This is a genomic window from Mycobacteroides chelonae, from assembly GCF_016767715.1.
GTDB lineage: Bacteria > Actinomycetota > Actinomycetes > Mycobacteriales > Mycobacteriaceae > Mycobacterium > Mycobacterium gwanakae.
Genome location: NZ_CP050145.1, coordinates 631034 through 1092406, shown reverse-complemented (window position 1 = coordinate 1092406; position 461373 = coordinate 631034). Strand labels below are relative to the sequence as shown.

The window sequence follows — 461373 nt, the reverse complement described above, 5'->3', positions numbered from 1 at the left end:
AGATCCCATGAGGAGACGTCGTTGATGGCGACACATGCCGGACGGTCGTCGGCATTCTCGGCGAGCCATTCGGTCAACGGCTGCGCGCCTTGCGGAGCGGTACGCGCAAGCCGCTCGGTGAGCTTGAAGTCGAATTCACTGCCCCGGAATCCGCGTAGTCGCAACCCTTTTCCACCTGCGGCGGTCGCCGTAGCCACCGCCGCGGCGATCCGGCCGCTGATCACACTCGGGTCTGTCACCAATCCGGGAAGGAAGACCGTTTCTTCGTACCCGGGGGCCCACTCCCCGACAAACTGACGCCAGCGAGAGTCTTCGACGAACACTATTTCGCCTCCATGGCTGCGTCCGGGCGTGCACAGCCGGGGGGACGACCATGCACGCCCGGCGTCCACTCTTAGTGGCTGGCAACCATTTCCGTTGTGGCAACGATCTCTTCGTCCTCGACAACGATCTCAACAGCGATTTCGCGCATGGCGGTTCCTTTCCTTCGAACGGTTAACTGCCGAACTCATCACAGGCACCGTGCTGGCATCCGTCGCGTGGAGCCACCGCGGTGGACGTACGCCCAGCCCACAGACGCCGTCACTAGATCAGTCGCGCGGTCGTGACCGAAAGTTCCCGCCCGGCTCGATTCACACCGGCGAGAGCTCCCATGCGCCGCTGCCGGTCAGCTGCAACCGCGACCGGTGGTGACGGTCGATCGTCGACCTGTGCCCCACGCTGACAACCACACAGTCGGGTAGCCGTTCTCGCACCAGCGCATACATCGCATCCTCCAGCCCCTCGTCCAGAGCCGAGGTCGACTCGTCGAGGAACACCACCGTGGGACGCACCAGCAGCACCCTGACGAAGGACACCCGCTGCTGCTCCCCCAGCGAGAGCACGGCGGCCCAGTCGGCTTCCTGATCCAGCCGCTCGGTCAGATGCCCGAGCGAGACATCGCGCAGCGCCTGCTTGAGCTCCTCGTCCGTAACATCTTCCACGGGAAGCGGATACACCACCGTTTCGCGCAGGTTGCCCAACGGCAGATACGGCAGCTGCGGCAGGAACAGGGTCGCCCACCCGTCGGGGCGCTCGACCAGTCCGGAGGCCTGTGGCCACAGCTGCGCCAGGCTGCGCAGCAAGGTGGTCTTCCCACAGCCCGACGGGCCCTTGACCACGACACTGTCACCTGCGGTCAGCGTGAGGTTGAGGTCCGCGATCATGTCCAGCCCCTGCAGATCGCGGACCTGGACATCGGTGAGTATCAGGGCGTCGTCGGAGCCGGCCACATTGATCCGCGGCAGTTCGCGGGCACGATGGTCGCTGTCGAGCATCTGATCGATACGCAGGAGCGCGGCCCGGTAGACGGTGAATTCGTCATAACTGTCTCGGAAGAAGGACATTGCGCCACAGACGTTTCCGAATGCGGCGACGGTCTGCAACAGGTCCCCGACTTTGATTTGGCCGGTGAAGAATCGAGGCGCCTGCACGATGTACGGGATCATGCCGGTGGTCACGTCGCCGATACCGCGGTTCCATCCGTTGAGGCGCAGCTGTGCGTACACGATGCGCCACATGTTTGCGATGATCTCACCGAAACGTGAATGCAGTAGCCGTCGTTCACGTTCGCCGCCCCGGTAGAAGGCCACCCGTTCGGAGCTATCGCGCAGCCGCACCAGTGCGTACCGGAAACTCGCGCTGAACCGTTCGTTCAAGAAGTTCAGCCGCACCAATGGACGGCCGATCCAGAATGCGATGACGGTCACCGTGATCGAGAACACGAACGCGATGAAGACCATGGCTCGGGGTATCTCAATTCCCCACAACAACAGCGGACCCGAGAGCTGCCACAGCACCCCGGTGAACATGACGATCAGCAGTGTCTTATTCACCGCACCGAGCGTCAGATCCACCGATTTGGTGGTGTGCGTCTCGATGTCGATCTGGATCCGCTGGTCGGGGTTCTCCACCGGAACATCCAGAAAACGGTTGCGGTAGAAGGCGTCCTTGCTCATCCAGTCGTCGACGAGCCGCGTGTTGAGCCACACCCGCCACCGAATGGCGAACACCCTACGCAGGAAGAAATCGACCACGGTGTAGGTGACCGTGAGCGCCACGAGAATGCCGCTGATCGCGAATGAGGTGAAGAACGCCTGGCGCGCATCGGCCAATAGCGCCGAGTTGTGGGTGACGAGCGCCTCCGAGCCGACCTGCAGCGCATTCATCAGGTCCTTGTACTGGTACGTGAAGATCACCGTCACGCGTGCCATGTACACCGTGTGCCACATGATGAATGCCAGCAATGCCCACGTGCGCCAACTGTCACGCCCCCGGAAGAAGGGCGCGTTGACTCGCCAGAATTGCTGTCCCCATTGGGTAAACCGGGCGATAGCGAAAGCCACCGCAAGGAATACCACCATGGTGACCGCCCAGGCTTGCAGCGTCCACACCAGAGAGCGCAATGGCTCGCCCGGCCAATCCAAACTGGGCTGAACCATGGGCTCTCCCTATCGTTGCGCCCTAATGGGCGAAGTGACGTGCTCCAGTGGTGTACAACGTGATTCCGGCAGCCTTAGCAGCATCGGTCACCAACTCGTCGCGCATGGAACCGCCCGGATGCACGATCGCTCGAACTCCGGCCTGCGTCAGCACCTCCAGGCCATCCGGGAACGGGAAGAAGGCGTCCGAGGCCGCTACCGCGCCGGAGACTCGATCCCCGCCACGAGACACCGCCAGCTTGGCGGCGTCTACCCGGTTGACCTGTCCCATTCCGACACCGATGGTGGCACCACCGGAGGCCACGACGATCGCGTTGGACTTGACGGCCCGCCCCACCTTCCAGGCAAACGCCAAGTCCGCCAACGTGTCCTCGTCCACAGCGGTACCAGCCACCAATGTCCAGTTGGCCGGATCGTCACCCGCGGCGTCGAGCGCGTCGCGCTCCTGCACGAGCAGGCCACCGCTGATCTGGCGCCATTCGGTGTACCCGGACTGGGGCGGCGTCGCACGCAGCAGACGCACGTTCTTCTTGCGGCTCAGCACCTCCACGGCGCCGTCCTCGTAACCCGGGGCCACAATTACCTCGGTGAAAATGTCGGCGACCCGCTCGGCCATCTCCACGCTCACCTCGCGGTTGACCGCGATGACGCCGCCGAAGGCACTCAGTGGATCGCATTCGTGTGCCTTGAGATGCGCATCGGCGATCGAGATGTCCGACACCGCGATACCGCACGGATTGGCATGCTTGATGATGGCGGCGCAGGCCTTGTCCTGGTCCCACGCGGCGCGCCAGGCGGCGTCGGCGTCCGTGTAGTTGTTGTACGACATCTCTTTTCCGTGCAGCTGCTCCGCCTGCGCCAGGCCATGCCCGGCGGCACCGGTGTAGAGGGCAGCCTGCTGGTGCGGGTTCTCCCCGTAACGCAGCACCGCCGAACGAGTCCACGTGCCGCCGATCCATGAGGGCAACTCGGCACCCTCGGGCTCCGCCACGGATGACAGCCAGCCGGCGACCGCCACGTCATACTCGGCAGTGTGGCGGAATGCCTGGGCCGCCAGAATCTTCCGCGCCTCCAGGGTGAATCCCCCGGCATCGACCGCAGCCAGCACCGCACCGTATGAAGCGGGGTCCACAACCACCGCCACGCTCGGGTGGTTTTTGGCGGCGGCACGCACCATCGAGGGGCCACCGATGTCGATTTGTTCGACGCATTCGTCCTCGGAGGCGCCCGAGGCCACCGTCGCGGCGAACGGGTAGAGGTTCACGACCACCAGCTCGAAGCCCTTGACGCCCAGCTCCTCGAGTTGGGTCAGGTGCTCCTCGCGGCGGGTGTCGGCCAAGACGCCGGCGTGCACATGCGGATGCAAGGTCTTCACCCGGCCATCCAGCACCTCCGGAAACCCGGTGACCTCTTCCACAGGTGTCACCGGAATTGACGCGGCAGCAATGGTTTTCGCGGTAGATCCGGTGGATACCAGTTCCACACCGGCGGCGTGCAGCCCGCTGGCGAGCTCTTCCAGTCCGGTCTTGTCGTAGACACTGATCAATGCCCGCCGTACGGGTCGCTGCGTACTCACTTGATGGAGGCCCTTCTTCCGTTCCAAATCAAACCTCTGGTGGCCACCGCGGCCAGCACATCTACCAGCAGCGCGCGTTCCACTACCTTGATACGTTCATGCAGGCTGGCCTCGTCGTCATCCCCGTGCACGGCGACAGCCTGCTGGGCAAGGATCGGCCCGGTGTCCATCCCGTCATCGACCAGATGCACCGTGCAACCGGTCACCTTGACCCCATGCGCCAGAGCGTCGGGGACGGCATGCGCGCCTGGGAACGACGGCAACAGCGCGGGATGGGTGTTGATGACCCGCCCCAAGAACTGTGAAAGAAACCGTGGCCCAAGTATCTTCATGAATCCGGCCGAGACCACCAGATCGGGCCGGTGAGCGGCCGTGGCGTCGGTGATGGCAGCATCCCATTCTTCACGGGAGTCGTAGTCGGAGAGCCGCACGGTGTAGCTGGGCAGCTGCGCGCCGGTGGCGATATCGACGGCCGCGCATTGCCGGTCGGTGCCTACGGCGACGATCCGGGCCGGGAAGTCATTCGTAGCCGCGTCAAGCAGGGAGCGCAGCAGGCTTCCGGTGCCGGAGGCCAGGACCACGACGCGTGCCGGGGCAGATGGGGCGATCTCAACGGGCGACGTGGGCTCCGAAGAGCCACCCGCACGAGGAGAATCCGACACCGACACGCCGCTGAGCGTAGCCGGACTGGTCACTTGGCCTGTTCCGGAGGGTCGCTGGAGTCACTCTCGGCTTGAGGTTGGGTCCGGGCCTCCGGGTCCGGTTCGCCCCCCACTTCCGGCTCAGGCACCGGTTCCGGCTCTAGCTCCGTTTCCGTTTCCGGTTCCGGTTCTGCTTCTGGCTCGGGCTCTGGCTCTGGCCGTGCCTTAGCCGGAAGACGGGTGGCTCCGCCCAGCATGAACACCGTCAACAGGCCGATGACCAGGAACCAGAAGAACACCCCAGGGCCGAACGTGCCCTGATCGATCCCCAGGCGTCCGAAGTTTCCCAGCTGCCCGCCGGCGAGCTTTCCGACGATCGCCAGGAATGTTGCCGCAAGCAGTGCCGCCGCGACCACCTTGTGGATCGCCGTCGGCCACGGAACGGGCCGACGCGCGCATTGCTGACCGACGGCCACCCCGGACACCGCACCGATGATCATCAGGGCCACCCACGCGGGACCAAGGGGTGGCGTGGGGACCGCTGCCAGGATCGGCACCGCCGGCAGCTGTCCACCGAAAACGGCGAACGCGCTAAAGGCCGCGGTACCCACGTTCGCGCTTGATCCGACCGCCAGTGCGCAGGCACCCAGAATGACGTTGGGCGCGTAGAGGATCGCCAACAGGGTCAGGCTCAGCTGACCCACAAAATCGTTGGTGACCGAGTACAGCTGGTCCATCGTCGCCCAGTGAACCACCAAAGAACCCGCGGTCACCGCCGCAGACAGTCCGAAGAGTGCGAGCACCCCGGCGACAGCGCCGCGGACCGCGTCCATGGGCCATGACGGCAGCTGTAGGAGCGCCGCGAGCCGTCTGCCGACCCGCAGCAATACGCCGGCAATCGCACCGGCGGCATGGACTCCGAGGACAGAACCGAATGCGCGCAAGGCATTCGGTGATTGCAGCTGCGTCAGCACCGTCGATGCGTCATGAATGATCGCCAGCGATATCGCCGTCATCAAGAGCGGACCGGCCAGCGCCGAGGCGATCACCCACCGGATCACATACCAGGAAGCGGTGGGTGCGATAGTCGAGGCGACCGTTCGGGCAACGCCCCAAACCATCGCCGCCGTCGGCAACAGCGGCAGCACCTCGATGACTCGCCCACCGATCGAGATGGGTACCAGGTGGGTGCCCAGCCACATGCTGGCCACCGCACCGAACGTCCCGGTCATGTCGCTGTTGGCAATTACCAACTGCACCAAGACGATTGCCGCAATGACTACCAACGCAACTGCTGACGGGCCAAAGGCAACCGTCAGCAGTGCGCGAGCCTGTGCGGGATTGGCGCGCGAGGTTTGATTCACGCGCCGATCACGGCAGTAAACACAGTCTTAGTTGGAAGGACGCGAGGTGCCGAACAGATCGTCACCGCTGGCAGAGGACGAACCACTGCTAGCGCCCGCGCCGCCCTGCTCGCCTCCGGGAGCCTGACCACTGGCACCACCGAAGGTCGGGTACTGCTGGGTCGGCTGCGAGGATCCGGCCTGCTGGGTCGGCTGCGCTGACGGCGGAGTGAAGCCGGAGCTGCTAAAGCCCTGCGGCGGGGTCGGCGGCGCAGACTGCGGCTGCTGCTGACCGTAGCCGCCGTACGACGGCGGGGCGGCAGGCGCGGGCTGCTGCTGGCCGTATCCCTGAGCACCGGCCTGGCCGTAGCTCGGGGCTGGCTGCTGGCCGTAGCTCTGCTGCTGGCCGTACCCCTGAGCACCGGCCTGACCGTAGCCCTGCCCCTGCTTGGGCAGTTGCTGCTGGGGCTGCTGCTGCGCCGGGGTGTAGTACTGGCTCTGCTGCGGCTGGTACTGGCTACCGAACGGATTGGTCGCGGGCGAGGCAGTCTTGGCCTTCACCACGCCGACCTCGCTGAGCAGGGCATAGACGGCGGCCGCGGCCTGCAGGCCGGACACCACAGCGAGCGTGATCAGGCCCCACCCGATACCGACCTCACCGAAGGCGGCCGCGAACGGGTTGCCGAACAGACCGCCAAGGACAAAGAGGAATCCCACGATCGACAGGATGGCGACGGGCGCCTGCTTGTCGTCCTTGCCGGAGAGGAGCGAGACTCCCGCGGTCAGACCGGCGAGCAACAGCGCGAACTGAGCGAAGCCGAAGACCGGAGACAGAGCCAGGAGGTCGAATCCGCCGAAGCTTCCCGACGTCCCCGAGCTGGCCTTCCCGGTGTAGAACGGCCCGAAGCCGGCAATGAAGCCGATCAGGCTCAGCACCAGGACACCACCGGGCAGGTAAACCCCTAGCGCGCCCGTGTTTGGCTCGGCCACAAAGGACGGGGTGCCGTACGGATTGGACGGCTGCGCGGGCTGGTATCCGGGCCCACCGGTCGAATACGTCATTACATCTCCTACATCACGGTTTCGGTCGTGGTCTCGGGGTGGATCGCCTCCACGCTACTGCACCCGGCGTCGGTACGGACGCAGACAAGGCCAGACACGGCCGAGGCACATCGGTTAGCTCAAAACCGGTACGCGATATTCGCTGTGGGTTTCCTGAACATCGGCTGCCTCGATCTCGCGGACCAGTGGCAGCACCTTGGCGCCGAAGTATTCGATCTCCTCCTGGAAGTGCAGGAAGCCGCCCAGGATCAGGTCCACACCCCGCCTGCGGTAGGCGACGATCCGCTCAGCGATCTGTTCCGGGGTGCCGATGAGCTGGGTCCGGAATCCGTCGTTGTACTGCACCAGATCCTCGAACGAGGAGTCCGCCCACATGCCCTTCTTGTCGCCGGTGGCCGAGCCTGCCTGCTGAACGGCCGCGCGGAAGCCCTCGACGGCGGGGCGATTGGCCTTCGCGACGATTTCCCGCAGGACCTCGCGCGCTTCGGCCTCGGTGTCTCTGGCGATGATGAAACCGTTGAGCCCGACGCTGACTTCGCGTCCGACGGTGCGGGCGTGGTCGCGGACCTCCACGATCTGATCGGTGATACCCGCGAAGTCCTTGCCGTTGGAGAAGTACCAGTCGGAGTAGAGGCCACCGTTGCGCCGCGCGGCCGTGGAGTTGCCTCCTTGGAATAGCTCGGGCGTGTGAAGCGGCTTGGGCTTCAGCGTGAAGTCGTGGATCCGATAGAAATCACCCCGGAAGTCGACGTCATCCTCAGTCCAGATCTTGCGCAGCACCTGGAGGAACTCGCCGCTTCGGCGGTACCTCTCGTCGTGCTCCAGCCACGGTTCACCCAGGTGAGTGAACTCGTCCTTGAACCATCCGGAGACCACGTTGACCGCGAAGCGACCGCCGGATAGATGGTCGGCGGTTGCGCCCAGCTTGGCGAGCACGCCCGGCTGCCAGAGCCCGGGGTGGACGGCGGCGATCACCTTGAGGCGCTCGGTGGCCAGCAGCAGAGCAAGAGAGAAGCTGGTGGACTCGTGTTGGTACTCGGCGCCATAGCTGGCCTCGTAACGCACCTGGGTGAGCGCGTACTCGAAGCCGTTGTTCTCGGCCGTGCGCGCCAGGGTGACGTTGTAGTCGTAGCCCCAGTCGGTGCGCTGCTCGATGGTGCTGGTGACCAGGCCACCGCTGACATTGGGCACCCAGTACGCGAATTTGACGTGGTCAGATATCCGTTCGGTCGTCACGGAGTTATGCAAACAGCGAACCCCGCGGACGGTCATCCGTCTTACTCACCGTGATCCGTTCCCCGCGCCATTTGGGCCCCACCCTCGACAACAAAACTGGAACACGTTCTAATTGGTGGATGGACTACGGCCTCGTTCTGTTCACCAGTGACCGCGGCATCTCGCCGGACATCGCCGCCAAGGCCGCCGAGGACGGCGGGTTCAGCACCTTCTACGTGCCCGAGCACACGCACATCCCCGTTAAGCGCGAGGCCGCCCACCCCGGCACCGGCGGCGCGGAACTGCCCGACGACCGCTACATGCGCACTCTGGACCCCTGGGTGTCCCTCGGCGCCGCGTGTGCGGTGACGACGAAGATCCGGCTCGCGACCGCGGTCGCGATCCCCGTCGAGCACGATCCCATCACCCTTGCCAAATCGATTGCCACCCTTGACCACATGAGCGGTGGGCGGGTCACCGTCGGCGTCGGATACGGCTGGAACACCGACGAGCTGGCCGACCACAACGTTCCCGCCGGCCGTCGCCGCACCATGCTGCGCGAGTACATCGAGGCTATGCGCAAGCTCTGGGAAAACGAAGAGGCCAGCTACTCAGGCGAATTCGTCAATTTCGGCCCCAGCTGGGCCTGGCCCAAGACCGTGCAGAAGCATGTGCCGGTGATCGTGGGCGCGGGCGGCACCGAGAAGAACTTCAAGTGGATCGCCAAGAATGCCGACGGCTGGATGTCCACCCCGCGCGACGAGGACATCACCGGCAAGATCGTGGCACTCAAGGCGGAGTGGGCGGCGGCAGGCCGTGAAGGCGACCCGCTGATCTACGTACTGGCAGGCAAGCCGGACCCCGAACAACTCGCCGCCTGGCGCGAGCTGGGTGTCACCGAGGCGATCTTCGGGATGCCCGACCGCTCCGAGGAAGAGGTGCGGGCGTACATCGAGCGGTTGTCCGGGAAACTGGCCGCATTCGCCTAAGGCACCGAGAACGGCGGCAGCGCGGCGAACTTCTGCTCCACGCTGATGGTTGGCGTCACCCTTGCCACCCATCGCCGCAGGCGCGACAGCGGATGGTCAGGGAACCTGATGTCCCAACGTATTTCGTCGGCGATGTTGTACGGAATGCCCGGCTCCAGATCGGGTGCGTAGGGATGCGGCGGCCACATTTTCGACGACGTACCACCGGCCGCCAACAGCTCCTCGAGCACGGCCGCCTCGCGCACCCCGGTCACCGGCCCCTCCGCGAATGCCCCGCAGACCATCGCATACGAATGCGCGCGGGGAACAACTATCGAGGCCATGAAGGTGAGTCCTTGTGGGGCATCAGTTTTCGGAACCTTCACCACGTAGAGCAGGCCCGGCAATCTATCGACGCCCACGATGTAGGCCTCGATGACTCCTGCGCGTCGCGTGAGCACAGCCTCGACGAGCGCGCGGCGCACCACGTCCAGATCCTCCAACGGCACCGACAGATAGGCGCCTCGCGATTCCGAGACCCAGAATTGATCGCCGGTTGCCGGGTCGTACCAGCCGTCAGCAGTCGGCACCAGTCCGGATGTGTCAAACAAGAGGCCCACGAACCGAGAAGGTAGCCGGTCACCAGGGGTGACAGCGCCCCGTCATCCGATTGTTCATGCGTAAGTCACACAATCTCACTGAACGAAACGCGATATCGTCTGCCAGGAGATTCAGTGTCTTCAGGGGGGCGAATTACCCTGCCGCGGACCAAATTTCACCAACGATAGGCCGAGCGCGAGCGCATACCGTACGCGGCGTCCAGGCCTGAATCAGCTGCACCAGGTATGCGCTCGGCGAAACGACAAGGGCCCCAACCGGAAATCCGGTCGGGGCCCTCGCGTAAGAAGCCGTTACAGGCTCTGCAGGATCTCGCGGGCCAGCTTGGCGGTCTCGGACGGCGTCTTCCCGACTTTCACACCGGCGGCCTCAAGGGCCTCCTTCTTGGCCTGGGCGGTACCCGAGCTGCCGGATACGATGGCGCCGGCGTGACCCATGGTCTTGCCCTCGGGGGCGGTGAAGCCCGCGACGTAGCCGACGACCGGCTTGGACACGTTGGCCTTGATGTAGTCGGCCGCGCGCTCCTCGGCGTCGCCACCGATCTCACCGATCATGACGATGATCTTGGTCTCCGGGTCCTTCTCGAACGCCTCGATGGCGTCGATGTGGGTGGTGCCGATGACCGGGTCGCCGCCGATGCCGATGGCGGTCGAGAAACCGAAATCGCGCAGCTCGTACATCATCTGGTAGGTCAGGGTGCCGGACTTGGACACCAGACCGACCGGACCGGTGCCGGTGATGTTGTTGGGGGTGATACCCACCAGGGCCTCGCCGGGGGTGATGATGCCGGGGCAGTTGGGCCCGATGATGCGGGTCTTGTTGCCCTTCTCGACGTTGTAGGCCCACGCATATGCACTGTCCTGCACCGGGATTCCCTCGGTGATGACAACCAGCAGCGGGATCTCGGCGTCGATGGCCTCAATGATCGCGTCCTTGGAGAACGCGGGCGGCACGAAGGCGATCGACACGTCGGCGCCGGTCTCCTTGATGGCTTCGGCCACACTGCCGAACACCGGCAGCTCGACATCGTTGCCGTCGGCGTCCTTGTGCGACACGGTGGTTCCGGCCTTACGGGCGTTGACGCCACCCACGACCTGGGTACCGGCCTTGAGCATCAGTGCGGTGTGTTTGGTGCCCTCGCCGCCGGTGATGCCCTGGACGATGACCTTGGATTCTTTGTTCAGGAAAATGGACATTGATTCAAGCTCCCTTACTTGCTCGCCAGCTCGGCGGCCTTGTCGGCACCGGCGTCCATGGTCTCGGCCTGGATAACCAGCGGATGGTTGAACTCGGCCAGGATCGCCCGTCCTTCTTCGACCTTGTTGCCGTCGAGACGGACCACCAGCGGCTTGCTGGCCGTGTCGCCGAGGGTCTTGAGGGCTCCGACGATGCCGTTGGCAACCGCATCGCATGCGGTGATGCCACCGAACACGTTGACGAAGACGCTCTTGACCTGCGAGTCGCCCAGGATGACGTCGAGACCGGCGGCCATCACCTCGGCCGAGGCGCCACCGCCGATGTCCAGGAAGTTGGCGGGCTTCACGCCGTTGTGGTTCTCGCCGGCGTAGGCCACCACGTCCAGGGTGGACATGACCAGACCCGCGCCGTTACCGATGATGCCGACCTGGCCGTCAAGCTTGACGTAGTTGAGGTCGTGCTCCTTGGCCTTGAGCTCCAGCGGATCGGTGGCGTCCTTGTCTTCGAACTCGGCGTGGCCGGGCTGACGGAAGTCGGCGTTGCCGTCCAGGGTCACCTTGCCGTCCAGCGCCAGGATCTGGTTGTCGGGGGTGCGCACCAGCGGGTTGACCTCCACCAGGGTGGCGTCCTCACCGACGAACACCTCCCAGAGCTTCTGGATGGTCACCGCGGCGGAGTCCAGCACCTCGGCGGGCAGCTTGCCCTTCTCGGCGATCTCGCGCGCCAGAGCCAAGTCAACGCCCTTGACCGCGTCGACCGGCACCTTGGCCAGCGCGTCGGGGTTCTCCTCGGCGGTCACTTCGATTTCCACGCCGCCCTCGACCGAGCACATAGCCAGGTAGGTGCGGTTAGCGCGATCCAGCAAGAAGGAGATGTAGTACTCCTCGGCGATATCGCTGGCCTCGGCGACGAGGATCTTCTTGACGATGTGGCCCTTGATGTCCAGGCCCAGGATGTTCTCTGCGTGAGTGAAAGCGTCATCGGGAGTGGCGGCGTACTTCACGCCACCGGCCTTGCCACGTCCACCGACCTTGACCTGTGCCTTGATCATCACTGGCTTGCCGATTTCCTCGGCGATCGCCTTGGCATCCTCGGCGGTGGTGGTAACCCGGCCCGGGGTCGTCGGCACGTTGTGCTTAGCGAACAGCTCCTTGGCCTGGTACTCGAATAAATCCATCTAGCTAGCCCATCTTCCTCGTCGAACGTCGGGTCGGCACTATTGCACTAGGGACTGTAGCCAAGGCCACAGCGAGGCCCCTCACTACTTCTGAGTAAGTGGCCGAATTCACCACCTGGTCACCCGCAGAATTCACCCGCTGGCCACCCGCTGGCAGGACTCGAACGCATCTGTAACCGGTTTCAGTTCGGTCACGAGGGCTCGCCATACGGCCGTGATCTGTGGTGAGGTAGCCCCGGCGAGATTCGGCAACGATGCCCGGGCTCGGGAGCCCTATCAGCGACTTCGTGACACAAGTCACATTTATATGCGTTTCCACGCATTGAGTTGCGACTCCCCTTGCCCAACCGTTACCTTCTCTTGGGTTAGATCACGTTTTGGTCACGCTAGGTCGTGACGCCGAACGGAAGACTGGCAGGGTTTTGACACAGCATCGAACGACACGCACGCGTGGTGGTCGGAGCACGGCACCGACCGAGAACGAGATCACCAACATCGTGCCGATCGACGAGTTCGGCCTGAGTGACGCGCTAGAGCGCCCAGAGCTCGAGGACTACGACGTCTACGAGGACGCTCCTGAAGAGGGCGCCGAGGCCGAGCAACAGACCGCTCTCGATCAGATCGAGCAGGACTGGGAAGAAGACACCGACGAGTCCGATCGGATTCGCGCCTCCATCGAGGCCACCGCGGACTGGTTCGCCGCCTCTGCCGCACGCACCAGAGACCCCCGTGACACCCCCACCGACAAGCTGCCCCGGATCAGCAGCGGAGGCGTGCACCGCCGCCGCGAGATCGGCCAGGTAGGCAAGACACGCATCGCCCTGGCGGCCATGGCCGCCGGTGCCGCTGCCGCCGCCGGATACACCGCGCTCAGCGAGCACGATGCCGCGACGGCCGCCGATCACCACAGCCTCGCGCTGGGTAGCTCCGCAGCGGTGATGGCCGCCCACGGACCGCAGTTGATCTCCGCTCCGCTGGCCACCGACGCCTCGGTCACCGATGAGCAGCTGGCGAAGGCCACCGCCTTCGCTTCCGAGCGGGCGGACCGCGAGAAGCGTCTGCTGGCTCCGCGCTTCGTGATGCCGACCAACGGAACCTTCACCTCCGGATTCGGATACCGCTGGGGTGCGCTGCACGGCGGCATCGATATCGCCAACAGCATCGGCACGCCGATCGTGGCCGCAGCCGACGGCGTCGTCATCGCGACGGGCCCGACCGCCGGTTACGGCGCCTGGGTCAAGATCCGCCACTCGGACGGCACTGTGACCCTGTACGGCCACATCAACACGTGGGAAGTATCGGTGGGTCAGCGCGTGATGGCGGGCGATCGCATCGCCACCATCGGTAACCGCGGCAACTCCACCGGCCCGCACCTGCATTTCGAAGTGCTGCTGGGTGGTTCGCAGCGCATCGACCCGCAGGGCTGGCTGGCCAACAAGGGCATCACCTTCAGCCGCTTCGGCGACTGATACACGGCTTTCAACACCGGGTGTGAGCATCGAGGCTCACGCCCGGTGTTTTTGTTCTAGAGCTTCTGGACGGGCGCGAAGTTGTGCATCAGCTTCACACGTCCGTCACTGCCGAAGTCGATAAGCGATGTGGCACTCTCGCCGACACCGGTGACCTCCATGACCTTGCCCAGCCCGTACTTGTCATGACTCACGCGATCGCCGGGCTCCAGCACCAGCAGCGGCTTGGTGCGCTTCTTGGAGGGAGCGCCCAACGAACCGCCGCCACCGCCAAATCCTCCGCGTGATCCGCTAGACCCGTAGCCACCGCCGCCGTAGCTTCCGGAGCCCGTCGCGATACGGCCAGGCAGCGGATCGGTGCGCCGCCAGTCGATCAGGTCTTGTGGAATCTCTTGCAGGAAGCGCGATTCCGGGTTCATCATGGGCTGCCCCCACGATGAACGCACCTTGGCCCGGCTCAGATACAGACGCTGGCGGGCGCGCGTGATCCCGACGTAGGCAAGCCTGCGTTCCTCGGCCAGCTCTACAGGATCTCCCAGGGCACGCATGTGCGGGAACATGCCGTCTTCCCAGCCGGTCACGAAGACCACCGGGAACTCCAGCCCCTTGGCCGTGTGCAGGGTCATCATCGTGACCACACCGGCGGTGGATTCGGGCAGCTCGTCGGCATCGGCCACCAGCGACACCCGTTCCAGGAACGCCTCCAGGCTTCCCGGGGGCGCACCGACATCCTCGTCGTCGACCGGCAGATCCTCGCCGGCCGCCTGGGCGTTGGCCGCATCAGCACTGAATTCGTGTGCAACACTGACCAATTCATTGAGGTTGTCGAGTCGCGCCAACTCTTGCGGGTCGCTGCTGTTCTCCAGCTCATATCGATATCCGGTGTGGTTGAGCACGGCGTCAACCACATCGCCGATATCGGGCAATGCCCCAGGGTCAGTGCGCAACGTGGCGCGAATCTCGTCGAGCATGTCCATGAAGGCGGCAATTGCCTTCTCGGAGCGAGAGTTCAGCATCGCGACCTTGCCTGCCGCGGCGTCTGCGAGCGCTTCTCCGAAACCGATGCCCGCGGTTTCGGCATGCACTGCCACGCACGCCTCGGCCCGATCACCGATACCCCGGCGCGGGGTGTTGAGGATTCTCCGCAGGCTCACCGCATCACCCGGATTGGTCAGCACTCGTAGGTACGCGACGATGTCGCGGATTTCCTTACGCTCGTAGAACCGCACTCCCCCAACGACTTTGTACGGAATTCCGGTTCGAATGAAAATCTCTTCAAGTGACCGGGAGTTGTTGTTGGTGCGATAGAACACCGCGACGTCGCCGTAGTTGGCGTCGCTGCGATCGAAAAGTCCGTCGATCTCCCGGGCGATGAACGACGCCTCGTCGTGTTCGTTGTCCGCGACGTAGCCCACGATCAGCTCGCCCTCACCGGAATCAGTCCACAACCGCTTCTCTCTGCGGTTGGTATTCTTGGCGATAACAGCGTTGGCAGCACTCAATATGTTCTGCGTGGATCGATAGTTCTGTTCCAGCAGAATGGTTTTCGCGTTGGGGTAGTCGCGCTCGAATTCCTCGATGTTGCGAATTGTGGCACCTCGGAACGCGTAGATGGACTGGTCGGCGTCGCCCACCACGCACAGCTCCGCTGGTTCCGGGCTGTCCGGATCAACCGTGCGGTCCACGTGAGCACCCACTAGTTCGCGGACCAACACGTACTGGGCGTGGTTGGTGTCCTGGTACTCGTCAACCAGGATGTGCCGGAACTTGCGGCGGTAGAACTGCGCGATCTGCGGGAACTGCTGCAGCACGGCCACGGTTTCACCGATGAGGTCGTCGAAGTCCAGGGCATTGGCCGCACGCAGGCGCCGCTGATATTCGCCGTACACGTCGGCGACGATTCGGCGCAGCTCACCGGCATCGTCGTCGATGCTGAGGTTGGCCACCGCCTGCTCCGGCGAGATGAGCTCGTTCTTCAGGTTGGAGATGGCGGTGGCCAGCAGGCGTGGTGAGTAGCGCTTGATGTCCAGGCTCATATCGCGCCCGATCATCTGCAGCAGTCGCCGGGAGTCATCGGAGTCGTAGATCGAGAAGTTGGAGTTCAGTCCGGGCAGCAGAGAAGCCTGGTTCCGCAGGATGCGCACGCAGCTGGAGTGGAAGGTCGAGACCCACATGGAGTTGGCACGTCGGCCCACGAGGTTCGCCACGCGCTCACGCATCTCGGCGGCGGCCTTGTTGGTGAAGGTGATGGCCAGGATCTGTCCTGGGCTCACGTCGCGCTCGGCCAGGAGGTAAGCGATGCGACGGGTCAACACCGCGGTCTTCCCGGACCCGGCGCCAGCGACGATCAGCAGCGGCGACCCCTGGTGTGCGACGGCGGCCCGCTGCTGCGGGTTCAGGCCGTCGAGTAAGGCGTCGCTGTGCGAGCTCGAGTCGCTGGGCATGTCGAAGAGCGCGGGCTCGGGAAGGGCCGATGAACCGCTGGAGCGAAGAGAATCAGGTGTAGCCATGACCGATCTAACTTACCGCTGACGAGGGACAATCTTGGCCTGATGCTCTTCGCATCGGCGTTCGTCGCATGTCAGCTACACTCTTTGATGTGCTTGACCACCACGAGCGATTTTTTTACGGGTACCGGACTCCGGTGCCCGTGGTCTAGCCGATTCACGAGCCCCGCAGTCCGCTACCGGACTACGGGGCTCCTCTCTTGTGAGGCCGGATTCCGGGGCGGCATTGCGGATCGAACCGCTCCAAGAGAAAGTGTGAGACAGAATGACTACTCAAATGACCGAGAACGCCGCCAACAACGCTGCCGAGTCCGTGCCGGACATCGATGAGCTGCGCAAGGAGATCGACCGGCTCGACGCGGAGATCCTCGCCGCGATCAAGCGCCGCACCGAGGTCTCCCGCGAAATCGGCAAGGCCCGGATGGCATCGGGTGGCCCGCGCCTTGTGCACAGCCGCGAGATGAAGGTTCTCGAGCGCTTCAGCGAACTGGGCCAGGAAGGCCATACTCTGGCCATGCTGCTGCTGCGTCTGGGTCGCGGCAGATTGGGACACTGATCCGGCGGGGATCGGCGATGAGGGAGGGATCCGTTGAGCGACCAAGACAAGGGTGCGGACAAGCCTGATGCCGCGGACGACGTCGCCGCGGACAAACCCATCCCAGAGGACGGCCCGGCCGGGGATGCTGACCGTGAGCCGGTGGACTACGAGCTGGAGGCGGCCGTGGCCGCCGAGCCAACGCCCACGCGCCGGTTCGTCGCCAGGCATGCCACCAAGATTGTCATCGGGGTACTGGCGGTCTGCCTTGCCGCGGTGACGGCGGTTGCGGCGGGTCTCTGGGTCGAGAACAACCGGACCATCGAGGACACGCCCCAGTCCCGACCGACCGTCAAGCTCGGTGTCCCGCTGGTGAACCCTGCGGCACCCAGCACCAGCACGACGAAGACCACGACGAAGTCGCGGACCCGCACGAGCAGCGTCACCACCAGTTCCCCCAGCACGACTACCAGCGGCGCAGCCTCAAGCTCTGCCACGACGACCACTGCCACCGCAACGACGAGCACGGGGACGGCCACCACCAGCATCTCGGTACCGGGCCCCACCACGTCGTCGGTGCCGCGCGAGGGCACCAAGGAGGAGGAGCGTGAGCTGACGAACGTCCTGAAGGCGTTCTACGCCGCGCTGGGCGCCAAGGATCTCGACGTGCTCAACGCCCTGTCCTGCGTGAAGATCACCGACGAGGACCTCCAAGGCCAGCCCGATGATCTGAAGATCAACGTGGACAAGGTGGAAAAGACGGTCGTGAACGGCGATACCGCCTCCTCTCGTGTGACCATTACCGCGTCGGCTGGCGGGAAGACCGAGACCAAGACCGGTATCGCCGGGTTCGCCCGGATCAGCAGTCGATGGGTGACCTGCGCCAACCAATAGGCAGCACTGCGCCGTCTCAGCCCCACTACTAGGCTCGGTCGCATGACACTCGCAGCGGCGTGGCAGGCACTGGAAACTCATCACAAGCAGATCGCCTCCACCCACCTTCGAGAGTTCTTCGCCGACGACCCGACCCGGGGAAGCGACCTGACTGTGACGGTCGGTGACCTGTACATCGATTACAGCAAGCACCGCCTGACTCGCGAAACCCTTGCACTGTTAATCGATTTGGCCAAAGCGGCCGATCTCGAGGGGCGCCGCGATGCGATGTTCGCCGGTGCGCATATCAACACTTCCGAAGACCGCGCGGTCCTGCACACGGCGCTGCGCCTGCCGCGCGACGCGCAGCTGGTGGTCGACGGGCAGGACGTTGTCGCCGATGTACATCAGGTGCTCGATGCCATGGGCGACTTCACCGACCGGGTGCGCAGCGGCGAGTGGGCCGGGGCTACCGGGCAGCGCATCACCGCCGTCGTCAACATCGGGATCGGCGGTTCGGACCTGGGGCCGGTGATGGTCTACCAGGCACTGCGACACTATGCCGACGCCGGGATCTCGGCGCACTTCGTCTCCAATGTCGACCCCGCGGACCTGGTGGCCACACTCGCCGGCCTGGACCCGGCGACAACGCTGTTCATCATTGCCTCGAAGACGTTCTCGACGCTGGAGACGCTCACCAACGCGACGGCGGCACGGCGCTGGCTCGTGGACGCACTCGGTGAGGACGCCGTCTCCAAGCACTTCGTGGCCGTCTCCACCAATGCGAAGCTGGTGTCGGAGTTCGGAATCGACACCGCGAACATGTTCGGCTTCTGGGATTGGGTCGGCGGTCGCTACTCGGTGGACTCGGCGATCGGCCTGTCCGTCATGGCGGTGATCGGGCGTGAGGCATTCGGTGAATTCCTGGCCGGGTTCCATACCGTTGACGAGCACTTCCGCACCGCACCCCTGACGGAGAATGCGCCAGCACTGCTGGGTCTCATCGGTCTTTGGTACTCGAATTTCTTTGGCGCACAGTCGCGTGGAGTGCTTCCCTACTCGAACGACCTGGCACGCTTCGCGGCATACCTGCAGCAACTGACCATGGAATCCAATGGCAAGTCGGTGAAGGCCGATGGCGCGCCCGTGACCGTCGATACCGGCGACATCTATTGGGGCGAGCCCGGAACCAACGGTCAGCATGCCTTCTACCAACTGCTGCACCAGGGCACCCGGTTGATTCCGGCCGACTTCATCGGCTTCAGCGAGCCCACCGACGATCTGCCCACCGCCGACGGCACGGGCAGCATGCACGACCTGCTGATGAGCAACTTCTTCGCGCAGACGCAGGTGCTGGCCTTCGGCAAGACCGCCGAGGAGATCGCCGCCGAAGGCACCGCGCCTCATGTCGTACCTCACAAGGTGATGCCCGGAAACCGGCCCAGCACAACCATTCTCGCCAGCAAGCTGACCCCCTCGACCGTAGGACAGCTGATCGCGCTCTACGAGCACGAGGTGTTCACCGCGGGGACGGTCTGGGGTATTGACTCCTTTGACCAGTGGGGTGTGGAGCTGGGCAAGAAGCAGGCCATCGCCCTGCTGCCGGTCATCACCGACGACGCATCCCCGGCCCAGCAGACCGACAGCTCCACCGACGCGCTGGTGCGCTACTACCGCGAGGCGCGGGGCCGCACGCGCTAGGTTGCGGCGACGATGACTACCAGCGCCTGCGTCTTGGATATGCGGCGAATCCGGTGGGTCCGGGTGGCGTCGAGGTAGGCACTGTCCCCTTCGTCGAGGACATAACTGACGTCCTCACACTGCAACTCGATCGACCCGCGGTGCACGAACACGAACTCCTGGCCCTCGTGGGAGGACCTGTGTTCGGCGAACTCCGTGGAGGGACTGGCCAGGAACGGCGTCATGATCTTGCCGAGCATCTCGGTGCTCAGCGCATGGAACTTGCTGTCATCCCATTCATCCGCGCCGCGATCCACCACCACGCGGGACTCATGGGCGTCATTGGTGAACAGCCGGCTGACGTCGACCTCAAGCGCCTGAGCGATGCGTATCGCAACGGATACCGATGGCGTGCTGTGCTCTCGCTCAACCTTCGATAGGTAGCTCTTGGTCAGACCGGTGCGGCTGCCCAGCTCTTCCAAGGTCAGGCCACGTTCCCGGCGCAGCGCACGAACCAGCGATGTCATGGGGCCAGTGTGACACGAAGGTTCCTATTCGCCACCGATGACAAACCCGATACAACACTGTTGACCATATGACACTTTGTGTCATATGGTGGTGGTCGAACAGCCCGAGACCAGAAAGGAGCACGGAAAATGGCCACCACACTTCAGGACACCAAGTCGGCTCTGATGAATCGCGCCGAGCGCAGCATGGAGACGCACTTCTCCGACTCGGAATGGACCACACGGCAGAAGGTCGCACTCACCTGCCGCGCACTGTTCGATCGCGGGCATGATTCCGGCCTCGCCGGACAGATCACCGCGCGCGCCGAAGAACCCGGCACCTTCTACACCCAGCGGCTCGGACTTGGATTCGACGAAATCACCGAGGAGAACCTGCTACTGGTCGACGAGGATCTCAACGTTCTCGAAGGATCCGGAATGGCCAACCCTGCCAACCGTTTCCATAGCTGGATCTACCGGGCCCGCCCCGACGTGCAGTGCATCGTGCACACTCACCCGTTCCATGTTGCGGCGCTGTCCATGCTGGAGACACCGCTGGTGGTGTCGCAGATGGATATAGCCCCACTGTATGACGATTGCGCCTTCCTACCCGACTGGCCGGGCGTGCCCGTCGGAAACGAAGAGGGCGAGATCATCTCGGCCGCGCTGGGAGACAAGAAGGCGATACTGCTCGCCCACCACGGCCATGTCGTCGCCGGCGCCTCCGTCGAAGAATCCTGCTCGCTGGCAGTGCTGATCGAGAGGGGCGCCAAGCTGCAGCTCGCCGCCATGGCAGCGGGAACCATTGCCCCTCTGCCCGATCGGCTGGCCCGCGAGGCCCACGACTGGACGCTCACCCCCCGGCGTAGCGTCGCCAACTTTGCCTACTACGCCCGTACCGCGCTCGCCAATCACCCTGCGACCCTGAGGAAGACCGCATGACATCCACGCCACAGTTTCACGGAATCATCGCCTACCCCGTCACCCCCTTCTTCCCCGATGACACCGTGGACACCGATCGGCTCGCCGAACTGGTGTCCCGGCTCGTCGAGGACGGGGTCCACGCCATCGCGCCATTGGGCAGCACCGGCGAATCCGCCTATCTCGAGGAGCGCGAATTCGACGCCGTGGTCGACACCACCGTAGCCGCTGTCAACAAGAGGGTGCCCGTCATCGTCGGCGCCTCGGATCTGACTACCGCCAACACCATTCGGCGAGCCCGGCATGCCCAGCAGGCCGGGGCCGATGCGGTGATGGTGCTACCGGTCTCGTACTGGAAGCTCAGCGACCGCGAGATCGCACAGCACTACGCCTCGGTGGCGGCGGCCATCGATATTCCGGTGATGGCCTACAACAACCCCGCCACCAGCGGCGTGGACATGAGGCCCGAGCTCTTGGTCTCGATGTTCCGCGACATCGACAACTTCACCATGGTCAAGGAGTCGACGGGCGACCTCAACCGAATGCTCGGCATTCAACGCCTCAGCGACGGACAGCTGCCCTTCTACAACGGCAGCAACCCACTGGTGCTCGACGCTCTCAACGCGGGCGCGTCCGGATGGTGCACCGCTGCACCGTGTTTGGCGCCGCAGCCGTGTCTGGATCTCTACGAGGCGGTACGCGCCGGGCGCCATGATGACGCCGCATCGATCTACAAGGGACTCAAGCCGCTGCTGCAGTTCATCGTCGCCGGCGGCTTGCCGACAACCGTCAAAGCCGGATTGGAACTGCAGGGGCGCGCCGTCGGCAATCCGAGACGCCCGCTACTGCCGCTGGATTCCGAGGGGCGCGAGACGTTGAAGGGCATCCTGGCGTCGACTTCTTAATGATAATGGTTATCATTATCATGTGACCACAGCCCCGCTCTTACCCGTAACCGTGCTCTCCGGATTTCTCGGAGCCGGAAAAACCACCCTGCTCAACCACATCCTTGCCAACACCGAGGGACGCCGCGTCGCGGTGATCGTCAACGATATGAGCGAGGTGAACATCGACGCCGCCCTCGTTGCGGGCACCGGACACCTGGACCGCACCGAGGAGCGGCTCGTCGAACTCACCAACGGCTGCATCTGCTGCACCCTGCGTGAGGATCTGATCGAAGCCGTCGGAAACCTGGCCCGACAGAACCGATTCGACCAACTCGTCATCGAATCGACCGGCATCTCCGAACCCATGCCGGTGGCTGCCTCGTTCACCTGGGAATTCGAGGACGGAACGAGCCTCGGGCAGGTGGCCAAGCTCGACACCATGGTGACGGTCGTCGATGCTTCCACCTTCCTGCCCGAGCTGGCCCGCGGCGAGGCCCTGGCCGACCGCGATATGGCCGCCGCCGACGGGGACGCCCGGTCCATCGCCGACCTGCTCACCGATCAGGTGGAGTTCGCCGACGTTCTGATCCTCAACAAGGTGGACCTGGTGAACGAACGGACCCTCGGAATGGTGGAGACACTGTTGCGCCGCCTCAATCCCACCGCAACGATCGTGCGCTCCACTGGCGGCTCCGTCGACCTCGATCTCGTACTACAGACGGGATTGTTCGACCCCGAGCTGGCCGCCCAGGCACCGGGCTGGGACGAGGAAATCGCCGACGGGCACACGCCCGAAACCGAGGAATACGGCATCAGCAGCATGACCTTCCGATCGGACCGGCCGTTTCATCCCCAACGCCTCAACGCGGCACTGGAAGCGCTGCAAGGATTGTTGCGCAGCAAGGGATTCTGCTGGATCGCCAGCCGCCCCGACATCGCGGCGATCTGGTCGCAGGCGGGACCGAACCTGACGATCGAACCCGCTCAGTTCTGGCGCAACACCGAGGTCGCACCGGGGCAGGAGATTGTCTTCATCGGCGTGCGGCTGGACCGGCCGCGTGTGCAGCATCTCCTGGAATCCGCGCTGCTCACCGATGATGAGCTCGCGAGCGGCCCCGAGACGTGGCACAGCTTCCCCGATCCTCTGCCGACCTGGGGTGTCATGCACGCCCACTAACCCCGGCGGCTCATGGCAGCCTTTTTGGCGCGGTTCCCGCAGGTGTTCATGTTGCACCAGCGCCGGTTGTTGGCGCGGCTGGTGTCGACGTAGAGGCCATGGCACTGCTCATCCGAGCATGACTTCACCCGATCGCGATCGGGCCCACCCAGTGTCTCAATGGCATCGGCGGCAATGATCGACAGGGCGTCCGCGACACACTCGCCCTGCCAGATTGCCTCGCCGTTCTCGAACAGCCGGTACGCCTTTCCGTTTCGGGAGAAGGCGTTCAGCGTCCGGGCCGCCGCCGGTGCGATCCTGCCGCCGCCAGCGACCTGCGCACCCGCACGGTGGATGGTCTCGCGAAGCTCCGTCGCGGCTGCCAGCTCCGCGCCGGTCAACGGCTCGTCCGAGAAACTCAATCCGTTGGCCTGCAACCACAGCCCCAGCCGCCCCGGGTTGGTGAGCCGCTCGCTTGCCGCCCCGGCGCGGTCGAAAACCGTCGCGGTGAAACGGAAGGCCAGCACCGCGTTGTCCAGCCGAAACACCACGCGAGGATCCTCTGCCATGTGAACCACACTAACCGGTTCGACAAGGCATCGATGATGCCCTACGGTAGAACCGCCTAAACCGGTTCATTGGAGGAGAGATGTCCGTCAATCACGTCGGGATTACCGTTCCCGATATCGCTGCGGGAATCGACTGGTATCGCGACGTGTTCGGATTCGAATGCGTCATGGGTCCGCACACACTCGAACCCGGACCGGCCGGCGAGCTCCCACCCGGGCTGGACAGTCGATTCAGCCAGGCGCGCATGGCCGGTCTACAGACAAGAAACGGGGTGGGGATCGAACTCTTTGAATTCATCGATCCCGTCACGGATCCACGGCCTGACGTACCCGTCGAATACACCCGGCGCGGCACCTGGCATCTATGCCTCACGGTTCTCGACGTGGAGAAACAGACACACGCCGTTGCCGCGGCCGGTGGACGGGTCATCACCCCGCCACGCGCCGTCGTGGCCGGCCGACCATGGACCATGTCCTACCTCACCGATCCATGGGGGACCGTCATCGAACTGATGAGCCACGACTACACCGAGATCTTCACCAACTGGCCTACTGAAAAAGGAGCGCACCCGTGAGCACAATTGCCGTCGTCGGACTCGGAGCCATGGGAAAGGCCATGGCACACAATCTTCTTCAGGCCGGACATGAAGTCTCCGTGTGGAACAGGTCTCCCGGCCCCGTCGACGAACTGTCGGCTGCGGGCGCTCGCCCACTCCGTTCCCCCGCACAGGCCTTCGGCTCCGCAGTGGTGTTCTCCGTGCTGGCCGACGACCACGCCGTAACCGAAACCCTTTTGACACCAGAGATTCTCGGAGCAGCATCGGGAGCTTTGCATGTCAACCTTGCGACCGTCAGCACGCAGCTGGCCGACCGGGCCACGGCACTGCATGCCGAGCACGGCGTGGGGTACGTTGCCGCGCCGGTGTTCGGCCGGGTCCCTGTGGCGCAGGCCGGGCAACTGCAGGTGTTGTCGGCGGGCGCCTCCGACCAAATCGACAGAGCACAACCATTCCTCGACGTCATCGGGGCGCGCACCTGGCGATTAGGCGATGTGCCTCGACAGGCCAATGTCGTCAAGATCATCGGAAACTTCCTGATCGCATCGGCCATTCAGTCGCTGAGCGAGGCCGTCAGCATGGCCGAACGATCCGGCGTGGACTCCGAACTGCTGATCGACTTGCTGACCAGCACCCTGTTCCAGGGTCCGGCGTACAGCAGCTACGGCAAGCTCATCGCCACCTCCACCTACCAACCCGCTGGTTTCACAACCACTCTGGGACGCAAGGATGTCGGGCTGGCTCTCGACGTCGCGGCAGATACCGGCTTGCGACTGCCCTTCGGCGAGGTACTGCGAACGATTCTCGATGAGGCGCTGGCCAACGGGCAGGCCGACCTGGACTGGTCCTCGATAGCCGATCTGCAGCGGGCGCGCGACGTGTAGCGACTATGGCATGATGTCCACAGGAAATGCCTCACGTACACAGGCGAATCGGACTGTCTTGTATGGAGGTTTCCTGTGGCTACATCATCTCTCGAACTGACGGCAAGTCGCCCCTTTCCCCCTCGACTAGGGCCCAAAGGCTCTCTTATCTACAGACTTGTTACCACCACCGATCACAAGCTGATCGGAATCATGTACCTCGTCACGTGTTTCGCCTTCTTCATGGTGGGCGGTCTGATGGCGCTGCTGATCCGCGCCGAACTCACCACGCCGGGGCTCGCATTCCTGTCCAACGAGCAATACAACCAGCTCTTCACCATGCACGGCACCGCCATGCTGCTGTTCTACGCAACGCCCATCGTGTTCGGCTTCGCCAACGTGGTGCTGCCATTACAGATCGGCGCCCCCGACGTGGCCTTTCCCCGACTGAACGCATTATCGTTCTGGCTCTTCTTGTTCGGTGCTCTCATCGCGATGGCCGGCTTCATTACCCCCGGCGGCGCCGCAGACTTCGGCTGGACCGCCTACACCCCGCTCTCGGATGCCATTCACTCGCCGGGTGCCGGTGCGGACCTGTGGATCCTGGGCGTTGCCGTCGGCGGTCTGGGCACCATCCTGGGTGCGGTCAACATGATCACCACCATCGTCTGTATGCGTTGCCCCGGCATGGTGATGTTCCGGATGCCGATCTTCACCTGGAACATCCTGGTGGTCAGCGTCTTGGTCCTGCTGGTGTTTCCGCTGCTGGCGGCGGCCGCTATCGGGCTCGCGGCCGACCGGCACCTCGGCGCGCACATCTTCGATCCCGCCAACGGCGGTGTCCTGCTGTGGCAGCACCTGTTCTGGTTCTTCGGACACCCCGAGGTATATGTGTTGGCCCTGCCGTTCTTCGGTGTGGTGTCGGAGATCTTCCCGGTGTTCAGCCGCAAACCGATCTTCGGTTACACCACGCTGGTCTTTGCAACCCTGGGCATCGGGGCCTTGTCCATCGCGGTGTGGGCGCACCACATGTATGCCACCGGCGCCGTGCTGCTGCCGTTCTTCTCCTTCATGACGTTCCTGATCGCCGTTCCCACGGGTATCAAGTTCTTCAACTGGATCGGCACCATGTGGAAGGGCCAGCTGACCTTCGAAACGCCCATGCTGTTCTCGATCGGTTTTCTGGTCACCTTCCTCTTCGGTGGCCTGACCGGCGTGCTGCTGGCCGCTCCCCCCATCGATTTCCACGTCACCGACTCGTACTTCGTGGTGGCCCACTTCCACTACACGTTGTTCGGCACCATCGTGTTCGCCAGCTTCGCGGGCGTCTACTTCTGGTTCCCGAAGATGACAGGCCGTCTGCTCGACGAGCGCCTCGGCAAGTTCCATTTCTGGCTGACGTTCATAGGCTTTCATGCCACGTTCCTGGTGCAGCACTGGCTGGGCAATGAGGGTATGCCGCGCCGGTATGCCGACTACCTGCCCACCGATGGCTTCACGGGGCTGAACGTCGTGTCGACGATCGGCGCGTTCATTCTCGGTTCGTCGATGCTTCCGTTCGTGTGGAATGTGTTCAAGAGCTACCGGTACGGCGAGGTTGTCACGGTCGACGACCCGTGGGGTTTCGGCAACTCCCTGGAGTGGGCCACCAGCTGCCCGCCGCCGCGGCACAACTTCACCGAGCTACCCCGAATCCGTTCGGAGCGACCGGCATTCGAGCTGCACTACCCGCACATGTCCGAGCGCATGCGCGCCGAGGCGCACGTCGGGCACTAGCCCGGAACGTGGCCGCCGTCCGGCTCGTGTCCGAAAACAAAGCGGCGGCCGGTGATCTGCGCCGGGATGATGCGCACGTAATGCAGCTTCACGGTGGGTATCCACGGGTAGAGGCCACCCTGGTCGGCCTCGTCGATGTCGGCCGACGAGTTCAGCACTTGTGCCGCACCACGCACCACGACACTCCAGCCACCGATGTCGTTGTGATCGTCCGCCTCGAACAGCACCTCATCGCTCACGACGGCACCGAAAAGCTTGGTGCCCTCGGCTGTCCGGAACAGCACGGTGCCACGTTGGGTCACAAAATTGATCGGGAAGATCTCGGGTCTTCCATCGATCACCACGACCAATCTTCCTAGCTTGGCGCTGGACAGCAGCGTCCAGCTTTCGTACTTTTCCAGCAGGGTCACGGGTTGCGAGTCGGGCGTCATGACTGCATGATCGCCGACCGCGGCGACCAGAACTAGATGCGAAAGTCACTATCTGAGGGCGGCAATCAGCACGTGAAAATCCTTGAGCCCGCGTGGATCTACTCCCATGTACGTAAGATAGGAAATGCCAAGTTCTTCGCGAAGCGCGATGATCCGCTCGATGAGCGCCCCTTTGGACCCGTGCAACAGCGTAGGAGAGGCGAGTAGCTGTTCATCGGAATCATGCGGCCGGTAGACACGCATCAGCCCCAGATCCGGTGCGCGGTCAATCGCGACATCGAATATCCCCAAATTCAGTTCCGGCGTGTCAGTGCGGTGACCGGCCGCGGCCAGCACGTACGCGGCACGTTCGGCGAGATCGGCGTTCGTCTTCGCATCGGAGATGGCAACGATATCGGCTTGCTGAGCCGCAAGTTTCAGGATCTTGTCCCCCTTGCCCGCGATCATGATCGGTATGGGAACCTGGACGGGCCGCGGCCAGTGCTGCGGGCTCGAAAGCAACCCCCGCAGCGCACCGAGAGCATCGGCGAGCTGCTGCACGCGTCCGGCGGGACTCAGGAACGGCACTCCTGCCGCCTCGTACTCCTGCTCGACATAACCGGCTCCCAATCCGATCTCGACGCGGCCGCCGGTGAGCCGGTCAATCGTGGCAATGTCGCGCGCAAGTAGACGCGGCGAATAGAAACCGGTAGTCAGTACGAAGCTTCCGACCCGGATGCTCGTCGAGGCACTCGCGGCGGCAAGCATCACCGGGAAGGGCGCACCCACACCAAGGTGATCGGGAACCACGACAACGTCCACCCCGCAATCCTCGGCCTGACGCACCTGCTCTCGGATCTGAACAGGATCGCCATGGGAGATCAGATTCGTACCAAACCGAAATCCATGTCTAATCACCGAGATTCCCACCTCTCAAGATCTGGACCAAGCACTTGTTTGGTGTTATGCAGGTCTGAGGCTACCGGTTGCGAGGAGGCAATAACATGGTCTATCGAGTGGTCCAGTGGGCGACGGGCGAAGTGGGCAAGGCCGCAATCCGCGCGGTGCGCGCCCATCCGGAGCTACAGCTGGTGGGGTGCTGGGTACACTCCCCGCAAAAGACCGGCGTCGATATCGGAGAGCTCATCGGGCAGGCACCCCTCGGCGTCACAACAACCAACAGTCTGGAAGACATCCTCGCCCTGGACGCCGACTGCGTGATCTACAGCCCGCTGCTTCCCAATCCGTCCGAGGTTTCGGCATTGCTCGCCTCAGGAAAGAATGTGGTTACCCCGGTCGGTTGGTTCTACCCAGACAGTTCTGGCGTCGACCTGGATGCCACCGCGCGCCAGGCCGGAGTAACGCTGCACGGCACGGGAATTGACCCCGGCGGCATCACCGATCTTTATCCGTTGATCTTCTCGTCCATGACATCGGCCGTAACTTACGTGCGTGCTGAGGAGTACTCAGACATCCGCACCTATGGCGCTCCCGACGTCATCCGGCACATCATGAAGTTCGGCGGCACCCCCGAAGAAGCTATCAGCGGCCCCATGCCCAAACTGTTGGGCGGCGGGTTCAAACAGTCCCTGCGAATGATCCTCGATGGCATGGGTTTCGCAGAGGTGGAGATCCGACCTAGCCTCAAGGTCGCCGTCGCCACCGCAGACATCGATTCTCCGATCGGCATCATCAAACCCGGATGCGTTGCCGGTCAGCAATTCTCGTGGGAGGCATTCGTAGGGGACGAGGCGGTCGCACGAATCGCCGTGAACTGGCTGATGGGCGAAGAACACTTGGAACCCGCCTGGTCATTCGGCCCGACGGGCCCGCGCTACGAGGTTGAAGTGCATGGCACTCCCTCCTCATCGTGCACGATCACCGGCTTTCATCCCCACAGCGTTGAGGCCGGGCTCGTCGCCAACGAGGGCGTGGTCGCGACAGCCGCGCACTGCGTCAACTCCGTGCCATACGTATGCAGGGCCGAGCCGGGACTCAAGTCATACCTTGACCTTCCACTCATCGCGGGCAGGGCGCATCCTCGGCTCCATCGGTGACCGATGGAGCCGAGGACAGCTCGTTAGGCAGCGTCCTTGTGGGATGAGCCGCCAGCTCCCGATCCCTCGGTCCCGCCGCTCTTCGACGGGCCGGAGGTCGCCGGTTTGGCCGCCTTCGGCTCCCCGCCTGCCGGTTCACTCTTGTTACCGGTGGTCACGGCGGGTTCGGGTTTGGACGGCGTGCCCGTGATCTTCTGAACCGCGTCAGAGGCCTTCTGAAGCGCGGCCGGAAGGTGTTCCTTGACGCTCGGCACGCCGCGCGGGGTTTTACCCGGCTCGGACTTGTTGCCGCCGCTCAAATCCGTTGCACCGTTCGCCTTGACCGGCTTGCTGGGCAGCGCAATGACCTTCGCCAGCCGTTTGTCCGCCGGAGCCTGAACGGCAGGACTCTTTACTTCCGGCACATTCGCCTCTGGCGCCTTTACTTCGGGCGACTTTACTTCCGGCGCAGCCGATTCATCGGTCTTGGTGGCCGGCTTGGCCAATCCGGCCGGCTTCTCCATTGCCACCTCGACCACCGTGGCAGTCGTCTTCGCCTCGATGACCTTCGCGTCGGAGAGCTTCGACTCGTGGGGCTCGGTGTTGGCGTTGGATTCGCGCGCAGCAGTCGACTTACTCTCCGTCACCTTACTTTCGGCCACTGTGGACTCCGGCTTGACGGATTGGTCCAGCACCTTCGGCCATGCGCCGCGCACCTCGTTGACGACGTCGCGCGCCACCGCCACCGGGAAGTGCACCGTGGACTTGATGACGTCTACCACTCCCTTGGCGACCTCGTCGGCCACCTTGGAGATGTCGCCGGTCGCGATCGCCTGCTGAATGCGATACGCCGTGGTTTGCGGCTGTACGAAGAAGTTGCGGAAATCTACAAACAGCTTGGTCGGCAATGACGGGTTCTGGTTGACGGGCTTGCCATTCCACTCCTTGAGCGTCCAGCCGCCCTCCGGTGTGCCCTCCACCTTCACCACCGAGGTGTTACTGAGCGGGTCGGAGAGCAGCAGGGTGGGATCCGGATTGTCCACGTTCATCATGACCCAGAACATGATGGTGGCCCCGTGCGAGTAGACCACGGCATTGCGGTCGCCGTTCTCATAGATCGTCTTCACCGAGTCATCGACACGAGCATCAAACGCGTTGCCGTCCTCACCTCCGGGCACGGGCACGAAACGGGCGCCCAACGTCCACAGCAGGGGCGCGGTGATGTATCCGATCCGGCCGATGCCTTCCTTCTCCGATTGCCCTTCGAAGATGCCCGCACCGATCTCGCGCAGCCCACCCAGCACGGTGGCCTTCTGCCCCAGCTTGTCCTCCATGGGCTTGGCCGTCTCCTGGGTGCGGATCATGTCCGACGCGTAAATGCCGTCGAAGCCACCGCCGAGCTTGTCGGCGACATCCTTGGCCTGCTGTTGGCCCGTCGCCGTGAGGTGGGGCCCGGGGACCGAGGTGTCGATCTTCCCCGACGCATTGCCTTCGGACTCGCCGTGTCGCACAAAGGTAATGGTCATCGGATCGGCCGCCCAGGCCACGACCGCGGTGACGATCGAGAAGACGAGGGCGGCGATCACCGTCGTCAGGACACGCGACATTGCCCGCGTTTTCGATTCACGCATTGAGAATCCCCATCCATAGGTCATGTGAGTGCGCTCACATTAGCGATGCCTGATCCAAGTTAGGCAATGTTTCATCCCACTGAGCGGACCATATGGACGTGACCAAATCTGGAACGAGGTGTTAAGCGAAAACCCTTGCAGGGCTGACCTCTTCGCACTACGAGGCACCGGACTTCGCTTACCTCCCGCGTCAACGCCGTACCGCAGCCGCACACAAAGTGCTGCGACACGCAGGTGAAACCCCGCGCTCACGGAGGGCCAACCTCCCGGAGCAACGACGCCAACTAGACGAAAACGCCAGTCCCATTGAGGCTTTCAAGTGCCCTACCGGCTCGTGATCTCGAGCGATTCATTCGCGGACAGCCCTCAAGACCAGACGACGAATTTGGTTGACATGGAAACTAGATTCCCGTAGCGTCTGAATCGAGGCAATTACTGCCACCTAGGGGAGGTCACGATGCGGTCAAGCCCGATATCCACGGGCGTGAGAGACGTGGCCTTTCCTAGGTGGCGGTTGTTTTGGAGCCGTAATTCAGGATCGCTTTTCTAGCCATGATTTTCTGAATGCAGCCCCCTCCAGAGGAAATGAGAACACCTGCAGCGGTGAAATATCGGCCGCTGCTGTGACGGTTTGCCGGAATTAGCGAAGGAAACTACCGTGCCGGAGAACAAGGGTAAACACCACACCTTCAGTCATATTGTCGTAGGGGGTGGTTCCGCCGGTGCGGTTGTCGCTTCCCGGCTTAGCGAACGCCCGGATTATCAGGTGCTTCTTATTGAGGCGGGAGCGGCGCCTAAGAATGATGGTTTTCCGGAGATTGTTACCGCATATGATAAGTACGGAGGGGACGAAACCTGCCAGTGGCCCGCGCTTCACAACCGATCTCACCAAATCACAGGTGTGCTGCGAGCGAAAATCCTTGGCGGTGGGTCGTCCATCAACGCGGCGGCATTTGTTCGTGCTACCCGTGACGATCATGGCCGATGGGCCCGGTACGGGCTGCCCGATTGGGGATTCGAGGAAACCTTAGAATTCTACAAAAAGTGCGAGACCGCCGATTTCGGTGATGACCGGTGGCATGGCAGGTCCGGTCCCATTCCCGTGCATCTCCGGGCGCTGGATGACCTCACCGAGGACGGCCAGGCGTTTGTGCGATCCTCCCAAGAATTGGGCTTTCCTTTCGCCGAAGACATGTCGCTTCAGGTTGATCCCGGGGTTGCCATTTATCCGAGCAATGTGGTTGGGCGGCTACGCGTTAACACTGCCATCGCCTATTTGAACGACAAGGTGCGCGCTCGGTCGAATTTGACAATTCGCGGCGACTCGACGGTAGGCAGGATCCGATTCGACGGAAACGTCGCCAAGGCCGTGGTGCTTACCGATGGCAGTGAGGTTGCAGCAAGCACGATAGTGCTGTCAGCCGGAACAATCGGCACCGCAGCGATCTTATTGAGATCAGGGATCGGACCCCAGGAGCATCTTGCGGAACTCGGTATCCCGCTGGTCCGCAACCTGCCCGTTGGGCAAAATCTCAGCGACCAGGCGAACGTCTATGTTCAGTCCAACACTCATCGCGGGGGGAGCCGGTCCAAGCCGCCGATCGGTGCTGGACTTTGGACCCGAAGCTCTAACAATCACGGCAAAAGCCTCGACCTCTATATCGGGTTCAATCAATTGCCGAATGTCGCGTTGTCTCCCACGGGGGTCGGCTTCGGGGCAGTGGTGTGCCAGTGCCGGCCGACGTCACGCGGCCAGATGTACTTGACCAGTACCGATCCCGAGGCTGATCCAGCGGTGGAGCTCAACCTGCTTTCTACCGACGCGGAAGCCGATGCGTTGGCTGAAGGGATCAAGCTATACACCGAACTAACCAGGTCAGAGGCGCTCCGATCTCGGGTCATCGCCAACGTGTTCCCCGACGGGACACCGGTACCCGACGAGTTCGATGCGATCCGCGCCGTCGTCCGCAACCACGCCGTGTCGACTCTTCATGTGACCGCTTCGGCTCCCATGGGGCCCAAAGGCCGGCCGGAGGCTGTGACCGACTCCACGGGCGCCGTGCACGGCGTTGTCGGTTTGCGAGTCGCCGATGCCTCGGTGCTGCCCGACGTCAGCTCCCAAGCAACCAACGCCGTTGTGGTGATGGCCGCGGAGAAGCTCGCCGCAGCATGGACAGGGCGCTAAGCCCCCGCACCACTTGGGCGCCCGCATCAATGCTCGTATCCGATCAAAGAAAGGCCAGCTCATGACAACACCTGGAGCAGTAAGAGACACGACCCGACAATTTGATGCAAAGAGACCACTGCTGATCGGCGGCTCGACCGTGCTCACCATGAGTCCGTCGACAGCCGTTATGCCGGTGGCCGATGTGCTCATCGACGGCGGCAAGATCGTCGCCGTTGGCCCGCACCTGAGCTATCCGGACAGCACCCAGGTTATCGACGGCACCGGGAAGATCCTCCTACCGGGACTCATCGACGCGCACCAGCACACGTGGCAAAACTCCTTGCGTGGAATCGGTGTCGACTGGTCGCTAGTCGATTACTTCAAATATTTGATCTCCAACTACATCGATCATTACACGCCCGAGGACGTGTATGCGGGCACGCTTCTAGGCGCAACTGATGCCCTCACACACGGTTCGACGACTCTGGGTGACTGGTCGGATGGGGCCTCGAGTCCGGCGAAGGCCGAAGCGGCACTGCAAGCGCTACACGATGCGGGTATTCGCGGCCGGTTCACATACGCCAATGCCGGCGTACCGGCCCAAAATTGGGCGACGAGCTCCCACGTGAAAGAGACGTGGACCAAATACAGCGACTTCGATCACCTCGTGAGTATGCAACTTGCGGTTGACTCGACCCTCGATCCGGAATTTCCCGAGAAGATCGCCTGGGAATTCGCGAGAGACAACGGGATTCGCGTGGCCACCCACGGTGGCGGGTTCGGTTGGGATCAGAGTATGTGGATCCCGCGGTTGGTAGACAACAACCTGATGTTACCGACGACAATGTACATGCATATGGTTTCGGTGCCCGATGAGTTCATCAAACGTATAGCCGATTCCGGCGGGACTATTGTTAATGCTCCAACAGCAAACATGGGATCTGGCCAAGGATTCCCACAAGTTGTGACCGCCCGACGACTCGGAGCCACGATTGCGCTGGCCAGCAACAGTGAAACTCGTTACACAACAAGCATATTTGATGCCATGCGCACTGAAATCAACACTAGCGATCTCTGGGGACACCTCGAGAGTGAGAGCCAGGGTTACCTGGCAACCGCAAATGTACTACGGTCGCCGGAAGTGCTCGAATACGCCACCCTTGGCGGCGCGACAGCACTCGGGTTGCAAGACCGAATCGGCTCTATTGCCGTCGGTAAGTCTGCCGACCTGCTACTGCTGAGCCCAGATCCGTGGGCAATTCCTTACCGGCTCGACCCGATGAGTCATGTCGTTAACCAAGGCAAGCCGGAACTTATCGATCTCGTTATGGTTGCCGGAAAAATTGTTCGGCAACACGGTCAGATCGTCGAGGGCACTGGGGTCGGCAGCGACAAGCTCATGAATTTAGTGCACGCCAGCCAAGAGCGGCTTATCGCGGCAATCGGAGAGAACAACATCATCGACGCCATTAGAAATCCCGCGGTTACAGTCGGGCGAAAGATGCGAACCTTCCTCGATTAGAAATTCGGGCACTCGACGGAAGGTCCCACAGTTGCACAGGCGGAGAATCACGTTTCTTGAACGTACGCATTGTCAGGTCGCATCGGACAACCCTTGCCGATATTCCATCAAGTTTGGAGCGCCGCTGGCGATCACTTTAGTCCTGACACAGGCAGTTGGTGTGCTCTGGTCCACCGTGGCGCGAGCCGATATCACCGGGATGAGCCCACAATCGAGCCACCGAACAACTGTCGATGGGTGGAACATGCTGCTCTCACTATCTGGTGAGACAATCAACTCTGTCCCAAATCTTGCCGGTGCACCAAATTCGCGTGAAGCGTTCGTGACCCTGTCTGCGCGCGCCAACATAGGCGGCTCCGGCAGCAATCCGATAAATTCGGCGCATTTTGTTGCCGGCTATCAAGTTGGTTGCCAGATAGACGTATCCCAAGGATTGCAAATTGGCGGCACCGGGCAACTCTCCGGATCAGTTGGGGCGACTATCAGCGGTTCCCCCGGACTACAGACCGGGGGAACAGGATCAATAGGAGGCTTCGCGCAAACCAACCTGCAACCGGGTGTGATCACCACGATTCCCATGGGCGATATGCCTGTGGTTTCGCATGTCGGCTATCTGGAGATGCAAGACGTACATCTCAAAGTAGACGCCTGCGGTGGGCCCGTAACGATGCGATCGTATGCCACGGTGGCGATGTCCACCGACATACAACAAACACAGCTATCGGTATACGGCGACCCGTATGTCTTGAACTGAGGTGTAGGAACGATGTCCTGGCCCGATCATCTCGCTCTCCGGGCGATACCGGCGGTTCTCGCTGCGTTCATTTCGGCATCAGTTGCGAGCCGGAATGAACCTGCCGCGGCGCTGGCAGACCCTCCCATCGCGCCCTCCCCGCCCCCGATCGTCGGGCCTTTGCAGTATGGCCCCCCGGCCTATGGCCCTATCGGTCTAGCTCTCACACCACAAGCCCGATCGGGAGTCACCGCCTCCGCAGACACGATCAACCCCTCCGCTCCACATCCCCCGCCCAGTTCCCCGACGAATGGCATCGCCGGCGTACAGGTGGCGTCCGACGCCATCAGTCCCGGGCATCCAGCGGGCCCCGACAGCGAACCGACCGCTTCTCGGGACAGGTCCATTAGCCAGGGCTCCAACGCGCCGCTCCCGTAAATACCTCACGCCAGAAGAACCTCATCGCCCGCATGTGGTTTCCTTAGAAACTATGGAACCATCGTTGCCTGGGCTCACTTCAGGCGAAGGAGCTGCATGGCGAGGGCTAGTTTCCGTGCGGTTCAAGTTGTTCGCCCATCTTGAGCGAGAGCTGCAGAAACGCAGCGGTCTGTCTGATGCCGACTTTTCCGTCCTTTTCCGCCTGTGGGAAGCACCCGACGGACAGCTCCGCCTCGGAGAGCTGGGCGAACAGCTGGACTGGACTAAGAGCCGCCTATCCAAACAGATAAGTCGCATGGCCTCGCGCGGCCTCCTCACGCGTGAAATCTGCGATACCGATGGACGCGGCGCGTTCGCTGTACTTACCCCGGCCGGCCGCGAAATGATCGAAGCTGCATCGCCCCCGCACCTGCAAGACGTCCGGCGCTGGTTCGTTGACGCCTTGACGAACGAGCAACTCGAATCCCTCGCAGCGGCCTTCGCGACGATCCTCGCCCGACTCCCAACAAGTCCATAACAGACCTTCGACAACCGGAACCGGTTCACCGATATCCGGACCGGACTTCTCATCGCCACTGACTTTGCTACCTCTGCAACAAGCTATCCAGATCAGGTTCACATCGGCGCTCACTGCGATGTCGGCACACGAGAATCTCGTCGCAGATTCCACTCGTGGCCACTGACGGGTCGATATTTTTCGCATTTCAGACCAATTTCTGGGTGTTCAACAACGCCGACTTGGCGAGAAGGCTGATACAGAGCGCGCAGTAGTCCGAGCCCGCGCGCGGATGCCCACCGCCCCGATCTTCCTTTGCTAAGGGGCATGAAGGCCGACGGTCGTGCTATATTTGTTTCCTAGGAAACTAGTTTGTCTCGAGAGAGGTGTTCCGATGGGTGCTACAGAACAAACAACGGCTCGGTCGGTAATTGAGGTAAGCAACCCCGCTCCCTCCCAAGGGATGAGTTCCACACACGTCGCACGGTCACTGATCCCGTCACGGCCAGCATCGCGTGCAACAGACCCGTTCCTCGTGCTAGCGGAGGACTGGTTTCCCCAGGGTGTCTTTGATGTACACCCGCACCGTGGCTTCGAGACAGTTACGTACGTGCTGGAGGGCAGCCTCGATCATTTTGATTCGAAAGGAAATTCCGGCCGTATTAATGCCGGAGAGATGCAATGGATGACCGCTGGACGCGGCATCGAGCATAACGAGATCCCCGCTGAAGGATCGGTTGTGCATTCTCTTCAACTGTGGATAAATTTATCGGCTAAAGACAAGTCACGCAGTCCACGCTACCAGGATCTCACCGCAAGTAATGTGCCAGTAAGGGTGTTTCCGGGAGGCAGGATTCATGTCTATTCTGGCGTATCTGGAGATATCATCGGCCCCGCCAAGAACTACACACCAGTGACTTTACTTAGAATCGACCTGGACCCCGGGTCGGTATTCACTGAAAACATCCCCGCCTCATACAATGCATTCGTTGTTATTCTGGAGGGTGATGGGTCCGCTGGTGCGAACGACATTTCCCTACCTACGGGATCGGTTGGTTTCTTAGATCGACCATCTGGCAATCAAGGAGAAACGAGCTCAATAGATTTTACCGCCGGTAAGGATGGCATGGTTGCCATGCTATTCTCGGGCGAGCCCATTGGCGAGCCGGTAGCGCAATACGGACCCTTTGTAATGAACACAGAGACAGAGATTAGAGAAGCACTCTCTGAATACGCCGCTACGCAGTTTCGCGATTGATAGGGCAACGTCCCCGTAGGGTGTTCTCATCGCAGGAGTCCAGCACGGTTCAGAGTTAGCGTGAGCCGGCCTTCTCCCCTTCTTCGAAGATGGCCGACGCGGGCCCGACGATCAGGGGGTCCGGCGCTCCCACGATCTCGGTGTCCTTGTTGTCATAGTCGAACTGCGAGAGCACGTGGCGCATCGCCTCCAGCCGGGCACGCTTCTTGTCGTTGCTCTTGACCACCGTCCAGGGCGCGCTGTCGGTGTCGGTGTAGAAGAACATCGCCTCCTTGGCCTCGGTGTAGGCGTCCCACTTGTCCAGAGACGCAAGGTCAGTTGGCGAGAGTTTCCAGTGGCGCACGGGATCGGTACGTCGCGCTTCGAAGCGGGCCAGCTGTTCTTTGCGGCTCACCGAGAACCACAACTTGACCAGGTGCGTCCCCGAATTCACCAGCATGCGTTCGTATTCTGGTGCCTCACGCAGGAATTCGGCGACCTGCGCGGGAGTGCAGTAGCCCATCACCCGCTCGACACCAGCCCGGTTGTACCAGGAACGGTCCATCAGCACGATCTCCCCACCGCTGGGCAGGTGCGCGGTGTAGCGCTGGAAATACCACTGTGTCTGTTCTACCGAGGTCGGCTTCTCGAGTGCCACGACGCGCGCGCCGCGGGGATTGAGGTGCTCGGTAAACCTCTTGATCGATCCGCCCTTACCGGCGGCGTCCCGGCCTTCGAAGATGATGCAGATCTTCTCGCCGCGTTCCTTGACCCACAGTTGCAGCTTGAGCAGCTCAATCTGCAGCTTGCGTTTGGTCTTCTCGTACTCCTTGCGACTGAGCTTCTCGTCGTAGGGGTAGCCCTGTTTCCAGGCATCCTTGCCTTCTTTGGTGCGACTGATCCCGCCGCGCAGGCTCGCGAGTTCATCGAGCTCGGCGGCGTAGTCCACCGTGACGGAGGCGTTCGGTTTCTCTTGATCGGCCATAGGTTCAGCATCCCACGTGGGCACAAAGTCCCATGTGGGAAACCCATGGCCGATTAGGCCAGGCGCCCGGCCAAACGCGGCGGAATCAGGCGCATGATCAAGGTCACCGGGGCCCACGGCCAGCGGGGCACCGCGGCGCGGCCGGGCTCCCTCTCGATGGCATCCACCATGGCAGTCACACCGGTCTTGGTGTCCACCATCATCGGCGTGGTGGGCGATTTGGCGCTCAGGTCGGTCTGGATATACCCCGGCTCGATGGTGCTGACCTTGATTGGGCCACTGGCATATTCGGCGCGCAGCGACTCGCCCAGCGAGGAGAGCCCAGCCTTGCTTGCCGCATACGCGGCCTTCGTACCCGGTAGCCCCTTGGCAGCGGTCACCGACGAGATAAGCACCAGGTGCCCGCGCCCCTGCTCTTTGAACAGTGCGAGCGACGCCTCGATCTGCACCAGCGCACCAATGAGATTGGTTTCGATGGTTTGAATGTTGGCCCACGACTTGCCGCCGCCCAAGTGCCAGCCCTTGGCGATTCCGGCGTTCACAACCACGCGATCCAGACCGCCGAGCTCGTCGCGCAGCTCGCCGAAGACCACCGGCACCGAGTCATGGTCGGTGACATCCAGGGAACGCACGGCGACCTTGATGCCCGGGCTGGCGGCCAACAGCTCCGCCTTGAGTTCTTCCAGCGCCTCGGTGCGCCGGGCGCACAGTGCCAGGTCGCGTCCCTTCGCGGCGAACTGACGGGCCATCTCGGCGCCCAGGCCGGAGCTTGCCCCGGTGATGAGGATCTTCTGTCGCGTCACGTTGCCACTTTATTTCAGGAGCCGCGAGAGCCGACGGTCGGCCAGCACCTTGCCGCCGGTCTGGCATGTCGGGCAGTACTGGAAGGATTTGTCGGCGAAGGACACCTCCCGCACCACGTCACCGCACACCGGGCAGGGCATCCCCGTGCGGGCATGAACCCGCAGTCCGGATCGCTTCTCCCCCTTGAGAGTCGCCGCCTGTTGTCCCACGCTGCGCTGCACAGCATCGGTGAGAACCGACTGCATGGCCTCGTACAGCGCCGTGCGTTGACCCTCGGTGAGCGTCTTTCCACTGGCGAAAGGGGACAGCTTGGCCACATGCAGGATCTCGTCGCTGTAGGCGTTGCCGATCCCGGCGATCACCCGCTGGTCGGTGATCACGTTCTTCAGACGTGCGGTAGTGCCGGACAGGATGTCGGCCAACCCGGTGTCGGTCAGCGAGAGGGCGTCGGGCCCCAGTGCGGCGATCTGCGGCACAGCAGCCGGGTCTGCCACGACCCAGACAGCCAATCGCTTTTGGGTGCCGGCTTCCGTGAGGTCGAATCCCGGTGCCTCGCCGGGTGTTCCAAGATGAACCCGCAGCGCGATGGGCCCCTTGCCCGGTTTGAGCGGCGCGGCGGCCAGCTTGTCCGACCAGCGCAGCCACCCCGCTCGCGACAAATGAGTGATCAGGTAGTGACTGCCAACCTGAAGGCCCAGGTACTTGCCCCAACGCGTCGCACCCGTCACCGTGTGGCCGTGCAGAGACGTGACCGGCGGGTCGAAGGTCTTGAGCACCGAGAATGCCGAGACGTCGATGCGGCCGACGGTGGCCCCGGTGGCGTGGCGACGCAGGTGGTCAGCGAGCGCCTCGACTTCGGGTAGTTCGGGCATGGGCCCAGTCTGCCTCTACTCGCCGACACTCCGCAGTAGATAGGTGTCCATGATCCAGCCGTGTTCGACCCGGGCCGAGGCGCGTATCTCGGCGATCCGCTCGCCCACCTCGCCGATGGCCCCCGATACCAGCAGCTCGTGCTCTGTGCCCAGATAGGCACCCCACCAGATCTGCGTTGACGGGTCCAGCTGCCGGAATGCGCAATCACCGTCGAGCATCACCACAACGGTTCCGGTGCGAGGCCATTCGTCCAGCAACCGGCGCCCCGTCGTGATGAGCACGGGTTCCCCGATACCGTTCAGCACGATCCGGTGCCGCGCGGTAAGCGCGGAGACTGCGGTGATACCCGGCAGCACGTCGTAGTCGAACGTATGAGGATCCTCAGCCGGGATCGCGTCGAGGATGCGCAGTGTGCTGTCGTAGAGGGACGGATCACCCCAGGCCAGAAAGGCGCCGACGCCACCCTCCGGCAACTCGGAAGCAATTGCTTTGCCCCACAACGCGGCCCGTTCTGCGTGCCACTGCTTCACCGCACCCTGATACTCGCCCCTGCCACGCACCGGGTCGGGCAGTTCGACGAAGCGATAGTCGGGTTCGGTGATGTACCGCTCGCAGATATGGCGGCGCAACTCGACCAGGTCGCCCTTGGTATCGCCCTTGTCTGCGACGAAGAAGACGTCGACCTCGTTGAGCGCTGCGATGGCCTGCACGGTCAGGTACTCGGGATGGCCGGCACCGATCCCGATGACGCGGATCCGTCGCATCGCGGCTTAGGAAGCAGCCGAATTGGGAGTTAACACCGCCGAGATCCCCTCAGTGATCGCCGATACGGTGAGCAGGTTGCCGATGAAATCACCCAGCTGCTCGTCGGTCTGAGTCTCCACGACGCCGGGAGTGACCAGTAGCGAGGCAGCGATCCGGAAGCTCCACTCGGCGGCGGCCTTGACGTCGATGGCGGCCAGCTGCTCGTCGGTAAGCAACTTGCGGAAGTACGGGGCCAGCAGCACGGTCGTCTGATCGATGAACGGACGCGCCTTGACGGTCAGATAAGGCAACACCTGCTCGGGGTTCTCCTTGAGACCCTTCTGCAGCAACGGGTGATGGCGTCCGTGCTGGACGATGCGCACGATGGCATCGATGAATCCGGTGCGGGGGGTCTTCGCCGTCGCGAAGACCGGCTCCAGTATTTCGCCGAACCGGAGAAACTCCCGATGGAACAGTGCCTCGATGATCGCGGCCTGATCACCCACGTGTTTGTAGACGGTGGGCCTCGACAGACCGGCCTTCTTGGCGATCAGCGCATGCAGGCGCGCCTCATAGCCGTGCTCCAGCAAGCATTCTTCGGCGGCATCGAGAATGCGGCGGCGAATCTCGCCGTGATCGCGGGTACGGCCGCGATGGCTTGACCGGCTCACTTTCATCGGTGCCTACTTTCGTTCGCCACAAAAATTACGTGGCACTTCGCGTCTCACTTGACGCCCCAACCTGCAACGTTTACGTTTGACATCCTAACGGAAAGGACTGTCAACGGTGACGTCTACCCTCAATAACGGCCCCGCCCGCACCCCGAATCGGGAGGAATACTCCGACCGGCTACTCAAGGGCTCGGTGCGCCGCTCCTACCAGCCAATGGTGGATCTGGACTGGGATGCGCCGTTGGATCCGGACAAGTACTTCCTGCCCCCGAAGGCAATCTCCCTGTACGGCACCGACATCTGGAACAACATGTCACGCGCTGAACAGATCGAGCTGTCCAAGCACGAGATGGCCAACGTGCTCTCGGTCGGCATCTGGTTCGAGAACATCCTCAACCAGAGCCTGCTGCGCGCTCTCATGCACGCCAGACCGAACAGCAGCGAGACCTTCTATTCGCTCACCGAGATCGGTGACGAGACCCGCCACATGACGATGTTCGGTAAGGCGATATCGCAAGCCGGTGTCGAGCCCTACCGGCTACCGCTCTACCAGCGGTGGCTGGCCAACGCCCTGCCGCTGGTCCTCAAGGGCCCAATGCTGTGGGTTGCCGCGCTGATTGGCGAGGAGATCTTCGACGCCATCCAGCGCGAGATGATGGATGATCCCGAGCTGCAGCCAATGGTCGCGCGGCTCATGCGAATTCACGTCACCGAGGAAGCCCGGCACATCCAGTTCGCCCGCGACGGGCTGCGCCAGCGTGTTGACAAACTGCCGCGGTATGCGCGTTTCATCGTCCGGCAGGTCAACGGCTTCGGTGGCCCCATCTTCATGTACCTGTTCACGAATCCGAAGATGTACCGCAATGTCGGGTTGCCCGGATATCAAACCCAGCGGATCGCGTATCGCAACGAGAACTTCCGCCAGACCCAACAGCTCGGTTTCGCACCGCTGTACAACTTCCTCACCGGCATCGGCCTGATGGGCGGAACGTCGCGCTGGATGTGGCGCAAAGCGAAGTTCGTCGCATGATGGATGACGACGATCTGTATGACGGCCCGGCGGTTATCACCGCAGGCGAGTTCACCGTCGAGTCGCGGGTGCGGCTGATCGGTTTCTTCAACCCCCTGGATGGCAAGTTCCACTGGCAGGGAACGATTTACGCCAAACCCGAGGGCGGTGAGCTCAAGGGCGGAACCCAGGTGACCATCGCCGTGGGCGAGACCAGCGCGCAAGGGCGCATCACCGAGCAGACCCCGTGGGGCCACTTCTCGGTAGCGGGCGTCGGCGCACCGCCGTACCCGCTACCCGAGATCGAGCTCGACGTCGCCAACTGACTTATCGGTGCGCAGACCACGCCAGCTGGAGTGCTTGAGAATCCCGCCGGGCGTGCGATCCCCGTAGCGAACCTCGGCGACCAGTACCGGTTCGACGAACTGCACATCTTTGGCCTCGACCGCGGAAAGCGGTGCACTGAAGGGTGATTCGTCACAGTGCAACGGCTCCAGCTGCTCCTTGAGTGACGCCAGCTCCTTCTCTGTGAATCCGGTGCCCACCCGTCCGGCATAACGGAGCCCGTCGGGCGCCGGTATCCCCATCAGCAGAGCACCGATCCCGCTGCTGCGTCCGCCCTGCCCCTTACGCCAACCACCGATCACGACCTCTTGGCTACTCCAGTTCTTCGCCTTGATCCAGGACTGGGTGCGCCCCGGCGTATACGCCGAATCCAGCCGTTTGGCGACGACGCCCTCCCAGCCCCGCTCGTGCGAATGAGCCAGCGCCGCTTCTCCGTCGCCGCCCAGTTGTTCCGGAACGGTCATCATCTCGGTGCCGGCCCCCAGCACGTCGAGCAGGCGGCGCCGGTCACGATACTTGTTGCGCAACAGGGATTTTCCATCTAGATACAGCAGATCGAATGCCCAAAATCGGACGTCGGCGCTCGGTGCCCGATTCTGTAGCAGCGAGAAGCTCGGCAGCCCCTTGGAATCCAGCACCACCACCTCACCATCGAGAACCACACGGTGCTCGGCCAATTCCCGGGCGAGTTGCTGCAAGGCCGGGAACTCCTCGGTGACATCGCGCCCGCTGCGTGCCACGGCCCGCAACCGGCCGTGGTCGCATTCGAGGAGTAGACGATAACCGTCCCATTTGCCTTCGAATGCCCACTCATCGGCGGTCAATCCCGCCACAGAACCGGTAGTCGGCAGCATCGGCGCGAGGCCCACTGGCATTGCGCCAGGTGATCGCTGATCCTTCATGCGGTGCGCCAGCCACTGCTTGCCATCGGTCTGAATCAGCGCATACCGCCCCGAGATTCGCTTGCCGTGCAGGGTGACAATGACTTCTCCCTTTGACCCGCCGTCGGCACCGGAACCGTCGCGCGGATCGATGAACTTCTCGGTGTCATAGGTTCCCGAGTCCCAGATGGTGACCTCGCCGGCGCCGTACTCCCCCCTCGGAATGGTCCCCTCAAAGGTTCCGTATTCGAGCGGGTGATCCTCGGTATGCACCGCAAGGTGATTGACGGACGGCTCCATGGGCAGATTCTTGGGGACCGCCCACGAGACCAGCACACCGTCGCGCTCCAACCGAAAGTCGTAATGCAGCGCGGTGGCGTGATGTTCCTGGATTACAAACGAACTATCGTGACCTGCTAGCGGTTCGACGGCAGGTACCGGTTCGGGGGTGCGCGCCGGATCGCGCATGCTGCGGTACGTAGACAGCCTGTCTTCGACAATCACCACATCATCGAGCCCTGTCAGCAGATCACCGTCACGCTCGGCGCGCGCCAGTACTTCATCAAACCGCAACTGGCGCAGTTCGGGGTCGTCCAATTCGTCCCACGTCCGGGGTGCGGCTACGGTCGGCGCCTCGCGGCCACGCAGCGAGTAAGGGGCAACCGTTGTCTTGGAACCGCTGTTCTGACTCCAATCCACGAAAACCTTGCCTGCACGCAGTTCCCGGGTCATCGTCGCGGTGACCAGATCCGGCATCGACTGCTCCAGCTGCATCGCGACCCTTCTCGCGACGGTCACCGCACCGGATGAGCTGACCGGCTGCGCCAGCGGCACATACAGATGCAGCCCCTTGCTCCCGCTGGTCAAGGGAAAGGTGGTCAGACCGATATCGCCGAGTACATCGCGCACCGCGCGGGCGACCTGTGCCAGCTGCGGTAGGTCCACCCCTTCGCCCGGATCCAGATCGAATACCAATCGTGTTGCCGGTCCAGGATTTTCGCCAACAAACCGCCACTGCGGCACATGTACTTCCAGTGCCGCCTGCTGGGCTATCCAGGCCAGCGCCACCGAAGTGTCGATCAACGGGTAGGTGACGTAGCGGGATTTGTGTTCGATCCGCCGCCGGGGAAGCCAATCGGGGGCCGACGGCGCGAGGTCCTTCTCGAAGAAAGACGGCTGCTCAACGCCGTTAGGCCACCGCTTACGGGTGACCGGGCGCCCCGCGAGGTGCGGCAGCATGAACGGAGCGATGGCGGTGTAGTAGCCGAAAACGTCCGCCTTGGTGGTGGCCGGAGTGGTTCCGCTTGGCGGATACAGCACCTTGTCCGCATTGGTGAGGCGCACGAACGCGGTTGATCCCGCACCGGATGTCGCGGACTGCGCGGCTCCGGTGGGCCATACTGGGGATATGCGTTCCATCTGGAAGGGCTCCCTCGCCTTCGGGCTGGTGAACGTCCCTGTCAAGGTATACAGCGCGACCGAGGACCACGACCTCAAGTTCCATCAGGTCCACAACAAGGACAATGGCCGGATCCGCTACAAACGCACCTGCGAAGAATGCGGTGAGATCGTCGAGTTCCGGGATATCAACAAGGCCTACGAGGCCGAGGACGGCCGCACCGTCGTGATCACCGATGAGGATCTGGCGACGCTGCCTGCCGAGTCCAGCCGCGAGATCGAGGTGCTGGAGTTCATTCCCGCCGCCGAACTCGACCCGCTGCTGTATGACAAGAGCTATTACCTCGAGCCCGACAGCAAGTCTTCGAAATCGTATGTGCTGCTGGCACAGACACTCGCGCAGACGGACCGGGTGGCGATCGTGCATTTCGCGCTGCGCAACAAGACACGCCTCGCGGCCTTGCGGGTCAAGGACTTCGGCACACGTCAGGTGATGATCATCCACACGCTGCTCTGGCCTGACGAGATCCGCGAACCCGACTTCCCGGTACTGGACCAGGAAGTGAAGATCAAACCGGCCGAACTGTCGATGGCGGGACAAGTGGTGGAGTCGATGGCCGACGATTTCGATCCGAGCCGATACAACGACACGTACCAGTCGCAGCTGCTGGAGATGGTGGAGGCCAAGCTCGAAGGTGGCGAGGCGTTCACCAAAGATGAGGCCCCCACCGAACTCGATGCCACCGATGTCTCTGATCTACTCGCCAAGCTCGAGGCCAGCGTCAAAAAGCGTCAGGCCGAGAAGGCCAGCACCAACTAGGCGAACGCCACCCTGAGGTGGCCTCCCCGCAGCACAAAGTTTCGGGTACTCTAACTTTTCTATTCGGGTACTTGAAATAGGAGGCGTGGGTGCTGGAGCGGCCGAAGCAGACGCGACCAATGCACGGGTTTTACCTACTCGGACCCGCTTTCGTCGCAGCCATTGCCTATGTCGACCCCGGAAACGTCGCCTCGAATGTCAGCGCGGGCGCCAAGTACGGCTTCCTGCTGGTGTGGGTGATCGTCACCGCCAATGTGATGGCCGGGCTGGTGCAGTACCTCTCAGCGAAGCTGGGTCTCGTCACCGGGCAATCGCTGCCCGAGGCCGTCGGCAATCGCATGTCACGACCCACCCGGCTGGCGTTTTGGATGCAGGCCGAATTAGTAGCCATGGCAACGGATTTGGCAGAGGTCGTGGGCGGCGCCATCGCGCTGAACCTGTTGTTCGACCTGCCACTACTGCTCGGTGGTGTTATCACCGGAATCGTCTCGATGGTGCTGCTTGCCGTGCAGGACCAACGCGGACAACGCTCGTTCGAATATGTGATCTCGGCACTGCTGGCCATCATCGCTGTCGGATTCCTCGCCAGCGTCGTCGTGGAACCGCCGCCGCTGGGCGAGGCCGCCGCGGGGCTGATCCCCCGATTCCAGGGCGCCGAGAGCCTGATGCTGGCGACAGCCATGCTGGGTGCCACGGTCATGCCACACGCCGTATATCTGCATTCCGGGCTGGCCCGCGACAGACACGGACGTCCTGAAGAGGGCGAGCCGCGACGCAGGCTACTGCGCATCACCCGTTGGGATGTGAGCCTGGCGATGCTCTTCGCCGGCGCGGTGAACATGGCAATGCTGCTGGTAGCGGCCACCAACCTGAAGGGCCGCGACGGCGTCGACACGATCGAGGGCGCACACGCCGCCGTTCGCGACAGCCTCGGGCCCACTGTTGCCCTGCTGTTCGCGATCGGCCTGCTCGCCTCCGGGCTCGCATCGTCCTCGGTCGGCGCCTACGCCGGCGCCATGATCATGCAAGGACTTCTCCGCCGGTCCGTCCCCATGGTGGCGCGACGGCTGGTCACGCTGCTCCCGGCGCTGGCGATCCTGGCCGCGGGTATCGACCCCACCAGGGCACTCGTGGTGTCACAGGTGGTGTTGTCCTTCGGCATCCCCTTCGCCCTCATACCGCTTGTCCGACTGACCAGCGATCACAGGCTGATGGGCACCGATGTGAACCATCGCGTGACGACGATGCTGGGCTGGATCATCGCCGCGCTCATCACACTGCTGAACGCCGTGCTGGTTTTCCTTACCCTTGCGAACTAGTTTCTCCTGGGAGTACGCTGTGAATCATGAAACGAATCCTGCCCTCAGCCTTGGCAATTGGAGTCGTTGCTAGTGGTTTGTTCGTTGGAGGTATGGCCTCTGCAACCTCGGCAAAGGCAGATCCAGACATTTGCGGCTCCGTGGATACCTACCCACGCGTGACCGTTTGTGCGGACGGCAACTGGGACCGCGGCTGGGATCGCGGCTGGCGCGGCGGACATGGCAACGGTTGGGGCAAGGGCCACTGGAAGCACGGCGACTGGGACTGAGCCGACTAGGCACGCCCCCATCAGTTGGCGGCCGCGGCAATCCGGTCAGCCAGCGCTCGCATGTGGTGGATCAACTCAGCGGGCTCGTGGACAGTAAATGCGAAACCCAACAGTCCCAGGTGGATGGCGAGTTCGTCGTATGAGTTCGCGCCGACGTACAACAAGCATCGTCGCTCATCGATACCTTCCAAATAACCTGCCGCCGGTGAAATACGTTCGGCTGCTTCAACAATCGAGGCTTCAAGAGTGACTTTTGCTTGACAGGCATACGGAGCCGAGCTGACTCCCTGGGTGACGAACGCCGCTACACCGCCGTCGGGCATCGGACGAGGCACGAACCGAGGGCCATTGGGAATCTTGGGTTGTAGCCGGTCGACCCGGTAGGTGCGCCAATCTCGCCGGTCGACGTCCCATCCGAGCAGGTACCAGCGCCGTCCGATATTGACGAGCTTGTGTGGCTCGGCAATGCGTCGACCGACGGCGCCGTCATGTTTTCGGTAGTCAAAACGCAACTGATCCGCGTCACGTATGGCCGCCGCGATAGCGGAGAGGGCCTCCGGGTCCGCGCCGACGATGCCGGCCGGCACGACGACTGTCGCCGCCCGCAGCGCCGCGAATCGATGCCGAAGCCTCGACGGCAGCACCTGCTCGATCTTTGATAGGGCGCGTAAGGCACCCTCCTCGATACCGGTAACCGCGCCCCCAGCAGCCATGCATAACCCCAGCGCAGCGGCAATGGCTTCATCGTCGTCAAGAAGCAGGGGCGGCATCGCGGCGCCTGCCCCGAGCCGGTAGCCCGCAACACCGGGGATAGCCAGCACCGGGTAGCCCAGCTTGCGCAGCTTCTCGATGTCACGTCGCACCGTGCGGGTATCGACGCCCAACCGCTCGGCCAGTTCCTTGCCGCTCCAGTCGCGCGGGGTCTGGAGTAAGGACAGCAGACGGAGCAGACGGGCGGAGGGATCGAGCACGATCTCATCGTCGCACACACCTAGGGCGGGTTCTGTCCTAACTCATGCCTAGCCTGCAGTTATGCATGAAGCAATCACCCCTTTCCGTATCGCCATTCCGCAAGATGACCTCAATGATCTGCAGGCACGCCTGGATCACGTCCGCTGGCCGACCCCACTTCCGGAAGACAGCTGGGACACCGGTGTGCCCACCTGGTGGCTGCGCCAGATCGTCGAGCATTGGCGCACCGAGTACGACTGGCGCACCGCCGAGGCCGAGCTGAACTCCTGGCCGCAATTCGTCACCGAGATCAGGGGCCAGCGCATCCATTTCCTGCATGTGCGCTCCGAAGAGCCTAACGCCCTGCCGCTTATCCTCACCCACGGCTGGCCAGGCTCAGTGGCCGAATTCCTAGGCATCATTGGTCCTTTGACAAACCCTGGTGCTTACGGGGGCGATCCCCGGGACTCATTCCACGTGGTGATCCCATCGCTGCCCGGTTTCGGTTTCTCCAGCCCGATCGTTGAATCAGGTTGGAGTAAAGCAGAAATCGCTACGGCATGGGCAGAGCTGATGAGTCGCCTGGGCTACGAGCGCTACGGTGCACACGGCGGCGATATCGGATCTGGGGTCAGCCCCGATATCGGCCGGGCCGCGCCAGCTCGGGTGGTCGGTGTGCACGTGAATGGCGGACCGGGGCCAATGCCAAAGTTCCCTGTGCCCGAAAAAATCCGTGCCCAACTTGGCAATTCGGACCGGACACGTCTGCAGATGATCGAAGAACTCTTCTCTCGAGGTGACGGCACCGGATACATCGCGATCCAGTCCACCCGCCCCCAAACGCTGGCGTACGGGCTCGTCGATTCACCGGTCGGACAACTCGCCTGGATCATGGAGAAGTTTCGAGAGTGGACATACCCGCAAGAAGCGTTGCCCGAGCAGATCATTGACCTCGACCACCTGCTCACCAATGTGATGATCTACTGGCTTACCGGCACCGCCGGATCGGCCGCCTACGTCGGCTATGCCCAGGGCCTCGGATGGGATGAAATGAAACCCAACTCGGGCGTTCCTACCGGCGCCATCGTCTTCGCAGCCGACTTCGGACTGCGCTACTTTGCGGAAACCTCAAACACCATCACTCACTGGACCGAGATTAACCACGGCGGGCATTTCGCAGCCCTCGAAGAGCCTGGCATCCTGGTATCAGATATCCGCACCTTCTATCGCAGCCTGCGCCCTGCGCTCTCCCCCTAACTCAAAGGTTCGTGGCACCAAGATGTTTGGCATAACGCCGCGTTAGATGGGACCGCTACTGGAGTGGCCGTCTCCCGAGCGCGGCCCGAATCGCCGCGCGTAGTCCTCGTGAATCCACGCGTCCTTTTGACGCTTGAGCACATCGACCAAGCCCGGATCCAGTTCATGCTGCACCAGCCGGTGACGGCGCCAGACCTTGTTGAGGGCATGCGCCATGATGAGCACCCACACGTAGATGGGCACCGTCATCTCCATGTGGACGTACAGCGACGCCGGCAGCAGCCAGAACGGCGCGAGGATGAAAAGCGGTGGAATCGCACACCGGAAAATGTGCCGACGCACCGCGCCCTTGCCCGCCAAATCATTGGCGACCCAGTCCTTCATCGAGTCAGGTAGGCGCCGTCCGTAGCAGTAGGCGATGTACTGAAAGAAGTTCGGGCGATCGGCGGCCATAACTAGATTGTAGACTAATAATTAGTGCACTAACTAATGGTTAGGATAGTGAGAATGACCGCAGTCTCACCCGATGTCGACCCGCTGGCCCTGGAGCGGCAGGTGTGCTTCGCACTGGCCGTCACCAATCGCGCGGTGCTGGCCATCTACCGGCCGATACTCGCCCCCCTGGGGATCACACATCCGCAGTATCTGGTAATGCTGGCGCTCTGGGATCAGGCCAAGAGCAGCGGCGACGATGCCCCGGAAGCGTTGTCCGTCAAGCAGATAGCCGCCCTACTGCAAACGGATTCGGCGACCATCTCCCCCATGCTCAAACGGCTCGAGACGCTGGGCCTGATCACCCGCCCACGCAGCACTGCTGACGAACGCACCACACACGTCACCCTGACCAAGCAGGGCGCCGCACTGCGCCGGAAGGCGCTCAAGGTGCCGGCAGCAGTCGTGGAACGCCTGGGCGTCGACCTCTCCGAACTGGAACACCTGCATGCGGTGTTGACCAGGATCAACGCGGCCGCGCTGACCGCCGGAGCCCTGGACGCCGACTAGCCGCAAAACCGTTATGTGGCGTCCGCCACACCTCCCTGTACACCGATCGGTGTAGGTGCTGCAATGAGTGGTAGACCGATCGATATACCAAGGAGGTCATCATGTGGAACGACTCAATGGTGCTCATCGCCATCACGCTCGTCACCCTGGCCATGCTCTGGACCGCAAGCGGAGAAAACTCGATGAACTACTACGAGCGCGACACCCAGAAAGGCATGTGGCAGCGCTAGTTTGCGTGCGCGGCGGGTGTCTGTTTGTCTGAGGTCATGACCAAGGACGAAGCCGCCGAACTGATCACCGCTCGCCGCCTCGAGAAGAAGCTGACGTGGCAGCACATCGCGGAAGCGATTGACTCACCACTGATTTGGACCATTGCCGCGCTGCTTGGCCAGCATCCGGTGCCCGAAGCGAAGGCTGCGAAGGTGGCGGAACTTCTCGAACTGGGGCCGCAAGTCACCGCTGCGTTGCGGGCCCAGCCGTACCGCGGCACGCTGGACGGTGGTGCACCGTCTGACCCGACGATCTACCGGCTGTATGAGGCGCTGAGCGTCTACGGCCCGGCGATCAAGGAAGCCATCCACGAGGAGTTCGGCGACGGCATCATGAGCGCCATCAACTTCAAGGTCGACATCGCGCGCCGCTCCGATCCCGACGGCGATCGTGTGGTCCTGACCCTCGACGGGAAGTTCCTCGACTACCGGTGGTGACCGGTCAGAGCAGGTCGCGGATGTTACGACCCGTAATGGCGCCCCATTTGGTGTCGAGCGCATTCATCAGCAGCTGCCAGTACGGCGCCCATAGCGTGCGTTGCGCCATCGCCGGCGGCATCGTCTTGTAGGTGGCCGTTTGTTGCGTCCACCGCCATGCCAGCCCCCTGGCGACATCGTCGATGCACCAATAAATCAGTTCATTCGGGTTGTTCGTGGTCTTCCATACGAATCCCTTTTTCGGATCACGCGTGTGGTACCAGAACTGCGCTCCATCCAGCACATACTGCGGCGCGGTGTTGGACTGGCGCTCCCCCTTGGCCAGCTCCGTCGGCACGGGTACTTCGGAGATCGCGACTTCACCAGCGAGCCGGCTCAACACGGCAATACGGACATCGAGCTGCTCGCGGATCCACTCCGAACTTCCCGGGCTCCCAGGCTCGGGCGCACTTGCGGCCGGGACAGGCACGGGCGTCTGCTCGGAGACCGTCGGTAGATCAGCGGGGGTTGCCTGCTCGGCGGGAACACCACCCTCGACGTCGACGATCGCCCCTCCCGCCCAGTCGACCTTGGCAGGGTTGAGCACGCCGTCTTCTTCTAACGACAAATCCACGACGTAAGCGACGTCGACGAGGGCATCGCGGGCGCCGGGTGCGAGTGAAACTCCGGGGCGCCGGGGGCCGAGCAGCGCAACGTGCACCATGAAGAATTCGCCGTCATCGTCCCGGTCGCAATACTCACGTTCATACCGGGCGGCGTCGGCCGTTTCAAACCTGTGCTTGACCGGCGGTTCCAGCAGCACACTGCAGAATTGCACGGGATGATCGGCATCTCCGTCCAGCGTGCCGAGTTCTGTTGCGCTAATGGGCAGTTCGGCGGCCAAGCTCGGCACGGCATCATCCGCCACAGCACGGATGGTGAATATGCGCGCGTCGGGTGGCCAGTCGTCTGGCTCCGGCGCGGCCCCCTCGTGACCGGTGGAATCAACCGTCATGTTCTTAACCGTATGGCAATCGTGTACTTCGGGCGACGATGGAGCACCCAGACCTGTTAGTTTTACGACAGACCGTCCCCGCTGGGGGGAGCATTTCGGACGTCAAGGAGACCACCATCGTGAAGATCAATGTGCCCATCACTGCCGCCTTGGGGGCCGTCGCGGCGGCCGCCGGACTTGCCCTGATGCCGACCGCCGGCGCCGACACCACGCTCGGCCAGCAAGGTCGCCTGACCAACGGCGACGTCGTGCAGGCGTGGACCGTCAGCGACCTGAAGGTCAGCACCGACCAGCTGTCGTACCAGCCCAAGGGCACCCTGTGGGAGGCGACCGCCACCGACGAGGCCATCCAGGGCAGCGTCATCCCCATAGTCGCCAACTTCAACGCGAAGGCCAGCGACGGCGAGACCTATCGCGTGCTGTACGGCGTACCCAGCGAGCAGGGCGTGAACCCGGGAACCCTGTCGCAGGGCGAGAAGACCAGCGGCAAGATCTACTTCGACGTGACTGGCGCCGCTCCCGAGACGGTGACCTACACCTCCGGTGACGAGGATCTGCTCACCTGGAAGGCCGCGCCCGCCGCTGCCGCGCCGCGTTCGGGCGGCTCTTCGAGCCAGTCGCATGGCACCGCCCCCGCGCCCGCCACCAGCGCCGCGCCCACCACGTCCGCGGCACCTGCCGCTGTTCCCGCAGGCAGCCAGGGCACCCCGCTGCCCGCCGGTAGCCAGGGCACCCCGGTGGACGGACAGCAGCCCGCGGCGACCGCGACCCCGACGGTAGCTCCCGTGACCGCGACTCCCGGCCCGACTCCTGCCACCCCGGTCCCCGCCGAAGGCACGCCGCTGAACAGCACCGCGGTGCCCGCTACCCCGGCCCCCGCCTCGCCGGTACCCGCGACTCCGGTCCCCGGCGCCGAGGGTGCTCCGCAGACCGCGACCCCACCAGTGGCCGCGCTTCCCGCCGTTCCGGCCTCGGAGAGCACCCCGCACGGCCAGCGCGCAGCGGGCAGCCAGGGCACTCCGGTGTCCACCGAGGGCTAGTAGAAACCTCAGAAACCGTTTCGGCATTGACCGCCGGCCGCCTCGTGCGGCCGGCGGTTTTGTTATGAGTGCGAGGACCACCAGGCATACAGCTGGTCGAGAGTCGGACCGGTCACGCCCGAACGCGTCTCGCTGAGCAGCAACCGCTCCTCATCTGTCCAACCGACCACCGGGTGTCCCTGGTTGGTGCCGCAGAACACCGTGCCGCTCACCTGATCCGGCGTGGCGTTACGACGCCACGGTCCCGGCGACTGAATCCGGCCGGGGCACACCACCACCGCGTTACGTTTCGTCAGACGGCTCAACCCTGCCGCGAGCGCGGACCTGTCCTTCACCAGCGAGTAGCTGGCCTCCAGCGGCCCATCCGGATCGTCACTACGCCCGCACTTTACTTGTGCCACTGCCTCATTCGCGGGCTCAACGGCCTTGCAGGCCGACGTCGCGTATCCCGTCGGAAGCATGGAGAGCAAGCGAGCCTCGGCATCGGAATCCCTGCTAGCCGCCGTTGTCGATGGGGCCGCGCTCGGTTCCGCGGGCGGGGCGTCGTCGCCACCGCCCGCGAATGCGGCGACCACACCACCGACGACGACAATCACAGCTGCCAGCACCGCGCCACCAATCACCAACGGCCGCTTGCTTCTTTGAGGCTTGTCCTCCCAGGATGAGAAATCAACCGGAGCGGTGGGCTTCGCAGGTCCCGAGGCGACGGGAGCCGCTGTGCTGAAGGTCTCGTGACTCGGCCACTGCAGGTACTGGCCGCTCGGTTCCACCGCGGGCGAGTGTGGTTGCACGAACGCCGGCTCATCGAGAAACGGCGGCCGGCCAAACTCCTGCTCCGGTGCCGCGAACGGACCGGGTTCAGACAACATCCCAGGAAACGCGTTGAGGACCGGTAGCGGCGCGGTATCCGCGGCATCAGACGAGTCGTCGGCCGACGGTGAGCCCGCTCCGATGTCCGTATCCATCCGCTACCCCCAATATCTAGTCGTTATGTCCCCGACCATGGTCAATGCACAAAGATTACTTGGCCCGGTCGCCCACCGGCCGAAAGCACGCACAGTGGACGCCTGAGGACCGTGCCGACGTCGCACCGCTTGGCTACAGCAGCGCCTTGTTAGGCGCCGGCACCAAGGCCCGCGCGATCGGCAGGATGTACTCGCGGGCGTACTGTTCGGCGTCTTCCCTGGTGGCCAGCTCGCGGCGGGCGCTGGGCGCAAGGATTAACGAATGCGTCAGGCGCACAAATACTTCCGCAACACCGTAAGCGTCGTCAACAACATCGCCGGCGCTGCGGCTCACGTGACCCGCCAGGTATGTGGTCGCCATGTCCAGGGCTGGGCCTGCCCCATTGGTCAAGACCGGCAGCACCGACTCCGGATCGGTTTCCACCGCCCGCTGCATCAATGGGTGTGTGTGCACATACCAATAGATTCCGGTAAATCCCGCCACAAGCTTGTCCTCGGGGCTCTTCAGCGCCGCGATTTCGCGGTCGATGGCGGAGAACATCGTCTGCGCCTCCCGCATGAGGACCGCGAGCACAAGCTCGGTCTTGTTGGACCAGCGGCGATAGACCGTCATATGCGATACGCCCGCACGCCGCGCGATCTCATCGACCGTCGCCCGCCGAAGACCGAAGCTGAGCATGGTCTGCAGCGCGGCCTCGAGGATGCGCTCGCCGGTCGGATCCGGATCTGCAGACACAGCTCAGTCTCTCACGCAGAGATACTTCCCAACTTTGTGTTGCAATGTTAGCTTCTAACTAAGTTACTAACACCGACGGAGGATGCAATGACGCATGTACTGCCGCGCGACACCACGCATGACGGCGAATCGAACCGAGATACCCACGAAGCGGGCCTGGCCTTCCTCCGCGCGGCCGGCACGCGCCCCCGCGTCATGGACGCATTTCGCAGGCACCTGGGCAGCCCCTTAACCGGCGTCTTCGGCGGGGTGCTCTTCGACGAGGTAGCCCTGCTGCCGGTGGCGGCGTCTGTGGACCGCTCCGGACGGTTCCGCCAGAATTTCACCGACCGCGGCATTCGGAGTGCGCTGAGCGCGATGTCCCTGCTCGCCGGCAATCAGCAGCAGCGAGCAGATACGGCGCAATGGCTCAAGGAGCGCCACCGCGATGTGCGAGGCACGGGGGTCGGCGAGTACGCGGGGATTCGTTACAGCGCATTGGATCCCGAGCTGTGGATATGGATCGCCGCCAGTGCCATGAACGCCACGTTGGAGGCCTTCCCTTACTGCACGGGTTATTCGATGAATCCCGCCGAAAAGGAGGCCGCATATCAATATCAGCGGTACCTGTTCAAGGATCTCGAACTACCCAGCGCCAAGGGAAAATTCCCGGAAACATACGCCGCCTTCGTCGAGTACTACGACGACATGGTGTCAAACAGACTGCAGTCCAACGGCTTTCTGCGCGAGCAGTTCGCCGGATTGATGCGGCTACCACTGCCCACACTGTTACTCCCCGCCGCGATGCGCCCGGCCCTATTGCCGCTCTGGCTCGCGATCCGCCCCATCGCGGGCCGGGTGATTCAGGTGTGCTCGGCTAAGGCGATGCACCCCGAGATACGCGAGATGATCGGGTTCCAGCTCAAGCCCCGCCACCACGTCGAGTTCGCCCTCTATACCCGGCTCCTGCAGCTGGTGTGGCGTGTGACACCGGAACGCCTCCTGATAGAACCCATGTTGTACAACACGATTCGCATAGACGACGCCCGCGCTCAGCTCGATGGATCGCGTACCGCGCAGCGCAAATACGAGAAGATCTCGCGGACCCTGACCCGCCGTAACGAGCGACTGGCAGACTTCTATCACGGCTATCGCCTGGATAGCTTTGCCGCCCCGGAACGCCCGACCGGTACCTGCCCGTTCGGATGAGAGCCCACGGGGACAGCCCGGTAGACTCCTGTGCTGATCCCCGCCCTCGGGGACGTGTTGAAAATGCCGTTGTTGCTGATAGCTATAGGTCAAGTTCTTGCCGCCGGAACGCGTATTGGCCGATTTCGGAACGTGGCTCTGGCACCCTGTGAGTGCTACCGCCGGTGGGGGCCATAGGCGCTCCACCCGTTTATGTGAGGTTCGAGGTCGGCGTACCTGGCGGTTGTGATGCTAAGGAGCTGCAGTGGGCCGTTGATCGGGTCCGTGCGGTCGGCGTGCTGACGAATCCACGCAGTCCACTTTCTGGCTTCGTCCGCGTCAGAGGCATTGAGCTGCTGGGCGCGTTGGCGTACGTCCGCATAGCTGCGACCGCCTGTCGACGCCGCAGCTGCTCATCGAGCATCTCAGCATTGCGTTGATACGAGAGTTTCGTGAACGCCTCCTGTTTCACCTCTTCCCACCGGGTTTCGCGAATCTCCGCACGCGCCGAACCGACGAGCTACGCAAGCCAGCACAAACCGACACCCTGGATGTGAGCCTTCTCGTGCTGCTACTTAAGCGGACCGTGCATCTTCGGCGTCGAGTCTGTAGACGGCGCAGAACTGGCGGCACGCTCCTTGAGGGGCCCGGGCGTATGCGTTCACGTCAAGCACCCTGATCACCAAGAAGATCAACTCCAGCGGTCGCGCGTAAACGAAATCAGCACAAGGAGACTGATTCATCCACGCTTAGGTGGTCAGCCTTCGGGGACCGTGATCGGGTTGGGGATGCTCAGGGTCGGGACCACACCTTGTCCGATGGGGAAGCAGTTGAGGTTCTTGCCCGTTTCGGCCATCTTGTTCAGACAGTTAGCGATGGAGATTCGAAGGTCCGGTGGTGGCATCTTGGCAAGTTCCTCGGCGGCTTCACGCTTCTTCTTGTTGGTTTCCACTTCTTGGCCAGCCTTGGTGGTATTCGCGCGTTCCTCGTTGATCTGGTTTATGCGCTCTTCGGTCTTGTCGTCGTAGTCGATCGTCGGTACCGACACATCCAAGATTTCGACTTCTTTGCCGACCTTGGTGCGTAGCAGACCTAATGCCTGGGCGGCGATACTGGGCAGCGGCGACTCTTCCAAGTTCTTTTTGTCCAGCGGGTCGAACTTGGCGAACGCCTCGTTCAAGGCGACCTTGAGGTTGCGCTCAATCAGGTTCACGCGAACACCGTCGAAAGTCTTGTACTGCACGAATAGTTCGTCTGCCGAGTCCGGCTTGATCTGCCACCGAATCGAGGCGTCCGCCAATGCGGTGGAGTTGTTGCCCAGCCGAACCGGGATCCGGCGGTCGCTGCCCGCGACGGCCTGGTAGGTGTCGATCTGTACCGCACCATCCATTTCATGTACCTGCACCCATGGGAATTTGAAGTGCAGCCCGTTGTTGAAGGTCTGCCCGGTGGGCCGGTTGAACGCCGTCGCGATACCGACCTGCCGGGTACCGACAATGGTTACCATCGACGACACCAGCACCACTACAGCAAGGAAAACCGCCGCCACGCCCGCACCAAGCAACACCGCGCGCCGGGCAGATACCCTGCGCCCCAGCATGATCAACACCACACCGATGAGGACCAGCACGACGGTAACAAAACTTGAGGTCATCGAATCTCCTTGCAATGGTGGTGCATTGCAGCCCTTGCGTGCATGCACCTGTTAGACCCGGCTGCGTCAGCCGCCCCAACCGGTAGGCCAAAGGCGGGCGAGCAGCGCAGGCTGTTAGCGGCTATTACCAGGCAGCCGGAACTGGAAGCCCTCCAGGATTGCTTGCTTACCTGCGGTGTAGGCGGGATTGCCGGGCTCGGCGGTTTGGATGGTCAGCACCGTGGCCCAGATCTTGGGCCCGGCCTCAACCCCAGCGATCAGGGCAGTCACCGGCCGGTTCTGCAGGGTGTAAGTGATCGTGCTACTCGGGTGCCCACACACCGTCCCCGCAGTGCGGGACTCAACGGCCATGCCACCTTGCTCCACACTGGCGATCTCTGCATCAATACCCTGCTGCGCTGAGGCGACCTTGCCAGTCAAATCTTCCAATGTCACCACCGCATTCGGTGTGAAATCGTTCGCCCGCAACCCCACATTGGCCACAGCCCCGCGAATCACCGGCGAATTCATCGCCGGCGAATACTGCCACCCCTGCGGTGTCGGCACTGCCAACATCGGCTCGTCCGGCGCCTTGGCATCCAACGTGACTCGAGGAATGTCACTGGTCGCGCACCCATCGGCGGTAGCCATAGACGGCGATGTCGATGACGACGTCACCGACGCGGCAGATGTGTTGGATGCGTCGCTTGGCGACTGCTGCGAAGAACACCCCGCTGCAACGGCGACGAATACACCCAATACGGCGACAGCAGTACGTTTGGGCTCCCTCACAGCTAGCATCCCTTTCTCAATCCTCATCTCTTATAGACCGTTCACGCTTCTCATATCTATTAACTCGCTTAACAGGCAACCGAAAGGGTCTAAGTATCTTCGCGAAAGTATTATCACCCAGAGGGGTGAGCCATAAGGCAAATATAAACCGGGCAATCATTACCCCCACGATACAGCCGAATGCGATAGCAAGATTGGGCGCGACAAAGATAAACAGCGAAGACGCTGCCAACTGAACATACCATCCGCTCTTGGAGGGCAGCTTTCTATTAAAATCATCACCAAACACAAGCGAGACGATGAGTACACAGTTCAGAACCAGGACCAGCGCATACAATCCGTTCATCACCCGGTGCCCATCATTCTTCGCCGCCCACCGATATAGTGACGTATCGACGGCGCCTGGCCAACTTGATGATGTTTAGAGCGATCACTAGACCGCCGCATAAAGTACCGATTCGTAGCGTCTGCGAGTCAGTTAGCCAATACAGTCCGCTAGCTGTGAGCGCCACGCAACATATTCCGCCCATCGCCAGTGTTAACAGCTGTACTGGCGACGAATATGGACGTACTTGCATCAGAGTGAGCAGGGTTACCGCTCCGATGAAACCGATGAATACTGCAGCTACCGTGAGCATGAGCTGATCCTCGTTCCCTGTCTGTCACAAACTACCGAAGAAGGATGCGACGGCACCGCCGGCCGTTGACAGTGCTGATCCGGCTGAGCGGGCAGCGCCGCCGAGTGCTTTTCCTACCTCCGAACCGATGCCGCTGCCGACGAACCCGCCGACCACGCCTCCTACGACGCCACCTACGGCCGTGCCCGGGCCCGGGAGGAATGATCCGATTGCCGCGCCGACCAAGGCGCCAGCTTCTGCCCCCGCCCATGCCCCAGCCAGAGATCCCGCAGTTGCGCCTACCGTTTCCGGTATAGGGGCACCGTTGGCTAGGTCAACCCCCATCTTGCCGACTTCCAGAACGCGGCCTACCGCTGTGAAGCGTTCGCCCGCCTTCACGAAGTTCTCGGCCTGGCTCTTGGTGATGGCGCCGATAGTCTTGCCTGTGTCACCCCAATGCGTGCCGGTGGGACTGTATGTGCCGCGGGCTTTTAGACCGTCAGCGACCTGCCCGAGGTGGAAATCAGCGGGGAACTGGTCGCCTGGTTGCGCAGCCTTCTGCGTGCCCTGTTCGGCAGCTTTCGCGGCCTGCTGGGTCGCTTGCTGAGTAGTTTGTTGTGTCGCCTGCTGCGTGCCTTGTTGGCCAGCCTGCTGGGCGGCTTGTTGGCCAGCTTGTTGTGAGCCGCGCCGGGTGGCCGCTGTTGCCAGATCGGTGGGGTCGATCGGGTTCTTTTTCGGCGTGTCAGGCTGCTTTTGAGGTGTCTGATCAGGCTGTTTCTGTGGCTGCTGTTGTGCCGGGTTCTGTTGGTTTGCCGGGTTTTGTGGCTGCTGCTGGCCCGGTTGAGTTTGTCCGGGTTGGGGCTGCTGTGCTGGTTGCTGACCAACGGGGTTTTGCGGTGCTTGAGGCGCCTGCTGCACGGGTTGTTGAGCAGGTGCTTGCTGGACCGGCTGCGGAGCCTGAGGTGCCTGCTGGACCGGGGCTTGGGCAGGGGGTTGGGCGTCGGGTTGCCAGGGGCCGTAGTTGGGCAGTGGCTCGCCATGCGCGGCGTGTTGGCCGGACATTTGCGGGCCCATGTTTTGGGAGGCTTGCTGACCGCCGCCCTGAGCAGGGCTTTCGTTGTAGATCGAGATTCCCGAATTTTGGTTCAGCGGCGCCTGGTTGATGCCGCCTTGATAGTCGGGTTGTTGGGCGGGCATGTCGGGGGGTCTGAACTGGCTGCCGCCCCCAGGGGGACCGTCAAGACCGCCTCCGCCACCGCAATCTGGTGGGCAGGCAGCCCGCGCCAAGGGTGCGGCGCCGGGGCCGGTGTAATCCTGCGGTGACGCCAGTCCAAATCCCATGGCGGAGAACCAGATCAGTGCGATCACGGCGGCACCGGCCTGCATCTGTCCCAGCGGGCTGGCCCCACCACCGCTGCTGCCGTGGGTGTGAGCCCAGGTCCACCATCCCGATAGTGCTTTCCACCACCACGTATTCGCGAAGAACGCGACGATCAGGATCGCGGCGATGGCCGCCAAGGCGGCCATCGGGTCATCGCCGGAAAGCCACCCCGACACCCTCGGGACGACGTACCCGGACAGGAACACGAGCGCGACAGCGCCGGCCAATAGAAGCAGGCCCAGTCCTGGGTGGCTGGACCAAACCAGCGCCCACCGCTGCTCGGCGGTATCTCTGCTGTCTCGATGGCGTGTGCCCGAATTGGCGAAGATCGTGGCGACGAGGTTTTTGGCGCCGCCGAACAGAAGCGCACCGAAAACGGCGATCAACGCCACCGCCACCAGTTGCGAGGTCAGAGTCCACCCAGTTGTGCTGCCGGTGCCCGTAGTGTGTGTCCACCAAGTGGCGGCGTGCCCGCGCATCACCCACCAAATACCGCTGGCGCCGATAACGATTCCGGCCGTGGCACGCACGGGGGCAGATATAGGCGCCAGCGGCGCCAAGGCTGCGTCCGTGACGGGTGCCAGGGCCCTGCGCAGCAGGGTGATGCCTTTACCCAGGGCGGTAAACGCCAAGCACAGCAGCACAACCCAGCCGACCGAACCCACCGCACCGCCACCGGGAGTCAGTACATGAAAACCCCACACCCCGACCACGACCAGTGCGGCCCCGGCGATCCCGGCGGCAAAACCCGTCAACGGCAGCGTCGGCTGCGGACTGGGCGCGGCGGGCAGGGTTTGCGTGGGCGCATCATCGTTCATCGACAGAATCCTTTTCCCCGAAATAGTGCTGTGTAGGTGGGCATGTCAGGTTCCAGTTCCTGCGGCAGCGGGGCCGGGGCTCATGTTCTCTTTGGCCCAGCGGGTATGTCCGTTGGCCGCTGCCTGGCAGCCCTCGTAGTCGTCGTCGTACCCAAACGCGGTAACACACGCATTCGTCAAATCGGCCATAAACGTGTTCTCACACGTAAGCGCGCTGGTGCGGGCTGGAGCCGCGCTCATGCAAGCAGCCAGCCGAGCACATGACGGCAGGAAATCAGCAAAACCATCGGGATTTTGACCATCTCCGGCACCCCGGAATTGCGACGGCCCGGACGCGCACCGGCCACCCTCGGCGACCGGCGGACGCTTAGGTCCCGGATCACCTGGAGCCACCGCCGGGCTAGTGGTGGTGGCGCGGTAGGCCACGGTGATCGTGACGGGAAAATTGAGTAGCCCGACATCGCCGACGTTCAGGTTCAGATCCGATTGCTGATACAGATAGCTCGCGCCGATCCACGGGGACACAGAGATGGCGTTCCCCGCTCCGTCGCGGGCCTCGGGAATGCTGAACGCCCCGATAATCGCTGCCGGTCTACCTGAGGAGGCGTCAGTCTCGACCACCACTGCTTGACCTGCTTGGCGCAGATGCGTGCTGTCGGGGTACCTGACGCCTAACGAGAAGTCACTCGGCGAGATAAAGGTCTTGCGGATCATGCGAATATCGGCACCGCCGCCGGCATCAGGAATCACCACATAATCCACCGGCCCCGAGCCGTAAGCGGCCACACCGCCTTCACCCCAGTTCGCAGCCGTCAGGGCGCGTTCATTGGGTAAGTGGATGACAATCTGTCTTCCCGGCCAGGCGGTCGCGGCGTGCACACCATCGGTGGCGACCGGAGGCACCGCGGCCACCGAGCGTTCTCGCGGCTCCGATAACGGCCGCCCGGTGCCGTCTCCCATTCCCTGCGGAACATTTGATTTCACTTGAGCGCCACCGATATTGACAGTGCGCGACAGATTATCCGGTTGCGGAACTGCCAACGGCGGCGGAGCCGGAGCAGGAGGCCCCGGCTGATTCGGGTCAGCCTCCGCCTGCCAACCGGCACCGGCGACCAGCTGGACCGTCGCCGGCACGGCCATCATGGCCATCGCAATGACGACCACGACGACACGACGGGCATTCGGACGCCGACCAGGAGCGCGGTTAGGTTGCTGGAAGGCTGCACGTGCAGGCATCCGGCGGCAAGTGATCACCCGCACCCCCGCCTGGGCCATGATTACAATCCTCCGCGAGATAGTAGTTGCCGCTCGACTGGCAAGTGCAGCATCCAGCCACTCATTGCAGACTATCCTACCTCATAGTATGGCTGTGTAGTTACCAAGCCAACCCGATAGTTGAGTGTTTCCTCTTTGGTCACCATGCGACCCGTCGGATCGGGAGTGTCACCGCCAGCACGATACGCATGCCGATCGGTTCCTCACCTGCTTCTAGAGGTCTTTGGGTTAGCCATAGGTACGGCCGTCCCGACTGTGCTCTCCATAGTTATCCGAGGCGTGTGATGGGCACGGTTGATGCTTGCGGGGCGGCGCCGTCGCTTAGGGTTATCGGCACCGACGCTGATACGTGATGAGACTTTGACGAGGACGGTAGTACGTTGACACCGCAATCGACCCCACCTGACAACACCCAGGGCACCGCGAATCCGGTGCGGCGTGCCTGGCGCAGCATCAGGCCCCAAGTCTTCGTTCCGGCATCGTTGGTCATCATCGCGATGATTGCCCTCGCCGTCGTGTTGGCGAAAGGCAAACAGGATGCGTTTGCCCAGCTGAACAAGACAATCGGCGAGGGGGTCGGCTGGTGGTACATCCTCATTGCCACTGGATTTGTGGCGTTCGCGTTGTACTGCGGCCTTTCCCGAGTCGGCACCATCCGGCTGGGCCGAGACGATGAGCAGCCCGAATTCAGCTTCCCCGCGTGGCTGGCCATGCTGTTCAGCGCAGGAATGGGGATCGGCCTGGTCTTCTACGGTGTCGCCGAACCACTAAGCCACTACATGCATCCCCCCGCGTCGCGTGGTATCCCAGCGCAGACCACCGCGGCAGCAAACCAGGCCATGTCATTGACCTTGTTCCATTGGGGACTGCATGCCTGGAGCATCTACGTGGTCGTCGGCCTCGGCATGGCCTATATGACCTATCGCAAGGGACGCCCCTTGTCGGTGCGGTGGTTGTTAGAGCCGCTACTAGGACGTCAGCGCGTGGAGGGATTCATCGGCGATGTAGTCGATGTCGTGGCGATCGTCGGCACATTGTTCGGTGTCGCGACCTCACTAGGTTTCGGCATCACACAGATCGCGGCCGGTTTGCAATACCTGGGGTGGATTCAGGTCACCAACGGGTGGAAGGTCGCCTTGATAGCCGTGATCACCTCAGCGGCCACGCTCTCGGTTGTCAGCGGGGTCAGTAAAGGTCTTAAATGGCTGTCCAACATCAACATGATGTTGGCCGCGGCCTTGACCGCCTTCGTGCTGTTGCTGGGTCCCACACTGTTTCTCCTGCAATCTTGGGTGCAGAACCTCGGAGGTTACATCCAATCGCTACCGGCATTAATGCTGCGCACAGCGCCGTTCTCTCACGATGGCTGGGTCATCGACTGGACAGTGTTCTATTGGGGTTGGTGGATGAGCTGGGCACCGTTTGTCGGAATGTTCATCGCCCGAATCTCGCGCGGACGAACCATCCGCGAGTTCGTCGGCGGAGTACTGCTGGCGCCCACGGTGATCAGTTCACTATGGTTCACCGTTTTTGGCGGCGCCGCCTTATTTCAGCGCAGAGCAGCCCCGGAGACCGGCGAGGCCGTTGACCCCAACACCTCGTTGTTTCAGATGCTCGAAGGGTTACCACTCGGCGTGATCACGAGCGTGCTCGCCATCGCCGTCATCGTACTTTTCTTCGTAACCTCTTCGGACTCCGGCTCTTTGGTGATCGACATACTGTCCTCCGGAGGCGAAATGGAGACGCCCAAGCTCAGTCGCGTCTACTGGGCGGTGTTGGAAGGGGCCGCGGCCGCGGTCCTACTGCTTGTTGGCGGGCGCGGTTCCCTGCAGGCCCTACAGACGGCATCGATCGCCACCGCGGTACCGTTCTCTGTGATCATGGTCGCGGCATGTTTTGCCATGCTCAAAGCATTTCATTTCGATGTGGCCACCACGCCCCGGTTGCTGCATATCTCAGTAGCCGATGCACTTCCGACACCGAAGGGTCGGCGTGGTGGCGTCTCTGCAACTCTGTCCGGGCTGTTCGCAGTGCGCGATGTCGACGCGCATTCGTGCGAGAGGCACCCCGATACCGGTGAGCTGACCGTCCTAGATCCACCAGATCCCCTCGGAGATAATGACTTTGAGCCCGATGAGCAAGAGTTATGGGCAGCCACAGCCAACGAGGATCCATCGACGCCACACGATTAGGCAAGCGGCTACTCGCCTGCAACGTAGCGCCAGGCTTGGCCGCTGGACGTACCCCTTAGTCGAGACGAACGTGATGCCAGGCAGCAGATGCGATGTTCGATCGAACACAACGCGGTTGGCCCTGGGATCATCTCGATGGTTGCATCCCTGTGGCACTGCAGATCCTGTCGCGGATCGGTGATCGTCTGGAGCATGCGTCCTGATCCGTCTGAGCCTCGACGACTTGCCTGAAAGTCGCTGAGAGCACCTCACTGTGTCGAATAAGGTGAAGTACGTGTCAAACAAACGGAGCGGCGCGTCGCAGGCCCCACATGTACACGACGTCGGCCTCCTGACCTACACGGGCCGGTTGGGCGGTGGTCTTCGGGCGGATGCACGGCGAAGGCTGCCTTCCTATGTCAGCGACTTCACCGACGGGCTGCATTCGAAAGTCGTAGCGTCTGTGGGTTTTCTGTTCTTCGCGTGCCTTGCCAATGCTATTGCCTTCGGTGGCCTTACCAGTGTCGTGACCGGCGGTGAGATCGGCATCGTGGAAATGATCGTGGTAACAGCGGTCGGCGGAATCCTGTTCGCGCTTTCTTCTGCCCAGCCTCTGACTCTGTTGGGCGGCACCGGTCCCATCGTCATCTTCACCGGCCTGTTGTACACGATATGCCAGCGTTTCGATGTGCCCTTTTTACCGGTCTACGCCTGGGTGGGCCTCTGGTCGGGCATTCTCATTCTCATCCTCGCGGTGACCGATGCCAGCGCGCTCATGAAGTTCTTCACCCGCTTCGTCGATGAGATCTTCGCAGTCCTGGTCGCTGTCATCTTTATCGTCGAAGCAGCGCGCTCGGTGGTATCGCCCTTCACTACGTCCCCCCGCAACGACGCGACCGCCCTGATGACCGTGGTGCTGGCACTGGGAACATTCCTGTTGGCCCGCACCTTCAAAACGTTCCTGCAGACCAGGTACCTGCAGCGCAGGTTCCGTGAATTCGTGGCCGATTTCGGGCCCACCATCGCCATCGCCCTGATGACACTATTCGCCTTGATGTTGCCAGAAGTCGCGGTGGCGGACGTGGCCATCCCCGACCATTTCGGCACCACCAGCGGCCGGTCCTGGCTCGTTGACATGTTCTCGCTGCCCGTCTGGCTGATAGTCGTCTGCCTCGGGCCAGCAGTCCTGGTCACCGTTTTGCTGTTTCTCGACCAAAATATTACGACGCGCCTAGTCAACAGCCCGTCGCATGCTCTGCGAAAAGGCGGCGGCTATCACCTGGACCTGGCGGTCGTCGGCGTCATCACCGCCGTGAGCTCGATATTTGGTTTACCCTGGATCGTGGCGGCCACCGTCCATTCCCTTAACCACGTCAAGAGTCTGGCGACCACCACACGACAGAACAACGATTCCGGCACCGAACGCATCCTAGCTGTCCGAGAAAATCGAGTCTCCCCACTGGCCATTCATATCCTGATCGCGGCCTCGGTTTTCATGTTGCCGCTGATCAAGCAAATTCCGATGGAAGTACTTTTCGGCCTGTTCCTATTCATGGGATTTGCCACCCTCAACGGGACGGAATTCTATGCGCGGTTGAAACTATGGTTGACCGACCCCAACCTGTACCCGGACACCCACTACGTTCGTCATGTTCCCTGGAAAGTCATCCGCCTTTTCACCTTGGTCCAGCTTCTGTGTCTGGTGGTGCTGTGGATCCTCAAGAGCAGCCCGGCGGGAATCTTATTCCCCTTATTCATCGCGATGCTGGTGCCCTTCCGCCTCCTGCTCAACCGCTGGTTCCAGCCAGAGCACCTGGCATGGCTAGACACCGACGAGGAAACCGACGACGACAGCATGGGCGACTTCCGCCCCTGAACTCGAGGCCGGGGTGAGCAAGGCGACGATCTGGCACCGTCTTCGCGACTAACCCGGAGTGACGGTGCTACGCACTAATCCAGGGCCCCGGAGGCTTCGGCTCGGACATTCTCACGAGCGTCTGTAAGTATTGGTATGCCAACAGCTCTGGCGTGAGCTTGCCAGACTTCATTGCGGCCAAGACATTCTTGATGGCCTTGGCGCGCCCCGGAGCATGCAGGTACTGGGCGGCACGTGCACCCTGGAACGATGTGCGTTCACCTTGTCCAACCGTCGCAACAGGTTTGAACTGGCGCAGATAAGCGCCGAAGACATCGCCGAAATCCGGGCGCACAGTGCGTGGCACCGAGGGCATCGCACACACCCTGCTTCACGAAACGGTTGTTCGGTACGTAATGAAAGAGGATAGAATCGGTTACCGATATCGGTTTGGTGACTGTTCTTGGAGGTGTTGGGGTGCGGGAGTTTCAGCGAGGTGCGGTGCGGCTGCACATCTTGCATCACGCTGCCGAGGAGGAGGTTCACGGTGCGTGGATGACCGAGGAGCTGGCCCGGCACGGCTACGACATCAGCCCGGGCACGCTGTATCCGACGTTGCACCGGTTGGAGGCCGATGGTTTGTTGACATCGCGGCAGTTGGTCGTTGAGGGGCGTGCCCGGCGGCTGTATCGGGCAACACGTGCGGGTAAGGCCGCACTCAAGGAGGACTTGCGGGCGCTAGACGAGCTGGCCCGGGAGATGCTGGATCAGCAAAAACCTTGATCTTGAGTGGCTTTCGCTATGGGTTCGTGGCCGCTGCCCGGCGGTTGATGGCTGCATCCAGCGAGTAGGCGCCTGCGCCGGCCAGGAGCAGGAAGGTGGCACCGCAGAGTTGTGCCAGGTCGGTGCGGGATTCGTGGATGAAGTCCCACCATCCGGAGGCTTTGGGGAACAGGGCTGCATCAGCCCACAGGATGGGAGCTTTGGTGATCAGCAGCGCCCCGGCCATGTTGATGATCATCGGCACCGCGGCCACGCGGGTGGCTAAGCCGGCCAGTAGCAGGATGCCGCAGACAGTTTCGAGTGTTCCGTCCAGGTTCGCCAAGAAGGCAGGGGCTGGGATTCCGGCTTTGTCGAAGCGGCCGGTGCCGAGGGTTTCGGGGCGTAGGAATTTCAGGATTCCCTCGCACAAGAAGATGAGCCCGACATAGAAGCGGATCAGGATCGTTGCTGCCGGTGCGCTGGTTTGCCCCAGGCGCAACCAAGTGGCCGATGACGGTGCGGACATGGGTGACCTCGAATCTTTCCCAGTGCTGATATCGGGTTCCGTTATCAGTGAGGCTAACCGCCGATGTAGGGCGCTGTCGACCGCGAATGTGGCTGCGGCCGGGGTCTTTGTCAGGTCAGTGCCGCGTGGGCCAGGCCGATGGCGGCTCCGGCAGCGATGTACCAGGCGGTATTGAGTTTGGTTTTCCAGACCGCGACTGCGGTGGCCACCGCCAGTGCGGCGGTGAGTGGGTCGATGATGGCTGCGCGGCCCAGTTGCCAGGTGACTCCGGCCATGAGGGCCAGTGCGGTGGTGTTGAGGCCGTCGAGCAGCGCCGAAGTCCAGGGCAGCGACCGTAGTTTGTCGGTGAGGCGGGTGAGCAGGCCGACGAACACGAAGGAGGGTAGGAAGATCGCGATGGTGGCCACCAGGGCGCCGAGCGGTCCGGCGATGAGATAGCCGATGAAGGTGGCGGTGGTGAACACCGGGCCGGGGGTTACTTGTCCGATGGAGACCGCGTCGAGGAGTTGTTGGCCTGTGATCCAGCCGAGTCGTTCGACGAAATCGCCGCGCAGGAAGGCCAGCAGCACGTAACCGCTGCCGTAGAGGACGGCCCCGATTTTGAGCATCGTGGTGAACAACTGGGTCAGCTGACCGCCGGTGGGGTCGACAAACAGTGGATGGCCCACGGCGACAAGGGGTGCGGCCACGAAGCTGTGTATCTGCCCGCGCGCCCGTTTGGCCAGATGTGCCGCAACGGCCAGGCTCGCCCCGGCGGCCAGAATGACGAGCTCGTTGACTCCCGCCAGGTAGGCGGCCAGGGCGGCGGCGGCCAGCAGCGCCAGGCCGATACCTTTGATGACGGTGCGCAGCAGCGCGAACAAGGCGTGGGCGATGATGCCGATGACCACCGGCACCACCCCGTACAGCAGCCCTTCGACAGCCGGCGTTTGGCCGTAGCGCACATACGCCCAGGCCAGCGCAGTCACCATCAGCGCCGCCGGCACGATAAAACACACCCCGGCGGTGACCAGGCCCCGCCAGCGCGCCCGCTCAAAACCCAAGTGGATGGCCAGCTCAGTCGAGTTCGGGCCGGGGATCAAGTTGGTGGCGCCCATCAGGTCCACGAACCGTTCATCGCTAACCCAACCTCGCCGGCGCACCAGCTCCTGGCGCATCAGCGCGATATGCGCCGCCGGACCACCGAACCCGATGATGCCCAGGCGCAAGAAAACCCCCGCCACCTCCCACACCGTGCCGCAAGGCATCTTGCCGTGCTCGTCCATTAACGCCTCCCTCATCGCGATTCGTTCATCACCACTGCTTCGGTGTATCGGGTAGCGATATCGTAAACCGATATCTTTGGGTAGCATCGCTGCGGTGATGGTGTTCGTCCCCGATTCCTCTGCGATTAACCGGCGCCGATTCCTGGCAGCCCTTGCCGCGGTACCCCTGGCGGCGAGTGCATGCGGCAACGGATCACCTGATTCTCCGGCACCATCAGGGGGTCCGATGGGCTTCGATCGGCCGTTGCCGATCCCGCAGCTGGCGCCCTCCCAGGTCATCGACGGAGTGCGCCGATTCACGCTACAGGCCGCACCCGGCACCACTGAGATCGTGGCCGGAACCCGCACCCCGACATGGGGATACAACGGATCGGTACTGGGGCCGACGCTGCGCGCGGCCCGCGGCGAAACCGTGGCCATCACGGTGGACAATCAACTGCCCGAAAGCACCACCACGCACTGGCACGGCATGCACCTGCCCGCCCGGTATGACGGTGGCCCGCACCAGCCGATCGCCACCGGCACCCGTTGGGAGCCCAGCTGGCGCATCAACCAACCTGCAGCCTCACTGTGGTATCACCCGCACCCGCACGGGGCCACCCTCAAACACGTCTATCGCGGCCTGGCAGGCATGTTCCTCATCGACGACGACACCTCCCCGGAGGGGTTGCCGAAAACCTATGGCGTGGATGATATCCCGCTGATTTTGCAGGACTTGAAATTCCATCCGGACGGAAGGTTGGATGAATCCGATCCCGAAGACCGGGGCCTGCTAGGTAACACCACCGCCACCAACGGCATCACCGGCGCCTACCTGCAGGTGAGCACCGGCCGGGTTCGGCTGCGAATCCTGAACGCCTCGGTCGGACGGATCTACACCCTCGGTTTCAGCGACAACCGCACCTTCACCCTGATCGCCAGCGACGGGGGTCTACTCGAAAAACCCGTGCCCCTGCAACGGATCCAGCTCAGCCCCGCTGAACGCGCCGAGATCATCGTCGAGATGTCCCCGGGCAAGCCGGTGATGTTGCGCGGCTACCCGATGACCCGGTGGCCCGATGAAACCTGGCGCGGGCGGTTCGGCCTGGCCGAGTCCTTCGACATCCTGGCGCTGCGCCCCGCACAGAACCTGCGCCACAGCCCTGCGGTGCCGGACACCCTGGCTCCTCTACCGCCTGCCGCACCGCCCGCTGGGGCGCTGGTACGGCGCTTTCATCTGCAGCGCGGCACCAATGCCGCCGGCAAAAACATCTTCAAGATCAACGACCAGCTCATGGACATGGCCCGCATTGACTTCGACATCACTGACGGCGCCCACGAAATCTGGGAAGTCGCCGGAGGAGACCGGGTCTGGCCGCACAACTTTCACATCCATGACACCCAGTTCCGCATCCTTCAGATCGCCGGGGCACCGCCGCCACCAGAGTTGGCAGGGTGGAAGGACACCGTGTTCATCTACCCGCAGACCACGGTGCGGCTAGCGGCACGATTCTCCGGCTACACCGACCCGGTCAACCCGTACATGTACCACTGCCACATGCTGTTTCACGAAGACCAAGGCATGATGGGCCAATTCCGCACTCTAGCCCCCGGACAACAACCCGGATCCAGCGCCACCGGCCCCGGCATGCACTCGTGATGGCACCACGCTCGCCGTCCCGCGATGATCGCCGCGGCATGAAGCAACGATCACGGGCCAAGCGCTGGCGTATCGCCGCGATCGTCCTGGGAGCGCCGCTGGTTGTGGCCATGCTGGCTCTGGCCGCCTCATTCCTCTACCCGTATGTGCGCGGCGTCGAGCATGTCAACGCCGGCACTACCGCCCAACGCCCTCTGGTGATCCCGCCGCTGGCCGAACCCGTGATCATCAACGGGGAGAAAGTTTTCACACTCACCGCAGCCAGCGGCCGCACCGAACTGCTGCCCGACGCCCACTCGGATACCGCCGGCTATAACGGCAGCTACCTGGGCCCGACTATCCGTGCCGGCACCGGAGACCGGGTCCGTGTACAGGTCACCAATCAGCTCGATGCGACCACAACCGTGCACTGGCACGGCATGCATGTACCCGCCGTCATGGACGGCGGCCCCCACCAGCCCATCGCACCCGGGGCTACCTGGTCACCGCACTGGACGATCCAGAACTCCGCAGCCACCCTGTGGTATCACCCCCACACCCTGGGTGCCACCGCGCAGCAGGTCTACTCAGGCTTGGCTGGCATGTTCCTCATCGATGACGACAACAGCGACGCCCTCGGGTTGCCCACCCAGTACGGGGTCGACGACGTTCCGTTGATCGTGCAGGACCGCAACTTCGACCCCGACAACCACATGACTTATCTACGTGATCGCACCCAAAACAATTTCGGGGAACTGGGCGACACCATCTTGGTCAACGGCACCTACGCCCCCTACCTTGATGTGCCCCGCAAACTTGTCCGACTACGGATCCTGAACGCCTCCAACGCCCGCCGCTACAACTTCGGATTCTCCGACGAACGCCCGTTCACCCAAATCGCCACCGACGGCGCCCTTCTGCCCGCCGCCATCGAACGGACCCGGATGCTCCTAAGCCCCGGGGAACGCACCGAAATCATCGTCGACATGACCGACACCGACAAACCGGTCACCCTCATGAGCTATGAAGTGCCCGGCGCCGCACCGATGTATCACCTCATGCGCACCCTGACCGTCGGCGACAACGACGAATACCAGCGTTTCACCATCCTGGAACTGCGCCCCACCGGCACCCCCGCACCACACCAAACCCTGCCCGGCAAGCTCAACACCATCGAAGCCCTACACCCCGAAAACGCCGCCCAGACAAGAATATTCCGTATCACCGACCGCATGAGCATCAACGGTAAACCCATGGACCACGCCCGCATCGACGAAATCGTCACCAAAGGCGACACCGAAATCTGGGAAATCGACAACCAAGAAGCCCTGTTCTACCACCCCTTCCATATCCACCACGTCCAGTTCCAGATCCTTGACCGCGACGGCCGCCCACCCCAGGGGTACGAACAAGGATGGAAAGACACCGTCCACGTCGCGCCATTCGAAAAAGTAAGAGTCATCGCCAAATTCGATACCTACGCCGATACCGGTTGGCCGTACATGTACCACTGCCACATCCTCGAACACGAAGACATGGGCATGATGGGCCAATACATGATCGTCGAACATCCCGTAGACAAACCCACACTGCAATCACCACTGAACGGCCAACACAACAGCGGCACCGACAACCACCGGCATACCGCATAGACCACCACCGGTCTCGCAAATAGCGGATGGGGCGGGCGACTCTAAGTCGCCCAGGGTTTAGCGGCAGCAGTCGGGATCCAGAACGGTGCATAGGGCCGTCAAAGCGTCTGGTATAGGACGGTGAAAGACGTTCATGCCCCGTCGATCCGACTCCACCAGCCCAGCCTTGCGCAGTTGGTTCATGTGGTGACTGACCGTTGATTCGCTGAGCCCAAGCACCTCGGCCAGATCCCCGCCGATGATCTCGCCCTCGGTGGCGCTGAACAGCTGGGACATGATCTTGACCCGCACGGGATCGGCCAGGGCCTTGAGCCGCAGCGCCACCTCCAACGCCTGCGCGTCACTCATCGGCCCGGCCGCTACGGGCGCGCAGCAGACCGGTGCGGAGATATCCACCGTGGGAAGTGCCTTGGGCATGTTTCCAGCATCCCCAATGGGTTGACATATGTCAAAGAAGTGGCAGACTGGGCGCTGTCCGACTAGTTCGATGAATATCTCATTCCTTCGGAGGTGGACCCGTGTCCCGTATACAGCTTGCGCTTAATGTCGATGAACTCGATGAATCAATCAAGTTCTATTCCAAGCTCTTTGGCGTCGAACCGGCCAAGCGTAAACCGGGCTATGCGAACTTTGCGATTGATGAGCCGCCGTTGAAGCTGGTGCTTTTGGAGAACCCCGGCCGCGGCGGCACCGTCAACCATCTGGGGGTTCAGGTCGAGTCCAGTGAGCAGGTGCATGCGGAGATCGCCCGCCTTACCGATGCGGGGATGTTCACCGAGGAAGAGATCGGGACGACGTGCTGTTTCGCCACTCAGGACAAGGTGTGGGTCACCGCACCCGATGCCGAGAAGTGGGAGATCTACACGGTGTTGGCCGATTCGGAGACCTTCGGTACCACCCCGGAACTGCTCGGCCAGGGTGAGGCGTGCGCCTGTGATCATGTCGAGGCCACTGACACTGATGATTCCACTCAAAACACCGAAGCTGACGAGGCGCCTTCCTCGTGCTGCGCGACCCGATGACCCAGGCAACGCCCCCTGCTGCGTCACCTACGGCGGCAGGCAAGCTCTCGACTCTGGACCGGTTCTTGCCGGTGTGGATCGGTGTGGCGATGGCCGCGGGGTTGCTGCTGGGCCGAGGCGTCCCCGGCCTGAACACGGCACTGGAAAAGGTTCAGGTCGACGGCATTTCGCTGCCGATCGCGATCGGGCTGCTGATCATGATGTACCCGGTACTGGCCAAAGTCCGTTACGACCGCCTCGACACCGTCACTGGCGATCGCAAGCTGCTGATCGGCTCTCTGGTGTTGAATTGGGTGCTCGGGCCTGCGCTGATGTTCGCGCTGGCGTGGCTGCTGCTGCCGGATCTGCCCGAGTACCGTACCGGCCTGATCATCGTCGGCCTGGCCCGCTGCATTGCCATGGTGATCATCTGGAACGACCTAGCGTGTGGGGACGGCGAGGCGGCCGCCGTGCTGGTGGCACTTAATTCGGTGTTTCAGGTGTTGATGTTCGCCGTGTTGGGCTGGTTCTACCTGTCGGTGCTGCCCGGTTGGCTGCACCTGCCTCAAACCGAGATCAGCACCTCGCCGTGGCAGATCGCCAAATCCGTGCTGATCTTCCTAGGCTTTCCGCTGCTCGCCGGGTACCTGTCGCGGCGCCTCGGCGAGAAGACCAAGGGCCAGGCCTGGTACGAGTCGAAGTTCCTGCCCGTGATCGGGCCGTGGGCGCTGTATGGGTTGTTGTTCACGATCGTGATTCTTTTTGCCCTGCAAGGCGATCAGATCATCGCCAAGCCCTGGGATGTGGCCCGCATCGCACTCCCACTGCTCGCGTACTTCGCCATCATGTGGGGCGGCGGATACCTCCTCGGTGCCACCATGAAACTCGGCTATGCCCGCACCACAACACTGGCGTTCACCGCGGCCGGGAACAACTTCGAACTCGCCATCGCCGTGGCGATCGCCACCTACGGCGCCACGTCCGGACAAGCCCTCGCCGGCGTCGTCGGCCCCCTCATCGAAGTGCCCGTACTCGTCGCACTCGTCTACGTATCGCTGGCACTGCGGCGCCGATTCACCCCTGCCCCTGCCCCTGCCCCGATGACGAATGTGACGGAATAACCCATGACCGACAGCACCGCGACCCACCGCACACATCCCGACCTGTCAATCGATCAGCGCCACGCCCTGCACACCGCCTCGACCCGCTTAGAGACCGAGTTTTCCGGAACCTTCGGCGCTGACACCATTGAACAGTTCCTGCACTCGTCCTACGAACAATTCGCAGGCAGGGCAACAGTTCCCAATTTTCTGCCGCTGCTGGCCGAACGGCTCGCCCGCCAACGCCTGCACGCGCTGGCCCGGGTCGAAGGCAAAGTCAACGACGGCAAACCCACCGTGCTGTTCCTATGCACCCACAACGCCGGCCGCTCCCAGATGGCGCTGGGGTTCTTCAACCACCTGGCCGGCGATCAGGCCGTGGCCTGGTCCGGCGGAAGCGAGCCGGGCTGTGAAATCAGCCCCGCCGCTATCGAAGTGATGCGTGAGGCAGGCATCGATATCACCGGCGAATACCCCAAGCCGTGGACCGACGAAATCGTGCAAGGCGCCGACGTCGTGATCACCATGGGCTGCGGAGACGCCTGCCCAGTCTTTCCCGGGAAACGCTACGAGAACTGGAACCTGCCCGACCCCGCCGGACAATCCGCCGATGCCACCCGCCCCATCCGCGACGAGATCGAACAGCATGTCCGCACCCTGCTGACCGAACTGGGCGTGACCGCAACCCAGTAACAGTCGGGCGAGACTCTATTTCTGTTACTGCACAACGTATTTCACACATCCCTCAAGGAGTGAATCCACAGTGTCAAACGAAAAACCCTCGGTGCTGTTCATATGCCGCCGTAACGGCGGCAAGTCTCAAATGGCGGCCGGGCTCATGCACAAAGAAGCCGGAGAGCGCATCAACACCTACTCGGCGGGCACTGAACCCGGCGAAGCCATCAACCAACTATCCGCCGAATCACTGCTGGAAGTGGGAGTGGACATCCGCAGCGAACACCCCAAGCCCATCGATTCTGAGCTGCTGCGTAATGTCGATCGCGTCATCATTCTGGGTCAGGAAGCCAAACTCACAGCAGCCGAAGGAGTTAACGTCGAATACTGGGACACCGACGAACCCTCCGAACGCGGCATCGACGGTATCGAACGCATGCGACTAATCCGCGACGACATCACCGATCGCATACAACAACTCGCCGCCGACCTCGCCCGGTAGAGCAGGCCCGGCCGACCAGGTTCTGGCGCAGTTCGCGCACTGCGGATCTGCAATATCCGCGGCCACCTAGGTGCGTTGAATCAGAACCGGGGGTTGAGTTTTTGTCGCATACGGCGCACGGCTTTTGTTGTACGGCCCGTAAGATGGGCGACTTGTTCGTGGTTTAGTGATTGGTTCAGGGCGACACTGATTTCTGACACTGTCCATCGCTGATGGGTGTGGGTGCCGTCGTCATCTGAAAGGCCGGTTCTGCGTTTTGCAGCGGCTGCGTCGGCTGTCTGCTCAAGGGCGCGCCAACGTAGGCGCTCAGCTTCTGCGATCCGGCGGACTCGACTGGCTTCAGCTGTCTGGCAATCCTCGCATCGACATCCGCTCTGATAGCCGATGACTCCGTGTCTTATCAATCGGTTGTCCTGTCCTGTGTCAGATGCCTTTCAGCCCAATCGAACACGGGTTTCGGTTGGGCTGATGCCAGTGAGGTAGGGACGTTCCGCGAAGAAGCGGGGTCTGCTCAGGGATGTCCCGCATCAGGTGTCGCGGTCGGAGCTGCCGAAGGAACGCCTGCAGGTTGTTCGGGCGGGGTCCAGTGCCATTGTTCTGGGGCGGGCCCGTGTGCGTCGTCGCCCAAGCCTGGGATCCGGGTTCCGGGCGGCGGTGCGGTTCCGGGTAGAGGTTGGTTTAGCTCTTCTTTGGGGCGGCGGCCCAGCAGCCCGCCTCCGAGCTGGCCGTCTTGGTGTTGATGCCAGAGCCGTCGCAGGTAGTCGCCTCCGGAAATATCGGCGGTCTCCTCGCCGGGCGCGACCCCGAAGATTTCCCCCTTGCCAGGTTCCGCTGGCGTAAGGTTCTGTGGCAGCAAATACTGGTTGTTGAGGGCGTTAGCGCCCGGGACCGTGACCGGGCCGGTGCCGCCGGGGGCAGCTGGCGCCACGTTCTGACCCAGCAGACTCGGATCCCCTGCGATGCTTAGGTTGGTTGGTACGCCCCCGGGGCCCTGTTCGGTACCGGCCATGGCCAGTGGATTTCCGATCTGGGACGGTGGCGGAGGTTCCGGCAAGCCTGGCGGTCTGGCTGGCGCCGTCGGCTGCTCCGGTGTATCCGGCCCGGGGTCAGCCTCACAGGTAGCCGCGGAGGCGACCAGAGCAGCAGCTGCGATCGCTGCGGCAACCCCGAACCTTACGGTTGAAAGAGCGGGAAGCATCATGGGTATGGGTGCACCTTCCTGCGGTCCGGGTTAGACGGTCTTGGTGACTCCGTAGTAGGCGACGATGTCTTCGGTGCCGCTGCTCTTGCTGGTCAGTACCGCATAGGAGCGCAGGAACGACTGTCCCACGCAGCTATCGATCTTGATATGTACGTCCTTGAGCGTGACACGGGTCTGCTTGCCTTTGAATTTCTTCTTGGTCACCGAGACGTTGATGACTTCGCCGGGCTTAGGCCTGACCTCGACGTTGCCGACCAGTGGCATGCTGATGTTGCCGAGCCCGGACTGTCCTATCGAGGACCCTAGGCCGATGCTGCCGGTAAGCCGCACGGAGTTCAGCTCGATACCACAGCCGATCTGGTAGCCCGCCTCTATTGTTCCGCCTTTAGGTTTGGTGCTGCCGCTGCCCTTGACCGTGGCGGTGAAGGTGCCTCCGGCCAGGTATTCGCGTGAGGACAGGGCGGTTGTCAGCGGCGGGATCGGCAGCTGGGTCTCCTCCTCGGCGGCCAGCGTCAATACCCAACCGTCAGGTGTTGTGACGACGCTCGGCGGCTCCGAGCCGACGATGCCGTTATCAGGTGGTGGACCGGGCTCACCGTCGGCAGGAGGCAGCGGAGGCACCGGACCTTCTGCCGCCGCAGGCGCGGGCGCCGGAATGGGTTCAGGATCGGCTAATGCAAGCGGCGCGGTGGCTGCGAACGTACACGCGGCAGTGAGTGCAGCAAGAGTCTTGAGCATGATGTTCTGGGCCTCTCGGGCTTATCAAGGGAATGTTGAGAAAGATTGCAGGGCTTAAGATTTCAGACGGCCTTGGTGACACCCATGTAGGTGACCACATCCTGGGTGTCCTCGGTCGAGCTGGTCAGTACCGCGTACGAACGGATGAAGGATTGGCCCACGCAGCTGTCGATCTTGATGCGGAACGCGTTGATCGTGACGCGGGCGGAGGTCTCCTCTTCGAAGGCCATCTTGGTGACCGGGATGATGGTCGCCGTCCCTGGCTTGAGGGTGGGTCGGATCTGGGCGAAGACACCGGCACCGACGCTGGGCGCGCCCGCGGGGCTGATCTGCGGTGTGATGTTGCCACCAAATCTCAAGTCGACCTCGGCTGCGCTTATGCCACAACCGATTTGGTATCCGGCCTCAAGGACGCCATCGGTCAGTTTCGTCGTGCCCGAGCCTTTGATAGCTCCGATGAACGTCCCGCCCACCAGATACTCACGCGAGGACAGCGCCGTGGTCAGCGGCGCGACAGGCAGCTGGGTTTCATCCTTGGCGGCAACCGCCAGGATCCATCCGTCCCTCGTGCGCAGCGTGCCCGGCTCGCCCGACGCAACAGCACCGCTATCAACAGGAGGAGCCGGGGCTGGAGCGGGGGCAGCCGCCGCGGCGGCTGGGACGCTATCGGGCAGCGGTTCACCCCCTGGCGGATCGGCCAAGGCCAACGGTGCGGTCGCGCCGAAAATACAGGCAGCAGTAAGGGTGACAAGGCTTTTCAGCATGTGGCGGCATTGCCTCTCAGTTGTCTTATTCGGAAGGCCTATCCCAGGAACCCGCAGTGGCACTTCACAGCGATTACCCGCTACCCCTTCGGGGTACAGGTGGAATGTCTAAGAGGCTCACATAACAGAACGGTAAACAAAGGAGAAACAGGGCCCGGACACTACCCATCCAACTGTGCGTTGACTTCCTAAGTAAGAGGACCCCTTACCCAATGCGGAATAGTTCGCCACAGCATCAGCACCACGGTGGCCTGCGGTCCGACACCAGGCTCGGCCTTCCCAGGAATAACCGCTACTAGCCCCCGTGGCCGTCCTGGGCGCGTGTGGTGAAGACGCGGTCGAGTTCTTCGGCGTAGGCCAGGTGTTTGCGTAGCCGGGTGACGCTGTCGCGCGTCTTGGCTTCTGCGAAATCATCACCGCCCGCGACGAAACGGGGCCCGTGCATGTCGAGTTCGGTTGGCCGGGCGGTGGGCGCCTGCCACTCGGCTCCCACCACCCATACCGACAGCGTGCGCGGTCCCATGCGGCCCACCGCAGGCAACCTCTCGACCTTCGGCACCCCACCAGGGCACATCGCACATACCGCGATGGGCCCGCTGGTCAAGCAGGTCGAGTTCGGCCGGGACCGATTGCCTCCAGGTTGACTTGGCGTCACCCCGCTCGATGGGCGGTCTCGCGCGAATAGCATTGTGCGTCAACCCGCCGATCTGCAACGAGCCGCCGAGTGCGTGAAGGCTTGTCGCTACGCCAATTGGGTTACTAGTTGTGTTTGGCTAGGAATCGTCGCAGGAGTAGCCACCCGATGGCGCTGTTGTAGAGGGCACCGGCCAGCAAGTAGGGCCACCAGGTGTCGTGCTCGCCGGCCGCCCAGTAGGCCTTGGCCGCCCAGTACGGAGGCAATATCCCGAAGGCGAGGTTCCAGCCGGAGCTGATGAACCAGGGCAGGCACGGTAAGCCCGCGATGAGCATGCCCAGTGCCCGTAGCATGGCCAGCCCCTGAATCTTGTTGTTGGCCACGGTGATAATAAGCAGCAAGGTGACGACGGCCGACATGCCCGCAAGCATGCCGATGGGTATGAGTGAGAACGTCAGGCCCGGGGCCGGTATGCCGCTCAGGGACATAGTGGCGACCACGTAGATCGTGGTGATTGCTGCAACTGTCGCGGCCCGGTACCCGAAGAATGTCGCCAGCGGCACCGGCGTCACCCGCAGTGCGGTCAGGGTTCCGGCGTCGATCTCGTCCAGGACTAGGAATGCCGCCAGCCCGCCGGGCACGATGATGCTGGTCAGCAGTAAGAACCCGGTGAGCACCAGCGGGTAGTAGGGAACCAGATCGAAGCCGTACTTGTCGTTGAGCATCCGGGTGAACAGCGGGGTCAGCAGCGCTACTCCGCTGGTCCATAGGACCGGAGCGATGACCAACATTACCAGCAGCGGGTCACGGTAGGTGCCGCGTAGGTCGTTGCGAGCGAAGGCGGCTAGCGCTTTTGTGTTGATTCGCGGAAATGTATATACCACAGCGATTTTCATGATGACTATTCACCGGGCCGTTCGATGATGTACCGGATAAATGAGCGCCGGGCGAGTATCCACAGGGCTGCGATGCAGACAAGTGGGTAGCTTAGCGCGTATGCCAATTGCCATGGTGTCACTTCTATTTGATGGAAGGCAGCCCCCAGCAACATCAGTGGCCCCTGGGTGGGTATCAGGTAAAGCACAGGGTTGGGCCACAGACCGCTGTAGTGCACCACGGGCGGTATCAGCATGAAAGCCAGCGGTATGACGGTGATCATGAACCAGTCGGTCACCGATGTGAACGGCAGTGAGGTGATGAACCCGGTGAGCAGCATCAGCAGCGTACCCAAGACCACACCGACGCCCATCAGAGCGAGCCGGCAATGCGCGCCGCGCACGAGGGTGGTCACCGCGATCGCCACAGCAAGTGAAATCGAGACCAGTACAACGAGTTTAGCCGCCAGGTATTCGGCGAAGCGAAGCGGTGTGCAGACCAGGGCGCTCAGGGTGCGTTCTTGCTTCTCAAAAAAGACGGTGCCTCCAATGAAGAAGAACCCAATAATCGCGATATCCCCAATCAGGACGTAGGGTTCGGCAACGGGGCGCAGTGAGGCGGGCATCGGAAGTAGCACCGCCAGCCAGATCAAACCGGAGAAGATCCCGGCGTGCAGAAATTTCTGGCGCACCTGCAAGGTGAGCTCTAGCCGCACAGCGCGGGCCAGCCGGCTCATGCGAGCTGCTTTCCGGTGACTTCGGCGAATACGTCGTCCAGGCTGGCCTCGGTGCTGTGGATGGTCTCGATATGGCGGCCGCGTGCGAGCTCGTGGAACTGCGGGTCATCTGCTAGTCCGTCAATCCCGAACTCAACGCTCTGTAGTATCCCGCCGTTGCCGCGGTAGGTGATGCGGACCATGCGACGGCTTCGTGCGACTCTCAGCTCGGTCGGTGTGTCCAGTGCTGCGATGCGGCCATCGGCAACGAATGCCACCCGGTCGCAGAGTTCATCTGCGGTGTTCATGTCGTGTGTGGTCAAGAATATGGTGCGGCCCTGTGCTTTTAAACTCAAGATGATGTCTTTGACGATGCGTGCGTTGACCGGGTCCAGACCCGAGGTCGGCTCGTCCAGGAACAGTAATTCAGGGTCGTTGATGAGAGAGCGGGCGAATGTCAGTCGCATCTGCATTCCTTTGGAGTATTTGCCCACCCGGATGTCGGCGGCATCGGACAGCCCCACCGCCTCGAGCAGCTCCGCCGCCGCGCGGGTCTTGCCTGCATACAAGGAGGCGAAAAACTGCAGGTTCTCGACGCCGGTGAGCTTGTGATAGTGATTAGGCAGCTCGAAGGACACACCGATGCGCTGGTAATACTGCGGCCCCCATTGCTGCGGGTCCTTCCCCCACACCGCCACGTGTCCGCCGTGCCCGCGCAGCAATCCGATCAACAGTTTCTGCGTCGTGGATTTCCCGGCTCCACTGGGCCCGAGGAACCCGAATATCTCCCCGGGCCCCACAGAAAAGTCCATCCCCCGGATCGCGGGCTCTGGACTCTTCGGATACGTGAAGGTGAGCCCACGCACGCAGATCACGTCTGTACCCACCGAACACGCGGCGTCATTGCCTAAAGCGAAAGTCATGAGGCGGTGCATAGCCTTTCAAGAAAGCTGCAGCACACCAGGTTCACCGGGCACTGCAGAAACGGACAACTCCATCTCCGACCAGGCTTCCCGGAACACCATTGAACAGGATACTGAATTTTCAGTAATCGCAGAAGACTTTGGGGTGCGCGATGGCGGAACCTGGCACGGGAATTCCTGCCGGCCCCTAAACGATGGCGCTTGTACTCTCTGACCATGGGCTGCAGCGCATGACCGCCCGCACGCCGCTGCCCTGCTGTTCACTGAGCAGCGCACCATCACCATGGGAGAGCTAGCCGAGCAGCTGCATGCTAGCGTCGGCGCTATCTCCACAGCGCTGCGTATGCTCACCGAAGTGGTTCTGGCAGAACGGGTGCCGTCCCTGGGTAACGCCGCGACCACTTCCGGCTGTGCGAAAACGCCTGGGCGAACCAGTACACCAACCAAAACCATGCCACCGCCGCAGTGCTGACTGTCACACGAGAAGGGCTGGCCGCGACGTCACCCGGCGGGTTGGCACACCACCGGCTGGCCCGGATGCACGCCTTCTATACGTTCCTCATGGACCAATTCCCGACCCCGCTTGAGCGCTGGCACGAACAGAACCCACCGTCGTAGCGAAACATTGTTCAGCGCAACATAATTCATGACGGATTCAGACACTTTTTCGACTCCGCCGTGGTGCTGGCCACCGGATGGTCGAGATGTCGGCTGTACTGAGCCCGGTGGTGCTCAGCTCATCGCTGCGGGCCGCGGGCCGCGATGATCGTGCCGGGGATGCTGCGGGCACGGTTGGCGCCAGTGGGGCCGTAAGCCGGACGCCATGGTTGGCCCCATCCAGCAATCGTGGATGGTATCTGGCTTGGCGGCTTAGTCGTTGGCGAGGCGTTCGAGGTGGGTTCGCAGGTCGTGTTGACTTAGCGGCTTTTTGGCGGTGGTGACCTGGCCGTGTGCGGTGATGAACACGTAGGCGGGTCGGGTCGTGATCCCGAATCTCATTGCGATGGCTGCGTCCGGATCGACGATCTGGGTGAAGGCCATTTGGTGTTGCCCGTCGAATTCGGTGACCGGTCGCGGACGAGTCCGAGCGATCCCGACAAAGGCGATGTCGCTGTTGCGGGCTGCAGCGGCTTGCAGGAGTGCAGCCTGCTGCCCGGCCTCTGGCTGCTGCGGCGCCCAAAACCATAAGACCGCGGGCTTGCCGTACAGGCTGGCGCCGGCCAATGGAGTCCCGTCGAGTGTGCGCGCGGTGAAGTCCAGTTGCCACGGAACACTCGGTTCGGCAATGACTGTCGATCGTTGCGCGTCGCGATCATTGACTTGGTGTTGGTTGCGGCTACAACTGCACGCACCGATTGCTATGGTCAGTAGCGCGGCGAGGATGGTGCATTTCATCGGCGTGCAGCCAGAGAGCGTTCGATAGGTGATATGTCCATGGCCCGCCCGCACGGTCGCACGTAGAGGTGGCTGTATTCATCGCTACCGGCTTGGCCGTATTCCTGCCATCCGTATTCGGCGAAGAATCCCACAGTCTGTTCGGGCTCAAGGCCGAACCGCCACAGTTGTTTGGCCACGACGAGTTCGTGATGGCCCGCCTCGGCTCCATACATCTCGTGTCCGTCCAGAAAGTCCTTGCGCACGTAGGTCAGTGCGAGATGACTGCCGGGCCCGGGGTCGCACAGATGACTCAGTGTTTGCCGCACCGCCCACTCGGTCAGGTACTGGGTCACTGCCTCCCAGATGATGAACGTGCGCATGCCAGGCTCGAACCCGTCGCGGCGCAAGGCATCAGCCAGATCGTCGGTTTCAAAGTCCACAGCGGTGAGCCGGATATTGTCTGGTGGGCTGCCGAAACAGCGTTGCAGCGCCTTGCTTTTGGCGGCAATGTTGTCAGGTAAGTCGACCTCCCAGACTGGGATATGTGCCAGTTGCGGCAGGCGGCAGGCGCGGCTGTCAAAGCCTGCGCCCAGGATCAGGACCGCGTCGATGCCCTCGTCGAAGGCAGCCAGCAGTCGGTCGTCAATATAGCGTTTACGGCACGCTATAGCAGCCCAGATACCGGGGATCTTCTTTTCAGCTGCGGCGATTATGGCGCCGCGCAGCGGCGCCCAGCGGGTGCTCGCGGCGGCCAACCGCACGGCGGGGGGTAAGAGCCTGGCGGCCCATGGGTCGACAAGTAGTGGCAGGGTTTCGTGCTGTTCTGCTGCCACGATGACCATCGGGCCTATCGCGGTCCCGGCTGCCGCAGAACGCACTGCAGGCACCTCATTTCTGGTAGGCAAATACGATCGCCGACCAGACTTCCCGGCACACCGGGTTTTACCTTAGCCGATCCGGCCACTGCTGGGTTGCTATCGGCAGCGTCGACCGCTTACCACCATTGCTGGAATCAGGGTTGGGGCGGCTAGTCGATGCCGTACACGCCGGAAGCGCGTGGGCGAGTTCGTGAGCGGTCCAGATTTTGGTGCCGATTATGTTGGAGTGTAAGAGAAGCAGACTTCGAAGCATTTGGTCTGAGGGGATGACTCCCGGCTGGACCAATAGGCGGTCCGCAAGGCGCCATAGCGTGCCGTGAAGATCTCTCGATCGTGAGGAATCGGCGGCATATTCGTTGTCGAGCTAGGGCAAATGCGTTTAAGTCGGCACACTAACGCTGTCGATACGTGTGTGCATGTGTCTGTCGTTAGCACGCCAGCGTCACGTAGGCGATCTTGTGGCTGACGGTGGGTAGCGAGGTGGGCTGATTGCGCATGTTCCGCCCCGGCTGCACATTCGTCACAGCCGACTGCTGAGATACCGACTGCACGGTGCACTGGGACGGATGGTCGGATCCGACCCTGGTGACAATCACCCGATATCCATTTGCCTTGAGGCTGTTGATGATCCCCTCGGGGTCTTCGATAGGCCCGGCGCGGGCAGTAGATCCTGGCGCCAACACCACCGCTAGCGTGATCGCCATTGCTAAGGTTGCCGGTAAGACTCTTTTCATGGTCGGTGCTCTTTCTGTCTGGTCAAATACCAATGAGCGTGAACACAGTCGGCGTCGATGCGGTGGATTCCGCTCAGAGCTACCCGGTATGCCACTGAAGACCGATGCGAACTCGCGCCACGATATGTTGACCGGCACGACCCAGGCTTGAAGCCGGTGTTCGCTAGGGCCACACGGGGGTACGGCAGGCACAGACATGGTTCCTGCACCCGCATCGACTGTCGCTAGCGATGCTCTCACGGTCAGTTACTCCCTCGAAATGAGGCGCTGCTCATTCCGAAAAGATGATTACAGCCTACCGACCCATGACTGCCCGCGCATCAAGCTGCTTCAGCACGTCGAGCTGGCGGCAGCATCAGTGTCCACGCCTGCGATGGCTGCAGGTTCCGGACATCGTGGTGGTGCAACTGTTCCCGCTGCTGCTCAACGCGATAGCGTTGACGGGCGGTTCGACATCGGTTGCCGGTCAAGCGATCAGTCCCCCTCTACCTGACCCCTCCTGCGCGACCGATCACGCGCGTGCTGCCGGATCAAACCGAACTGCCTCACGCGTCGGGCTCCCCGCTACGGCGGCAGGCCCGGTGGTGTGCATCAAGGTCTACGCACCGGCTATGCGCGCAGCGACCAGGATCACCTGGAAGACGGACAAGTGCCGTATGCAGTGCCTTCCAACGGATTTGCGAACTACGTGCGCGCACATTGCGGTCCTACGCACAGGCGCGAGCTACACGCTTATTTGTCGATGTGACTGTCGAACCACTCCAGCAGTAGTTCTGGATGGTCGTTGAAATAGGTGTAGCCATCGAAGCGGTTAGTGGTGCCCTCGATCCAGAACAGCTTCTTATCAGCGGCGGCAACATTGTCGTGCATCGCCTGAACGTCAGACGGGTACGTCATGGCATCGTCGTGAACCTGGACTAACAATGTCGGCAGAAAGACCGATTTCGCAGCGTCAATCGGCGACAACTGATTCAGGCTAAAGCCCGTTTTTTCCAACATTCTGCTTGCGGCAAGACTGCGCGCCGCTTCCTTGTCGATACCTAAGTTTTCAGCTGCGCGTTCCAGCATCGCCCCGAGAGAGGCAGGCTGGAGGCCAAGGAGTGCCTTGACGTGCTGAAACTCTTCAGGATGTTTGTCGATGGCATGAAATGTGGAATTGCATCCGTAGCAGATGCTGAACAGCCCGGTTTTCATATGCGCCGTATCGTCTCTTGATTTAGCGTAGCGCAATGAGCCGATGACATCCCGATACTCGAATTGACCGCCGCCGGCCCGCCCGTCATTAGCGGTACCGCTCTGACCCATGTTCCGTAGATCATAGGCCAGGATGTTGTAACCGGCGTCGTGCAGCGTCTTATGCTGCTGAACATAGTTGACTTCGAATCCAACAAGGTCATTCGGGATCTTGTGCCCCGGGTACCCATAACGATTGCCGTTTAGAAAGTGGTTCATGATGATGAGACGGTCAGAATCCGCCGGAATGAACCAGCCTTTGATTTCGGTCCCGTCCGTGGCGGGAAACGTGACATCCTCATAGGCCATCCCGTACTCGTCAGGCGTCCGGAGAATATCGGTCCGTGCAGGTCTGGCGAAAAAATCTACGAACTGACGGTATGTCTCGCCTTGTTCATCAGGCATCTGATCGGTTTATGTCATATTCGGGGTCCTCTGCTTCTGATCATTCTGATAATCCTCCGCCGGGGGTGTCAGGCTTATGCAGCGAGATGTTTCTGGAAGAACGGAACAGCCTCAGCGATAGCGATATCGACGTACTTGGGCACGTCATAGAAGTCCATGTGGGTAGCACCATCGACGATCACCAGCTTCTTGTCGCTGCGTGCCCGCGAATGCAACTCGGTGCTGTTCCACAACGAACCTGCTTTGCTCCCAGCGACTATCAGGATCGGCTGGGTAAGCAAGACCTCGACTAGATAGAAGGCATCGAACCCGACGATTTTCGACAGGCTCCTTGACAGCGGGTACCGATTCGTAACGTTCGGGTGCGTCCCGCGCGGCGTCAGGTAATAGTCATTAGCCTGCACCAGGTCAGGCAGGGTGTTCTCGTCGATCTCCTCCGGAAAGAACGGGGCGAAGGTCACTTCGGCGCCCGCTACCTCGGCGGTACGGTACTGCGCCGCTGCCTCCAGAGTGGGCAGCACATCGGAATCCACTCCAGTGCCGTACCAACCGCGGCGCCACGACGTGCCGATATTAGCCCCGCTGACCATACCCACTGCTTTGATGCGGTGATCGGTCATGGTGGCGTTGACGGCGTACCCGCCACCGGCACAGATTCCCCACGCACCAATCCGGTCGGCATCGACGTAGTCCAGGGACTGCAGGTAGTCCACCCCGGCCCGGGCGTCCTCGACGCGGGCACCCGGGTCCTCCAAGGAGCGGGGCTCGCCGCTGCTGTCACCCTGGTAGGACGCGTCCGCGGCCAGCGCGACAAAGCCGTGCTCAGCTAGTCTCTCGGCGTACAAGCTCGCAGTCTGATCTTTGACCCCACCGCCGGGATGCACAATAACCACCGCCGCATAGCTGCCTTGCGGATCGAGGTCACTTGGCACAAACAGGTTGGCCGCCATAGTGATGGGACCATTGCGGAACGTGACCGCACTCTTGACCGATGTCAATGGATTCTCCTTTATACGAGTGGTCGATTGTTCTTCTGTGTCATCGTTGGCCTGGAGAAGTTCATGATCTGGTGTCTGCGCGCCAGTGCGCGTTGCCATCAGGGTCGCCTCGGCATGCAACGTCTTGCTGGTGGGGCTGCCTACCGTTTCACGCATCCCACCCACGCGGGCACCAGCATCTGCCAGACAGCGGGGTTACAACAGGGGAGAAATTCTGCCTAGGCAAAAAGCGCCCAGGCGATGCCAGAATGCGGTATGACGGAAGACCCACGATGGGGTGAGCTCGGCAAGTTCCTACGGGCGCGCCGTGCCGGCCTGAGCCCATCGATGGTCGGGCTACCGGAGTCCACCAACGCGCGGCGCGTGCCCGGGTTACGGCGCGAAGAGGTCGCCGACTTAGCAGCGATCAGCGCTGATTACTTACCGGAGGCTGGAACAAGGCAGGCTGGCCGCATCACAGTCGGTGCTCGCCGCACTGGCCCAGGCGCTGCACCTCAACGATGACGAACGCGCATACCTCCATGACCTGGCCGGTAACCCGCCACCGCGACCGCGACGCAGGGCAACCCAGAAGGTCCGCCCACAACTGCAGTGGCTCTTGGATCAGTTGACCCAAAACCCTGCATTTGTTGTGGGACGGTTCATGGACGTTCTGGCCTGGAACGCAACAGCAGCCGCGCTGTACACCGACTTCTCGCAGATCCCCCCTGCACGCCGCAATCTCGTACTACTCGCCTTCCTCGATCCGTCAATACGGGCAATGTTCGCCGACTGGGACAGTGTCGTGAACACGTGCGTAGGGTTTCTGCGAATGGACGCGGCCCAATATCCGCACGATCCGCGCCTGGCCGAGCTAGTAGGCGAGCTTTCCGTAAATGATCTCGACTTCCGAAAATGGTGGGCTGCCCATGACGTCGCCCGCCGCACGAGTGGGCTGAAGAACCTATCCCATCCAGTCGTCGGCGACCTCACCCTCGATTGGGAAACCTTCACCTGCGCAACTGATCCCAACCAACAGCTCGTCATCATGACACCCGAACCCGGCAGCCCATCGCAAGAACGCCTACAAGCACTGATCACCCATGTGAGCCGATAGTTCAGCCGCTCACCCCTGGTCGCCCGCACCGTGGGCACACTGCAACTGATCTTCGACAACGTCCACGCCAGGAGCCACTCGTAAACGAAACCAGCACAATGTTCTTGGATTGAACACTGCATTCGACACCCGTAGACCTAACCTCCGATATCGGATACAGCGACCGTTTCGACCCGGCTATCGACGGGCTGGTGTTTCACTGCCTGCCCCATGATCTGACAGCTAGCTACATTCATTGTTTGGCGCTTGCGCAACTACTGGCCTGGCTAGTCTCTGCACATCGCAGCTAACTAGCTTAGGTCGTGCCAGGCAGTTGTTCCACAGCTAGTCAGGTCGGGGAACGAACCGCACGAACGGCATCTTTTGCCCAGCCTCCCGGAAGTCTGCCTCCGAGCCGTCAACAGATATTCCTAGGACGCGCGGCAGCATGTATTGGGCTGCGCGGCGGTGTTTGGCTGCGTAACGCACGAATACCTCACCGCTTTCGTCTTTACTGAGAGGAAGGGCCATCACGGGAAGTACCCGGGTGCCTACCTGGATGCTCACCTCGGGTGCGGCCAGGATGTTCTGATACCAAGCAGCTTTAGCGCCCCAGCCCGAAGCCACGACGTAGCTGTCGTGATCGGAGTCGCGTTCAGCGACTTCCAGCACGGTGCGCCTGGGCTTGCCACTGATACGCCCGGTGTGGTTGAGCAGCAGCAGCCGCTGCCCAAATATCCATCCGAGTTTCAACCGATAAAGGTAGATCGGCATCCGGAAGACAGCGCGAGTCAGGCCCGAAGGCAGCGAAACATTTTTGACGATCTGCATGGCGGCTCCTCGTTCGTTAGAGACGAAGCTTGTGATGTGTTGAATAGCGTTGTGTGCTGGTCTATCTCCAACCGTGTGGGTCGATGGGGGCTGAGGCTTGCGCGGTGACAGTAGATTCGGGTGCTAGACCGGGCAGGGCGATCCGTAGTACCCGGGGAGTGCCGAGCCTGCCCGCCAACCATGGAAAGGCTGCATCGAACGCCTGCGCGGCAAAAGGCCAGTCGTGTCGGCCCGGTCGGGTTGACACGGCACAGCGGATGCCGTGGCTACTGGCTTGCTGGCACAACGAATTGGCGGCAACATCCTGGCCCTCGAGGTTCGCGACGCCGTCGTGCGGGCTGTCGCTTACCGACCCGATCCCTGTGGCGGTGAGCAGTCGGCGCCCCGCCCCTCCGGGAATGTCAAACCAGCCTGCCACCGCGTGATAGCGCCCGTGGCGGCTGATGACGGTGGCCGGATCGAATCGCGACCATTCCTGGCTGTCACCGCCGAACAGCGCTGCGATGCTGTGGGCTTTGTCGCCGGTGTTCGGGCTTGCGTCCCCGGCGATATCGACAAACGCGGTGAAAGTTTCGGGGTGCATCACGGTCAGATCCAGCGCGCAAGTACCACCCATCGACCAGCCGGCAACACCCCAGTTATGTCGATCCGCGCTGGTGCGGAAGTTCGACACGATGTAGGGCACGACCTCGTTCACGAGATGATCGGCCGCGTTGCCGCGGCTGCCGTTGACGCACTCGGTGTCGTTGTTGAACGCCCCGGTGGCATCGGCGAACACCAGGACGGGGGCATTTCCACCATGCCGGGCAGCGAAATCATCTGCAGTTTGGGCAGCATGGCCCGCCCACACCCAGTCCGCGGGGCTGTTCAAGGCCGAGCCGATCATCAGGACAACAGGAAGGTGCGGTGCCGGGTCGTGGCCAAACCATGCCGGCGGCAGGTACACCAGCTCGGTGCGATGGCTAAAACCGGACGCGCCAACAGGAATCGTGACTGGTGTGATAACACCGGAAGCTGGCTGCACCCCTGCCAGTTGCATGGCCAATACCGTGCCGCGGTCGACCTGACCTGGAACCGGGGACAGCGTGAGTCGGCTCCACGCCGCATGCACCGTGGGCAGGTATCCGATCCACGCATTCACCGACAGGCCCGCAGACACAACACACAGTGGTATCGCCACGACCGCCAGTGCGCGCCGCCACCACACCCCACGCCAGCAGGCCGCGAGCACCGACACCAGGCCTGCGCCAGCGATCCATAACCACAGTTGCAGCGGTGCCGGGTCGCCGGCAACACCTATCGACCCGAGATACCAATACGCCGTCGCAGCCAGCATCACACCGACCACAGCACCCCAGAGCATGGCTGCGCCCCTGCGTTGCGTGCGGCTTGCTAGCACTGCGAAAAGCACTGCTGCCGTGAATAGTTGGGCCAGCACAGGCAGCCATCCATGAAGAAGTGAGAGCTGCCCAATGAAGTGACGCATCGAGGCACCTACAGGCCAGCAGAAGCGGAGGGCTCGCCGCCAGCAGCGGTGAACGCACTCAACGCCCGCACCAAGCCGCGACGCTCCCGCGGCGCCATCTTGCCGGCAATCTCAGCGATGACAGCCCGTCGGCGCGCCGTGACCTCCTGAACCACGCCTTCGCCGTGAGCGGTCAACTCGACCACCAATTCTCGGCGTGAGCGCGGGTGCGGCCGTCGATCGATCATTCCAACGTTGACCAAACGATCGACCATCCGGCCCGTCGTAGACGGCTGAACCCCTAACAACTGAGCCAAGGCGGCCAAGTTGATCGGGCCCTCATTGGACAAGATCACCAAAGTGCGAAATTGCGGAAACGTGATCGTCTCATCTACCTCCGCGATCGATCGCGCAGAGATCGCCAACAGCAGCCGCGAGGCGACCAGCAGCGAATCTGTAAGGGCATCAAGCGATTCCGCTAGATCTGCCTCGTCAACAGTCACACCGTCTCCCTTTCAGGGCAGCCCATCAACACCCAGCCGAGCAATACAATACCGCACGGTAACTATTGCATAGTGCTAGTGTATGCCTCTGGCCGCGCGCTGACGCGACGTATGGATGCGTGGCCGGTACAGGGCGCTGGCGGGTATTACCTGGTGCGACGGAGAGGCCCGCCAGCGCCCCCGGCCGGTTTCGCGCCTTGTGCACGGGCCGTCAAGGTGTCGGCGTCAGGCCGAGTGGCTGATGATGCCGGGAAAAGGCAGATCCCGCAGGATCGGGTCATCGGGGAAGCAGATCGATGCCACAGACACCGTCGGTTGTGGGGCTCCGGCATCAGCGGCGATATGGAGGCGATAGCCCGCCGTGTCCGCCGACCACCCCGCGGCGCTTGGGTCCTCGTTGACCTGCGCACCCCAGCTGCGCCACAGGGCCTGCGTTCTGGAGGCAATTTGGTTCGCTTGCATCTGCGGCGATGTCATGACCGCCATGGAGACCTCGAAGCGCACCGCCGGGCTAGCGGCGTTGGCGCCCACACAGGCCGTAGTGCGGCCGCCCACCGGCATGGCGCCGCCATCGAGATAGCTCCCGATCGGTAGCGCGTTGACTGTCTTCTCCAGGTAATCGACCACTGCCTTCTGAACCTGCGGCCGACTGGCTGCGAGCTGCGTCACCGAATGGTGCTCTTTGTCAACGGTATTGGTTGTCAGGCCGCTGAGGGGAGCGGATTGGGATGAACATGCGGTCGCCCCGGCAAGCACGCCGACCGCGGCGAGGCGGCACTGTCGCTGCAGGAAGGCCGAGATCTGCCGCGCAAATATGTGGGCTGCGGGAGCGGGCGAATGCGACAAGCCTGCGCCTCCGAATTCATCGATACCCACGCGGTTTCACTCAGTCCGCCCAGGCCAGCACTGATTTCACTAAAGATAACCTACAAAAAGTATTGCATACTGCTACCGTATCTGGCGGCTGCATTCACGGCGCAGCGGCCAGAACCGAGTGCTGATGGTGACGCCAGATGCGATAGGGACACATCGCCTGCGTTGCTCTGATCTGGGTGAGCGCTGCCGTGTGAGGAATGCGGTGGTGTGCCGGGAAGCCTGGTCGGCGTTATTGAGTCGACCGATCAGAGAGCTGAGGGCGCCTATGAGTTCGGCGGTGGGATACGGCGTCTACGGTTCTGCCTCGGTCCTGGCCACCGAGCAGTACGAGAGCTCACCGCTGATCATCGACCCGTACGCGATTCGTCTGCTGCCTCCCGCGTTACATCTGAAAGCTCTGGCCACACGCCGGGCACCGGTGCGGCGGGCGATGATTGCCGCAACGGAGAAGAAGATCTGCGGCGGGTGGGCTGGCGTGCTATGCCGCAAGCGGTACATCGATGAGCAGCTCATCGAGGCCCTTGCCGACGGACTTGATGCGGTGATCATCCTGGGCGGCGGGTTCGATACGCGTTTGTACCGGATACCGCAGTTGACCGGTGTCCCGGTCTGGGAGGTCGATCTGCCAGCCAACAGCATCCGTAAGCAGCAGGTGGCGGCGCGTCGTTTCGGATACATCCCCCGACATGCGACATATGTTGCTGCCGACCTAGCAACCGAGAACATGACGAAATGTCTGTCGGACAGTGGATTTGACCTGGATATGCGCGCGTTTGTGATCTGGGAAGCCGTGTCGATGTATCTGACTGAAGCTACTGTGCGACGCACGCTGCGGCACATGCTCGCGTTGGCACCGGGGAGCCGCTTAGCGTTCACCTTCCTGCGTAAAGCATTTGTGGACGGGTTCGCCATGTACGGTGCGCGCGCTGGATACGACGAATTTGTGACACAACAACAGTTGTGGCACTTCGGTCTACATCCAGAACAAGTCGCAGAGTTTCTCGCCGAGTACGACTGGGATCTGCTTCTACATGTGGGCGCAGCAGAATATTTGCAGCGCTACCTGCGACCTGCGCACCGCGACCTACCTGTTTCAGAGATCGAACGGGCGGTGATTGCCCAACGCTAGCTCATCGCACGATAAGTCTAGAACTAGCTAGGAAAGCTGAATCACCTTGAAAAACAGCGCAATAACTCTCGTCGCCATCGTAATTCTCGCAACCGGATGCTCGCCTGCCCGCACACTGTTTACGTCCCAGCAGCTGCCCGCGGCTAACCCGCACGCATCAACACTGACCGCAGAGCCGCTGGTGCCCTGGCAGCTGCAGTTCATCGCCCAATCACTGGACGGAGGCGGGTTTTCCGGAGAAGACTTGTGGGGCAAGCCGACCGTGTTGTGGTTCTGGGAACCTTCCTGCGCCGCGTGTAAGTCACAGGCCACGATCGTGCGAGCCGCGGCCGCCAAGCATCCAGGCATCACCTTCGTCGGGGTCGGAATCAAAGCCAGTGCTACAGATCTGCGGGCGTTTATACGCAATCACCCCATGGAGTTCACACAGGTCATCGACACCAGCACGAACATATCGAGCCGCTTCGGTATCACCCAGTCACCTGCATACGCCTTCATCACCGAAGGCGGCGTCATAAACACCGCCAAAAAACCATTGTCACAGCACGATTTAACAAAACAAGTCAACAAGCTCAACGACGCTTGACCCACCGCCGGAGTCCATCCGTTCACCTATACGAAAGGCCACCTCATGCCCGCTAAACAAAGCACCCCCAACCCAGAGACAGCGCCGAACTCCGCCCCGGGCCGAGCCCTTGCCGGCATACTCGAAGGTAGCGCTGTCGGCATAGAAGGGCGCCGCGCCTACCTCAGTCCCCAGCAGATGAGTCCTGAAGATATCGCCGCGATTCGGCACGGCATAGCCGCGCTAGATGCCGAGCTGTGGGCGCTCAAGCGAATGTTCCGCTAGCAGGTAAACACCCACGACAACACGCGAAATGAAATCCCGCTCCGGATCAACGCGAGCACATGTAACGAACACCCGATGATCGAGGATCGTTCTGCCGCACAGGCGCACGTGCTACTGACTTCGCTCTACGAGCATGTCAACGAGGTATCTCAATCGATCGTCGAGACTGAGCGCCGGAATGCTCCCGTCAGGCCCACCGCAGCCAGACATCGACGCCGTCATCTCATAGCGTTGCGAAAAGACCTGTACGAAGCGCACCGGCTCATCGACGAGCTACACCGCGAGTTTCCTAGCGCTCGGGACATCCCCTGGCCCACGGCCAATGCCCCAGAAGTACCCCGCCAGTAGGCGTCACGAGATCTGTTCTGCCACCTTCTATTCAAACGCGGCGCCTGCGCTGGCTAGAGGTGACGGCCAGCGGTGTCATTCAGTGTGATGCCGCGGCGCCACAGTTTGGCGGTGTAGATGGTGTGCTCACCGAGCATGCGGGCTGTGAAGGTGGCTAAGGAGACCGCGATCATCAGGGGAAGAATGATCGAGTATTGGCCGGTCAGCTCGAACAACGTCACTACCGCGGTGATCGGGGCGCCGGTCGCACCGCCCAGCAGTGCTCCCATGCCTATCAAGGCATAGGAACTGGCAACCACACTCAGCGCCGGGTCCAGCTGGTGAATCGTCTGACCGAAGGCACTGCCAGCCATCGCGCCAATGAATAGCGTAGGGGCGAAGATGCCGCCGGAGCCGCCGATGCCGATGGTCAGACTCGTCGCGAAGATCTTGCCGAGCAGGAGCACCACCAACATGGTGATCGCATAGTGTCCGCTGACGGCATTGCGCAGGACCGGATAGCCCACTCCATACATTTGTGGCAGCGCGACCAGCAAGGCGCCAAGGACGACTCCGCCGACGGCCGGTCGCGCCCATTGAGGCCCGCGCCAGATCCAGTCACAGGCGTCCTCTACCCAATACAGAACCTTCGAGAAGGCAGCGGCCACCACACCGGCGCCGACACCGAGCAGTCCGTAGAGCAGATACTCGAACGGGCGCTGCACACTGAATCCTGGTAGCGACAGGAATGGATGATCGCCCATGAGGGCGCGTCCTACCACTGCTGCTGCCACACTTGAAAGCAGGACTACCCCGGCGGACTCGGCATCCAGGCTGCACAAGATCAGCTCGAGAGCAAAGAACACCCCCGCCAGCGGAGCATTGAAAGTGGCCGAAATACCTCCTGCAGCACCGCAAGCGAGCAAAAGCTGCAATCGCCGACCATCGAGGCGCAGCACCTGCCCCACCGCTGAGCCCGCCGCGGCACCAATTTGGACGATCGGCCCTTCTCGTCCTACCGACCCACCGCCACCAATACACAACGCTGAGGCCAATGCCTTGACGATCGTGACCTGCGGCGCGATCCGACCTCCACCGCGGGCGACGGCGAACATCACCTCCGGTACCCCGTGACCACGAGCCTCCGGCGCAAAATGATGCACGATGGGTCCATAAATAGCTCCCGCGACCATCGGGGATAACAACAGAAACCACAAGCCCAGCGCCGGCCACTGCGCGCTCGGCACTCGCCCCAAAGCTGAGTAGTCCTCGACTCCGGTGAACAATCGGGTGAAAAAGATTATCAGCCAACGGAATCCGACCGCCCCCAAGCCTGTGATGGCACCAACGCCTAGCGCCGTTGTCACCATCAGCATCCCACCGTGGCGCCACCGTCCCAGCCAGATTTGCACAGACGCGGCAATGCCGAGCGCAGACGAGCAGACTCCGGTCATCATCGGAGTATGCAACAGTTGCATACTGCAGCTTTCGGCACCCCGGGCCGGCAGCCTCCACATCATCGCGCCGGACGGTCAACCCGTGTCCCAATCCAGTGCCGCGCCGCGGCCAAAATCGCATCATGGCGCGCGCACATGACGCCAATGGTCAGCGGGATGCGGCGGTCGGGATAGATGGTCGAGGTTCAAGTCCTCCAGAGCACCCACCTCCCCGCCGCCCACTCACACGCGCCCCACAGAACTCATTGGGGCGCGCAGGCGCCACCGGCGCGCCACCAACCGTCGTCCAGAGCAAGTAGCAGAAACGACCCAACCTGCGCCAACTGAACATCTCCGAACATGAAGCGTTGCGCAGCGTCTACAGATCGCATGGCTATTGGAATAGTCATAGTATTCTGATGTAGGTGATCCACTGGGATATCGCGCCATGTGTCGCCCACGCCCGATCCTCAGGCGCGTTCTCAAAGCCGCCGTATTGCGAAGGAGAGTCTCGAGCACTGCGCATCCCGAGCTTCCGATTACTACGGCGAAAAAGCGTGAAAAAGGCTGGCCGTGATGCAGGTGAGCGTCGTATCGGCCCGACAAAACCATTGAGTGAAAATCGCTTTCTTCCTCGGTCAAGGGTCGGCCCAATACACCGACCTTGCTAGCCGACAGCCGACTACCAGAGGAGATCAATGGCAAGTCCAGTACAAGGAGTCTGAACAACATGAACATATCACCCTGGTTTGCTATCAAAGATCACGGATGGCAAGCCGATGCTTTGTGTCGTAATGCCGATCCCGAACTATTCTTTCACCCCGACTGGGAACGGGGAAGTGCGCGGCGCCTGCGCCAACAACGAGCGCGGGAAGTCTGCGCGAGCTGTCCTGTCATTCTGAGATGCAGACTATTCGCCATCGACGGTAAAGAACCTTATGGCACCTGGGGCGGCCTGAGCGAAGAAGACCGCCGTCGGCGCATGCGCTGACTCGATATCACAGACCGCCTGCGGACCGTACGGCCAGTCCGACACAAGTGGCGCTTAACACCCTGGTGAGCGCCGGAAGAAAATCCATGTTCCAGGTGCTTGGCAAATTCTCTGACCCCAGGACTTCCGCCAGCTCCGCGGGAGGGTTCGCGGTTTGCCAGAAGATGGCGGCAAGTGCGCACGCCGTGGCCACCACATCAATGGCTGCCTGGTCATCGAATAGGAGACACGTTCTCCGAAGTGCCCGTGCGATCGCCTCTATCGATTTGAGAGTGGATACGCGGAATTGCAGCACTTGCTTGGCGGGCACTTCACGTTCAAGATGTAAAGGCAAGTTGGTTAACAGGTCGCAGAACAACGGATCAGCTGCCAGCTCTGCTGCCAGAATCCTGGCGATCTCGCCGGGCGGGGCGCTTTGTTTCGCGTCGAGACGCTCGCAAACACGACAAGCCCATTGCTCCCAGCGCTCCTGCCCGAGCAAAAGAAGGACTTCCTTATACGAACTGTAATAGCGGCGGACCGCGGAGTGGTGGATACCTGCCCGATCAGCGAGCGCAGTCAAAGTCACCGATGCGACGCCAACTTCATTGGCCAGCGAGCGAGCCGCGTCAAGCATCGCGGAAGCTCTTCGATGCTTGTCTTCGTCCGTCCGCGCGCGCTGAAAGTCCTGTTCACGCACGAAACGAGCATATCGCAGGTCAACTGGCCGCACGGCCCACCTCGAGCGAACTGCCACCGGGTTTTCTAGCTGCACCAAGCAGCTCCTACGTCACTGCGGCGATGCGGACCGAATACGAACGTTCTGAGGCCACCAGAACCAGCGTTTCATAAGCGCGGCGATGGCCGGCGTCATGAATGAGCGCACGACCAATGTGTCGAAGAGCAATCCGAGGCCGATGGTAGTCCCGACCTGAGCCATGACCCGCAGGTCGCCTATTGCGAACGACATCATAGTGAAGGCGAACACCAGTCCTGCGGAGGTCACGACACTGCCGGTACCGGCCATCGACCGTATGATTCCGGTTTTTGCGCCAGCGGAGCGTTCCTCTAGGAAGCGGGACACCAGAAGCAGGTTGTAGTCAGATCCCACAGCTAGCAGGATGATCACCGACATTCCGAGGATCATCCAGTGCAGTTCGAGCCCGATGATGTGTTGCCATAGCAGGACCGAGAGTCCGAATGAGGCGGCGAGCGACAGCAGTACCGTGCCTACGATCACCAAGGCGGCCATGGGTGCCCGCGTGATGATGAGCATGACGATGAAGATCAAGCATAGCGCCGAAACGGCGGCGATCACGAGATCGTAGTTCGAGCCCTCTTGCATATCTTTATAGGTTGCTGCGGTGCCCCCCAGGTAGATCTTTGAGGTTTCCAGGGGTGTTCCCTTGATGGCCTCGAAGGCCGCATTTTTTATCTGAGGGATGCGTGAGATGCCCTCCGGCGTCGCGGGGTCTCCTTGATGGGAGATGATGAATCGTACAGATTTGCCATCGGGTGAGACGAATTGTTTGAGGCCTCGTTTGAATTCGGGATTGTCGAATACCTCTGGTGGTAGGTAGAACGAATCGTCGTTCTTGGATTGGTCGAATGCTAGACCCATTGCATTCGAGTTCTCCTGTTGCGCGTTCTGTAGATCCTGTTGGCCCTTCTGGGTTGCGTAGTTGGTCAGCGCCCGCTTGAGATCGGCTTCCTGGCTAGGAATTTGCGGGGGAAGTAATGCGTCGAGTTGGCGTTGTACGGTATCAAGTTTGTTAAGGCTGGCCGTGATGTTTCCGAATTGATCGGAGAGCTCGTCGATACTGTCGATGGCATCGAATAGTCCTCGAAGCGCGGAGCAAAAGGGGATGTCGAAGCAGTGCGGTTCCCAGTAGAAGTAGTTGCGTATCGGCCGCAGGACATCGTCGATGTTGGCGATCTTGTCACGCAGATCAGCGATGATCGGAACGAGATTAGCGTAAGCCTTGCTCTGCTCGGCTTGATTGGCTGCGCTTTGCTGTTGTAGCGCCATTTGTCGTCGCAGTCGGTCGATGCTCTTGGAGATGCTGTCGGCCTGCCCCAGAAGATCTGCCGTGCGGTCCTGCGAGTAGGAGCGGGTCAGTTGGCTGCCGCCCTGGCTACTGAGCTGGTACGGGATGGAGGTGTGTTCGATCGGGGTGCCCATCGGCCGGGTGATGGTCTGTACGCGGGCGATGCCCGGCATATGGAAGACAGCCTTTGCGATCCGTTCGATGATGAGCATGTCCGTAGAATTACGCAGATCGCGATCGGCCTGGATCATCAATAATTCTGGGTTCAGGCGAGCTGAGGACATGTGGCGCTCGAGAGCAATGTAGCCCTCGTTGGCTTCCATATCCGCTGGCATGTATCTGCGGTCGTCATAACTAGTCTTGTAAGACGGCAGTGCCAGCAAACCAATCAAGGCCGCCGCGAGAGACACCGCCAGGATTGGGCCTGGCCAGCGGACAATGGCGGTGCCAATCCGGCGCCAACTGCGGGTGCGCAACGCGCGTTTGGGGTCCAAGAGGCCGAACCGGCTCGCCAGCGAGATCACTGCCGGAGCCAAGGTGAGTGCGGCCACAGTCACCGAAAGCATCCCCACAGCTAGGGGCACGCCGAGACTCTGGAAATAGGGCAATCGGGTGAAACTGAGACACAGGGTCGCGCCCGCAACCGTCGTGCCTGAGCCAAGGATCACGTGGGCAGTGCCTCGATACATGGTGTAGAAGGCGTTCTCACGGTCTTGTCCGCATTGACGCGCTTCGTGATAGCGGCCGAGGAGGAAGATTACATAGTCGGTGCCTGCCGCGATCGCGAGCAGCGTGAGCAAATTGACCGCGAAGGTCGAGAGCCCAATTAGCCCGTAGTAGCCAAGAAACGCCACGACACCCCTCGCCGCAGCCAATTCGAGCAAGACCAACAGGACCGTAGCGACCATCGTGACGATTGAGCGATAGACGAGGAGCAACATCAGCACGATGACGCCGATGGTCATCGCGGTGACCAGCTGCAGACTCTTATCGCCAGCGTGCTGCTGATCGGAGAGTAGCGCTGCTTGTCCGGTGACATAGACCTTTAGACCCGGCGGCGGTGACGCGGCGGCCACCGCGTTCTTAACCGCCTGCGCGGATTCATTGGCCAACGCCTCGCCCTGATTGCCTGCAAGGTAAAGCTGCGCGTAAGCAGCCTTGCCGTCCGCGCTCTGAACGCCAGCGGCAGTCAACGGGTCACCCCAGAAATCTTGGACGTGCTGGACATGCTCAGTGTCTGATTCGAGTTTCTTGATCAGACCGGCGTAGTACTTGTGGGCCTCGCTGCCAAGCGGTGTCTCGCCCTCCAGCACAATCATCGCCGAGCTGTTGGACTCGAACTCCTGGAAGACCTTGCCTATCAGCTTCATAGCCTGAAGCGACGGCGCATCATCAGGAGTAAGGGAGACCGAATGCATTTCGCCGACCACTTCCAGCTGGGGCACGACGACGTTCACGAAGGCGGTCAACGCCAGCCAGCCCAGCAAGACCGGGACGCGGAACAAACGCAGGAATCGGGCAACCACTGGACGCTCGCCGACATGGCGGTTACGACTCATGCGGACTTCACCAGGCAGAAGGTCTGGGCACTGACGCCATCGGACGTGTTCTCGGCCTTGATCTCGTCATTGACAATGACGCGGCAGCTGATGCTATCCCCATCACCCTGCGCGACCACCGTGGCGCTAGCCGACGGCGCTTTGGTCGTGAGCTTGACCGACCAGGGCAGCGGCACGTCACGCACAATCTGAGGGTTGGCCTGAAGATCCAGATAGTTGATGGTCGCCACGGCGCCTTCCTTTCCGAAAACCTCGTAGGTAACGGTCTTGGGGTTGAACGGCTCCGCGTCATCGGCTAGGCCAGCGCCCGGCCGGGTAATTTCGGTGTTAGAGCCGAAGAAACCACGTACCCGACAGACCACCAATCCACCGAGCACCAGGACGACCACGATGAGGAGCGGAATCCACGTCCGCTTGAGCACCAAGCCCGCGCCCTTGTCCATCACGGCTGCGCCACCCATAACATCGAATGACCCGGCGCACCTATGCCCCGGCACTGATGCGGTCGATCCAGGCGAGTGCGTCGTGATGCCTCGACTTCCATCTCACGGCTGCGGGCCCCGATTTTCCAGGGCGCCCGTTCCCTACTTCGTGCGTTGATGATCCGGACCCTCTCCTCTGGGCGCGCAGCGCCAAGCCCCCGGTAAATAACGCAGAGCATGTGCGTTATTTACCATACGTCCTGACAATTGGAGACGCAACACACATACCGTGCGTTGCAACTGGTCCGGTGGCGCAGATACATGAGCAGGCCCTTTGGCAAATATTGATCTCACACCGGATGCGCCAATTCGCGTGGCGTGGCGGCGACAACACGCGGTAGCTACACGACGTCGTCATGACATTGCTCCCACACCCTTGTCTGCAGCCGATTCGTCTCACCCGCCACGCTCAAGACAGCTGCCTTCTCGTGCGCCCATCGGCTTAAAAAACAGTTCAAGGCCGTCAGGGCTGCGGGAATCTATTCAAACTGCAGGCACTCGCCGGGCGGCGATCATCATCGACGAAAGTCTCGACGGGAGACTGCGCATATTGAATCGACACCGGGTAATTCGGGCCTACCACGCGCGACGCAGGTCAGTGTGATTGTGCGCACCCCTTGCACACAGCAACCACTCAAACCGCAACCTCGACGCGGTACTTTCGATAGATCGAACGGACGGGTACCGAAAAATAGGCGGGTTCACGGTATGGATATAACGCGCACTATGCGCTTACATCTAATCCGGTCGACCCGCGCAGCCGCCAACGCTGCATGCTGAGGGCGCCGTCGTGCACGAGTGCTTGCACACTACGTCGCCAACGCCGTGTTCAGCGGGGTGTAGATATTCTGGTTCTTCTCCGGGTCCGGCCGCGAACCCGATCGAGGGCGGTCGTCCAGACTGCCTTGCCAACGGCTATCGCCTCACCGAATCGATCACGGCCACTGAACAATTGATTGCCCAAGACCACCGCATCGGCCTTGGTACGTGCGCTGGCTTTGCTCAGATGGCCGCTGTCAAAGAGGGGCTGGGGATCGTATTCTATGACCAGCTGCGCCGCCTCGGCATGCCTCTGCCCTTCCACTTCATTGAGCAGCCACAGACCCAAGTCGAGGCCGGCCGAAACTCCCGCACCAGTGACAATCTTTCCGTCGACCACCATCCGCTGGTCTTTGTCTGGCCTTGCCCCATAGGCTTTCAACATAGGCAGGGCAGCCCAGTGGCTAGTGGCGCGGCGACCGGCCAACAGCCCGGCGGCTGCCAGGATGACTGATCCGCTGCACACCGAAACTGTCCACATTGTTGTCGGGTGAACGCGACGTAGCCATTCCAAAAGCTGCTCATCGATAGAGGTTCGCATGGTCGCCAGTAGAGATCCGCCGACCAGAACGATATCGGGACGTGGTGTCTCATCGAAGGAGTGGGTCGCGCCCAGAATCAACGTCCGGCTATCGGTCATCACAGGACCTGGTTGGTGCCATACGAATCGGACCTCACTATCCGGGAGGGTACGTAACAGCTCAAAGGGGCCAACCACATCGAGTGCAGTCATTCCCGGGTAGACAACAATGGCGATTTGCTTGCGTTTGTTCGCGCTGTTGTCCGAACCCGGCCCAGCGTTGACGGCAGGGTGCACCTCAACCTCAGCCGCCAAATCGGCAAAGCCATCCTCCTTCCCATCCCGGGTGAAGTTGTCCATGGTCATGCGTTCGCCACCAACACCAATGGGGCCCGATTTTCAGACATCATAGATATTAGGATCGCATCATTATTCAAATGAGGCCAGTCGCGAGAACTAGGGTTACTTCTGGCGAATCAGGCAGTCATCCCACCGCTTACGGCATTCGGCGATTCAAACGACCAGCGGGCTGGCAGTCGTATGCGCCGTACGGTTAGCTATCGCCGGACGCTGCTCGTCGGCCGCCTGCCCGGTAGCACCGCGCTGGCCATCTCGCAGCCAGCGATGCTCCACTCGCCTATGTGATCGATAACTCAGGACCGCTGCTGTTGGGCTGAGCGTTGAGGTACAGCCGAACGGTTGACACCAGCAGGGCCGCCGAGCGCTCCGCGTCCAACATTCCCATGGCTTGCCCCGCCGCCAGCCCGATCCCCATGGCGCAGGCTGTGAGAACCGCATCGTCGAGGTCAGTGTCTGACACCGATTCGCCCTCGGGCTGCTCCTCCATTAGTACCCGGCCCCACTCCAAGAACCGGTCAACGGCCTCCATGTTGGCCTGGCGCTGATCCGGATTCCGGAGCGTACTGACGGTGTACTCCGCAGCAAGAACCGACAGCGGGAAGTCGCCCGACAGTATGGACCACCACGTGGAGATCGCGGCGAGCCGTTCCTCGAGGCTCCCGTCGGTGGCGACAAGCGCCGCCATCAGCGAGGTCGCCTCCGCTGCATAGCGACTCTTGAGGACCTCAAGGCAAAGCACTTCTTTGCTCTCAAAATTGCTGTATACCGCACCAATCGTCCGGCCAGCTTCGGCGGCGATGGCGGCGATGGACGTGGCGTGATACCCGCCCTCGAGAAACATCCGTGCGGCCGCATCGAGCAGTTCCTGACGGGTCTGCGCCTGGCTCTCCGCCCGGGTCAGTACCTTCCTCGCGGCCACCTTGATCCTCCGTCATTTGCACTCAAGCCCGGCTGCGGTTTTCCCCACAGCTCAAGCGCATGCTATCGCCATTCAAATAACCCAGCGATCTCATCTTTGTCGTCACCTTAGCCACTTCGCTGCTGAACAATAGTCAACGGGGCCTGGACGGGGGCATCGACCACCAGCTGATAACAATAATCATCCAGCGGGAACCTGCGATTGCCACGGCTGGCCTCAAAAAAGCCGGAAGGACGAATGTATGTCGAATCTCCCTGGGAATTGCGGTAATACGTCGGAACGTGGCCATTGAGTTCTGCCAAGTAGTACCGCATCACCTCGCCGCGGGCATAAATATCGCGGTGGTAGCGCTCGGCTACGTCTTTCCGGATCTCGCATACCGTCGCACGTCGCCGCCGAGCCTCCGTGATGGCACGGACGGCGTGATCGGCCGTCATCTCCACAAAGGCATGCCAGCCGGACCCGGTCCACGAGTACGGCCCCACCAGCGTCCACCGATTCGGCAGGCCGTGCACCGAGACGCTCTGGTAGGCCTGCAGACCCTCTTCCTGATAAAAAGTCGCCAGGTCGAAACCGTCACGTCCGACGATCGTTCCCGCACGGTAAGTCTCGGGATCCGAGAACACCTCATAACCCGTCGCAAGGATGAGCACGTCGACCTTATGCAGCACTCCGTCTCGGGTTCGGACCCCGGTCGCGGTGATTTTCTCGATGGGCTCGGTAACCAGGGTCACGTTGTTGCGGTTATAGGCCCGTAGATAGCTATTGGAGGTCGTCGGACGTTTGGCCAGCACTCCGAAATTGGGGGTCAGCTTGTCAGCTGTCCCCGGATCCTCGACCACCATGCGGATGTAACGCCGGTACGCCGAAATCAACCATGTGTCAAAATGATCGGCGATGAGATGCATCGGCTGTGACGGCATCGCGCAGACCGTCCGCAGCACAAGATCAGCCACCACGAGTATCGCGCCGTGCAACGCGGGAACAACTCCGGGTGCCGCCAACAGCATTTGCACCAGACGCGGTACTTCAAAGTCGGGCTTGGGAACCGTCCACACCGGCGTTCGCTGGAATACCGTGAGGTGGCTGACCTCCGGTGCGATGGCCGGGACGATCTGAACAGCGCTCGCACCAGTGCCGATGATGGCGACCGTTTTGCCGGACATGTCGTAGTCGTCATCCCAGCAACTCGGGCGTTGAACCTTGCCCTTGAATGACTTTGCCCCGGGAATGCCAACGTCATCTTTGGGGCGTACGAAGGCACCGACCGCGCTGATAACGAATCGCGCCGTCACAGCAGAGCCATCTTGCATGTGGAGCCGCCAGAACCGTTCACTGTCGTCCCACACTTCGCGTTCCACTGTGCAGTTAAAGCGGGTGCGCTCGTACAGTCCGAATCGGGCCGCCACCTCGACGTGATAGCGCTTGACTTCAGCTCCCAGCGGAAAGAACCTGCTCCATTTAGGGTTTCGCGCGAAGGAGTACTGATAGGTCACGCCGGGGATATCAACCCCGAGTCCCGGATAGTGGTTCTCGTGCCAGCTGCCTCCCACGTCGTCGGCGCGTTCGATGATCACAAAGTCATCGATGCCGGCGCGGCGCAGCTTGGCGGCGGCAGCTATCCCCGCCGGGCCCGCACCGATGATGGCCACCTGGTAATCCGGCCCCAGGCCATTCCCTGCCATACACACCCCTCCTTCTACAATATTCAGCCGGGGCCTACTCACCGACGGTGACGGCTTCACTGGCAATCTCTTTGGGCGACGAGCCACCCGAAGGCAACCGTGTGTACGTGTAGTGACCAAACGGGAAATGCTTATTGCCCCACCACATTTCGAAATGCGTGCTAGGGCGGATGGCGGCAGCGTCTCCCTGATAGTTGACGTAGTAGGTGTTGGATCCCTCGCACGCCGGAGATAGCCACATGGTCTTTGCGGCACGCCGCCTACTCTTTTCGTAGTAGGCATCGTGCGCTTCACGCTTGATCTCCACCCGTGTGGCGTTCCGGCGCCGCGTCTCGGCAATAGCCCGCGCCGCATGGCGGCTGGTGCACTCAATCATGGCGAGATACGAGCCGGCCGCAAACCCATAAGGGCCGGTGATAAGGAAGGCGTTGGGGAAACTGGGCACCGACACACCTTGATAGGCCTGGTAGCGATTCTCATGGAAGAAGTCGCTGATATCCAGGCCTCCCACTCCCCGCAGAGGAAACGGCGGTGTGTAGCCCTTCGCCATGACCTTGAATCCGGTGGCGCACACCAAGACGTCGATGTCGTGTAACACACTGTCCTCGGTAACCACTGCGTGCTCAGTGATCTCCTTGATGGGCTTGGTCACCAAGCTCACGTTGGGACGCGTGAACGTCTTGAGATACCTATTGGAGACAGACGGGCGCTTACAGCCCGGCGCATACGTTGGTGTGAGTTCTTCGGCGAGCTCGGGGTTGTCGCGCAGCCACATCCGGTAACCGGCCGCGCCTCCACGTTTGAGGGAGTTGACGAGAAACGGCACCTTTTCGTGGAACACTCCGATGCCGGTCAGACCAATGTCGATCGCGAGGGTCACAACGGCACGGATCCCGCGCCGGAGAATCGGAAATTTGAGCAACAGAGCACTGACCGGACTCGGTATCGGAAAATCGGGTTTGGGGGCGACCCAAATAGGTGTGCGCTGAAATACCGTGAGATGACTGGCCACAGCGGCTAACTCCGGAATAAGTTGCAGCGCGGTGGCTCCGGTGCCAATCACCGCGATGCGCTTACCACGATAGTCGTACTCGTGGTCCCAACTGGCGGTATGCACGGTCTTTCCCGAAAATGTGCCGACGCCAGGGACATCCGGGAGATTCGGCACCTCCAGCGCACCGACGGCACCGATGACGAACCGCGCAACCAGGTTTTCTCCGGAGTCTAGTTCGATACGCCAAACATTCTGTTCCTCGTCCCAGTCAGCCCCGACCACCGCCGTGTTCAAGCGGATTCGTGATCGCAGCCCGTACGAATCCACTACCTGCTCGGCGTATTGCTTGACCTCAGCACCGGGCGCGAACATCCGGGTCCACTTCTTTGGGGGCTCGTAGGAGAAGCTGTAGTAGATGGACGGAATATCTACCGCGACACCGGGATAGGTGTTGGCATGCCAGGTGCCCCCGATGCCGTCGTTCTTGTCGATGATCAGAAAGTCGTCGATGCCCGCCTTGGTCAGCTGTACCCCAGAACCAATTCCGCCAAAGCCCGCCCCGATGATCACCACCTCGTGGTCGATCGTTGTGTTCATGCCCCTACCTTTCGTTGCGCAAGCCGGTTAATCAACGGCCTGAGCCGTTCGAGGAGTCTTTCCAGCAGGTCGAAGGAAATGACCGATGCACCCCAGCGCACGAGCCCCGGCGAGAATCGCATCAGTCCGTAGATGAACCAAGCCTCGGGGTTCACTGGAACAATCGCCCAGTTACGGCGGACCGACCGCTCAATGACGCGCGCAACCTTGTCGGGCCCGGCATATGCCAGTCCGGTTTGCACGGCCAACATGTCTTCGCGCCACAATTCTGGGTCCTTGTCGACGAGTCCGTGGCGCTGCCCGTGTGCCAGCAGATTCGTCCGGATAGCACCTGGGCAGATGGCGGTGACACCGATACCGTGCGGCCGCAGTTCGATCCGTAGGCACTGTGTGGCCATCAGCACGGCAGCCTTCGCGACGCCGTATGCACTGATCAGCTTCGACGGTAGGAATGCGGCGCCGGACGAAATGTTCACGATATGTCCGCGTACGCCTGCGTCGATCATCTGTTGGCCGAAGACCTTTGATCCGTACACCACGCTCATCAGGTCGATATCGACTGTGCGTTGCCATTGGGCGGCACTGGTCTCGACAAATCCCCCGATGTCCATCACGCCGGCGTTGTTCACCAGCACATCGGCCGACCCGAACTCGGTGCCTACCCATTGCGCGAAGTCGACCCACTGCTGCTCGCTGCTGACGTCGAGTGCATAGGGCACCGCGTGACCGTGATGGGCTTTGATCTCTGCGGCTGCGGCCTCAGCGCCCGCGCGATCAATATCGGCGATGATCACTCGGTCGCCCTTGCGGGCAAAGAGCTTCGCCGTTTCCTTGCCAATTCCGGCCGCTGAGCCGGTGATGATGACGGTCCTCATTTCACACCTCCGAAAACCTTGCCCGATAGGCCTACCGCTTTGTCTGCCAAAGACATGCTGACCGCCGAACTGATACCACGCATCGCGGCAGGCGAAAGTCTGTACAGGTACCACCCGAGCCACGCTTCCAAGCCGACGGGAACGGTGGCCAGATTGAAGCGCACTGCTCGCTCCACAGCTGCCGCCACACGTTTCGGCGAGCGTCCCATAAAGCGATGTCCTGCAGCAAGTTTGGCAGCCCACGCCGCGCTATCGTCGGAGCTGACGCCACCACGAGTGCCATTGGCCGCAAGCCGCGTACGGATCAGTCCCGGACAAATCGCGCTCACGCCGATTCCCTGCGGCCCGAACTCGGAACGCAGCGCCTGTGTGCCAAGCCAGACCCCCGCCTTGGCTGTCACGTATGACGGCCCTACCGCCGTGGGCAGGAAGGCACCCATTGACGCGACGTTCACGATGTGGCCGCGGGTACCCGCACGGACCATCTTCTCGACGAACAGCCGCGACCCGATAAGTGGACTCATCATGTTGATTTGAATCATCCGGCGCCAGTCGTCACCGGTTTGCTCCAGGAATCCCCCCCCAATCAGAATTCCGGCATTGTTGACCACCACATCGGGGACACCGAATTCAGCAACCACCCACCCGGTGAACGCCTCCCAATCCTCCACATCGGCGACGTCCAGGCGGCGGAACACAGCGTTTCCACCCTTCGACCGGATCAGATCCACCGATTCGTTTCCGGTCGTCTCGTTGATATCCGAGACGATGACGACCGCGCCCTTGCGCGCGAAGCGCTGCGCCGTTGCGCGCCCGATTCCACTGCCAGCCCCCGTCACCACCACCAGCGTCATGACGCTAACTCCGCTCCTGAAGACCCAAATCGTCGCCGCCGATCCGCCATCTGCTGACTCCTTTGTCGAATGCTCGCTATCAATCCGAGTGAAGAATATGACTATTTGGATAGTAAGGCAATCCCATTCGAGGAGTTTCCGCGAGACAGGCAGGCGGCGTTCGCAGCTCCAGAGGTCTGCGCCCACACGGGATTCCCCCACGCCCCGACTCGAGAGCGCCCTGGATCGGGCACGGTCCGGCCCTCATGCGGACAGGAACTTTTCGCGCCATCGGCACCGCCATGCCGCAGTGCAGAGCCGCGCAAGCTACAGACCTCACGCTGGGGTTATAGGCCTTTTAGCTGCGCTTTTATAGACTGTATTGTGTGGATATTCAAATATAGCTACTATCCTGATCGCGATGTGATTGCGACCACCATGAGACGAGGCAGTGACATGGAGACTCCATGAGGGTTGAGCACGTCTATTTCCGTACACCGACACCGTTGGGACACAGCGCACTGCCGCGTCCGGATGAGCGGGTAGCGCGTGCACGCACTACGCATGCCCCTGCGGGGACAGGCCGACCACGAAAGGAACGAGATGACCATTCCCAACAGGATTCCTCACAGCTACCCAACGGTGGACGCGGAGATGCCGCGTCGGGCCAGCGTGCGGATGCGCATCGCTCATCGTGTATTCCACGCGACAGTGCGCAAGTTCTTCCTCCTCGCACCGTGGATCGCCGACCACCGCCTGCTGACGCGCAACCAGATGTTCGCCATCACGGCAATCTTTGACCCCATGAGCGCGGTGCTACGACCCCACCGTGGAACACGGACCGCACCTGTCACGTTTCCCGCATTCCGTGCCGAATGGGTGTGGGACAACACCATCGAGAGTCCAGACCACGTACGCGATGCGGCCATCCTCTATTTTCATGGCGGAGGATTCGTATCGTGCGGGCTCAATACTCACCGCCGGTTGGTCGCGCGCATTGCGCGAGACACCGGACTGCCCGTGCTCAACGTCGACTATCGCCAACTGCCCAAGGCCCACGTCGTTGATTCTCTGTCCGACTGCCTAGAGGCATACGAATACCTGTTGGACAACGGATTTCCGGCCGAGCGCATCGTCCTCGCCGGCGACTCGGCTGGCGGCGGGTTGACCTTCTCTGTCGCACTCGCGGCACGTGAGCGCGGCTTGCCCATGCCTGCAGGAATCGTGTCGATAGCACCGTGGGGCGACTTCGACTCGACAGCCCGATTGGCCCATCCCAACGATCGGACCGACGCCGCTTTGCCGGCACGGGCTTACCAATTGGCCGTCAAGTTAGGTATCGAGGTGGACGGCCGACTCGATCCGGCGTGGTCTCCCGTCAACCACCATTTCGCCGGTCTGCCGCCCACTCTCATTCAGGTGTCATCCACCGAGGTGCTCCGCTCCGACGCGGAGCGGCTGGCGCAGCGCTGCGCCGAAGCCGGAGTTCCCGTGACGCTCCAAATCTGGGAGAAGGCCATCCACGTCTTCCAGGTCGGGGCCGATGTTCTTCCCGACGCACGGGACGCCGTGAATCGCATCGCGCTGTTCATCGGTGACCGTCTAGCGGCGTCCGCCAACCTCCGGACAGAGAGGACGTCGGCCTGATCATGTCAACTTCGACACTTCCTGAGATTTCGGCGGCCGCGCGGGCCGCCAGCTTGCTCGATCAGCATCGTGTCGCGCGCGTCGAGGCCACCGGCGACGGATACTTCGACGTTCTGGGGCGCGACGCGCCCCCGATACATAACATTGCGCAATGGCTCATGCGGACAAAGTTCTACTCAACCGGATACCAGTTAGTCCGACCCATCGGACTCCGGCTCGCAAGTGGGATCCGGGCGCCTGGGCGCGACAAGGACCGCCAACGCATAGCCCACTGGCTGGGCCTGCGTCCAGGCCACACTATTCTCGATATCGGTTGCGGCCCAGGAAATTTCACCGGGTGGTTCGGTGCGCAGGTATTCCCTGCAGGGCTCGCGGTCGGAGTGGATGCCTCCCGGCAGATGCTGCGCCGCGCGGTTGCGGATAACTCGGGTCCCTGTGTCGCGTACGTACGCGCGGACGCTGAACATCTGCCGTTCGCTGACAACGTGGCGGATGCGGTGACGTGCCTGGCCGCGCTGTATCTCATCAACGAGCCGTTCCTTGCGATCCAGGAACTCGTGCGCGTCCTCGCTCCCGGCGGCAAACTGGCGATACTCACCAGCCTTGCACCGGGCGGAGTGAGCCAGTCCCTCCGCGGACGGGTGATGTACAAAACAAGCGGTGTCAGGATGTTCGGCCGCGAAGAGATCACCGGCTTTCTCCACGGCGCGGGCCTAACCGGTGTTACGCAACATGTCGAGGGGCTGGCGCAATTCATCATCGCGACCAAGGCCAATCCGGCAGTCGTTTGACGCTCACTCCGCGCCTACCAGAGAGCACCCATACACGCCGACCATCAAGTAAAGGGGAGCCCCGGTGGCCAAGGCAGTTGGCAGTTCACGGATCATCCGTGGAAGCAAGCTCGGCAAGCTCGCGGCCGAGCAAGCCGTTCGGGGTGCAGGCACCCGCTTATCCATGATTGGCCGCTCCGAGAGAGCTCGAGAAATCCTGTCCGAGCGCGCGACCATCGACGCAGCAGACCGGCTCGTCACGGTTCTCGGCGGCATGAAGGGTGCCGCGATGAAACTAGGCCAGATGCTTTCGGTCATCGATTTGAACCTCATACCAGAATCACATCGCGAGGGCTTCCGCGAGAAGTTGGCGGCGCTCCGCGACCATGCGCCGCCACACCCCTTTCCTGCGATGCGCCAGGTGATCGAAAGCGAAATTGGCCGACTCTCAAGCGTGTTCAGTGAATTCGACGAGACGCCGGTGGGCGCCGCGTCGATCGGTCAGGTTTACCGCGCACGTTTGCGCGACGGGCGTGACGTCGCCGTCAAGGTCCAATACCCGGGCGTCGAAACAGCCATCACAGCGGATCTGAGGAACTTGGCACTCTTCGCCAAACTCGGCAAGACCATTTGGCCATCGGTAGGCGTCCCCGGATTCATCGACGAAATCGCTGTCAACATCGAGCGCGAATTGGATTATCTTCAGGAAGCCCGCACACAGCATCATATGGCGCAGGCATACCGGGGACATCCATTTATCGGTGTTCCCGACAGCGTGCTCCAACACAGCACCAAGCGTGTCCTCGTCACCGACTATGTTCAGGGCTTCCCGTTCGACGAACTCACGATTCGTCCTGGCACACAACGTAACGAGATCGGCGAACTGATCTACCGGTTCTACATAGGCTCACTGTTTCTGAGCCATGAGTTCTGCGGCGATCCCCATCCCGGAAATATTTTCGGGGGCGCGGACGGCAAGCTGATCTTCCTAGACTTCGGCCTGTTCAACCAGATGGCACCCGCCAATGTCGAATTCGAGCGGTACATGCTCTGCGCGGCCGCCGAGCGCCGCGCAGACAGTGTCTATCAAGCGCTGGTCGAGCGCGGCGTCATCGACACCGATTCCAAAATCACCCCCGCCGAATGCCTTGAGTACATCTGGCAGATCGCCGAATGGCATCTCGCAGATGAAACACTCACGGTGACTTCCGAACTGGCCAGCAGTACCCTCGTCGAGGCCATCGACCCGCGCAGCAGCGCCCGATTTGCCGACATCACGCGTCAACGCCTGCCCGCCGAGCACCTCTTCTCCCGTCGCGCAGACTTCTTTACTCTCGGCGTGCTCGGGTTACTGGGCGCAACTAACAATTGGCACCGCATCGCGCGCGAGTGGCTCTACGCGGAACCCCCGGTCACCCCAGTCGGCCGCGAGATCGCCGAGTGGCAAACGCGGCGAGAATCCGCCCGATCATGAGCAACGGCGAGCCATCAGATCACGAAGACGAGAAGCTTAGAGAGATTGTCCACCGCAACCTCTCCGACACTGTCATGTCGAGTCTGCGCACCTTGGGACGGGTCGTGGCCATGGCCATCGAATCGATCATCGGGGCGATCGTAGATGTCTTGTACGGGAGGCTCCAGTGGCGTGAAATGATACGCTAGAGTTGGTATTTCGTCACCGTCACGGCGACTCCCGCCGTCCTGATGGCTGTGCCTTTCGGGGTGGTGGTATCGGTGCAAGTTGGCAATATCGTCCACCAAGTCGGTGCCGATTCGTTACTGGGTGCCGCCGGAGGCCTCGGTGTGATCCAGCAAGGCGCTCCGATCGCGGCCGGCCTGCTCCTGGGCGGTGCCGGCACCGCCACCATTGCCGCCGATCTTGGCGCACGCACAGTTCGCGAAGAAGTGGACGCCCTGGAGACCCTGGGCATCAGCGCCTTACATCGACTGGTCATCCCTCGCATGCTGGCCATGCTGATGGTGGCACCGCTACTCAATATCTTGATCATCGTCACCTCGGTACTCTCCGGTTACGCCGTGGCTGCGGGTGTACAGAACGTGAGTCCAGGCGCCTACTGGGCATCTTTCGGCGCCTTCGCGACGGTGGCGGACCTGTGGATCTCCCTGGCCAAAGCAGCGCTATTCGGTTTCATCGTGGCGATCGTGGCCTGCCAGCGCGGCCTCGAGGTCAAGGGCGGTCCACGTGGCGTCGCCGACGGGGTCAACGCGGCAGTGGTCCTCTCCATTCTGGCTATCGCAGTGATCAACGTGGCGCTTACCCAGCTCGTAGCCATGTTCCTGCCGATGAGGATCGCCTGATGGCTGAGCGGCGGCGAGCGGTAGGTCCGGCGCGATACGCACCACGCGGCACCACCATGGTCCTCCGCGCGGGAAGGCGAATCCTCAAGCCGCTTGATTCGTTCGGCTTTGTGCTCGGCTTCGTCGGGCAGGCACTCGGTTCGATTCCCCTGACACTCCGCCGCTACCGCTCGCAGACCATGGCCATGATCACCGATCTCACCTGGGGACGCGGGTCGCTCATCGTGGGCGGCGGGACGGTGCCCGTACTGATGGTCCTCGGTATTGCCATGGGAGTGGGCACCGCGATCCAGGCATTTGCCGCCTTGGACATGCTGGGGCTCGGCCCCCTCACCGGAATCGTGTCGGCATTCGCGAACACCCGTGAGCTAGCGCCCATCGCGGCGGCCGTGGGCTTCGCCGCCCAGGCAGGTGGCCGCATGACCGCCGAAATCGGTTCGATGCGCATCTCCGAGGAAGTCGACGCGATCGAGGCTCTTGCGCTGAGGTCGGTCCCATTCGTGGTAACCACGCGACTGATCGCGGGAGTAGTAACCATCGTGCCGTGCTTCGTCGTGGCGCTGTTACTCAGCTATGCCTCTGCCTCCACACTGGTGCTGATTCTGCATGGGCAATCTAGTGGCGTGTACAACCATTATTTCAACCAACTGCTCAACGGCTGGGATATCGTCGCCGCGGCCATCAAGGTGCTCGTGTTCATCGTCGCGGTCATCCTGATCCATTGCTACCAAGGATTTTTCGCCAGCGGCGGCCCCGAAGGAGTGGGCATAGCCTCCGGCCGTGCGGTGCGGGCCAGCTTCATCGTCATCATCACCCTTGACATGGTCCTGTCGATCATGTTCTGGGGTATCGACTCACCGATTGCGTTCCCCGGGTAGCCCATGCCAGCATACGGACTTCCCGGAGTTTCCACGGATCAGCGCAAAGCACGCCTGCTCGCCATCATCGCGATGATATGCCTCGTCGCCGCTGCCGTCGGCTGGCAGCTCCACGACGCGCTGAAACGGCCCGACACTCTCCGAATTCAGCTGTACACCAACCTGGTTGGTGACGGTGTCGTGCCCGGCGCCGCGGTAATGCTCAGCGGTATCGCGGTCGGCAAAGTGGATACGATTTCGGCGACTTCCGAAGGCCAACAGCTGATCACGCTGGCCCTACAGCCCGAAAAGGTCGTGGGGCTGACCGATGCCTTCGACGTCGATTATGCCCCGTCCAATCTGTTCGGCATCAGCGCTGTCGTCCTCAAACGTCAAACCGGTGGTGCGCCCTTGCGGATGGACGAGGTCGTGGACCTGACCGGTGGTGAGCGAGTCGCCGACGTCACTGTGGGAAAGCTGATGCGCGAACTGTCGACCTCTGCCAACCAGGTGTTCACCCCGCAGCTGACCGACTTAATGAGGCGCGCCGCGACGGATTTGGCGGCGTTCACGCCCACGCTCGAGGCGCTGGTGTCCGTAGGGCGAGCGATCGCCGACACTCAACGCTACCCGTCGTCCTTCCTCATCGCACAGTATGGCGAGTTCATCAAGGGCGTGGCGGCTTTCAGTGGTTCCACCATCGAACTGATCAGCGAGGTCTACAGCATGGAGGTACTGAGGAACGAAGGCCCGCTGTTCGACACGGGCGTCACACTCGTTGTCGATCAGCTGTTTCCGATGATCTCAGACGTGCTGTGGACCGCGAACAAATTTGTCGGGAACGCTGACGGAACAACCACGCTCTTGCACCAGCTTTCGTTGCTGAATCCCTACCCGGAACGCACCCGCCTAGGCGCTGCCGAATTGATCAAGCGCATCAACGAAATGTTTGTCAACACTGCCACCGGCACCGAACTCAATGTTCCAGTCAAGGTCATCCTGCGCGACGTGCCGGTGATCGCCGAGCAGCTGCCCGAAACGCCGCCTGCAAGCGCGGCCGAGGGAAGATGATGGAAGGTAACCGATGTCCATAAGAGGCGTAGCCTTGCGATTCGCCATCTTCGCGGCGGTGATGGTGACGATCGCGGTTGGTGTAGCACAGACGATTCAGCGCCCGGTCGCTGGCAAGTTGAACACGTACAGTGCACTGTTCTCTGACGTCGGCGGTCTCAAGGTGGGCAGCGACGTCCGGATGTTCGGCGTCGCCGTCGGCAAGGTCCAAGCCATCGTGTTGGACGGGGGCGAGGCGCGGGTGCGTTTCAGTGTGCAACGAGATAGGCCGCTTTATGTATCGAGCACGCTGGCCATCCGGTACCAGAATCTCGTCGGACAACGCTATATCGAAGTACGCCAGCCGGATTCGGCAGGCAATCTCCTACCGACGGATTCCACCATCGGAATCGACCGTACGGTCGGTTCCTTCGACATCACTGCCTTGTTCAACGGCCTCGAGCCGATGCTGAAGGAGTTTTCACCCGAATCGGTCAATCAGCTGGCTGTCAACGCACTTGCGGTACTGCAGGGGGACGATAGTCGCGTCGGAGCCACACTCGACGCTGTGTCCAAGCTCAGCCATTATGTGTCCGATCGGCAAACAGTCATCGCGGTATTGCTGCGTAACTTCAAGGACATCTCCGAGCAGATCGGAGGGCGGTCCGCGCAGGCGGGGGCCCTGATACAGGGAGTCGCCGATGTCTTCGACGGATTGCAAAAACAGTTCGACGGACTGATGCACGCTATTGATGTCATCCCTCCGGTGCTCGGCCCCCTCAACAGCCTGCTGACCACGATCGGTCTGACCTTTCCCAACAACCCCGACCTCGCCCATGATCTGCGCGTGGCCTTCCCGGATCTGGACCGCGCGGTCCGCGGCCTCGACCATGTACCCGGAATACTGCAGGCGCTCACCCTAGCCTTGCCTCCGCGCAGCGCCGAGATGAACTTCACCTGTTCACGCGGCCCGGCCGAAATGCCGCAGATGCTGGATGTGTTAATCGCCGGTCAAAGGATCGTCGTATGCAACGGGTAATCCGCTTCACTCGACGAGTGGTCGGCTTTGCGCTGAGAACTGAGCGCGTCAACGAGAAACGTGACCGCCAGCGCCAACTGGTCCTAGGTATTGCTGGTCTGCTTGCGGTGGCCATTGCGATGGCAGCCAGTGCAGTGATCTACCTTGTCCCCCTGGGTAAGACGACTTATACGGCCGAGGTCAGCGAGGCCGGTTCCGTCAAGCCCGGCGATCAGGTCCGTGTCGCGGGAATCGTGGTAGGCGACGTGAGATCGGTTCAATTGCAAGATGATTCGGTGAAGATATCATTCACAGTGGACCGTACAGTCTTCGTCGGCGCACAGAGCACCCTTGAGATCCGGCTACTCACCCCGGTCGGCGGGCATTACGTCACAGTATTCCCTGCCGGAAACACACCCCTGGGCACCGCATCAATTCCCGCCGAACGCGTCAAACTGCCCTACAACCTGGGACGGGCCCTGCAAGACGCGATACGCCCTGTCAAGTCGATCGAGGGCGACACCCTGCGCCAGAACTTCAGTGCCTTGGCTAATGCCCTGGAAAAGCAACCGGATTCGGTTCGGGCCATGGGCGACGCCGTCTCCTCGGTCGTCGGCATACTAAACCGGCAGAATATAGATGTACGGCGCTCCCTGGATGTCGCCGACGAATACCTGGCCTTGATCGCCCGCTCCCGTCGCATCGTCGGCGACATGCTGACCAAAATCGGCACGATGGAGACCACCATCTTGTCTCGGCGCGCCGAGGTTCTTGAAACGCTAAACGTGGTCACCGAGCTGCTTTCGCGCATCGCCGCATTGGAACCCAACTGGCGCGAGCAGTTGCAACCGCTCACTGACGCGCTTCTGGAGGCCTGGCCGCAATGGCGAGAACTGGCCGACCGTCTGGCCGGCCTGGGTGACAGCCTCAACCGTGTGTGGAATCGTGTTGATGGCTACGTCGGCAAGACCGGCGAGATCTCCATAGATCAATCGGGGCAAACCATTTCGCCGCCACAACCCGTATGTATCCCGATGCCCGGGCGGGTGTGCTGATGCTACGGCGTACTCTTGCATCCCGCGGATTCATCTCCATCGCCGGGGTCCTGCTGCTGGTTGTTGTCGCCGCGACCGGATTGACGGCATCCCAACGACTGGGCAAGAAGATCGACTACTGCGCGATCATGCCGGATGCCATCGGGCTCTACGCAGGCAACGACGTCCTCGTGCGTGGCGTCAAAGTCGGCACCGTGACCAGCCTCCGGCCCGAGGGCACCGCTGTCCGCGTCGATTTCGCGATGGACGCCACCCACCCGTTGCGCGGTAACGCCATCGCAACGACGGTGTCCGACACCATCGTCGCCGACCGCCATCTCGCGGTCCAAGGCAGCCCGGGCGACACGTGGGACTCCGGCCGATGTATCACCCAGACGGTGACACCCAAGAGCCTGACCCAAATGACGAATGCCGTCACCACTCTAGCTACCGATCTGCAAGCAGGGATCAATCCCGACCAGCGCCGATCGATCGAACGCACCCTCACAGCGGTCAACCAGGCCACCGCCGGAAGCGGCACGCAATTCAACGACAACATCAAGCAATTGGCCGCTTCACTGCGCACGCCCGGTACGACGGCCGCACACATCGGTGCGCTCATCGACTCTGTCACTCAGCTGTCCCAGAGTGTGGCCAACGGATGGGGAAACCTGCGGGAAATGCTTAACGGCTTCGCCCCTATTCTGCAGTTAGTCAACGACGTCTGGGGGCAGGTTGTGTCGATCGTCGACACACTCACCACCATCCTGCCCTGGCTTAATGACATCACCCACAGCTACGGCGAACCCATCATGCATCTTCTTGAAGACGCGGTGCCTTACATCCATTGGCTTGCCCAGGATGTGCCCGCGCTGAAGAACTACTCCCGTTTGGCGCCTGCGATTTCCTGGGCACTTCGTAAATTCGGCAAGGCAGGCAGGCTCGCGGTCAACTATTCCCCGCCGTTCGTGCGGCTTAACCAACCGGATGCCGACCGTATTTGTTCCCTGCTCAACGCGGCCGATCAGCCCCGCAGAATCCACTTCCATGGGCCGCCCGGCCCCCCTATCGAGGGCGCATGTTTCGACTACAATAACGGTCAGGCAAAAGTGAATCTGGTGCCGCTTGTTCTCGGAATGACCGGTGCGCAATGATGCCTCGCCCTCATCGATCTGTGCGACACGTCGCTGCGTCTGTCATAACGGGCTTCGCTCTAACGGCGTGCTCGCTCGATCCGGCTCAGCTGGTCCTGCCCAATGGCGCTGAGACCTATCCGGTGCACATCCAGTTCAGTACAGCGCTGAATCTGCCCTCCGGCGCCAAGGTGGTGGCCAACGGCGCCCGCGTGGGCCGACTAGACACAGTCCACATCGTCGACCCCACCACCGGCCCCGGATACGTTGTGGCTCTTGTCGATATCGACAAGAGTGTGCGGTTACCCCTGGCCACCCGAGCCCAGCTGCGCCAGGACACCATCCTTGGCGATATCTACATTTCGCTCGTCACGAAGACGGCTGATAATGGGTCGGCTCTTGCGCCAGGCGGCACCATTCCGCTCGACCAGACCGAGCCGGCCCTGCAGATCGAGGACATCTTGTCGGGCTTGGCAACCTTCGTTTCCGGTGGCGCGCTGCGCTCCGCCCAGGACGTCATCAACCAGCTCAATGCAGCGCTGCCCCGAGACCCTACCGAAACCGCGCGCATAGCGGACACCCTCAAAGCAGACGTTGTCGATGTGAGTACAAACCTTGACGCAGTCGATGGCTTTTTGGACGGCCTCGAAGCCAGCGTCAGGGCCGTACAGAGCAACAAGGCGATTCTTGACATCTTACTCACGCGTGAGGGCACAGATACCACCGTCAGGATCGCGAAATCGTTGATCCATACCATCGGCATCATCGGCGCGCTCGGCGGTCTGGCAGATTCCGCGACGTGGCTTGCGCCTTTCGCCACCGAACTCGATGCCGCAACGAAGGCATTCGTCCCACTGTTTTTAGCCAAAGATCGCGCACTCAATCTTCGTGCCCCATCAAATCTGAACGCCTTACGAGCATTGTTGCGCGAGAAGCTATTTCCGTACTTCAACGAGGGCTCGCGGACACATATCAACGTTACCGGCATCGAGGTTGAGGGCGCCGACGGCCAGACTTCCGTCACAACCGACGCTCAGGTCGAGCAGATTGTCAACACGCTTCGGATGATCGGATTTGTGAGATGAGGGCCGCCATGGGGGCGCTGCGCAGCATCATCAAGGTACGGCTTGGGTCGTTGATATCTCTTGGGGCGATCGCCGCGATCATGGTCTTCGGCACCGCGTATTTAGCGTTCGATGTCGCAGGAGTGGACTGGAACCGGCAGTACACCACCGCCTCACTCCAGCTTCCTGACGCCGTGAACTTGCTACCTCGCTCGCCGGTGCTGTTGTCCGGGGTCAAGGTAGGCGAGGTGACGGCTGTGACCGGCACCTCGACCGGTGTCAATGTCGCGTTCAAGGTCGACCGCACCTACCGAGTTCCCGTCGATTCAGCCATCAGCATCGAGCAGTTGTCTGCGCTGGGGGAACCGTATATCGAGTTTCAGCCACGCGCGGCCGGCGGTCCGTATCTCGCCGACGGCCAGCAATTCCTGGCCAAAGATGTCTCCGTACCCGCATCGATTCCTGAGCTAGCACGGGCCATCACCACCCTTCTGGAACAGCTTGACCCCCAAGCGATCCAATCAATCGCTAATACGTTCAATGAGGGCATGGCGGGCACTGACGAGATCATCCCCGAACTGTCGCGGGCATCGAATCTGCTGGCGGCGACACTGCAGAGCCGCGAGCCGCAACTGCGCGCCCTGCTGAAAAACGCCCAGGTACCAGGGCCGGACGTAGCCAAAGCCGGTGCGGATCTCATTGCCGCCGCGCCGCAGTGGGCGGACTTCGGCGTCAAGGCCAGGGGGCTCGTTGACTCACTACAAATACTGCTGCACGCACGACCGGTTCCCGAGGCGTACACCACCAATAACGGACTGCTGGATTTCCTTCCGAAGCTAAAGGAATACCTCAATCGCGTAGGTCCCGAACTGGTTCAGCTATATCCCGCACTCGAGCAATGGCTGGACTGGGCTATCGGCGAAGTGCCCGGCAGCATCAATCTGTCCGCACTCGTTGACCAGGCGCTGCACTCGACCCGCCCCGACGGCTCGCTACAGCTACAGATCAACACCCACTAAGCACGTGCATAGCAACTACTCAACGAGGAGCAAGATGGCCGAGAAAGAAAGCGTGACAACCGAAGCCGACGAGGTGACCCGGGACGAAGCGAGCGAACCACCGCCACAAGGGGACGCATCGGCGGATGCACCGGCAGCCACCACGTCGAGCCGTGTAGTCCGTGTCTCGACAGTCGTCATTGCCACGGTGGGGCTGCTTCTGGTCGCCCTGTGTGCCACGCTAGGTTTCCTGCTGCTCAAGGCGCGTGGTGAATTGTCGAATCGCGCGACAGCGGCCTCCGATGAGCAGCATGCCGAACGCATCGCCACCGACTACGCCGTGGGCGCCGCCACCATCAACTACCAAGACCTGCCCGCATGGATCACCAAGCTGAAGGCCAACACCGCGCCCGCGATGTCCAGTAAGTTCGATGCCACCGCACCGAAACTCCAACAAATACTGTTGCCGCTGAAATGGGTGTCCAGTGCCACGCCGATCGCCGCGAAGGTCGAATCCGTCAACGGCAGCATCTACAAGGTCGATGTATTCGTCAGCGTCAACTCCACCACCGCACAGACTCCCGACGGCACTCAGACAACCGTCACCTACAACGTCACCGTCGACAAACAATCCGACTGGAAGATCACCGACGTAGGCGGCACCATGGCCGCGCTGACCCCCAAGTAGACCGCCGGAGACGATTTCGATGGGTATCGCAGATAAGGGCGCCCGCGCGCTCATCGTGGCCAGTATGGCTGTGGGAATGAGTCTTTCGGCCCCTCCTACACGGGCTATGGCCGAGCCCGTGGGCTTTCCGAATCTCGACAGCTTCACCGCGGTCCCGGTGGACGATTACTTAGTCACCTACATCCGAGGCCGGCGTATCGTAGCCTTCTCCACCCCGTACACCCTGATGTGCGACTTTGACGCACCGGCCGATCTCGCCGGTCCTCCGACGCCTCGTCTGCACTGCGCCGGAGATATCCCCGGGACCACCAGCGGAAGATTCTCCTCAAGCCAGTCGCCGCCGGCATGCACCGCGGGCACCGTGGACCTCTCGCCGTCGGGCAGTTACCAATTCATGCCCTATGACTGGAAGTGCGGCGATATCAATTTCCGGGTAGACGACTTTCCCTATTGGTCCGGCCGATTATTGGATCCCGGGGAAAAACTGTCCTACGGAAACATCACGTGCGCGGTGGGCAGTGCTGGCCTTGTCGCGTGTCTGGACACCAGCGGCGGACAACACGGATTCCTCATCCACCCCTCTGGCAGTAGGGCGTTTTAGCCTCGCTGGGCCGACGACGTAGCCTGTAGCAGCGACATAGCAGAGGCATGCTGAAGCCTCCAGCCATCCTGATCGATGAACGTAAGGCGCTTGGTGACGCCCTTGAGTTGCGGGCCGGTGACTATAACGGTGGCTCTGACCTTGCCCGGTCTCACCGGCTCGATATCCGACACGGCAAAATCCAACGGCAACTCATTCTTCAGAGCGGCGATCTGGATTCCCCCATCGGCCACTGCCCCCTCGAATCCGCCGACACCATCTTCAACCAGGTCGCCCTTATAGAGGTACGGGACAGTGGGGTCGGCGATCCCATAAAGCACATTCGAGAGTTGCTCAGGTGTTGGGATGTTCCCCGCTGGCTGTCTGAGCAGTGTCTCTAAAACCACCGGCTGTATGTGCCACCGCGCAGGGCCTTCAGATGCGGGCGTGCCTGTATCCAACGACAGAATGCAAGATGCCGTCGCGATTCCCACAGCGACCACAGCTCTTACGATCATGATGGCATTCAGATCTTTCTTTGTTGCTGGATGGACAACTTTAGCCCGTTTCATCCCGAGGCGCTCCCCTTCGCGCTTCAACCACATCGTCAATACGGTTCCATACTTGTTGCTGTTCAGCGGTCTCAATCGCGTGACGCATTTGAGAACGAAACTCACTGTCCTCAAACAGCGGAAGCCTTGAGAACCGGTCGAGGTGGGCGGTATCGAGCAGAGCGGAAAGCTGCAGAACCGCGCCGAGAGCGTGCTCATCAGCGGCGACTCGCAGGATATGTAAGCTCACTGTGCCATCCGGGTTTGCGAGCAGGACCGCCGCCGCAGGTGCTGCGATGCTCGGTGTGATGCGAGCCAGCACCGAGAGCATGGCAACAATTAATTCGGCCGACCCGAGCGCTGCTTGGGTCGCCATCCGGGTCACTCGCGCAGTACCGGCAACCCACAGAATTCTGTCGAGCACGTCGGCGCGCGACACGTACGCACCGGCGCGAATCAGTCCCTCGTCGTCGTCGATCGCTCGCTCAAACTCAACGATGTGCTGGTCGGTTGCGAACTCTACGAACCGGGACGCGGTTAGGTAGTCCCGGCGACGGAGCAGCTCCTTAGCTGTGGGAATCAACAAGTGCGAGGGTAATTTCGGAGCAAAATGCGGCACAATTCGAGGGTCGACATGCTTCGCGGCCTCGGCAAGGTAGGCCGGCTTCATACCGGACAGAACGGCGATTGCTCGATCTTCGTAGGCAAGCCCCAGAGCGCCCGCGGCACGGCCTGCTACCTCGGGCGGCACCACCTTTTCCGCCACTGCGATGACCACGGCGTTCGGAATGATCTGCCCCAGCTTACTGACTCGCGCAAATGTTGGCGCCAAGGAGTCGAAGATAGCGTCCGACAACCCGTTACGGAGTGCTTCAACATTATCGGCCCCTAAACGCGCCAGACCTACCAGTGCGGTTTCATCGGCCTGCAACAGCTCAGCAAGCAAGGTAATCTGCGCATGAGTCAATAAGTCAGACAAGGTGATTCACCGTCCAAAGAGTATTTTTCGGGCAGCCGGCCGCAGGATGCGCGGCAGTACCTTGAGTAGATCATCGGTCGCGCGGTCCAAGCTCTTACGATGTGCCCGAGTCGCCTTACGTAGCAATCCAAGGAGCAGTGCCGATTCCTGAGGCGTCAATCGCTCGAGAACATCTCGCGGCACCTTGAGTTCCTCGAGCAAAGGATTGGTGATGTCAGGCATCGGTCACAGCCCGCGCTACAGCGTCGTCGAACCGCTCCATAGCGGCAGCGGGCAGCATACGGTCCAGAAAGGCGACCAGTGAGTCGATATCCATCATCCGCGCCGCCATCCGGGCTGCCGCCGGCGATAACCGTCCACTCGCACAGGCAATTCGGGATTCGAAAGGCGTCGGCGCAAGCGCGGGATTACGGCTGGCGATACGCACAATATGACGCGCCACTGTCTCTGGACTGCGGGCCACTCGCTGAGCGATCAGCACCGAGATATTCCTGCCGCGGGCCACTGACCTCTTTTCGCTCTCCACCACTTGCGCGTTCGGGTAGAACCCTGTGTTGATGAACGCAGGCAGCACTGCGGTGACTCCGACCGCAGTGCCCGCGAATTCCAGCCGCAGGCATTCGGTAAACATCTGTGCCGCAGCCTTACTGGTGCAGTACGCCGTCGACAGCGGGATGGGCAGCACCGCCGCAGGCGATGTCACGTTCAAGATCCGGCCACCTCGGCCCGCCGCGATCATCTGACGTCCGAACAACCGACTACCAAGTACGACACCCCAAAAGTTCACCGCCATGATCCGGTCCCAGTCCTGCACGGTGTGGTTCAGGAACGGACCGGCAGTGGTAAAGCCAGCATTGTTGACTACCACCGCAGGGGCGCCATGATCGGAATACACCTCGGCGGCAAAATTCTCCATCGCCGCGCTGTCCCCCACATCGATCGCGTAAGAAAACCCTCTTCCGCCGAGGGCACCGATCTCTTCGACCGTGCGTTGCCCAGCATCTCCGTTGATATCGCTCACCACCACCTGCGCGCCCTGCACCGCGAATCGTTTTGCTGTAGCCCGTCCAATGCCGCTACCGGCCCCGGTAACGACTACTAACTGGTTCTCGAATGTGGCCACGGTCACCTCTACTCTGCCGTCGAAATCCTGTGATACGGTTCACTGCAGTAGACTGTATAGCACAGCTACCAGCACAGTAAAAGACGGGCTACATGGCGGGCAACAGTCGGCCTGCACCAAGGGGCCGCATCGCCTCACTCGGAGTGGAGAAAACATGGTTACCAGTGGCTTTAAGCCCCAGTTGGCCGTCGTCACAGGAGCCGGGAGTGGGATTGGCCGCGGCACCGCCAAAGCGCTCGCATCACGCGGAGCCGTCCTGGTGATCGCCGATATCGATCTCGTATCTGCGCAGGATGCCGCGCGTGAAATCCGCGACGGCGGTGGTCACGCTTTCCCCTACCGCCTGGATGTGGCTGACACTCTTGCGCTCGAGGAGTTTGCCACCGACGTGAAGAACACACATGGCGTTCCGGATGTGGTGGTCAACAATGCCGGTATTTTGGTCGGCGGCCCTCTGGTGGATGTACCCCTGGCCGATCTGAAACGGATCATCGACATCAACCTGCTGGCAATGGTTCATGGCTGTCGGGTCTTCGGCGGCCAGATGGTTGACCGTGATACCGGCGGGCATCTGGTGAACATCGCATCCATGGCAGCCTTCGCCGCCGCTCCGTTCACCGGCCCGTATAGCATCAGCAAATATGCTGTGAATCACTTTTCAGAGTGTATTCGCGCCGAACTGGCCCCCTACGGCATCGGCGTCACAGCAGTCTGTCCCGGGCTGATCGCGACGAATCTGGCCACTACCATGAAGGCGGACGGGCTCCTCGACGTCAACCAATCCGATCTCGCACGCAGGCTTTTGTTAAAAGGGCAGGCCATGTTTGGCATGCACCCGGATAAGGCAGGCAGGATTATCGTGCGGGCGATCGAAAAGAACCGTGCGATTCAGCCGGTCCGTATCGAGGCACATCTGAGTTATCCGCTCGCCCGCTACCTACCGGGTGTGGTGCGCGCACTCATGACGCAGCTTGGCAAACGCGATATCAAAGCAATACGAGACCGCGTCGCTGGGCCACAAACCATCAGTCGTACCGCCCGGCTGGTTGAGCATGTTCCTTTCCGCGACAACTGTGGTGTGAACTCCGCCGATGGCACCCTGAACACCACGGTCGAAGGTGCCCGTTGACGGAGTCGATCAATGCGCGGCCCATCGCTATCACCAGCGCAGGCCGCCGAACCTGGCGCGGCACCGTCAAGAAATTGGACGCCCAGATTGCCGGCCGGTAGTCGCGATGGACATGACAGGTGGACAGAGAAATACTCACCGAACTCGTTGCCCGGGGTTCTCACCGGTGTCGTTTGAACTGCGAATCAGTCAGATCCTTGGCGGCGATGCACCGGCGAACGACACCTATTCAGGACCGAATGATCCGCGCTCGCCGGAAGCCTGTGAGAATCACCTGATGTTGCAGCCAACCGTCGTCGAGCAGATCACCGAGGATCTCGCCTATCGCATCGCCGCAGGCCTTCACCAGCCAGGCGAGCTGTTGCCATCGGTTCGACAGCTGGCAACCGAGCTGGGCGCTAGCACCGCAAGCGTGAACAGTGCGCTGGGCCGCTTGGCGTCGCTAGGGTTCGCCGACGGCCGCCGCGGCCTCGGATACGTGGTCCGCGATATCCGCCTATACGGCCGGATAGATACCTGGCGCTATGTTTTTCGGTTCGCCCGGAAAGTCCCTGAGCTGTCCGCCAGACTATTTGCCGATATGATCAATATCGACCACCTTCTCGTCGTGGATGCGCTCCGAACGTTCTCCGCTGCCACAGAGAATTACGACTCCGCTGTCGTGCTCCAGGCGGTGGATCAGATGGAACTATTGGTCAATAGTTCTCATGCATCCAGGACCGATATTATGACTGCTGAGTTGCACGTATTACGTTGTGTATTCGCCTCTTTGGATAAGCCTGCCGCACTGAGTGTGTTCAACAGTGTCGGGGAAGTCTTGATTACCGTGCCTGAAGCAGCTCAGGCGTTTTATAGCCCCGCAGATCCCGCGGCACATCTCCTTTTCATGCGCATGGTGCACACCGCCAAGGACAACGAAGTGGATATCTCTGCGCTGGACCTGTCCGTCGTCGAAGCTGGACTTCGCGACTATCACGACGGTGTCATCGCGGCGTTTAGGCAACACATTCGTACGCCGCCACAGCCCACAGACCACAGAGCCGACCAACGCCGCAATTTGCCCATCAACAACGCGCGTACCCGCTAGGAAGGCCTCCATGCCGTACTACCCCGAGATTGTTGACGCCTCCTCAGACCTCTACAGCACCGCGCCGATCATCCTGGAGGGCCGCGCCGAATTCGACGTCGAAGTTGGCAGGGTGTGGAACGAGGTCGAGGAATTTCAATGGATTCCCACGGTTACAGCCACATGGGAAACGACATCGCCGCACACACGCGGGTCGCGACGCCGCCTGACCTTGGGCCCCTTGCTGCTGAGCAACGAGTTCGTCACCCGGGTGGATCCGGGCCGAGAAATGTCGTTCTATATCGGCGAGATCCCGGTACCGGGCATGCGTGCCATCGCCGAGAGAATTACGCTGGAGAGACTCGGACCCGGACGCTGCGCGTTGACCTATCGGATCGCAGCGGCGCCCGTGATGTTTCCTCCAATCAGACTGAGGTTCATCACATTCCTTGTCGGACCGCTGTTCTCACTGGCACTCAAGAGACTGATCGGCCGGTCGCTAAACAAGCAGACACACAATGTCAAAGTCCCTATTTAACGACCATACTCGGGGTGCTCCGATGATTTTTCTACACCATTAGGTGGCCAGCTACACCAAGACCGTACAAACCTGTTCGCGTGAAGTAGACAGGGCGCCTTGGCTATTGGGGCGCATATGCAAGCGAAACTATGGTGGGGCGGCTTACATATTTACTCGCGGGGCGAGGCGTCTACCGGCGGCGGCAACGTTTTTTGGGTCGAGTTGATTGACGGTCCATGGCACCGTTGACCTCACGTTGGTAATAGTTCATCGAGTTGCCTCCCTGTGCGTACCACAGGCCTATCAGGACAGCCAGGAGTAGCACAACGACGGCGGCGACTGTTCCCGTCATTTGCTCGCCATCGGCGAGGGCGAGTTGGCCCGCGGCGTCCACGCCCGAGCGACGCCGCCCACCGCCGCGGTGACACATGACGCCTGCATACAGAATTCCACCATGAGAAATCCTTCCTTCGGCTAACTCAGCAGACTGTAATCAGCGCTGGGCCTTATTCTTCCGCCTATCCGATGCCACGCGTGCCGGACAACTCACGTCCTGGTTGAGGATGCGATACCAGGTGCGCGGCCTCGTAGCGGTAGTCATCTAGCGGGAACTTGCGGGTCTGCCGTCGGGCCTCAAAAAAGCCTTGGGGACGGATATATGTGCTGTCGCCCTGCGAGTTCCGGTAATAGGTAGGCGTGTGCCCGTTCAACTCACACAGGTAGTAGCGCGCGCCTTCGGCCTGTTGGTGCACCAGGCGGTGGTACTCGTCAGCCACTTCCTTGCGAACCTCACAGACGATAGCGCCGCGCTTCTTGGTCTCCTTGATCGCCCGCACCGCGTGGTCCGCCGTGACTTCGACGAAGGCGTGCCAACTGGTGCCACTCCACGAGTACGGGCCAACCAAGGTCCAGCGGTTCGGCAGGCCGGGCACCGACACGCTCTGGTACGCCTGCAGGCCCTCCTCGTTGTAGAACTTGGCCAGATCAAACCCGTTGCGACCCACAATCGTTCCGGGGACATAAGTTTCGGGATCGGAGAACACCTCGTACCCGGTGGCCAGGATCAGCACATCGAGCTTGTGCAGCACGCCATCCTGCGTCCTGATGCCGTCCGGGGTGATCTCCTCGATGCGTTCGGTGATCAGCGTGACGTTCTCACGGTTGTAGGCGGTGAGGTAGCCCGTGGACATGGTGGGCCGCTTTGCGAGTACACCGAAGTTGGGGCTCAGCTTCTCGGCTGTCGCGCGATCTTTGACAACAAACCGTACGTAACGGCGATACACGGCGATCATGGTCGCGTCGAACTTATTCGCAAGGTAGCGGAATCGGTCGATGGGTGTCTTGCTCACCAAACGCAATAGCAGGTCGACCACAACATAAGCAATACCGTTGATGCCGGCGGACACGCCCGGCACCGCCAGCAGGCGTTTCATGAACGTGGGAACGAGAAAGTCCGGCTTCGGGACCGACCATACGGGTGTGCGCTGGAAAACGGTGAGGGTGCCGACACTGGGCACGATCGCGGGAATAATCTGTACCGCGCTTGCCCCTGTACCGATAATGCCGACGGCCTTATCCGACATGTCGTACTCGTGATCCCAGTCGGTGGGCCGCTGAATCTTCCCAGCGAACGACTTCGCGCCGGGAATTCCCACATCTTCCTTAGGCCGTACAAACGAACCGATGGCACTGATCAGAAAGCGTGCCGTCACCACGGAGTCGTCGTCAAGATGGAGCACCCAGAACCGACCCTCGTCGTCCCACACCTCGCGTTCCACGGTGGTGTTGAAGCGGATGCGTTCGTACAAACCGTATTTGCGGGCGACATCGGCATGATACTGCTGTACCTCGGCCCCGTGTGCAAAAAACCGCGACCAGTTGGGATTGCGTTCGAACGAGTACTGGTACGTGGTGGATGGGACGTCTACGGCGATTCCGGGATAGTTATTCTGCTCCCAGCTGCCACCGACATCGGCGCCGCGTTCGATCATCACGAAGTACTCGATACCACTCATCCGCAGCTTCGCGCCCGCCGCGATCCCGCCAGGGCCGGCACCGATAATGGCGACCTCATACTGCGGAACACCTATGTCTGTAGTCATTTTCGTGCAATCTCCGATGTCTCGTAGTTGAGTCAATTGGTCGCGGTCGACAAGGTGGCGGTGCGGTGCTGGGCCCACTCGACAACCTCCCACGCCACCACGCCGACGATCCATACAATGGGGCTAAGCGCACCAGCGAACGCTCCAATGATTCCGTTCGCGCCATTGAGCGGACCGGAAAGTGTGAAAACTCCGGTGACAGTGCAGAGGTCGATCACGATGACCGCTACGCACAGTCGGCCGAACCAGCTTGGAAACAAATCTGTTTGCCGCGAGATCAAAAGGGCCGCGAGGGTGAACGGAATCCACACCGGTCCGAGCAGTGCCGCGGACACCGCCACGCAGACATGCAAGAGGTGAATGGTCGAGTCGGGAGCGTGCCCGGAAAGCAGTGTCGTGGAGGCGATGATGCCAGATTCGACGAAGAACAGGCCCAGCACCAGTACCTCACTGAATATGGCAGACCACGTATACACCCGGTTCCGGCTGGGGTCGGCTGCCCACAATGTGCTGATAAATGCGCCCGACCATACCGCCCCAACCAAAAACAGCAACGCCAAGAGTGCTGAAAGCAACCGCAACGGGATGTTGTACTTCCGATAGAACGCGACGGTGCCGACGACGTCCGAACCCTCCGGCAGCACAAAGGCGACGACGCAGAACGCCACGGCGGTACTCGCGATACCGATGGCCCATGCCAGCAGGTACCAGCGCCGGATGTTGGCGGGTTTGGTCAACGCCAAGGCGAGCCGGTCAAGACGTGATGTCGGTGGCGGCAGCGCGACGTCGCCCTGGTTCAGGGGCCGGGAATGAGCGGAGGCTTGCGACATTGAAAGGTTCCTCGTTTCCTTACGCGGGGGCACAGCCCTTCAGCAGATAGTGAACATATCTGGATAGCCCACTCATCGCAAGGGTTGACATCCACTTGGCGTAACGCAATGATGCGGATTGCATCTATATCCGAAACGGATGAACCTCGGGCAGCGATTCGCTTCCGAGATCTCAACCAAGACAGGAGTCACACCGTGGCAGCAAGGTCCAGAAATGGCGCGGAAAAAAAGCTTGCGCCTGAATTCGAGGCCATCGTCATCGGCGCGGGTGTCGGTGGCATAGCAAGTGGCTGCCAGTTGCGGCGGGCCGGCATCGATGACTTTATGATCCTGGAACGCCGCGATGACTTCAGCGGGACCTGGATTGCGAACACCTATCCCGGGGTCGCCCTGGATGTGCCGTCGACGTCGTATGAGTTCACCTTCGCCCCCAACGAGTGGTCACGAGCCTTCGCCGAGGGCGACGAGGTACGCGAATACCTGCAGCGGATTGCCCGGGAATACGGACTATACGAGCGTGTCCGCTTTGGTGTCTCGGTAGAACGCGAGATCTGGGACGACGAAAATGGCTACTGGACATTGCATCTCGCCGATGGTGAAACCATTACCGCACGGTACGTGCTGAACGCGACGGGCTTCTTCCTCGATCCCCGGTCGAGCTCGGGCATCCCCGACGTCGAAAAGTACACCGGCAAGGTGATGCTGTCCGCGGGCTGGGACCATTCCTATGACTACCAGGGTAAACGGGTTGCCGTGATCGGCACGGGAGCCAGCGCCATGCAGATCGTTCCGTCGATCGCCCCCGACGTCGCCCACCTGGATGTTTACCAACGCACAGCGACCTGGTGTGGCCCCAAACCCGACTTCGCATTCGGACCGATCGGGCGTCGGCTCATGCGCTCGCAACGCTTCCACACCCTGGCTTATATGGCCAACTGGTATCTGTTCCAGGCAGTGGTGGTCGCTGCCGAAAAGCTTCCGAAGCGCACTGTCATGGCGCTGGTCATCGGATTTGAGAACATCCTGCGTGCCGCCTATCGCCTGTATCTACGCACCCAAGTGAACGATCCGCAGGCGCGCCGCGCCCTTGTGCCGCGCCATGGGCTGATGGCCAACATGCCGACCTTTGGCAGAGGCTTTCTGCGAACTTTCAGCCGCGACAACGGGGCCTTGATCACGACCCCTATCGAACGGTTTACCCAGGCCGGCATCCGCACCTCCGACGGCACCGAACGCGCGTACGACATGATTGTCCTAGCCACCGGGTTCAACGTCGCCTCGGATCCCGAATCCTTCCCTGTCGGCTCAGTCACCGGCCGGGACGGCTTTGATCTGGGCGAGTTCTACCGCGAGAACGGGATGCAGGCCTATGCCGGAGTGACGATCCCTAGGATGCCGAACCGCTGGTTCCTCTATGGCCCCTACGGCTGGAATGGCGTTACGTGGGTCAGCATGATGGAAAAGTCCGCGCTGCACGTGGCACGGGTCATCACAGCGGCCAGTGCCCGAGGCGCACACGTTGTCGAAGTAACCCAGGACGCGCATGACACCTGGCACGAGGCAATGGTGACCAGTCCCGCCACTTTGATCGCCCAGGAATATCTGGTCGACCACCAATTTAAGCGGCACAACGTACGGAGCTACTTCTTCAACGAACGCGGCGAGGCTCCGATCCTGCGCCCCTCGCAAGGATTCCGCAACTCCCTGTGGGACCACAGCGACCGGTTCGACCCAACGGCGGACTACACATTCCGGGCCGTCACGCAGGCCGCGACGGGCGAGCCCGCCCATAACGGCAAGCCCGCGCACCCGGAATCCACCAAAGTTGCAGTGGCCGAATAAAAATCGACCGCCGTCGTAGCTATAGACCCACAGAAACAACAGGATTGGATGAACCAATGGTGAGACTTCCATTTATCGGGCCGGTGGCCAAGAAACAAGGGCGCATCGTCGTGGTTACCGGTGCCGGCAGCGGCATCGGTCGCGCCATCGCACTCCGGCAGGCCGCCGCAGGGGATATCGTCATAGCAACCGATATCGATCTAGCGGCTGCGGAGGAGACCGTGGCGCTGGCCAAGGGTGCCTGCTGTGCTTTCGCACTTGACGTCCGTGATCCCGCGCAGTGGGAAGAAATCACAGACACCATCGTGGAACGATTCGGTGTCCCCGATATCCTGGTCAACAACGCGGGCATCGCCATCGGCGGTGCGTTCATGTCCCAAACACCGCAGGACTGGGAAAAAATCATGGGGATCAATGTCTTTGGTGTAGTGCACGGCTGCAAGACCGTCGGCTCCAAGATGGTGGACAGCGGAAAACCCGGGCATATCGTCGTGATCGTGTCCGGGGCCGCGTGGACTCCGAACCGGGTGGCACCGTCCTATTCGACGTCGAAGGCCGCCGCGTTGATGATCACCGAATCGTTACGGACCGAACTGGCGCCGAAAAACATCGGGGTCAGCGCGATATGTCCCGGCGCCACCCGCACTCAGCTCGGCGCCCACGCCACCCTCATCACCTCCGCTGGGACCAGCACCGAACAGACCCGCGCCGATTTCGTCAACATTCAGGATCGGTTCGCCTTCGCATCCCCCGATCGCGTGGCACGCGCTGTTCAGCGCGCCATCCGATTCAACCTCGCCATCGTGCCGGTGAACTTCGACGCGACCTTGGCATGGATACTGCATCGCATCTCCCCCGCTCTCATGCGGACGATATGCAAGATACCCACCATGAAACTGGCCGAGGACGCCGCACGCACCGCCGTCCAGCGACTCCCGTCCGCCGTCGCCTTCCACTCGCAGAAGAGCACCCCCGCGACAACGGAGTAGCGGAGTTGCCCAGGTAAACGCGACACATACGAATGTGGAGGATCTGATGGCTTCGCCCGATAACGTCCCATCCCCCGTGATATCCGTGGAGTTGCCCCGCCGTGCCAGTCGGCGACTGCGCCTAGCGCACGTTCTACTCGGACTCACCGTACGCCCGCTGGGCGACCTCGCGGTATGGACCCAACGCCATCGTCTGCTGCCGAAGGCTTTGGCACTGTGGGTGACCACCCGGGCTGACCGGCTGCTGATCGTATTGCCACCACCGCGTGGAACCAAGCTGCAGCGCAACGATTTTCCCGATTTTCGTGCCGAGTGGGTATGGGACCCCGCCGTCGCGAACGCCCCGGAAGCCGCGACCGGTGCGGTGCTGTACTTTCACGGGGGCGCACTACTGAGTTGCGGGCTCAACAGCCACCGCCGCATCGTCGCGCGCATGTCGACTGCGACGGGGTTGCCCGTCTACAACGTCGAGTACCGACAAATTCCCGAGGCCCACATAACTCAGACTGTCGACGATTGTGTGCGCGCCTACCGGCGCCTACTCGAGATCGGGATCTCACCGGATCGCATTGTGTTAGCCGGCGATTCGGCCGGTGGCGGATTGGTCTTCAGTACCGCGCTGGCCATCCGGGACCGCGCACTGCCCACCCCCGCCGCCCTGGTGACCATAGCGCCCTTCGCCAACTACGACAGCACCGCCCGCCTGCAGCACCCCAACAACAAGATCGATCCGGCGCTTTCCGCAGGTGTCCTGGCGCTACCGGTCACCTGGGGCATGCAGGTAAACGGCAGGCTCAACCCGACCTGGTCTCCGGTCAATCACGATTTCAAGGGATTGCCGCCGACGTTAATCCAGGTGGGATCCACCGAGGTACTCCTCGCCGACGCCTACGAGGTGGCCGCGCGGTGCGTCGAGGCGGGCGTGCCCCTTCGGTTTCAACTCTGGGACCACGCACTGCATGTCTTTCATGCCGGTGCCGATGTACTTCCCGATGCGCGGCAGGCATTTTCGGAAATTGGAAAGTTTGTCCGAGAGGTCTTGGGAGAGGCGCAATGCGCCGACAGCACCACGACACTCACCATTGTGGGAACAACACCGGCATGAACGCCGTTGAGGCTCCCTCGAAATACGCATTCGTCCACAATGGCAACACAGTCATCTACACCCGCGCTGGGGCCGGACCGCCGATTCTCTTCCTGCACAATGGCGGTTCTAGCAAGGAGATCTGGACCGAGCAGACCAGGGCGCTGGCAGGGCGCTATGAGGTTATCTGCATGGACCTGCTCGGGTTCGGCGAATCTGACATGCCGCAGACCGGCTACGCCATTGGCGATTATGTAAAGCTGTTGTCTGCCTTCATCACGCATCTGGATGTCGGCCCTATCGCAGTCGTTGGGAACTGCATGGGCAGCGCGATGACGCTGCTGCTGGCGCAACGTCGGCCGGAGATCTTTCGCGCGCTGGTCATGATCAACCCGTTGACTGCCAACACTGCCCGCGGAGGTGTCGTCGGATGGGCATTCCCTTTCACCACGCACCTGCCGCGCTTGTCGATGTTGGTGGCCCGTAGGCTCCGTGTCCCCAAGTATCTGTCCCGGTACATCATCGCTGGGCAGTACGGTCCGCGCGGATGGCGCCGCGGACTACTCAAGGCCCTGCCCGGCGCGATCACCGCAGGAGCCACCTGGACCACGCGGGGTCGCCTCGCATCGATGGCCGAGATGTTCGCGGACCTCACCGACTTCGAGGCCATCGACCACATGCGGCCGGGCCCGAACTTCCCACCACTGGCGGTGGTGTGGGGCAACGCCAACCTGGGTCTGTCGCCGCGCGCGGGACGCACCTTGAACCAGACGCTGCAGCCCGACCGAGCCGAGTTTCTGCCGGGCTGCGGACACCTTCCCATGATGGAGAATCCGGCCGCGGTCACCGCCATCATCGATGAATTCATCACCGATCCCCGATCCATCGGTGCGGTAGCCGCGAATTTCCAGCCCGAACGAGCATCCTAAACTTTCCTCAGCGCAATTCGACGACTTGACCTCGGCAGAGCAGGCTGGCAGACGCGTTGCACGCAAGACGGATCCCTACCGCACCGGTACCGGCCGGTCAAATCTGGCGCCTTCGCCAGAGCCTCCCCCTTCGAATCTGTTACGACGTCTGACGTCGAGCAATGTCGGGGTCTGCGGCGACGACTAGTCAATACTGCTCCTTTGCGTGGCTTCAGGTATTAGGCGAGCTGAAGCTGGCGGCGAGCAGGCGGTCCGGGTCGTATACCGCCCCGATATCGTCTGCGAACCGGGAAACTGAGCCCGTCACCAACGAAATAAGATGGTCGATGAATTCCGCGTGGGGCATGGTGCGCTCAGCGCCTACGTCTGAACCGAGCCACCAGTCGCACACACCGCCGCACGCAGACAACAGGGCATAGAGATGGAACTCGGCCTTCGCCATGTCCACCGTCGTCTTGGGCGCCCATACCTGAAGCATCGCAACGATTTTCGCTGCCGACTTACTAACGTCGGCCTGTGGACGGTCGTCCACGTCCGACCGATGAGAAAATTGACCGCGCAGGACAAACCGGATAACTGCGGGGTTCGCGTCCACATAGCTGACCATCTCGGATAAAACCATGCGCGTCAGCTCCGCTACAGGGGCGAGCAGCAACGCCGGGGCCGATGGCACACGCGCCGACAGATCATCCCGAACCTTGTCCACGATCGCCCAAAACAGATCTGACTTGCCGTCGAAGAACCTATAGAACGTCGGCTTTGCGATATCTAGTTCGGATACAACATCATTCAGAGTTAGGTCCGGCCCCAGCCTCGTGCCCATTGCTTCCATCGTGCGATCCACTATCGCTGCACGGCCTTGTTCTCGGCGGCCCCGCCGACGCACAGTACGCATATCAGTCCTTAATGGACGCACGCCCTGCACAGGCCCACGCGATGCTGTGCGCCACCGTGGCCAATCACCGGGCACCAATGAAGTTCGTCATTGAAGGCCCCGCTCAGCGGGTTGCGCCAATCATCCACATATCTATGATATTCGGATAGCGATAAACTTGCAAGCGGTTCAGCGGTAAGAGAGTGCACTTCATCGTCATGGAAAGTGCTCGCTAACAGTCTAAATACGCCTAGAAATTTTTAACCATTCCAGAATGTATAACTATCTCAATGGTATCGATATTCAAACTTATTGCCAGGAGGCTTCGCTGTATGCAGCGAAGCTCGCCCGTACGACGCTCTCCGCCAAACGGGCTTGCTAGCGAAGTCGGAAGCGCAGGAAATTCCCAAGACCCCTGCGCTTCCAGTCCAACACCATCCTCGGGGTGGGGAGCCAGAAGGGGTCAATCGTGGATAAGCCCAGTTTCGTCGGGCGGGTGAACCCGTAGCGGGCCCTGTTTCGCAATAACGTCAGTACGGGAAACACGGGCTGGTAGTCGTAGTCGTGTCGGCCGACGGCCACGGACTCGTTGATGAAGTTCGCCATCTCGAGCGGGGACCGAGTGATCCCCCTGATCTCAGGATGCGCCGCCCGCCATTGGCCGGCGGCCTCTTCCGAGGCAAAGAAGCTGTTGTAGTCGCACCAGCTGACGACGCGCCGAGGGGCCTCGCGGAGGGGATATCCCAGGTGTACCCGCAGCGTTTCCGGCTCGAAGTCGATCAGGACTCCGTCGCGGCCGGTCAGCCGCACAGGCTGCTTGGTCTGCCTGCACACGGAGGTCACCACCACCTCCTGGCCGGGAAACTGGCCCGATATCGCGCAGGCCTCTACCGCGCATTCGGCAAACCACTGCTCGACGCCGTTGACGGCTATTCGATAGTGATTCTCGAATGCCGCGAACGGTCTCGCATAGACGATCTCCCCGAGCGGCGGCTGCGGTTTCGGCAGCGGCTCGTCCTGAAATAGCCGGCTATCTGCATGTTCGTCGTCCTGCACGGCAAGACAGATCGCTCCTTCGAGACGGCGCAGATCTGCTGCCAGCTCTGCACCGGACAACCCGAACTCGTCCCGTAAGTCAGCCATCGTGGGCACGGATCCGTCGCTTCGAACTTGATCCATGATGCGTTTCCGTATCGCCCGCGCGCTATCAGGAAGTGTGGCCATCTGTGTCATCCCCTGTGGTCTATCGCTACGGCACACCGCAGTGCCTGACTGCCGATCATAATACGATCAGTGATCGTATTACAAATAGTCCCGGAGCGGGCCAGCAGTCACATTGCACGCCGCACCGCGGCAAAACTCCCCCGCGCGACACACCACAACCCGGCTGACGCCCGCCAGTAGCTTGTAGGGTTGCTGCCACTGGCGGCACTCACGATCTATTTGACTAGGTTCGGACTTCAATCAAATCGGCGCAGAAAGGGAGGTGTGCGACGGTGGCCCTTTCCCCCGACGGCGAGACCGAGCGGCCATTGAGCCGCCGCGAGACACGCCGGGCTGAGACGATTGAGGACATCAAACGGATAGCTCGGAAACAGTTGTCGGAGAATGGAACCGGTGGCATCTCGCTTCGTGCGATCACCCGCGAGATGCGCATGTCGTCGGCGGCGATTTTCAACTACTTTCCCAGCCAGTCGGATCTGATCACCACGCTATGTGTCGACGCCTATGAATCGGCCGCCCGCGCGCTTGATGAGGCGGTGCGCACCGCAGGCGATGACCCGGTTCGGCAGATCTGGGCGGCTTTCCACGCCGCGCGATCGTGGGCCCTGGCCGCGCCGGCAGAGTTCGCACTGATTGCCGGAACCCCCATTCCCGGGCATGCCGTCCAGTCCGGCGAGACGGGAGAGGCCGCAGGCAGGACCGCTCAGATCGTCGGTGCTCTGTATCTGGCCGCGGTCATGGCCGGTGACGCCGATCCCGGCGCCACCGGCGCCCCGGCCCTTGAGCCGGGCCCGCTATTAAGTGAATTACTCGGAGCCCCCGACCTGCCGGCCACGCCGATCTACGGGATCGTGATGAATGCCTGCGCCTCCGCCAACGGAGCCGTCGCCGCCGAGGTCTTCGGGAGTCTGACCGGCCTGATCTCCGATACCGACCGCCTCTACGACGGCCAGGTCCTCGCCGTGATGCGCGGCATGGGCTTCACTGATAGCGCATTGCAGCGCTGCACCTCCTAACGCTTCTTCTCGAAAATCCACCGCGGTCAGGCCTTGACTTCGCCTCAATACTATGAATACTGATCAAAGTATTACTAGTGATCACTTTGTGATGCGCGGCTTACCGGGCGCGCACGCCGTAACTGCACGAAGCCCTGAGACGGGAGCGCCGGTGAACCAGCACATATCCACGCCCGACTCCAGTCCGATGACTTGCGCAGCCGAATTGCTTGTGTACACCAGCCGCTCCTGCCCGCACTGTGTTCGGCTCAAACACAAACTCCGGCGCACAGGTCTGGTCTGGCATGAGATTGACATCGAAAATGACAGTGCTGCAGCAGATTACGTGCGAGGCGTCAACAACGGCAACCAGACCGTTCCTACTGTCGTCTTCAGTGACGGCACCATCGCCACCAATCCTTCGCTCGAGCAAGTACTAGCCATCGCAGCACAAGCACGTTGCCATTCATCCAGTGTCAATGATGTTGGAGGACAGCAGATGTATCCGTCGGACTTGTGCGTAACGAACTCGACGTTCGTGGATGACCTGGCCACGATGCTGCTGCCGTGGGTGATGCGGCTGACGGCGGCGGGCCACCTCGTAGTCTGGACTCTCGTACTGGCACTCTCGGCCACGGGAACCGTGCACAAAGTGCCACATTGGTTGTTCCGCATGACGGTATGGGGAAGCCACAGTGCCGATGCCGTCCAGGTCATGTTGGCGTGTGTTTACCTCGCCTGGGCGGTGTTCTTGTGGATTGCGGCCCGGAACCCGGCCGGAAATCGGCTCTTCATCGACTTCTCCATCGCTGCGAACCTGGCTCACTTCGGCGGGATGGGTGTCATGGCTGTCTATATGCACGGGGAACACCACCACATGTACGGCGATGTGCTGGCGGGACTGCTCGCGGTGGCGCCTCTGGCGGCCGTATGGCTACCGGTCCGCCGGCACTTGCCACCCGGCCTCAGCGCTCAACCCGCATTAACGATCCAACCGAACGAGAGGAAGACATAACATGTTTGAAGGCGAAGCAAGCATTGATATCCGGGCCTCGGCCGAGGCCGTCTACGACATCGTGGCCGATGTGTCGAACACGGGCAAACTCAGCCCGGAGGCGCGAAAAGTGCAGTGGATCAACAAACCCGAAGGGACGCTCGTGGGCGCCCGCTTCCGTGGCCGCAACCGCTCGCGCGGGGTCATCTGGGGAAGAACCGGCACCGTCACCCGCGCTGACCGCGGACGGGTGTTCACTTTCGTCATCGAGCCGGGCCGCGGCATGTACAACGACTCCACAACATGGCAGTACGATTTTGAACCCCTCAACGATAACAGTGTGCGAGTCACCGAAAGCTTCATATTCCACGGACCGCGCTGGCTCGAACTCATCTGGATAGGGCTCGGACGCCCAAAGGAAGTACGTAAGGGCTTGCGCATCACTCTCGACAATCTCAAACGAGTCGCCGAAGCCCACTGAACCGAACAACGGCCCCTTCCCAGCGAGTACAAGCCCTTCGATCTACCGGCCACCACTGTCGTCATCTCGGCGATCTCCGCACACGATGGGCGTTCAACAAGCTCGGTGTTACCGTCTGTGCGGTCGAAGCCACGACCGCACAAGAATCACTCCGACGTTTCATCCGCGACCAGTCCGCCCGTTCGCGGAGCTACTTATTGCAGGTCACGGAAACTTGGTTGCCTGCGTTCGTGGGTGGGTCACGAGCGATTAGGAATCGTTGTCTGCCAATGCTTTCCGTACGTTGTCGACGAGCGCGTCCTCCAACGATCTGACGGTGCCGAAACCACGCTCGCGAAAAGCATCCCACTCGGGTTTGAGCAGGCCCCGCTTGGACTCAACCGTACCGCCGAACCAAAGGATTTCCCACGTCTGCGCATCGAACTCGGGCCAGCCGGGCACCGGGGAGCCGTCGGCGATGAACGACGCGTACAACTCACCCATCCGCGTGCTGATCCGTCGAAGCTCATCACGGTCAACGCCGTCGAAGGCGGGCCACATCGCCAGGTCGTTTTCAGAGAGATTGCGAAAGAGGAACGGGATGTCCCCCGTATGCACAGCCCTTAGTCTTCCTCCGAAACCGGGCAACTCGTAGGAGAATTGAAACAAATGAACCGGTATCTTTTGTGCACTGAGGTTCTGTGCGATCGCCAGCGAGGCTAGCTTGAAGAACTCGAAAGACATCATGTCTGAAAGCAGCAGTCCGGGCGAGTGACCCGGGTACAGCTCGGCGTACCGCTGGTAGAGCCGAGCAGCTCCGTCGGCGCCGTACACCTGGTCTAGAACTCGTAGAACATCCTGCTCGGACCCGTGTTGAACCGTTTCGGAGTGACCGCGGAAGAACTGCCATTCGTCCTTCGCGAAGCCGATGGCCACCTCCAAATCAGGTTTGGCGATCACGTCTTCCGACAGATGGATCGCCGGGGCTCGGGGCACCCAGTTCCCGTCGGTCACCGCACCCAGAGGGCGCCAGGCGACATGTAGATCTGCAGGGAATTTCCTTGCCAGCACATTCTGCGCTGCCAGAAGCTGGTCGCAGTCGATGCTCTGCAGGCTGGCGATGTCATCAATCTTCAGCAAGTCCAGATACATCCGCGCTGTGGCGATGGCCTCTGGCTGCTGTTGCGTGCACCACGGGTTAAACGGTGAGAGCGATTGCAGTACCGCGCGCCGAAAATAGGGATGGGCATCGGGGTTGGTCAGCAGATGTGAAACCGCCGTCGCTCCCGCAGACTCTCCGCCGATGGTGATGTTGCTCGAGTCGCCGCCGAATGCCGTGATGTTCTCATGCGTCCAGCGCAATGCGGCGAATTGGTCTTGCACGCCAAGGTTCACAGCATCAGCGATGTCTGCGCTGAGGAGCCCAAAATGGACCCAACCCAGAGCACCCAGGCGGTAATTCGGCCTAACCACGATCATGTTTGCCTCGCGCGCGAGATTCGCGCCCCGCTCCAGTCTGAAAGACCCTGAGCTGGTCGCATTCGCTCCGCCGTGGTAGTAGACGTACACGGGCAATTCCTGCCGCGGCAAGCTCTCAGGCACCCAGATATCGAGGTAGAGGCAGTCTTCTGAAACGTCGTCGTGGCGGTAGGTCTCGTTGACATAGCTTGGCCAGGCAAAGATGCCCGGCACGCCCGGATCGATATCGCGGATGATGCGTTCAATCTTCGCCTGGTTGCCTGGGTTGGCCTGGTATGAGGCGGGCCCGGCGACGCGCGCGTCGCGCACTCCGCGCCATGGGGTGACTGGCTGCGGCGGCCGGAACCTCAGCTGGCCAGCCGGGGGCTGGGCGAACGGAATGCCCCGGTAAACAATGACGCCATCTTCGCGAACTCCTTGAAGCAATCCGCTCGTGGTTTGGACAATCGTGTCTGTGGTTGTCATTCGGCGTCCTCATGTATGTAGTCGGCTAACCTCATGGCACGGGCACATACTTCTCCCAATGGCACCCGCCTGAGCCGCCAGCTCCGATGTCTGCTATGCGTGGTCTCTGAGAGCATCTTTTGCGACTTCCTCGGCATCGTAGGGAGTTATCCAGTCCTCTGACCAGAGTCGTGTTATCTGCTCGGCGCGTTCTTCGGGGGTCAGATCCGAGCTGCGGTTGATTTGTCCCATCACGCGCGAGTCGCGCTGGATTCTTTGGGTCCGCTCGCGGCGCAGGCGCTCATAGAGACGCAGGCGTTCAGGCACCTGCAGAGGCTCAGCGTCTGCAAGGAGGACACCCAAAGTGACAGCGTCCTCGATGGCTTGGTTCGCGCCCTGCCCCAGGTGCGGGGTGGTGGCGTGAGCGGCATCGCCGAGCACCGCCACGCGATTGGTACTCCACGTCGACGGCTGAGGGCGGTCATAGATCCCCCAACGGAAAGTTTCCTCCATGGCGCCGATAATCTCCTGCACAGGTTGGTCCCACCCGTGGTAGTGGGCCGCGAGGGCCGAAACCTCACCCGGCGCGGACCACGAGTCCTCACCGTCGAGGTCGGTGGGGACGTACGCCACGACATTGAGCAGGCGGCCCAGCGACACGGGGTAGGTGAGAAAACTGCGGCCGGGACCAGTCCACATCTGACCCCGGCTAATGTCGATCCCACCCTTAAGTCGCTCCACGGGGACGAGGCCCCGGTATGCCATGACACCTTCGCTTGTGGGCACAACCGGCTCGGCGACGAAACCCTGCACGACCGAGTGGATGCCGTCCGCCCCGACTACTACGTCGAACCGCTCGCGCGAGCCGTCCTCAAATTCGAGCTCTACCCCGGCCGGCGTCTCAGCTAGACCCTTCAGTATTCGTCCGAACCGCACTGCATCATCGGGAAGTAAGTCTCGTAGCCCGCTTTGCAGTTCTGCCCGGTGCACCTGGTGCCCGCCCGCCGCCCACGCCCCTTGTGTCGGAACTCGCTCCCCACGCCAGGTGCGCACGATGATGTCCTCTAGTGGGAAACCCCACTGGAGGACCGGACCGTCGGCGCCGATACCTGAGAGAGCGCGAAGCCCATTCGGGGCAATACCCAAACCCGCCCCGAGGGAACGGATCTCCCGCGCCTGCTCGAACACCGTTGCCTTGAGTCCATTCGCCTGCAATGCCAGTGCTGTTGACAGGCCTCCGATCCCGGCGCCGATCACACCGACCGTCAGCTTCGCCATCTCAAACCTCTTACTCGACTCGGGTTTACTCCTCTTTTGCGAGCCCACCAACTGGCAGGTGCGCGGTCACTACCCTGCTGCGGCCGAGACGTCCTCCCACTCATTCCATTCGGCGAGTCGGGATTCGTAGTCGGCTGCCACGAATGCACGGTGCCCGCCAAGGAGGATGCGCAATGGCGGATCGGGCGCGTCCACCACCGCGAGGATCGCCTGCGCCGAGGCAGTGATGTTGCCTCCCTGATGCAGTTCGCCACTACCGCTCTGCGCACGTTCTCGTGCCGACTGATAGTCGGGGATCGTGCTCGCGGGCTTGCGCATAGAGCTGTATAACTCCGTGTCGTACGGCCCCGGCTCGATGACGGTCACCCGGATCCCGAGATGCTTCACGTCCAGCCGCAGCGCTTGGCTGAACCCTTCCACGGCCCACTTGGATGCGCTGTACAGGCTGCTGTTGGCGAAGGCCGACACTCCGCTCAGCGAGGAGACATTAAGGATGTGCCCAGCGCCTTGTGCGCGCAGAACCGGCAGCGCGGCCTGGACCACCCAGATGACTCCGAAAGTGTTCGTCTCGAATTGCGCCCGAACATCGTCCTCGCTGAGCTCTTCGGCAGCCCCGGTCAGGACGAACCCGGCATTGTTGACCACGACGTCGAGTCGTCCGAATACCTTGTGCGCGAGCGTGATACCGGCGAGTGCCGCCTGGCGATCAGTCACGTCCAACGTCACCGGTAGCGCCGCGTCGCCGAACCGCCCAACGAGATCGACGACAGCCTCTGCCTCGCGCACCGCGAGCGCAACCCGATCTCCTCGCTCCAACGCAGCCGTTGCCCATGCCCGCCCCAGGCCCCGCGACGCCCCAGTGATGAACCATGTTTTCGACAATTGCTCTGCCATAAGGCGGCCCGAACCCTTCTCGAAATGAAGCGGCACGCTAACGTCAATTCGTGGACATGTGTCCACGAATTGACGTTAGCGTTATCCTGGACATCTGTCAACGAAGCGCCGGAGGGCGGGTACATGCCGTCGAGAGCGAGCAGCACGGACCCGCGATCCATCCGTATACAGGCGAAACTGAAAGAAGCGATGCTCGATCTCTTGCGAGAGCGTCGGATCGAATCCGTCTCCGTGAGCGAGATCGCCACGCGGGCTTCAGTGAGCAGACAAGTTTTCTATCTGCACTTCACAGACCGTGATGACGTCGCGGCCTCGGCGATAATCGACAAGCTCCGGGCCGCGGTACTCGCAAACGAGGGCGACGATCCGATCCGTCGAGTTCACACACTGGTCGACGTGTCCATGAGATACGAGCCTCTGGTCCGCAACCTCCGTCCCAGTGCGGCGTCCGAGAGACTGGCGGACATCTTCCACGAACTGCTCTTGGAGATATGCGAGCCCATCGCACGAACCAGGGGCGAGCAGGACGGCTCCGCCCCCCTCGCGGACGACGAACTCGAGGCACTCACCGTGTTCCTCGCAGGCGGCCTGCGCGAAATTATCAAGTTCACCGTGAACTCCTCCAGGCCGTCGAGTCCTCCCGTATCCGCTGAGAGGGCCCACCGCATGCTCGACCGTTGCCTCGAAATCCCCCTAGCGTGACGGGCCGGCGTGGACGAAACCGCGACAGCATCTCGCATCCGGCACCGCATTTATGCAGACAACTCAAAGGATCTCCTTCGCGAACTGTTCTATGGTCGCAAGTTCTGTGCCGTCTTGTTGCGCCGGGGACCGCCCGACACCGGGGAGCGTGAGTTTGTCGTAGATGATCCTGTGTTTCACGGGATCGACGACAACGCTGCCCACGCCGAGCTCTTCGAGTCGGCACAGATCCTCGCGGATCTGTGCCACGGTGCCGATGCCCAGGGGCCGATTTTCAGCGGCAACCGTTTTCTCTGTGATGTTCAGGGTGATCCGTGGCGCGATGGCGGGCCGTTCGCGGCCCCGCGCCTCGGCGAGTTCGGCGAGGCAACGTTTGCCATCTGCGAGCGCCTCAAGTGTAGGCAACGTCGGGTGCCAAGCTGCTCCGAAACGTGCCGCGCGGCGCAAGGCGGCGTCCGACGCTCCGCCCACCTAGATTGGCGGGCCGCCAGGACGTGCGGGCGTTGGACCGGGCAACAGATCCTCGAAACGCAAGAACCTCCCTTCGAACGCCCAATCGCCCGATCAGATGCGCTGGATCGCGGCCAAATATTCGTCTGTCATCGCCCCACGGCGTGAGAAGTCGACACCGAGGGAGGCGTACTCGTCGCTCGCGCCCCCGACTCCGACACCGAGCACCACCCGGCATCGATGAGCCGGTCGATCGTGGCCACCGACCGCGCCAGGAGCAGCGGATGCCGCAAGGGCAGCACAGCCACCGTCGTCCCGATCCTGATCCGGGATGTCACTGCCGACAGGAATGACAGCGATGCGAGAACTTCGAAGAAGTCCTCATCCTAGACCTGCCGCACTTTCGCGGGCTGGGTCCCATGATCGGTGACCATGGCGTACTCGAAGCCCGGATGCGCCCGGCGTTTCCGATTTCTGGAATCCACCGCCGCTCGCCCTCGGTCTACCAGAAAGCCCCGCGAGCGCCATAGAGCATGCGCGGCTTCAGTCGTCGATTGCACCGTTGCGGAGACGAGATAGCGCTAGCCGCTTCCTGATCCGCGAAGTCCTTCGCCCCCTCTACACACGGATGTTCAGTCGGTGAAGTCAATTCGCACGGATACCGGTGCGGTCACCAACGCCTTCACCACCTGCGCGCCGATAGCGCCAAACGCTCGACTCCGCGCGACCACGTCGTCGTCCGGCCGGAACCGAGCGGTACCGCTGCGCCACCGCCTTCCTTGCCGCAGCCGAACACTCGGGTTGGCAAGGACATTGCTTCCCCAGCCGGAAGCAGTGCCATGCTGGCTTATAACCCATGCGCCCGTCGCATCGAACTGCGCCGAAACCGGAACGCGCCGCACCCGGCCGGTCCGGCGGCCGATCGTCTCCAACTCGGATGCCAACGATGTACGCAGACCAAGCTTTCCGAGCCCAAATACGGTGGGGTTGAACAGGTACCGCTCGAGGGCGCGTTCCAATCGCTGCTTCGTCGACTTTCTCTGCTGACGCCTCACTCGGCCCAGCCTTTTTCGCCCAGTGATGCTGTGCGCGTGTCTGCCCAGTGCACGACGCTCCACACGGCCAACATGATGAACCACGAGGTGGGTACGAACGCCGGTATGTAGAACGAGATAAGGCCGTTCACTCCATTGAGGGGGCCGTTGAGTGTCGTCACGGCCAGGACGGCCATGAGGTCCGCCCCGATCGTGGTCAGCCCCAACGCCTTAAGCCACGCCGGGAAAAGTCCGGACCGGGATCCGATGAGAAGAGTCGCGGCAACGTTCGGGATCCACACGACACCGAGTACGTAGGCGGAGGCAAAGGGAATGATGTGCAAGGCATGGATGATTTCATTGGACACGTGCCCATATAGCAGTGCCGGTGCGGCGGCGAGGCTGATCTCGATGAACATAGTTGTGGCAAATATGGTGTCGCTGACGACGGCAACCCAGGAGAGGACATGGTGCTTACTGGTGTCGAGATGCCAGAACAGTGCCGCGAGCACACCGATTACGGTGACCACCACGACCGCTCCGACGCCTGCCAGTGCGAGCCCGGCTTTGATCAGCACTTGGTATTTGCCGTAGAACGCGATGGTGCCGGCGAAATCACCGCCTTCTGGGAGTATCCAATGCACCACGCCGAAAAGTCCCAGTCCGACCAGGGCCAGGACGAATACAGCTAAACCGTACAGCGCGCGTGTGTTTGCGGGTTTACCAAGAAAAGACGCTAGGCGCTCAAGCCCGCGCTCGAGGGCCCCCTCTCTCGTCGACGATGAATCCGATTCTTCAACGCGGGTGTGCGATGTCACGTAATGCCTCGCTTCTGGAAATCCATGGGGCATCGTGGGCAATCCATTGCTCACACCCCTGCCGGTGCTTCAGGGCTTGACGCACACCCTTATGTGGATAATGATCCTATGCGAATAGTCGTAATATGGGAAGGGTGGTGGCGCCGTGCGCAGGATTGACCAGCGCTGGCTCGGACTCCTTAGCGAGCCCGCGCGCACTGACTAGCCCGAGGGCAGCTGTGCCCCAGTTCGAGGTGGCGGTCATCGGCGCCGGGATAGCCGGTATCTGCGCCGGCTATCGGCTACGCAAGGCGGGCATCGACAACTTTGTGATCCTGGACCGGGATGTGGACTTCGGTGGACAGTGGCGGACCAACTCGTATCCCGGAGTCGCCGTCGACATACCGTCATTCGCGTTTCAATTCACCTTCTTCCGCAATCCGGATTGGTCACGGGTCTTTGCCGAAGGCGGCGAGGTGCAGTCCTATCTGTTGCGGGCGGTCGAGCACTTCGACCTCCGCAAGCATGCGCGATTCGGGATCGAGATAGAACGCGAGGTGTGGGACGAAGAGGGCGCCTTCTGGTCCCTGCACCTGGCGGGCGGCGGAGAAATCACCGCCCGGTTCGTCATACGGGCGACCGGCTTCTTCCTGAACCGCCCCCGAGGGCGAGACCGGGATCCCGGGACAGGACCAGTACGACGGAAAGCTGATGCCGCCCAACGCCTGGGATCACGACTATGACTACACAGGCAAACGTGTGGCAGTGATTGGGACCGGCCCTAGTGCGGTACAGATCGCCCCTGAGCTCGCCAAGACAGCCGCGCAGGTCGACGTATTCCAGCGCACTGCAGTGTGGTCGATACCCAAGCCTGATTTCAGGCTGGGTCCGCAGAGTCGCAAGCTCCTTAACCACCCCCAGGTTCAGCGTCTGCTAAACCTGTTTTTGTTCAACATCATTCAGGGTGGGGCCATCCTAGCAACGAATGTTCCCGTGCCCGTGGCGAAAGTGCTCATTCCGCCTGTCGAAGCCCTACTGCGCGCTTTATACAGGCTGTGGTTGCTGATCGCGGTACGTGACCGGCACACCCGCCAACAGCTGATGCCCCAGTACGGCTTCCTCGGCAACCAGCCCACCCTGAACACCACGTTCGTGAGGTCTCTGAACAGGTCAAACACCCACCTCATCACCACGGGAATCGAACGTTTTACCAAGACGGGTCTGCGCACCATCGACGGCACTGACCACGACTACGATGTGATCGTGCCCGCCACCGGCTATCTGGTGGCCTCGGACGTCGAAGCCTTTCCCGTCGGCGCGGTGACCGGGAAGGACGGCTTTGATCTGGGCACCTTCTACCGGGAACACAAGCTCCAGGCCTTCGGTGGAGTCACACTTCCTCAGACGCCTAACCGCTGGATGCTGTTCGGTCCCTACTCGTGGACCAGCACAGGGTGGCCGGGCATGAAAGAAGAAGACACCCGTCACGCGGTCCGGGTAATCGTCGAGGCCCGCGCACGGGGTGCTCGCATCGCGGAGGTCACCCAGCAGGCACACGACCATTGGCATGAGTTGGTGGTGCGCGGAGCAAGAACCATGCGGTGGTACCTTGTGGAGCGGCAAATGGGCAAATTTAACGTCAAGCGCACGCATTTTGCCAACTCACAAAAGGACAACCCCGCGATCAGACCGTCGTTTGGTTTCCGCCAATCGCTCTGGCGTCACAGCATCCACTTCGTGCCCGCCGAAAGTTACACGTTCCGCGATTCCGCAGCGGCTCCGCTCGCTGTGGCCGAGACGACGCACGACGATTCGTTCGATACCACGGAAACACCAACAGCAGCAAGGTAGTACGTACGACGCACCCATAAGGAAAGCCACAAGAAATGCCAACTAGCTAATACTGCGAGTCGCTTAATTCAAGTGCAGCAGCCAGCGACTAGCTGACTATTTGGGTGGCGATGTGGATGCACGTGAACGGGAGCCTGAGCTGTCGATCGGAGTCCGATGTGAGGGTCGTATCGGAGTCAGCGCAACGCAACGGCTTCAAACCCCACGGATAACTCAAGGACCCGCAACGGGATCACGTATTGGAAGCCTCCGCAGTCTGCGGATGCAGCTGTCCGGCACCCTGGTGTTTCTGTTGCACAGCTCGTGTATTACAGCGGCAAGCCCATGCCCGCAGGACGATGTGCGTCCGTTCCGGATTTAGTGGGCCGTTGCGACATGGTATTTGGCCATCTTTTTCGGAAAGTTGGGGATGGATTTGTCCGGATGATGTTGGCCATTCCGTATGACGCAGAAGGGGCCGTAGTTGAGGGGCGCTGCGGTGGCGTTTCTTCAATGGCTATGTTTCGTAATCTACTCGCTGTGGGACGGTTTGGGGTCCTGCCGCTTGTTGTTTTCGCTCGGCGCATGTCGTGTTGTCGGAGGCATTGATTCGGTTCCGCATTACTGTGTTGATCAGATGCGCGACTTGGTTGATGGCGGCGCCCATTTGGGCGCCAGAGTAGAGCGCGGTCGCCGTCACAGGTGCGGTCAGGACGTTGTTCTCGAGATCATGCCTGGTCAGAAAGGGGGCCCGACCTGCCAGTACCGCCCACAATATCGTTGTGGGTGGAGGCGATCACATTGGACCGATGTGTCTTCGGTGTTCGTGGAGGTCTTGGAAGCTTCGGTGTGGCGGTGGCGGCTATCGGCTCACCGCGTTCGGGCGATACACATGGTTAGGGTCCTCCTCGAACGCTGCGCAGCGTGTGCGCTCCAGACAGGCAGCTTTCGAAGTGTGTCGCGGTAACCGCATGTCCCCCCGTTCATTGCGGGGGTTCGATCGGTAATGTCGGTCCGCCGTAGGGGGTGGGTACGGTGAACCGCCCCTGCGGCGTGGGGTTGGTGGTCCTTCCGAGATCCGCCCCTGACGGTGCGCCCGCCGCATCGTCCCCTGCTGGTCGCGGTGCGTTCTTGGCGCCGCGGATCAGAACCGCCGGATCCTCGTCCCCACAGTAGGTGTAGAGGAATGGTTCGGTGAAGGCGGCAGATGAAGCCTGCAGGCGCGGTGTCCCATAGTCACAGGCATAACGGGGGTAGAGATCCGCCGTCACCCAGATGCCGTTCTCTCGCATGACGTCGGCGTACGAATCCAGCACCGATCCGCGGTTGTTGGGGAACAGCGCGTTGATCGCCGGTACGCGCAGATAAAGAAGCTTCGAGGTGGTAGCGAGATTACCCAGCAGGGTCACCATGGTGTCCGAGTTGTCGGCGAACAGATTGTCTACCCCCGACAAGGCTTTTGGTGTTTGTTCCAGCAGGGTGCGGTAGCCGTTTTGCATCTTGTCCACGCCGCGCAGGGTGCGGCCCAGCTCGTTGGCGGTGGCTTGGATGCCCGAGTTCTTGTCGGCGGCCAAGGTGAGCACCACCCGGCTGGTCTTGAGCAGGCTGGTGGTCTCGGGCAGCACCGAATCCAGGGTGCTCAGCAAGAAGGTGCCGCCGTCGATGATCTCGGTGAGCTTGCGCGGGCCTTCCTTGCTCAGGCTCAATTCCTTCTTAATGAGCTCCAGCTTCTTGGGATCCACCTGCGCCAGCAGACCATCGGCATCAGCCAACAGCTTGGCCAACGTCACCGGCACCTGCGCACCCTCAGAGATCACGGCGCCGTCCTTGAGGAACGGGCCTTGCTGACCGGGCCCGCCCTCGAAGTTGAGGTACTGCTCACCGGCTGCCGACAAACCCGTCACGCGGACTTTCGCCGCAGTCGGAATCCGGTACCTGGATTGAATCTGGGCGGTCACATTCACACCCTGCTGGGTAATCTCGAGCGACTGCACCGTCCCAATCTTGACCCCCCGCAACGCCACATCCTGATTAGGTAACAACCCACCGGACTCCGGCAGCTGCACCATCACCCGATACGTCGAGGCAAATGGGTTGACACGCAACGCCCCCACCAACAGGTATGCCACCGCGAGCACGAGCGTTGCAGCCAACGCAAGACTCGACAAGGCCGCCTTCCGGCGGTGACCGGCACGAACTACGGCCACGATCAGGTTGGCAGCCTCGTTAATCATCTTCCGCCTCCCGCCTTCGGTACGGGCGCCACGGACGCGCTTGGGAGCCCTGGTTTGATGACGCCGGGTTCCGCCGGGCTGGGACGGACCGGGACCTCGTCGCCGTATGCGCCTTTGCCCACTACGCGCTCCTGCAGCCGCCACAAGGTGTATTTGAATGAGCCGACCAGCTGGGCCCAGTCGTACCGTTTCGGGCCGTGCGAGCCGATGTCGGCCGATGCCCCGGCATCGCCAACGGATCCCAGAACCAACTTGTCGATGCTGATCCGCAGCGACAGTGAGCTTCCCGCGGTGGACTTGATCATCGGCGGAAGCATCCGATTGATTTGGGCCAGGCTGATATTCGGGTCCTGCGCCATATCGTTCCACGCCCGCGCCACGGTGTTGGCATCCTTGATAACGCTGTGCCCGCTGGTATCGGTGCCGGCGATCGACGGGAACCTCTGCAATTGCTTAGTGACGTCGCCGATCTGCATCACTAGCTCGGACAGTTGCGCGGTGTTCGCGGCCAGAGTTGCGGTGGCCGGATCGGCTTGCTTCACGATATCCGTGAGTGTTTGGTTCTTGGCATTGATTCGGTCGGCGAACTCCGAAGTCTGCACCAGGGATTCCGATAGCTGCGACGATCGCGAATCCAGCACGTTGAGAAGATGATTGGAGTCCTTGATCAGGTCGCCCAGCGCCTGGCCCTGATCGCCGGTCGCTCTACCCAACCCGTTAACGATGTTGGTCAGATTGCGGACCGCGCCCCCGTTGGAGACCAGGGCGGCCGAGCTCAGGACGGATTCCACAGTAGCGGCAGCCCTCGTCGAGTCTAGGCCGATCGTGTCACCTTCCCGCAGGATGGGAGCGTCCAAGTACAACTCAGCAGCACCCGCGGGCGGTCGGATGGAGACGAAAACGTCGCCCAGCGGTGTGGCCGAACGCAGTTCGGCTGTGCTGCCCTTAGGAAGTCGAACGCCGTTGAGGATGCGCAGCGTGGTGATGGCGGTGTAGTTCTGCACCCGCGTGTCGTCGACCTGACCCACATCGGCACCGGCGAGCTTCACCTTGGCCTTGTCCGGCAGGTTGAGCACATTCGAGAACAAGGCCGTCAGGTGATAGCCGCCGGATCCGACACCAGGGGCCGGCAGCGGCAGATCACCCAGGCCGTTGGTCGAGCACGCCGATGTCATCAGAATGGCCATAACCGAGAGGGTCAAGGCCTTGTGTCGCGTCATCACTTCTGGCCCATCGCCGCGAGACCGTCCAGGACGTAGGTCAGCCCGAAGTCGGGGCCGTAGTCCTGTGATGTTCCAGTGCCACAGCCCAGTTGGCGCAGGCCCATCATGTTGCAGATCTCCTTGGCGGTGCCGTTGTCGAAGATCAAACGCTCGGTGAGTAACCGCACCCGCAGGGATTTGTTGTCCCGGTCAACACTGTTGTAGAGGTTCTCCAGCGCTAGGGGCGCAACATCCAAGAGCTCACCCAAATTGCGCTGTTCATCAACGGCCGCTTTCAGTGCGGTATTGCCGTTGACGACGGTCTGCTTGATGTGGTCACGGTTGGCCTCCATCACATCGCCGGCCTGCTTGATCAAGTCAGTGAGCTTGCGGCCGGTGGCACCTGTGCCCAGCGCCTCATCGTCGAGGACCTGACTGAGCTGACGAATAGACGAGGCGAACTGGCGCAACTGCGCGTCGTTGCGCGCCGCGGCATCGAACAATGAGCTGAGATTCTTGATGATGGTCGTCATCTGCTCGCGAGTGGTCACACCGCCTTCAGAGCTGAGCCGCAGCGCCCTGGCCAATTCTCCGAGACCGGTCTTAATCTTCTCGCCGTTACCGTCGGCGATCCCCGCTACGGAGTCGATGACGTCGGCAACGGGTCCCTGCCCCTTGCCGTCTCCCTTGAGCGACACCGACAACTTGTCGAATACGCCCAGCACCTGGTCGAACTCGACCGGCGTCTTCGTCTTATCCAGACCGATGGTGTCACCGTCCTTGAGCGTCGGGCCGCCGCGATACGGGGGGGTCAGCTCGACCTGGCGGTCGGTCAAAATCGAGGTCGACAAGGTGACCGCTTGCACATCGACGGGAACCTTAACTTGGTTGTCGACGGTGAACTCGACATCCACGTACCCGGACTGCGGCGTGATCTTCGTGATCTTGCCAACCGGCATACCCAGCACCGCAACGACATTCGACTCATACAACCCGGACGCACTGTCGAACTGCGCAGTCAACGTGATGTGGTCGATCTGCGATTTCACGTAGTACGCACCCGCGCCGACGACGGCAGCGGCACCGATTCCGACTGCGGCGATGATGGCAATCAGCCTGCCCTTGCCAATACTCATTTGCAGTCCTTGAAGTACTGGATCATGCCGAATTGCTTGGCACGAGAACTGATTGCGCACATCCAGGAGTCAATGACGATCCCGTTCGTGATGTTGAAGTCGATGGCGTTGCCCGTTCCCGAACTGTTGGCGACACCGCGCACCGCCACCGCGCCCGCCTGCAGAGCGTCACGGAACAAGTCGTCATGCTTGCCCAACATGCCGGAAAGCTCCTGCATCGTCTTGAGCATCTCGTCGAGCTGCGGCCGGTTCGTGATCACGATCTTGCCGAGCTGCTCGACCAGGTTGGTCAGGGCCTGCATCATGGCGTGGAAAGTGCCACGGCGCGAAACGAATTCACCAAGAAGTGCCTGGCCCTGATTGATCAGGGTGCCGACACTCGATTGTTGACTACGCAGCGTGTTAGTGATCTTCTCACTGCTCTTGAGCAGCGTGCCGAGCTGATCACGACGGTCAGCAATGATCGAAGAGAGCCTCTGGATGTTCTCCATGGCCTGCGGAACCACCTCTGGTAGACCGTCGAGCTGCTTGCCGAGAACACTGAGCGAATGTGCAACCTTATCGAAATCAACCTGTTCGAAGGTCGTCGTCACGTCCTTCAGCGTGGCCTGAAGATCGTACGGAACCTCTGTATGCGCTATGTCAATCGTCCTGTTGGGCAACGATCCGGGACCATCGGGACGCAGATCCAGGAACCTGGAGCCCAGGATCGTGGTCACCCGGATGGAGGCCTTAGTGTCCTTACCCAGGATCACATCGTCACGAACCGAAAGCCCCGCCTCGACATGGTCACCGGCGAGCCGCAGGCTCGTGATACTCCCGACCGGGATGCCCGCGACCGTGATCGGCTGACCGGGCCGCAAGGAGGCGGCCTGCACGAACTCGGCGGTGTAGCTCCTGTACCCCAGCCCAAGGGCTTTCACGAGCAGCATCACTCCAATCAGCGCGACGACCACAGTTATCGCCACTAAGCCGAGCCAGGTCTTGTTATAGGTCTCGACCGGCCGGCTCTTGAACCTCTGCCACCTCGATTGCTCAGCCATTGGCCAGGTTCCTGCATCGCGGGGTGTATTGGGCGACGTTGCCGGGCGTCGCCGCATTGACGATGATCGGCACCACATCGTTCAAACCCGGAAAAAAGCTGGTGAAATCCAGGTCGCACGCATACACATTGAGGAACGCGCCCTCATTCGACATGCGCGCCAGCCCCTTGAGCACCAACGGCAGATTGTCGCCGAAGAACGCGAGCTGCGGCTCGATGCCTACCAGGTGCTTGCCGAATCCGGGCTGGCGCCCGATCAACTCTTCCAGCGACGGATTAACCTCCTTGGTGATCGCCGACAGGCGTCGGGTCACCTGCGCCAGGGAGCCCACCGCGGATACCAGCGTCGGACGGTGAGCATCAAAGTCCGACACTATCTTTCGACTGTGGGCGATCGTGTTATCCAGGCTCTCGTTCTGCAGCGAGAGATTCCCCGCAACGGTGTTGAGGCTGGTGATCACGTTCGCCAGCGCTTGATCGCGGCCCGCGAAAGTTTCTGTCAGTCTTGATGTTTGGGTAACGAGGGTGGCGATTGAGGCGTCATCTCCCTGTAGAGATTGGATGACACCCTTGGTGAGGTTGTCGGCCTGTTCCGGATCCAGCGTAGAGAACAGCGGCTCATACCCGTTGAGCAGGGTCGTCACATCAAACGACGGATCAGTGCGCTCCACAGGGATCGTCGCCCCCTCCGGTAGAACTGTGTCGCTGTCGGAAGCGCCGGGCTTGCCGCGCGACAGACCGAGGTACCGTTGGCCGACGATGTTCTGATACGTCACCGAGGCCAGGGTGTTGCCGTACAGCTTCTGCTCGTTCTGGACGACAAAGTCGACCTTGGCCTGCTTGTTGTTGACCAACTCGATCTTCTGGACGCGCCCCACTCGCACACCGGCCATGCGCACGTCGTCACCATCGCGCAACCCGAAAACGTCGGTGAACACGGCCGAGTATGCCGTCGTATCCCCACTGATCTCGCGACGCAACGTGGCATACACCAGCCATGTCAACGCCAGAGCCACTGCCACGAAGACGGACAGCGCGATCAATAGTCGCCTGAAACTCATTCGGAAAGTTCCTTTCTAGCCATCGTGACGGTGGTGCCCCGAGCAAGGGGACCGAGTAGCAGTTGGGTGGATGAGCTCGCCGGCTTATCGGTAATGGCACTGAGCTGAGCGCGTTCGAAGGTGCTGCCGACCGGACCCACATTCCCGCCGAACGAGGCGGGCGCGACGTCCGGTTGGGGTTCCAGTAGTCCGGGGTCGGCGGTGCCGGGGACGCGCGGCACCGGCACCGGCTGCCACGGCGGCAGCGGCGGGTTGGGATCGGTCAGGCTCGGTCCGCCGGGTAGCACCACATACGGGGGCCCGACCGCGACCAGGTTTCCGTTGGGGCCCAAAACTGTTCCGCGCGGAGGCTGCAGATCTGGAGGCACCTTGTAGTTCTGTGGCAGTAGTTCTTCGGGTAAGTCAGGACGTACCACGAGCTCGGGCGCGGTAAAACAACTCGTCCCCTTCAACTCGCCATATCGCGGACAATCGGCCCGTGTGTAGTCATAGCTGGGGGTGAACGAGACGTTTACCCGTAGGTTCACGGTGTCGCGATCCCGCATCCACATGTGGTCCATGAATCTCTGCGACACATTGGTGAGCTTGCTGAACGCCGGGACGAAATTGCGGGACTTGTCCGCGAAGGAGCCGATGACGGGTGCCAGGTCGGACGTGATACCGATGAGCTGATCGGAATGGTTGTAGAAGGCCTGGTGTGCCGCGCCTATCGTGTGCAGGCCTCCGGACACAAGGCTGGTGAGCTGCTCGCGCTTCTCGACCAATGCCCGCATGGGCTGGACGGCCACGCCGAGCGAGTCCAGTAACTCCGGCGCCGACTGCTTAAGCCCTTCAGTCGCATTCAGCAGCGCCGAAACGGTAGACGCCCCCGTATCGGTCGCCACGATGGAGTTGAGCTCACCGATGAGGCGGTTCAGCTGCGCGCCCCCGGTGAGCAGCTTGACGCGGCGGTTGTCGGTAGCGGCGCCGACAGCCGCCAGGATGCCCACCGTGTTGCCGTCACGGCTGCGGCCGGTCGCGTTGAGGACGTCACGCAGCTTGCTCACCGTCGTCTGGAACAGAACGGTCGGCAGCTGGGTGTCCTCGGCGATGTGCGCCCCGCCGCGGACGGGTGCACCCGGTCCGCGGTCCACCAACTGCACCGACGACACCGCGAACACATTGCTAGGAACCACACGCGCGGTCGCGGTGTCCGGAATGGACTTGGCGTACTGCGACTTCAGGTTGATATACACGAAATTGGGCTTGCCGTCGGCTGCCGGCGTGACAACGTCAACCTCGCCGACCAGAATGCCGTGGTACTTCACATCCGATTTCCGCGGCAGACCATCACCGACATTGACAAGGTCGGCCACCACGCGAACGTAGTCGTTCAGACGCCCTGCCGACTTCAGGAGCATCAAACCGGTGAGCAACCCCGCCACGACAAACAGGGCAACACCACTAGCAAAGAGCTGTACATCGGTGGGACCACGGCCATCGGACTCGAAAGAATTTGGCATCTACCCGCCCAACCTGGCGCCCGCATCCACGCTCCACAAGGCCAGCGTGAGCAGCATGTTGACGATGATCACCAGAGTGATCGACGCGCGCATTGCATTCCCGGCGGCGATGCCTACACCCTCGGGTCCACCGCTGGCGTAGAAGCCGTAGTAGCACTGAGCGGTCGAGGCAAGCCAGACAAAGACAACCGCCTTGAGCACCGAGTAGACGATATCGATCCCGCTGACCCCAATACCGAAGTAATGCAGATACGACCCGACCGATCCGCCGCCAAGGATGCCCACCATTACCTGACAGGACAAATAGCTAATCCCGAGGCAGACCAGATACAGGGGGAGGGTGACGATGGTCGCCGCCATCAATCGAGTCGTGACCAAGAACGGAATCGGCCGAATCGCAACCGATTCCATGGCGTCGATCTCCTCGGCGATGCGCATCGAACCCAGCTGCGCGGTAAAGCGACAGCCCGCCTGCATCGCGAAAGCAAGTGACGCCACAATGGGGGCCAATTCACGAGTGCTCGCCAACGACGAAATGATTCCGGTGGCAGGACCCAAGCCCAACAGATCCAGGAAATTGTAGCCCTCAATGGCCACCAAAGCACCCGTGGTGACACCCAAAACCAGTGCAACACCGGCAGTGCCGCCACCGACTACCAGGGAGCCATTACCCCAGGCAACATCGGAAAGGTGGCGCAGGAACTCTTTCCGGTAGTGGCGCAACGCAATCGGAACACCGACGATCGCGCGCACGAAGAACGCGACCATGTGCCCGGATCTACCGATCGAGCGGAAGGCCTGCCTGGACCCAATAACGAAAGATCTTCTCATCCGAGGGAGATGCCTCGATACGCTCATATCAGAGCCCCATTCGAGGGAACAGCATGTTGTACAGCTGGCTGATGGCGAGGTTGACCGTCATCAGCAGCAGGATCGATTCCACGACCGCCGCATTCACCGAGTTGGCGACACCGATCGGGCCGCCCTTGGTCGACAGACCCTTCTGGCAGGCCACCACCGCCACGATGGCGCCGTAGATCACCGCCTTCATGAGGGCGAGCGTCATATCGCCCGGGCTCGCGAACGACGCGAAGGTTGACACGAAGCTGCCCGGCGCGCCGCTTTGCCAATACACATTGAACAGATAGGCACCAAGGAAGCCGACGAAACACACCACACCCGTCAGCGTGACCGCGATCATGATGGCCGCGCCGAAACGGGGCACGACAAGCCGACGGATCACCGAGACACCCATGACCTCCATAGCGTCGGTCTCCTCACGCATGGTGCGCGAGCCGAGGTCGGCGGTGATCGCCGAACCCACCGCCGATGCCATGAGAATCGCGGCCACCAGGGAGGCGGCCTGCCGGATGATCGCGATACCACTGGCCGCACCGGCCAGTGATGTCGCACCGACCTGCCCGGCGAGCAGTGCGAACTGAATGGAGAGCGTGACACCGATGGGCAGGGTGACCAGGATGACGGGCACGACGGCGGTGCCGGCCTGGAAGGCGCCCTGCCTGACGAACTCCTGCCACTGGAACTGGCCGGTGAACAGGTCGATGAAGAACCACTGGATGGTGCGGACACCGAGCACGAACTGCTCGCCGACGGTCTCGAGGGATTCCAGCGGGTGCCGCTTGACGTATCCGGTCGTCCAATCCTGGATCGCCGCAACGCCATCAGTGGCGGCGCGGCGACCGTCCTGCGTCGTCATTGCGCCTGCGAGTCTCTGTGGACAGCTATCAATCCCGTAGTGGCAGCGACTAGCGGAAAGAAGCGGAGGTCAGCTAACATCCAGAGCAGTCCGCGACTTACCGCTGACGCGCATATTTTGAACGGGTTCCAACCGGTCGTCGCGCGTCGCTTCGACGCCACGTCAGAATCAACCAAAGTTTTTGCACCGCAACGAGATTCTCGACGAACAGATCCGCCGTCGCCCGCGGAAACACCGCAGACGACTCCCGGCAACATAGCCCTCATGCTCGACTCCACAAACACCTCCCATCGCCGGCTATCACTACCTAAGGGCTGGAAAGTAACGTAATTGGAAGTTTAATGCAATCCGGATAGCACTCATATCTCTTCAACACCGAGATGGTGACCATGACACTCCCTGCAGCTCGAACTATCCAAGTAGTATCGCTTCTCGGATTGTGCAGCAATACAAACTAAAGTCCCTTTTTTGAGCGGGCAGCGGTAGCTGGCCGCACACGGTGGTGCAACAAGGTCTCGTGTGTCGATCTGCACTCTCTCCGAGTGCGGGCTTGGCATGCTGCAGCGCGCACCACCCGCTGAGAGGAGCTCAACCAGTCTTTGTTGTTGCTGTCCGCGGCCGCAGATCACTTATCCAAGAGCTGATTTGGGTGCTTTTTCGCACAGGACCGAATGGTCGACTCGCTAGCCGAAGAACTGTTCCAGCAGCGCCATGCCGAGCGTCAGATGCAGCTTCCCCAAGGCCAGGTCAATCTTGGATGTCATACTGAAAGGCCCTCATCCGACCACTAGCACGGCGATGGCCATCAAGATGCGGAAATGAAGGCCGAATCCCTAGCTGACTATGAGTACCCGAGAGTGGCCAACTAAGCCCGGAACGGACGAAGTGCTCAGGGCGTTGCGTACGATATTTACTTAAGCAGCGCAAACTGTTGTCCGGTGTGCGGACTATCGGTGATACGGTGCACCGCCGCTACGGATAGTGCGACTACGTCCTGTGGGAGCCGTAGGCATCTCCATTCATTCATTGTGGTTCGAGGAGGACGCTGTAACTGGCGGATGCGTTCCTAAAGGAGCCGTTGTATGTTGCCGAACGAGAAGTCCGTCTCTTTGGTTCTCCCCCAGTAACCGCGGCCGACGTTGTTGCCGCCAACCAGAACTCCCCGACCTCACCGTCGGCCAGCTCCTCATCGGCATTGGGTTGACGATCACCGCCCATTGGTAGCCTGGAATCTTGCCGCAGGACACCTGCGAGACCGCGTTCTCGCGATCCGCGTACCCATTACCAAGCCCCACAGACCGGCCGGACACAGAGATACATGGGAACGCGCGAACGTCGAGTTACACGTGCCTCACCTGGAAGACTTTGGGACTGGCGTTGCGTGCACACACCGCTGAACAACTCCCAGCCCAGTGGAATATTCACTGCCAGCTCGTATCTCATGGACGTGACACGAAAACTTGACATTACTGTCACCGGCCTTGATGCCCGCTACAAACAACAGCGGATCCTGCTGCACAAAGCCATATAGATCAACAAATTCAGCCTCCTGCGTGTGTGCCCTATACGGTCCGCGGCTTGGGCGGCACCACGCCATTAACGGCGCAGGACCGTGCACCGGTGGAGTCGCTATGCACGACAAGGCATTTGGCCGGCAGCTTCGAGTGACTCACAAACGTTGACAGACCAGTGTTGCCATCGCTCTTGTCCTACAAGGAGCAGGACCTCCTTGTAGGAACTGTAGTAACGACGCACCGCAGAACGGTGGATACCGGCACGATCGGCTAGCTCATTCAAAGTCACCGACGACACTCCCACTTCAGATGCTAACGAACGAGCGGCGTCGAGCATCGCAGCCGCTCGCTCGCGTTTGTGTTCAGCTGTTCGCGCACGTTGGAAAGTCGACTCCCGCACAAGTTGACGGTAACTCAACACGCAGTAGCCAGCTCGAAAAGGGCTCGCCGGCACGCATGGCGAATAAGAGCAGAGGCTGATGCGCCCCTGAAACGTCGGTGAGTAGGCATGTCCCCAGCACTCAACAACACCCCTAGACCGCACCCTCTACCGACGCATGACCGCGCATAGTCCTATCCGCCTACACGCCGTCATGATCAGATTCACATTGCGCCGCAACGCCGTAGGCCAATATCTGCCACCCGCGCAGTCAAAATCATCGACGTATAAACGGGCACACGTCCATCCACCGCCCACTCACTAATCCCATTGCCTCACCCCGGCAACAAGAACAACACCACCGACTCGCCGCCAACCGTCATCTAAAACGCCTCACCGACCCAGCAGAGTTTCGACACCTATTCACATAGGTCCCAACGACGGCGTCGCCTGCGAAGGCGCAGCCTGCCTATCGCGCTCGTATCCACTACCTTCGAATTTTCCTGCAGTAGTATGCAATTCGTGTAGTCACGACATCGATATTGCCCTCACGAAGCATTCGGGCGGGCGCCCCACATCCAGGGCCGGGTTCAGGTCCTGGAACCAGACCAGCGCCAGCGAACCACACCACCGCTGCGGCGGTGCCAGGTCGCCGCCCGAAGGCATCCGCGGAGCCGACGGCGCGGGCGATGGCAGCGAAGTTCTCGCCAGCTCATCAAGGAGCGGGTCAGCTGCTAGTGCTATCTGCCGGTGGGCGAGGTGATTCACCGCCTACGAGCCCGCTAAAGCAGCTGGTCCGGCGCAAGTTTTCAGCGTCGGTTTTGGAGGATGGCCTCCATGTTGTGTTCAGCAAGCGCGGTGACTGTCATAAAGGGGTTGCACCCGAGGTAGCCCGGAATCAAAGACGCGTCATTAACATATAGGTTCTGGTATCCCTTAAGGCGTCCATAGCTGTCGGTGGCTTTGCCTCGAACGCATCCACCCATGGGGTGCACGGTGTTGGCAGCAAAGGCGCTACCTTCGAACAGATCCTCGCGGTAGTCGACCCCGTTGGCGCCGGTAAGGCTATCGAATACAGCATGAGCCTTCTCGAACAGATGGTCTGTATGCGCCTGGGGCCAGTTAACAGTGACGGTGTCGGATTCTCGGTCGTAGGTGATCTCAGCTCGGTCATCGGTTTTCACCATGGCGTAGTAGGCCAGGGCATGTGTCTCGACAGCGAGCGGAATGGAGAAGATCGTGGCGAATACCGGGTTGGACGGATCGTAGCGCCCGTCAATGTTGATCAAGCCCATGATCGACTGATGGGTTCCAGCCGGGTCGCTTTCCTTGAGCATGTGGGCGACCATGACATCGCCATTGTTTCCGTAGCCGCATCCAATCTCGTCGCTAAGATCAGGCAACGCACCCGTGTCGCGTGCCTGCAGGAGGAGTTTTACGGTGCCGAGCACCCCAGCGTTCAGATACAGGTGTTCGCAACCAATCTCCCGCTGGCCCAGCATCTTGCCCCAGCGGTCAATCGTTCGGGTGGATACCACCCATTCGCCATCTGGCTCGCGCCTGATTGCGGTTACTTCGGTTAGCGCGCGGACCAAGACATTGCCTGTGGCTTGCGCTGCGGCCAGGTACGTTCGGTCGACGCTGCCGACACGACCATAGTTGTTGCCGAACTGCTGCTCCAGGGCCAGCGCAGATCTCGGGACTTGCCCCGCGTCTTCTCGTTCCATGTATTCGAAACTGTAGGCACTACCGGTGTAGTCAATCGAGTACCCGGCATTTGCAGCGTATTGTCTTGCAACCCGGGCATATTGGTACCAGTGTGTCTGCTCAAACCAGGACATGTCCCGGTGACTGATGCGCAACATGTCTTCAGCTCGGCGCATGTACTTGCGGAGGAATTGCACAGTATCTATATCGGGAAATGCTTCTCGCACCTGTGCTGGAGTTGGTATGGCTGCGACGGCGGCGTTAACCATCGACCCACCGCCTACCGCGATGCCACGAAAGATGCTGTGGGCGCCGTGAACTGATTTCTCGCAGATACCGGCCTGCACGGGCTGTTTGGTTTGAGTGTGTCTAGCGACATCGGCCATGGAAAATCCCATATAACTTGGCACGATGCTAGGCGCTACCGGCGTGAACCAGCCGGCTCGGTTATCACACGGAAGTACCTTCGAGAAACGGCTCCCGTCAGCGTCGGGCGTGTCCCAAAGTCTGCCCTTCTCCAGCACTAGCGTACGCACACCCGCCTGTCCAAGCCGTAGGGCGCTGACGCCCCCGCCGTATCCACTGCCGACAACGATTGCCTGGTAATGGCTGCGTGTCAGCTCTCGCCGACCGCTCAGTCCGACCGCTGAGATGCCAACACCAGCGGTCATGGCCAAGAAAGCCCTGCGGGAGGTCACCCGCATCAGCAGCTCACCCCTCGTTGCCATCGGCAACCTCTGGTGCATGCCTCTCGTTGTCAACGAGCCGATGACGAATCGCGGCCCGTAAACGCAGCGCGTCAACAAAACTGGGGTCGAGCCGCAGCGCCTGGTCCACCGCATCGTGCGCTATGCGGTACTTGCAGGCATTACTCAAGACCCATGCGTAGGTGTAGTAGCTGATTGGCTCACTCGGTGCATACGTGACGGCATTCATCGCGCTCTCGATGGCTAGGTGCTGTGAACCCTGGTTGGCATACGCATAGGCGATTACTCTCCAAGCCAGAGCGTCAGTCGAGCGGGCAGCTACTGCGCTCTCTGCTAGCCGCAGCGCTTCAACATCGCGCCCCGCTGCTAGCGCCGCCGCTGCTTCGCTCGCCGGTGATTCCTTGTTCATGTCGTGCTGTCTTTTTCCACTCATACTCAGCGCCGGCTTCGAGGGGGCAGGCCGACGAGTTCGATGTTGCCGTTGTAGTGACGCAGGACCCTGGGGTCCATCACCTTTCGCCACACAGGCGGAAACATTGCCAACAACAACATTGTCCCGTAGCCCCGGGGCAGTTGCGGCGCCTCCTCGGTATGGCGAAGTACCTGGTAGCGGCGTACGGGGTGTGCGTGATGATCCGAGTGTCGCTGCAGATGAAACAGAAAGACATTGGCAATGACTGTGTTGCTGTTCCAGCTGTGCGATGGCCGGACCCGCTCGTACCTACCGTCAGTAAGTTTTTGGCGGCGCAACCCGTAGTGCTCGAGATAGTTCACTGACTCCAGCAGACAGAACCCGAAGATCGCCTGGCCGATCAGCCAAGGCGTAACCACCGGCCCAAACCACAGAAGCAAGACCGCGAATAGCACGACTGTCATAAGCCAGGCATTGAGGATGTCGTTGCCCAGGGACCATCGCGACCGGCCCATTCTCTTATACCGACCGCTCTCGATCGCCCACGCGGAGCGAAGACTGCCAGACACCGACCGCGGAATGAATCTATAAAGGCTCTCGCCGAACCTCGAAGTGGCGGGATCCTCAGGCGTCGCTACCCGGGCGTGATGCCCACGGTTGTGCTCGATGAAAAAGTGCCCGTACCCGGTTTGCGCGAGAGCAATTTTACTGAGCCACTTCTCGGTGTTGACGCGCTTGTGGCCCAGTTCATGGGCTGTATTGATACCGATTCCGCCGATTGTTCCGACAGTCAGCATCAATCCGGTCTTATCGATCCAGGTCATTGTCAGCCAACCCCCGCCGCTCCAAAACCAGCAGGCAAGGATGAGCGATAGGTACTGGTTGGGTAGGTAAAGATACGTCGCAATTCGGTAGAACAGGTCATGTTCTAGCCATTCCAGGACGGCCTCGGGCGGATTCTCACGGTCGGAGCCCGCGATCTCGTCGCAGATGGGGATGATCACGAAGACCAAGATCGGCCCTAGCCACCAAAACAGGGTCACGCCGCTGATCTTGACAAGTAGCCAGGATAGAGCCACAAGCCCCGGGACGATAAGACCCAGTAGCCACAAGATCCGCTTCGGATCTCGCCAGCTCCCCGTGGGGTCGCAGGCTGGTCGCCGTTCCCGGCTATCGAATGACATTACTCGCATCGTTACTCCTCCAAGTCCCCCGACTTGCCATACCAGCTACTAAATATAGATTGCTCATACTCGATCGGCAATACACACTTTCTGCGAGGCATGACCGACAGAGCGGTCCAGCCCGGAGTGAAGGAGGATCCAGATGGCAGGCGCCCAGTGCCCCGAATGCGGGTATCGGTATAACGAAACCACTGGTCATCCGCGTGAAGGATTTCCACCCGGAACCCCGTGGGCCGATATTCCAGTCGATTGGAATTGCCCAGACTGCGGCGTGCGCGACAAAACAGATTTTCTGGTTCAGTAATGAACCTCACAGGAGCTCCAACGGAGAATGGGAAGCTTCCTGAAAAGAACACCTTTGTAATTAGTTCAGAAGAAAACAGAACGTAGTTCGCGTGATGACGCGCACGGAATGCTCCGCGCTATCGCGGGGCGTCATCCAGGGAAATCGCCGTGATGCCGCGGCAGGCTCAACTCAACAATCTTTTCAACGACGCGTAAGAGAATGCGGTGCTCACGGCGGCGGGTATCTAACCCGCCTACCACGGCCTCAACGAGAGTCCCACTACCATGAGATATTAACTTGCACTTGACATTCCAATGCTGATGTTGTCCTCTGCCAGCGTATGTGCGCACGGCCAGTTCCAGTAGTAGCTCCGGCTCCACTGCCGTGACTTCACCTTCGTGCAACCCCGAATATTGGGTACCCAGCAAAGGCAAACAGTCAACCCAAAATCGGTTTCCTACGCGTGGCACGAAACCGCTTGAACTTATGTACCAATAGGACGGATTTGTGACTACTTCCCACATAAACATTGCGGGAAGCTCGGAATTAACTTTCACCGTGGTCATTAGTCGATTTCATAGGGATACATTAAGTATGTCTACGTTGGACAAAAGACGGGATCTATAAACCGCTACATAATGTAACAAGCCTGACCGCGTCTGTGCAATCGTCCTCTTGACCGACTTTGACACTCACCAGAAGGTGGACTACCTGTCAACCGTTTGGTGGACGTTGGACTCGCATGCGCCATGTATAACTTGCGATGTCAGCACGAAGTTCCGTGCGATCACATAGACAGAATGGAACTACAGTTAAGTATCAAATATTTTTTTAGCTAATCTATAGATTTCAAGGGCGGATTCCATGTATCGGTGCGGCAACCACGGTGGACGCGGACGAATGCCTGCCTGGGACGAGCCGTGTCAGCAGACACGTCTGATCTCGATCGCGGCCACGGGCGACATGAAGAGAAGGGCTGCGCGGCTCATGGCGTCATATCTGGCCGACCATGATGCTGGCGATTCCCCTGATGCTGTCGTCGGCACCCTGGCAGCAACCACAACGTGAGCTTCATCTTCTGGCCCGTCGCGCATCGGGTTACATGATTGTCGGAGGCGGACTCCTCGTACTGATCGTCAGCCGCAGCCGCCCTCGAAAGCGCCCCGGTGCCAAGAGCTGCACTCGTCAACATAGGGCCCTTAGGCGGGGCGGCCCGGTCATGGTGGGCCGCCAGAAGAGCACAGGGGATCTGCAAAAAGACAGAATCCACGAACTCGCGGTGCTTAACAACGCCAAGGGCTTTCAGTCACCACGATCCTGACGCGGGATGCCGGTCAGTCGCTATCTGAGCCCCAAGCGGACCCAATGCAACCGAAGAACCGTAGAAACCGTGGCATCGGCGGCAACCAGGCGATACCGAGGCGTGGGGCCAGGATGGGCCAGTTTGCAACCCGGCCGGGGGTTCAGTACCTGACTAGGCAATGTTATTCCACGCCAACCTTTTCAGGAGAATGCTTAATTGCCTATTCCTCCAGAGTTACCAACCCTCTACTGATGGCGGTCGCGGCCGCAGCGGCACGGCCCACCACACCGAGCTTGCTGCAGACCCGCTGTAAGTGAGTTTTCACTGTTGCTTCGCTGATATACAGGTCAGCCCCGATTTCGGAGTTGGTGAGTCCATGTGCGACCAACCGAAGCACTTCAAGTTCTCTGGATGAAAGTTGTTGATTAGTAGGCTGATTGATCATCTTCATGAGTCGCCCGGCCAATGATGGCGCAAGCACCGTTTTGCCGCTGGCGGCATCCCGGATGGCATTAGCTAACTCAACGCACGACGCATCTTTGAGCAAGTACCCGGCGGCGCCAGCTTCGACCGCGGGGATAATGTCACTGTCCGAGTCGTACGTGGTCAAGATGATAACGCGCGACGGCGATGGTCCAGCCACGATAGCGGCAGTGGCTGCAACGCCATCAATGCCGGGCATCTTCAGATCCATGATGACAACATCTGGGCGCAATGACCGCACGAGCTCTAACGCTTGGCTGCCCGAGCCGGCCTCGCCCACGACACAAATATCCGGTTCTGAGTCGATCATTCCTCGCAGTCCTTCGCGCACTACCGGATGGTCATCCACCAGTAACACCGTGATCACAGCGGTACCTCCAGCTCAATCCTGACGCCCGCTTTAGGACTCGAGTGAACAGACACCCTGCCGCCGATCTGCGCTACGCGAGTCCGGATTCCCGGCAGCCCGAACCCAGGTTGGTAACTGCCGGGCAATCCGATCCCGTCATCGACAACATTTAGGCGCACTCCCATCAGCGAACGAGCCAGTTCAATGCGTACTTTGCTGGCACGGGAATGCTTACGAACATTGGAAATCGCCTCCTGAGTGACACGTAGTAACACCACTTCAACGGAGGTGCTAAGCCTCGGCAGTTTCGGGTCTGCCGAGACTTGGGCCTTAATTCCGGTTTGCTGCTCCAGCTGCATGGCCAACCGCTCCATCGCTGCGGTCAACGATAGGTTCCACATCGCAGCTGGCGTGAGTTCACTGACCATAGCCCGTGCTTCGTTGAGACTTTCCCGAGCGGTGGAAATCACCAGCCGCAGATGTTGTTTGGCAGTATGCGGCCGTTCATAGAACTCAGTTTCGATAGCTTGCGAAAGAGTAACGATGCTAGCGAACCCTTGGGCCAAGGTGTCGTGTATCTCCAGGGCAAGCCTCTCGCGCTCAGCGTTCACGCCCGCCTCCCTGGACAGCTGTTCGACTTCGGACCGACTTTTTGCCAGCTCAGTTGTCAGATAATCGAGGCGCATACTTATCCTGGCGCTTCTTGTGAGAATCACCCCCATCGTGGGGCCGGTAACTCCCGCGACGAAGGTCAATACCAATCCATATTCCCAGTGCAGCCAGTACCCGTCAGCGACCAAATACACGACCACCGCTGGAATGAAACTGATTAGGACCGCTACCGCACAAGCTGTTCGTATTGGCAACGCGGTGAATATGACCGGATAGACAGCACCCAAGGCGCCTAGCGCAGGTTGAGCGGCGAAGACAGCTGCAATAAACAGCCCAAGAGCCACAAACATAATCACCAGAGGCTCGAGGCGGCGATCCTCTATAAAATTCTGCTTTGCCCAATAAATCATGGTGGCAGCCATTAACACAAGCAGAACAATTGATGCGAGAACCTTTCCCGGGAAATAGCTGTCCAACACCAAGACACAGACAATTCCCAAGGTGCAAGAGCACACTACATAGGCGGTCATGCCGGGAAACCACTTTTCAACGCGGAGAATCGCACCGGCTCGATCGGACTGGTTCATGGACTAGTGCTGCCTTGACTGCGTGGTGAGCCCCGCCGCCTGTCGGCTGCAAGCTTGCATGCTACCTCCGAAATATCCTGTCTAATTTATTGGCCGTGCACGCGACGCTTGAGTCCATGCGATCCGGCCCAGTTACAAGAAATCAGATTCTTCAGCATCAAATAGCTACCACATATCCGCTAATTGGATATCTTCGTGTCCCCCAAATAGGGGAAACGAGTCATACAAAACCATTACCGCCGACCCTCAACCGCGTACACGATCACATCAACACCACTCCAGCACCGATCTTTAGGCGAAACAAGCGGCTCATTAGAGCGAGATTATATTGATATTTTGATTTCCTTGCAATCTAGAGTGTGCGCGGGTCGTTTCCAGGCAACCGGTCTACCCACCATCCAGTCACAGCCCCAGCGCCTTGGCATGGTTCGACTATGTCCTGGCAACTCAGGTATCGGACAGATCGGCATAGGCAATGATCTCTTGGCCTCCTACGCCTCCCGCACCGAAGCGATCGCCGACTTGCCGGCCATCTTTCCTGGCGATCCCGCAACCATTGAGGGAATCATCGCCGCCTAACTAGACCTCATCTCACGAGCTCACGTCCACAACATGAAGATCTCCGTAGCGACCATCGCCCCTACTGCGACTCGGACATGTACCCACCCCCGCCTCGAAGGCGCCCCATTGATCGGCGTCGGGTCCGGGTGTCGCCGCCGGGCCCGGTGGCAAGCGCGCCGCGGCGGGCGGGTCAGTCGGTTTCGTGCGCGGTGCGCCGGAACTCGCGCGGGTTGAGCCCGCGTACCCGTTTGAATGCGGCGCTGAATCCGAAGCCGTCGGCGTAGCCGACGGCGTGGGCAATGTCGGCCACGCTCATGGCCGTTTCTTCCAGCAGCATCAACCCCGCCCAGCCCCGACCAGTATGGTTCGAAGCCACCGGCGAGCGCACCATCCAATTATTCACCGGCCCAGATACTGTCAAGATTGCCCGCCTAAGCGCCGATCCCCGCGCCTCCATCATCATCGCCACACCTGTCGGAGAACCAGAACAATGGTTATCTATCACCGGCGCGGTCACCCTGCACACAGACCGCACCCAGGAACTGATAGAACGACTATTCGCACGCTATTGGGGCGACGCCGCCGCGCAACACGGCGACCAACTCGCGCACACATGACGACCCAACCATCGGTGCGAGTCGTCATCCATCCCGAGCAAGTGCGAAGGGCCACAAACCAACCCGCGCCAGACGCGTCAGGCGCTGTGCGATACCCCGAATGAATAGCGCTGTATATCTTGGTCCCCAGCTTTTGGGAGTGATGCTGGCTTGCTCGGGTAGGCAGCGAGTGGCTTGGTGTCCGGCCTCTGCAGATCTCGATGAGCCGCTTACTAGTTAGAACCTGACGGCGGCACAAACCAACCCCAACTATGCGCCTAAAAAGGGCTCTTAAGCCTACAATCTTCGACCGCTATCCGCGGAGTCGCTACTTTGGAAGCATGACCTCATTGGATGATCCACAAGTCCGGCAGTTTCTATCGGAAGGGACGAAGGTCGGCAAGCTTGGCTACCTGGCGAAGGATGGCAGACCGTTGGTGTCACCGATCTGGTTCTTACTCAAAAACGACACTCTAATCTTCTGCACATCACCGGACGAGGCGAAAGGCAAAGCACTGCAACGGGACCCACGTGTCGTGCTCACCGTAGACATCGAGACGCCGCCTTATTCCTATATCCAGATACAAGGCACGGCAGAGGCAGACGCCGATCCTGAACACGTGAAAAGCGCATTCCGTGAAATCGCCAACCGTTACCTCCCGCACGAGGCCGCAGAAGCATACGTGAACAAGCAGGGACCCGAACCACGCGGGGTCCTTTTCGTAATCCACCCGACAAAAGTGGTCTCGTTGTTCGACTTGCTTTAACTACATGAGAGCTCAGTTGCCACCGACGCGGCTCATCAAGCGCGCACGCCGAGTTTGTTGTCCAGGTATTCCTGGCGGCAGGCTCGGCGTGCGAGCTTTCCGCTGGTGGTACGCGGTATAGCGCCTGCCTGAACCAGCTGGATGTCCGCGATGGGCAGGCTGTGACGCCATGAGACGGCCGCGCGGATCGCATCGACAATGGGCTCCGGTGCCGCACGGCCCGCGCCCGCCGCACGCTCGGCCACGATGACCACCCGCTCCCCCGTGCCGTTACCCTGATCGACGCCAGCGGGCAGCTCGTCCGCGGGCACCGAGAACGCCGCCACGAAACCGCGTCGCACCGCCGGTGAGGCTTCCTCGACGGTGGCCTCGATGTCCTGCGGATAGTGGTTACGGCCATCGATGATGACCAGATCCTTGACCCGTCCGGTGATATACAGCTCACCGTCGAGGTACACACCCAGGTCTCCGGTGCGGAACCAGGTAGCGCCGGGCTCGGTGCCGGTGGCATGGCTGCCCTGGTCGAGCCGGGCCTGCAGCTTGTTACGGAAGGAGAAGTCGGTTTCCTTGGGCCTGCCCCAGTAACCGCGGCCGAGGTTGTCGCCGTGCAGCCAGATCTCCCCGACTTCGCCGTCGGCCAGCTCAGTATCGGCATTGGGGTTGACGATCACGGCCCACTGGCTGCGCGAGATCTTGCCGCAGGACACCTGCGGAACCGCATGCTCATCATCCTCGGCGACCCGGACGGCACGGCCGTTGCCCAGCTCCCTGCGATCCAGGTACACCACCGAGGCCTCGGCATCGGAAGGAATGGTGGACACGAACAGCGTCGCCTCGGCCATGCCGTAGGAAGGCTTGATAGTCGTCGGCGGCAGTCCGTAGGGCCCGAAAGCGTCGTTGAACTTGCGGATCGAGGAGATGCTCACCGGCTCGGAACCGTTGATCAGACCCGCGACATTGCTCAGATCGAGTTCCTCGTTGTCCTTGGGCAGACCGCGCTCGGCGGCCAGCTCGAAGGCGAAGTTCGGTGCGGCGGCGAAGGTTCGGCCCAGGTGCGCCTCGGCGGCCAGTTCCTTGATCCACCGTCCGGGACGGCGCACGAACGACACCGGCGACATCAAGGTGATCCGGCCGCCGCACAGCGGGAACAGAATCATCAGCAGGCCCATGTCGTGGTACAGCGGCAGCCAGCTGACACTGCGGATGCTGTCATCCAGGCCCACCGAGATGATCATCTGCAGAACGTTGGTCATCACCGCACGGTGCGTGATCTCCACACCAGCGGGAACCCGGGTCGATCCCGACGTGTACTGCAGGTATGCGATGTCATCGGTATCCGGTGTGACCTTGACGTAGGTGGCGGCCACCGAATCGGGGACGCTGTCGACCGCGACCACACGGGGGCGCCGTTCCCGGGGCAGCCCGCGGACAAATCTGCTGACCGATTCCGCGGCGGCATTGTTGGTCAGCACCACGGTGGGCTGCGCATCGGTGAGGACCGCATCCAGCCGTTCGGAGTGGCCAGGAAGCTCCGGAGCAAACAGTGGAACGGCAATGTTGCCTGCCTCGATGGCGGCATAGAAACCGATCACATAGTCGATGCCCTGCGGAGCGAGGATCGCGACACGATCACCGGGCTTGGTGACTTGCTGCAGCCGTGCCGCTACGGCTTGCGAGCGCTGGCCAAGCTGTGTCCAGTTGAGATCGTTGGGTTCGCCATCGGAGTTCGCATTGAAGTCCAGGTATCGGTACGCGAATGTGTCGCCCAGCTGTTCGACGGCACGCTCAAGGTAATAGTTGACGGTGTAACCGTCTGGCAAGGTGATAGCACCTTTGCCGTCCAAGTACTCCTCAATACGCAACTTCACGGCGAAACCACCCTAGACGCAAGCGCCAAATCCCATTGCGATGCGTCATTAGCGATCGAGGATGGCTTGCGCCCACTGCCGAGGCAACTGCGGTATTCCGTGGCCGTGTCCATCATAATGCGCCTCCTCATCGCGCCCCTTGCTCCGGACATACATAAACCCAGGCAGCCGCAACCAGCACACGCGCTTCGTAGAAACTTCTGCGTGGCGTCCCGGGCGTTACAAGAAGAAGTGCGCGTTGGCGTGCTGTACGCGCCTCCGGGTAGACCGCAGGCGCCATGCACACCACCACCATGTCAGCAAGAATTAACTGGTCCGTACCGCCAACGCCCCGTTCTCGGATCAGCCGATACTGCTCGCCCGCGATCACATGGCCAGGGGCCGGCGGCGGGAATGGCGCTATCGCCACTACGTCGGTAGGCGCCTGCGGACTACCCGCCACAATTCGGGAGCACGCACAAAGCAGCGCAGCCGAAACGTACAGCATCACTGCGCTAAACACGCGCACCAAACGGACCGTATTCCACCTGCGCCGCATCGGCCCGTCGCGATGTCCTAGCCGAATAACCGCGCCCCTCCCAGACTGCCGAATACCGCTCTTCACCAACCGGACATGCGAACCTTGGCCATAGCAATAACGGCGTAACAACTAAGACTGCAGATGGTTTACATCATAAACTAGCTGAGATTGAGTGCGCTACCCTTGAGGTGGTCGGCACTTTCGGGGTGAATAGGCCAACACACCGCGAAGGACTCAGGACGCAGGAATCCAAGTGGTGTGCGCGATCAGGTAGCCGGAGACCAGCATGCGCGAGTCGCAGGTCAGTTGGTACAAGCTACCCCAGTCAGGTAAGGGATTTGAGCACCGCAGCTGCGGGGACGACTGAGACGCTGATGGCCCTGGACACTGCAACACCTACGCGCAGACCAAGCTCTACCAGCATATCGAACTGTTCAGGGACGGCCTGCGCCAAACCGGCGTGGAATTGGCCCGCCGCCTCGGCTGCCTGAACCCCTGCAAGCGGGTATCGCGCGCCGATCCTGACCGTGGGCAGTTCGTCGTCGGGGACGGCACGGTAGTGCCACCTCCGTATCGCAAGAAGACCGTCGAGCGGCTCACCGCCGCCGGGCGCTGTCGCGTCACATCGTCGCCCACCTTCTTCACTCAGATCAAATGCACGTGCCGCGACACTCACGACATCTGGACCGTCGACGGTCACCTATACGAACGCAGCATCATTGATACCGGTGAAATGGCCTACGAGCCACTGCCGGTCGCGAAAATCTACGCGCGCCACAACAAAGGTGGAATCCACCGCTGGTACATCGACTTCGCCACCACCTTGTGACACCGTGCAAGCCCACAGCATCGACAACACCAAAGAAGATGACAAACGCGGCTACAACCGCGTCGAACACCTGCGCCAGCACACCAAAACCGACACCGGCCAAAGCGTTTACGACCGCTGCTACGGCTGGCGCGAAGACTCCGTCATGATCGGATTCGCCTTGGGCCGCAACGTGGTTGCCCACTACCTACACCGGCACCGTCAAAAAAACCGTCAACGCCTAACAGGGCAACCCTCTATCTATCACCCAGTCACATAAGACCCATTAATCCCACTGGATCGCCTGGGCACCAAAAGCAACATCACCGGCTCGCCGTGATCCGTCGTCCGAAACATCCCCACCGACCCGCTAGAGTTTTAGACACCTATTCACATAGGTCCCCCGCCCTCGTAGCTCAGGGGATAGAGCACGGCTCTCCTAAAGCCGGTGTCGCAGGTTCGAATCCTGCCGAGGGCACCCATTTCCGTGTATGACGTCGGGTGATGCTTGACGTTTCTATGTCGGTTGATGCCTGACGGTGTTTCGGCTGATGCTTTACGGCTGTTTCGGTTGATCCTTGACACTCCCTGGATGAGGGAGTTGAGCGTGGTCGAGCAGAGGTATCAGGCCGTGTTGGCTGTGATTAGTGACGGGTTATCGATTTCGCAGGTGGCCTCCAAGGTGGGGGTGTCGCGGCAGACGCTGCATGCGTGGTTGGCCCGCTATGAGGCGCAGGGGTTGGAGGGGTTGGCGGATCGGTCGCATCGGCCGGCGTCGTGTCCGCATCAGATGCCGGCCCAGGTGGAGGCGGCGGTGTTGGAGTTGCGGCGCTCGCGTCCGTATTGGGGTCCGCGCCGGTTGGTGTTCGAACTCGCTAAACGCAATGTGCGTCCGGTGCCGTCGGAGTCGGCGGTGTATCGGGCGTTGCTGCGGGCGGGGTTGGTTGACCCGGCGTTGCGGGATCGGCGTTCGCGTAAATGGAAACGCTGGGAGCGCGGGGCGCCGATGGAATTGTGGCAGATGGATGTGGTGGGCGGGTTCCCGTTGGCCGATGGCAGCTGCGCTAAGGCGTTGACGGGGGTTGATGATCATTCGCGGATGTGTGTTTGTGCTCGGTTGATGGCCCGGGAACGCACTAGGGCGGTCTGTGACGGCTTGCGCGAGGCGATCGCTTCTTTTGGTGTGCCGCAGCAGATTCTGACCGATAACGGGAAGGTGTTCACGGGCCGGTTCAATCATCCGCCGGTCGAGGTGCTCTTTGATGCGATCTGCCGCGAGCACGGCATCGAGCACTTACTGACTCAACCCCGCTCGCCGACCACGACCGGCAAGATCGAGCGGTTCCACCGCAGTCTGCGGGTCGAGTTCCTTTCCCAGGTCAAACCTTTCGCCAACCTCAACGCTGCCCAGCATGCTTTGGACGAATGGGTGCTCGATTACAACACCAATCGCCCACATCAGTCCTTGAAGATGGATACCCCGGCCCAGCGTTTCACCGCGCGATCCCCGGTGCCGCCGTCCTTGGCACCGGCGGCAATGGCCAGTGCCACCGAGCGCGGTGGCCAGGATTGGGTAGCGCGGACAGTGACCACGAACGGGGTGGTGTGTGTTTCCTGGCAGCAGGTCTCGGTGGGTCGCCACCATGCCGGGTCTCGCTGCGATGTGCACGTCGATGGCGACCTGCTGCGGTTCTGGATCGGTGACAACCTCGTGAAAACCGCCGCTCGCGCCAGTACCGGTGCGGTAAGAAACAAGAAGGCCTGCCGCAACCGCGACCAGGCCTAACCACAACAAGAGTGTCAAGGATCAACCGACACACATCCATCAACCATCAACCGAAGACAAACAAGGGCACCCATTTCCGCTACTTCGCGCCGTTTCACCCAGCGGTTCTCGTGCTTGAGATCGAGACGGCCTGAAACCTCCCATCATCCGCGCAGCACAACTATGCCAGCGTGCCCGATGTATCCCGCCGGCTCTGATCACCAGAACACCATCAATTTCGGTTGCTACTGATAGCTTCGCTCCAAAGACACGATCCCCACGAGGAACGTGCCCCTGTACATCCACCAATCCGCATAGTCAGGCTCCTTTTTCCTCAATACCATCGAACAGCCGCGATCTGCCGCGGAAGCGGCGGCAAGACCTTGCCCTTCGTCCCAGTTGGTTACATACACGGAAATATCTCTATTCTCGTCGTAATCCGAGAGCTGCAGCCGATAATATGCTCTCAATTTTCGCCCCTATCCCATAAATGAGATGCATCGCGAAAAACAAACCGTGCACATCCAAGTGCGCGACCCACAGCCTCTAGTGACACACCCGGTTGCGGAGCTATATCACTGAGCGTGCCGATGCTGATTTGCGTCCCATTTAGGTCAATTGGGTCCATTAAATTCTCCGATTGATCTGTGGAGCATGACAACGATGGGCGTACGTGTACGGGATCACTCTGCGCATCAGTATTCTTTGTCCGAAAAGTAGCCATAAGGAAGAACACGATCAGTGAAAGCCAGAAAAGTAGTTCCATTGCCTCAGACCAACAATACGCAGCGCTACCCCATCCCGGCACTGTGCCAATCATAGAAATCTGCTCAATGTCGGGCCCCTGCCTGACGGTATTCCGCACTCGATCATGCAACCGATTATTATCGCGATCACGCACGTTGTACGTCCACATTTACAGATCAGTGCCATGGCTATCCATGAATTTCCAATTTCATCCATTAGCGCATGTTTTATGTTCGGCATTGATTGATACGGAACTCAGGAATACGAGAACTGCACACCGAATAGCCCTCACTATTTCAAGATATAAAGAAACGCCTCGACTAGCCGTTTCTCATCGATAGCGAGTTGACGGGCGGGCGATCATCAACAGCATTCCTGCACACACGACGATGGCCACGAATGCAAGAACGGTGACGATTCGCCATATTGTCACTGTGGCAACATTCTGGGTACCGCTGACTACGTTTTCCTGTTTACGTACGGCGTCGCACCACAGCTTGCGAAAGGTGTCGACATCGCCGTCCAGCTGACGCACAACCAGATGGAGGATCTCCCATGACGGGATCGCCCCGGGCGCGAAGGCTTTGGCGACCGTCGTGTGACTGCACCCGATAGCCCGGCTGATACTGCGAAAACTGGGCCGGCCGGCCATGAAACGCAACTCGGCTAGTTCAGCATTGAGCGGGTAGACATGGTTATCAGGCATTGTCTGAAGACTTCTCTATTGCCAATTTCGTGCTGCCAGGGGCGAATCAACCAGCACCGCATTTAGCCCAATCTTGCGAGCCAGGCGAAAATCATCCTCGGTTTTCACTGCAAACCCAATCGTCTTCATGTCAGCATGCTGAGAGTTGAAACACTCGATAGAGCTGGGGTCCCAGAGCTCAGCATCGACTTGGGACACCCCCGTACCCAACGTAAATTTTTCAGACACAACGACATCGCGGCGGAGCTCAAAACCAGCCCATCTTCCGGCGCTTGGCGCTGGCTCACACCGATGGTTCAGTGCCATGTTCAAGAGACGCTGACGAGTCATATCACGACTTTCGGCGACCTTTAGACCACTCTGAGCCGCTAATGCAGACACTTCGGCATCCGTCGAATAGATAACTGATCTCTCTACAGCGGCGGTCTTGACGAGAACCCGGGAGACCGCGTCCACCAGGGGCTGAGCCGGCGTCTGCTTCAGGTCGAGGAACAGCGGCATACTCGGCGGGATCGCGCCGATCGCCTCCTCGAGGGTTGGTATCTGGACCGCCTTTTGACGATAGGGGTTGACGTCCTCTCTGGCGAAATTCCATCCCGCGTTCAGATCTTTCAATTGCTTCACCGTCTGGGCGTTCACCCGCCCCTTCCCATTTGTCAACACTGACAGGTCAACCGGGCGATACAGCACCGGTATCCCGTCACCGCTGATCTGGACGGTTACCCACATCCCATCGACACCTGATTTTTGAGCATTAACAATTGCCAGAAGTGTGTTTTCCGGATAATCGGCCATACCGCCGCGGTGCGCGATCAGCATTGGCCTGGAATCGATATCGACAGGGAGCCGGTCGTTGCTTGGTGGAGCTATTGTTTCCGCAAATGTCGCCTGCCCATTTTCGTCGCCGGTGTAATCGCCGCATCCAGCCACTGCCAATGCCATAGCCATAAAACCGGAAGTCAAAAACCATGCACCGAGCATTTACAGATCACCTCAAATTGGAAAGCAGCGCGGTTCATTCAACACCGCATCGGGAGTATTTATACGAAGGGTAGGACACTAAGTGTCATTCTGTCAACGCAGTGTTCAGCATAAATTTCTTACGGCTACCAACATTTCAGCGCACTAACCTCACGCTAATGCGGATCCGTCGATTGAAAGCTGAAATCAATCGGTCCGCAAAGATGCACTGCTGATCGATTGTCCGCCGAACCGTGCGCCTCTAGTCGCCCGCCGAGTGCTTTCCCGCACTTGACGACGATCCGCCATGGGCACCCGAACCCTCCGAACCACCACCCGCGCCCGAACCACCACCAGATGACGCCTCGGGCGCGCGATGCTTTCCACCCGACTCACTGGGCGAAGCCACCTTGACCTTCACCTTGGGCGACGTACCCGAAGAATCCTCGTGATGCCTGCCGCTGTCGGAGTCCTGCTTGGTCTTGTTTCCCTTCGAAGAACCAGCCGCTTCAGCGGGAGCCGACTTAGCACTGTCGGTCTTCGTTGAGGCGGTGGATTCATCAGTGTTGGTCACTGTAGAGGTGATCGCACCCCTCGTCTGCTTGATCGACCCGGCGGCCGAATCCTTGAGCGCACTGTTCGCCTTATCGACCTTGTCCTGCAGCTTCTCCTTGACGACCGGCTTCGCCGGCTTTCCCTTATCTTTCGAGACCTCCTGATGCTGACCAGAATCATTGTCCTGCTTGCTCTTAGAAGCCTTGGATGCAGCATCCACAATCGGCTTTGTGCTAGCAGTCTTCGCCGCGGCAGATGCATCGGTGTTGGTTGTCGCCGAAGCTATGCCATTGGCGGCATCCTGGGTGGCAGTCACCGGCTTCTTCAGCGACTGGCCTGGCTTGTCCCGCGGCTCCTCGTGCATCACTGGCTTGAGAGGCCTGTCCCCTGTCTTCGTGTCATCCTTAGGCCCGGCCTTGAGATCTACCTTCGCGGTGTCCTTAACCGATTCGGCAGCGTGCGGCGCCGAGGACTCACCGTCTACAACCACACTCGGCTTCGATGCGGAAAGTGCTGCAGATGCGTCCTTCTCAAGAGTCGGCGCACTGTCGCCGTTGACGACGGCCGCTTCCTTTTCCTTGCCTGATCCGCTGGTGCCGAGCAGGTGCGACGCGAGGTCCGGTGTTCCGGCGGTGAGCTGCTGAGGCTTGGGGAGCGTTTCCGGCATCGCAATCAGAGCGGCGGTGGAGCGCGCGGCCACTGCATGAGCACCCGCGCTCTGCACTGCCCCGAGGAGCCCGTTGTCCAACGACTTAGTTGATTCGTTGATCGCGCGATTGGCATCGAAGAGTGGCTTGCTCGCGTCGATATTCAGGCCCTTTATCGCGGCCCGCCCCTGGTCGATCACTCTGTTCACCTGAACTGTGGCGGCGTCGAGTGCATCGGCCACCGGCTTGAGCATGTTCTGCGCCTGGTTGAACATGGGGTTGGCGATGCTCTTGAGCCGGGTCAGTCCGTCGCGCACCGCGTGAGCCACAGATATGACCAGCGCGTTCTTATAGATGGCATCCCCAAGTTCGCTGTTACCGAACAACGTCAGTCTCTGCTTCTCCGGGCTCAGCAGGTTATTGCTGAAACCGTCGATCAGCGCGTTGAACACCGTCTGCGGGACTTCAAAACGCTGCGCCCAGTTGATGTTGGTCGGCGCCCTGAAGACATCCGTTTGCACAGCGGCCATATCCATACCGCGGGTAAAGGTCATCACGCCGTTGGCGTCGGTGGTGCTCTTGACATCTTGGTAACCAACCGCAACCAGCTGGGTGAGCGCACTCTCAAACGAATCGGCAACGGGTGTGGTGATGTCCGCCAGGCCCGTGTATCCGAGTAGGCGAGGCAGCATGTGGAAGGGCTCGAGGAGCGGAAGGTTGCCCGAGTCGTAGGTGACGTAGGTGGAGATGCCCTGTACCGGGAACTTGAAGTCAGCGCCAAGGATCGACCGGAAGACCGGCCCCAGAACCGCATTCAGCGCACTGTTCAGGGGGCCATTGACCACATCGAGGATCGTGCCCTGGGTAAGTAGGTGGAGCCCCTGTCCCCCCGTCGGGTCCGCGGTGACCAACCCTGCGTTGATGAGCCCGGGAAGCAACTGACCGACAAGGTTGGCGGCCACCGGGACTGCCTTGTCCTTATCGGGGATCAGGTAGGTAGGCATAACCACACCCGCGACAGAATTCGCCCAGGCGAGTGGGTCAAGCGTCGACGGAGCGTCCGAAAGTAGGTCGTACTTCCACCCGACATCGGTGACGGAGATATTGAGAACCTTGGTGGCAAGACCAGCGTTGGCCCCTGCATTCGTGTAACTGCCCGCGCCGGGATTACTGAGGTTCAGCCCAAACAACTCCGAGATGGGGGTGACCATCGCCATCAGGCCGCCGCCCGGGCGCGACGTGTTGCGAAACAGTACAGCGACAACGCCAGTCACACCGTGCTTATCGTCACCCCACAAGGCACTGTCGGACTCGACGTCTTTGATCATCTGACGTAGCGCAAGCGCACTATCGGTCCCACCGAGACCGTCCCCGAGAATGAATGCGCGCCGCTGGTTGAGTACCGTCAGCAAGTCATTGCCGATCGCGCTAATACCGGGAATCCAATTGATCCACGGGCTATTGAGAGTATCTACAACGCCTTCAAGCCCACTGAATGCGCCCATGCTGTAACTCAGCTCGTTCACGGAATCGTGAACGCCCGCCGGCCCGAAACCGGGCACCTTAGGCTCGACAGGGCTGATCGTGTTCAGCACGTCCAGCAGCGTCTTAACCGCCGAGGACAAACCGGGATCATTAAGCAACCCGACCGCGTTAGTCAGGACTGCATCCGGGCTGCCGACCCCAGCCAGGCGCAACGCCTGGAAGACGGGCCCCACCCCATAGATGCCCACCATCGAGGCAAGTTGAACTTCCAGACTCATCGCACGCGGAGCGAGTGCTGCGGCGGCCTGAGGCTCGGGACGTGAGAAATCGACGGTGGCCGGCGCCGCCACACCGACTGTCAGCGCCGTCACTGTCACCAGCGCCGTCGTCGCCAACATCACCCGCGACGTAGAAAATGGCAGGCGGGCAGGCACCGGCGCGCCGGCAAGGACTTGCTTCCCCGATCGCTTGGGAACGTCATTCGACGACCGAACATCCCGACCCGACATAAGCACGACACCTCTCCTCAGAAAATTTGAGCAGCGTTGTACGCCGAAAGTCCCACTGGCCATTGAGAAATCGGCAATGCCTATTCGCAGCGAATTTGCAAGGAACGCCCCGAACCACAGCCATGTGCAATCAGCATCTGGTACTCGAGGGAAAGCTCGTCGCCAGTTAGGGGTACCACCCAAGGAACCGTAGGACACAGAGTGTCATGCTGTCAACGATGTGTTCTGGCGCTAACACGCATTTACCGATTGAATGCGGTGACCGTTCGGTCCGCAAAGGCCTGCTCGAAAGATTGTGCGCCACAAGGCCGCACACCAAAACTCGGGAAGCCCTGCGGGCCATCGACCGAGTATCAGTAGGCGCCCTCGCTGCGCACCACCGCGCCGACAGTCCGGGAAATGATGCGTATATCGAGCCCCATGGACCAGTTGTCGACATACGAGATGTCGTGACGGATAGATTCGTCGACGGAAAGATCGTTACGGCCGCTGACTTGCCATTGGCCGGTAACACCCGGTTTCACCAGGAGCCGTCGCCGCATCGTCTCGTCATAGGCGTCGACCTCCCGCTGCACCTGCGGCCGCGGCCCGACAACGCTCATGTCACCGAACAGCACGTTGAAGAACTGGGGCAGTTCATCGAGGCTGTACTTCCGGATGAACGCCCCCACCGGGGTGATGCGGGGATCTTCCTTCGCCTTGAAGAAGACGGGCGTACTTCCTGCCGAGTCGATCATCGCCGCGGTATCGCGGTCGGCGCCCGTGTACATACTGCGGAACTTGATCATCCGAAATGGCACGCCGTCCAAGCCGATTCGTTCAGACACATAGAGCACCGGCCCGGCGCTGGTGAGCTTGATGGCCGCGGCAATCGCGAGCATCACCGGCGCGGTGGCCAGAATGGCGGCCGCTGCGAACGCCATGTCGAATGCTTCCTTCGACATCGATCGGGCCCGGCGATGGCCCGGGGCGAGCATCTCCAGCATATGGACCCGCTCCAAACCCCGCTCCGCTGTCGTCACGACGGTCTCGTCCACGTCCCCAGGAGATGCCGCGAGCTCGATTCCCAGATCTCCGAGCTCGGAGGCCAGCACTGAAAGCTCCTTGCGTCCAAGGTCATTGGTCATCGCGACCGCGACGATCTGAGCCGATGTCCGCCGCGCCGCCTCGACCACATGGCGATCGTCGCCGACTATCGGCACGCGGTGATCACCGACCTCGATCGCCTGCCCGCCAAGCCAATGATCAACTCCAGGAGTGCACGCGCCGACAACCTCGAAGCCACTGCCCCGGTGACGGCCGAAGGCGGTGATCATCTCCCGCACAGCGTCGTGATCGCCCGCCAGCAGCACCGGAGTCCGGCTCGCCGAGCCCCAGATACGCCGCAGCCCATACCGGGCTACGAGTATGCCCAACAGTCCAAGCGGTATCTCGATCGCCAAATGCCGGATATCGATCAGCTCGATACGCGAGATGAGATAGGTGAGCAGCACAATCGTGAATAGCTGGAACGTGACACTGACGACCGTCTGCCATTGCTGCAAGACCGCCCGCAACGCCTTTCCCGGGCCGACCGTGTGCAGCGAGAGCGCAGCAAACCACGTGACGGCGATCACAACATCCGTTGCCGCATACCAGCGGCCCAGGTCCTGGCGCCCGGACAGCAGATGATGCGCGAGCTGATACGAGACCAGTGACGTGAGGGCGATGGCCACCAGGTCAGCCGCCGGCGCCCATCGTCGGTGCAGGTAGAACAGCCCCCCAGGGCGTGCTTCTACCCTCCGTTGAATTCCGTCACTAACGACGCTCTTCAAATCCATAAGTGCACTTGACCCGTTCGTTCATATCGGCTGATTCGTATGGACGATTTAGGCAATTGAGCCCGACCTATTTACGTGTAGAGGTTTCCATAACGACCAAAAACACGCCACGTGATGACTGTCACGCTACTTCACGGGTCGCAACGTCACAAATGAAAGTTTTATTGCAGGGAAATAAGAATCATCTAACAAACATCTCCCACCGCCACCTATTGCTAATCTTCACGCCAATCACACAACGCTCACCGGCAAGTAACATTTCCATAACATGACCAGTTCAGGATGATTCAGGCAACGCGGAACGCGTCCGCCCTAGTCTGCCACAGCGTTATCTCGAGCACCACACACCCGCTAGTTGCGGGCAAATTAAAGGCAAGGCCAAACCCAACTTTCAATGAGCGAAACCTCTGCCTCAGGTTGCGGAGCACCCACGGTGTGTTGCAGGCTAGAGACGAGTCGGCTGCCTGGCGGCATGAACTAGGTGCATCGGACGTCGGTGCGCACATGAATTTCGCATCCGAAGAGCATCGCGCTACTCGGGAATATTGTTTGGCCTACTCAGGCATTATGAGCATCAATGGATACGAACCTATCGGCGGCCACGTGCACGTGCATGTTGAGTCGGTTGAACATTGAACAAACATGAGGGATGGGGCCGAGCCCCCAAGGCGGACCACGCATGTCGGCGAACACATGCGCGGCGATGGACGACGCGCGACGTCGGACCGATGCCGCAGCCGTCACCGATAGCAAAGATCGCCAGCAGCAGAGATGAGGCCTGATATGGCGCCCATCAGAGTGCACATGACCGGCGCGGAGTGGTTCTCCTCGTTGCCGGGCGGGTTGAATCGGTACTTCACCGATCTGTTCACCGCGCTCCGCCACCGGGACAACATTGAATTGTCGGCCGCCGCGTTCGGGGTGCCCTCTGACGGTGGATGGTCTTGGGGCGCCACCGGCGGGTCCACTCGAACGCGGGTTCTCACCGCGTTCAACGATCGATCCGGGCTGCGACAACCCGGCATTCTTGATCGCCACTTCTGCCTGTATGGACCGTCGGCCACCGGATGGCGCACCCGCAGCCGCCTAGTTGTGCACTTCCACGGACCCTGGGCGGCAGAAAGCAGGTTCGCAGGAGCCGGAGCCTTCCGTTCCCGTGCCAAGTACGTCGTGGAGCGCCTCCGGTACACCGGCGCCGAGCGGATGATCGTCCTGTCGGATCGATTCCGAGACGTTCTGATCGAGGACTATCGGATACCGGCGGATCGCATCGAAGTCATTCCACCCGGGGTCGACCTCGACCGATTCGGACTGCTGCCACCGTTGGAGGCACCCACCGGGCGGCGCACGGTGCTCTGCGTGCGCAGGCTCGAACACCGCATGGGAATTCACCGCCTCATCGAATCGTGGCCGGCCGTCGTATCCGCGCATCCAGATGCCTGCCTGATGATCGTGGGCACGGGCACCGCCGAGAATGCTCTGAGAGCACAGGTGTCAGCGGCGGGTCTGGACGACAGCATCCAATTCACCGGACGTGTGGACGACCCCACCCTGACACAGCTCTACACACTTGCCGACCTCACCGTCGTACCATCCGTGGCTCTTGAGGGGTTCGGATTGATCGCACTCGAATCCTTAGCCACCGGCAGGCCTGCCGTGGTCACCGACTGTGGCGGACTCCCCGACGCGGTACGCGGTCTGGACCCCACGTTGATCGTGCCATCCGACAACGCCGAAGCGCTTGGGGCGCGCCTCATCTCGGCACTCGATGGCGTGCTCCCGAGCGCGCAGCAGTGCCGGCGACATGCCGAGTCGTTCTCCTGGGCGGCTGCCGCGCAGCGTCACCATGCCGTGTATTCGGAGGTGAGCGCGTGATCCGGGCGGTATTCGTCGCCCACACGGCCGCGCCCTCCGGCGCGGAGCTCGCAACTTCGCGCTTGCTGTCGGCGCTACGCAATGTACCCGCGGAGTTCACGGTCGAACCGTCCGTGATCTACACCGAAGACGGCCCCATGGTCAGCGCAATGAAGTCCCAAGGCATACAAACATCATTGTTGGCCAACACTTTCGATAGCCGAAGCGTCACCATTGACGGTTCCGGATGGTTGCGCAGGTTGACTGGAGCCGCGGCACTGGTTCGGCTCGGGTGGGATCTGGGAGCCGTCGTGCGGGAGCACGGAGCCGATGTGCTGATCGCGGGGAGCACAAAAGCTCTCATCATGTCTGCCGTTGCGGCCAAACGAGCGCGGATTCCCTTGATTTGGCACGTTCACGATCGGATATCAGCTGAATATTTCGGTGCCACACTGGCATTCCTTATCCGAATGATCGGCATGATGGTATCCGACGGGTACATCGCCAACAGCCGATCCACCGAGAGCTCCCTCCGGCCGCGGCGGTGCCCGGGCGTCGTGGCCTACCCCGGGCTGGATTTTCTGCGGACACTGGACACAGAACACCCGCCCCAGCGCCCGCCCGCCGAGACCGTTGTCGCCGTTGTCGGCAGACTGACGCGATGGAAGGGACAAGACGTGTTCCTCAGGGCGCTGGCCAACACCAGCATTCAGCCTCGGCGCGTGTATCTCGTCGGCGGCACCTTCTTCGGCGAGGATTCTTTTCGAACCGAATTAGAAGACCTGGCAAGCGAACTGCAGCTTCCCGTGACATTCACCGGCCATCTCGACGACCCCTCCGACATCCTGTCCACCGCCGACATCCTGGTGCATTGCTCGGTCATCGCCGAGCCGTTCGGGCAGGTCGTCGTCGAAGGGCTGCGCGCGGGCTGCGCAGTCATCGCCACCCAGCCCGGCGGCCCCGCCGAGGCTATCGAATCGGGAGTTCATGGGCTGCTGGTCGACGCCGGTAGCGCCGATCAGTTGACCGATGCCCTCGACCGTCTCATCGAAGACCGTGACCTTCGAATCCGATTGGCGCAAGCCGGTCAGTCTCGGGCCAGGAAATTCGATATCGCCGACTCAGCACAGACCGTCGCATCGTTCCTCGCGCAAATCCTCAACCGCCGCGCAACTACATCGTTAGAAGGGCGCCGTGCCTAGGGGACCGCGAAACAGCACAACGCTTCCCCGCGCATGGCGATTGGCCCGGGATTTCGGGGCCGTTGTCTTCGGCAAGTACGGCCAGTACGTCGTGACATTCGCGACCGTGCCTCTACTCGCCCGAATTCTGGGCCCGGCGGGAATGGGGCTATTGGCGGTGGGGATGGCCGCGTACTTCTTCGGCTCCATCGTCGTCGACCTCGGCATGACACCGTTCCTCGCTGCTCAAGTGCCCGCTCTTCGCGACACCCCCGCCGAACTCCGGCAGGTGCGTACCGACTACTTATCCCTGAGGTTGATCACCCTGGCCGTGCTCGGCACCGCGTTCGGCGTTGGCTGGATAGCGGGGGCGCCCCCGTATGTGCACATGATTCTGTTGGGACTCTTCGCCGGTGGGCTCTGGGCCACCTCCGACGACTGGCTGCTCATTGGGCAGGGACGGTTTGTCGCATCCGCGGTTTACCAAGGCTCCGGGCGCATCGCCTACCTCGTTCTTCTCATCGTGCTACTACCGCATTCCCCACACGCGTCCACCGCGGTGTTGTGCCTGCTGGGCTCCTCAGTTCTGACGGTCGCCGGCACCTGGTGGGACAGTCTGCGCAACTTCGGCGGGCTGTGTCGCCCCTACGCACCTGGCCACATCCTCCGCACCAGCTGGCCGATCGCCACCTCACGACTTCTCACCACCGGATACGGGCAAGGCGCACCAGCCGTCTACTCCGCCATGCTCGACGCCGTGTCGCTGGGCCTGTTCTCGGCGAGTGATCGTCTGGTCAGGGCCATGCAATCCCTCCTGGATATGATCGGTTTGGTGCTGCTGCCCCGGATGGCGAAACGCAGTGGACACGAACACTTCTGGCGCACCGGCTTGCAAGGATTACGCGGCGCCGTCGCGGTGGCCATACTCGCAGCAGCCCTACTCTGGGTGCTCGCCGCACCGATAGTTCACCTCATTTTCGGAAGCGAGTTCCTCGGGGCCGTCGGCCTACTGCGCGCCGAGCTTCTCATTCTTCCGGCAAGCACTATCAGCTCGTACATCAGCACCGCGCTGTTACCGGTACGTCAGGACATGCATGGTGTCCTCGTAGCGTCGGTGGTAGGCACAGCGGCGTCGGTGGCCGGGCTGATCGCAGCATCCTGGAGCCACTCCGTGTGGGCACTGATTGGCGGCGTGATCGGCGCCGAATTCGGAGTAGCCATTTGGTATCTGGCCCGAATCAGGCACCTGGCAGGACGGGAGCGAGGCGTGCTCATCGAGGCCGAATCGGAGCAAGAGGGTGTTGTGCGATGAAGATCCTCTTTATCGGAGATGATTGGGTGGGCAGTAATGCCCGGTCGATGGCGGACGGATTCCGCCAGGCGGGCCATGAGGTGGTCGTGGTGGACACCACCAGAGTCACCTTGCCTGCCAGGCTGTCACCGGCCTGGGTGTACTCAAAGACCATGCGCCGGAGGGCATCCTGGGTGCAGAACTCCGTGCATGATCAGATCGATGCCATTGCGCGAGATTTCACTCCCGACATGCTCTTCGGGTTCAAATCGATCCACCTGGACCAGGCACGACTACTCCAGGTTCCGGCAGCAGTCCGCGTCCACTACAGCCCCGATGATGTCGGCAATCCCTACAACACGACGGCCGATTACCTGGCGCACGAACGCGAGTGGGATCTGGTGGTCACCACCAAACGCCACAACGTGACCGAGTTGCACGACCGAGGCGCGCGCCGGGTGAAGTTCGTACGCAGCGCCTACGACCCTGCGTGGCATCGTCCGTGCGCCAAACGGGTTGCACGGCAGTATCTTGTCGGGTTCATCGGAGCCAGACGCCCGGACAGATCCGACATGATCACCCGACTCGGCAACGAGCATGGGAAGAATCTTCTGGTTCGCGGTCCGGGCTGGCGCCGCACGCCCACGCTGCAGGCCACCGGGGCCACGGTCGGTGGCGCCGTCTACGGCGATCACTTCGCGACCACGGTGGCGTCCGTCACCGCGAACCTGGTCTTGCTGAACTCGGACAACCGTGACACCCACACCTGCCGAACGTTCGAAATACCCGCGTGCGGCGGGCTGTTCGTCGGGGAACGCACCGATGAACACAGCGAGCTGCTCAACGAGGGAACCGAATGTCTGCTGTTCTCCAACGAGGCCGAACTTGGCGAGGCCCTGCACTGGTGTGCCCGTCATCCGGCACAAGCCGCCAAGATCGCGGAGGCAGGCCACCTTCGCGTGACGCAGGAATACCACCGCTACGTCGACCGCGCCAAGGAGATCACCGATGAGCTCCACTGACGCCACGGAGACGTCCACCGATGAGCGCTCAGTGCCTACCCCCGAGCGCCGGCCACGGTGGCGCAGGCGAGTCCTATTGGCCGTGATCACGATCGCCGTGCTCACGGCGGGGTTCGTCACGGCCGGATGGCGGGTGTACATGCATCCGCAGACCGATCCGCTACGGCCCGCCGATGCGATCGTCGTGCTGGGCGGCACTCCCTACGAACGCTTCGACGTCGGGCTGGATCTGGCGAAACGCGGGTACGCACCGTACCTGCTGATCGCACAGTCGACCGGCGCCAATGACCGCAACATGGACAAGTACTGCAAGGGCCACTTCACATTCACGGTCAGTTGCTTCATCCCAGACCCCTGGACCACCGAGGGCGAAGCCCAGGAAATACGCTCCAAGGCACAGGAATTCGGTTGGCATCACATCATCGTCATCACCTTCACACCACACGTCTCGCGTGCTCGATACATCGTCGGAAAGTGCTTCGACGGGGAGCTCACCATGGTCGCTAGTCCCACTCCTTCCGGAGTTGCCTTCTGGTCGTGGATGTTCATCCGACAGTCCGGCAGTTACGTCAAGGCCTTTCTGACCCCCGGATGCTGAGGAGGGAACTATGAACTCATCGCGTATAGCGATCGTCCATGAACGTTTCACCGAGTTCGGCGGCTCGGAATTGGTGGTTGCCGAATTCATGAAGACCTGGCCGCAGGCCAAAGTCTTCGCGCCGATCACGGAACCCCGGTGTCGCCAGCAGGTAATGGAGGCCGCCGGCCGGCCGGACGGTGCACCGCACGAGCCGATTTCGGGTACCTGGCTGGACAATGCCTACGGTGCTCTCGGACGCAGGTCGCACGCACCACTGCTTCCCCTGGTTCCCAGCGCCCTGAGGAAGCTGCCACTCGGCGACGACCTGGACGCGGTGCTGATCAGTCATCACTCATTCGCCACCCAGGCGTCATTCGCCACCGAGGCTCCCGTCATCGCATACGTGCACAGCCCGGCCCGCTGGGCATGGGATCGCGCATTCCGCGATCACGAGATGGCAAGCCGGGCAGGACGAATCGCCCTGTCCGCATTGGGGAGCCTTGCGCGGCGAGGAGAACTACGAGCAGCACCCCGCTTGTCGCATGTCATCGCCAACTCGCATGCCGTGGCCGAGCGGATTCGCGATTGGTGGGGGCTGCCGTCGACAGTGGTCAGCCCACCCGTACGCATCGACAGGTTCTCTCCCGATCCGTCGATTGCCCGCGAGGACTTCTATTTGTGTGCGGGCAGGCTCGTTCCGTATAAGCGTGCGGACCTGGCCATCCGGGCCGCCCAACGGGCCAATTGCCGCCTGGTGGTGCTGGGCGAGGGACGATTCCGCGATCACCTGGAAGAAATCGCCGGACCCGAGACCACCTTTCTCGGCGCCGCATCCGACGAGGTTCTCCTGGACATGTACCGGCGATGCCGCGCCCTGTTGATGCCCGGCGTGGAGGACTTCGGGATTGTCCCCGTCGAGGCAATGGCGTGCGGAACACCGGTCCTGGCGCTGGGCGCGGGAGGTGCTCTGGACACCGTGGAGCCCGGCATTACCGGTGAACACGTACAGGCCGGCCCGGATGACGCCGTCGTAGCACAGCTCGCCGAGCTGATGCGGGACTTCAACCCCGCCGACTACGACACCAGCGCCATCCGGTCGCAGGCGTGCGGATTCTCACCCGAGGCGTTCCGTTCCCGGATCGCCGATATCGTGCTGGGAGCCGTGCGCCTCTAGTCGCTCGCCGAGTGCTTTCCTGCACTTGACGACGATCCTCCATGGGCACCCGAACCCTCCGAACCACCACCCGCGCTCGAACCACCACCGGATGACGCCTCGGGCGCGCGATGCTTTCCACCCGACTCACTGGGCGAAGCCACCTTGACCTTCACCTTGTTAGACGTACCCGAAGAATCCTCATGATGCTTGCCGCTATCGGAGTCGCCATTTGTCACCGACGACGTGCCTGAATCCTTATTCGCCTCAGCAGCTTTGGATTCAGACTGAGTAGACGTCGCAGATTCGATCGTGTTAGTCACCGTAGAGGTGATCGCACCCCTCGTCTGCTTGATCGACCCGCTGGCCGAATCCTTGAGCGCACTATTCGCCTTATCGACCTTGTCCTGCAGCTTCTCCTTGACGACCGGCTTCGCCGGCTTCTCCTTGTCTTTCGAGTCTTCCTTCGCCTCGGCCTTGGGGGCCTCTTTCGCGACATCCGGCGTGGGAGCGGCAGCGGCAGCAGGTTGAGCTGCCGCTTCGCCGATCGGCGTCGCACTCAATTCCGAAGCGCTGGACGCGGATGCGGAAAGCGGCGCCGGCGCGACCTTCTCGACAACCTTGTCCTTGGCGGCGACGAGGTTCGAGGTGAGATCCAGTTTCGGAGCCTCAAGCTGCTTGGCCTCAGGTGCCGTCGCAGCGCCCAGTTTCTGCGCCGGCGCAGAAGCCTCGACGTGCGCAGCCGCCGGTGCGGGCGTATCGGTGGCCGCCAAGGTGTTGGGCGTCGGCGACGAGAGCGGTGCGGGAGCCGCACTGATCACGCTGGCGAGCTGCGTCATCACGTCCTTGTAGAACTTGGAGGCCTGCAAGGTGTTCGACGCCGCGCCATTGAACAGATTCCCGTACTGCGCGGTGAGCATGTCCGAGATCGGTGTCATGACGGGCGTGACCAGACCCTTGTACAGCGGAGTCAGAGCCTTGGCGAGTTCGACTGTCGGGTCAGGGATTCCGAGCGCCGTGCTGATCAAGCCAGACACAGTGATGAGTTGGGTGGGCACAATGCCGCCCGTCGGAATCAGGTTTGGCGGGATGATTCCGAGAGATGTATTGGCTCCGGGCGCCGTTCCCAGCTGGAATGTCGGCATGAGACCAACACCGAAGAGCGATGGCAGAGTAAAGCCCATCCCCTCGGTCCCCATGTTGAACCCACCCAACGAGTAGACGATCGGTATCGGCAACGCCCCAGAGAACGGCGTCTGCAACACCATGACGTTCTGCCCGTTGTTGATGTTGAATCCGTTGGTGCCAATGTAGTTTCCGGTCGTCACGTTGAGATTCGTCATGCCGAGCCCGAGCATCGGAATGGAGAAGTTCGACAGCGTCGTACCGATCGGCGAGTAGATGCCGTTCTGCGTCGGGATGAGAACGTGCGCGTTGAACTGACCGGCTTGCCCCAGCCCAAGCGGTGCCTTGATGCCGTTGGCCCACATCGGGATCGACAGCACGGTCTGCGGAACGTTCACCGCCCCGCCGTCGACGACCAGGGTGGGTGCTGTCGCCCACCACCCCGTCTCCATTCCCAGTGGGAACGTGTAGTTGCCGGCGCCCATCGGGACCCAGGCCGTCACGTTGGGCAAGGTGCCATCGGGCAGGATCCGAACCGAATCAGGCAAGATCCCCAAGGGGTCCAGCGAGGCTGGAATCTTGATGTTGAGCCCGCTCGGCGTCTGCACAAAGGTGTTCGTGATGGTCGTCAGGCCACCGGCCTGCAACAGCGGCCAGTTGTAACCCGCCGTGAACTTGTCCTGCTCGGCAATCAGCCCGTCGACGATGTCACTCAGGGGCGGCAGCTGGTCGACGATCGGCCCAATGATCGGGTTGTTGAACACGGTGTCCAGCGCGTTGGCCAGACCATTGACCAGGTTCGCACCCGGAATGGTCGTCGGCAGCGGAAGATCGACGAAACCCTGTCCGGGAATCTTGATGGCCGGAATGACCCCGGGAACAGCCGTCGGGAGCGGGGTGCTCGCGAGGTTCCGCAGCACATCGGGCAGATCTGCGATCTTGGTCAGATTCGAGTGCGTGAGGGTCGTGCCGAACGTCGGGAGCAATCCGCCGGATCCCTGCGCGAGGGGATTCCACGCTCCCCCGACCGCCGACCCCATCGCATTAGTCCCGGATAAGTAGTTATTGAGTGCGTTCTTATAGTCGGTGACCGCACCCTTGTAGTCCGGTGCCGCCGCAGCGGCCTGCGCGGTAGGCGCGACGAAAGCCAAGCTGGCAGTCGCGGCGACGGCCCCCGCCGCGGTCACGGTGCGTTGGACAACGACCTTTGTGGATGACTTCCGATGTCGCTTAGACAAGACCGCAACCCTCTCCTTTGAGGAAACCTAAAACGTGAGCAGCACTGTAAACGTGTGACCCACCTCATAGTCGGGATTTGAAAATCGTGTCTACCTGCGATTTTTCTGGTAACACTGCGTGCCCAGACTCGCCTCGGTCGCTGCGCCCACCGCGAGCAGGGGCCGTACTCACGCAAAGTGGTTGACGAAAGTTTGCCAGATCCGTCAACAAGCGTTTACGTCGAGCAACTAGGCACTCGAAGCAAACACTCCAATCACCTGGCCGCCGGGGTACTACAAGCCCAGTAGACGACCGTCAATTTACGTTCACGCGTGAATCCATTTTCGCGATTCGTGTGCATCCAGGAACCGGATAGCCCATAATGGCCGAGACGTACTCGTAGATTGCTGGGATTTGTGTCCCAGGTCACACAGGGAGCTGTATTGATCGCCGTAGCCGCAACCACTCTGAGCTGCGTCTGTGTGGGCCGCCTGCGATGACCACACAGGACGAGCGCCACGCCACCACTGATGGCGTCGCGGCCATCCAGGATTGGACCACCGGATACGTCAAGCGTCACCCTCTTGAATCACTCAAGACCGTCGGCGAGCAGTTCATGCTCGGCGTCCGCACTATTCAGTGGTTCTTCATCGACCTATTCACGGGCCAGTTCCAATGGCAGGAGTTCGTGAGACAGGGCGCCTTCCAAGCCGGCACCGCCGTCGTCCCCGTCATCCTGGTGACCCTGCCGATCGGTGTCACACTCTCGATCCAGTTCGCGCTGCTGGCCGGACAGGTCGGTGCAACCTCACTGGCCGGCGCGGCCAGTGGCATCGCGATCATCCGGCAGGCCGCCTCGCTGGTAGCCGCCCTCTTGATGTCCGCCGCCGTGGGTTCGGCCATCACCGCCGACCTCGGCTCACGCACCATGCGCGAGGAGACCGACGCCATGGAGGTCATGGGCGTTTCGGTGATCCGGAGGCTCGTCGTCCCCCGGTTCGCCGCCGCCATCATGATCGGTATCGCGCTCACCGGCGTCGTCTGCTTCGTCGGCTTCCTCGGCGCATACCTCTTCAATGTCTATTGGCAGAACGGCGCCCCGGGCAGCTTCGTCACCACCTTCTCCGCCTTCGCTACCCCCGGAGACATGATCCTGGCTCTCATCAAGGCCGTCATCTACGGCGCCATCGTGGCAGTGGTGGCCTGCCAGAAGGGTCTGTCCACCAAGGGCGGCCCGATCGGCGTCGCCAACTCCGTCAACGCGGCGGTCGTGGAATCGATCCTGCTGCTCATGACGGTGAACCTCGCCATCAGCCAGCTGTACATCATGATGTTCCCGCGGACGGGGCTGTGACATGACCGCGTCAACTTATGTACCCCCGATTGCGCGACCCTTCGTCGGGATCTACAACAAGGCACAGAAGCCGATCACCCGGCTGGGCCACATGGTCGCGTTCTTCTTCCGCGCGATCGCCGGCGTCCCCATCGTGTTCCGGCATTACCGGAAGGAGTTCCTGCGGCACCTGTCCGATATCGCCTGGGGCAATGGCTCTCTGGTGGTCGGTGGCGGTACCGCCGGCGTCATGATCGTCCTCGGCATCATCGCCGGCGGACTAGTGGCCATCGAGGGCTACAACTTCCTGGATCTGCTGGGCCTGGGACCGGCCACAGGCATCATCTCGTCATTGGTGAACACCCGCGAACTCGCTCCGATCATGGCCGCGATCGCCTTCGCCACCCAGGCCGGCTGCCGCTTCACCGCACAGCTCGGTGCCATGCGCATCTCCGAAGAGATCGATGCCATGGACTCCATCGCGATCCGCCCGATCCCCTACCTGGTGACCACCCGGCTGATGGCGGCCACCGTGGTCACCATTCCCCTGTACGTCGCGTGCCTTGCCGTCAGCTACCTGTCCTGCCAGATCATGGTGGGGATCATGAGCGGTGGATCCATCGGTTCGTACCTGCACTACTTCGGTATCGGCGTGAGTGGCATCGACATCTTCTACTCGGTCATCAAGGCGATCATCTTCGTGTGGCTCGCCTCGACCATCCAGTGCTACTACGGCTTCTATGCCAGCGGCGGCCCCGAGGGCGTTGGCGTGGCTGCGGGGCATGCCATGCGCGCTGCCATCACACTCGTGATCATCGTCAACATGTTGCTCACCATGGCGCTCTGGAGCGTCGACGCAGGTGCGAGGTTGGGTGGCTAGATGGCGGCGAATTCCTTTGAGACGGATGGCCGCGGCCCATCCGAGAAGCTCCTGCTGGGTACCGGCGTCGCGATGATCGTGGTGGCCGCACTGGTCACCGGCGTGATGATGCTGAAGTCCACGGGGCGTCTCAACGACTTCGTCCGTGTGGTTGCCGATCTCAACAACGTCGGTGACGGGCTGCCCCAGAAATCCGACGTGAAGTACCACGGTGTTCTGGTCGGCGAGGTCGATGGGGTCACACCTGCCGCCAACGGCCAGCCCAATTTCGTGCACATCAACCTCAAGCCGCAGTACGCCAAGTCCATCCCCAGCACCGCCACCGCTCGCGTTGTCCCCAGCAACGTGTTCGCGGTCTCGTCCGTGCAGCTGGTAGATCGAGGGCCCGGCGCTCCCATTCGCGCTGGCGCGCATATCGCCGAGGACACCCAGCTGCCGACCGTTCTGTTCCAGACCACGGTGAGCAAGTTGCGCGATGTCCTCACCGCGACCGGCCGCGGCCGGTCGCGGTGACCACTCCACCGGCATCCTGGCCGCGCTGGGAGCCGCGACCGACAACCGGCGCGTCAAGCTCCTCACCGGCGGTGCGCAGCTGAACCGCCTCATCGCCCAGCTCAACGACATCGTGGTGACCGACACCGGCCCGTCCACGGTCAAGGCTCTGCTCGATGCGACCGAGGGGCTCAAGCAGACCGCACCCGAACTGCTCGACTCACTGCACCAGGCCGTCAAACCGATGCAGACCTTTGTCGAGAAGCGCGAACAGCTGACCAGCCTGATCAACGGCGGCCTCACGACGGTGGGCACCACCCGGCAGGCCTTCGACAATCACACCGATCAGCTGATCGGCATCACCACGGAACTGACGCCCGTCCTCGGCACGTTCTCGAACAACGCGGGCAAGTTCCAGATGATCTTCCAGAAGATCAACCAGATGAATCAGAAATGGTTCGAGAATCCCTGGCTGTCCGACGTGGATACCGGCAACATGCGGGTGAACCTCTCGCTGACTCCCGGATACAGCTACACGAGAGCCGACTGCCCACGCTATGGCGAGCTCAAGGGTCCCAGCTGCTTCACCGCACCCGAGCTCGTGGTGCGTCCAGACCTGCCGGAAGAACTGCTTCCCCAGAACTACAAGGTGCCGCCGGACCTGCAACCACCACGCGGAACTGTAGTGGGCCCCAACGGAAATCTGATCGCGGTGGGCCCGCCGTACGTGGTGCCCCCCGGCGGCCCGAACCTGACGGACCCGAACCCCCCACTGCCGCCGTGGCAAGCGGTGCCGGTGCCGCGCGTCCCCGGGACCGCGGATCCCGATCTCCTGGAGCCGCCGCCACCACCACCTCCCCCGCTGCCGGCCGCACCGGTTGCTCCCGGCGCACGGGACGGTGGCGGCGCCCCGATCGCACCGGCATCGTTCGGCGGGACGGTGGGCCCGGTAGGTAGCGCGGTGGAACGCACTCAGCTCAGTGTCATCACCGATAAGCCTGCTAGCTCCTCCACGCAGCTGCTGCTCGGCCCGGTCGTGCGGGGCACCACGGTCTCGCTCGCGAAGGAAGGATCCCAATGAAGTTCCGCGGTCCGTTGATCGCGCTGGTCGTCTTCATGGCGGTCGCGATGGTGCTGACGTGGCTGGTGTATGCCACGTTGCGCCGTGATGTGGCGGGCGGGACCACAGCGTACTCGGCGGTCTTCACCGATGTGTACGGGTTGCGAGACGGTGATGACGTCCGCATGGCCGGTGTGCGCGTGGGACGTGTGGAGAAGATCGAGCTGGTCAACAACAACCAGGCCAAGGTCGACTTCGTCGTCCAGAACGACCAGAAGCTGTACGGCAACACCCTTGCCTCCGTGACGTATCAGAACATCGTCGGTCAGCGGTACCTGGGCCTGTCGCTCGGCAAGACCGGTGACACCAACGTGCTGGCGGCGGGGTCGACGATTCCGCTGGAGCGCACCGATCCTTCCTTCGATGTCACCACGCTGCTCAACGGATACGAGCCACTGTTCAGCACACTCTCACCGGAGCAGGCCGACAATCTCACCAAGGGCGTCATCCAGTCGCTGCAGGGTGATCAGGCCTCGATCACCTCGCTGGTCGACCAAACCTCCACGCTGACAAAGACCTTCGCAGGACGCGACCAGGTGCTGGGCAATGTGATCACAAGCCTGAGCACAGTGACGGGGAACTTGGCGCAGCAGAACGACAGTCTCGACAAGGCCATCACGAACACCCGGAAGGTCGTGGCGGATTTCGACTCCCGCCGTCCGGAGCTGGTCAACTCGGTGGGCTCACTGGCACAGACCCTGCGGCGGGTGTCAAAGATCACCGACGAGGTCTACCCGTCACTCGACGAGCTCATCACTCGCCAACCAGGTTTCGCCAAGCACATGGTGCAGATCGAGCCGAAGCTGGCCTTCCTCGGCGGCAACCTACCGCTGCTGCTCAAGGGCTTGGCCCGTATCACCGGTGACGGCGCCTACGGCAACGCTTATATCTGCGATCTGAACATCACCGGCTTCTTCCCGGGCCTCAACGACGTGGTGCCGATCATCGTCAACGCGGCGACACCCGGCAACGTCACCCAGCACACCCCGCGATGCAGGAACCTGGCCAATGGCTGAACAAACGAGATGGCAGAAGATCAAGAACCGGCCGGTCGAGACCTACAACAAAACCTGGCTCGGGTTCATCGCGATCGCCGTGATCGGCGCACTCGTGGGCGGGATGCTGCTTGTCAAGGCAATCGGTTTCGGATACACCACCTACACCGCCGAGTTCGCGCAGGCAGCATCGCTGCGGTCCGGTCAGCCCATCACCGTGGCGGGCATCCCGCTGGGAACGGTCACCAGCATGAAGCTGGTCGGAGATCACGTCGAGGCCAAGCTCTCGGTCAGCGATTCCGTGAAGCTGGGTAAGGACACCAAGGCCGCGATACGGGTGACCACGATCCTCGGTTCCCGATACCTGGACCTGCGCCCGGAAGGACCGGGGTCGTTGCCCAACAAGACCATCGACCTCGCCCACACGGAGGTCCCCTACGACTTGCAGGCGACCCTGAAGGACGTAACGAACACCTTCGACCAGGTCGATTTCGACAAGGTGGCTCAGTCGTTGAGCATTCTGGGTAAACAGCTCGACGGGCTGCCCGAGGTGGTCCCCCAGGCCATGCAGAACATCCAGACACTGTCGGGAATCATCGCCGAACGACGCGACCAGTTGGGCACGCTGCTCAAGAGCACCGAGAAGGTCACCAACACGCTGCACCGCCAGCAGCAGGGCGTGGGAACCCTGATCAATCAGGGGCAGAGCCTGATCGGTGAATTCGTGATCCGCCGTGGCACATTCCACGCGATGATGCAGTCGCTCACCAACCTGGTCGAGCAGCTCAGCAAGATCGTCATCAGGAACCGACCGCAGCTCGACGACATGCTCAAGACGCTGCATCAGCTCACCGACATGCTCGGCCAGCATGACGACCTGCTGCGCAGCATTCTGCAGGTTGCACCCGTCGCGCTGCGCGGCGTGACCAATGCCACCGGCACCGGCAACGCCATCGAGTTCAATGCCCCCAACGGCCTGGCCGTCGACTCCTGGATGTGCGCAATCAGTGGTCGCGCAAAGCAATTCGGCATGATCCAGTACTTCAAGGACTGCAAATGAGTAGCGGCAGAGGTAAGGCCATCGCCGTCATCGCAACGATCGCGTTAGTGGTCGCCGCGATCGTCGGCGCGGGCGCGTACTACGTGAAGTCGCAGTTGGATCACATCACGCTGACCGCTCAGTTCGACAACGCTTCCGGCCTGTACGAATCGAATGTCGTTGCAGTACTGGGCATGCCAGTCGGCAAGATCACGAAGATCACCCCCCGATCCGGGTATGTCGACGTGGAGTTCACTGTCGACAAGGACGTCAAGGTGCCCGTCGACGTGCAGGCCGTCACCCTGTCGACATCGATCCTCACCGATCGCCAGGTCGAGCTGTCTCCCCCGTACCGGGGTGGGCCGACACTCAAGGACGGTGACACCATCGGCCTCGACAAGACCAAGACGCCGGTGGAATTCGACCGCGTACTGGGCATGCTCGACAGATTGTCGGTATCGCTCAAGGGCGACGGAAACGGCCAGGGACCGGTGGGTGACATCATCAATGCGGCCGCCGGAGTCGCCGACGGTAACGGCGACAAGATCAAGTCAGGCCTTGACGAGCTGTCAAAAGCGTTGCGGCTCAGCTCAGAGGGCGGCGTAACCACCCGCGAGCAGATGACGACCATCATCAAGAACGTCAGCTCACTGTTCGACGCCGCAGCAGCCAACGATGGCAAGCTGCGCGAATTCTCCACCACCATCCACCAACTGAGCAACATCATCGACGACGAGGCGCTCGGCACCGGCAACACCGGGCGCAAGCTCAATGATCTGGTGAAGCAGGCCGGCGACCTCCTGGAAGTCAACCGCGACCACATCAAGGCGGCGGTCCTCAACGGCAATACGGCACTAAAGACAGTCTCGGACAACCAACGCGAGCTCGCCGAGACCCTCGACCTTGCGCCGCTGGCCGTGGAGAACCTCTACAACATCATCGACCAGGACAACGGGTCGCTGCGCGCACGATTCCTCACAGACAAGCTGCTGTTCGAGAGCCAGACAGCCAAGGAGATCTGCAACATGATGGGCCTGCGCCAACTGGGCTGCAGCACAGGAACATTGCAGGACTATGGGCCTGATTTCGGCCTCTCCTATGTGCTCGACGGGCTCGCGGCGATGGGGCAAAAGTGATGGCTACACGCAAGCGCCTGGCAGCGATGGGCACGGCAGCGATGCTGGCGGCCACCGTCCTGTCCGGCTGTGGAACCAACGGTCTGGGAGATCTCCCGCTGCCCGCCCCCGGCGTCGGATCGGGCGGCTACCATCTGACCGCCCTGTTCTCGAACATCCTGAACCTGCCGAACAACGCCAAGGTGAAGCTGGCCGGCGCGGATGTCGGCCAGGTCGACGACATGCGGGTGAGTAACTACACCGCGATCACCACATTGCGCATCATCCACGGCGTCCGGCTCCCTAAGGGCAGCACCGCCGAGCTGCGTTCCGCGACACCGCTCGGCGACGTCTTCGTCTCCATTCGCCCCCCGGCCGGTGCGACATCGGAGTCGCCAGCGCTCCGAGACGGCGACACCATCGGCCTCGATTCGACGATGGCCGCGGCGACGGTGGAATCCGTGCTCAGCTCGGCGGCGCTCGTTTCCAACGGCGGCGCGGTACGCAACCTGACCAATGTCATCAACGGTTTCGGTAAGGCAACCGGCGATCAGGGCCAGGCGTTCGGCGATCTGATCAAGGACTCCAATCGCCTACTGGGAACGTTGAATACGCGATCGGCACAGATCTCTGATGCTCTCACCCAGACCTCGCAGTTGGCCGACCAGCTCGACACCAAGAACCAGACTCTCACCGACATCGTGAAAGAGGCCGATCCAGCCACCGAGGCGCTCGCCGCCAACACCGCTCAGCTCTCGCAGCTGGTTCTTCAGATCGGCGCCACCACCAAGCAGCTGCAGAAATTCCCGTCGATCGCGGGCACTGATACCAGCGGACACAGCGTCATCAAGGACGCGAACACGATTGCCAAGTCGTGGAATGACATCGCGCAGGACCCGACGATCGATATCAACGGCCTCAACCGGCAGATCACCACGCTCATCAAATCCACCCCCAGCAACGCGATTTCGGTACGCGTCAGTATCGACAAATTGGTACTGGGATCGATCCCCGATGCCGGGTTCAAGGGCGATGTCGGCTCGCACGGCCCCAAGCGCTACAACTGGGCCCAGCTAGTCGGTTCCTTCAAGTACACGCTGTGGCGCCTGCAGGAACGCGTCGTAGGCAAGGGCGTGTACGGCGATGACGTGCCGATGCGACCGAGCCCGACTGAACCGGGCGTGATCGAACGCGTGCCGGGCCCGCCGCCTGGAGCCGCCCCGCCGGCGACATCCAACCCGGAAGCTCCGGTACCGCCGCCTCCCGGGCAGGCCAATCCCGCGTCGGCTCCCGCACCGGCGCCCGCTCACGCACCGGGTGCCGCTCCCGGGCCGGAGGTGATGGGCCAATGATCAACGCCCTCGCCAACGGCATCGTCGGCACCATTCGTGCCGGGCACCGCAAGAAGATGGTGCTCTCGGGCATCGCACTGGCATCGGTGCTGTTGATCGCGATCGCCTACCTCACGGTGGGTGCCCTGCGCATCAGCCCGTTCTCAGGCACCTACCGCGTCAAGGTGCAGCTTCCGGAATCGGGCGGTCTGCTGCCCAACCAGGACGTCGCGCTGCGCGGCGTAAAGATCGGCACGGTGCAATCGCTGGCGATCACCCAGCAGGGTGTCGACGCGGTCGCCGAGATCCAGTCGAAGTACAAGATCCCCGTCACCGCCAAGGTGCGCATCACCGGACTGTCCCCCGCGGGCGAGCAGTACATCAACTTCGAGGGTGTCTCGGATCAGGGCCCGTTCCTCAAGGATGGCGCCGTGATCTCCGAGGGCGCCACGGTGCCCGTCACGCTGGCCAAGCTGCTCGCCGACGCGGACGGCCTGCTCGCACAGATAGACCCCAAGAAGCTCGAGCTCATCAAGAAGGAACTGAGCCTGAGCAAGCAAGGGCCGCGCAAGCTCACCGAGATCATCGACGGCGGTACCTTCCTGCTGAGCACCCTGGACTCGGTGCTGCCGGAGACCACCAGCCTTCTCAAGACCAGCCGGGTGGTGCTGACCCTGGCGGCCGACAAGAACTCCGGTATCAAGTCCACTGCGAACGAACTGGGCCGGACCCTGCGCGGTATCGAGAAGATGCAGAACGGCTACCGCACCCTCGTCGATCAGACCCCGAAGACCCTGGGAGCGGTGGACAACCTGTTCGCCGACAACTCGGACACCATGGTGACCCTGCTGGGCAACCTGGCGACCGCCTCGCGGCTGCTCTACCTGCGCGTTCCCGCCCTCAATGCATTGTTCCCCAACTACCGGGCCTCGGTGTTCGACGCGTTGATGAGCATCATGCATGACGGCGGCCTCTGGGCCACCGGCGATCTGTACCCGCGCTACGTGTGCGACTACCCGACGCCACGGCTGCCGGCATCGGCCGCCGACTACCCCGAGCCGTTCCTCTACGCCAACTACTGCGCGGACGAGGATCCGGCGGTCCTGATCCGTGGCGCCAAGAATGCGCCACGACCAGCAGGCGACGACACCGCCGGACCGCCCATGGGCGCCGACATGGGGAAGAAGTCCGATCCGACACCGAAGGGCCGGTTCCAGGTACCGACCACCTATGGTGGACCGACACTGCCGATCGAACCCCCGCGTTGACGCCTGACCTGCGAATCAGATTCAAGGAGCTACTACCGTGGTCACCATGACCAAAGAAGACGGCGACTCCACAAGCGACGCCGACACGGACAAGGTCGACGAGAAGGAAGCCGCGGACACCACTGCGGAGACCGACTCGACCGACACAGACGATGCCGAATCGACAGCTGTATCTGATTCGGATGCGCCCAGCCATGACGACGAGAAGGGCCCGCCATCAGCAGTGACGTGGGTGCGCTACGCCGTCATCGGGGCCGTCGCGGCAATCCTGGTGGGCGCTCTCGTGTTCTCCGGTGTCGTGGGCTGGAAGGTCTGGCAGCAGCACCAGATTGATGCGGCCGGTGAGCAGGCGCAGGCGATCGCCGTGCCCTATACGGAGATCTTGACCAGCATCGACACCAGCAGCGTGGACGAGAACTTCCGGCAGATCCTCAACGGATCGACCGGCGATCTCAAGAACGAGTTCACCAAGGCCAGCGTGCAGCTGCGTCAGCTGCTGATCGACAACAAGGCCGCCGCACACGGCAAGGTCGTCAACTCGGCGATCCAATACAAGTCTCCGGACAAGGTCGTGTTGCTGATGATGGTCGATCAGAGCATCACCAACACCCAGCGGCCCGATCCGCGGATCGACCGTAGCCGGATGAAGATCACCATGGAAAAGATCGATGGCCGTTGGCTAGCGAGCAAGCTGGAGTACCTGTAAACCGCCGGAAAGGTCATCATGCGGATTTCTAAGCTCTTCACCGGGCGAGTAGCCCGAGAGGTTACGGGAGGGGCAGCCGCTGCCCTGGTAATCAGCGCGGCGATCAGTAGCGCGCCGTTGGCGTCAGCATCGGCGCAGTCCTTCTGCGGCGAACTCGGTGGCAACTTCGACGGGCTCTACTGCCACACAGTGGTGACCTCACCGCGTAAGGCAGATCGCGATATCAAGGTCGCCATCCCCGAGTTGGTGGACAGCAACCCCGCCATCCGTGAGTACCTGCGCAATCTGTACAACAACTGGAAAGCCAAGGGCGCTGACATGATTCAGGACAGCTATGGCGAGGAGAACTTCCAGATCTTCAACCACGGCAGCACCACCTCGATCGTGTTTCACGAGGACTACCACGCCAATGGCCCGCAGGTGAACAACGCGTACCGGACCTTCAACTACGACGGTGGTAAGCGCCTGATGCTCGCCGACATTCTCAAGGGCGGCGATTTGAACGCCATCCCGCCGATCGCCGAGCCCTTCATCATCGAGGCACTGGACCGGGCGGCGCCGGGTCATACCCCGCAGACCTATCCGTTCACGCCCGACCGGTGGACTCCGGACAAGGTGTATTCAGGCGCGTACAAGGCCTGGGCGCTGACACCGGATGAGCTGATCATCTACATGCCGGATTATCCAGTCGCCCACGACTACCCGATCGATTACTCCCCCGGCCAGCGGGTGTACTCGATGGATGGCGGCACTGTCGAAGCGCATATCCCGATTGGCGCCATCGCCCCGATCCTGAAGCCCGGGTACGGCGGCTAGAACGCAATGGGTGATGCCCGCCTACGAGCGACAACGCTTGTAGGCGGGCATTTTCCGTCTTAGGAGGATTACTCCACGCGTTCAAGTACGGCGCTGGCGCCGTGGCCACCGGCTGCGCAAATGCCCAACAGTGCGGTGCTCTTCCCGCTGAGCGCGAGCTCGTTGGCCATGGTGGTGACCATGCGGGCGCCGGTGGCACCGAACGGGTGGCCGATTGATACCGAGCCGCCGTGCACATTCACCTTGTCGATATCGGGTGTGCCCACGGCCTCGGCGCGCCCGAGCCGGTCGGCCGCCCATTTCTTGGAACCGAGGGCCTCCAGCACCGAAAGAGTCTGCGCGGCAAAGGCTTCGTGGATGTCGACGTAGTCGATGTCGGCAAGAGTCAATCCTGCCTTCTCCAGTGCTCGCGGCATGGAGATGGCGGGTCCGATGAGCACCTCGTCGGCCGGGTCGACGCTGACATAGCTCCAGGACCGGATGGCGGCCAGCGGCTGCAGGCCGAGTGCCCGCGCCTTCTCCTCGCTCATCAGCAGCACTGCGGCAGCGCCGTCGGTCAGCGGGCTGGCGTTACCCGCGGTCACCGTGCCGTCGCGATTGAACACCGGTTTGAGCGTTGCGAGTTTCTCGACGCTGGTGTTTTCGCGGACCAGGCCGTCGCGGGTGACGCCATTGACGGGCACTACCTCACGGTCGAAGCGTCCCGACTTGATGGCGGCAGCTGCGCGATGGTGCGAGCGCACCGCGAACTCGTCCTGCGCCTCGCGGGTAATGCCGTGGATCTTGGCCATCTTGTCGGCGGACTCCCCCATCACCTCGCCAGTGGTCCGCTCTTCGATCTTGGGTCGCCGCGGCAGCAGTCCGGTGAACGGCGCCAGGCTCAGAGCGGCGTCGAGGTAGTCTTTAGGCTTGGGCTTACCCAGCGCCAGCGGGGCGGCCGCGTGAATGAGCTTCTGCGGCAAGTTGACTCCGGCATTGGATGTGGAGTCGGAACCCCCGGCAATCATCACGTCGTACTCTCCGCGCTCGATCGCGGCGGCCGCCGTGGTGATGGCCTGCAGGCCGGAGGCACACGCACGGGTGACGGTGTGTCCCTCGACGCCGTGCCCAAGCTTGAGATCGAGTGCGATCTCACGAGCGATGTTCGGCGCACCCGCCGGCAGGATCACCCCGCCCCAGACGATGGCCTCAATCTCGTTCGAGGAGATCTTGGTGTTGTCGAGCAGACCACGCACGGCCTCGTCGGCCAATGCGATGGTGTCGATGCGGGTGAAGTCACCGAAAGCACGGACAAAGGGAGTGCGCGCGCCCGCGACGATGACGGCGCGACGCTGAGCAGGTGCGGTCATGGCCGCGAGCTTACTCGCGAGTCAGTTCTTTGTTTACACGGGTACTAGGTTCGTAAATCGGCCCGGGTTGCGCCATGGCCCCACGTCGCATCAGGCATTGGGCCGCTCGGTGAGTGCCGCTCCCGCAGCGATTTCCAGCGCGGCGAAAAACCCTGTGGGCCAAGGCTGCACTCGCCGTTCGAAACCGCCGGACAACAACCGCGTCAGCCCCATGCCATAGCTGGCGTAACGAACAGCGGCACGAAGACCGGCTGATCGCGGGCCGTCATCACCGGCCTGCGCCAGGGCCAGCGCGAAGGCCAGGGGGATGCCTCCGTACACGGCGCGAACCTCGGTACGCGATTCACTGGTCGGTGCGTCGCCGCCGAACATCTGCGGCACCAGTGCGGGTTTCACGAGGGCGAAGATGCCGATTCCCGCATAAAAACCGGCTGCCGCTTTGCGCATTGACGCGTTGTGACTCATGGAGGCGATGCTGCCAGGATGACGCAGCCCTGACACTGCCAATCGATGCCAGATCCCGCAGGATCCATGCCAGTCGGTGTTGGAGTGCATGCGAACGCGGGCCCCTGTCAGGAAATCCGTCCCCGACAGCGGCCCGCGTGTGGGCTAGGTACCCGCGCCGGGGCTGGCCGAGCCATCCGCGGTGTAGGACTTGGCTCCGGTTCCGGCCAGCTGGCCGCCCTCGACGATCAGGTATTCGTCACGGATGGGCCGGCGCTCAAAGAAGTCTTCGAGGATTTCCCGGGTACCGGCCGCATACCTGGCCTGCGCCGACAGCGTGGTGCCGGAGACATGCGGCGTCATCGCCTCGTGGGGCATGGTGCGCCATGGATGATCGGGGGCAGGCGGCTGCGGGTACCAGACGTCGCCGGCGTAACCGGCCAGCTGTCCACTACGCAATGCATCGACCACCGCATCACGAACCGTGATCTCGGCACGCGCGGTGTTCACGATGTACGAACCGCGCCGCATGGAATTGATCAGGTTTGCGTCGAACAGGTGATACGTCTGTGGGTGCAGCGGGGCATGGATGTCGACGATGTCCACAGAGCTGACCAGGGAGTGCACGTCTGGGTGATAGGTGAGCCCCAGCTCCTGCTCCACCTCGGCAGGCAATCGACGAGTGTCAAAGTAATGCAGCCGCACGTCAAATGGCTTGAGCCGACGCATTACTGCCTGCCCGATGCGCCCCGCCGCGATGATGCCGACATCGAATCCCTCAAGGTCGTAGGCGCGTTCAACGCTGTCGGCGATGTTCCAGCCGCCGTCGACCACCCACTGGTGCGACGGAAGGTAATTGCGCACCAGTGCCAGGATCTGCATGACGGCATGCTCAGCCACACTGATGCTGTTGCAGTACGTCACCTCGGCGACAGTGATACCCGCCTTGATCGCCGCATCCAGGTCAACATGGTCCGAGCCGATCCCCGCCGTCAATGCCAGCTTCAACTTGGGCGCCTTGGCAATTCGCTCCGCACTGAGATATGCGGGCCAGAAGGGCTGCGAGATGACCACATCGGCGTCGGGCAGCTCCTTCTCAAACACCGAGTCGGGCCCATCCTTGTCGGAGGTAACCACTAGCTCGTGCCCCTGCGCCTCCAGGTAACGCCGCAGACCAAGTTCCCCGGACACGCATCCCAGCAGCTCGCCCGGGGTGAAATCGATGGCCGACGGGGTAGGCAGAGTCTGCCCATCGGGATAGCCGTCGATGACCGGGATCGAATCCCGGGCGTACACAGGCGGATAACCCGTCACCGGGTCGGGGTAGAGCACACACAAGATCTTCGCCATGACCACTCCTCCACGGCGGTCGTATGGCCGCCAGTTCTCTTGATGCAGATGGCTTTCCAGTCATCCGACGCGTTCGTTTCGACGCATCTTCAGTGTCCGGCGCGCTGTGGCGAGGTGTCCAAGACCAAGTTCCGACCGCCCAATAGGCAGAGCCGATCAGGGCTGGTCGAGCGGTGCCGCCGTCTGCGCCAGTGCGCGCGCCAAGAGAGACGCGGGCTCACCCGCAGTACGCACCAGCGCGACCGGCGAGCCAAGCCGCGGTGCCTGCAGCTCCACGACTCGAGCACCTGCCGGCGCCGGCACGGTGGCGAACCAGGTCCGTGCGACGATGGCCGCCCAGCGGCCGGTCCCGACGAGGGCCAGCAGTGTCGCGACGGAATCAGCCTCCAGGCGAGGCGATACAGCGAGTCCATGCTCGGCAGCAGCCTCATCGATGCGATCGCGGTCGCGCATACCCTTGTGCAACAAGCACATTGGCAGACTTAGCGCTTCCGACCAGTCGATCGGATCAGGAGCGTCACGCAGCAACCCCTCGCCCGCCACCAGCACGTAGCGCTCCTCGTAAAGCCGGGTTAGCTCGAGCCCTTCGGTCTGCAACCCGTCGTCGTAGACCACACCCGCGTCGAGTTCGAACCGGCGGATGCGGTCCAGGATCTCCGTGGAGCGCAGGCTGGACTCGATCCGTACCCGCACCAGCGGGTGTTCAGCACAGAAAGCATCGGCCATCAGCGCCACACGGGTGGCCGCCCCGGGCACCACACCCAACCGCAGCTCACCGGTGAGTCCGCTGCGCAAGGCCGTCACCTCATGCTCCAGCGCGTCACGGTCCGCGAGAATCCTTCGTGCCCAAAGGACCAGGCGCTCTCCCTCCGGAGTCAAGCCCTCAAAGTTCGACCCCCGCAGAACCAGCGGGACACCCAGCTCGTGCTCCAGCTTGCGGATGGCCTCCGACAGCGCCGGCTGGGATACGTAGCACGCCGACGCCGCGCGGGCGAAGTGTCGTTCCCGCGCCAGCGCCACGAAATATTCAAGCTGACGGAACTGCATAACTCGTTCTACCACCAGCGATCGGTACCGCCTATCGACTCAGCGGCAATGTCTCTTGGACAGGTTCAGTGCTGAACTCACACACTGGTTGCCATCATCACCACCAAGGCTTGGGAGCACACCCGTCCGGATCGCCACGATCACCGGCACGCATTCCGGGTAGGCGCAGGTTTGGCTCTCCCCGGGGCGGTGCTGCTGGTCTTCGGACGGCCCGAGTTACTGGTGTACATCGTCTTCGGTTCTTTTACCGGAATCTACGGCCGCGCCGAATCCGGCTGGCGCCGAGCACGTCACCAGATCCAGGCGGGGACTCTCCTCTGCGTGGGAGTCGCTCTCGGCGTGCTGCTTTCGTCGCTGCATGCCAGAACCTGGATGCTGGTCGCGGTTGAGGTGACATTCGCGATGGCCGGATCGGTAGCGGCCGACGCGTTACGCCTGCGGCCGACGGGGCCCTTCTTCTTCCTCTTCGCCACAGGCGCCACGGCCACGGTGCCAGCGGGTCTGATCGCCCCGCTGGGCGCCATCGGACTGTGCCTTTCGACGGCATTGCTGTCGATTCTGATCGGTCTCATCGGATCATCCGGCGAGACCCCGACGCCGCGTGTGAAGCGTGGTCGCGTCCCGCCCGATGTCGGCATGCATGCGCTGCGCTACGCGCTGGTCGTCGCGGCAGCGGGCGGGACCGGACTGCTGCTGGGCTTCGATCACGCCAACTGGGCGATGGCCGCCGCTGCCGTACCACTATCCGCCATCGACGTCGAACGGCCGTCAGATCGAGAACTTCAGGGAGTGCTGGCACGGGCAGCCCACCGGACCGCGGGAACCGTAGCGGGCCTGATACTCACCGGAGTGCTTATGACGCTGGGCCTTCCGGCTGTCGGGGTAGGCGCACTGGTGATTGCGCTCTTGTTCCCCACCGAGCTGTTTATGGCTCGCCACTACGCGCTGGCGGTTGGCTTCTTCACTCCGCTGGTGATGCTGATGACCGAATTAGCCGACCCCGCAGATCCGTTCGCCCTGATCCTGTACCGCGGCCTGGACACCGTGATCGGCGTCGCCGCCGGGGTGACAGCCGCCGCACTGGTAGGCAGACGGGATGCCAGGTGCCGCTAGACCCGCGCCAAATCCTTGGCTAGACGAGTGGCACCGACGCTCATGTAACCGCCGGTCAGCACTACCAACGCGGCAGCACTGACGCGAGGAATGTCGCCTCGGATCAGATGCGCGGTGCCGTGCACGGTGTCGGTGACATCGACCATCAGCGCGAGCCGCTGCCACCGGAATTGCTCAGAGGTGGGCGAGGTCAGGTAGCCGAGACCGAGAGCAACCGCGCGAGCACCGAATATCCTTGTCATGTAGACCAGTTCGGGTGTCACGGAGACGCGGCTGGCCTTGGCGAGCACGTTGGGCGCAGCCAGGGAGACGACGCCCAACACGATCCTTCCGATGGCCAGGCCCCGGAGCGCACCCGCGAGACCGCCGTTGGCAGATTCTGGAGTCATATGGGCCATCGTGCCAACAAGCCAATTCATCAAACCGGTCGTTGCGTGCCAGATGTGCTCGGAATCAGGACATCCGGTCTAGAGAATTTCGTCGACGGCCTCGGTCGGGCGTGCCATGCGAGTGCCCTTGGCAGTCACCACGAACGGACGCTGAATCAACCGGGGATGCGCAACCATGGCGTCAAGAAGTGCATCGTCGGAGGCGTCCGCAAGGCCGAGTTCCTTGTATTCGGCCTCACCGGTGCGCACCGCCTCACGCACAGTGAGATCCGCGTCCTTGATCAGCTTTTTCAGCTGCGCCTTGGTGAGTACATCATCGAGGTACTTCACGATGGTCACGGTGGCGCCCGCCTCCTCGAGACGTGTCAGCGCCTGTCGAGACTTCGTACACCTGGGATTGTGGTAAATCGTCGCGTCCACGCATTCAACCTACAGGTAGCCCCGATAGATCTCTTCTGTCACAAGGGTTTCTGGTGTCACATCACCCGAGCCACTTGTCGGTGGGCAGAGTTAGTGTTCGAACATGTATTCGATTGTAGTGTTGGAGGCGGCGGTTGATGCCTTCTGTGCTGATGCGGTCGATGCGTTGAGCGCTGCTGAGACGTTGGTGGTGTTGGCCCGGTTGGAGGTGGTGCAACGTCGGCTCGGAGCCGCCGGGCTGGGATTAGTTCCGAGGGTGATTACCCAAGCCTCACCGGTCGAACTCGGCGGTACCTCGCATGCCGACGTGTTGTCGCGGCGGTTGCATATCAGCAAGGGTGCGGCCCGACGCCGGATCGCCGATGCCGAACAGTTGGCGCCCCGACGGGCGGTGACCGGCGAGGTGTTGGCGCCCGTATTGCCGAATGTGGCTGCGGCCTTTGCCCGGGGTGAGATCGGGGATGAACACGTGCGGATCGTGCGGCAGTTCTTCGACAAGCTGCCGGTGGTGGTGGATGCGCCGACCCGTGAGGCCGCCGAACAACAACTGGCCACCATGGCCGCACAGTTTGGGCCCGAGCACCTCCGGGTGGGCGCCGACCGCATGATGGCCTTGCTGAACCCGGACGGACAGTTCTGCGATACCGATCGGGCACGCCGCCGTGGGATCAGCATCGGACAACAAGGCTTCGACGGCATGTCACCGATCTCCGGGTTGTTGGATCCGGAAACCCGCGCCTACCTGGATGCGGTGTTCACCAAACTGGCCGCACCCGGCATGTGCAACCCGAACGACCAAACACCAGTGGTCGATGGGGAACCCACACCCGAAGCCGCCGAAAGTGATCGACGATCGTCGGCCCAACGCCACCACGACGCCCTGCGGGCCTGCCTGCGATCCACCTTGGCGAGCGGCGACCTGGGCTCACACCACGGCCTACCGGTGTCCGTCATCGTCACGACCACACTCGCCGAGATCGAAGATGCCGCCGGGATCGCGATCACCGGCGGCGGCACTCGCCTACCCATGCGCGATGTCATCCGCATGGCTACCCACGCCCACCACTACCTGAGCATCTTCGACGACAACGGCCGCCCCCTGCACCTAGGACGCTCCAAACGCATCGCCTCAGCAGATCAGCGGATCGTGTTGCACGCCAAAGACCGCGGCTGCACCCACCCCCACTGCACCACCCCCGGATACCTGTGCCAAGCCCACCACATCAGCGAATGGGCCGCCGGCGGTGGCACCGACATCGACAACCTCACCTTCGCCTGTGCACCGCATCACCGCCTCCTCGACCACGGCTGGACCACCCGAAAACACACCGACGGCACCACCGAATGGATACCCCCACCACAACCAGAGATCGGTGCTTCAGAGCTTCCGGGTCAGGCTGGGCATGATGACGTCGTTCACCAGGGTGCGAACGGTGTTGGCCGTCGGCGATCTCACGGGCATCAACGAACGGAACACCAAGTACCCCGGTAATAGATCCCAAAGCTCCTCATTGATGGCGGCTGCCTCGATCTCGCCGCGTTCCACAGCTGCGGTAAGTACGTCATCGAGCAACAACTTGCGCTGATCGATGAACTTCGTCCGAAATGCCTTGGTCAAGTCTGGGTTTCGCTCAATTTCGATCAGCAGACCACGCATGACGGGCGTATTGCGCCGAACGTCAGCGAGCGCGTTCATCCCGATCTGCAGCAGATCCTCGCGTAGCGAACCGGTATTCGGCCGGATCAGCTGCGCACGCATTCCCTCGATGAAGGCCGCCAGCACCAGTTCCGCTTTCGACGGCCAACGCCGATAGATCGTCGCCTTACTCGCCTTCGACTCCGCGGCGACTTCGTCGACCGACAGCCGGTCGTACCCATGCTGCTGCAGCAGTCGCAGGGTGACAGCGAGCAGCTCCACCTCGCGCGGCGTCCACTGGGAGGCCTGTCGCTTCTTCGCCACCTTAGTCAACCCCGTTGACACGCCATTCGTCATGGGAGTACGGTACCGTACCGTTCTACACAAGTCGGTCAGCGACTATCGAGAGGGCGTGGACGCTGGTGCAGGGCTGGTTCTGGAGTTTCCTCAAACGCTGGTGGACATTCATCGTCGCGGCGGCCGTAGTGGCGGTAGTGGCCTTCGGAGTGACACGGCTGCACGGCATTTTCGGTTCAAACATCGAACTGTCACGTCCTGGCACCGAGGCCATGGAGAACACCAACTACAACCCCAAACGCGTCCTTCTCGAGGTCTTCGGTACGCCGGGGAGCACCGCCACCGTCAACTTCCTCGATGAGATGGCTCAGCCTCATCGCGTCGACAACGCCGCCCTGCCCTGGTCTCACGAGCTCGTGACCAACGACCCCACCTTGTTCGCCGACCTGCGCGCACAGGGCAGTGGTGACGTGACGGGCTGCCGCATCACCGTCGACGGCATCGTCAAAGACGAAAGGACTGTCACCATCGTGAATGGCTACACCACCTGCCTGGACAAGTCCGCATGAGCGCCGGTCACGCCCAAGAATCGCGGGCAGCGAGGATCATCCGCAGGCTCGCGGTGCCAATTGTGTTGTTCTGGGTGGCCATCGCGGCGGTGACCAACGCCACCGTGCCCCAATTGGAGGTGGTGGGTGAAGAACGGTCTGCCCCGCTGAACGCCGCCGATGCGCCGTCGACACTGGCGATGAGGCATATCGGCAAGGTTTTCAACGAGTTCGACTCGGACAGTTCGGCGATGGTTGTCCTCGAGGGCGACAAACCCCTTGGCGCGGAAGCACATCAGTACTACGACACACTGGTGCAGCGACTCAAGGATGACCGCGAGCACGTGCAGCACGTGGCCGACTACTGGGGCGATCCGATCACGGCAGGCGGCTCCCAGAGCAAGGACGGCAAGGCCGCCTACGTACAGGTCTATGTCGCCGGTAATCAGGGCGAGGCGCTTTCCAATGAGTCCGTCGACGCCGTGCGTCGCATTGTGGCTGACACACCAGCTCCAGACGGGGTCAAGGCCTACGTGTCCGGTGAGGCTCCCACCATCACCGATCAGTTCGAGGTAGGTAACGCAGGTTCCGCCCAAGTCACGATCATCACCTTCGCTGTTATCGCGATCATGCTGCTGGTCGTCTACCGATCACTCACCACCACGGCACTGGTTCTGGTAACAGTCCTGGTGGAACTGTCGGCGGCCCGCGGAATCGTTGCAGCACTCGGACATACGGGTGTCATTGGCCTCTCGACATATGCCACGAATCTACTGACCATGCTCGCCATTGCCGCCGGTACCGACTATGCGATATTTTTCGTCGGCCGTTATCAAGAGGCACGCTCGGCCGGTGAGGATCGCCTGGCCGCCTACCACACGATGTTCAAGTCCACCGCGCACGTGATCGTCGGATCGGGTCTCACGGTCGCGGGCGCATTGCTCTGCCTGTCGTTCACACGGTTGCCCTACTTTCAGACTCTGGGCCTGCCCGCAGCGCTCGGGGTGTTGGTGACATTGGCGGCGGCCCTCACCATGGCACCGGCCGTGATGGTAATCGGAAGCCGTTTCGGGCTGCTGGACCCCAAACGCGCGATGCGTACCCGCGGCTGGCGCCGTATCGGCACCGCAATCGTGCGCTGGCCCGGACCTATTCTCGTCGTCTCATGCATCGTCACGCTTGTTGGATTGCTCGCATTGCCGGGGTACAAAACCACTTACGACGGCCGCATCTACATGCCGGGCTCGGTTCCGTCCAACGTGGGGTACGCCGCCGCCGAGCGACATTTCTCCGTCGCACGCCTGAACCCCGAGCTTCTGATGATCGAAACCGATTTCGATATGCGTAACCCCGCGGGAATGGTCTTGCTGGAACGCGTCGCCAAATCCGTTCTACATGCCCGCGGCGTGGCCCTGGTCCAATCGATCACCCGCCCGCTCGGTACACCGATCACCCACTCCTCTATTCCCTTTCAGATCAGTGCATCAAGTGCCAGCCAGCTGATGAATCTCTCGCAGCAGGAGAACCAGGCCCTGTATCTGTCCCAACAGGCCGATCAGATGACGCGGACCATCGCCGTGCTGAAACAGCAGCTGGCACTTCAACAACAAAGTGCGGCCATCACGCATGAACAAACCCAGGGATTCCAGCAGACCGTGGCGGTCGCACAGGACCTGCGGGACAAGATCGCGAACTTCGATGACCAGTTCCGGCCCATACGCAACTACTTCTACTGGGAGCCGCACTGCTTTGACATCCCCTTCTGCGCGGCGCTGAGATCGGTCTTCGACGCGCTGGACGGTATTGACGAACTCGTCGACGCACTCCAAACCGTCACCGGAAGCCTCAACAAACTCGACGCTTTGCAGCCCAAACTCGTGGATCTCATTCCGCCCCAGATCGAGATACAGGAGAAGAACCGCGACCTGACCCAGTCCAACTACGCCATCAACAACGGCACCAATACGCAGAATGCGGAATCCACCCGCACCGCAACAGAGTTGGGCAAGGCCTTCGATGATGCGAAGAATGATGATTCCTTCTACCTGCCACCGGAGGCATTCGATAACCCCGCGTTCAAACGCGGCATGAAACTGTTCATGTCCCCGGACGGCAAGGCCGCGCGCATGATCATCACTCACCAAGGGGATCCGCAGACCTCCGAGGGCATCGCACACATTGACGCGATCAAAGAGGCGGCCTTCGATGCCGTCAAGGCAACACCATTGGCTGACGCCAAGATCTATGTGGCGGGAACCGCCTCGGCGTACAAGGACATCGCCGACGGCCAGAAATACGATCTGCTGATGGCCGCGTTGGCCTCGCTCGGCCTCATCCTGCTCATCATGATGTTCCTCACCCGCAGCCTGGTCGCGGCACTCGTGATCGTGGGGACCGTCGCACTGTCGCTGGCCGCATCGTTCGGGATGTCAGTAGTGGTGTGGCAGTACATCTTCGGCATTCCGTTGTACTGGGTCATCTTCCCGCTGGCCGTCATAATCTTGCTGGCGGTCGGAGCAGACTACAACTTGCTGCTGATATCCCGATTCAAGGAGGAAACGGGCGCGGGCCTGAAGACAGGAATCATCCGCGCCATCGCCGGCACCGGCGGCGTCGTCACCGCCGCGGGCTTGGTCTTCGCGGTAACGATGTCGTCCTTCATCTTCAGCGATCTGCGCGTGCTCGGCCAGATCGGTACCACCATCGGCCTCGGCCTGCTGTTCGACACCCTGGTGGTGCGGTCGTTCTTGACCCCGGCGATCGCCACCATGCTGGGCCGCTGGTTCTGGTGGCCCCTCAACGTGCGCACGCGTCCAACTCCCAAACCCTTTGGGCCAAAACCAGTCGCACCCGATGACGCGACCGGACCGATCTCGGTGGGCACATAGCGCATACCTGGCCGGTTCTGCGACTCAGTCACCCGCAACACGCATCGCGTGGTGCGCCCGGCGTAACAACGGGTAAGCGATCACGATGAGCAGGACACCTAACGGCCAGCCCATAAGGACTCGCGCCGCAGCCAGCGCCGACAGGCTTTCCGTGTCGTAGAGGTCTTGCTGCACAACGAATCGCGCGACATTGGCAAGCACTCCCGAAAATGTCATCAGTACGTACGCCAGGAATGCCGGCGGAACACTGCGCCAACGCGTCCCGTGGTCAAGCAGCCAACCCCACGCACAGCCCGCCAACGGCCATCGCATCAGGATTGACACCGTTCCCGCAATCGCCGCGAGCAGACTTCTCCAGATTCCTATGACGAAATAGCCTCGCGCATCGCCCATTCCCCACGCAACGAGTAGTGCAACACCCACGGAAGCGGCCCCGATCAGTGCACCACGGGCCGTCCTGCCCATTGCGATCTGAAAGCACACGATCGCCAGGGAAGTTCCCAGGGCCGCAACGCTTGCCACCAATAATCCAGCTCCCGGCGCAAGGACCGCGAACACCGCCGTGGGAAACGCCGCGTGCAAGATCGCTGCCGCGCCACCCAGCCGACGAACCAGCACACGCCACAATGCGGCGTCACTGCTGGCCGTCTCGCTTTTTTCGGGTTCGCCTAACATCTCGACCTGAATGTACACAACTGTGCACAAAATGGTCAAGATGCTTGGCCTCTCGGCCGAAATATGCTGGGCTCTAATCAGTCTCGCGGTAGCGAGAGCGTACGACCTATCTCGGCGATCACCTCGGCGCGCAACGCTTCATCATCCATATCTGCCAGCCCAAACCCCGCACGCAAAACTGGACCGAGCAGGCGCCAGCCGTATTGCAGCGCCGTCGCATGCGCCGCGGCAAGCTGCGCCCCACGCTCGGTGGGAAAGTTGGGGCGCGCCTGATCCAGGACCCACTCCATTCCTGGTCTGCGTTCCTGCAGCTCGGCGATCGGATAGCCATCAAGGGCAGACCGCACGAGAACGCGCATGTGCAGGTCGCCGAGTTCCTGGCGCTCCGCGTCCAACTCGCCAGATGTAGCCAGCTCGACGCCCCTATCGGCGAGATGCTGCAGTGTGGCGGCTAGTAACTGCTGTTTAGTACCGAAATATCGGTGTATCAGACTGTGATTGACGGCCGCATGCGTCGCCACATCACGCAATGAGGTCGAACTAGGCCCCTTCGCGGCGAAGAGTTCTGCAGCTGAAGCAAGGATGGCCTGCACGATCTCGGCACGGCCGAGCGGCCTATCGTGATCCGGTTCGCGTTTGCTCATGGCAACCGCGCCCATCGGCATATGGCAGCTGTCGCCGGATCGGTCAGCTGAAACAAACGCTGTGGGGTGGCAGATAACACAACACAACAGTCTAGAGGGCCCGAATCGGGCTCAGGATGCTTAGCCCCCGTGGTTCGTCCGCGTTAGCCGTGGCGGATCAACGAACGCTCAACGGAAACGTACTGATTCCCCGCAGCGCCGCATTGGATGTGTAGGTGGGCTCAGCGACCATGTGGGCGTGGGGAAACCGGGCAGTCAGAGCAGATAGCGCGAGCCTTGCTTCCAGCCGCGCCAACGGGGCACCCAGGCAGAAGTGCGGACCAAGGCCGAACGCCAGGTGTTTGGCGTCGGAACGCCGTGGGCGGAAAGTGTCAGGGTCCTCGTAGACAGCCGGATCACGTTGTGCCGCAGCAAGAAGTATCAAGACCAATTCCCCCTCTGGCAAGGTCGCCGCACCGGCGGTCATGTCCTGTGCCGCGGTACGCATGACCATCTGTACGGGAGGGTCGAAACGCAGTGTCTCTTCGACCACCGCCGAGGCATACTCCGCGTCGGCTCCCAGTTCCCGCCAGTGCCGCGGCTGACGCAACATGGCCAGCGCCGCGTTCCCGATCAGGTTGACCGTGGTGATGTGGCCGGCCAGGTACAAGATCACACACATGGTGACGATCTCCTCGTCGGTGAGGCGATCGCCACCGGCTTCGGCATCGATGAGCGCCGACAGCAAGTCCGAACCGGGGTGACGTCGCCGCGAGGCAACCAGCTCCGAGAAATAGGCACGCATGTCCGCATCCGCCTGTACTTGAGCAGTGTTATCCGGGGCCTCACCGGTGAGCGCGAACACGAGTCCGGGTGAGCCGTTGAGCAGCTTGGTCGTGTCAACCACCATCGACTCATCGCCGGGCGGCACCCCCAGGATCCGTGAGATCACGGTCACCGGCAGCGGGTACGCGTAGTCGGCAATAAGATCGAATGTGCCCATTTCTGCTGCGCTGTCGAGTAATTCGTCGATGAGCAGCTGAACACTCTCGGTCATCGCATTGACAACCTTGGCGTTGAACGCTTTCTGGACGAGGCCGCGCAGCCTGGCGTGGGCCGCCCCGTCTAGACCCAGAAGTGACGGCTCGCGTGCGGGCGCCGGACTACCCGCCCGCTGGCGTATATGGGCGTGACGAGCGTCCGAGGAGGCCAGCGGATGCCGAAGCATGGCATTGCAATCATCGAAAGTCGCCAGCACGCTGACCGGCAGGCCCTGCGGACGCACAGCGCCGGTCCTGGCCAACTCCCGGATTTCTCCATAGAGCGGATAGGGATTCGCCCTATCGCCCTCATCCAGGAGACGGCGGAGCAGCGGATCTACGTCAGTTTGTACACGCATGTCTACATAATGCACATCCCTGCTGAGATGGGCCTGTGAAAAGCGTGCCGCCTAGCTGGGCTGGGTCCACGGCTCCGTAGGCAGCGGGGCCCCAGTCTCCAAGAACGACTTGAGGTTTGACAGCACCGCAGCCCACCCACCGCTGGCCTGGGCATACTCCGACGGGTCCGCAAGGTCGGCGTGCTGAACGGTCAGCCGCACGATGCCCTGATACGGCTGAATCAGGAAGGTGACGGTGGATACGGGAGCGTCGGCGCCGCCGGCCGGGTCCGCCCACGTAGTGACCAGCTTTCGGGGCGGATCAGCCTCCACGACCGTGCCGACGACGTCGGCGACGCCGGACCCGTCCACCCGCTGGTGCTCCCAACGTGAACCCTGCTGCCAGTCAGACACATTCGAGTGCCCCCAATACCGGCCGCTGAGTTCGGGGTCGGTAATGGCCTGCCACACCTTCTCGGGCGTGCTGTTGATGTAGGTGGTGTAGACGAAAGTTGGTTGCGACATCTCCGGCTCCTCGGCTCGCTGCTTAAAAGCGCTCAACGCCCGCAGCCGCGGGCGTTCGAACTTGTCAATCCACCGTTCCTGAATCTCATGCAGTGGAACGGGATTGAGATAGTGCAGCTTCTCCCGGCCCCGTCGCACGGTAGTAATCAGGTTGGCAGATTCCAGTACACCCAGATGCTGAGTAGCCGATTGCCGCGTCATCCGAACGCCGTCGCACAGCTGACTGAGGGTCTGGCCGTTACGTTCATGCAGCCGGTCCAGCAGCTCCCGCCGAGTCCGGTCGGCGAGCGCCTTGAAGACCATGTCCCAATGAGAATGGCCGGGTGCTGGCTGCACCCGGCCATTATGCAGGTATTTACCTGCCTATTGCAACGGGGGCCTCACGCGAGACCTTTACCTTGCTGAATCGCACACCCTTGTCGGCGACCTTGCCGTACTTGAGGACGGGCAGCTCACGGAAGTAGTTCTGGTACGAGCGCCACGGTGCCAGCGGCACCTGGTGCGGGACCGCGCTCTCCGCGCGGGTCACATACCCGGAGACCAAGTCCTCCAGGAACGGCAGCCGCTCAGTGGTCGGGGGCTCGACGGGCCACACCACCGTCTGGCCCTCTTTGTCCATGTACTTGAGCAAGCGGCAGGCGTACTGCGATACCAGATCGGCACGGAGAGTCCACGATGCGTTGGTGTAACCGAAGGTGAAGAGGAAGTTCGGCAGCCCGGTCAGCATCAAACCCTTGTAGCTCACCGAGTCCGCGGGGTTCACCGGCACACCGTCCACCACAGGCTTGAGCCCGCCGGCCAGCTGAACATTCAAACCCGTTGCGGTCACGATGATATCGGCCTCGAGCTCTTCGCCCGACTCCAGCAGGATGCCCTTGGGAGTGAACCGCGCGATGCGGTCGGTGGCTATGGAGGCAGTGCCCTTGCGCAGCGCGCGGAACAGATCCGAGTCCGGCACCACACACAACCGCTGATCCCACGGGTTGTACTTCGGGGTGAAGTGCTTGTCCAGATCGAAGTCGGGCAGCTGTCGCTTCAGGAGCGCACGCAGGATGCCCTTCATGCGCTCCGGGTCGCGGCGGCTCGTCTGGTAGCTGATGAAGCTGACCATCTGGTTCTTCCACTTCACGATCGGGTACGCGATCGAGGCCGGAAGCTTGCCCTGCAGCGCCACCGCGAGCGCGTCCGTCGACGGCAGCGACACCACGTAGGTGGGCGAACGCTGCAGCATGGTGACGTGCCCCGCGGTTCCAGCCATCGCGGGAACCAATGTCATGGCTGTCGCACCACTGCCGATGACAACGACCTTCTTGCCGGCGTAGTCCAGGTCCTCCGGCCAGTGCTGCGGATGGATCACCTGGCCGGTGAAATCTTCGACACCCTCGAACTCCGGCGTGAAGCCCTTGTCGTAGTTGTAGTAGCCGGTGCACGCCAGGAAGAACCGCGTGGTGAACTCGACGATCTCACCGGCGTGCTCGGCCCGCACCGTCCAGAGTCCCTGCTCGGAGGACCACTCGGCGCCGACGACCTTGTGACCGAAGCGGATCTTCTTGTCCACGCCGAACTCGCGGGCGGTGTCGGTGACGTACTCACGGATGGAGGTTCCGTCAGCGATGCCCTTGGTGCTCGTCCACGGGCGGAAGTTGAAGCCCAGGGTGAACATGTCGGAATCGGAGCGGATGCCCGGGTAGCGGAACAGGTCCCAGGTACCACCGATGCGCTCGCGCGCCTCGAGCACCACGAAGTCCTTGCCCGGCAGGTCACGGGCGACATGGCAGGCCATGCCGATCCCCGAGATTCCGGCGCCCACGATGACAATCTCGACATGTTCGGTCATGAGAGCTAGGCTATCGACGCAGTGTCGAGAAAGTCAACAGTGTGTCGATAACTTTATAGAATGCGCAGGTAGAAGTGACAAAACCGGCAACGCGAGGCCGCAAAACCACGCGCCCCTCCGGGGACGAGCGGATACAGGCCATCCTGACCAACACCGAGGAATTGCTGGGGCAACGCCCACTGACGGATATCTCCGTCGATGATCTAGCGCGTGGAGCCGGCATCTCGCGGCCCACGTTCTACTTCTACTTCTCCTCCAAGGAGGCCGTACTCCTCACGTTGGCCGAGCGAATCATCGAAGAGGCCGACGCGAACGTCGCCGGGATCAACCCCGCGGCCATGACAAGCCCCGCCGAGTACTGGCGCGCCGTGATCAAGGCCTACTTCGACGCCTTCGGTTCTCACCGGGCCCTCACCGTCGCGTTGTCCAGCATGCAAGGAACAAGCCCCGAGCTGGATCAACGCTGGTCCGAAGTGACGGAGAACTGGGTCTCCAACACGACGCTGGGCATTGAGGCCGAACGCACTCGCGGCGCCGCGCCGAACACCATCCCGGCCCGCGATATCGCCATTGCTCTCAACCTCATCAACCAGGCGATGATGCGAGCCACCTTCACCGGGCAGCAGCCCGCGGTCGACGACGGCAAGGTGGTCGATACGCTGCTCCACGTCTGGCTCAATGCGATTTATGGAGGGGTCTGTGCGAATTCGTAGTGCGGTGCTGCACGCGGCGCCGATCGAAAGGCCATACCGCGACACACACCCACTGAAAGTCGTTGAACTCGAGCTCGACCCACCGGGTCCCGGTGAGGTGCTGGTCCGGATCGAAGCCGCGGGGCTGTGCCACTCGGATCTGTCAGTCGTCGACGGCAACCGCATACGCCCGGTGCCCATGGCACTCGGACACGAGGCCGCCGGTGTCATCGCCGAAGTCGGCCCCGGTGTTCGCGACGTCTCCCCCGGCGACCATGTGGTGCTGGTGTACGTACCGAGCTGTGGCGCCTGCAGGTACTGCTCGTCGGGCCGCCCCGCGCTGTGCCCGGACGCCGCGGCGGCCAACGGCCGCGGTGACCTCATCCGCGGGGGTACCAGACTGCACGGCCTCGACGGCTCCGAGGTCCGACATCACCTGGGCGTCTCAGGCTTCGCCGATCATGCCGTGGTGGACCGTAATTCGGTGGTCGTCGTCGACAAAGACGTACCACTGGACACGGCAGCGCTGTTCGGGTGCGCCATGCTGACCGGCTTCGGAGCGGTCACCCACACTGCGTCCGTGCGCCCCGGCGATTCGGTCGCGGTCCTCGGATTGGGTGGTGTGGGGCAGGCCGTGGTGATGTCCGCGGCAGCCGCCGGCGCCGGCGAGGTGCTGGCCATCGACCCGGTACCGGCCAAACGCGAGCTGGCCCTTGAGCTCGGAGCCACCAGCGCGTGTGCACCCGACGAAGCGCCCGGCGGACACGACTGGGTGTTCGAGGTGGTCGGATCGGCCGCCGTGCTGGAGCAGGCATACGCACTCACCGGCCGTGGCGGGGGCACCGTATCGGTGGGTCTGCCACATCCGGATGCACGAATCAGCCTGCCCGCGTTGAGCATCGTCGCCGAGGGCCGCAGCATCCTGGGCTCCTACATGGGATCGGCACAACCGCAACAGGACATCCCGGCGATGCTGGCACTGTGGCGCGTCGGACGGTTGCCGGTGGAAAAGCTGAAGTCCGGCGAGCTGCCCCTCGATGACATCAACATCGCGCTGGACGCACTGGCCGACGGACTCGCGGTGCGTCAGGTGCTGCGCCCATGACCAAGCCGGACCTGCCCACCAAAACCGACTTCCCGGTGCACCGTCGGCACCAAACCCGTTGGGCCGATAACGATGTCTACGGGCACGTCAACAATGTCGTGTACTACGCCTGGTTCGATACCGCCGTCAACGGCTGGCTGATGGAGGCCGCTGGGTGCGATATTCGCGACCTGCCCGCCATCGGCGTCGTGGCCGAAACCTCGTGCAAGTACCTGGCCGAGGTGTCCTTCCCAGACGAGCTGTCCATCGGCTTGGCGCTGGAGCACCGCGGTCGCACCAGCGTGATCTATAAGCTCGCGGTGTTCAAGGTCATCGACGGTGTTGTCGAAGACGCTCCCCGCGCCCTGGGCCGATTCGTCCATGTCTACGTGGACTCCGAGGCCCGCACACCTGTCCCCATTCCCGAGCAAGTCGCGACAGCTCTCGAACAGTTGAGGTAAATACACATGCCAGCCCTGCAGCGCACCGAAGGCATCTACACCCTAGAGCTCGGCACCGACGAGAACCGTTTCACGACAGCGAATATCGAGCAGATCAACGCACTGCTCGACGAGGTGCTTGCCGACGAAACCCCCTCGGCACTGGTGGTGACCGGCAGCGGCAAGTTCTTCTCCAATGGGCTCGACGTCGACTTCCTGGGCGCCAACCCCGACAAACTCAGCTGGTACATCACCGAGGTCCAGAAGATTCTGGCGCGTTTCCTCGTGTTCCCCACCCCCACCGTCGCCGCCGTCAATGGTCACGCCTTCGGCGCCGGAGCCATGGTCGCGCTGGCATGTGACTACCGGGTGATGCGCACCGATCGTGGCTTCTTCTGCCTGCCCGAGGTTGACCTCGGCATGCCGTTCACTCCCGGTATGTCCGCGCTGTGTCAGGGCAAGATGACGCCGCAGGCGGCATCGGCCACCATGCCCAGCGGCCGTCGGCTCGGCGGATCCGAATCGCTGAACTACCAGATCGTCGACGCGGCCGTTGCCGAGGACCAGGTGCTTTCCACCGCAACGAGTTTCGTGGCACCCCTGGTAGGCAAGAACCGGGATACGCTGGGCACCGTCAAATACGGGATGTACGGGTCAATCGTGCCACTGCTGCTCGCCGGCCTGGGGTCGTGACAACAGGGCAACAATCGCCAATGCGACCGCGATGGCCGATGCCGCGATCGCGATCCAGAATCCGTAGCCGGTCACAATCGGCACCTTGACGTTGATGCGGTAATACAGCAATTCGAGCCCCAGCAGCCCGAGCGCAAGTACACCTGCGGCGATCGGGGCGATGCGGTGAAGAATGTGCTGCCCCACCATGCATCCCGCCACCACAAGTAGCGCCGAAACCAGCAAGATCATCTGTCCCGCACCGAATCCCGGTGGCAGCACCACCGATCCGGTGGCGCCGCCGATGGCATTGGCCCTGCCCCCACCGCTGGCCGATGTTCGCAACCACGGAAGCCAGACGCTGAAACCGATCACCAGGCCGGTGAAGGCGATCAGCCACCCGGCGCGTCTCATGGCAGTTGGCTCGGAACGCACTTGGCCAGCATCGCCTTCAACGCGCGGCGCTCGTCAGCGGTCAACTTCTCCATGACCTCGTTCTCGCCCGCGGTCACGGCCTCAACCGCCTTGTCCAGCTGAGTGCTGCCACGCCGGGTGAGGCGAGCCGGCAGCGACCTGCCGTGGTCCGCGTTCTCCGGACGGCTGATCAAGCCTTCCTGCTCCAACCGGTGCAGCACCGCATTCATGGCCTGCCGGGTGACCATCGCCTGCCGCGCCAGCTCGGAGTTGGACATGCCGGGGTAGGTGCGCAGGATCTGCATGCAGATGTACTCCGGCAGGCTGAGGCCCATCGGCTCCAAACGGGCCGCCACCTTGCCGCGCAGCGATGTCGCGGTACGGGTCAGCAAGTACCCCAGGGTCGCGGTTCCATCGATTTCCATGTCAATGATGTTGACTTATGTCAGTTCCGCTTACAAGCAGGTCCCCGCGCCATGTCGGGCGCGGGGACCTTTGAGCTTGCGATTGCGGACTAGTCCGACGACGCCTTGTGCGAGGAACCGGACGAGGAACCATTCGAGGCGCTCGAGTGCGAGTCACTCGATGACGAGCTCGACGAGGAACTCGAAGCGGACTCCGACTTCCCGGCAGACGAGGCCGCGCTCTCGGGCTTCTTCGCAGCTGAAGAGTCATTTTCAGACTTCTTCGGCGCGGACCCCTTGTCGGACTTGGTGTCCTTGGAATCGGCCTTCTCGCTCTTGTCGGCCTTGGCCGACTCATCGGCCTTCGTCCCGACTCCACCGCTGACCTCGCCGACCTTGGTGACCGGGGTGGGCAGCTTGACCTTCGGCACGTTGACCTTCGACTCCACCGGTTTGGCGGCGTCGACGGGGGCAGCGGGCTTGGCAGGCTCAGCGGGAGCCGGCTTGGCGGGCTCAGCCGGGGTGGCCACCTTGACCGGTTCGGCGGGGGTGGCGGCTTCCGCGGGCTTGGCCGGCTCAGCCGGGGTCGTCACCTTCACCGAATCCGCGGGTGTAGCCGGGGTCGCGGGCTTGCCCGGCTCGGCGGGCGTCGTCACCTTGACCGACTCCGCCGGGGTGACGGATTCCGCAGGCTTGGCCGGCTCGGCCGGAGTCGTCACCGACTCCGCCGGGGTGGCCGCGGTAGCGGGCTTCGCCGCTTCCTCCACGGTTCCGGTCTTGGTGACTTCCGACTTGGCGACGTCAACCTTCGCGGTATCGGACTGCGCCACCGCAGAGTTCGTGACCAGCTTCGATGAGGGCGTGACCAGGGAGGTGAGACCCGGGATGGTCGGGATGGTCGGAGCCGTTTGAGTCGTGATCCCCTGCAGATACGACAACACCGCAGCAGGCACACCCGGCAACTGACCGATAGCCGTCACGAAATCATTGATCAGCTTCTGGTTCGCGGCCGTGTTCAGCTGCCCCGTTGCGTACCAGAAGGGAACGTTGAACGGCAGCGTCAACGCCCCACCCAACACCGTGAACACCGGCTGAACTGCCTGGAACAAACTCGGAGCCGGAGTAGCAGTCGGCGCAGACAATGCCGCCGTCTTGACGGTGGGAGAAGCCGCCGCATTCAAACCCGGAATCGACGGGATGGTCGGCAGCGTCTGCGACGGAATACCCGCCAGATACGACAACACCGCAGCAGGCACACCCGGCAACTGACCGATAGCGGTCACGAAATCATTGATCAGCTTCTGATTCGCCGCCGCGTTCAGCTGCCCCGTCACAAACCAGAACGGGATATTGAACGGCAGCGTCAACGCCCCACCCAACACCGTGAACACCGGCTGAATCGCCTGGAACAAACTCGGAGCCGGAGTAGCAGCCGCAGGCGTGGCAGCCGCAGCAGTCTTCACCGTCGGAGCAGCCGTCGTCGACGTCAAACCCGGAATCGACGGGATGGTCGGCAGCGTCTGCGACGGAATACCCGCCAGATACGACAACACCGCAGCAGGCACACCCGGCAACTGACCGATGGCCGTCACAAAGTTGTTGATCTGGGTCTGGTTCGCGGCCGCATTCAGCTGCCCCGTCACAAACCAGAACGGGATATTGAACGGCAGCGTCAACGCCCCACCCAACACCGTGAACACCGGCTGAACCGCCTGGAACAAACTCGGAGCCGGAGTAGCAGCCGCGGCCAATGGTGTCGCGGCCGAACCTGACACGCCGGGCAATGTCGCCAGCGAGCCGATGCTCGACGGCGCCAGCGAGCCTTCGTTCGACGTCAGCACATAGGACTGCGTCGAGACGGTCCGGTGCTGTTCTGGACTGGCGCTGAGAGATTGAATCGTAGGCACGGAAGCCGACGCGGAGATGCAGACACTGCAAACCGCCGCGGCAGCCGTGGCACGAAGGCGAACGCGCACGTGAACCACCCCTTCTGGGCAAAGAATGTGAATAGGCTGGAAGTAACCTGGAGAACTCGGGATAAACGTAGGGCACACTGCACCATGCCGCCGACCACGGACTCGATAGTTTTCCTAGCCGTAAGTCAAATATCTCCCAGACGCCATCAAGGATTGACCCGCGATTCTCCGAATCAACTGGCTGTTGGGCAAATCAACCGGATCTAGGTGTCGGACCCTGGTGCGAGCATCTGTTCATGACCGGGTCAGCCAGCATCCTGCACGCGGATCTGGACTCGTTCTACACCTCTGTCGAGCAACGTGATGATCCGGCGTTGCGCGGCCGCCCGGTGATCGTTGGAGGCGGTGTCGTGTTGGCCGCCAGCTACGAAGCCAAGCGCTGCGGCGTGCGCACCGCGATGGGGGGCCGACAGGCGCGGCAGCTATGTCCGAAGGCCGTGGTGGTACCGCCGCGTTTCGATGCGTACAGTGCCGCGAGCAAGAAGGTCTTCGAGGTCTTCCGAGACACCACCCCGCTGGTCGAACCGCTGTCCATCGACGAGGCATTTCTCGATGTCGCTGGCCTACTGCGTATTTCGGGCACTCCGCGTGATATCGCGGAGACGTTACGCACGGAGGTGCGCCGTCGAGCCGGTCTACCGATCACCGTCGGCATCGCCCGCACCAAGTTCCTGGCCAAGGTCGCCAGCCGCCAGGGTAAGCCCGACGGACTGTTGGTGGTGGAACCTCACGAAGAAATGACATTCCTGCGCCCCTTGCCGGTACAGGCGCTGTGGGGCGTCGGCACCATCACCGCCGAGAAGCTGCGGGTGTACGGAATCCACACCGTCGCCGACATCGCCGATCTTGGCGAGTCCACCCTGGCGTCGATGGTTGGCCGCGCCATGGGGCACCAATTGCATTGCCTGGCACATAATGTCGATCCGCGACGGGTACAGGGCGGTCGACGGCGGCGCTCAATCGGCGCACAGTGTGCGCTCGGCAGACGGCGGCGCACCGGCGACGAGATCGACGCGATCGCTACACAACTCATCGAACGGATCGCGCGCCGGATGCGTGGCACCGGCCGCAGCTGCCGAACGGTGGTGCTCCGGCTACGGTTCGACGACTACACGCGCGCGACGCGCTCACACACCGTGTCACGGCCCACGACTTCCACGGAACACCTACTGGCCGTAGCACGCCAGCTTGTCGGCGAGGCCGCTGTGCTGGTCGCGGAACGGGGCATCACCCTGATCGGTTTCGCTGTCTCCAACTTCGAATCCTGCGGCGCAACGCAATTGGAGTTGCCATTCGACAGTTCGCAGACAAACACACTAGCGCTGGACAGCACGTTGGACGAGCTACGCGAGAGGTTCGGTACCCGCTCGGTCACCCGTGCCACCTTGTTGCACGGCGGCGGGCATGAGGAGTGGGGCATCCCGACCTTCGAAGACATTTAACGACGCCGGGATGCCCTATCCGCGATCAGGAATCGACGGAGCACAACCAGAAGGTACCGCCGGTGGTGTCCCGAACCAGCGCCATCCGGCCATATGGGGTGTCCTGCGCAGGTGTGAGCACCACGCCCCCGAGCTCAGTAGCCCTTGCCGCACTGGCGTCGGTGTCCGACGTACCGAAATAGACCGCCCAATGCGCCGGAACGCCCTCCGGAAGCGTCCACTGACCCACTGTCGCGTCGTTGACCCCGGCAATCGGTTCTCCGCCGTGCTGGGCACACGCATACCGGAACTCCTCGGAATCGCCTTCCACCTTGGTTTCCCAACCAAGCACCTTGGTGTAAAAGTCGACCGCCTTGTCGTATTCGCGGGTGTTCAGCTCATGCCACACCGGGGCACCCGCCTCGGCTACCAGCTGAAAACCCTTGTGGGCCAGCGGCTGCCACAGTCCCACCACAGCTCCGGAGGGGTCGCCAAAAAGGCCCATATATCCGAGCTGTGGAACTTCCATCGCCTGCATGCAGTTTCCGCCACCGTTGTCAGCCACCCTCTGGAGCGTGGCGTCGATGTCGTCGGTGGCGAAATAGGTTGTCCATCCGTCGGGCGCATTCCACTCCGGATTGTTCGCGATCATTCCCGCGACCGCCTTACCGTCCATGTGCGCATTGATGTACCCGCCGTACTCGGGACCCGCGTCCTGCAGGGTCCAGCCGAACAACGCGCTGTAAAAGGCCTTCGACTTCTCGACATCCGACGAGGCAAGGTCGATCCACGCGGGGGCACCGAGTGGAGTTTCTTCACGAGTGGGCATGGGGTCTCCTTGTACTGGATGGGGCACTCACCCATATCGACCATCCGGACCGCCAAAACTCATCGCAGCTGTTGACCCGCTGCGCCTTCAGCGGCGGCCAGTTCGCTACGGTCTGTGGCGTGATCGTGTTGCTACCACCCTCAGAAACCAAACGCGAAGGTGGAGATCATGTTCCTCTGCGCCTGGACAAGCTGGCCACACCATCGCTGAATCCGGTGCGCGCGGCACTCGTCGACGAACTCGTCGCCCTTGCCGCCGACCCTCCGGCATGCAGGAAGGCGCTGGGCATCTCGGCCTCTCAGGACGCTGAAATCCAGCGCAACGCCGAGCTGCGGACCTCCCCCACCATGCCTGCCCTGCAGCGGTACACCGGCGTGCTGTACGACGCCCTGGACGTTACGTCTCTGCGCGGCGCCTCCGCGACACGTGCACGCGAACGCCTCGCCGTCGGCTCGGCGCTGTTCGGGCTGCTACGCGCCGACGATCCCGTGCCTGCCTATCGGCTGTCGGCCTCATCCAAGCTGCCCGGAAAGCCGTCGTTATCCGCCCGCTGGAAGCCGGTACTGGAGCCGGTGTTGGCGGAGCTGGCCGCCGACGAACTGGTGGTGGACCTACGCTCAGGCTCGTACGCGGGATTAGGGCGGCTACCGCAGGCGATAACCGTTGATTGCCTCACAGAGCATCCCGATGGGCGACGTACGGTGATCACCCATTTCAACAAGGCGCACAAGGGAAAACTGGCACGTATCCTCGCCGGCAGCAGAGCCGAACCCAATGACGCCGCCTCAGTGGCTGCGGTTGCCCGTCGCGCCGGACTTCATATCGAACGCGACGGCAACACGCTCACGATCATCGTCAGTCAGTAGACCCCGAGTGTGACTTGCCCTCGGAGGAATGCGTCTTTCCTTCGGAGGAATGCGAACTCCCTTCCGACGACGGTGAGCTCTTGCCGGTCGACGACTTCTCCGTCGAAGGCTTCTCCGCGGGCTTATCGGACGTGCCACCCACGGAGGGGGTCGATCCTTCGCGAACCTTGGTCGCCGTAGACGCACCGGGCGTCTTGCTATCCGTTTCAGCGCCCTTGGATCCCTCGGTCGTCTTGGTGCCGCCGGTGGTGGTGGTTCCACCGGGTGTCGACTTCAGGCTGTCGCGAACGACCTTCACCGGGCTGCTAGCGGGCTCAGGCTTGGCCAGTTCCGGCTTAATCTCCGGCTTGACCGGTTCAGGCTTGGTCTCTGGCTTGACCGCGACGGGCTTGGCCGGCTCGGGCTTCGTAGATGCTGCGGCCGCCGGGTCAACCTTGGGCTCAACAACCTTCGTCGGCTCAACAGCCTTCGTGGGCTCGACGGCCTTAGCCGGATCAACCTTGGGCTCAACAACCTTCGCCGGCTCGACGGCGGCCTTAGTCGGGTCAACCTTGGGCTCGACGGCCTTAGCCGGGTCGACGGCCTTAGCCGGATCTGCCTTCGTCGGGTCAACCTTCGTCGCGTCCGCCGGAGTCTCAGCGGGCTTGGCCTCATGCTCGGTTTTGGGCGACTCTGCGGGCGTATCGCCAGGCTTGGCCCCGTGCTCCGTGTGCTCGGTGTTGGGAGTCTTCGCATCGACGTCGCGCTTGGTGGTCTCTGACTTCTCGGACGCCGTTTCCGGCTTGGCGACAGCCTGATCGACCTGCTTCGAGGAGGTCTCCGGCGTGGTCCCTGGGTTGGTCCCAGGTAGCGATATCTTCGGCACCTGTCCCAGCAGGCTGGACAAGTCGTTGAGCGCGGCGGCAATTACCGTCGGCACGCCCTCGGTACTGCCGATGATCGCCTGTACCGGCACCGTGATAGGCAGCGCCAGCACATGCAGCACCGCGAACGCCAACTGCGCGAAGTAGGACGGCGTTCCGAACGCCGGGCGCGGGCCCGGGAAGTTAGTCGGCAGGGGTTCGGGTTCTGGCGCCGGAGCCGGAGCCGGCTCCTCAGCGGCCGGCGCTTCGGCCTCCGCTGCCGCCGTCTTCGGCAACACCGAGGAGGCCTCAGCGACCTTCTGCTGCGCTTGCGCCGCCGCCGGTTGCTGCGGTGAGAACCCTGGTATCTGGCCCAGCAGGCCCGACAAGTCATTGAGCGCCGCGGCGATCACCGTTGGCACACCCTCGGCGCTGCCCAGGAAGAACTGCACAGGCACCGTGACTGGCAAGGCCACAACGTGGAACACCGCAAAGGCCAACTGCGCAAAGTAGGACGGGGTGCCAAACGCAGGCCAATGGGTCCCCGGGAAGTTGGTGGGTGGCGCCGGCTCGTCGGCCGCGGGCGGATCTGTGGGCTGCTCGACGGGCGGATCTACCGGCTGCTCCACCGGCGGATCGACAGGATCAACGGCGGCCGCGGTGATCGCCGGAGCCGAACCGGTCGACGCGGCTTGTGATGCCGTGAGGAGTTTGGCGACTGTCCCTATGAGTTCGCCGCTACTCGGCACCCCGGTGGCCACTGGATTCGATTGCGCCCCAGCATCATTCTGCGGGGCAGCCACCGCCAGCAAATCAGAGAACGACGTGAGAGAAACTGCCCGATTCGTCACGGAATGTGTTGTGGCCGTGGCCGTTAGGGAAGGGACCGGCCGCACGGTGCGCGCATCCAGACCTGTCCCGACACACAGACTGCACACCGCAGCAACCGCAGCAGTTCGAATAGCTACATACACTGGATGACACTCCCCTACGACCGACCCGACCAGACAGCCTCCGACAAGGGCAAACTACTACCTCTGCGGGCAACCGACAACACGAAGGAATCGGCAGCGCCTTAACCGTCGGCGCCGGTCCTGACCGGCTGATTCGCCAACGCGAGCACCTCGTCATCGGTGAACAACCTCGACCGGATAAGGAAACGCACCCCCTCCGGCGCCTCCAGCGAAAATCCAGACCCTCGCCCAGGCACCACGTCCACCGTCAAATGTGTATGTGACCAGTACTCGAACTGGTCGGCGCTCATCCAGAACGGTGTACCCCCGCTAACCTCGCCGAGCAACACATCCGAGGCACCCACACGAAATTCTCCGCGCAAGTAACACATCGGCGCGCTGCCGTCACAGCAGCCGCCTGACTGGTGGAACATCACAGGCCCATGTCGAGCCACCAGCGAAGCCAACAGCTCGGCCGCCGCCGCAGTGAGCTCGACGCGGGGGATCATCAGAAGAAGCCCGCGGCGTCGGGTGAGTAGCTCACCAAGAGGTTCTTGGTCTGCTGGTAGTGGTCGAGCATCATTTTGTGGTTCTCACGCCCGATACCGGATTTTTTGTAACCGCCGAACGCGGCGTGCGCCGGGTACTGGTGATAGCAGTTTGTCCATACCCGGCCCGCCTTGATGCCGCGGCCCAGCCGGTAGGCGTTGGTCATATCGCGCGACCAAACCCCCGCGCCAAGGCCGTACAACGTGTCGTTGGCAATCTTCAGCGCCTCGTCCAGTGAGTCGAACTTCGCCACGGAGAGCACAGGGCCGAAGATCTCTTCCTGGAAGATGCGCATGTTATTAGTGCCGGCGAACACAGTCGGCTGGATGTAGGCGCCATCCGGGTAATCGGCAACCTTTCGGGCGTCCCCACCGGTAAGCACCTGCGCGCCTTCTTTTCGCCCAATGTCGATGTAGGACAAGATCTTTTCGTACTGATCGTTACTGGCTTGCGCACCGATCATGGTGTCCTCGTCGAGCGGATCCCCACTCACGATGGCTTCGACCCGCGTGATCGCACGCGCGATGAACTCGTCATAGATGGACGAATGCACCAGCGCCCGAGAGGGACACGTGCATACCTCACCCTGATTGAGTGCGAACATGGTGAAGCCTTCGAGCGCCTTATCCAGGAACGCGTCATCGGCGGCCATCACGTCGGGCATGAAGATGTTGGGGCTCTTGCCGCCAAGCTCCAATGTGACGGGGATGATGTTCTCGGTCGCGTACTGCATGATGAGGCGCCCGGTGGTGGTCTCACCCGTGAAGGCGATCTTGGCGATGCGCGGGCTGGAGGCCAGCGGCTTACCCGCCTCGACACCAAACCCGTTGACCACATTGACGATTCCCGGCGGGAGTAGATCGGCGATCAGCTCCATGAGTACCAGGATCGAGGCGGGCGTCTGCTCGGCGGGCTTGAGGACCACACAGTTTCCCGCAGCCAGCGCCGGCGCCAGTTTCCAGACAGCCATCAACAGCGGGAAGTTCCACGGGATGATCTGGCCGACGACCCCCAGCGGCTCATGGAAGTGGTAGGCCACGGTGTCGTGGTCGATCTCTGAGATCGATCCCTCCTGAGCGCGCAGCACTCCGGCGAAGTAGCGAAAGTGATCGATCGCCAGCGGTATGTCGGCATTGAGGCTCTCGCGGATCGGCTTGCCGTTATCCCAGGTTTCCGCGACGGCGAGTCGCTCGATGTTCTGTTCCATGCGGTCGGCGATCCTGAGCAGCGTGTTGGACCGCTCGGCCGCTGACGTATTGCCCCATGCCTCGGCCGCGGCGTGGGCGGCGTCCAGTGCCTTGTCGATGTCCGGCGCGGTACTGCGGGCGACCTGAGTGAACACCTTGCCGTCGATCGGCGAGGAATCATCGAAGTACTGGCCATCCGACGGGGCAACCCACTCACCACCGATGAAGTTCTCGTACCGAGGCGCGAAAGTGACTGCGCTGCCTTCGGTTCCGGGTGCTGCATGCTTCATTGCCTGCTCCTGTCGGTCATCGATGCGAGCCCTGTGACGTACGTTACACCCAGGTCGCGAGTGGGAGTACGGCCGCTGCTCACATGCGTTCCCACCCACCGGGAAGCGCGTGGAAGGACCCGACCAACAAGTCATCCAGACGCGTGAAAAGGTCGCCGCTCCCGCGTTCAAGCCCATCACGGTGCCACAGCTCCCACACCCGCCCAGAATCGGCGTCGCCGATATCTACACACAACCATCCACGCCACTGCACAGTTGCGATACGGAGGAGATCAACCAGGTCGGGCCATTGGTCTCGCGGCAGGATGAGTTGTCCGTCGGCACCCATCGCACTGACCCAGAAGTCGCCGGCGAAGTCGTCATGTTTGTAGAAGTTGTCGATGGTGCACAGACTTTCGATGGCGACCAGACCGCGGTCGTCACCGTGCAATGTCTCAAGGAAGCCGTTGTGCAGGTCCGTATAGATGCGACGGAGGCCACGCGGTATCCGCTCCCAGATGACCGGTCTCACCACGACATTGACCGCCTGCCAGGCACCGAACCGTTCAAGCGCGGGTATGAAGACCACTTGCCGAGCCCAGTTCACACCAACACGGCCTCGCGCAGCGGAATCATCCACAGGGGCTAGCCCAAACCGGAATTGCCAATCAGACTCCGGATGCCCACTCCCCGCGATGGCGTACATCAGGGCGAGGCTTGAGAACTCTGCCTCCTTACCGCTCACACGAACCACCACGACGTCGGCACAGTGCGCATCCAGCAGTCCGATCAAGCGGAGGAAGCCGTCCGGCACCACCTCACGCCACAACACCAGTGCTTCTCTCACCGCCTCGCGTCCGGACAACGACGCGATACCTCGCCACGCCTGCGGAAGGCCTGGCGCATCCGATCCGACCGGCTCGATATGAAGGTGCGGAAACACCCTTGGCAACGCAGCAACTATCGAACTACGTCTTGTACTGGGCCCATCGGCCATGTGGGCAAGAATAGGCGCATGGCAAATCGAATACCTTAGAGTGGGTAACGATGTCTACGCAGTCACCTGAGCCCGAAACAGTCGATCAGGAAGCCGCGAGCTCCATGATCAGCGTGCAGCGCCGCAACCTCATCTTCGTCGCGGTCCTGCTCGGGATGCTCCTGGCCGCGCTGGACGGCACCATTGTCGCTACGGCCCTGCCCACCGTCGTCGCCGATCTCGGAGATGCCGGACACCAGTCGTGGGTGGTCACCAGCTATCTGCTGGCCTCCACCGTGGCCACAGCCGTCATGGGCAAGTTCGGTGATCTCTTCGGACGGCGCGCAGTCTTCATCGCCTGCATCGTCATCTTCGCGGCCGGATCACTGCTCTGCGGCATGGCCGGATCGATGGCCATGTTGGTCGGTGCGCGTGCGATCCAGGGCCTCGGCTCGGGTGGACTCATGGTGACGGCGACCGCCCTCATCGGCGAGATCATTCCCATGCGCGAGCGCGGCCGCTATCAGGGCATGCTCGGGGCGGTCTTCGGGGTGACGACCGTGATCGGCCCGCTGTTGGGCGGACTGTTCACCGATCATCTGGGCTGGCGCTGGGCCTTCTACATCAACCTGCCCATCTCGGTGGTGGTGATCGTGGTCGCGGCTGCCGCCATCCCGGCTCTGGCCAAGGCGACGCGCCCCGTCATCGACTACTGGGGCATCGTGCTCATCGGATTGGGTGCCTCGGCACTGACGCTGGCGACCAGCTGGGGTGGCACCACCTACCCCTGGTCCTCACCGGTGATCATCGGACTGTTCGTCAGCGCGGTCGCCGCGATAGGCGTGTTTGTCTGGGTGGAATCCCATGTGTCCGAACCGATCCTGCCGCCGCGGCTGTTCCGCGACCCGGTCTTCACGATCTGCTGCGTGCTGAGCTTTGTCGTTGGCTTCGCCATGCTGGGGGTGATGACATATCTCCCGACGTTCATGCAGTTCGTCAACGGTGTCTCGGCCACCGTGTCGGGTATGCGCACCCTGCCCATGGTGGCGGGCATGCTCATCACCTCCACCGGAACCGGCATCCTGGTGGGCCGCACCGGCAAGTACAAGATTTATCCCGTCCTCGGCACCGCCACCATGGCTGTCGCACTGGTGCTGCTGTCCAGGATGGACAATTCGACGCCCTTCCTGTTGCAGTCGCTGTATCTGCTCATTCTGGGGGTAGGCATCGGCGCCTCGATGCAGGTACTCACCCTTATCGTGCAGAACACGGCCCGTTTCGACGATCTGGGCGTCGCGACCTCCGGTGTGACGTTCTTCCGCACCATCGGCAGCTCATTCGGCGCCGCGATATTCGGGTCACTGTTCTCCAATTTCCTTGCACGCGAGATCAGCTCGGTGAACGTGCCACCCGAGGCCACCGCGTCACCGCAGGCGCTGCACGCACTGCCACATGATGCCGCGATACCGGTCATCAACGCCTATGCCGACTCACTGGACCTTGTGTTCCTCTGCGCCACACCTGTTGCCGTCATCGGATTCGTCGTGGCGCTGTTCCTCAAAGAGGTTCCGCTGCGCGGGACCGACTCGGCCCTCGCCGCCGATATGGGCGAGGGCTTCGGCATGCCCAACTCGTTCTCACCAGACAAATTGCTGGAGATCGCGATCAGCAATGCCATGCGAGGATTCCCACACATCGGCCTGCACAAGCTGCGCGAACACGCGGGTGTGTCGATGCCCATCGCGCCACTGTGGGCCCTGGTACAGGCCAACCGCTTCCTGCGCGCCACCGGGTCTGCCGAGGTGTCCCGAATCGCGCAGTGGTACCGGATACCGCCCGAGGTCATCGCCCCCGCCTTCAACGAGCTCACCGAGAACGGGTACGCCCTACGCACCAACGACCACGTCTGGCTCACCGATTCCGGACGCCAGGAAGTCGACAAGATCAGCGAGGCAATCAACCAGTACTTGGTTGAACGACTCTCCCGCACACCCGATTTCGAGGATCGGGCAGACCGCGAACAGATTCAGGCAGCGCTGGAACGCATTTCACGGCGAATTGTCACCGACACCGATTGGCGCGAGAACCCTATTCCTGCGCTGCCTGGGGCGTCACCAGGCGGGTGAGCAATGCTTCAATCCCGGGACGCGGATTGAAGTTCGGCGACGGGTTGGCCAGCTGCTGGTAGATGATGCCCGTCAGATAGTCCTGAAAGATTTCCGCATGCAGCTCAGGGGTTTTCGGGTCCACTTTGCGCATGAGCTGCAGTGTGCGGGGAATCTGCGCATCCCGGCCCCGCTGCAGCGGCTCTCGCAGCTCGGGATGGCTCCATCCCTCCATGAGAAGCGCCATGTACGCGCGCACCCGGGTACTCATCATTCCGACCGCCCCGTTGGCGTACGCGGTGCCGATGCCGACCAGATCAGCCACTGTGGTCGGATTGATCTCGGTGACAAGCGCCCGCCAGAAGGCCCGGCGAAGCTTCTCGATCTCCACAATGACACCCAGCAGCAGCGCATCACGTGTACGGAAATGATTCGACGTAGTACCGCTCGGGACGTTCGCCGCCGCATCCACCGAGCGATACGTAAGACCCCCGACACCCATGGTGCCCGCCACCTCGATAGCGGCCGCGATCACCTCTGCCCGCCGACCCCTTGGTTGCTCCTCCACCGTTTCGAGGGTAGTACGCAATAACGGCGATATGCGCACCGGCTCTAGGCTGGAAAACATGCGCTTCTCGATATGGGGACAAACCAACCAATCCTGGACAGATCTGCTGGATATCGCCCAGTACGCCGACGGCGGATCGTGGCGTGCCTTCTACGCCGCAGACCACTTCATGGCACACTCGGACACCGCCGAACAGCGCACCGACTTCCACGAAGCCACCGCGATCTTTGCCGCGCTCGCCGCGGCCACCTCACGGATCCGGCTCGCTCCCCTAGTGCTGTCGATGACCTTCCGGCATCCGGCGGTGCTTGCCAACTGGGCGGCCACCGTCGATCACGTAAGCCAGGGGCGCTTCACGCTCGGACTGGGCGCCGGCTGGCAAGAGAACGAACACCAGCGCTACGGGCTCGAACTCGGCAAGCCCGGACCGCGCGTCGACCGGTTTTCCGAAGGGCTGCAAGTGATTACCGGCTTGCTCAATGAGCAAGCCACCACGGTGAACGGCGAGTATTACCAGCTGGCCGAGGCCATCTGCGAACCCAAGCCGTTGCAGCGCCCGCTGCCCATCCTCATCGGCGCCACACAGCCACGCATGCTCGGCCTGACCGCCCGTTACGCCCAGGAGTGGAATCAGTGGTCCACGCCCGGAGCGTTCCGTGACGTCTCGGACCGTCTGGACGCCGCAGCCGAGAAGATCGGCCGCAATCCTGCGACGATTTGGCGTTCCACCCAGGCCCGCATCATCGTCACCGACAGCCCGCAGTCCGAGGAACGCGCCGCGGAAACCGCTGCGACATCACCGATTCCGGTGCTGTACGGCACCGCAGACCGCATCGCGGAGCAGATGGCACCGTGGGCACAGGAGGGTGTCGACGAGGTGATCCTGCCGGATCACCTGTTGGGCACCGGGCCAGCTCGCCGGGACGCCTACGACGCCCTGGCGCAGGCCCTTAGGCCGCTCGCGGACTGACGTCCGGCCGAGAGGGCTTAGTTGCCCCAGCCGCGCTGGCCGTCCCAGCCACCACAAACGCCGTTGTAGCAGCCGTGGCCCCAGCCACCCTGTCCTGGGTTCCATCCGCCGCATACGCCGTTGTAGCAGCCACCGCCGCCACCTGCGTCACCGCTGCCTGAGCCGCCGGGATCAGCAAGAACCACCTGGTTAGACGTGGTTGTCGGCACCCCGGTGGTCATCACGGCGGCGGGCGCAGCAGCGATCAGTACCGCGCCAGCACCTGCGGCGAACACCGTTCCGATGAACTTCCGTGTGATTGACATATATCCATATTGCTCCTTGTTCGGGAGCATGCCAACAACCGACACCAACTCGATACGGAGCCAATCACAAACGGTCGCTTATGTTTTCGCAGGTAGAACGCAAAAAATGGCGATTACGAGGCGGATGCAAAAACATGAACAAACTTCGACAGCGACGCGTCGATGTCGCTGCGCAACGCTGCCGCCACCACCGCGCCGATCGGGCCGAACATCGCGGGGCCGCCTAAATGCAGGGTGAAGTCGACGACCGAACCCGGCCCCTTCGGGGTGATCGTCACCCGGAGCTTGACCTTCACGCCACCTCTGCCCTGTCCCTCCAGTGACAGTCCCGTCGGAGGGTCGTACTTCTTAAGGATCCATCTGACCCGGTTGTACATGCCCTTCACACACACGATCGAATCGATCACCGTGCCCGTTTCCAGTGTCTCGGGCAACGCGCTGCGCCACGCGGTGTGAACACTCAGCCACTCATCGAAACGCCGCAGATCCGAGGCGTGCTCCCAGGCCTCCTGCGGAGGGAGGGGCACATCGATGGAGGAATTCAGTTTGGCTGCCACGTCGGCAAACGATACCCGAGCGACATCAACAGACGGCTAGCAGTTACTAGGGGGCGGGATCCCGGCAAACCGATCCGCGATCCACTGCACCCCCAGCCGCTCCCCTTCGGGGTCTACATGGCCCTTACCGGGCGCCACGATCTCCTGGACGGTGTCGCCCAATGCACAGGCCCGCCGCACCGCAGCGTGGATCCAGCGCGCGTCGATCAGCCGATCGGCCCCACCCGCGTAGACGAGCATCGGGCCGGAAGCCGGCCCCAGCGGCAACGAGATCCGCTTCAACGCGCGCGCGAAGATCTCCGCATCCTGCGGGGTGATGCCGTGAAAATCGTTGGCGCGCAATCTGCCTATGGCCGCCGCCCGCGCCGGATCCAGCCCGTTATGACATCCCAGCAGCAGCGCCTTATCGTGCGGGTTGTCCTGAAAAGAGCCGTGCAGGAAGTTCTCCGGCCTCAGCTCGGGGACCGTGACCGACAGCCCCGTGAGCAGCGTGGGCATCATCGAGAGCTGGCTCCAGTCGTACCGTCCGTCACCGACGTGCGTCGCCATCTCGGTCAGATCTGCCGCCGGGGACAGGTTGGCCGCACCCACAAAGTCCAGTTCCGGGGCATAGTCGCCTGCGAGCTCGGCGGCCGCCCAGGTGGCCTGGCCACCCTGGGACGCTCCGATCGCCGCCCATGTCGTCGACGACCCGGGAATCAGCGACATCGCGGCACGCGCCGCGTCGACGACGTTGAATCCTTCGGATCGCGGCTCCAGATACGGATGCGGGCCCGGTACGCCCAGCCCCTCATAATCCGTGATGGCCACCACCCAGCCGCGCTTGGTGAGGTTGCGCACCAACCAGATGTAGCCGCGCAGATCGGGAGCACGCGAGACCGCGCACTCGTCATCCAGACCGGTGGTGCCGTGACCCACCGACACAATGGGCCAACCTTGTTGTGGAGGTTGACCTTTCGGTGAAAACACGACACCCGTCACCTCAGTGGGGGTGCCGGTGGTACCGGAGGTCGACATGTAGCGGATGAGGTGGCCGTCGGCGATCGCGTCCAGATCAGGAGCCAGCGACAACGGCGCATCGGAAAGCACCTCACCCGGCGGCGGCGAGGGAGGCGGAGGTGCAACACCTTCCGCCTCGACCCGCGCGCAGGCCGCCGTGACCAACACCAGCGCCGCCAGCAGCGGCGCCAGTCGGTTACTGAGCGTCGCCGTCCTTAGGAGCTGTGGCCCCCTCGACCTTCTCGACCGCGCCCTTGGCGGCGTCCTGCACCTTGTCCACCACTGCCGAGTACTTGCCACCGGTCTTGGTGTCGATGGCGTCGCCGACCTTGTCGACGGCCTGGTTGACCTTGTCCTTGTTGCCCGCCAACAGGCTCTTGAGCTTGTCGATGAGGCCCTTGAAATCAGCCATGTGAGGTTCTCCTTCGGTCTGGGACGGCGCAACTGTAGTACGAGTTCGCGGCGTATGTTGGGTCGAGTGACGGACCGCGTGAAAATCACGCTGAGCGGCGCCCCAGAGACCATGCTGGCCACCCTGTACGGCCGGGCACAGGACGCCGTGTCCCCGAATTCGGTTCTTCATGACCACTACGCCGCCCAGGCCGTCGGTCGTATCGACTACGACTTCTCCAAAACCAAGATCAAAGGAACCCAGGCGATTGGGGTGGCATTACGCGCCCGCCAACTCGACGTCTGGACCTCGGAGTTCCTCGCCGCACACCGGGAAGCGACGGTGCTGCATCTGGCCTGCGGGCTGGACACCCGTATCTTCCGGGTCAATCCGCCCGAGACGGTGCGCTGGGTCGATGTCGACTACCCCGACATCATCGCGCTGCGGCGCGCGTTGCTCCCCGAGCGCGGTGGCGACTATCGGATGGTGGGCAGCTCGGTCACCGAGGAGTCATGGCTGGACGATATCCCCGCAGATCGCCCCACGCTCGCGGTGTTCGAGGGTTTGACGATGTACCTGACACAGGCCGAAGGACAGTCCCTGATCCGGCGGATCACCGGCCGATTCCCCAGCGGCCAGCTAGCTTTCGACTGTTACGGCAGCATCGGAATCACGCTGCAGAAGCTTGTCCCCGCGGTGCGCAACGCGGGTGCCACCCTGCACTGGGGTATCGACGACCCCGGCCAAATCGAGGCATTACATCCCGGGCTGCACTGTCTCGACGACCTGCGCAGCACCGACGTGGCAGGTGAGGAGCACCTGCCACTGTCGGGCCGCATCCAGATGAAGGTGATCTCGCATATCCCTGCCCTGCGCGATATCGGCAGGATCATGCGGTTTTCCTTCTAGGGCACTCAGCGGTTGAGGACGACCATTGCCTTGCCGTCCGCCACCGACTCCAGGGTCCGCAGCTGCAGCAGCTCCGGATTCTCCCGCAGCAGCTTGGCGGTGTTGGCCATCGAGCGCAGCACGGCGGCCTCGGCGCGGGCCCGCTCCAACTGGGCCTTACCCGCTTCACGGGCCAACAGCGGCCCGGCCAGTGCCTTACGTACCTCGCCGGACAGCATGATGTCCTTGACGACGAACCGGTTCACCGTGACGCCGAACTCCTCGGCCTCGGCCGCAAGCCTCGCAACGGCATCGGCGCCCAGAAACTGCCCCCGCTGAGCCAACAGCTCATCGAGCGTCAGTGCCGCGACGGCGTCACGCACCTGCAGCTGAGCACGCAGGTAGATGCCCCAGTGCACCGAGCCATTCTCGGCGGTGGCGAAAACGTCTGGCATGGACACCTTGTATTCGACCGCCGCCGATACCTTCACGGTGAAACCATCGACGGTCAGCACATCTTGACCGACCACCTGAATCGACTGCGCACGCATGTCCACGGTGACCAAGGTGTCGGTACGCGGGCGCGTGTAATGCACGCCTGGTGTCAGCACCGCCTTGAACACGCCGTCGCGGTACAGCACACCGCGCTGCCATTGCATGATCGTGATCTTCTGCCCGAAGATCTCTTCCCACATACTCATCCTTATTCACCTCTCTTACCTCTGACGTTGTAATTCCGTTGCGGAGGAACGACTTCCGGACCGCGTCGCGGGCCGGCGGGGGGAATTCGCCGTAGCGTTCCCCGCAGGGCCGATCCGTGAACCGTAAGGCGCACGGCCCGGAAGCCATCCCGTGAGGGACTCGAACCCCCTAGCCTGAGGAGGCGTGCCGACAAGGCGAAGACCCAACACGCGGTACGCCGACCGGCGATGCCGGGACGCCGCTTGATCTCCGCGTCAGCAAAGATAGCGAACAGCTGCGATGCCGCGCACCCGAATTATCTGCGGCGACTCAGTCGTCGTTGGTGGCCCAGAAATGGCGGGGCTGACCAGACCACTTGCCCTGCAGCCACCACAACACCTCGATCACGGCGGCCGCCGCGACACCGATGCCCAACGCGGGCCCGGTGACCGCCAGATTGCCCGGATCGAGCATGAATGTCTCTCGCGCCAAGGGGATCGCAAAGATCACCGCGTAGCCCAGGCCCGAGAACGCCACCAGCGCCACCCGCCACCAGCGATAGGGACGTGCCACCACGGCGAGCACCCACACCGCCGCAACAAGTTCGGTGATCAGCGCGGCGGTCGACGCCTGCGTGCTGTTCCCCGTGACGTGGAGAATCTGACGAGCCAACAGATAGGACAGGAACGTCGCGATGCCCACCGTCAGGCCCGACGGAATTGCCGACATCATCACCCGGCGCACGAATCCCGTCTGTGCGCGTTCATTGTTGGGCGCCAGCGACAGAATGAACGCCGGAATGCCGATGGTGAACCAGGCGGCGATAGTGACGTGGATCGGCTGGAACGGAAACGGCACCGCGCCGTAGTGGAAGATCTTCGAGCCCAGTCCCGCGAGCCCCACCGTCAGCGCGAGCAGCACCGAGTACACCGTCTTGGTGAGGAACAGGTTGGAAACCCGTTCGATATTGCCGATGACGCGCCGTCCCTCGGCAACCACATAGGGCAAGGTGGCGAACTTGTTGTCCAACAAGACAATCTGAGCCACCGCACGTGAGGCCGAGCTGCCAGCACCCATCGCCACACCGATGTCGGCATCCTTGAGCGCGAGCACGTCGTTGACACCGTCACCGGTCATCGCCACGGTATGGCCGTGCGACTGCAGCGCCTTGACCATCGCCCGCTTCTGGTCGGGCCGCACCCGCCCGAAGGTGGTGGCATCGGCAAGGGTGTCGGCCAGCTTGTCGGTATCAGAAGGCAGGGTGCGCGCGTCGATGGCGGCGCCGGAGAGCCCCAGCGTCTGAGCCACCGCGCTCACCGACACCGCGTTATCACCGGAGATCACCTTGATCGAGACATGCTGAGAGGCAAAGTATTCAAGGGTGTCACGCGCATCGGGGCGAATCTTCTGTTCCAACACCACCAGCGCACGTGCGGTGATGGCACCGGGTGCGTGGGCGTCGTCGACCGGCAGCTCCGCCGAGGCAAGCAACAGCACCCGCAGGCCCCGGGAACCGATCTCTTCGGCCGCCGTAGCGATCGGGTCGGTCGGGTCGAGAAGTACATCGGGGGCACCGATCACCCAGTTGCCATGCTCACCGTAGGATGCGCCGCTCCACTTCTTGGCCGACGAGAAGGGCGCTATCGCCGTCGATTTCCAGCCCGGCGGGGTGTCGTATGCCTCGGCGATGGCGGCGATGCTTGCGTTGGGCCGCGGGTCATCGGCCGCCAGTTGCGACAGCGCCGTCAGCGCATCTGCCTGATCACCGCCGCCGTCCAGCGTTTTCACATCCGAGAGCCGCATCCCATTCTCGGTGAGGGTGCCGGTCTTGTCGGCGCAGACCGTGTCCACCCGGGCCAGCCCCTCGATGGCGGGCAGCTCCTGCACCAGGCATTGGCGCCGACCCAGGCGAATCACACCCACCGCGAAGGCGATTGACGTCATCAGCACGAGCCCCTCGGGAACCATCGGGACCAGGGCACCCACCATCCGGAGTACCGATTCCTGCCAACTGTCATCGGTGGTGAACAGCTGGGTGTAAATGATCAGCGCACCCGCGGGCAACAGCAGGTAAGTGATGAACTGCAGGATCTTGTTGATGCCGTTGCGCAGTTCGGAATGCACCAGGGTGAACTTGGACGCCTCCTCGGCCAGCTTGGCCGCGTATGCCTCACGGCCCACCTTGGTCGCCCGGTACGCGCCGCTGCCCGCCACCACGAAGCTGCCCGAAAGCACCGGAGAGCCAACGGTCTTGTCGATGGGATCGGCTTCTCCGGTCAGCAGCGACTCGTCGACCTCAAGAGCGGCCTCCTCGATGACCTCGCCGTCCACCACGATCTGATCGCCGGGCCCCAGCTCGATGATGTCGTCGAGAACCACTTCGTTGGGCGCGAGTGCTGTCGCGGCACCGTCGCGGCGCACCAGGGGACGGGTCTGACCGACGATCGCCAGCTTGTCGAGCGTCTGCTTGGCGCGCAGCTCCTGAATGATGCCGACGGCACTGTTGGCGATGATCAGCAGACCGAACGCACCGTTGATGACCGAGCCGGTGGACAGCACGATGACCAACAGCACCCCGAGAATGGCGTTGATCCGGGTGAACACGTTGGCTCGCACGATGTCCGACACACTGCGTGCCGCACGCGAGGGGACGTCATTGGTCTTCCCCTGCGCCACGCGCTCAGCGACGTCAGCGGCGGTCAATCCGCCGACGGTCAATCCCTCGATCGTTGCCACCCCTGCAGAGTAGCGACCGGCGCGCGCCTGGCACGGCTGCCGAGTGGGAACCTTGCGCAATTATTTGGCCGGATTGTCACGCCACATTCCCGGTCGACGCGGGTAATGTCAGGTGGTATGACATCGAATGAACTTCCGGACTGGGACGCCACATATCAAGGCAAGGGTGAGCTCTTCCAAGGCGATCCGCCGTGGAACATCGGCGAGCCTCAGCCCGAACTCGCGGCGCTGATCGATGCGGGCAAGTTCCATGGCTCTGTCCTGGATGTCGGATGCGGCCACGCCGAAACCGCGCTGCGGCTGGCGGCATTGGGACATGTCACTGTCGGGCTCGACCTATCGCCCACGGCCATCGAGGCCGCTCGCAGCGCTGCGGCCGAACGCGGACTGTCCAACGCCAGCTTCGAGGTCGCCGACATCACCAAGTTCTCCGGATACGACGGGCGCTTCAACACCATCGTCGACAGCACGCTGTTCCACTCGATCCCGGTCGAGGCCCGCGAGGCCTACCAACGGTCGATTTCCCGTGCAGCGGCGCCGGAGGCGTCGTACTACGTGTTGGTCTTCGCGGTAGGCGCCTTCCCACCGGGAATCGGCCCCAACGCCGTCACCGAGGACGAGCTACGCGCGGCGGTCGAACCGTACTGGGTAATCGACGAGCTGAGTCCGGCATTTATCCACTCGAACATCCCCGAGGTGATACCCGGCGCCAACTTCGACATGCCGCTGTTCCACAAGGACGAGAAGGGACGCAACAAGCAGCCCGCGTTCCTGCTTCAAGCGCACAAGCGTTAGGAAAGACGCCACCAGCCGTCGGGGGCAACGGGCTGCCGCATATCGGCCCGTTGCCCGGGCTTGGGCGCCACGACAGTGACGCCCTGCTCGTCGGCGGCGGTGAGTAACCGCTCGATCGGCTCGGCCCACGGATGCAGGGCCAGGTTGAACGTCGCCCAGTGGATCGGCAGGAGTGGGGCCTGAGACGTCGCGAGATCCAGGTGGGTCTGGACGGCCTCTTCGGGGTTCATGTGGATATCGGCCCACGAGGTGTTGTAGGCACCGACCGGCAACAGCGTCAGATCAAAGGGCCCGTAGGTGTCACCAATGACCTTGAAAGCCTTGGTGTATCCGGTGTCGCCGCCGAAAAACACCTTATGTTTCGGTCCGGCGATGGACCAAGATGCCCACAGCGTGGTGTTGCGGGACAGCGACCTGCCGGAGAAATGCCGGGCCTGCGTGCAGGTGAGCGTGAGCTTTCCGAGCTGATGACTCTGGTCCCAGTCGAGCTCGATGACCCGCGCCGGTGAGACGCCCCAGCTGCGCAGGTGCGCGCCTACCCCGAGCGGCACCACGAAAACCGCGTTCTGGCTCCGGGTCAGCGCGATGATGGAGTCCATATCGAGATGGTCGTAGTGGTCGTGACTGATCACCACGGCGTCCAGCGCGGGCAATGCCGACAGCTCCACCGGGACAGGATGCTGACGATGCGGCCCAACGGCTCGAGAGGGCGAGCATCTGTCGCTCCATACCGGATCGGTGAGCACCCGATACCCGTCGACCTCTACGAGCACACTGGAATGCCCGAACCAGGTGGCGGCCAAATCGGCAGGCGGACCGCCAAGTTCAGGGACCACAAGCGGCACTTGGCCTTTAGGCGCACCCGCGCTACGCCGGGTGATCACATCCCACACCACCGTGGTGGCCTCGGCATCAGGCGAAAACTGCCGTGCCGGTTCGGCGTTATGGAAGGAACCACCACGGTACTGCGGTGACCCCTGCGCAACCTCGGCGATGCGCTCCTTGCTGGCGCCCAGCGTTCGCGGGACGTCACGCAGGGCGCGCCCGAACCACGTCGACGCAAGAGCTGCGCCGGCGCCAACCCAGAGCGCCCGCACGCTCAGGCTCCCTGGAAGTTCGGGGGACGCTTCTGAATTCGCGCGACCTGAGCCTCGATGATGTCTTGGCTACTCCACGCCTTGTCGAACAGCACCTTGTGCTCGGGCAGCTGGTCCTCGAACGCACCGTCGTCGTTGAGCACCCGCTTGGCATGCTTGAGGGCCAGCGGCGCAAACCCGGCCAGCTCGGCCGCCCACGCCTGCGCGTCGGCAAGCTCTCCGATGCGGTTGGCCATGCCGGTCTGCAAGGCGGCCTGCGCGTCGAGCGGCTCGGCGGCCAGCAGCATGCCGCGTGCGCGTCCGTAGCCGACCAACGAGGACAGTCTGCGGATGCTCCAGTTATCCAGGGCGATGCCGTATTTGGCGACCGGGAACTGGAAGCGCGCGGTCTCGGAGACCACACGCAGGTCGGCCACCATCGCCAGCATGACACCGGCACCGATGGCGGGGCCGTTGACGGCGGCGATGACCGGAATGTCGGCGGCGTCGATGCTCTTGATCGAGTGCTGCCAGGCGTCGGCGAACTTATCGGGATCAGGAGCGCCGCTGGATAGGTCGGCACCCGCGCAGAACGAGGTGCCCTGCCCGGTGATGACGATGACGCGCGCCGTTTCGGCGGCCTTGCGGACCTCCTCGGCGAAGGCGAGCGCCAACTCGTAGGTCACCGCATTGCGCCGTTCTGGGCGCTGCAGCTCAATGGTGGTGACGGGACCGTCGCTAGTTACACCGATCATGGCAACCACCCTAATATGGCGCCCATGACTACCGTCGCCGTGATTGGTGGCGGGCAGGCCGGGATCGCCGCGGGGTACTTCCTCCGGCGTCGCGGCCTTGAGCCCGGCGGCGGATTTGTCATCCTCGATCACTCCCCCGGCCCGGGCGGAGCGTGGCAGTTCCGCTGGCCCACGTTGACGCTCGACAACACCAACCGCATCTATCAACTGCCCGGACTGCCGTTCGAGGAGACGGGCACCATCAAGGCGTCGACCGCCATGCCCCGTTACTTCGACGAGTACGAACATCGCTACGCCCTTGATGTCCGTCGGCCCGTGCACGTGCGAGAGGTGCAAGCAATTGCGGGCGGCTTCTCGCTCGAAACCTCCGCGGGCGATTTCACGGTCCGCGGACTGATCAACGCGACCGGGACCTGGGACAAACCGTTCATCCCCTTCGCCGCGGGCTCGGCCACCTTCGGGGGACGTCAGCTGCACACTCACGACTACCGGACACCGGAGGAGTTCGCAGGCAAGCACGTGCTGGTGGTCGGGGGCGGAGTGTCGGCGCTCCAGTTATTGGCTGAGATATCGACGGTCACCCGCACGTCGTGGGTGACCCGGCGCGAGCCGGTGTTCGTCACCGATTTCACCGTCGACCGACTGCGGGCCGCGGTCGCCGGCGTCGATGAACGTTCCCGGCAGGGGGAACCGCAACGCTCGGTGGTGTCCGCGACCGGACTGCCCTGGACACCCGAGATCGCCGACGCCGCGCAGCGCGGCGCGCTGGCCCGACGGCCCATGTTCAGCCGCATCACCCCGACCGGTGTGGTCTGGCCGGACGGCAGCACACTGGATGTCGACGTGATCCTGTGGTGTACCGGATTCCGGCACGCGCTGGATCACCTGGCGCCGCTACACCTGCGCAACAGCCGGGGCGGCATCACCATGACCGGCCGCCTGCTCACTCAAGTCGCGGGACAACCCGCCGTCCACCTGCTGGGGTACGGGTCCTCGGCCAGCACCATCGGCGCCAACCGGGCGTCGCGTGCCGCCGTCGTCGAGCTGATGAACTATCTAGAAGGACGTGCTGCCTGAGGGCTGCAGCACGAAACCATGCTTCTGATCGCCCATGGTCACCTGACAGGCGGTCAGACTGCCCGCACCTACGGCACACGTGACGTTGCCGTAGGTGAGCTTCTGCCCGACGTTGAGCACCGGCGCCTCGGGTTTGGTGCCACAGGACCAGGCACCCTTGCTGATTTCGAAGGCGCCATCACCCTTCTGCGCGACGGTGCCCATCGGGCAGGTGCCGACACCGGGGATGTTCACGCCACCCAGTCCGGGCACATTGGCGCTCGCGCCACCGACACCAGGCACGTTCGGGGCGTTCTGGGCATCGCCCGGAATTCCGGGCACGGCACCGTCGCAGCTGAGCCGCTGACGCGAGGTGGGCGTGATGTTCGCCGAGGCACGGAACATGCAACCGATTCCGTCGGGGGTGGAGAAGTGGATCGAGCGGACCGAAGAGTTTTCGTTGGTCACGAAGAATCCGTCGGGTGCCACCGCGGCGAACCCGTTCAGATCCGGGAAGGCGGGGTCGGCGTGAGCGACGCCCACACCCCCGGAAAGCAGCCCCAAACCAAGGACGGCGCAGACGCCAGCAACAGAGGAGACTAGCTTTACAGGTGCTTTTGTTGACATGCGCAAGCTTTCGGTATGGGTCGCCGGATTATCAGCTTTCATGATACTGGCGACGCACGGGACGGCACCGACGTCCGCAGATGGAACGTTTTGAGCACTGCATCGGGCAAGATGGCAGACATGCCTGATGGACTTCGCGCAAGCGGCTCATCACCAGATGCCGGGCACCCCTCCCCGCGAGTACTGGTGGTGGACGACGACGCCGACGTGCTCGCCTCGCTGGAGCGTGGCCTGCGCCTGTCCGGCTTTGAGGTGAATACCGCGAGCGACGGCGCCGAAGCGCTGCGCTGCGCCACCGAGCATCGCCCGGATGCGATCGTGCTCGATATCAACATGCCCGTCCTCGACGGCGTCAGCGTGGTGACCGCGCTGCGCGCGATGGACAACGACGTACCCGTCTGCGTGCTGTCCGCGCGCACCTCGGTGGATGATCGGGTCGCGGGCCTGGAAGCGGGCGCCGACGACTACCTGACCAAACCCTTCGTGCTCGCCGAGTTGGTGGCCCGGGTAAAGGCCCTGCTGCGCCGCCGCGGCGCGGTGGCGACCTCGTCCACCGAGACCATCACCGTCGGCCCTCTTGAGGTCGAGATTCCCGGCCGGCGCGCCCGGATCAACGGCGTCGAGGTAGACCTCACCAAGCGCGAGTTCGATCTGCTGGCCGTGTTGGCCGAACACAAGACCGCGGTGCTGTCCCGAGCCCAGCTGCTCGAGCTGGTGTGGGGATACGACTTCGCCGCCGACACCAACGTCGTCGACGTCTTCATCGGATACCTGCGGCGCAAGCTGGAGACCAGTGGCGCGCCTCGCCTGCTGCACACCGTGCGCGGTGTCGGGTTCGTGTTGCGTTCGCAGTAACTCTCGATGACCACTCCCAGTAAGCACCGCAGCCAGCGGATCACCGATCTGGCGTACCGACTGCTGGAGCGGCCCATGCGGGTCTTCTCACTGCGCACCCTCGTCGCGATCGCCGCGCTCGGAGTGATGGCACTCGTCGTCACGCTGGGCACCTGGGTATGGCTTGGTGTGGAAGATGACCAGAACAGCCAGCTGGATCGCCGGCTGGACTCGGTGTCCAGCCTGGGTGCCGTCTCCAGCCTGCTGAATTCGGTGATCAGTTCGGAAGGGAAGGTCGACACCCCCGACGGCCTGGTGCTCACCGCCCGTGTGGCCGGGCTGACCAAGTCCATCCCCAGTGAAGTGGAACTACCGCTACTGGAACCCGGCTACGCCAACACCACCATCAACGGCGTCGAATACCGGGTCCGGTCGTTCATCGCCCCGGGCAACATCCCCGTTGCCGTGGGTGCCCCGATCGCCGAGACCCAGCGGCAGATCGACCGGTACCACATCCGCATCCTCGCGATCTGTGGCGGCGTGCTGGTCGGAACCGTGATCGTGGGCTGGGTGATCTCCCTCATCGTGGTGAGCCCCTTCCGGCTGCTGGCGCAGCAGGCCCGTTTGATCAACGCACAATCCAACCCCGACGACGTGAACGTGCGCGGTGTGCGCGAGGCAGTCGAGATCTCCGAGGCGGTCGAGGGAATGCTCGAACGCATCAACACCGAACAAGAAAAGACCAAGGCGGCCCTCGAAACCGCGCGCGACTTCTCCGCGGTGGCCTCACATGAGCTGCGCACCCCGCTCACCGCGATGCGGACCAACCTCGAGGTGCTCTCGACCCTGAACCTCAGCGAGGACCAGCGCGCCGAAATCCTTGAAGAGACAGTGCGTACCCAAACCCGCATTGAGGCAACGCTTTCTGCGCTCGAACGGCTCGCGCAGGGCGACCTGACCACCGAGGACGACCATGTACCGGTCGATATCACCGAGCTGCTGGACCGCGCCGCGCATGATGCGGACCGCAGCTATCCGAATGTCGAGGTGTCTCTGGTCCCCTCGTCGACCATCTTGATGCTGGGGTTGCCCGCCGGGCTGCGGCTGGTGATCGACAACGCGATCAAGAATGCGGTCCGCCATGGCGGCGCATCGGAAGTCCGGCTCTCCGCGATCAGCACCGTGCACGGCGTGGAGATCGCCATCGACGACAACGGCAGCGGTATCCCCGAGGCCGAGCGCGAACTGGTTTTCGAACGGTTCTCCCGCGGCTCCACCGCATCACACACCGGCTCCGGCCTGGGTCTGGCACTGGTGGCACAGCAGGCCGAACTCCATGGCGGCACAGCGGCTTTGGAGTCCAGCCCGCTGGGAGGCGCACGACTGGTGCTGCGCCTCCCCGGGCATTAGCCCTAGCGCGCGCCAAGCAGGTCGATCACGAACACCAGCGTCTTACCCGACAGCTGATGCCCCGCACCCGCCTCGCCGTAGGCCTGCGCCGGCGGCACCGTGAGCTGGCGACGTCCGCCCACCTTCATGCCGGGGATACCGTCCTGCCAACCCTGGATGAGCGCATCGAGCGGGAACTCGATGGACTCGCCGCGGTTCCACGAGCTGTCGAACTCCTCGCCGCTCTCGAACTCGACACCGACGTAGTGAACGTTGACGACCGATCCGGGCGCGGCCTCCGCGCCATCACCGACGGTGATGTCCTTGATGACCAGTTCGGTGGGCGCTGGACCTGGCTGAAAATCGATCTCGGGTTTCGTCATGCGATCGACCCTATCGTTAGGTCATGACCGATAGGTATGACACCGTAATCGTCGGTGGCGGACACAATGCCTTGACCGCCGCGGCGTATCTGGCGCGCGCAGGCAAGCGGGTGCTGTTACTGGAGCGGCTCGACGTGCTCGGCGGGGCGGCGATCTCGGCACCAGCATTCGAGGGCGTGGACGCCCGGCTGTCGCGCTACTCATACCTGGTGAGCCTGATGCCGCGGCAGATCATCGATGACCTGGGATTGGATGTACGCCTGGCGCGACGCAAGTACGCGTCGTACACGCCGGATCCCGAGGACGGCGGCCGAAGCGGGTTTCTCGCCAGCACAAATGATTTCGCAGAGTTCGGAGCACTCTGCGATTCGGTCACCCGGCCATTGTGGGACTCGATGCTGGAGCCACTGCGGCGCCGAAGCGACATCCGCACGGGGGCCTGGGAGCAGCTGATCGAGACACCCATCGGGGAGGTGATCCGTGCGGCCACACCCAACGACCTGCAACGCGGAGTCCTGCTCACCGACGCATTGATCGGAACCTTCGCCAGTGCCGATGATCTTTCCCTGCAGCAGAACATCTGCTTCCTGTATCACCAGATGAATCCGTGGGACGTCCCCATCGGTGGCATGGGCGCTGTGACGGGCTCGCTGGAATCGGCCGCCCGACGGTACGGTGCCGAACTGCGCACCGGGGCAGAGGTTTTGTCAATCAATCCCGAGGGCGAGGTGCGCTATCGGGCCGGTGACGATGAGCGCACCGCAATCGGCGAGCGTGTACTCAGCGGCGTCACGCCTACCGTGCTAGCTCGTCTCCTCGGCGAAGATCCACCGGAAGGTCAGCCTGGGGCGCAGGTCAAGGTCAATCTGCTGCTAACCCGCCTGCCGCGCCTGCGAGATGAAAAGGTCACACCGGAGCAGGCTTTCGGCGGCACCTTCCACATCAACGAGACATACACGCAGCTGGAGAACGCCTACCGGCAGGCACAGGCGGGCGCCGCCCCTGACCCGTTGCCGTGTGAAATCTACTGTCATTCACTGGCTGACCCCAGCATTCTGTCACCAGAGCTGCGAGCATCCGGCGTGCAGACATTGACAGTGTTCGGGCTGCACACACCGCACGGACTGTCCGCAACGCGCGAGGAACTGCAGACCGCCGTGCTTGCATCGCTGAATTCGGTACTGGCCGAGCCGATCACCGATGTGCTGGCCACCGACTCGCACGGAGACCCGTGTATCGAGACCAAGACCACCGCCGATCTGGAGCACGCCCTCGGCATGACGGCGGGCAACATCTTCCACGGCGGATTGCAGTGGCCGTTCGCCGAGGACGACGACCCGCTGGCGACCGCCGCACAACGCTGGGGCGTGGACACGGACCACGACCGGATCCTGCTGTGCGGCTCAGGGTCCCGCCGCGGAGGCGGTGTGTCCGGTCTCGGCGGATACCACGCCGCAATGGCTGTACTCGACGCTAACTGAGGGACGCCGCCCGCTCCAGGATCGCCCGCAAGTTCTTCAGTTCGGCCTCACTCAGCGCCGCCAGACCTGCCGGTGCGGGATCGTCCATCTCTGCGATGACCGCCATCAGGCGCTGGCCTTCGTCGGTCAACGACACACGCTTGCATCGCCGATTGTCGGGATCGATGCGACGCACCACCAACCCACGCTGCTCCAGATCGCTCACCGCGACCGTCGCCGCTGGAGCATCCAGTGCCGTGGCCTCCGCGATTCCCTTCACTGTCATGGAGTGTCGCGCAAGCCTTCTCAGGATGCGCACGCGACTGAACGGCAGGCCGGTCGCCTCGACGACCGTCCGACGCCAACCATCGCGATTGTCAAGTACCAGGCTCGCCATGGTGCGCCAGACCTCATCCGCGAGGGGCCTATCCGACACGAGAAACCTCCCGTGAGGCAGTGCTCTCGATGAGCGGTGCGAGTCGCTGCGCCGAGCGCAGCGCGAACGGTGACGTGGACACGATACCCAGCGTAGCGATGGCGAGCCCGAGGCCCGCACACATGAACCACAGCGCGGGTGCACCGATCGAACCGCACAGTGCCACACCGATACTTACGCCCACCTGACGACTCGTGGAGGTGACCGCCGAGGCCGCGCCGGCGCGATCCAGCGGCATACCGCTGACCGCGGCATTGGTGATCGGTGCGTTCACCATGGAGAATCCCGCGCCGAAGATGGCGAAGACCACCAGGAGCTCCCAGATCGGTGTCGCCGTCGTAACCCGGGCGAGCAACAGCGAGGCGGTGAAGAACAGCGCGCCCGCCGCCAACAGTGACGGCCTGGCGCCGAACCGGCCCACCATACGGCCCGATATCGGCGAGAACACCAGCGCGCCAACGGCAATCGGCAGATAGACCAAACCGGTGTGCATCGCCGAGAAGTGGCGCTCCCCCTGCAGGTACAGAGACATCGTGAACAGGAACGCACTCCAGGCCACGCACGCACATATCGCGGTGAGGGTGGCGGACGCAAACGGGACGCTGCGGAAGAAGCGCAGATCGATGAAGGGGTGGCGGCGCCGGGACTCGTACCTGAGGAACACCGCGAACGCCACCAGCGCGGTGATGAGAACCGCGATGAGCTGGGGTGTGGCCCATCCCAGCGACGGACCCTCAATCAAGGTGAACACGATGCCGAACAGGAAGAGCACCGCGAGCACCTGCCCCACCGGGTCGATATCGCGCATAGTCGCAGACTTGCTCTCCGGCACGAAAATAGCCGTCAGCGTAAACGCCAGCGCGCACACCGGCAGGTTGATCCAGAAGACGGCACGCCAGCCCACCCATTCGATCAGCAGCCCGCCGACTATCGGGCCCAGCGCCATCGATATCCCGACGACCGCGCCCCAAAAGCCCAGCGCCCTGGCACGTTCCACACGCCCGGTAAAGACCTGCGAAATGATGGACAGCGCTACCGGGTTGAGCATGGAGCCACCCACCGCCTGCAGCAGACGCGCGGCGATGAGCAACCCGACGGTGGGCGCCACGCTGCACAGCAGTGAACCCACCGCGAAGATCGACAGCCCGATGTGGAAAACCTTTCGCCGCCCCAGCCGGTCGCCCGCAGCACCCGAGAGCATGAGCAACGAGGCCAGCCCCAGGGTGTAGATGTCGATGACCCATTGCAGCTGCGAGGTGCTGGCACCGAAATCCGCCCGGATGGTCGGTAGCGCCACGTTCACGATGGTGGAATCCATCGACACGATGAGCAGACTCAGACAGCAAGAACCCAGGATGACGATCTTGCGGCGCTCACTGAGCGCACCGACGGCTGCTTCCACACAACCATTGTGAAACTACAACTGTTAGCGATGCAAACAGATTTGTGTGAGCTTTGTCATCTCACGAGCGAACGCTACGGGTACTGACGCTCCCCGTAGCCGGTGTAGATCTGGCGCGGACGGCCGATCTTGCCCGGCTCCGAATGGAGCTCACGCCAGTGCGCAATCCAGCCCGGGAGTCGCCCGAGTGCGAAGAGCACGGTGAACATGCGGGTCGGGAAGCCGATGGCCCGGTAGATAAGACCGGTGTAGAAGTCGACATTCGGGTACAGCTTGCGCTCGATGAAGTAGTCGTCGGTGAGCGCGGCTTCCTCGAGGGCCTTGGCGATCTCGAGTAGCTGGTCGTCCCCGCCGAGCTTGCCGAGGATCTTGTCGGCCTGCTCCTTACAGATGCGCGCACGCGGATCGTAGTTCTTGTAGACACGGTGCCCGAAGCCCATGAGCTTGACGCCGTCCTCGCGGTTTTTGACCCGTCGAACGAAGTCATGGGTGTCGCCGCCCTCGGAGCGAATGCGCTCCAGCATCTCCAACACCGCCTGGTTCGCGCCGCCGTGCAGCGGGCCCCACAGCGCGTTGATGCCACCGGAGACAGAGGTGAACAGGTTCGCGTCGGACGAACCGACCAGGCGCACCGTCGAGGTCGAGCAGTTCTGCTCGTGATCGGCGTGCAGGATCAGCAACATGTCGAGCGCCCGCACGATCTCCGGATCCACCTCGTACGGCTCGGCCGGCAGACCGAAGGTCATCCGCAGGAAGTTCTCAACGAGCGTAAGCGTGTTGTCCGGGTACAGGAACGGCTGCCCGACGGACTTCTTGTACGCGTAGGCCGCGATGGTCGGCAGCTTCGCGAGCAACCGGATCGTGGACAGCTCGACCTGCGCGTCGTCATGTGGGTCCAGCGAGTCCTGGTAGTAGGCGCTGAGCGCGTTCGCGGCGCTGGAAAGCACCGGCATCGGGTGCGCGTTACGCGGGAAGCCGTCGAAGAACCGCTTGAGGTCCTCATGCAGCAGGGTGTGACGCTGGATCTTGGTGGTGAAGTCCTCCAGCTGCTGCGGGGTGGGCAGCTCGCCGTAGATCAGCAGGTAGCTCACCTCGATAAAGGTGGACTTGTCCGCCAGCTGCTCAATCGGGTACCCGCGGTAGCGCAGGATGCCGGCGTCGCCGTCGATATAGGTGATCGCACTCTTGGTCGATGCGGTATTGACGAACCCCGCATCGAACGTGGTGTAGCCGGTATCAGCCAGCAGTTTCCCCAGCGCGAAGCCATCCGAGCCTTCGGTCGCGCGGACGATATCCAGCTTCGTTTCGCCTCCGGGGTACTGGAGAGTAGCGAAATCGTTGTTGTCGGCCACAGGCATCCCTTCTGAGGTTCAGCGGCTCCATGAGAACGTTCATAGAGAAGGTAGTCGCTCCCTCCACACGGCGCCTGGTCAGGGTCGAGGTCGGGGGTCCACCCGGGTGCCGAGCGACCGGCGGCGGCTCCCTTTCCGGCGCACCGTCGCGAGTGCACCGTCCCACAACAACATCGCGCCCGCGGTGATGATCGCCGGCTTGAACGTGTCCCTGGCAAGCCCGGCGGTCGCCGTGGCCTTGGTCGCGGCACTGGCCTTGGACATGTGCCCGGAGTCGAAGGGCGGCTGCGGGTCGTATTCGATACTCAGCTGAATCGCCTTGGCCCGCTCCTCCCCGGCGATGTGGCCCGCGAGCCACAGCCCCAGATCGATACCCGCGGACACCCCCGCCGCGGTGACCACACCGCCGTCATCCGCATGCACGATGCGCTCATCACCGACCGGGGTCACCCCGAACGGCTTCAGCAGCGGGAGCGTGGACCAGTGCGAGGTGGCCCGCTGGCCCTCGAGGAGACCGGCTGCCGCTAATACCAGCGAACCACTGCACACCGAGGTGGTCCACGTGGTCGTCGGGTGCACTCGGCGCAACCACTCCAGTAGCTCTTCATCGCGGGCCGCCATGGTCGTTCCGGGCCCACCGGGCACCAGCACGACATCGGGTGCGGGGGTCTCCTCGAACGAGTGCGTGGCACCGATGACCAGCACGCCCGAATCAGCGGTGATGGGTCCGGGCTGGTGCCAGACGAAGCGGACTTCGGTGTCGGGCATGAAGCGCAACACCTCGTAGGGACCGATGAAGTCCAGTGCGGTGAAATCCGGGTACAACACGATGGCGATTTGAGTCATAACGAAGCCCTTTCGGTGCGATAGAAGGTCTTGCGGTACTGATCGGGCGATACGCCCATGCGGCGAACAAAATTGCGGCGCAAGGATTCCGCAGATCCGAACCCGCAGCGATCCGCGATCACCACCATGGTGTCGTCGGTCTCTTCGAGCTGACGGCGCGCGGCCTCGGAACGGATGCGTTCCACATAGGCCGACGGCGCCTCGCCGACTTCCGCGGTGAAGACCCGGGTGAAATGCCGTGGGCTCATCGCGGCCAGACGAGCCAGCTCGGGCACTCGGTGTGATCCGCCGGGCTGCGCCTCGATGGCCTCTTGCACGTCGCGGATCGGCATGCGCTTGGCCCGCGGCATCCACACCGGGGCCGCGAATTGCGACTGCCCACCCGGACGGCGCAGATACAGAACAAGCCAGCGCGCCACCGTCTGCGCCACCTCCGCTCCGTGGTCGTCCTCGACAAGCGCCAATGCCAGATCGATGCCCGCGGTCACCCCGGCCGCCGTCCATGTCTTGTCCGAGCTGCGGATGAAAATCGGATCGGGATCGACTGTGACGCTGGGAAACTCGCTTGCGAGCGTCTCGGCGATAGCCCAGTGCGTGGTGGCACGACAGCCGTCCAGCAAGCCCGCCTCCGCGGCCAGGAACGCCCCGTTGCAGACACTGACCACCCGCCGCGCAGAGTGCGCCGAAGCGCGGATCCATTCCATGACGGCCGGATCCCGCTGAACCGCGGGCACACCGACGCCGCCAGGCAAGACCAAGGTGTCGCATCCCGCACCGGGATCAGGCAACGGACGGGTGACCAACTCCATACCCGAACCGGTGGCGATCGGAGTGCCATTGCTGGACACGAGCGACACGTCGTAGCCGGGGGTACCGGTCAGGTACTGGGATGCGGTCGAGAAGACCTCATAGGGCCCCACCAGGTCGAGGGCCTGAACTCCCGGAAAACCCAGGATTACCACCGAACGCGTCACGCCTCTTAGTGTTCGCCACCTGGGCAATGGCGTCCAGGTCGGGTATCCCACAAATTAGGACATCAGCAGCTCGGCAGCCACTGCTCCGCAGAAGCATCGAGCAGCCGCTGGTGATCCGCACGATTGACGCGCACGTAGGCGTCGGCGAAGTCAGCGAAGGCCGCATCAGCGGTATTCGGATCGGCACCCGCGCCGAGGTAGCCCGCGATCACCCCGGGCACACCCGATTGAGCGTGGGCACGCGCCAGCGCCATCGCACACAGCGACCCGTACAGCGCCAGGTCGTTGGGATCCGTGAGACTGGCGATCTCGACCGATCCCTTCATATCGCGGAACTGCCGCACGTAGAAGCTGCCGCGACGCGTCGAGGACACGTAACCGAGGAAGGGATCACCGCTGGCCTGCATGATCCGCTGGCCGGCCACCACCCGGCGCCCGTGATCCAGCCGCAACTCCTGCGGAAAATACGGCTCGATCACCGAGGCCGAAGCCTCCTTCATCTGCAGGAACAGCGGCGACCCATCGGCATCCGTGAGCAGAGCGAGATAGCAACGGGTGCCCACACTTCCGACACCGACCACCCGCACCACCGCATCCTCGAACTGATGGCATGCCAGCAGTGCTACGACGTCCTCGGGCACCGAACCGAAGTACTCCTCCACCATCGCGGCGGCTTCGGAGAAACCCACCTCCGGGACCCGGACCGCAATGTCCTGCTGCTCCACGATTCGGTAATGACCGTCGACGGTGGTCGCCGTCAGCTTCTTCAACGCACGATGTGAGGTGTTGCGGGAGGCCTTCGAGACCGTTTCGGTTGCCAGCTTGGACGCGCTCTTGGACAGTCGCGAGACCAGATCCAGCACCTCGAGCGCGGTCGTCTTGAGATAGAACCGCTCCAGGGCAGACAGCTGCGCCAATTCGCGCATCCGGGTGCGGTAGGCGGCGGCGGTCTTGGTGGCGCTGGCGCGCACCGCGTCGTCTGACATCCCGAATTCCTGGCCGAGAATCGCCACACTCGTGACCAGTCGTTTGACATCCCATTCCCACGGACCGATCGCGGTCTCGTCGAAATCGTTGACGTCGAACAGCAGCGCACGCTCACGCGAGGCGAAGAGCCCGAAGTTGGAAAGGTGTGCGTCACCGCAGATCTGAATCGGTACCCCGGTGGTTGCCGTGCCGGCAAGATCGGAGGCCATGACCGCGGCCGCCCCACGATAGAACGCGAACGGCGATTCCGACATGCGCTCGCGGCGCACCGGAACCAGCGACGGGATCCTGGACGTGTTCTGCGCGGCGAGCACCGCGATCGGATCCCGGTGCGGTTGATCGGGAAGTTCCGCGAGGCGTCGCCGCGGCATCTGGTCACGCAGCCCGCGGCCCAGAGCAAGCTGCTTGTCCCGCGGAAGTCGCCGCAAGTCCACTGGCGTCAGAGCGTCCATGGGGTGAAACCTACTGGGGCTGCACCTTGTCCTGGTCAGCCTCGCTCGCATCCTCCGCTGTGATCTCGTCCGACGTCCGGAACCGCACGAACACCGGAACGAGGAGCGCGGCAACGATCACCCCCACCACCACAAGCGCACCACCACCGGCGGCGGCCGCCGTCGTACCCACGACCGCGGCGGCCGCACCGTGCGTGAAGTCGGCAACCCGCGGCCCTCCGGCGACCACCACCGTGAACACACCCTGCAAGCGGCCGCGCACATCGTCCGTCGCCACCGATTGCAGGATCGTTGTCCGGAAGGCCGCCGACACCATGTCGGCGATGCCGCCGATCACCAGGAACACCAGCGACAGCCACAGCAGCGGCGCGTGCGCGGCGAGCCCGAAACCCACCATCGCCAGCCCCCACACCACGATGCTGACCACCACCGCCAGACCCTGGCGATCGATCCGATGGAACCAGCCGGAGAACACCCCGCCGATCACCGCACCCACCGATATCGCCGCCGACAGCAGCGCGATCACGGTGCCGCCGTCGGCTGGATCACCGAACCCCTCGTGGGCAATCTGCGGGAACAGGATGCGCGGCATCCCGAAGATCATGGCGATGAGGTCCACCACGAAAGACATCAGGACGATCTTGTGCCCGGCCAGATAGCGGAAGCCCTCGAGGACGTCACGAAGGCCAGAAGTGTTGGCTTGCAGATCTTTTGACGCACTACTCGGCGGCATCCTGTGCAGCCGGACTGTCGCCCAGATCGGCGCCAAGCACGCGATGGCGTCAATCAGATACAAGGTGGACAGATCCACCCACTTCAGCAGCACGCCGGCCAGCAGCGGCCCCGCGATGAACCCGAACTGCTGGACCGTCATGTTCAGCGCGTTCGCGGCCGGCAGCTGATCGAGCGGAAGCATCCGCGGAATCGCCGCGGCGCGCGTCGGTGAATTCACCGCGAAGAAGGCCTGCTGTACCGAGAGCAGGCACAGCACCACCCACACGTTGTCGACGGATAACGCGGCCTGCAGCCACAACAGCACCGAAGAAACACCCAGCCCGATGGCCGTAATGATCAGTAGGGTCCGCCGGTCCATCCGGTCCGCCAGCGCGCCGCCCCACAGTCCGAACACCACCAACGGCACCAAACCGAAAACGCCCGTCAGTCCTACGTACGCCGAACTGTGGGTGAGCGCATAGATCTGAACCGGGACCGCGAACAGCGTGAGCCCAGCGCCGATGACCGTGACGACCCCGGCCAGCCACAGACGCCGGAAATCGGCGTTGCGCAGAGGAGTGATGTCCGCAAAAAATCGACTCAGACCGCACCCGCTCCACTAGTCACCGGCCAACAGATACCGCAGCCGTCCAGGCTGGCTAACTTACCTGGACGGCTACGGGTTCACCGCGCCGGCTCGGATACTTCGTCAGATGGCGCGGGCACCGTGTCCGGCTCTGACTCGGACTGCGCTGGCTCCGCCGCGGGTTGTGCTTCCTGCGATTCGGACTCCGCATCCGGCAATTGCGCCACCAGGTACTCACCGAGCCCACCAATGGTCGGGTAGTCGAACACCGCCGTCGCGTTGATGGTGAACTTGCCGCCGAACTGGCTGTGCAGCCGGTTACGCAGCTCGATCGCCATCAGCGAATCCGTACCGAGGTCCAAGAACCGGCTCGTCGCGGCCGGCGGCTGCGCCAGGCGCAGGAAGTTCTGCACCTCGCGCTGCAGGAACTCGGTCACGAAACCAGCCCGCTGCGGCACCGGTATCTCCATCAGTTGCTTGAGCAACTCGCTGTCACCGGTCACCTCGCCCACGGCACTCGGCAGCACGAGGTCCAGGATCGGCGGACGCGAACTGCCCAGCACCTTCGCCGCACGCTGCCAGTTGGCCTTGATGACGGTGGCCTGGCCCGTGCCGTTGGCAATGACCTCGGCCAGAGCCGCGAGTGCCGCCGAGGGATCCAGCGGAATCAGGCCCTGCGCACTGATATTCGCGGTCGCCGCCTCCGAGGAGGCCATACCTCCCTGCCCCCAGGGGCCAAAGTTGACGCCGGTGGCGGGCAGACCCTGCGACCTGCGCCGCGCGATCAGACCGTCGAGCCACGCATTGGCCGTCGCGTAGTTGGACTGACCAGGCGAACCGAACAAGCTCGACACCGAGGAGGACACGATGAAGAAGTCCAGATCCTCGTCCTTCGTCAGCCTGTCAAGGTAATCGGCACCGAACGCCTTGGGCGCCAAGGTGGTCCGGAACCGCTCCACGCTCTGCTGACCCAGCAGGGCGTCATCGAGCACGCCTGCCAGATGCGCGATGCCGCCGAGCGGGGGCAGCTCCGCCCGAATCCGCTCCAGCAGCTTCACAACCTCGGACTCCTCGCCGACATCGGCGGTGAAGACGTGGATGCGGGCCTTGGAGCGCTCGCTGATCTCCTCGATCAACCGTTGCGCATCCACATCTGGAGCACGGCGGCTGGTCAGCACGATGTCACCGGCACCGAGCTGAGCCAGATACGACGCGGTGTGCAGGCCGATCGCGCCCAGTCCACCAGTGATCAGATAGGTCCGATCCTGCTGTGGTGACAGTGGATTCGGCATCTGGCACACGATCTTGCCGATATGGCGGGCCTGCTGCATGCGGCGGAATGCCGTCCTGGCCTCCGTCAGCGGGTAGATCTCAGCGGGCAGTGGTGTCCACTCCCCCTTGGCCAAACCGTCCGAAACCTCCGTCAGCAGGCCCCTAATACGTTCGGGCTCTTGGAACATCACCGTGTCCAGCGCGACGATCTCGTAGGCGATATCTGGGCGTGCCTCGGCCATCTGCTCCGAAGTCCAGATATCACGCTTGGCGATCTCGGCGAAACGGCCGTTCTTGGCGGTGGCCCGCACGGTCGCCTCGACGAACCCTTCGCTGGTGAGGCTGTTGAGCACCACGTCAACGCCATGCCCATCGGTGTCGGCGAGGATCTGGTCGGCGAAATCGGTGGTACGCGAGTCATACACATACTTCACGCCGAGCTTGCGCACGGTCGCACGCTTGAAAGTGCTCGCTGTCGCATAAACCTCGGCACCGCACTGTTGCGCCATCTGTATCGCAGCCAATCCCACACCACCACTGGCCGCGTGGATGAGCACGCGATCGCCGGGCTTCAGCTGCGCCCAGTCGAAGGCGAGTCGAACCGTCAGCGCCGCAGCGGGAATCGTGGCGGCCTCGACCGCGCTGATCCCGTCCGGAATCGGTGCCAGGAACTGAGCCGGTGCGTTGAACCGGCTGGCGAAGGCACCCTGCATGGAGCCATAGACCCGCTGACCCACCGCGACCTCGGTAACACCCTCACCCAATTGCGTGACGACACCTGCGAAGTCACCGCCGATCGGGCCCGGGTCACCCGGGTACAGACCTAGCACGTTGAGCACGTCACGGAAGTTGAGACCGGCGGCCTCCACCCGCACCTGCACGTAGCCCTCGTCCGGCGCCTCGACCTCCTTCTCGGTGATCCGCAGGTTGTCGATGGCACCCCGTTCGGTGGGCAACAGGGCGTAGTCGCTCCCGCGCGGCACCGTGAGATTGCCGCTGCGTGACCACGGCAACAACCGCGAGGCGAGCAGCTTGCCCTGCCGCACAGCGATTTCCGGCTCCTCGACCGGCGTAACCAATAGATTCGCCAGCGCCTGTACAGCCTCAGGTGAGCCGTCACCATCAACGAGCTTGGCACGCAGCGCCGGTTCCTCGTTGATGGTGGTGCGCCCGAATCCCCACAGGGAAGCCTGCACCGGATCGACCGGCTCGCCCGATTCGGTGGCCACGGCGCGCTCGGTGACGATCCAGAGACCATCGGGAAGTTTCACGCCATTTTGTGCGCCGTTCTGCACCGTATGCACAGCACTGAGCAGGTTGGCGATCTCGGTCTCCAGACGCGCGATCTCATCGGTGCTCGACTCCTGCGCGCCCGGTGCGGCGGCACGCCAGACGACACCGGAGAACGGCACGCCGCGCTCCTTGGCCTCTGCCAGCACCTGTCCGAGAAGTTCCGGATTACTCGTCCGATCGAACGGGATGCAGCCCGGCACCCTGGCGGCCAGCTCGTCGAACCCGGCGATCAGCCAGGTACCGCTTGCCGTCGCGGTGCCGTCCTCCGCGGCTGGCACCGGAACCTCGTGCCAGCCAAGGGTGTACAGCAGGCGGGTGGCATCGCCGCCCAGCCCACGCAGCAATGCCTCACGCGGCGCACGTTTCACCGTGAACTCGCGAATCCCACCGAGGTGACGGCCATCGCGATCGAGGTAATCGAGATCGAAGACCTGGGTCTCGCTGTCCAGCGCGCTCTCATGCCACCGGGCCCGGCAGTAGAAGCGCCGTGGCATCTTTTCCTTCAACGTCACCTGGCCGTACCGCAAGGGCAGGAACAGATCGTTGATGCCCTGCTCAGCCGCGAGCAGGGCCGGGAACGCCGGGAAGGCCACACCGGTGCACAGATCCATCAGCACCGGGTGCATCGGCTCGGTACCGAGCTGTTCTGCAAGTTCTTCACCGACGAGGACGTCGCCGATGGCCTCACCCTGACCAAGCCAGAGTGACTTCAGAGAGCCGGACCAGGTTGGGCCCCAGGACAGTTCCAGATCAGCGAAGGTTTCGAACAGCTCGTTCGGACGCATGCGCTCCATCCGCTCGATGGCCGCGTCAACCGGCTCGGCCTCCGAGGACTGGCCGGCCGCATCGTCGGCGCTGTCATCGACACCCGGCACGACGGTGCCTTCGGCGTTCAGTGACCAGTCAACATCGCGTTCGCCGTAGGGACGGCTGTGCACCTGGAACTTCGACCCACTGCCATCCTCCAGCGGATGCAGCGTCAGCTGCACCTCACGAGAACTCTTCTCCGGCAAAATAATCGGCTCGTAGAAGAAAACATCCTTCGCCCGTGCCGGAGTGCCGACGGCCGCTAGGGCCATCGCGGCGTACGTTGCGCCGGGTACGACGACGGTGCCGTAGATAACGTGGTCGGACAGCCAGGGCTGCGACCTGACCGACAACCGGCTGATGTAGACAGAATCGCCGGAGGCCAGGTCCTCGCCTCGACCCAGGATGCCCGCGGACAAGCCGCCCCCGCCTTCGATGGCGGCGCCGGACGACTTCGGCCAGAAGCGGCGGCGCTGGAAGGGATAGGTCGGCAATTCCAGCGTGTTACGCGGGTGGCGCCGCAGCGCGGCGAAATTGGGCCGATGACCGCCGACGTACGCCGCGGCCAGTGCCTCGGCGATCTGGCGTCGGTCGCCAACACCCTTGCGCAGCGAGACAATCGCCCGCGGAGCGGCCAAGTGCTCCGGCCAGACCTGCACCGCGGCGCCGGTCAGCACCGGCTGCGGGCCAATCTCCATCAGCACCGAGCAACCCAGCGCGGCCACGGTGCGCACACTCTCGGCGAACTGCACCGGCTGACGGGAATGCCGTCGCCAGTACTGGGCGTCGATCGGGGTCTGTGCCGTCAGCACCGCACCCGTGCGGTTGCACACCAGCGGCAACGTGGGAGTCGCGAACTGTACTTGCGCTGCGTACGACTCGAATTCGTCGAGGACGGGGTCCAGCAGCTCGGAATGGAACGCATGGCTGGTCTCCAGCCAGGTGCACCGGATTCCCTCCTCCTCGAAGCGCGCGACCGCCTGTTCCACATCCTCGCCCGGACCCGACAGCACGGTGTTCGGTCCGTTGTAGGCGCCCACCGACACACGCGGAAAATCACTCGCGATCTGTTCGACATGCTTGGCGTCGCTGAAGACGGCCACCATGCGCCCGCCCGCGGGCAGACTGCCGAAGAGCCTGCCGCGCTCGGCGATCAGTCGCGCACCGTCCTCCAGACTGAACACTCCGGCGACGCATGCGGCCGCGTACTGGCCGACACTGTGGCCCAGCACCACGTCGGGCTCAATGCCCCACGACTGCCACAGCCGGGCCAGACCCATCTCTACGGCGAAGATGGCTGGCTGCGCGAATGACGTGTGCCGCAGTACCTTCCCGGCTTCTCCGCCCGTTTCGCGATCGGTGGCGAACATCACCTCCAGCAAGGGGCGCTCGACGATGTCCTTGACGGCTTCCGCGCAGCGTGTGACGGTCTCGGCGAAAACCGGCTCTGCGTCGAACAACTCACGCGCCATACCGGGATATTGACTGCCCTGTCCGGTGAACAGCCAGGCCGTTGTTGGGTGGTTCGTGTGCTCGCCACGAACCACACCGGGGCGCAGCCGGTTCTGAACCAACTCGGCCAGCCCCTCGCGCGCGGACTCCACCGAGTCCACGACGAGAGCGGCACGATGTTCGAAGTGCGACCGCCCACTCCCCGCGGTGACGCAGACATCCTCGATGTCGACCTCTGGATGGGCGCTCAACCAGGACTCATAACGCTGCGCCACCGCGGCCAGCGCCTCCGGCGACCTGGCGGACAACGGCAGGACGTTCACCTTGTCGCCCTGAACTTCTGGTGTAGCGGCGGTGTCGTCGGGGCCACCTTCATCCGTCACCACTGCCCGTCGCGGTGCCTCCTCGATGAGCACGTGGGCATTGGTGCCGGTGAATCCGAACGAGCTCACCCCGGCGCGCCGTGGCCGACCGTTGGGCTCCCATGGAATGGCCTTGTCCACCACCCGAACTGGCAGCGACTCCCACGGGATGTGCGGGGACGGCTTTTCGAAGTGCAGACTCTGCGGCAGCACCCCGTTTTGGAGCGAGAGCACCACCTTGATGAGACCTGCTGCACCGGAAGCTGATTCGGTGTGGCCGATGTTGGATTTGACCGAGCCCATCAGCAGCGGCCGGTCTGCCTCGCGCGAGCCACCGTAGGCCGCGGCCGCCGCCTGCACCTCGATCGGATCACCCAGCGGGGTGCCCGTTCCATGCGCCTCAAGGTAATCGACGTCCCCGCCCGCCAGACCGGCACGCGCAAGCACCGTTCCGATGAGTCGTTGCTGCGCCCCTCCGTTGGGAACGGTCAGTCCGCTGGATGCGCCGTCCTGGTTCACCGCGCTACCCGGAATCACGGCCAGGACTCGGTCCCCGTCGCGCTCCGCATCGCTCAATCTCTTGAGCACAAGAATCCCGCAGCCTTCACTGCGCACATAGCCGTCGGCGGACGCATCGAACGTCTTGCAGCGACCGACCGGTGAAAGCATCCTGGCGCGCGAGGCGGCAATGACTGTCACCGGGCTCAACAGAACGTTCACACCACCGGCCACTGCCAGATCGCAATCACCGGAGTGCAGGGCCTGCACGGCCTGGTGGACCGCCACCAACGCCGAGCTGCACGCGGTATCCACTGCCACCGCGGGCCCCTCGAATCCCAGCGCGAACGCAACACGTCCCGATATCGCGTTGAGCGCGTTACCGGTGATGAAGTAGGGCTCAATCTTGTCGATCGATTCCGACGACAGCAGGTGCGCGTACTCGTTGGCACCTACGCCCGCGAAGATGCCGGTTCGGCTGCCGCGCAGCGCGGCCGGCGAGTATCCGGCGCGTTCCAAGCCCTCCCATACCGTTTCGAGCATCAGTCGCTGCTGCGGCTCGATCCAGACGGCCTCACGCGGGGAAATGCCGAAGAACTCGGGATCGAATCCATCGATACCGTCCAGGAATCCGCCGAAGCGTGTGTACGTCTTGCCGGCGGTCTCCGGATCCGGGTCATAGAACTCGTCGATGTCGAAACGGTCCTCGGGCACCTCACGAATCGCGTCGACGCCTCCGGAAAGCACCTCCCAGAAGGCCTCCGGATCCGGCGCGCCGGGGAATCGGCATGACACCGAGACAATCGCGATCGGCTCGTCGGTGCGATCCGTGACAGCCGATACCTGTTGTGGCGCCGGCTTGGCTTGTTCGCTGAGGCCCAGCACCTCGCCGAGCAGATAGTCGGCAACATCGGAAATGCGCGGATGATCCATCACCAGGGTGACCGGAATCTCCTTGCCCACACCCTGTTCCATGCGTTGGCGCAGTTCGACGGCCATCAGGGAATCCATGCCGAGATCGAAGAACCCCGCGTCCTCACGGATCTCCGAGACGTCCACGCGCGTCACCTCGGCCACCGCATCGCGCAGGTAGTCCGTCAGAAGCTTCTTGCGCTGCTGTACCGGAGCTCCCGCAAGCCGTTCGACCAGCTGCGTCGTGCCCGACTGCGCGACACCCTGAGATGTGGCCAGATGCGAAGGCACCTCACGCTCCAGCTCCGCCAGGAATGCGCGTCTCCCGGCCTGCTGGTAGAGCGGTAGGAAACGGGCCCAGTCGATGCGGGCGACGACGCCCTGCGCCCCACCATTCGATTGGGAAGCCGCCACCACATCCGCCAAGCCAGCCAGCGCATCGGACGGGGACAACGTCTTGATTCCACGTTGTTCCAGTCGCGCCCGGGATTCCGCGTCGGCCATGCCTGCCGTCCACGGACCGAAGTTAACGCTGGTCCCCGCGACACCCTGCTCACGCAGACGCCAGGCAAGTCCATCGAGGAATGCATTGGCCGCGCTGTACGCGGTCTGGCCAAAGCCACCCCACACCGAGGCGATGGAGGAGGTGCTGATGAAGAAGTCGAGCTTCAGATCGGCCGCTGCTTCGCTCAGATGCCAGGCGCCCCAGACCTTGCCGGCGAAGACACGGTCTACCTCGGTGTCGTCGAGATCACTGAGCGGGGTGGTGCCGATCTCCCCCGCGGCATGGACGATGCCCGCCAGCGGCGGCAACTCGGCCTGCACGCCTGCCAGCAGGCGTGCCACGTCATGTGCGTCCGCGACATCGGCGGTGACCACCCGGACCTCGCAGCCGTGCTGCGCACCCAGTGCGTCGATGCGCTGCTGTGCCGCCTCGTTCGGTTCGCGCCGACTGGTCAGCACCAGATTCTTGGCGCCGCACGCGGCCAGGTACCCGGCGATCTCCAGCCCGATCGAACCCAACCCGCCGGTGACCAAGTAGGTTCCGTTGTCGCGGATTTCCAGCGGAGTACCGCTGGGCAGATTCTCCCGCCGCACGAGCCGGGGAACGTAGACCGACTGATCGCGCAATGCGATCTGGTCCTCCCTGGCTGCGGCGTCGCTCGATGCGGAAGCTCGGCTGATGAACTGTGACCATTCGGCAGCACTGGCATCGGCCAGATCAGCAAGTCCACCCCACACTTGTGGAAGCTCGAGGGCTGCCGCACGGCCGAATCCCCACAGGGCACTCTGTTCTGGCGCCACGGTGTCGGTTTCGGTGATTCGCTGGGCGCCACGGGTTATCACCCAGATGGGTGCCCGCAGTTCAGCAGCCGCGGCCGCACGGAAGAGCCGTCGCGTTCCGCCCAGTATCTGGTGTTGTATCCGCAGCAACGACCGCGCCGAGGAGGTACCCCCATCGAGGGCCGCGACATGCACGATGCGGAGCGCGGAACCGCCTGATACCGCGGAACGGAACGCGTCGGCAAGCTGCTGCTCGTCGGCGTCGGATGTCGGCAACCCGAGAACCCGGTACTGCTGTCCACGTGCAGTGAGCGCATCAACCAGCGGCGCGGCCGCGCCGGTTACATCACCCACGAGAAGCCAGGTGGTAGCCGTGCTGGTATCCGCACCCGCGAGCGGCGTTGGCGACTTGTCCCACCGGAACTGGTAGCGAGCATCCGCGATCGTCTGCGTGGTGCGTTGCTGATTATGTTGTGCCGCAAGCTTTGTGAGGACCGCCAGAGTCTGCTGGTCTCCGCTTGTACCGCCAAGCAGGTTCGCGAGTTCCTGGATCTTTCCGTCCTCGAGCAGACGGACGGCCTCCGTGCGCGGCCCGGAAGCCGGCTGTTGCTGGTTCGTGGCGTCGCGGTTGTCGGCGTTTCGCTTATCACTGAACCAGTACTGGCGATGCTCGAACGGATAGGTGGGCAGGTCGAGCTTTCGCGCGGGGCCGTGCCGGAACGCACCGAAATCGGGCAGGTGCCCCAGGACGTATGCGTCGGCAGCGGCTTCGGTGATCTGCCTGTGATCCGCTGTGTTTCGACGCAAGGAGGCTATCGCCCGCGGCGCGGTGGCCGGGTCGGGCCAGGCGCGGAGCGCGGCGGCGGTGAGCACCGGTTGCGGGCCGATCTCGAACAACACCTTGCAATTCATGTCGGCGAGGGTGCGCACGCTCTTGGCGAACTCCACCGGTTGACGTGCGTGCCGGCGCCAGTACGCACCGTCCAGTTTCACACTTCTGCCCAGCGCGGTGCCCGTGCGGTTGTCGATCAGGATCCGTTGTGGTGTCTTGTAATTGAACTTGCCGGCATACGCCTCGAACTCGTCGAGGATAGGGTCGAGCAAGGCCGAGTGGAACGCGTGACTGGTCTCCAGGAAGTCGCACCGAATGCCCTCGGCGACCAGCCCCGCCACCGCCTTTTCCAGATCCTGTGCGGGACCTGACAATACGGTGTTGGCACCGTTATACGCGGCAACCGAGAGACTGGGGAAATCGTCAGTCAGGCTCTCCACCCGCTCGGCGGCGGCGAATATCGCTGCCATCCGCCCGCCGGCGGGCAAGCTGCCGAACAAGCGGCCGCGCTCGGCCATCAGCGCAGCGCCGTCCTCGAGGCTGAACACGCCCGCGACGCAGGCTGCCGCGTACTGACCAACGCTGTGACCCAACACCACATCCGGCTCGAAGCCCCACGATTGCCAGAGCCGGGCCAAGCCCATCTCCACTGCGAACAAGGCGGGCTGTGCATAGGTGGTCTGCCGCAGCGTCGCCTCGGCATCTGGACCGTCTACATCGAAAATGACATCCAATAACGGCTTTTCGAGAACATCGGCCACCACCGCCGCGCAACGCTTCAGCGTCTCGGCGAACACCGGCTCGGTGTCAAACAGCTCACGGGCCATGCCCGGGTACTGGCTGCCCTGGCCGGTGAACAGCCACGCCGTCTTGGGCGTGTCATGGGATTCTCCACGCCCCAGACCCGGCGCCGGGCGGTCATCGGCGACGGCGCCGAGCAGCTCCACGGCGGCTTCACGGGAGTTGACCACCAGCGCGGCGCGATGCTCCAAATGTGCGCGCCCCACTCCGGCGGTGAAGCACAGGTCCGCCAGCGTGGCCTCGGGGTGCCCGTTCAGCCAGCTGCGGTATTGATCGGCGATCTGCACCAACGCGGCGGGTGTGCGCGCCGACAGCGGCAGAATGCTGAACCGGTCCCCCGTCGACTCCGGCTCTTCGGCCGTTTCGATCTCGGCCGCTACCGGAGCCTCTTCGAGAATGACGTGAGCATTGGTCCCGGCGAACCCGAACGAGCTAACTCCCGCAATACGTGGGCGCCCGTTGCGCTCCCACGCGGTGGCCTCCTTGACGACCTCCACCGGGAGCCTGTCCCAGGGGATGTGCGGCGACGGATTCTGAAAGTTGCGGTGCTGCGGCAACAATTCATTCTCGAGTGACAGCACCACCTTGATGACGCCCGCGATCCCCGCGGCCGCCTCCAGATGTCCGATGTTCGTCTTCGCTGAGCCGATCAGCAACGGATCGTTCGCCGCACGGCCGATGCCGTACGCCGCGCCAGCGGCCTGGGCCTCAATCGGATCGCCCAGCGATGTTCCGGTGCCGTGCGCCTCCAGATACCCGACGTCACTCGGCGCGACACCGGCACGCTTGAGCGCATCGGCGATAACACGCTGCTGAGCAACGCCATTGGGCACCGTCAACCCGCCCGATGCGCCGTCCTGGTTAATCGCACTGCCCCGGATCACGGCCCGGACGCGATCACCGTCGCGGATCGCATCCTCAAGGCGCTTGATGACGATGACGCCGGATCCCTCACCGCGCACGTAGCCGTCCGCGGCCGCGTCGAATGTCTTGCACTTGCCGTCGGGCGCCAGCATGTGCGCATGCGAGAACGTGATCATTGTGGCCGGGGTCAGCAGGACATTCGCACCGCCGGCCAGCGCGAGATCGCACTCTCCGAGTTGAAGTGCTTGGCACGCTTGATGAATTGCTACCAATGACGAGCTGCACGCCGTATCGACGGCAACCGACGGTCCCTGCAACCCCAGCCGGTAGCTGATGCGGCCGGCGGCCGCGGCATTGGAGGTGCCGATGGCCATGTAGGCCTCGATCTCCGGGAAAGTCAGCTCATCGGACGCCATTCCCAGATAGTCATGGGTGGCCAAACCGACGAACACGCCGGCGTTGGTCTCGGCCAAATCCGTTGGGGCGATTCCGGAATGCTCCACTGCCCGCCATGCCATCTCCAGCAACAGTCGGTGCTGCGGGTCCATCAGCCTGACCTCGCGCGTCGACATACCGAAGAACGGCGCGTCAAACCCCGTCACGTCATCGACGAAGCCGGCACGACGGGTTACGACCTTGCCGGGAGCTCCGGGTTCAGAGTCAAAGAATTCATCGGCATCCCACCGGTCAGCGGGTACCTCCGATATCGCATCACGGCCTTCACGCAGCACGTCCCAGAACTCGTCCGCGTTGGCGGCACCGGGAAAACGCGCTGCATATCCGATGATTGCAAAACGTGGGGCGGGATTGATCGGATGGTCAGCGGATTCCATGCTGTGGCCTCCTTGCGTCGGCGGGTGGGGAGAGTGGCCCTCGACATCGTCGGACCAAGAATGTGACTCTGGACATCGGCGGGTGCGAACGCGACTCTAGCCGAACAAGTATCGTGCGCACTGTTGTTCCCAAACTTCGTGGTAACTAGGACAGTAAGTTCTAGTTATTCCCGGTATGCCATGTGGCGCATGGGGTTTCCGGGTCTTGGCCGACCGCGCGTTGTGCGGTCAAACCGAGGGTATGTTGGGCCACCGACGAGAGATGCCGGAGCGGGGCCGGCCGAGCGAGAGGACGGCGCTTTGCGCATTGGCACGATAACTGTTGGCGCACTTGATGAATGGACGTTGAGCCCCGGCTCCGTCACCTCGTGGCACCCCACCCCAGACGCGGCCGAGAACGCCCGGCAAGCACCTGTGAGTTTGGTGCCAGTCAGCTACATGCAGAGCCAACATCTGCGAAATTACTACGAACGGAACGAAGCTGGCCTAAACTTCTCGCGCCAAATAATCGCCAGCTGCGATGTCGCGGGCCAGTGCGACATCGCCGCGATGGACCATGCCCTCAACGCATACCTGCGTAGGCATGACACCTTCCGCAGCTGGTTCGAGCGCGCCGCGGACGGGACGTTCGTACGGCACTCCATCAGCGATCCAAGCGAAATCGAGTTCGCGCCTGTAACACAAGGGCATATGACGGTCGATGAAATACGCAACCACGTCATCGACATACCGAGCCCACTGGAATGGGGATGCTTCACCTTTGGAATCATCCAGAGCGAGAACCACTTCACGTTCTTCGCTGCCATGGACCACGTACATGGTGATGCAACGTTGATTGGCACCACCATGATGGAAGCCAACGGAATGTACTCCGCGCTGAGCGGAGGCGGGCAGGCCCTCACGCTTCCCGATGCCGGCAGCTTCGACGACTTCTGCACTCGCGAGCGCGAGTTCACATCGGCATTAACCCTGGATTCGCCCGGGGTACGCGCGTGGATCGACTTTGCCGAGAACAACAATGGGACGTTTCCCGAGTTCCCGCTTCCACTGGGCAACCCGGCCGAAGCGACCACCAGCACCATGACCTCCCTGTCGCTGATGAGCCCGGAGCAGACGGACCGATTCGAGTCCGCCTGCTCGACTGCCGGCTCACGGTTCGTCGGTGGTCTCTTCGCCTGCCTCGGCCTGGTCGAGCACGAATTCACCGGGGCGGTCACCTATTACGGTCTGACTCCGAGGGATTCACGCACAGCTAGCGACAATTTCATGACGCAAGGCTGGTTTACCGGCCTGATCCCGATCACCGTTCCGATCGCGGCAACCTCTTTCAACGATGCGGCCTACGCCGCACAGACCGCCTTCGATTCGAGTCTGGACATGTCCCGGGTGCCGTACTACCGGGTCCTGGAATTGGCGCCGTGGCTGAAGTGGCCGGAACCGAACTTTCCGGTGTCGAACTTCTTCCACGGTGGCGCCGCTCCGCTCAACGCCATCCTCGCGGCGGGCGAGCTGGGCCTTGCCGACAACATCGGCATCTATCCGGACGGCCGATTCTCCTACCAGTTGACCATCTACATATTCCGGTACGGGGAAGGGACCGCGATGGCGATCATGCATCCCGATAACCCGATCGCCGAGAAGTCGGCGCTGCGCTACATGGAGGCCATGAAGTCGGTGTGCGGGCGAGTCGCGGACAGCGGTCACTGGGGACGCGTCGCGTAGCTTGAGCGACATCAGAATGAGGGTGAGGAAGATATGCGGCGGCTAGCCGATCTCGTGGTGCGATGGCCATGGGCGGTGATAGGCGCCTGGGTGGCGCTGGCCATCGCCCTGCCGCTGACCTTCCCCTCACTGACCGAAATGGCGGAGAAGCATCCGCTCGCCATTTTGCCGGCCGATGCTCCGTCGAGCGTGGCCGCCAAGAAGATGACCGAGGCGTTTCACGAATCGAGCAATGACGACCTGCTCCTGGTCGTGTTCATCAACGAGAACGGACTGGGACCCGAGGACGCCGCGACCTACCGCAAGGTGGTGGATGCGGTACGACACGACCTGACCAGCGTCGTGTCGGTCCAGGACTTCATCGGCACACCCGAGCTGCGAAAGTTTCTGACGAGTCAGGACAACAAAACCTGGATCCTGCCGATCGGCCTTGCGGGCGAGTTGGGTACGCCCAAGGCCTTCGACTCGTACAACCGGGTTACCGGCCTCATCCAGCGCAGCGCCCAGGGCAGTCCCACGACCGTCCACATCACCGGTCCAGCGGCCACGGTCGCCGACCTCACCGTCGCAGGACAACAGGACCGCCTACCGATCGAACTCGCGATCGCCATCTTGGTGCTCGCGGTGCTGCTGCTGGTCTATCGCAGCGCACTGACGATGATGCTTCCACTGGTGACAATCGGGTCCTCGCTGGTGATCGCGCAGTCCGTGGTGGCGGCCTACTCGCAGCTCACCGGGGCCGGCGTCTCAAACCAGTCCATCGTGTTCCTCAGCGCGATCCTGGCCGGCGCGGGCACCGACTATGCGGTCTTCCTCATCAGTCGCTATCACGACTATCTGCGGGCGGGTAAGACCTACGACCAGGCGGTCCGCGCCGCGATGATGTCGATCGGAAAGGTGATCACCGCGTCCGCCACGACGGTGGGTATCACCTTCTTGCTCTTGAGCTTTGCCAAGATGGGCGTCTTCCAGACGGTCGGAGTGTCGTCGGCCATCGGGATCGGTGTCGCGTACCTGTCCGGAATGACCCTGCTGCCCGCAATCCTGGTACTGGCCGGTCCACGCGGCTGGGTCAGGCCGCGGCGCGAACTCACTGCGCAGTTCTGGCGGCGGTCCGGCATACGTATCGTTCGTCGTCCGATTCCACACCTGGTGGCCAGTGTGGTGGTCCTGGCCCTGCTGGGGAGCTGCGCCCTGCTGGCGCGCTACAACTACGACGACCGCAAGGCCGTGTCGCCGTCGGCGCCCAGCTCGGTCGGGTACACCGCGTTGGAACGGCACTTCCCGCTCAGCCAGTCCATTCCCGAATACATCCTCATCCAGTCGCCGCGTGACCTGCGCACCCCACAGGCTCTCGCCGATTTGGAACAGATGGCGTCCCGCATCGCTCAGCTTCCCGACGTCGGCCTGGTCAGCGGCGTCACCCGCCCGCTCGGCGAGGTGCCACCCGAGTTCAGAGCCACCTATCAGGCAGGGCTCGTCGGCACCCGGCTGGCCGACGGCTCCAACCAGATCAGCCAGCGCAGCAGCGACCTCAACCGGCTCACCGCCGGCGCCAACACCTTGGCCGGCAGCCTCGGCGACCTGCGCACCCAGCTCAACAAGATCGTCCCCGGTCTGCAGAGCCTGCTCGACGCGTCCAACTCGCTGAAGACCAAATCGGGCGGCGACGAACTGGTGCGGAATGTGGACAACGCCGCCAAGCTCGTCGATGCCATCAACGCGCTCGCCAATGACATGGGGTGGAACTTCTCCGCCGCAAAGGACATGTTCGCGTGGATCAACCCGGTGTTGAACGCATTACAGGCCAACCCGGTCTGCGATGCCGACGTCTCCTGCGCCACCACCCGCGGCCAGTTCGAGCGACTCGTCGGCGAACGCAACAGCGGACGCCTCGACGAAATCAATCAGCTCGCTCATCAGCTCGGGAATTCACCGGGCAACAAAGCAACACTTTCCGCGACGGTAACCAAGCTCAACGCCTCGCTCATGAGCGTCATGAACGGGCTGCAGGCCATGGGCCTGGACAAGCCCGGCGGTCCGCAAGCCGGACTCAACCAGCTGCGGCAGGGGGCCGACCGCCTGGCCGGCGGTAGCCAGCAGGTGGCCGGCGGTGTGGATCAGCTCGTCGGGCAGATCAAGGTGATCGTCAACGGACTCAACCAGGCATCGGCCTTCCTGCTGACAATGAAGACCAATGCCGCAGACCCGTCGCAAGCGGGATTCAACATTCCCGCCGAAGTGCTGAACAATCCGGACTTCCAAAGAGCGGCCAAGGCGTTCATCTCACCGGACGGCCATTCCGTGCGGTACCTCGTTCAGACGAAGCTCAACCCGTTCAGCCCCGAGGCGATGGACCAGGTCAACCAAATCAGCGATGTCGCCAAGGGTGCTCAGCCCAACACCACGCTGGCCGATGCCACGATTTCGATGGGCGGGTTTCCGACTGCCCTGCGCGACACGCGCGACTACTACCAGCACGACATCCAGTTCATCATCGCGGCGACACTCATCGTCGTGCTGCTGACACTGATGGTGTTGCTGCGGGCGATCGTGGCGCCCCTGTATCTCGTCGGGTCGGTGGTGCTGTCGTATTTCGCGGCCATCGGTATCGGGGTGCTCACGTTCCAATTCCTGCTCGGCCAGCAGTTGCATTGGACGGTGCCGCCTTTGGCCTTCGTTGTGCTGGTCGCGGTGGGCGCCGACTACAACATGCTCTTCGTGTCACGAATGCGGGACGAGTCGACAAACAGTGTGCGCTACGGGATTATCCGCGCCCTGAATTCCACAGGTGGCGTGATCACCGCGGCCGGGTTGATCTTCGCTGCGTCGGTCGGTGGCCTGCTGTTCTCTAGCATTGGAATCGTGGTCCAGGGCGGCTTCGTGATCGGCGTGGGAATTCTGCTGGACACCTTTGTCGTCCGGACCATCACCGTGCCCGCCATCGCGGCGTTGGTGGGATGGGCCAACTGGTGGCCGTCACGGGTCAGCAAGCGCCAAAGACCATCGGTGACGTCGCCGCCACCCGCAGCGCCCGCGGCGCAGGCGGGCTAGCACCAGAAATGTATGTGACACTGAAAATGAAGCCGAGCGGTCAGGAGCACGGATGAAAGACCTCCTCGCAGGAGCGGCCCTGCTGGTAGTCGCCAGCATGACAGGCTGTTTTGGCATCCCGTCCGCTGTTGCCGATGACCCACAGGTGCCCGGACCGCCTATCCCCCGGATCGCGGCAGACGGGACGGCGATGGCCGCGCCGGTATCGCCGGATCGGACCGCATATGCCCTGGGCGGTGCGCACGTGCTCGGCATCCCCTATGACGAGTACATCCGGATGACCGGCAAGGACTGGTTCCCGGGCATGAAGCGGGAAAACATCTGGTACCCGGCTGGGCAGGTCCAGGGTCACACCCTGGAGCGCCTGTTCCCCGGCATCGGCCCGGTCGGGGAGAAGATCATGCCCGGCCTGGGTCTAGACGGCCCCAGCATCGGCGAGTCGATCGACGTCGGCGAACCCAACCTCGAAAACGCCATTCGCACAGGCGGTCCCGGCACCGCGATGGGTCTCTCCGAGGGGGCGCTCGTACTCAACGCCGTTAAGTCAGCACTGGCAAGCGATCCGACCGCGCCGGCGCCGGACTCACTGACGTTCGCGACGTTCGGCGATCCGGTCGCGCGGCACCCGTTCGGTGAGAGCTTCCTGACGCAGAACTTCGCACCCGGATCGGTGGTGCCGTTCATGGACTACACCGTGCCGGCTCCGGTCGAAAGCCAGTACCACACCGACCAATTCATCTCCGCGTATGACAGCATCGCGGACTGGCCGGACCGGCCGGACAACCTGTTTGCGGTTGCCAATGCCATCGCGGGTCTGGCCACCGGCCATACGGCGATTGCCTTCACCAATCCGAAAATGGTTCCGCCGCAGAACATCCGGACGGAAGTTAACTCCCGGGGAGGAACGACGACGACGTACTTCATCCCCGAACAGCACCTTCCCCTGGTGCTGGGTTTCAAATACCTCGGCGTTCCCGAGGAGACGCTGAACAGGCTCGACGCAATACTGCAGCCTCGAGTGGATGCTGGCTACTCCCGTAACGATGACCCGGCGACGGCGCCGATCGCGGTGGACCCGGTGCGCGGTTTTGACCCCGCCAAGGTCACGGCGCCGGCCTCGCAAGCGACATTCGGCGGCGGTGCCGATCCGCTTTCACAGATCACCAGCGGCGCTCTGGCCGTGCTGGGCAACGGCACACGCTCAGCCCCTCCCAATTAGTACGGACGTGACACCATGACACCTTCAACCCAGTCATCCATCCTGTCGATGCTGCACGGCCGGGCGAGCCTGCGCCCGGATGACATCGCGTTCACCTTTACCGACTACAGCCACAGCCCAACGGGCGTCGCCGAAAGCCTCACCTGGTCACAGTTGTCGCGTCGCACCTTCAACGTGGCTCGCGAACTCGGCCAGCACGCGGCGGCCGGCGACAGGGCGCTCATCCTGGCTCCACAAAGCCTCGAGTACATCCTGGCCTTCCTGGGGTCCATGCAAGCCGGGCTGATCGCTGTGCCGCTCCCGCTGCCACACCGCGGTTCGAGCCTTGACCGGGTGAGTGCCGTCTTCGATGACACCTCGCCCTCGGTGGTTCTCACGACCTCGGCGGTTGCCTCAGATGTGGGCGACTATGTCGACCAGTCGCGCCTCGAGATCGCCCCCAAGATCATCGAGATCGACACGCTGCGGCTCGACATCGACGGCGGGCCGAGCACCGTTCCGGCCGACGTACCGGACATCGCGTACCTGCAGTACAGCTCGGGTTCGACCCGAACACCCACCGGCGTCGTGCTGTCCCACCGCAACCTTCAGTCGAATTTCGAACAGTTGATGCGCAGCTTCTTCGTGGACACCGGTTCCAGGATTCCGGCGGATGCCACCATCGTGTCCTGGTTGCCCTTCTATCACGACATGGGTCTGGTGCTGGGTGTCTGCGCCCCGATCCTGGGCGGCTACCACGCCGACTTGACCAGCCCGATCGCATTCTTGGAAAGCCCTTCGCGGTGGGTGCGAGCACTGGCCAAGAACCCACACGCGTGGTCCTCGGCACCCAACTTCGCCTTTGATTTGGCGGCCCGCAAGACGACCGATGCCGACCTGGCCGGGCTCGATCTGGGCGGAGTTCTCGGCATCATCAGCGGTGCCGAGCGCGTCGAGCAGGCCACCTTGCGGCGCTTCGTCGATCGGTTCGCGCACTTCAACTTCCAGGACCACATGATGCGCCCGTCCTATGGGCTGGCGGAGGCCACCGTCTTCGTGGCCTCGGGCACCTGGAGCGAGACCGAGCCTGCTGCTCATTTCGACGTCGAAGAGCTGTCTGCGGGGCGCGTGCGGCGCTGCCCGGCCGGGACCGGCACGGCGCTGGTCAAATACCATGTGCCGCAATCCCCCACGGTGCGGATCATCGACAGTGACACACACCGGGAGTGCGCACCGGATGTGGTCGGCGAGATCTGGGTGCACGGCGAGAATGTCGCCTCCGGCTACTGGCGCAAGTCACCCGAGGAGCAGCGGTGCTTCGGCGCGAAGGTGACCGAGCCGTCGCCCGGTACTCCAGAAGGCCCCTGGCTGAGAACCGGTGACCTCGGGTTCATCTCCGACGGCGAGCTGTTCATCGTCGGCCGCATCAAGGACCTACTGATCATCCGCGGGCGTAACTACTACCCCGAAGACATCGAGGCGACGGTTCAAGAGATCACGCGCGGTCGAGTCGCGGCGATATCGGTGCCGTTCGACAGCACCGAGAAGCTGGTGACCGTCATCGAGCTCAAGAAGCGCGCAGATTCTGACGAGTCGGTGGCGCACTGGCTCCATGAGATCAAGAGCGAGGTCACCTCGGCGATAGCCAACGCGCACGGCGTGAATGTCGGAGACCTTGTGCTCGTGCCGGCCGGGTCACTTCCCACCACGACGAGCGGCAAAATCCGGCGCGCGGCCTGCGTCGAGCAGTATCTCCAGGACGAGTTCACCCGACTGGACTCGGACACCCGCGTAGGGGTTTCCTGACCCCGACGCGACTGGCGAATGCCGTCAGATCGCGGCTAACCCGACGGCGAGCAGCACACATCCGACCACGGCCAGCACTAGCGCGATGTTGCGGCGACGGTTGGACTGTATCCAGCTGTTGAGCCTCGCCATCACCTCAGCCGTGCGCTCCGGCGCCACAACATGGGCCAGTAGCGGAACCTCGATCAGCGCGAAGGCGATGATGTTGAACATCAGCAGGGCGGTGACCTGCGTGGCCGCCGGGGTGCCCGAGGCCACGATCACGGCCAGCGCGGCCAGAAAATCAACCGAGGGCAGGGCGATTCCCAGCCCGGCAACCAATGCCACCCACAGCGATCCGCCCGTCGCGATGGACTGAATACGCCCGGTGACCTTGTCCAACTGCGCATTTGACGATGGACCCCGCACCCGAGACGCCAGTAACGCGGCGACGAGCAGTGCCGCCACCCCGATGCCGATCTGCACCCGCGGCAACGTGAACTGCGCCGATCCAGTCGACACGTGCCGGAAGGTGAACAGCACCACGAGCCCCACTGTCGTCCCCATGACGAACCCACCACACAGAAACGCCAGCAGCTGCAGCTGTGGGCGCGGCCGATTCAGCATCAGCACCGTCATGCCCAGCCGGAACGGTTCGAAGCTGACGGCAAGGGCCATCACCAGCAATGTGATCCACATATGTCAGGGCTGCAGCCGCTCAATCCGCCCGTCTTGCAAAACAATCCGGTTGTGCACGCGGTTCTCACGGCCCTGCCAGAACTCCACCGTCTCCGGAGCGATCACGTAGCCACCCCACTGCGGGGGCACCGGCACCGTCTCCACATCGGCGAACCGAGCAGTGACGTCATCAAGCTGAGCCAACAGTGCCGCTCGCGATTCGATGGGCGCCGACTGCTGTGAGGCCCAGGCCCCCAGCTGCGATCCGCGCGGACGGTTGGTCCAGTAGTTGGCGGTCTGGGCCGGATCGACCTTGGTCACCGCGCCACGCACGTGGACCTGCCGCCCCAGCGCGTACCAGGGAAAGGTGACGCTCGCGTAGGGCGCTTGCTGGAGTTGGCGCCCCTTGGCGGAGTCATAGTTTGAGAAGAACGTCACACCCGCGGAGTCGAGCCCCTTGCACAGCACCGTGCGCGTCACGGGCCGGCCGCCATCGACAGTGGCAAGCACCATCGCATTCGGTTCGGGGATACCCGAGGACACCGCAAGGTCAAACCATTTGCGCAACAAGGGAAGCCAGCCGTCGGCCAGCCAATCGACATCCAGATCGCCACTGCCGTCCTTTTCTCCGGGACGGTAGTCCGAGCGCAGCCATTCGGTCACGAAAATCACGCTACAGGCGAGCGTCTAAGAGAGATCAAGGTGACTAAGAATCACCCTTATTTGCAGGTGCAAGAATCGCCTTTACCGAGTTGTTACCCACAGGTAGGGAGTCGAGAATCATGACGGTTGCAGCGCCGCTACCAGCGGATTTCGCACCTGGACTGGAGGGCGTGACGGCCTTCGCCACCGAAATCGCCGAGCCCGATAAGGACGGCGGAGCCCTGCGCTACCGCGGTGTCGACATCGAGGATCTGGTCACCCAGCGGGTGACCTTCGGTGACGTATGGGCACTGTTGGTCGACGGTAAGTTCGGCCAGGGCCTGCCACCGGCCGAGCCCTTTCCCATCCCGGTTCACACCGGGGACGTCCGCGTGGACGTGCAGGCCGGGCTGGCCATGCTCGCTCCCATCTGGGGCTTTGAGCCGCTGCTGGACACCGAGGAATCAGTCGCGCGAAATCAGCTGGCCCGCGCCTCGGTGATGGCGCTTTCGTACGTCGCCCAGTCCGCACGAGGCAACGCCGAACCCGCCGTACCCCAACGCCTGATCGATGAATGCTCCACCGTGACAGAACGTTTCATGACTCGCTGGCAGGGCGATCCCGATCCCAAGCACGTCGAGGCAATCGACGCCTACTGGGTGTCTGCCGCCGAACACGGTATGAACGCCTCAACCTTCACCGCCCGGGTCATCGCCTCCACCGGCGCCGATGTGGCGGCCGCCCTCTCCGGTGCGGTGGGCGCGATGAGCGGTCCGCTGCACGGCGGCGCACCCGCCCGCGTACTGCCCATGATCGAGCAGGCGGAAAAGACCGGCGACGCCCGCGGCGTCATCAAGGGCATCCTGGATCGCCGCGAGAAGCTCATGGGCTTCGGTCACCGGGTGTACCGGGCCGAGGATCCGCGGGCGCGCGTGCTGCGCAGCACCGCCAAGCGCCTCGACGCCACTCGCTACGAGGTGGCCGCCGCCGTTGAGCAGGCCGCCCTCACCGAGCTGCGCGAACGTCGTCCCGACCGTGTCATCGAGACCAATGTCGAGTTCTGGGCAGCGGTCATACTCGACTTCGCGCAGGTGCCGACCCGCATGATGCCGGCGATGTTCACCTGTGCCCGCACCGCGGGCTGGAGCGCGCACATCCTGGAGCAGAAGCGTCTCGACAAGCTGGTGCGACCGGCCGCACTGTATGTCGGGCCCGGGCCGCGTCCGATCGAGTCCGTGGAAGGGTTCGGGCTGCTGCGCTCTCGGGTAGACGCATAACCTGAACTTCTGGCGTCACTACGCGGGAGGTGGTTGGGTGGGGCCTATGACCCCTCCCGACCTCCCCCCAGTAGAACCCTCCGTCTCGCCCTACATCATCGTCGAGGATTCGCGCGCGGCGATCGAGTTCTATAAGAAGGCCTTTGGTGCCGAAGAGCTCGGACTACTGGAGACTCCCGACGGCAAGGTGATGCACGCCGCCGTCAAGATCAACGGCACGACCATCATGATGAATGACGATTTTCCCGAGTACAACGACGGCAAATCCAGCACGCCCACCGCCCTCGGCGGCACCCCGGTCACCATCCACCTCACGGTGCCCAATGTCGACCACTGGTTCAGCCGTGCCGTCGACGCCGGAGCGAGCATCGAGATGCCACTCGAAGACCAGTTCTGGGGCGACCGCTTCGGCGTCATCAAGGACCCGTTCGGGCACCTGTGGTCATTGGGCCAACCGGTGAAGATCGTCAACCCCGAAGACCTCAAGAAGTACGTCGCCGGCGGCGGCGAGTAGGCCCTACCGGAGCAGTTCTTCCAACGCCGATCCGCGGATTGCCTTGCGCCACAACGGTGGTTGTGGGGCGTTCGCGGCCACGCGAAGCATTTCCGGCACCGAGACGAACTTGTCACGCGGACGGCCTTCGCCCTTGCCGCGCGCAATCTCCGCACGGTCGATCGCCAGCCAGCCATCGTGATCGACAATCGTGGGCTGGCGCCGCTGGATCAGCTTGGACAAGCCTGACAGCCGTTGCACGGGATCGGCGAGCAATCCGTTGTTGTAATCCTCTACCAGCGAGGTAACGGTCTGCTGCGAGCAGGACTTGTTGGTCCCGATGAATCCGGTCGGACCGCGCTTGATCCATCCCGCCACATAGGTTCCGGGATGCGCCTTGCCTGTGGCCGGATCCGTCACGCGCCCCTGCTCATTCGGGATCACCGCACGCTGATCGTCGAACGGCACATCAGGCATCGGCACGCCGCGGTAACCGATCGAGGTGAGCACCAGTCCCGCATCGATGGTGTCGACGGCGTCGCCGTGCTGGAACTCGATGCCCGTCACGCGCCCCTCCCCCAAGACCTTGACGGGAGTGCGGTTGTAGGCGAAACGAATGGTCTTACCGCCCGGCTCCCGCGCCTCGCGCGGGCAGGTGCTCAGCACCTCCAGCTTCTGGCGGGTCAGCGGCTCCAGATGCGTCTGCAGCGCCTCGTCGACCAGCTTGGCCGTTTCGTCGTCGATCACCACCGTCATATCGGGCAACCCCACGAGACCAAGCAGCTCAGGCAGCGTGAACGCGGAGTGTTCCGGCCCACGGCGCCCGACGATGACCACCTCACGCAGTGCGCTGCTGCGCAACGCGGTCAGTGCGGTATCCGAGATATCCGTACGTGCGAGGCGGTCGGTGCTCCCGGTGAGCACACGCGCTACGTCCAGGGCCACGTTCCCGTTACCGATCACGACGGCACGTTCGTGATCGAGATCAACCCGGAAGTCGGTGTAGTCGGGGTGGGCGTTGATCCACGCGACAACCTCGGTGGCGGTGGCGCTACCCGGCAGTGCGATCCCCGGGATATCCAGGCGCCGATCGGAGGACGCTCCAACGGAGTAGATCACCGCATGGTGATGCGCCAGCAGTTCGTCATGGCTGACGTCCTTGCCTACCTCGACGTTCAGGAAGAACTCGAAGTTGGGCTGCGCGGCCATCGTGTCGAACAGCTTGGTCACCCGCTTGGTCTGCTGGTGATCGGGGGCCACCCCGGCACGCACCAAACCGTAAGGGGCAGGCAACCTCTCGAACATGCTGACCTTCACGTTCGGCTGGGTCAACAGTTCGTCGGCGGCGTACATGGCCGCGGGGCCGGAGCCGACGATGGCCACCTTCAGTCCGCGCCCGCTGGAGCGGACGGGCGGCGCCTGAATGACCGGAGCCAAGCTGGCGCGGGGGATTTCGCGCGGATAGAACTCGGAGTTGATCCGCAGGAAGGGCAACTGCTCTTCCTTGAGCACCGAGTCCGGCTTGATGGCATCGACCGGGCACGCCGCAACGCAGGCACCGCAGTCGACGCATGCCGATGCATCGATGTGCAGCATCTCCGCCTTGAGGAAATCAGGCTCATCCGGCGTGGGATGGATGCAGTTCACCGGGCATGCGTAAACGCAGGAGCCCTCGTTACAGCACGCCTGGGTAACTACGTGCGGCATCAGGCGGGAACAGCGCTGTGTGAATCAGCCACTGCGGCTTCGGGAGCCGAGTAGTTCACCAGCGGGCCACGCTGCGGCTCACTGCGGTAGCGGGCTGCACGGCCATCGATGTGCAACACCCGCCACACCAGCTTGGCGATGGGGTTCATCATGCCAACCTCGCGGCACAGCATCCGGACGTCGGAGAAGACCTCGCTCATCGTCTGGCGCGAGGCAGGGCTCTTCCAGAAGATCTCCTTCATCACGTCCTGCGGGATGTCGAACTTCCGGGCGAAGCTGCGCGGCGGCGTCATGATGGCGCCCATCAGGACACGCATGATGATCGGGGTGCTGATGGACAGCACAAACCGGTTGAACCAGTGCATGGCCGGGACGCGCTTGTGCAGGTACTCATGCGCGAACGAGATGTGGCGGGCCTCCTCGGCGACATGGATCTCCATGACGCGGCGCATGATCGGGTGCAGATTGTCGCCCTCGCGCAGCACGTTCTTTTGGGTGTGGTCGATGGGCTCTTCCCCGGCAAGCACACCGATGAAGAAGGTCTCGGGTGCGACAGTGGAAGCCAGCGGAATGAACGGGGACAGCCAGCGCAGCAGACGCGGCATACCCGGCACGTCGACACCGAGGCGGTTCACCATCTCCTGGAACATCAGGGTGTGGTTGCACTCTTCGATGGACTCGTGGTTGAGGTAGCGGAACTCTGGGGAGCCATTGGGCACACTGAAGGCGTACTGGATCAGGCCACGGATCAGGATGCTCTCGAAGTGCAGACCCACCTTGGCGACGTTGGCCTGGCGCCACATGCCGATCTCGATCTGCTTCTCCAGCGGTTGCGCCTGGTACCAGGGGTGCCGGCCGAGCGGATCCGTGCGATGCGGGAGCACCCAGCGGGTGTCATTGGGGACGACGGCGTACTCGGGCGAGTCCCAGTCGATGTCGATAAACGGATCGAAGTTCCGGTTCGTCGATCCGTGCGACAGGGTCTCCAGCACCTGGACGTACTTAGCGTCGCCACGCACTTCCTTCTTCGCGCGCAACTTCTCGCGGAGGGACATGCCTATCTCCTTTGATTAAGTAACGGACCTGCAAACTTTTACGTTCTGGGGCTACTTGAAAGTCTACAAGCTCTGGGCGAGTGTAAACAGGGCGGGAAGGCCCAATCTAGGTTTGGGACGAAACGTCCCATGTGACGTTCTCTGCGGGCTTTGTTTTGTGTGAGGCAGGTCTCAATGGGCCACCGTTTAGGCTGGTAGCCGTGGCTGAATTGACCATCCCCGCTGACCTCCTGCCCGCCGACGGACGTTTCGGCTGCGGCCCCTCCAAAGTTCGTCCCGAACAGCTGCAATCGCTCGTGGACGCCGGAGCCGCCCTCTTTGGCACGTCGCATCGGCAAGCACCCGTCAGAAACCTCGTCGGTCGCGTCCGCGAGGGCCTCAAAGAGCTGTTCAAGGCCCCCGAGGGCTACGAGGTAATCCTCGGCAACGGCGGTTCGACGTTGTTCTGGGACGCTGCCGCGTTCGGCCTGATCCGCGAGAAGTCGCTGCACCTGACCTTCGGCGAGTTCAGCGCCAAGTTCGCCTCCTGCGTGGCCAAGAACCCGTTCGTCGGTGACCCGATCAAGGTGGTCGCCGATGCGGGCAGTGCTCCCGCTCCGGTCTCGGATCCGTCCGCTGACGTGATCGCCTGGGCACACAACGAGACCTCGACCGGTGTCATGGTTCCGGTCCAGCGTCCCGCGGGTTCCGAGAATGCGCTGGTGCTCATCGACGCCACCTCCGGCGCCGGTGGGCTGCCGGTGGATCTGTCGGAAGTAGACGCGTACTACTTCGCGCCACAGAAGAACTTCGCCGGCGACGGCGGACTGTGGCTCTCACTCATGAGCCCGGCCGCCCTGGAGCGGGTGGAGGAGATCGGTGGCAGCGGACGTTGGGTGCCCGACATCCTGTCGCTGCCGATCGCCGTGGAGAACAGCCTCAAGAACCAGACCTACAACACGCCGGCCATCGGCACGCTGCTGCTGCTGGCCGATCAGATCGACTGGCTGCTGAGCAATGGCGGTCTGGATTGGGCCACCAAGCGGACCGCCGATTCGGCATCGCGGCTGTACTCCTGGGCCGAAGCGACGTCGTTCACCACACCATTCGTGGCGGACCCGGCGCAGCGCTCACAGGTGGTGGGCACCATCGACTTCAACGACGACGTGGACGCGGCCGCCGTTGCGAAGGTGTTGCGCGCCAATGGCGTGGTGGACACCGAGCCGTATCGCAAGCTGGGCCGCAACCAACTGCGGGTGGCGATGTTCGCGGCCATCGACCCCGAGGACATCTCGCAGCTGACGCAGTGCATCGACTGGGTCGTCGAGCGTCTCTGATTCAACGCCTTACGCCCCGAGTGGGAACCTGACGAGGAAAAACACCACAAAAACCGCGTCAGGTTCCCACTCGACGCGTCAGGTTCCCACTCGACCGGGTGCTAGTGATCCGTGAGGTCGTAGACATCGACGTCGTCGATGGTCTGTTTGGCGAACGTGTGCTGCACCCACTCCTGGATGGCTTTCGAGGTCTCACTGCCCGGGGGGCTGAATCCCTCGCCACCATGGCCGCCGCCCTCCCCATCGATGAAGTAATGGATCTGCCCGTCGGCCACGTATTGCTGAAACTGCGCCAGCGTCGGTGACGGGTCGGTCCCGTTGAATCCACCGATGGGCATCACCGGACGGCCCGTGGCCAGCTGATAGCCCGACGCCTTGTTGGAGCCGACGGCAGCAGCCACCCAGGTGTAGCGGTCAGCGTTGGCCTCCAGCGCGGCAACAATCTTGGGGCCCGGATCACTGCCATCGAGCAGACCTCCGCCACGTTTCGGGCCGGCCTCGAATTCCGGACGATGCTCTCGCCCGGGCATATCCGGGAAGTCGGGGAATCCGCCGCCCTTGACCTCGGGCCCGGCCGAGGGAAGCGCACCACTATGTGGCGTCGCGATGGTCTGGACCGAGTATGCGACCGGACCGGCCAACGCCACGATGAGCGCGGCGGCGGCGACAGCCTTGGGATACCTGTTCAGGACCAGGCCGACGACAGCGACGAGCCCCAGGATCAGAATCACCCAGCGCAGCCAGGGCACAAACTCCGGGGAACGCCCCAGCAAGATCCAGGCCATCACCACCGTGAGCAATAGCGCGGCCACCAAAGACCAACGCACCCAAGATCGTTCACGCTCTCGCCAGGCGATGAGCGAACCCGCCCCCACAAGTGCGGCGACCGCAGGCGACAGCGCCACCGAGTAGTAGGGGTGGAAGATTCCTTGCATGTAGCTGAAGACGGTGCCGGTGGTGAGCACCCACAACCCGAAAACGATCAGCACCGCGCGGCGTGTGTCCGTTCGGGAGTCCTTGCGCAGCAAGACCAAACCCAACACCGCCAGGGCCACCGCCGTCGGGAGCAGCCAGGCGATCTGCCCGCCGAGCGCCGGTTGGAACAACCTGCCGAACCCCGGTTCGCTCCCGAAATGGCCACCGAAGCCGTACATCTCGTCACGCGGACCGGACGCGCTGCCCTTCTCGTTGCCGTTGAGCCGACCCAACCCGTTGTAGCCGAGGGTGAGCTCCAGAATCGAGTTATCGGGCGATCCGCCAATCCACGGGCGCGAGCCCGGGGGCCACAGCTCCACGGTGACAATCCACCAGCCTGCCGAAACTACCGCCGCGGCAGCCGATCCGGCAAGCTGCGCCAACCGCTTCCCCACACCCACCGGCGCGGCGATCACATACGTCAGCGCGATGGGCGGGATGACGAGCAGCACCTGCAGCTGCTTGGTGAGGAAGCCGAATCCGACCAGCGCGCCGACCAGAAGCAGCCAGCGAGTGCGGCCATCCTCGATACCGCGCATCATCGCCCATACCGCGGCGATCATCAGAAAGACCAACAGCGCGTCCGGGTTGTTGAAGCGGAACATCAGGACCGCGACCGGCGTCACCGCAAGCACCAGACCGGCCAGCAGACCCGTCCCATGGCCGAAATACCGGCGAACGGTCACGTACAACAGCCCGACCGATGCCACGCCCAAAAGCACCTGGGGCACCAGGATGCTCCAACTACTGAGCCCGAAGATGCGCGCGGACAGTTCCATGAGCCATAGCGAGGCCGGCGGTTTGTCGACAGTAATCGAGTTGGCGGCATCCGACGATCCGAAGAACGCGGCCTTCCACGAGACCGAACCCGCCTGCACCGCAGCAGAATAAAAGGAGTTGGCCCAGCCGTTGGAGCCGAGATTGACCAGATATGCCGCCGCGGTGCCGATCAGCAGGAGAGCAACGCTGATCCGCTCCCGGGACTGTTCCCGCACTAGCGGATGCTCGCGCTTCGGAACACCCACCGCAATCCGACGAACCGAACGAGGGTGGCAACGAGGTTGGCCACGGTCAGCACGATCAGCAACAGATGCTTGGAGGCGTCGGGGACAAGGTGGTGCATGGCCACCAGAGATCCGCTGGTGAGGGCCAACCCGATGCCGAAGATGACAAGCCCCTGGAACTGATGCTTGGCCGCGTCGCGCCGACCCCGCACGCCGAAGGTGAAGAACCTGTTGGCCGAGGTGTTGAGCACCGCGGTGATGAGCAGCGCCAGGAAATTGGCGGCCTGATCCCCCACCGCTCCGTGCAAGACCAGGAATAGCAAGGCATAAGCCAATGTGCTTGCCACACCGATGATTCCGAACCGGACCAACTGACCGACCATGCCGGCAGGCACGCCCTCGACGAGGGGTTCACGCCCGAGGCTGTGACGTAGCTCTTCCAGCGGCAGGGTGCCGAGCATGAGGGCCCGGCCCAGTCGCCAGATGCCCAGCAGGTCCTTGCGGACAGTGTCGACGATGTCGACACGGCTGTCCGGGTCATCCACCCAGTCAACCGGCACCTCGTGGATGCGCAGGCCAACCCGCTCGGCCAACACCAGCAGTTCGGTGTCGAAGAACCATTCCTTGTCCTCGACCAACGGGAGCAGCTGGCGCGCCACGTCGGCGCGGATCGCCTTGAATCCGCACTGGGCATCGGAGAACCGGACCTGCAGCGAGGCATGCAGAATCAGGTTGTAGGTGCGTGAGATGAATTCGCGCTTGGGCCCGCGTACCACCCGCGAATTGCGGTTGAGCCGGGACCCGTAGGCGACATCCGAGTGTCCCGAGATCAGGGGTGCGACAAGCGGCATCAGTGCGTTGAGGTCGGTGGACAGATCCACATCGCAGTACGCCACAACCTCCGCGTCCGAGGACAGCCACGCCGCGGCCAGCGCCCGTCCCCGTCCCTTCTCCTCCAGATGCAGCACGTCGACATGGTCGAGTTCGGCCGCCAGCCGGTGCGCGATCTGCAGGGTGCCATCGGTACTGGCGTTGTCGGCGATGGTGATGCGAGCCGTGTACGGAACCTCGTTGGCAAGGAACGCGTGCAGTCGGCGAACGCACCGCTCCAGGTCGTTCTCCTCGTTGTAAACGGGGATCACGATGTCGAGGGTCGACGCGAGTACTGCGGTCGGTGCCGTCGCGGTGTCGATCGGCTGCATCACACTGGTCACAAGAGTGACAATGGTGCCCCCCGCTCTGACACAACTGGGTTGCCACTGTGAGTTTCCTGTGAGGGGTTACCTTCGCAGGTGTTCGACCAATCTGGCACCCGGCGTCACAAGGTCATAGTCGGATGGGTTCGGCTCGGCTGCCAGTCGATGCCGATACGCATCGGGCGTCCATGGCCACAGTTCGGGGACGCCGTCCTTGCCCAGGTACCAGCTGGTGCAACCCGTGGCCCACACCGTGCCCGGCATGGCGGCCCGCATCTCGGCATTGAATGCCGCCGTCGCGGCAGCAGAGGGTGCCACCGCGTCGATCTGATTGTCCTGCCAGCGACGGACCCAGCGCAGAATGTGCTCGCACTGGTGCTCGGCGATCGCGGTGAGTGAATAGTTGCCGACCGGGCTATGCGGACCCATCAGCATGAAGAAATTCGGGAAACCCGGCAGGCCCACCCCCAGATGTGCCACGGGGCCGCCGGACCACAGCGCATCGATCGTAATGCCCTCTTGCCCAATGAGATTCATCGGGCGCATGAAAGCATGGGCATCGAATCCGGTGGCCAGCACGATGGCATCCACCTCGTGTAGCCGCCCCCCGGCAGTCACTATCCCCTGTTGTTCGACGTGATCGATCGCCGTGTCCACCAGGGCGACGTGGGGACGCTGCATCGCACGATAAAACCCCGCGGAGATCACCAGCCTTCGGCACATCGGCTGGTAGTCCGGGGTGAGCCTGCGCCGCAGGTCCGGATCCGCCACGGTCCGAAGGTTGGCCCTGCACAGTGCCGAAATCAGGCGGCGTTGCCAGCCGGGACGAACCAACGCCGCGGCAAGGAACTCGAACACACTGCGGTAGCCGTGGTAGGCCGCGGCACTGAGGATCGGCACCCTGGCACGCACCATGTCCGCCAGCTTCGTGTACGACGGGTTGGGGACGGGCACCACCCATTGGGCGCTGCGCTGAAACAGTTTCAATTCGCCCACAACCGGTTCGAGGCCGCAGACGATCTGCACCCCCGTCGATCCGGTACCGATGACCGCGACGCGTTTCCCCGTGGGGTCGAAGGAGTGGTCCCAGCGTGCCGAGTGCATCACCGGACCGTGGAAATCGGCGAGCCCATCGATGGTCGGATATCGCGGTTCCCGCAAGATGCCGGTAGCCGAGATCAAAAAATCGACGACAAAGACATCGCCTTGATCGGTCCACACCCGCCACCGGCCGTCCTCGAACCGGGCCTCGGTGACCGTGGTACCGAACCGAATCCGTCGGCGAAGATCGAACTCGGTGGCGAAACGCCGGAAATACTCCCCGATTTCACCCCCTGGCGAGAAGAACCTGGTCCAGTCCGGCTTCGGCGCAAAGGTGAATTGGTAAAAACGAGAAGGGATATCACAGCTCAGGCCGGGGTAGGTGTTGTCTCGCCAGGTGCCGCCGACCTCATCCGCCTTCTCCAGAATGGTGATATCGGTAACGCCCGCCTGGTGCAGCATCGCCGCCATACACAGACCGGACATGCCTGCTCCGACGATCGCAACAGAGGGTGACCGGCGCATCATGCCGCCATACCCGCATCTGCTTCGCGAATCGCCTTCCGCAGTCGTCTATTTCGACCGAGTAGTCCGTCCAGGTGATAGACGGCTGTCCTTAGGTCCAACAACAATGGCACCCAGCGTGGTGCGTACACCCGACGACTGCGCCGTGCGATGCCCTCGACAATGGCCGTGCCTGCGGCGCTGACGGGAGCGGCCTTGCCAACAAAATCCGGGAGGGTGGACATGATGGCCCCGAGACCGTGGTTAGCTGCTATCGAATTCCCCAGCTCGGTGTCGATCAGCCCGAAGTACGCGATGCCGACACCAACCCCACTGTCGGACAGCTCGATTCGCAATGCACGTGCCAGCGCCTCAACACCCCACTTAGCGGCCATGTAGGCGCTGAAGGTCGGACCGGGAAGCCCGGCTGCCGCAGAGGCCACCACCATCACGTATCCGCGTCGCGCCCGAACGTGCGGAATAGCGATCCGCGCGGTGTGAAACACGCCCACCAGGTTCACATCGATCACCTGCTGCCACTCCTGCGGCCGAACGCTCGCGACCGTCGCGATGGGGCCGGCAATGCCCGCGTTCGCGATCACGATGTCGATTCCACCGAATCGTTGGACAACAGCGTCCATTGCCGTGGCGATCGATTCGGGATCGGTGACATCGGCGGCGAACCCGGCCACCCCGTCCCCCAACTCAGCAGCCAATGCATCCGCCCGGGCGGCGTCCCGATCCAGCACCGCCACCGAAGCTCCCCGCCGCGATAGCTGCCGCACCACCTCGGCACCAATGCCATTGGCACCGCCGGTGATGACCGCCACCTGCCCGAACATGTGATCAGTCGTCCTTGCCATGGCCTGAACGTATTGATCGCACATCCGGCATTGAATGACTTCATCCGCCAAACACTTGATAAATTCGGACAGTGCCCGATGATGGTGGTCGCCCATTCTGGGACTATCCGCGCTCACCCACCGCGACACGGAACCTCGTCGAAGCGGCCAGAGACCGCGGTTTCGGCACAGGCCCATGCCTGGCGGAGACGGGTCTCACCGACGCCGACCTGGTAGGGCCCGACGCCGTCGTGAGCGGGGCCCAGGAACTGCAGATCGTGCGGAACTTGTTGGCGCTCACGGGAGATCCGGTGGGACTCGGGATCGAGGTGGGTACCCGTTATCAAATCGCCAGTGCCGGAATCTTGGGATTCGCCCTACTGTCCAGCCCGACCATGCGCGACGCGCTCGCGGTCGGGTTGCGTTTCAGCCAGCTCAGTTCGACATTTCACCGCTTCACGCTGACCATCGGCGACGCGGACAGTATTTTCGATCTCGACGAGAGCGAGATCCCGCCCGATGTCCGCCGGTTTCTACTGGAACGTGATCTGGCCGCGATCGCCGGCATAGTTCCCATCCTGTTCGGCGGCGCGATGCCAGTAGGAGCACGCATGCAGCTTCGGAGCGGTCCCGACACGCCGCTGCGCCTCCTGGCCGGGCTACTCACCGTCGAATTCGACTCGCCCCGAAATGCGCTGGTGTTTCCCACCGAGCTGCTGGCGGCACCGCTGCCCACCGCCGATCCGCACACGGCCGCCCTGTGCGTGCGCCAGTGCGAGGAACTGCTCGAACAACGGCGCTCCCGTGACGGTATCGCCGGTGAGGTGCGCCACCAGCTGCTTCGAGTCCCCGGGCAGGTGCCCACCATGGGCCACATCGCCGCGGGCATGCACATCGCCGAGCGCACGCTGCACCGTCGGCTGGCACGCGAGGGCACCTCCTATCGGGCACTGCTCGACGAGGTACGCGAGACCCTGGCCAAGGAACTCCTCGCCAACGACCTCACCGTGAAAGAGGTCTCCGACCGTCTGGGGTACTCCGAACCCGCGGCGTTCACACATGCCTACACGCGCTGGCACGGCGCTCCGCCGCGCGCGCATCTGACGTGATGACACGTTCCACGTAACTATTAATTCATATACGATCGTATCGTGTTTGATAGTTTTGGCGCCTCCTTCCGCCGGTCGAATCGCCGGCACGTGCGGCTCAGCATCGCCGCGTCGTGCGTCATCGCACTGGTATTGGGCGCGAGCGGCTGGGTGATCTACGCGAACGACTTCGCGATCAGGATGCAGCAGGTGATCATCCCCGGCGCGACCGGGCCGTTTCAGGCGACACTCGCCTTGCCTCGACGTGGCACCGGACCGTTCGGGCTGGTCGTGTTCGTGCATGGCGACGGCGCGGCGAACGCGACACGAGACGGCTTCTACGAACCGATCTGGGAATCATTCGCCCAGGCGGGCTATGCCTCACTATCCTGGAACAAACCGGGAATCCAAGGAGCTCCGGGGAATTGGCTGAATCAAAGCATGCACGACCGGGCCAATGAAGCAGAGGACGCGATCGACTGGGCGCGCCAGCGCACCGATATCGACCCGCGGCGGATCGGAATATGGGGTATCAGCCAAGGCGGATGGGTGGTACCCGAGGTCGCCGCCCACCGACCAGATCTACAGTTCGTGATTATCGTTGGTGCGGCTATAAATTGGCTACGGCAGGGGAGATACAACCTACTCGCCGATCTTCGGCACCGTGGAGCCTCCGAATCCGAGATCGCCACCGCGTTGAATCGCCGCGAGACGGGATTGCGACTACTGCGCGACAACGCGACCTACGAGCAGTACCTTGCGGCGCAGCAGGATTCTGATCCCATGTCCGCCGATCGCTGGAATTTCGTCCGCAAGAATTTTCGGTCCGATGTCACCGATATCCTGCCGCTCGTCACAACGCCAGTTCTGCTCGCCATCGGCGACGACGATCTGAATGTCGATGTCGACGAGACCGAGCAGACCTACCGCCGAATCCTGCCTCCGCAGCAGCTGACCGTGCAGCGATACCCCAACGCGTCACACAACATCGTGAAGGCCGATTTGGACAACGATCAGAATTGGCGCTCAACGATGGTCGCGGTGTTATCCCCACGTTCGCTCTACGCGCCCGGCTATCTGGACAACCTACGGAATTACGTTGCGAAACAGCCGGTGCGCTGAACGTGATGAGCAGTGGAGTCCTCATACGACGGCTGACGTTCTGCGAGGCCGCGGGTGGGGTGCTACTCGCGGCGGCGACGCTGCCGTTTTCCTCACCGTGGACGGGCGCCCCACCGCTGTGGGTCCAGCTGCTCGGACTCACTTTTCTGCTCGGAATGTTCGCCGCGAAGTTGGTTGTGTTGCGGCGCATCATCACTGCGGTGACATTGACGAGTCTTCACGATGTGCTACGCCTTCACCTAGCGGTTGGCGGGTACGCCCTGGCGGTGTTCCTACTGTTTCCGCTGCCACCGTCATGGAGCTGGTTCTGGTTCACGCTGACCTTTCTCGGCGCCGCGCTGGGCAGCGGCGCACTGGCCTGGATGAGGCGCACAGCGCCGTTCAGATAATCTGTCGAATCGCATCGGCATACCATCCGAACAATCGAATTGGTTGTTCGGCTTCGGTTTTCGCAAACTCTGCCCAGCACGCGGCGACCGCCGCACGCGCGGCCGCGCCCACCCACGGCTGTGGGAGCAGCTGCGGCGGCAGGAGGGGGTCGGGTTCAACCGCCTGTGTGAACTCTGCCGCCAGCGCCACAGCTAGGGTGAGCAGTTCGGTTCGTGACGCGGTGCGAATCGCGGGAAGAACAGCTTCGGCCACCGCCAGCAGCCTGCGGTGACGCTCGGCGATTGCGTCGACCGGCCAGAGTCGGTCGGCCAGCTCGCGAGCTTCCGATCGGCCACCCAGTGCGAGGTCGGTCGTGGTGAACGACGTGACGTGTTCGGTCACGCCGAGTTGTTCGGCGGTGGCTGCGATCCGGGCTTCCCAGGCATTGGCGCACACATACAAGCCACCCTGGATCGGCGCACCTCCCAACCGCAGGATCGCGTCGCGCATGGCATCGCGTGCCGTACGGGCCGATTCGGGTACCGCGAATGCGACGAGGTGCCAACACCCATCCCACGGTGCGAGGCCGCGATCCTGCTCGTACATGTAGCGCACGTACTCCAGGTCCGGTTCCAGTGAGCTCCTCGTCGCCCCCGTCGCATACAGAATCGCCCTGCGCCCCCGCCCCTCATGCGTGAAACGGCCCTCGGCAACAAGGCGTTTGACACACAATCGGACCTGCTGGTCGCTCATCCCCAAGATGCCGGCGACATCGTAGAGCTCGCCGGCGGAAATCGTCGCGTCCTCACGGATCATGCTCTCGACCACACTGCGGGTGGAGATATCGGAGTTCAGGACGTGTTGGATGTCCAAACGTTCACCTCACGAGAGCCGCCGTATTGCGTTCGATCATCCTACGTTCGGTGAACCGCCGAACGAATCAGGGCCGCGGCGCATGCTCAACCAGATACGGCGAGACCCCATCGGCACACCCCAGCGCCGCCCCAAGGTCGGCGAAGAACCGCCCTGGCTCGATAACCGCCTCGGGCGGGTGAACTCCCGCGCGGCGCGCGGTGCCATCGATCACCTGTGCCATCCCGAGGGCCAGGGGCACACCGGTGATGCGGGCCATGTCACGTAACGCGCTTCTCATCGGTTGCGCCTGCGGTCCGGTCAGATTCAGACGCGCAAGCGCGGTATGACGATCGCCGTCTCGTTCACCGATGACTGCGGCAAAGAACGGCGGGAGGGTCCCGGCACCGCGCAGGCGAACGGCCGCACAAGCGGAACGCACTGCCCGCCGCCATCCGGGGACCGCGAAGGCCGCGGCGGCCTGCTCCCGCGTGAGTAGTCCGGTGTCGATGTCACGACGCAGCGTGTCGAGGTAGGCCACCGTCCACGGTGTGATGACCATGAGGTTCAGGACGGTACCGATCGGTTTCAGACTGCGCCGCAGCGTGATCGGTTCCGGATGACCGATCGAGTAGGCGGTACCCCGATGTCCGGCGGGCAGGTCCAACGTGACCGGGCTCAGCGGGCGCCGCTCGACGAGCTGCCCGCCCCCCACCACGGTGATGGTGCCGCTGGCCTGCTCCATCCAATGCACTGCCGCAGCAGTTGGCCTGCCGCCGGAGCCGAGCAACTGAGCCTTGCCTTCGGTGTCATCGCCGTCGGTGCCGACGTCTACGGGCCACGCCGTGTAGATGTCGTGGATCGAATCGAATTCCGCTGCGGCGGTAGCGGCAAGCAGGTTACTGATTCCCGGACTCGCGCCCATACCGATCACCGCACAGACACCGTACTCGCGCGCCGTTTCATCGAGCTCAAGCATCTGCAACGTCGGCTCCCAGTCGTCGCAGATGTCCAGATAGTGCGTTCTTGTCTCGATCGCCGCAAGCAGCACCGTCAGTCCGAATCGGAAGTAGGGCCCAACGGTATTCAGAACGAGGTCAACCGGTTCCAAGACGGCGCGCAACGCCGCCTCATCGGCGACATCGATCTGAACAGCCCGGACCGGTACGCACCCCTCCCCCAACTGCCGCACCAATCCTTCAGCCGCGCCGAGGTCGCGGTCGGCGATGACGATCTCCTCGATGCCCGGTACTTCTCGAGCGGTCCGTACGGCGACGGCCCCCATTGCGCCTGCTCCACCCAAAGCCAGAATTTTCATACATCCCACAATACCTATTGAATTACATACGGTCGTTCAATAAATGATAGATATTGGCAATCCAGCTCCTGCCGATATCGGCATCAGGCTCGGTAAGTTAGTCGGGGTGACGGAACCGCACAAAGATCACGAGATCGACTACCGCTTCACGCTGGCCAACGAGCGCACATTCCTCTCGTGGATCCGGACCGCCCTCGGTTTACTCGCCGGTGGTGTAGCGGTACAAACCCTCGTCCAACCGTTTCACCATGCCGGGGTTCGGCATGTACTGGCGGCGTCCTGCCTGGCCCTGGCCGTGGTGGTGTCCATTGGCGCATACGTTCATTGGCGCGATGTGAAAGACCGGATGGACCGGGACCAGCCTCTCAAGGGCACCCTGCTGGTGCCCTTGCTCGCGGTCAGCATCGGACTCGTCGCGATCCTGGCATCGATTGCCGTGTTCTACCGATGAGAACCGACCCCGAGACTCACGCAGTCGAACGCACGGCGCTGGCCTGGCTTCGCACCGGGTTGGCCGCCGCCGGAGCCGCAGCGGTATTTCTGACCCACGCGCTCATCCACGAGCAGACCGCGGTGGCCTCATTGATCGCGACCGCGGTTGTACTCGGAATCGCCGCCATCAGCACCGTGCGCCATCACGCGCTGGCGCGAGGGCACTGGCATCACGGCGGCAGGCCCATCACATTGACCACCCTGACTGTGGTCGCGGTGATCGTGCTGTCGGCCGGTATCGACATCGCAAATCTGGGTACATAGGTATACCTGCGATTCCGCAGACCAGACCCCCTCACGACCCCATACTTCTCCTGTTCGGCTCCACCCCTCATCACACATAAGGAGAACGCTATGAAGCGTGGGCTTGTGGTCGCCATTGGCGGCGCGGCGATTATCGCCGCAGGTCTGGTCGGTTGTTCGAGCGATAAGGACAAGTCCGAGACCAAGGGCACCACCGTCAGTAACAACGGCGGCGCCGTCGCCACAAACAGCACCGCCAAGGTCGTCATCGACGGCAAGGAGCAGAAGATCGAGGGGGCCGTCGTCTGCCAGGCCTCAAACGGCAACGTCAACATCGTCATCGGCAGCGGCGCCCAGGGCTTCGGTGCCGTGGTGACGGAAGGCGATTCTCCGACGGTGAAGTCCGCCGGTCTGGGCAGCCTCAACGGGCAGTCGCTGGCATTCTCCGAAGGCACCCCCGGAGCGAACGCAAAGGCCACCAAGGACGGCAAGAAGTACCACATCGAGGGCACCGCGATCGCCGTGGACATGGCCAACCCGATGCAGCCCTCCAACAAGCCATTCGAAATCGAGGTCACCTGCCCATAGGGCACGAAACACTGATCTAGCCGGGCAACACCGTCGTGTTGCCCGGCTAGTCTGTTTCGGGATTACCAGGGGGACGCTATGAAACGAGTGTGGGCCGCCGTCGTCGGCGTGGTCCTGTTGGCTGCCGTCCAGTCCGGCTGCGCAACTACCACGGGGATCACGAAGGTCACCGATACCGCCTCACCTGTCGTCACCAGCCCTGCCAAGCCCGGACAGTTCAGCAAGCCGGAAGGCGGCACCGCGACGATGACAGTCGGCGCTCTGACTGTGGTAGCCGGGGCCCCCGTCAGATGCGATAAGTATGAGCAAAGGACGTTCATCAGCGTCGCGAAAGACCACGATGCTCGCGGGCTGACCCTCATCGGAGAGCCGCCCGCAATCGAGACCATCAACCTGGGCGAGGTCAACGGCCTCAAGTTCATGTACATCGAACAACTCAAGAAAGACGGTGAGAGCGCCACCCTCGCCAAAGACGGCAAGCACTACACCGTCAAGGGCACCGCATGGGGAAGCGATCGCCAGGGAACGGGCGGCATGATCAAGCCCTTCCAGGTCGAGGTCATGTGCCCCTAGTGGCAAACAACACCTGCCACATGCGTCACATAGCGCGAACTGTCCGTAAAAGCAAGTAGCCCACACCCCCGCGTGTCACCGCGGAATGGCCCTCTACCTGCACTAAGGTCCCAAGAACTGGGTCATCCAGACCAGGGCGAGGAGGACATCGTGCGCGAACTGAAAGTCATCGGCCTATCAGCCGACGGCAAGCGAGTGGTCTGCCAGGACGCCAACGGCAGCGACAAGTTCGTCATCGACGCCGACGACAGGCTCCGTGCAGCTGCCCGGGGTGATCTGTCCCGCCTCGGGCAGATTCAGATCGAAATGGAGAGCTCGTTGCGACCCCGGGAAATTCAGGCCCGCATCCGGGCCGGCGCCACCGTTCAGCAGGTCGCCACGGCCGCAGGAGTCGATGTCGCGCGGATCGAACGGTTCGCCCATCCGGTGTTGCTGGAACGGCAGCGCGCTGCCGAGATGGCAACCGCGGCCCACCCCGTCCGCAGCGACGGCCCCACCGTCAACTCGCTCGCCGATACCGTGGCCGGCGCAATGTTCGCGCGGGGACTAGACCCCGACGCCATCGAGTGGGACGCCTGGAAGGTCGAGGACGGACGATGGACTGTCCAGCTGCAGTGGCGTGCGGGCCGGTCGGACAACAAGGCGCACTTCCGGTTCACCCCCGGGGCGCATGGCGGCACGGTGACCGCACTCGATGATTCCGCCCGCGAACTCATCGACCCGACGTTCACCCGCAGCCTGCGCACTGTTGCGCCGGTGGCTCCGCTTCTCCCCGAGCCCGAACCGGAGTTGTTCACCGAGCGCCCCGCGCCGCAGCCAGAGCCCGTCCGCGAGCCGGAGCCGGTCGAGGAAGTCAACGACGCCCAGCCGGCTCCCGCGCCGCGCCGCTCACGGCGTAGCAAGCCCGCGGTGCCCACCTGGGAAGACGTGCTGCTCGGGGTTCGCTCCAGCGGCCAGAATTAGCGAGACCGCACCCTAGGTGATCAGGGCGGTCACCACGGCCGCCAGCCATCCGCCGGCGATCCCGATCGCGATGCCCAGCACGAACCATCGCAACACCGGGCGTTCCCGCCAACCCCATAATGTTGGCGAAAGACCGCCCACTGCAACAATATTGAGTAGCACTGCCCACAACGGATGTACCTTCGCAAGACCGAGGCTCAGCACCACCACACCCACCGCGACCACCACGGCCACACACATCGCCGAGACGATGCCCTCGACCCACGGGGTGTCGGATTCCGCCGAGCTCGTTGTCCGCCGTGCGGGCTGCTTATCGCCGGTCACGGCGCGAGCCTAGCGCGCTCATAGAACGCCATGGCCGCGGCGGTGGCCACGTTCAAGGAGTCGGTGCCATTGGCCATCGGGATGCGCACACGGAAATCGCTGGCACGCAAAGCCACGTCGGTCAACCCAGGTCCCTCGGCACCCACCATCAGCGCCACCCTCTCGTTCTGAAGCGGCGGAATCACATCGGCCAGCGACCGCGAGTCTCCGGCAGGCGTCATCGCCAACAATCGGAATCCGTTGTCCCGCAATCTGTACAACGACTTCGGCCATTCGGGAAGACGAACGAACGGCACCAGCAGCGCGTGCCCCATCGACACCCGCACCGCCCTCCGGTACAACGGGTCCGCGCACCCGCTGCCGAAGAGCACCGCATCGACCCCCATTCCCGCGGCGTTGCGGAAAATCGAACCCAGATTCTCGTGGTCGTTGACGCCCTCCAGCACCGCCACCGTGCGCGCGGTTTGCATGAGTTCGGTCGCCGACAGTTCCACGGGGCGCCTCGCCGCGGCAAGTACTCCCCGGTTGAGATGAAAGCCGACGGCCTCCGCCATGACCTCGGGACTTGCCCGGTAGTACGGAACATCGACAGGCTCGAGATCGGCTGCGAGCTCGGTCAATCGGCGGTCGGTACCCAAAAGCGCGAAAGGTGCGAATCGTGACGCCAGCATGCGCTGCACCACCAAGACGCCCTCGGCGATCACCAGCCCCTTCCCGCTGGGCAGATCGGGCCTGCGGTCGACACTGTTGAGATCGCGGAAGCTGTCCAAACGAGGGTCGGCAGCGTTGTCGATATCGATGACCAGCATCTACATCCGCCTGGCCAGCGGCGTCGGTTCGCACACCGGGGTAGCGACCGGAGCAGGCGGAACAAGCCCGGCACGTATCTGGCCGGCTTCCGGAACCACCTCGGCCACAACCGGACACGGATGACGGCGCAGATACACCGCGCAGGTCAGCCCGGCAGCCACCGATACCACCCCACCGATCAGCAGCGGCATCCGTCCACCGTGCAGATCGGCCAGCCAGCCCACCAACGGGCTGCCCAGCGGGGTGCCGCCCAGGAAAGCCACCATGTAAATGCCCATCACCCTTCCTCGCAGCTGCGAATCCACGGACAGCTGAATGATATTCATCGCCGACGTGGTGAACGTCAGCGCAAGCAGACCCGTCGGGATGAGCGCGACGGCCACCGACAGATAGGTCGGCATCACGCTGACGACAGCCTCGGAAACCCCGAAAGCCATAGCGGCGCTGTAGAACAGATTCATACGCACCTTCTCGGTGCGCCGGGCAGCCAGCGTGGCGCCTAACAATGTGCCGACTGCCAGCGCCGTCGACAGCAGCCCGTATGACTCCGCGCCACGACCGAAGGTCTCTCGCGCCAGCACCGCGAGTGTCAGCGAGAAGTTCAGCCCGAATGTCGAGACCAAGAACACGGTAAGCATGATCATGAACAGATCGCGGCGGTGCCATACATACGAAAAGCCCTGACGCAGTTGGCCCTTTGCGGGTGGAACCGGATCGCTCGGGTGTAGCTCCGCAGGCCGCATCCGCCACAACGCGATACCCACACCAATGAAACTGACGAAGTTCAGCAGGAACACCCAGCCGGTACCAACGAGCCCGATCAACACTCCCGAGATCGCCGGCCCGATGATGCCAGCGAGGTTGAACACCATGGAGTTGAGCCCGACCGCGTTGGGCAGATGCTCCGGACCCACCATCTCAATGGTGAAGGATTGCCTGGTGGGTGCCTCGATCGCCGCGGCACATCCCATCGCGAAGGCCACCGCCATCACATGCCAGATCCGGACAAGACCGGTGACCTGCAGAAGTCCCACGGTCAACGCGAACAGCGCCATCAATGCCTGGGTCAGCATCAGCATCCGGCGCTTGTCGTAGCGGTCGGCCAGCATTCCTCCCCACACCGAGAGCAACAGCGTCGGCCCGAATTGCAGCGCCATCACCACACCGAGCAGGAAGGCGTTGCCGTGCGAGAGGTCCAGCACCAGCCAGTCCTGCGCGACGCGCTGCATCCAGGTGCCGACGAGCGACACCATCTGACCGCTGATCCATAGCCGGTAGTTACGTGTGCGCAGCGATACGAATATCCCGCCGCGGTCAGCCACGGTGAATCATTTTAGAGACTAACGAGATTGTCAGCTAACCGTTTTCATTGACCAGTGCCGACAGCAGGTCGGTCGCCTGCCGCAGCACGGCTCGTTGCTCAGGGGTGAAATCGTCCAAGTGCTCGCGCAACCACTCCTCGCGGGCGCTGCGATCGGCCTGCACGATATCGGCACCCGCCTCCGACAACGAGACAACTACCTGGCGGCCGTCGGTCGGATGCGCCGAGCGCTCCACCAGCCCGAGCTCGGCCAACGAGGCGATCACCCGCGTCATCGACGGCGGCTGCACGCGCTCGCGGGCAGCGAGCGCACCCGGGGTCATCGCCCCTTCGTTAAGCAACGTCGCCAATGCCGACAGCTGCGTCAACGAGACCGGCGAATCCGCGCGCCGGAACCGCAGATGCCGGGCCAGGCGAATGACAACAAGCGACAGATCGCTGGCCAACCGGGCATCGGGGTCGCTCACGGCCCAAACCTTACGGCACGTCCAGGGCTTTCACAGGGACCTAGCCCGGTGTAGTTCGTGCCACGTATGCTGCGCATCTAGTGGACACCCCCGCGCCCCAACCGCCCCCGCTCCCGGCCGCACTGCTCAATCCGTGGCCGGTTGTCGTCGCAGGCACAGTGCTGTGGCTCATTGCCAACTTCCTTGCCTTCACCATTCCTGCGCTCGAGAGCTGGCGTCCCATCACGCTTGCCGGACTGGGTACCGGCGCGTTGGGCACCACCATCGTCCTGCTACAAGTTCGTGCGGTGCGGCGCGGCTCACGCGGCGCGCAAACCGGCCTGTAGCCGAATCAACCCCGCAATATCCCGGAAAGAGGAGCAATCTCATGCCCAACGCATCACTGCTGGAAACCGCCGTCGAGATCGATGCGCCGGTGGAGAAGGTGTGGGGATTGATCGCCGACCTGGACAACATGCCACGATGGAGCCCACAGACCCGCAAGATGTTCGTGCGCGGTCCTGTGCAGGCGGGCACCAACGTCGTCAACTACAACCGCAAGGGCTGGAAGGTGTGGCCGACACGCGCCGTGTTGACCGCCGTCGAGCCCAACAAGCGGCTGGCCTGGCACGTCAAAGACAACCTGAGCGAGTGGAGCTACGAGCTGGAGCCCACCGCGGCCGGTGGCACCAGGGTCACCGAACGGCGGGTGATGGGTGAGAAGCGCTCGGCGATCTCCACCAACCTGCAGAATCTGATGCTCGGCGGCACCGAGGTGTTCGACGAGGCACTGCTGGAGGGCATGCGGACATCGCTGGCCAGGATCAAAGCGGCCGCAGAAGGCGTTTAGTCGGCTAGATCCAGGACGCCGTCGTCGAAGGGCTCGTACAGCGGCATCGCGGCGTTGAGTGGCTGCGGCGTATCGGAATGGGCGCCGCAGCCGTACTCGATGTGCACGACGCGGCCGTCGGCCGACATCGAGTTGGCACACGCCCCGAAGGCGACACCCAGTGAGCCGGCCAGTGGCAGATAGAAGCCGCAGGATCGGCAGACCCGGCGGGTGGCGCGCGCCATCTCGGTGTCCGGGCCCCAGTCGCCGTCGAACCAGCGCTGCGCGGCGTCGACACGCCCGGTCAGGCTCAGCACCTGCTTACGCCCCAGCCCGATCTCGCCGGCGGTCTCGGTTACCTGTGCATCTCCGCTGTCGGTGTACCCGGGTACCAGCCGAGGATCGTTAGGCGGCGGGGCGAGCAAGTCGCCCGGGCCCAGGTCACCCGGGCGGATGCGCTCCTCCCACGGCACCCAGTTCGGCGCGCGCAGCGCCTCGGTGCCCGGAACAAGCACCACCTCACTGACGGTCGCGACGGTGGCGCCGGGTGCCGCGGCCATCACCACCTCCCAATGCCATCCGCGGTATCCCGGCAGATCGGCTTCGAAGCGGTGGGTCAACGCGTGCAGATCCGTGCTCTCGGAGGAGGCCCCGAGGTACTTGCCCACGGTCTCCCCACTGAACTCGACGATGGCCGTACGAGCCTGGTCTATACAGGTGTAGAGGGCGTCGCGGCCGGAGATAGTGATGTCCATCGCTGACCATCTTCTCACCGTGAGGGACAATCGATGCGTGCGGGACGACTACGCGCGGTTCGGGAACCGCCAAGGCAGTAGCGACTCCCCATCTCGCCGCCGAAATCAGGATCCGCGCGACGCAAACTCCCACCCCGGTATGGCCAACTATCCGACGGGCGGTGCCCAGCGGGATCCTCGTGCCGGCGGCTCATCGAACCGGTATCTACCGCCCCTGGGCGAGGAACGCCGGGACGAGTCGCGACGACGTCCCCGGCCTGAGCGGGAAATCCCGCCCAAGCTGACGGTCACCCGGGTGGCCGCGATGCGCAGCCGTGAGATGGGCTCCCGGATGTACGGGTTGTTCCACAAGGCCGCGACCGCCGACGGCGCCGACAAATCTGGCCTGACCGCGCTCACCTATCCGGTGATGGCCAACTTCGCGGTGGATGCCGCCATGGCGGTGGCCCTTGCCAACACACTCTTCTTCGCCGCGGCCACCGCTGAGTCCAAGAGCAAGGTGGCGCTGTACCTGCTCATCACCATCGCGCCGTTCGCCGTTATCGCCCCGTTGATCGGCCCCGCGCTGGATCGCCTGCAACACGGGCGCCGGGCGGCGTTGGCGGCCTCATTCGGGCTGCGCATCGCGCTGGCCGTCATCATGATCGCCAACTACGACGGCGCCAGCGGAAGCTTCCCTCCCTGGGTGCTGTATCCGTGCGCATTGTCAATGCTGGTGCTGTCCAAGTCCTTTGGCGTGTTGCGTAGCGCGGTGACGCCGCGGGTGCTGCCGCCGACCATCGACCTGGTGCGCGTCAACTCACGGCTTACGACCTTCGGATTGGTCGGTGGGACCATCGTGGGCGGCGCCATCGCCGGGGCCTGCGAGCTCATGTTCACCCGGGTGTTCCAGTTGCCCGGAGCACTCTTCGCCGTGATGGCCGCGGCGGCGGTGGGCGCCTGGTCATCCATGCGCATCCCCAAGTGGGTCGAGGTGACCGCCGGTGAGGTGCCCACCACCTTCGGCTACCACGGCGACGACGGTGAACACCCGACGATCCTGCTCCGGCGCTCCCACAAGCAGCAGGACAAGATCCGGCAGCCGCTGGGCCGCAACATCATCACCGCACTGTGGGGCAACAGCACCATCAAGGTGATGGTCGGTTTCCTCACGCTGTACCCCGCCTTCGTCGCCAAGTCCCATGACGCGCACGGCTTTCAACAGCTCGCGATGCTCGGCATGATCGGCGCCGCCGCCGGCATCGGAAACTTCGCGGGCAACGCCACCAGCGCCCGGCTCAAGCTCGGCCGCCCAGCCCTGCTTGTGGTGCGGTGCGCCGGTGCGGTCACGGTGGTGGCGCTCGCGGCGGCGGTCACCGGAGTGCTGGCGGTCGTGGTGTTCGCGACGCTGGTGACATCGGGAGTCAGCGCCATCGCGAAGGCGTCCCTGGACGCCTCGCTGCAAGATGACCTGCCCGAGGAATCCCGGGCGTCGGCCTTCGGGCGTTCCGAGGCGCTGTTGCAGCTGTCCTGGGTACTCGGTGGCGCCGTCGGCGTGATGATCTACACCGATCTGTGGGTGGGGTTCACGGTGATATCCGCGGTGCTCATCCTCGGCCTGGCGCAGACACTGGCCAGCTTCCGTGGCGCCTCCCTCGTTCCGGGCCTGGGCGGTAACCGCCCGGTGATGGCCGAACAAGAGGGTGGCAAGGTAGTCGCGTGAAGGCAAAACTGGCGGCACTTGCCGTCGTCCTGGTGTTGACCGCTGCCGCGATGGTGGGGTTCATCGCCTGGCAGCTGCACGGGCATAAAGACGAGCGGCCCGAGATCAGCGCATTCACGCACGGCACCGTCATCCACGCCGCGCCCTATCAGTACTGCGACAAGAACAAGCTGGACCAGTGCGACCCGCCCGGACACACCGTCCAGTTGGCCGTCAACGCTCATGAACCCGTGCAGCTTTCGGTAGATGGGCGCATCGCCCAGGCGCCATGGATGTTGTCCAGGATCTATGCGCCGGTGGACGACGTCGACCACAAACGGGCCGAATCAAGCGTGTACCGCGACCATCGGACCGCCGTGACCATCCCGACGATCGACAGCGACGGACGGCGGCTGTTGGGCCTGGAAATCAAGCTCCCGACGGTGGTTCAGACCGAGACCGGCGACCTGCTGGAGGTCACCCACGCAATCTGGTCCGTGGCCACGGTCTGGCAGAACTAGCGCCGAGCGCGATACTCCGCACGTGCCACGGCATCAAGGTGTTCGGTGGCATAGCCGAGTGCGGTACGACCCATGGCCGCGGCGTGCGCATCGAGATAACTGATGAGAATATCGGCTCCACAACGCTTTCCAACTTCACGCAGCATCCAGCCGTAGGCCTTCTGGATGAGGTCACGCCGGTCGTCGATCACCAGCGGCGCCACCGAGAGGAGGGGCTGCGCGTCACCGCGTTTGGTAAAGGCGAAGGTGCCGATGATGCCCACCCGCCGGCGCCAGAGGTCATCTTCTGCCGCTAGTTCCAGCAACAGCGAATAGTCCTGACCGACAAGCCATTCCCCCAGAATCTGCTCAGCCGAGGAATCAACCAGGTCCCAGTTGTTCACCCGGCCGCCGCGGACCTGCTGCAGGTACATCTGCACCCACGCGTCACGTTCGGCGCCCTCGGCATGCGCGAACTCCCATACCGCCAGGATCAGCCCGGTCAATCGGTGCTCGTGCACCTCACTGGCCAGTAGCCGCGCCACCGCATCACGTCCGATGCCACGGAATTGCCGTGCCAGCGCACGCTGATCGGGTACCGACACACCGACAAAGACGTCGCCCTCGCCGTACTGGCCCGGCGCGGTCTTGAAGAACCGTGCCGATTTCTGGGCCCGGCCGGGGTCACCGGCGGCATCGAGCGCCGCGATCACATCCTCGGCGCGCAGGAGTGTCAGGTCAGGCGTCCAACTCAGCGGCGACGGCGCGCACAACCTCGGAGACCTTGCGGGCGATCTTGCGATCCGGGTAGCGCCCCTTGCGAAGCTCGGTCTGCACCGTGCCCTCCAGCAGGGTGATCATGTCCTCGATCATGCCGTGTAGCTCATCGGTGGTGTGCTTGTGGTTCACCGGCCCGCTGCTCTCGCGGCGCGTCTTCTGCACGGAGGGCGGCGCGTCAATCAACTTGAGGCTCAGCGCCTGCGGGCCACGCCGGCCCGCGGCCATGCCGAACTCGACCTTCTGACCGGCCTTGAGCCCCTCAACGCCAGCAGGCAGCGCAGAGGACCGGACGTACACGTCCTCGCCGTCCTCCTGCGACAGGAAGCCGAAGCCCTTCTCGGCGTCGTACCACTTGACCTTGCCGGTTGGCACTGCACTCACCTCACATGATTAACGCGCCCCAAATAGGACGCGGTGACTGGTCATCCTACTCGGCGCACGCAAGTGGTCGCTACGCTGGACTTATGACCCCGTTAATCGATTCGTTCGGCCGCATCGCGACCGACTTACGGGTGTCCTTGACCGACCGGTGCAATCTGCGCTGCACGTACTGCATGCCGGCAGAGGGATTGGACTGGCTGCGCAGCGACGCATTGCTCACCGCCGAGGAATACATCCGGCTGATCGGCATCGCGGTGACCGAACTCGGAATCCGTAGCGTCCGATTCACCGGCGGAGAGCCGTTGATATACAAGGATTTGGAGCGAATCATCACCGCGGTGGCCGCACTGTCACCACGCCCGGATATCGCGCTGACCACCAACGGCATCGGTCTGGACCGTAAGGCCGCGACACTACGGGACGCCGGGCTGGACCGCATCAACGTGTCACTGGATACGTTGGATGCGGATCGCTTCGCCGCGATCACCCGCCGAGACCGGCTGACCGACGTTCTCGCCGGCCTGGAAGCCGCGAGCGCTGCCGGGCTGACCCCGACGAAGATCAATGCGGTGCTGACCCCCGAGCAGTACAAGGAGGACTCGGTCGAGCTGCTGCGGTTCAGTCTGGAGCGCGGTTTCGAGCTGCGGATTATTGAACAGATGCCACTGGATGCCGGGCATCACTGGAACCGCGCTCACATGGTGACCGCCGACGAGGTCCACGCCGCCCTGAGCCGGGAATTCACGCTGAGCGCGGATCCGGCGCCCCGTGGCAGCGCCCCAGCACAACGCTGGCTGGTCAACGGGGGCCCCGCCACGGTCGGGATCATCGCGTCGGTGTCGAGACCGTTCTGCGGGGACTGCGACCGCACCAGGCTGACGGCCGACGGTCAGGTACGCAATTGCCTGTTCGCCACCACCGAAACGGATCTGCGCGGGCTGCTCCGCTCGGGTGCCGACGACGATGTGGTGGCCTCGGCCTGGCAGGCCGCCATGTGGGGAAAGAAACCGGGCCACGGGATCAATGACCCGTCGTTCCTGCAGCCTGACCGTCCCATGAGCGCGATCGGCGGTTAGGTGAGCATCCGAATCCGATACTTCGCCGCCGCCGCGAACGCCGCAGGCATCGAAGAAGAGACCGTGGAGCTCCCCGCGGGGGCATCTTTCGACGACCTGACGCGCCAGCTGGCCGCAAAAGGGCCGGAACTGGAACGCGTATTGGCGCGTTGTTCCTTCCTTCATGACGGCGTGGCCGTCCGCGACCGCTCCCACCGGCCGGAATCAGGGTCTGTCGTGGACGTTCTGCCTCCGTTCGCTGGCGGTTAAAAGAGCGCTGGCCCGCCAATTTCCTAAGGAAGCTCTAAGGCATCTCTGAGAGTTGCATATAGAGACACTTAGACAATTTCGTGATCTACGACACACATCACAAGGTCACAGTACGGTCACGGCGTGGATACGGGGCGGTGGAGCTACGCAATAACCTGCGCAGACCTCACCGGCAACGGGAATAAACCCACCCCGCCGTGGACGAAACACCGTGAAATGTCCAACATGACGAGATGCGGATCGACACGTACCGTCATCCGGAGTCCATACCCGCGCACCGAGCTCCGTCCCTCGGGTGTGGCACCTCGTCGGTAAATCAAGGGACGGAGGCGGGGAACCCAACCGCCGGAGATCTTGATCTCCAGCATGAACCTTCATGGTTCTTGGGGTGAAGCCCGGGAAACCGGGCCGGGCGACCTCTCGCTCGAACCCGACAGCTCACTTCGCAGGTGCGTCACAGAGAGGAATACGACGGACATATGAGTGGACGGCACAGTAAGCCCACCAAGGCGGGCGCTAAAGCGGCCAAGGTCGCGGTAGCAGGTGCAGGCCTTGTCGGTGGCGGTCTGATGATGGCCGCAACGGCCAACGCAGCCACCGATGGCGAGTGGGACCAGGTCGCGCGTTGCGAATCTGGCAATAACTGGGCCATCAACACCGGTAACGGGTACCAGGGTGGACTGCAGTTCTCGCCCAGCACCTGGATCAACAGCGGTGGCGGCCAGTACGCCCCGTCCGCTCACTTGGCCACCAAGGAGCAGCAGATCGCGATCGCCGAGAAGGTGCTCGCGGGTCAGGGCCGTGGAGCCTGGCCGGTCTGCGGTCGTGGCCTGTCCGGCGCTACCCCCCGGACCGCTCCCGCGGCGAACATCACCCCTGCCGCTCACCACGAGGAGCAGGCCGCTGCCGAGCCCGCCCCAGCACCCGAGCCCGCTCCGGCGCCCGAGGCTGATGAGCAGTTCGTCGCCGAGGCCCCCGAGGCACCCGTCGTGGAAGAGGCCCCGGCCCCCGAAGAAGCGCCTGCCCCCGAGGCCCAGGACGTCGACTTCCAGTCCGGCCCGGCGCCCGCCGAGCCCGCTCCGGCCCCCGAGCCCGAAGCTCCTGAAGCACCCGAAGCTATCGCCGCCCCGGCACCCGAAGCACCTGTCGTCGACGAGGCTCCCGCCCCAGAAGAGGCACCGGCTCCCGAAGCCCCCGCCGCCGAGGACCAGGTCCTGCCGTACGAGTTCCAGTCCGGCCCGGCGCCCGCCGAGCCCGCCCCAGCTCCCGAGCCCGCGCCGGCCCCGGCTGCTGCTCCCGAGATCCCGCTTCCCGCGGGTGTCCCGGACGCCGCGGACATCGGCTTCGCCGCCGGTAAGGCCGCGTTCGATGCCGGCCCGGTGGCCTCCAACGGTGTGCCGACCAGCCCCGAAGCGGTCGCCGGTGTCGTCCGGCATCTGCCCGATCCGAACAACCTGCCCCCCGGTACCACGGACGTCGCGCCCGGCGACGGTCGCGGAGTGTCGTACCTCAAGGACATCGTCTTCGCCATGCAGACGCAGGATGTCAAGGCCAGCGACGCAATCCTGGCCCTGGCCCAGCGCTAACTCCTGCACCAGATAATCGCCCCGGCCCTCACGGCCGGGGCGATTGTCGTTGCGGGGTAACCCTTTCGGCGCGAAGTGTAGGCCCAGTGTCAAGAGGGTTGACGCCCCAGCTTCGAGGCGTACTTTGGTGGGCATGACGGCACCGACCACTCCCCCGGACGTTCCCAGTCAAGAGACATTCGAAGCGGTCTACAACGGCAAACCCATGTTCGAGGGCGCCCCCGCCGCGGGCGTGCCCTGGGATATCAGGGACGCACAACCGCGGATCAAAGAACTCGCCGCGTACGGCGCATTGCGCGGAGAGATCTTGGATATCGGCTGCGGGCTCGGCGAGAACTCCATCTATCTCACTCAGCAAGGCCTGTCGGTCACCGGTCTGGACTTCTCTCCCTCCGCCATCGAGCAGGCGAAACAACGGGCCGCCGCCGCGGGTGTGACCGTCGATCTGCAGGTCGCCGATGCGACAAAGCTTGACGGCTGGGACGGGCGGTTCGACACCGTGATCGACAGCGCCGTGTATCACTGTTTCGATCACGAAGGCCATCAGCAGTACGCGAGCGCGCTGCACCGGGCCACCCGGCCGGGTGCCCGCTGGTTCATCGCCTGCTTTGGCGACGGCACCGTCAATGGCATCGCGATGCCCTTCGGCGTGCAAGACCCCGAAGAGATCAAGACGGTACTGTCCGACGCCAACTGGAACATCCAATACTTCGGCCGGACAACCTATCTCGGATCGCGAGCGGCATTCGTCGGCGCCGCGCTGGCCGGCATCGATCCCGAGCGGATGCCCGCCGATATGCGCGAGCGCTCTCAGCGCCCGGGCGTAGCAGAACAAGCACAGCAGACCTTCGAGCGTCTCCAGCAGCTGGATGACGACATCATCCACATGCCGTTTTTCAGTATCGTCGCAGAAAGAGGCTAAATGTCATGACCGCACCCACCCAGAACACATTTGAGGATCTGTACCGAGAGAGCATCAAGGACGGCGGGCCCATCGTCCCGTGGGACTCCAAGGACGCCAAACCTCGCATCAAAGAACTGGCTCTACTCGGCGCGGTCCGCGGCGAGGTCCTGGATATCGGCTGCGGGCTCGGCGATAACGCTATTTACCTTGCCCAACAGGGCTTTAACGTCACCGGACTGGACTTCGCACCTTCGGCAATCGAACAAGCCAAGGGCCGGGCGGCCGCGGCAGGCGTCACCATCGACTTCCAGGTTGCCGATGCGACCGAGCTCGACGGCTGGGAATCGAGGTTCGACACCGTGATCGACAGCGGCGTCTATCACTGCTTCGACAATGAGGGAAACGCGAAGTACGCGAGTGCTCTGCGCCGCGCCACGCGCCCCGGAGCACGCTGGTACATATGGTGTTTCGCACACGGTGGAGTACACGGCGTGCCGACACCGTTCCAGAACGCGCTGCGGGCGGAGCAGATCGAACAGACGCTGACCGCCAATGGGTGGACCGTGCTGCAGCTGAACCCGACCACGATGGCCGCACCAAAGGCCGAGTTTCTCAACGCGATTCGCGGAACCTACCGTGGAGATCCCGAAATACTCGACCGGCTGGAACAAGATGTCGACGATCCGCTGCTCTACGTCCCCGTGTACACGGTGATCGCAGAACGCGCGTAGGCCTACAGTTGGCGGCCCCCAAGTACGCGGGCCGCGGCCGCGGACATCACCGAGATGGTCCATAGCGCGGGTATCGAGGCGAGCATGGATCCCACAGTGCGGGTCCCAGATTCTGGTTCCATGCCCTCCAAGCGTTGCGCCAGCCAGCGCAGGGCGGCAGGTGCGCCCAGGAGGGCCAGTGACACATGCTCGCTGAGCATGTCGCGCCGGTAGGTGACGTCGGTGCCGTGCGTGGCGTAGAAATCGGCCTGGCGATCCACCTCGTCGATACCCACGAGCTGATCGCGTACTGCGGTGTAGATGTACACCGGGCAGGTTGGCGCCGCCTTGCCCAGACGCAGATCTTCACTCATGGCCGCGACATCGGGCAGCGCCATCAGATCGGCGATGGGCAGGTCTACATAGCGGTCGAGGTTACGCATCACATACCGTCCGACGGCCTGTCCCGTCGAAAGCCCCCGCACCGTCGTCATGATCTTCTCGCCCTTGGGCGTAAGGTGTTGCGTCAAAACAGAATCCAGCGCCGGATAGCTACCGCGCAAGGCAGAAATGGCCGCGAAGCCCAGCCCGGCGAATAATCCTCCGTCGGCCCGCTCCAAGATCTTGCCGGGGTCCGACGCCGGTGAGCCCAACGCCGCCGCGACGATGTTGAGCTCGGGAGCATAGCTAGGTGCCATTTCCGCCGCCCATGAACTGGCAAGCCCGCCACCGGAATATCCCCACAGCCCGATAGGCGTATCGGACGGAAGCCGCAGCTCGGCGAACTGTTGCGTGGCACGCAAACCGTCCAGTACGTGGTAGCCGGGTTGACGCGCGACGACATAGCGGCCGGGCTGTCCACCATGGTCCGCGACGCTCACGATCCACCCCTGCCGCAACCCGGCGGCCATCAGCAGCAATTCGATCTGTGGGTTGGCGAAAGGTCCCCGTGCACCCTGTAGCAGGCAATAGGAGGGAAAGCAGGATCGCTGACTGGAGTTGATCGCACACTGATACGCCAACAGGCGTGGAGAGTGCGGGTCATGGGTCGCCGGCACCAGCACCGTGGTAACCGAGACTTCAGGCGCGCCATGCGGATCGGTGGTGCGAAACAGCAACTGCCAGGCCGTCACTCGCTGACGTAACAGCCCCAGGAACCCGACGTCTGCCGGGCGGGCACGCAGAACTGTTCCGGGCTCAGCGTCCCAGAAGCCGTCAGGTGGGAGATGAAAGGGATCGTCGTCGGGCCGCGCCGGACGTTTACCGGGGTGCGGGAAAATCTGGGGTGCAGGAGCCGTATTGCGGTGTCTCGGTTGCACTGGAGTGCTCATGAACCAAGGAAGTTACTGCACCCACTGAGCCATCAGTGCCCTGATCTGGGTTTTTAGGTACCAGACCCCAATCGGTGACCGGATTTTTCAGGCCGACCCCACCCACTCGTCACTGCCGTCGGCGAAGAACTGGTGCTTCCATACCGGCAGCGCAGCCTTCACATCGTCGACGAGGCGCTGACAGGTGGTGAATGCTTGACGACGATGGTCGGCGCTCACCGCCACCACGAAGGCTGCCTCGCCGACTGTCAGTGCGCCGATGCGGTGACTCACCGCCACCGCGCGCACACCCTCGGCCTGCGCGGCGATGCGTTCCACCACATCGGTCAGCACCTGCTGAGCCGACGGATGCGCCGAGTACTCCAGCCGCAGCACGGTCTTACCCGCGTCGTGGTCACGCACGTTCCCTACGAATCCGACTGTAGCCCCTGCTGATTCGTGATCGACGAGTTGCTCGTGCTCGATCAGTGAGATGCGTTCCCCGGTCAATAGTGCTCGAGTGACGCTAGCGCTCATACGTGATCACCCCCGGCTATCTGGTCGAGTGCATGGCCCAGCACGCCCTCGAGCACCGCAAGCCCGTCGCGCACCCCGCCGGTGGAACCGGGCAGGTTGACCACCAAAGTGCGACCGGCGACTCCACACACGCCGCGGGAAAGGATGCTGGTGGGTACGGTCGGCAGTCCCGAGCGTCTGATCGCGTCGGCCAGGCCGGGTATCTGATGGTCCAGCAGCGCGACGGTCTGTTCGGGAGTGACGTCCGTGGGCGACAGCCCGGTACCACCGGTGGTGATGACCAGTGAAACCCGATCGGCCAACGCCGAACGAATGGCTTCCCCTACCGCGTCGCCGTCCGGCACGACGATCGGCCTTTCAACACGAAAGTCTTGCGCACCAAGCCATTCGGCGATGACGGGCCCCGTCTTGTCGGGGTATTGGCCGGTGGCCGCCCGGGTCGAGGCCACGATAACCCGCGCAGATCTCAGGGTCGGGTCCATGTTCCGGTCTTGCCGCCTTCTTTGCGCAGTACCCGGACATCGTCGATGCGCGATGCCGGGTCGACCGCCTTGACCATGTCGTGCAGGGTCAGTCCGGCGACCGTCACCGCGGTCAGCGCTTCCATCTCCACCCCGGTCCGGTCCTGGGTGCGCGCGGTGGCGGTGATCTGAATGGATCCGTTGGCGGTGTCGATCTGGAAGTCGACGTCGATGCCCGTGAGCGGTATCTGATGGCACAGCGGGATGAGCTCGCTGGTGCGCTTGGCGGCCATGATGGCGGCCAGACGAGCGGTGGCGATGGCGTCGCCCTTCGGGAGCGCGCCATCAGCCAATAACTTCAGGACGTCCGGGGTGGTGACGAAGCATCCGGCCGCGACCGCCTCGCGTGCGGTGGCCTGCTTGGCCGACACGTCGACCATGTGCGCGGACCCGTGCTCGTCGATGTGGGAGAGACGGTCAGGTGGGGACCCCTCGCTGTCGCGAAGACCGTCGGACACCGTTACTTGTTGATGACGGTGACGGGGTGCACGTAGGGCACGGACTCCACCGGGAACTCGATGTCGCCGAAGGGTGACAGCGCTCCGGTGCGGTCGGCCGCGAGTTCGGAGACCGCGTGCTCACCGTCCACATGTGCGGGCCAGCCGTTGTCGACGTATTGCTCTTTGTCAGCCACGAAGCCATTGTGGCAGGCCGGGGGGCCGACGGCGAACCCAACCCGCCTCTACGCTGGTGACCGATGAGTGAGGATGCGGCATTGGCTACCTGGTTGCGCCAGCTGCCAGACGAACAGTTGGTGCGGCTGGTCCAGTTGCGACCCGATTTGGCCTCGCCACCTCCGGGTTCGCTGGCGGCGCTGGCGGGCCGGGCGCTCTCACGCCAATCGGTGCGCGCGGCGACCGACAGCCTGGACTTTTTGACCCTGGCGGTGCTGGACGCGCTGCTGGTGGCGCGTGCGGACATCACTGGTGTTCCGCTCTCGGAGGTGCTCGCCCAGGTCGACGGTCGCGCCACTGAACTGCAGGTGCGCGCCACCCTGGATCGGCTGCGCGAGCTGGCGCTGGTGTGGGGGGATCACGAACTGCACCTGGCGGGAGAAACGCGGTTGGGTCTGCCCTGGGTTGTTGGTCAGGTGATCAGCGAGCAGACCCCGGCCTCCTACGACGCTGCCCGTGCCGCCCTGGAAGCGACCGATGAACGCGGGATGGAGCTGCTGCGGGCGCTCATCGCGGGATCCCCGATCGGCCGCACCCGGGATGCTGCGCCCGACGCCCCACCGGATCGCCCGGTGCAGCGGCTACTGGCCGCCGGGCTGCTGCAGCGCATCGACGACGAGACGGTGCTGTTGCCGAGATTCGTGGCACAGCTGCTCCGTGGTGAGGAGCCAGACCGGCTGCAGCCCCCCATGGTGGAAATCACGACGGCCACCCAGGCCGAAGCCGACGCTGCTGCCGCCGGTGCCGCCCTCGATCTCCTGCGCGAGGTCGGCCTGCTGCTCGACGAGCTCGGGGTCAACCCGGCGCCGCAGCTGCGCAGCGGCGGTTTGGGGGTGCGTGAGGTCAAACGGCTCGCGAAGACGACGGGGATCGACGACAGCCGGATGGGACTACTGCTGGAGGTGCTGGCGGCAGCGGAGCTGATCGCGGTCGGTGACCCCGATATCGAGACCGATGCCGAGGGTTGGCATTGGGCGCCGACCGTACAGGCCGACCGTTTCGCCGAGCTGCCCACCGCAACCCGCTGGTTACGGCTGATGTCGGCCTGGCTGATGCTGGCGGCGCGGCCGGATCTGATAGGTAAGCGCACCAGCGAGGACAAACCCATTGCGGCGCTTTCTGATTCGCTGCGCTCGACCGCAGCGCCACATGATCGCAAGCTACTGCTGCAGATCCTCGGCGAGCTGGAGCCCGGGCAAGGACTGCGGGCCGAGGAAACGTCGCGGGTGATGCGGTGGCGCCGACCGCGTTGGGGCGGCCGGCTGGGCGTGGAACCGGTAACGGCCCTGTTGTTCGAGGCGACGACAATGGGAGTGATCGGGCGCGGCGCTTTGACGACGCACGTGCGCACCTTCCTGGACAGTGCCGGCGATGAGGGCGCGACGCTGGCCGCGATGGACAAGGCACTGCCCAGCCCCATAGATCACTTCCTGGTGCAGGCCGATCTCACGGTCGTCGCCCCCGGACCGCTGACGCGCGAGGTGGAACTGGAGCTGACGGCGGTGGCGGACCTCGAATCGGCGGGGGCAGCCAGCGTCTTTCGGGTCAGCGAGGCAAGCATCCGCCGCGCGCTGGATTCGGGGCGGACCGCGACGTCGCTACACAGTTTCTTCGGTTCACGCTCCAAAACCCCTGTCCCCCAATCGCTGACGTATCTCATCGACGATGTCGCGCGACGGCATGGGCAGCTTCGGGCCGGGGTGGCCAGCTCGTTCCTGCGCTGCGATGACGTGGCCCTGCTGACGCAAGTGATGGCATCGGCCGTGGCCGAGGATCTGGGGCTGCGGCTGCTGGCCCCGACGGTCGCGGTGTCCTTGGCTCCCCTGGCCGAGTTGGTGGCCGGGTTGCGCTCGGCGGGCTTCGCCCCCGCCGCCGAGGATGCCACCGGAACGATCGTGGCGCTGCGGGCGCACCGCGCGCGGGTGACACCGCAGCCGCACCGGATGGGTTGGACGCCACCCGTGCTCAGCGAGCCCGCGGCCGCCGCGGTGGTCAAGGCATTACGGGCGGCGGGCGATCACGACGGCGTTCGCATCGAGCCGTCGCATGCGGTGGCCTTGCTGCAGCAGTCCGCCAAGGCTCAAACCAGCGTGTTGATCGGGTACGTGGACCCGGCCGGGGTGGCGTCCTCGCGCGTGGTCAATCCGATCAGCGTGCGCGGTGGGCAGCTGTCGGCCTTCGATACCGCCGCCGGGCGAATCCGCGACTTCGCGATCCACCGCATCACCGCGGTTTCCCCACCGTCCTGACCGCGACGGCTGGTTAACCCCTCAGCGGACACCCTCGAAAGGATTCCAGGACTCACTCTTGCGCACCCAATGCAGGTAGTAGGCCTGGTTGGCGATTCCCATGAACAGCGCAGCAAAGCCAAAGGAGAACGCGCGCGTCACACTGTCGGAGGCTCCCAGGACCCCCAGCGCGATGCTGACACTCACGGTGATCCCCAGCAGCACGAGGCCCTTGCGCCACATCCCCTTGACGAAGAAGTAGATCGGGCCAAAGAAAAAGGCCAGGAAATTACTGGTCAAGCGGATACGTGTCCAGAACGACCCGGCCCGGAAGATGGCATTGGCCTCTTCCTTCGTCGGTGCCGCAGCGTACTGGTCGTAGAACGCGAACCGGCGCTGCCAAATCTCGGCCAGGGTGCTGCGGTCTTGTGGTGTCGTCACCGCAGCAATCTAGCAGGGCATACAGCACCCGCCAATGTCTCCGGGCATCACTATCCTGGACCGAATGACCGATGGACCGCTGATCGTCCAATCCGATAAGACCGTGCTGCTGGAGGTCGATCACGACCAGGCAGACGCGGCACGCCAGGCGATTGCCCCTTTCGCCGAGCTCGAGCGTGCACCCGAGCACGTGCACACCTACCGCATCACCCCGCTGGCGCTGTGGAACGCCCGCGCCGCCGGGCATGACGCCGAGCAGGTTGTCGACGCCCTGGTCACCTTCTCCCGGTACGCGGTACCGCAACCGCTGTTGGTGGACATCGTCGACACGATGGCCCGCTACGGGCGCCTGCAGCTCGTCAAACATCCGGCCCATGGTCTGACGTTGGTGAGCCTGGATCGCGCCGTCCTCGAAGAGGTGTTGCGGCATAAGAAGCTCGCCCCCATGTTCGGCGCCCGCATCGATGACGACACCGTGCAGGTGCACCCCAGCGAGCGTGGCCGCGTCAAGCAGCTGCTGCTTAAGATCGGCTGGCCGGCAGAGGATCTCGCGGGATACGTGGACGGTGAAGCGCACCCGATCAGCCTGGCTCAGGATGGTTGGGAGCTTCGGGACTATCAGCAGATGGCAGCCGACTCGTTCTGGGCGGGCGGTTCCGGCGTGGTGGTACTGCCCTGTGGTGCCGGTAAGACGCTGGTGGGTGCCGCCGCCATGGCCAAGGCCCAGGCGACCACCCTGATCCTGGTGACCAACACCGTCGCCGGTCGGCAGTGGAAGCGGGAGCTGATCGCGCGGACCTCGTTGACCGAAGAGGAGATCGGCGAATACTCCGGTGAACGCAAGGAGATCCGGCCGGTCACCATCGCGACCTACCAGGTGATCACCCGGCGCACCAAGGGCGAATACCGCCACCTGGAGCTGTTCGACAGCCGGGACTGGGGCTTGATCGTGTACGACGAGGTGCATCTGCTGCCCGCTCCGGTGTTCCGGATGACGGCCGACCTGCAGTCGCGCCGCCGCCTCGGACTGACCGCCACCCTCATCCGGGAGGACGGCCGCGAGGGCGACGTGTTCAGCCTCATCGGGCCCAAGCGTTATGACGCACCGTGGAAAGACATTGAGGCACAAGGCTGGATCGCCCCCGCTGAGTGCATCGAGGTGCGGGTCACCCTTACCGATAACGAACGGATGATCTACGCGACGGCCGAGGCCGACGAGCGATACAAACTGTGCTCGACAGCCCACACGAAGATCAACGTGGTGAAGTCGATCCTCGCCCGCCATCCGGGAGTTCCCTCGCTGGTGATCGGCGCCTACCTCGATCAGCTCGACGAGCTGGGCACCGAGCTCGGCGCCCCGGTGATCCAGGGCTCCACCAAGAACGCCGAACGCGAAGCGCTCTTCGACGCTTTCCGTCGCGGGGAGATCGCCACCCTGGTGGTTTCCAAGGTAGCCAACTTCTCCATCGACCTTCCGGAAGCAGCTGTAGCGGTTCAGGTTTCGGGTACGTTCGGCTCACGCCAAGAGGAAGCGCAGCGACTTGGGCGGCTGCTGCGGCCGAAGGCAGACGGCGGGCAGGCCTATTTCTATTCGGTGGTGTCGCGCGACACCCTCGATGCCGAATACGCCGCCCACCGGCAGCGATTCCTTGCCGAACAGGGCTACGGCTACCGGATCACCGATGCCGACGACCTGCTCGGACCGGCAATTGGTTAGCGGTCCGGGACAGTTCGTCACCGGATCGCTCCGCAGGTGATTCGAAGCGGCGCTTGATGCGCAGTAGAGGCGTCTCGAAGTACCGGAAGCTGACATAGGCAACGACGACGACGAGAACCGTTGTCCCGGCGCACAGCACCAACCCTTGCTCCTCGTGCACCACGCGGCGAACGACGTTGGCGCACAACATGTGCATCAGGTAGATCCCATAACTGATGACACCGATGAATGCCAGCGGCCGCCAGGTCAGCACTGGGTGCATGAGGGTGTCCTCGCGGATGGTCACGGCGGTGACCGCGGTGACCATGATGACCTGTATCGACCAGGGCGGGGCACCGAACCACAGCGCGCCGATCATCGCCGCGAACACGGTCGGGGCCGACCACCACCATCCCAGCACCGCGGAGACTCCCGCGTAGCCGCGACGCGTGTTCACCACGATCGCGGAGGCGGCACCGAGCAGGATGGGCAAGGACAGGCTCGCGAAAATGCGCCAGGGCAGCACCCGGGTGTCCAGAAACATGCCTGCGCCCACCGATACCGCGATCAGGACGAACAGCACGGCAAGCGGGGGCCCGATTCTTCCCTTGGCCAGGAGCAGCGCGCCGGCCAACAGGGGCGGCCACAACACATAGAACTGTTCCTCGGTGGACAGCGACCACGAAAAGTAGAACGGCACCGAGGTACCGGCGGACAGGTCGACGAACCAGTTGACGGTGTAGGTCAGGAACGCGGGCAGGTTCCGGAAGAATTGCTCGCCTTTCGGCGTATCGCGTTCGGTGGCGAACACCAGCAGGACATACAGTGCCAGCACCGCGTAGTACAGCGGGAAGATTCGTAACGCCCTGCGCGCATAGAAGTTTCGCAGCGAGATGTCCGCCGTGCGATCTCGTTCACGCATCAGCAGCGTGGTGATGAGAAAGCCACTGATCGCGAAGAAGAAGTCCACGCCCATGAATCCGCTGTGCGAGATCCTCGGGCCCGGCGTCCCTGATGTGTGGTGCCAGATCACCGCCAGGACGCTCAGCGCCCGCAGGCCATCCAGAGCCCCGAATTTTCTCGTGGCCAGAAAGCACTCATAAGCAGCCACAGACCGTCGCGACACCGAAAGGAGGGTATCAGCGTTACCAGACTAGCGCTGCTGTCGGCAGCCCTGGTCCGCAGCGGTGTCCAGCTGGATATCCGTGGAGCTGATCGACGGCGTGAGAAAACGAAGATGCCCGATCAACTCGCGCGGCAGATCGTCGACCCGGATCGGGTACCGGGTGCCGTCGATCACGCTGCGCGCCGTCAGCGAGAAGGTCTTGGCGACATCGGCGTCGAACGCGCCGTACTTCTGCAGCGCCGTCGCAACCATCTGCTGGAAGGGGCTCAGTTTCAGCGTTCGCAAATCCAGGGCCGGATCAAGCTGAATTCTGATCCCCTCCGGCACCCCATCGAGGACCGTGCCGTCCGACCGGGTACCCGGGTACATGTAGGTGGGGGCGTTGATCGGGATGGCGAATCTCAGTGCGTGATCAATCGCGCCCGCTTGCACATCCTCCGGCGTGATCAGCCCGGCCAGGTAGGACAGCTCGCCGCCCGAATGCGCGGGCCCACTGACATGTCCGCCCGATCCGGTGTTGACCCGGTAGGTGGCCTGGGCAATGGCCGACATCGCATCCGGCTTGAAGGACTGGAACTCATACTCACACCCGGTGGTGTCGTCGATGATCGCGATATGGGCGTCGGCGTCCTGGGTGGGCAGATAATGCGGCAGGTAGGGGATCTCGATCGACTTCCCGCTGTTGCGGACGGCGACGATCCGGGTCGGGGTGCCCGCGGGCGCGTGGTAGACGGCGGTGGTCCAGATGTCCTCGTTGACGTCGATTGCCTTGACATCCGGGTGATGCATCAGCGCGGCAACCCAATTCGGCGAACGCGGGTCGACCGCCGGATTGGGCGGGAGGGGCTGATTCAGGAAGGAATTCGCCGCGAAGTAGTTGCCGTTGCCCGAAGCCGGACCAAGCGCGACCTGAGACACCGAGAACTCTTGTACCGCAGGCCCGCTGACCCCGGCATAGCTGACGCGGACCGCATGTACACCGGCCTCTACGGTGCGTGTGGCGAGATCGGTCCCCCAGTCACGGGTATCGGCATGATCGAAGATCAGCTCGCCATCCAGCCATACACGCGCGACGACACCACCGCTCATCGAGGCGATCCGATACTGACCCGTCACCGGGAATCGCAACGAGCCGATGGCGTCGGCCGAGAATCCGTCGGCCTGTATGCCCGGTGCTGGAGATCCCGCGAAGTTCCCGCCGACCGAGTGCTCGCATCGAGCGAGCACCGCGGTGCCCGCATGATCGGTGTTGTTGTAGTACCGCGTCCAGTATTGGCCTACATCGCAAGGATTCTGGGCTGCCGCATCCGTCTCATTCCGGGCAGGCGCGCACGCCGCCACCACCAGGAACACCGTAAGCAGAACGAACGCACGCACGGATTCACTGTACGGGCGAACTCTTACCTTCCGGCGGCGGCAATCTTGTCGAAGTACCGCTGAGTGCGCTTCATCGAGAATCCGACGATGGCGTTCACCGCGGGGGTGGCATTACGAATCGGCCCCGTGCCGTCGATGGCCCATGCCCAGGTGAAGTCGGCACCGCGATCCGTCGGCGTCACCACGTAGTCCTCGGCGAAGGCACGCAAGCCGGGAGCAGGCACCGGCATGCTCGTCACGTAGAACGCCTTCCGACGTCCTTCCTCCCAGAGGAAGTAGTGCTCGTTCACCTTGGGCCCCACAGCCGGCCCGATCTTGCGCACCGCTCCGACCCCGGCGCGCGGGCTACCCCACACAACCCTGATACCCGGCGCCAACCACCGCAACGTGGTGTCGTTGGTCAGCTCACGCCACACGGTGTCGGCGGACACCGGTACCGAGATGGTGTGACTGGCTCGCACGGGAGCACTGGACAGGAAGGCTTCATCGACTGCGTCAAGCGAAGGCATTCCCGTAACTTACGGTATCGGTTGGGTTGTAAACAATGGGCCCTACTGCTGTTGCGCACAGGTCTGGTCGGCCTGCTCGTCCAACCGGATGTCAGTAGACGCCACAGTGGGTTTGAGGAACTGCAGATGCTGGATGAGGGTCTGCGGCAACCCCGAAAGTGGCAGGTTGAAAGGCGCTGAGGCCATGGTGTTCTCGGTGGCGACGGCGAGCACCCCGGCGGTATCGGCGTTGTAGCCGCCGTAGTTCTGCAAGGCGATGGCCACCATCCGCTGAAACGGGGTCAGGGCGAACTGGTCCAGATTCAGAGACGGGTCGAGCCGCATCCTGGTCCCCTGCGGAATGCCGCCGGGCGTGGTGCCGTCGGAACGGGTGCCCGGATAGGCGAATCGTGGTGAGCCGATAGGCAGCGCATAGCGCAGCGCATGGTTGATGCCGCCCGCGTTCACCTCGGACGATCTGATGAGCCCGGCCAGCCAGGACAGCTCGCCGCCCGCATGGGCCGGCCCCGATGTGTGTCCGCCGGTGCCCGTGTAGGCGTGATAGGAGGCGGAGGCCACCGCCGAGGAGGAATTGTTGAATATCTCCAGCTCATAGGCACATCCCTTCGCCTGATCCACGATGATCAGCGCGCTGTCACCGTCAGGGCTCGCCCTATAGGACGGCAGGTACGGAACCGTCAGGTACTTGTTCGAGTTGGTGATCCGGATGGCGCGGGTAGGGGTGCCCGCTGGCGCGACGTAGATGGGTTGCGTCCACGTGCTGCTGTTCAGCGAGATGCCATTCTGGTTTCCCAGCATCGCCACCCAACCGTCAGAGCGAGAGTCGATCTGGGCGTCGGCGGGGATCGGTGTGTTCCAGAAGGAGTCTGCCGAGAAGTAGTTGCCATTGGTACTGGCCGGGCCCGGCCCCATTTGCGAGACGGAGAAGAACTCGAAGGAATCGCCGGACGACTTCCAGAAGGCAACCTGAACCGCGTGATCACCCGCGGTGACGTTCTTGGCAGCTAGATTTCGGCCCCAGCTCACCGTCCCCTTGTCGATCACCAGTTGTCCGTCAAGCCACACCCGCACCGCCATGTTCCCGGTGTCCGCGCTGAACACGTAGTTGCCACTGACCGGAAAGTGGATCGTTCCGACATATTGGGCACCCCAGTTCGACGTGTTGACACCGGATACCGGTGCGGCACTTCGGAAGTAGCCACCCACCGATGTCTCGCACTGTCGCACCACCGGGTCACCGCTCAACGCGGTGTTGTTGTAGTAGCTGGCCTGGTACTCATTCACAACGCAGTCCGAGGACGGCGCCGTGGTGGTTGTCGGCGTCGTGGTGGTGGGCGCGGTCCACACCACCGTCACCTTGTCCAGCACCAGCATCCGCCCGCAGAAGAAGGTGCTGTACGCCGCGCTGTTCGTAATGGTGATGGAATGCGACCCTTCGGCGATGGACAAATCCACCGTGTAATCGGTCAGGCCATTTGCCGATACGGTGAAATTGCCCACCTCGGCATTGTCGACGCTGATGCGCATGGCCGGCGCGCCCAGACATTGCTGCCCACGCGCCCGAATAACTATTCTCGACGAAGTTTGGAGCCACACCGTGTTCGTGGCAATAGCATTCTGACCGTATAGGCCCAGGAGGGTTCCACCGGACGCACTACCGTCCGCCCAGGCTCCCCCGCCGCCGCTGGTATAGGACATCGATTCTGCTTCGATGGCCGTATCTGCTTGCGAGACAGATGGAAATGTTATCCCGATGGTCACTAGGACGGACACGACAACCAAGAACCGTAGAACTCTCATGAGCGTGAACACCCTGTCCGATAGCAGGCGTAAAACGATTCACGCGCAAAGTACTATCGGATTAATTCGAATCACCAGAGCATTCGTTCAAGCGAGATTCTCCGGCGATGAATCCGTAATAGACAGAGCGTCTAATTAAATCAATTACACTCGGGCGGCGACTATTTCGCGCACAAACAGATCTATCCCGGAACGGTCGTACGCCGCTTCCGGAAAATTGCATATCGCATAGCCCAGGCCCAGTCTGCGGAACTGGGCCAGACGCTCTGCGATCTGCTCGGGAGTTCCGGCGGTCGCGGTCAGATTGCCGACCGTGACATCGGCGATGTCCTCGCCGACAACCGGAACCAGCCGCGCCTTGATGGCCGCCAGCCGGTCCGCCACCTCGGCATCGTCGGCACCGATCACGACGTTGATGTTGGCGCTTCGAACAATCGCGTCGAAGTCGGTGCCGATGTCCTTACAGTGCGCCGCAAGAATTTTCGATTTGTGTTCGAATTCCTCGGGAGTCTGCCCAAAGTTGGTGTACTGGGCATAACGTGCCGCGATCCGCAATGTCACCTTCTCGCCGCCACCGGCGATCCATAGCGGAATGCCCTTGGGCTGCAGTGGCTTGGGCGCCACGATGGCGTCGTCGACCTGGTAATAGGTGCCGTCCAGAGTGACACGCCCATCCCGCCAGGCGTCACGCATGATGCGCACCCCTTCGCGCAATCGGCCGAGGCGCTCGGCGGCGTCCGGAAAGCCGTAGCCGTAGGCGCGCCACTCGTGCTCGTACCAGCCGCCCCCGATGCCCATCTGGGTGCGTCCGCCCGAGATGATGTCCACTGTCGCGGCGATCTTCGCCAGATACACCGGGTTTCGGTATCCCATCGCCGTACACATCTGCCCGAGCTTGATTCGCGAGGTCACCGCCGCGAAGGCGGACATCAGCGTCCACGCCTCATGAGTCGCCTCGTCGGTGGGTACCGGCACGGTATGGAAGTGGTCGTAGACCCACACCGAGTCCCACGGCCCGTCCTCCGCATAGCGGACCAGATCACGCATGACGTCCCATTGACAATCGGGCGCGACGCCTACCAGATCCAGGCGCCAGCCCTGCGGGATGAAGACTCCGAACTCCAGTGTCTCGGCCACCCGCGCCACACTACGCCGGGGCGGGAGATCCCACCCAGCGGGTGAGCGCTTCGCCGAGGCCCGCATCGGACCCCTCCCCCACCCAGGCGACGTACCCGTCGGGTCGCACCAGCACCGCATCCGGCGCCGAGACCTCACCGAGCACCGGAAGATCCCATGCACCTGAGTATTTCGCGTCAACCAGCTGAACCCGGTCGGCCCATCCGTCGACGTTCAGACTCTGTGGCTCGCCAAAGTTGAACACCACAGCACGGGCGGCGTGCAGGTAGGGGTAGACGCGGGTGTGCCCATCCGGGGTGACCACGTCTAGGTCCGGCATGCGGCGCCCCAGCAGCGGATGCCCCTCGCCCAGCTCGTAGTGGATGTCCAGGCCGCTCATCATGCCGGCGATGCGCTTGCGTGGCTCATCCATCGCCAGCAGGTCGGCCACGATGTCACGCAGTGCATCCATCCGCGGCCCGGCGTCGGACAACGGTGTTTGGGCCATGGTGTTGTGCAGCACCCTTTCGGCCACCGGATGACGCTCGCAGTGGTAGGTGTCCAACAGCGAGTCGGGGGCTTCTCCCTTGATCACCGCCGCCAGCTTCCATCCCAGGTTCACCGCGTCCTGAACACCGGTGTTCAGCCCCTGTCCGCCGAACGGGAAGTGAATATGCGCGGAATCTCCGGCAAGGAACAGGCGACGGTCGCGGTAGCGGTCGGCCTGGCGAGTCATATCGGAGAACCGCGACATCCAGCGTGGACTGTGCAGCCCGAAATCCGTTCCGGCGATGGCGATGAGCGCTTCCTTCGCCTCTTCCAATGTCGGCTCGACACCCAGTCGGTCAAGATCGGTGCTGAACACCAACCGGCACCACCCCTCTTCGAAGGGCAGGATGCCGAGGAACGATTGTCCCGGCTTGCGCAGCAGACCGAACTCGAGCGGTTGCTCGGTGATCTCGGCGTCCACCAGCATCGCCGAACACGACGGATCATGTCCGGGAAACCCGATCCCCGCCGCCTTACGGATGGTGCTGCGTCCGCCGTCGCATCCGATCAGGTACAGCCCACGCAGCGCACTCCCGTCGGCAAGCTCCACATCGACACCGGAGTCGTCCTGGGTAAACCCGACGACCTCGGCGTTGTAGTAGATCGGCACGCCGAGTTCAGTGATCCAGGCCGCCAAGGTCTTCTCCGTGTAGTGCTGAAGCAGGCCCAGGGCGTAGGGGTGACGGGTGGGGAAATCCTCGATGCTCATGAAGATCCCCGAGAAATGGGTGACCTGGCCGGCCATCCCCTGAGAGAGGAATCTCTCGGCGATCCCACGCTGATCGAACACCTCAATGGTGCGCGAATGCACGCCCGCCGCACGTGATCCCACCTCTTCGTGGCTGCCCCGGCGTTCCAACACCGCAACGTCAATACCGGCGAGAGCCAGCTCACCGGCCAGCATCAGCCCGGTTGGGCCTCCACCTGCGATGACCACTGCATGCTCGGTCATGGTTCTCCTTAACGTCGTTATTGGTATTGACTCCATAATTACTTTAACAATGTTAAGGTGTCAACGTGATTTTGAATCGGGAGACGATCGCGCGCGCCGGGCTGGCTCTGCTCGACGAAAAGGGCAGCGACGGCCTCACCATGCGGGCATTAGCGGCATCCCTCGGCGTGCAGGCACCGGCGCTGTACTGGCATGTGAAGAACCGGCGCGAACTCATCGACCTCATGGGTGAGGCGATCATGAGCGATGCCCATGATGCCTTCGATGACACCTCGGCGCCATGGGATATCTTCCTGGCCAACGGCGCTCGTGCACTACGGCAGGCGATGCTGCGCTACCACCAGGGCGCCCGGATCCTGGCAGGCACCTTTGTGACCAACGCCGCCGACATGCTGGAGCCGATGCTCGATGCCATGACGTCGGCCGGGTTCACTGTTCGCGAAGCGGCCCGGCTATCTCCCGTGATCCACCACTACACAATCGGTTTCACCATCGAACAACAGGCCCGCGATGGCTCGGAATACCCGGGGCCCAATCCGTACACCGAAGAGAATCTGATCGCCAAGCTCGATCTGCAGAAGTATCCGGCGATCTTGGAGGTCTTCTCGGAGCTTTATGAGCCCGACTTCGATGCCGACTTCGAGGACGGACTCGCGATCGTCATCGACGGCCTGCGAGCTCGGCTTCGCGGGAAACGGAAATCAGCGGCTCCTCGGGTATCGGATCGCCGCTAGGACACTCGGGCTCCTCCAACTCCGGCGTTGCCGCATCCTGATCGTCAACCTTCGAGCGCGAAAAGTGCTTCTGGAACCAAGGTTCCACGATCGCAGAGGGCCACCAGTTGGCCTGCCCACACAGTACGACCAGAGCAGGAATGGTGATGGTGCGCACCAGGAAGGTGTCCAGGAGCAGGCCCATGCCGATGATGAAGCCCGCTTCCACCATCGACTGCAGGTTTCCGATCAGCAGGCCGAACATCGACGCGGCGAAAATGACTCCGGCAGAGGTGATCACACCGCCGGTCGACTTGACCGTTTTGATGACCCCAGAACGGATACCGTCGGGCGATTCGTCACGGATGCGCGAGATGAACAACAGGTTGTAGTCCGCGCCCACCGCGACCAGCACGATGAACGCCATGCCCGGCACACTCCAACTCAACGGTTGCCCACCGATGAACTGGAACGCGATCACCCCGATACCCACTGCCGAGGCGTACGAAATGATCACCGAACCAATGAGATACAGCGGAGCGACAATGGCCCGCAGCAGTGCGACGAGGATGAGCAGCACCACGATCACCGTCAGCACGATGATGAATCGCAGGTCGTGGTTGTAGTAGTTACGGATGTCGTTGTACATCGCCGACAATCCGGCCATCGAGATGGACGCGTCGGACAGCGTGGTGTTGGGTTGTGCGCTGTGGGCCGCATCCTGGATGGCGCGGACCTGATCCATTGCCTCGGGACTGAACGGATTCAGGTTGCTCTGGACCAGATAACGCACCGCATGGCCGTCGGCCGAGACAAACGCCGCCGCAGCGGTCTTGAAGGAGTCTTGCGTAAGTACCTGCTGCGGGATGTAGAAGCCAGACATCGATCCGGGCGCCGCATCGCGCTTGGCGGCGACCAGGAGCGTGGAGGCATCGCCCAACTGGCCGCCCATCTGCTTGGTCTGGTCCACCAGCATCTGCACACCCTCGGCCAGCTGTGCGCTGCCATCGGCCAGCGAATTGACTCCGGTCAGGACTTCGGCGAACTTCTGCTGGATGCCGTAAGAGTCGGACAGACCCAACCGGCGCAGATTCGTATCAATGGCGTTGAGCGCGGTGCGCAGCCGGGCGATGGTCGAACTGATCTGTTTGTCATTGTCGACGGCCTTCAGTTCACGGCCGAGCTCGACGATCCTGTCCCTGGTGCCATCCTGTTTGGTCTCCAGGAACTTGTTCATCTCGTCTCGCGAGGAGCGGCACGCGGGGTCCATCTCACACGCGGGGTTGCCGACCAGCACACGGGCGACGGGCTCGATCCAGCCATACACCTCGCTGGCGCCCTGGGCGTTGGCCTCGATGGCCTCGCCCAGGGAATGCATGCTGGTGACCAGCTTGTCCACCGAGTCCAGATCGGCGAGGGTGCCCGTCCTACCGCTGCCGCGCAACTGCGCCAGCACCTCGACCAGTGCGCGCGCCGTACCCAGTGAGTTCTTCACCGAGTTTCGGACCTCACCGAGCTTGTCCGCCAACGTATGTCCACCCGCGGCGAGCTTGTCCAAATCCCTCGTGCGTGCGTCGATCAGATTCGACGCATCGCCCAGCTTCCCGCCGACCTCACCTGCCTGGTAGGACAGCTTGGCTTCCTCCAGCGGCTCACCCGTGGGACGGGTGATGCCGCGCACCTTGTCCACACCGGGGACCTGACTCACCCGCGCGGCCATCTGTTCCAGGTCGGCCAGCCCGCGCGGAGTGCGCAGATCGTGCGGAGACTTGATGTAGAGGTATTGCGGCAAGGTCGAATTCACCGGGAAGTGCTTCTCGATCGCGGCATAGCCCAGGTTACTGTCGGCCCAGGGCGGCAGGTTCTTGCGGTCGTCATAGCCGAACTTCACCATTGCCCCGCACGTGGCGAGGATGATCAGGATGACCAGGCTCACGGCCAGGTGTGCGCCCGGGCGTCTGACGATGTTGATGCCTGAACGGTGCCAAATCTTGTTGGCATAGGCCTTTCTCGGCTTCACCCAGCCTCGGCGTCCCACCAGGACCAGCACCGCGGGCAGGAAGGTCACTGACGCCACGAACGCGATCAGGATGGACACGCTCAGCGCCGGCCCGATGGTGGACAGGATCCCCAGCTTGGTGAAGCCCATGCCCAGGAAGGTCACCGCCACCGTCGCCGCCGAGGCCGCGACCACCTTGCCTATGGATTCCAGCGCGGCGGCCACCGCGCTGTCAGAATCCATGCCCTGTTTGACGTATTCGTGATATCGGCTGATGAGAAAAACCGCGTAGTCGACACCCGCGCCCATCATCATCGCGGTCATGAAGGTCAGCGTCTGATTCGAGATACTCAGACCCATCTGCGCCAGCCCACCAACAGCGGCCTGGGCGATGCCGAGCGAGACACCCACCACGATCAACGGCAGCATCATCGTCACCGGATTGCGGTAGACGATCAGCAAGATGAGAAGAACCAAAGCCGCCGTGGTGATTTCGACCTTGTGCAGGTCACGCTCTCCGACCACCGTCAGATCGCCGACGGTCGCTGTGGGCCCCGTCGTGAAGGCATTCAGGGTGGTGCCTGCGGTCGCCTCCTTGATGATCTTCAGGGCACCCACGTAGGCCTTGCCGGATTCGGGGGTGGCAAGCTCGCCCTGCAATCCCACCGGCAGGTACCACGCCTTGCCATCGGTGCTCGACATCATCTCGCGCAGCATCGGTTTGGTGATGAAGTCCTGCACCATGCTGACGTCGCGGGTGTCCTCACGCATTCGGGCCGCGAGGACTCGATAGGTCTGCTCGTCGGCGGGAGTCAGCCCGTTCTCGTTGGTGAGGACGATCAACAGAATGTTCTGTGCACCCGACTCCTGGAACGATTCGACCATCTGCCGCGTGGTCTCCATGACGGGAGCATCCTTGGGCAGCAGATCGACGGGGTGCTCCTCGATGGCCTTCTGCAGAGAGGGCGCGGTCAGCGCCAAGACCGCGGCCAGTGCGATCCATACCCCGATGACGGCGACAGGAGCCTTCCGGACGATCCGAGCGATCAGTCCGTAGATGCCACCTGTGTTGTCCGCCACAACTACTCGATCACGCCGCGCATACCGAAGTCCTCAAGCGTCTCGGTCAGCAGATTGGTCAGGTCAGCGCGTGATTCGATCACACCGGGTTGGTAGCCGACAACGGCCAGGAAGATCTTCTCGTTGACCCTCCCGGACGCGAGGAAGAGCTGTCCGTAGGTGCTCAGCACCTTGTCGGGCCGCACCCGTTGCTCGGCCAGTTTGCAGAACACGTAGTCGGCATGGGTCCCGTCGGGACGATTCACATCGGGATCCAGCGGCCCCACATTCGAGCATCCGACGGGGTAGTCGTTGTACTCCAGCGCCACATCGGCGAGCCGGCGTGCGGCCGCCTTCGGGATGAATGGCGTCAGCGGGAGCAGTGCCCACTTTTCGTCGGGGGTGTCCTGCAGGCGGGAGAGCACCTCCTTGGTGGCTCTGCGGATTCCGCGCAGGTCGGTGGTCAGTTCCGCCGGATCGATCGCGAACATCACCGATGTCATGGCGTTGGCACGGTGATCGCCCTCGGTGCGCTCGTTGACCGGCATGGACAAAGTGACCCGGCCGTCTGGACCGAGCCTGCCCACCTTGGTGGCAAGTTGCGCGGCAAACGCGCCGACCAGCGAGTTGCTGGTACCGCCACGCTCACGTGCGTGTGTGTCCCAGTGGCTCTCGTCCAGATACACGGTCACCGCCGGAATCTGCTCGATGTGCTCCTCGGTAGCGGGCCGGCCCGCGTGCTTGATGTCCTGGCGCCGCGAGCTCAGCATCTTGGTGGCTTTTCGAAAGGCCCGCGCGGTATCCGGCAGGTCATGCCGGGCGCGCCGCAGGTCCTCCCGCACGCTGCGCACGCGCTTGCGCGACTGCGGTGCCGCGTAACCCAACGGGAGGTCCGCATCATTGGTGGCATCGGCGATTGCCCGGCACATGCCCACACCGTCGGCGATGCTGTGCGAGATCACCAGACTCACCGCGGTCGCACCATCAGTGAATCGGGTGACACCGAGCCGCCAGGCCGGGCCGTGCTCGGGATCGATCGGCAACTGGGCGTGCCGGTGCACCCAATCCTGCAGTTCGGTGCGTGGCAACGGTGCGAGTTCGACATCAATGGGGTGGCACGCCGCATCAAGTACCCAGCGATGGCGACCAAAAGGCAAGCGGGAACGCTCGATTCGCCGCCCGAGCAGCCCCCGGCCCAGGTTGGCATGAAATCTGCGCAGGCGGTCGGTGTCGATATCGCGCTCGTAGATCCAGACCATCTGACTCAGTGTGGACAGCTCGGTGGCCCGCAGCCCTAGGAAGGACGCCTGATCGACGAAGTCCAGGTGAGAGATCGACAGGGTTGTGCCGCGTGGCGGCGCGTCGATGCCCGGGATCGTGGCCGTCACAGCGACTCTCCCGCCGGCGACACCCCCAGCGTGGTGTAGAGCTCATTGATCAGCCGCACACTACGAGGATCGGCATCTGCCTTGGTCACATCGAACTGGTTCATCACATACGAGTAACCGATGCGGTGCTCGAGGTCGACAAAGGCGTACGAGCCACCGGATCCGCCGTGCCCGAAGGTCTTCTGGTTAGGACCGGCATAGCAGCGCTGATTGAGCATGTAGCCCAGGCCCCATCCATGGTTGGCGACCCGGGGCCCCAGCACGACGTCGGGATCGAACCCGCCCTGCGACACCCGCACCACATCCATGTGATCGTGGCTGAGCAACTTGCCAAGCGCCATCGCGTTGTAGAAGGTCGCCATGCCCAGCGCCGAAACGTGGGCGTTAGTCCCGGGGAACTCCAGCGCCCGCCACATCGCGATGTCCTTGCGCGCTATCTCGTCATCGGGGATGAAGTCGCCCGAGATGAGCGGGCCGGCCAGTGGGTGGTCGCTCATGCACTCGAACTCCCCAGGCGCGCCGCGGAACACATCACGCAGGAACGGCTTGTTGACCAGCTCCGCGCACCGGTGGTGCTCGCTGTGCGGCAGCCCGACATGTACGTCGAGCCCGTACGGCTCGGCAATCTCGGTGCGCAGGAACTGTCCGAGCGTCTTACCCGTGGTCCGGCGGACGACCTCGCCCAGGATGAACCCGAACGTCGCCATGTGGTAACCCTGCGCGGTGCCGGGCTCCCACCACGGTGTCGCTCTGGCGATGTGCTCGCACACTTCGTCCCAGTTGGCGGCCTGCTCCGGCGTCAACCTGGTGCGCGGCCCGATCACACCCGACCGGTGCCCGAGCACCATGGCCAGCGTGATGGATTCCTTACCGGCCTGGCCGAATTCGGGCCAGTACCGCGCGACCGGCGCATGCAGGTCCAGCACACCGCGCTCGATCAGCATGTGAACGCAGGTGCTCATCAATCCCTTGGTGCCCGAATACACCGGCGCCAAGGTGTCCTCGGTCCAGGGACGGGTGCGGGCCTCGTCGGCCCATCCGGCCCACAGATTGACGACGAGCTCACCGTCGACCCAGATCGCGACCGCCGCGCCCAGCTCGTCGTTCTCCAGGAAATTCAGTGCAAACGCGCGCCGAACATTGTCGAAATCCGGTGAGCTGGTTCCATTCACCGCGACATCAAGGCTTGTGCTCATGACGGTGCCAACCTTTCACTGCTGCTCAAATGCGGCCGCAATGCCGCGGAATCAGGAAACGAACTGTGACTGCGCGACACGCTGATACACCCTGCGAGCCACATCGAAATAGCGCGACACAGATTCACGGGCGACAGCGTTGTCGGGGAACGAGATGGTCAGGTTGGTTTCATTCTCAAACCTGTTGACCCACATACACACCTGATCGGAAGAACGGCTGTCCCCGTAGATTCCGCCATTGATGCGGTCCCATTCGGCACTGACCGGGATCTTGCGCGCATCCAGGAAAGACACCATCGGAACCACGTATTCGGGGGCGGCCAACCCCGACTCAGGACCGGCGAGCTCCAGCGCGCGCTCAAACGGAACCTTGGCCAGCGGCTGGCATTCGTCGAACGACTTCTGCGCCGATCGCGCGACCCGCGCGAAAGAGTCCTCCGACATATCCACCACGAAGGGAATGAAGCTCGCGTACCACCCCACCGACATCTGCTCCTCGGCGGTGCTGCGGGTGTCGTACGGGGTGATGCCGTAGAAGACGTCGGCGCCGGTGAGCTCGCGGTCGATCAGTGCGGTGCAGGCGAACACACCACCGCTGAATCGCACACCCGCCCGTTCGCAAGCCTTTTCGAATGCCACCGTCTGCTCGGCATCGAGCAGCTGGGCCGCGACCATGCCGCCGACGTTCGGCACAGATCGGTCGCCGAGCGGCAGGACGAAGTCGGGCAGCGTGCCCCCGTTGTCCCGCGCGTACCGGAGCCAGGTCTGCACCTCGAAGGAGTCCAGGCTCATGGACTGGTTGTGCGCGCGCTCACGGGCGGAGAAATCCAGATATCCCGCGGGAGCCGGGAGTTCCAGTGCCGCCCCGTGCACCAGGCTGGCGTACATCAACTGGATCTCGACGTACAGGATGCCGGTCGACATGCCGTCGGTGTGTAGATGATCAACGCTCAGGTACACCGTGAAGTGATCCGCACGTTGAATCACCCCGAACGTGAAGCAGTCCCACGAGAGCGGAGTACCCGAGGTACGCAGCAGGTGCGCGCGGATCTCGTCGGGCCCCTGCAGCCCGTGATCCTGCGGCACGAAGTCGATGGTCTGCGGATCCTCGATCACATGCCGGACGATGTTGTCGGCCCTGTCGAACTCGAACCACGAGTGGTAGGTGTCGTGCCGTCGCAGATGTGCGTTGATCGCCGCGGTCATCGCATCGATATCGCAGACACCTAGGACATCCCAGGAACCGATTCCCAAACGGGCCATCTCGCGGTCCTGACGGGCCAGATCCCGGTACGAACGCACATGCTGGGCCTGCTGATAGCTGGGCGGCACCATGCTGGCAGGAGCCTGGGCGGCGACCTGGCGGGCGCCTGGCGAAGCACTCCAGGAAATGACGGTTCCCGGCTTGGGGCGCCAATCGTGGATCGTTCCGAGTGCAACCATCGTCCCTATTCCTGTTCAGCGATCTGGACTACGAGCGTGACCATGCTCGATTTGCCTGCGACAGTGCGGACGGCAAAGACATTAATCATTGCGAGCAGCGTAGCGAATAAATATCTCGCAAAGGTACGTTCCATCAAAGAAATAGCTAGTGAACTGTGGGTAACGCCGCGTTACGCCATATGACAGCAACTTCCCGTAAGACTTACGGTAACCCAATTCCCGCAAATACAACTACTACATAGAAATACCGTATGACCTGGCCATTCATATCTGGTTACGCGAAGTATCAATAACTATGTCTGTAGTGCCAGCAGAGAACCCGCGAGATCTGGGTGATTTTTTGTGGGCCACTACGCCAGCCACCATCGTTGTGGCGTGGACCACTCCTCTGGATCGGCCACTTCTGGTAACCGACTCTAAATCTGCTGAATCTTCGGGGACACGCATCGGGCGGGCTCCGTCCGCACCGTCACGACGAGCCGTAAAACGACTACAGCCGCCCACCCCGGAGGGTGAGCGGCTGTAGTGCCGTTGAGCGGTACCTACGCGTCCAGCAGCGACGCAGGCGGGGTGAATCGGTCGCCGTACTTGGCGGCCAATTCCTTTGCACGAGCAACGAATCCAGCCTTGCCCTTACCTGCGGGGCCCTCGTACCCAACGATGTACTGGTGCACACCGCCGGTCCACGGCGGGAAGCCGATGCCGAAGATCGAGCCGATGTTGGCATCGGCGGTCGAGGTCAACACGCCCTCGTCGAAACACTTCTGCGTTTCGATGGCCTCCGCGAACAGCATGCGGTCGATGAGGTCCTGCAGCGGCGGGTTGGCCGCGTCAGCACCCGATCGGGTGTTGAACGTCGTGCGCAGGCCGGGCCACAGCTCGGTGCGCTTGCCGTCCACGTAGTCGTAGAAGCCGGCACCACCCAGACGGCCCGGGCGTCCCGCATCCACCAGGGTGTCGATGACACCGCCCGCCGGATCGTCCGGCAGATCCTTGCCCTCGGCCTTGGCCGCCTCGACGGTCTCCTTGCGGATCTTCTGCATGAGCGTCAGGTTCAGCTCATCCGACAGCTGCAGCGGCGGCGCCGGGTATCCGGCCTGGCTGCCGGCCTGCTCGATGGTCGAGGGCTCGATGCCCTCAGCCAGCATCGCGACGGCCTCGTTGACGAACGTGCCGATGACGCGCGAGGTGAAGAAGCCACGGCTGTCGTTGACGACGATCGGGGTCTTCTTGATGGCCAGCACGTAGTCGAACACCCGGGCCAGCGCCTCGTCCGAGGTCTTCTCACCGCGGATGATCTCCACCAGCGGCATCTTGTCGACGGGCGAGAAGAAGTGGATGCCGATGAAGTCCTCCTGGCGCTTCACACCCGCGGCCAGCCCGGTGATGGGCAGGGTGGAGGTGTTGGAGCCAAGCAGCGCGTTGGGCTCGACGATGTCCTCGATCTCCTGGAACACCTTGTGCTTGAGCTCGGTGTTCTCGAAGACCGCCTCGACCACGAAGTCGACGCCTGCCAGGTCGGCCGGATCTGCGGTCGGGGTGATCTTGGCCAGCAGCGCAGCCGACTTCTCCGCGGTGGTCTTGCCGCGCGAAAGAGCCTTCTCCTCAAGCTTTTCCGAGTAGCCCTTGCCCTTCTGGGCCGCCTCGAGCGAGACGTCCTTCAGCACGACGTCGTAACCGGCCTTGGCCGAGACGTAGGCGATACCGGCACCCATCATGCCCGCGCCCAGCACACCGATCTTCTTGATCTCCTGCTTGGCGATGCCATCCGGACGTGACCCGCCGCCGTTGATGGTCTGCAGGTCGAAGAAGAACGCCTGCGTCATGTTCTTGGCGACCTGGCCGGTGGTCAGGCTGGTGAAGTAACGGCTCTCGATACGGCTGGCCGTATCGAAGTCCACCTGGGCACCCTCGACCGCGGCGGCCAGGATCGCCCGCGGGGCCGGCATCGGCGCGCCCTTGAGCTGCTTCTTCAGGTTCGACGGGAACGACGGCAGGATGGCCGCCAGCGCCGGCGTGGAGGGGGTGCCACCGGGGATCTTGTATCCCTTGACATCCCAACGCTGCACGGCCTCCGGGTTCGCCTTGATCCACGCCTTGGCGGCGGGGATCAGCTCGTCGACGGAGCCAACCAGCTCATCGATCAGGCCGACTTCCTTGGCCTTGGTCGGGTTGAACCGGGTGCCCTGCGCCAACACGGTGACGAAGCCGTTCTGGATGCCGAGCATGCGGGTCACGCGGGTGACGCCACCGCCGCCGGGCAGCAGACCCAGCGATACCTCGGGCAGGCCAATCTGAGATCCCTTGACATCGGCCGCAATCCGGTGATGGGTGGCCAATGCGATCTCCAGGCCACCACCGAGGGCGGCACCGTTGATGGCGGCCACGACCGGACGACCGAAGGTCTCCAGCGTGCGCAGGTCCTTCTTGATCTCCTCGACCTCGTTGAAAGCCTCCTGGGCGTTCTCCGGCTGGATCTGGATGATCTTGGTGAGGTCACCACCGGCGAAGAAGGTCTTCTTGGCGCTGGTGACCACCACGCCGGTGATCGAATCCTTCTCTTCCACAAGGCGCTTGACGGCCGCAGCCATCGACTGCTTGTAGTCGTCGTTCATGACGTTGGCCGAACCGTTGGGGTCGTCCAGGGTGAGGGTGACGATGCCGTCGGCATCCTTTTCCCACTGAATTGTGTTTGCACTCATTGGTTCTGGTTCTCCCTACACTCGCTCGATGATGGTGGCCACACCCATGCCGCCGCCGACGCACAGGGTGATGAGGGCGCGCTTGAGGCCGCGACGCTCCAGCTCGTCGACCATGGTTCCGGTGATCATGGCGCCGGTGGCGCCCAGCGGGTGGCCCATGGCGATGGCGCCGCCGTTGACGTTGAGCTTCTCGTCCGGGATGTTCAGGTCCTTCTGGAACTTCAGGACCACCGAGGCGAACGCCTCGTTCAGCTCGAACAGATCGATGTCGTCCACGGTCAGCCCGGCGCGGTCGAGCACCTTCTGGGTGGCCGGAGTAGGTCCGGTCAGCATGATCAGCGGCTCGCTACCGGTGGTGGCAGTCGCCACGACACGGGCACGCGGGGTCAGACCCTGCGACTTGCCGGCTTCTTCGGAGCCCACCAGCACCAGGGCGGCGCCGTCGACGATGCCCGAGCTGTTGCCGCCGGTGTGCACGTGGTTGATCTTCTCGACGTAGTGGTACTTGATGCGCGCAACATCGTCGAAGCCGCCGAGTGCGGCCAGGCCCTCGAACGCGGGCTTCAGCTTGCCCAGGTCCGCGGCCGTGGTGCCCGGACGCATGTGCTCGTCGTGGTCCAGGATGAGCAGGCCGTTCTGGTCCTTGACCGGCACAACGGACTTGGCGAAGTAACCGCCGGACCACGCGGCTGCCGCACGGTCCTGCGAGCGAGCGGCGTAAGCGTCGACGTCGTCACGGGTAAAGCCTTCGATGGTGGCGATCAGGTCGGCACCGATGCCCTGCGGCACGAAGGACACGTCGTAGTTGGTGGCCGGGTCCGAGGCCCAGGCCCCGCCGTCGCTGCCCATCGGCACGCGCGACATCGACTCGACACCACCGGCGAGCACCAGGTCGTCCCAACCGGAACGGACCTTCTGTGCGGCGACGTTGACTGCTTCCAGACCGGAAGCACAGAAACGGTTGAGCTGAACGCCACCGACGGTATCGGGCAGGCCAGCGGCCAGCACCGCGGTGCGGGCGATGTCGCCACCCTGATCGCCCACGGGGGCAACGACACCGAGCACGACGTCGCTGATCAGGTTCTCGTCCAGGTCGGGGAAACGGCGACGGATCTCGTCGATCAGGCCGACCACCAGGTTCAGCGGCTTGACCTCGTTGAGGGCGCCGCCGCGCTGCTTGCCGCGAGGCGTGCGGATGGCCTCGTAGATGAATGCTTCAGTCATGGGTATACGTCCTTATAGGGGGTGCGTATGGGGCATGTGGTGCAAGTGCCGCAGCCTTGTGACGCCGGGTTGACTCCGGGTCAGTTTCGCCGAGACAGCCTTACGTTAGACCAGGGTGGCGTCCCCATGGTAAGCAGCCCTCCCAACCCGTTGGTTGGGAATCTGATGCCGGTACGCTCGAAGTGTGCTGCGGACTCGGTCTCTACCGCTAAGACGCGTGGTCATCGGCGCCATTGCAGTTCTCGCAATATTCGCGGTGTGGATGGGCTGGTACTGGCTGGACGCAAGGACTATCTACTGCCCCGCGGCCTCGCCACCGCCTGCCGCCTTCACCGAACGCGCGGCCCTTCCCAGCTGCGGGACATACAGGTTCGTCCGGCAGGACCTGCCCGCCGCACAGCGCGACTGCATGAACAACGCCAGAGCCTCGGGCCGTGGCGGTGAACTCAAGATCGTCGAATCCACTACCGAGGGCGATCCCATCACGACGTATTACCGAGTGTTCTCGCGCGACCAGAGGGTGGAGGTCTTCGTCGACTTCAGCGCGGACCAGTTCGGCAATGGCCGCTGGAACCACTTCTTCTGCTGGGCCGCACCGCTCAATTACCCCGGCGACCCCAGGTGCGACTCACCGTCAGACCAGCCCGACCGATAGGCCGTCTGGGGTGCGACCCCCAAGCGGGCACGCGCTGTGCGGTGCTCTTCGACGAGATTTCGCCGAAACCTCCCGCTTTTACACCGTGGGCGACAAGCCTGAAGCGATGCTCACACGACTCTGCATCGCGACGGCGACCTTGGCGGTTGCCGCCGCCGTGTGTCCGCCGGCAGCACAGGCCGAGCCGGAACCCCTGTCCCCCGACACCGCATTCGAGCAGCGCGCACCGCTGCAGAATTGTGGCCGCCTGCGCATGCTGCCGCCCTCACACGAGATCCCCCCGAACTATCTGAACTGCATGCGTCAAGCCCGCGCGGCGGGCACCGGTGCGGAGCTGACGACCACCGTCGCCAATTTCTTCCTCGAGGACACCACCACCTACTACCGGGTGTACCGGGCGGACCGGGATGTGGAGGTCTTCGTGGACAACCGGGACCGCGGCAATCCCGGATTCAGCCACTACTTCTGCCCGATACCGGATACCGACCTGTCCTTCGAACCGCCCAGCTGCTAGGTCCGCCGGTAGGCTGCCCGGCATGAAGCCGGGTAGCACCGAACACGGGCCAGCGTGAACCCGAAGACCGTCAAACGATTGCGCCCCTTCGGCGCAACGATCTTCGCCGAGATGTCGGCCCTCGCCGTCCAACACGACGCAATCAATCTGGGCCAGGGTTTCCCCGACGAAGACGGGCCCGCGTCCATGCTGGACGCGGCACAGCAGGCCATCCGTTCGGGCCTCAATCAGTACCCGCCCGGGTTGGGCGTTCCCGAACTGCGCCGGGCCATCGCCGCCGACCGACTCGCCCGCTATGGCGAGGAACTCGATCCGGATACGCAAGTGCTGGTCACCGTCGGCGCCACCGAAGCAATCGCGGGCGCGGTCCTCGGCCTCGTCGAACCCGGCTCCGAGGTCATTTTGATCGAGCCCTACTACGACTCGTATGCCGCCGTGGTGGCCATGGCGGGCGCCGTTCGCGTCCCGGTGCCACTCGTTCCCGACGGAGCGGGCTTCGCATTAGACACCGACACGCTCGCGGCCGCCATCACACCCCGGACCGCGGCACTGATCATCAACTCCCCGCACAATCCAACGGGCAAGGTGTTCACCGACTCCGAATTGGCACGGGTCGCTGAGCTGGCGGTCGAACACGATCTGCTGGTCATCTCCGACGAGGTGTACGAGCGATTGCTCTTCGACGGGCGCACCCAGACACCCATGGCCGGCCTGCCCGGGATGGCCGATCGCACCGTGACGATCTCCAGCGCCGCCAAGACGTTCAACTGCACCGGCTGGAAGATCGGCTGGGCTTGTGGCACACCAGAGTTGATCACGGGCGTGCGCGCCGCCAAGCAGTTCCTTTCCTACGTCGGCGGTGCACCGTTTCAGCCGGCCGTAGCGGTAGCCCTCGACACCGAACAGGCCTGGGTAAAGAATCTACGAGAGTCCTTGCAGCGCAGGCGCGATCGTCTCGCTGAGGCGCTCACCGGCCTGGGCTTCGAGGTGCACAGCAGCCACGGCGGGTACTTCGTCTGCGCAGATCCACGCCCCCTGGGATTCAGCGACAGCGCAGAACTTTGTCGGCGCCTACCGGAAACCGTCGGCGTAGCGGCGGTTCCGGTAAGCGCCTTTTGCGACCCCAACACCGACACGGCCGATCAATGGAATCACCTGGTGCGGTTCACCTTCGCCAAACGTGATGCGGTGATCGACGAGGCAATATCCCGCCTGGCGCGGCTAGGAGGTTAGTCCCGTCGCGATCGTGTCGGGACGCTGCCGCGCCCTGGCCAGCCCCGGCAGGACCTTGATGAACTCGGTGATCTCTCCCACCGCCCGCCGGGCGTCCGGGTTGGTCGCCGCGAACACCTGGAACACGTGAATGGCGCGGTCGAAAATCTGCAACCGCACCGGAACTCCGGCGGCGACAAGACGTTCCGCCAACAGCTCGGAGTCCGGTCGCAACGCTTCCTGCGAGCCGACCTGCAGCAGGAACGGCCCCAGTCCGGTCAGGTCGGCATCCGCCGGGCATGGCCCCGGCTCGCGTGCGCCGTTGCGCAACAGGAACACGTCGTTGATCATCTTCAAGAAGTCGACGGGGAACATGGCATCGCCGACGCGCTTGGCGGCAGCATACTTCGGCTCCATGTCGTTGTTGGTCGCCGCCGAGATCAGCACGCATCCCGCGGGCGGCGTCAAGCCCTCATCGCGCACCGCGATGGCGGTCATGGCCGCCAGGAAGCCTCCGGCCGAATCGCCTGCGAGCACGATGTTCTCGGGAGCGACGCCCTGACTCAACACGTAGCGGTACGCATCGACACCGTCGGCGACGGCATCTTCGACCAGATTGCGCGGGCACAACCGGTAACCCACGCTCAGCGCCCGTGCACCGGAGTCACGCGCGATATGGCTGACCAACGGGCGATGGCTGTTGATCCCCAACGCGATGAACGCCGACCCGTGGAAGTAAATGACCACCGGCGCGTCCGGCCCCGGTTCATTCTTAGCATTCCACGTCCATTCGGCCGCGCAGTTCGGCAATTGCACAGGCTCCGTGCGGGTTCCGGACACGCCTGGCATCCAGCCCATGAGACGTTCCAGTCCGTCGTATCGCCGATTCAGCAGAGCGTCAGGGAACCGGCGGTTGACGGCCAGCATCAGCCGGGTCAGCGCATAGAGCCCCGGCTTACCGACTGCCTTGAACAGATAGGTCTCGGCCACCGAATGCCAATTGGCCTTGCCCATCCATTCCGGCCCCGCGTATGTGACGGCGGCGGCCAGCCGGGATTCGGCGGCGTGTCGGGCAGTGGTCATCAAGCCTCCTCATAGCGTCATTGCTCGGGATGAGACTACCAGTACCTAGTACCGACAATCTCGGCTAAGTCACCAGCCGATATCGGCGAGCTCGGTCGTGTCCTTCGGCGGCGCCTCGATGGGCCCGCTCGGCGTCCGCGAGAAGCGCGGGGCCGGCGCGGCCTGGGTCACGCCGTTGACATCGGTGATGGTGCCGCGATCGCGAAGGTGCGCATTCTGCTTGGCCTCACCCCAGGTGAGCACCGGTGACACGCAGGCGTCGGTACCGATGAAGATCTCGGTCCATTCGTCGCGGGTCTTGGTCTTGAACGCATCGTCGAACAGCTTGCGCATCTCGGGGTAGCGCGCCTTGTCGAGCTGGAACGGAACGCTCTCGGGGTCCAGCCCCAGGCCCTGCACCAAAATCGCGAAGAACTGTGGCTCGATGGATCCCACCGCCATGTACTTGCCGTCGGCGGTCTCGTAGGTGCCGTAGAACGGCGCACCGCCGTCGAGCAGCCCCGACTCGCGCTCGTCGAACAGCAGTCCGTTGTTGTACATCGTCCATTGCATCTGAGCCAACTGGCTGACGCCGTCGACCATCGCGCCATCGATGACCTGCCCCTCGCCCGACTTCTCGCGCTCATACAGCGCGGCCAGGATGCCCTGCACCAAAAGCATTGAGCCACCACCAAAATCCGCGACGAGGTTCATCGGCGGCATCGGTGGGCGGTCCTTGTAGCCCATCGACCCCAGCGCGCCGGTCAGCGACAGGTAGTTGATGTCATGGCCCGCCCGGTCGGCCATCGGGCCGGTCTGACCCCAGCCCGTCATCCGGGCGAAGATCAGCCGCGGGTTGCGCTTGGCGCATTCCTCGGGTCCGATCCCGATTCGCTCGCACACCCCGGGCCGGAAGGGATCCAGCAACACATCGGCCTTGTCGACGAGCGCCAGCAGCGCCTCGGGGTCCTTCTTGACGTCCAGGTTGACCAGGCGCTTACCGCGGTGAAACAGGTCCGTCTCCTCGGCGGGGATGGCGAGACCACCGGGACGACGCACCCGAATGACGTCTGCCCCCAAGTCGGACAACATCATCGCCGCATGCGGCCCAGGGCCGATACCGCCGAGCTCGATCACCTTTACGCCCGCGAGAGGGCCTGTCTTGACGCCAGTGTCACCCATGAGGGTCACCCTAGCCACTCAACCCGTTGGTTGGGAAGTGCGGCTAGAGAGACGAGGAGATGGCCGGTGACGACGTCTGTGTGGGCGCGGGGGCCGGGGTCGGTGTCGGGAAGTTGGGGATCACCGGTCGCGACGTACTCGGGGCGGCCGGAGCATCCGAGGCCGGTGGGGGCGCGGGCGCCGGCGTGAACTCGTAGGCCGGCAGCGGCGGAGGTGGCGGATCATCGTCGCCCTCACGCCAGTGCGTCGAACGGTACAGATCAATCACCTTGCCCAGATCATGCAGGCGCAGCGCCGGTGGGCGGCCCCCACGCGCGTCCCGAATGCGCTGCGCCTCCCACGCGACGAGGCATTGCGCCGTCGGCGTGTTGTACAGGCTTTCCAGGAAGGGAGTCAACGCCTTTGCGAGATCGCCCTCGGCCTTGAGGACGTCGTTCCGGTAGGGGCCGTAATAGGGCAGGATCGCCTCGAGAACGCGCACCATGACGGTCTGGAACCGGGTGACGAACTGGTCGATCGCCCACGGATGCCGCGAGAGCAGCGGGGAGATCCGGGCCAGCACCGGACCCATCATCTTCAGGATCGGTTCATACGCCGTAGCCGGAGCGAACGCCTCGGACGAGAACACACCCGCGGCCGGAGCCACATCGATCAGCGAGGCCAACCCGCCCTGCTCATCCGGACCGGGCGCCGGCCAGCCGAAGGGGCAGGGCTGTGCGACGGATATCGGAAGCCCGCGGTCGGTCACCGAAGGCAGTGCACCAAACGGTCCCGCAGCCTGACCCGGTGGATGCGAAGGCACCTGAGGCCGCGGCAGCGGCGCAATCAATTGCGGCCCCGGCGGGGGTACCGGGATCGGGATGGCACCTTCGGGAATCGATCCGTCGCGGTTCACGATCTGGTATCCGACGATGGGTGCACGCGCAGGCGAATACGAGAGCTGGGTAATGGCGGCCACGCTGCCGATCACCGTGATGGCAGCGAATGCCCTTACGGCTATCCCGAATACGCGTTCCTTGGTGGGCCTGCGGTCAACGGAAGCAATCGGAGCAGCGATCGGAGCGGTCTCTTCTGCTGGTGTCGAACTCATCGGTCTTTCACCACGCCTTCGAGGTGCCAGACTCCCGTGAAGCTGTTGAACGGGCCACCCACAATGAGACTCGTCCAGTCGAGAGTGAACTTCTTGGTGTCCTTGTCGTATGTACCGGTGGCTTTAGGGCTTTCGCCGTCCACGGAATCGCGGCCGACCCAGCGCCCGGCCACGAACTCCCACACCTGCTTGGCGCGAGCCTCGCCGGGGATCTGGGCCTGCTCCTTGGGTTTCGGCTTGGGCGCGCCCTGGTTGAACTCCTGGCGGTTCCACGAGGCGGCCCATGCGGACACGTCCGCCGAAATCTGGTCACCCGCCACCGTGGCCGAGGGCGCCGGCAGCTCGCGCTGAGTCTGCGGGTCGATCTTGTTGGTGGAGATGCCGAACTCGATATTGAAGAACTTCGTCGGCTGGGTGACGCGGGCCGCCAGCGAGTACCCGGTGGCCTCATCGAACGCCGGATCCGGCTCACCCTGGTAGTCGCCCAGTACCAAACCGCCATCTGCGCCCGGCGAGAGCAGAGTAGCTGCCCCTTGCGGCACAGGAGAATTCGCATTGGGCATGAACGGACCCTCTTGGGGGTTACCGCCCGGCTGCACCATCTTGAACCAGGTGCCGCTGAGCTTGTTCCCCTCGATCTTGCCGGGCTCCAATGCCAGCAGCCCGGTGAGCGGAGACTCGGTCGGCTTCTCCGATCCACAGGCCGGAGCCGTCACCAGCACCACGGCCGCCAGCGCTACACCAAATGTGCCGCGCGTCATCGTTTTCTGGGCCACCGTGCGGCTCCTTTCACGTCAATAGCGGCAGCGGCCGCCAGTACACCGGGCACGAGGAAGAACCACCCGAAGTAGTCGAACGATCGGAATCCCAGCGGGGCCGTGATCCGATCGAGCGCCACCACCCTGCCGAAATTGTCGACGTTGTCGGCCATCACCCCGATCAGCGAAGCGAAATCCGCTGTCATGGGCTGCCATTGCGAAACGAAGGCGTCGATACCCGGAACCGCGCGGGCCGAGTCATGCTGCCGCAAATCACCCAGGAACTGGGTGTCCAACTCCCCTTCCGCCGCGACCAGCACCACGAAGTGCCGCTGCACCGCGGCCACCCGCTCGTGGGTCATGATCGGGGTGAATGCATCGATGAGCTGCGCACCCGCCGGGGCACGGGAGAAGAGCCCGTCCGCGAAGGGCACGGCGATGAGCACCGCCGCCGCAAGGATCGCGAGAATCCGTGCACCGAAAGCTTTTTCACCGTTGCCGGTACGGCGAAGTCCCCACACACCGGCACCTACCAAGACCAGTCCCGGCACCGCCAGCAGGAACGGCAGCACGTCGAACGGGCCCACGGCGCGCAACTGCCCGTAATTACCCACCTGACCCTCGACCGCATCGAGCAGACCGTTCATGTCCTGACGGATCGACGGATACTGCGCCACAAAGGTATCCAGTCGCTCGTAATGTCCTCCCGCGATCGACTGGGTCGCCTGCACATCGGTACGGGCGGCGTCGACGGTATCGAGGTAACCGCGGAACTTGGCGATCACCTCCGACGACACGTAGGGCCGGAACTCGGTCAGCAGCTGCTGACCGCCCGCGGCACGTGTGAACATTCCGGTGACCACCGGCAACGCGAACAGGAGCACACCAAGGGCGATGAGCGCGACAAACCGCCACCGGGGTCGCGGCGCCGGTCCGGCCTCGGCGACAACAGCCTCCTCACCGACGATGTCGGCGTAAGAAGGCAGGGTCGGCTGAGACGTCTCAGCCAACCGCTCAGCGGCCACGGCTGAAGATCCGCTCCCCCACCACAAACAGGATTCCGCCGCCGATCGCCACGAACACCAACAGGGCAATGACCCATGGCGGGGTGATGGTGCGGGGATTGTCGTCAACCGGCAGCGCGATGAGCTGCTGGCCGGCCGACAGCGGTGGCGGTGCCACCACTTGTTGCCCAGCTTGCACGACAACCTGCCCAGGGGCCGCGGGCGCGGCCACGGCGGGAGGCGCATCCGCCGCTGCCGGTGGGGCACCCGGCGGAGGAGGCGGCGGCGGTTCGGCCACCGCGGCGCCACCGGGGCTGCCCCCGACCTTGCCGACCAGGTGCCATAGTCCCGTGAAGTCGTTGAAAGGACCGCCCACGATCTGGCTGGTCCACTCGACGATGAATGCGCCGGTGTTGCGGTCGTAGGTGCCGGTCACCGGTGTGGTCTTACCGGGAAACGCGCCACCGGGTTTGGGCGATCCCTGGTTGAACACCTGGTTGTTCCAGGTCACGCCGAAGGCACTGAGGTCGCCGCCGAGCTTGTTGCCACTGACGGTGATCTGGGGCGTGGCAGTGCCCTGGCCGGTCTGCGGATCGGTCTGGTTGGACGCCGTGGCAAAGCCCACGCCGTAGAACTTCACTGGCTGAGTAATACTGCCGGACACCGCATTTCCATTTCCATCGAATGCGTTGCCGGGCTGCGGCTGATACTCACCGGACTTCAGGCCACCATCGGTACCGGGCGCCAGCAGGGTGACCGTGTTATCCGAGCAGGTGGAATCGCCGTTGGCGAGGTAGGGGCCGGAGGCGTCACCCGCGGGCAAGATCATGCGGAAGTAGGAGCCCGTGGCGCGACCCTCCGCGCAGCTGCCGGGAGTCAACGCGAACAGGCCGTTGAGCGGGGTGGCCGTATCGGCCACTGCCGGGTAGGCGGCAGGCGACATCGCCGCGGCTGCCACGACGAGGGCGACCGTCGCGCGGCGGGTGAGATGCTTAATCATCGGCTTCCTATTGGACTGTTGCTCTGACCCGTAGCACGAGCTGGGAACGGCGCAAACGTATGAAGGTCCCACCCCAGCGTCAATGGCAACGTCCAGCAAACGGCGTCCCGCCTGGTGACGTTCTCGCAGGTGGTGGGCGTGCAACCCGGTGCCCGCCCGTTCGATTCACCCCGAGCCGATTGCGATCACGTTCGTATATCGACGTCGGGCGATGGTAGTTTGCTCGGCATGGCAACTGCCGGATGGCGCGTCATTGCCGCGCTGCTGACGCTGCTGGCACTTGCCGGGTGTTCTCGCAACCAAAGTCCGCTACCCGCCGCCCCGCCGACATTGTCTCCCGACGGGTTCCCGCTCAGCATCCCCCACCGGTACGGCGGTGCGTTCCTCGCGACACGACCCAATCGCGTCGTCACCCTGGGATGGAACGACCAGGATCTGGTGCAGTCGTTGGGCACTAAACCCGTTGGTGTCCGGTCCACCCTGCCGGAGTACCCGATGTACCCCTGGGTCGTTCCGGAGGTCTCCTATCCCCCCGTCGTCTCGGGCTCGGAACTGAACTTCGATGCCATCGCGGCCGCCAAACCCGATGTCATCCTGGCCACCGGCGCCGATATCGACAGACCCAGTTACGACAAGCTGGCCAAAATCGCGCCGACCGTGGTCTCGGAAGATCGAGTCGATCGCGCCGAAACACCTTGGTATACACAGCTCTTCACAATCGGGCGAGCCCTGGGCAAGTCTGATCGGGCGCGCATGCGATCCGAAGAGGTCGGGACTCGGTACAACCAGATACGCACTGGACATCAACATTGGGTCAACCGCACGGCCGTGGTCGATTGGGTCGCCGACGGACAAGGCACCTTCCTCTTGGGTTTCCGCGACCCACGCCGCGCGGTGTTCGACGGTCTGGGGTTCCTCAGCCAGCGATACTCCGGCCCGGTGCCGGATAACGAGCTGAAGGCCAAGGCCGACGAGGACCTCCTGGTGGTGGTGGGAGCCACTGAACAGCAGGCGAAGTCCACGAACGGTCTCGCCGATTTGCGTGCCGTCACCGAGGGGCGCGCTGTCTACATCCCGGCGGACAGCCCGGTGGTGAGCGCCCTTCGGCTCGGAGGCCCGCTAGCCCGGATCTATGCCCTCGAACAACTGACACCCCAGCTCGAAAAGGCCCTGAAGCCACCCCCTCCGCGATAACCGCCATCCCTCGCCGCATTGGTGTCCACGTAAATCTGTGGCCGCCATCACTCCCGTGTTACGGTCCTATCGCTCGATTCAATCAATTGATAGAACCGCGTCGGGAGGGCTGTGAGCGACCAATCCTCCGAATCCCTGCGCGCGCCGTACACGATCGAGTTCGGATTCGAGCGCACCGTCGGCCCCAAGATCGGCACCTTCCTCGGCGGACTGCGGGACGCGCGACTTTTCGGAGTACGGACAATCCATGGTCAGGTCTTGTGCCCGGTGCTCGAGTTCGACCCGGCCGATGCCGGCCCTACCGGCGAGCTGGTAGAACTCGAACCGAAGGGCGTTGTCCTGCAATGGACCTGGGTACGGTCGCGGCCGGCAGACGAGTTGCAGGACGATTTCGCATGGGCGCTTATCCGCATCGACGGAACCACTAACGCGATGTTCCACGCCGTCGATGTCGGCGGGAATCCCCTGACCATGAAAACGGGACTGCCCGTCGTCGCACGATGGCGCCCGGACCGTGTCGGCGCCATCACCGATATCGTCTGCTTCGAACCGGTGGGCCCGCAGTGACCGCACTACCCGAACCGGTCTCTTCGATCGCCAGCCCGTTCCGCATGGACTACACGTATGTGGCGGGATCCGGTCGTTCCATCTTCCTGCGCGGGCTGGCGCACAGGCGCCTGCTGGCACGCCGATGCCCTGGCTGTCAACGCGCGTACTGTCCTGCGCCGCAATTCTGTTCACGATGCCTGACGGAACTGGGTGAACCGTTCCCCCTCGCGGGGACGGGAACGGTGGAGACCTTCTGCATCGTGAGCTTCCCCTTTCCGGGACAAGTGTTCGCGCCGCCCTACGCAGTGGCGCACATCCAGTTGCACGGCGCCGACAACAGACTCATGCACATGATCGGAGACACCGCGCCAGACCTCGTTCACATCGGCATGACCGTAGAGCCGGTCTGGGTGACCGATGAGGAGCTCGGTGCCAGCATGCAGAGCATCCGCTACTTCCGGCCAGTGCCAGGCAAGGCCGCCCATGCGTGATGTTGCCGTGGTTTCTTTTTCCCAATCGGCTTGTACTGCAGCAAATCTTCGTGACGATATGGCCGAGATCCTGCTACCCGTGGTCCGCGAGGCCCTCGAACAGGTAGGACTGCGCCGCGAGGACATCGACTTCTACGCATCAGGCAGCCATGACTTCTTCGAGGGCCGTACCTTCGCGTACATCGAGTCCCTCGACGCTGTCGGCGCCTGGCCGCCGATATCGGAATCCCATGTCGAAATGGACGCCGCATGGGCGTGTTACGAGGCCTGGTCATGGCTCCAACTGGGCCACGGTGATATCGCCCTGGTGTACGGCATCGGCCGCGGCGCGCTGCCCACCGACCTGGATCAGGTGGCGCCCGCTTCACTGGACCCCTACTACCTGACTCCCCTTCATCCGCATCGGCATGCGATCGCCGGTCTGCAGGCGGCGGCCGTCGTCGAGGCCGGTATCACCACAGAGCGAGAGATGGCCGATGTGGTGAACCAATCGCTGACCGATGCGTTGTCGAATCCCTTCGCGCTCAGGGCAGGTGCTCCGGGAGTCGAATCGCTGCTGGATCAGCCGTACATCGCCTCGCCACTGCGTCCACACGATGTGGCGCCGGTCGGTGACGGCGCCGCGGTACTGATCCTGGCCACCGGTGATGTGGCACGCCGCCTGGCCCGGCGTCCGGCGTGGATCAGGGCGATCGATCACCGGATGGACACGCACTACCCCGGCTCGCGGGATCTCACGGTAGTGGACTCGGCGCGCATCGCCGCCGACAAGGCAGCAGCTATGGCCGGTTTCACTGCCGCCAGTGTGGAAGTCGCCGAGCTGCACACCGAGTACAGCTATGTGGAACCGCTACTGACCAAAGCCTTGGGCATCGACAACGTGCTCGTGAATCCATCCGGTGGGCCGCTGGCGGGTGCGCCCGCTACCGCTACCGGGTTGATCCGCATCGGTGAATCGGCTCGCGCCATCATGCAGGGCCGCGCCACTCGAGCACTTGCCCACGCCACCAACGGCGCTGCACTGCAGCACAATCTGGTGTGTCTCATGGAGGCGAGCGGATGAGCGCCCGTGTCGCCGTAGTCGGTGTCGGCCAAAGCAAGCAGGCCAAGAAGCGTGAGGTCAGCATCGCGGCGCTGGTGCGCGAGGCGGTGGACGGCGCGCTGGCCGACGCGGAGCTGACGTTCGGTGATATCGATGCGATCGTGCTCGCGAAGACCCCCGATCTCTTCGACGGCGTGATGAATCCGGAGCTATACCTCGCCGACGCGATGGGCGCGCGCGGACTGCCGGTCACCCGGGTGTTCACCGGTGGCAGCGTCGGAGGGCACGCGGCCATCTATGCCGCACATCTGGTGCAAGCCGGACTTGCCGGAAGGGTGCTGGTCGTCGCGTACTCCAAGGAGTCAGAGGGCAACTTCACCTGGGCGCTGTCCCGGCCGCTACCGTTCAGTGCCCAGCTGGGTGCCGGCGCGGGTGGGCATTTCGCACCCGTCATCCGTGAGTACATCCGCCGCTCGGGCGCCCCGGAACACATCGGCTGGCAAGTCGCGGTGAATCATCGCCTCAACGCCATCCGTAACCCATACGCACATATCCACAAGCCCGATATCACCGTCGAGGAGGTGCGCAGCTCCCCGATGCTCTGGGATCCCATCCGGTTCCTGGAATCGTGCCCGTCATCCGACGGCTCGTGTGCGGTCGTCGTTTCTTCCGAACTGTTCGCGACGCATGCGCCACGACCGCCCGCCTGGATTCACGGCACCGGGTGGCGAACCGAGACAGGCCATTTCGCGGGCCGCGATGAGGTGAATCCACGCGCCGGGCAGGAGTGCGCCGCTGCGGCGTACCGCGAGGCGGGGATCACCGACCCGGCCACCGAGGCCGATGTATCCGAGCTCTACATCCCCTACAGCTGGTACGAGCCGATGTGGATGGAGAACATCGGGCTGGCTCCCGAGGGATCGGGCTGGCGCGCCGTCGACGAGGGCCACACCGCGTTCGGGGGCAGACACCCGATCAACCCGTCCGGTGGTGTGCTCTCGGGCAACCCCACCGGCGCGACCGGCCTGCTTCGATTCGCCGAGGCCGCTTTGCAGGTGCGGGGGCTGGCGGGAGAACATCAGGTCGACGGTGCCCGACGCGCGATAGGCCACGCCATGGGCGGCGCATCGCAGTTCCATGCTTTATGGGTGGTGGGGAGCGAGAAACCATGACCGAAGATCGAGAACTTCTCGTCGAGCGGGACGGCCCGATCGTCATCTTGACCATGAACCGTCCGCATCGGCGAAATGCATTGTCTACCAATATGGTGGGACAGCTCGCCCAGGCCTGGGACGAGATCGACGGGGACGACGGTATCCGGGCGGCCATCATCACCGGCGCCGGTAGCGCCTACTGCGTAGGAGGTGATCTCAGCGACGGCTGGATGGTCCGGGACGGCTCCGCACCGCCACTCGATCCCGCCGCCATAGGCAAAGGACTGCTACTCACCCACACCCTGACCAAACCGCTCATCGCGGCGGTCAACGGTGCGTGCCTGGGTGGCGGATGTGAAATGTTGCAGCAGACCGATATCCGTGTTGCCGATGATCGGGCCACGTTCGGTCTTCCGGAGGTGCAGCGTGGGCTGGTGCCCGGTGCCGGCTCCATGGTCCGGCTCAAACGGCAGATTCCCTACACCAAGGCCATGGAAATGATCCTCACGGGCGAGCCGCTGACCGCCCAGGAGGCCTATCATTTCGGCCTGGTGGGCCACGTGGTGCCGGCGGGCACCGCATTGGACAAGGCGCGGAGCCTCGCCGAACGCGTGGCGCGCAACGGACCTCTCGCGGTACGCAATGCCAAGGAAGCCGTGGTGCACAGCGGTTGGATCGCCGAGGAAGACGCCCGCGCGATCGAAGCCCGCCTTACCCGCCAGGTGATCAGCTCTGCCGATGCACGCGAGGGGTTGTCCGCATTCCGCGAGAAGAGAGAGGCGCGGTTCACCGGCCAATGACCAACATCGCATCTGAAACAGACACCTCCGCACATGATTCCACCGATCAGCGATTGCTCAGTGCCGCCGAGCGCCTGTTCGCCGAGCGTGGCGTGGATGCGGTGTCACTGCGCGCCATCATGGCGGCAGCGGGCACCAATGTCGCGTCGGTGCACTATCACTTCGGATCCAAGGAACGTCTCATCGAGGCGCTGCTCGATAAATACCTGAATCAGCTCGAAAAGCGCCGGTTCGCGTTGCTGGACATCGCCGAAAGGGCCGGGACACTGCGCGCCATTGCCGAGGCGATCGTCGTCCCGCTGTCCGAGATCGGCGAAGAGGGCGGAACCGCATGGCTTTCCACCCTCGGCAAGCTCCTCATCAGCGGGCACCCCGCGCTTATCCCGATGAGCGTGAGCTTTCAGCCTCAGGCCGCGCGACTACAGGAACTGATCGTACGGCTGCGCCCGAAGGCCTCACTGCCGTCGATCCGATTCGGGGTCACCCAGGCGGTCACACTGACCTGCGTAGTTCTGGGCGACATCGCGCACACCAATCGACTGATGTCCCTGAGCGGCACCTATCTCGACGACGGGCAGATGAATGCGCAGCTCATCGACATGGTGACCGCCATCCTGGCCGGACCTCCGGCAGAGAACTAGGCACGCCCCTCCCTGAAAGCGTCGAAGGACCGGCGCAATTCGCCGGTGGCAGTACACATCACCTGAGTCCTGTTTTCCAGGTCCAGCGCATGACGCAAGCTCGGCGCGTCGACCGTCTGCCACATCGTCTCTTTCGTCATCCATACCGCCAACGGTGAGTGCACGGCGATTTCTTCGGCCTTCGCGAGCGCCGCCTCAAGGAGGGTTTCAGTGGGCACCACGTCGAAGATCAAGCCGATCCGTTGCGCCTCGTCGGCGCCGAATACCCGTCCGGTCAACATCAGCTCTGCGGCGCGCGCCGCGCCCACCAACCGCGGCAGGTGATAGCTGGTTCCCATATCGCAGTTGGATACCCCATGACGGATAAACACGGCGCCGAATGAGGCCTCCGGGCAGGCGAATCGGATATCGCAGGCTAGCGCCAATGCGAACCCGCCACCGACCGCGTGTCCATTGACAGCAGCGATGACCGGCTGACGCATCCGGTGAATCCGTTCGAACAGCGAGGCCATCAACTCCTGGGCCGCCAGCGTCCGCACCAGCTCCGAGTCGGTGGCACCGAGCAGCGCGGCCGTGGAGGTCGCCCCGATATTGGTGAAATCAGTGGGCAGCGACTTCAGATCGGCTCCGGCACAAAATGATGCGCCGACGGCGGTGAGAACCACCACCCGCACCTTGGGGTCACCATCGGTCTTCTCGACCACGGAGTGCAGCTCGGCCACGGTCTGCGGGTCCAGTGCATTACGGCGCTCGGGACGATCGATCGTGACCACCAGGATTCCGTTGTCGCGATGCTCCGTGTGAATCATCGGGCCACCAACCCCCCGTCGGCGATGATGGTCTGACCGGTGATGTAACTGCCCGCATCGGATGTCAAAAGCAGTGCGGTACCTACCATTTCGTCGGGAACTCCGAGCCGTTTAAGATGATTGGCATTGGCCATCCGTTCCACCTCGGCGGGCGGGGTCTTGCGCACCATGTCGGTGTCGATCGCGCCGGGGGCGAGTGCGTTGACACGCACACCCCGCGAAGCGAGCTCGGCCGCCGCTGACCGCGTGTATGAGACCAGCGCCGCCTTGGCCGCCGAGTACATGGAGACCCCTTGGCCAAACATGAAAGCGCCCACCGAGACAACGTTGAGCACTGCCGCGTGTGAACTGTTCACCAAATGCGGCAGCGCGGCTTGCACCAGAAACACCGGCCCCCGCAGGTTCACACCGAAAGACTTGTCCCACCCGTCGACGGTGAAGGCACCCACCGGTTCGGTGAGTGCATTGGCGGCGTTGTTCACCACGATGTCGACACCGCCGAACTCCTCGACGGCGGCCCGCACCAGGTGCTCCAGGGATTCGATATCGCCCGTGTGCGTCGGTACGCCCAGCGCCCGGCCGCCCAGGGAGCGCAGATGCTCGGCCGCCTCGGCGCACGCTTCCGGTTTGCGGCTTGCGACAACCACATTGGCGCCTGCGTAGGCATAACCTTCGGCGAGAGATCGCCCGATCCCACGGGTGCCCCCGGTGACGATGGCCGTACGCCCCGTGAGGTCGAACAGGCTGGAGAAGGTTTCTCGGTTCATCGTTTCCTCACTTTTCGCTGGTCCACAATGCTCGCCGCGCCCACCACACCAAGAATCTGCTCGATGAGCGCTTCGTCGGCGGTGCCGCGCAAGACGCCGTGGTAGACGGCCATACCCACAACGGTGTCGAAGAGCGCATCCGCCCCGGGCCGGTCCGCACGCCGGCCGGCGGCGACAGCCTCGGCGTGTGCCGTCCGGAACGCTTCGCGCAGAGGCATTTCAGTGCGCGTGACCAAATCCGCATACTGCCCCGGTTCGCGGTGGTACTCGACGAGGAGTCCCGGCATCGCGGCGCGGGTAGCGGGATCGGCAAAGTACTCGACCACAGCGCGCACCACCACGGGCAGATAGTCCTGGAATTCGCCGCGATCGGCGAGGGCCGCGGGCCACGGGCGGTCCGCGATCGCGCTCTCCACCATGGCGGCCTGCGTTGACCAACGCCGGTAAATCGTGGGAGCACCGATGCCTGCGACGCGGGCCACGGCGGGGATGGTGGTGCCCTGATACCCCTCGGTCGCCAACATCTGGCGCACGGTCTCGCGCACCGCGTCATCCTTGTCCGGATCGCGGGGACGTCCCCCCTGGCGTCTATCCACTATCCCAAGACTCCCTAGTTTCGATATTCGGAATAACGATACTAGGGAGGCTTGGCGGAGGGAAGGGTCTACCGGTAGGTGGCGAGGACCTGCTTGCGCAGTCCATCGGTGGCGGTTTCCATGGCGCCCTTGATGGCCCGCTTCAGCACGAATCCGGGCAGCGGGATCAGCGGGTCGACCGTCAGCTCGAACTTCACGTGCGTCTTGTCACCCTTGGGCGTGAAGGTGTACTTACCGTCCTGACGGCGCTGCTGACTGGCCTTCACCAGGGTCCAGCTGACCGTATCGGCGCCCCAGGTGTAGGCGACGGTTTGTTCGTCGGTGATGCCCGCCGTCTTCACCTTCATCTTCACCTCGTGCGGTCTACCGTCGTCGCCCGTGGTCAGCACCGTCGAACTCTGATGCGCCGAAGACCATTTCGGCAGAACCTCGAAGTCTGCGATGACATCCATAATCTGCGCGGGGGTCGCCTCGATGACTATTTCCCGGGTGTCGCTAGTGGCCATGGACCTGACCCTAGCGACCTCGCGAGCGCTAGACGGTGAATCCCCCGTCGATGTTGATCGCGGTTCCCGTGATGTACCAGGCCTCATCCGATGCCAGATAGCTCACCAAGCTGGCGATATCGCGAGGCTGGCCATAGCGCCCTACCGCGATGTTGGGGAGCAGGATCTGCGCCAGCTCGCCATTCTCTGGGTTCATATCCGTGTCCACCGGGCCCGGCTGAACGTTGTTGATCGTGATGCCCCGGGGGCCGAATTCGCGCGCCAGCCCGCGCGTCAGGCCTGCGACGGCCGCCTTCGACATCGAGTACAGCGATGCGTTGGGGGTAGGCGAATGGTCGCCGTTGATGCTGCCGATGGTGACGATCCTGCCTCCCTCGGCCAGATGCGGGGAGGCCGCCTTGATGGCCGCGAAAACAGCCCGCACGTTCACCGCGACGATCGCGTCGAAGTCTTCCAAGGTCGCGGTATCCACGTCGCCAAAGGATGCGATGCCGGCATTGTTGACCAGAATATCCAGTCCGCCAAGGTGTTCGGCCGCCTCGTTGACCGCAGCCGTGAGCTGTGCCGGGTCGGATACGTCGGCCTTGACCGCCAGCGCCCAGCCGCCGTCCTCCTTGACATCGGCCACGACGTCCGCGGCCGGTTGCGGTGAACTCGAGAACGTGAAGACGACACGCGCACCATCTTCGGCGAGCCTGCGCACGATGGCTGCGCCTATTCCGCGCGATCCGCCGGTGACAAACGCGCGGCGACCCTTCAGTGGTGGAGTCATGGTGGTCCTTCCGTAGGTACGCACGGGTCAAGTGGACTCGGGTCCGAAACATTCCCCGTCATGCCAAACCGCCACGTTATGCGCCTCCCACCGGCATACTCGCTGTGTGTCGTCACCTGACATTCACCCCAGCCTCCGTTTGGCGGCCAAGGTATTTCCACGACAGGTCGGCCTGCCACGAACCCTTTCCACCCTGCGCGGATTGATCCGCGCCTCGGGGCTGTTTCCCAGATTTGGGGTGCGGACCGTGGCGGTGAACGACGACGTGACGGTTCGTGCACACGTTCCCAAGAACCTGACCGAGCCGTCCCCGGCTCTGCTGTGGATTCACGGCGGCGGTTATGTGATGGGCACGGCACGTCAGGATGACTTCTTCTGCCGCAAGGTCATGCGGGAAACGGGGCTTCCCGTCGTGTCGGTCGACTATCGGCTGGCACCCGAACATCCCTATCCGACACCCGTCGAGGACTGCTATGCGGCGCTGCGCTGGCTATCGGTGCAAGGTTGGATCGACCCAACACGCATCGCCATTGGCGGCGCCAGCGCCGGCGGCGGACTGACCGCAGCACTTGCGCTGCTGGCGCGTGACCGGGGCGAGGTCGCACCGGCGGCGCAGCTGCTGGTCTACCCGATGCTCGACGACCGCACCACCACGCGCACCGACGTCGACGAAACCAACCTGCGGATGTGGAGCACCAAAAGTAACCGGTTTGGCTGGGACTCGTACCTGGGGGACACCGACCGCAATGTCGCCGTACCGGGTCGGCGGTCGGACTTAGCCGGAGTGGCGCCGGCCTGGTTGGGCATCGGGACGGCCGACCTGTTTCACGACGAGGACCTCCTCTACGCCGAACGTCTGCGTGCCGCCGGAGTGCCCTGCGAGCTGGAAGTCGTGGAGGGCGCTTTCCACGGCTTCGACAGATTCGTACCGTGGGCCGGGGTGTCGAAGGACTTCGTGGCCAAGGCCTGCCGAAGTCTGCAGGGCGCGCTCATTTGATCGACGCCTGACGGCCGGATCTAGCGCACCAAGTCTCTGAATACGTCTGGCCGACAACGGCTCTCCAGGGTCTTTGGCATCAACTCCGTCAATCCCGGGACCAAACAATCCAAACCCCTGTGGGGTACCAGCATGGCCTCCCATCCCACACGCTAATGTAAATGAATATCGTTATCGTTGTCGTTAGTGCGGTGGAGGGTGCGGAGTGGCTATGCCGGTGTGGATGGCTTCGCCGCCGGAGGTGCATTCGACTCTGCTCAGCGCAGGTCCGGGCCCCGGACCGCTGCTCGCCGCCGCAGCCGAATGGTCCTCGCTGGGGGCGCATTACACCGCGACGGCCGATGAGCTCCGGGCAATTCTGGCCGCCACCCATGCGGCAACGTGGCAGGGTCCCAGTGCAGACACGTATGTGGCGGCGCACATTCCGTACCTGGAATGGCTGACCCAAGGCGCCATCGAAAGCAATGCCCGTGCCGCTCAGCATGGTACCGCCGCGGGCGCATACAGCACCGCGCTGGCAATCATGCCCACTCTTGCCGAGCTGGCCGCCAACCACGCCACGCACGCGGCATTGTTGGCAACAAACTTCTTCGGTATCAACACAATTCCCATCGTTGCCACCGAGGCGGACTACGTCCGCATGTGGATTCAGGCCGCCACGACGATGACGGTGTACCAAACCGCCTCCGAGGTCGCCCTGGCGTCTACACCGCCTTCTACACCGCCTCCGTCGATCCTGCATGACCATGAGCATGACGATCACGATCACGAGCACGGCCATGACGACGACCACGGTCACGGAGACCTGGACCCCACCAACCCGGAGTGGTGGGTCCACGTGGCCGGTGAGATGGTCGAGCATCTCAAGCTGCTGTGGAACAACCTGCTGACCGATCCGGCAGCACTGTTGACCAACCTTCCGTTGGTGTTGGCGGATGTCGCTTTTCATGCCGCACAATTGGCTTCGACAATCGGCCAGTTCGCCCCGGTGCTGATCCAGCCCGCGCTTGCTCTAGCGATCGCGAGCCTGAGCTCAATGGTCGGGTTGGCAGGCCTGGCCGGCATCCAGCCGTCGCCTGAAATCGTTGCGACGGAACCGAACCCCGTCCCGGAACCTCCCACCGCGGCGGCTGCTGGGACAGCCCCCGCCTCTAGTTCATCGCCGTCGGCTCCCGCACCGGCCCCCTCCGGCGCACCAGCGCCATCCGCACCAGGTACCGCGCCTGCGCCGTCGTCTCCTCCCCCACCCGTCGGCGATCCAGGTTTCTCGTTCCCGTACGGGGTCGGTGGAGGCCCCCGCATCGGCGCCCGATTGGCTCTGGCGAGCCAGGTCCACACGAGAGCCAGTACGTCAGCCAGGAACTCAGCATCAGAACGGGCGGGGACGGCGGCGACGGCCGCAGCGCGACAGGCACGCCGACGACGCGATCGGAGCAAGCAAGAAGGCCGCGCCGTCGAATACATGGAAATGGACGCCACCCCGGCAGCGGTCTCGCATACCAAAGCTGACGTGATGGCCTCCGGCCGCGCGGCTGGGCCCATGGGATTCACCGGTACGGCGCCCAGAACAGGCCTGGCGGCAACCGGATTGGCCACATTGGGCCGCGAGGACGACTTCAGTGAGGGCGCTCGGGCGCCGATGATTCCCAACACCTGGGACCCGGAGAAAGGCAGCCAATCTGACTAGCTGCGAACGCCACCAAGGCAACTTCGCTGACAGTCGCGACACCCCCGACAGTTGAGCGCTCGGCGGCGGCAGACACAGGTGCGGGTCGTAATTCCGATTAAGGTCGTGTCCAGCGTCGTGGAGCCTGCGTTCGAATCAGGCGAAGACAACCTTGCGAGCGACTCGCTTACCTCCGATGTACCCGAGCTGGCCCATGAGGCTACGCACTACAGCCTTCCCAAGTTCTAACGGGACGGCGTTGCCGAGTTGGCGTTGGACATCTGAACGACTGCCATCGATCTTGAAATCATCCGGGAAGGACATGAGCCGCAACATTTCATTCACACGTAGTCGGCGGACTCTCTCCTCACCGGCAGCGGTGCGAACATTCTCCCAGTGGAACGGACCCACCCACGGTCCTGGCTGGGCCTGAAGGGTGGTGGACGGCCGATCGGGGTCGAGACGGAGCAGAAACGTCCAGTATCGACTTCGCCATTCGAAGTGGTTGCGGCCGCCATAACGATCGGTATGCCACAGGTAGTTTTGCCCAGGTGGCACCTCCGCCGCAAGTTCCGCATATCGTCCGTCTACGATTTCGTCCAAGGACGCGGATGCGAGTCGGGGCAGATCTGCAAACGCTTGCGCAGCACTGACGTGCGGAATCTTGGTGTCATCAATCTTGCGGTCCCGCTCGCTCCAACCGGAGTGCGTTGGCTCTGGGAACTCGAACTTCTTCCCGTCGCGGCGCCCAACTACGAATACACGGCGGCGCAACTGCGGCACCCCGTAGTCAGCTGCGAGTAGCACCTTCCACTGCGGGTTATACCCCAACTCACTCAGACCATTTAGTAGTCGATCGAACTGAGCCTTATGAGTCTTGTAGGTCAATCCCTGAACGTTCTCCAGGACAAATGCTGTCGGTCGCGCTTCGCGCACGACACGGACGTACTCATCGAGCAAGGATGCATTGGGATCACGGCTCTCCCGCTTCTGCTCGAGCCAAAACCCGGACTTCGAGAACGGGGTACACGGCGGGCCACCGACCAGAAGAACCGGTTCGCTAACACGTAGTCCAGCAGTGTCGAGTATCTGTTCGGTGGGAATCTCACGGATATCGCCCGTGAGTGTCGCGGCATCCTTGAAATTCGCCTTCAGCGTCTGCAATGCGAGTTGGTTGTAATCCGTCGCGACCGACACACGCAGCAGACCACTTCCATGGTCACCCGAGGCGAGTGGTTCGCCGTCGGCCCGCGCAACAGCCAGGTCAAGACCTCCCGCGCCGGAGAACAGACTCACTACCGGGAGCTGCTCCCCCATATGTCACCTCGTTCCTCAACATGCACGCGCGGTCGCGCCTTCGTAAGCAGCGAACGTCTGGCCAGTATCGTCGAGTTATTCTGCCTACAGCCACCGACATGCCCAACACTGGCCAAGCAGTCTCTGGACGCCATGCTGAGAGGAAAGACGGTGGAGGAACAGTCGATCGCAGGCCGCGTTTTCCCTGAGACCTACCGACTTCAGGGCCGCACTGACATGCATGCGTTTCTCGTTGATGCCATTCAGTTATCCGGCGGTCACATCCTGTACGCAAGCGAGACGAAACATGCCCCGTTCTATCTTGCTGTGCAACTGGATTCAGACGAGCGAATCGGCATGCGCGTCTACCCGTTCCGAGTAACTCGAAATAAAATCAAAAACCGTCCAACAGACGAAATCCGCGGCCAACTCCGCTATGGGGGAGAAAAGTCCTGGGAACGCGATCATCCAGTGGGGCACGACATCGCCGGGGTGGATGTCACCATGGTTCTAGGCATCGATATCGCCGATGGGGTGCTAGTCGGACTAGACGCGAATCTATGGGATCCGTTGCCGATGGGTATCTCCTTCTACGCCAAGGAAGACGACATCCAGCGAGCGCAAGAATCAGGGTGGCACGTTTGGGAAAAAGTCAACCGGCCGGGCAACAAGCGTGACAAGGCCCGCTCCGCGACGAATCTAGAGACCGTAGTCGCCTTCACCCCTGATCGTCTGATTGACTACGCACGCTTCGAGCGCCGCGCGGCCTCCTTGCAGCTGGACCCGCCCCTGCGCTACTCAGCTGCCATCGCGCTCGCTAAGACTGCAGCCAAGGACGGCCCGCGCCAGCAACATGTCCTCGAGGAACAGTTCGCGCTCACCAGCGCCCAGATTCTGGACATCATCGGAGGCCGTAACCGGCTCTCCGTCGCGGTTCGCGGCGGGGTGGCCGAGTACCACCTCGAGCGGCTACTCCAGGACTCCCCGCAGATCGCCGCAGTCGAACGCCTCGATGTCGATGCCATGCACGATTTCAACGTCACATTGACTGATGGGCGGCGCATGCGGGTGGAGTGTAAGAATGCGAGCCCGACGACTTCCGCAAAGGGCACATTCAAAGTGGAAGTACAGAAGACACGCGCATCCAAGGGAGATCCCGCCTCGCGGTTCTACCCAGCTGACGGCTTTGATGTCGTCGCTGCGTGCCTATTCTCCGCCACCGGATGTTGGCAGTTCCGCTACGGGCTTACCTCACATATGACGCCACACAAGCAGTTCGCCGGCCGGCTCGCTCCGATCCAGCCGATCACTGATGACTGGACGAACAACATCGCAGACCTGAATGACTGAGGCAACGTAGAGAGAAAAATGGTGGCCAGGGCCGGGATCGAACCGGCGACCTTCCGCTTTTCAGGCGGACGCTCGTACCAACTGAGCTACCTGGCCGGACGGCAGATCCACAGATACTGCCTCGCCGTACTGGCGACCCTGACGGGACTCGAACCCGCGACCTCCGCCGTGACAGGGCGGCGCGCTAACCAACTGCGCCACAGGGCCTTACTCTGCTCCCAGCATGACTGGTTGCGTACCCCCAACGGGATTCGAACCCGTGCTACCGCCGTGAAAGGGCGGCGTCCTAGGCCACTAGACGATGGGGGCCCATTCCGAATCTCTCCGGGGTACCCACAACGCTTGTCGCGTTGGGAGCTCGCTTAGCTTAGGGCACAACCTCCCCAGAACCCAAACCGGATAACCACGGTGCTCGCGTGGTGAGCCAACCAGTATCCTGTCTCTCCGCGCCCCTATAGCTCAGTTGGTAGAGCTACGGACTTTTAATCCGCAGGTCCCAGGTTCGAGCCCTGGTGGGGGCACCACATCGCTGGTTGTGATCAGCGGGAGCAGGAGCCTTATCAGGCCCTCGCCCGCTGCCTACCGTTCGGGCAATGACGTCGACAGCCGAGGAAACCACCGAGACACCCGCGCGGCAATCCCGCCCGGTGACCTTCCGGCAGGCGTTCTTCGTCGCCGTGACAGCGGGCCTCGGGTACGGCTTCGACTCGTATACGGTGAACATCTACGGTCTGGTGCTGCCCGAGATCAAGAAGACGCTGCACATCACCGAGGCCCAGGCGGGCTACATCGGCTCGATCTTTCTGCTCGGGTACACCATCGGCACCATAGGCTTCGGTCTCGCTGCCGACCGGTGGGGTCGCAAGACCACACTCGGGGCCTCGATCCTGCTGTACGGCATCACGACCGCCCTGGCAGGTCTCACCACGAACGTCGCCGCATTCACCGGGCTACGGTTCCTGACGGGCGTCGGCGGGGCTGGCGAGCTCGCGGTCGGCGCCCCCTACACCGCCGAGGTGTGGCCGGCCAAGACCCGCGCCATAGGCGTTGGCGGCGTCATCTTTTCACTGTTCTCGCTGGGATACGTGCTCGCCGCCGGCGTTGCCCTGGTCCTAGTACCACGGTTCGGCTGGCAAGCCGCATTCGTCGTCGCGATCGTGCCCGCGGTCGTACTTTTCCTTGCCCGGCAAGGCATCAAGGAATCTCACCGCTACACCCAGACGAAAGCCAAGATCGAACGCGGCGCCACCAAACCCAAGCTGTGGCATGTCCCCGGTGTGCGTCGACGGCTCATTGTCGGCTGGCTGGTCTACACCGCCAACGCGGTCGGCTACTGGGGCATGACCCTCTTCCTGACCACATACATCGTCAAGAAATTCCACGCCACTTCGGTGGAAGCGATCCGCTATGCCCTGATCTTCTTTCTGCTGCAGGCCGTCTTCGTCTTCATCGGCACCGCACTCGCCGATTGGATAGGGCGGCGCCCCTCGGCCATCCTCGCCGCAGTCATCGAAATCGCTTCTACTGCACTGGGAGCCACGTCAGACTCACTCTCGCAGTATCTGGTGTTCGGCGCCATCTCCATCGCGACACTCGGTTGGCTGTGGGGCGTCGGCGATACCTATGTCGCCGAACTGTTCCCCACTGTCTTGCGCGGCACCGGATTCGGTATCGCGGTCGGCGGTGGTCGCGTCGTATCCATCGCCGCACCCACCCTGGTGGGCTGGGCCATAACGCATTACGGAATTCAAACGCCCTATCTTGCGCTGAGCGGGCTGTGGATCCTGACGATTATCGGATACCTGCTGGGCCCTGAAAGCAGGGGCAAGGAGCTCGAAGACCTTGCCGACGAGGCCTTTACCGAAGATCTGGCGACCTAACGAACGCCGATGGGGGCACCGGCAGCATGTGCCGATGCCCCCACGCGTGTGATTCTCTTAGCCGGCGAGTTCCTCAGCGGCCTCGGAGATCAGATCGGCGATGGCAACGGGTTGCGACGCCAAGGAGGCGTGGCTGGCATCCAGTTCGATGGTCTTGCGAGGATTGATCCGCTGCGCCATCTTGCGCTCGTTATCCGGGTTGATCATCCGGTCTTGCGTGGACACCTGGTACCAGGAGGGCTTGACCTTCCATGCGGGTGCCGTGATGGCGTCACCGAATGTCGATGCCAGTGGCGCCTTTTGAGTGACGGCCATGATGAGTGCCGCATCCTCGGGCAGATCCTGCGCGAAGCTCTCACGGAACTTGTCCTGCTTGATCCACAGATAGCCATCGCTGTCGGGGGCCAGATTGGCCGCCGCAGCAGGCGGCAGCTGCTCGGTCAGCTGACCGGGGCTCTCCCCCGCGTCAGGAGCGAACGCCGCGACATAGACCAGGCCCACCACGTTTGGCAGATCGCCCGCCTCGGTGATCACCGCGCCGCCGTACGAGTGCCCGACAAGGAGTACCGGCCCGTCGATCTGCTCCACCATCTGCCGTGTGCGGGCAGCGTCATCGGCCAGTGACGTCAATGGGTTCTCGACCGCATATAGCTCCCCGTAGCCACGCTTGTGCAGCTCGACGATCACGTTCCCCCAATGTGCGGCGCCACCCCAGAATCCGTGGACCAGGACAATAGCCGGTTTGCTGGACATATCTGCCTCTCAGTAGATGTTGGACGACCTCGACCCCGCCGTGTCCGCTCTCGGCGGCACTGTTGACTTACCGGGGCCCCACCAACATATTTGGACTATGGAGCAAGTGGTATGACCGATCATCCTGAATATTTTGCCGATCAGCCAAAATCACACAGCTGGTTCTCAGATTCTCCCGATATCGACGCCTTCTCGGGAGTCTTGTCCGCCATCGGGTTGCGCGGAGAAACCATCATGCGTTGCTCCTCCGAACCGCCTTTCGACATCGCACTACCCCCGAACGAGCGCGTGCTGCACATCGCAGAAACTCCGGGCCTTCGCGTGCACATCGACGGAGATCTCGAGTACACCCTCGGCGCAGGGGACATGGTGCTGCTGGCACGGGGTACGGCGCACCGCCTCGCCCAGGGCGAGCCAACCTGTGTCCGAAATCTTTCTGCGGCAGACGGGCACGTGAGCGCTCGTGATAGCCGCACCGCAACCCGTTGGGTCAGTGGACGATTCACTGCGGAGAAGAAGGCCGCCGACCCCCTACTGTCGGTCCTGCCGCCAGCCATCGTCGTGCGGACCGACCAGCCAGGACATGAATGGCTATCACTGTCTCTCCAGCTCGTGCTGGCCGAAGTCGTCACGCCCAGCCCGGGCTCCTGGGTGATGCTCTCACGGATCCTGGACCTGCTGTTCATTCACGCACTGCGGGAGTGGTCGACCTCCGACCGCGCCGAACCAGGCTGGCTCACCGCGGCTCTGGATCCCCGGCTTGCACCCGTCCTCACCGCGATACACAACAACCTGGCGCATCCCTGGTCCATCGCGGAACTCGCCAAGCACGCGCAGCAGTCACGCTCGGCCTTCACCCAACGATTCACCGCGCTGCTGGGGCAACCGCCCGCCAGTTACATCACCGAGCGACGGCTCGACCGGGCAGCGCATCTGCTGCGCTTCAGCACCGACGCGGTGAGCCAGGTCGGCAAAGTCGTCGGTTACACCTCCGACGCCGCGTTCAGCCGGGCGTTCCAGCGCCGATTCGGCGAGCCTCCGCTGCGGTGGCGCATGCGGCACCGGTCCAGGTGACCACCGGTCAGCGACTTCGCTTGCGGCTCAATACGATTCCTGCGACCACGATCGCCCCTCCCAGGGGTTCATGCCATCCGATTCGCTCGTTCAAGACCAGGGCCCCCAGCAGCACCCCGATCACCGGGGCCAGGTAGGTGACCGAGGACGCGGCGGTGGCACCCCATCCGTTGACGATCTGGGTGTTCCAGACGTACGCCAGTCCGGTGCCCAGCACCCCGAGAGCCGCCATGCTCAGCAGCACGGCGGGGGTGATCGCCATCCGGTGATGGTCAGCGAGCGCCACCACGGCGGTCATCAGCACCGCTCCCAAACCCACCTGAACACCGGCGACCGCAAGCGCGGGTAGCCCCAGCGGCGTGACGTACTTGCGCATGTACACAAACCCGATCCCGTAGCTCATGGTTGCCCCCAAGCACGCGAACTGCGCCAGCACCGGCCCTCCGCGGCCGATCAACTGCCACGGGGCCAACACCACGCACACCCCCAGAAACCCGAGCCCCAATCCGAGCAGCTGCATCCGGCCCGGTCGCTCAGCGCGCAAGGCGATAAGGGTCACCAATGTGGTCATCAGTGGGGTCGCCGCGTTGTAGATGCTGGCCAGCCCCGAGTCGATGCTCTGCTCAGCCCAGGGATAGAGCACGAACGGAATGACGCACAAGGTCAGCGAGACAACGCCGATGTGCCCCCACACCTTGCGCTCGCGCGGCAGCGAAACACGCAGCAGCACAACCAGAGATGCCAGCGTCAGGGCGCCGAAGTCCAAACGCGCGGCAGCCACCTGTAGCGCCGACAGTCCGTGCAGCCCGACCTTGATGAAAAGGAAACTCGCACCCCACACCAAAGCAAGAGCGGCGAACCTCAAGGGAAGCCAGCGGCTACGGGCGGGGGCGGCAGTCGCGGTGTCCACCCAGCAATTCCACAGGACACCCAACCGCCCGCGCTAGCGGTTTTCCGCCATCTAGACGCCGGTACTGGACCCTGGGCGCACGATCATCAGCACGGTCACCGCTGCCCACAACAGGTTGAAGATCCCGGTGAACATCGCCAACCGCGCGAATACCCGCGCATCGAGGGACTCACCATCGCCCAGCTGGACCAACACCCGTTGTTGGCGCGGCAGCATCACAAACACCAGCACCACCGCCGCTATGCCGGTGAGCACCAGCGATGCGATCAGCCAGGGGCTGCCCAGCACCCCCATCAGATCGGCCAGCGGCAGACCAAACATCGGAATCGCAATCCCTACCACGGCATATACCCGGCAGACCCGATGCAGGGTGCGCAGGCTTCCCAGCTCGCCGCCACCATCGGGCGTGGCGGCGGCCCGCCGCGCGAATGCCGGAAACATGCTGGCTGCCACGGCGATTGGCCCCACCGCGAGAATCACCGCCAGCACATGGATGGAGAGCAATAGCTTGGTCACGCGCAGACGGTATCGGTACTACCGCAATGCCGAAAGCCTGCAGCTGGCCATATTTCGACGACTTTCGGCCGTATCACGCCACAATCTTGGGAGTATGTGCCGATGGGCCGTCGGATACTGATGTACTTCACCGTGTTCGGAATCGCGATGTGGTTCTTCGGAAACCTCTACGAGGCGGTCGTGATCGGACCGAACATCGCCGGTGACACCAAGGAACAGCTACGGGCCTTTCAGCAGTTCACCGTGGTCACCAACCCGGTGTACTACTACATCCCGCTCACCCAGATCGCCGCCGTCACGCTGATCGTCTGGTTCGTGCGCACCCCATGGCGGGCCCCGGAGAAGCGCTCACTGTTTATCGCGAGCGCCGCCGAGATAGCGGCGGTCGCTCTCTCGAGCTACATCATTGTCAAGCTCAACATGACGCTCTTCTTCGGATCGCTTGGCGAAACTCCCGACGAGCTCCACCGTCTCGCACTGCAATGGAACCTGCTCAACCTCGTCCGGGTTGGGGTGACGGCACTAGCACTGGTGTTTGCCCTGGGGGCATTGACCAAAGTACGCGCGCGGACATCGACGCAGATCCCTTAACCTGTGACACTCGATCTCATTTAGCCATCTCAGCGAGGAGTGGGCATGCCCAAGACGATCGTCATCACCGGCGCCAACGCCGGAATCGGCCTGGCCAGTGCGCACCGATTGGCCGCGGATGGACACACCATCGTCATGGCGTGCCGCAATCAAGCGAAGGCCAACGCCGCCCGCGATCAAATCCTGGAAGCGACGCCAGGCGCTCGAGTCGACGTCTTGTCGCTGGATTTGTCTTCGTTCGGGCACATCCGACGTTTCGCCAGTGAGCTGGCAGCGCAGCATCCCCAGGTCGATGTGTTGATCAACAATGCCGGCGCCTCGCCCATGCGCCAGTCGAAGACCGAGGATGGTTACGAGCTGCAGTGGGGAGCCAATTATCTGGGCCCCTTCTTGCTGACGCACCTGTTGCTTCCTCAGTTGCAGGCCGCACCGACCGGCGATGCCCGCATCATCCATCTGGCTTCGGTCGCCCACAGCGTGGGCAGGATCAACGAAAACACCTGGCGAGGAAGGCGTTTCTACTTCACTTTCTCCGCCTATGCGCAGTCCAAGATGGGCAATCTTCTGTTCAGCAATGCGCTGGCCCGCCGTCTCCCCGCAGGTGTCACGTCGAACGCACTGCATCCCGGTAATGTCAGATCCGACATTTGGCGCGAGATACCGCAGCCGGTGCGGTCAGTGGTGATGCTGGCGCTGATCACACCGGAGCGGCCGAGTCAGCTGATCACCGACATGGCGGTGTCGGAAGAGCACCGCGGACGCAATGGGGAATACCTCGCCGCACAAACACCGAGCCCGGTACGGCGCTACACCAAAAATCAAGCGGCGCAGGACGACCTGTATGCCAAGAGTTGCGAGCTCGTCGGTGTCGAGCCGTTGCCGGTCCGCGGCTAGGAAAGGTTCAGGCGGCGCTCGGCTTCGATGGCGAGATGCAGCTCGGCGATGTCACGGGGGCGCGCGATATCGCGTCCCGTCAGTTGCTTGAGCCTGCGCAACCGATACCGCACGGTGTTGGGATGGCAGAACATCGCACCTGCAGTGGCCGGAATGGAACCGTCACAGGTGACCCACTGCTGAAAGGTGCTCACGAGCAATTGCCGATCCGCGGCACCAATGTCACCGAGGCCACCTAACACCAGATCGCAGTATCGCTCCATGGTCGGCGGATCGGTAACCGCCGCTATCGCATAGGGATTCACGTCGAACGCCAAAACCGCCTCGTCCCCCGTGGCCGCCAACAAAGCGGCCTTCGCATAGTTCAGAGCCGAACCATGCGGAGGGTAGCCGTCATAAACGGGCTAACCCCTATTCGCTGCACGACAAGACCTCGTAGCGCTTCGCCCAGCTCTCCGAGCCGCGAACGCGTAACGAGCGCAACCACTCCCACCTGCATATCAGGCTCAACCCGCCATGCGGAGGCAAAGCCACGGTCGCCCAGGGTCTTCTCCGCAGCACGCAACGCGCGGTAGTCAAGCGGCCCCGAATCAATGGCAACCACGACGAAGCAGCCGGATTCCGGTAGCCCGAGTAGATGTGCCGCATCCCCTGCGGTCATGCCCGCTGGCAGACGGCCGTCGATAAGCCCACCTACCAGCGCAGAACGTTCCTGATCCCGGTGGATGAGCTGCTCGACGACGACCTCGCGGTACCCCTCGGCCATCGCGTCGGTATAGATGTCCTGGTTCTGCCACGCCTGTGAAGCTGCGGCCCGCAATTCCTGCCGTGACAAGCCGGCTGCGTCAATCGCCTGCAAGATTTGGTCCCATAGAAATTGTCCCCCGGCCCGGTAAGCCGACATCACGTCGGCCAACGGCACCCCTTGTTCTGCGCGCAGCCTGCCGACCCGCCCCGCCACACTCGTATCGGGAGCTCCCGCTCCCATTACCTCCAAGACGAACACCATCTGGTCACGGCCGGCCGCGAACAGATCGTCATCGGTGACCAGCGCAGGATCCCGGTATGCGGCGACCCGTTCACGAATGATCCGACATTGTTCGGCGCACATCTCGTCCACTCGAACAAGCAGCTGACGTCCGACAACATTCAGATTTGCCTTCGCGGCGTCCGACAGTGACTCACCCACGGTGACCAGGCTACTGCTTCCCCCACGTCACGGATTGTTCAAATGGACAACCATTCTTGGCCTGTACACCATCGACGTGCGACTTATAGCTAGATACGTTGTTCACAGAGTCAGAATCACGTCGATAGAGCACGGTGAGGCGCCACCCGGATTGCCGCCGCACGCGCGGCAAGGCAAGAACCCGAATCTGCCGTTGCTACGCCACACAAGACGCAGGAGGAACAATGAGCGATCAGCAGAAGACCATGGCAGTCGTCGGCGCCGGCGTCATCGGACTGTCGTGGGCACGGCTGGCCCGTGACCATGGGTGGCGCGTTGGCATAACCGATCCCCGCGAGGACCTCGATGCGGTGGTTGAAGCAACCTTCGGCGCAGATGACCCCGACGTGTTCGCCAGCCACACACTCGCCGAGGTCGTCGCCGAAGCAGACTTGGTCCAAGAAAACGGTCCCGAACGCCTAGCCGTCAAGCACGACCTTTTCGGCCAGTTCCTGGAGTCGGCCCCCGAGCACGCGGTGTTGGCCACCTCAAGTTCCTCGATCGGCGCGACGCTCATCGCCGACGGCCTCGAAGCAAGCGACCGCATCGTTGTCGGTCATCCTTTCAACCCGCCCGAGTTGATGCCTCTCGTTGAGGTGGTTCCCGGAGCGCATACGAGTGATTCCACGCTTCGGACCGCCCTCGAACTGTATCGAGCTCTGGGCCGCGCGCCGATCGTGATTCGTCGCGAGGTCCCCGGTTTCGTCGCCAACCGGCTCCAGGTAGCACTCACGCGCGAGGCCCTGTACCTCGTCGCGGAAGGTGTGGTCAGCGTCCCGGACCTCGACTTCGCCCTCCAGAACTCGCTTGGCTTACGCTGGGCCGCAACAGGATTGTTCGAAGGAAACGCACTGGGCGGCGGACCAGAGGGCGCGCGGCATCTGTATAAGGGCCTCGGTGCCGAGGTAGGCAAGATCACGCCGGGAACTCCCCCATCGGACCCACAGATCATCGAACAACTCCTCGATGCAATTGACACCGCGTACGGGACCGGCGACGAGAACTACCACCGGCTACTGACGCGACGCAACGAACGCACCCGTGCGATCTTGGCGGCACTACATCAACTAGATGCCTGAATGGCACGACATCCCAAGGAGAACAGCATGTTTCGACACCTTCTTGCCCTGAATCAGCTCCAGAGGGCGATCCTGAAGTTCCCCGTCCCGGGTGGGGAACCCACCGAATTGGTGACCGAACTCAACGAACTGCCCGACGGCATAGTCGTCGACCCCGCACGGCAGAACATCTACTGGACCAACATGGGCGTGCCCACGCTCACCGACGCCAACCAACCCCTCACCGAGCACAACCTCGACTTCTACGGAAAGAACGGTTCCATCGAGCGAGCAGCCATCGATGGAACCGAGCGATCCTACCTCCTGCCAACAGGAAGTTTTGTTACTGGTAAACAACTTTCGGCGGCGTGGTCACTCGGACGGCTGTACTGGTCCGATCGCGAGGGCGCTGCTGTCCGCAGCGCGCGGCTGGACGGCAGTGACCTACGCGACGAGGTGACCGTCGCGGTGAACGAATCGGACCGCAACATTGTTCGCAATCATTGCGTCGGCGTGGCGGTCGACGAACAAAACGGACTTCTGTACTGGACGCAGAAGGGCCCTACCAAGGGCGGCGATGGACGGATCTTTAGAACTTCCTTGGAGATCCCCTACGGACAGACTCCACAGCACCGAGACATAGAGGTGCTATGGACCGACCTGCCCGAGCCGATCGACATCGAACTAGATCTTGACGCCGGATTGATCTACTGGACCGACCGCGGCGCAGCACCCTCGGGCAATACGTTGAACAGAGCCAAGATTCCTGCACCCGGACAGGGAGGTGGAGAGGTCACGATTCTCGCTTCGGGATTCAGCGAAGCGATCGGCCTGGCAATCGACAAGGACGCCGACATCGCCTACGTGAGCGACATGGCGGGAGAAATCCGGGCCGTCAACCTCGACGGCAGCGGCGATCGCTCGTTCGCGAAAGTCGAAGGCAACCTCACCGGAATCGTTGGAATCTAAACGGAACTCGCCAATCGTCAACATAGATCGGAACAAAAAATGACGTACTCACCCCCGACAAACATCGCCAATCGACCCGTCACCGTCTTGGGAGCGGGCACACTCGGCCGCCGCATCGCCCTCACCTTCGCAACGCGTGGCGGCGCGGTGCATCTCTACGACGTATCCGAGGACTCACTGAAGTCGGCCAAGGAATTCCTCGATCAAAGAATTCCGGAATTGGTCAAGGCCAGAGCCGATGTGGGCGCCACACCGGCGAGTGTCGAGTTCTTCACCGATCTGCCCAGCGCGGTGAAAGACGCTTGGTATGTCGTCGAATCCGTTCCCGAGGTGCAGGCACTCAAAATCGATATCCTCGGCCAGCTCGATGACATCGCCGCACCCGACGCGATCATCGGCACCAACTCGTCGTCCTTCATGAGCAGCGAGCTCATCAGCAAGGTCAAACACCCAGAAAGATTTCTGAACACCCACTACGGCCAGCCTCCCGAAGCGCCGCAGGCCGAGCTGATGACCGACGGGCAGACCGATGAACGGATCTTCGACATCCTTAGTGCAGAGCTGCCTACGCACGGCTTCGTCACCGCCGTCGCACGCACGGAAAGTGTTGGTTTCATCATCAATCGGGTGTGGGCTGCCATCAAGCGGGAAGCCTTGGCCGTCGTTGCCGAGGGCGTTTCGACACCGACAGAATTCGACCGGATCTGGGTCGCGGCACATATGAGCCCGGTGGGTGTGTTTCGCGCGATCGATCAGGTAGGCCTCGATGTCGCGCTGGACATCGAAGAAAACTACATCAAGCACTTCCCTCATATCCCCACCACATCGCGGGACCTTCTGCAGCGATATGTAGATGATGGCAAGCTGGGCGTGAAATCCGGCGAGGGGTTCTACAACGACTACCCGAAGCCGTCACACGGCTGAACACGGCCTCAGGCCAACGCGTGAATTCCGTTGTATAGCACCATCACACCGATCACCATCAAGATGGTGGCCATCAGGGCCGCGTTGTTCTTCTCCATCCAATCCTTGAGCCGGCTCATCGTGTCATCGAGCCGGTGGCCCGCCGCCGCGTAGGCCAGTATCGGGATAGCGACGGTCGAGGCGGCGACAACGACAAAGAACGCCGCTGCCGTCCACCGATCAGCGAGATCCAGCCCACTGGCACCAATCGCCAATCCGGCTGGGACGCAAATGAACAAGACATCCGGCCGCACCAGCACCAGGGCCGTCCCGGTGATCGCCGCCCGGGCCGGGCCGATGGTGGAGAACGTTCGCATCCAGGCCGGTGAGTCGGTGTGATGATGCCGGGTCAGCCATCGATAGATACCGAACAGGATCAGCACCGATCCGAGGACCACCCGCACCCACGAGGCCCAGTTCGGCGCCGATCGGTGTAGCCCGCCGAGTAAACCTGCGGCCGAGACACACAGCGCCGTGAGCGCGGCGAGGCCGAAGAGCCATCCGGCCAGGAAGGCAAGCCCACTCGGCCGTGGCCGTGGCGCTTGCAAGACCAACACTGCCGGGATGACGGTGATCGGCGAGAGCGCGACAACCAATCCGAGCGGAACGAGTCCGGTAAGGACAGAGCCCCAACTTCCTGCCATGAGCAGAAATCATGGCAGGTAGACCGCGCTGTCACCGGCGAAAGACGAACAACGGCTATGACACCTTGGGGTTGTAGTGGTTGGGGCTGCCCCAGGTATCCAGCGGCGGCAGGTTGCGGTCCGGGGTCTGCGGCAGCGGCGCATCCGCCGGTGTACGCCCAACCGCGCGATCCCATCCGGCGCGGGCCCGGGGGTGGCGGCGCTTGCGCTCGGGCACGAACTTGAAGAGCACATTGACGGCCTGCCCGAACTTTCGGTGCCACCATTCGTCGCGCGCAGACCAGGTGTAGCCGAAACGTTCCCGAACGGCCGGGTGGTACAGCCCAACGGTCAGCCAGACAAACATCGGCGCCACCAAACGCCGTTGGAACCGCCACAGCCCCTCGGGAATCCAGGGCGCAAACGGCGGCACCGCCAAAGTGGACAGGTCAAGCACATCGCGCGTGGCCTTGTTGTCCTCTAAGACGTTGGTGCACATGTGATCCCAGTACCCCTGGAAATCCTCCCAGGTCTTCGGCACCGGCCGCATACTCATGCCATACATCCGGTACCACGTGATGTGCTCATCGAAGAGCTGACGCTTCTCGGCCTCACCGATACCGCCGCTGAGCCAGTCTGCGACGACGATCGTGCCCATGAAGAAGGTCGCGTGCGCCCAGTAGAAGACGTCCGGATTAAGTGCGCTGTACCGGCGCCCCTGATCGTCGACTCCCTTGATGTTGACGTGATAGTCGCGCACCTCGGCACCCGTCATCGGTGCGCGATCCCCGTCGAACACGACGCCACCGATCGGATACAACGAGCGCAGGAGCCGCTGCCAACGTTCCCGGAAGAACAGGGAGTGCTGTTCGACGGCCGCGCCCAGTTGTGGATGCATGTTCTGCATGGACCCGGCATAGGGGCCTTGCAGCACCCCACGCCAATCGCCGAAGTACTTCCACGTCAACGATTCCGGGCCGAGCGGCACGGTGGTCGACGAAGCCGCGCCGTGACTCACCGGGCAGCCCGACACGAACGCACCGGATTCCGCGGCAGACTGGGCGAGCTCGGACATATCGTTGACCATTCGGAACGCTCCATTGCAGTTCGACGTATAGTGACAATCAGAGTTGTCAACTTTGATATCAGATTAGGAGGCCCGTGACGAACGGTCAAGCGCAGCGACGTAGCTGGGCGGGTATCTCGGCGGCCGAGCGCGCCGATGAGCGGCGGCGCGAGCTCATGGCAGCCGGCGTGCGGCTACTCGGCGTGAGCCCACGGCCTGCCGTCACCGTCCGTGCCGTATGTCGATCCGCCGGCATGACCGAGCGGTACTTCTACGAGAACTTCTCCGACCGCGACACCTTTGTCCGGGCGGTCTACGACCACGTGGGATTTCGTGCGATCGAAGCGCTCAGCGGCGCGCGGTCGGCACACGAAGGTGTCGACGCGTTCGTCCGGCTGATGGTGGACGAACCCACCATGGGGCGAGTTCTCTTGATAGCGCCGACATTTGAGCCAACGCTCTCGGAGTCCGGTTACGACTGGCTGCCGCGATTCGTCGCGTTGTTGCAGGGAAAGCTCAGCACCAATCTGGCCGACGAGGTGCAGCAACAACTGGTCGCGACCAGTTTGGTCGGTGCGCTGACAAGCCTTTTCAGGGGATACCTGAATGAGGAGCTGAAAGTGGAACGCCAGCGGTTCGTGGACTACTGCGTGCAGATACTGCTACAGGGCGCGAACTCGACGCCGACGACAACGACTGGGACGACTACGCCGCCGCAGACTTCGCCTTCTCCTCGGCAGCCTTCTTAGCCGCCGCGACCTCCACCTTGTAGCAGCGCAGGGTCACATGAACCATCTTTCCGCGGTCGTCTTGACCCTTCTTGACGGTGAATGCTTCCTGGTGCGAGACAAGACAGTCGTCCAGGCCTACCTGATCACCGGAACGGCCGGCCACAACGACCGTGTAGCCCTCACCCTTGAGGGTCGAGGAGGCGTCGCTGTAGAACTGCCCGGTGGTATCGGTCGGACCACCCGCATGGGCCAGCCCCGCCATCGCCAACGAAAAACCCGCACCCGCAACCGTGACAATGGCCGCGTTCACTACCGACTTCACTGGTTACACCTCCATCTTGGGTTGTCAGCAAGCATACTGCGGGTGTACAGGCCTCGCAGCTCGAGCGAGAAATGCCTTCATTCGCACGCCAGAGGACCCGCGGGCACGTTGTTGTGCGCCACAGTCCGTCCACTTGTATGCAACCGTCGTTTACAGATATATTGACTGCAACTTCCAGATACAGATAACTCTGTCGAACCTGAGGGATATCCATGCAGAAGGAATTCACCGACCTGGAGCTGCTCCATGAGCTTGAGCCCGTGGTCGAGGAGAATGTCCATCGCCACCTCGGCGTCACCAAGGACTGGAACCCGCATGACTATGTCCCCTGGTCTGAGGGCAAGAACTACAAGGCTCTAGGTGGTCAGGACTGGGATCCTGAGCAGTCCAAGCTCTCCGAGGTGGCCAAGGTCGCCATGATCACGAACCTGCTGACCGAGGACAACCTGCCCTCGTATCACCGCGAGATCGCCATGAACTTCACCATGGACGGACCGTGGGGCACCTGGGTGAACCGGTGGACCGCCGAGGAAAACCGGCACGGTATCGCCATCCGCGACTACCTGGTGGTCACCCGTTCGGTGGACCCGTTCGAACTCGAGAAGCTGCGCGTGGAGCAGATGACCCGCGGATTCTCCCCCGGCCAGAACCGCCAGGGCGGCGAGGAACTCTTCGCCGAGAGCCTGTTCGACTCGGTGGTGTACGTGACGTTCCAGGAGCTGGCCACCCGCGTCTCGCACCGCAACACCGGCAAGGCCTGCGCCGAGCCCATCGCCGATGAGCTGCTCAAGCGCATCTCCACCGACGAGAACCTGCACATGATCTTCTACCGCAACATGGTCGAGGCCGGTCTCAAGATCGCCCCGAACCAGGCCATGAAGTCCATCTTCCGGGTGCTCGACAACTTCAAGATGCCCGGCTACACGATTCCGGGCTTCCGCCGTAACGCGGTCACCATCGCCACCGGCGGCGTCTACGACCCGCAGTCACACCTCGACGAGGTGGTGCTGCCGGTGCTGCGCAAGTGGCGCATCTTCGATCGTGACGACATCAACGGCGAGGGCGACGAGTACCGCGAGGGTGTCGAACGCATCATCGGTGACCTCAGGAAGACCTCCGAAGACTTCGAGGAAGTCAAAGCCAAGTACCTGGAGCGCCAGGCCAAACGCGCCGAACGCAACGCCGCCAAGGCAGCCAGGGAAGCGGTCAGCGTCTAATCGACTGACACGTGACCGCATCCGTCGACCTCCCGAAGGCCCGATCCCGCGAACTGCGGATCGGGTCTTTGGCATTGCCTAGCCCGGTCGTACTGGCGCCGATGGCGGGTGTCACCAACGTGGCGTTCCGGACGTTGTGCCGGGAGCTCGAGCTGGCCACCACCGGCACCGTGAGCGGACTGTATGTCTGCGAGATGGTGACCGCACGGGCACTCGCCGAACGCCACCCCGTCACCCTGCACATGACGACCTTCTCCCCCGAAGAGTCGCCACGCTCGCTGCAGCTCTACTCGGTGGATCCGGAAACGACCTACCGCGCCGCCAAGATGGTGGTCGACGAGAATCTCGCCGACCACATCGATATGAACTTCGGCTGCCCGGTACCCAAGGTCACCCGAAATGGCGGAGGCGCCGCGCTTCCCTATAAACGGCGACTGTTCGGCCAGATCGTCTCCGCCGCCGTACGGGCCACCGAGGGCACCGACATACCGGTGACGGTCAAGTTCCGCGTCGGCATCGACGACGACCACCACACCCATCTGGATGCCGGAGCCATCGCCGAGGCAGAGGGCGCCGCGGCCGTCGCACTACACGCGCGCACCGCCTCTCAGCGTTACTCCGGGGCCGCCGACTGGAACCAGATCGCTGCACTCAAGAATCACGTCACAACCATCCCCGTTCTCGGGAACGGCGACATTTTCGATGCCTCCGATGCGGTCGTCATGATGGAGCAGACGGGCTGCGACGGTGTTGTCATCGGTCGCGGTTGCCTCGGCCGACCCTGGCTCTTCGCCGAGTTGAGTGCCGTATTCAACGGTCAGACGATTCCCGAGCCCCCGAATCTCGGTCAGGTCACGGACATCATGCGGCGTCATGCGGTGTTGCTCGTCGACCATTTTGGGGAGAACAAGGCGTTGCGCGATATGCGCAAGCACATCGCGTGGTATCTGCACGGCTTCCCGGCCGGTGGAGACCTCCGCCGGGCGCTCGCGCTCGTCAGTACCCTCGCCGAGCTGGACACCCTTCTCCATCAGCTGGACGCCACGGCTCCTTTCCCCGAAGGCGGAAACGGCCCCCGCGGGCGCCAGGGGTCACCGGGCAAGGTGTCGCTACCCGATGGCTGGCTCAATGACCCCGACGATTGCACTGTTCCCTCGGCCGCCGATGTCATGCACTCTGGCGGGTGACGTGGGGTCACATCTCGGTCACTGGGCATGGTGATCTGCGGCAATGCTCAGTAGCATGTGACGACGACCGTGCCCCGGGCACGGCGCTATGTGCTGCCGGTGTGCCGTGTACTTGCAACTGTCCAGACGTTTTAAGCGAGGTTGAACATGGGTGATGGCCCCAACGCCACTCCTGCCCAACCACGCGCATATGGCGCGGCCCCATGGGAACGCGCCATCGAGCCCGTTGGCAGTCATCCTGACATCGACGTGGCGCCGGAACGATCCAACACACCGTGGACACCACCGCCGGCCCTGAATCACTCGCTGCCTGACCCCACCGACGACGAGTGGACCCGGCGCTTGGAGATCGAGCAGTCGGTCCGCGAGACGCTGCGCGCCGAGCCGTCGTCACGTTCTCCCCGGCCCGCACCGGGACAGGCCGCACGGCCTCCCCGACCGGCTCCCAGCGGAGCCAAGCCAACTCCCGCGCCGGAGGAGACCGCGCCGTCGGCACACGAGACCGGCTCGCACTCCCTGTCCGTGGCCGACCTCCTGGCCCGCGAGGGTGCTGGCGGTGGGCGCCGATCGAGGCGGCACGCTCGCTCAGAGGACGAGGACCGCGCCGAGGAGCCCACTCCCGGCCCGATCGCCGACGAGAGCCACACCGATGTCCTGCCGCAGGTGCCGCAGGACATGCCCCATCTCGATCACCACCCCGATGAACACCCCGACTTTGTGGACTACCCGGACGACGCCCCCCTCTATGACAAGGCCGCCGCGGGCCGCGTACGGGCATCGAATCTGGACGACAACATCGACACCCGCGCCATTCCGATCCGGGTGGGCAATCCGGAAGCCTCTGTTCGGGAACCTGAACCCAAGCGCTCGCGGCGGCCCATCTACCTCGGACGCTCCATCGCCGCCGTCGTCGCGGTGTGCTCCCTGGCGCTGACCGGCGGTGCGTGGCAGTGGAGCAACGTCAAGAACAACCGACTCAACCGCGTCGAGGCGCTGGACCCCAACTCTCACGATATTCGCGATCCCAACGCTCAATACGGCGACGAGAACTTCCTGATCATCGGCGTGGACACCCGGGCAGGCGCCAATAGCAACATGGGAGCCGGAGACACCTCCGACGCCGAGGGCACCCGCTCGGACACCATCATGTTGGTCAACATCCCGGCGAACCGTAAGCGTGTCGCGGTGGTGTCCTTCCCGCGTGATCTGGCGATCCAGCCGACACTGTGCGAGGTCTGGAACGAGGACACCCGGTCCTACGGACCCGATAAGGCATACACCGAAACCAAACTCAATTCGGCATTCGCATACGGCGGACCCAAGTGTCTGGTCAAGGTCATCCAGAAGATGTCGGGGTTGAACATCAACCGCTTCCTCGGGGTGGACTTCGCCGGCTTCTCCAAGATGGTCGACGCGCTCGGCGGCGTCGAGGTGTGCACGCCCACGCCGATCGAAGACTACGAGCTGGGCACCGTGCTGGAAAACGCTGGGCGCCAAACGATTGACGGGCACACCGCCCTGCAGTACGTGCGCGCACGCCAGGTCACCACCGAATACAACGGCGACTACGGACGCATCAAGCGCCAGCAGTTGTTCCTGTCGTCCCTGCTGCGTTCGATGATCTCGCACAACACGTTCTTCTCGTTGAGCAAGCTCAACAACGTGGTGAACACCTTCATCGACGACTCCTACGTCGACAACATCAGGACCAAAGACCTTGTGGACCTGGGGCAGTCGCTCCAGGACGTGAAGGCCGGCCGAATCACCTTCCTGACGGTGCCGACCGACGGCACCGATTCCGAAGGCAATGAGACGCCCCGCACCACGGATATCCGAAAGATCTTCGACGCCATCATCAATGACGATCCGCTGCCCGGCGAGCTGCAGCCCGACGGCACCCGCGTTCCGATGCCCGGCACCACCACCCAGGACACCACGTTGGCGTCCAGCGAGCACGGAGCAGCAAGCGAGCTCGGCGAAACATCCACCGCCACACCAACTCCGGCCGCCACACCAAGCGAGCCCGTCGATCTGGTAACCACCGAGCCCAGCGAGATCAATGTGCACGTGTCCAACAGCACGGGCCAAACGGGCCTGGCAGCGTCGGCTGCGAGCCAATTGACCCACTATGGATTCGGCATCACCACTACCGATGACTATCCGTCCGCCCTGCCCTCCACCACAGTCTTTTTCTCGCCGGGGCACGAGCAGCAGGCCGCGACCGTTGCCGCCTCCTTCGGCGGTGCCAAGCTCCAGCGAATCAACGGCGCGCAAACCACCGTGCGTGTGGTCCTGGGCAGTGACTACGCCTCCACCGCGAACTTGCAGGCTCCGCCCGCCGCCGGCTCGACCGTGCCGTTACAGCTGTCCTCGGGCGCGATGGCGCCCGCCGAGCTCCCCATGGACCTGACGGTCGTCAATGCCGGCGACGCTACCTGCGGATAGTCCGTCTATTTAGACGCTGATCTCAGTTTCTTTCACGGAACCTGTGGCGGCATTCACTCGCCGTTCACGCCAGGGCCATGACTCAACGACGGCGGGTCCGTAGGCTTGATCCATGCGTACCGCGTTTCAGGAGCAGCTGTCCTCACTATCGGCACAGCTGGGGGAGATGTGTGGGTTGGCCGGAGCCGCCATGGAGCGGGCCACTCGTGCACTGCTGCAGGCCGATCTCGTGCTCGCCGAGCAGGTCATCTCCGACCACGAGCAGATCACCGCGATGAGCGCCGCCGCCGAGGAGAATGCCTTCGCCATCTTGGCCCTGCAGGCTCCCGTGGCCGGAGACCTCCGCGAGGTTGTCAGCAGCATCCAGATCGTCGCCGACGTGGACCGGATGGGCGCTCTGGCGCTGCACGTCGCCAAGATCGCCCGGCGCCGCCATCCGCAGCACGCACTGCCCGAAGAGGTCAACGGATACTTTGCCGAAATGGGCCGCGTCGCGGTCGATTTGGGTAACAGTGCGCAAGAGGTGCTGCTGACTCGCGACCCGGAGAAGGCCGCTCGCATCAACGAGGAAGACGATGCGATGGATGACCTGCACCGGCATTTGTTCACCGTGCTCATGGACCGCGAGTGGAAGCACGGAGTGGCGGCCGCCGTCGACGTGACGCTGCTGGGCCGCTTCTACGAGCGCTTCGCCGATCACGCGGTCGAGGTCGCCCGCCGGGTCATCTTCCAGGTAACCGGCGCCCTGCCGCCCGAGGGACAGGGCCACGACCACCTGACGTCGCTCTGAGCGGCTAAGGCACCAAAACGATCTTTCCCCGGGTGTGCTGCCGCTCTAGAAGTTCGTACGCATTGCGCACCTCGTCCAGCGGGAACGTCTGCGCGACAATCACATCCAGCTTTCCGTCGACAATCAGTGCGGCCAGCTCGGCGAGCACCTGCGCAGAGGCGCCTTCGGCGTTTCCCACACTTTGCACGCCGTATCGCTCGATCGCCGCGAAATCGATGATGGTGTCGATTCGCCGCAGCTCCACTCCAAGCTCATTGAGCGCCAGCTCCACGTAGCCCCCGCCGAAGAGGTCGAGGAAGGCGTCGACCCGCCCCTCGGGCGCTGCTGCCTTGATGCGGTCCGCCAGCCCGTCGCCGTAGTTGACCGGGATGACGCCATGCGCGGTGAGCCACTCGTCGTTACCCGGCCCCGCGATACCGATCACGGTCGCACCAGCGGCCTTGGCGAGCTGTACGGCGATGGTGCCCACTCCACCCGCCGCGCCAGAGACGGCAACCACGTCACCCGGAGCCAGATCAACCGAGCCGACCGCGGCGTAGGCGGTGGTACCCGCGACGAACAGACTGCCCGCCACCTCCCACGACAAACTCTCGGGCTTGGTCACCAGCTGGCTGGCCGGAACAACGACGAGCTCGGCGTGACTGGCCCGATCGTCGGTATAGCCGAACACCTCGTCCCCTGGTGCAAAACGCGCCACGCTGTGGCCGACCTCCACCACGACACCCGCCAGGTCGCTGCCCTGCCCGGAGGGGAAGGTGGCAGGGAAACGGTCGTGCAGCATCCCGGTACGGATCTTCGCCTCACCGGGGTTGATTCCCGCGGCCCGCACCTGCACAAGCACGTCCGTGGGCCCGGGTGCTGGACGCGGCACCTCACGCACCTGCAGGACATCGATGTCGCCGTACTGGTCGAACTGCACTGCCCTTGTCATGCCGACTAAGACAGTGGCACGGCCCTAGGTATTCCGCCGAGTCTGCGTCTCACGACGTTTCGAGGCACAAAACCGTCGTGAGATGCAGACTCGGCGCCAATCGTGCGATCTGGATCAGCCGAAACGACCGGAGATGTAGTCCTCGGTGGCCTTCTGGCTGGGGTTGGAGAAGATCTTCTCGGTGTCGTCGATTTCCACCAGCATGCCCGGCTTGCCTGCGGCCTCCAGGTTGAAGAACGCGGTCTGATCACTGACGCGGGCGGCCTGCTGCATGTTGTGCGTGACGATGACGATGGTGAACTCCTGCTTGAGCTCGGAGATCAGATCCTCGATGGCCAGCGTGGAGATGGGGTCCAAGGCCGAGCACGGCTCGTCCATCAGCAGCACGTCCGGCTGCACGGCGATGGCTCTGGCGATGCACAGACGCTGCTGCTGACCGCCGGAGAGCCCGCCGCCCGGGCGGTCGAGACGGTCCTTGACCTCGTTCCACAGGTTGGCGCCCTGCAGCGAACGCTCAGCGACCTCGTCAAGGGTCTTCTTGCTGCGCACACCCTGCAACCGCAGGCCGGCCACCACGTTGTCGCGAATCGACATGGTGGGGAATGGGTTTGGCCGTTGAAACACCATGCCGATGGTCTTACGCACCGACACCGGGTCAACCCCGGCACCGTAGATGTCGGCTCCATCGAGCAGCACCGAACCCTCGACGCGGGCACCGGGCGTCACCTCGTGCATCCGGTTGAGGGTGCGCAGCACCGTCGACTTGCCGCAACCGGACGGGCCGATGAACGCCGTCACGCTGCGGGGCGGAACCGACAGCGCGACATCCTGAACGGCATGAAACTTGCCGTAGTAGATGTTGACGTCCTTGAGATCGAGACGCTTGGCCATGACTACCTTCCTAGACCTTTTTGGGCGCGAAGAAACGCGAAATGAGTTTGGCGATCACGTTGAGAATCGCGACCAACAAGATGAGGGTGAGGGCAGCGCCCCAGAGCCGGGACTCGGCAAGACCCACCACCGAACCACTGCGCTGATCGAGCATCATGCCCGGGAGTGAGGCCATCTCCCCGCCGAACATGTCGTAGTTGATCAGCTTGCTGTAACCGACGAGCACGAGCAGCGGCGCGGTCTCGCCCATGACGCGTGCCAGCGCCAGCATCACACCGGTGACCACACCCGAGAGTGCCGTCGGCAGCACGATGCGCGCGATGGTCTTCCACTTGGGCACGCCCAGGGCAAAGGAGGCTTCGCGCAGATCATTCGGGACGATCTTGAGCATTTCCTCCGAGGAACGCACCACCACCGGAATCATCAACAGCACCAAGGCCAGTGAGACCGCAAGGCCCGACCGCGGCAGCCCGAGCGTGGCCACCCACAGGGCGTAGATGAAGAGCGCGGCGACGATGGACGGCACACCGGTCAGGATGTCGACCATGAACGTGGTGACCTTGGCCAACCGGGAGTTCGCACCGTACTCGACCAGGTAGATGGCCACGAAGATGCCGATGGGCACCGAGATGATCGCGCAGAACAGACCTTGGAACAGCGTGCCGACGATGGCGTGATAGGCACCGCCGCCCGCGATCCGGTTGGTCATCATGTTCTGCGATTTGAACCACCAGTCCGCACTGAGGACGGCGGTGAATCCACGGTCGAACACCGTGTACAGCACCCACACCAGCGGGATCAGCGCGATCAGCACCGCGGCCGAGACCAACACCGTGGCAAGGGCGTTGGTGGCCTTGCGCCGGCCCGAGAGCGGATGGAAGGCGGGCTCCTTCACGGGCCTGTCGAGAGTCGAGGTCATGCCCGGCCCTTTCCGCCGACGACGGCACGGGCCGCCGAGTTCACCAGGAATGTCAGCACGAACAGCACCAGCCCCGCCGCGATGTATGCTCCGGCCTCTAGTTCGTTATTGAATTCCGATGCGTTGGAAGCGATATGGGTTGCAAAGGTGCTTCCGCTGTCGAACAGCGACCATCCGAACGCCACCGAGGTGCCCGACAGGATCAGCATCAGCGCGATAGTCTCGCCCAGCGCACGGCCGAGCCCCAGCATGGAACCGCTGATATATCCGGAGGTACCGAAAGGAATGATGGTGGTGCGCACCACTTCCCATTTGGTGGCACCCAGCGCAAGCGCGGCCTCGATCTGCCCCTTGGGGGTCTGAATGAAGACCTCGCGCGTCACGGCCGCGATGATCGGCAGGATCATCACCGCCAGCACAATGCCGCCGGTGAACAGGTTGCCGCCGCCTCCGATGTTCACGGGGCTATCGGCGAAGAGCGGGATGAATCCGAGATTTCTGTTGAGCCACAGGGCAACCGGCGCGATCGCCGGAGCCAGTACGTAGATGCCCCACAGGCCGTAGACGATGGACGGCACCGCGGCCAGTAGATCGATGACGTAGGCAAGCGGACCACGCACCCGCGCGGGTGCGTACTCGGTCAGGTAGATCGCGATGCCCAGAGCCACCGGCATCGCGAGTAAGAGCGCGAAGACCGAGACGAAGACGGTGACCTGGAACAGATCGAGCACGCCGAATTGCATGTGCGCCGTGTCGTCAGTGCGCCATGGCCCGTTGTAGAGGAAGAAGTTCTCGTCGTCGTTACTCAGCGCCGGCACGGCACGCAGGATCAGGAATACGGCCACCAGACCGATGAGCGCGACAACAAATACACCTGACCCCTTGGCGAGTCCGGAGAAGATGCGGTCGCCGGGACGGGTGACCGTCTTCGTGACCGTATTGGTGGCCTTGGCGGGTGGCTGATGGTCGCCCTCGTCGCTCATGGGTTGTGGCTTCTCCTCGAAGACCGATCCGTCAAGATCCGCCGGACGGGCTACCCCCACGGGATCGATCCCGCTGGTCTGGCTGCTCATTGAACTCGCTGTCTATGTCGTTGATGGTACGTCCCCACCCGGGTCACCCAAGCTCACCGGGTGGGGACGAATCAGCTGCTAAGAGAGCGCCTTGATGGCCGTCTCCAGACGGGACTTGAACTGCGTGGGCAGCGGGGCGTAGCCGACATCGGCCAGACCCTTCTGGCCCTGGTTCACCGCGACCGTCAGGAACGACTTCACCGCGGCGGCGACGTCAGCGTCCTTGTAGCCCTTGGAGCAGACGATCTCGTAGGTGGCCAGCACGATCGGGTAGGCACCGGCTGTCTTGGTCCCATAGATCGAGGCCAGGTCCAGCTTGAGGTCGTTGCCCTCGCCCGCGAACTTGGCGGTCTCCACCGAGGCGGCAGCGGTCTCCGGGGTCAGCGCGACGGCGCCGGCACCGCTGTCGATCTGGGCGTACGGCATCTTGAGGTCGTCGGCGTAGCCCTTCTCCACGTAGGTGATGGCACCGGGCAGAGCCTTGACCTTCTCGGCCACACCCGAGGACTTCTCGGCGCTCTCACCGGCGCCGCCCTCCCAGGTACCGCTGCTGCCCTTGGTCCAGCTCTCCGGCGCGGCGGTGGTGAGGTACTTGCCGAAGTTCTCACTGGTACCGGACTTGTCCTTGCGGTACACGGGGGTGACCTTGGTGTCCGGCAGCGTCACACCCGGGTTGAGGGCGGCGATGGCCGGGTCGTTCCAGGTAGTGATGGCGCCGGTGAAGATCTTGGCGGCCGCGTCCGCGTTCAGAACCAGCTTGTCGACACCGGGAAGGTTGTACGCCAAGGCAATTGGGCCGAAGACGACGGGCAGGTTCCACGCCTCGTTGCCGCTGCAGCGCTCCTTTGCCTTGCCCGCTTCTTCTTCGGACAGCGCCGAGTCGGAGCCGCCGATGTCGACCTGTCCGGCGATGAAGTTATCGCGTCCCTTACCCGAGCCGGTGGGGTTGTAGTTGATCGACTTGCCGGAGCACGCGGTCGAGTACTCGTTGGCGAAGATGTCGAAGGCGTTCTTCTGGGCCGACGAACCCTCGGCGCTCAGCTTGGCCTTGCCCGCACACTCACCCGAGCCGGAAGCAGCGCCCGATGCGCTCGAGGAGGAGCCTCCCGTGGTGTTGTCGCTGCCGCAGGCGGCGAGGCCGGCGGTCAAGGCGACCGCGGCGGCTGCCGCGAAGATCGTGGTGCCGGTGCTTTTAAGATTCACGGCCTTGAGGTTCACGGCTCTCGCTTTCTCGCATGAGTGATGGGAAGACGGGTGATGGGGGTGGATCTTCTACGCGCACCCCGGAAACTAAAGGCAGACGATGGACGGGCACCCGACCGCAGGTGAACGGAAAGTGAACTCACAGACTTGACAGTCCGGTCGTTATCGCAGGTAAACGCCTTGTCAGGCCCGACCGTATGCCGCGTCGGTGTGGAACACCGCAAATCCCAGCCGCTCATACGTCCGCAGGGCCGCGCCATTGTCCGACTCGACGTACAGCAACACGGTGCCCAGACCGGCGTCAGCCAGATGGTGCAGCCCCACCAGAGTCAGCAGATGGCCTAGCCCCCGCCCCTGCGCGGCTGGGTCAACCCCGACGACGTACACCTCGCCCACTCCGGGCTTGTCCAAATGCGTTTTGGTCCAATGAAATCCGAGAAGATCGCCGGTTTGCGCGTCGTGCGCGAGGAACAAACCACCCGGATCGAACCACGGTTCGGCAAACCGGGCGGACAGATCGTCCTGACCCCAGCCTCCCTGCTCCGGATGCCAGGCGAATGCGGCATTGTTGACCCGCAGAATATCCGAATCATCTTGCGGCCCAGCATAATGGCGGATTACGACACTCGCATCGGCGGAGATGGCAGGCAGATCTGCCAGCGGTCGGCGCATCTGGTGCAGTCGCCGCAACGCGACCAGTCCGAGCGTCGCGGCCAGTGCGCGGGCGGGCGGAAGGTCGCCATGCGCCCAGATCCGGGTACCGTCACCGCCCTCCGCGAGGGCAAGCCGGATCATCGCCGAGCCGATTCCCCGGCGCCGTGCCCCCGGCGCGACCACCAATTCGGCCATCGCCGTGGCATTCTCGTCGGCGGCGCCCTCATCGGGCAGCACCAAGTTCAGGTACCCCGCCACATCGTCGCCGTCCTCGGCGACCAGATGCTTGGCCCCGGTTCCACGCAGTTCCCGCAGCACCTGCTCCCCCACCGGGGCAATGCCGTCGACGCGAGTGGCCTCGACGATCAACTCACGTATCTGCAATTGGCGCTGATCATCAAGAAGCGGGACCCATTCGGTCATACCGCCACGCTAGTCGTGATTCAGCCCGCGTTGCGCGCCCCTGGTTCGGCGGTGATGTCCTCGTCGGCGCCGTCATCATCCACGTCATCGAGCACGTCGTCGTCCAGTTCAGCGTCGTCATCAGAGTCCACGGCACCGGCACTCTCGGATCCGCCGGCATCACCCTTCGCGCGCGGCGGGCGCACCGCCTTGTAACCGACATTGCGCACGGTGCCGATGAGCGATTCGTACTCACCGCCCAGTTTGGCGCGCAGCCGTCGCACATGGACGTCCACGGTGCGGGTGCCACCGAAGAAGTCGTATCCCCACACCTCTTGAAGCAGCTGGGCCCTGGTGAATACCCGGCCGGCATGCTGCGCCAGATACTTGAGCAGCTCGAACTCCTTGTAGGTGAGGTCGAGCGGGCGGCCACGCAACCGCGCGGTGTACGTGCCCTCATCGATGACCAGTTCGCCGAGCACCACCTTGCTGGCGTTCTCCACGTTGACCGCGCCAGCACGGCGCCCCACCAGCAGACGCAGCCGCGCGTCGATCTCGGCGGGTCCCGTCCCGGGCAGCAGGATGTCGTCCAGACCCCAGTCGACGTTGACTGCCACCAGGCTGCCTTCGTTGACCACGGCGACCACCGGAACCGAAGATCCGGCCGCGCCCAGCAGTCGGCACAGTCCGCGCGCCGACGCCAGATCGGTGCGCGCATCGACGATCGCCACGTCGGCGGAGCCCGCCTCTAACAGCGAGGACACCTCGCTGGGCACTGGTCGCACGGTATGGGCGAGCAGCGACAAGGACGGCAGCACCGCGTCCGGATTTGGGTCAGCGGTCAGCAGCAACAGGTCCAACGAGCCCTCCAACACCCGGGTGCTTCGGTCTCCAGGTGTTCCATAATGTACCGCGCCACCTGCTTGTAAGCGTGGATGAGCCGCCTGCATGAACACCAGCAGTCCGTGGCCGAGAACCGCGAACGCGCGGGAGTACGCCAGAATGTGCAGATGCGCAAACCCCTGATCGCCACTATCGCGGCGGTATGTGCACTGGCAATCGTGGCCACCGGCACCGATTTCGGGTTTGCGATTTACGCCGAATACCGGCTGTCCCGGACCCTGCGCGCCGAGGCGAACCTGAGCTCCGATCCGTCCGTCGCCATCTTGGTGTTCCCGTTCATCCCCCAGGCTCTGGCGCACCGGTACAAGGAAGTAGAGATCAAGGCGCATGGCGTGGACCACGCCGAAACGGGGAAGGCAACGCTGGAAGGCACGCTGCACGGCATCGATATCTCCCAGGCGTCCTGGTTGATCCGCCCGGACTCCCCGCTGCGGGTGGATCGGGTGGAGAGCCGGATCATCATCGACTCCAATCACCTGGGTCGATTCATGGGGATCAACGACCTCGCCGTCGAACCACCTCCGAAAGAACAGAACGACGCCACCGGCGGCACCACCGAATCGGGCATCTCCACCGGAACCGGTCTGCTGTTCACCGGCACTCCGAAGACGGGTGATTTCCAACATAAGGTGACCGTGTCCGTAGACGTCTCCGTCGGGGGACGCGACAAGACAGACCTTCAGTTCGTCGCCACATCCGTGGTCACAGGCCCGGGAACGGCCGACCGCGACGTGCCCGAGGAACAGCAGGCGGGTGTGTTCGCCGCGTTCACCAAGGTTGTCCCCCGGCAGAAGCTCCCCTTTGCTATCGAACCAACAACGGTCGGCGCACGTGGATCAGATGTGATCATCGAAGGTATCGCCAAGGGAGTAACCATCTCCCTGGACGCGTTCAAGCAGTCATGACGCCAGATTTGTCCGCTCTTCCGGCGAGCGGCTCATCGCCATTGGTGACCGCGGTCATTGCGATCGCGGTCGCGCTGCTGGCGTCGAGCCTCATCGCGGTCGCCATCAAGAGCAAGTCCGGCAAGCTGCGTGCCGGCCCCGGTGGCGCGGACGAGGCGCAGGCCCCGCCAGGTATCGCACTATCGGCCACCGGACCGACAATCGTGCACTTCAGCGCGGTGTGGTGTGGCCCGTGCGCGGCGGTCCGTCGCGTCGTGGACCAGGTCTCGGCCGAGCAGCCCGAGGTGGCGCATATAGAGGTCGATATCGACGCAAACCCCGACGCGGCTCGGACCCTGTCGGTCTTGTCACTGCCGACCACCTTCATCTTCGATGCCACCGGACGGCAGGCATATCGAGTCTCGGGAGTGCCGAAGGCCGCGGACCTGCGCACTGCCCTGCAAGGCCTGACGCAGCCGGGGTAAACTCGTCGCCGTGCAAGCCCGCCTTGAGCCGATGCTCACCAAACGACGCGCAGTCGATCTGTGCCGCGTCGCGGGCTGCTGCTGTTGTTGCTGCTAATCGCGGCCACCTTCGAGTGTGCCGTAACAGGTGTAGCCATATCCGCCACCCTTAGGAGCACAACAAACCATGACCACTGCCAACTCAACGCCTGCAATCAGTCAGGTTGATGTCCGCGGCCCTCGTTTCTCCGCCTGGGTCACCACCACCGTTCTCATCGTCACCCTGGCGGTGTCCGCCGTGTCGCCGACGGCGGCAGCGGTGATCCTGGGGCTCCAGACGGTGGTCTTCGCGATCGGCGCACTACTCGGGCCGCATCGCGGCCCCTACGGGACTATCTTCCGGACGCTGATTCAGCCCAGGCTGAGCCCGGTGACCGAGCGCGAGCCCATCCCGCCGCTGCAGTTCGCCCAACTGCTGGGCTTCACCTTCGCCGCGGTCGGAACCATCGGTTTCGCCACCGGCGTCACATTGCTCGGCTTGATCGCGACGGCGTTCGCGCTGGGCGCTGCCTTCTTGAACGCCGCCTTCGGCATCTGCCTGGGCTGCCAGCTGTACCCTCTCGTCACCCGTTTTCGCCGCACATAACCGTCGGCTCAGTAACCCGACAAAACCAACTAATTACCCTGAAAGGAAGCCCTTTATGGCACGCTCTGACGTACTGGTCTCCGCCCAATGGGCGCAAGACAACCTTTCCGCCCCTAACACGGTGTTCGTGGAGGTGGACGAGGACACCAGCGCGTACGACGTCGGCCACATCGAGGGCGCCGTCAGGCTGGACTGGAAGACCGATCTGCAGGACGCGGTCAAGCGTGACTTCGTCGACCAGCAGCAGTTCTCGAAGCTGCTGTCCGACAAGGGCATCAGCAATGACGACACCGTGGTCCTCTACGGCGGCAACAACAACTGGTTCGCCGCGTACGCCTACTGGTACTTCAAGCTGTACGGGCACCAGGACGTGAAGCTGCTCGACGGCGGCCGCAAGAAGTGGGAGCTGGATGGCCGCGCGCTGTCCACCGACACCGTGTCCCGGCCCGCGACGTCCTACCAGGCCGCCGCCCCGGATAACTCCATCCGCGCTTTCCGCGACGAGGTGATCGCCGCCATCGGTGCCAAGAACCTGGTCGACGTGCGTTCGCCCGACGAGTTCTCCGGCAAGATCCTGGCTCCCGCGCACCTCCCGCAGGAGCAGAGCCAGCGCCCCGGGCACGTCCCCGGCGCCATCAACGTCCCGTGGAGCAAGGCAGCCAACGAAGACGGCACCTTCAAGTCGGATGAAGAGCTGGCCAAGCTCTACGCCGACGCGGGGCTGGACGGTGAAAAGGAAACCATCGCGTACTGCCGTATCGGTGAGCGTTCCTCGCACACCTGGTTCGTGTTGCAGGAACTCCTGGGACACCAGAACGTGACGAACTACGACGGCAGTTGGACCGAATACGGCTCTCTGGTGGGAGCCCCGATCGAGTTGGGAAGCTAGTTATGTGCAGTGCACCGAAGCAGGGCCTGGCCATTCCGGCGGGCGTCGACGTGGAGAAGGAAACCGTGATCACCGGCCGCGTGGTCGATGGCAACGGCCAGACGGTGGGCGGTGCTTTTGTGCGCCTGCTGGATTCCTCCGATGAGTTCACCGCCGAGGTGGTGGCGTCGGCGACCGGCGACTTCCGGTTCTTCGCCGCACCGGGCGACTGGACGCTGCGGGCGTTGTCCTCGGCCGGGAACGGCACCGCGACGGTGAGCCCCACCGGCGCCGGGATCCACGAGGTCGACATCAAGATCGAAAGCTGAGCGCCCTTTTCGCTCTATCTCGATAAGGCACCCAGGTACGTATTCAGCCCGGATCACGTACCTGGGTGCCTTTTCGTGTCAGCAGCTGACCGCCCGACGGATTCAGTTCGCGGTGTCCGGCGCGGCGACCGCGCTCCGGGCCGGTTGCCGAGCCTCCAAGCCGGGTATCGGCGCATCCGGCACGGTCCCCGTGGGGGCCGGATTCTCCAGACCGAGGGGCTGCCCGGTAGGGATGTTCTGCCGGCCGGTGGCGGCCGTCGCCCCCGGCGCGGTACCTCCGGCGGCCTCCGGTGCGTCGGTCCGCTGCATGGGCGACGACGGACGGGCGCCAAACACCTGCCCGAGCGGACCGGCTTCATGGGGCTTGACCGTCACATGCTTCAGTTGCACACCCAGCCGATCGCCCGGCATACCCACATGGGATGACATGGGGTCGGCGTTGGTCATCGCCCTGGTGCCGCCGGCGTCGCGGACTCGGGGTGGCGGAGTCAACGACCAAATGGACTGCAACCCATAGACACCGGGGTAATAGCCGATGTATCCGGGCGGCGTGTAGATCTGCCCGGTGGGGTCCCCCGGAACGGACGGGTCGGCTGCGGCGATGGGCGCGCCCAGTACGCCGGCGCCCACGAACACCGCGATGACACCGGCCTGACGAATTCGAGCTCTCATACTCTCAGATCCCTCGTGTTGGATTGCGGTGCAGGACAATTCAGTGCGATGCGGCAGAGCCGAGGTCCGGTCCACTGTTGAGTGAGCCAGGCGCGATGGTTCCGTTGTCCTTCGGCTGGACGGACTCGCTGTCGGCAGCCGGTAGTGGTTGATGGGTGCCCGGGACGGGATCTTCCAGGCCACCTGGGACGCCACCGGGCGGGCTGGCACCCGGCACCACACCGGCGGAGGGATCGGGCGCACCGATCGAGTCCATCGGCGATTCCGGCCGCACACCCGGCGCGACTCCCAGCGTCGAGTTGCGCAGCGGTTCGACACCGAGTTCCGAGCCGGGCATTCCGTACTCGGCCGACGCCGAATCGGTATTGCTCATGGCGCTGGTGCCGGCCGCGTCCAGGACGCGGCGCGGCCGCATCCAGAAGCCGAGGATGTAGGTGTAAGCGCCGGGCTGGTGGCCGATCCGGCCCGGCATGTTGTGGTACGGGAGCCCGTCGTACCCCGGCGGCGGCCCCGGAGGGACAGGTGGCGACGGGGCGGCGAGTGCGGTCGGTGCGAGGACAAGACCCGCGCCGAGGAGAGCGACGAGCACTCCCGTGCTCTTGCCGATGCGTGATGCCATTCGGGTGACCGTCCTCGTCTAGATCTTGATGGGTTCGCCATAGATGGCGTACGAGGAATGGGCATTGGTGGTCGAGATCCGCAGGTAGCCGTAGGACCGGATGGTGACGTCCCCACCGCAGGCGTCCACCTTGACATGCAGGTTCGTCACATCCAATGTTGCCCGGCCCGCGGGATTGAGCGCCATGTTCGACATCGGCAGATCAACGATGACGCCGGGTTCCAGATCTGTCTGCACGTATCCCGTGGCACCGGCTCCTGCCGATCCGCCGATGGAGTTGCTCGAGCCTAGCGAGCCCGTGCCGCTCACACCCCCAGACACGGCACCACCCAGCTGCAGCCCGCTGGACACGTCGGACTGACAGCCCAACTGGTATCCCATGATGAAGAGGCTGTCGAGAATCGAGCCCTGCCCGCCGCTGACGGTCGCCGAAGAGTAGAGGTTGACGAAGGCCTCACGGGAGTTCGTGGCATTGGCGAGGTTTGGGATCGAGTTGACGACCTCGTTGTAACTGTTCAAATGAATATGCCAGCCATCCGGCGTCACCTGATCCAGGTCCTCCGGCAGCATGGTCACCGGTTCCGCTAATGCCGCGGGCGCTTCCATTGCCGCCATGGAGCAGAGCACTGCCACAACACATGCAGCGCGTGTAAATCGATCCAGCATTCCCGCCATGTGAACCTTTCCAATGGTTTCGACATCTGCAACACGTCAATGAGAAGCACCCATTCAGGCAGGCATAATTCAGCCGCTATTCCGGTTCATGCTTCGGGCACAATTTGCCCACCAGGAAGGATTCGCAAAGAGATCCAGAAATTAAAATGCTGCGCCCATTGCCCGATAAACGCTCTCCCATTGAACGGATCTCATCTAGCTAGAGAGCCGTTAACGCCGTCTCGAATCTCGGTTAACGGAGACTAAACGCGAAATTTGTTGCGGTTTGCCACTATTGGGCAGGTGGGGTTACCCCCCACACGCACTCGCTGCGGCAACCCAATCAGCGGATCGGAATCGAAATATCCAGGGAAGTGCCGCGCCCGACAGGGCTGGACACGCTCAACTGCCCACCGAGTGCTTCGACCCTGTCCGTCAGCCCAACGAGTCCCGAACCTTTACGGGGATTGGCCCCACCCACCCCGTCATCGCGAATGACCATACGGAGGTTGGGCCCCTCGCATCGCACCGAAACCCGCACCCCACTGGCCGCGGAGTGTTTGGCGGCGTTGGCAAGTGCCTCCGCCAGCACGTAGTAGGCAGCCATCTCCACCGACTCGCCCACGGCACCGTCCACATTCACCTCGATGGTGACCGGAACAGCCGAACGCCGGGCCAGCGTGCACAATGCGGGCCGCAAGCCGCTGGACAGGATCGCCGGGTGAACACCCCGCGAGAATTCCTGAAGATCTTCGGCGACGCCGACCAACCCGGCATTCAACTCGGCCAGTTGGCTGGCCAGGTCCGGAACACCGACGGGCAGCTCCGCTGTCATCATGCCGAGCCGCAGTCGCAGCGAGGCCAGGCGCTGCTGGACACCGTCGTGCAAATCGCGCTCCAGGCGACGACGTGCCTCATCGGCTGCTGTCACGATCCGCGCGCGAGAGGCCGTGAGCTCTTCGCGGGTGTGAGCGTTCGCGATGGCGGTGGCCGCCAGATCGGCGAAGTCATTGACGGGCGCAACCTCAAGGCCGTCCCCCCGTAAGACCGCGGCCCCCCAGGTGTTCCCGCCGACACGGATCGGGGTAGACAAGCTGGCACCGAATCCCAGCGCTTCTTCGGGAGGCACATCGTCATCCAGCGTGAGCTGGGTTCCCGGGACGTGGCCGATCCCTACCTCGCCGGATGCCGCAACGACGGTGACGTTGTTGCCCGCCTCGTAACGCAACAGAACCGCGGTGTCGGCGTGCAGACAATGAACCATCTCGTCGACCAACGCCGCGAAGACCTCCGCCGGCGGTACCTCACGCGCGACCAGGGTCGCTATTCGGCGCAACCCGGCCTGTTGCTCGGCGATAGCGGCCGCCTCCTGGCGGCGCGCTTCGACCTCGTTGGTGCGTGCACGGGCCAGGCTTGCCAACCCATTGGCGACCAGCGCGGCAACCAGGAAAATCACGTGGACCACGCCGTTTTGCAGCTCAACCGACAGCACGTGACCGTTCGGCCAATCCCGGACATAGTCGAACGTGATGGCACTGGCGATGGAGGTGAGCACCGCGAGCCGCAGGCCCCAGATCGCCGACACGACCAGGATGCCCAGAAGGTAGATAGTGCCCATGCGTTCGGTGGGCGCGATCTGCCGCAGCAGCAGCGCGGCAACGGTTTCGCAGACGAGAAAGCCTGCGGCCACCAGGATTCCCAGAGTCGCCGAAGGGGGCGCACCCGGCCGGAAAGGCAGGGTCAGCCACCCCCGCAGTCTGGGTGACGACGCGCGGCGGTCATCGCCGACCGCGTCGCCGGCCACCCTGGACCGCCCCAGCGGCAGCGTTGAGATGGTGGGGGTCACGTCGGGAAACTTCCTTACCTCCGGGACCCAGATACGTCCCGCCACTTCGAATATAGCCACGCAGGTTGCGCGGCTACCCTGTCGCTGTGGTCGCCTTGCGGGTGGTAATCGCCGATGATGACGTACTCCTTCGTGAAGGGATTGCCAGCCTTCTCGAACGTTCGAGTTTCGAGGTTGTCGGCCAGGCACGCGATGCCGTCAACCTGATGGCCTTGGTCAGGGCTCAACGGCCCGACCTCGTCGTCACGGATATCCGGATGCCGCCGACGCACACCACGGAGGGACTCGACGCGGCCCGGGCGATACACAAGGAATTCCCCGGAATCGGGGTGCTGGTCCTTTCCGCACATGTGGAAGTGGAGTACGCGATCGAGCTCGTAGCCACCGGCGGTGGGCGTGGCTACCTCCTCAAGAGTCGCATCGGCGATGTCGCGGAGTTCCTTGACGCACTGAACCGGATTGCCGGCGGGGCCGCGGTACTGGATCCGGCACTGGTCAGAGAGCTGGTGGTGACGCGCCGCCAGGATCACCCGATCGACGCCCTGAGCCAACGGGAACGGGAGGTACTGGGGGTGATGGCCGAGGGCTACTCGAATGCCGGTATCGCCCGCAGACTGTGGATTACGGAGAGCACTGTTGAAAAGCACGTCCACAATGTGATGACGAAGTTGAATCTCACCGAAACCGACGAGTATCACCGCCGGGTGCTGGCGGTGATCACCTTCCTGGCGGGCAGCTGACCCTGGCCAAGTAAATCGACTGTCCCCGAAGGTTTTCCGGCCGACCTATGACGCGGTGTTTCCACAGACAACACCCGGGTTCTCACATTCGGGACCGGTGGCGTCAGGCAGCTGTGCCCATTCGGGCTGGCCGCGCTGGCTCTGAACCTGGTCGGGGTACCAGATTCCCGTACGGCAGATGACGCCCCTGTCCATGCACTGTGGCCCGGTGCCATCGGGATGGTCGACCCAACCACCGGCACTGTCGCGCGGTTGCTGCGCTTCGGACGGGGCCATGCCTCCATCGAGCCATTCACCATCGTGGTTCGGCGATGGCACCGGGGTGGGCTTGTCGGTCGCCGCATACGCAAGACCCGGCGTCGCCACCACGAGCGCGAGACTGACCAGACCCATGCCGATGCCCCGGAGTACTGATTTTGATTGCCACACAGTTGATTTCTTATTCACGACGCCCACCGGGCAATCGTCCTGTGTGTACCGGCAGCGGGCATCCAGACGGACACCCAATGTTCATGGGGGATTACCCCCAAAGATCCGGAGCGTGCGCTAGTAGGACCAGCTGCCGGAGGGCTGCACGACGAATCCGTGCTCGCCGTAATGCCGGTCCGGCGGGTCCGGAGTGTCCTTTGCCCAGGAATCGGGTTTCTTGGCCTGGCAGGCCAGCGCATCCTCGGCGAGGACCGCACAGACGACGCCGTTACCCGGCGCGATCTTGGACCCGGTCGGCAACAGCGGGTAGGCGCGATCGTCGGGCGTCTGGTCGTACTGTGCGATGAGACCCGGCTTGGTCAATGACACCGCCACCGAGTTCATGCCCTGGCCGGCTCCCACGATCCGCCCGGTGCACGACACCCCCAGATCCGCGATCATGTTGCTCTGGCAGGCGAGGCCGCCGGGAGTGCTGAACACCCAGCCCGACATGCTCGGGTGCGCGCCGATCACCCGGTAGTCGCCGAGGTCGACCGCGGGATAGGAGTCGACGTCCGGGAACTTGGGTGGTTGCGCATTCGCTACGGGCGCTGCCACAAGCCCCACAGACACCGCAAAGGGCGCGAAAAACGCAGCTAAGAATCGGCTCCACAAGATCCTCACACCCCTCCATCGCAGTAGCTGAATGTGACGTTACCCGGCGAGTTGTGGGTCACACCGTTGTCCCAGGTAAGCTCCCTTTCCGTGGTGCTCTTCTTCGAGATCGCGTTGGTGGCTGCCGTTGTCGTCATCACCTGGTTCGCGCTGTACGCGCTGTACCGGCTGATCACCGACGAGTCGTGACGGAACCAGATCCGACCGCCGCCGAGCCGCGGCCATCGGTGGGCCGGAACGTCCCCACCTTTCAAGACCTTCCCGCCCCTGCCGATACCGCGAACCTGCGCGAGGGCCCGGACCTCAACCAGGCAATGCTTGCGCTGCTGCCCCTGGTCGGGGTGTGGCGCGGCGAGGGCGAAGGCAGGGATGCCGACGGCGACTACCGCTTTGGACAGCAGATCGTCGTCGCGCACGACGGCAGCGACTATCTCACGTGGGATTCGCGCTCATGGCGTCTGGATGCCGACGGACATTTCGAGAGGCTGACCCTGCGCGAGAGCGGATTCTGGCGGTTCGCGCCCGATCCCGATGATCCCGATGAAAAACAGGCCATCGAACTGGTGCTGGCACATGCCGCGGGTTTCGTCGAGCTGTTCTATGGCTATCCGCGCAATGCCTCGTCCTGGGAGTTGGTCACCGATGCGCTGGCCCGGAGTAAGTCCGGAGCACTCATCGGCGGGGCCAAGCGTCTATACGGCATCGTCGACGGTGGCGACCTGGCCTATGTCGAAGAGCGAGTGGGCGCCGACGGCGGTCTGTCACCGCATCTGTCGGCACGGTTGTCGCGTTTCGCGGGCTAGAACTTCCCCGCCTGTCGGCTCGTAGCCGGGTACCTCAGTGACGTCTTTCCGGCCGCCCCAGAAAAGGGGGCGGCCCCCGAACCGTTCGGCTCGATCGGACTAATCGAGGGTTCGGGGGCCGGGTGGCTGCCGTGGATTTGCCCACCGCAGCACATGGCTGCAGCTAGCGAGCAGCCACCTCACATGTCCAATAAGCAATCAATTTGTCGGACCACCTCCTTCCTTGTGTACCGACGACGGTACGACGCAAGAGCGTGTGCGACAACCGATTTATTCTGCGGCGATCCGAACTGGCGATCAGAACTCGAGCGTGATGGCCTTGTCGACCAGCTCGGGCAGCCGCGCCGCCAGCGGCCCCGCGGGACGGTCGGCACCGTCGAGCGTACGCACCCGGGCCGCAAGCGTGATGCTGGCCAGCATCCAAACATCTTGGGCGGCAACTAGATCAGCGGGCTTCACGGCCTCGTACCGGCATGGGATGCCCTCGGCCGCAGCCACTTCGAAGAGCGCACGCTGAGTGGTTCCGTGCAAGATTCCGTGCTCCGGAAAAGGGGTGACCAGTGCGTCACCGGTGTCCACGATGACCGTCGAGCGTGGGCCCTCCAGCACGAATCCGTCCGAACTGACGAAGATGACGTCCTGAGCCCCTTGAGTTTCGGCGTACCGCAGGGCGGACATGTTGACTGCGTAGGACAATGTCTTGGCCCCCGACAGCAACCAGGGCAGCGGATCGGCGGGCTGCGCGGGCAGCCCACGATCCAGGGTGATCACCGAGACGCCATCGCGACGCGCCAGCAGCGACCGCTCGGGCACCGGCGCGATGGTCAGATATGCCGTTGCACCCCCGCCACTTTCACGCCCACGGGTGTACACCAGGCGTAGCATCGCATCCGCGCTTGATGTCGAGTTCCATTGCCGCACACCAATCTCTACCGCCGTGCGCCAGGCGGGCCGATCAGGTTCGGATAGATCCATCGCTGCGGCCGACGCGGCCATCCGGTCCAGATGCGCCTCCAGCTTGCAGACGACACCGCCCCGCACCAACAGCGTCTCGAACGCGCCATCGCCACGAACGGCGGCGAGCTCATCGGCATACAACAACGGCACCGTCGGGTCGTGCACTTCACCGTCGAGTGTGACCAGCACCGCTACCGCCATGGGCAATGAGATTAGCGGTCGTAGAGTTGAAAACATCATGACGGCCATCTACGTCCCTGAAGGTAACCCCGACACCGGTGCGGTGTGGCACTACGGCGACCCACTCGGCGAGCAGCGGGCCGCCCTGACCGGTGCCGTTCTTGTCGATCGATCGACGCGTCCCGTCATCACCCTGACCGGCGCCGAACGGCTGAGCTGGTTGCACACGATCTCCAGTCAGCATGTCGCCGATCTGCAGGACGGCCAGACGCGCGAGAATCTCAGTCTCGACGGGCAGGGACGTGTGGAGGACCACTGGGTGCAAACCGATCTGGACGGCGTCACGTATCTGGATACCGAGCCATGGCGGGGCCAGGCACTGAAGGATTTCCTCACCAAGATGGTGTTCTGGGCGAAGGTCGAGGTCTCGTCGTCCGAACTGACGCTCTTCACCCTGCTGGGACCGGACACCTCCGGCCTGGCCGGAAAGCTGGGCATCACGGCGCTCCCCGGATTCGACCGTGCGGTCGCGCTGCCCGGCGGCGGCCTCATCAGGCGCATGCCGTGGCCACTGCCCGATGCGACATTCGACCTGCTGGTGCCCCCCGGTCACGACCTCCCCGAACGCCTTGGCCTACGCCCCGCCGGGCTGTGGGCATTCGAGGCGCTTCGCGTCGCCGCCGCGCGGCCACGACTGTCCCTGGACACCGACGAGCGGACTATCCCGCATGAGGTGGCGTGGATCGCGGTCGACGACGATCCCCGAGCCGTCCATCTGGCCAAGGGCTGCTACCGCGGGCAGGAGACCGTGGCCCGGGTCCACAATCTGGGCAAGCCACCACGGGTGCTGGTGTTGCTACATCTTGATGGCTCTGCCGATCGCCCATCCACCGGTGACGAGGTGGCTGCCGGCGGGCGTTCGGTGGGCCGGGTGGGCTCGGTGGTCGACCATGTTGACCTGGGCCCCATAGCCCTGGCTCTGCTCAAACGTCCGGTGGTCGAGGCCCTCGCCAAGGGCGATCAGACGCCCCTCACGGCCGGGCCGGCGGCGGCCGCGATCGACCTCGATCTACTGCCCGAACTGCATGGTCAGCAGCCTGGGCGCGAGGCCGTCAACCGTCTGCGACAGGGTTCGGCCCAACCGGGCGGTTAGGGCGTGCAGCAGTTGGTGGATCGGCACGCTAAACTATCGTCAGGATCGATAAACAAACTCCACCGGAGCCGCCCTGAAATCGGGCCGCTCCGCTATTGCGCGAGGGGGTTCCCCCATGGGCCGCGGCCGGGCAAAGGCAAAGCAGACCAAGGTTGCTCGCGAGCTGAAATACAGCTCTCCTAACACGGATCTCGAGCAACTCCGCCGTGAGCTTTCGGGGGCTCCGGTATCTCAGCCGGACGATGACCGCACCGGCGATCGCTGGACTGAAGACGAGGACGCCTGGCGCCGCTAAGGCTCCAGGTATCTCTTCTCCCTAGAACCTCGGGTGCTGGCCCACCAGCACCGCATTTTCGCTGCCCGAATCCTTGCCCGACTTCTTGATCGTGCCGAGGGTCCAGCAGTCGATATGCCGTGCGGTCAGGACGGCGAGCGCCCTGTCCACGTCTTCGGGTGCGACGACGGCGACCATACCGACGCCCATGTTGAAGGTCTTCTCCATCTCGGCACGCTCGATCCGGCCGCGCTGGGCGATCATCGCGAAGATCGGGCCCGGGGTCCAACTACCGCGCTCGAGCTCGGCGACCAATCCGTCGGGAATGACCCGGGCCAGGTTGCCCGCGAGTCCGCCACCGGTGACATGGCAGAAGGTCCGCACCTCGGTCTCGGCCGCCAGCGCCAGGCAGTCCTTGGCGTAGATGCGGGTGGGCTCGAGGAGTTCCTCGCCGAGGGTGCGGCCGAACTCCTCGACCTGGCCGAACAGGTCCATCCGGTCGATCTCCAGCAGCACGTGCCGCGCCAATGAGTACCCGTTGGAATGCAGGCCCGAGGACCTCATCGCGATCACGACATCGCCCGGACGCACCCGGTCGGGTCCCAGCACCCGGTCCGCTTCGACGATGCCGACACCGGTGGCCGACAGGTCGAAATCATCGGGAGCCATCAGACCCGGATGCTCGGCGGTCTCGCCACCGAGCAGCGCGCAGCCTGCAATGGCGCATCCTTCGGCGATGCCGGCGACCAGCTCACTGACGCGTTCGGGCACCACCTTGCCGACGGCGATGTAGTCCTGCAGGAAGAGCGGCTCGGCACCGCACACCACGAGGTCATCGACGACCATGGCCACTAGGTCCAGGCCGACGGTGTTGCGTTTATCCATGGCCTGCGCGACGGCGATCTTGGTGCCGACGCCATCGGTGGAGGCCGCGAGCACTGGCTCGCGGTACCCGCCCTTGAGGGCGAACAGCCCGGCGAAGCCGCCGATACCCCCCAGCACCTCGGGGCGGTGGGTCTTGGCGACGGATTTCTTGAACAGCTCGACCGCCCGGTCGCCGGCTTCGATATCCACACCGGCCGCGGCGTACGAGTTACTGGGTTTGTCGGCTCGCTCGCTCATATCGGGCCTTAGGCTACCTGTCCCAGCTGGCAGCGGTGTCCGCACAGCCCTACTTGAACCGTCCCGCGAATCCACGCAGCGGCAGGTCGGCCGAGGTGAGGATGCCGGGCGGGGCATCGATGACGCTCCGGATGGCGTTGAGCGCGGGCAGCCCGGTGACGGTCATTCCGACAGATGCGAAGGCGGCCGGGTCGGAGAAATCGGTGCCAGGCCGGGGAATGACCATGTGTTTGCTGTACACGCAGGGGTCACCCTGGATCTTTGTGATGTAGCAGCCCTTGACGTTCCAATGCGGCTGTGTCTTGGGGGTCATCTGCCATTCGACATGCACCTCGACCTTGGGAATGCCGCCCACAATCCCCTGATACTTCAGATAATTGGCACCCAGGGAGCCCTTGGGCAATCGGTACCAACCGAGGTCGATATCTTCGGTGCACGCGCCCAGCTCATAGGAAAACGTGACGTCGTCGAGCTCGAGGCCGAAACAGTCGGCCATCAGGTACACGCCGTCGGCGAAGACACGGGTGCCCTTCTCCAGGAGTGCCGGGATCTCCGGGTCTTCGATGGGGCGTCCGTACCCGACCATCTCCCAGGAGTCCACCGAGTGATGACAGGACACATCCACCGATTCGATGACCGTCACGTTTTCGATCTCCGCGACATCACAGGAGTGGATGACGCCCAGGATCTGCGTGAGCCCCGGGTTCATCCCGGTGCCATAGAAGGTGGATCCGCCACGCTCGCACGCATCTTGCAGCACCTCGGTTGTCGGCCGCCCCGACGGATGCGGGTGGTTCTGGTCGCGGTGGTGTCCGGTGATCCAGTCGGCGGTGGTGACGATGTCGATGCCCGCTTCGAGCACCTTCACATACAGATCCTCGTCGGGGAACACACCGTGGAAGGTCAGCACATCGGGTTTGGCGGCAATGATCTCTTCGACGGTACCGGTGGCGATCACGCCATTGGCTTCCAGACCCACCAACTCACCGGCGTCTCGGCCAACCTTTTCTCTTGAGTAACAATGCAATCCGGCCAGCTCGAGGTCGGGATGCCGGGCGATACGTTTGATCATCTCAGTGCCGACGTTTCCAGTCGCCACCTGAAAGACCCTGATTCCACTCATGCTCGGACATCCTCCGGATAGAACTGGGCCGCCCATTTCCGCAGGGCGATGAAGCCTTCGTATTCGGCCCGCACCAGCGCGGGCGGGTCCGAGTAACGCTGATGCGACCAGATGTGGATATCGGCAAGAAACTGGTCGATGATGGCCTGCGCAAAGGCCTTTGCGTTCTGCGGGGGTTCCTCCGCGCCGCCGGGCTCCCCCTCGCGCGGCCTTCCGATGAAGACGGTGAATCTGACGTCACAGGTCTCGTCGTCGACGGGGGTCACCGCCGAGACGGTGCGGTTGTCGATCATCCCCCAGCTCTTGGTAACGGCGACACCCAGTCCGCCGTTGATGGCCCGCACACCACTTCTCATGTCTTCGGCAGACATGCCCGGCACCTCGTCGAAGGCGATGGTGAAGTCGACATAGGAGACGGGCCGCTCGAACTCCTGCCGGGTGAACTTCGGAATGAAGGGAGTTTTGTGCACGTATTTGAAATGCGCGAAGTCAACGCCGTTTTCGAGAACGTACTGCGGATGTAGTTGGAGGCGTTCGCGATACAGGGTGCTGTGCGGATATCCCGGGTAGTAGTCCCGGGCGCTGCTGCCGTCTTCGAATCCGGTGAAGACGTCCGGGACGTCGAAATACGGGTCGAGGCCATCGACGTCGTGCCAGATGTACACGGCCTCGTTGCGTTCGATGACCGGGTAGCTTCTGATGCGCCGCAACGGATTCGGCCGCTTTTCGTAGGGGATGCACACGTTCTTGCCGTCGCGGTTCCATTCCCAGCCGTGAAAGGGACAGACGATGCGATCGCCCTCGACATGTCCACCGTGCCCGAGGTGCGCGCCGAGGTGCTCGCAGTAGGCATCCATGACGGCGAGTTCACCCGAGTGCGCGCGCCAGGCCACCATCTCGCGCCCGAAGTAGGTCATCCGGTGCACGGCACCGACGGCGATCTCCGCCGACCATGCGACCTGGAACCATCCCGTGGGCTTCATCGACAACGGCGGCTTCGGCATCGGCACCTCCCTACGCGGCGACAGTAATCCACTCCGCGCATTTTTCACAGAGACTTCTATGAAAAATTCTTCGGCGGCTAGCATCACTGAGATGAGCGAAGGGGTAGCCACGGGGCGGCGCGCCAACCGTCGCGGCCTGGCGACCCGGGAGAGCATGCTCGATGCCGCGCTGCGGGTACTTGCCTCGGGTGATCCCACCGCCGTGTCGGCGAACAGAATCGCCAAGGAGTGCGGTGCCACCTGGGGCGCGGTGAAGTACCAGTTCGGTGATATCGACGGCCTGTGGGCTGCGGTGTTGCAGCGCACCGCCGAGCGTCGCGGCGACCAGCCGTGGCGGTCCGATCCCGAAGGCCCGCTGGATCGCCGGGTCAGCAAGATCGTCGAAACCCTCTATCGAGGGTTGACGTCGCCTGACTCCCGGGCCATCGAGAACCTGCGCCGGGCACTGCCCCATGAATCTGCCGAGTTGGAACGGCTGTACCCCCATACCGCCGCCGAGCTGGCCTCATGGAAGCATCGTTGGGCGCTGGCGTGTCAACTGGCGTTCGACGGCTTGGATGTGGATCCCGTCCGGGTGCGCGAGGTGGCAGCCTTCATTCCCGGTGCCATGCGTGGACTTGTGTCGGAAAAGCAGCTGGGAACCTATTCGGATCTGGAGGAGGCCCGCCGAGGGCTGACCAACGCGATCGTCGCCTACTTAGGAGGTCACGCATGACACGCGTGCACGCATTCACCGAGGACGCCCTGGGCGACCTGGATGCCACCGGGGTTGCGGAGCGGATCGCCTCGGGAGAGGTCACCGCCGCAGAGTGTGCCGACGCCGCCATCGTGCGCCTGGAGCGCGTCAACCCTGCGCTCAATGCGGTCGAGTTCAAGGATTTTCCGCGGGCACGGGAACGCGCACAACAGATCGAGGACGCCGCCGAAGACTCCGCCGCTTTTCGGGGGGTACCCACCGCGACAAAGTGCAACATCCATGTCGCCGGCATGCCGCTGACCGAAGGCTCCGCGGCGATTACACCGATACTGCAGACCGCAGACGGGCCATTCACGCAGCAGTTCCTCAGCACCGGGGTGGTCCCCATCGCATCGACAACCATGCCCGAGTACGGCTGGTCGGCCAGTACGGAACGTTCGGGCGGCTCGGTCACCCGCAACCCCTGGCATACCGACTTCTCGGCCGGAGGATCCTCGGGCGGCTCGGCAGCACTGGTGGCCGCCGGGGTGATACCGATCGCGCACGGTAACGACGGCGGCGGTTCCATCCGGATTCCTGCCGCGGCTTGCGGTCTGGTAGGCCTCAAACCCAGTCGCGGAAGGCTTTTGGGCGATCCGTCGAGCAGCTCAGCGCCCGTGAAGATCGTCGCCGACGGGGTGCTGGTGCGCAGCGTCCGCGACTGCGCACGGTTCTTCGAGGCGGCCGAGCTGCACTATCGCAACCCCAAGCTGACGCCGATCGGCCGCGTGGATCGCCCGGTGCAGCAGCGGCTGCGCATCGGGTTGTGCATGGATTCCCCGTTCACTCCGGCCACGGATACCGCGACCCGGCAAGCGGTGAATTCCGCGGCGGAATTGCTTGAATCCCTTGGCCACACCGTCGAGCCGTACGCACCGGCGGTGCTGCCCTCTTTCAAGGTCGACTTCGAGGATTACTGGTCCTTCTTGGCGTTCGCGGTCGCCAAGGGCGGCCCCCGGTTATTCGACGGGTTCGACGCCTCCCGGCTGGATCCGCTCACGGTCGGGCTCAGCCGCAGGTTTGTCCGGCGGTCGTATCGCACGCCGCTGTTCTTGGCCCGGCTGGCCGCATCGGCCCGGGTGTACGAGCGCGGATTTACCACCGGCATCGACGCGGTGCTCACTCCGGTGCTGACCCACACCACGCCGCGGATCGGGTACCTCACCCCGGACCAGGATCCCGAGGTGTTGCTGGACAAGCTGAGCTCCTATGTGGGATTCACTCCGGTGCACAACGCATCCGGTGCTCCGGCAATATCGCTGCCGCTCGGCCAGGATCGCGACGGCCTGCCTATCGGGGTCATGTTCAGTGGCCGTCGCGGCAGTGAGCGCACGTTGCTCGAGTTGGCATTGGAGATCGAGGAGGCGCGGCCCTTCTCACTTCTGGGCTAGCCAACCGCACGTCCACCGTGATGCCAGTCACAAACTGTCAGTGTTGCAACAAAATTGGCGTTCTCGACATGCGATCGGCCGGTTGAACACCTACCGTCGTCTTCATGCCGACGGCGTCGCACCGCGCGAGCAGTGACCTCCGGAATCCGTCTTCACATCACCCGCGTGCACGCAGGCTGCGCGTCCTGCTGGCCGCGGCACTGGTCGCATCATTGGTTGTCACAGACGGAACGCCTACTGCCCTGCGGGTAAGGCCCGGGCAGCCAGTGGCCGGTCCGGTGACACTGACGGTCGAATCGGGTTTCATCTCCCTGACCTCCAGCTCGACACCTCTGGAAAGCTTGACGATCACCCGGCGCGCCACCGTTTCACTGAACCCGGGCGAGAACGGCCGGGGGCTCGACGCGGTCATCACGTCCGAATCCCTCACGTCCCCCTCCGAAACCGGCAGTCCCACACCCGGGAGTATTCCGGTGGTCTTGGTACACGGGACCGCCGAGAATCAAAAGTACTGGGACGCGATGACGACAAGTCTGCACGATGCCGGAATGACTGCGTTCACTTTCGAATACGGACAGAAGGGATTCCAGGGTCTCGTCGGGTCGATCGGACAAAAGATCGGGCTGCGCGGATTCGGTGACGTCGAGGTGTCCACCCAACAACTCGCCGACGAAGTAGCGACAGTCTTGGACCGAACCGGCGCGGGCAAGGTAGACCTGGTGGGCCACTCACAGGGCGGCCTCCTGATCAAAAATTTCGTGGCGCAGGACAAATCTGACAGGGTCGCCAACGTCGTTCAGTTGGCGCCGTCGACTCACGGCACCACCTTCAGCGGGCTTGCGGACTTCATCGGCCCCGTCGGCAATTCCGTCGATATCAACGGCTGGAAGCCCGTCAAAGACGTGATCTACACGGCCGCAAGCACATTGGCGTGGCCGTCGTTAGCGCAACAAACCGTCGGCAGCCGATTTCTTGAGAAGCTCGACAAACTTCCGGACACCAAACCTGGTGTCGACTATCTGGTGGTGAGCACCAAGGACGATGTGGTGGCCACGCCGTACCGAGCTCAATTCATCACAGCGACACCGGGTTCCACCGCGGTCAACATCGAAGTACATTCCTTGCCCGGCGTGCCGCAAGATGGGGCGGTAGACCACGGCCTGAACACCGGAGACGTCATCTCGGCGGTGACCAACTACCTCAAGTCCGGCCAGTCGGCGCCGCGCACGGCCGATCAGGTCAAGGCCAATCCGGGTACCACGCTCACCCGGGACGGTGGCACGACAACCGTGTCCGAAGGCGGGAAGGTCGTCGCGACTATCGACGAGCAACCCGGGACTGCACAACAGAACCCTGCCAAGCAATCTCGTGAACCGGTTGGCAAGTCCGTCACCGGCACCACGGTCACCACGCCCTCGGGAGCGACACTCGAGGTAGCGGGGCGCGATGTCACGCTGAAGCGCAATGGTCAATCGGTCTCCATCAGCGAAGCGCACGGTGTGACAGTCGCCAGCACCCCTGCCGAACGGGCGCCGAGCACCAAGAGCTCCGCACCGGCGGATCACCCCGCCAAGGCGGACCAGAAGCCCTCGGCGCCCCAGCCCACGGGAATCACACCGAAAATCGGCATCGGTGCCAATGGAGTGACCGAGCGCAGCGGGACAACGACGGGCACCAAACCCGCAGAGCACCCGACTGGCGGCACCGCAACCGATTCGCCGTCTACGAAGACCTCGAAGACTGCGAAGTCGCCGACGGATAGCGCGACGAGCGGCACGGCGACCACAGGCACCGGCACCGGGCTGCATGCCACCAACGGCACATCCACACGCACCGGATCATCGAGCAGCCTTGGCGGGCAACAGTCCTCCACACCGAAGGCGACCACAAGCACGTCGGGATCAGGCCCTAGATCGGCAGCGGGTAGCGGCGACAGCAAGGCGGGACATTCGGGTGCGGGCTCCCGCCCGGATTCCGGCGACCACAAGAAGTCCACGGACGGGCCATCCCACGAACACGCCGCGGGCAACTCTTAAAGGCTGCGCTGGCGACTACGTTGGCGCTCGCGTTGCTCTATCGGATCCGGAACCGGCACCGCGGCAACCAATGTGCGGGTGTATTCGGTGGAGGGGTTATGCAGAATCTCGCGGCGCGGACCCAACTCTTCCAGGACACCATGGCGCAGCACCGCAACCTCGTCGGCCAGTCGATCCACCACGGCCAGATCGTGACTGATGAACAGGCAGGCGAACTGCCACTGACGCTGCAGTTCCTCGAACAGGTCCAGGACGGCCGCCTGCACCGACACGTCAAGCGCGCTGGTGGGCTCGTCGGCGACCAACAGGTCGGGTCCCAGGGCAAGCGCCCGGGCCAGGTTGGCACGCTGGCGTTGCCCCCCGGACAGTTCATGGGGATAACGGTTTTCCGTGCCGGCCGGAAGCTGTACGGCATCGATCAACTCGGCCACGCGGGTGAGAATCTTGCGCTGATCGCCGTATCGGTGTACCCGCATGGGCTCGGCAATACAGTCACCCACACGCATTTTCGGATTCAGCGAGGTTGCGGGGTCCTGAAAGACGAACCCGAACTTGGCGCGCAGCGGACGCAGCTTGCGTTGGCTCATGCCCACAAGCTCCTGCCCGAGCATCCGCACCGAACCCGAGGCAGGCTGCTGCAGCGCGGCCACGCATCGCCCGATGGTCGACTTTCCGGAGCCCGACTCCCCCACCAGCCCAAGGGTTTTCCCACGACCGATACTGAAGCTCACATCATCGACCGCACGGAAGGACGAGCGACCCAGCAGGCCGGGGAATTCCACGACCAGTCCGGACACCTCCAGGACAGGCTCGGCCGGTTCCCCGGCCTGGGTGGGAGCATGTTCGGGATCTCCCTGTCCCAGGTGCGGGACCGCCGCCAGCAAGGCCCGGGTGTACGGTTCGGCTGGTTCAGCGAAAAGCTGTTCCACCGGCGCTATTTCGACGACCTTCCCCTGTTTCATGACGACGACTCGGTCCGCGATATCGGCCACCACACCCATGTTGTGGGTGATGAGCACGATCGCACTGCCGATCCTGTCACGCAGATCTCTGAGGAGTTCCAGGATTTCGGCCTGCACCGTCACGTCCAGGGCCGTGGTCGGTTCATCGGCGATGATGACCGTGGGGTCACACGCGATGGCGATCGCGATGACCACGCGCTGTTTCTGGCCACCGGAGAGCTGATGCGGATAGCAGTCGTAACGACGCTCCGGATCGGGCAGCTGTACAAGCTTCAGTAGTTCGATGACACGTGCGCGGGCCTGTGCGCGTGTCATATCCGAGTGCGCGCGGACTGCCTCACTCACTTGGTATCCGATGGTGAACAGTGGATCCAGTGCCGCACCCGGCTCCTGGAAAACCATGGCGATGTCCTTGCCGCGCATAGCAGTCAGCTCGCGAGCCGACAACGTGGTCACGTCGCGGCCGTCGAGCAGGACTGAACCGGTAATGCGCGCGGTCTCGGGGAGCAGCCGGATGGCAGTACGCGAGGACACCGACTTGCCCGAGCCCGACTCCCCGACGACTGCCAGCACCTCTCCCGGCCTGACGTCGAATGACACATCTTCGACGGCGGCTACGGAGCCGCTGTCGGTGCTGAAGGTCACCGATAGCGACCGGAACGACAGAGCAGCCAACGGTTCCTTCTCGCTCATGCTTCCCCCCGCCTGGTCCGCAGGAGCGGGTTGATGATCTCGTTGAGACTCTCGCCCACCAGCGTCATCCCGAGCACCACCAGCACAATCGCCGTACCGGGAAAGACGCCCGTCCACCAAATGCCGTTCGCGACATCCGATAGCGCTTTGTTCAGGTCATAGCCCCATTCGGCGGCTTGGGTGGGCTCGATACCGAAGCCGAGGAACCCCAGTCCTGCCAGCGTCAGGATGGCCTCGGCGCCGTTGAGGGTGATGATCACCGGTAGCGACGAGGTGACATTGGACAGGATGTGCCGGAACAGGATTCGTGGAGTGCTGGCACCGGTGACCCGTGCGGCGTCAACGAACGGCTCTTGTTTGACGCCAACGGTGGCGTTGCGTACCACCCGGAAGTACTGGGGCACGAAGACGGCCATGATGGCAATGGCTGCGGCGAGAATGCCTCCGCCGGTACTGGATTGACCGCCAGTGACCGCTATCGACACCACGATGGCCAGCAGCAGTGAGGGCATCGCGTACAGCGCGTCCATCACCAGCACCAGCACCCGGTCCAGCCAGCCGCCCAGGTAACCGGAGGTCAGACCCAGCGCCACGCCCACCGGCAGGGACACCACCAGCGAGGTCACTATGACCAGCAGTGCGGTGCGGGCACCAAACAGCACCCGCGAGAACACATCTTCACCACGCACCGAAGTCCCGAACCAGTGCTGCCATGATGGTGCCTGCTGACGGACAAAATCGACACCGTCCGCACTGGTCTGGGCGAATCCGTACGGCGCCAACAGGGGCGCCAGTATCGCAACGAGAATGAACACCGCGACCAGGACCAGACCGGCCACCAGTGTGAACCGCTGCAGGCCATGCGTGGAACGCAACAGACCCACACCCGGCACGCCGCGCAGCCGGTCCCCCAGAGGTGTCCTGACCGATGCCGTCATCAGAACCTCACCCTCGGGTCGATAAAGGCGACCACCACATCGATGACGAAACTCATCACCGCGACGATGATCGCGATCACGGTGACGATGCCCTGCACGGCGACGAAGTCACGCGCCGAAAGATAGTGCGCCAGTTGTGAGCCCAATCCATTCCATTCGAAGGCCGTTTCGGTCAGCACAGCACCGGCGAGCAGCATGGCAATCTGCATACCCATCACCGTGACCACCGGCACCAGTGAGTTCCGGAAGGCGTGCCTCCCCACGACGACTCTCTCCGAAAGCCCACGGGCGCGGGCCGCGTCCACATACCCCGCACGCAACGTCTGCAGGAGATTGACGCGCACCAATCGCAGGAACACCCCCGCGGTCAGCAGCCCGAGCGCCAGCACCGGTAGCACCAAATGTTTGAGCGCGTCCATGAAATATCCACTGTTGCCGTACAACACGGTGTCCACCAGCAGCAGGTGGGTGCGGTGCGGCATGGCATCCAGCGCGATCTCGGTCCCTACGGTGCTGCGCCCCGAGGCCGGCAACCATCCCAGTTTCACCGAGAAGAAGAGCTTGAGCAGGATCGCGACGAAGAACACCGGGGCCGCGTAGAAGAACACCGCCGCCAGCCGCAACGACACGTCGGTGACCTTGTCACGATGCGTCGCCGCCAGCCGCCCCAAGGGAATACCCACCAGCAGGGCCAAGAGGATCGCACCGGTGGCAAGCTCGAGGGTGGCGGCACCGTTGACCACGATGATGTCGGTGATCGATCGCTTGTCGGTCAATGTGCGCCCAAAGTCCCCGCGCAGCACGCCGCTGAGGTACTCCCAATATTGGGTCCAGATGGGCCGGTCGAACCCCGCCTCGGCCTTGCGTTTGGCGATCTCTGCGGGTGTGAGCCGCCCACCAGCCTGTGCGGTGATGGGATCGCCGATACCGCGCATGAGCACGAACACCAGCGTCATCAGGATCCATGCCGTCGGAATGATCAGTGCCAGACGTACCCCGAGATAGCGCAGCAGCGTGGTGCTCATGCGGCGCTGCCTGTCTTCTTCAGCGGAGTGAACTGGAATTTGAATGAGGGGCCGAGCTTGATCCCGTCGACATTCTTCACCGACACCGCAATCTGTTTCCCAGTCAGCAGCGGCAGCGTCGAAATGTGGTCCCGTGCCATCATGTCCTGGATCTGGCCGATGATGCTCAGGCGCTTGGCCCGGTCAGGTTCGGTGGCCTCGGCGGTGATGAGCCGCGTGATGGTGTCGTTCTCGAAATGGTTCACGACCATGTTGTCCGGCATGAAGAATGGCGTCAGATAGTTGTCAGGATCGGGGAAATCGGGAAACCAACCGAACTGATATACGGGATACGAGTCCGATGACCGCCTCTCCTGGTAGGCGACCCACTCTGTCGACTGCAAGTCGACCCGAAAAAGGCCGGACGACTCGAGTTGTCCCTTGACCGCCGCGTACTCCTCCGATGAATTGCTGCCGTAATGATCCGGGTTGTACTGCAGATTAATCAGCACCGGGACTGAAACCTTGGCATCGGACAAGAACCTTCGAGCCAAATCTACGTTGGGTTTGGCCCCATAGAGCGTCTTGAATGATTCGGTAGCACCTGCCATGGAGTCCGGCACCACCGAATAGGCCGGGGTATAGATTCCCTTGTACACGTTGCGGGACAGTGCTTCACGGTCGACCAACGAGGACACTGCCTTGCGGACGGCGAGCTTCTGGGCATCCGTGCCGCCCGGCATGGTCTTGAGATTGAAGACGATATACCTGAGCTCGCCACCGGGCCCCTCATGTACGGCAAGGCGCGGATTGACCCGCAATGTCTCGATATCGTTGGGGGACAGACTCCGGTAGGCGATATCGATGGCCCGGTTCTCGATGTCGATCTTCAGGTTCTCGCCACCGGTGTAGTACTTGATACCTACTAGCTCCCATTGCGGCTTACCCAGTCCGCCAATGTATGTGGGATTGGCCCGCAGCCCGATCAGCTGGTTCTTGCTGTGCGAGGTAATGGTGTAGGGGCCTGCGAACGGCTCGGCGCGCGCGATGGCGTCGTCATCGAGCAGCCGGTCCGCCGGGAAGACCTCTTCATCGATGATGGGTCCGGCATTGGTGGCGAGCACCTGAGGAAACGTCTGATCGTTGGGGAGTTTAAGCCGGAAGTCGACGGTCAGGTCATCGGGCGTCTCAACACGATCGAGATTGGCCAGCAGCGACTGCGGCCCGTTGGGATCGTCGATCACGCGCTCGCGGTCATACGAATACTTCACATCCGAGGACGTCAGCTTGTGCCCGTTGGCGAACACGGAGCCCGGCTTGAGCGTGCAGCTGTATACCGTGGGGTTTTTGAAGCCGCACGATGACGCCAAGTCGGGTTTGAGGTCGCCGGTCCCCGGGGTGAAGTTCATCAAAAATGGGTAGACCTGGTTCTCGACCTGAAACGAGCCATTGTCGTAGGCCCCCGCCGGGTCGAGGGTGGACACGCGGTCCGTAGTGCCCACCGTGAGGTACTCGCCGTCGACAGCTCCCGGTGGCCTACCCACCCCACACCCGGCAACGAGCAGCACGGATGCGGCCACGGCCAGTTTGCGCATCCGACGAGTATGGCAACACTTGCCCCAACCCGCTGAGGTGCGGTGCAATACATGTCACAAGGCCGACCAAGCGAGCGTTAGGTAGGTTGGTTGCGATCCCGCCGTCCGCGTCAGCGCCGGGCGGTCACGACACCCGAGCCACATGAGGGACTGAAATGAAGACTGCCGTCACCGGAGCCGCCGGCTTCATTGGTACCAACCTAGTCAATCTCCTCGTGGAGAACGGCCATGACGTGGTCGCCATCGACCGCGTAGTGCCCAGTTCACCGGAGACCCGCAGCGCCGTGACCTGGGTATCCGGCGATGTACTCGACCTGGCGTCGATGACCAAGGCCCTCGAAGGCGTCGAGGTGGTCTACCACCTGGTGGCCGTCATCACCCTCAAACACGAAGACGAGCTGTGCTGGCGCATCAACACCGAAGGTGCGCGCACCGTCGCGCAGGCCGCCCTCACCGTCGGAGCCCGCCGGATGGTGCACTGCAGCTCCATCGACTCGTACTCCAACAGCGTGGCCACCATCGACGAGAAGTCGCCGCGCTCGACGGGTGCCGACTTGCCCGTCTACCAGCGCTCCAAATGGGGTGGAGAAGTAGCTGTGCGTGAGGTCATCGAGTCCGGGCTCGATGCCGTCATCGGCAATCCCACCGGGGTTTACGGTCCGGTGGACCTGCCCAACCTGTCGCGGATCAACCAGCTGCTGTTCAACAGTGCGCGCGGCCGACTGCCCGGCATGGTGAACAGCCAGTACGACCTTGTCGATGCCCGCGATGTCGCGGCCGGCCTCTACCTCGCCGGAGAGAAGGGCCGCACCGGCGAGAACTACCTCCTTGGCGGCTACATGGGCAGCCTGTTGCAGGTGTGCCGTCTGGCTGCTCAGCACGTCGGCAAGCGCGGCCCGTTGTTCGCGCTGCCCATGGGACTTCTCAACGCCGCCATCCCGGTCATCGAGCCGATCGGCAAGCTGCTGAAGAACGATGCACTGAGCCGCGCCGCATTCAACAAACTGACCGTGTCACCCGCCGTCGATATCACCAAGGCCCGGACCGAGCTCGGTTACGACCCACGGTCCACGGCGACAACGGTGACCGAGCTGGTGGACTTCTTCGTCAGTTCGGGTCGGCTCTAGCCCCACGCGCGAGCCCCACATTGGGCACCAGCACATCGATCGGGGCGTTGCCAGGTTCCCGTATGAGCTCCTGGTCGAATTTCCCTGACCTGCCCAGGGAGGCCAGGTCAGCGGCCACCTCGTGGATGCGGCAGCCGGATCATCCATGTCGAAATCACGGACATAGGAAGGGAAATCGCGACGACCTGCCCGTCAGGGAACGGATCGAGCTATTCGCCCATATTGGTCGAGATGGCAGAGGCCCTGCGCGCGCGTGCAATTGACGTGCCGCAGCGTCGTGGTAGTTGAAACTGGCAACAATTTATACCAAGATCACCTCTCGAATCTTGAATCTGGAGGTGACGTGGAGCAGCTGTCCATCCCGCCGCATTGGGGCACCGTGGCGACGGAACTGGCACAGCGACAGGGCATAGACCCCGCCAAAATACTGATGGATGTGCAGGTTTCACCGCGATTCCTTACTGGCGAGCCTGCGGTGCTCAGCCGCGAGCAGATTCGAACCATGGTGTGCGAGGTACTTGCCCGCACACGCGACCTGTCATTCGGCATCAGCCCCATGCCGGTCCCGCCCGAGACGCTTCAGGTCCTCTTGTTCAGCCTCGCAACCTCAGAAAATGCCGGCGCGGCATTGGACCGCTGGACGGCATTCCGGGACGCGATGCCGCTGGTACCGCATATGACGGCAACCAGATCCGGAGATCGCGCCACCGTGGAGATCGAGGTATCCGCGCTCAAGCTGCCCGACGCCACGGTGACCGAGTGGAGCCTGGCCATCGTCGTGCGAGTCTGGAGCTGGTTGACCATGCGGTCGATCCGCGTCGAACGCATTCGCGTCCCGCAAGCACGCCCGATCGGACGGTCGGATCACAGTAATATCCTCGGGGCTCCGATCGAGTTCGGTAGTGCTTCGGCCACAATGATTCTGGATGCCGAGGTCCTCGACGCCCCGATCTTGCGCACCGAGGCGGAGATAACATCGCTCCTCGACCATCCCGAAGAGATCTGGTTCGACGTCCGAGGTTATGACCAGCAGTTACCCGAGCGTATCGAGCGAATCGTCAGATCGAGCATCGGGCAGAGGATTCCAAGCGTGAGCGATATCGCGACCGCTCTGAACATGACATCCTCGGCCCTACAGCGTTCCCTTCGAAGCGAGTTCGGCACCTCGGTGCGAGAAATCAGGGACGCCGCACTCCGCGATGAAGCCATCAGGAGCCTGGAGAGCGGAGCAGAATCTCTCAGCGATCTATCGATCCGCCTTGGCTTTTCGGAGTTGAGCGCTTTTACCCGCGCCTTCCGGCGCTGGACGGGAGCTTCGCCGGCTCAGTACCGAGACGGTGCGCGTTCGGTCAAGTAATTCGCCCAATTCGGTCATCGCACGCTCCCCTTCCATCCCGTAACCTCGGGCCAACGCGATCCGAGGGGGAGAGTTTGCTATCGGCTGAACGGCGTTTCGAGTTCTCCCGCAGTCTTGAGGAAATCTCTTCGGTGGCCGACTTCGAGCTACCGTCCTCCAGCGACATCGAACCCGGCAATCACGCGCCGTTCGCGTTCACCGATGGAGCTCGTCGGCTCGGTGATCTCACCGTCGGTGACGAATTCACCACGCAGACCGGAATCGCCGGTCTCATGACACCCATCGAATGGGTCGTCGTCGAAATCACCCACACGACACAACTTCTCGCCGCCCGCCGGGGCCGCTATCAGGTGGTCTCGCAGGGATTGCAGGGGGCGACCGCCACCGTCGTGCTCAACGTCTACGAACAGACACCGTCAGTGGTGGCGGAACTGTTCGTCCTGATCGACGAGGTAATCCTGACCGGTGACCTTCAGCATTCGTTCATGACAGCACTCGACGGCATGATCGACACCCAGGTTGAACTCATCAAGGCCAATTCAGAAGTGCTTCGGGACGTCACCGTCGTTGAGGAGTATCCACCGCGGGGACGTCAGCCCTAACGCGCTTGAACGGGATCCGCGCTGTCGCTTGATGTCTCCCGCGCGGTCGCCGCGAGCATGTTTTCGACCACATTCTTGCCGAGCGCCGTTTCCTTCGGCAGCTCGATCGGGTACTGACCGTCAAAGCATGCACAGCACAACCGCGACCGGGGCTCCTGGGTGGCGGCGACCATTCCTTCGGCAGAGATATACCCAAGGCTGTCGGCACCGATCGCGGTGCGGACACCATCGAACATCTCGTCGTCCGACTCCACCGCGTTGGCGATGAGTTCTGCGGGAGAAGCGAAGTCGATGCCGTAGAAACATGGCCAGCGCACCGGCGGCGACGCAATGCGCACGTGCACCTCGGCCGCCCCGGCCTCGCGCAACATCCGCACCAGTGCCCGCTGGGTGTTGCCACGAACGATCGAATCATCTACCACCACAAGCCGCTTGCCTCGGATGACCTCGCGAAGAGGATTGAGCTTCAGGCGGATGCCGAGCTGGCGGATGGTCTGCGACGGCTGGATGAAGGTGCGGCCCACATAGGCGTTCTTCATCAATCCCTGCCCATATGGGATGCCCGAGCCTTGCGCGTACCCGACGGCCGCCGGGATCCCGGATTCCGGAACACCGATCACCAGGTCCGCGTCTACGGAGTGTTCGGCCGCAAGCCGGCGCCCGATCTCGACGCGGGTGGAGTGCACGGAACGTCCGTCGAGCATGCTGTCGGGCCGGGCCAGGTACACGTACTCGAAGACACAGGTCTTGGGTGTCGCGTTGGCGAATCGGCTGGAGCGAACGCCGTCGGCGTCAATGGCCAGTAGCTCGCCGGGCTCGATGTCCCGCACGAAGGAGGCGCCCACGATGTCCAGGGCCGCGGTCTCCGAGGCAACCACCCAGCCGGTGTCGAGACGGCCCAGGCACAGCGGCCTGACCCCGTGCGGGTCGCGCGCCGCGTACAGCGTGTTCTCATCCATGAACACCAGACAGAACGCGCCACGAACGGTGGGCAGCAGCGACATCGCCGCTTGCTCGATGGTGGTATCGGCGGCACCGTGCGCCAACAGTGCGCCCATGATGTCCGAGTCGGTCGTGGCCATACCCGGAGTCTTCGGGTTGATAAGCCCCGCGTCGCGCGCCCGTTCGGTGAGTTCGGCCGTATTGACCAGGTTCCCGTTGTGTCCCAGCGCCACCCCGGTGCCCGCGGCAGTCGTCCGGAACACGGGTTGCGCGTTCTCCCAGGTCACCGAGCCGGTGGTGGAGTAACGGCAGTGCCCGATCGCGACATGTCCGAGCATGGCGGCAAGCGTCTGCTCGTCGAACACCTGACTGACCAGACCGAGATCCTTGAACACAACCACCTGCGAGCCATCGGCGACAGCGATACCCGCGGCCTCCTGGCCGCGGTGCTGCAACGCGTACAGCCCGTAGTACGTGAGTTTTGCTACTTCTTCGCCGGGTGCCCAGACCCCGAATACGCCGCATTCTTCACGAGGGTCGTTTTCCAACTCAATCGGCTGTGCGGTCACTATGGCTGCTCCCTGGTGGGGGGTGGGTGACCACATCAGTCTACGGGTGAAGGTAGCTGAACGCTGAATCGGCAGGCCGCGCCCGGCGAAAGTGCCCGTGGATACCGTCGCGGACGTGATCGAGGCCACTACGGGGCCCTCATCGTGGTGCCCACAGCGACGAGTTCCACCACGCCTGGCTAGCCGAGCGGCACCAACGGCAGCCAGTCCGCGATCTCGGCGGCCCGTGATCCGGACACCGTGACGGTGCGGTCGGCGGTGGCCACGTCCAACGTCAGCAGACCCGTCGCCAAGAGCAGCCAGGTACGCGGGGTGGTCTCCACCACGTTGGGCGGGGTACCGCGGGTATGACGCGGACCCGAGATGCATTGCACTGCAACAAAGGGCGGCACCCGTACTTCTACGGACGCCCCGGGAGCATCTGCGGCGAGAGTTCGGGCGGTGAATCGGACGGCGTCGGCGAGTACCGCGCGTTCCGGCTCGGGCGCGTGCGCATCACGCAGCCAGTCCGCGATCGCGAGTACTGCCGCCCGCGTCGAGGACGCGTCGGGCGGGCGAGCTGGCATGTGCGCCAGCCTATCCGTGGAGCGCCGGCGCCCGGCCGGGGAACCTACGCCCCGTCGCAGATTCCCGAGTCCCGAATGGTGTTGCCGTAGACGTTGGCCGTGGCGATGTTGGCGTTGATCACTCCGGATGGCAACTGCTGCTTGATCTTGTCGCTGATCTGAGTGAACTGGAACCACAGGTGATAGAACGAGTCGCCGTTGTAGAGCGGCGAGTATTGGCTCTGATCCGGGTAGTTGGTGATGTACAGGGCGTGCACCCGCGGATCCAGGAACGCCGCGGACTGGTCCAGGTTGGCGGTCACCACGTTGCCGACAGTGTCCGACCCCGAGGCCGCCCAGACGTCATGGTGATCACGTAGGTAGTTCTGGAATCCGTACACCGAAGCCATCAAGGTGCCGTACTGCGCATTGAACCACTGGCAGGAATCACGCAGCGCCGTGACCTGCTCATCGGTCGCTCGGTTCTGCCACATGTTGTACGGGAACACCGAGGTGTCCGGCGACCAGTCCGACGGGTACGGGACGAACACGGGTAATGACGCGCCCGCTCCGGGCTCGGCGCTTGCTGGTGCGGCCAGCGCCACTCCGGCAGCCACCGCCATACCGGCCAGTACCGCACCGGTCCTGCTCATCCACTTCGAGACCATCTGTGCAGTATTCCGCCGAATGTCGACTTTTGGTATCAGTTGCTCGCACTTTCTCGCCCCAACCCGACATTCGGCCGGGAAACGTACAGGGTTGCCACCGCGCCCGCCTCGTTGAGCGCCAGGTGGGTGAGCATGGGCGCCGCCACGCTCCCCGATCGCTCGCGTAGCCAGCCCAACAGCCAGCCGAACATTCCGGTGACCAGCACCGTTCCCAGGATGGAATCTCCCGCTGCGCGAGCAGGCCGGATATGAGCCAGTCCAAAGGCCACTGCCTGGACCACACCGCCCAGCCCGCGGCCGAAGGCCCCGGTGGCCATCGGCTGCAGCACCCCGCGGAAGCCGAGTTCCTCCGACCACACCGTGCCCACCGGAATGTGCAGACCCAGCCAGGCCGCGGGATGCAGGCCGATATCCCGCTCCCGCATGGACGTGCGCACCGGTTCCAGCGCCGGAGAGACACCGACGGCGGCGGCCACCACCGAGGCGACCACGCCACCGAGCCGCAATCCGGCCGCCAGTGGATGTTGTCGAAGCCCCAGCGGGATGCCCGCGACGGCCGCGAGCACCGAGCTGGCGCCCGCCCCGATCAGCGGCCGCCAACGTTGCGGGACCCGTTCCAGGGCCGTCGGCCAAACCACGAGCGCCATGGCCAGAATGAGCACCCTGAATCGGGCGATCACGTATCGGGGCCGTCGAGCGACGCGGTGTCGACCAGAGCCTTCCGGATGCGTTCGGTGTCCTGTGGGGTCCAGCCGTCGGGCGGGGCAATCGCCGCCCAGCCGTTCACCGATGAGATGCCGTAATTGTGTCCGTGCCCATCGGGCACACCGACGGCGTTGGCCAGGTCGGCGGCCACCTGCCAGAAGGTGACGATGGGGTACCAGCGCATGGCAACAGACCGATCCCCTACCGGCGCCTCCTTGAGCCAATCCGGTTGGCTGAAAAGCAGATCCGTGGACCACCAGGTCACCGGGTCTGACGGATGCTGCACGAAAAGCACCCGAGGGTTCTGCCACGGTGGCCTGGCCAGCGCGTCGATATCGGGGCCTATCGCGAAACGCGCCGTGAATCCGCTGTCGTAGACCGGGAGAGCTTCCAACGTGCCCCGGTCACGCTTGGACACCAGCTCATTCCAGATCTGGCTGAAATTCGGCGGACCGGTCCACAACACACCGTCGACGCCGGCCGCACGGATATCGCCGAGGCCATCGAACGCACCTTGTCCCGCAAACGATCCCAGGCTTTCGCCGTAGATGAGCAGCTTGGGTCGATGCCCCTGCGGCTGCTGCGCCCACCGTTTCTGAACAGTGTCGACCAAGAGCCTGCCCGAGGCCAGCGCCTTCTTCTTGTCTGCCAGGAACGAGATCCAACTGGGCAGGAAGGAGTACTGGGTGGCCACGATCGCGGTGTCGCCGTTGTACATGAGCTCGATACCGCGCGCGGCGGCCGGCGTCACCCATCCGGTTCCAGTGGTCGGGACGATGATCAGCGCCTTGCGCTCGAAAGCCTTGGTGCGCTCCAGTTCCCGCACCAGGATGTCGGCGCGTTCCTCGGCGGTGTCGGCGGTCTCCAGGCCCGCGTAAACCCTGATGGGTTCCTTGGCCTGGCGACCGTTCACCTTGGCCAGCTCATCGGCATGTAAGCCACCTGAGACGAAGTTGCGTCCCTCATAACCGAGGCTCTCCCACGAGGCCAGCGACGCCGGACTTCCGGAACGCTCCGGCTGCGTGGGCTGTTCCACCCCGGCACGGGTGGTGTCGTTATGTGGACCGAATGAGGCATTGGCCGCGGAGAAGAAGCCACGTACCAGCACACCGTTGAACAACATGATGGTCAGCACCGCGACGATGGCGGTACCGATGAGAAGTGATACCTCCTGGCTCAGCCGCAGCCGCCGGATGAGGAACCGGGCCAACAGCCGAACCAGGTCACGCAAGACTCGCGCCACCGAAATAAACAGTGCACCAACGGCAATCGAGACGAGGAACGATTTTGAGTACTCAATTGTCGTCGGCCCTTGAGTCTCCATGAGCGCCGCGATCTGGCGTTGCCAGCGTGCGGCGGGCACGATCATCGCCAGCGAGCACACCGCCGAGAGCAGCACCACCCCGAGCTTGGCGGTCACCATCACCCGATCACGCAGCGGCCACCATTTCTGGTGACGGAGCCAAAAACGCAGCACCAGTTTCGAAAGCGCGACACCGATGCCGTAGCCGATGGCCGCGGTGGCTCCGCCAATCAGACCCTGGAACAGCCAGGTACGCGGCATCAGCGACGGAGTAAGCGACAAGCAGAAGAACAAGGCACCGAAGGCGATTCCACTGAAGTCCAGCCGCACCAGATTCCATGCCCAGGCCACCAAGGGGTGCCGGTCCTCGAGATGATCCTCTAACTCCTGGAACGCCAGCCAACTGCGGCCGATCCAATCATCGGGATCGACGGTGCTCGTCGTGACCGGGACTCCAGGAGTCTCGCTCATCCGAACAATCCGGGCAAAACACCTTCATGGACTTCGCGCAGCTCGGCCAGCGTCACCGAGAACTGGCCCTGCACCTCAACGGAATCCGAACCCTGATCGACAACGCCTATACGCACCGCGGGCAACTGCCGCGCCTCACACATCGCGACGAATCTGCTCTCCTCGGTACGCGGCACCGCGACCAGCACCCGCCCGGCAGACTCGGAGAACAACGCCACGAAGGGATCGGCCCCCTCGGGAAGCAAGATGCGGCAACCAGTTTCGCCGGCAAGCGACGACTCGATGACGGCCTGGATGAGCCCGCCCTCGGACAGGTCGTGAGCGGCGGACACCAGCCCGTCCCGCGACGCGGCGGTGAGAACCTGGGCAATCAGCTGCTCGCGGGCCAGGTCGACCTTCGGCGGGGTGCCACCCAGGTGATCGTGTGCCACCTGCGCCCAGATGGAGCCGTCGAACTCGTCGGCGGTGTCGCCCAGCAGGATCAGCGTTTCTCCGGGTTCGGTGCCGAATCCCGTAGGGATACGCCGTTTTACGTCGTCGATAACGCCCAGTACCCCGACCACCGGAGTGGGCAGGATGGGGGTGGTGCCGGTCTGGTTGTAGAAGCTGACGTTGCCACCCGTGACCGGGATGCCCAGTTCCACACAGCCATCGGCGAGACCGCGGACCGCCTCGGAGAACTGCCACATGACGCCCGGGTCCTCCGGGGAGCCGAAGTTCAGGCAGTTGGTCACGGCGACGGGGGTCGCACCGGAGGCCGCCACATTGCGGTACGCCTCAGCGAGCGCCAAGCGGGCGCCGTTGTAGGGATCGAGCACCGTGTACCGACCGGAAGCATCCGTGGCCAAGGCGATTCCACGCCCGGTCTGCTCGTCCACCCGGATCACGCCGGAGTCGGCATGCTCGGCGAGCACGGTGTTTCCGCGCACGTACCGGTCGTACTGCTCGGTGATGAAGGCACGGCTGCACAGGTGCGGGCTGCCGATCATGTCCAGCAGCGTCTGCCGCAGCTCCCCGGCTGTGGCCGGGCGCGCCAAACCTGCTGCAGTGTCTGCGATCAGCGCGTCCTGGGTGTCGGGCCGGGCCACCGGGCGCTGGTAGACGGGGCCCTCGTGAGCAACGGTCCGCGGCGGCACATCGACAACGGTCTCGCCGTGCCAGGTGATCCGCAGCCGGTCACCATCGGTCACCTCACCGATGACGGTGGCCAGCACATCCCACTTACGGCACACGGCCATGAAGGCATCTACGTTCTCCGGGGTCACCACCGCGCACATGCGCTCCTGAGACTCGCTGGAGAGCACCTCAGCCGGTGTCATTCCGGTCGCGCGCAGCGGCACCTTATCCAGATCGATGTGCATGCCGCCGTCCCCGGCCGAAGCCAGTTCCGATGTGGCGCAGGATAGTCCGGCACCACCGAGGTCCTGGATGCCGACCACCAGATGTGCCGCGTACAGCTCAAGGCAGCACTCGATGAGCACCTTCTCGGTGAACGGGTCGCCCACCTGCACGCTGGGGAGCTTCTTGCGAGAGGCACCGTCGGCCTCGTCACCGCCGAAGGTCTCCGAGGCCAGCACCGACACACCGCCGATACCGTCGAGACCGGTGCGTGCGCCGAACAGGATGATCTTGTTGCCGGTGCCGGAGGCGAAGGCCAGATGCAGATCTTCCTTGCGCAGCACGCCTGCACACAGCGCGTTCACCAACGGATTACCGGCATAGGAGGCATCGAACACCGTCTCACCGCCGATGTTGGGCAGCCCCAGCGAGTTCCCGTAGCCGCCGATACCGCGCACCACGCCATCGAAGACACGGCGGGTGTCGGGGGCATCGGCAGCACCGAAGCGCAGCTGATCCATGACGGCGATCGGCCGGGCGCCCATGGCCATGATGTCGCGAACAATGCCGCCCACACCCGTGGCAGCGCCCTGGTATGGCTCGACATACGACGGGTGGTTGTGCGACTCGACCTTGAAGGTGACCGCCCAGCCATCGCCGATGTCCACCACTCCGGCGTTCTCACCGATGCCGGCGAGCATCGCCGAGCGCATCTCCTCGGTGGTGGTCTGCCCGAAGTAGCGCAGGTGCACCTTGGAGGACTTGTACGAGCAGTGCTCGCTCCACATCACCGAATACATAGCCAGCTCGGCGTCCGTAGGACGGCGCCCAAGGATCTCTCGGATGCGGGCGTACTCGTCGTCCTTGAGCCCTAGTTCAGCGAAGGGCTGCGGGTGATCGGGGGTGGCTGTTGCGTTGTCGACCGTATCAACCCGTGAAGTCACGAACAGATTCTAACGTCGAACCCGACTTACCCTCGCTACATGCCATGCTGCCCGTACGGAGCGGCGATATCGGCAGGGTGGATAGGCCTGGCCGGATTCGCGATCATGCACAGAGCGCGCAGTTCTCCACACTTTCCGACCAGGCCCGTCATACTTGGAAAGTGCTCCGTGAAGCTTTGCTGGTCGCAGTTGGGATCCTGACGGGTTCATCGCTGCTGGCGGCCGGCGGCTGTGCGGCAGGTCAGCCCGACCCGTCTCGCCCGATCGCCCAGGCGATCAACGGCCTGCCCGGTGTGGAAAGCACCAGTCACAGCTTCTCAATCGACTGGTACGACACATTCACGGTGTACCTGGACGCCAACGTCCGGCCTGAGATCACGCCAGAACAGCTCACTGCGATCTGGGAGGTCTTCAGTCATCAGGTAGAGAAGGCCGGGGCCGGGCATGCACATGTCAACGTCCGGCTGACCATCAACGACTGCCCGTCCATCACCGCTCAGCCGGACCGTTACTGCGGTGGGATCTCCGAGACCACCGACATGGAAAGTGCCGAACCCGTGCCCAACTGGCAAGAGTGGCGGGCGCTCATCCGGGGGCACTACGGAAACGACATCCGCGTGAACACCAGCCATGTGAAGGGTCAGTCGCGCAAACAGATCACGGTGGCGTTAGCCCCATGGTCCGACGGGAAGCCGAGACAAGCCCGCGTACAAGACTTCTCGTCACTCTTCCGCCGTGTTGCCACCGACTTCCCGGGCCTGCGCGAGGCAGCATGGACCGCTACCGCCGTCGGCGGACAGGCACAGGCGCCGGCACACGGAAACGATCTGGAACTCGGTACCTCGCGCGGATTACCCACCGACGCCGAGTTCGGTCTCTGGGAAGCGCTCTCTGCCATTGCACCAGTGAAGATGAACCTCGTCAGGGAGCCGGAGACCAGCGACGAGAAGTCATTGGTCACCGTCACGCTCCCGGGCAGCGGCGAGACCGCCTGGCGAAGTGCAGCACTGAGCCAGCTGATGCTGCTCAAGGCGTATCAGCATCGGGTCAAGTACGAGGCGACGTACGGCAAGGACACGCTATCGGTCGTTGTGGGCGGGTGCTCGCCAGAGTTCGATACCGGGTTCCCGTTGCAGAACGAGCTTCGCCAGTGGTTCGAGACCTGCTCCTAGTGATCTGCCCCGATCAACACCTTCAGCAGCTCGCGCCGGCGCAGCGCCAGGGCCGCCCAGATCAACAATCCGAAGCCGATCGCGAAGACGACCGGGAACCACGCCTCCTCGTGCATGTCGATGGTGACCGCACCACCCAGGTAGGCCGTCAGCCCGACGGCGCCGAGCACCGCGGTACGCGGGATGGCGAACACGACAGTGCACGCCAGCAGCACCCAGCCGATCAGCGCCGTCTGATACGGCGGGAAGCCCAGCGCCTCCGTCGCGGTACGCGCGAACTGCGCCCCGAAGATCTTTGGTACGGCGTCGGCCAACAGGAACAGCACGATGATCGCGGTCAGCGCGAGACCAATCTTCTCCGGTGGCGTCCGGGCCGCGAATGCGGCGTTAACACTCGACACAAAACTCTTGGTCTCGGCCATCACGGGTCCCTTCTCATATCGACCCTTCAACAGTATTGATGTCGACCGACAAGGGCACCGAGGCGCACCGAGACGCCATACTCCACCCCATGGGAATGTTCGGCCGGTGCGGCGGCGCGCTTGGCGTTCTGGTGCTCAGCGTCGCATCCTTGGTCGCCGGCTGCGATTTCACCGGCTCGCGGACAGCCGACCGTATCGATGACGCGCTGCGACCGCTCGCTGGGGTGTCGTCGGTGTCCCACACCGTGAGTCGCAACGGCGGCTTCGGGCCTACCAGCGTCACCTTCGACGTCTACGTCCGCGGCGAGGCGTCCGCCGATCAGCTCTCCGCACTGACGCACGTCTTCACGGATCAGATCCACGATTCCCGCGCGTTCCGGTCCTTAACTGCGACCCTCAATGTGAGGCGCTGGCCGGAGGGCCGTCACCTGGATTCCACGATGTATGTCGAACTGCAGCCGGCGGCGGCTACCCCGGAGCCCCCGTGGCAGGACTGGCTGAAGCTCTCCCGGGGCGAATACGGATACGAGATCACGGGCTGGGCTTCGCCGTCCACCTACGACCGACCCGCCGGCACCAGCCTCGATGTCACGTTGTTCGACGGCAAGGATCGGCGGCCGGACAATATCGGCGCCACCGAATTCGCCACGGCAGTGCGCAGGCTCGGCACCGACTTCCCCGGCTCCACCAGCGACTGGGTAATCACCAACTCCTTCATCTACTCCAACGATCCACCCAGCATCCGATCGGGCCACGGTCTGCCGACTGCGGCACAACTGGACTTGTGGGAGGCCCTGGACACCATCGCGCCCGTCCACGGCGCATTCAATCTGGGCCCGCTGCCAGGCAACCGCGATCAGCCGGACCGAAATCGAATCCGGCTCAACAAGCCGGCCGGCCGAAACGTGGATCGCATTGCGGAAGAACAGCTTCAGCTGATCAGAAAGTCGAAAACGGCGACCGCGTACACAATCGACGACGCCCAGATCACGGTCCGTCCCGGACGCTGCTCCGCGGGCGTGCGGGAGCCTCAGCCTAGGACTGCCCCCGATGTGAACCTGCAGAGCGCGCTGCGCACGCAATTCGAAACCTGCCCGCGTTGACTTCTCGTAGGCTCGCACCATGACCGTCACGATCGTCGCCAAGAATCCCGTCGTCGCCGCTCTGGCCGCGGAGTGGACCGCGTTGGACGAGCTCGGCGCCACCTTGACCGATGAGCAATGGGCCGCTCCGTCGGTGCTGCCGGGGTGGACGGTCAAGGATGTCATCGCGCACGTGGTGGGTACCGAACGCCTGCTGTCCGGCGACCCGATCCCAAGCACTGATGAGGCCGTCGCCAATCTCCCACACGTCCACAATCCCGTCGGTGTCCTCAACGAACGGTGGCTGGCCTACTACCGCAAGCTGCCGCCCGTGGCGGTGCTGAACGACTTACGCAGCGTGACCAGCGCGCGCCTTGCCATCCTGGAGGGCCTGTCTCAGGAGCAGTTCAACGCTGAAACATCGACACCGGTGGGGCCGGAAAGCTACGGCCGGTTCATGCAGATCCGTGATTTCGACTGTTGGATGCACGAATTGGATGTGCGTGACAGCCTCGGGATGCCCGCACCGGCAGACCCGGTGGCAGCGACGCCGGCCCTCACCGAGCTGATCAACGCATTGCCGTTCCTGGTCGGAAAGCGAGCGGGTGCACCCCAAGGCAGCCGGATACGTTTCGTGCTCACCGGAATTGGTGCACAGAACATTGATATCGAAATCCCCGACCGGGCCCGCATCGTCTCGACGCTCTCCGGCGCGCCGGACGTGACGCTCACCGCGGACACCTGCGAGTTCGCCCGTCATCTGGGTGGGCGAGCCAGCGCGAGCCGCGACGGATTCGCCCTGGACGGTGATCCGGAACTGGGTTGGCACATCATCGCCAACCTGCGCTTCACGATGTAGCGGGCAGCTCCAGAAACGCTTGCAGCGCATCGGAGTACATCGGAACGTCGTGCGCACCCATCAGTTCACGCACCGAATGCATGGCCAGCGTGGCGGCACCGACGTCGACGGTGACGATGCCGGTGCGAGAGGCCGCGAACGGGCCAATGGTGGAGCCGCACTGCATATCCGCCCGATGTTCGTACCGCTGATATGGGACGCCGGCCCGCTCGCAGGCCAGCGCGAATGCTGCCGCACCCCGGCCATCGGTGGCATACCGAACGTTGGGATGAATCTTGATCACCGGCCCGGCATTGACGCCAATCTGGTGACCCGGTTCGTGCCGATCCGGGTAGTTGGGGTGAGTGGCGTGCGCCATATCGGCCGAGACCATGAGCGAGGCGGCCGCACGCCGCAGGAAGTCCTCTCGGGTGCCGTTGCTGGACAGCACGATCCGTTCCAGAACTGTCGACAGTAGGTCCGAGTGGGCGCCGTGACCGGACACCGAGCCGATCTCCTCATGGTCGAAGAGCGCAAGCACGATCGTCGAGCTGGACTCGGCGGCAAGGAACGCCTCCAGCCCGGCGTAGCAGCTGGCCTGATTGTCCAGACGCGGGGCACTGACCAGGCTCTCGTCGGGACCTATGAGCGCCGCGGCGGTCAGGTCGTGCGCCATGAGATCACGTCCGAGAACATCGGCCGCGGCGACCCCCAGCTGTCCGGCAATGAACTCGTCGAAGCTCTTCCCGCCGCTCCATACCGAATTCACATGCCACTGCGGGTCGATCACCCATTTCTTACGCTCCTCGGCGCTGACCATGTGAATCGCCAGATTCGGCACCCGCAGGATCGGCTGATCGATGCGAATCAGGGTGGACCGCACCGCATCTCCGTCACGCACCAGCACCCTTCCGGAGAGCCCCAGATCGCGGTCCAGCCAGGTCTGCACCCATGCCCCGCCATAGGGCTCCAGGGCAATCATGGGCCAACCCGCCTGCACGCGATCGGCGTTGGCCTTCACCCGGAGGTTCGGGCTATCGGTATGCGCGCCGATCACCCGGAAGGCCGCGTTGTCGTCTTCCATGTCGACACCGCGCCAGGCCACGATCGACCCCGACCGCACGGTGAAGTAGTCACCCGAGTGCCCCGGCCAACGCTGCGCCTCGAACAGCTCGGTGAAGCCTTCCTGACGGAGTCGCTGTGCCACTGTGTCCACCGCGTGAAACGGAGACGGTGAGGCGTCGATGAATTGGCACAGTCCTGATGCGGTCGCGGTCACGCTTCCCATGATGGCTGACTGGATTGGGTCTAGGGTCGAAGCGTGACCGATCCCGTGCCACAGCCTGTTCTGGAACCGCTGTCTTCGTCGGCCATTTTCCTGGTGGTGACTGTCGACGCGGGCGCCGAACAAGCAGTTCACGCTGCATTGCCCGACTTGTCCGGCCTGGCTAAGGCCATCGGATTCCGCGACCCGGCACGGCGATTGTCGCTGGTTACGGCAATCGGCTCGGATGCCTGGGACCGCCTCTTTTCCGGGCCGCGCCCCGCTCGGCTGTGGCCGTTTCAGGAGGTGCGTGGCGAGCGACACACCGCCCCATCGACACCTGGTGACATGCTGTTCCACATCCGTGCGAGCACTATGGACCGCTGCTTCGAGCTGGCCACGCGCATTACGGCCACGCTGGCCGGTGCCATTACCGTGGTGGACGAAGTACACGGCTTTCAGTACTTCGACAACCGGGACCTGCTGGGATTTGTCGACGGCACCGAGAATCCCGATGGTGAGGAAGCCGCGTCGGCAGCCCTCGTCGGCGCCGAGGATGCCGACTTCGCCGCGGGCAGCTACGTGCATATCCAGAAATACCTGCACGATATGGCCGCCTGGAGCGCGTTGCCGGTCGACGAGCAGGAGAAGGTGATCGGGCGTACCAAGCTCGACGACATCGAATTCGACGATGCCGTCAAACCCTCGAATTCACATGTGGCCCTGAATGTCATCGAGGACGACGAGGGCAACGAGCTGCAGATCCTGCGGCGCAACATGCCGTTCGGCGAGCTGGGGAAGGCCGAGTTCGGGACGTACTACATCGCTTACTCACGCACCCCGGATGTCACGGAACGCATGCTGCACAACATGTTTGTCGGGGATCCCCCGGGGAACACCGACCGCATCCTGGACTTCTCGACCGCGGTCACCGGCGGGCTGTTCTTCGCACCGTCCGCGGACTTCCTCGACGCTCCCCCACCGCTGCCCAGCCAGGTAGCCGCGAAATCCACTGAGTACCAAGGGTCCCTATCCATCGGCAGCCTGAAAGGAACGTCGGCATGAACAACCTGTATCGCGAACTCGCCCCGATCACGGATGAGGCGTGGACAGAGATCGAGACCGAGGCCACCCGCACCTTCAAACGCCATATCGCCGGACGCCGGGTGGTCGATGTCAGTGAGCCGGGCGGCCCCTCCAGCGCGGCGGTGAGCACCGGCCACCTGTTGGACGTGGCCGCACCCGCCGACGGCGTCCAGGCGCATCTACGCGAGAGTAAACCGCTTGTACGACTGCGCGTTCCGTTCACCATCAGCCGCTCGGCCATCGACGACGTGGAACGCGGCTCCCAGGACTCCGACTGGGACCCGGTCAAGGTGGCGGCCAAAAAGCTGGCGTTCGCCGAGGACCGCGCCATCTTCGAGGGATATCCCGCCGCCTCGATCGTCGGCATCCGTGAGTCGAGCTCGAATCCCGAACTCAAGCTCCCCGAAGATGTCCGCGAGTACCCCGACATCGTTGCTCAGGCGCTGTCGGAATTGCGTCTGGCCGGTGTCGACGGCCCGTACTCGGTGCTGCTGTCGGCTGAGGAGTACACAAAGGTCAGCGAGGCCTCCGATCGCGGCTACCCGATCCGCGAGCATCTCCGCCGGTTGGTCACCGGGGAAATCCTCTGGGCGCCGGCGATCGATGGTGCGTTCGTGCTGAGCTGCCGCGGCGGCGACTTCGATCTGCAGCTGGGCACCGATGTCACCATCGGCTACCTGTCCCATGACGCCGACAGCGTGCAGCTGTACCTTCAGGAGACCCTGACGTTCCTGGCTTACACCGCCGAGGCCTCGGTCGCACTGCTGCCCTAGACGAGCCCCGGCTCTCGCCGAATGTCGACTTTCGGAGCGCCTTACCCGCAGTTCTCAACAGAAGGTCGACATTCAGCGAAGGAAATCAGGCGCTGAGCACGGCGTCGAGCGCCGAGTAAAAAATGCCGAGCCCGTCATCGCTCGGGCCGGTCAGCGGCTCGGTCGCATGCTCCGGGTGCGGCATGAGCCCCACCACGCGGCCATTGGCCGAGGAAATCCCCGCGATATCGCGCATCGACCCGTTGGGGTTCTCGCGGTAGCGGAAGACCACCCGGCCTTCGCTCTCCAACTCGTCGAGTACCTCATCGGAGGCCACATACCGGCCTTCACCGGACTTCAGTGGCACCAGGATGTCGGCACCTTTGTCGTACCGAGACGACCACGCCGTGTTGTTGGCGTCGACGCCCAGCCATACGTCGCGGCATACGAAGTGCAATCCGGCGTTACGTGTCAATGCACCAGGCAGCAGGCCTGCTTCGCACAGCACCTGGAAACCATTGCAGATACCCAGGATTGGCAGGCCTTGTGCGGCGGCGTCAACCACGGAACGCATCACGGGAGCGAACCGCGCGATGGCCCCGGCACGCAGGTAATCGCCGTAGGAAAAGCCACCGGGCACGATCACCGCATCGACGGACTTCAGGTCGGCATCGTCGTGCCACAACGAGACCGCCTCGGCACCGGAGAGCCGTGCCGCACGGGCTGCGTCGACGTCATCGAGGGTGCCGGGGAACGTGATGACACCGATGCGTGGGGTCATTCGGACTCCCGCACGATTTCCCAGTCCTCGATGACGGTGTTGGCGAGCAGCGCCTCGGCGATCGACTCGAGATCGGCGTCACCGATCTCGCCCTCGAACTCCAACTCAAAGCGCTTGCCCTGCCGGACGTCTGCCACACCGGCATAGCCAAGGCGGGCGAGTGCGCCCACGATCGCTTGCCCCTGCGGGTCCAGGATCTCGGGTTTCGGCATGACGTTTACGACGACTCGGGCCACGGCCTGACTTTACCGTGTGGGCCCGGACACATCCCGCCTAGACTCCCCTTCATGCAGCTGACCCACTTCGGGCATTCGTGCCTGCTGGCAGAATTTCCGTCTGAAAATGGGAGCACGACCCTGCTGTTCGATCCGGGCAACTTCTCGCACGGATTCGAGGGCATCACCGGCCTGTCGGCCATCCTGATCACCCATCAGCATCCCGACCATGTGGACCTGGCACGGCTACCCGCGCTGGTCGACGCCAACCCGGGGGCGGCGCTGTACGCCGACCCGATGACGGCGGCGCAGCTGGGCGAGCCGTGGCAGGCGGTGCATGCCGGTGACAACTTCACCGTCGCGGATCTGAGTGTGCGTGGGGTAGGTGGGCAGCACGCGGTCATCCACCCGGAGATCCCGCTCATCGACAACACCTCGTATCTGATCGGCGACGCCGGCCATCCCGCGCGGCTCATGCACCCTGGCGACGCGCTCTTCACTCCCGGCGAGGAGGTCGACGTGCTGGCGCTGCCGGCGGCGGCGCCGTGGATGAAGGTGTCCGAGGCCATCGAATACCTGCGCGCGGTCAACCCTGCTCGGGCGGTGCCGATCCACCAGGGCATATTGCAGGAGGCCGCATACCCGTTCTTCTACACGCGGTTTCGCGAGATGTCTGACGCCGACTTCCAGGTGCTGCCGCACGAGGACGCGGTGGTGTTCTAGCGCCTTCAGCGCCGAAGCCGAGGTTGTGGCGGGATCGTCTCGCACATTTTCGCCAGAACCCCGGTTTCGATGAGCGCCCTAGCCGATATCCTCGGCGGCGCCCCGGCCCGCGGCCCGTCCGCTGAAGATGCAGCCACCCAGGAACGTGCCCTCCAAGGCGCGATATCCGTGCACGCCGCCGCCGCCGAACCCGGCGACCTCTCCAGCCGCATACAGGCCCTCGAAGCAACTTCCGTCGGCCCGCAACACCCGCGAATCCAGATCAGTCTCCAAGCCGCCCAACGTCTTTCGGGTCAAGATATGCAACTTGACGGCGATCAACGGACCCGCCTTGGGGTCGGTGAGGCGGTGCGGAGCCACCACCCGGACAATCCGATCGGCGAGATACCCCCGCGCGGCGCGGATGGCGGCTATCTGCGGGTCCTTGCCGAACGGGTTGGCCACCTCACGGTCGCGTGCCGTTACCTGCTGAGCGATCGTCGCGTAGTCCAGCGGGGTGACGTCCGGCAGCGCGTTCATCTTGGCTACCAGATCGGGCAGATTCGTGGCACTGACGAAGTCGACGCCCTTATCGACGAACGCCTGCACCGGCGCCGGCGCGCCGGCCTTGCCACGCCGGAGCACCCCCCGCACATCCTTGCCCGTGAGGTCGGGATTCTGCTCTTGCCCCGACAGTGCAAACTCCTTGGCGATAATCCGCGCATTCAGGATGAACCACGAGTAGTCGTGCCCGCTACGGCAGATGTGCTCCAACGTGCCCAAGGTGTCGAATCCGGGGAACAAGGGCGCTGGAATTCGAGATCCATTGGCGTCCAACCAGAGTGATGAGGGACCGGGAAGGATGCGAATCCCGTGACCCCGCCAGACCGGGTCGTAGTTGGTGATGCCCTCGGTGTAATGCCACATGCGGTCACGGTTGATCAGGTGGGCACCCGCACCAACCGAGATCCCGAGCATGCGCCCATCGACATGCGCGGGCACGCCGGTCAACAGCTGCTCCGGAACACGTCCCATCCGCTCGGGCCAGTTGGCCCGCACGAGATCGTGGTTGGCCCCGATGCCGCCACTGGTCACGATGACGGCTTGCGCACGGAACTCAAACTTTCCCACTGCTGTTCGCGAGGAAGCGATACCCCTCGCGTCGGTGGAAGGCTCCAGCACGGTGCCCCGGACACCCACGGCGGCGCCTTGTTCGACGATCAGCTCATCGACCTGGTGGCGGTAGGCGATGCGCACTTGCCCCCGGTCCACAGCGGCGAGCACGCGCCGGGCGAAGATCTCCACCAGGCCAGGCCCGGTGCCCCAGGTGATATGGAATCGCGGAACCGAGTTGCCCGGCCCCAGCGCGTCCTTACCGCCGCGTTCGGCCCACGCCACCACGGGAAATGTTTGTAACCCCCTGGCGCGCAGCCAACTTCGCTTCTCACCTGCGGCGAAGTCGACATACGCGTGTGCCCATTGACGAGGCCAGTGGTCCTCCGGCCGGTCGAAGCCGGCGGTGCCGAGCCAATCCTGTAGTGCCAGCTCGTGGGAGTCCTTGATGCCCAGGCGACGCTGTTCAGGACTGTTGACGAAGAACAGGCCTCCGAACGACCAGTACGCCTGCCCGCCCAGATTGGCGGCGTTCTCCTGCTCGACGATGACGACATTCTTGCCGCGGTCCACCAACTCACAGGCCGCCACCAATCCGGCAAGACCTGCGCCGACGACGATGACATCGGAACTCGCGTCACTCACCGGTTCACCGTAGCGGGGTCGATTGACGATTAAAAGGTCCAACTACCTTGCGGTGAAAGCACAAAGCCATGGTCGTACTGCCCATTAGTGGTGCCGATATGGAGACGACATGCGGTAAGACCCGCATCTCCAACCGCACAGGAGACATTGTCGCCCTCGAATGCCAGCACGGTGATCGTCGACATCGGCGGCAAGAGTCGGAACTCGCGATTTTCTGACGCGGGTTCCTCGCGCAGGAATTGCCCGGGGCGATCGTTCGAGGCGACCGCGGTTCGCGCCCAGTCAGGCGCGCCCGGCAAGCTCCCCCAGCACCGCGCGAATCCAGGTGGCCCGCCCTTACCGCTGTTCCAGGGGGCGAAGCGACAGCGCAATCCGTCTGGAGTGCTGAATCCTCCCGCATAGGCACGGATGTCCCCATCGCGGAAGCCGTCCCTCTCAACGCTCATACCGATTTCGCGGTACCCCGTCAGATCCACGTAATGAGGCGGGGCCGGCAAAGAAGTGCTTGAAGGCGACGGTAAGTAGGTCCTAGACGAAGGCGAGGGATCATTCCCACACGACAGCAACGCGAATGAACTCAACAGCGCACAGACCCATGCACGAAGCATGGGCAAACTGTAGCGACTAGGCCACGCTGTGCAATACCTGCTTGGGCGACCATTCATAGACGCCCGGAACCGAGCCGTGCAGCAGCGAGAGGTCGATGGCGTCGATCATGGCTTGCCGCGGACCGGGCTTACGGAGGTGTTTGGCCGAGATGGCCACACGCACCACACCGTCGCGGCGCGCGGTCCGCGCGGCCGAGAGCACCAGCATCCGGCACCACCAGGGCTCGGAGAGGAATCCCTCGCCGATACCCAGCACCCGAGCCCGCACCGAGGTGCCATGGACCAGGTCGGTGATCTCGGAAAGTCCAATATTCAGACGGAAACCGTTGCGCGGCAGCATTTCCACTGCGCCGGCCGAGGCCATCCACCCCGGTGCCGCGAACAGGCGCGTACGCAAGCCGGTCTGCTCCATCACACGGTCGGCGGCCATCAGACGCAGGTTGGCCTCGTGTGCGGGCAACGCCGCGAACTCATCGCGACGCTTCTTGGTGGCGGCCTGGTCGTATCCGTGCAGGACGATAGCATCGCCCCGCGACCGGCGTGCGGCCAGCCAGTCGACCGTCGGCTGGTCCTCCACCAGGCGGTACTTGCCCTTCAAGCGCGGGGACACGAGGAACGACAGCGGAATCGACCGCTTATCCATTTCCTCAGTAAATACAGCGATCTCGTCGAGAGTGCGATCGCAGATTCCCGACACCGATACCAGCAGCTGTCCTGCCATGCCGCCAGTGTGGCAACTCCAGATGTACGCAAGGTGTCAGACACCCCGCATCGAAAAGAACGCTCCGGCGCGCTAACCCAGCTCCTTCTCGATGGCCGCGATCACCTCGGGAGCATCCGGCACCGTCGTCGGCCGAAACCGGTTGACCACCGAACCGTCCCGCGCGATCAAGAACTTCTCGAAGTTCCACTGCACGTCCCCGGCAGTGCCTTCGGAATCAGCGGTCTTGGTGAGCTCGGCGTACAGCGGATGCCGGCTCTCACCGTTGACATCAGTCTTCTCCAGCAGCGGGAAGCTCACCCCGTAGGTGGTGGAGCAGAACGTCTGGATCTCCTCCGCCGTCCCGGGTTCCTGCCCCATGAATTGGTTACACGGCACGCCCAGCACTGTCAGGCCACGGTCGGCGTAGTCGGTGGCCAGTTTTTCCAGAGCCGCGTACTGCGGGGTGAGGCCACATTTGGACGCGACGTTGACGACCAGCACGGCGTTATCACCGAAATCGGCAAGTGACAGCTCTGCGCCGTCGAGTGCGGTCAACGGAATGGAGGCGAGATCGGACATGCTCACCACGTTACCGGTGTTGCGATGGTTGACTGTTCGCACATTACGCAACGTTGCGGGAGGTCATATGAGCGAGGAGGACGAGTTCTCCTCAGGTCGCAGTGCCCTGCGGATCGCCTCGGTGGCGGCGCTGGGCGGACTGCTCTTCGGGTACGACAGCGCGGTCATCAACGGCGCCGTACAAGCGATCCAGGACGAGTTCGCCATCCGGGATGCGGAGCTGGGATTCGCGGTCGCGTCCGCGCTCCTCGGGGCCGCCGTCGGTGCCATGACGGCCGGACGCGTGGCCGACAGGATCGGGCGGGTGGCGGTCATGAAGATCGCCGCCGCACTGTTCCTGCTGAGCGCGGTCGGCGCCGGGCTGTCCACCAACATCGAATTGCTCGTCATCTTTCGCGTGATCGGCGGAGTGGGGGTGGGTGTCGCCTCGCTGATCGCACCGGCCTACATCGCAGAGACCTCACCGTCGAACATCCGTGGCCGATTGGGTTCTCTACAACAACTGGCAATCGTCACCGGCATCTTCCTGTCCCTCACCGTTGACTGGCTGCTGGCGCATATCGCGGGTGGATCGCGCAGTGAATTGTGGTTGGGCCTCCCGGCATGGCGCTGGATGTTTCTCGCGATGGCACTGCCGGCGCTCGTCTACGGCGCGCTAGCCTTCACCATCCCCGAGTCACCTCGTTATCTCGTTGCCACCCACAGAATTCCCGAGGCACGCACGGTGCTGACGAGGCTGCTCGGGGAGAAGAACCTGGACATCACAATCACCCGAATCCAGGAAACTCTCGACCAGAGCACCGCGCCCTCGTGGCGTGATCTACGCAAGCCCACCGGTGGTCTGTACGGCATCGTGTGGGTTGGTGTGGCGCTGGCGGTATTTCAGCAGTTAGTAGGCATCAACGTGATCTTCTACTACTCGAATGTGCTGTGGCAGGCCGTCGGATTCGGCGAGAGCTCGTCCTTCACCATCACGGTTATCACCTCCATTACGAACATCGCCACAACGCTGGTGGCCATCGCGTTGATCGACCGGGTGGGCCGCAAGCCCTTGCTGCTCATTGGTTCGGCCGGGATGGCCGTGACGCTCAGCACGATGGCAATCGTCTTCAGTTCGGCCACCGTCCTGGACGGCAAGCCGCACCTGGGACCCGTCGCCGGACCCGTTGCGCTGGTGGCTGCCAACCTGTTTGTCGTGGCGTTCGGAATGTCCTGGGGCCCGGTGGTGTGGGTGCTGCTCGGCGAGATCTTCCCCAACCGAATCCGGGCGGCGGCCATGGGAGTGGCCACGGCCGGAAACTGGGCTGCCAACTGGCTGGTGACCGTCAGCTTCCCCGCGCTACGCGACTCGTTGGGAATCGCCTACGGGTTCTACGCGATCTGCGCGGTGGTGTCGCTGGTGTTCGTGGCACGCTGGGTGAACGAAACCAAGGGCCGGACACTGGAAGACATGGATTCGGCCATTAACTGAACAGCTGGCCGGACCGCACCGCAGCGACCACTCCTCCGTCGACCAAAAGATCGGTCCCGGTGATGTACGACGCGTCGGTACCGAGCAGGAAGGCCGCTGCCGCGGCGATATCGTCGGGCGTGCCGATCCGTCTGGTTGCCGATCCGTCGATCATGGCTTTGGTGACGGCACCGGTCTCCGAGGCGAGTTCCTGGTGTCCCATCTTGGTGGACACCACCCCAGGGCTGATCGAGTTGAGTCGAGCGCCGCGCGCACCCCATTGCCGCGCAAGTGCTCGCACGCGAATATGGTTGGCGCGCTTCGACAGCTGGTAGGCAACCGCGGGATACTCGATGCTCTGAACGTACGGTAGCGCGAGCAGATCCTCGGCGCCGGTGCTCGCCAGTTCCCGCTCCTGTTCGGCCGAGAGTTCCATCGGCATATGGCCGGCCATGCTGGCGATCACCACACCCGCGCCGCCGGAGGACACGACGTTGCCGAACTCCTCCAGAACCAGGGCCACCCCCACCAGGTCGACGGCCAGGATGGCTTGTGCCGGGGCCTGCGCCGGAGAGAGACCGGCGGTGTGCGCCACCTGGGTGATCCGCCCAAGCTGTGCGGCGCCGGCGGCGAGCCCGGATACCGACTCGCGAGAGGAGACGTCAACGCGGTGCCCGATGACGTTGTGTCCATCGGCCTTCAGCTCGTCGACGACCGCTCGCAGTGCCTGCTCGTTGTAGTCCGCGATCACCAGGGTCTTACCGATGCCCTGGCGGCGGGCGATGACCTTGCCCATCCCACCAGCGCCGGTGACAACGACGACTTCGTCGGACAACCGACTACTCCTTCACGGCACCAAGAACATCGAGCACCCAGGCGAGCTGGAATGCGCTTTCTTTCCAGCGCTCATAGCGTCCGCTGATACCACCGTGCCCGGCCGTCATCTCGGTGCGCATCAAGATGGGACGATCGCCTGTAGTCGTGTGTCGCAGTTCGGCAACCCATTTGGCCGGTTCCACGTACAGCACCCGCGAATCATGCAGTGATGTCATCGCGAGAATGGTCGGATACTCGGTGGCACGGATGTTCTCGTATGGCGAGTACGACTTGATGTAGTCGTATACATCCTTGTCTTCCAGGGGATTTCCCCACTCGTCCCATTCGGTAACGGTGAGCGGCAGCGTCGGGTCACAGATGGTGGTGACCGGATCCACGAAGGGCACTTGCGCCAGCACCCCGGCGAACAGTTCGGGCGCCAGGTTCACGGCGGCACCCACCAACAGACCGCCCGCGCTCCCGCCCCACGCCGCGAGCCTGTCCGGCAACGCAATTCCAGTATCAACGAGATGTCGTGCTGCCGCTACGAAGTCGGTGAAGCTGTGCTTCTTGTGCAGCATCTTGCCGTCCTCGTACCAGAGGCGGCCCATCTCACCGCCACCGCGCACATGGGCGATGACGAACACCACTCCCCTGTCCAGCAGCGAGAGGCGTCCAATGCTGAACTGCGGGTCCTCGCACATCTCGTAGGCGCCATACCCGTAGAGGATGGTCGGCGCCGGTTCACGAGTGTCCGTGCGATGAACCACCGACAGCGGTATCCGGGTGCCGTCCTGGGCAACCGCCCATTCCCGTCGCTCCACATAATCTTCCCGGCGATAACCGCCGAGAACGGGTTGTTCCTTGAGCAGCGTGCGTTCCCCGGTGTGCACGTCGAGGTCGTACACCCGCGTCGGTGTGATGAAGGATGTGCAACCCACACGCAGCAGCGGTGAGTTCCATTCGGGGTTGTCGCCCAGACCGGACAGCATGAGCTCCGAGTCGAACTCGACCTCCTGCGGCGCACCGTATCCGTCGGCCTCAATCGGCCATACCTGGATGCGTGGCAGCGCTTCTCGGCGATAGCCGATCACGAAACGCTCGGCGAAGGCTTCCACACCGTCCAGGCGCACATCGTCACGATGGGCGATCAGGGTGCGGGCCAGTGCCGGGTCGGCTGGTCCCTGGGCGACCGCGGCGCACGGTAGGTCAGCGAGCGCGAAGTTCACCGCTCCGTCGTTGTGCAGGATCAGGAGCCGATCCTCACCGCCGACCACAACGTGATCGACGGTGTATTCGATACCGGTGCGGCGCAGCCAGACTGGAGAGAAGGTGGTCGCGGGGTCTTCGGCGTCACCGACCAGGATCTCGGACGTCACCGACGAGTGCACGCTGATGGCGACAAAGCGGTCACTGCGGGTACGGCCCACGCCGATCCAGAAACGCTCGTCCGGCTCGGAGAACACCTCGACGGGCTCCGTATCACTACCCAAGGTGTACCGGCGAATAGCGTAGGGCCGGAACGCTTCATCGATCACCGGGTAATACAGGGTGCGACTGTCCATCGCCCAGGTTGCGCCGGCACCGATGTCGGTGATCTCGTCCGGGTACATCTGGCCGGTCCGCAGATCCTTGAAGCGCAGGGTGTACATCTCGTGGCCGACGACGTCGACCGAGTAAGCCAACGTGTTCCCGTCGGGGCTGACAGTCGCAGCTCCCAGGGAGAAGAAGTCGTGCCCCTCGGCTTCCACGTTGCCGTCGAGCAGGATCTGCTCGCCAGGAACATCGTGATCCAGCGCCGGAGGCCGCCAGCTGTCGATTCCGACGGATTCGCCTATCGGACAACGACAATGAGTACCGTATTGCTTGCCTTCGAAGCTTCGGGCGTAGTACCACCACTGCCCCATCCGAGTGGGAATCGAGAGATCCGTCTCCTTGGTGCGGGACTTGATCTCGCCGAAGATGCTGTTGCGCAGGCCTTCTAGGTGGCCAAGCTGGTCATTGACGTAGGCGTTCTCTGCCTCCAGGTGCGCGATGACCTCTGGGCTCTCCTTCGCGCGCATCCATTCGTACGGATCGACGAAGGTATCCCCGTGGTACTCGCGCAGGGTGTCGATGCGGTTCGCGGCGGGCGGGCGTACGGGCCCGCTCACGCCGACGGGCCGATCCAATCAGCGAAGCTAAGCCCCGAGATGCGTTCATATGCCTCGATGTACCGCTCGCGGGTGGCTACCGCCACCGCCTCGGGCAATGGTGGCGGCGGAGTATCCGACGCGCGATCCCATCCCGATTCAGGCCCGGTGAGCCAGTTGCGCACGAACTGCTTGTCGAAGCTGTCCTGCACCACACCCGCCTTGTAGTTGGCCGCGTCCCAGTACCTGGACGAGTCGGGGGTGAACACCTCATCGGCCAGCACCAGGGTGCCTTCGATATCGACACCGAACTCGAATTTTGTGTCGGCCAAGATGATTCCCTTGTGCAGGGCATGTGCTGCGGCCCTGGTGTAGATCTTGATCGTCTCGTCGCGCAGTTGGTTGGCACGCACGCCGCCGACAAGATCCACCACGGCGGCGAAATCGACATTCATATCGTGCTCTCCGATGTCGGCCTTCGTCGCCGGGGTGAACAACGGCGGATCCAGTCGACTGGCTTCACCGAGCCCCTGTGGCAGCACGTGACCGCACACCGCACCGGTGCGCTGGTAGTCCAGCAGTCCAGACCCGGTGAGGTATCCACGGGCCACACACTCCACGGGGAGCATGTCGAGCCGGCGCACCAGCAGTGCCCGGCCCAGCACCTCCTCGGGTATGCGCGGGTCATCGGGCGGTCCGGCCAGATGGTTCGGCACGGTCAGCAGCCCGAAGAAGAAGACGCTCATCGCGGTGAGGATGCGCCCCTTGTCCGGTATCGGCGTGTCCAGGACGAAATCGAACGCGGAAATTCGGTCGGTAGCGACGAACAGCAGGTGCTCGTCGTCGACTCTGTACAGCTCACGGACCTTTCCGCTGGCCACATGCTGGTAATCGGACAGCGGAGGACGCATCGTGCCATCCTACGATTCATGCGATTCCTGCCCTACTCGACCCGACCGGGACGGTTGCTCGGCCAGTTGTTCAGCGACGTAGCGGTCGCGATCTGGACCACGATCTGGGTGTTCGTCGGGCTTGCTGTACACGCCGCGGTGTCGACGATCGCCGAGGTAGGCCGGCAGGTGAAGGACGGCGCCGACGGTATTTCGGACAACCTGAACTCCGCGGGCGACAGCGCACACCGGATCCCCTTGGTGGGCGACAAGGTGGGCGGACCGTTGCGTGCGGCCAGCGAGGCGGCCGCCGATTTGGCCGGGGCCGGCCACAACCTGGACACCACTGCGACCTGGCTGGCGATCGTTTTGGCGATCGCCGTCGCCGCGCCTCCCATTCTGGCGTTCGCAGGGCCGTGGATCTTTTTGCGGATCAGGTTCTTTCGCCGCAAGCTGGTCGCGGTACAGCTGGCGGCCACCCCCGCCGGTGAACAGCTGCTGGCCCTGCGGGCACTCGCCAACCGGCCGCTGAAGAAGCTGGCGGTGGTCACGCCCGATCCGGTGGCGGCCTGGCGCGCTCAGGACACCGCGTCGATGCGGGGCCTGGCGGCCATCGAATTGAGGGCCTCGGGTATCAGCACACCGAAAACCTGGCGCACCTCCTAGCCGATCACGGCGCGTTAGGAGGCCGCCACAAGCAGATGGCGGATACCGGTATGCCGGTTACTGCGCGTCCATTCCACCGGCCCGGCCAGTTGCAATGACGCAAAACGCGGCAGCAGCTCCTCGAACACCACTCGCAGCTCCAGACGAGCCAGATGTGCCCCCAGACAGAAATGCACGCCCTGCCCAAAGCCTAAGTGAGGATTCGGTTTGCGCGTGATGTCGAAGACGTCCGGCCGGTCGAAAACCAGCGCATCGCGATTCGCCGAACCCTCCCAGACCACTACCTTTTGTCCTGCGACGATCTGCTGCCCGCCCAACATCACATCAGCGGTTGCCGTCCTGCGCTTGGACGGTGACGGCGAGGTCCAGCGCAGCATCTCCTCGATAGCCGTCGGCAGCAGGGCAAGATCTTCACGCAGGGAACGGAATTGGCCGGGGTTGTCCAGCAGTGCCAACAGGCCACCGGCGATGGCGTTGCGCGTGGTCTCGGCACCGGCACTGAACAACAGGCAGAAGAACAGATACAGTTCGGCGTCCGACAGCGCGGGCGCTTCCGGATCATCGACCGTCGCATTGGCAACCACAGACAACATGTCGTCGGCGGGCGCCGCACGTTTCGATGCAACCAACTCCGAACCATATTGATACATACCGGAGCTGGGATCACCCAAGGAGCTGGTGACGTGCGAGCGCCGTGACTTGCCGAAGTCGAAACTGGGCTCAACCGCCTCGAACAGCCAGTGCCGTTCAGACTCCGGTACCCCCAGCAGGATGCAGATCATCTGCATGGGCAGCTCTGCGGCGATATCGACAAGGAAGTCAAACGGCACGGTCGGCCGCACCGCGTCCAAGAGCGCCCGGCAGCGCACCCGCAAGTCATCCTCGACCCGCTGGATCATGCGTGGGGTCAGTCCGGAGCTCACCAACTTGCGGATCTGGCGGTGTCGCGGATCATCCATCATGTTGAGCACCTGCCCGGCGATCGGCAAGTCCTGTATGAGGGTGCCGCCGTAGGGCCGGTCACCCCCGGTCACCGATGAGTACATCACCGGATCACGCAGCACCTCAAAGGTTTCCGCATAGGTGGCCACCGACCAGAAGCCCTCGTTGTCCGGGGTGTTCTCGGTGGGCGCGTGCCAGTACACCGGCGCCTCGCGCCGATGCTGTGCGAACAGGGCGTGCGGAAACCCGCCGGCGAAGTTGTCCAGGTCGGTCAGGTCTATGCCACGAAGAGCCGCGCAGCCCATGAACTACAGAATGGCACCCGGGTTGTAGGCCGCGGCCTCGGGGTAGGCGTCGACAAGCGCGGAAACTTCGGCCACCACCCGATCGACCTGGTCGGCTGCGGCACCGGTGAACGAGGCCCGATCTGCCAGCGCAGCTTCCAGGGTCGCAGCGTCCAGCGGCAGCCTCGGATCTTCGGCCAGCAAGCCCAAAAGGTCTGGTTCGGCGCCTTTTTCACGCATGGCGAGCGCTGTCGCGACGGCATGCTCCTTGATGACCTCGTGGGCTTCTTCGCGTCCAACCCCGGCGCGCACCGCAGCCATCAGCACCTTGGTGGTCGCCAGGAACGGCAGATAGCGACGCAGCTCCCGGTCGATCACCGCCGGGTAAGCACCGAACTCGTCGAGCACCGTCAGGAACGTCTCGATCATCCCGTCGATGGCAAAGAAGGCATCGGGCAGCGCCACACGCCGCACCACCGAGCAGAACACATCGCCTTCATTCCATTGCGCCCCAGCCAGTTCCGCAGCCATGGAGCCATACCCACGCAGAATCACCTGCAAACCGTTGACCCGTTCACAGCTGCGGGTGTTCATCTTGTGAGGCATCGCCGAGCTACCCACCTGCCCGGGCGCGAAGCCCTCGGTGACCAGCTCGTGCCCGGCCATCAGCCGAATGGTGTGCGCCAGTGAGGAGGGGCCGGCACCGAGCTGCACCAGCGCGGACACCACATCGTGGTCCAGAGAGCGTGGATACACCTGGCCAACGCTGGTCAGAGCAGCCGAGAACCCGAGGTGCTCGGCAATACGCTGTTCCAACGCGGCCAACTTGACCACGTCCCCGTCGAACAGATCGAGCATGTCCTGCCCGGTACCCATGGGACCCTTGATCCCACGCAGCGGATACCGGTCGAGAAGCTCACGCAACCGGGTGAGCGCGATCAACGTCTCGTCGGCCGCCGATGCGAACCGCTTACCCAATGTGGTGGCCTGTGCGGCCACGTTGTGACTGCGTCCGGCCATCACCACATCCCGGTATTCGACGGCGTGACGCGCGAGCCGCGCCACCACCGCGACACCGTGGGCATGGACATACTCCAGCGACCGCCGGATCTGCAGCTGCTCCACGTTCTCGGTGAGGTCGCGGCTCGTCATCCCCTTGTGGATGTGCTCGTGCCCGGCGAGGGCATTGAACTCCTCGATACGAGCCTTGACATCGTGACGGGTGACACGCTCGCGGGCGGCGATGGAGTCCAGGTCAACCTTCTCGACCACGCGCTCGTAATCCTCGATAACGCCGTCGGGAACGTCGATGCCGAGATCGCGTTGTGCGCGCAGCACAGCAATCCACAACTGGCGCTCCAACAGCACCTTTGATTGCGGCGACCAGAGCGCTGCCATGGCATCGCTCGCGTACCGGGATGCCAGGACGTTAGGGATTTGCACAACCAGAGTCTATGGGGGGAAGGAAATCGACTCAGCCAGCTGTTCCACTTCCAACGGTGCGAGCACATCGATGACGTCCACCAGCATCGCCGTGGCAGTCGCCTGTGGACTACTGGCCGCCTCGGTGAGCGCACCCACCATCGCCCCATCGATGGTCGAAATCAGCACCGCGACACGGACGTTATCGATGGACCGACCGGACCGGCGCACCACCTGCGCCACGGCATCGTCGCGCTGTTCCCGGAGACGCTGCTGCACCTCGCGCAGTTCGGGATGGCGACTGCACGCCAGTTCACGCTCGTACCGCGATACCAGCTGTTCCCCGCCACCGAATCCCGGCGTGCCGAACAACAGCTCCACCACCGCCTCGGCAGTGGCAGCAGCTCCGCGGCGCCGGTATTGAACCAGCGACAGCCGTTCCTGGATCTGTTCCAGCTCGTGGGTTCCCGCGTGTTCGACAGCCCGCGCGATCAAGTCCTCCAACGAGGAGAAGTAATACGTGGTCGAGGCCAATGGCAGGCCGGCACGCTGCGCCACCGCCCGATGCCGAACCGCATCAATACCATTGTCCCGCAACAGATCAGCGGCAGCGCTGATCAACGCCCGCCGCCGTCGCTCCCCCTTCGGGGTGGCTTGCGGACGGTGCGCGGCATTCCCTTCGGGGAACACCTCGACCTGTTGCCTGACTGTCACGTCATGTCATGCTGCCAGCAGAGACGCGTCCCCACGGGCGTTTTGCGCTATCTCATGCAAGCGGCCACATCAGGCCCTGCCGAGTCGCACCAGAGCCTCCTCGATCGCATCTGTGCTGCCGGCGAAGCTCAGGCGGATGGTGTGGTGACCACGCACGGTGTCAAAGTCGATGCCGGGCGCGACGGCTACCCCAGTGCGCGCCAACAGGTCCGCACACCACTGCTCGGCATTACCGGTCAGGTGCTCAATATCGGCATACGCGTAGAACGCGCCATCGGGGGGCGCGATCTTGGTAATGCCCGCGTTGGCGAGACCGCTGATGAGCAGCGTCCGGTTCACCGCATACCGGCGCACATGCCCGTCGAGCTCGACGCGCGCCTCGGGGCTGAACGCCGCCAGCGCAGCGTACTGCGAAACAGCCGGCGGGCAGATGGTGAAGTTCGAGGACAGTCTGTCGACGGCACGCAGGAACCGGCGCGGCACCAGCATCCAGCCCAACCGCCAACCCGTCATCGAGAAGTACTTGGACACCGAGCCCATAACCACCGATTCTCGACTGAATTCCCATGCACTGGAAGTCATTTGATCGCCGTAGGACAGCCCGTGGTAGATCTCGTCGGAGATCAGCAGGGTGCCGTTGGCTTCACACCACAGCGCGAGGGCCTCCAGCTCCCTCGCGTCGATGATGGTGCCGGTTGGGTTGGCAGGACTGGCGACGATGAGACCGGCAGGGGGTCGACCTTCCTCCTGCAAAAATGCCTCCAGCATCGCCACCGTCGGCTGGTAACGCGTCTGGGGCCCGCAGTCGATCTCGACAACCCGGCAGCCAAGCGCGGCAAGACAATTACGGTAGGCCGGGTAACCGGGCCGGGTCATCACGACCGTATCGCCCACATCGAAGGCCGCGAGGAACAACAGCGTGAATCCGCCCGAGGATCCCGTGGTGACGACGACGTCCTGCGCCTCGACCTCGATACCCGAACGCTCCCGGTGATACCCGGCGATCGCCTCACGCAGTTCCGGCAACCCAAGTGTTTCGGTGTATCCGAGCACCTGCGTGCCGAGAGCCTCTCGGACCGCATCGAGAACCACAGCGGGTGCGCCGGTCGACGGCTGCCCTGCGGCCAGGGAGATCATGTCTCCGTGCGTGCACTGCCGTGCGGCGGCCGCCGTTAGCACGTCCATGACATAGAACGGCGGAACGTCCGAGCGCCGCGAGAGACCTACCACGGCTGCGACGGTATCGAATATCTGGATCTGGACGGAACCGGCATGATGTCCCCATGCGTGATCTGTCTCGACGCTCCCTGTTCAAGCTCGGCGCGGCAACCGGTGCCGGTGCCGCACTGGCCGGTCTGGGGGCTTTCCCTGCCCATGCCGACGGCGCCATTGCCGCGGGCTCCTTTGTCTCGGCGGCGCGCGGCGGTGTCCGCACCGAATGGCGTATCGCCCGGCCACCCGGGGTAACCGGCCCCATCCGGCCCATCATCGCGCTGCACGGCAAGGGGCAGACCGCCGCCGGAGTCATGGAGGGCGGCGTGGAGAACATGCTGGCGCAGGCCGTCACGGCGGGGGCCAAGCCCTTTGCCCTGGTGAGCGTCGATGGCGGCGGCGGTTACTGGCACAAGCGGTCCTCGGGTGAGGACTCCGGGGCGATGGTGCTGGGCGAATTCATCCCACTGCTGGCCGAGCAGGGACTGGACACCTCGCGCGTCGCATTTCTGGGCTGGTCGATGGGCGGATACGGCGCCATGCTCCTGGGCTCACGCCTGGGCGCCGGCCGAACTGCCGCCATCACCGCCGTCAGCCCGGCGCTGTGGACATCCTCCGGTGCCGCCGCGCCCGGCGCCTTCGACGGTCCCGAGGACTACGCCGCCAACTCGGTATGGGGGCTGGCCGCACTGAACTCCATTCCGCTGCGCATCGACTGCGGTGACAGCGATCCGTTCTACAGCGCCACCAAGCAGTTCATCGCCCAGCTTCCGACACCACCTGCGGGCGGCTTCAGCCCCGGCGGTCACGATGGCTCGTTCTGGAGCTCACAGATCGGCGCCGAGCTCGCGTGGATGTCGCCACTGCTCACCGCGTAGGGCTGTTCTCCCGCTGTTGGCTGGACCTCGACGGGTTTGCCATCCGCTGGCATTATCGATCCCGTGACCGAAATGAGCCGACGTCGCCTGTTGCAGATGGGTGCCGCGCTCGGGGCCGGTGCTGCGCTTCTTCCGACGCTCGCGGCACCCGCACGGGCCGCGGCCGATGTCACCAGCGGTTCCTTCATCTCCGAGGCCCGCGGAGGCACTCCCACCGGATGGAAGGTAGCCAGACCACCCGGAGTCGACTGGCCCGTGCGTCCGGTGATCATGTTGCACGGCCGCGACGAGAACGCCGATCGGACCATCTACTGGGGATATGAGCGGATGCTCGGGGATCTGGTCGCCGCCGGGGCGCCGCCCTTCGCGGTCGCCGCGATCGACGGGGGCAACAGCTACTGGCATCCGCATCAGAACGGCGACGACCCCGGCGCGATGATCATCGACGAGTTCCTGCCGATGCTCGCCGAGCAGGAGGGCCTCGACGTCTCTCGGGTGGCCTTCATGGGCTGGTCCGCGGGCGGCTATGGCGCGCTGCTCAACGGTGCGCGTCTGGGCGGACCCCGAACCGCAGCCGTCGCCGCGGTGTCCCCGTCGATATGGCTGTCCTACCCCGAGGCCACCGCTGACGCCTTTGACAACGAGGAGAACTGGGAAGAGAACTCGGTTTTCGGTCGGCCTCAGCTCAACGGGCTGCCGGTGTGGGTGTCGTCCGGCTATGACGACAGGTTCTACACGGCCAGTAAGGTTTTCGCCGAGCAGCTGGCGGCGCCCCCGGCCGGAGATTTCGGTCCAGGCGCACACGAGGGCGGGTACTGGCTGTCGCAGGTCCCACTCGCGCTGGGCTGGATCGCACCGATCCTGGCCGCCTAAAGCCCCGGGTTTGGCGGGATCTCGAAGGTCGTCGAGGGCTCTATAGGCTCCTGAACGCAGCTCATCGTCCACCAATTGGCAACCGACCCCGACCGGCGTCCTTCGCACTGGCGTACTTGTTCCTGCCTGATGGCTTCGAAGTCACGGGTTATGTCGCAGGAGCGGGCCGCCGACTGATGCGCGAATTCGTAGCGGAGAACCAATGCGTCGACCGAAAGGAGCCCGTCACGGCGGGCGAGCTTGTCGGCGAGCACAACATCGTTCTCTGCCATGCCACGGATGTCCGCCTCCAGAGTCAGTCCATGGTCGGCATGATCGTCCGGCATCAGCGTCCGTAAAGACTCTGCCTCACGCCGCAACGCCGTGCTGAACGCCGAGGCAGCGGGCCCGACCCGCGGGTCCTCCCATGACCACGTGCGATTCCTCGTCAATTTCGAGAAGTCGTCGTACTCGGATTCTGCGCGGTCCGCCACGGCGAGAACGGCCGTACACAACGACAGCTCGTGGATGTACGGGGCCGGCACCGCCTGCGATCGGTTCGACCGCCAGGTGATCGCCAACAGCACGATCATGGCGAGCACCAGCGCCGCCGCGCCCAGCGCATACCAGTTACGACGTGCCACCGATCCCCCTTGCCATCCCCCCTAGAGGCTGATACGCCCTTCGGCAGCAGCCAATCCGATATCAGTACGGAAGTGACTGCCGGGCAGGCGAACTGCCTCGATCTTTGCGTAGGCGTCGGCGCGTGCGGCCTGCAGGTCCTTGCCGGTGCCGACGACGGAAAGCACCCGCCCACCCGAGGACACGACGGCCCCATCTTCCCGACGGGCCGTCCCGGCATGCAGGACACCCTCGGCCTCCGAGCCGGTGATCACATCGCCGGTGCGCGGACGCAGCGGATAGTTCTCGGCGGCCAGCACGACGGTCACGGCACTGCCGTCCTGCCAGCGCAGCGGGCCGAAGTCGGGGAGGGTTCCGGTCGCGGCGGCATTCAGCAGCTGCCCCAGCGGTGATTCCAGCAGCGCCAACACCGCCTGGGTCTCAGGATCGCCGAAGCGGCAATTGAATTCGACGACCGAGGGGCCGTTCGAAGTGATCGCCAGGCCGGCGTACAGCACGCCAGAGAATCGACTGCCACGCTTAACAAGTTCAGCGGCAACGGGTTTGAGGATGGTGTCAACAATTTCGGCGACGGTCTCATCGGGCAGCCAGGGCAGCGGGCTGTAGGCGCCCATGCCGCCGGTGTTCGGACCGGTGTCGCCGTCACCGACCCGTTTGTGGTCCTGTGCGGGCAGCAGCGGCACCACCGTCTCGCCGTCGACGATGCACAGCAGCGAAACCTCGGGGCCGTCCAGGAAGGACTCCAGCAGCACCGGATGTCCGTCGTCGAGCAGGCTGGCGGCGTGGGCGCGGGCCGCGGCGCGATCATCGGTGACCACCACACCCTTACCCGCGGCCAGCCCGTCATCCTTGACCACCCAGGCCGGCTCGCTCGCGAACCGGTCCAGCGCGGCGTCCAGATGCGCTGGGTTGTCGACGATCTCACTGCGCGCGGTACGCACGCCCGCAGCCGTCATGACGTCCTTGGCAAAGGCCTTGGAACCCTCGATGCGAGCGGCGGCCGCCGACGGGCCGAAGCACGCGATACCCGCCGCGCGAACAGCGTCACCCACGCCCAGTACCAACGGCACCTCGGGCCCGATCACCACGAGGTCGATGTTGAGCTTGGCGGCCAACGCCGCGACCTCGGCACCGGAGCTGATGTCGACGGCATGCTGTTCGGCCACCGCTGAGGTCCCCGCATTACCCGGGGCTACCGCCAGGTAGTCCACGTGCGGGTCACGCTTCAGAGCGATCAACAGAGCGTGTTCACGGCCACCGGACCCAAGAACCAAGACACGCAAGGACTCCATACGCGTCACCCTATCGGCTTGGGTATGCCTGGCTATGCATCCGGGCGGTATCCCCGCAGTAGCTTGGCAAGCAACTCGTCCCTGCCCGCGACGAGCTCCGGATAGGGACGCAGCGTCTTCACCAGTGCCTCCCCGTCGAACATGTCGGTGATCATGAAGACCAACGTCACCAGCTCCGTGTCGGACAACCGGTCGGTTCCCGGCACCGAGCGCGCCAGCGTGACCATCTGAGCGCCGTACTCGGCGACCGCGACCTGCAAGGTCTCCCGCAGCTGCGTGTCGGTGCGCGCGGCCACCATGAGTTCGTAGAGCACGGCGTTGATGGGCTCCTCCTTGAGCGAGCGCATCACCGCCATTACGTCCTCGAATTCGGTGAGGCGGTCGCCCGCCTCGTCGAACTGTGCGCGCACGGTGGCCAGCTGGCGACGCAGCGTCTCGCGCGCCACCGCGGCCATGAACTCACCGACAGTCGGAAAATGCCGGAACAGCGCGCCGTAGGAGAGCCCGGCCCGCTTCGCGATCCGCTGCACGGAGGCACGCGAATATCCCAGCTCAGCGATGGTGCCGATACCGGATTCGAGCAGCCTCGCGATCGTGGATTCACGGCGCTCGGCCTGGGTGGGACTCACGGGTGCACACTAGAGGAATGCAACTCCAATGTGGCGCCCATCACTAACATTGTGATTGGTTGCCATCTTTTTTAGACTCGCCGTAACACCCAACGAAGGGCAGCCCCCATGAGCGACTACGACCTGATCATTCGCGATGGCCTCTGGTTCGACGGCACCAATTCCGAACCTCGTAGGGCCAACCTCGGTATCAAGGAGGGGCGGGTTGCCACCGTCTCCACCACGCCGCTCGACGAGACCGATTGCCCCGAGGTGATCGATGCCGGCGGCAAGTGGGTTCTGCCCGGGTTCGTCGATATGCACACCCACTACGACGCCGAGGTGCTGCTCAACCCCGGCCTCGATGAGTCGGTGCGCCACGGCGTCACCACCATCGTGTTGGGCTGCTGTTCCATGTCGACCGTCTATGCCAAGCCCGACGACGCCGCCGACTTGTTCAGCCGTGTGGAGGCGGTGCCTCGCAAGCATGTGATCGGCGCACTCAACGAGTTCCAGGACTGGACCGATCCGGAAAGCTACGTCAAGAAGATCGACGCGCTGCCGCTCGGCCCGAATGTGACCTCTTTCCTTGGGCATTCGGATCTGCGCACCGCCGTCATGGGACTGGGCCGCGCCACCAACAACTGGTCCTTCCCTACCCGCACGGAACTCGACCGCATGGCTGACATGCTCGAAAAGGCACTCGATGCCGGCATGCTGGGGATGTCGGGAATGGACGCCCCGATCGACAAGCTCGATGGGGACCGCTACCGCTCGCGCGCGCTGCCGTCGACCTACGCATGGTGGCATGAGCGGTGGCGCCTCATCAACGTGCTGCGCAAGCGCGACCGCATCCTGCAGAGCGCCCCGAACATCAACAACCCGGCCACCGCGGTGCTGTTCTTCCTGTCCACGGGAACACGTTTCTTCAAGCGCCGCAAGGCTGTTCCCGTCAGCTTGCTGGTCGCGGCCGACTCCAAGAGCATCAAGGGCGCCAACGTGTTCTTCAGCGCCGCAGCACGAATCGGCAACAAGATCTTCAAGTCCAACGTCAAGTTCCAGCACCTGCCCGTGCCGTTCACGCTGTACTCCGACGGCATCGATCTGCCGGTGTTCGAGGAGTTCGGTGCGGGCACCGCCGCCCTGCACATCAAGGAGCAGCTCGAGCGCAACAAACTGATGGCCGACAAGGAGTATCGCCGCAAATTCCGGCGCGAGTTCGCCATCAAGAAGCACAAGCCAGGCCTGTGGCACAAGGACTTCCACGACGCCGTCATCGTGGAATGCCCCGATGCCTCGCTGATCGGCAAGACCTTCGGTCAGATCGGTGACGAGCGCGGAATCGAGGGACTGGATGCCTTCCTGGACGTCCTGGTCGAGAACGGCGAGAAGAACGTCCGCTGGACGACGACCGTCGGCAACCACCGTCCCAAGGTGCTCGACGAGATGGCCAAGGACCCCAACTTCCAGATGGGCTTCTCCGATGCCGGTGCGCACCTGCGCAATATGGCGTTCTACAACTTCCACCTGCGCTTCCTCAAGCGCATGAACGACGCGCAGAAGGCCGGGAAACCCGTCTTGTCCCTTGGCCACACCGTGCATCGACTCACCGGCGAACTGGCCGACTGGTTCGGGCTGGACGCCGGGCACCTGCGCGAGGGCGACCGTGCCGATTTCGTCATCATCGATCCGGAGAAGCTGGACGGCAGCGTCGATGCCTACAACGAGGCGCAGGCTCCGTTCTTCGACAACCTGTCTCGCATGGTGAACCGCAATGACGAGACCGTCATTGCCACCGCGGTCGGCGGCAAGGTGGTGTTCCGTCTCGGCGAGTTCATCGAGGGGTACGGACACGATCTGCAGACCGGCCGGTATCTGAAGGCCGGTGAGAAACTAGCCGTCCGATGAGCGCGGCAACACGCCTGTCGACGTTCACCAATGACGGGCTGACCTTCGACGTCATCGACGAGGGCCCGCTCGACGGACCGGTGATCGTTGCGCTGCACGGTTTTCCCGAGCGGGCCGACAGCTGGAGCGGTGTAATCCCGATCCTTACCGCCGCCGGGTTTCGGGTGCTGGCCCCGGACCAGCGGGGCTACTCCCCCGGCGCCCGCCCCAAAGGCGTACGGAATTACACACTCGACAAACTGGCCGGCGACATCCTGGCACTTGCCGATCAGGCCGAAGTACCGAAATTCCATGTGCTCGGGCATGACTGGGGTGCTGCGGTCGCATGGCAGCTAGCCGGCCAGCATGCCGACCGCGTGATCACCGCATCCATTCTCTCGGTGCCACATCCGCGGGCGTTTCTCGCCGCCTTGCCGCGCGGGCAGATTCTGAAGTCTTGGTACATGCTCTTCTTCCAGATCCCCTGGCTACCGGAACGACAGACGACAGGGAACGGCCTGCTCGTCCGCAAGTTGGCGCGAGATATGAGGCTCAGCGACGCCAAGGTCAAGGAAACACTGGAATTGGCACGCGAGCCGGGCGCCGCCACCGCGACCATCAATTGGTACCGCGCTATGCGGTACGCCAAGCCGTCCGGTCCTGGGCAGGTCCAGATCCCGACCTTGTATGTATGGAGCACCGACGATGCGGCGCTGGGCCGCAGGGCCGCCGAAAACACCGCCAAATACGTCGACGGGCCTTATCGATTCGAGGTGCTCGATGGTGTCTCCCACTGGATCGCAGCGGAACGACCGAGCGAAACGGCGGCTCTAGTGCTGGAGCATGTTAGGGCGCATACAGATCGGGTCGCGGGACTATAGGTCCACCACAATCCGGGCGCCCGCCGATGTCGCCCGGGAAACGCAGACCAGCATGTGGCCCGCCGCTCGCTGTTGCTCGGTGAGGGTTCCATCACGATGCTCTACCTCACCGGACAGCACGCGCTGTATGCACGTCCCGCAGAACCCTTGTTGGCAGGAATACCCGATGTTAGGCCGCGCGACCCGCAACGCGGCCAACACAGTCTGCTGCGGTGCGACGGCCAGTACGTCTCCGGTACGTGCCAACTCCACCTCGAACGCCATACCGTCAGCGACAGGTAGCGGCGAGAATCGCTCGGTGTGTAGCTCGACGCCCAGCGGGATTGCTCGAATCACCGACTGCGCCATCAGTGGCGGACCACACACATAGACAGCCGTTCTTCTGTCAAACCCGCCGAGAAGCTCACCGGCACAGGGCAATCCGCCCTGATCGTCGGTGCGCACCCGCACCTTGTCTCCGAACGCAAGCAGTTCGTCCACGAACGGCAAGCTGCCTCGATGCCGACCGGTGTAACACAAGGTCCAGGGCACACCCAGCTGCTCGGCCACCCGGATCATCGGCAAGATCGGTGTGATGCCGATGCCTCCGGCGATGAAGTGCAGACTCCTTGCACGCGACGACACTCCGGGCAACGCCAGCATAAAGGCATTGCGGGGGCCACTGATGTCGATTCGATGACCTGCGGCCAGCCCATGTACCTCCACGGACCCACCGCCTCCATTCTCGATGCGGCGCACTGCGATTCGATACTGTAGCGGTTGCAGTGGATCACCGCATAAGGAGTACTGGCGTATTCGCCCCGACGGCAGGTGGACATCGATGTGCGCCCCCGGATGCCAACTCGGCAACGGTTCGTCATCGTCGGCTACAAGCGTCAGCTGTACAACATCCGAATCACCGGCAAGCACCCTACGATCCACCACTCGTACCGTTCGTCGGTTTGTGACGCACGGAAGCTCGGGCAGTTCACGATCGCCGCCAAGACGCATCACCAACGACACAAAGTGCGGAACTGCCGCACCCGCTAAACGGATCAAGGCGTCAGGGCGGGTGTCCCGGTAGAGCCCAGGGGGCGGCTCGCCCGTGTACGGCTTGAGTAAACCTCTTGCGAGCCGCGATAATCGGCCCTTAGTCATGGAGAAGGCGTGCCGCCGGGGACGTGGCCAGATAGGCGACCGCCTGCGCAGTGCTGCCCTCATCCACTGGGCTGTAGTCGCGTTTGAGCAGCCGGAGTCCGCTGCGAGCTATGTATCCGGCAGCGGGCACCGCACCCCGCCGCCCGGAAGCGCGCAGCTTCCACAAAAGCCGGATGTAGCCGATATTTGGCAACGCCGGATCTTCGTGGACAAGAAACCTGGTGCCGCGCAGCAGCATTACGAAGAAGACAACGCTAACCATGACCCCCGACACGACTTGGGCGAGATAGTCCATGCCGAAATACTTCGCCACGTTGTACGAGACGTGCCGGTGTTCCACTTCTTCGGCTCCATGCCACCGGTACAGGTCGCACAACATCGGGTCGGCGTTCATTTCGCCCCATGAGTTGTTCAGTGCCCAATGACCCAGCACACCGGTGTAATGCTCTGCGGCACATAGCGCGTGGGTTCCGGAGGCCAGCGCCTTACGCCGGTTCGTCTTATTCGCCCGCGCGGAACGATGGCCGTATTGGGCCACGACCCACTCCAGCTGACGCGTGAACGGCACCGGATCGATCCCATGCCGGCGCACATAGTCGACCAAGACTTCATCATGCGTCTTCGCATGCACTGCTTCCTGTCCGATAAAGCCGACAATCTCCTCGCGCAGGCGCTCGTCTCGCACGTATTCCAGCGCATCGGATAACAACGCGCTGAACCAGCGCTCAGCCACCGGCAGGAACAAATTGAGCGCCGTCACGACATGCGATGCGTACGGATCGCCAGGAATCCAGTGCAGCGGCGAGGCTCCCCAGTCAAAATGGACATTTCGTGGGCGCAGCGCCACTTCCTCGGGAGCAAACCTATCGGTCGCCATTGACACTCCTCACCGACAACGTGCGCAAACTACACCGATCGAGCCGACGTTCTTGCGCTTTGGGAGTAATTCGATGCCAACGGCCCTCTGGACGGGTGTCTGTTGCGTCGGTTTTCACAAAGATCTCGCCGATGGATGGGAGACCCAACCGGCCGAGCACACACCACAGCGACTATCCCGACTGCAGTACCGCCGCCGCCTCCTGCAGGCCGCGGATCGCTGCGGCAATCGCCGGACGGTGCTGGGCACCGGGACGGACCAGCACCTCGTAGAGCCGTCCTGCCCGGACCTCACGGATGACCAGCCGTGCCACCCGCGGACTCCGGCTCACGTATCGCGGCATCAGCGCGATGCCATGGCCGTGCGCCACCATATCCTCGACGATCTGGAAATCCTTGAAACGGAACCGGACTCGGGGTCGAATACCCGCCGACACTCCGAGTGAGACCAGCACATCGTCCACCGGAAATCCCTCCGGGACACTGATCCAGGTCTCGTCGGCCAACTCGGACGGAGTCACCGATCCTCGCCCCGCCAGCGGATGATTCTTGTGCACCAGCAGATCGATGGGCTCACGCATCAGCGTCATCGACCACACCCGTGCAGAGCTCAGCACGGCGGCCCGCTCGTCACGGTGAGTGACGACAATGTCGTACTCGGTCAACAACCCGGGAGCCTCGCTGTACGTCACGTCCTCGTCTGCCGGACGCACATCGACCTCACCGGCCACCGCGGCCACCAGCCTGGGCAGCAGCAGGCTCCCACCGGACGGGAACGACGCGATCCGCACGATCGGTTGTGTCCCCTCCCGATACGCCACCATCTCCTCGGCCGCGCGGTCGACGGCGGCAATCACCTCGTCGGCCCGCAATACCAGCGCGCGGCCTGCCTCGGTAAGAGCGATACCCCGCCCGTCTTGCCGCAATAGCGGCACACCGGCCTCCCGTGCCAAGACCTTCAACTGCTGCGACACCGCCGAGGGGGTGAGCCTCATCGCGTCAGCCACCTCGCCGACGGTGCCGCGATCGGCAAATTCTCGGAGAATCTGCAGGCGGCGCACATCCATGAAGGAAATCTACATCAATAGTGCACATTAATTAGATTGTGCTAAATCGATTGGATACGCAGGATCGACGGCATGACAACCCGGCACCGTCTCCTCGGACTGACAGTTGCAGTGTTGTGGGGCCTGAACTTCGTGGCGATCCACGCTGGGCTCGAGCATTTCCCGCCGATCTTCTTCGCCGGACTGCGGTTCGCGGTGCTGGCGATCCCGGTGATCCTGCTCGTGCCCCTGCCGCGCGTACCGTTGCGATGGTTCCTGCTGTACGGGATCGGCTTCGGCACCCTTCAGTTCGCGTTCCTATTCCTGGCCATGGCGAACGGAATGCCGACAGGGCTCGCGTCCTTGGTGTTGCAGGCCTCGGCGCCGTTCACGGTGATCCTCGGCGTGCTGCTACTCGGCGAACGGATGTCGCGCCTGCAGGTCGCGGGGATCACCCTCGCGATCGGCGGCATGGCTCTCATCGCCGCCGACCGGGCCGTGCATGGAGCCTCTGCCGCCGTGGTGCCGGTAATCCTGACGCTGCTCGGCGCCCTCGGCTGGGCGTTCGGCAACATCGCGAGCCGAAAGGCCATGGCAGGCAACAACGATCCGCGTACCCCCGTGCGACTCACCCTGTGGATGTCGGTGGTACCGCCGATCCCGCTGTTCGCGCTCTCGGCGTTCACCGAAGGGCCCGTCGCCGGATGGCACTCACTGACATCGATCGGCGAGCGCAGTGGGCTCATCGCCCTCGGCGGCCTGGCCTACATCGTGCTGCTGGCCACCATCGTCGGCCTGGGCCTGTGGACGTACCTGATGGGCCGCTACCCCGCGAGCCGAGTCGCACCGTTCTCGCTACTGGTTCCGGTGGTGGGTATCACCGCTTCGTGGTTGGCCCTCGGCGAACGGCCCACCGCGATGGAGCTGCTCGGGGCGGCGGTGGTGATCACCGGATGCCTGATCGGCATGACCGCGCGCCCCGCCGCCATGGCGGCTGCCGATACGAGCGACGCGCACGACCCCGTGCCCCTCGAACTGTCCGCGACCTGTGTCGCGCGAACGGCCCACTAACCTATGGGCATGTCGAGTGTGTTCACGAAGATCATCAACGGAGAGCTACCCGGTCGGTTCGTGTACGAGGACGAGGATGTCGTCGCGTTCCTCACCATCGCGCCGATCACCCAGGGTCACACCCTGGTGGTGCCGCGCGCCGAGATCGACCAGTGGCAGGACATCGACGCGGCCGTCTTCGCGAAGGTCAACCTCGTCGCGCAACGCGTCGGCCGCGCCATCCGTAAGGCCTTCGACGCCCCACGCGCCGGCTACATCATCGCCGGGATGGAGGTGCCCCATCTGCATGTGCACGTCTTCCCGGGTTTCACGCTGACCGATTTCAGCTTCGAGAACGCCGACCCCCATGCCTCGGCGGAATCCCTCGACGAGGCGCAGGCGAAGATCAAGGCTGCGCTGGCTGAGATCGACTAGTCCGCACGATCTTTGGCGCCGTCTCGGTGGTGTCCAGATCATCCGGTCCGGCGTCGTCGTCGGTCATGTCGGCACGCGGCAGCCGCACCTCGAATCGGCAGCCCGCACCCGGCGCGGTGTGCACGGTGACCGTGCCGTCATGTGCGGCGGTGAGGGCATCGACGATCGACAGCCCCAGCCCCGTGCCGCCGCTGCTGCGGGTACGTGACGTGTCCGCGCGATAGAACCGCTCGAAGACGCGTTCGGCATCAGTCTTCGTCATGCCCGGTCCCGCGTCGATGACCTCCAGGACGGCGTCATCTCCCTCGGTGCCCACCCGAACCCGGACGGCCGCGGTGGTGTGCCCGAGCGCGTTACTCACCAAATTGCCCAGCACCTGACGCAACCTCAGTTCGTCTCCGATGACCTCCGGGGTCCCTGGCCCATCGAAGACTTCCAGTTCCACATCACGTTCGGGCGCAGTGGCTTTCGCGTCGTGCACGGCGTCGGTGGCCAGCACCAGCAGGTCGACGAGGCGCTGTTCCATGGGCCGATGTGCGTCCAATCGCGCCAAGAGCAGCAGGTCCTCCACGAGCTGACCCATGCGGGTCGACTCGCCTTCGATACGGCCAAGCACCAGCTCGATATCGGTGGCCGCGCCCTGGCGGTAGAGCTCGGCGTAGCCGCGGATGGTGGTCAGGGGTGTGCGCAATTCATGGCTGGCATCGGTGATGAACCGGCGCATGCGCTCCTCAGAGGTGCGGGCCGTCTTCGCGGACTTCTGCGAGTCGGCCACCGCACGCTGAATCTGCGCCAGCATTCCATTGAGCGCCAACGATAATCGGCCCACCTCGGTGCGCGGGTCGCGTTCGGGCACCCGTCGATCGAGATGGCCCGCGGCGATATCGGCGGCCGTCGCCTCCACCTCGGCCAGCGGCCGCAGACTGCGGTGCACCAACCAATATCCGGCAATACCAAGCACAGTCAGCACGGCGGTCCCTATGGCCACCTGCAACCACAACAGGTCCCGGGCCGTAGTGCGCACATCGGTGATGTCGCGGGCAACGGTGGTGTACCCGCCCATCGCGTCGTGGCGGGACACCGCACGCCACTCGGTGGTGCCGTCGGCAGAGCGCACCGTTACTGGACGGCCGCCCACATCATTGTCGAACGGCAGGTCCGGATCGGCCCGGGCACGGTCATTGAGCATGATGACCACCCGCCCGCGGTCATCGGTGGTGCGGATGAAGAACAAGGACGGGGGCCGATGCCGGTTGGTGTCGAAAGTCGGCGGCGGCGGAGGGGGCCGATTGGCCCACCCATTAGCGGCGTCGATCAGCTCCCGATCGGCGCGGTTCATCATGGTGCGCTGCATGGTGGTAGTCACCGCGATGCCAGATGCCACCAACCCCAGCGCGACCAGAACCAAGGTTCCGACCACGAGGCTCACCCGCAGCGGTACACCCCGACGAACGCCGGGGCGGGTACTCACCGCGGCTCGCGCAATACGTATCCCACGCCACGAAGCGTATGCAACAACCGCTTCTCACCGTTGTCGATCTTGCGCCGCAGATACGAGACGTAGGACTCGACGACGTTCACATCGCCACCAAAGTCGTAACGCCACACATGGTCGAGGATCTTGGGCTTACTGAGCACGGTGCCCGCGTTGATCATGAAATACCGCAGCAGCGTGAACTCGGTGGGCGAGAGCGCGACGGGCTCGCCGGTCTTCCACACCTCGTGGGTGTCCTCGTCGAGCTCGATATCGGCGAAGCTGAGCCGCGACTTGCGGGCGGGCTCCGAGCCCATCCCGGAGCGGCGCAGGATGACGCGTAGCCGGGCCACCACCTCTTCGAGGCTGAACGGTTTGGTGACGTAGTCATCGGCGCCCAGCGTCAGCCCGGCGATCTTGTCCTGCAATCCGTCACGCGCGGTGAGGAAAAGCGTCGGAGCATCGATACCGTCGGCGCGCAGACGCCGCAGAACGCCAAACCCGTCCATCCCGGGCATCATCACGTCGAGAATCACCGCATCGGGGCGAACCGTGCGGGCCAGATCCAGCGCGGCAGCCCCACTATCGGCGGTATAGACGTCAAACCCCTGGAATTTGAGACTGACCGAGAGCAGCTCGACGATGTTCGACTCATCGTCGACCACCAACACCTTGGCGGGCGTGGTGCCGTTGACGGGAAACGTTCCTTGGTGTGTCTCAGTCGTAATGCTCACCTCCGACAATCTTCCCCTCAAAATTTACGGTGCGCTGGATCTTCGCTGTGAGGTTCCTGTGAGTTCTTCACAGGAGATTGTCAGCCAACCGCGCAAACTCGCCCTAGAGTTGTGCCATGAAGCTGGTGTCGCTGATCACCGCGCCGCTCAGGATTTCGCTGGCCGTTGCCGATACCGGCTTGGCGGTGGCTGCCAAAGCGATCGATACCGGGCGCGAAATCCTCGCCGAACTTCCCGACGGGGAGCCCCACGACGGTCGTCGTGACGCCCCCGGCGCGGGCCTGGTCGGCACCGTCGAATCCCTGCTGGGGATGGCCGGGCGTAAGAGTCCGCTGCAGTCGGCGATGAAGGTCGCCGAGCTGATGGAGGAGGACAAACCGCTTGGCAGAGCGCTGCGGCCGGGCGGGCCGGTGGAGCGTGTTATGGCGCCCGGCGGGCTTGCTGATCGGCTGACCGAACCCGGCGGCGTCCTGGACCGGCTCTTCGCCAAGGACGGACCCGTCGACAGATTGACTTCACAGGATGGCGCCCTGGACCGGGCGCTCGCTCCGGGAGGGCTGGTCGACCAGCTGCTTGCGGAGGACGGGATTCTGGAACGGCTAATGCGCGAAGAGGGCGTCCTGGACAAATTCACCGCCACAGACGGTCCGCTGCAGCAGCTGGCCAACCTGTCGGAGACCGCTGCCAAGGTGGCGCCCAACATTGACGCGCTAACACCCACCATCGAGCTACTGACCGATACCGTCTCGGCGCTCAGCTCCGTGGTCGGTCCGCTGGGCGGCTTCCTGCCGCGCCGGCGTCCGTCCCGGCCGTCCAGTTCACCGCGGCCGATACGGTCCGAACGGGTTATCGAAGGCGAGATATAGCGGGCGGGCTAGTACGACTTTCCGTCGGCATAGCGCTGCCGGCGAAAACTGCGGCCCCTACCGCGATTGCGGCTCTTGTAGGTCGGCAGTTGCGAGTCGCAATTCGGGCAGACGAGTCGCAGATTCTCTCGACAATTGTTGGCGGGGTTTCCGTCGATATGGTCCAACACCAGTACAAGGGGGGAGTCCTGCCAGATGCTCGCTCCGCTGCAGATCGCGCAACGGCCCGATTGGGCCTCGGCGAGAAAGAGCCGAATGAAGTGACCCTGCTCGCTGCGCACCCGGGCCTCACCGGATTCGAGCCACAGTCTGGTACTGGCGTCGCGTCGGGCTGCTGCCTGACAAGCATTGCCGCAATAGACCTTCTGGCTTCGCCTGGAAAGTGGTGCGCCGCAACCAAGGCACAGTCTCATGGGCTGAAATTACGTGACGGCACCGACATGGCAGTGACGCGTTGAGCCCCCTGTCAGGATTGAACTGACGACCTTCGCTTTACAAGAGCGGTGCTCTACCACTGAGCTAAGGAGGCAATGGAACGTCGTACAGCTTAGCGGTCTTCGTTCACGGTGCGTACGGAGCCCACCCACGCGGCCTGGCACATCGCTAGCCCTTGACCAGCAGCGCCACCAACAGCACGACCATCCCCAGCAGCAGGACGCTGAGGAAGGTCGGCATGTGACTCGGCGGCAGGTCGGCGTCGCGGCGCATGGCGTCCTGCACCCGGCGACGGCGTCGCGCAGCCGCCATCGCCAACAGACCGCCCGTGGTCACCAAAAGAATGCTCACCACATGCCGGGCGCCCGGAATCCAGAACTCCGGGACGAACTGCATGAGGGCGACACCGCTGGCGATAAGCGCCAGCGAGGTGCGCACCCACGCGAGATATGTCCGCTCGTTGGCGAGCGTGAATCGGTAATCAGGTTCGACGCCAACGGATTCGCCGACGGTCACGAGCCGTACTTCAGCCACAGCGGCAACACCTTGTTGAGCCGGTCCATGAATTTCTGCAGACCGACACGGTGCTCACCGAAGCCCATCGGGTCAATCCGATACTCGGGGAACGCGATTCCCACACCGAAGAGACCAGGGGCGATGATCCCGTTGGCTGGGTTGTACTCCAGCTTTCCCCACTGCGGCGCCGCGGGCACCGGCCGCGGGCTGAATCCCACGGTGTACACCGCGTAGTCGCAACTCTGGAGCAGCTCGGGGAACTCGGGGCTGTCGACGAGGCATCGCTGCAGTCGGGCAGGCAGCACCCGGTCGATGTTCTCCCGAGCCCACCGTGCCGCCTCCCCCTTCAGGCCGGTGTCGTCGAACAGTGTCCAGTCCCCCATGTCGACCGCGTAGCGCAACGGCCCGCGATAGAAGTTGATCACTTTGGCCGCCGGCCCCGCCAGGAGGTTGGGCAGCGCGATCATGCTCGAGTGCGAAGCGCCGAAGACTGCGACAGTGGCGCCCTCCAGCGGCAGCGCGGCCAGCTTCTCAGGGTTGAGTGCCGCCTCGAGCGGAATTTCGTTCAGCCACGGATAGTCCAGGTTTTTGGGAACCGAGCCGACGGCGAGAATCACGTTCTTCGAGGTGATCTCGCCCATTTCGGTCTCTACGGTCCACCGGCCGCCGTGCAGCGACAGCCCCGTCGCGGTGGTGCGCAGGGCGCTCACCTGCTCGCGGAGCTGGCCGGTGATCCATACCAGCGGGTCCGCCACATCACCGAGCAGACACGTGTCCGTGGGTGCAAGGTCGTTCAGCGCGAAATGCGGCGCATGCGCGAACCGGAAGGACTGCGCATCCGTCAGGTAGTTGATGAACAGCTTGACCGACGTATTACTGGGCACGGCACGCCATTTCGTACCAAAGTCACCTGCGGCGAACTCCGGGTCGATCCAAGCGATGGAGCCGGACGGCACTCCGCGATCAAGGAGCTTCCCCACTGCCGCAATTCCCGCGGGGCCCGCACCGACCACTGTCCATCCGTACTCGCTCACTGTTCTGCCCTTCTCTGCGTCGAAAATCTCGGAACGCCACCGCCGCACTTCCGGTGACTGTCTTCGATTGTTCTGCGCAACGACGGGCGCGAGTAGTGACTAATCCGTGAACAGCTCCAAAGTTTTACTTATAAACACAGGTAAGACGGCTACGAACGTTCCGTGTCTTCTATTTCCCAGGTACTGGGGAGCATGGGAGCCACCTGCCGGGTGTCATCGGAAGCGAGTCTGACGGTCCGGGCGCTGTGCGTATCCGTGGCGGCGCGCACGGTACCTGCGAATCCCAGCGGGCCGGCGCCTCTGCTCGTGGCCGCGCGCTCGACGGTCTCGGCGGAGTGCCCGACCGTCGCGCCCATTCCGGCTGTCTCCTCCAGGTATTCGTAACGTTGGCCTCCGATGCGGGCCTTGCTCTTGGCGCGCTGCCTGCGTCGAGCCTGGGCTAGCGCCGTCGCGCTTGCCGCCGCAGCGGCATCGACGGTGTCGACGGCATTCTCC

The 461373-nt window shown here is 63.2% G+C and carries 430 protein-coding genes, 6 tRNA genes, 10 pseudogenes and 1 riboswitch (2 of these 447 only partly in view); of the genes and pseudogenes, 198 read left to right on the top strand and 248 right to left on the bottom strand.

What is annotated here, in order from left to right:
* From HBA99_RS05350 to sfnG, 7 genes are all read right to left on the bottom strand, one after another.
* On the bottom strand, positions 1-323 hold the beginning of the coding sequence (locus HBA99_RS05350; protein ID WP_070922722.1) for a cupin domain-containing protein. 913 nt of this gene lie to the left of the window's left edge; 323 of the gene's 1236 nt are visible here — the first part of the coding sequence; the start codon lies at positions 321-323; the stop codon falls past the left edge of the window.
* Positions 324-632: 309 nt separating this feature from the next.
* Positions 633-2480: an ABC transporter ATP-binding protein/permease gene (locus tag HBA99_RS05345; protein ID WP_070951455.1), complete on the bottom strand. Its 1848-nt coding sequence runs from the start codon at positions 2478-2480 to the stop codon at positions 633-635.
* A 22-nt stretch (positions 2481-2502) separates the two neighbouring features.
* Positions 2503-4056, bottom strand: a complete 1554-nt coding sequence (purH, locus tag HBA99_RS05340; protein WP_070916582.1) for a bifunctional phosphoribosylaminoimidazolecarboxamide formyltransferase/IMP cyclohydrolase — start codon at positions 4054-4056, stop codon at positions 2503-2505.
* The gene (purN, locus tag HBA99_RS05335) at positions 4053-4751 is read right to left on the bottom strand and encodes a phosphoribosylglycinamide formyltransferase (protein ID WP_078321618.1); all 699 of its coding nucleotides are present in this window, start codon (positions 4749-4751) and stop codon (positions 4053-4055) included. The genes purH and purN overlap by 4 nt, the downstream gene beginning before the upstream one ends.
* A complete protein-coding gene (locus HBA99_RS05330) occupies positions 4748-6061 on the bottom strand; it encodes a cell division protein PerM (protein WP_070950133.1) in 1314 nt (437 codons plus the stop codon). Before HBA99_RS05330 ends, purN begins: the two co-directional genes overlap by 4 nt.
* Before the next feature lie 27 nt (positions 6062-6088).
* Positions 6089-7102 (bottom strand): DUF5336 domain-containing protein, encoded by a 1014-nt coding sequence (locus HBA99_RS05325; protein WP_064407951.1) that lies wholly within the window; start codon positions 7100-7102, stop codon positions 6089-6091.
* A 114-nt stretch (positions 7103-7216) separates the two neighbouring features.
* Positions 7217-8338, bottom strand: coding sequence for a dimethylsulfone monooxygenase SfnG (sfnG, locus tag HBA99_RS05320; RefSeq protein ID WP_070916584.1), 1122 nt, complete (start codon positions 8336-8338; stop codon positions 7217-7219).
* 119 nt (positions 8339-8457) lie between these two features.
* Between sfnG and HBA99_RS05315 the strand changes: the two genes are divergently transcribed.
* Positions 8458-9306, top strand: a complete 849-nt coding sequence (locus tag HBA99_RS05315) for an LLM class F420-dependent oxidoreductase (RefSeq protein ID WP_064407950.1) — start codon at positions 8458-8460, stop codon at positions 9304-9306.
* Here HBA99_RS05315 and HBA99_RS05310 read toward each other — a convergent pair.
* The 3 genes from HBA99_RS05310 to sucC all read right to left on the bottom strand — a co-directional run bounded on the left by HBA99_RS05310 (position 9303) and on the right by sucC (position 12277).
* A complete protein-coding gene (locus tag HBA99_RS05310; RefSeq protein ID WP_070916585.1) occupies positions 9303-9905 on the bottom strand; it encodes a hypothetical protein in 603 nt (200 codons plus the stop codon). The genes HBA99_RS05315 and HBA99_RS05310 overlap by 4 nt on opposite strands.
* A 291-nt stretch (positions 9906-10196) precedes the next feature.
* Positions 10197-11099, bottom strand: coding sequence for a succinate--CoA ligase subunit alpha (gene sucD, locus HBA99_RS05305; RefSeq protein ID WP_030094508.1), 903 nt, complete (start codon positions 11097-11099; stop codon positions 10197-10199).
* Positions 11100-11113: 14 nt separating this feature from the next.
* The gene (sucC, locus tag HBA99_RS05300; protein ID WP_030094507.1) at positions 11114-12277 is read right to left on the bottom strand and encodes an ADP-forming succinate--CoA ligase subunit beta; all 1164 of its coding nucleotides are present in this window, start codon (positions 12275-12277) and stop codon (positions 11114-11116) included.
* 422 nt (positions 12278-12699) lie between these two features.
* Between sucC and HBA99_RS05295 the strand changes: the two genes are divergently transcribed.
* Positions 12700-13746 carry a M23 family metallopeptidase gene (locus HBA99_RS05295; protein WP_057963759.1) on the top strand — a complete coding sequence of 349 codons (1047 nt, stop codon included), beginning with the start codon at positions 12700-12702 and terminating at the stop codon, positions 13744-13746.
* 56 nt (positions 13747-13802) lie between these two features.
* On the opposite strand, the gene pcrA is transcribed toward HBA99_RS05295, so the two are convergent.
* Positions 13803-16190 carry a DNA helicase PcrA gene (gene pcrA, locus HBA99_RS05290; protein WP_057963758.1) on the bottom strand — a complete coding sequence of 796 codons (2388 nt, stop codon included), beginning with the start codon at positions 16188-16190 and terminating at the stop codon, positions 13803-13805.
* Between the two features lie 328 nt (positions 16191-16518).
* On the opposite strand from pcrA, the gene HBA99_RS05285 reads away from it, so the two are divergent.
* Genes HBA99_RS05285 through pgi form a run of 3 tightly spaced genes read left to right on the top strand, consistent with a single transcriptional unit; the run spans position 16519 to position 19362 of the window.
* On the top strand, positions 16519-16809 hold the full coding sequence (locus HBA99_RS05285; protein ID WP_057963757.1) for a chorismate mutase: 291 nt from the start codon (positions 16519-16521) through the stop codon (positions 16807-16809).
* A gap of 33 nt (positions 16810-16842) precedes the next feature.
* Positions 16843-17682 carry a hypothetical protein gene (locus tag HBA99_RS05280; protein ID WP_070930965.1) on the top strand — a complete coding sequence of 280 codons (840 nt, stop codon included), beginning with the start codon at positions 16843-16845 and terminating at the stop codon, positions 17680-17682.
* A gap of 42 nt (positions 17683-17724) precedes the next feature.
* Positions 17725-19362: a glucose-6-phosphate isomerase gene (gene pgi, locus HBA99_RS05275; RefSeq protein WP_070930963.1), complete on the top strand. Its 1638-nt coding sequence runs from the start codon at positions 17725-17727 to the stop codon at positions 19360-19362.
* Here the strand turns inward: pgi and HBA99_RS05270 are convergent.
* Positions 19359-19868 carry a helix-turn-helix domain-containing protein gene (locus tag HBA99_RS05270; protein WP_030094501.1) on the bottom strand — a complete coding sequence of 170 codons (510 nt, stop codon included), beginning with the start codon at positions 19866-19868 and terminating at the stop codon, positions 19359-19361. The genes pgi and HBA99_RS05270 overlap by 4 nt on opposite strands.
* 129 nt (positions 19869-19997) lie before the next feature.
* Here HBA99_RS05270 and HBA99_RS05265 point away from each other — a divergent pair, with 129 nt between their 5' ends.
* The 3 genes from HBA99_RS05265 to HBA99_RS05255 are packed head-to-tail and all read left to right on the top strand — an operon-like array spanning position 19998 to position 22832.
* Positions 19998-20789 carry an aldolase gene (locus HBA99_RS05265; RefSeq protein ID WP_030094500.1) on the top strand — a complete coding sequence of 264 codons (792 nt, stop codon included), beginning with the start codon at positions 19998-20000 and terminating at the stop codon, positions 20787-20789.
* On the top strand, positions 20786-21673 hold the full coding sequence (locus tag HBA99_RS05260; RefSeq protein ID WP_070920448.1) for a dihydrodipicolinate synthase family protein: 888 nt from the start codon (positions 20786-20788) through the stop codon (positions 21671-21673). The genes HBA99_RS05265 and HBA99_RS05260 overlap by 4 nt, the downstream gene beginning before the upstream one ends.
* A 22-nt stretch (positions 21674-21695) precedes the next feature.
* Entirely contained in the window at positions 21696-22832 is a 1137-nt protein-coding gene (locus tag HBA99_RS05255; protein ID WP_030094498.1) for a GTP-binding protein, read from the top strand.
* On the opposite strand, the gene HBA99_RS05250 is transcribed toward HBA99_RS05255, so the two are convergent.
* On the bottom strand, positions 22829-23380 hold the full coding sequence (locus HBA99_RS05250; protein WP_070922729.1) for a CGNR zinc finger domain-containing protein: 552 nt from the start codon (positions 23378-23380) through the stop codon (positions 22829-22831). The two genes, HBA99_RS05255 and HBA99_RS05250, sit on opposite strands and share 4 nt — an antisense overlap.
* An 80-nt stretch (positions 23381-23460) precedes the next feature.
* Between HBA99_RS05250 and HBA99_RS05245 the strand changes: the two genes are divergently transcribed.
* From HBA99_RS05245 to ctaD, 3 genes are all read left to right on the top strand, one after another.
* On the top strand, positions 23461-23955 hold the full coding sequence (locus HBA99_RS05245; protein ID WP_030094496.1) for a VOC family protein: 495 nt from the start codon (positions 23461-23463) through the stop codon (positions 23953-23955).
* Positions 23952-24821 (top strand): NAD(P)-dependent oxidoreductase, encoded by an 870-nt coding sequence (locus HBA99_RS05240; RefSeq protein WP_081343487.1) that lies wholly within the window; start codon positions 23952-23954, stop codon positions 24819-24821. Before HBA99_RS05245 ends, HBA99_RS05240 begins: the two co-directional genes overlap by 4 nt.
* Before the next feature lie 75 nt (positions 24822-24896).
* Complete coding sequence (gene ctaD / locus HBA99_RS05235) at positions 24897-26576, top strand: aa3-type cytochrome oxidase subunit I (RefSeq protein ID WP_070930960.1); 1680 nt, start codon at positions 24897-24899, stop codon at positions 26574-26576.
* Here ctaD and HBA99_RS05230 read toward each other — a convergent pair.
* Positions 26573-27007 carry a pyridoxamine 5'-phosphate oxidase family protein gene (locus HBA99_RS05230; protein ID WP_030094493.1) on the bottom strand — a complete coding sequence of 145 codons (435 nt, stop codon included), beginning with the start codon at positions 27005-27007 and terminating at the stop codon, positions 26573-26575. The genes ctaD and HBA99_RS05230 overlap by 4 nt on opposite strands.
* Before the next feature lie 48 nt (positions 27008-27055).
* Complete coding sequence (locus HBA99_RS05225; RefSeq protein WP_234796990.1) at positions 27056-27904, bottom strand: TIGR03621 family F420-dependent LLM class oxidoreductase; 849 nt, start codon at positions 27902-27904, stop codon at positions 27056-27058.
* Between the two features lie 86 nt (positions 27905-27990).
* Here HBA99_RS05225 and HBA99_RS05220 point away from each other — a divergent pair, with 86 nt between their 5' ends.
* Positions 27991-29043 carry an NAD(P)H-dependent amine dehydrogenase family protein gene (locus HBA99_RS05220; protein ID WP_070920451.1) on the top strand — a complete coding sequence of 351 codons (1053 nt, stop codon included), beginning with the start codon at positions 27991-27993 and terminating at the stop codon, positions 29041-29043.
* Between the two features lie 23 nt (positions 29044-29066).
* On the opposite strand, the gene HBA99_RS05215 is transcribed toward HBA99_RS05220, so the two are convergent.
* The gene (locus tag HBA99_RS05215; protein ID WP_234797154.1) at positions 29067-30653 is read right to left on the bottom strand and encodes a histidine phosphatase family protein; all 1587 of its coding nucleotides are present in this window, start codon (positions 30651-30653) and stop codon (positions 29067-29069) included.
* 658 nt (positions 30654-31311) lie between these two features.
* On the opposite strand from HBA99_RS05215, the gene HBA99_RS05210 reads away from it, so the two are divergent.
* The 5 genes from HBA99_RS05210 (at position 31312) to HBA99_RS05190 (ending at position 37267) form a co-directional block, all read left to right on the top strand.
* Entirely contained in the window at positions 31312-32838 is a 1527-nt protein-coding gene (locus HBA99_RS05210; protein WP_070951456.1) for a GMC family oxidoreductase, read from the top strand.
* A 61-nt stretch (positions 32839-32899) separates the two neighbouring features.
* Positions 32900-34342: an amidohydrolase family protein gene (locus HBA99_RS05205; protein WP_081347611.1), complete on the top strand. Its 1443-nt coding sequence runs from the start codon at positions 32900-32902 to the stop codon at positions 34340-34342.
* A gap of 160 nt (positions 34343-34502) precedes the next feature.
* On the top strand, positions 34503-35096 hold the full coding sequence (locus HBA99_RS05200; protein WP_235732350.1) for an MspA family porin: 594 nt from the start codon (positions 34503-34505) through the stop codon (positions 35094-35096).
* A gap of 532 nt (positions 35097-35628) precedes the next feature.
* The gene (locus HBA99_RS05195) at positions 35629-36030 is read left to right on the top strand and encodes a MarR family winged helix-turn-helix transcriptional regulator (RefSeq protein WP_234798045.1); all 402 of its coding nucleotides are present in this window, start codon (positions 35629-35631) and stop codon (positions 36028-36030) included.
* 373 nt (positions 36031-36403) lie between these two features.
* Positions 36404-37267, top strand: coding sequence for a pirin family protein (locus HBA99_RS05190; RefSeq protein WP_081347612.1), 864 nt, complete (start codon positions 36404-36406; stop codon positions 37265-37267).
* A gap of 55 nt (positions 37268-37322) precedes the next feature.
* Here HBA99_RS05190 and ppk2 read toward each other — a convergent pair whose 3' ends face one another.
* From ppk2 to HBA99_RS05165, 5 genes are read right to left on the bottom strand one after another with little or no spacing between them, the layout of a single operon-like run.
* Positions 37323-38231 (bottom strand): polyphosphate kinase 2, encoded by a 909-nt coding sequence (ppk2, locus tag HBA99_RS05185; protein ID WP_030094489.1) that lies wholly within the window; start codon positions 38229-38231, stop codon positions 37323-37325.
* 53 nt (positions 38232-38284) lie between these two features.
* The gene (locus tag HBA99_RS05180; protein ID WP_070951460.1) at positions 38285-39034 is read right to left on the bottom strand and encodes an SDR family oxidoreductase; all 750 of its coding nucleotides are present in this window, start codon (positions 39032-39034) and stop codon (positions 38285-38287) included.
* Positions 39035-39043: 9 nt separating this feature from the next.
* Positions 39044-39907: an Fpg/Nei family DNA glycosylase gene (locus HBA99_RS05175; RefSeq protein ID WP_070951461.1), complete on the bottom strand. Its 864-nt coding sequence runs from the start codon at positions 39905-39907 to the stop codon at positions 39044-39046.
* A gap of 15 nt (positions 39908-39922) precedes the next feature.
* Positions 39923-40672 (bottom strand): precorrin-6A synthase (deacetylating), encoded by a 750-nt coding sequence (gene cobF, locus HBA99_RS05170; RefSeq protein WP_070942805.1) that lies wholly within the window; start codon positions 40670-40672, stop codon positions 39923-39925.
* Between the two features lie 6 nt (positions 40673-40678).
* Complete coding sequence (locus HBA99_RS05165) at positions 40679-41329, bottom strand: TetR/AcrR family transcriptional regulator (protein WP_030094485.1); 651 nt, start codon at positions 41327-41329, stop codon at positions 40679-40681.
* Positions 41330-41438: 109 nt separating this feature from the next.
* On the opposite strand from HBA99_RS05165, the gene HBA99_RS05160 reads away from it, so the two are divergent.
* The gene (locus HBA99_RS05160) at positions 41439-42353 is read left to right on the top strand and encodes an AurF N-oxygenase family protein (RefSeq protein ID WP_030094484.1); all 915 of its coding nucleotides are present in this window, start codon (positions 41439-41441) and stop codon (positions 42351-42353) included.
* Entirely contained in the window at positions 42350-42658 is a 309-nt protein-coding gene (locus tag HBA99_RS05155) for a DUF4873 domain-containing protein (RefSeq protein ID WP_057963743.1), read from the top strand. The genes HBA99_RS05160 and HBA99_RS05155 overlap by 4 nt, the downstream gene beginning before the upstream one ends.
* Here HBA99_RS05155 and HBA99_RS05150 read toward each other — a convergent pair.
* Positions 42626-44977, bottom strand: coding sequence for an ATP-dependent DNA ligase (locus tag HBA99_RS05150; protein WP_070942806.1), 2352 nt, complete (start codon positions 44975-44977; stop codon positions 42626-42628). The two genes, HBA99_RS05155 and HBA99_RS05150, sit on opposite strands and share 33 nt — an antisense overlap.
* Here HBA99_RS05150 and ku point away from each other — a divergent pair.
* The 3 genes from ku to HBA99_RS05135 all read left to right on the top strand — a co-directional run bounded on the left by ku (position 44967) and on the right by HBA99_RS05135 (position 47364).
* The gene (gene ku / locus HBA99_RS05145; protein ID WP_030094481.1) at positions 44967-45776 is read left to right on the top strand and encodes a non-homologous end joining protein Ku; all 810 of its coding nucleotides are present in this window, start codon (positions 44967-44969) and stop codon (positions 45774-45776) included. The two genes, HBA99_RS05150 and ku, sit on opposite strands and share 11 nt — an antisense overlap.
* Before the next feature lie 119 nt (positions 45777-45895).
* On the top strand, positions 45896-47095 hold the full coding sequence (locus HBA99_RS05140) for an Nramp family divalent metal transporter (RefSeq protein WP_070942807.1): 1200 nt from the start codon (positions 45896-45898) through the stop codon (positions 47093-47095).
* 77 nt (positions 47096-47172) lie between these two features.
* Positions 47173-47364: a hypothetical protein gene (locus HBA99_RS05135; protein ID WP_081347613.1), complete on the top strand. Its 192-nt coding sequence runs from the start codon at positions 47173-47175 to the stop codon at positions 47362-47364.
* Positions 47365-47384: 20 nt separating this feature from the next.
* Here the strand turns inward: HBA99_RS05135 and HBA99_RS05130 are convergent, their stop codons facing one another.
* Positions 47385-48335, bottom strand: a complete 951-nt coding sequence (locus tag HBA99_RS05130) for a helix-turn-helix transcriptional regulator (RefSeq protein ID WP_064410160.1) — start codon at positions 48333-48335, stop codon at positions 47385-47387.
* Between the two features lie 61 nt (positions 48336-48396).
* Between HBA99_RS05130 and HBA99_RS05125 the strand changes: the two genes are divergently transcribed.
* The gene (locus tag HBA99_RS05125) at positions 48397-49572 is read left to right on the top strand and encodes an epoxide hydrolase family protein (protein ID WP_064407936.1); all 1176 of its coding nucleotides are present in this window, start codon (positions 48397-48399) and stop codon (positions 49570-49572) included.
* Positions 49573-49614: 42 nt separating this feature from the next.
* Here HBA99_RS05125 and HBA99_RS05120 read toward each other — a convergent pair whose 3' ends face one another.
* Complete coding sequence (locus HBA99_RS05120; RefSeq protein WP_057963741.1) at positions 49615-50025, bottom strand: DUF5313 domain-containing protein; 411 nt, start codon at positions 50023-50025, stop codon at positions 49615-49617.
* A gap of 54 nt (positions 50026-50079) precedes the next feature.
* Between HBA99_RS05120 and HBA99_RS05115 the strand changes: the two genes are divergently transcribed.
* The 3 genes from HBA99_RS05115 (at position 50080) to cynS (ending at position 51281) form a co-directional block, all read left to right on the top strand.
* Positions 50080-50574: a MarR family winged helix-turn-helix transcriptional regulator gene (locus HBA99_RS05115; protein WP_064407935.1), complete on the top strand. Its 495-nt coding sequence runs from the start codon at positions 50080-50082 to the stop codon at positions 50572-50574.
* A 101-nt stretch (positions 50575-50675) separates the two neighbouring features.
* The gene (locus tag HBA99_RS24920) at positions 50676-50804 is read left to right on the top strand and encodes a hypothetical protein (protein WP_044104185.1); all 129 of its coding nucleotides are present in this window, start codon (positions 50676-50678) and stop codon (positions 50802-50804) included.
* A gap of 36 nt (positions 50805-50840) precedes the next feature.
* Positions 50841-51281, top strand: a complete 441-nt coding sequence (gene cynS, locus HBA99_RS05110; protein WP_046252706.1) for a cyanase — start codon at positions 50841-50843, stop codon at positions 51279-51281.
* A 4-nt stretch (positions 51282-51285) separates the two neighbouring features.
* Here cynS and HBA99_RS05105 read toward each other — a convergent pair whose 3' ends face one another.
* Complete coding sequence (locus HBA99_RS05105) at positions 51286-52275, bottom strand: immunity 63 family protein (RefSeq protein ID WP_046252705.1); 990 nt, start codon at positions 52273-52275, stop codon at positions 51286-51288.
* A 119-nt stretch (positions 52276-52394) separates the two neighbouring features.
* On the opposite strand from HBA99_RS05105, the gene HBA99_RS05100 reads away from it, so the two are divergent.
* A complete protein-coding gene (locus tag HBA99_RS05100; RefSeq protein ID WP_046255540.1) occupies positions 52395-53315 on the top strand; it encodes an MPT63 family protein in 921 nt (306 codons plus the stop codon).
* 62 nt (positions 53316-53377) lie between these two features.
* On the opposite strand, the gene HBA99_RS05095 is transcribed toward HBA99_RS05100, so the two are convergent.
* Both HBA99_RS05095 and HBA99_RS05090 read right to left on the bottom strand, forming a co-directional pair.
* Positions 53378-54280, bottom strand: coding sequence for a hypothetical protein (locus tag HBA99_RS05095; protein WP_070951462.1), 903 nt, complete (start codon positions 54278-54280; stop codon positions 53378-53380).
* A 133-nt stretch (positions 54281-54413) separates the two neighbouring features.
* A complete protein-coding gene (locus HBA99_RS05090; RefSeq protein WP_070951463.1) occupies positions 54414-55016 on the bottom strand; it encodes a TetR/AcrR family transcriptional regulator in 603 nt (200 codons plus the stop codon).
* A gap of 87 nt (positions 55017-55103) precedes the next feature.
* On the opposite strand from HBA99_RS05090, the gene HBA99_RS05085 reads away from it, so the two are divergent.
* Complete coding sequence (locus HBA99_RS05085) at positions 55104-56204, top strand: oxygenase MpaB family protein (protein WP_070951464.1); 1101 nt, start codon at positions 55104-55106, stop codon at positions 56202-56204.
* Positions 56205-56940: 736 nt separating this feature from the next.
* On the opposite strand, the gene HBA99_RS05080 is transcribed toward HBA99_RS05085, so the two are convergent.
* The 4 genes from HBA99_RS05080 to HBA99_RS05065 form a co-directional block, all read right to left on the bottom strand.
* A complete protein-coding gene (locus HBA99_RS05080) occupies positions 56941-57837 on the bottom strand; it encodes an SPFH domain-containing protein (RefSeq protein ID WP_070951465.1) in 897 nt (298 codons plus the stop codon).
* A gap of 114 nt (positions 57838-57951) precedes the next feature.
* Positions 57952-58467 (bottom strand): LpqN/LpqT family lipoprotein, encoded by a 516-nt coding sequence (locus HBA99_RS05075; RefSeq protein WP_064393419.1) that lies wholly within the window; start codon positions 58465-58467, stop codon positions 57952-57954.
* A gap of 803 nt (positions 58468-59270) precedes the next feature.
* Positions 59271-61424 carry a hypothetical protein gene (locus HBA99_RS05070; protein ID WP_070951467.1) on the bottom strand — a complete coding sequence of 718 codons (2154 nt, stop codon included), beginning with the start codon at positions 61422-61424 and terminating at the stop codon, positions 59271-59273.
* Positions 61425-61469: 45 nt separating this feature from the next.
* Complete coding sequence (locus HBA99_RS05065) at positions 61470-62465, bottom strand: hypothetical protein (protein ID WP_070952327.1); 996 nt, start codon at positions 62463-62465, stop codon at positions 61470-61472.
* Between the two features lie 614 nt (positions 62466-63079).
* On the opposite strand from HBA99_RS05065, the gene HBA99_RS05060 reads away from it, so the two are divergent.
* Together HBA99_RS05060 and HBA99_RS05055 are read left to right on the top strand one after the other, a co-directional pair.
* Positions 63080-64891, top strand: coding sequence for a BCCT family transporter (locus tag HBA99_RS05060; RefSeq protein WP_070951468.1), 1812 nt, complete (start codon positions 63080-63082; stop codon positions 64889-64891).
* 274 nt (positions 64892-65165) lie between these two features.
* A complete protein-coding gene (locus HBA99_RS05055) occupies positions 65166-66746 on the top strand; it encodes a sodium bicarbonate transporter family protein (protein WP_070952328.1) in 1581 nt (526 codons plus the stop codon).
* Positions 66747-66822: 76 nt separating this feature from the next.
* Here the strand turns inward: HBA99_RS05055 and HBA99_RS05050 are convergent.
* A pseudogene (locus tag HBA99_RS05050) lies at positions 66823-66990 on the bottom strand (SPFH domain-containing protein); the annotation flags it as partial.
* Positions 66991-67202: 212 nt separating this feature from the next.
* On the opposite strand from HBA99_RS05050, the gene HBA99_RS05045 reads away from it, so the two are divergent.
* Complete coding sequence (locus tag HBA99_RS05045; RefSeq protein ID WP_049232775.1) at positions 67203-67508, top strand: Rv3488 family transcriptional regulator; 306 nt, start codon at positions 67203-67205, stop codon at positions 67506-67508.
* A gap of 16 nt (positions 67509-67524) precedes the next feature.
* Here HBA99_RS05045 and HBA99_RS05040 read toward each other — a convergent pair whose 3' ends face one another.
* Both HBA99_RS05040 and chrA read right to left on the bottom strand, forming a co-directional pair.
* On the bottom strand, positions 67525-68013 hold the full coding sequence (locus tag HBA99_RS05040; RefSeq protein ID WP_057966309.1) for a DoxX family protein: 489 nt from the start codon (positions 68011-68013) through the stop codon (positions 67525-67527).
* A gap of 110 nt (positions 68014-68123) precedes the next feature.
* Complete coding sequence (gene chrA / locus HBA99_RS05035) at positions 68124-69278, bottom strand: chromate efflux transporter (protein WP_057966308.1); 1155 nt, start codon at positions 69276-69278, stop codon at positions 68124-68126.
* A 97-nt stretch (positions 69279-69375) separates the two neighbouring features.
* Between chrA and HBA99_RS05030 the strand changes: the two genes are divergently transcribed.
* Together HBA99_RS05030 and HBA99_RS05025 are read left to right on the top strand one after the other, a co-directional pair.
* Complete coding sequence (locus HBA99_RS05030; protein WP_064393413.1) at positions 69376-70917, top strand: multicopper oxidase family protein; 1542 nt, start codon at positions 69376-69378, stop codon at positions 70915-70917.
* Between the two features lie 38 nt (positions 70918-70955).
* Positions 70956-72548: a multicopper oxidase family protein gene (locus HBA99_RS05025; protein WP_070952329.1), complete on the top strand. Its 1593-nt coding sequence runs from the start codon at positions 70956-70958 to the stop codon at positions 72546-72548.
* Positions 72549-72605: 57 nt separating this feature from the next.
* On the opposite strand, the gene HBA99_RS05020 is transcribed toward HBA99_RS05025, so the two are convergent.
* Entirely contained in the window at positions 72606-72965 is a 360-nt protein-coding gene (locus tag HBA99_RS05020; RefSeq protein WP_057966305.1) for an Rv2640c family ArsR-like transcriptional regulator, read from the bottom strand.
* A 101-nt stretch (positions 72966-73066) separates the two neighbouring features.
* Here HBA99_RS05020 and HBA99_RS05015 point away from each other — a divergent pair, with 101 nt between their 5' ends.
* From HBA99_RS05015 to HBA99_RS05000, 4 genes are all read left to right on the top strand, one after another.
* Entirely contained in the window at positions 73067-73570 is a 504-nt protein-coding gene (locus HBA99_RS05015) for an ArsI/CadI family heavy metal resistance metalloenzyme (RefSeq protein WP_070951469.1), read from the top strand.
* The gene (gene arsB / locus HBA99_RS05010; protein ID WP_070952330.1) at positions 73567-74670 is read left to right on the top strand and encodes an ACR3 family arsenite efflux transporter; all 1104 of its coding nucleotides are present in this window, start codon (positions 73567-73569) and stop codon (positions 74668-74670) included. Before HBA99_RS05015 ends, arsB begins: the two co-directional genes overlap by 4 nt.
* Before the next feature lie 3 nt (positions 74671-74673).
* Entirely contained in the window at positions 74674-75342 is a 669-nt protein-coding gene (locus HBA99_RS05005) for an arsenate reductase ArsC (protein WP_070951470.1), read from the top strand.
* A 70-nt stretch (positions 75343-75412) separates the two neighbouring features.
* Positions 75413-75826: an arsenate-mycothiol transferase ArsC gene (locus HBA99_RS05000; protein WP_078362915.1), complete on the top strand. Its 414-nt coding sequence runs from the start codon at positions 75413-75415 to the stop codon at positions 75824-75826.
* 511 nt (positions 75827-76337) lie between these two features.
* Here HBA99_RS05000 and HBA99_RS04995 read toward each other — a convergent pair.
* From HBA99_RS04995 to HBA99_RS04965, 7 genes are all read right to left on the bottom strand, one after another.
* Positions 76338-76880, bottom strand: coding sequence for a hypothetical protein (locus HBA99_RS04995; protein WP_220096906.1), 543 nt, complete (start codon positions 76878-76880; stop codon positions 76338-76340).
* 177 nt (positions 76881-77057) lie between these two features.
* Entirely contained in the window at positions 77058-77765 is a 708-nt protein-coding gene (locus HBA99_RS04990) for an MspA family porin (protein ID WP_070951472.1), read from the bottom strand.
* 62 nt (positions 77766-77827) lie between these two features.
* Entirely contained in the window at positions 77828-78529 is a 702-nt protein-coding gene (locus HBA99_RS04985) for an MspA family porin (protein WP_070951473.1), read from the bottom strand.
* Between the two features lie 295 nt (positions 78530-78824).
* Positions 78825-79088 carry a hypothetical protein gene (locus HBA99_RS04980; RefSeq protein ID WP_165615218.1) on the bottom strand — a complete coding sequence of 88 codons (264 nt, stop codon included), beginning with the start codon at positions 79086-79088 and terminating at the stop codon, positions 78825-78827.
* A gap of 200 nt (positions 79089-79288) precedes the next feature.
* The gene (locus tag HBA99_RS04975) at positions 79289-80047 is read right to left on the bottom strand and encodes an ABC transporter permease (protein ID WP_235732349.1); all 759 of its coding nucleotides are present in this window, start codon (positions 80045-80047) and stop codon (positions 79289-79291) included.
* A 17-nt stretch (positions 80048-80064) separates the two neighbouring features.
* A complete protein-coding gene (locus HBA99_RS04970) occupies positions 80065-80775 on the bottom strand; it encodes a fluoroquinolone export ABC transporter permease subunit (RefSeq protein ID WP_070951476.1) in 711 nt (236 codons plus the stop codon).
* The gene (locus HBA99_RS04965) at positions 80772-81677 is read right to left on the bottom strand and encodes an ABC transporter ATP-binding protein (RefSeq protein ID WP_070951477.1); all 906 of its coding nucleotides are present in this window, start codon (positions 81675-81677) and stop codon (positions 80772-80774) included. Before HBA99_RS04965 ends, HBA99_RS04970 begins: the two co-directional genes overlap by 4 nt.
* 194 nt (positions 81678-81871) lie before the next feature.
* On the opposite strand from HBA99_RS04965, the pseudogene HBA99_RS24985 reads away from it, so the two are divergent.
* A pseudogene (locus HBA99_RS24985) lies at positions 81872-82295 on the top strand (GbsR/MarR family transcriptional regulator).
* A 252-nt stretch (positions 82296-82547) separates the two neighbouring features.
* On the opposite strand, the gene HBA99_RS04955 reads toward HBA99_RS24985, so the two are convergent.
* The 5 genes from HBA99_RS04955 to HBA99_RS04935 form a co-directional block, all read right to left on the bottom strand.
* Positions 82548-83072 (bottom strand): redoxin domain-containing protein, encoded by a 525-nt coding sequence (locus HBA99_RS04955; RefSeq protein WP_081252210.1) that lies wholly within the window; start codon positions 83070-83072, stop codon positions 82548-82550.
* Complete coding sequence (locus HBA99_RS04950; RefSeq protein ID WP_225421994.1) at positions 83069-83932, bottom strand: SAM-dependent methyltransferase; 864 nt, start codon at positions 83930-83932, stop codon at positions 83069-83071. The genes HBA99_RS04955 and HBA99_RS04950 overlap by 4 nt, the downstream gene beginning before the upstream one ends.
* A 428-nt stretch (positions 83933-84360) precedes the next feature.
* A complete protein-coding gene (locus tag HBA99_RS04945; protein WP_109394729.1) occupies positions 84361-84636 on the bottom strand; it encodes a hypothetical protein in 276 nt (91 codons plus the stop codon).
* 762 nt (positions 84637-85398) lie between these two features.
* Positions 85399-86304 carry an alpha/beta hydrolase gene (locus HBA99_RS04940; protein ID WP_064393402.1) on the bottom strand — a complete coding sequence of 302 codons (906 nt, stop codon included), beginning with the start codon at positions 86302-86304 and terminating at the stop codon, positions 85399-85401.
* A gap of 74 nt (positions 86305-86378) precedes the next feature.
* On the bottom strand, positions 86379-87458 hold the full coding sequence (locus tag HBA99_RS04935) for an alpha/beta hydrolase (protein ID WP_232783350.1): 1080 nt from the start codon (positions 87456-87458) through the stop codon (positions 86379-86381).
* Positions 87459-87765: 307 nt separating this feature from the next.
* Here HBA99_RS04935 and HBA99_RS04930 point away from each other — a divergent pair, with 307 nt between their 5' ends.
* The gene (locus HBA99_RS04930) at positions 87766-88398 is read left to right on the top strand and encodes an MmyB family transcriptional regulator (protein ID WP_337251449.1); all 633 of its coding nucleotides are present in this window, start codon (positions 87766-87768) and stop codon (positions 88396-88398) included.
* Positions 88399-88722: 324 nt separating this feature from the next.
* Here HBA99_RS04930 and HBA99_RS04920 read toward each other — a convergent pair whose 3' ends face one another.
* From HBA99_RS04920 to HBA99_RS04905, 4 genes are all read right to left on the bottom strand, one after another.
* Positions 88723-89208: a nitroreductase family deazaflavin-dependent oxidoreductase gene (locus tag HBA99_RS04920; protein WP_064393399.1), complete on the bottom strand. Its 486-nt coding sequence runs from the start codon at positions 89206-89208 to the stop codon at positions 88723-88725.
* A gap of 61 nt (positions 89209-89269) precedes the next feature.
* Positions 89270-90694: an alpha/beta hydrolase gene (locus HBA99_RS04915; RefSeq protein WP_064393397.1), complete on the bottom strand. Its 1425-nt coding sequence runs from the start codon at positions 90692-90694 to the stop codon at positions 89270-89272.
* Between the two features lie 8 nt (positions 90695-90702).
* Positions 90703-91176: a MarR family winged helix-turn-helix transcriptional regulator gene (locus HBA99_RS04910; RefSeq protein ID WP_057966291.1), complete on the bottom strand. Its 474-nt coding sequence runs from the start codon at positions 91174-91176 to the stop codon at positions 90703-90705.
* A gap of 225 nt (positions 91177-91401) precedes the next feature.
* Complete coding sequence (locus HBA99_RS04905; RefSeq protein WP_057966290.1) at positions 91402-92052, bottom strand: hypothetical protein; 651 nt, start codon at positions 92050-92052, stop codon at positions 91402-91404.
* Between the two features lie 265 nt (positions 92053-92317).
* Here HBA99_RS04905 and HBA99_RS04900 point away from each other — a divergent pair, with 265 nt between their 5' ends.
* The 4 genes from HBA99_RS04900 to HBA99_RS04885 all read left to right on the top strand — a co-directional run bounded on the left by HBA99_RS04900 (position 92318) and on the right by HBA99_RS04885 (position 94379).
* The gene (locus HBA99_RS04900) at positions 92318-93181 is read left to right on the top strand and encodes an SAM-dependent methyltransferase (RefSeq protein WP_064393395.1); all 864 of its coding nucleotides are present in this window, start codon (positions 92318-92320) and stop codon (positions 93179-93181) included.
* Between the two features lie 181 nt (positions 93182-93362).
* The gene (locus HBA99_RS04895; RefSeq protein ID WP_199253007.1) at positions 93363-93767 is read left to right on the top strand and encodes a redoxin domain-containing protein; all 405 of its coding nucleotides are present in this window, start codon (positions 93363-93365) and stop codon (positions 93765-93767) included.
* Positions 93768-93812: 45 nt separating this feature from the next.
* Positions 93813-94031 (top strand): hypothetical protein, encoded by a 219-nt coding sequence (locus HBA99_RS04890; protein WP_030094434.1) that lies wholly within the window; start codon positions 93813-93815, stop codon positions 94029-94031.
* 75 nt (positions 94032-94106) lie between these two features.
* A complete protein-coding gene (locus tag HBA99_RS04885; protein WP_081347615.1) occupies positions 94107-94379 on the top strand; it encodes a hypothetical protein in 273 nt (90 codons plus the stop codon).
* Between the two features lie 53 nt (positions 94380-94432).
* On the opposite strand, the gene HBA99_RS04880 is transcribed toward HBA99_RS04885, so the two are convergent.
* On the bottom strand, positions 94433-95836 hold the full coding sequence (locus HBA99_RS04880) for a chloride channel protein (protein WP_234798048.1): 1404 nt from the start codon (positions 95834-95836) through the stop codon (positions 94433-94435).
* Positions 95837-96524: 688 nt separating this feature from the next.
* On the opposite strand from HBA99_RS04880, the gene HBA99_RS04875 reads away from it, so the two are divergent.
* Positions 96525-96785, top strand: coding sequence for a WhiB family transcriptional regulator (locus HBA99_RS04875; RefSeq protein WP_081347616.1), 261 nt, complete (start codon positions 96525-96527; stop codon positions 96783-96785).
* 7 nt (positions 96786-96792) lie between these two features.
* On the opposite strand, the gene HBA99_RS04870 is transcribed toward HBA99_RS04875, so the two are convergent.
* From HBA99_RS04870 to HBA99_RS04830, 9 genes are all read right to left on the bottom strand, one after another.
* Entirely contained in the window at positions 96793-97464 is a 672-nt protein-coding gene (locus tag HBA99_RS04870) for a TetR/AcrR family transcriptional regulator (RefSeq protein WP_070951480.1), read from the bottom strand.
* A 90-nt stretch (positions 97465-97554) separates the two neighbouring features.
* Complete coding sequence (locus HBA99_RS04865; RefSeq protein WP_070951481.1) at positions 97555-100371, bottom strand: MMPL/RND family transporter; 2817 nt, start codon at positions 100369-100371, stop codon at positions 97555-97557.
* The gene (locus tag HBA99_RS04860) at positions 100368-100832 is read right to left on the bottom strand and encodes an MmpS family transport accessory protein (protein ID WP_272936708.1); all 465 of its coding nucleotides are present in this window, start codon (positions 100830-100832) and stop codon (positions 100368-100370) included. The genes HBA99_RS04865 and HBA99_RS04860 overlap by 4 nt, the downstream gene beginning before the upstream one ends.
* Before the next feature lie 850 nt (positions 100833-101682).
* Positions 101683-102558 (bottom strand): DJ-1/PfpI family protein, encoded by an 876-nt coding sequence (locus HBA99_RS04855; protein ID WP_268968057.1) that lies wholly within the window; start codon positions 102556-102558, stop codon positions 101683-101685.
* A gap of 271 nt (positions 102559-102829) precedes the next feature.
* Positions 102830-103471 carry a TetR/AcrR family transcriptional regulator gene (locus HBA99_RS04850; protein WP_081347617.1) on the bottom strand — a complete coding sequence of 214 codons (642 nt, stop codon included), beginning with the start codon at positions 103469-103471 and terminating at the stop codon, positions 102830-102832.
* 107 nt (positions 103472-103578) lie between these two features.
* Complete coding sequence (locus HBA99_RS04845) at positions 103579-105156, bottom strand: flavin-containing monooxygenase (protein WP_070951482.1); 1578 nt, start codon at positions 105154-105156, stop codon at positions 103579-103581.
* Between the two features lie 34 nt (positions 105157-105190).
* The gene (locus HBA99_RS04840) at positions 105191-106747 is read right to left on the bottom strand and encodes a flavin-containing monooxygenase (protein ID WP_070926125.1); all 1557 of its coding nucleotides are present in this window, start codon (positions 106745-106747) and stop codon (positions 105191-105193) included.
* Positions 106744-107622: an SDR family NAD(P)-dependent oxidoreductase gene (locus HBA99_RS04835; protein WP_070926127.1), complete on the bottom strand. Its 879-nt coding sequence runs from the start codon at positions 107620-107622 to the stop codon at positions 106744-106746. The genes HBA99_RS04840 and HBA99_RS04835 overlap by 4 nt, the downstream gene beginning before the upstream one ends.
* The gene (locus HBA99_RS04830; protein WP_070926128.1) at positions 107619-108476 is read right to left on the bottom strand and encodes an SDR family NAD(P)-dependent oxidoreductase; all 858 of its coding nucleotides are present in this window, start codon (positions 108474-108476) and stop codon (positions 107619-107621) included. The genes HBA99_RS04835 and HBA99_RS04830 overlap by 4 nt, the downstream gene beginning before the upstream one ends.
* Before the next feature lie 582 nt (positions 108477-109058).
* Here HBA99_RS04830 and HBA99_RS04825 point away from each other — a divergent pair.
* The 13 genes and pseudogenes from HBA99_RS04825 to HBA99_RS24785 all read left to right on the top strand — a co-directional run bounded on the left by HBA99_RS04825 (position 109059) and on the right by HBA99_RS24785 (position 121634).
* The gene (locus HBA99_RS04825; protein ID WP_070952332.1) at positions 109059-110102 is read left to right on the top strand and encodes an alpha/beta hydrolase; all 1044 of its coding nucleotides are present in this window, start codon (positions 109059-109061) and stop codon (positions 110100-110102) included.
* Between the two features lie 2 nt (positions 110103-110104).
* Positions 110105-110893 carry a class I SAM-dependent methyltransferase gene (locus HBA99_RS04820; protein ID WP_070926132.1) on the top strand — a complete coding sequence of 263 codons (789 nt, stop codon included), beginning with the start codon at positions 110105-110107 and terminating at the stop codon, positions 110891-110893.
* A gap of 64 nt (positions 110894-110957) precedes the next feature.
* Entirely contained in the window at positions 110958-112346 is a 1389-nt protein-coding gene (locus HBA99_RS04815) for an ABC1 kinase family protein (protein ID WP_070951483.1), read from the top strand.
* Positions 112343-113191: pseudogene (locus tag HBA99_RS04810) on the top strand (MlaE family ABC transporter permease). The gene HBA99_RS04815 and the pseudogene HBA99_RS04810 overlap by 4 nt, the downstream one beginning before the upstream one ends.
* Positions 113191-114069, top strand: a complete 879-nt coding sequence (locus HBA99_RS04805; RefSeq protein ID WP_070926137.1) for an MlaE family ABC transporter permease — start codon at positions 113191-113193, stop codon at positions 114067-114069. The pseudogene HBA99_RS04810 and the gene HBA99_RS04805 overlap by 1 nt, the downstream one beginning before the upstream one ends.
* Before the next feature lie 3 nt (positions 114070-114072).
* Entirely contained in the window at positions 114073-115119 is a 1047-nt protein-coding gene (locus HBA99_RS04800; RefSeq protein ID WP_234796919.1) for an MlaD family protein, read from the top strand.
* A gap of 13 nt (positions 115120-115132) precedes the next feature.
* The gene (locus tag HBA99_RS04795; protein WP_070926139.1) at positions 115133-116137 is read left to right on the top strand and encodes an MlaD family protein; all 1005 of its coding nucleotides are present in this window, start codon (positions 115133-115135) and stop codon (positions 116135-116137) included.
* A gap of 17 nt (positions 116138-116154) precedes the next feature.
* A complete protein-coding gene (locus tag HBA99_RS04790) occupies positions 116155-117171 on the top strand; it encodes an MlaD family protein (protein WP_235732348.1) in 1017 nt (338 codons plus the stop codon).
* Complete coding sequence (locus HBA99_RS04785) at positions 117171-118304, top strand: MlaD family protein (RefSeq protein WP_234798049.1); 1134 nt, start codon at positions 117171-117173, stop codon at positions 118302-118304. The genes HBA99_RS04790 and HBA99_RS04785 overlap by 1 nt, the downstream gene beginning before the upstream one ends.
* Complete coding sequence (locus HBA99_RS04780) at positions 118301-119368, top strand: MlaD family protein (RefSeq protein WP_070951486.1); 1068 nt, start codon at positions 118301-118303, stop codon at positions 119366-119368. Before HBA99_RS04785 ends, HBA99_RS04780 begins: the two co-directional genes overlap by 4 nt.
* Positions 119365-120366, top strand: coding sequence for an MlaD family protein (locus tag HBA99_RS04775; RefSeq protein WP_070926146.1), 1002 nt, complete (start codon positions 119365-119367; stop codon positions 120364-120366). The genes HBA99_RS04780 and HBA99_RS04775 overlap by 4 nt, the downstream gene beginning before the upstream one ends.
* 34 nt (positions 120367-120400) lie before the next feature.
* Positions 120401-121033, top strand: coding sequence for a hypothetical protein (locus tag HBA99_RS04770; RefSeq protein WP_070926149.1), 633 nt, complete (start codon positions 120401-120403; stop codon positions 121031-121033).
* A 19-nt stretch (positions 121034-121052) separates the two neighbouring features.
* Positions 121053-121634: a hypothetical protein gene (locus HBA99_RS24785; protein WP_234798050.1), complete on the top strand. Its 582-nt coding sequence runs from the start codon at positions 121053-121055 to the stop codon at positions 121632-121634.
* Here the strand turns inward: HBA99_RS24785 and HBA99_RS04760 are convergent.
* The 4 genes from HBA99_RS04760 to HBA99_RS04745 are packed head-to-tail and all read right to left on the bottom strand — an operon-like array spanning position 121631 to position 124266.
* Positions 121631-122185 carry an MTB12 family secreted protein gene (locus HBA99_RS04760; RefSeq protein WP_199253006.1) on the bottom strand — a complete coding sequence of 185 codons (555 nt, stop codon included), beginning with the start codon at positions 122183-122185 and terminating at the stop codon, positions 121631-121633. The genes HBA99_RS24785 and HBA99_RS04760 overlap by 4 nt on opposite strands.
* Positions 122172-123143: a hypothetical protein gene (locus tag HBA99_RS04755; protein ID WP_131822804.1), complete on the bottom strand. Its 972-nt coding sequence runs from the start codon at positions 123141-123143 to the stop codon at positions 122172-122174. The genes HBA99_RS04760 and HBA99_RS04755 overlap by 14 nt, the downstream gene beginning before the upstream one ends.
* Positions 123144-123149: 6 nt before the next feature.
* A complete protein-coding gene (locus HBA99_RS04750) occupies positions 123150-123365 on the bottom strand; it encodes a hypothetical protein (protein ID WP_070951488.1) in 216 nt (71 codons plus the stop codon).
* Complete coding sequence (locus HBA99_RS04745) at positions 123358-124266, bottom strand: SDR family NAD(P)-dependent oxidoreductase (RefSeq protein WP_165613986.1); 909 nt, start codon at positions 124264-124266, stop codon at positions 123358-123360. The genes HBA99_RS04750 and HBA99_RS04745 overlap by 8 nt, the downstream gene beginning before the upstream one ends.
* Before the next feature lie 154 nt (positions 124267-124420).
* On the opposite strand from HBA99_RS04745, the gene HBA99_RS04740 reads away from it, so the two are divergent.
* From HBA99_RS04740 to HBA99_RS04730, 3 genes are all read left to right on the top strand, one after another.
* Complete coding sequence (locus HBA99_RS04740; protein ID WP_070951490.1) at positions 124421-125395, top strand: SDR family NAD(P)-dependent oxidoreductase; 975 nt, start codon at positions 124421-124423, stop codon at positions 125393-125395.
* 166 nt (positions 125396-125561) lie between these two features.
* Positions 125562-126482 carry a winged helix-turn-helix domain-containing protein gene (locus HBA99_RS04735; protein WP_070951491.1) on the top strand — a complete coding sequence of 307 codons (921 nt, stop codon included), beginning with the start codon at positions 125562-125564 and terminating at the stop codon, positions 126480-126482.
* Positions 126483-126492: 10 nt separating this feature from the next.
* On the top strand, positions 126493-126999 hold the full coding sequence (locus tag HBA99_RS04730; RefSeq protein ID WP_070926158.1) for an SRPBCC family protein: 507 nt from the start codon (positions 126493-126495) through the stop codon (positions 126997-126999).
* Positions 127000-127499: 500 nt separating this feature from the next.
* On the opposite strand, the gene HBA99_RS04725 is transcribed toward HBA99_RS04730, so the two are convergent.
* Together HBA99_RS04725 and HBA99_RS04720 are read right to left on the bottom strand one after the other, a co-directional pair.
* Positions 127500-129083 (bottom strand): flavin-containing monooxygenase, encoded by a 1584-nt coding sequence (locus tag HBA99_RS04725; protein WP_070951492.1) that lies wholly within the window; start codon positions 129081-129083, stop codon positions 127500-127502.
* A gap of 32 nt (positions 129084-129115) precedes the next feature.
* Positions 129116-129913: a hypothetical protein gene (locus HBA99_RS04720; RefSeq protein ID WP_070926162.1), complete on the bottom strand. Its 798-nt coding sequence runs from the start codon at positions 129911-129913 to the stop codon at positions 129116-129118.
* A gap of 195 nt (positions 129914-130108) precedes the next feature.
* On the opposite strand from HBA99_RS04720, the gene HBA99_RS04715 reads away from it, so the two are divergent.
* The 4 genes from HBA99_RS04715 to HBA99_RS04700 are packed head-to-tail and all read left to right on the top strand — an operon-like array spanning position 130109 to position 134757.
* Positions 130109-131755: a flavin-containing monooxygenase gene (locus HBA99_RS04715; RefSeq protein WP_165615231.1), complete on the top strand. Its 1647-nt coding sequence runs from the start codon at positions 130109-130111 to the stop codon at positions 131753-131755.
* A 56-nt stretch (positions 131756-131811) separates the two neighbouring features.
* Complete coding sequence (locus HBA99_RS04710; RefSeq protein ID WP_070926166.1) at positions 131812-132744, top strand: SDR family NAD(P)-dependent oxidoreductase; 933 nt, start codon at positions 131812-131814, stop codon at positions 132742-132744.
* Between the two features lie 46 nt (positions 132745-132790).
* Positions 132791-133849, top strand: a complete 1059-nt coding sequence (locus HBA99_RS04705; RefSeq protein WP_070926608.1) for an alpha/beta hydrolase — start codon at positions 132791-132793, stop codon at positions 133847-133849.
* Positions 133846-134757 (top strand): alpha/beta fold hydrolase, encoded by a 912-nt coding sequence (locus HBA99_RS04700; RefSeq protein WP_070951494.1) that lies wholly within the window; start codon positions 133846-133848, stop codon positions 134755-134757. The genes HBA99_RS04705 and HBA99_RS04700 overlap by 4 nt, the downstream gene beginning before the upstream one ends.
* A gap of 211 nt (positions 134758-134968) precedes the next feature.
* On the opposite strand, the gene HBA99_RS04695 is transcribed toward HBA99_RS04700, so the two are convergent.
* Both HBA99_RS04695 and merB read right to left on the bottom strand, forming a co-directional pair.
* Positions 134969-135601, bottom strand: a complete 633-nt coding sequence (locus HBA99_RS04695; RefSeq protein WP_199253005.1) for a TetR/AcrR family transcriptional regulator — start codon at positions 135599-135601, stop codon at positions 134969-134971.
* Between the two features lie 408 nt (positions 135602-136009).
* Complete coding sequence (merB, locus tag HBA99_RS04690) at positions 136010-136855, bottom strand: alkylmercury lyase family protein (protein ID WP_070952335.1); 846 nt, start codon at positions 136853-136855, stop codon at positions 136010-136012.
* A gap of 272 nt (positions 136856-137127) precedes the next feature.
* Between merB and HBA99_RS04685 the strand changes: the two genes are divergently transcribed.
* The 3 genes from HBA99_RS04685 to HBA99_RS04675 are packed head-to-tail and all read left to right on the top strand — an operon-like array spanning position 137128 to position 139325.
* A complete protein-coding gene (locus HBA99_RS04685; RefSeq protein ID WP_070951495.1) occupies positions 137128-137871 on the top strand; it encodes a TetR/AcrR family transcriptional regulator in 744 nt (247 codons plus the stop codon).
* Positions 137872-137923: 52 nt separating this feature from the next.
* Positions 137924-138865 carry a glutaredoxin domain-containing protein gene (locus tag HBA99_RS24980; protein WP_338095147.1) on the top strand — a complete coding sequence of 314 codons (942 nt, stop codon included), beginning with the start codon at positions 137924-137926 and terminating at the stop codon, positions 138863-138865.
* Between the two features lies 1 nt (position 138866).
* On the top strand, positions 138867-139325 hold the full coding sequence (locus HBA99_RS04675; protein ID WP_070951497.1) for an SRPBCC family protein: 459 nt from the start codon (positions 138867-138869) through the stop codon (positions 139323-139325).
* A gap of 249 nt (positions 139326-139574) precedes the next feature.
* Here the strand turns inward: HBA99_RS04675 and HBA99_RS04670 are convergent, their stop codons facing one another.
* From HBA99_RS04670 to HBA99_RS04660, 3 genes are all read right to left on the bottom strand, one after another.
* Complete coding sequence (locus HBA99_RS04670) at positions 139575-141248, bottom strand: carboxylesterase/lipase family protein (protein ID WP_070951498.1); 1674 nt, start codon at positions 141246-141248, stop codon at positions 139575-139577.
* A 93-nt stretch (positions 141249-141341) separates the two neighbouring features.
* Positions 141342-142505: an FAD-dependent oxidoreductase gene (locus HBA99_RS04665; protein ID WP_234796924.1), complete on the bottom strand. Its 1164-nt coding sequence runs from the start codon at positions 142503-142505 to the stop codon at positions 141342-141344.
* Between the two features lie 69 nt (positions 142506-142574).
* Positions 142575-143399, bottom strand: coding sequence for an SDR family NAD(P)-dependent oxidoreductase (locus HBA99_RS04660; RefSeq protein ID WP_070926614.1), 825 nt, complete (start codon positions 143397-143399; stop codon positions 142575-142577).
* A 24-nt stretch (positions 143400-143423) separates the two neighbouring features.
* Between HBA99_RS04660 and HBA99_RS04655 the strand changes: the two genes are divergently transcribed.
* Entirely contained in the window at positions 143424-144101 is a 678-nt protein-coding gene (locus HBA99_RS04655; RefSeq protein WP_070951499.1) for a TetR/AcrR family transcriptional regulator, read from the top strand.
* Positions 144102-144164: 63 nt separating this feature from the next.
* Here HBA99_RS04655 and HBA99_RS04650 read toward each other — a convergent pair whose 3' ends face one another.
* The 4 genes from HBA99_RS04650 to HBA99_RS04635 form a co-directional block, all read right to left on the bottom strand.
* Positions 144165-144506, bottom strand: a complete 342-nt coding sequence (locus HBA99_RS04650; protein WP_131822806.1) for a hypothetical protein — start codon at positions 144504-144506, stop codon at positions 144165-144167.
* A gap of 194 nt (positions 144507-144700) precedes the next feature.
* Positions 144701-144889, bottom strand: coding sequence for an LLM class flavin-dependent oxidoreductase (locus tag HBA99_RS04645; protein WP_199253004.1), 189 nt, complete (start codon positions 144887-144889; stop codon positions 144701-144703).
* A gap of 294 nt (positions 144890-145183) precedes the next feature.
* A complete protein-coding gene (locus tag HBA99_RS04640; RefSeq protein ID WP_070926181.1) occupies positions 145184-145606 on the bottom strand; it encodes a nitroreductase family deazaflavin-dependent oxidoreductase in 423 nt (140 codons plus the stop codon).
* Positions 145603-146232 (bottom strand): hypothetical protein, encoded by a 630-nt coding sequence (locus HBA99_RS04635; RefSeq protein ID WP_070951501.1) that lies wholly within the window; start codon positions 146230-146232, stop codon positions 145603-145605. The genes HBA99_RS04640 and HBA99_RS04635 overlap by 4 nt, the downstream gene beginning before the upstream one ends.
* Before the next feature lie 389 nt (positions 146233-146621).
* Here HBA99_RS04635 and HBA99_RS04630 point away from each other — a divergent pair, with 389 nt between their 5' ends.
* Both HBA99_RS04630 and HBA99_RS04625 read left to right on the top strand, forming a co-directional pair.
* Complete coding sequence (locus HBA99_RS04630; RefSeq protein ID WP_070951502.1) at positions 146622-147125, top strand: NAD(P)-binding protein; 504 nt, start codon at positions 146622-146624, stop codon at positions 147123-147125.
* Positions 147094-148233, top strand: a complete 1140-nt coding sequence (locus tag HBA99_RS04625; RefSeq protein WP_070951503.1) for a flavin-containing monooxygenase — start codon at positions 147094-147096, stop codon at positions 148231-148233. The genes HBA99_RS04630 and HBA99_RS04625 overlap by 32 nt, the downstream gene beginning before the upstream one ends.
* A gap of 962 nt (positions 148234-149195) precedes the next feature.
* Here the strand turns inward: HBA99_RS04625 and HBA99_RS04620 are convergent.
* From HBA99_RS04620 to HBA99_RS04565, 13 genes and pseudogenes are all read right to left on the bottom strand, one after another.
* Entirely contained in the window at positions 149196-150446 is a 1251-nt protein-coding gene (locus HBA99_RS04620) for an MlaD family protein (RefSeq protein WP_070951504.1), read from the bottom strand.
* A complete protein-coding gene (locus HBA99_RS04615; protein ID WP_081347623.1) occupies positions 150443-151633 on the bottom strand; it encodes an MlaD family protein in 1191 nt (396 codons plus the stop codon). The genes HBA99_RS04620 and HBA99_RS04615 overlap by 4 nt, the downstream gene beginning before the upstream one ends.
* Positions 151634-151665: 32 nt before the next feature.
* The gene (locus HBA99_RS04610; protein ID WP_070951506.1) at positions 151666-152784 is read right to left on the bottom strand and encodes an MCE family protein; all 1119 of its coding nucleotides are present in this window, start codon (positions 152782-152784) and stop codon (positions 151666-151668) included.
* Positions 152781-153827 (bottom strand): MlaD family protein, encoded by a 1047-nt coding sequence (locus HBA99_RS04605; RefSeq protein WP_070951507.1) that lies wholly within the window; start codon positions 153825-153827, stop codon positions 152781-152783. Before HBA99_RS04605 ends, HBA99_RS04610 begins: the two co-directional genes overlap by 4 nt.
* Positions 153820-154887 carry an MlaD family protein gene (locus tag HBA99_RS04600; protein WP_070951508.1) on the bottom strand — a complete coding sequence of 356 codons (1068 nt, stop codon included), beginning with the start codon at positions 154885-154887 and terminating at the stop codon, positions 153820-153822. The genes HBA99_RS04605 and HBA99_RS04600 overlap by 8 nt, the downstream gene beginning before the upstream one ends.
* A complete protein-coding gene (locus tag HBA99_RS04595; RefSeq protein ID WP_070951509.1) occupies positions 154884-156389 on the bottom strand; it encodes an MlaD family protein in 1506 nt (501 codons plus the stop codon). Before HBA99_RS04595 ends, HBA99_RS04600 begins: the two co-directional genes overlap by 4 nt.
* Positions 156390-157220: an MlaE family ABC transporter permease gene (locus HBA99_RS04590; RefSeq protein ID WP_420063454.1), complete on the bottom strand. Its 831-nt coding sequence runs from the start codon at positions 157218-157220 to the stop codon at positions 156390-156392. It lies immediately after the preceding gene.
* A gap of 28 nt (positions 157221-157248) precedes the next feature.
* The gene (locus HBA99_RS04585; RefSeq protein ID WP_070951511.1) at positions 157249-158106 is read right to left on the bottom strand and encodes an MlaE family ABC transporter permease; all 858 of its coding nucleotides are present in this window, start codon (positions 158104-158106) and stop codon (positions 157249-157251) included.
* A 1084-nt stretch (positions 158107-159190) separates the two neighbouring features.
* Positions 159191-159395, bottom strand: a pseudogene (locus HBA99_RS25075) (fatty-acid--CoA ligase); the annotation flags it as partial.
* 361 nt (positions 159396-159756) lie between these two features.
* A pseudogene (locus HBA99_RS04580) lies at positions 159757-160020 on the bottom strand (TetR/AcrR family transcriptional regulator); the annotation flags it as partial.
* Between the two features lie 788 nt (positions 160021-160808).
* A complete protein-coding gene (locus tag HBA99_RS04575) occupies positions 160809-162092 on the bottom strand; it encodes a GMC oxidoreductase (protein WP_234798052.1) in 1284 nt (427 codons plus the stop codon).
* A gap of 325 nt (positions 162093-162417) precedes the next feature.
* Positions 162418-162822, bottom strand: a complete 405-nt coding sequence (locus HBA99_RS04570; protein ID WP_131822719.1) for a hypothetical protein — start codon at positions 162820-162822, stop codon at positions 162418-162420.
* Positions 162823-162848: 26 nt separating this feature from the next.
* On the bottom strand, positions 162849-164018 hold the full coding sequence (locus HBA99_RS04565) for an alkane 1-monooxygenase (RefSeq protein ID WP_081347625.1): 1170 nt from the start codon (positions 164016-164018) through the stop codon (positions 162849-162851).
* Positions 164019-164151: 133 nt separating this feature from the next.
* On the opposite strand from HBA99_RS04565, the gene HBA99_RS04560 reads away from it, so the two are divergent.
* A complete protein-coding gene (locus HBA99_RS04560; RefSeq protein ID WP_081336265.1) occupies positions 164152-164313 on the top strand; it encodes a rubredoxin in 162 nt (53 codons plus the stop codon).
* Between the two features lie 1505 nt (positions 164314-165818).
* Here the strand turns inward: HBA99_RS04560 and HBA99_RS04555 are convergent.
* Together HBA99_RS04555 and HBA99_RS04550 are read right to left on the bottom strand one after the other, a co-directional pair.
* On the bottom strand, positions 165819-166448 hold the full coding sequence (locus HBA99_RS04555) for a response regulator (RefSeq protein WP_070926191.1): 630 nt from the start codon (positions 166446-166448) through the stop codon (positions 165819-165821).
* Positions 166445-167629, bottom strand: a complete 1185-nt coding sequence (locus tag HBA99_RS04550; RefSeq protein ID WP_081347626.1) for a sensor histidine kinase — start codon at positions 167627-167629, stop codon at positions 166445-166447. The genes HBA99_RS04555 and HBA99_RS04550 overlap by 4 nt, the downstream gene beginning before the upstream one ends.
* A gap of 423 nt (positions 167630-168052) precedes the next feature.
* Between HBA99_RS04550 and HBA99_RS24695 the strand changes: the two genes are divergently transcribed.
* Complete coding sequence (locus HBA99_RS24695; RefSeq protein ID WP_165615236.1) at positions 168053-168208, top strand: hypothetical protein; 156 nt, start codon at positions 168053-168055, stop codon at positions 168206-168208.
* Between the two features lie 172 nt (positions 168209-168380).
* On the opposite strand, the pseudogene HBA99_RS24775 reads toward HBA99_RS24695, so the two are convergent.
* Positions 168381-168488: pseudogene (locus tag HBA99_RS24775) on the bottom strand (hypothetical protein); the annotation flags it as partial.
* Between the two features lie 16 nt (positions 168489-168504).
* On the opposite strand from HBA99_RS24775, the gene HBA99_RS24770 reads away from it, so the two are divergent.
* Together HBA99_RS24770 and HBA99_RS04540 are read left to right on the top strand one after the other, a co-directional pair.
* Complete coding sequence (locus HBA99_RS24770) at positions 168505-168807, top strand: pyridoxamine 5'-phosphate oxidase family protein (RefSeq protein WP_234796927.1); 303 nt, start codon at positions 168505-168507, stop codon at positions 168805-168807.
* Positions 168808-169127: 320 nt separating this feature from the next.
* The gene (locus tag HBA99_RS04540) at positions 169128-169553 is read left to right on the top strand and encodes a PPOX class F420-dependent oxidoreductase (protein ID WP_070951516.1); all 426 of its coding nucleotides are present in this window, start codon (positions 169128-169130) and stop codon (positions 169551-169553) included.
* A 35-nt stretch (positions 169554-169588) separates the two neighbouring features.
* Here the strand turns inward: HBA99_RS04540 and HBA99_RS04535 are convergent, their stop codons facing one another.
* Positions 169589-171421 carry a fatty acyl-AMP ligase gene (locus tag HBA99_RS04535; RefSeq protein ID WP_070926198.1) on the bottom strand — a complete coding sequence of 611 codons (1833 nt, stop codon included), beginning with the start codon at positions 171419-171421 and terminating at the stop codon, positions 169589-169591.
* A 980-nt stretch (positions 171422-172401) separates the two neighbouring features.
* Between HBA99_RS04535 and HBA99_RS24765 the strand changes: the two genes are divergently transcribed.
* From HBA99_RS24765 to HBA99_RS04515, 4 genes are all read left to right on the top strand, one after another.
* Positions 172402-172770, top strand: coding sequence for a hypothetical protein (locus tag HBA99_RS24765; RefSeq protein ID WP_234798054.1), 369 nt, complete (start codon positions 172402-172404; stop codon positions 172768-172770).
* A 4-nt stretch (positions 172771-172774) separates the two neighbouring features.
* Positions 172775-173029 (top strand): hypothetical protein, encoded by a 255-nt coding sequence (locus HBA99_RS24760; RefSeq protein ID WP_234796928.1) that lies wholly within the window; start codon positions 172775-172777, stop codon positions 173027-173029.
* Positions 173030-173154: 125 nt separating this feature from the next.
* Positions 173155-173227: transfer RNA gene (locus HBA99_RS04520), tRNA-Arg, on the top strand.
* Positions 173228-173341: 114 nt separating this feature from the next.
* On the top strand, positions 173342-174535 hold the full coding sequence (locus HBA99_RS04515; protein ID WP_070930680.1) for an IS481 family transposase: 1194 nt from the start codon (positions 173342-173344) through the stop codon (positions 174533-174535).
* 1057 nt (positions 174536-175592) lie between these two features.
* Here HBA99_RS04515 and HBA99_RS04510 read toward each other — a convergent pair.
* The 4 genes from HBA99_RS04510 to HBA99_RS04495 all read right to left on the bottom strand — a co-directional run bounded on the left by HBA99_RS04510 (position 175593) and on the right by HBA99_RS04495 (position 181943).
* Entirely contained in the window at positions 175593-175967 is a 375-nt protein-coding gene (locus HBA99_RS04510; RefSeq protein WP_070951517.1) for a hypothetical protein, read from the bottom strand.
* Positions 175968-175982: 15 nt separating this feature from the next.
* The gene (locus tag HBA99_RS04505; protein WP_234798055.1) at positions 175983-176948 is read right to left on the bottom strand and encodes a glycerophosphodiester phosphodiesterase family protein; all 966 of its coding nucleotides are present in this window, start codon (positions 176946-176948) and stop codon (positions 175983-175985) included.
* 241 nt (positions 176949-177189) lie between these two features.
* Positions 177190-180123, bottom strand: a complete 2934-nt coding sequence (locus tag HBA99_RS24975; protein WP_337251454.1) for a hypothetical protein — start codon at positions 180121-180123, stop codon at positions 177190-177192.
* A 353-nt stretch (positions 180124-180476) separates the two neighbouring features.
* Positions 180477-181943, bottom strand: coding sequence for a sugar transferase (locus tag HBA99_RS04495; RefSeq protein WP_057966532.1), 1467 nt, complete (start codon positions 181941-181943; stop codon positions 180477-180479).
* Positions 181944-182747: 804 nt separating this feature from the next.
* Between HBA99_RS04495 and HBA99_RS04490 the strand changes: the two genes are divergently transcribed.
* Genes HBA99_RS04490 through HBA99_RS04465 form a run of 6 tightly spaced genes read left to right on the top strand, consistent with a single transcriptional unit; the run spans position 182748 to position 189045 of the window.
* Positions 182748-183818: a glycosyltransferase family 4 protein gene (locus tag HBA99_RS04490; RefSeq protein ID WP_070952338.1), complete on the top strand. Its 1071-nt coding sequence runs from the start codon at positions 182748-182750 to the stop codon at positions 183816-183818.
* On the top strand, positions 183815-184999 hold the full coding sequence (locus HBA99_RS04485) for a glycosyltransferase family 4 protein (RefSeq protein WP_070951519.1): 1185 nt from the start codon (positions 183815-183817) through the stop codon (positions 184997-184999). The genes HBA99_RS04490 and HBA99_RS04485 overlap by 4 nt, the downstream gene beginning before the upstream one ends.
* On the top strand, positions 184992-186290 hold the full coding sequence (locus HBA99_RS04480; protein WP_070951520.1) for a lipopolysaccharide biosynthesis protein: 1299 nt from the start codon (positions 184992-184994) through the stop codon (positions 186288-186290). The genes HBA99_RS04485 and HBA99_RS04480 overlap by 8 nt, the downstream gene beginning before the upstream one ends.
* Positions 186287-187291 (top strand): CgeB family protein, encoded by a 1005-nt coding sequence (locus tag HBA99_RS04475; protein WP_070931439.1) that lies wholly within the window; start codon positions 186287-186289, stop codon positions 187289-187291. Before HBA99_RS04480 ends, HBA99_RS04475 begins: the two co-directional genes overlap by 4 nt.
* On the top strand, positions 187278-187889 hold the full coding sequence (locus HBA99_RS04470) for a YdcF family protein (protein ID WP_070931440.1): 612 nt from the start codon (positions 187278-187280) through the stop codon (positions 187887-187889). The genes HBA99_RS04475 and HBA99_RS04470 overlap by 14 nt, the downstream gene beginning before the upstream one ends.
* Positions 187890-187899: 10 nt before the next feature.
* Complete coding sequence (locus HBA99_RS04465; RefSeq protein ID WP_070931441.1) at positions 187900-189045, top strand: glycosyltransferase; 1146 nt, start codon at positions 187900-187902, stop codon at positions 189043-189045.
* Here HBA99_RS04465 and HBA99_RS04460 read toward each other — a convergent pair.
* Positions 189042-191387, bottom strand: a complete 2346-nt coding sequence (locus HBA99_RS04460; protein WP_070951522.1) for a hypothetical protein — start codon at positions 191385-191387, stop codon at positions 189042-189044. The genes HBA99_RS04465 and HBA99_RS04460 overlap by 4 nt on opposite strands.
* Before the next feature lie 476 nt (positions 191388-191863).
* On the opposite strand from HBA99_RS04460, the gene HBA99_RS04455 reads away from it, so the two are divergent.
* The 10 genes and pseudogenes from HBA99_RS04455 to HBA99_RS04410 all read left to right on the top strand — a co-directional run bounded on the left by HBA99_RS04455 (position 191864) and on the right by HBA99_RS04410 (position 202462).
* The gene (locus tag HBA99_RS04455; RefSeq protein ID WP_070951523.1) at positions 191864-192721 is read left to right on the top strand and encodes an MlaE family ABC transporter permease; all 858 of its coding nucleotides are present in this window, start codon (positions 191864-191866) and stop codon (positions 192719-192721) included.
* A 1-nt stretch (position 192722) separates the two neighbouring features.
* Positions 192723-193580 carry an MlaE family ABC transporter permease gene (locus HBA99_RS04450; RefSeq protein WP_070951524.1) on the top strand — a complete coding sequence of 286 codons (858 nt, stop codon included), beginning with the start codon at positions 192723-192725 and terminating at the stop codon, positions 193578-193580.
* Positions 193581-195153, top strand: a pseudogene (locus tag HBA99_RS04445) (MlaD family protein).
* Complete coding sequence (locus HBA99_RS04440; protein ID WP_046252676.1) at positions 195150-196208, top strand: MlaD family protein; 1059 nt, start codon at positions 195150-195152, stop codon at positions 196206-196208. Before HBA99_RS04445 ends, HBA99_RS04440 begins: the two are co-directional and overlap by 4 nt.
* Entirely contained in the window at positions 196201-197247 is a 1047-nt protein-coding gene (locus HBA99_RS04435; protein WP_070951525.1) for an MCE family protein, read from the top strand. The genes HBA99_RS04440 and HBA99_RS04435 overlap by 8 nt, the downstream gene beginning before the upstream one ends.
* Positions 197244-198362 carry an MCE family protein gene (locus tag HBA99_RS04430; protein WP_046252674.1) on the top strand — a complete coding sequence of 373 codons (1119 nt, stop codon included), beginning with the start codon at positions 197244-197246 and terminating at the stop codon, positions 198360-198362. The genes HBA99_RS04435 and HBA99_RS04430 overlap by 4 nt, the downstream gene beginning before the upstream one ends.
* Entirely contained in the window at positions 198362-199693 is a 1332-nt protein-coding gene (locus tag HBA99_RS04425) for an MlaD family protein (protein ID WP_070951526.1), read from the top strand. The genes HBA99_RS04430 and HBA99_RS04425 overlap by 1 nt, the downstream gene beginning before the upstream one ends.
* Complete coding sequence (locus HBA99_RS04420; protein ID WP_070951527.1) at positions 199690-200940, top strand: MlaD family protein; 1251 nt, start codon at positions 199690-199692, stop codon at positions 200938-200940. Before HBA99_RS04425 ends, HBA99_RS04420 begins: the two co-directional genes overlap by 4 nt.
* A gap of 37 nt (positions 200941-200977) precedes the next feature.
* The gene (locus HBA99_RS04415) at positions 200978-201646 is read left to right on the top strand and encodes a YfgM family protein (protein ID WP_070951528.1); all 669 of its coding nucleotides are present in this window, start codon (positions 200978-200980) and stop codon (positions 201644-201646) included.
* 18 nt (positions 201647-201664) lie between these two features.
* Positions 201665-202462 carry a mannan-binding protein gene (locus HBA99_RS04410; protein ID WP_109494169.1) on the top strand — a complete coding sequence of 266 codons (798 nt, stop codon included), beginning with the start codon at positions 201665-201667 and terminating at the stop codon, positions 202460-202462.
* A gap of 68 nt (positions 202463-202530) precedes the next feature.
* On the opposite strand, the gene HBA99_RS04405 is transcribed toward HBA99_RS04410, so the two are convergent.
* The 4 genes and pseudogenes from HBA99_RS04405 to HBA99_RS04390 all read right to left on the bottom strand — a co-directional run bounded on the left by HBA99_RS04405 (position 202531) and on the right by HBA99_RS04390 (position 206652).
* A complete protein-coding gene (locus tag HBA99_RS04405; RefSeq protein WP_057968828.1) occupies positions 202531-203811 on the bottom strand; it encodes an acetyl-CoA C-acyltransferase in 1281 nt (426 codons plus the stop codon).
* Positions 203812-203821: 10 nt separating this feature from the next.
* Positions 203822-204276: pseudogene (locus HBA99_RS04400) on the bottom strand (DUF4345 family protein).
* 144 nt (positions 204277-204420) lie between these two features.
* Positions 204421-205605, bottom strand: coding sequence for an NAD-dependent formate dehydrogenase (locus tag HBA99_RS04395; protein ID WP_070952341.1), 1185 nt, complete (start codon positions 205603-205605; stop codon positions 204421-204423).
* A 156-nt stretch (positions 205606-205761) separates the two neighbouring features.
* The gene (locus HBA99_RS04390; protein WP_030094409.1) at positions 205762-206652 is read right to left on the bottom strand and encodes a LysR family transcriptional regulator; all 891 of its coding nucleotides are present in this window, start codon (positions 206650-206652) and stop codon (positions 205762-205764) included.
* A gap of 171 nt (positions 206653-206823) precedes the next feature.
* Between HBA99_RS04390 and HBA99_RS04385 the strand changes: the two are divergent.
* A pseudogene (locus HBA99_RS04385) lies at positions 206824-207953 on the top strand (FUSC family protein); the annotation flags it as partial.
* A gap of 279 nt (positions 207954-208232) precedes the next feature.
* On the opposite strand, the gene arsC reads toward HBA99_RS04385, so the two are convergent.
* Positions 208233-208574 (bottom strand): arsenate reductase (glutaredoxin), encoded by a 342-nt coding sequence (gene arsC / locus HBA99_RS04375; RefSeq protein WP_030094406.1) that lies wholly within the window; start codon positions 208572-208574, stop codon positions 208233-208235.
* Positions 208575-208677: 103 nt separating this feature from the next.
* On the opposite strand from arsC, the gene HBA99_RS04370 reads away from it, so the two are divergent.
* Positions 208678-210066: an HNH endonuclease signature motif containing protein gene (locus HBA99_RS04370; protein ID WP_057968830.1), complete on the top strand. Its 1389-nt coding sequence runs from the start codon at positions 208678-208680 to the stop codon at positions 210064-210066.
* Here the strand turns inward: HBA99_RS04370 and HBA99_RS04365 are convergent.
* The gene (locus HBA99_RS04365) at positions 209953-210567 is read right to left on the bottom strand and encodes a TetR/AcrR family transcriptional regulator (protein ID WP_057970343.1); all 615 of its coding nucleotides are present in this window, start codon (positions 210565-210567) and stop codon (positions 209953-209955) included. The two genes, HBA99_RS04370 and HBA99_RS04365, sit on opposite strands and share 114 nt — an antisense overlap.
* 65 nt (positions 210568-210632) lie before the next feature.
* Here HBA99_RS04365 and HBA99_RS04360 point away from each other — a divergent pair, with 65 nt between their 5' ends.
* Positions 210633-211076 (top strand): MmpS family transport accessory protein, encoded by a 444-nt coding sequence (locus HBA99_RS04360; RefSeq protein ID WP_057968831.1) that lies wholly within the window; start codon positions 210633-210635, stop codon positions 211074-211076.
* Positions 211073-213943 (top strand): MMPL/RND family transporter, encoded by a 2871-nt coding sequence (locus HBA99_RS04355; RefSeq protein ID WP_070951531.1) that lies wholly within the window; start codon positions 211073-211075, stop codon positions 213941-213943. The genes HBA99_RS04360 and HBA99_RS04355 overlap by 4 nt, the downstream gene beginning before the upstream one ends.
* Positions 213944-213967: 24 nt before the next feature.
* Here the strand turns inward: HBA99_RS04355 and HBA99_RS04350 are convergent, their stop codons facing one another.
* The 5 genes from HBA99_RS04350 to HBA99_RS04330 form a co-directional block, all read right to left on the bottom strand.
* A complete protein-coding gene (locus tag HBA99_RS04350; protein ID WP_131822807.1) occupies positions 213968-214618 on the bottom strand; it encodes a DUF3159 domain-containing protein in 651 nt (216 codons plus the stop codon).
* A gap of 77 nt (positions 214619-214695) precedes the next feature.
* On the bottom strand, positions 214696-215262 hold the full coding sequence (locus tag HBA99_RS04345; RefSeq protein WP_052525119.1) for a TetR/AcrR family transcriptional regulator: 567 nt from the start codon (positions 215260-215262) through the stop codon (positions 214696-214698).
* A gap of 157 nt (positions 215263-215419) precedes the next feature.
* Positions 215420-216640: a cytochrome P450 gene (locus HBA99_RS04340; protein WP_052525107.1), complete on the bottom strand. Its 1221-nt coding sequence runs from the start codon at positions 216638-216640 to the stop codon at positions 215420-215422.
* 51 nt (positions 216641-216691) lie between these two features.
* A complete protein-coding gene (locus tag HBA99_RS04335; protein WP_057968834.1) occupies positions 216692-217447 on the bottom strand; it encodes an ArsR/SmtB family transcription factor in 756 nt (251 codons plus the stop codon).
* Between the two features lie 52 nt (positions 217448-217499).
* A complete protein-coding gene (locus tag HBA99_RS04330) occupies positions 217500-218981 on the bottom strand; it encodes a flavin-containing monooxygenase (protein ID WP_052525112.1) in 1482 nt (493 codons plus the stop codon).
* A gap of 74 nt (positions 218982-219055) precedes the next feature.
* On the opposite strand from HBA99_RS04330, the gene HBA99_RS04325 reads away from it, so the two are divergent.
* From HBA99_RS04325 to HBA99_RS04310, 4 genes are read left to right on the top strand one after another with little or no spacing between them, the layout of a single operon-like run.
* On the top strand, positions 219056-219694 hold the full coding sequence (locus tag HBA99_RS04325) for a TetR/AcrR family transcriptional regulator (RefSeq protein ID WP_030094398.1): 639 nt from the start codon (positions 219056-219058) through the stop codon (positions 219692-219694).
* Positions 219681-220778 (top strand): alcohol dehydrogenase catalytic domain-containing protein, encoded by a 1098-nt coding sequence (locus HBA99_RS04320; protein WP_057966554.1) that lies wholly within the window; start codon positions 219681-219683, stop codon positions 220776-220778. The genes HBA99_RS04325 and HBA99_RS04320 overlap by 14 nt, the downstream gene beginning before the upstream one ends.
* The gene (locus HBA99_RS04315) at positions 220775-221218 is read left to right on the top strand and encodes an acyl-CoA thioesterase (protein WP_057968835.1); all 444 of its coding nucleotides are present in this window, start codon (positions 220775-220777) and stop codon (positions 221216-221218) included. The genes HBA99_RS04320 and HBA99_RS04315 overlap by 4 nt, the downstream gene beginning before the upstream one ends.
* A gap of 6 nt (positions 221219-221224) precedes the next feature.
* Positions 221225-221890: an enoyl-CoA hydratase/isomerase family protein gene (locus HBA99_RS04310; RefSeq protein ID WP_046252654.1), complete on the top strand. Its 666-nt coding sequence runs from the start codon at positions 221225-221227 to the stop codon at positions 221888-221890.
* On the opposite strand, the gene HBA99_RS04305 is transcribed toward HBA99_RS04310, so the two are convergent.
* The 3 genes from HBA99_RS04305 to HBA99_RS04295 all read right to left on the bottom strand — a co-directional run bounded on the left by HBA99_RS04305 (position 221852) and on the right by HBA99_RS04295 (position 224663).
* The gene (locus HBA99_RS04305) at positions 221852-222283 is read right to left on the bottom strand and encodes a hypothetical protein (protein ID WP_057968836.1); all 432 of its coding nucleotides are present in this window, start codon (positions 222281-222283) and stop codon (positions 221852-221854) included. The genes HBA99_RS04310 and HBA99_RS04305 overlap by 39 nt on opposite strands.
* A complete protein-coding gene (locus tag HBA99_RS04300; RefSeq protein WP_030094393.1) occupies positions 222280-222708 on the bottom strand; it encodes a MarR family winged helix-turn-helix transcriptional regulator in 429 nt (142 codons plus the stop codon). Before HBA99_RS04300 ends, HBA99_RS04305 begins: the two co-directional genes overlap by 4 nt.
* Positions 222709-222797: 89 nt before the next feature.
* Positions 222798-224663, bottom strand: a complete 1866-nt coding sequence (locus tag HBA99_RS04295; RefSeq protein ID WP_478212264.1) for a hypothetical protein — start codon at positions 224661-224663, stop codon at positions 222798-222800.
* A 236-nt stretch (positions 224664-224899) separates the two neighbouring features.
* Here HBA99_RS04295 and dinB point away from each other — a divergent pair, with 236 nt between their 5' ends.
* Positions 224900-226105 carry a DNA polymerase IV gene (dinB, locus tag HBA99_RS04290; protein ID WP_070951534.1) on the top strand — a complete coding sequence of 402 codons (1206 nt, stop codon included), beginning with the start codon at positions 224900-224902 and terminating at the stop codon, positions 226103-226105.
* 25 nt (positions 226106-226130) lie between these two features.
* Here dinB and HBA99_RS04285 read toward each other — a convergent pair whose 3' ends face one another.
* A complete protein-coding gene (locus tag HBA99_RS04285) occupies positions 226131-226913 on the bottom strand; it encodes a VOC family protein (RefSeq protein WP_070951535.1) in 783 nt (260 codons plus the stop codon).
* A gap of 119 nt (positions 226914-227032) precedes the next feature.
* On the opposite strand from HBA99_RS04285, the gene yaaA reads away from it, so the two are divergent.
* Positions 227033-227779, top strand: coding sequence for a peroxide stress protein YaaA (gene yaaA, locus HBA99_RS04280; protein ID WP_070942185.1), 747 nt, complete (start codon positions 227033-227035; stop codon positions 227777-227779).
* Here yaaA and HBA99_RS04275 read toward each other — a convergent pair.
* The 4 genes from HBA99_RS04275 to HBA99_RS04260 all read right to left on the bottom strand — a co-directional run bounded on the left by HBA99_RS04275 (position 227769) and on the right by HBA99_RS04260 (position 232522).
* Positions 227769-229595 carry a hypothetical protein gene (locus HBA99_RS04275; protein WP_070951536.1) on the bottom strand — a complete coding sequence of 609 codons (1827 nt, stop codon included), beginning with the start codon at positions 229593-229595 and terminating at the stop codon, positions 227769-227771. The genes yaaA and HBA99_RS04275 overlap by 11 nt on opposite strands.
* Positions 229596-229696: 101 nt before the next feature.
* Complete coding sequence (locus tag HBA99_RS04270) at positions 229697-230083, bottom strand: DUF779 domain-containing protein (protein WP_070923754.1); 387 nt, start codon at positions 230081-230083, stop codon at positions 229697-229699.
* Positions 230083-231600 carry an aldehyde dehydrogenase gene (gene adh / locus HBA99_RS04265; RefSeq protein WP_070923755.1) on the bottom strand — a complete coding sequence of 506 codons (1518 nt, stop codon included), beginning with the start codon at positions 231598-231600 and terminating at the stop codon, positions 230083-230085. The genes HBA99_RS04270 and adh overlap by 1 nt, the downstream gene beginning before the upstream one ends.
* A gap of 79 nt (positions 231601-231679) precedes the next feature.
* On the bottom strand, positions 231680-232522 hold the full coding sequence (locus HBA99_RS04260; RefSeq protein WP_070951537.1) for a hypothetical protein: 843 nt from the start codon (positions 232520-232522) through the stop codon (positions 231680-231682).
* 158 nt (positions 232523-232680) lie between these two features.
* Here HBA99_RS04260 and HBA99_RS04255 point away from each other — a divergent pair, with 158 nt between their 5' ends.
* On the top strand, positions 232681-234681 hold the full coding sequence (locus HBA99_RS04255) for an MDR family MFS transporter (RefSeq protein WP_070923757.1): 2001 nt from the start codon (positions 232681-232683) through the stop codon (positions 234679-234681).
* Here HBA99_RS04255 and HBA99_RS04250 read toward each other — a convergent pair.
* Positions 234644-235195 carry a TetR/AcrR family transcriptional regulator gene (locus HBA99_RS04250; protein ID WP_070923758.1) on the bottom strand — a complete coding sequence of 184 codons (552 nt, stop codon included), beginning with the start codon at positions 235193-235195 and terminating at the stop codon, positions 234644-234646. The genes HBA99_RS04255 and HBA99_RS04250 overlap by 38 nt on opposite strands.
* Before the next feature lie 91 nt (positions 235196-235286).
* On the opposite strand from HBA99_RS04250, the gene HBA99_RS04245 reads away from it, so the two are divergent.
* A complete protein-coding gene (locus HBA99_RS04245) occupies positions 235287-236198 on the top strand; it encodes an LLM class flavin-dependent oxidoreductase (RefSeq protein ID WP_070952342.1) in 912 nt (303 codons plus the stop codon).
* A 17-nt stretch (positions 236199-236215) separates the two neighbouring features.
* On the opposite strand, the gene HBA99_RS04240 is transcribed toward HBA99_RS04245, so the two are convergent.
* The 4 genes from HBA99_RS04240 to HBA99_RS04225 all read right to left on the bottom strand — a co-directional run bounded on the left by HBA99_RS04240 (position 236216) and on the right by HBA99_RS04225 (position 238471).
* The gene (locus tag HBA99_RS04240) at positions 236216-236503 is read right to left on the bottom strand and encodes a hypothetical protein (protein ID WP_030094381.1); all 288 of its coding nucleotides are present in this window, start codon (positions 236501-236503) and stop codon (positions 236216-236218) included.
* Between the two features lie 113 nt (positions 236504-236616).
* A complete protein-coding gene (locus HBA99_RS04235; RefSeq protein ID WP_070951538.1) occupies positions 236617-237060 on the bottom strand; it encodes a type II toxin-antitoxin system Rv0910 family toxin in 444 nt (147 codons plus the stop codon).
* Between the two features lie 36 nt (positions 237061-237096).
* On the bottom strand, positions 237097-238230 hold the full coding sequence (locus HBA99_RS04230; protein WP_109418755.1) for a lipase family protein: 1134 nt from the start codon (positions 238228-238230) through the stop codon (positions 237097-237099).
* 25 nt (positions 238231-238255) lie between these two features.
* On the bottom strand, positions 238256-238471 hold the full coding sequence (locus HBA99_RS04225; RefSeq protein ID WP_070923760.1) for an antitoxin: 216 nt from the start codon (positions 238469-238471) through the stop codon (positions 238256-238258).
* Between the two features lie 54 nt (positions 238472-238525).
* Between HBA99_RS04225 and HBA99_RS04220 the strand changes: the two genes are divergently transcribed.
* Positions 238526-239359: a class I SAM-dependent methyltransferase gene (locus HBA99_RS04220; protein WP_070923761.1), complete on the top strand. Its 834-nt coding sequence runs from the start codon at positions 238526-238528 to the stop codon at positions 239357-239359.
* A gap of 5 nt (positions 239360-239364) precedes the next feature.
* On the opposite strand, the gene HBA99_RS04215 is transcribed toward HBA99_RS04220, so the two are convergent.
* Positions 239365-240039 (bottom strand): slipin family protein, encoded by a 675-nt coding sequence (locus HBA99_RS04215; RefSeq protein ID WP_078321627.1) that lies wholly within the window; start codon positions 240037-240039, stop codon positions 239365-239367.
* Positions 240040-240349: 310 nt separating this feature from the next.
* Positions 240350-242755, bottom strand: coding sequence for a cation-translocating P-type ATPase (locus tag HBA99_RS04210; RefSeq protein ID WP_070950173.1), 2406 nt, complete (start codon positions 242753-242755; stop codon positions 240350-240352).
* A gap of 117 nt (positions 242756-242872) precedes the next feature.
* Between HBA99_RS04210 and HBA99_RS04205 the strand changes: the two genes are divergently transcribed.
* Complete coding sequence (locus HBA99_RS04205; protein ID WP_057966571.1) at positions 242873-243550, top strand: class I SAM-dependent methyltransferase; 678 nt, start codon at positions 242873-242875, stop codon at positions 243548-243550.
* Here the strand turns inward: HBA99_RS04205 and HBA99_RS04200 are convergent.
* A complete protein-coding gene (locus HBA99_RS04200) occupies positions 243547-244647 on the bottom strand; it encodes an MBL fold metallo-hydrolase (RefSeq protein WP_070916611.1) in 1101 nt (366 codons plus the stop codon). The two genes, HBA99_RS04205 and HBA99_RS04200, sit on opposite strands and share 4 nt — an antisense overlap.
* Before the next feature lie 2 nt (positions 244648-244649).
* Positions 244650-245381: an enoyl-CoA hydratase gene (locus tag HBA99_RS04195; RefSeq protein ID WP_057966573.1), complete on the bottom strand. Its 732-nt coding sequence runs from the start codon at positions 245379-245381 to the stop codon at positions 244650-244652.
* A gap of 15 nt (positions 245382-245396) precedes the next feature.
* Here HBA99_RS04195 and HBA99_RS04190 point away from each other — a divergent pair, with 15 nt between their 5' ends.
* Positions 245397-246458 carry an NAD(P)-binding domain-containing protein gene (locus tag HBA99_RS04190; RefSeq protein WP_070923764.1) on the top strand — a complete coding sequence of 354 codons (1062 nt, stop codon included), beginning with the start codon at positions 245397-245399 and terminating at the stop codon, positions 246456-246458.
* Here HBA99_RS04190 and HBA99_RS04185 read toward each other — a convergent pair.
* Positions 246438-247064 carry a hypothetical protein gene (locus tag HBA99_RS04185; RefSeq protein WP_070950174.1) on the bottom strand — a complete coding sequence of 209 codons (627 nt, stop codon included), beginning with the start codon at positions 247062-247064 and terminating at the stop codon, positions 246438-246440. The genes HBA99_RS04190 and HBA99_RS04185 overlap by 21 nt on opposite strands.
* Positions 247065-247184: 120 nt before the next feature.
* Between HBA99_RS04185 and HBA99_RS04180 the strand changes: the two genes are divergently transcribed.
* Positions 247185-247919, top strand: a complete 735-nt coding sequence (locus HBA99_RS04180; RefSeq protein WP_046255528.1) for a response regulator transcription factor — start codon at positions 247185-247187, stop codon at positions 247917-247919.
* A gap of 75 nt (positions 247920-247994) precedes the next feature.
* The gene (locus tag HBA99_RS04175; RefSeq protein WP_030094368.1) at positions 247995-249308 is read left to right on the top strand and encodes a sensor histidine kinase; all 1314 of its coding nucleotides are present in this window, start codon (positions 247995-247997) and stop codon (positions 249306-249308) included.
* Positions 249309-249310: 2 nt separating this feature from the next.
* Here HBA99_RS04175 and HBA99_RS04170 read toward each other — a convergent pair whose 3' ends face one another.
* The gene (locus tag HBA99_RS04170; RefSeq protein ID WP_030094367.1) at positions 249311-249670 is read right to left on the bottom strand and encodes an FKBP-type peptidyl-prolyl cis-trans isomerase; all 360 of its coding nucleotides are present in this window, start codon (positions 249668-249670) and stop codon (positions 249311-249313) included.
* Positions 249671-249693: 23 nt separating this feature from the next.
* On the opposite strand from HBA99_RS04170, the gene HBA99_RS04165 reads away from it, so the two are divergent.
* Positions 249694-251151 (top strand): phytoene desaturase family protein, encoded by a 1458-nt coding sequence (locus tag HBA99_RS04165; RefSeq protein WP_070951539.1) that lies wholly within the window; start codon positions 249694-249696, stop codon positions 251149-251151.
* Here the strand turns inward: HBA99_RS04165 and HBA99_RS04160 are convergent.
* The 8 genes from HBA99_RS04160 to HBA99_RS04125 form a co-directional block, all read right to left on the bottom strand.
* Complete coding sequence (locus HBA99_RS04160; protein WP_070952343.1) at positions 251144-251527, bottom strand: MarR family winged helix-turn-helix transcriptional regulator; 384 nt, start codon at positions 251525-251527, stop codon at positions 251144-251146. The two genes, HBA99_RS04165 and HBA99_RS04160, sit on opposite strands and share 8 nt — an antisense overlap.
* A 28-nt stretch (positions 251528-251555) precedes the next feature.
* Positions 251556-252968 carry a DHA2 family efflux MFS transporter permease subunit gene (locus HBA99_RS04155; RefSeq protein ID WP_057968315.1) on the bottom strand — a complete coding sequence of 471 codons (1413 nt, stop codon included), beginning with the start codon at positions 252966-252968 and terminating at the stop codon, positions 251556-251558.
* A gap of 74 nt (positions 252969-253042) precedes the next feature.
* Entirely contained in the window at positions 253043-254326 is a 1284-nt protein-coding gene (locus HBA99_RS04150) for a citrate synthase (protein WP_165589992.1), read from the bottom strand.
* A gap of 72 nt (positions 254327-254398) precedes the next feature.
* A complete protein-coding gene (locus HBA99_RS04145; RefSeq protein WP_057966580.1) occupies positions 254399-255166 on the bottom strand; it encodes a DJ-1/PfpI family protein in 768 nt (255 codons plus the stop codon).
* Positions 255163-256140: a GlxA family transcriptional regulator gene (locus tag HBA99_RS04140; RefSeq protein WP_070923768.1), complete on the bottom strand. Its 978-nt coding sequence runs from the start codon at positions 256138-256140 to the stop codon at positions 255163-255165. The genes HBA99_RS04145 and HBA99_RS04140 overlap by 4 nt, the downstream gene beginning before the upstream one ends.
* Before the next feature lie 62 nt (positions 256141-256202).
* Positions 256203-257579, bottom strand: coding sequence for a DUF2252 domain-containing protein (locus HBA99_RS04135; RefSeq protein ID WP_070923769.1), 1377 nt, complete (start codon positions 257577-257579; stop codon positions 256203-256205).
* Between the two features lie 10 nt (positions 257580-257589).
* Positions 257590-258867: an MFS transporter gene (locus HBA99_RS04130; protein ID WP_081342986.1), complete on the bottom strand. Its 1278-nt coding sequence runs from the start codon at positions 258865-258867 to the stop codon at positions 257590-257592.
* A gap of 110 nt (positions 258868-258977) precedes the next feature.
* A complete protein-coding gene (locus HBA99_RS04125; protein WP_070951540.1) occupies positions 258978-270089 on the bottom strand; it encodes a type I polyketide synthase in 11112 nt (3703 codons plus the stop codon).
* A 300-nt stretch (positions 270090-270389) separates the two neighbouring features.
* Here HBA99_RS04125 and HBA99_RS04120 point away from each other — a divergent pair, with 300 nt between their 5' ends.
* Genes HBA99_RS04120 through HBA99_RS04105 form a run of 4 tightly spaced genes read left to right on the top strand, consistent with a single transcriptional unit; the run spans position 270390 to position 277869 of the window.
* A complete protein-coding gene (locus tag HBA99_RS04120; protein WP_081342987.1) occupies positions 270390-271811 on the top strand; it encodes a condensation domain-containing protein in 1422 nt (473 codons plus the stop codon).
* Between the two features lie 33 nt (positions 271812-271844).
* The gene (locus HBA99_RS04115; protein WP_057966586.1) at positions 271845-274865 is read left to right on the top strand and encodes an MMPL/RND family transporter; all 3021 of its coding nucleotides are present in this window, start codon (positions 271845-271847) and stop codon (positions 274863-274865) included.
* A gap of 52 nt (positions 274866-274917) precedes the next feature.
* On the top strand, positions 274918-276084 hold the full coding sequence (gene pe, locus HBA99_RS04110; protein WP_030094354.1) for an acyltransferase PE: 1167 nt from the start codon (positions 274918-274920) through the stop codon (positions 276082-276084).
* 15 nt (positions 276085-276099) lie between these two features.
* Complete coding sequence (locus HBA99_RS04105) at positions 276100-277869, top strand: AMP-binding protein (RefSeq protein WP_081347629.1); 1770 nt, start codon at positions 276100-276102, stop codon at positions 277867-277869.
* Positions 277870-277893: 24 nt separating this feature from the next.
* Here the strand turns inward: HBA99_RS04105 and HBA99_RS04100 are convergent, their stop codons facing one another.
* Together HBA99_RS04100 and pdxH are read right to left on the bottom strand one after the other, a co-directional pair.
* Positions 277894-278547, bottom strand: coding sequence for a GAP family protein (locus HBA99_RS04100; protein WP_057966588.1), 654 nt, complete (start codon positions 278545-278547; stop codon positions 277894-277896).
* A 3-nt stretch (positions 278548-278550) separates the two neighbouring features.
* On the bottom strand, positions 278551-279198 hold the full coding sequence (pdxH, locus tag HBA99_RS04095) for a pyridoxamine 5'-phosphate oxidase (RefSeq protein ID WP_057968322.1): 648 nt from the start codon (positions 279196-279198) through the stop codon (positions 278551-278553).
* A gap of 110 nt (positions 279199-279308) precedes the next feature.
* Here pdxH and HBA99_RS04090 point away from each other — a divergent pair, with 110 nt between their 5' ends.
* Positions 279309-280445, top strand: coding sequence for a citrate synthase 2 (locus tag HBA99_RS04090; protein WP_070923775.1), 1137 nt, complete (start codon positions 279309-279311; stop codon positions 280443-280445).
* 46 nt (positions 280446-280491) lie between these two features.
* Positions 280492-280959, top strand: a complete 468-nt coding sequence (locus HBA99_RS04085) for a VOC family protein (protein WP_057968323.1) — start codon at positions 280492-280494, stop codon at positions 280957-280959.
* Positions 280960-280962: 3 nt separating this feature from the next.
* Here HBA99_RS04085 and HBA99_RS04080 read toward each other — a convergent pair whose 3' ends face one another.
* Together HBA99_RS04080 and HBA99_RS04075 are read right to left on the bottom strand one after the other, a co-directional pair.
* A complete protein-coding gene (locus tag HBA99_RS04080; protein WP_057968324.1) occupies positions 280963-282645 on the bottom strand; it encodes an FAD-dependent oxidoreductase in 1683 nt (560 codons plus the stop codon).
* Entirely contained in the window at positions 282645-283700 is a 1056-nt protein-coding gene (locus HBA99_RS04075; RefSeq protein WP_057968325.1) for an AurF N-oxygenase family protein, read from the bottom strand. Before HBA99_RS04075 ends, HBA99_RS04080 begins: the two co-directional genes overlap by 1 nt.
* Before the next feature lie 200 nt (positions 283701-283900).
* Between HBA99_RS04075 and serC the strand changes: the two genes are divergently transcribed.
* Positions 283901-285016 (top strand): phosphoserine transaminase, encoded by a 1116-nt coding sequence (serC, locus tag HBA99_RS04070; RefSeq protein ID WP_070951542.1) that lies wholly within the window; start codon positions 283901-283903, stop codon positions 285014-285016.
* A 101-nt stretch (positions 285017-285117) separates the two neighbouring features.
* Here serC and HBA99_RS04065 read toward each other — a convergent pair whose 3' ends face one another.
* The 4 genes from HBA99_RS04065 to HBA99_RS04050 all read right to left on the bottom strand — a co-directional run bounded on the left by HBA99_RS04065 (position 285118) and on the right by HBA99_RS04050 (position 290599).
* Positions 285118-286986, bottom strand: coding sequence for a glycosyltransferase family 39 protein (locus HBA99_RS04065; protein WP_078321724.1), 1869 nt, complete (start codon positions 286984-286986; stop codon positions 285118-285120).
* On the bottom strand, positions 286986-288209 hold the full coding sequence (locus HBA99_RS04060; protein WP_078321631.1) for a bifunctional glycosyltransferase family 2/GtrA family protein: 1224 nt from the start codon (positions 288207-288209) through the stop codon (positions 286986-286988). The genes HBA99_RS04065 and HBA99_RS04060 overlap by 1 nt, the downstream gene beginning before the upstream one ends.
* A 66-nt stretch (positions 288210-288275) precedes the next feature.
* Positions 288276-289760: a flavin-containing monooxygenase gene (locus tag HBA99_RS04055; protein WP_070931498.1), complete on the bottom strand. Its 1485-nt coding sequence runs from the start codon at positions 289758-289760 to the stop codon at positions 288276-288278.
* Positions 289757-290599 carry a short-chain dehydrogenase/reductase gene (locus HBA99_RS04050; protein WP_070923832.1) on the bottom strand — a complete coding sequence of 281 codons (843 nt, stop codon included), beginning with the start codon at positions 290597-290599 and terminating at the stop codon, positions 289757-289759. The genes HBA99_RS04055 and HBA99_RS04050 overlap by 4 nt, the downstream gene beginning before the upstream one ends.
* A 71-nt stretch (positions 290600-290670) precedes the next feature.
* On the opposite strand from HBA99_RS04050, the gene HBA99_RS04045 reads away from it, so the two are divergent.
* Genes HBA99_RS04045 through HBA99_RS04035 form a run of 3 tightly spaced genes read left to right on the top strand, consistent with a single transcriptional unit; the run spans position 290671 to position 293177 of the window.
* Positions 290671-291687: an AraC family transcriptional regulator gene (locus tag HBA99_RS04045; RefSeq protein ID WP_070923778.1), complete on the top strand. Its 1017-nt coding sequence runs from the start codon at positions 290671-290673 to the stop codon at positions 291685-291687.
* Between the two features lie 42 nt (positions 291688-291729).
* A complete protein-coding gene (locus HBA99_RS04040; protein ID WP_070923779.1) occupies positions 291730-292788 on the top strand; it encodes an alpha/beta hydrolase family protein in 1059 nt (352 codons plus the stop codon).
* 5 nt (positions 292789-292793) lie between these two features.
* Entirely contained in the window at positions 292794-293177 is a 384-nt protein-coding gene (locus HBA99_RS04035; protein WP_070923833.1) for a hypothetical protein, read from the top strand.
* On the opposite strand, the gene HBA99_RS04030 is transcribed toward HBA99_RS04035, so the two are convergent.
* Both HBA99_RS04030 and HBA99_RS04025 read right to left on the bottom strand, forming a co-directional pair.
* Entirely contained in the window at positions 293170-294030 is an 861-nt protein-coding gene (locus HBA99_RS04030) for a PaaX family transcriptional regulator C-terminal domain-containing protein (protein ID WP_070923780.1), read from the bottom strand. The two genes, HBA99_RS04035 and HBA99_RS04030, sit on opposite strands and share 8 nt — an antisense overlap.
* Before the next feature lie 67 nt (positions 294031-294097).
* Entirely contained in the window at positions 294098-295327 is a 1230-nt protein-coding gene (locus HBA99_RS04025; RefSeq protein WP_070951543.1) for a saccharopine dehydrogenase family protein, read from the bottom strand.
* A gap of 106 nt (positions 295328-295433) precedes the next feature.
* Here HBA99_RS04025 and HBA99_RS04020 point away from each other — a divergent pair, with 106 nt between their 5' ends.
* The 5 genes from HBA99_RS04020 to sepH all read left to right on the top strand — a co-directional run bounded on the left by HBA99_RS04020 (position 295434) and on the right by sepH (position 298186).
* Entirely contained in the window at positions 295434-295778 is a 345-nt protein-coding gene (locus tag HBA99_RS04020; protein ID WP_046255521.1) for a YidH family protein, read from the top strand.
* Positions 295775-296083 carry a DUF202 domain-containing protein gene (locus HBA99_RS04015; RefSeq protein ID WP_070923782.1) on the top strand — a complete coding sequence of 103 codons (309 nt, stop codon included), beginning with the start codon at positions 295775-295777 and terminating at the stop codon, positions 296081-296083. Before HBA99_RS04020 ends, HBA99_RS04015 begins: the two co-directional genes overlap by 4 nt.
* A 90-nt stretch (positions 296084-296173) precedes the next feature.
* Positions 296174-296650 (top strand): lipoprotein LpqH, encoded by a 477-nt coding sequence (locus HBA99_RS04010; protein ID WP_070923783.1) that lies wholly within the window; start codon positions 296174-296176, stop codon positions 296648-296650.
* A gap of 78 nt (positions 296651-296728) precedes the next feature.
* Positions 296729-297223, top strand: a complete 495-nt coding sequence (locus HBA99_RS04005) for a lipoprotein LpqH (protein WP_070923784.1) — start codon at positions 296729-296731, stop codon at positions 297221-297223.
* Positions 297224-297373: 150 nt separating this feature from the next.
* A complete protein-coding gene (gene sepH, locus HBA99_RS04000) occupies positions 297374-298186 on the top strand; it encodes a septation protein SepH (RefSeq protein ID WP_070951544.1) in 813 nt (270 codons plus the stop codon).
* Positions 298187-298198: 12 nt separating this feature from the next.
* On the opposite strand, the gene HBA99_RS03995 is transcribed toward sepH, so the two are convergent.
* From HBA99_RS03995 to HBA99_RS03980, 4 genes are read right to left on the bottom strand one after another with little or no spacing between them, the layout of a single operon-like run.
* On the bottom strand, positions 298199-298510 hold the full coding sequence (locus HBA99_RS03995) for a DUF2537 domain-containing protein (protein WP_267888794.1): 312 nt from the start codon (positions 298508-298510) through the stop codon (positions 298199-298201).
* Positions 298507-299319: a TrmH family RNA methyltransferase gene (locus HBA99_RS03990; protein WP_070951545.1), complete on the bottom strand. Its 813-nt coding sequence runs from the start codon at positions 299317-299319 to the stop codon at positions 298507-298509. Before HBA99_RS03990 ends, HBA99_RS03995 begins: the two co-directional genes overlap by 4 nt.
* Entirely contained in the window at positions 299320-300642 is a 1323-nt protein-coding gene (locus tag HBA99_RS03985) for an MFS transporter (protein WP_057968772.1), read from the bottom strand.
* A 34-nt stretch (positions 300643-300676) separates the two neighbouring features.
* Positions 300677-301108: an Rv0880 family HTH-type transcriptional regulator gene (locus HBA99_RS03980; RefSeq protein ID WP_030094333.1), complete on the bottom strand. Its 432-nt coding sequence runs from the start codon at positions 301106-301108 to the stop codon at positions 300677-300679.
* 80 nt (positions 301109-301188) lie between these two features.
* Between HBA99_RS03980 and HBA99_RS03975 the strand changes: the two genes are divergently transcribed.
* Positions 301189-301434 (top strand): DUF2530 domain-containing protein, encoded by a 246-nt coding sequence (locus HBA99_RS03975; protein WP_070950185.1) that lies wholly within the window; start codon positions 301189-301191, stop codon positions 301432-301434.
* Positions 301435-301475: 41 nt separating this feature from the next.
* Positions 301476-301937 carry an SRPBCC family protein gene (locus HBA99_RS03970; protein WP_046252616.1) on the top strand — a complete coding sequence of 154 codons (462 nt, stop codon included), beginning with the start codon at positions 301476-301478 and terminating at the stop codon, positions 301935-301937.
* On the opposite strand, the gene HBA99_RS03965 is transcribed toward HBA99_RS03970, so the two are convergent.
* Positions 301934-302671: a DUF3027 domain-containing protein gene (locus HBA99_RS03965; protein WP_030094330.1), complete on the bottom strand. Its 738-nt coding sequence runs from the start codon at positions 302669-302671 to the stop codon at positions 301934-301936. The two genes, HBA99_RS03970 and HBA99_RS03965, sit on opposite strands and share 4 nt — an antisense overlap.
* A gap of 37 nt (positions 302672-302708) precedes the next feature.
* Here HBA99_RS03965 and HBA99_RS03960 point away from each other — a divergent pair, with 37 nt between their 5' ends.
* Both HBA99_RS03960 and HBA99_RS03955 read left to right on the top strand, forming a co-directional pair.
* Complete coding sequence (locus tag HBA99_RS03960) at positions 302709-304373, top strand: MFS transporter (protein ID WP_109418636.1); 1665 nt, start codon at positions 302709-302711, stop codon at positions 304371-304373.
* Positions 304370-304873 carry a DUF2771 domain-containing protein gene (locus tag HBA99_RS03955; RefSeq protein ID WP_070951546.1) on the top strand — a complete coding sequence of 168 codons (504 nt, stop codon included), beginning with the start codon at positions 304370-304372 and terminating at the stop codon, positions 304871-304873. Before HBA99_RS03960 ends, HBA99_RS03955 begins: the two co-directional genes overlap by 4 nt.
* On the opposite strand, the gene HBA99_RS03950 is transcribed toward HBA99_RS03955, so the two are convergent.
* Positions 304870-305562: a DNA alkylation repair protein gene (locus HBA99_RS03950; RefSeq protein ID WP_070952344.1), complete on the bottom strand. Its 693-nt coding sequence runs from the start codon at positions 305560-305562 to the stop codon at positions 304870-304872. The two genes, HBA99_RS03955 and HBA99_RS03950, sit on opposite strands and share 4 nt — an antisense overlap.
* Positions 305563-305590: 28 nt before the next feature.
* On the bottom strand, positions 305591-306004 hold the full coding sequence (locus HBA99_RS03945; protein WP_030094326.1) for a cold-shock protein: 414 nt from the start codon (positions 306002-306004) through the stop codon (positions 305591-305593).
* Between the two features lie 92 nt (positions 306005-306096).
* Between HBA99_RS03945 and moaA the strand changes: the two genes are divergently transcribed.
* From moaA to HBA99_RS03915, 5 genes are all read left to right on the top strand, one after another.
* Entirely contained in the window at positions 306097-307089 is a 993-nt protein-coding gene (moaA, locus tag HBA99_RS03940; protein WP_057966607.1) for a GTP 3',8-cyclase MoaA, read from the top strand.
* Entirely contained in the window at positions 307090-307338 is a 249-nt protein-coding gene (locus tag HBA99_RS03935) for a MoaD/ThiS family protein (RefSeq protein ID WP_030094324.1), read from the top strand.
* A 296-nt stretch (positions 307339-307634) separates the two neighbouring features.
* Positions 307635-307807, top strand: a riboswitch (cyclic di-AMP (ydaO/yuaA leader).
* Between the two features lie 10 nt (positions 307808-307817).
* Positions 307818-308924 (top strand): transglycosylase family protein, encoded by a 1107-nt coding sequence (locus HBA99_RS03925; protein ID WP_070951547.1) that lies wholly within the window; start codon positions 307818-307820, stop codon positions 308922-308924.
* Positions 308925-309051: 127 nt separating this feature from the next.
* On the top strand, positions 309052-309846 hold the full coding sequence (locus HBA99_RS03920; RefSeq protein ID WP_081347630.1) for a class I SAM-dependent methyltransferase: 795 nt from the start codon (positions 309052-309054) through the stop codon (positions 309844-309846).
* A 5-nt stretch (positions 309847-309851) separates the two neighbouring features.
* Positions 309852-310559 carry a class I SAM-dependent methyltransferase gene (locus HBA99_RS03915; protein ID WP_070926269.1) on the top strand — a complete coding sequence of 236 codons (708 nt, stop codon included), beginning with the start codon at positions 309852-309854 and terminating at the stop codon, positions 310557-310559.
* Positions 310560-310561: 2 nt separating this feature from the next.
* On the opposite strand, the gene HBA99_RS03910 is transcribed toward HBA99_RS03915, so the two are convergent.
* The 5 genes from HBA99_RS03910 to HBA99_RS03890 all read right to left on the bottom strand — a co-directional run bounded on the left by HBA99_RS03910 (position 310562) and on the right by HBA99_RS03890 (position 313540).
* On the bottom strand, positions 310562-311869 hold the full coding sequence (locus HBA99_RS03910) for a lipase family protein (RefSeq protein WP_070940353.1): 1308 nt from the start codon (positions 311867-311869) through the stop codon (positions 310562-310564).
* Between the two features lie 87 nt (positions 311870-311956).
* Positions 311957-312385: a molybdenum cofactor biosynthesis protein MoaE gene (locus HBA99_RS03905; RefSeq protein WP_070951549.1), complete on the bottom strand. Its 429-nt coding sequence runs from the start codon at positions 312383-312385 to the stop codon at positions 311957-311959.
* On the bottom strand, positions 312382-312867 hold the full coding sequence (locus HBA99_RS03900; RefSeq protein ID WP_070951550.1) for a MogA/MoaB family molybdenum cofactor biosynthesis protein: 486 nt from the start codon (positions 312865-312867) through the stop codon (positions 312382-312384). The genes HBA99_RS03905 and HBA99_RS03900 overlap by 4 nt, the downstream gene beginning before the upstream one ends.
* Complete coding sequence (moaC, locus tag HBA99_RS03895) at positions 312852-313286, bottom strand: cyclic pyranopterin monophosphate synthase MoaC (RefSeq protein ID WP_070951551.1); 435 nt, start codon at positions 313284-313286, stop codon at positions 312852-312854. Before moaC ends, HBA99_RS03900 begins: the two co-directional genes overlap by 16 nt.
* 80 nt (positions 313287-313366) lie before the next feature.
* Entirely contained in the window at positions 313367-313540 is a 174-nt protein-coding gene (locus tag HBA99_RS03890) for a hypothetical protein (protein WP_044104154.1), read from the bottom strand.
* Positions 313541-313603: 63 nt separating this feature from the next.
* On the opposite strand from HBA99_RS03890, the gene HBA99_RS03885 reads away from it, so the two are divergent.
* Positions 313604-315829, top strand: coding sequence for a helicase-associated domain-containing protein (locus HBA99_RS03885; protein ID WP_070951552.1), 2226 nt, complete (start codon positions 313604-313606; stop codon positions 315827-315829).
* A 21-nt stretch (positions 315830-315850) separates the two neighbouring features.
* Here the strand turns inward: HBA99_RS03885 and HBA99_RS03880 are convergent, their stop codons facing one another.
* The gene (locus HBA99_RS03880; protein ID WP_030094315.1) at positions 315851-316249 is read right to left on the bottom strand and encodes a DUF2628 domain-containing protein; all 399 of its coding nucleotides are present in this window, start codon (positions 316247-316249) and stop codon (positions 315851-315853) included.
* 64 nt (positions 316250-316313) lie between these two features.
* Here HBA99_RS03880 and HBA99_RS03875 point away from each other — a divergent pair, with 64 nt between their 5' ends.
* Positions 316314-317966, top strand: a complete 1653-nt coding sequence (locus HBA99_RS03875; RefSeq protein WP_030094314.1) for a DNA repair helicase XPB — start codon at positions 316314-316316, stop codon at positions 317964-317966.
* Here HBA99_RS03875 and HBA99_RS03870 read toward each other — a convergent pair.
* From HBA99_RS03870 to HBA99_RS03845, 6 genes are all read right to left on the bottom strand, one after another.
* Complete coding sequence (locus HBA99_RS03870) at positions 317926-319071, bottom strand: acyltransferase family protein (RefSeq protein WP_081347064.1); 1146 nt, start codon at positions 319069-319071, stop codon at positions 317926-317928. The genes HBA99_RS03875 and HBA99_RS03870 overlap by 41 nt on opposite strands.
* A gap of 27 nt (positions 319072-319098) precedes the next feature.
* Entirely contained in the window at positions 319099-320448 is a 1350-nt protein-coding gene (locus tag HBA99_RS03865) for a PA14 domain-containing protein (RefSeq protein WP_070951553.1), read from the bottom strand.
* A gap of 23 nt (positions 320449-320471) precedes the next feature.
* The gene (locus HBA99_RS03860) at positions 320472-320957 is read right to left on the bottom strand and encodes an SRPBCC family protein (protein WP_030094311.1); all 486 of its coding nucleotides are present in this window, start codon (positions 320955-320957) and stop codon (positions 320472-320474) included.
* Positions 320958-320999: 42 nt separating this feature from the next.
* Positions 321000-322655: a PA14 domain-containing protein gene (locus HBA99_RS03855; RefSeq protein WP_165610964.1), complete on the bottom strand. Its 1656-nt coding sequence runs from the start codon at positions 322653-322655 to the stop codon at positions 321000-321002.
* A 246-nt stretch (positions 322656-322901) separates the two neighbouring features.
* Complete coding sequence (locus tag HBA99_RS03850; protein WP_070918485.1) at positions 322902-323903, bottom strand: LLM class F420-dependent oxidoreductase; 1002 nt, start codon at positions 323901-323903, stop codon at positions 322902-322904.
* A gap of 1 nt (position 323904) precedes the next feature.
* Entirely contained in the window at positions 323905-325374 is a 1470-nt protein-coding gene (locus tag HBA99_RS03845) for an FAD-dependent monooxygenase (RefSeq protein ID WP_070951554.1), read from the bottom strand.
* 65 nt (positions 325375-325439) lie between these two features.
* On the opposite strand from HBA99_RS03845, the gene HBA99_RS03840 reads away from it, so the two are divergent.
* A complete protein-coding gene (locus HBA99_RS03840) occupies positions 325440-326108 on the top strand; it encodes a TetR/AcrR family transcriptional regulator C-terminal domain-containing protein (protein ID WP_030094307.1) in 669 nt (222 codons plus the stop codon).
* Here the strand turns inward: HBA99_RS03840 and HBA99_RS03835 are convergent.
* From HBA99_RS03835 to HBA99_RS03810, 6 genes are all read right to left on the bottom strand, one after another.
* Positions 326035-329166, bottom strand: a complete 3132-nt coding sequence (locus HBA99_RS03835; protein ID WP_070950193.1) for an MMPL/RND family transporter — start codon at positions 329164-329166, stop codon at positions 326035-326037. The genes HBA99_RS03840 and HBA99_RS03835 overlap by 74 nt on opposite strands.
* Before the next feature lie 2 nt (positions 329167-329168).
* Positions 329169-330533 (bottom strand): condensation domain-containing protein, encoded by a 1365-nt coding sequence (locus HBA99_RS03830; protein WP_057969412.1) that lies wholly within the window; start codon positions 330531-330533, stop codon positions 329169-329171.
* On the bottom strand, positions 330530-331729 hold the full coding sequence (locus HBA99_RS03825; protein WP_030094304.1) for a serine hydrolase domain-containing protein: 1200 nt from the start codon (positions 331727-331729) through the stop codon (positions 330530-330532). Before HBA99_RS03825 ends, HBA99_RS03830 begins: the two co-directional genes overlap by 4 nt.
* Positions 331730-331780: 51 nt before the next feature.
* Positions 331781-333172 carry a condensation domain-containing protein gene (locus HBA99_RS03820; protein WP_070951555.1) on the bottom strand — a complete coding sequence of 464 codons (1392 nt, stop codon included), beginning with the start codon at positions 333170-333172 and terminating at the stop codon, positions 331781-331783.
* A 542-nt stretch (positions 333173-333714) separates the two neighbouring features.
* Entirely contained in the window at positions 333715-335874 is a 2160-nt protein-coding gene (locus HBA99_RS03815) for a 3-hydroxyacyl-CoA dehydrogenase NAD-binding domain-containing protein (RefSeq protein ID WP_030094302.1), read from the bottom strand.
* A gap of 15 nt (positions 335875-335889) precedes the next feature.
* Positions 335890-337098 (bottom strand): acetyl-CoA C-acetyltransferase, encoded by a 1209-nt coding sequence (locus HBA99_RS03810; protein ID WP_030094301.1) that lies wholly within the window; start codon positions 337096-337098, stop codon positions 335890-335892.
* Positions 337099-337315: 217 nt separating this feature from the next.
* Between HBA99_RS03810 and HBA99_RS03805 the strand changes: the two genes are divergently transcribed.
* The 3 genes from HBA99_RS03805 (at position 337316) to HBA99_RS03795 (ending at position 339500) form a co-directional block, all read left to right on the top strand.
* Positions 337316-337753 carry a hypothetical protein gene (locus tag HBA99_RS03805; RefSeq protein ID WP_030094300.1) on the top strand — a complete coding sequence of 146 codons (438 nt, stop codon included), beginning with the start codon at positions 337316-337318 and terminating at the stop codon, positions 337751-337753.
* Positions 337754-337859: 106 nt separating this feature from the next.
* Positions 337860-338267: a hypothetical protein gene (locus HBA99_RS03800; protein ID WP_030094299.1), complete on the top strand. Its 408-nt coding sequence runs from the start codon at positions 337860-337862 to the stop codon at positions 338265-338267.
* 54 nt (positions 338268-338321) lie between these two features.
* Positions 338322-339500 (top strand): pyridoxal phosphate-dependent aminotransferase, encoded by a 1179-nt coding sequence (locus HBA99_RS03795; RefSeq protein ID WP_070931511.1) that lies wholly within the window; start codon positions 338322-338324, stop codon positions 339498-339500.
* On the opposite strand, the gene HBA99_RS03790 is transcribed toward HBA99_RS03795, so the two are convergent.
* From HBA99_RS03790 to HBA99_RS03765, 6 genes are all read right to left on the bottom strand, one after another.
* Positions 339489-340562 (bottom strand): alpha/beta hydrolase, encoded by a 1074-nt coding sequence (locus HBA99_RS03790; protein ID WP_030094297.1) that lies wholly within the window; start codon positions 340560-340562, stop codon positions 339489-339491. The two genes, HBA99_RS03795 and HBA99_RS03790, sit on opposite strands and share 12 nt — an antisense overlap.
* Positions 340563-340631: 69 nt before the next feature.
* Positions 340632-341723 (bottom strand): CaiB/BaiF CoA transferase family protein, encoded by a 1092-nt coding sequence (locus HBA99_RS03785; RefSeq protein WP_199253003.1) that lies wholly within the window; start codon positions 341721-341723, stop codon positions 340632-340634.
* 43 nt (positions 341724-341766) lie between these two features.
* Positions 341767-342813, bottom strand: a complete 1047-nt coding sequence (locus HBA99_RS03780) for a hypothetical protein (protein WP_070931512.1) — start codon at positions 342811-342813, stop codon at positions 341767-341769.
* Positions 342810-343574 carry a hypothetical protein gene (locus HBA99_RS03775; RefSeq protein WP_030094294.1) on the bottom strand — a complete coding sequence of 255 codons (765 nt, stop codon included), beginning with the start codon at positions 343572-343574 and terminating at the stop codon, positions 342810-342812. The genes HBA99_RS03780 and HBA99_RS03775 overlap by 4 nt, the downstream gene beginning before the upstream one ends.
* Positions 343571-344422, bottom strand: coding sequence for a hypothetical protein (locus HBA99_RS03770; RefSeq protein ID WP_232785192.1), 852 nt, complete (start codon positions 344420-344422; stop codon positions 343571-343573). Before HBA99_RS03770 ends, HBA99_RS03775 begins: the two co-directional genes overlap by 4 nt.
* Before the next feature lie 163 nt (positions 344423-344585).
* The gene (locus HBA99_RS03765) at positions 344586-345575 is read right to left on the bottom strand and encodes a hypothetical protein (protein WP_030094292.1); all 990 of its coding nucleotides are present in this window, start codon (positions 345573-345575) and stop codon (positions 344586-344588) included.
* A gap of 228 nt (positions 345576-345803) precedes the next feature.
* Here HBA99_RS03765 and HBA99_RS03760 point away from each other — a divergent pair, with 228 nt between their 5' ends.
* From HBA99_RS03760 to HBA99_RS03730, 7 genes are all read left to right on the top strand, one after another.
* A complete protein-coding gene (locus HBA99_RS03760; RefSeq protein ID WP_131727287.1) occupies positions 345804-346769 on the top strand; it encodes an ABC transporter substrate-binding protein in 966 nt (321 codons plus the stop codon).
* A 111-nt stretch (positions 346770-346880) separates the two neighbouring features.
* Complete coding sequence (locus HBA99_RS03755; RefSeq protein ID WP_070951556.1) at positions 346881-347336, top strand: OB-fold domain-containing protein; 456 nt, start codon at positions 346881-346883, stop codon at positions 347334-347336.
* Complete coding sequence (locus HBA99_RS03750) at positions 347333-347809, top strand: Zn-ribbon domain-containing OB-fold protein (RefSeq protein WP_057965671.1); 477 nt, start codon at positions 347333-347335, stop codon at positions 347807-347809. Before HBA99_RS03755 ends, HBA99_RS03750 begins: the two co-directional genes overlap by 4 nt.
* Positions 347802-348872: a thiolase domain-containing protein gene (locus HBA99_RS03745; RefSeq protein WP_070951557.1), complete on the top strand. Its 1071-nt coding sequence runs from the start codon at positions 347802-347804 to the stop codon at positions 348870-348872. Before HBA99_RS03750 ends, HBA99_RS03745 begins: the two co-directional genes overlap by 8 nt.
* Positions 348869-350023, top strand: coding sequence for a thiolase domain-containing protein (locus HBA99_RS03740; protein WP_064407834.1), 1155 nt, complete (start codon positions 348869-348871; stop codon positions 350021-350023). The genes HBA99_RS03745 and HBA99_RS03740 overlap by 4 nt, the downstream gene beginning before the upstream one ends.
* The gene (locus HBA99_RS03735; protein WP_070920654.1) at positions 350020-350805 is read left to right on the top strand and encodes an enoyl-CoA hydratase-related protein; all 786 of its coding nucleotides are present in this window, start codon (positions 350020-350022) and stop codon (positions 350803-350805) included. The genes HBA99_RS03740 and HBA99_RS03735 overlap by 4 nt, the downstream gene beginning before the upstream one ends.
* Positions 350802-351446: a TetR/AcrR family transcriptional regulator gene (locus HBA99_RS03730; RefSeq protein WP_070951558.1), complete on the top strand. Its 645-nt coding sequence runs from the start codon at positions 350802-350804 to the stop codon at positions 351444-351446. The genes HBA99_RS03735 and HBA99_RS03730 overlap by 4 nt, the downstream gene beginning before the upstream one ends.
* On the opposite strand, the gene HBA99_RS03725 is transcribed toward HBA99_RS03730, so the two are convergent.
* The 5 genes from HBA99_RS03725 to HBA99_RS03705 form a co-directional block, all read right to left on the bottom strand.
* On the bottom strand, positions 351443-352255 hold the full coding sequence (locus HBA99_RS03725; RefSeq protein WP_064407831.1) for an enoyl-CoA hydratase/isomerase family protein: 813 nt from the start codon (positions 352253-352255) through the stop codon (positions 351443-351445). The two genes, HBA99_RS03730 and HBA99_RS03725, sit on opposite strands and share 4 nt — an antisense overlap.
* Positions 352252-353022, bottom strand: coding sequence for an SDR family NAD(P)-dependent oxidoreductase (locus HBA99_RS03720; protein ID WP_070920554.1), 771 nt, complete (start codon positions 353020-353022; stop codon positions 352252-352254). The genes HBA99_RS03725 and HBA99_RS03720 overlap by 4 nt, the downstream gene beginning before the upstream one ends.
* Positions 353019-353618: a TetR/AcrR family transcriptional regulator gene (locus tag HBA99_RS03715; protein ID WP_070931514.1), complete on the bottom strand. Its 600-nt coding sequence runs from the start codon at positions 353616-353618 to the stop codon at positions 353019-353021. The genes HBA99_RS03720 and HBA99_RS03715 overlap by 4 nt, the downstream gene beginning before the upstream one ends.
* 68 nt (positions 353619-353686) lie before the next feature.
* Positions 353687-354124 carry an SRPBCC family protein gene (locus HBA99_RS03710; RefSeq protein ID WP_030094281.1) on the bottom strand — a complete coding sequence of 146 codons (438 nt, stop codon included), beginning with the start codon at positions 354122-354124 and terminating at the stop codon, positions 353687-353689.
* 28 nt (positions 354125-354152) lie between these two features.
* A complete protein-coding gene (locus HBA99_RS03705) occupies positions 354153-354896 on the bottom strand; it encodes a 3-oxoacyl-ACP reductase family protein (protein WP_030094280.1) in 744 nt (247 codons plus the stop codon).
* A 106-nt stretch (positions 354897-355002) separates the two neighbouring features.
* Between HBA99_RS03705 and HBA99_RS03700 the strand changes: the two genes are divergently transcribed.
* Entirely contained in the window at positions 355003-355893 is an 891-nt protein-coding gene (locus HBA99_RS03700; protein WP_070923804.1) for an alpha/beta hydrolase, read from the top strand.
* A 211-nt stretch (positions 355894-356104) separates the two neighbouring features.
* Entirely contained in the window at positions 356105-357580 is a 1476-nt protein-coding gene (locus HBA99_RS03695) for a PPE family protein (protein ID WP_070951559.1), read from the top strand.
* A gap of 135 nt (positions 357581-357715) precedes the next feature.
* Here the strand turns inward: HBA99_RS03695 and HBA99_RS03690 are convergent, their stop codons facing one another.
* Complete coding sequence (locus tag HBA99_RS03690; RefSeq protein WP_070951560.1) at positions 357716-358876, bottom strand: DNA cytosine methyltransferase; 1161 nt, start codon at positions 358874-358876, stop codon at positions 357716-357718.
* A 150-nt stretch (positions 358877-359026) separates the two neighbouring features.
* Between HBA99_RS03690 and HBA99_RS03685 the strand changes: the two genes are divergently transcribed.
* A complete protein-coding gene (locus HBA99_RS03685) occupies positions 359027-360205 on the top strand; it encodes a hypothetical protein (RefSeq protein WP_081347729.1) in 1179 nt (392 codons plus the stop codon).
* Positions 360206-360224: 19 nt separating this feature from the next.
* Here the strand turns inward: HBA99_RS03685 and HBA99_RS03680 are convergent.
* From HBA99_RS03680 to HBA99_RS03670, 3 genes are all read right to left on the bottom strand, one after another.
* Positions 360225-360301 (bottom strand) — tRNA-Phe (locus HBA99_RS03680).
* 34 nt (positions 360302-360335) lie between these two features.
* Positions 360336-360412: transfer RNA gene (locus tag HBA99_RS03675), tRNA-Asp, on the bottom strand.
* A 29-nt stretch (positions 360413-360441) separates the two neighbouring features.
* Positions 360442-360514: transfer RNA gene (locus tag HBA99_RS03670), tRNA-Glu, on the bottom strand.
* 139 nt (positions 360515-360653) lie between these two features.
* Between HBA99_RS03670 and HBA99_RS03665 the strand changes: the two genes are divergently transcribed.
* Positions 360654-360729, top strand: a tRNA-Lys gene (locus tag HBA99_RS03665).
* Positions 360730-360798: 69 nt separating this feature from the next.
* Positions 360799-362085 carry an MFS transporter gene (locus HBA99_RS03660; RefSeq protein ID WP_070951562.1) on the top strand — a complete coding sequence of 429 codons (1287 nt, stop codon included), beginning with the start codon at positions 360799-360801 and terminating at the stop codon, positions 362083-362085.
* Positions 362086-362142: 57 nt separating this feature from the next.
* On the opposite strand, the gene HBA99_RS03655 is transcribed toward HBA99_RS03660, so the two are convergent.
* Complete coding sequence (locus HBA99_RS03655) at positions 362143-362838, bottom strand: alpha/beta hydrolase (protein ID WP_057969393.1); 696 nt, start codon at positions 362836-362838, stop codon at positions 362143-362145.
* Positions 362839-362949: 111 nt separating this feature from the next.
* On the opposite strand from HBA99_RS03655, the gene HBA99_RS03650 reads away from it, so the two are divergent.
* Entirely contained in the window at positions 362950-363912 is a 963-nt protein-coding gene (locus tag HBA99_RS03650) for an AraC family transcriptional regulator (RefSeq protein WP_070951563.1), read from the top strand.
* 7 nt (positions 363913-363919) lie between these two features.
* Here the strand turns inward: HBA99_RS03650 and HBA99_RS03645 are convergent, their stop codons facing one another.
* Both HBA99_RS03645 and HBA99_RS03640 read right to left on the bottom strand, forming a co-directional pair.
* Positions 363920-364822, bottom strand: a complete 903-nt coding sequence (locus tag HBA99_RS03645) for a DMT family transporter (protein ID WP_070931517.1) — start codon at positions 364820-364822, stop codon at positions 363920-363922.
* A 51-nt stretch (positions 364823-364873) separates the two neighbouring features.
* On the bottom strand, positions 364874-365338 hold the full coding sequence (locus tag HBA99_RS03640; RefSeq protein WP_070916655.1) for a hypothetical protein: 465 nt from the start codon (positions 365336-365338) through the stop codon (positions 364874-364876).
* A gap of 102 nt (positions 365339-365440) precedes the next feature.
* Between HBA99_RS03640 and HBA99_RS03635 the strand changes: the two genes are divergently transcribed.
* A complete protein-coding gene (locus HBA99_RS03635) occupies positions 365441-365929 on the top strand; it encodes an anthrone oxygenase family protein (protein ID WP_070931518.1) in 489 nt (162 codons plus the stop codon).
* A gap of 45 nt (positions 365930-365974) precedes the next feature.
* Positions 365975-366823: an SDR family NAD(P)-dependent oxidoreductase gene (locus tag HBA99_RS03630; RefSeq protein WP_070950197.1), complete on the top strand. Its 849-nt coding sequence runs from the start codon at positions 365975-365977 to the stop codon at positions 366821-366823.
* Here HBA99_RS03630 and HBA99_RS03625 read toward each other — a convergent pair.
* Positions 366820-367934 (bottom strand): annotated as a pseudogene (locus HBA99_RS03625) (PucR family transcriptional regulator). The gene HBA99_RS03630 and the pseudogene HBA99_RS03625 overlap by 4 nt on opposite strands.
* Positions 367935-368236: 302 nt before the next feature.
* Between HBA99_RS03625 and HBA99_RS03620 the strand changes: the two are divergent.
* The 3 genes from HBA99_RS03620 to HBA99_RS03610 are packed head-to-tail and all read left to right on the top strand — an operon-like array spanning position 368237 to position 371002.
* Positions 368237-369130 carry a 3-hydroxyacyl-CoA dehydrogenase NAD-binding domain-containing protein gene (locus HBA99_RS03620; RefSeq protein ID WP_070923811.1) on the top strand — a complete coding sequence of 298 codons (894 nt, stop codon included), beginning with the start codon at positions 368237-368239 and terminating at the stop codon, positions 369128-369130.
* 27 nt (positions 369131-369157) lie between these two features.
* The gene (locus HBA99_RS03615) at positions 369158-370078 is read left to right on the top strand and encodes a hypothetical protein (RefSeq protein WP_070932345.1); all 921 of its coding nucleotides are present in this window, start codon (positions 369158-369160) and stop codon (positions 370076-370078) included.
* Between the two features lie 39 nt (positions 370079-370117).
* Positions 370118-371002, top strand: a complete 885-nt coding sequence (locus tag HBA99_RS03610) for a 3-hydroxyacyl-CoA dehydrogenase family protein (protein ID WP_070931520.1) — start codon at positions 370118-370120, stop codon at positions 371000-371002.
* 8 nt (positions 371003-371010) lie between these two features.
* On the opposite strand, the gene HBA99_RS03605 is transcribed toward HBA99_RS03610, so the two are convergent.
* Both HBA99_RS03605 and HBA99_RS03600 read right to left on the bottom strand, forming a co-directional pair.
* Positions 371011-371685, bottom strand: coding sequence for a GAP family protein (locus HBA99_RS03605; RefSeq protein ID WP_070931521.1), 675 nt, complete (start codon positions 371683-371685; stop codon positions 371011-371013).
* Positions 371686-371740: 55 nt separating this feature from the next.
* Positions 371741-372751 (bottom strand): oxygenase MpaB family protein, encoded by a 1011-nt coding sequence (locus HBA99_RS03600; RefSeq protein ID WP_057969383.1) that lies wholly within the window; start codon positions 372749-372751, stop codon positions 371741-371743.
* 74 nt (positions 372752-372825) lie between these two features.
* Between HBA99_RS03600 and HBA99_RS03595 the strand changes: the two genes are divergently transcribed.
* Positions 372826-373479 carry a TetR/AcrR family transcriptional regulator gene (locus HBA99_RS03595; protein WP_057969382.1) on the top strand — a complete coding sequence of 218 codons (654 nt, stop codon included), beginning with the start codon at positions 372826-372828 and terminating at the stop codon, positions 373477-373479.
* Here HBA99_RS03595 and HBA99_RS03590 read toward each other — a convergent pair.
* Positions 373436-373783 (bottom strand): hypothetical protein, encoded by a 348-nt coding sequence (locus tag HBA99_RS03590; protein WP_057969381.1) that lies wholly within the window; start codon positions 373781-373783, stop codon positions 373436-373438. The genes HBA99_RS03595 and HBA99_RS03590 overlap by 44 nt on opposite strands.
* Before the next feature lie 212 nt (positions 373784-373995).
* Between HBA99_RS03590 and HBA99_RS03585 the strand changes: the two genes are divergently transcribed.
* The 4 genes from HBA99_RS03585 (at position 373996) to phoU (ending at position 379422) form a co-directional block, all read left to right on the top strand.
* On the top strand, positions 373996-375000 hold the full coding sequence (locus HBA99_RS03585; RefSeq protein ID WP_030094261.1) for an acyl-ACP desaturase: 1005 nt from the start codon (positions 373996-373998) through the stop codon (positions 374998-375000).
* Between the two features lie 11 nt (positions 375001-375011).
* Positions 375012-376187 carry a tRNA dihydrouridine synthase DusB gene (gene dusB, locus HBA99_RS03580; protein WP_070951564.1) on the top strand — a complete coding sequence of 392 codons (1176 nt, stop codon included), beginning with the start codon at positions 375012-375014 and terminating at the stop codon, positions 376185-376187.
* A 147-nt stretch (positions 376188-376334) separates the two neighbouring features.
* Entirely contained in the window at positions 376335-378632 is a 2298-nt protein-coding gene (locus tag HBA99_RS03575) for an LCP family protein (RefSeq protein ID WP_070923816.1), read from the top strand.
* A gap of 112 nt (positions 378633-378744) precedes the next feature.
* Complete coding sequence (gene phoU, locus HBA99_RS03570; RefSeq protein WP_070951565.1) at positions 378745-379422, top strand: phosphate signaling complex protein PhoU; 678 nt, start codon at positions 378745-378747, stop codon at positions 379420-379422.
* Between the two features lie 4 nt (positions 379423-379426).
* Here the strand turns inward: phoU and HBA99_RS03565 are convergent, their stop codons facing one another.
* The 7 genes from HBA99_RS03565 to HBA99_RS03535 all read right to left on the bottom strand — a co-directional run bounded on the left by HBA99_RS03565 (position 379427) and on the right by HBA99_RS03535 (position 386349).
* Entirely contained in the window at positions 379427-380353 is a 927-nt protein-coding gene (locus HBA99_RS03565) for an NADP-dependent oxidoreductase (RefSeq protein ID WP_070950200.1), read from the bottom strand.
* Positions 380354-380467: 114 nt separating this feature from the next.
* Positions 380468-381244, bottom strand: a complete 777-nt coding sequence (gene pstB / locus HBA99_RS03560; protein WP_030094256.1) for a phosphate ABC transporter ATP-binding protein PstB — start codon at positions 381242-381244, stop codon at positions 380468-380470.
* Positions 381245-381254: 10 nt separating this feature from the next.
* Positions 381255-382163, bottom strand: a complete 909-nt coding sequence (gene pstA / locus HBA99_RS03555; protein ID WP_057969377.1) for a phosphate ABC transporter permease PstA — start codon at positions 382161-382163, stop codon at positions 381255-381257.
* On the bottom strand, positions 382160-383236 hold the full coding sequence (gene pstC, locus HBA99_RS03550; protein WP_070923819.1) for a phosphate ABC transporter permease subunit PstC: 1077 nt from the start codon (positions 383234-383236) through the stop codon (positions 382160-382162). Before pstC ends, pstA begins: the two co-directional genes overlap by 4 nt.
* A gap of 78 nt (positions 383237-383314) precedes the next feature.
* The gene (gene pstS, locus HBA99_RS03545; protein ID WP_057965196.1) at positions 383315-384454 is read right to left on the bottom strand and encodes a phosphate ABC transporter substrate-binding protein PstS; all 1140 of its coding nucleotides are present in this window, start codon (positions 384452-384454) and stop codon (positions 383315-383317) included.
* A 168-nt stretch (positions 384455-384622) separates the two neighbouring features.
* Positions 384623-385516 (bottom strand): mycothiol synthase, encoded by an 894-nt coding sequence (mshD, locus tag HBA99_RS03540; protein ID WP_070923820.1) that lies wholly within the window; start codon positions 385514-385516, stop codon positions 384623-384625.
* Between the two features lie 20 nt (positions 385517-385536).
* Positions 385537-386349: a winged helix-turn-helix transcriptional regulator gene (locus HBA99_RS03535; RefSeq protein WP_227457861.1), complete on the bottom strand. Its 813-nt coding sequence runs from the start codon at positions 386347-386349 to the stop codon at positions 385537-385539.
* Between HBA99_RS03535 and HBA99_RS25070 the strand changes: the two genes are divergently transcribed.
* The 7 genes from HBA99_RS25070 to HBA99_RS03510 all read left to right on the top strand — a co-directional run bounded on the left by HBA99_RS25070 (position 386284) and on the right by HBA99_RS03510 (position 389589).
* The gene (locus tag HBA99_RS25070) at positions 386284-386424 is read left to right on the top strand and encodes a hypothetical protein (RefSeq protein ID WP_227457815.1); all 141 of its coding nucleotides are present in this window, start codon (positions 386284-386286) and stop codon (positions 386422-386424) included. The genes HBA99_RS03535 and HBA99_RS25070 overlap by 66 nt on opposite strands.
* An 81-nt stretch (positions 386425-386505) precedes the next feature.
* On the top strand, positions 386506-387303 hold the full coding sequence (lmeA, locus tag HBA99_RS03530) for a mannan chain length control protein LmeA (RefSeq protein WP_030094250.1): 798 nt from the start codon (positions 386506-386508) through the stop codon (positions 387301-387303).
* A gap of 44 nt (positions 387304-387347) precedes the next feature.
* A complete protein-coding gene (locus HBA99_RS03525) occupies positions 387348-387767 on the top strand; it encodes a thioredoxin family protein (RefSeq protein ID WP_078343127.1) in 420 nt (139 codons plus the stop codon).
* Positions 387768-387777: 10 nt separating this feature from the next.
* A complete protein-coding gene (locus HBA99_RS25065) occupies positions 387778-387864 on the top strand; it encodes an Ms5788A family Cys-rich leader peptide (RefSeq protein WP_353615267.1) in 87 nt (28 codons plus the stop codon).
* A gap of 69 nt (positions 387865-387933) precedes the next feature.
* Positions 387934-388392: a DUF4395 domain-containing protein gene (locus HBA99_RS03520; protein ID WP_070951566.1), complete on the top strand. Its 459-nt coding sequence runs from the start codon at positions 387934-387936 to the stop codon at positions 388390-388392.
* Between the two features lie 55 nt (positions 388393-388447).
* On the top strand, positions 388448-389281 hold the full coding sequence (locus tag HBA99_RS03515; RefSeq protein WP_030094247.1) for a sulfurtransferase: 834 nt from the start codon (positions 388448-388450) through the stop codon (positions 389279-389281).
* 2 nt (positions 389282-389283) lie between these two features.
* Positions 389284-389589, top strand: a complete 306-nt coding sequence (locus HBA99_RS03510; protein ID WP_005064245.1) for a DUF1416 domain-containing protein — start codon at positions 389284-389286, stop codon at positions 389587-389589.
* A 102-nt stretch (positions 389590-389691) separates the two neighbouring features.
* Here the strand turns inward: HBA99_RS03510 and HBA99_RS03505 are convergent, their stop codons facing one another.
* From HBA99_RS03505 to HBA99_RS03490, 4 genes are all read right to left on the bottom strand, one after another.
* On the bottom strand, positions 389692-390261 hold the full coding sequence (locus HBA99_RS03505; protein ID WP_070951567.1) for a hypothetical protein: 570 nt from the start codon (positions 390259-390261) through the stop codon (positions 389692-389694).
* A 40-nt stretch (positions 390262-390301) separates the two neighbouring features.
* On the bottom strand, positions 390302-390880 hold the full coding sequence (locus HBA99_RS03500) for a hypothetical protein (RefSeq protein ID WP_057969371.1): 579 nt from the start codon (positions 390878-390880) through the stop codon (positions 390302-390304).
* Positions 390881-390898: 18 nt separating this feature from the next.
* Positions 390899-391495, bottom strand: coding sequence for an MspA family porin (locus HBA99_RS03495; protein ID WP_372450629.1), 597 nt, complete (start codon positions 391493-391495; stop codon positions 390899-390901).
* Positions 391496-391877: 382 nt separating this feature from the next.
* The gene (locus HBA99_RS03490; RefSeq protein WP_371258571.1) at positions 391878-393278 is read right to left on the bottom strand and encodes an ATP-binding protein; all 1401 of its coding nucleotides are present in this window, start codon (positions 393276-393278) and stop codon (positions 391878-391880) included.
* Between the two features lie 188 nt (positions 393279-393466).
* Between HBA99_RS03490 and HBA99_RS03485 the strand changes: the two genes are divergently transcribed.
* Positions 393467-394120, top strand: a complete 654-nt coding sequence (locus HBA99_RS03485; protein WP_070931526.1) for a response regulator — start codon at positions 393467-393469, stop codon at positions 394118-394120.
* 45 nt (positions 394121-394165) lie between these two features.
* Here HBA99_RS03485 and HBA99_RS03480 read toward each other — a convergent pair whose 3' ends face one another.
* Together HBA99_RS03480 and HBA99_RS03475 are read right to left on the bottom strand one after the other, a co-directional pair.
* On the bottom strand, positions 394166-394513 hold the full coding sequence (locus HBA99_RS03480) for a hypothetical protein (protein ID WP_030094241.1): 348 nt from the start codon (positions 394511-394513) through the stop codon (positions 394166-394168).
* A 153-nt stretch (positions 394514-394666) separates the two neighbouring features.
* Positions 394667-395041, bottom strand: a complete 375-nt coding sequence (locus HBA99_RS03475; protein WP_078323044.1) for a hypothetical protein — start codon at positions 395039-395041, stop codon at positions 394667-394669.
* A gap of 195 nt (positions 395042-395236) precedes the next feature.
* Here HBA99_RS03475 and HBA99_RS03470 point away from each other — a divergent pair, with 195 nt between their 5' ends.
* Together HBA99_RS03470 and HBA99_RS03465 are read left to right on the top strand one after the other, a co-directional pair.
* Positions 395237-395392: a hypothetical protein gene (locus tag HBA99_RS03470; protein ID WP_162269692.1), complete on the top strand. Its 156-nt coding sequence runs from the start codon at positions 395237-395239 to the stop codon at positions 395390-395392.
* A complete protein-coding gene (locus HBA99_RS03465; RefSeq protein WP_070931528.1) occupies positions 395389-396006 on the top strand; it encodes a heme-binding beta-barrel domain-containing protein in 618 nt (205 codons plus the stop codon). Before HBA99_RS03470 ends, HBA99_RS03465 begins: the two co-directional genes overlap by 4 nt.
* A 297-nt stretch (positions 396007-396303) precedes the next feature.
* Here HBA99_RS03465 and HBA99_RS03460 read toward each other — a convergent pair whose 3' ends face one another.
* Complete coding sequence (locus tag HBA99_RS03460) at positions 396304-397164, bottom strand: aminodeoxychorismate lyase (protein ID WP_070931529.1); 861 nt, start codon at positions 397162-397164, stop codon at positions 396304-396306.
* Between the two features lie 37 nt (positions 397165-397201).
* On the opposite strand from HBA99_RS03460, the gene ygfZ reads away from it, so the two are divergent.
* Both ygfZ and HBA99_RS03450 read left to right on the top strand, forming a co-directional pair.
* A complete protein-coding gene (gene ygfZ, locus HBA99_RS03455; RefSeq protein ID WP_064407794.1) occupies positions 397202-398296 on the top strand; it encodes a CAF17-like 4Fe-4S cluster assembly/insertion protein YgfZ in 1095 nt (364 codons plus the stop codon).
* Positions 398297-398411: 115 nt separating this feature from the next.
* Positions 398412-398591: a DUF3073 domain-containing protein gene (locus HBA99_RS03450; RefSeq protein WP_030094235.1), complete on the top strand. Its 180-nt coding sequence runs from the start codon at positions 398412-398414 to the stop codon at positions 398589-398591.
* Between the two features lie 21 nt (positions 398592-398612).
* Here the strand turns inward: HBA99_RS03450 and purM are convergent, their stop codons facing one another.
* From purM to HBA99_RS03435, 3 genes are read right to left on the bottom strand one after another with little or no spacing between them, the layout of a single operon-like run.
* Positions 398613-399692, bottom strand: coding sequence for a phosphoribosylformylglycinamidine cyclo-ligase (gene purM / locus HBA99_RS03445; RefSeq protein WP_070951568.1), 1080 nt, complete (start codon positions 399690-399692; stop codon positions 398613-398615).
* A gap of 49 nt (positions 399693-399741) precedes the next feature.
* A complete protein-coding gene (locus tag HBA99_RS03440; protein ID WP_057969363.1) occupies positions 399742-400815 on the bottom strand; it encodes an NAD(P)H-dependent amine dehydrogenase family protein in 1074 nt (357 codons plus the stop codon).
* Positions 400812-401819 carry a Rieske 2Fe-2S domain-containing protein gene (locus tag HBA99_RS03435; protein WP_070931532.1) on the bottom strand — a complete coding sequence of 336 codons (1008 nt, stop codon included), beginning with the start codon at positions 401817-401819 and terminating at the stop codon, positions 400812-400814. The genes HBA99_RS03440 and HBA99_RS03435 overlap by 4 nt, the downstream gene beginning before the upstream one ends.
* 154 nt (positions 401820-401973) lie before the next feature.
* Here HBA99_RS03435 and HBA99_RS03430 point away from each other — a divergent pair, with 154 nt between their 5' ends.
* From HBA99_RS03430 to HBA99_RS03420, 3 genes are all read left to right on the top strand, one after another.
* Positions 401974-402534 carry a TetR/AcrR family transcriptional regulator gene (locus HBA99_RS03430; protein WP_420063465.1) on the top strand — a complete coding sequence of 187 codons (561 nt, stop codon included), beginning with the start codon at positions 401974-401976 and terminating at the stop codon, positions 402532-402534.
* Complete coding sequence (locus tag HBA99_RS03425; protein ID WP_070931533.1) at positions 402531-403946, top strand: amidase; 1416 nt, start codon at positions 402531-402533, stop codon at positions 403944-403946. Before HBA99_RS03430 ends, HBA99_RS03425 begins: the two co-directional genes overlap by 4 nt.
* Positions 403947-404050: 104 nt before the next feature.
* Positions 404051-405982: an esterase/lipase family protein gene (locus HBA99_RS03420; protein ID WP_070951570.1), complete on the top strand. Its 1932-nt coding sequence runs from the start codon at positions 404051-404053 to the stop codon at positions 405980-405982.
* Here the strand turns inward: HBA99_RS03420 and HBA99_RS03415 are convergent.
* The 4 genes from HBA99_RS03415 to HBA99_RS03400 are packed head-to-tail and all read right to left on the bottom strand — an operon-like array spanning position 405979 to position 411123.
* A complete protein-coding gene (locus tag HBA99_RS03415) occupies positions 405979-407637 on the bottom strand; it encodes an ABC transporter ATP-binding protein (protein WP_070931535.1) in 1659 nt (552 codons plus the stop codon). The genes HBA99_RS03420 and HBA99_RS03415 overlap by 4 nt on opposite strands.
* Positions 407634-408575 (bottom strand): ABC transporter permease, encoded by a 942-nt coding sequence (locus HBA99_RS03410; protein WP_070931536.1) that lies wholly within the window; start codon positions 408573-408575, stop codon positions 407634-407636. The genes HBA99_RS03415 and HBA99_RS03410 overlap by 4 nt, the downstream gene beginning before the upstream one ends.
* Entirely contained in the window at positions 408575-409600 is a 1026-nt protein-coding gene (locus HBA99_RS03405) for an ABC transporter permease (protein WP_057969357.1), read from the bottom strand. The genes HBA99_RS03410 and HBA99_RS03405 overlap by 1 nt, the downstream gene beginning before the upstream one ends.
* Positions 409597-411123, bottom strand: coding sequence for an ABC transporter substrate-binding protein (locus HBA99_RS03400; RefSeq protein ID WP_081343118.1), 1527 nt, complete (start codon positions 411121-411123; stop codon positions 409597-409599). The genes HBA99_RS03405 and HBA99_RS03400 overlap by 4 nt, the downstream gene beginning before the upstream one ends.
* A 206-nt stretch (positions 411124-411329) precedes the next feature.
* Here HBA99_RS03400 and HBA99_RS03395 point away from each other — a divergent pair, with 206 nt between their 5' ends.
* The 3 genes from HBA99_RS03395 to HBA99_RS03385 all read left to right on the top strand — a co-directional run bounded on the left by HBA99_RS03395 (position 411330) and on the right by HBA99_RS03385 (position 414260).
* Positions 411330-412301 carry an NAD-dependent epimerase/dehydratase family protein gene (locus HBA99_RS03395; protein ID WP_064407787.1) on the top strand — a complete coding sequence of 324 codons (972 nt, stop codon included), beginning with the start codon at positions 411330-411332 and terminating at the stop codon, positions 412299-412301.
* 343 nt (positions 412302-412644) lie between these two features.
* Complete coding sequence (locus tag HBA99_RS03390; RefSeq protein ID WP_070951571.1) at positions 412645-413658, top strand: AraC family transcriptional regulator; 1014 nt, start codon at positions 412645-412647, stop codon at positions 413656-413658.
* 74 nt (positions 413659-413732) lie between these two features.
* Complete coding sequence (locus tag HBA99_RS03385; protein WP_057969353.1) at positions 413733-414260, top strand: hypothetical protein; 528 nt, start codon at positions 413733-413735, stop codon at positions 414258-414260.
* Here the strand turns inward: HBA99_RS03385 and purF are convergent.
* The 6 genes from purF to purL form a co-directional block, all read right to left on the bottom strand.
* Complete coding sequence (gene purF, locus HBA99_RS03380) at positions 414257-415771, bottom strand: amidophosphoribosyltransferase (RefSeq protein ID WP_030094221.1); 1515 nt, start codon at positions 415769-415771, stop codon at positions 414257-414259. The genes HBA99_RS03385 and purF overlap by 4 nt on opposite strands.
* 179 nt (positions 415772-415950) lie before the next feature.
* Entirely contained in the window at positions 415951-416337 is a 387-nt protein-coding gene (locus HBA99_RS03375; protein ID WP_064407785.1) for a sterol carrier family protein, read from the bottom strand.
* A 44-nt stretch (positions 416338-416381) separates the two neighbouring features.
* The gene (locus HBA99_RS03370) at positions 416382-416984 is read right to left on the bottom strand and encodes a hypothetical protein (protein WP_070931541.1); all 603 of its coding nucleotides are present in this window, start codon (positions 416982-416984) and stop codon (positions 416382-416384) included.
* 35 nt (positions 416985-417019) lie between these two features.
* Positions 417020-417661, bottom strand: coding sequence for an Rv0804 family intramembrane glutamic endopeptidase (locus HBA99_RS03365; protein WP_070952345.1), 642 nt, complete (start codon positions 417659-417661; stop codon positions 417020-417022).
* Positions 417661-419463 carry an alpha/beta hydrolase gene (locus HBA99_RS03360; RefSeq protein ID WP_070951572.1) on the bottom strand — a complete coding sequence of 601 codons (1803 nt, stop codon included), beginning with the start codon at positions 419461-419463 and terminating at the stop codon, positions 417661-417663. The genes HBA99_RS03365 and HBA99_RS03360 overlap by 1 nt, the downstream gene beginning before the upstream one ends.
* Positions 419460-421745: a phosphoribosylformylglycinamidine synthase subunit PurL gene (gene purL, locus HBA99_RS03355; RefSeq protein WP_057969350.1), complete on the bottom strand. Its 2286-nt coding sequence runs from the start codon at positions 421743-421745 to the stop codon at positions 419460-419462. The genes HBA99_RS03360 and purL overlap by 4 nt, the downstream gene beginning before the upstream one ends.
* A gap of 44 nt (positions 421746-421789) precedes the next feature.
* Here purL and HBA99_RS03350 point away from each other — a divergent pair, with 44 nt between their 5' ends.
* On the top strand, positions 421790-422917 hold the full coding sequence (locus tag HBA99_RS03350) for a hypothetical protein (RefSeq protein ID WP_420063455.1): 1128 nt from the start codon (positions 421790-421792) through the stop codon (positions 422915-422917).
* On the opposite strand, the gene HBA99_RS03345 is transcribed toward HBA99_RS03350, so the two are convergent.
* Positions 422914-423342, bottom strand: a complete 429-nt coding sequence (locus HBA99_RS03345) for a DoxX family protein (RefSeq protein WP_030094214.1) — start codon at positions 423340-423342, stop codon at positions 422914-422916. The two genes, HBA99_RS03350 and HBA99_RS03345, sit on opposite strands and share 4 nt — an antisense overlap.
* Positions 423343-423434: 92 nt before the next feature.
* On the opposite strand from HBA99_RS03345, the gene HBA99_RS03340 reads away from it, so the two are divergent.
* Together HBA99_RS03340 and HBA99_RS03335 are read left to right on the top strand one after the other, a co-directional pair.
* On the top strand, positions 423435-424442 hold the full coding sequence (locus HBA99_RS03340) for a hypothetical protein (protein ID WP_420063466.1): 1008 nt from the start codon (positions 423435-423437) through the stop codon (positions 424440-424442).
* Positions 424443-424461: 19 nt separating this feature from the next.
* Positions 424462-425280, top strand: coding sequence for a maleylpyruvate isomerase family mycothiol-dependent enzyme (locus HBA99_RS03335; RefSeq protein ID WP_070951573.1), 819 nt, complete (start codon positions 424462-424464; stop codon positions 425278-425280).
* On the opposite strand, the gene HBA99_RS03330 is transcribed toward HBA99_RS03335, so the two are convergent.
* Positions 425270-426538, bottom strand: coding sequence for a M18 family aminopeptidase (locus HBA99_RS03330; RefSeq protein WP_070952348.1), 1269 nt, complete (start codon positions 426536-426538; stop codon positions 425270-425272). The two genes, HBA99_RS03335 and HBA99_RS03330, sit on opposite strands and share 11 nt — an antisense overlap.
* Before the next feature lie 42 nt (positions 426539-426580).
* Here HBA99_RS03330 and HBA99_RS03325 point away from each other — a divergent pair, with 42 nt between their 5' ends.
* Positions 426581-427588 carry a Dyp-type peroxidase gene (locus HBA99_RS03325; RefSeq protein ID WP_070923412.1) on the top strand — a complete coding sequence of 336 codons (1008 nt, stop codon included), beginning with the start codon at positions 426581-426583 and terminating at the stop codon, positions 427586-427588.
* Positions 427585-428382 carry a family 1 encapsulin nanocompartment shell protein gene (locus HBA99_RS03320; protein WP_070950211.1) on the top strand — a complete coding sequence of 266 codons (798 nt, stop codon included), beginning with the start codon at positions 427585-427587 and terminating at the stop codon, positions 428380-428382. The genes HBA99_RS03325 and HBA99_RS03320 overlap by 4 nt, the downstream gene beginning before the upstream one ends.
* 85 nt (positions 428383-428467) lie before the next feature.
* On the opposite strand, the gene purQ is transcribed toward HBA99_RS03320, so the two are convergent.
* Positions 428468-429142, bottom strand: coding sequence for a phosphoribosylformylglycinamidine synthase subunit PurQ (gene purQ / locus HBA99_RS03315; protein ID WP_070951574.1), 675 nt, complete (start codon positions 429140-429142; stop codon positions 428468-428470).
* Entirely contained in the window at positions 429139-429378 is a 240-nt protein-coding gene (purS, locus tag HBA99_RS03310) for a phosphoribosylformylglycinamidine synthase subunit PurS (protein ID WP_030094207.1), read from the bottom strand. Before purS ends, purQ begins: the two co-directional genes overlap by 4 nt.
* Before the next feature lie 51 nt (positions 429379-429429).
* Here purS and HBA99_RS03305 point away from each other — a divergent pair, with 51 nt between their 5' ends.
* On the top strand, positions 429430-430080 hold the full coding sequence (locus HBA99_RS03305; RefSeq protein WP_070923414.1) for an MBL fold metallo-hydrolase: 651 nt from the start codon (positions 429430-429432) through the stop codon (positions 430078-430080).
* A 78-nt stretch (positions 430081-430158) separates the two neighbouring features.
* On the opposite strand, the gene HBA99_RS03300 is transcribed toward HBA99_RS03305, so the two are convergent.
* The 4 genes from HBA99_RS03300 to HBA99_RS03285 form a co-directional block, all read right to left on the bottom strand.
* A complete protein-coding gene (locus HBA99_RS03300) occupies positions 430159-431817 on the bottom strand; it encodes an FAD-binding dehydrogenase (RefSeq protein ID WP_070951575.1) in 1659 nt (552 codons plus the stop codon).
* Between the two features lie 29 nt (positions 431818-431846).
* Positions 431847-432263: a hypothetical protein gene (locus tag HBA99_RS03295; RefSeq protein ID WP_131822808.1), complete on the bottom strand. Its 417-nt coding sequence runs from the start codon at positions 432261-432263 to the stop codon at positions 431847-431849.
* Positions 432264-432441: 178 nt separating this feature from the next.
* Entirely contained in the window at positions 432442-433146 is a 705-nt protein-coding gene (locus tag HBA99_RS03290; protein WP_057966750.1) for a DUF2334 domain-containing protein, read from the bottom strand.
* A 72-nt stretch (positions 433147-433218) separates the two neighbouring features.
* Positions 433219-433707, bottom strand: coding sequence for a glutathione peroxidase (locus HBA99_RS03285; protein WP_030094203.1), 489 nt, complete (start codon positions 433705-433707; stop codon positions 433219-433221).
* 67 nt (positions 433708-433774) lie between these two features.
* Between HBA99_RS03285 and HBA99_RS03280 the strand changes: the two genes are divergently transcribed.
* A complete protein-coding gene (locus tag HBA99_RS03280; RefSeq protein ID WP_064407779.1) occupies positions 433775-435178 on the top strand; it encodes a sugar porter family MFS transporter in 1404 nt (467 codons plus the stop codon).
* On the opposite strand, the gene HBA99_RS03275 is transcribed toward HBA99_RS03280, so the two are convergent.
* The 3 genes from HBA99_RS03275 to HBA99_RS03265 are packed head-to-tail and all read right to left on the bottom strand — an operon-like array spanning position 435171 to position 439016.
* Positions 435171-435992 (bottom strand): SDR family oxidoreductase, encoded by an 822-nt coding sequence (locus HBA99_RS03275; protein ID WP_070950214.1) that lies wholly within the window; start codon positions 435990-435992, stop codon positions 435171-435173. The two genes, HBA99_RS03280 and HBA99_RS03275, sit on opposite strands and share 8 nt — an antisense overlap.
* 4 nt (positions 435993-435996) lie before the next feature.
* Complete coding sequence (locus HBA99_RS03270; protein ID WP_070951576.1) at positions 435997-438126, bottom strand: S9 family peptidase; 2130 nt, start codon at positions 438124-438126, stop codon at positions 435997-435999.
* A complete protein-coding gene (locus tag HBA99_RS03265; protein WP_030094199.1) occupies positions 438123-439016 on the bottom strand; it encodes a phosphoribosylaminoimidazolesuccinocarboxamide synthase in 894 nt (297 codons plus the stop codon). Before HBA99_RS03265 ends, HBA99_RS03270 begins: the two co-directional genes overlap by 4 nt.
* Positions 439017-439034: 18 nt before the next feature.
* On the opposite strand from HBA99_RS03265, the gene HBA99_RS03260 reads away from it, so the two are divergent.
* Complete coding sequence (locus HBA99_RS03260; RefSeq protein ID WP_070941925.1) at positions 439035-439661, top strand: hypothetical protein; 627 nt, start codon at positions 439035-439037, stop codon at positions 439659-439661.
* A gap of 14 nt (positions 439662-439675) precedes the next feature.
* On the opposite strand, the gene HBA99_RS03255 is transcribed toward HBA99_RS03260, so the two are convergent.
* From HBA99_RS03255 to HBA99_RS03240, 4 genes are all read right to left on the bottom strand, one after another.
* Positions 439676-440908 carry a cytochrome P450 gene (locus HBA99_RS03255; RefSeq protein WP_070951577.1) on the bottom strand — a complete coding sequence of 411 codons (1233 nt, stop codon included), beginning with the start codon at positions 440906-440908 and terminating at the stop codon, positions 439676-439678.
* 3 nt (positions 440909-440911) lie between these two features.
* Complete coding sequence (gene purB / locus HBA99_RS03250) at positions 440912-442330, bottom strand: adenylosuccinate lyase (RefSeq protein ID WP_070951578.1); 1419 nt, start codon at positions 442328-442330, stop codon at positions 440912-440914.
* A 9-nt stretch (positions 442331-442339) separates the two neighbouring features.
* Positions 442340-443023: a TetR/AcrR family transcriptional regulator gene (locus HBA99_RS03245; protein ID WP_030094195.1), complete on the bottom strand. Its 684-nt coding sequence runs from the start codon at positions 443021-443023 to the stop codon at positions 442340-442342.
* A 69-nt stretch (positions 443024-443092) separates the two neighbouring features.
* Positions 443093-444208 carry a pyridoxal phosphate-dependent aminotransferase gene (locus HBA99_RS03240; protein WP_234798096.1) on the bottom strand — a complete coding sequence of 372 codons (1116 nt, stop codon included), beginning with the start codon at positions 444206-444208 and terminating at the stop codon, positions 443093-443095.
* 98 nt (positions 444209-444306) lie between these two features.
* Here HBA99_RS03240 and HBA99_RS03235 point away from each other — a divergent pair, with 98 nt between their 5' ends.
* Positions 444307-445113 (top strand): alpha/beta hydrolase, encoded by an 807-nt coding sequence (locus HBA99_RS03235; protein WP_064407772.1) that lies wholly within the window; start codon positions 444307-444309, stop codon positions 445111-445113.
* A gap of 63 nt (positions 445114-445176) precedes the next feature.
* Entirely contained in the window at positions 445177-445986 is an 810-nt protein-coding gene (locus HBA99_RS03230; RefSeq protein ID WP_064407771.1) for an alpha/beta hydrolase, read from the top strand.
* Here the strand turns inward: HBA99_RS03230 and HBA99_RS03225 are convergent.
* Genes HBA99_RS03225 through HBA99_RS03215 form a run of 3 tightly spaced genes read right to left on the bottom strand, consistent with a single transcriptional unit; the run spans position 445983 to position 448528 of the window.
* On the bottom strand, positions 445983-446609 hold the full coding sequence (locus HBA99_RS03225) for a hypothetical protein (protein ID WP_070951580.1): 627 nt from the start codon (positions 446607-446609) through the stop codon (positions 445983-445985). The two genes, HBA99_RS03230 and HBA99_RS03225, sit on opposite strands and share 4 nt — an antisense overlap.
* 21 nt (positions 446610-446630) lie before the next feature.
* The gene (gene purD, locus HBA99_RS03220) at positions 446631-447890 is read right to left on the bottom strand and encodes a phosphoribosylamine--glycine ligase (protein ID WP_070952349.1); all 1260 of its coding nucleotides are present in this window, start codon (positions 447888-447890) and stop codon (positions 446631-446633) included.
* Between the two features lie 41 nt (positions 447891-447931).
* Positions 447932-448528 carry a TetR/AcrR family transcriptional regulator gene (locus tag HBA99_RS03215; protein ID WP_057965221.1) on the bottom strand — a complete coding sequence of 199 codons (597 nt, stop codon included), beginning with the start codon at positions 448526-448528 and terminating at the stop codon, positions 447932-447934.
* A gap of 108 nt (positions 448529-448636) precedes the next feature.
* On the opposite strand from HBA99_RS03215, the gene HBA99_RS03210 reads away from it, so the two are divergent.
* Positions 448637-450415 carry an N-acyl-D-amino-acid deacylase family protein gene (locus HBA99_RS03210; RefSeq protein ID WP_057966760.1) on the top strand — a complete coding sequence of 593 codons (1779 nt, stop codon included), beginning with the start codon at positions 448637-448639 and terminating at the stop codon, positions 450413-450415.
* The gene (locus HBA99_RS03205; RefSeq protein WP_070951581.1) at positions 450412-451275 is read left to right on the top strand and encodes an alpha/beta fold hydrolase; all 864 of its coding nucleotides are present in this window, start codon (positions 450412-450414) and stop codon (positions 451273-451275) included. The genes HBA99_RS03210 and HBA99_RS03205 overlap by 4 nt, the downstream gene beginning before the upstream one ends.
* Here HBA99_RS03205 and HBA99_RS03200 read toward each other — a convergent pair.
* The 3 genes from HBA99_RS03200 to HBA99_RS03190 all read right to left on the bottom strand — a co-directional run bounded on the left by HBA99_RS03200 (position 451270) and on the right by HBA99_RS03190 (position 454355).
* On the bottom strand, positions 451270-452196 hold the full coding sequence (locus HBA99_RS03200; RefSeq protein WP_234798057.1) for a PDR/VanB family oxidoreductase: 927 nt from the start codon (positions 452194-452196) through the stop codon (positions 451270-451272). The genes HBA99_RS03205 and HBA99_RS03200 overlap by 6 nt on opposite strands.
* 208 nt (positions 452197-452404) lie before the next feature.
* The gene (locus tag HBA99_RS03195) at positions 452405-453289 is read right to left on the bottom strand and encodes a metal-dependent hydrolase (protein WP_070951583.1); all 885 of its coding nucleotides are present in this window, start codon (positions 453287-453289) and stop codon (positions 452405-452407) included.
* A 172-nt stretch (positions 453290-453461) separates the two neighbouring features.
* Positions 453462-454355, bottom strand: coding sequence for a LysR family transcriptional regulator (locus HBA99_RS03190; RefSeq protein ID WP_070951584.1), 894 nt, complete (start codon positions 454353-454355; stop codon positions 453462-453464).
* A gap of 72 nt (positions 454356-454427) precedes the next feature.
* Between HBA99_RS03190 and HBA99_RS03185 the strand changes: the two genes are divergently transcribed.
* Positions 454428-455405 (top strand): EamA family transporter, encoded by a 978-nt coding sequence (locus HBA99_RS03185; protein ID WP_070950222.1) that lies wholly within the window; start codon positions 454428-454430, stop codon positions 455403-455405.
* A 9-nt stretch (positions 455406-455414) separates the two neighbouring features.
* Positions 455415-455819, top strand: a complete 405-nt coding sequence (locus HBA99_RS03180; RefSeq protein ID WP_070950902.1) for an HIT family protein — start codon at positions 455415-455417, stop codon at positions 455817-455819.
* Here the strand turns inward: HBA99_RS03180 and HBA99_RS03175 are convergent.
* Positions 455791-457290, bottom strand: coding sequence for a sensor histidine kinase (locus HBA99_RS03175; protein ID WP_196325703.1), 1500 nt, complete (start codon positions 457288-457290; stop codon positions 455791-455793). The genes HBA99_RS03180 and HBA99_RS03175 overlap by 29 nt on opposite strands.
* Complete coding sequence (locus HBA99_RS03170) at positions 457287-458027, bottom strand: response regulator transcription factor (protein ID WP_272909190.1); 741 nt, start codon at positions 458025-458027, stop codon at positions 457287-457289. Before HBA99_RS03170 ends, HBA99_RS03175 begins: the two co-directional genes overlap by 4 nt.
* A 116-nt stretch (positions 458028-458143) precedes the next feature.
* Here HBA99_RS03170 and HBA99_RS03165 point away from each other — a divergent pair, with 116 nt between their 5' ends.
* Positions 458144-458893, top strand: coding sequence for a hypothetical protein (locus HBA99_RS03165; protein ID WP_064407764.1), 750 nt, complete (start codon positions 458144-458146; stop codon positions 458891-458893).
* Positions 458894-458901: 8 nt separating this feature from the next.
* Here the strand turns inward: HBA99_RS03165 and HBA99_RS03160 are convergent, their stop codons facing one another.
* The 5 genes from HBA99_RS03160 to HBA99_RS03140 all read right to left on the bottom strand — a co-directional run.
* Complete coding sequence (locus HBA99_RS03160) at positions 458902-459300, bottom strand: HNH endonuclease family protein (RefSeq protein ID WP_191985261.1); 399 nt, start codon at positions 459298-459300, stop codon at positions 458902-458904.
* Positions 459301-459350: 50 nt separating this feature from the next.
* Positions 459351-459422: transfer RNA gene (locus tag HBA99_RS03155), tRNA-Thr, on the bottom strand.
* A 74-nt stretch (positions 459423-459496) separates the two neighbouring features.
* Positions 459497-459844, bottom strand: coding sequence for a YidH family protein (locus HBA99_RS03150; protein ID WP_070951585.1), 348 nt, complete (start codon positions 459842-459844; stop codon positions 459497-459499).
* Positions 459841-460878 carry an FAD/NAD(P)-binding protein gene (locus tag HBA99_RS03145; RefSeq protein WP_070952350.1) on the bottom strand — a complete coding sequence of 346 codons (1038 nt, stop codon included), beginning with the start codon at positions 460876-460878 and terminating at the stop codon, positions 459841-459843. The genes HBA99_RS03150 and HBA99_RS03145 overlap by 4 nt, the downstream gene beginning before the upstream one ends.
* A 149-nt stretch (positions 460879-461027) precedes the next feature.
* Positions 461028-461373, bottom strand: partial view of a PPE domain-containing protein gene (locus tag HBA99_RS03140; protein WP_070951586.1) — the 3' portion only. The gene runs 1067 nt beyond the window's last position; the window shows 346 of its 1413 coding nt (coding positions 1068-1413); the start codon falls outside the window, past its right edge — the gene reads right to left on this strand; its stop codon occupies positions 461028-461030.

Excerpts from the sequence above, each read along its gene's own strand:
- HBA99_RS03765 (WP_030094292.1), bottom strand. The coding sequence starts at position 345,575 with ATGATTAAGCATCTCACCCGCCGCGCGACGGTCGCCCTCGTCGTGGCA.
- HBA99_RS04435 (WP_070951525.1), top strand. The coding sequence starts at position 196,201 with ATGGCTGAACAAACGAGATGGCAGAAGATCAAGAACCGGCCGGTCGAG.
- HBA99_RS04340 (WP_052525107.1), bottom strand. The coding sequence starts at position 216,640 with ATGCGTGTACAAACTGACGTAGATCCGCTGCTCCGCCGTCTCCTGGAT.
- HBA99_RS03725 (WP_064407831.1), bottom strand. The coding sequence starts at position 352,255 with ATGATTCACACGGAGCATCGCGACAACGGAATCCTGGTGGTCACGATC.
- HBA99_RS03370 (WP_070931541.1), bottom strand. The coding sequence starts at position 416,984 with ATGGTCTCGAAGTGGATGAGCAGGACCGGTGCGGTACTGGCCGGTATG.
- HBA99_RS03320 (WP_070950211.1), top strand. The coding sequence starts at position 427,585 with ATGAACAACCTGTATCGCGAACTCGCCCCGATCACGGATGAGGCGTGG.
- HBA99_RS03875 (WP_030094314.1), top strand. The coding sequence starts at position 316,314 with ATGACCGATGGACCGCTGATCGTCCAATCCGATAAGACCGTGCTGCTG.
- HBA99_RS05120 (WP_057963741.1), bottom strand. The coding sequence starts at position 50,025 with ATGGCCGCCGATCGCCCGAACTTCTTTCAGTACATCGCCTACTGCTAC.
- HBA99_RS03785 (WP_199253003.1), bottom strand. The coding sequence starts at position 341,723 with ATGGGTGACACTGGCGTCAAGACAGGCCCTCTCGCGGGCGTAAAGGTG.
- HBA99_RS04955 (WP_081252210.1), bottom strand. The coding sequence starts at position 83,072 with ATGAAATGCACCATCCTCGCCGCGCTACTGACCATAGCAATCGGTGCG.
- HBA99_RS04395 (WP_070952341.1), bottom strand. The coding sequence starts at position 205,605 with ATGGCGAAGATCTTGTGTGTGCTCTACCCCGACCCGGTGACGGGTTAT.
- HBA99_RS05245 (WP_030094496.1), top strand. The coding sequence starts at position 23,461 with ATGTCCGTCAATCACGTCGGGATTACCGTTCCCGATATCGCTGCGGGA.
- HBA99_RS03505 (WP_070951567.1), bottom strand. The coding sequence starts at position 390,261 with ATGAGAGCTCGAATTCGTCAGGCCGGTGTCATCGCGGTGTTCGTGGGC.
- HBA99_RS04185 (WP_070950174.1), bottom strand. The coding sequence starts at position 247,064 with ATGTCAACAAAAGCACCTGTAAAGCTAGTCTCCTCTGTTGCTGGCGTC.
- HBA99_RS04285 (WP_070951535.1), bottom strand. The coding sequence starts at position 226,913 with ATGCCCACTCGTGAAGAAACTCCACTCGGTGCCCCCGCGTGGATCGAC.
- HBA99_RS04335 (WP_057968834.1), bottom strand. The coding sequence starts at position 217,447 with ATGGTCTTCAAGGCGCTCGCCGACCGGACTCGGCGGGAGCTGCTGGAC.
- HBA99_RS04840 (WP_070926125.1), bottom strand. The coding sequence starts at position 106,747 with ATGAACACAACGATCGACCACGAGGTGGTGATCATCGGGGCGGGCTTT.
- HBA99_RS03255 (WP_070951577.1), bottom strand. The coding sequence starts at position 440,908 with ATGGGCTGCGCGGCTCTTCGTGGCATAGACCTGACCGACCTGGACAAC.
- ygfZ (WP_064407794.1), top strand. The coding sequence starts at position 397,202 with ATGACGGCCATCTACGTCCCTGAAGGTAACCCCGACACCGGTGCGGTG.
- HBA99_RS04170 (WP_030094367.1), bottom strand. The coding sequence starts at position 249,670 with ATGACGAAACCCGAGATCGATTTTCAGCCAGGTCCAGCGCCCACCGAA.
- HBA99_RS03435 (WP_070931532.1), bottom strand. The coding sequence starts at position 401,819 with ATGCCGAAGCCGCCGTTGTCGATGAAGCCCACGGGATGGTTCCAGGTC.
- HBA99_RS04010 (WP_070923783.1), top strand. The coding sequence starts at position 296,174 with ATGAAGCGTGGGCTTGTGGTCGCCATTGGCGGCGCGGCGATTATCGCC.
- HBA99_RS03780 (WP_070931512.1), bottom strand. The coding sequence starts at position 342,813 with ATGAGTTCGACACCAGCAGAAGAGACCGCTCCGATCGCTGCTCCGATT.
- HBA99_RS03775 (WP_030094294.1), bottom strand. The coding sequence starts at position 343,574 with ATGACGCGCGGCACATTTGGTGTAGCGCTGGCGGCCGTGGTGCTGGTG.
- HBA99_RS24980 (WP_338095147.1), top strand. The coding sequence starts at position 137,924 with ATGAATACTGATCAAAGTATTACTAGTGATCACTTTGTGATGCGCGGC.
- HBA99_RS04835 (WP_070926127.1), bottom strand. The coding sequence starts at position 107,622 with ATGAGGACCGTCATCATCACCGGCTCAGCGGCCGGAATTGGCAAGGAA.
- ku (WP_030094481.1), top strand. The coding sequence starts at position 44,967 with ATGCGTTCCATCTGGAAGGGCTCCCTCGCCTTCGGGCTGGTGAACGTC.
- HBA99_RS03415 (WP_070931535.1), bottom strand. The coding sequence starts at position 407,637 with ATGAGCGAGAAGGAACCGTTGGCTGCTCTGTCGTTCCGGTCGCTATCG.
- HBA99_RS04985 (WP_070951473.1), bottom strand. The coding sequence starts at position 78,529 with ATGCTGAAAAGCCTTGTCACCCTTACTGCTGCCTGTATTTTCGGCGCG.
- HBA99_RS03340 (WP_420063466.1), top strand. The coding sequence starts at position 423,435 with ATGTTCGGCCGGTGCGGCGGCGCGCTTGGCGTTCTGGTGCTCAGCGTC.
- HBA99_RS04920 (WP_064393399.1), bottom strand. The coding sequence starts at position 89,208 with ATGCAGATCGTCAAAAATGTTTCGCTGCCTTCGGGCCTGACTCGCGCT.
- HBA99_RS04240 (WP_030094381.1), bottom strand. The coding sequence starts at position 236,503 with ATGTCAATCACACGGAAGTTCATCGGAACGGTGTTCGCCGCAGGTGCT.
- phoU (WP_070951565.1), top strand. The coding sequence starts at position 378,745 with ATGCGTACCGCGTTTCAGGAGCAGCTGTCCTCACTATCGGCACAGCTG.
- pgi (WP_070930963.1), top strand. The coding sequence starts at position 17,725 with ATGACACTCGCAGCGGCGTGGCAGGCACTGGAAACTCATCACAAGCAG.
- HBA99_RS04455 (WP_070951523.1), top strand. The coding sequence starts at position 191,864 with ATGACCACACAGGACGAGCGCCACGCCACCACTGATGGCGTCGCGGCC.
- HBA99_RS03860 (WP_030094311.1), bottom strand. The coding sequence starts at position 320,957 with ATGCCTTCGCTTGACGCAGTCGATGAAGCCTTCCTGTCCAGTGCTCCC.
- HBA99_RS04620 (WP_070951504.1), bottom strand. The coding sequence starts at position 150,446 with ATGATTAACGAGGCTGCCAACCTGATCGTGGCCGTAGTTCGTGCCGGT.
- HBA99_RS04880 (WP_234798048.1), bottom strand. The coding sequence starts at position 95,836 with ATGCAACTGTTGCATACTCCGATGATGACCGGAGTCTGCTCGTCTGCG.
- HBA99_RS04770 (WP_070926149.1), top strand. The coding sequence starts at position 120,401 with ATGGCCGAGAAAGAAAGCGTGACAACCGAAGCCGACGAGGTGACCCGG.
- HBA99_RS03565 (WP_070950200.1), bottom strand. The coding sequence starts at position 380,353 with ATGACAAGGGCAGTGCAGTTCGACCAGTACGGCGACATCGATGTCCTG.
- HBA99_RS04420 (WP_070951527.1), top strand. The coding sequence starts at position 199,690 with ATGATCAACGCCCTCGCCAACGGCATCGTCGGCACCATTCGTGCCGGG.
- HBA99_RS04660 (WP_070926614.1), bottom strand. The coding sequence starts at position 143,399 with ATGGCAGAGCAATTGTCGAAAACATGGTTCATCACTGGGGCGTCGCGG.
- HBA99_RS03690 (WP_070951560.1), bottom strand. The coding sequence starts at position 358,876 with ATGGGGGAGCAGCTCCCGGTAGTGAGTCTGTTCTCCGGCGCGGGAGGT.
- HBA99_RS04195 (WP_057966573.1), bottom strand. The coding sequence starts at position 245,381 with ATGATCGGTGTAACTAGCGACGGTCCCGTCACCACCATTGAGCTGCAG.
- HBA99_RS03515 (WP_030094247.1), top strand. The coding sequence starts at position 388,448 with ATGGCACGCTCTGACGTACTGGTCTCCGCCCAATGGGCGCAAGACAAC.
- HBA99_RS04470 (WP_070931440.1), top strand. The coding sequence starts at position 187,278 with ATGAGCTCCACTGACGCCACGGAGACGTCCACCGATGAGCGCTCAGTG.
- HBA99_RS04190 (WP_070923764.1), top strand. The coding sequence starts at position 245,397 with ATGGCGCCCATGACTACCGTCGCCGTGATTGGTGGCGGGCAGGCCGGG.
- HBA99_RS04490 (WP_070952338.1), top strand. The coding sequence starts at position 182,748 with ATGACCGGCGCGGAGTGGTTCTCCTCGTTGCCGGGCGGGTTGAATCGG.
- HBA99_RS03205 (WP_070951581.1), top strand. The coding sequence starts at position 450,412 with ATGAGCGCGGCAACACGCCTGTCGACGTTCACCAATGACGGGCTGACC.
- pstA (WP_057969377.1), bottom strand. The coding sequence starts at position 382,163 with ATGACCTCGACTCTCGACAGGCCCGTGAAGGAGCCCGCCTTCCATCCG.
- HBA99_RS04055 (WP_070931498.1), bottom strand. The coding sequence starts at position 289,760 with ATGATGCGCCGGTCACCCTCTGTTGCGATCGTCGGAGCAGGCATGTCC.
- HBA99_RS03730 (WP_070951558.1), top strand. The coding sequence starts at position 350,802 with ATGACCAACATCGCATCTGAAACAGACACCTCCGCACATGATTCCACC.
- sucC (WP_030094507.1), bottom strand. The coding sequence starts at position 12,277 with ATGGATTTATTCGAGTACCAGGCCAAGGAGCTGTTCGCTAAGCACAAC.
- HBA99_RS04625 (WP_070951503.1), top strand. The coding sequence starts at position 147,094 with ATGCCGCCCAACGCCTGGGATCACGACTATGACTACACAGGCAAACGT.
- HBA99_RS04590 (WP_420063454.1), bottom strand. The coding sequence starts at position 157,220 with ATGAGAAGATCTTTCGTTATTGGGTCCAGGCAGGCCTTCCGCTCGATC.
- HBA99_RS05220 (WP_070920451.1), top strand. The coding sequence starts at position 27,991 with ATGGTCTATCGAGTGGTCCAGTGGGCGACGGGCGAAGTGGGCAAGGCC.
- HBA99_RS05270 (WP_030094501.1), bottom strand. The coding sequence starts at position 19,868 with ATGACATCGCTGGTTCGTGCGCTGCGCCGGGAACGTGGCCTGACCTTG.
- HBA99_RS04845 (WP_070951482.1), bottom strand. The coding sequence starts at position 105,156 with ATGGCAGGGAATGGCCTGGGGCCGGATTACCAGGTGGCCATCATCGGT.
- HBA99_RS03425 (WP_070931533.1), top strand. The coding sequence starts at position 402,531 with ATGACACGCGTGCACGCATTCACCGAGGACGCCCTGGGCGACCTGGAT.
- HBA99_RS03290 (WP_057966750.1), bottom strand. The coding sequence starts at position 433,146 with ATGGCAGGACAGCTGCTGGTATCGGTGTCGGGAATCTGCGATCGCACT.
- HBA99_RS04370 (WP_057968830.1), top strand. The coding sequence starts at position 208,678 with ATGTATTCGATTGTAGTGTTGGAGGCGGCGGTTGATGCCTTCTGTGCT.
- HBA99_RS03735 (WP_070920654.1), top strand. The coding sequence starts at position 350,020 with ATGACCGAAGATCGAGAACTTCTCGTCGAGCGGGACGGCCCGATCGTC.
- moaA (WP_057966607.1), top strand. The coding sequence starts at position 306,097 with ATGACCCCGTTAATCGATTCGTTCGGCCGCATCGCGACCGACTTACGG.
- moaC (WP_070951551.1), bottom strand. The coding sequence starts at position 313,286 with ATGGTCGACGTGTCGGCCAAGCAGGCCACCGCACGCGAGGCGGTCGCG.
- HBA99_RS03720 (WP_070920554.1), bottom strand. The coding sequence starts at position 353,022 with ATGAACCGAGAAACCTTCTCCAGCCTGTTCGACCTCACGGGGCGTACG.
- HBA99_RS03335 (WP_070951573.1), top strand. The coding sequence starts at position 424,462 with ATGACCGTCACGATCGTCGCCAAGAATCCCGTCGTCGCCGCTCTGGCC.
- HBA99_RS03420 (WP_070951570.1), top strand. The coding sequence starts at position 404,051 with ATGCCGACGGCGTCGCACCGCGCGAGCAGTGACCTCCGGAATCCGTCT.
- HBA99_RS04540 (WP_070951516.1), top strand. The coding sequence starts at position 169,128 with ATGACCTCATTGGATGATCCACAAGTCCGGCAGTTTCTATCGGAAGGG.
- HBA99_RS04150 (WP_165589992.1), bottom strand. The coding sequence starts at position 254,326 with ATGCCTGTGGCCGACAACAACGATTTCGCTACTCTCCAGTACCCCGGA.
- HBA99_RS03195 (WP_070951583.1), bottom strand. The coding sequence starts at position 453,289 with ATGGCGACCGATAGGTTTGCTCCCGAGGAAGTGGCGCTGCGCCCACGA.
- HBA99_RS04350 (WP_131822807.1), bottom strand. The coding sequence starts at position 214,618 with ATGTTAGGCGAACCCGAAAAAAGCGAGACGGCCAGCAGTGACGCCGCA.
- dinB (WP_070951534.1), top strand. The coding sequence starts at position 224,900 with ATGACCGGGTCAGCCAGCATCCTGCACGCGGATCTGGACTCGTTCTAC.
- pstC (WP_070923819.1), bottom strand. The coding sequence starts at position 383,236 with ATGAGCAGCCAGACCAGCGGGATCGATCCCGTGGGGGTAGCCCGTCCG.
- HBA99_RS04330 (WP_052525112.1), bottom strand. The coding sequence starts at position 218,981 with ATGACCGAACATGTCGAGATTGTCATCGTGGGCGCCGGAATCTCGGGG.
- HBA99_RS04165 (WP_070951539.1), top strand. The coding sequence starts at position 249,694 with ATGACCGATAGGTATGACACCGTAATCGTCGGTGGCGGACACAATGCC.
- HBA99_RS04425 (WP_070951526.1), top strand. The coding sequence starts at position 198,362 with ATGGCTACACGCAAGCGCCTGGCAGCGATGGGCACGGCAGCGATGCTG.
- HBA99_RS05070 (WP_070951467.1), bottom strand. The coding sequence starts at position 61,424 with ATGAACGATGATGCGCCCACGCAAACCCTGCCCGCCGCGCCCAGTCCG.
- HBA99_RS03495 (WP_372450629.1), bottom strand. The coding sequence starts at position 391,495 with ATGGCGGCAATGGAAGCGCCCGCGGCATTAGCGGAACCGGTGACCATG.
- HBA99_RS05250 (WP_070922729.1), bottom strand. The coding sequence starts at position 23,380 with ATGGCAGAGGATCCTCGCGTGGTGTTTCGGCTGGACAACGCGGTGCTG.
- HBA99_RS03305 (WP_070923414.1), top strand. The coding sequence starts at position 429,430 with ATGCAGCTGACCCACTTCGGGCATTCGTGCCTGCTGGCAGAATTTCCG.
- HBA99_RS04885 (WP_081347615.1), top strand. The coding sequence starts at position 94,107 with ATGATCGAGGATCGTTCTGCCGCACAGGCGCACGTGCTACTGACTTCG.
- HBA99_RS04560 (WP_081336265.1), top strand. The coding sequence starts at position 164,152 with ATGGCAGGCGCCCAGTGCCCCGAATGCGGGTATCGGTATAACGAAACC.
- HBA99_RS03790 (WP_030094297.1), bottom strand. The coding sequence starts at position 340,562 with ATGACCACTGCCCGACACGCCGCCGAATCCCGGCTGGCCGCCGCCGTC.
- HBA99_RS04035 (WP_070923833.1), top strand. The coding sequence starts at position 292,794 with ATGAGCAGTGGAGTCCTCATACGACGGCTGACGTTCTGCGAGGCCGCG.
- HBA99_RS04575 (WP_234798052.1), bottom strand. The coding sequence starts at position 162,092 with ATGGCCGATGTCGCTAGACACACTCAAACCAAACAGCCCGTGCAGGCC.
- HBA99_RS05020 (WP_057966305.1), bottom strand. The coding sequence starts at position 72,965 with ATGCCCAAGGCACTTCCCACGGTGGATATCTCCGCACCGGTCTGCTGC.
- HBA99_RS04180 (WP_046255528.1), top strand. The coding sequence starts at position 247,185 with ATGCCTGATGGACTTCGCGCAAGCGGCTCATCACCAGATGCCGGGCAC.
- HBA99_RS03295 (WP_131822808.1), bottom strand. The coding sequence starts at position 432,263 with ATGAGCGTTGAGAGGGACGGCTTCCGCGATGGGGACATCCGTGCCTAT.
- arsB (WP_070952330.1), top strand. The coding sequence starts at position 73,567 with ATGACCCAGGCAACGCCCCCTGCTGCGTCACCTACGGCGGCAGGCAAG.
- pe (WP_030094354.1), top strand. The coding sequence starts at position 274,918 with ATGAAAGACCTCCTCGCAGGAGCGGCCCTGCTGGTAGTCGCCAGCATG.
- HBA99_RS04610 (WP_070951506.1), bottom strand. The coding sequence starts at position 152,784 with ATGAGTATTGGCAAGGGCAGGCTGATTGCCATCATCGCCGCAGTCGGA.
- HBA99_RS04430 (WP_046252674.1), top strand. The coding sequence starts at position 197,244 with ATGAGTAGCGGCAGAGGTAAGGCCATCGCCGTCATCGCAACGATCGCG.
- HBA99_RS05030 (WP_064393413.1), top strand. The coding sequence starts at position 69,376 with ATGGTGTTCGTCCCCGATTCCTCTGCGATTAACCGGCGCCGATTCCTG.
- HBA99_RS03480 (WP_030094241.1), bottom strand. The coding sequence starts at position 394,513 with ATGGGTCTGGTCAGTCTCGCGCTCGTGGTGGCGACGCCGGGTCTTGCG.
- HBA99_RS03440 (WP_057969363.1), bottom strand. The coding sequence starts at position 400,815 with ATGAGTGGAATCAGGGTCTTTCAGGTGGCGACTGGAAACGTCGGCACT.
- HBA99_RS03740 (WP_064407834.1), top strand. The coding sequence starts at position 348,869 with ATGAGCGCCCGTGTCGCCGTAGTCGGTGTCGGCCAAAGCAAGCAGGCC.
- HBA99_RS05260 (WP_070920448.1), top strand. The coding sequence starts at position 20,786 with ATGACATCCACGCCACAGTTTCACGGAATCATCGCCTACCCCGTCACC.
- HBA99_RS04585 (WP_070951511.1), bottom strand. The coding sequence starts at position 158,106 with ATGACGACGCAGGACGGTCGCCGCGCCGCCACTGATGGCGTTGCGGCG.
- HBA99_RS04080 (WP_057968324.1), bottom strand. The coding sequence starts at position 282,645 with ATGCCGCACGTAGTTACCCAGGCGTGCTGTAACGAGGGCTCCTGCGTT.
- HBA99_RS03905 (WP_070951549.1), bottom strand. The coding sequence starts at position 312,385 with ATGAGCGCTAGCGTCACTCGAGCACTATTGACCGGGGAACGCATCTCA.
- HBA99_RS04050 (WP_070923832.1), bottom strand. The coding sequence starts at position 290,599 with ATGGCAAGGACGACTGATCACATGTTCGGGCAGGTGGCGGTCATCACC.
- HBA99_RS05165 (WP_030094485.1), bottom strand. The coding sequence starts at position 41,329 with ATGAAAGTGAGCCGGTCAAGCCATCGCGGCCGTACCCGCGATCACGGC.
- HBA99_RS04100 (WP_057966588.1), bottom strand. The coding sequence starts at position 278,547 with ATGTGGATCACATTGCTGGTGATGGCCCTTGCCGTCAGCTTCGAACCG.
- HBA99_RS04245 (WP_070952342.1), top strand. The coding sequence starts at position 235,287 with ATGCGCTTCTCGATATGGGGACAAACCAACCAATCCTGGACAGATCTG.
- HBA99_RS04015 (WP_070923782.1), top strand. The coding sequence starts at position 295,775 with ATGAGAACCGACCCCGAGACTCACGCAGTCGAACGCACGGCGCTGGCC.
- HBA99_RS03350 (WP_420063455.1), top strand. The coding sequence starts at position 421,790 with ATGCTGCCCGTACGGAGCGGCGATATCGGCAGGGTGGATAGGCCTGGC.
- HBA99_RS04365 (WP_057970343.1), bottom strand. The coding sequence starts at position 210,567 with ATGACGAATGGCGTGTCAACGGGGTTGACTAAGGTGGCGAAGAAGCGA.
- HBA99_RS03280 (WP_064407779.1), top strand. The coding sequence starts at position 433,775 with ATGAGCGAGGAGGACGAGTTCTCCTCAGGTCGCAGTGCCCTGCGGATC.
- HBA99_RS04965 (WP_070951477.1), bottom strand. The coding sequence starts at position 81,677 with ATGACTTTCGCTTTAGGCAATGACGCCGCGTGTTCGGTGGGTACAGAC.
- HBA99_RS05125 (WP_064407936.1), top strand. The coding sequence starts at position 48,397 with ATGCATGAAGCAATCACCCCTTTCCGTATCGCCATTCCGCAAGATGAC.
- HBA99_RS04915 (WP_064393397.1), bottom strand. The coding sequence starts at position 90,694 with ATGCGTCACTTCATTGGGCAGCTCTCACTTCTTCATGGATGGCTGCCT.
- adh (WP_070923755.1), bottom strand. The coding sequence starts at position 231,600 with ATGAAGCATGCAGCACCCGGAACCGAAGGCAGCGCAGTCACTTTCGCG.
- HBA99_RS05155 (WP_057963743.1), top strand. The coding sequence starts at position 42,350 with ATGATGGATGACGACGATCTGTATGACGGCCCGGCGGTTATCACCGCA.
- HBA99_RS04440 (WP_046252676.1), top strand. The coding sequence starts at position 195,150 with ATGAAGTTCCGCGGTCCGTTGATCGCGCTGGTCGTCTTCATGGCGGTC.
- chrA (WP_057966308.1), bottom strand. The coding sequence starts at position 69,278 with ATGGACGAGCACGGCAAGATGCCTTGCGGCACGGTGTGGGAGGTGGCG.
- HBA99_RS04085 (WP_057968323.1), top strand. The coding sequence starts at position 280,492 with ATGACCCCTCCCGACCTCCCCCCAGTAGAACCCTCCGTCTCGCCCTAC.
- HBA99_RS05190 (WP_081347612.1), top strand. The coding sequence starts at position 36,404 with ATGGGTGCTACAGAACAAACAACGGCTCGGTCGGTAATTGAGGTAAGC.
- HBA99_RS04830 (WP_070926128.1), bottom strand. The coding sequence starts at position 108,476 with ATGACGCTGGTGGTGGTGACGGGGGCTGGCAGTGGAATCGGGCGCGCA.
- HBA99_RS04305 (WP_057968836.1), bottom strand. The coding sequence starts at position 222,283 with ATGAGACGCGCCGGGTGGCTGATCGCCTTCACCGGCCTGGTGATCGGT.
- HBA99_RS24920 (WP_044104185.1), top strand. The coding sequence starts at position 50,676 with ATGTGGAACGACTCAATGGTGCTCATCGCCATCACGCTCGTCACCCTG.
- HBA99_RS03285 (WP_030094203.1), bottom strand. The coding sequence starts at position 433,707 with ATGTCCGATCTCGCCTCCATTCCGTTGACCGCACTCGACGGCGCAGAG.
- HBA99_RS04160 (WP_070952343.1), bottom strand. The coding sequence starts at position 251,527 with ATGGCGAGCCTGGTACTTGACAATCGCGATGGTTGGCGTCGGACGGTC.
- HBA99_RS03375 (WP_064407785.1), bottom strand. The coding sequence starts at position 416,337 with ATGCCAGCTCGCCCGCCCGACGCGTCCTCGACGCGGGCGGCAGTACTC.
- HBA99_RS04220 (WP_070923761.1), top strand. The coding sequence starts at position 238,526 with ATGTTGGGTCGAGTGACGGACCGCGTGAAAATCACGCTGAGCGGCGCC.
- HBA99_RS04175 (WP_030094368.1), top strand. The coding sequence starts at position 247,995 with ATGCGGGTCTTCTCACTGCGCACCCTCGTCGCGATCGCCGCGCTCGGA.
- HBA99_RS04825 (WP_070952332.1), top strand. The coding sequence starts at position 109,059 with ATGACCATTCCCAACAGGATTCCTCACAGCTACCCAACGGTGGACGCG.
- HBA99_RS24695 (WP_165615236.1), top strand. The coding sequence starts at position 168,053 with ATGGTTCGACTATGTCCTGGCAACTCAGGTATCGGACAGATCGGCATA.
- HBA99_RS04675 (WP_070951497.1), top strand. The coding sequence starts at position 138,867 with ATGTTTGAAGGCGAAGCAAGCATTGATATCCGGGCCTCGGCCGAGGCC.
- HBA99_RS05230 (WP_030094493.1), bottom strand. The coding sequence starts at position 27,007 with ATGACGCCCGACTCGCAACCCGTGACCCTGCTGGAAAAGTACGAAAGC.
- HBA99_RS04875 (WP_081347616.1), top strand. The coding sequence starts at position 96,525 with ATGAACATATCACCCTGGTTTGCTATCAAAGATCACGGATGGCAAGCC.
- HBA99_RS04945 (WP_109394729.1), bottom strand. The coding sequence starts at position 84,636 with ATGGCGATCACGCTAGCGGTGGTGTTGGCGCCAGGATCTACTGCCCGC.
- HBA99_RS04315 (WP_057968835.1), top strand. The coding sequence starts at position 220,775 with ATGACCAAGCCGGACCTGCCCACCAAAACCGACTTCCCGGTGCACCGT.
- HBA99_RS04775 (WP_070926146.1), top strand. The coding sequence starts at position 119,365 with ATGAGGGCCGCCATGGGGGCGCTGCGCAGCATCATCAAGGTACGGCTT.
- HBA99_RS05205 (WP_081347611.1), top strand. The coding sequence starts at position 32,900 with ATGACAACACCTGGAGCAGTAAGAGACACGACCCGACAATTTGATGCA.
- HBA99_RS04860 (WP_272936708.1), bottom strand. The coding sequence starts at position 100,832 with ATGGGTGGCGCAGCCGTGATGGACAAGGGCGCGGGCTTGGTGCTCAAG.
- HBA99_RS04410 (WP_109494169.1), top strand. The coding sequence starts at position 201,665 with ATGCGGATTTCTAAGCTCTTCACCGGGCGAGTAGCCCGAGAGGTTACG.
- HBA99_RS04270 (WP_070923754.1), bottom strand. The coding sequence starts at position 230,083 with ATGATCCCCCGCGTCGAGCTCACTGCGGCGGCGGCCGAGCTGTTGGCT.
- HBA99_RS04725 (WP_070951492.1), bottom strand. The coding sequence starts at position 129,083 with ATGACTACAGACATAGGTGTTCCGCAGTATGAGGTCGCCATTATCGGT.
- HBA99_RS04940 (WP_064393402.1), bottom strand. The coding sequence starts at position 86,304 with ATGCCTGATGAACAAGGCGAGACATACCGTCAGTTCGTAGATTTTTTC.
- HBA99_RS04115 (WP_057966586.1), top strand. The coding sequence starts at position 271,845 with ATGCGGCGGCTAGCCGATCTCGTGGTGCGATGGCCATGGGCGGTGATA.
- HBA99_RS04450 (WP_070951524.1), top strand. The coding sequence starts at position 192,723 with ATGACCGCGTCAACTTATGTACCCCCGATTGCGCGACCCTTCGTCGGG.
- HBA99_RS04820 (WP_070926132.1), top strand. The coding sequence starts at position 110,105 with ATGTCAACTTCGACACTTCCTGAGATTTCGGCGGCCGCGCGGGCCGCC.
- HBA99_RS04605 (WP_070951507.1), bottom strand. The coding sequence starts at position 153,827 with ATGGCTGAGCAATCGAGGTGGCAGAGGTTCAAGAGCCGGCCGGTCGAG.
- pstB (WP_030094256.1), bottom strand. The coding sequence starts at position 381,244 with ATGGCCAAGCGTCTCGATCTCAAGGACGTCAACATCTACTACGGCAAG.
- HBA99_RS03810 (WP_030094301.1), bottom strand. The coding sequence starts at position 337,098 with ATGACTGAAGCATTCATCTACGAGGCCATCCGCACGCCTCGCGGCAAG.
- HBA99_RS03855 (WP_165610964.1), bottom strand. The coding sequence starts at position 322,655 with ATGTCCTATACCAGCGGCGGCGGGGGAGCCTGGGCGGACGGTAGTGCG.
- HBA99_RS03885 (WP_070951552.1), top strand. The coding sequence starts at position 313,604 with ATGAGTGAGGATGCGGCATTGGCTACCTGGTTGCGCCAGCTGCCAGAC.
- HBA99_RS04390 (WP_030094409.1), bottom strand. The coding sequence starts at position 206,652 with ATGCAGTTCCGTCAGCTTGAATATTTCGTGGCGCTGGCGCGGGAACGA.
- HBA99_RS03915 (WP_070926269.1), top strand. The coding sequence starts at position 309,852 with ATGACCGCACCCACCCAGAACACATTTGAGGATCTGTACCGAGAGAGC.
- HBA99_RS03410 (WP_070931536.1), bottom strand. The coding sequence starts at position 408,575 with ATGACGGCATCGGTCAGGACACCTCTGGGGGACCGGCTGCGCGGCGTG.
- HBA99_RS04405 (WP_057968828.1), bottom strand. The coding sequence starts at position 203,811 with ATGACCGCACCTGCTCAGCGTCGCGCCGTCATCGTCGCGGGCGCGCGC.
- merB (WP_070952335.1), bottom strand. The coding sequence starts at position 136,855 with ATGGCCACACTTCCTGATAGCGCGCGGGCGATACGGAAACGCATCATG.
- HBA99_RS04730 (WP_070926158.1), top strand. The coding sequence starts at position 126,493 with ATGCCGTACTACCCCGAGATTGTTGACGCCTCCTCAGACCTCTACAGC.
- HBA99_RS05005 (WP_070951470.1), top strand. The coding sequence starts at position 74,674 with ATGACCGACAGCACCGCGACCCACCGCACACATCCCGACCTGTCAATC.
- HBA99_RS04760 (WP_199253006.1), bottom strand. The coding sequence starts at position 122,185 with ATGAAACGGGCTAAAGTTGTCCATCCAGCAACAAAGAAAGATCTGAAT.
- HBA99_RS03510 (WP_005064245.1), top strand. The coding sequence starts at position 389,284 with ATGTGCAGTGCACCGAAGCAGGGCCTGGCCATTCCGGCGGGCGTCGAC.
- HBA99_RS03265 (WP_030094199.1), bottom strand. The coding sequence starts at position 439,016 with ATGCGTCCTCCGCTGTCCGATTACCAGCATGTGGCCAGCGGAAAGGTC.
- HBA99_RS24785 (WP_234798050.1), top strand. The coding sequence starts at position 121,053 with ATGGGTATCGCAGATAAGGGCGCCCGCGCGCTCATCGTGGCCAGTATG.
- HBA99_RS03800 (WP_030094299.1), top strand. The coding sequence starts at position 337,860 with ATGCTCACACGACTCTGCATCGCGACGGCGACCTTGGCGGTTGCCGCC.
- cobF (WP_070942805.1), bottom strand. The coding sequence starts at position 40,672 with ATGCGACGGATCCGCGTCATCGGGATCGGTGCCGGCCATCCCGAGTAC.
- ppk2 (WP_030094489.1), bottom strand. The coding sequence starts at position 38,231 with ATGGCCGATCAAGAGAAACCGAACGCCTCCGTCACGGTGGACTACGCC.
- HBA99_RS04785 (WP_234798049.1), top strand. The coding sequence starts at position 117,171 with ATGCTACGGCGTACTCTTGCATCCCGCGGATTCATCTCCATCGCCGGG.
- HBA99_RS04700 (WP_070951494.1), top strand. The coding sequence starts at position 133,846 with ATGAACGCCGTTGAGGCTCCCTCGAAATACGCATTCGTCCACAATGGC.
- HBA99_RS04655 (WP_070951499.1), top strand. The coding sequence starts at position 143,424 with ATGAAGCGGCACGCTAACGTCAATTCGTGGACATGTGTCCACGAATTG.
- HBA99_RS03990 (WP_070951545.1), bottom strand. The coding sequence starts at position 299,319 with ATGCTGGTCATCGATATCGACAACGCTGCCGACCCTCGTTTGGACAGC.
- HBA99_RS05215 (WP_234797154.1), bottom strand. The coding sequence starts at position 30,653 with ATGCGTGAATCGAAAACGCGGGCAATGTCGCGTGTCCTGACGACGGTG.
- HBA99_RS04475 (WP_070931439.1), top strand. The coding sequence starts at position 186,287 with ATGAAGATCCTCTTTATCGGAGATGATTGGGTGGGCAGTAATGCCCGG.
- HBA99_RS25070 (WP_227457815.1), top strand. The coding sequence starts at position 386,284 with ATGGGCGAGCAGCGACAAGGACGGCAGCACCGCGTCCGGATTTGGGTC.
- HBA99_RS04025 (WP_070951543.1), bottom strand. The coding sequence starts at position 295,327 with ATGAAAATTCTGGCTTTGGGTGGAGCAGGCGCAATGGGGGCCGTCGCC.
- HBA99_RS03710 (WP_030094281.1), bottom strand. The coding sequence starts at position 354,124 with ATGGCCACTAGCGACACCCGGGAAATAGTCATCGAGGCGACCCCCGCG.
- HBA99_RS04310 (WP_046252654.1), top strand. The coding sequence starts at position 221,225 with ATGCCAGCCCTGCAGCGCACCGAAGGCATCTACACCCTAGAGCTCGGC.
- HBA99_RS03760 (WP_131727287.1), top strand. The coding sequence starts at position 345,804 with ATGGCAACTGCCGGATGGCGCGTCATTGCCGCGCTGCTGACGCTGCTG.
- HBA99_RS04800 (WP_234796919.1), top strand. The coding sequence starts at position 114,073 with ATGCCAGCATACGGACTTCCCGGAGTTTCCACGGATCAGCGCAAAGCA.
- HBA99_RS04990 (WP_070951472.1), bottom strand. The coding sequence starts at position 77,765 with ATGCTCAAGACTCTTGCTGCACTCACTGCCGCGTGTACGTTCGCAGCC.
- HBA99_RS05140 (WP_070942807.1), top strand. The coding sequence starts at position 45,896 with ATGCACGGGTTTTACCTACTCGGACCCGCTTTCGTCGCAGCCATTGCC.
- HBA99_RS05105 (WP_046252705.1), bottom strand. The coding sequence starts at position 52,275 with ATGACGGTTGATTCCACCGGTCACGAGGGGGCCGCGCCGGAGCCAGAC.
- HBA99_RS03845 (WP_070951554.1), bottom strand. The coding sequence starts at position 325,374 with ATGACCGAGCATGCAGTGGTCATCGCAGGTGGAGGCCCAACCGGGCTG.
- HBA99_RS04750 (WP_070951488.1), bottom strand. The coding sequence starts at position 123,365 with ATGCCTGACATCACCAATCCTTTGCTCGAGGAACTCAAGGTGCCGCGA.
- HBA99_RS03395 (WP_064407787.1), top strand. The coding sequence starts at position 411,330 with ATGAAGACTGCCGTCACCGGAGCCGCCGGCTTCATTGGTACCAACCTA.
- HBA99_RS04215 (WP_078321627.1), bottom strand. The coding sequence starts at position 240,039 with ATGAGTATGTGGGAAGAGATCTTCGGGCAGAAGATCACGATCATGCAA.
- HBA99_RS04145 (WP_057966580.1), bottom strand. The coding sequence starts at position 255,166 with ATGACTCAAATCGCCATCGTGTTGTACCCGGATTTCACCGCACTGGAC.
- HBA99_RS24770 (WP_234796927.1), top strand. The coding sequence starts at position 168,505 with ATGGCCGTTTCTTCCAGCAGCATCAACCCCGCCCAGCCCCGACCAGTA.
- HBA99_RS03165 (WP_064407764.1), top strand. The coding sequence starts at position 458,144 with ATGAAGCTGGTGTCGCTGATCACCGCGCCGCTCAGGATTTCGCTGGCC.
- HBA99_RS04615 (WP_081347623.1), bottom strand. The coding sequence starts at position 151,633 with ATGGCCATTCTGATGACATCGGCGTGCTCGACCAACGGCCTGGGTGAT.
- HBA99_RS04465 (WP_070931441.1), top strand. The coding sequence starts at position 187,900 with ATGAACTCATCGCGTATAGCGATCGTCCATGAACGTTTCACCGAGTTC.
- HBA99_RS04515 (WP_070930680.1), top strand. The coding sequence starts at position 173,342 with ATGAGGGAGTTGAGCGTGGTCGAGCAGAGGTATCAGGCCGTGTTGGCT.
- HBA99_RS03900 (WP_070951550.1), bottom strand. The coding sequence starts at position 312,867 with ATGGACCCGACCCTGAGATCTGCGCGGGTTATCGTGGCCTCGACCCGG.
- purM (WP_070951568.1), bottom strand. The coding sequence starts at position 399,692 with ATGAGCGAGCGAGCCGACAAACCCAGTAACTCGTACGCCGCGGCCGGT.
- HBA99_RS05325 (WP_064407951.1), bottom strand. The coding sequence starts at position 7,102 with ATGACGTATTCGACCGGTGGGCCCGGATACCAGCCCGCGCAGCCGTCC.
- HBA99_RS05150 (WP_070942806.1), bottom strand. The coding sequence starts at position 44,977 with ATGGAACGCATATCCCCAGTATGGCCCACCGGAGCCGCGCAGTCCGCG.
- HBA99_RS04935 (WP_232783350.1), bottom strand. The coding sequence starts at position 87,458 with ATGCGTGAAACGGTAGGCAGCCCCACCAGCAAGACGTTGCATGCCGAG.
- HBA99_RS04900 (WP_064393395.1), top strand. The coding sequence starts at position 92,318 with ATGAGTTCGGCGGTGGGATACGGCGTCTACGGTTCTGCCTCGGTCCTG.
- HBA99_RS03430 (WP_420063465.1), top strand. The coding sequence starts at position 401,974 with ATGCTCGATGCCGCGCTGCGGGTACTTGCCTCGGGTGATCCCACCGCC.
- HBA99_RS04550 (WP_081347626.1), bottom strand. The coding sequence starts at position 167,629 with ATGAACCAGTCCGATCGAGCCGGTGCGATTCTCCGCGTTGAAAAGTGG.
- HBA99_RS03705 (WP_030094280.1), bottom strand. The coding sequence starts at position 354,896 with ATGACTCCACCACTGAAGGGTCGCCGCGCGTTTGTCACCGGCGGATCG.
- HBA99_RS03475 (WP_078323044.1), bottom strand. The coding sequence starts at position 395,041 with ATGTCGGGCTGGGTGTTCAGCACTCCCGGCGGCCTCGCCTGCCAGAGC.
- HBA99_RS03925 (WP_070951547.1), top strand. The coding sequence starts at position 307,818 with ATGAGTGGACGGCACAGTAAGCCCACCAAGGCGGGCGCTAAAGCGGCC.
- HBA99_RS03500 (WP_057969371.1), bottom strand. The coding sequence starts at position 390,880 with ATGGCATCACGCATCGGCAAGAGCACGGGAGTGCTCGTCGCTCTCCTC.
- HBA99_RS04865 (WP_070951481.1), bottom strand. The coding sequence starts at position 100,371 with ATGAGTCGTAACCGCCATGTCGGCGAGCGTCCAGTGGTTGCCCGATTC.
- HBA99_RS05315 (WP_064407950.1), top strand. The coding sequence starts at position 8,458 with ATGGACTACGGCCTCGTTCTGTTCACCAGTGACCGCGGCATCTCGCCG.
- HBA99_RS03190 (WP_070951584.1), bottom strand. The coding sequence starts at position 454,355 with ATGGATGTGCGCCGCCTGCAGATTCTCCGAGAATTTGCCGATCGCGGC.
- HBA99_RS03585 (WP_030094261.1), top strand. The coding sequence starts at position 373,996 with ATGCAGAAGGAATTCACCGACCTGGAGCTGCTCCATGAGCTTGAGCCC.
- HBA99_RS04670 (WP_070951498.1), bottom strand. The coding sequence starts at position 141,248 with ATGACAACCACAGACACGATTGTCCAAACCACGAGCGGATTGCTTCAA.
- purQ (WP_070951574.1), bottom strand. The coding sequence starts at position 429,142 with ATGACCCCACGCATCGGTGTCATCACGTTCCCCGGCACCCTCGATGAC.
- HBA99_RS03770 (WP_232785192.1), bottom strand. The coding sequence starts at position 344,422 with ATGTTCACACGTGCCGCGGGCGGTCAGCAGCTGCTGACCGAGTTCCGG.
- HBA99_RS03520 (WP_070951566.1), top strand. The coding sequence starts at position 387,934 with ATGACCACTGCCAACTCAACGCCTGCAATCAGTCAGGTTGATGTCCGC.
- HBA99_RS04125 (WP_070951540.1), bottom strand. The coding sequence starts at position 270,089 with ATGGAATCCGCTGACCATCCGATCAATCCCGCCCCACGTTTTGCAATC.
- HBA99_RS04740 (WP_070951490.1), top strand. The coding sequence starts at position 124,421 with ATGGTTACCAGTGGCTTTAAGCCCCAGTTGGCCGTCGTCACAGGAGCC.
- HBA99_RS03825 (WP_030094304.1), bottom strand. The coding sequence starts at position 331,729 with ATGAGCACAAGCCTTGATGTCGCGGTGAATGGAACCAGCTCACCGGAT.
- HBA99_RS03635 (WP_070931518.1), top strand. The coding sequence starts at position 365,441 with ATGGGCCGTCGGATACTGATGTACTTCACCGTGTTCGGAATCGCGATG.
- HBA99_RS05265 (WP_030094500.1), top strand. The coding sequence starts at position 19,998 with ATGGCCACCACACTTCAGGACACCAAGTCGGCTCTGATGAATCGCGCC.
- HBA99_RS04005 (WP_070923784.1), top strand. The coding sequence starts at position 296,729 with ATGAAACGAGTGTGGGCCGCCGTCGTCGGCGTGGTCCTGTTGGCTGCC.
- HBA99_RS03460 (WP_070931529.1), bottom strand. The coding sequence starts at position 397,164 with ATGGCGGTAGCGGTGCTGGTCACACTCGACGGTGAAGTGCACGACCCG.
- HBA99_RS04135 (WP_070923769.1), bottom strand. The coding sequence starts at position 257,579 with ATGGACGCTCTGACGCCAGTGGACTTGCGGCGACTTCCGCGGGACAAG.
- HBA99_RS03260 (WP_070941925.1), top strand. The coding sequence starts at position 439,035 with ATGCGATTCCTGCCCTACTCGACCCGACCGGGACGGTTGCTCGGCCAG.
- HBA99_RS04780 (WP_070951486.1), top strand. The coding sequence starts at position 118,301 with ATGATGCCTCGCCCTCATCGATCTGTGCGACACGTCGCTGCGTCTGTC.
- mshD (WP_070923820.1), bottom strand. The coding sequence starts at position 385,516 with ATGACCGAATGGGTCCCGCTTCTTGATGATCAGCGCCAATTGCAGATA.
- HBA99_RS03210 (WP_057966760.1), top strand. The coding sequence starts at position 448,637 with ATGAGCGACTACGACCTGATCATTCGCGATGGCCTCTGGTTCGACGGC.
- HBA99_RS04090 (WP_070923775.1), top strand. The coding sequence starts at position 279,309 with ATGACGGTTGCAGCGCCGCTACCAGCGGATTTCGCACCTGGACTGGAG.
- HBA99_RS04855 (WP_268968057.1), bottom strand. The coding sequence starts at position 102,558 with ATGACCATGGACAACTTCACCCGGGATGGGAAGGAGGATGGCTTTGCC.
- HBA99_RS05095 (WP_070951462.1), bottom strand. The coding sequence starts at position 54,280 with ATGGATACGGACATCGGAGCGGGCTCACCGTCGGCCGACGACTCGTCT.
- HBA99_RS05025 (WP_070952329.1), top strand. The coding sequence starts at position 70,956 with ATGAAGCAACGATCACGGGCCAAGCGCTGGCGTATCGCCGCGATCGTC.
- HBA99_RS03970 (WP_046252616.1), top strand. The coding sequence starts at position 301,476 with ATGCCCAACGCATCACTGCTGGAAACCGCCGTCGAGATCGATGCGCCG.
- HBA99_RS04805 (WP_070926137.1), top strand. The coding sequence starts at position 113,191 with ATGGCTGAGCGGCGGCGAGCGGTAGGTCCGGCGCGATACGCACCACGC.
- HBA99_RS03655 (WP_057969393.1), bottom strand. The coding sequence starts at position 362,838 with ATGTCCAGCAAACCGGCTATTGTCCTGGTCCACGGATTCTGGGGTGGC.
- HBA99_RS04570 (WP_131822719.1), bottom strand. The coding sequence starts at position 162,822 with ATGAACAAGGAATCACCGGCGAGCGAAGCAGCGGCGGCGCTAGCAGCG.
- HBA99_RS04720 (WP_070926162.1), bottom strand. The coding sequence starts at position 129,913 with ATGTCGCAAGCCTCCGCTCATTCCCGGCCCCTGAACCAGGGCGACGTC.
- HBA99_RS04355 (WP_070951531.1), top strand. The coding sequence starts at position 211,073 with ATGAGCGCCGGTCACGCCCAAGAATCGCGGGCAGCGAGGATCATCCGC.
- HBA99_RS04205 (WP_057966571.1), top strand. The coding sequence starts at position 242,873 with ATGACATCGAATGAACTTCCGGACTGGGACGCCACATATCAAGGCAAG.
- HBA99_RS04600 (WP_070951508.1), bottom strand. The coding sequence starts at position 154,887 with ATGAGTTTCAGGCGACTATTGATCGCGCTGTCCGTCTTCGTGGCAGTG.
- HBA99_RS03575 (WP_070923816.1), top strand. The coding sequence starts at position 376,335 with ATGGGTGATGGCCCCAACGCCACTCCTGCCCAACCACGCGCATATGGC.
- HBA99_RS24975 (WP_337251454.1), bottom strand. The coding sequence starts at position 180,123 with ATGTCGGGTCGGGATGTTCGGTCGTCGAATGACGTTCCCAAGCGATCG.
- HBA99_RS03815 (WP_030094302.1), bottom strand. The coding sequence starts at position 335,874 with ATGAGTGCAAACACAATTCAGTGGGAAAAGGATGCCGACGGCATCGTC.
- HBA99_RS03235 (WP_064407772.1), top strand. The coding sequence starts at position 444,307 with ATGCGTGATCTGTCTCGACGCTCCCTGTTCAAGCTCGGCGCGGCAACC.
- HBA99_RS04665 (WP_234796924.1), bottom strand. The coding sequence starts at position 142,505 with ATGGCGAAGCTGACGGTCGGTGTGATCGGCGCCGGGATCGGAGGCCTG.
- HBA99_RS04595 (WP_070951509.1), bottom strand. The coding sequence starts at position 156,389 with ATGCCAAATTCTTTCGAGTCCGATGGCCGTGGTCCCACCGATGTACAG.
- HBA99_RS05115 (WP_064407935.1), top strand. The coding sequence starts at position 50,080 with ATGACCGCAGTCTCACCCGATGTCGACCCGCTGGCCCTGGAGCGGCAG.
- HBA99_RS03180 (WP_070950902.1), top strand. The coding sequence starts at position 455,415 with ATGTCGAGTGTGTTCACGAAGATCATCAACGGAGAGCTACCCGGTCGG.
- HBA99_RS03745 (WP_070951557.1), top strand. The coding sequence starts at position 347,802 with ATGCGTGATGTTGCCGTGGTTTCTTTTTCCCAATCGGCTTGTACTGCA.
- HBA99_RS05085 (WP_070951464.1), top strand. The coding sequence starts at position 55,104 with ATGACGCATGTACTGCCGCGCGACACCACGCATGACGGCGAATCGAAC.
- HBA99_RS03650 (WP_070951563.1), top strand. The coding sequence starts at position 362,950 with ATGACCGATCATCCTGAATATTTTGCCGATCAGCCAAAATCACACAGC.
- HBA99_RS03185 (WP_070950222.1), top strand. The coding sequence starts at position 454,428 with ATGACAACCCGGCACCGTCTCCTCGGACTGACAGTTGCAGTGTTGTGG.
- HBA99_RS03450 (WP_030094235.1), top strand. The coding sequence starts at position 398,412 with ATGGGCCGCGGCCGGGCAAAGGCAAAGCAGACCAAGGTTGCTCGCGAG.
- HBA99_RS05175 (WP_070951461.1), bottom strand. The coding sequence starts at position 39,907 with ATGCCCGAACTACCCGAAGTCGAGGCGCTCGCTGACCACCTGCGTCGC.
- HBA99_RS03360 (WP_070951572.1), bottom strand. The coding sequence starts at position 419,463 with ATGAGCGAGACTCCTGGAGTCCCGGTCACGACGAGCACCGTCGATCCC.
- HBA99_RS04075 (WP_057968325.1), bottom strand. The coding sequence starts at position 283,700 with ATGTCCCTCCGCGAGAAGTTGCGCGCGAAGAAGGAAGTGCGTGGCGAC.
- HBA99_RS03405 (WP_057969357.1), bottom strand. The coding sequence starts at position 409,600 with ATGAGCACCACGCTGCTGCGCTATCTCGGGGTACGTCTGGCACTGATC.
- HBA99_RS03965 (WP_030094330.1), bottom strand. The coding sequence starts at position 302,671 with ATGGACATCACTATCTCCGGCCGCGACGCCCTCTACACCTGTATAGAC.
- HBA99_RS04565 (WP_081347625.1), bottom strand. The coding sequence starts at position 164,018 with ATGCGAGTAATGTCATTCGATAGCCGGGAACGGCGACCAGCCTGCGAC.
- HBA99_RS03610 (WP_070931520.1), top strand. The coding sequence starts at position 370,118 with ATGACGTACTCACCCCCGACAAACATCGCCAATCGACCCGTCACCGTC.
- HBA99_RS05285 (WP_057963757.1), top strand. The coding sequence starts at position 16,519 with ATGACTACTCAAATGACCGAGAACGCCGCCAACAACGCTGCCGAGTCC.
- sucD (WP_030094508.1), bottom strand. The coding sequence starts at position 11,099 with ATGTCCATTTTCCTGAACAAAGAATCCAAGGTCATCGTCCAGGGCATC.
- HBA99_RS05345 (WP_070951455.1), bottom strand. The coding sequence starts at position 2,480 with ATGGTTCAGCCCAGTTTGGATTGGCCGGGCGAGCCATTGCGCTCTCTG.
- pcrA (WP_057963758.1), bottom strand. The coding sequence starts at position 16,190 with ATGCCCAGCGACTCGAGCTCGCACAGCGACGCCTTACTCGACGGCCTG.
- cynS (WP_046252706.1), top strand. The coding sequence starts at position 50,841 with ATGACCAAGGACGAAGCCGCCGAACTGATCACCGCTCGCCGCCTCGAG.
- lmeA (WP_030094250.1), top strand. The coding sequence starts at position 386,506 with ATGCGCAAACCCCTGATCGCCACTATCGCGGCGGTATGTGCACTGGCA.
- HBA99_RS04495 (WP_057966532.1), bottom strand. The coding sequence starts at position 181,943 with ATGGATTTGAAGAGCGTCGTTAGTGACGGAATTCAACGGAGGGTAGAA.
- HBA99_RS04300 (WP_030094393.1), bottom strand. The coding sequence starts at position 222,708 with ATGGAAATCGATGGAACCGCGACCCTGGGGTACTTGCTGACCCGTACC.
- HBA99_RS04710 (WP_070926166.1), top strand. The coding sequence starts at position 131,812 with ATGGTGAGACTTCCATTTATCGGGCCGGTGGCCAAGAAACAAGGGCGC.
- HBA99_RS05080 (WP_070951465.1), bottom strand. The coding sequence starts at position 57,837 with ATGACCTCAAGTTTTGTTACCGTCGTGCTGGTCCTCATCGGTGTGGTG.
- HBA99_RS04505 (WP_234798055.1), bottom strand. The coding sequence starts at position 176,948 with ATGCTCGGTGCATGGTTTTTGACTTCCGGTTTTATGGCTATGGCATTG.
- HBA99_RS03660 (WP_070951562.1), top strand. The coding sequence starts at position 360,799 with ATGACGTCGACAGCCGAGGAAACCACCGAGACACCCGCGCGGCAATCC.
- HBA99_RS03240 (WP_234798096.1), bottom strand. The coding sequence starts at position 444,208 with ATGGACGTGCTAACGGCGGCCGCCGCACGGCAGTGCACGCACGGAGAC.
- HBA99_RS04705 (WP_070926608.1), top strand. The coding sequence starts at position 132,791 with ATGGCTTCGCCCGATAACGTCCCATCCCCCGTGATATCCGTGGAGTTG.
- HBA99_RS03630 (WP_070950197.1), top strand. The coding sequence starts at position 365,975 with ATGCCCAAGACGATCGTCATCACCGGCGCCAACGCCGGAATCGGCCTG.
- HBA99_RS04795 (WP_070926139.1), top strand. The coding sequence starts at position 115,133 with ATGTCCATAAGAGGCGTAGCCTTGCGATTCGCCATCTTCGCGGCGGTG.
- HBA99_RS03605 (WP_070931521.1), bottom strand. The coding sequence starts at position 371,685 with ATGGCAGGAAGTTGGGGCTCTGTCCTTACCGGACTCGTTCCGCTCGGA.
- HBA99_RS04970 (WP_070951476.1), bottom strand. The coding sequence starts at position 80,775 with ATGAGCCGGCTGGCCCGCGCTGTGCGGCTAGAGCTCACCTTGCAGGTG.
- HBA99_RS04105 (WP_081347629.1), top strand. The coding sequence starts at position 276,100 with ATGACACCTTCAACCCAGTCATCCATCCTGTCGATGCTGCACGGCCGG.
- HBA99_RS03620 (WP_070923811.1), top strand. The coding sequence starts at position 368,237 with ATGAGCGATCAGCAGAAGACCATGGCAGTCGTCGGCGCCGGCGTCATC.
- HBA99_RS04255 (WP_070923757.1), top strand. The coding sequence starts at position 232,681 with ATGATCAGCGTGCAGCGCCGCAACCTCATCTTCGTCGCGGTCCTGCTC.
- HBA99_RS04890 (WP_030094434.1), top strand. The coding sequence starts at position 93,813 with ATGCCCGCTAAACAAAGCACCCCCAACCCAGAGACAGCGCCGAACTCC.
- HBA99_RS03695 (WP_070951559.1), top strand. The coding sequence starts at position 356,105 with ATGCCGGTGTGGATGGCTTCGCCGCCGGAGGTGCATTCGACTCTGCTC.
- HBA99_RS03615 (WP_070932345.1), top strand. The coding sequence starts at position 369,158 with ATGTTTCGACACCTTCTTGCCCTGAATCAGCTCCAGAGGGCGATCCTG.
- HBA99_RS03600 (WP_057969383.1), bottom strand. The coding sequence starts at position 372,751 with ATGGTCAACGATATGTCCGAGCTCGCCCAGTCTGCCGCGGAATCCGGT.
- HBA99_RS04225 (WP_070923760.1), bottom strand. The coding sequence starts at position 238,471 with ATGGCTGATTTCAAGGGCCTCATCGACAAGCTCAAGAGCCTGTTGGCG.
- HBA99_RS03820 (WP_070951555.1), bottom strand. The coding sequence starts at position 333,172 with ATGGTTGCACTCGGAACGATCCACGATTGGCGCCCCAAGCCGGGAACC.
- HBA99_RS04345 (WP_052525119.1), bottom strand. The coding sequence starts at position 215,262 with ATGAGCAAACGCGAACCGGATCACGATAGGCCGCTCGGCCGTGCCGAG.
- HBA99_RS03910 (WP_070940353.1), bottom strand. The coding sequence starts at position 311,869 with ATGAGCACTCCAGTGCAACCGAGACACCGCAATACGGCTCCTGCACCC.
- HBA99_RS04510 (WP_070951517.1), bottom strand. The coding sequence starts at position 175,967 with ATGCCTGATAACCATGTCTACCCGCTCAATGCTGAACTAGCCGAGTTG.
- HBA99_RS05040 (WP_057966309.1), bottom strand. The coding sequence starts at position 68,013 with ATGTCCGCACCGTCATCGGCCACTTGGTTGCGCCTGGGGCAAACCAGC.
- HBA99_RS05075 (WP_064393419.1), bottom strand. The coding sequence starts at position 58,467 with ATGGCTACCGCCGATGGGTGCGCGACCAGTGACATTCCTCGAGTCACG.